The organism is Georgfuchsia toluolica, assembly GCF_907163265.1.
GTDB lineage: Bacteria > Pseudomonadota > Gammaproteobacteria > Burkholderiales > Rhodocyclaceae > Georgfuchsia > Georgfuchsia toluolica.
In genome coordinates this window covers 57,672-519,044 of the sequence record NZ_CAJQUM010000001.1, presented here as the reverse complement: position 1 = coordinate 519,044, position 461,373 = coordinate 57,672, and the positions used below count along the sequence as shown (strand labels likewise).

Genomic DNA, 461,373 nt, shown 5'->3' with positions numbered 1-461,373 from the left:
GGGTTGGGCGGTATTCATCGGCGGCGCCCTGCAACTGGCGATCCAGATTCCGGCGCTCAAGAAAATCGGCATGCTGCCGCGCTTCGACCTGGCCTGGAAGGACGAAGGTGTGCGCCGCATTCTCAAACTGATGGCGCCGGCCGTACTCGGGGTTTCGGTGTCACAGATCTCGCTGCTGATCAATACCGTATTCGCCTCGTTCCTCGAAACCGGCAGCGTGTCCTGGCTCTACTATGCAGACCGCATGATGGAGTTCCCGGCCGGCCTGCTCGGCGCCGCACTCGGCACCGTCCTGCTGCCCAGCCTGTCGAAAAGCCACGCCAACGACCAGCATGGCGAGTTTTCCGCCCTGCTCGACTGGGGTTTGCGGCTGACCCTGATGCTGACCCTGCCGGCCGCGCTGGCGCTGGCGATTCTCGCCGTGCCCTTGCTCGCGACCTTGTTCCAGCACGGTGCGTTCACGGCTGAGGCCGTGCTGCGCACGCGCGAGGCGCTGGTTGCCTACAGCATCGGCTTGACCGGCCTGATCCTGGTGAAAATCCTTGCCCCCGGTTTTTATGCGCGGCAGGACATTCGCACACCGGTGAAGATTGCGCTGATAACTCTGACGTTGACGCAGTTGATGAACTTTGCCTTTATCGGCTGGCTGGCACATGCCGGCCTGGCGCTCGCCACCGGCCTCGCTTCCTGCGTGAACGCCGCCTTGCTCTACCGTGGCCTGTGCAGTCGCGGCGTCTATCGACCAATGCCGGGTTGGGCTGGATTCATGCTGCGGCTGCTGCTGGCATTGGCGGCAATGGGCGCCGCACTCTGGTTCGGCATGGGCTCGGAAAGCGACTGGTTGCACCCGCACGGCAGCCGCGTCCTCAAGCTATCGCTGCTGGTGGTGCTCGGTGGCAGCAGTTATTTCGCCACCCTGTACATTTGCGGTTTCCGCCTCGCCGATTTCAGGCGCAAGGGCGCATAGCCAAGGTTTTATCCTTGGGCAGGATGGCCTACCAGCAGCTTTTCCTGTTTTACTTGGCGTAAATCCGGTCGAAAATACCGCCGTCGGCGAAGTGGGTCTTCTGCGCCTTCTGCCAGCCACCGAACGCCTCATCAATGGTAAACAGCTTCACTGCTGCGAACTGTTTGGCATATTTGGCGGCCACGGCCTTGTCGGTTGGGCGGTAGAAGTTCTTGCCGGCGATGTCCTGACCTTCAGGCGAGTATAGGTACTCAAGATAGGCAGTCGCCACCTTGCGCGTGCCCTTCCTGTCGACCACTTTGTCCACCATGGCCACCGGCGGTTCGGCGAGGATCGAGATTGAAGGCGTCACGATCTCGAACTTGTCCGGGCCGAGTTCTTTTACCGACAGATAGGCCTCGTTTTCCCAGGCAATCAGCACGTCGCCGATGCCGCGTTCGACGAAGGTCGTGGTCGCGCCGCGCGCACCCGAATCGAGCACCTTGACGTTGGCGTAGAGCTTTCTGACGAATTCCTGCGCGCTGGCGTCGGAGCCGCCCTTCAGTTGTTTGGCATAGCCCCAGGCGGCGAGGTAGTTCCAGCGTGCGCCGCCCGAGGTCTTCGGATTCGGCGTGATGACCTCGACACCGGGCTTGACCAGATCGCTCCAGTCGCGGATAGCCTTGGGATTGCCCTTGCGCACCAGGAAGACGATGGTCGAGGTGTAGGGCGCAGCGTTGTGCGGCAGCTTCATCTGCCAGTTCGGTGCAATCAGGCCCTTCGCGGCGATGGCGTCGATATCGTAGGCCAGGGCCAGCGTCACCACGTCGGCATCGAGGCCGTCGATCACGGCGCGCGCCTGCTTGCCCGATCCGCCGTGCGACTGCTTGAACGTCACGTCCGCGCCGGTCTCGCCCTTCCAGTGCCTGGCGAAGGCGGCGTTGTAGTCCTGGTACAGCTCGCGCGTGGGGTCGTAGGACACATTGAGCAGCGCGGTCTCGGCCAGGGCGCTGCCAACAAGCCCCAGGATCAATGATGCGCCGACGAGTTTGCGTAACAGCGCGCGGGATAGCGTGGATTTCATTTTGCAGCTCCGTTGTGAATGACGAAGTGCAATTTAATTACGCCACCTCAAATAACGGAACCAAGAAATTTTGCTTTGCATATCAGATCGATATGAAAAAGCAAAGACAAAGGCAAATCTTTTAGCCACAGAGGACATGACCGAAGGAAATCCCCGTGGGACAGAGAACACAGAGGAAGGCAAAACCCAAGGGGGTTTTCTCTGTGACCTCTGTGTCCTCTGTGGCTATATTCTTTTGACTTTGGGTTACTCATCCTCGGCGCGCGCCGGCGCCAACGCATTGCGCACTGTTTGCTCAGTCAACACCGGCGAGCAGAATTCGAGAAAGCGGTAGGCATAGCCGCGCAGGTAATGTCCGTTGCGTACCGCGATGCGGGTCGTATTGGAGGCAAACAGATGCTCCGAGTCGAGCAGGCGCAGACCTCCGTCGCGGGCGGGGTTAAAGGCCATTGACGCAACAATCCCGATGCCAAGACCGAGCTCGACATAGGTCTTGATCACATCGGCGTCAAGCGCCGACATCACGATGTCCGGCACCAGGCCGGCATTGGCGAAGGTCTTGTCGATCGCCGCGCGGCCGGTGAAGCCCTCGTGATAAGTGATGATCGGATAAGCCGCGATCGCTTCCAGCGTCAGCGGACGGATACCGGTCAGCGGATGCCCCTCCGGCACGATCACCGCGTGGTGCCATGTGTAATAGGGAAATGAAGCGAGCTGCGGCACGCCCTCGATCGCCTCCGTCGCGATGCCGATATCGGCATCGCCCGAGAGCAGCATGGACACGATCTCGCCCGGACTCGCCTGATGCAGGGCCAGATGCACGCCGGGAAATTCGGCCTTGAAGCGTGTCACCACTTTCGGCAGCGCATAGCGCGCCTGGGTATGCGTGGTGGCGATAACAAGACGGCCCTGATCGCTGTTGGAAAACTGATCGGCCAGACGCTTGATGTTCTTCGCATCGAGCAGCATGCGCTCGACGATCAGCACCAGTTCCTTGCCCGGCTCGGTGAGGCCGAGCAGACGCTTGCCGCGGCGCACGAACAACTCGATGCCGAGTTCGTCTTCGAGATCCTTGATATGTTTCGAGACACCCGACTGCGAGGTAAATAGCGCGTTCGCCGCCTCGGTCAGATTGAAGTTCTGCCGCACCGTCTCGCGGATGATGCGCAATTGCTGGAAGTTCATGCCGTTCTCCGTTCCCTTTCCGCCACTCGAAGCTCATAACCGCGATGGCGCAATTTTGCCGCGAGCAGCCATTCGGGGCCATGATCCCTCAAGTCGAGGAAGTCGGCAACGAATGATGTTGCCGGTTCCTCGACCACCTGCTGCGCGGTACCGATCTGCTCGACCTTGCCCTGATTCATCAGCACCACACGATCCGACACTTCCAACGCTTCCTCCTGATCATGGGTAACAAAGATGCTGGTGATGTGCAGATCATCATGCAGACGGCGCAGCCAGCTGCGCAATTCCTTGCGCACTTTCGCATCGAGCGCGCCGAAAGGCTCATCCAGCAACAGCACCCGCGGTTCAACTGCCAGGGCGCGCGCCAAGGCGATGCGCTGGCGTTGCCCGCCCGAAAGCTGCGAGGGGAAGCGATCGGCCAGCCAGGACAGCTGAACCAGATCGAGCAGATCGCCGACCTTGTGCCTGATTTCCGCTTCGCTCGGTCGCTGTTTGCGTGGCTTTACGCGCAAGCCGTAGGCGACGTTATCGAACACGTTCATGTGGCGAAACAGCGCGTAATGCTGAAATACGAAACCGACATTGCGCTCGCGCACATGGGTGTCCGAGGCGTCTTCGCCTTCGAGCAGCACGCGGCCGGAATCGGCCCATTCGAGGCCGGCAATGACGCGCAACAAGGTTGTTTTGCCGCAACCCGAGGGGCCGAGCAAGGCAGTCAGTTCACCGCTCGGGAAGTCGAGCGAGACATCGTCGATGGCAATGAAATTACCAAAGCGCTTGTTGATGTTCTGTACCTGGATGCTCACGTTATGCTCCTAAAATATTTATCACAACGAAAGTCAAAAGCGATATAGCCACAGAGGACACAGAGAACACAGAGAAAGTCAAAAGCCAAACAGTTTTTTTCCTCTGTGGCCTCTGTGACCTCTGTGGCTCATGAATTTGACTTTAACGCTTGCCATTCGACAAAGGTCTTCACCGCCAGTGTTACCAGCGCCAGCAACGCCAGCAGCGAAGCCATGACAAATGCCGCCGCAAACTGGTACTCGTTATAAAGAATCTCGACATGCAGCGGCATCGTATTGGTTTCGCCGCGAATGTGGCCGGACACCACCGACACGGCGCCGAACTCGCCCATCGCCCGCGCATTGCACAGAATCACGCCGTAGATCAGGCCCCACTTGATGTTGGGCAGGGTCACGTACCAGAAGGTCTGCAAGCCCGATGCGCCGAGCACGACAGATGCTTCTTCCTCGTCCTTCCCCTGCGCTTCCATGAGAGGGATCAACTCGCGCGCGATGAAAGGAAAGGTCACGAACGTCGTTGCCAGCACGATGCCCGGTACCGCAAACAGAATCTTGATGTCATGATCAATCAGCCAGGGCCCGACCCAGCCCTGAGCGCCGAAGATCAGTACATAGATCAGACCGGCCACCACCGGCGACACTGAAAAAGGCAGGTCGATCAGGGTGATCAAAAATTGCTTGCCGCGAAACTGGAACTTCGCGATCGACCAGGCCGCCGTGAGGCCAAACACCAGATTGATCGGCACGGCAATAGCCGCGGCGATCAGCGTGAGCTTGATCGCCGACAGGGCATCCGGTTCTAGCAGCGCGGCGAAATAAACATCCCAGCCCTTGCGCAATGCCTCGGCGAATATCGCGAACAGCGGCAGCAGCAGGAAAAATCCGAAGAAAGCGAGCGAAATGGCGATCAGCGTCCATTTGACCCAGGTCAGCTCGCGCGTCGCAGTACTGTCTTCGTAGCTGGCCGATACTGAACCGCCATGCCCGGCGAGTGTGGCTGCGACGGCCATCAGCGATCCCTCCCGGTGCGTTTTGCGGTCCACGCTTGCAGGCCATTGATGGCCAGCAACAGGGCAAAGGAGACCAGTAACATCACCACGGCGATGGAGGTTGCGCCAGCATAGTCATATTGTTCAAGTTTGGTGATGATCATCAGCGGCGTGATTTCTGACACCATGGGGATGTTGCCGGCGATGAAAATCACCGAGCCATATTCGCCCACCGCGCGTGCAAAGGCCAGCGCGAAGCCGGTCAGCAAGGCCGGCAACAAGGCTGGGAACAGCACGAAACGGAAGGTTTGCCAGCGGTTGGCGCCAAGACTGGTCGAAGCTTCTTCCAGTTCCCGCTCGATGTCCTGCAGGACGGGCTGTACGGTACGCACGACGAATGGCAAGCCGATGAAGGTCAAAGCCACTAGCACCCCCAGCGGGGTGAATGCCACCTTGATACCATGTGGCTCTAACAGGCTGCCGATCCAGCCGTTCTTGGAATAGATAGCCGTCAATGCGATACCGGCGACGGCTGTCGGCAACGCGAATGGAAGGTCCACCAAGGCATCGACCAGCGTCTTACACGGGAATTTGTAACGTACCAGCGACCAGGCCAGCAGCAGACCCAAGACGGCATTGATGCCTGCCGCGATCAGCGCGGCGCCGAAGCTGAGCTTGTATGACGCCATCACGCGCGGCGAAGTGACCACTGCCAAGAACTGGTCCAACGTCAGCGACGCCGACTTGATGAAGGTGGCGGAGAGCGGAATCAGCACCAGCAGCGACAGATAGACCAGGGTGTAACCGAGCGTGATGTTAAAACCCGGCAAAACCCTTTTCCCGGCGACAGCCATTTCGAACTCCAGTGAGTGAACTGGAATCGAGTGTAAGGACTCAGTCCCGCAAGGAGAAATAAGTTATTCAGATTTGCTTATGCAAAGAAAGTGGAACGTTATAGCCGTCGTACACTGGCAAAACCGCCGTACATCAAGCTACACTGTAATTTTTCCCCATCGGAGACTCTCATGAAAATCGCCAACTCCGTTACCGACCTGATCGGCAACACCCCACTGGTACGCATCAATCGCCTGACCGCCGGGATGGGCGCCACCCTGGTCGCCAAGCTCGAATACGCCAACCCCGGCCACAGCGTGAAGGACCGGATCGGGCTGTCGATGATCGAAGCCGCCGAAAAGGCCGGCAAGATCAAGCCCGGCGTCACTACGCTGGTTGAACCCACCAGCGGCAACACCGGCATCGGGCTGGCCATGGTGGCCGCCGCGCGCGGCTACAGGATTATCCTCACCATGCCCGAAACCATGAGCCGGGAACGCCGCCTGCTGCTCAAAGCCTACGGCGCCGATCTGGTACTGACCCCTGGCCCGGACGGCATGAACGGCGCGATTGCCAAGGCCGCCGAGATCGTTGCCAGCACGCCCAACACCTACATGCCGCAGCAATTCGAGAACCCTGCCAATCCGGAAGTCCATCGCAAGACCACGGCCGAGGAAATCTGGAACGACACCGACGGCAAGGTCGACATCGTTGTTTCCGGCATCGGCACCGGCGGCACCATCACCGGCGTTGGCGAAGTGCTCAAGGCGAGAAAGCCTGGCGTGAAGATGATCGCCGTTGAACCCGATGCCAGCCCGGTGCTCTCCGGTGGCGCCAAGGGTCCGCACATCATCCAGGGCCTCGGCGCGGGCTTCGTCCCGGCCATTCTGAACACCAGGATTTATGACGAGGTAATCCGCGTCACCAACGATGACGCGCTCGACATCGCGCGCAAGATGGCCACCGACGAAGGCCTGCTGGTAGGCATCTCATCCGGCGCCGCGACTTGGGCCGGGTTGCAGGTCGCCAAACGCCCCGAAAATGCCGGCAAGTTGATCGTGGTGATCATTCCCTCCTACGGCGAGCGTTATCTGTCGACGAAGCTGTATGAACACCTGGCGGTGTGAAACACGAACAGCGATTGGCCTGAAACCGGAAAACAAAAAAGCGCGGTGACGAATCACGCTTTTTTATGCTCCGGACCCGGCGTCAGCTATGCCCGGTGCTACCAAACCCTCCCGCGCCCCGGTCGCTCACCGGAAATTCGTCGACGACATCGAAGGCGACCTGGATCACAGGAACGACGACCAATTGCGCGATGCGATCCATCGGGTTGAGGGTGTAATTTTCCTTGCCGCGGTTCCATAGTGAGATGAAGATTTCACCCTGGTAATCCGAGTCGATCAGGCCGACCAGGTTGCCGAGCACGATGCCGTGTTTGTGGCCGAGGCCGGAGCGCGGCAGGATCATCGCCGCCAGGCCGGGATCGGCCAGATGGATCGCGATGCCAGTGGGCACCATATGCGTCTCGCCCGGATGCAGCTTCATCGCCACGTCGATACAGGCGCGCAGATCGAGTCCGGCGGCGCCCGGCGTGGCGTAGTGCGGATGGTTATCCTTCAGGCGCGGATCGAGAATCTTGACGTCAATGTGATGCATTGCGCTACTCCGTTCGGGCTGAGCCCTTTGTTTTAACTCAGGACAGGTCAGTCATCGCCCTGATATTGCTGGTTGGAATCGCCCTTCGACATGCTTCCTTCGACAGGCTCAGGACGAACGCTTGGTTTTTTTCAGCATCCCCGCAATATGTTCAACAATGCCGCGCGCCACGTCGAGCTTGTCGCCCGGCGGCAACGGATGCGCGCCCCTGGCATCGAACAGCGTGACGCTGTTGTCATCACCACCAAGCCCGTCCTGCACCAGGTTGCCGACCACCAGCGGCAGCTTCTTTGCCTTGCGCTTGGTTTCGGCATACCTGGCGAGATCGCGACTCTCGGCGGCGAAGCCGACGCAGAACGGCGCATGCTTCTTCGCGGCCACTTCGGCGAGGATATCCGGATTGGGAACCAGTTCGATGGTGAGTTTTGCGTTCGTCTTTTTTATTTTGTGATCTACCGACTTGGCCGGCCGATAGTCGGCAACGGCGGCGACGGCAATGAAAACATCTTGCTTGGCAAGATTGGCGAATACCGCGTCGCGCATCTGCAGGGCGCTGATGACATCGACACGTTTGACGCCTTGCGGCGTGGCTTGCGCCGTCGGACCAGCCACCAGCGTCACCTCCGCACCCGCTTCGGCGCAAGCTCTTGCCAGCGCAAAGCCCATCTTGCCCGAACTCGAATTGGTGATGCCGCGCACCGGATCGATCGCCTCGAAGGTCGGGCCGGCCGTGAGCAGCACACGCTTGCCTACCAGACGTTTGGGCTGTGTGGATGCCGCCAGTAACGCCACCAGGGCATCAAAAATTTCCTGCGCTTCGAGCATGCGGCCCTCGCCTACTTCGCCGCAGGCCTGCTCGCCGCTGGCGGGACCATGCAAGGTAACGCCATCCTGCTTGAGCTGCATGATGTTGCGTCGCGTCGCGGGGTGCTCCCACATCTGGCGGTTCATCGCCGGCGCCACGAGCAGGGGACAATCGCGCGCCAGGCACAGCGTCGACAGCAGATCATCGGCGAGGCCATGCGCGAGCTTGGCGATGAAGTTGGCCGTGGCCGGCGCCACCAGGAGTGCATCGGCGCCGCGCGTGAGGTCGATGTGCGCCATCGCATTGCCCATGCGCTCGTCCCACAGCGTGGTCCACACCGGCCGGTTCGAGAGCGCCTGCCAGGTCGCCGCGCCGACGAAATGCGCGGCCGACCGGGTCAGCACCACATCCACCGCCGCGCCGGCCTTGACCAGGAGGCGCGTCAATTCCGCCGCCTTGTAGGCCGCCACACCGCCGGTAACGCCGAGCACGATGCGCCGGTTTTGCAAGGATGCCGCAAGTTGGCTCATGACAGGTAGAATTCCATAAATACCAGGAAGGAATTCTAGCGCGTTATGGCAATCACCGACTGGCCCAAGGCAGAACGCCCACGCGAACGTCTGCTGGCCAAGGGCGCGGCGGCGCTCTCCGATGCCGAACTGCTGGCGATCTTTTTACGCGTCGGCGTCAAGGGCAAGAGTGCGGTCGATCTGGCGCGCGAGCTACTGGCATATTTCGACGATCAGCTATCGCGCCTGGCGCAAGCCTCGGTCAAGGAACTCTCGCAATTGCCCGGCATGGGGCCGGCCAAGGCCACGCAACTGATGGCCGTGCTCGAACTCGCCCGGCGTGCCCTGAAGGACGACATGCGCACACGCGATCTGCTCACATCGCCCGGCGCGGTGCGCGACTGGCTGCGGCTCAGGCTCTCCGTCCTGCCCTATGAAATGTTCGGCGTGCTCTGGCTCGACAACCAGAACCATCTGATCGAATATGACGAACTGTTTCGCGGCACTTTATCGCAGACCAGCGTCTATCCGCGCGAGATCGTCAAGCAGGCCTTGGCCCGCAATGCCGCCGCCGCGATCCTGGTGCACAATCATCCATCCGGTGTCGCCGAGCCCTCGCGCGCCGATGAATTGCTGACACATGCGTTGAAGGATGCGCTGGCGCTGGTGGACGTCAAGGTCGCCGATCATTTCATCATCGCCGGCAACGCACGTCCGGTATCCTTCGCCGAACGCGGCTTGCTGTAAAGTCCGCCCCTGCAGCCTTCTTTCCGTCCACCGCCATGAAAATGCCACCCAAGCGCATCGCCGTCATTCTCATCGCCATCGCCGCCATCGCCTTGCTGGTCACCGGCTTCAAGTTCCTCACCCGGCCCAAGCCCATTGCAGTACTGGTTGCCAACGTCGAAACCGGCCGTGTCGAAACCACTGTCGCCAATACCCGTGCCGGCTCCGTAGCCGCCTGTCGCCGCGCCAAGATCGCGCCTTCGTCGCCGGGCCATATCGCGAGCCTCCCGGTCAAGAAGGGACAGCGCGTCAAGCAGAACGAATTGCTGCTCGAACTCTGGAACAACGACCTCACCGCGCGCGAGCTTTTGGCGCGGGAGCAGTTCGAGACCGCCAAGTCGCGTGTCATTGAAGCCTGCCAAATGGCAAACGCAGCGGTCAGTGAGGCGAAGCAGCAACGCGCCCTGCGCGACAAGGGCTTCGTCTCCGACGAACGCGTGGTGCGCGCCGAGGCGCAGGCCAAGTCGAGCCAGGCCACTTGCGAATCGACGCGCACCCAGGTGAAGGAAGCCGAAGCGCGCATCGCCGCTTCGCGTGCCGACGTCCAGCGCACTATACTGCGCGCACCGTTCGACGGCGTGGTGGCGGAGATCAACGGTGAGCTTGGCGAATATGTGACGCCCTCTCCGCCCGGCATTGCCACACTACCTGTCGTCGACCTGATCGACGACTCCTGCCTCTATGTCACCGCGCCGATCGACGAAGTCGACGCGGCAAAGGTGCAACTCAAGATGCCGGCCCGCATCACGCTCGACGCCTTCCGCGGCAAGCACTTCCCCGGCCATGTGCGGCGCATCGCGCCCTATGTGCTGGCGCTGGAAAAGCAGGCACGCACGGTCGAGGTCGAAGTCGAGTTTGATGACCCGCAGGCGGCGCAGAAGCAAGGCAACCTGCTGGTCGGTTATTCCGCCGACATCGAAGTCGTGGTCGAAACCCGCGACAATGTCTTGCGCATCCCCACCTCGGCCCTGATGCCGGGCAATCATGTGCTCGTCATCGACGATGGCAGGTTCGCCGAACGCAGTATCGAGATCGGCCTTACCAACTGGGAATTCACCGAAGTCAAATCCGGCCTCAAGGCAGGCGACAAGGTCGTCACCTCGCTCGACCGCGAAGGCGTCAAGGCGGGAGCTCGAGCGGAAATTGAAGCAAATTCAAGATCAAAATAAGCTACAGAGATCACAGAGGGCATGACCAAAGGAAATCCCCATGGGACAGAGGAAAAACCTCTTTGAATTTCTCTGTGAGCTCTGTGTCCTCTGTGGCTAAAGGTTTCTCATGATTAAGCTCTCGGGCATCAAACGAGTTTTCCATGTCGGCGGCGAGGAAGTCCATGCGCTGCGCGGCATCGACCTCGCCATCGAAGCCGGCGAGTATGTTTCCATCATGGGGCCGTCCGGCTCCGGCAAGTCCTCTCTGCTGAATTTGATCGGTCTGCTCGACCGTCCCAATGCCGGCCGCTACGAACTCGACCGCCGCGACGTCACCGGCCTCAACGACGATGAACTGGCCCGCGTGCGGCGCGAAAAAATCGGCTTTGTGTTCCAGTTTTTTCATCTCGTGCCGCGGCTTACGGCCACGCAGAATATCGAACTGCCGATGGTGCTGGCGGGCATCGACCCCGTCGAGCGGCAACGACGCCTGGCCACGCTGCTCGCCCAATACGGTCTGGAAAACCGTGCCGGACACCGCCCCGACCAGCTCTCCGGCGGCCAGTGCCAGCGCGTCGCGATTGCCCGCGCCATGTCGATGCAACCGGGCGTGATTCTCGCCGACGAACCCACTGGCAACCTCGACAGCAATACCGGCAAGGAGGTCATGGCCCTGCTGGAAGGACTGCACCATGCGGGCGGCACGCTGATTCTGGTAACGCATGATCGCGATCTCGGCGCGCGCGCGCATCGGCGTTTGCGGCTGGTTGACGGCGAACTGGCAGGCGACGAGCGCGACGTCTGAACATCTTATGAGGCCCGCCGACCTTCTCGATTTCACCTGGCAGGTGGTACGCGGCAATCGCGGCCGCACCCTGTTGATCCTGCTCGCCATGGGCATCGGCGTCGCTGCCGTGCTGATAGTCACCACGCTGGGCGAAGGCGCGCGGCGTTATGTGCTCAATCAGTTTTCGGGTCTCGGCGCCAATCTGCTCATCGTATTGCCTGGCCGTTCCGAAACCGCCGGCGGCACACCCGGATTCTTGGTTGGCAAGATGCCGCGCGACCTGACCATCGACGATGCGCAATCCCTCCTGCGCAGCCGTGCGGTACGCCGTATTGCTCCGCTCATCGTCGGTGCCGGCGACGTGCATTGGAATGCACGCACCCGTGCCACGCCGGTACTCGGCACCACGGCAGAATTCATCGTCGTGCGCCAGATGGACATGGGCCAGGGCATGTTCCTGCCCGAAGGCGACCCGCACCATGCACAGCCGGTATGCGTCATCGGCGCCAAGGTCAAGCGCGAACTGTTCCAGGGCAAGGAAGCGGTCGGCGAATGGCTGCGCATCGGCGACCGGCGCTTCCGCGTCATCGGCGTGATCGCGGCGCAGGGTCAGTCGCTCGGTTTCGATACCGACGAGATCGTCGTCGTTCCGCTCGCTGCGGCACAAGCGCTGTTCAATACCGAATCGCTGTTCCGCATCATGATCGAGGCCAAATCGCGCAGCCAGGTGCCCTTCGCCAAGCAGGATGCGCTCGACATTCTGCGCACACGCCATGAAGGGGAGCGCGACGTTACCGTGATAACCCAGGACGCGATCCTGTCGACCTTCGACCGCATCCTTGGCGCGCTGACGCTGGCCGTGGCGGGCATTGCTGCAATCAGCCTGTCGGTAGCCGGCATCCTGATCATGAACGTGATGCTGATCTCGGTGTCGCAGCGCAAGCGCGAAATCGGCCTGTTGAAGGCGCTCGGCGCCAGCGGCGGCCAGGTGCGGCTGATTTTCTTTACCGAAGCCGTGCTGCTCGCCCTGGCCGGAGCAGTTGCGGGATTGCTGGGCGGCTGGATCGGACAGATGATGATCGCCGATCTCTACCCGGACATTCCCTTCACCACGCCGTGGTGGGCGCTGATCGCGGCACCGCTCACCGCGCTTTTAACCTCCGTGATTTTCTCCGTCGCTCCGGCGCGCCAGGCGGCGCGGCTCGACCCGGTGGTCGCACTGTCGTCGAGAAAATGAAAACAAAATCTTTCACCACAGAAGACACAGAGAAAAACCAGAACAGGTTTTTGAATTCCTCTGAGTCCTACGTGTCCTCTGTGGTAAATGCTTTTACTGCAGTGACAACTTATGCGTACCGCTGACTTCATCCGCTTTGCCTTCCAGTCGCTTGCCTCGCATCGCATGCGAACTGTGCTGTCTGCGCTCGGCATCGCCATCGGCATCACCTCGGTGATCCTGCTTACCAGCATCGGCCAAGGCCTGCACCAGTTCATCATCGACGAATTCTCGCAGTTCGGTACCAATCTGATCGGCATTTCGCCGGGCAGGACCGACACGCGCGGGGGGCCGGTCGGCGCCATCAATACCGTGCGCCCACTCTCGATCGAGGATGCGCTGGCGCTGCGCCGCGCGCCGCATGTGCTGGTTTCCGACCCCACCGTGCAGGGCAACGGCGATGTCGAACACGAGGGCAGGACCCGCCGCGTCATGATCAACGGCGTCAGCCACGCCATGACCGAGGCAGTGCGCATGAAGGTGGCTGTGGGCGACTTCCTGCCCGACGAAGACCCGCGCAACGCGCGCGCCTTCGTCGTGCTGGGAGCGAAAGTAGCGCGCGAACTGTTCGGCGAGGCCAACCCGCTCGGCGCCCGCATGCGCGTCGGTGGCGAACGCTACCGCGTCATCGGCATCATGGAAGCCAAGGGCGATATCCTCGGCTTTGACATGGACGATGCGGTGTATATCCCGGTCGGACGCGCGCTGGAAATGTTCAATCGCGACAGCCTTGCCGAAATTCATCTCACCTACGAACCGACCGCTCCGCTGGAGGATGTCGAGGAAGGCATCCGCCGCATCCTGATCGCCCGTCACGGCCGCGAGGACTTCACACTCACGCCGCAGAAGAAGATGCTGGAAACTTTCGGCACCATTCTCGACACCATCACCTTCGCGGTCGCCGCGATCGGCAGCATATCGCTCCTCGTCGGCGGCATCGGCATCCTTACCATCCTCACTATCGCAGTATCGGAGCGCACTTCGGAAATCGGCCTGCTGCGTGCGCTCGGCGCCACGCGCAATCGCATCCTCGCCCTGTTTCTCGGCGAAGCCGCCGTGCTGGCCGGACTGGGCGGTACCGTGGGCTTGGCGCTGGGTTGGGGACTGTCCCTGCTGATCAAGGCATTTTTGCCTTCGCTACCGGTCGAGACCCCCTGGTCCTACGCCGTCGCGGCGGAAGTCTCTTCCGTGCTGATCGGGGTGGTGGCAGGTGTCATGCCCGCCCGCCGTGCCGCCATGCTCGACCCGCTGGAGGCGTTGCGCTCGGAGTAATGAACGTATCTCGCTGTCGCCCGCTGGCGACAGGGTATGCGACAGAAAAACAGATGCTTGCCATCGCCCGTTTAGCTTTGTGTCGGAGCATGGCGACAATCCGTGCCATAACGACCTTGATCACATACGCTGCCTTGGCCCTAACTGAATGAAGGTGAAGCGTAAATAGCTTCCGCGTCCGTCCCGGCATGAGGATTGCAATGGCCGCCATAGGAGATGGCCATATCGTGCCGCACCAATTGAACAAGGAGTTCTCCAGTGAGACGTTTAATCGGGTTGGTCGTCGCTACGCTGCTCATCGGCAGTGCTGCCGCGGAACCAATAGCTCCGGATACGTTGGTGAAAAATGTCACCAGCGATGTCCTCAACATTGTCAGCAAGGATCCGGAAATCCAGAGTGGAAATACCGCGAAGGCCATTGCCCTGGTGGAAGCCAAGTTGTTGCCTGATTTCGATTTCAAGCGGATGACCGCTCTTGCCATGGGCAAGGATTGGCGTCAGGCGAGCCTGGATCAGCAATCGGCGCTGACAAGTGAATTCAGGACGCTGCTGGTTCGTACCTACTCCAGAGCCCTGACGGCCTACAAGAATCAGACGATTGACTATAAACCGGCAAAGATTGCGGATGACGAGACTGACGTGATGGTTCGCACCGAAATCAAACAGCCGGGTGCCAAATCGGTTTCCATCGACTACGCCATGGAGAAGTTGGACTCGACCTGGAAAGTTTATGACATCACCGTAAGCGGGATAAGCCTGGTACTGAGCTTTCGCGATCAATTCAGTGCGGAAGTGCGTAGCGGAGGTATTGATGGACTGATCAAAACCCTGCATGCAAAGAATGTTATTAAAGCCAGTGCATAAAGCGGAAATAAATTGATAAGTGGCAAGCCGCACTCGCCTTCTTTCATGTAAAAATGAATTGGTGATGATTGAAAGATTGCGGGAATGCCGCTATGCCGGATTTCAGGTCTATGCAAATAGGGCTTACTGGTGGATTCAACCCATCGGCGCCCGATGAGCGCCATCCTCAGTTGCAGTATGCCGAATGGTCGGATCAACTCGAACTTGGCATTCCGCTGATTGATGAGCAGCACCGGCGCTTCTTCGACCTGGCGGCAAGTTTTACCGGCAATGGCGACGGGGTGCGCGTGATGAAGACGCTGGTAATTCTCAGCGACTATATCCGTTCACATCTGCGCGATGAGGAAGCCCTGATGAAGGCCGCGAAATATCCCGGTCTGGAAGAACATTGCCGCCTGCATGCCGATTTCCGCCGCATGCTCGCCAATTTGCTCGGCCGCGCCCGCCAGATGTCGCTGGACGAAATCGCCGAGGAAGTGAAATACCTCATTAATGGCTGGTTCTACCAGCATATCGTCACGGTGGATTTCGAATACGCGCCGTATTTGGTGCTTAACCCTCCTTCCCATCCGCACGCGCCACCTGAATGACACCCCTTCATGGCTGCGGCCTGAATAAAAAGGCTTGAAAAACAGACGGCTTCTCGGATAGAATGCCCGGCTTTGCTGAATCAGCTTCCTGGAGTAACCCACATGTCCCGCGTTTGCCAAGTCACGGGCAAGGCCCCGATGGTCGGAAACAACGTTTCCCATGCCAACAACAAGACCAAGCGTCGTTTCCTGCCCAATCTGCAGAATCGCCGTTTTTTCATCGAATCCGAAAAACGCTGGGTGAGCCTGCGCGTATCCAACGCCGGCCTGCGCACCATCGACAAGAAGGGTATCGAAGTCGTCCTTGCCGAGCTGCGTGCCCGCGGCGAAGCGGTCTAAGGAGAACGATCATGGCAAAAGGCGGCCGCGAAAAGATCAAGCTGGAGTCCACTGCGGGCACCGGTCATTTCTATACCACTACCAAGAACAAGCGCACCAAGCCCGAGAAGATCGAGATCATGAAGTTCGATCCCAAGGCGCGCAAGCATGTGGCCTACAAGGAAACCAAACTCAAGTAACTCATGTTTGACTTCCAATAAAAAGCCCGCCACTGGCGGGTTTTTTATTGGGCAGCATTTCAGCTTAGCCGTCTACTCCCAATCTCTGTTGGCCATTTCCGTAATCACCCCCGAATGCCCCATTGATAAGCCTGATATCGCGCTGCGGATAAGGTATTTCTATGCCTGCTGCACCAAACGCCTTCCAGATCGCCAGATTGATGTCGGAACGCAGCGCAATGGTACCGACCTGGGAGTCGGCGATCCAGAAACCCAGTTCCAGCGTAATGCCGTTATCGGCGAACTCGACGATGCTGGCCTTCGGCAATGGCTCGGCAAGCACGCGCGGCTGCGCACTTGCCGCTTCTTCCATCAGCCGCATGGCCTGCTCGACATCGCCGGCATAGCTCACCTGGACACGTAAGGGAAAACGCACGCGCTGATCGGCGGAGGACTCGTTCAACACCACCGAACCGACCAGCACCTCGTTGGGGATAATGGCCTCAACCCCGGTTGCCGCCTTTAACACCGTGTAGCGCGTCGTAATGCGCGTCACCTGGCCGCGCTCGCCGGCTACGGCAATGACATTACCGATGCGAATCGAACGATCGAGCAGGATGATGAAGCCCGATACGTAGTTGCTGGCGATCTTCTGCAAGCCGAAGCCGAGACCGACGCCAAGCGCACCGCCGAACACCGACAGCGTGGTGAGATCGATGCCGACCAGCGGCAAGCCAATCATCACCGCCAGCACGATCAGCACGGCCTTGGTCAGGCGCGAGAACACCACGCGCAGGTTGGCGTCCATATCCTGCGCGCCGGCCAGCCTTGATTCCACCAGGCCGGAGAGCCAGAGCGCGATCAGCAGCGTGGCCACGACAGTGACGATGCCCTGCGCCACCAGCCACAGATTGAGCTTCTGTTTGCCGACCGGAAAGCTGACCGCTTCGAGCAGGTCGATCACCTGTGGCAGAAGGCCGACAATATGCAGCGCCACCAACCCCCACACCAGCAGCGCGAAGCCGCGCTCGAAGTTGGCAAGCCAGCCGGAAGGATTGAAGCTGTAGCGCAACACATAGAACACCGCGCGAATCACGGCGAGCGAAAACAGCAGCGGAATCGCGATCGAGAGCAGATTCACCGGGTGCCATCCACGCAGCAGCGCCCGCGCACCGATCACCAGCAGCAGCGCCAGCAGCGGGAAAGTGATGCGTTTCAGTCCGCCCTGCCCCAGTCGCCAGGCGGCATCGGCGCTTTGACCGACGCTCAACTGATGTCCGCGCACAAAGCGCTCGACGAACTTGACGATGCCTAAACACAGCAGCAGCAACCCGATCTGCCACCAGAAGTCGGGGTGGTCGAAGTCATGCCAAAGCGCTGTCAACAAATTATCAATTCCCATGTCCGGATTCATCGCTTGTTCATCACCTCCGCATAAGGCACCGCTTCCTCCCGGTGGCGCTGCCAGTTGTCCAGATAGCTGCGCAATAGCGCCGGATTGCCGCGCAGGATCAGCAGGTTTTCGGCATTATGCGCCTGTGCTGAATGCGTGAAGTTGAAGCTGCCGGTGATCACCGCCGCGCTGGCGCTGTCGGCGTCTTCGCCGTCGATGATGATGATTTTATTGTGCGCAATCGCGTAGCGCACTTCCAGCCAGACCGGTATGCGGTTGGCAACAATCTGGGGGATCAGCGAGCGTTCGCCTTTCACCACCATCTCGCGATCGGCCAGCACCTGCACATCAACGCCGCGCCGCCTAGCCTCGATCAGGCCATAGGCTACCGAGCGGCTGGTGAGGAGATAGGCCTGCACGCGAACGCTATGCCTGGCCTCAGCCAGCGCACGCAGGATGGCGCCCTCGGCATCCCCGCCCGGTATGAAGATCGGCTCGATAGTGCCGGTTGCCGGCAAGGGCACCGCCTGCGCGCCAACGCAGATCAGGCACAACAGCACTGCAACAAGCCGCATGCTATTTTTTCCGTTCCAGCACTGCCGCGTAAAAGCCGTCGGTGCCATGCAGGTGAGGAAACAGGCGCAGGTCATCACCTGTATCCAGGGCTATGCTCTGCTGCCGGAGCAGATCGCCGCAGGACAGGCGATGAAACTCCTCATGCGCAACAAGGAAGGCACCGACGATGTCTTCATTCTCTTCGTGCAGCAGGCTGCACGTGGCGTAGACCACGCGCCCGCCGGGTTTCACCAGCCTTGCTGCCGCCGCCAGAATCGCGGCCTGCTTGCGCGTCAATTCTTCCACGCTTTGCGGCGTCTGCCGCCATTTCAAATCGGGATTGCGGCGCAGCGTGCCAAGCCCCGAGCATGGCGCATCGACCAGCACGCGATCCATCTTGCCAGCCAGGCGCTTGATGCGGATATCATTCTCGCTGGCGATCGCGGCCGGATGCACGTTCGACAGGCCCGAGCGCGCCAGGCGCGGCTTGAGTTTCGCCAGGCGCTTGTCCGATACGTCAAACGCATACAGGCGTCCGGTCGAGCGCATCAACGCGCCGAGCAGCAGCGTCTTGCCGCCGGCGCCGGCGCAGAAATCCGCCACCATTTCGCCGCGCTTGGGCTGCAGCAGATGGCCGAGCAACTGGCTGCCCTCGTCCTGCACTTCGATCTTCCCTTCGATGAACAAGGTTTCGCGCGACAACGCGGGCTTTTCCTTGAGGCGAATGCCGAACGGTGCATAGCGGCAAGGCTCCGCTGTGATGCGATACTTGCCTAATAGCTCCAATACTTCGTCGCGCGTCGCCTTCAGCGAATTTACGCGCAGATCGAGCGGCGCTGGTTGATTAAGCGAACGCGAAAGTTTGAGCAGCCATTCATGGCTGCTCAAACTTTCAAAATCCTCAACACTCTCCCTCCCGCCCTCCCTCTCCAAGAGAGGGAGGTGACCATCAGCTTCTGCCCTTTGGGCAGAGGAATATTGGGCAGCAAGTTTCTCGTAAAGCCAGTCCGGCAGATCGCATTGCTCGGCGGGCGTCAATTCCGGTTCTGGCCGTGCCTTGAATTCGGTCAGCCATTTGCCCTCGGCGGCGGATAGCGTTTCGCTCAACTGGCGCTGGCTCATGCCCTGCACGCGCATCAGCGCGGCAAGCACGAGCTGGCGCGGCGTGTATTTTTCGCCGCATAGGCGTTCGAGAAAACGCTTGCGGCGCAACACCGCATAGGCAGTATCGGCGACGAAACCGCGTTCGTGCGGGCCAAGTTCACGATTGTTGCGAAAGTAGTTCGACAGAACGGCATCGGCCGGCTGCGTGAAATCGAGCATCGTCGCGACCACATCCGCCGCTGCATCGATCACTGTCGCGGTCTTCGGTAAGCGGCTCATTGCTCGAACCGTATTTTCTCTGCCACCATTACCAGCACCGTTCCTTTGCGATCGACGGTACGAATCTTCACCGGCAGCTTCGCCGCGGTACCCAGCCAGACTTCCTTCAGATCGGGATCCCCGCTGGTCGCCCGGATGCGCACGCGCCATGCCCGGTATTCCCCGGCCGGCACCGAGACCGTTTCTTCGCCGCGCCAGTCGAAGGCATAGCGCTCCACCTTGCGTCCCGATGTCATGTCCATTTCAAGTCCTTCAGCCGGTAGCGCTCCGCGCCCAACCTGGTAGAAAATCGACAGCCCGTCCTGAACGCCGCGCTTGATCGCCCACTCGCGCTTGTTCGTCATGGTGGCAACCATGCGTTTCCAGTCGAACGCCGCGCTCTCGATATCGCCATCGCCACGATCAAGGTGAAAGCGCAACGGCTTGAGTGCAAACCCGTCGATGGTTCCTTCGCTGCGCTGTATCACCTTTTGGCGCTTGAACAACGCCACCAGCCCGACCGCCTGCATCTCGCCGCTGATGACATAGCGCTCGCCGTCGTGGTGCCATTCATGCACGATGCGCGCCACGATCATGCCATTGTCACCGGCCTGGAGCGCATATTGAATCTGTCCTGTGCGCGGTAGCGGCGCCGGGGTTGCGGGCACGGGTATCGCTTCGACAGGTACTTCAACCCGGCCGGTTTCGGCGCTGGTAGCGTGGAGGGTTGCGCTGGCGATGACCAGCAGGACCGGCAACAAAATCCTGCCGAATCTCATGGCAGCGCAGTCAAGGCTGGGGACAGCAGGACAGCACCGGCAGGCTGTGGCACGTCGCTGACCACCCGGCCATTAAGCAGGCGCAGACGCCCTTGCAGAAACCAGGCTGCGGCCTGCGGGTAGATGACGTGTTCCTGCATCAGCACCCGGGTTGCCAGCGTGGTTTCGTCGTCGCCATCAAGCACCGGCACGGCAGCCTGGATCACGATTGGCCCGCTGTCCAGCGCCGGCGTCACGAAGTGGACCGTGCAACCGTGGATGCGTACACCCGCCGCGAGTGCTGCGCGATGCGTATGCAGGCCGGGAAAAGCTGGCAGCAGGGAGGGATGGATATTCAGCATGCGGCCCGTTAAGCGTCTCACGAAATGGTCGCCGAGCACGCGCATGAAGCCTGCCAGCAACACCAGATCCGGCGCGTGGCGCTCGATCTCCGCCGCCAGTGCCGCATCGAAAGCGGCACGCTCCGGATAGTCGCGATGATCGACCACGGCGGTCGCCACACCCTGCTGCCGCGCGAAAGCCAGGCCCGCCGCATCGGGCCGGTTGCTGATCACCGCGGCGCATTCGCCGGGCAGATCGGCGGCAAGCAGCGCTTCCATGTTGCTGCCGCGCCCGGAAATTAAAATGACATATTTTTTCATGTTAACGTGAAAAAGCAGGAATGGAGCAGCATGTGATAACCGAGCGCAGCGAGCAAATCGGTAGCCGCCCCTTGAGGGGCGGATGGGTGGGGTGGGCCTTCAATTTGCCTTTCGCGCATTTTCATTCTCGGGTGTGGCGCTGGCGACCATGTGCGTTCAGTGAATGCCCGGCACGGGCAGGAACACGGCCGTCGCCATGCTCTGCACCACTCGTGCCACAGTGCGGTTGCTCTTGTCGGCAATGATATTCGACAACAGGTCGAGGTTGCCGATGATCTTGCCAAACTCGCGTTCGAAACTGAGGTTGGGCAGCGGTTCGCTATCGTTCGAAAGCAACAGCAGACCTCCGTCCGCACCGCGATCATGCGACAGCTTCCACACCGCGATTTCGACGTTACGCGCGGCGTTGTAAAGCTTCTGCGGGTCAAGATCATCGGTCATGTAAAACTCATAACGCTCATTGAAGGCCGCCAGCAGCATGCCGCCCAGCCCGGCGCTGAAGGCAAACACGCGGTCGCCGCCGTAATCGGGCTTGAGCGACAATTGCACCGCATTGGAACCGAATTTCCCGTCGAGTTCCGCGAAATGCCAGTTGTGCCGCTTGCCGAACAAACGTTCGACCGGGTCTTCCAGACGCGCCCAGCCGCCCTTTTTCCATTCCCTCGGATTGCGCCGGTAGAGCTTTTCCGTAAGCAGCTTCAGGGTTGTCTGCAATTCGCGCTGGTGGGCCTCGGCGATGCGGTCGATGTCGGTCTTGACGAACTGGGCGGGCGTAAACCCAGGTGGCGGCGATTTGCCCCCGGATGGACGATTAGCGGCACAGCCCGCCAGCAACAACGCCACCGCAAAAATCAGCCCTCGCCTCATGGGGCCGCATCATACATTGACAAAAGAAAATCAGCCCTCCGATTTCCTGTGTTGCCACCAGCCAATGGCGGCGGGAATCAGGGTAATAACGACAATGGCCACAATCACCAGCGTCAAGTTGCTCTTGACCCATGGCACGTTGCCAAACCAGTAGCCGGCCAGCGTCAACGACGCCACCCAGCCCACGCCGCCGGCCAGATTGAACATCGTGAAGCGCCACCAGGGCATCGCCCCGATGCCGGCCACAAAAGGCGCAAAAGTGCGAAACAAGGGCAGGAAGCGTGAAATGATGATCGTCTTGCCGCCATGTTTCTCATAGAACGCATGTGTCTTTTCCAATGCGCGGCGGTTGAAGAAGCGCGAGTCCGGCCACTGGAACACGCGCGGTCCGAGAGCGCGGCCGATTGCGTAATTGGCGCTGTTGCCGAGCACTGCCGCAACCGACAGGGTCAGCAACAAAGCACCGATATCCATATCCCCCACGGCCGCCAGGGCGCCGGCCACAAAGAGCAGCGAATCGCCAGGCAGGAAAGGCGTTACCACCAGCCCCGTCTCGGCGAAGATGATCGCGAACAGGATGGCGTATATCCACATCCCGTACTGCCCGACCAATGCAGCGAGGTAAACGTCGAGGTGCAGGACGATGTCGATGAAGTGAGTAAGAAGTTCCATAAATGCTGGCGCCAAATAAAGGTGGCGTAGTCTAGCCGATCCCAAGACCAGACCAATACGGGTAAAATGACGGCTCGATGGTTTTTGTAAGCGCACTGAAAGCAATATGAATTGCTACCGACATCCGAGCCGACCCGCAATTGGCAGTTGCAAAGCCTGCAGCAAGGGCTTGTGTCTCGAATGCGCGCACGATACCAAGAATGGCCTGGCCTGCGTCGATACCTGTATCGAGGAAGTCAAGCGCCTGTATCGGATCACCGATCTGAGCCTGGTGCTGATGGAAAAATATCTTCAGCCGCGTTCCGGCCTGCCGCGACTCGTACTGCATATTGTTGCCGGCGTCATTCTTGGCGCCATCATGACCGGGCTTTTCCTTCGCTGAGACGGAATACCCGAGGCAAAGTTCCAGCGGAAAACCGGCCTTTCATCCCACGAGGGATTACCTTTGGCCGTTGCGAGGAGCCCCGTGATGACTGAAAGAAATCCCTGTTGGACGAAGCAATCCAGAATCCATTGTCATTCCTGTGAAGGCAGGAATGACAAATACGAGATTCAGAGTTGCAAATCTGCACTCGCCTGCTGTCGTCGCAATGCCACAGCGTAGCGATGCCTTGCAATCAGCCGCGCATCGGTAAACACCCGTCCTGCGGTTTCCCCTATCACCATCACCACGCCGAGCAAGGGCAACACCAGCATCAGCCCCGGGACGCCGGCAATCGCGCCGCCGATGAAAATCATCAACACCGACAGCAGCGGATGCAAGTCGAGGCTCATGCCGATGGTGAGCGGCATATAAACGAAATCATCGAGCAACCGCGCCAGCAGGAACAGACCAACAGCCCAATAGGCAGTGTCCGGCGCAGCGGGCAGATCGGTCGCTGCAACGAGCACCACCAGCAAGCCACCGACGATCGAGCCGACGAAGGGTACCCAGGCCAGCACGGCGCAGAGCAGGCCGAGCGCAAACGGGCCGGGAATGCCGATCAGCCACAGGCCCAACGCCAGCGTGATGGTGTCGAGCACGGTGAGCTTGACCAGCCCCTGAAAATAGGCACGCGCGGTGCGGTCGACTTCATGCAGCAGATACAGCGTCCGTTCGAAAAAAGCGTTCGGTACGGCACGGCCGAGCATGCGCTGGAAGCGCCCGCCATCGCGCAGGAAAAAATAAGCCAGGAAGGGCGTCAGCAGCAGGGCCGGCGCCCAGGCGCCGATGCCAAGCAGTACTGGTTCCAGATAACGCTCGGCATGCCCTGTCGCATCGTTAAGCGCAAGGCCCACCTTTTCCGCAAGCTGCGCGCGCGCCAGAAGGGAAATGTTTTCTTCCAGCCGATGCAGCGTGTGTTCGATCAGATGCATGCCGCCCTGGAGATAACGCACCAGCGAATTCTGCCAATCGATCACGTTGGCGCTGATCAGCGGCAGCAGCAGAACGACGCTGAGGACGGCGCAGAGCAGGAACAGCGTCGTCGCCAAGGCGGCAGCCAACGGCCGGCTCATGCCCCGGAACATGAGGCGTTGCACCAGCGGCATCAACAGGTAATACAGCACCAGGGCAAGCAGAAAAGGCACCACCAGCCAGAGAATTTTCTGCAGCAGGAAGAGCAGGACGCAGGTTGTGCCGATGATGGCCGCCCACATCACGGGGCCGATGGACTGGCCGGAGCTATTATTCCGCGCGCCGTTCATAAGTGTTCATCCGCCGCGTCGCCGAAAGTCGCCTTGCACAAACGACGGGCGAGGTGACGCGCCAGTTGCATCGCCACCTTGGACGCGGTACGCGCATCGGTTTCGAGCAGGTTCAGGAAATCGGTGCGAAACAGCACGCCGAGATGGCAGGGTTCCAGCGCGCGCACCTGGCCCGAACGTTTGGCATTGTCGAGCAAGGCCATTTCACCGAAGAAGGTACCGGGGCCGAGTTCGGCGATCATCTCATGCGCCGCGCCGGGTTTTGAAATGATCACCTTGCCACTAAAAACGATATAGATCGCCTGGCCTTCTTCTTCTGTGTCGATGATCACTTCACCGACGAGATAGTCGCGCTCGTGCAACAAGCCATCGACCAGGCGCAGTTCGCGCGCATTCAATGTCGCGAACAGGGATAACGCTTGCAGGCGCGACAACTGTTTGGGCAGGGACCTAAACTGGGGCAAGACCATGAGTGGGACTCCGCGTTTTAGTGTGAAAAAGCGGCGCCGGAGCGCCTTGTGATATCGAGCGCAGCGAGCCGATTGGTAGCCCCGCCCCGGGGCGGGGGATGGGGTGGGGGGCGTTCAATTTGCCTTTGCGCATTTTCATCCTCAGGGGTGGCGCTGGCGACCATGCGCGTTAAGCACGTTGTAACAGGATAACGGCCTGTGCCGCAATTCCCTCGGCGCGACCGGTAAAACCAAGCTGCTCCGTGGTCTTGCCTTTGACATTGACACGGCTGGAATCAAGGCCCAGATCGGCGGCGATATTGGCGCACATCGCAACGGCATAGGGGGCGATCTTTGGCGCTTCGGCGATGAGGGTGCAATCGACATTGCCGACCCGCCAGCCGGCGGCGGCAACCAGTTTCATTGCGCCGCGCAGCAGCATGCGGCTGTCGGCGCCGGCCCATTGCGGATCGCCGTCGGGAAAATGGCGGCCGATGTCGCCCAGTCCTGCCGCACCGAGCAGCGCATCGATGATCGCATGCAGCAGCACATCGGCATCGGAATGCCCAAGCAACCCGCGCGAAAAGGGGATGGCCACGCCGCCGATGATGAGCGGCCGCCCTTCCACCAGCGCATGCACGTCGAAGCCCTGCCCTACCCTGAATTCGCTCATTGGTGATTTCTCGCTTTCAATATCCATTCCGCCAGTTGCAGATCCTGCGGCCAGGTCACCTTGAGATTGCTCGCATCGCCCGCCACCAGCCTGGGCCGCTGACCGAGCGCCTCGATGGCGCCGGCTTCATCGGTGACCTCGGCATTTTGCGTCAGCGCCCGCAGCAGCATGCCATGGCGAAACATCTGCGGGGTTTGCGCCTGCCATAATCCGGTGCGGGCAACGGTGGCCTCGATGCGGCCCGCGCTATCGGCACGCTTCAAGGTATCCGCCACCGGCTGGGCCAGGATGCCGCCGACCGGATCGTCCCCCACTGCATGCAGCAACGCCTCGATGTGCGCCGGCGTAATGCAGGGCCGCGCGGCATCATGCACCAGCACCCAATCGTCGGCCTTGACGCGATCGCTCATCGCGCGCAGGCCATTGGCGACGCTCTCGGCCCGCGTCGCGCCGCCGCAGAACAACGGCACCAGCTTGTCGCCGCAGACCGACCAGTCGTGGCGCAGCCATTCGTCATCGACCGGCGCCAACACGACGAATACTGCCTTTATCCGCGCCACCGCGCACAGCGTTTCCAGCGCATGCGCGATCAGCGGCCGGCCAGCCAGCGGCAAATACTGTTTACTCAGTGCCTTGCCCATGCGCGAGCCGCTGCCAGCGGCGGGAACGAGCGCGAAGTATTGATATCCGTCATTCATGCCCGAATTGTAAAGACTAGAATGAAAAGCGGGGATTACTTGAATGGGGAAGTCGATGGAAATATTCAGCGCGAGTCTGTCGGAACACCTGCGGGCTTTCGTTACCAGCCTCGCCATCGGCCTGCTGATCGGCCTTGAGCGCGAGCGCAAGCCGGATGCCAAGGCCGGGCTGCGCACCTATGCCCTGGTCGCCCTGCTCGGCACGCTGGCCGCGATGCTCGGCCAGGAAACCGGCAGCGGCTGGATGCTCGCCGCCGGCATGTTGGTGATCGGCGCCATGATGATGCTGGCACTGACCGTCGATCCGCAGCAAGAGCACGATCCCGGCACGACATCGGTCATCGCCCTGATGACCTGTTATGCTCTCGGCGCCACGGTCTGGTTCGGTTACGAGACCCTTGCCGTGATGCTTGCCATCGTCACTACCGCGCTGTTGTATTTCAAGGCGGAACTGCATGGCTTCAGCCGCAGCCTGACGGCGAAGGATCTGATTTCGATACTCCAGTTCGCCGTGCTCTCTTTTGTCATTTTGCCGATACTTCCGGACCAGAACTTCGGTCCCTACGGCGCCTTGAACCCGCACCAGATCTGGTGGATGGTGGTACTGATCTCGGGCGTTTCACTGGCCGGTTATACCGCGCTGCGCATTGTTGGCCCGCGCCACGGCCCGGCCCTGATCGGTTTTTTCGGCGGCCTCGTGTCGAGCACGGCGACGACCATGGTCTTTGCCCGCAATGCCAAATCCATCCCCGACATGACCCGCACCGCGGCCGTCGTGATCCTGATCGCGAGCCTGATGGTCATGCTGCGCCTGGCGCTTTTTTCCGGCGTCGTGGCGACGGCGCTGGTGCTTCCACTGGGCATGGTACTCGGTACCGGCCTGGTGGCAGGCGTGGGCATTACGCTCCTGAGTTGGCGCGGATTGAGCCGGCAGGGAGAAATGCCTATGCCGGAAGTCGCCAACCCGACCGAAATCCGTGCCGCCCTGACCTTCGGACTGATTTACGGGTTGGTGCTGCTGCTCTCGGCCTGGTTGCAGGATATCGCCGGCGCGCGCGGCCTTTATGCAGTCGCCCTGGCTTCAGGGCTCACCGACGTCGATGCCATCACGCTGTCCACACTGCGCATGTTTAATCTCGGCAAGCTCGGCGAAACACAGGCGGTGATAGCCATCGCACTCGCCGTCGTCTCGAATATTTGCTTCAAGGCGGGGCTTGCCTTGAGCATCGGGGGCGCCACCTTGGGAAGACATGCCCTGCCGGGTCTGGCGGCAATCGCCATCGGCATCGGCATCGGTATGGCACTGACGTTTTTTTCGTAATCCTGACAATTACCCGATGACAATTGCACCATTGGCAGGCAATACCACACTGCCCATCAGGCGCCAGGTTTCGGCCTCATCCTCAATCAGAATCAGCCAGTACCCGGCGGCGGGAAGCCGCAACCTGCCGGAGTAGCCCGATCCCTCCCGCCGAATCAACTGCGCCTGGTCCATTCCGGCCCGCGTCGGATGTGACAGCGTCACCCGCAGCGCCGGGGGGACTTGATAGCCTGGGGCGCTGGCCGATAGTTGCACGTTCAAGGCATCCGCGGTTAAGCGGACACGCGCGACCAAACCCAGTGCCAGGGCCTTGTCGCTGCGCGAAATGGTTTCCTGGGCCGCCAATCCCTGACGATAATAATCTTCACTGACCAGACCATCACTGCCCCTGATCGCGATCCAGAAGCTGATTGCGCTGGCAATGACGACCAGCAACGGGCCACTGGCCAGCAGCCATGGCCAAGGCTCGCGATACCAGGGCTTCGCCGTGGCGGAAATCAATTTATTCATGGTTCGATGAATATCGCTTTTTCATGTACCGCCACATTGGCATCGTTCAGCGAGCGCACATCAAAGTAGATTCTGTTGGAGCCTTCGTGTCCGGAATGTTCGGGTGCGCGTACCGCGACGGTAATGCTTCGGGTCGTCGTAGCAGCTACTTCTATTTCATTTTGGCCTTCGATGCGGATGCCCTCGATACCACTTACTGCCAGGGAATAACGCTGGTTCTTTTCCGAGACATTCATTACCTGCAAGCGGAACACATTCTCGATCTGTTCGTCTTCGACCTCGCGCGCCATGGTAGCGCGATCGCGGATTACATCGACGCGCAAACCAGGCTTATGTCCCAGTCCCCACAGGAACGCCGCGATAATCATGCCGAGTATTGCCGAATAGATCAGTATCCGCGGCCGAATGATGTGCCGCAGGATCTGCCGCCAGTTCCAATGTTCCTTCAGTGCATGCTGCGTGGTATAGCGGATCAGGCCGCGCGGATAGCCCATCTTGTCCATGACCTGATTGCAGCCGTCGATGCAGGCGGAACAGCCGATGCATTCGTACTGTAGCCCGTCACGGATGTCGATCCCGGTCGGGCACACCTGCACACAGATGCCGCAATCGATGCAGTCCCCCAAGCCTTTGGCATGCCGGTCGACATTGCGCGAACGAAAACCACGAGGTTCTCCGCGTTCGCCGTCATAGGTTACCGTGAGCGTATCGGGATCGAACATCACCCCCTGAAACCGCGCATAGGGGCACATGTACTTGCACACTTGTTCCCGCAGCCAGCCGGCATTGCCGTATGTCGCCATGCCATAGAAAGCGATCCAGAACATTTCCCACGGACCAAGCGACAGGGAAACCACTTCGGCGACAAGCGACTTGATCGGCGTGAAGTAGCCGACGAAGGTGAAGCCGGTCCACAGCGAGAAGAGCAGCCAGACGCCGTGTTTCGCGCCCCTGCGTCCCACCTTCTCCGCACTGAGCGGTGCGCTGTCGAGTCTGATGCGCGCCGGACGATCGCCTTCGATCAGACGCTCGATCCAGAGAAATATCTCCGTATAGACGGTTTGCGGGCAGGCAAACCCGCACCACAAGCGGCCGCCAATCGCGGTAAACAGAAACAGCGACAGGGCGCAGATGATGAGCAGCACGGCCAGGAAAAACACGTCCTGCGGCCAGAACACCATGCCAAAGATGTAGAACTTGCGCTGTACCAGATCGAACAGCACGGCCTGGCGTCCATTCCAGGGCAGCCAGCACAAGCCGTAGTACACCGCCTGACTAATGAATATGAATAGCCAGCGCCATGTGGCAAACCAGCCGTGCACGGCACGTGGATGAATTTTCTTGCGGACTTCGTAGAGAGAAACCTCTACATCTGTATCTGCGATCTCAGCGGCGGGAGGTGGCGTGGCCATTTGCATGCAACTCTGCTGTCCAGGAGTGCCGCATGGCTCGGCAATTCCGAACCATGCGGATGAAGCTGTTTATTTGGCGGCGGTAGCGCTTGCTCCAGTCACGGCAGGTTCAACTGCTTGCGGCTTTTCTCCGCCGCCAAGTCCATACACATAGGCCGTCAGCAAGTGCACCTTGGCATCACCAAGAAATTCACCAAAAGCCGGCATCCGGTTCTGCCGTCCCTTGGTGATGGTTTCGATAATGGTGGCCTTGGAACTGCCGTAGAGCCAGATCTTGTCCGACAGATTGGGGGCGAGCCCGACATTGCCCTTGCCGCCGACCCCATGGCAGGGCTGGCAGCCCACCGCAAAGATTTCCCCACCGCGCTGGGCGCGAATCGAATCGGCAGCAAGGCCGGACAGGGAACGCACATAATTCGCTACATCCTCGATTTGCTCGCCATTCATGTCAGGCTTGAGGCCCTTGGGCGGCATCGCCGCGGTACGCCCCAGCGTGATGGTTTCCTTGATCTTGCCGGGCGTACCGCCCCACAGCCAGTCATTGTCGGTCAGGTTGGGAAAACCTTTTCCTCCCTTTGCATCGGAACCATGACACTGGATGCAATAAGTGAAGAACAGGTGCTGCCCCGCTTCGCGCGCGGCCTCATTTTGCGAGACGGTCACGATGTCCTGCTTGAGCAGGTCGCCATAGACCTTGTTGAATTGCGCATCGGCGACGGCCTTTTCCTGGTCGTACTGGCCGCGCATGGTCCATCCCCATGTACCCTGCCGCGTACCCAGTCCGGGGTAGAGCCACAAGTACACCAGCGCAAAGGCGACGGTCAGGTAAAACATCCAGCGCCACCAGTTCGGCAGGGGATTGTTGTATTCGGTCAGATCCTCATCCCATTGATGGCCGGTCGTCTTGCCTGCCGAGACCCTGGCCGAACCCTGCACCCAGAGGAATACCGCACAGGCCACGATGCCAACCAGAGAAATGACGGTGATGTAGATGCTCCATGCGCTACCGAAAAAATCACTCGTATTGTTAAAGTCCATGTCTGCTTCCTCGATTAGTCCTGGTTACAGCAGTTGCCGTTGAAGGGAGCTTCATCCTCCAGGACCATGCGGGCGGCTGCATCGAACTCCTTGCGGCGACGGCCCGACCATGCCCAGATCACGATGGCAATAAATGAAATGAAGGTCAGCACGGTAAATAGCGAACGAAAATCGTTGATGTCCATGAATCACCTCGCCTGTTTGAGGGCAGTTCCCATGCCCTGTAAGTAAGCAATCAGCACGTCAAGTTCGCTCTTCCCTTCGAGTGCCTTCTTGGCGCCGGCGATATCTTCATCGCTGTAGGGCACCCCCACCTTGCGCAACGCGGCCATCTTCAAGTCGATGGCACTTGCATCGACCGGACGTTCCAGCCAATAATAAGCCGGCATATTCGATTCCGGCACGACATCGCGCGGGTTAAGCAGGTGAATGCGATGCCACTGATCAGAGTAACGCCCGCCGACACGCGCCAGGTCGGGGCCGGTACGCTTCGAGCCCCACTGGAAGGGATGGTCATAGATAAACTCGCCGGCAACCGAATAATGGCCATAGCGTTCCGTCTCGGCACGGAAGGGGCGGATCATCTGCGAGTGACAGTTGTAGCAACCTTCGCGCAGGTAAATGTCACGTCCGGCAAGGCGCACCGCATCATAGGGTTTGACCAGTTCATTGACCGGCATCGTCATCGACTTCTGGAAGAACAGCGGGACAATCTCGACCAGGCCGCCAATGCTGACCACCAGAACTGCCAACACTATCAGCCAGCCGACATTGGTTTCAATCTTTTCGTGGGTAAAGGACATGACGTCAACTCCTGGGGTTCAAGCAGCATGGGCTGCTGGCAGTAGGACCGGTGCATTGACGGGCTTGCCGCCGGCGATAGTGCGCGCAACGTTGTAGCCCATCAGCAGCATCCCGGACAGGTATAGCACACCGCCCAGCAAACGCACCGCGTAGAACGGATAAGTGGCTTTCACCGACTGAATGAACGAATTCGCCAAGGTGCCGTCGACATTGGTTTCCCGCCACATCATGCCCTGCATCACGCCGGCAATCCACATCGAGGCGATGTAGAGCACGATACCGATGGTGGCGATCCAGAAATGCGCTTCGATCAGCTTGACCGAATGCATCTGCGTCTTGCCGAACAGGCGCGGGATCAGGTAGTAGATGGCACCGATGGAGATGAAGCCGACCCACCCCAGCGCCCCGGAATGGACGTGGCCGATGGTCCAGTCGGTGTAGTGCGACAGCGCATTCACCGTCTTGATCGACATCATCGGGCCTTCGAAGGTCGACATGCCGTAGAACGACAGCGAGGTGATCATGAACTTGAGGATCGGATCGGTACGCAGCTTGTGCCAGGCGCCCGACAGCGTCATGATGCCGTTGATCATGCCGCCCCACGAGGGTGCCAGCAGGATCAGCGAGAACACCATGCCGAGCGATTGCGTCCAGTCCGGCAGCGCCGTGTAGTGCAGGTGGTGCGGGCCGGCCCACATGTAGGTAAAAATCAGCGCCCAGAAATGCACCACCGAGAGGCGGTAGGAATAAATCGGGCGTTCGGCCTGCTTCGGCACGAAGTAGTACATGATGCCGAGGAAGCCGGCGGTGAGGAAGAAGCCCACGGCATTGTGGCCGTACCACCATTGCACCATCGCGTCCTGCACGCCGGCATAGGCCGAATATGACTTCATCGGCCACAAGGTGACGGGAATCTCGGCGCTATTGACGATATGCAGCAGCGCTACGGTCAGGATGTAGCCGCCGAAGAACCAGTTGGCGACATAGATGTGGGACACCTTGCGCTTCATGATGGTGCCGAAAAACACTACCGCGTATGACACCCAGACCGCGGCAATCAGCAGGTCGATCGGCCATTCCAGTTCGGCGTATTCCTTGCCGGAAGTGAAGCCGAGCGGCAGGGTCAGCGCCGCCAGGACAATGACCAGTTGCCAGCCCCAGAACGTGAATGCGGCAAGCTTCGGCGCAAACAACGGCGCATGGGAAGTTCGCTGCACGCAATAGTAGGAGGTGGCAAACAACGCGCAGCCACCGAAGGCAAAGATCACCGCATTGGTATGCAGGGGCCGCAGGCGGCCGTAACTCAGCCATTCGACGACGTTCAGTTCAGGCCACGCCAGTTGGGCGGCAATAATCACACCGACCAACATGCCCACGATGCCCCACACCACGGTCATCACAGAAAACTGGCGCACGACCTGATAGTTATAAGCCGCTTCCGATTGCATGTTGAATTACCCCATAAGAAAAAACCCGTTTGGTTTGAACGGGCATTAAAAAAAACATTACTCAGAAAACGAGCCGCATGGCCTCATGCGGCATTTTGACACAAGGCAGATGCAGGGCTCAAAAAGACATAGCCATGATTAGTAATGGCTAATTCACGCTTGGGATTCAATTGATGTGAAGAGCATTGTCGCGTAAATAAAAATGGGGTACGCCGCAAGGCGTACCCCAAAACCCCAACGGAGATACAGGTCAAACCTGCGAGACTCCGCAATCAATTCTAGGGGCAAGTTTTTTTCTTCAATTGATCCAGATCAAAGGCCCTATCTGTCAACCGTTCTTTCTCATCACAGGCTGTGGGCAATGTCACATTGATCGTATCGTCATCCATCAGGATGCGATAGGCAGGACCTTCGAGATCCTCAAATTGGCCGCTCTTTACCGACCACCAAAAAATAAGCGCGATCGCAAACACCAGCACAACGGACATCGGAATCAACAGATAAAGGATTTCCACGATTAACTCTTTTGCAGGCGCAGCGCATTCAAAACCACCAGCAGCGAACTGGCCGACATGCCAATCCCGGCCATCCACGGCGTCACCCAGCCCGCCATCGCCAGCGGTATCGCGGTGAGGTTATATACGAAGGCCCAGGCCAGATTCTGCCGCACGATGGCGAGTGTACGCCTGGCGATCCCGATGCCGTCTGCAATGGGCATGAGCGATTCGCCCATCAGTACCAGGTCGGATTGGGTGCGCGCCAGATCGGTGCCGCTGCCCATTGCGATCGAAACCTGTGCCTGGGCCAGCACTGGTGCATCGTTGACACCGTCGCCCACCATGGCAACGATGGCGCCCCGAGTCTGCGCGGCCCTGATATGTTCGCGCTTGGCTTCAGGCGCGAGACGACATGTGACATGTTCGATGGCAAGTTCGTTCGCCACATGCTGCGCCGCCTCGCCCGAATCGCCGCTGAGGATACCGAGTTGCAACTGCAGCGCATGCAGTTCGCGCACCATGGCGGCTGCATCCGCGCGCACACTATCGGCGAGACGGAAGAAACCCAGCCAGCCCTGCGCATCCGCCATCGCGACGACCGTTGCGCCTTCCGCCTGCCATTCAACAACACCCTGCGGCACTGGATATGCATGCAAGGCTGCCGCGAATTCCGGCTTACCCAGCCGGACAAGGATGCCATCAACCCAGGCTTCAATGCCACCGCCTGTATGGGTACGTAATTGTTCCACCTTGTGCGGAAAGGTTGTGCTTCCCTGCCCCAGCGCATGCGCAATCGGATGCGTGGAACCACGCTCCAGCGCGGCAGCCATGATGCGCAATGAACCCTTGCTTAAGTCGCGGCATGGCAGCACCTCCACGAGTTGCAACTGACCGCGCGTCAAGGTGCCAGTTTTATCGAACATGATGTGCGTCGCCTTCGCCAGCGTTTCGATGGCATGACCATGGGCCACCAGCAAACCGCGCCGCGACAGCACCCCGCTGGCAACCGTCAGCGCCGCCGGCATCGCCAGCGACAGCGCGCAGGGGCAACTCACCACCAGCACGGAAACGAACACCCACAGCGCACGAGACGGATCGATGAAATACCAAACTGCGGCAGTCACTGCCGCCAGCACCAGCAAGGCAGACACAAAACGCGCCGCGACACGATCTGCCACGCGCACCAGCCGCGGCTTTTCCATGGCCGCCTGATCCATCAGGCGCCGGATCGCGGCCAGGCGTGTCTGTTCGCCGACACGCGTGACCCGCAACGTCAGCGGGCTGTCGATATTCACGCTGCCGCCAATGACTTTATCATCCACTCGCTTGGCTACCGGACGGCTCTCGCCGGTCAGCAGCGACTCGTCGGCGTGGCTCTCGCCCTCGATCACCGCGCCATCCGCCGGAATGGCATTCCCCGGCCGCACCAGCACGACATCGCCACAGCGCAAATCGGCAGCCACGATGGTTTCGCTATCGTGTGCGGGATAGCGGAGCAGACGTTCCGCGACTGCCGGCACAGCCCGCGCCAGCGACTCGACATTACGTACCGCCTGTTGCCGCGCCATCATTTCCAGATAGCGCCCGCCCAGCAACAGAAAAATGAACATGGTGACCGAATCGAAATACACTTCGCCAGCACCCGCAACCGTTGCCCACGAACTGGCCATAAATGCGGAACCAACCCCCAGCGCCACTGGCACGTCCATGCCGACGCGCAGCAGACGGATGTCGTGCCAGGCATTCACAAAAAACGGCGCGGAAGAATAGAACATCACCGGCAGCGTCAGCGCGAAGCTGGCCCAGCGCATGAGCTGGGCAATGTCCGCCGTCATGCTGCCCTCGGTCGCAATATAGGCGGGAAGCGCGTACATCATCACCTGCATCATGCCGAAGCCAGCCACGAACAGGCGCCACAAGGCGCTGCGGCGCTCCTTTCGCGCCAGTTGCTCCAGCTTGTTCGCATCGTAGGGATGGGCGCGATAGCCGATGGCGGCGACAGCCGCAAGAATCTGCGAAAGGTGAATCCTGCGTTCGTCCCAACGCACCCGTGCACGTCGCGTCGCGTAGTTGATATCCACCGCCGTCACTCCCGGCTGGCGGGCGAGGTGCGACTCGTTCAACCAGACGCAGGCGGCGCAGGTAATGCCTTCGAGAATCAGCGCCGCCTCGCGTTCATGCTCGCCGGCGGGACGCACGAAGCTCTTCTGCACCTCGGGATGGTCATACAGGGCCAGGTCGCGCGCCAGCGCGGGCATGGCCTCGCGCGGGCTCTCCGGCAGCGCGTCGCGATGGCAGTAGTAGTCGGCGAGGCCGTTGCCGATAATCGCCCGCGCCACAGCGACGCAGCCGTTGCAGCACATGGGCTGTGCCGCGCCAGCGATATCTACGTGCAAATCGAGGCCTGCCGGAATCGGCAGACCGCAGTGGTAACAGTTAGGGGAATATTGGTCGAACAAGCGGCGAAAATATCAGCGAATCCCGTCCTTGCCAAGATGATCGCAACTTCCTGATCGCAACTTCCGCCTGTCCGTTATTTGCCTTCTACATACCAATAAGTGCGCGTCCTGCTGGTCGAGACATCAATCGGGGGCTTTGCCCCTCCTTCGGCAGATTTGCAATCCGCTCCAGCACAAGGCGGAGCCTCCGGATTCCCCATTTTTTCTCCACCCGGCGTCACTTGGCCCTGTCCAGTACCGATCGCAAATGGCACATTTTCCATTACGGTCGTTGTAGTGCCATCGGCGCCGACAATCGTCCTCTCTATCTGCACAACACCGGCAACCGGCGAAGGCGGAAGCCCCCCACCATCAAATACCGTGTAGCCATACTGCGCCGTAAAGGGATTGAGGCGATAGCCACGGGCCTCGCCCAGATTGGAAGTGCACTTTGAAGGATCGACCGGAGTGGGCTGGTTGGTGCCGAAATACACGGACCCGGCCACCACCAGCGGTGCATTCACCCCCTTCTCACCCGGCGCGAGCGTAATCGAATAGCCCGGACTCTGCCCGGCATAAGCAACCCATGTCGTCGTCGTGGTACACGGCGCCTTCACCGTCGTCGAGGAACAATCGGTCTGGTCGGTCAGTTGATTGGGTCGAATCAGCGCCTGTGCCGGGCTCGCGAGAACATCGCTGCCAGTATGCTGGTCCTGAAGCATGAACACGCGGTTGTTGCGCTGTGTAGAAGTGGAACCAACCAGGGGATGCTCGCGGTCGCCGGTCACCACAAAGACGGCATCATAACCGGAGGCGCTGATCACCTCTGGCGGGAAGAAGATCTTTCGCGGCGTGGTGCTGGTCGGCAGAGGGCAATCCGAGCTGTAGCATCCCAGGGAAGCGATACGATTTATCTGCCACGTATCGGCCAGCGATGAAATCAATGAGGGTTCAAGATCGACGCGCCAGAGATTGCCGCCAAGGTCGCCCACATAAAGGCGATCGATATAGCCATCGCTGTTCTTGTCTATGAGGGTGACATCGGACGGCATCGCATAGAGCAGTTTTGGATTCGTGCACGCTACGCTGCCGGTGGTCGTTGTGACCGGGTCGACGCCAGAGGTACAGCCCGCCGAGGCACCATAGGTGGCGCTCCACACCAGGCTGCCCGTCAAGGCATCGAGTATAAAGATACCGCGTCCCATCGTGTCAGCCACAGACGGCGGCTCGCTGTCTTCGTTCGTATCGTAGCCGGCGCCGAAGATCAGTACCGGGCTGGCCCTCCCCTTGACCCGGGCCACTTTTGGCAAAGACCAGGTCTGCCCCAGTTCCGCCATCCCCAACGACGAACTATCCACCCTCCAGAGGACCTGCGGCTGAGCCGGATCGGTGACATCGAGCGCGTAAATCAGGCTGCCGCCCCGCCGCATCGTCAGGTACAGCACCGCCTTCTGGACCACTCCGGCGCTGTCGGTGAGTTGATATACCCCGGTTGCACCGTCGATGAAATAATCCTTCTTCTGCGGAGCCGGCGTGATGCCCACAGGTGTCGTTGGCAGCAAAAGGTCAGGGTCATTAATGCGCTGGCGACTCAATTTCGAGAATACTTCAGGTGGGACGAAGCCCCATATTTCACCGCCCGGAGTTCCCCACGAGGCTGGCGTACCGGCGAAGTTGTGCTTGTTCCCGTTGACGGCGTGAAAGACGCCTCCATTGTCCCCATAGAACACCACCACTCCCTTGGTATCGCCATAATTCAACACCATCGGGCGCGAATGCAGGACATCGCCATGCACGGAAGGCCGCATGGTGACGTCGCCTCCCGGTCCGGTTTCATCGCCGAAATTATCCTGCCCGCGCACCCAGTTGATGAGCGGGGTGGGATTGGGTGCGGCGCCGCTATAGGCCAAAATACTGGCGCCCAAGGCCGGGCTCGTGGGCGTCAAGGTCACCGGCCCGAAGGTCGCCGTGGTACAGGTGCCGGAGCAGGCAATGGTCCATGTCCCGGCGTAAGCTGCTTCATTCGGGTAGCTGCCCACCGTTGAAATATCGACCAGATTTCCGCTGGCGAACTTGTTGGCGGTGAGTCCGGTCATCGTGGCCGTGGCGCCGCTGCGAGTGATCGCTCCCGCCGCAATGGTGTCGGGACTGCCGCCGAATGCCGCGGTAATCGGCTGGGTACTGTCTATCCTCGTGGCCGACAGCGCAGGGCTTACCGGCACCGAAAAGGTAAAACTGGCGCATGTGCCGCTGCAAGCGATCGTGAAGGTGCCTTCATAAGCGGACTCATTGGTATTAGTGCCGGCAGACTTGGCAATCTGAACCTGGGCGCCGTTGTAAAAGATGCTCGCCGTGATGCCGGTCGCGGTCGCCATCGTTGTGGCCGCGTTGCTGGCGCGAGAAATGTTGCCCGGCGCGATCGTCAGCGTTTGGCTTTGCCCCGTCACGATGGCCCCCGCCGAACTGAAACCTGATCCGTTTGCGCTGCCGATATTAATCTGGAATGTCGTCGCTCCTGGTGCCGGAGTAGCGACGACCGTAAATGTCTTGTCATACAATGCATTTCCGGTACCGCTTATGGTCACCGTCTGCCCGCCCGCAAGCCCATGGTTGTTCGCTGTGGTAACGGTACTCTTGCCACTTCCTTTCGCAATCGAGGTAATGGCCAACCCGGTCGAAGGCCTGAAAACGGTATAGGTATTTGCCGACGTGACGGACGGCGTCAGAGTTACCGGATAGGTGAAGCTCGTTGCCGTGGGCGCGGGGGATGCGTTGATAACGACCAGGCCGCCATAGGGTGGCGACGCGTTCGAGATGGTGACGCCATTGCCTGCGACGAAGGGATGTACGCTGCTGGTGGTTGCCGTCGCTGTTTCCGAGTTCGTTGCCGTGCTGCCCCCCGGTCGCGTGATGGAGCTAACGTTGTAGGCCGTACTTGTGTTGTGCAAGCCAACGATATAGGCGGCCGCCGACGGTGTGGTCGGATAGTCAGGCAGTCCCGTGATGGTGAATGTATTGGCCGTGACGGCGCTCGGAGTCTGAGTTACGTTGTATGCACTGTCATCAGCGCCGCTGATGGAGATCAAATTGCCCGTAGTGAAGCCATGATTGCCGGCCGTTGTCACGACGGCTGTGGTTCCGGTGCGGACAATTGAAGACACTTTGTAGCGGGTGAAGGATCCGAACATGGAATCCGTCATGTCCGGATTGGACGGCGAAAATACATTCGCATTATTGGCCAAGTCCGCGATGCAACTCGATCCAGCGGCACAGTAGGTGTACAGCTTGCGGGGATTGGTCGAGGTCCCCGCGGTGGCCGTGTAGTCGGCGGTGAGATTGTGCAATCGAATCTGCTGCGCTGCGCCCCCCTTCTCGACATATTCGCCGTCCGGCAGGTCGTAAAAGACGCCGGCACTTTGTGCAAAGGCGGGGAAGTTTTGCCAGAACCCGCCACTCGGGTCATTGTCGCTCGGACACGCCAGCAAGGCCCTTTCGGCTGCGGTCAAACTGCTCAGATACGCGTTCGAGGCATTCGAGCAGGTCCAGAAGCTGGTGGCGTTGGGAGACAGGAATCCGGTTCCGCTTGAAGACAGCGCACCCAAACCGAGCGCATCGCCAAGCGCAAGCGAACCGTCCGCATTCACGATAAAAGAATACTGTTTGAGATTGCCCAGCCAGCGCGGGTTCGCCTCTGGGTCTGGGCGGAACATGCCCATATAGATCTGGTTCAGATACGTGCCCTGGGCATTCACGCTTACCGGCAGGCTCGATGAGGCGAAGACGCTATTGACGGCCTGCACTTCGTTGAGAATCTTCAGGATGGCATTCTTGATGTCGTTAGCGTTTCCACTGGATTGAAAGTACTTGCCGCCTCCGTATTCGGCCATGTTCTTCAGCAGCGCCGAATAAAGTGGTTTGCAGGAAGCCTGATCGATGACGCCAATCGCATAGGTAATGATGTGCTGAACGCCATCGCGATCCGAGGATGCGTCCTTCTGATACATCAGGCGCGTCCACTCGTCCGCCCAGTTCGATGACCAGTCGCTGGAGCTCGTGCTTGCCGCAATGCTCGACACGCCGCAGGTGGCGGTATCGAAATATACGGTATTACTCAGCTTGATTTTCTGTGCGGTCGTCGCGCCGGCTTGGGCCGAATTCAGGCCCGTGGTCGAATTCGAGGGGTCAGCGGCGCCTGATCCATCACCGGGCGTCCCCGAGCTATTGAACGCATTGCCAATGAAGATCATGAAGTTCTTCTGGCATCCTCCTCCAATAATGTCTGTGGCGTAATTCGTGCCGGAGATGCCGACCTTGCCGTCGTAGTATGCCCAGGCCTCCTGCACAGCCGCCCCGGTGGCTTCAGCATTGGTCTTGATGACGAAATTCGTCGCATTCGTTGTGCCACTGCTTTGCCACGACTTTATAAAGCTGACGAATCTGGCTTTCCCCGCCGCATCCATCAGGGTAAACGGCATGAGCAGGCAACCTCCGTTACCATTGTTGCCCGACGCGCTGGCGCCACCCGAGCAGGTGGCGGCGACCCCCGCTGCGGCGCCGCTGCCGATATTGTTGGCGTTGTAGGACATCAGGCCGATATTGACCGTGCCCGCATCGGGAAGCGCATTGATGGTATCGACCAGCGCGCACTGCTCGATGCCGCCCGCCGTTCCATTCAGCGTCGGCGCGCTTCCATCCGCGTAGGTACAGTTTGCAGCATTTGCCGAAAAATTCGCCGCGCTGTCGATCACGATCAGCAAATTCGGGGCCGCGCCCGCCGTGGAATTGCCGCCGTAAATATCCGTGTCATCGGCCGCTGCCTGCCAGGACAAGCTCACCAGGACGAGTAAAGCCCAGAACCTGAGAAAAAGTCGCATCGCGTTCATGTCAATCTCCAAGTGCTTCTGATCGGGCAACGCAGTGCGCGCCGCCAATCCGCCAATCAGGGGCAAGCCGTTCCAATCACGGTACGCATCGAAACCCCCTGGCGCGTCGTCACCGCCGCACCAGTCACGACGTCATTCACCTGGGCTCGAACTTCCCATTTCTGCTGGTTGCACCAGGCCTGGCCAGTCGCGGCGGGCGCACCCGTCGTCATCAGGCCCGTATTGGCTGACGTGCTGCTGCTGATACAGGGTTGGTCAGCCGTGTTCACCGGGTCGAGGTCTGAATTTTGCAAAGGCTTGGTGCTGATACACGTCGGAGCCGGGACGGTGACCGCATAGTCGGTTGTGCCGTCCTTGTTGATATCCACGTTGACGGTCTGTGCGGCGGGGGCTACGGTGAAATTGGTGCTAATTGCCTGTTCGGTAGCTTGCTGTGCGGCGGAGACCGCCTCCTGTCCGGACTGCATATTTCCGGCTACGCGGAGGTTCGAGTTGCTCACCCGTATCGCGGAAATCACCAACAAGGTAAGGATGACCAGCATGATCAGCGCCATCACGAGAACAAAACCTTTCTGGCGAATGCCCTGATTCATGGCTGCTCCCTCCGTGCGCTGACATTCTCGACACGGGTCAGTTCGGAATAGACATGGCGGGGATAACTCTGGCAGCTGGCAATCTGCGCAGCCGTGTTGGCAGCGCCGGTAAAGGGATCGTTAGCGCACGGATTGATGACACCCGCCCCGCCCAGTGTGTAGGCTTTGGTGTCCGCATATCCCGTAGTGGATTCGGTGTTGCGCGCAAGAATATTGAGGCGCACCGCAACCACATCCTCCCACTGCGTCACCGATGGCGTGTTGGTATAGCTCACGGGGGCCGTAGTATGGGTGTATGTGGGCCCGGCATTCACGATTTGCCCGATCCCGTAATCCACCTGCATATCCTCGATCCCTTCCACCAGAGGAACGACCGACTGCGTACCGTTAATGAACTCGACCATCTTGAGTGTCGGAATAGGCTTGCCATTGTCAGCCGTCGCCGTACAGGTGGTTTGACCGCTGGCGTAGTTGTTGCAGTTGCTGACGAAGTAGATTCGCACGACATAGGGACGCAAGTCGGCTTTGGTGGCACAGTCTTTCTTGGTCAGCGTGAATGGGTCGCTTCCTGCCGGCTTCACTGCCATCACAAAGGGAGTTTCCGCTGAATCAGTCGCGCACTGCGACACCTGCAGATAGGCGGTACCAGTTACCGCAGTTGCGGCTGCCACGGTCGATGTTGCCACCCGGCGCACGACCAGAACCGCGGTGTCGGGCTTGCGGTCCGCAGTCGGAATACATGGCGCCGAGGCAGCAAGGCTGGCATTGGTTGTGGCTCCCGCGTAACCCAAAATCGCCACGGGCAAGGTCGGCATCGAAGCCGCAGCCCAACCCAGATTTGTCGGCGCCGTTGCGCTTGGAGAGGCGCAGGTTCCAAGTGGTGGGCTCGCTGAACCATCGACGACATACGTCGTTGCATTGGGAGGTGTGGTTATTCGAAATGGCGGCGAATATTCCCCCCAAAACCCGGCAAGCTGAATATCGTCGTGCAATAGTTGCATGGCGTAGCGGCCGTTCTCGATCTGCCGGCTTGATTTGGCGAGTTCGACACGCGCAGCATTCTGCCTCACTATCAGGATGGAAATTCCCGTCATGAGGATCAAACCGATTGTCATGGCGATCAAGACTTCGACTAACGACATCCCTGCCTGAGAAAGTCGGGAGCTAGGCGCCAGGCCGGCGACGGATGGCTGCATGGCCGTCATAGAAGGGTCGCCATTTCAATGGTGAGGCTTACTACTCGCCGTTGCGCTTCATTGCTGTAAAGATTGGCAGCGCATGGCAAGCTTGCCGGCGGCGTGGTTGTCAACCCGACGCCCTGCCAGGCAACGCTGACCATGTATGTATTGGTTGCGGCATCGAAACTGACACAGCCTCGCCCACCGATCATGGCTCCGGTATTGGTTCCGCCAGCCGATTCCCCTGCACCAGCCAGCAGGTTGCTCCACGCGTTCATGTCCTGCACGGCCATCGCCCGTTCTTGAGCGGTTCCCACAGTGGTGCACGCGGATGCTGCGACCGTACCCGCTCCAGTGCCGAGGTAAGCGGGTGTCATGCCTGTAGTCACATAGCAGGAGGCGACCTTGCGATTCGCATTCATACGCGAAACCATATCCCTGACAATGACATTCGCCTGAACACGCTGATAGGATTCCATTTCTGCGCGTTGGCTTTGGGCCATCAGCCCAGCCACTCCCAGCAGTCCGATCATGAGAATCACCATGGTGACCAGCATCTCAATCATGCTGACCCCCTGTTGATGGCAAATTTCTATCTTCATGGGCACACCGTCGCCGCACTTCTCGGCTGGCCACTCAAGTCGATGCTGATGCAGCGCTTGATACCCGTCTCAGTACCACCGAGATCAATTGTCGGCGACGGCGTTATGGCCAGTCGTCCGTTTCCGGTGTAAATAACCCCACCCGTCGGCCACTGCACTCCCGCTGCCGGACAACCCGGCCCAGTTTTGCATGCCAGCGTTACGCCGTTGAAAGCTTCGCGCCGAAGAATGACCGTCCCGCTGGCAATATTAGGCGCTGCGACCGACCATCCCCCTGCACCGAGTTCGAGAGCAACAGCGTTGTTCCGCTTGATGGCTTCGCTCCGCGTCAAAGTCAACATCGCCATCAGGTCGAACGTGGCTGTCCTCACCCTGCTCGCGGCAACAAAGTCTCGATATGAAGGAAGTGCAATGCCCAACGCGATGCCCAAGACAGCAATGGCTATCATGAGCTCAATCAGGGTAAACCCCCGTATGCTTGCCGCAGTCGCGCATACCCTTGACCTTGATCTAGTGCCGCGAGTTCTCATGATGACTCACCAGCAACCAGAAACTGTCCCGGTACCCGTTATCGCTTTTGTGCCTGTCTGATCGATGCTGATGCTCCCGCATTGCGTGTCCGCCGCCGCCTGTCCACCCACAGGGGCGGCTGTCACCACGAAGGTTGGTGCCGCAGCGGCGGGATTCGTCGCAACGATGCTCACGTTGTAGTAGGAAGAAACGTCACCAGGCACCGCGACGTTCAATCCAGGATTTGTTGCGTCGGTCGGCGTATTAGGAAAGGCCGCGTTGTTCGCTACCGATACATAACTCCGCAAGTCCAACAGTACTTGAGCCTCCAGATTGGACAGCGTCATGACAAAGCTTGCCGCGGCGGCGCGGCGCGACTTGGTTATGTAATTGTTGTAACTAGGTATCGCGATCGCAGCCAGGATGCCAATGATGGCAACGACTACCATCAATTCGAGCAGCGAGAAGCCTTTTTCTTTTTGCATGTCAGTTTCCCCGATAACGCGTCCGCAAGCCGGATGCGGTTTGAACAGTTTCCTTTGCGATCGTTTGATTGATAACAAAATTCCTGCAAAGAACATAGCACACCATGACAAACGGCAGATTTCTCCAGACAAGCGGCAGCCGGGCCTCACTTGGAGCATTTCCCGGTCGTTCCAGATTGCCTCGAAAACCGTCGGCGGCTATAATTCGCCGCCTTGCTGTTGTAGCTCAGTTGGTAGAGCAACTGATTCGTAATCAGTAGGTCGCCAGTTCGATTCCGGCCAACAGCACCAAACAAAAAAGGGTTGCGTGAAGCAACCCTTTTTACATCAGCGATTGACGTCGACCACGGTACGGCCGCGTACCTTGCCGTCCAGCACAGAGGGCGCGTACGCGATCACTTGCGAGAGGCCGATTTCGATCGTCATTCGTTCCAGCTTGTCACGGTCGACATGCTGTGCGATCAGCGCCCACGCCTTGGCGCGCACATCGTTGGGAACGAAGATGCTGTTGATGCCATAGAGCGTCACGCCGCGCAGGATGAAGGGCATCACGGTCGCTGGGAAATCCGCGCCCTGGGCCAGGCCGCAGGCGGCCACCGCACCGTTCCATCGAGTTTGCGCGCAGGCATTGGCCAGGGTATGGCTGCCTACCGTATCGATCACCCCAGCCCAGCGTTCGTTTTGCAGCGGCTTGCCTGGCGAGGATAGCTCGGCCCGATCGACGATTTTCGTCGCGCCGAGGAAATTGAGGTAGCCGGCCTCCTGCGGGCGGCCCGTCGAAGCGGTCACTTCATAACCCAGGCCGGCCAGCAGCGCGACCGCGATGGAGCCCACACCACCTGCAGCACCGGTGACCAGCACTTCTCCATCGCCCGGTTTGATGCCATGCTTTTGCAGGGTCATGACGCTGAGCGCCGCCGTGAATCCGGCGGTGGCGATGACCATCGCATCACGCGTCGAAATACCTTCCGGCAAGGCCAGCAGCCAGCCTGAAGCGAGCCGGGCCTTTTGCGCCAGCCCGCCCCAATGCTGCTCGCCCATTCCCCAGCCGGTAACCACAACGCGGTCACCCGCTTTCCACGCCGGATCGCGGCTCGTCTCGACAACGCCGGCGAGATCGATACCCGGCACCATCGGCCAATTGCGCACGATCGCAGCGCGGCCGGTTATGGCAAGAGCATCCTTGAAATTGATCGTCGAATAATCGACGCGCACATCGACGTCGCCATCAGGCAGTTCCGACTCGTCGAGTTGTCTCAACTCGGCGCGAGCAGCCCTGCCTTCCTGTGTCAGATAAATGGCGTTGAGCATGTTGCTGCTATCCCATCGCGGCAAGGCTGTCTCGCCGCGAAGGGGCATGGATCAGATTGCGGCGGTCAGTTCCGGCACCGCTACGTTCATGTCGCCGACGAGGCCGTAATCCGCGACCTGGAAAATCGGCGCTTCGGGGTCCTTGTTGATCGCGACGATGACCTTGGAGTCCTTCATGCCAGCCAGATGCTGAATCGCGCCGGAAATGCCCACTGCAATATAGAGCGTCGGTGCAACGATCTTGCCGGTCTGTCCCACCTGATAGTCGTTCGGGACAAAGCCCGCATCCACGGCGGCGCGGCTGGCGCCCAATGCGGCGCCCAGTTTGTCGGCCAGGGGCTCCAGCAGCTTGTGGTAGTTCTCACCACTGCCGACGCCACGTCCGCCGGAAACAATGACCTTGGCGGCGCCGAGTTCAGGGCGATCCAACTTGGTCAGGTCGCGCGAGAGGAAACGGCTCTTGCCGGAATCGCCAACGGCGGCAATCGACTCGACCGCAGCACTACCGCCCGTGGCAGCAGCGGCATCGAAGCCAGTGGTGCGCACGGTGATGACCTTGATCGGATCTGCGCTCTGCACAGTGGCGATGGCATTGCCGGCATAGGTCGGGCGCTCGAAAGTATCGGTGCTATCGATCTTGGAGATTTCAGAGATCTGGGCCACGTCCAGCTTGGCAGCGACGCGCGGCATTACATTCTTGCCGCAAGCGGTGGCTGGGGCAAGGATGTGGGTGTAGTTCTTGGCGATGGCAAGAATCTGCTCGGCCAGGTTTTCCGCCAGACCATCGGCGAGATGCGGCGCTTCGGCCAGCAGTACCTTGGCGACACCCGCAACCTGCGCCGCCGATTGGGCAACGGTGGCGGCATTGTTGCCGGTGACCAGCACATGCACGTCGCCGCCCAGTTGGACGGCGGCCGTCACGGCATTGAGGGTAGCACCCTTGAGGGAGGCGTTGTCGTGTTCAGCGATAACGAGTACGGACATATCAGATCACCTTTGCTTCATTCTTGAGTTTATCGACCAGCGCCGCGACATCCGGCACCATGATGCCTGCCTTGCGCTTGGGCGGTTCGACGACCTTCAATGTCTTCAGTCGTGGCGTCACATCAACGCCTAGCGCCTCGGGTTTCATGATGTCGAGGGGCTTCTTCTTCGCCTTCATGATGTTGGGCAGCGTCGCATAGCGCGGCTCGTTCAAGCGCAGGTCGGCGGTAATCACGGCCGGCAGCGTAAATTCATCGGTTTCCAGACCACCGTCGACTTCGCGCGTCACGCTGGCCTTGCCGTCGGCGATAACCACCTTCGAGGCAAAGGTCGCCTGCGGCCAGCCCAATAATGCGGCCAGCATCTGACCGGTTTGGTTGGCATCGTCGTCGATCGCCTGCTTGCCGCAAATCACGAGTTGCACCTGTTCCTTTTCGGCAACCGCCTTGAGCAACTTGGCGACCGCCAAGGGCTGTAATTCGGTGGTGGTTTCGACCAGAATGCCGCGCTCGGCCCCCAAGGCCAGACCGGCACGAATCGTCTCCTGACAGGCGGTGACACCACAGGAGACAACAATAACCTCGGTGGCTACGCCGGCCTCTTTCAAACGCAACGCCTCTTCGATGGCGATTTCATCGAAGGGATTCATGCTCATCTTGACATTGTCAAGTTCAACGCCGCTGCCATCGCTCTTGACTCGCACCTTGACGTTGTAATCAATCACTCGCTTTACTGGAACCAGAATCTTCACTCTTCTCTCCTACTTACATATGAATCATGCACATGGCCCGGTGAAACTGCGCCGGCGATTTGGACAACTTGTGATTTTACACTGACAGTTGGACTTTACGCCAGCCTGCAACCGTGGCGGAATCTGCTCAAACCGTGTCCGGCACCCCAACAGGTTTACGCTGCCGGCGGCTGCGCGCGGCAGACTTCTGAACCGCCTTGACAACTGGGTCTTCCGGGACTGCTTTCATTGCCGGACTTGCGACGGTATCAGCGCCGCCGCGACAAACATAAGCGCCCGATTTCTCGTCACGACCCAGTTCGAGCAGGCCGCGTGCCTGAGCCTCTTCAAGCAAATTGCCAAAGGCGCGGAAGCCGTAGTAAGACTCGCTGAAATCGGGCTTGCGGCGCTTGATGGCATTTTTCAGCATGGATGCCCAAATCTTGCCACCGTCTCCGCGTTCGGATACCAACGCATCGAAGGTTTCCACCGCCATGTCAATGGCCTTGCTCTTGCGCGCCTCCAGTTCCTCTTGGCGCTTTTCCTCATCAGGCGGGTGCCTGGCCGCGGGGCTGGCTTCCTGCGTCCCGCGTTTGACCGCCGCGCGCTGGCTCTCGCGCACCAGATCATCGTAAAAAATAAATTCGTCGCAATTGGCGATCAGCAGGTCTGAGGTCGATTGTTTGACGCCGACGCCAATCACCTGTTTGGCATTCTCGCGCAACTTGGAAACCAGGGGCGAGAAATCCGAGTCGCCGCTGATGATGACAAAAGTATTAACGTGCAGTTTTGTATAACAAAGATCTAGCGCGTCAACGACGAGGCGGATGTCGGCCGAGTTCTTGCCCGACTGGCGCACGTGCGGAATTTCGATCAGTTCGAAGTTGGCTTCATGCATCGTGGCCTTGAAGCTTTTGTAACGATCCCAGTCGCAGTAAGCCTTCTTGACGACGATGCTGCCCTTGAGCAGCAGGCGCTCGAGTATCGGCTTGATGTCGAACTTCTCGTAATTGGCATCGCGCACGCCGAGTGCGACGTTCTCAAAGTCGCAGAACAGCGCCATGCTGACGGTATCCTGGGATGAAGCCATATCGTTTTCCGATTGCGGCCTGTTCTAACGGGCGGTAATCAAGAAACCTTATCCGGGCTTTGACAGGGCAACACTTTCCGCACAACCCATGCATTAATCATGGCGCCCTGCCCTGCTCTGGCTTTGTCTAGCTTTTCGCTCCAGGCTTGCGGCCGGGGGTCTTGGGTGGAATTGATCCGGCAATCCGGCAAAGCACACCTTCAATGGGCTTGTCGTCGTTGAACCGGGTGACTCTGCACCTGGATATCTCCCCACGAGCAGAGAGATCCGACAGGGAAGTACGCACGTTTTGAAGTGAAATCCCAGTTGCTGCAGCAATCTCCGAGTCGAGGCGCTGACCGTGCTTGCGCAGGTATTGCAGGATTGGGGTTGCGTGCATGTTGAATACCTCTTGGATGCGCGTCTGACACGATGCGGCCAAACGCGTTAAGATTTTGATTATACATTACTTAGCAGCCCTGCAGACTCTCCTGAGCCGGTTTTGTTCCCCTTGGCGCACGCAGACGGGATCGCCTGAGCTTCAGAAATTGGCCTCAACGGCTGAATTGCGGCGCGCTGACTGTACCCGACAGGCTAAAGTTGGCCTGAGTCTGCTGATTGTCGAAGCGGTAGGTAGCGGCAAAACGGCCTCGAACCACATCGTTCGTATTCAGTTCAGCGCTGCCGCTGGCTGAAATAATTCCCGCATCCAGACGCAACTGCCTAAGTTGCGTAACGCCGCCATTAAGCACGAAACTGCCGCTCAATTTGCGGAAACCGGTCTTGCCGGTATTGGCAGCATTCTGTAGCAGATGCATCAGGTCAACGCCAAGCAATTCACCTTGACTTACCGCGAAGCTGCCTTCGAAGTGGGGCGCGGCAAACAGGCTTTTCGCATCTTTAGCCTTCATGGCATAGGTAGCCTTGCCATCAACCCTGCCGCCGGCCAGCAAAGCCGGCGCCAGTATTTTGGAATCGATCTGCTTCGCGCTAACACTGCCGCCGATACTCCAGCCCCTGGTCCATTTGAGATTTGCGCTACCTCTGAAAGAGCCGCCGGAATTTCTGCCTTCGAATTCCGTGATCGTCATATCCCCTCGGCTGAACATTCCCTTGGCGCTGAAGTCGTCCAGCTGAAGTGAGCCACCAAAGGGCGGCAAAAATCTGATGGCATTGATCTCGAACTGCACGCTATCGGCACCTGGATGCAACTCGACATAGATGTCCCTGTTGGAAAACTCCAGTACGGTCTTTTGCCAATTGCCATCAGCGCCGATATCGGCCTTGGCATTGAAACGCGGCAGATCGATATTTTCCGATTCGAACGTGGCATTGTTGAATCGGAAATGGGCAATTTTGACTGTCTGCCCCGGCGGCCTGTTGAACAACAGCCAGCCTGCCGCCTGTTCTTTCAACCGTGGCGACTCGAACTCGATGGACTTGTAAGTTATGTCCTTGCCGAAAATCCCGCTCAGGTCGATCACTGCTTTCACCTGCGGTACCTTGATCTGGCCTTCGCTGCCGACGCTAACGCCATCCAGGCGCCAATGCGGCTGGGGAAACAGAAAAAGATGCAGACTATCTATTTTCACGGACTGTTGAAACTGCTCGCCAGCGATCTTTTCCAACCCGGGAATGCGTCCGTTGAACGGAACGAAATGAATCGTACCAAGGATGATCGCGGCCAATGACAAAGACCCCAGCGTGATTAGTTTGCCCCAGTTGACCTGCACACGACTGGCCGCGCGCCTGGCTGCCCTCTCAGCTTTTTCTTCCGCCTCACGTTCAGTTTGTTTGCGCGCTTCCCGTTTGGCATTTTGCTTGGCTTCCAGAAGCAGTTCGGCTTCGGCTTCGGCTTCGGCTTCGGCTTCGGCTTCGGCTTCGGCTTCGGCTTCGGCTTCGGCTTCTTTCCTGATCCTGGCCTCTTCTTCCAGCCGCGCCTTCTCCCCTGCTTCGTGGCGTGCGCGTTCTTCTGCTTCCCGGCGGGCTTTCTCCTCGGCTTCCCGGCGCGCCCTTTCCTCGGCCTCTTTTCGCGCACGCTCCTCGGCTTCACGTCGGGCCTTCTCTTCCGCCTCGCGTCTCAGCTTTTCCTCAGCCTCTCGCCGCGCCTTGGCTTCTGCCTCCTGGCGCGTACGTTCTTCCGCTTCCCGGCGGGCTTTCTCCTCGGCTTCGCGGCGTGCCCTTTCCTCGGACTCTTTTTGCGCACGCTCCTCGGCTTCACGTCGGGCCTTCTCTTCCTCCTCGCGTCTCAGCTTTTCCTCAGCCTCTCGCCGTGCCTTGGCTTCTGCCTCCTGGCGCGCACGTTCTTCCGCTTCCCGGCGGGCTTTCTCCTCGGCTTCCCGGCGCGCCCTTTCCTCGGCCTCTTTTCGCGCACGCTCCTCGGCTTCACGTCGGGCCTTCTCTTCCGCCTCGCGTCTCAGCTTTTCCTCAGCCTCTCGCCGCGCCTTGGCTTCTGCCTCCTGGCGCGCACGTTCTTCCGCTTCCCGGCGGGCTTTCTCCTCGGCTTCCCGGCGCGCCCTTTCCTCGGCCTCTTTTTGCGCACGCTCCTCGGCTTCACGTCGGGCCTTCTCTTCCGCCTCGCGTCTCAGCTTTTCCTCAGCCTCTCGCCGTGCCTTGGCTTCTGCCTCCTGGCGCGCACGTTCTTCCGCTTCCCGGCGGGCTTTCTCCTCGGCTTCGCGGCGCGCCCTTTCCTCGGCCTCTTTTTGCGCACGCTCCTCGGCTTCACGTCGGGCCTTCTCTTCCGCCTCGCGTCTCAGCTTTTCCTCAGCCTCTCGCCGTGCCTTGGCTTCTGCCTCCTGGCGCGCACGTTCTTCCGCTTCCCGGCGGGCTTTCTCCTCGGCTTCGCGGCGCGCCCTTTCCTCGGCCTCTTTTTGCGCACGCTCCTCGGCTTCACGTCGGGCCTTCTCTTCCGCCTCGCGTCTCAGCTTTTCCTCAGCCTCTCGCCGTGCCTTGGCTTCTGCCTCCTGGCGCGCACGTTCTTCCGCTTCCCGGCGGGCTTTCTCCTCGGCTTCCCGACGTATCTTGGTTTCTGTTGTCTGCTTGGCTACATTGGGCGTGAAATCAAGTTCGGCTTCGGGTATGGTCTTCGCTTCCGCTTTGCGATACGCTTCATGCCGTACCTCGGCTTCAACTGCCTGCTTGGCTGCCATGGCCGTAAAATCAAGATCGCCGGAACTGTCCCGCACTTCCTGCTTCGCGGGGAAACGGTACGAAGACTGAAGCTCGGCATGGATCACTTGCGTGGTGTCGCGAATGTATCCCTCCGCCTCCAACTTTTCCAGCATCTGTTTGAACTCTGCCTCCGAATATTTCCGCAGTTTCTGCTGCAAACTTGAGAATATTCGCTTACCGTCAACCTCCTTGAGAATGGCACGCAATGGGCGTGTCAGATCGCTCGACCCGCCAGATATCTCGCGCAAGCCTTTTGCAGTTTTGGAAAAAATGCTATTGCTGTCCATGTCGGCTCAATTTGAGAATTCAGCAATCAAATCCCTAAAATCCAAACGGGGGTAAGTCTATCCGCCCTCTTCGGACTATACAAACAAAAGGCCACGCATTGCGTGGCCTTTTTGGCATCGGCCTCACGGCCTCCGGCTCAAATCCTAATCGTGTTCACCGAGAATGGACACGGTCACCGTCGCGACCACATCGGAATGCAGTACGATTTCGACTGGGTTGTCGCCGACCGCCTTGAACGGACCCTGGGGCATGCGGATCGCCGACTTCTCGACTTCGAAGCCCAGCGTCTTGAGCACTTCGGCGATATCGGCATTGCCGACCGAACCGAACAGGCGGCCATCAACGCCGGCCTTGCGCGTGATCTGGAGCATCAGGCCCTCGATTTTCTGCGCCAGACTCTGCGCCTCTGCCAGCCGCTCTCCCTGCACCTTTTCCAGCTCCACACGTTTAGCTTCGAAGAACTTTTTGTTCTCTTCGGTGGCACGCTTGGCCTTGCCTTGCGGGATGAGGTAGTTGCGGGCGTAACCGTCCCTGACCCTGACCACGTCGCCGAGGCCGCCGAGATTCACGACTTTATCCATCAGAATGATTTGCATGTTGTGTCTCCGGCTTACTGGTGCAGGTCGGTGTAGGGCATCAGCGCCAGATAGCGGGCACGCTTGATGGCCGTGGACAATTGGCGCTGATAGCCGGTCTTGGTGCCGGTGATGCGCGCCGGCATGATCTTGCCGTTTTCGCTGATGAAGTCCTTGAGAATATCGATGTCCTTGTAATCGATGTATTCGATCTTCTCCGCGCTGAATCGGCAAAACTTGCGACGTTTGAACAGACCCCGCGGCCCTTGTCATCCTTGCGCTTGTTGGCGGCGCCTGCCTTGCCCTTAGGTTTGAAAGCCATTTTCATTTCCTTCCAAAAATTCGATTTGAGTTACGTGCAATACGAGCGTTCGGCTGTTGCGGCTGCGGGCGGCAAGAAATCCCTTTGTGGTCAGCCCGTCCCCGGGTTTGCTGTCTGCCATCAATTGGGCCATCTGACCCAGCGCCATGCAGGGCATTTCACATTCCACCTGTCTCGACTGCCCGGCTTCGATCTGTTCCGAAGCATGGGCCAGGCGAAACTCGATGACAGGAATACCAGCTGGCGTGTACCGCATCGCTCCGCGTTCCAGCAAGCGTCCTGCGAGCAGGACTTCATTGCCGGCGTGCGCGAGCTTGTCTTCAGCCAGTAGCAACCTCCGTGGTTTCCGTTGCCTCCACCGGCGCCGGAGCATCTCCCTGCGGCGTCAACGAGCGCGACTTCTCTTCCTTCATCATTGGCGAAGGCGTGACAACGGCCTTGTCCATCTTGATGACAAGGTGACGCAGCACCGCATCGTTGAACTTGAAGGCGTGCTCGAGTTCGCCCATGGTTTCCTGGTTTGCCTCGATATTCATCAGCACATAGTGGGCCTTGTGCGACTTCTGGATCGGATAGGCCATCTGGCGTCGGCCCCAGTCTTCAAGGCGGTGAATGACGCCATTGCGGGCGGTCACCAGCGTCTTGTAGCGCTCGATCATCGCCGGAACCTGCTCCGACTGGTCGGGGTGCACGATAAAAACGATTTCGTAATGTCGCATGCAATCTCCTTACGGCAAAAGCCCCCCTACATGCGGATAGGTGGAGCAAGGTGGAAAGGGGGGCGATTCTACACAGGAAAAGCCGTCAATTCAATGACTTTATTGGGGAAGACAGGGAACCTGAGTGGTTTCCTGACAGGGGCAGCCATCAGCAATGGTCGCGTCACAGGTCGATCTCCAACCCTTCATACGACAGCATGATCTTCGAATCACCCGGCTGTGGCGGATACTGTTGCAGCACTTCATCGAATACGCGCTCCAGTTCGTCGTCGCTGCGTGTGGGTTCATGGTGTGTGCATACCAATTGCTTTGCCCCGACGCGGCGCGCGAGCTCAATGGCGCCGGCGAAGGTGCCATGCCCCCAGCCGCGTTTGGCAGGGTATTCGGCTGTGGTGTAGGAACAGTCCACGATGAGAACATCGACCCCGCGCAGGAAATCGTCCATGCACTTCTGCTTCTCGTCAATCATGGCCTGAAACTCATCGTAACCCTCGTCCCCGAGATCGTAAATGTTGTACCAGGGCTCGTGATCGCCGGTAAAGAACATCGACTTGCCGTTGCAACTGACGCGATAGCCGAAATCGACCACCGGATGGTTAAGCAGCGTCGAACTGACCGTCGCATCGCCAACGGTCACGGTCTCGCCGATCTCCAGCGTCTGGTATTCGATGGCGGCGCGCAGTTCAGCCTCGCGGATCGGGAAGTAGCTGTACTGCATCTGCACTTCCATTACCTGCTGGACGCCATGCCCGGTAATGATGTCGAAGGCGCCATGCAGTTTGACCTTGTTGCCCGGAATGAAGAAAGGCAGGAAGAAAGGCAGGCCATGAATATGGTCCCAGTGGGTGTGGGTGATGAAAATGTTGGCTTTTACCGGCAACTTGCCGAGCAGTGCTTGCGAGAGCGCGGCAATGCCGGTGCCGGCATCGATGATGATCAGTTCGCCCGCATCCGACCGCACTTCGATGCAGGTGGTATTACCGCCGTAGCGTGCGGTTTTCGGGCCAGGAGATGGTATGGAACCACGCACGCCCCAGAATCGAATCTTCATTTGCTCTTCTCCGCGAGGGCGAAAGCACGCACCTCGTCGATGTTTTTTCGCAGATCGCCCAACCTCGCCACTACTTGTCCCATTTTGTTTCCAAAGCGTTCGGGCGCTGCGGGTACCTGATCATCCCACAGTGCAAGCTCATCATCCAGCCCTACGCCATGGCAGATCTGGTCGGCCACACGCAGGCAATCAAGCATCACTGTGGGTCCTGCGCTCTCGACATGATGGTTGCGAATACATTCGACCAGTGGTCTGGAAAATTTCCAGCGTGAAGCCAGCATCGCCCCGGCGTAACCATGATCGATGCCAATCATCTGGCGCTCGGCAATGTGGAGAGGCAAGTTTTCGGTCGCACTCAGCGTCAACGCATTGCGGAATTCGGTCACCATGAACTGGGCAAACACTACTTTGCCGAAATCATGCAGCAGGCCGGCCACGTAGCAATCGCCAGGATCAGCTTCTTCGCCACCGTAGGCGGTGCAAAGCTGGCGCGCAACCGCGGCGGTAGCCAGCGAATGGATCAAGTAACGCTGGGTATCAAACTCCGCCGTATTGGAGGACGGCAGCATACCCGCCGCCGCCACCGAAAGCGACAAGTTCTTGATGGTGTTGATGCCGAGGTAGACGACCGACTGGTTGACCGAAGTGATCCGCTGCGGCAGAGCATAGCAAGCGGAGTTGATGACCCTGAGGATATTCATGGTCATCACCGGATCTTTCTCGATCACGGCCACCATGTCTTTCGGTTTGCAGTTGATGTCGCGCGTCAACTCGAGCACCCGCTGCACACAGCGCGGAAATGCCGGCATGCGCTCAACGGCATTAGCCAGCTTACGTTCAAGTTCAGGAGCCAAATTTTCCACGCTATGACCATCAACAGGAAGATGACGGATTATATGTTGGCGCTTCACTTCGCTCTCGCTTCCAGACATACTTGCAGCAATGGACTCGAAACATACTCTCGGCGCCATTCCCGGCACCGTCTATCTGGTTGGCGCCGGCCCCGGCGATCCGGAACTATTGACCCTGCGCGCCGCGCGGCTGATCGGCGAAGCCGACGTCGTGGTGTACGACTATCTGGTCTCGCCGGCCATACTCGATCTTGTCCTTCCCAATGCTGAGCGGATCTCCGCCGGCAAGCGGCGCGGCAGACACACGCTGCCGCAACATGAACTCAACCTGCTGCTGGTGCGACTGGCCCGGGAAAACAAGCGAGTGGTGCGGCTCAAGGGCGGCGATCCCTACATCTTCGGTCGCGGCGGCGAAGAGGTCGAAACGCTTTTCGCTCACGGCATACCCTTCGAAGTAACGCCGGGCATCACGGCGGCCAGCGGCGTCGCCGCCTATGCCGGCATACCACTCACGCATCGTGATTACGCGCAGGCTTGCGTTTTCGTCACCGGCCACCTTAAGGACGACAGCATCAATCTCGACTGGCCTGGCCTGGCGCGACGCAGGCAGACTGTGGTGATCTACATGGGTCTGGTCGGCCTGCCGAACCTGTGCGCGAAACTGATCGAACACGGCCTGCCCACCGATTGGCCGGCGGCAATCGTGCAGCAGGCCACCACGCCGAAACAGCGCACCATTACCGGCACGCTCGCCACTCTGCCCCGGCTCGCCGCCGAAGCCGTCTTGCAGGCGCCAACCTTGATCATCGTCGGCGAAGTGGTGAAACTGCACGACCAGCTGGCCTGGTACCCGGAGCAGGCTTGACGCCATGCCGTTCTGGTTTCCATCACCACCGCAGGGATGGGTGAAAACCATGTTCACCGTAGCAATAAGGGGGCCGCAGAAAGCCGGCGTAACGTGCGCGCTACGCTAAATCCGGCTCAGACGCCGTAAACTCGGCCACGAGATTGCGTCCTGCGGCCTTGGCGCGATAGAGGGCGCTATCGGCATTGACGAGCAGGGTTTCGAGAATGCGGCCATCGTCAGGATAAGTGGCGATACCGATGCTGATGGTATTTTGCACCAATTCACTGCCCACCTCGGTGCGCGCATTTTCGACGGCATGACGCACCCGCTCGGCAACTTCACGGGCGCTGGCGGCGCTGGTCTCCGGCAGCAGGGCGACAAACTCGTCGCCGCCCTGCCGCGCCAATACGTCGGTGGAGCGCAGCTCGTGCTGGATGCATTGCGCCAGCATGCGCAACATGTCATCGCCGGCGCCGTGGCCGTACCTGTCATTGACCTGCTTCAAGCCGTCGGAATCGATCATCAGAATACTCAGCGGGCGGGTGTAGCGCGTCGCCTGGCCAAACATGCGCGTGGCAACAATGGAAAACGCGCGGCGATTGAGCAGTCCGGTGAGCTCATCGGTTTCCGACAAGGCTTTGACTTTACTCAGGCCGTAGCGGATATCGGCCGAGAACATGGTTGTCACATAGCCGACGAGTATGAAGGGCACAAACAGGACGGCCATGCCGCCAATATTGCTGAGGGACAACAGCCAGTCCTGGGCCGACTCATGGCCCAGCATAAGCAGCGCCAGGCTGATCACGAGCAGTTCTGCCGCGGTCGATAGCTTGCCCAGCGTCAGCGCACTGGTAATAATGACAAGCAGGTAGCAATTAAGCAGCGGACTTCCGAGTTTGCCGGTGAACCACAGCGACCAGGTGATGAAAACAATCATGACCCAGGTCTCGATCGCGATCTTCCAGCGCGACTCGGTACGATAAAAGTTTGTATAGCGGAAGGTAAGAACGAAGGCGGCAAAGAACATCATGGCCATGGAGATGGCGGCACGATCCTCTTCCTTGGGGCCACCGAAAGCCTGATACAGCAATACCAGCACCAGCAGCAACCATTCGATCTCGGCCACCGTGCGCGCTAGACCGCGCAGTTCTTCTCGTTCCAGCGAAACCGGTAAATCAATGGGCTTCATACAAGACTCCCCCGGCGTTTGTCTGCCTGATGCAATAACGGCCCACTACTGCCATTCGCCGCTGATCAGTTTTTCCGCCCATAGTAACGCAGTGATGGTTTTCGCGTCGGTGATTTCGCCGTCGCGAATTGCCAGCATCGCATCGGTCAGGCTCATTTCCAGCACTTCCAGGAATTCTTCGTCATCACAGCCGCTGCCCACGAAGCTGAGTCCGTGTGCAAAAAAAATTTCGATGTGTTCGTCCGAATAACCGATACAGGGATGCATGGTGCCAATGTGGCGCCAGTTGCGCGCCTTGTAGCCCGTTTCCTCACGCAACTCGCGGCGCGCCGTATCGAGCGCATGTTCGTTGCTGTCGATCTTGCCGGCAGGCAACTCAATGAAAATGCGGCGCAAGGGATAGCGGAATTGGCGTTCGAACAACAACTTGCCATTGTCAAGTTGGGCAAGAACCACCACCGCGCCGGGATGCGATATCCACTCACGCACCGCGGTGCCGCCTGACGGCGTGCGCACCTGATCTCGTCTGACCTTGAGCAGCGCTCCGTCAAAGATCAGTTCACTCGACAATTCCGCTTCTATCAGGTCTGTGTCAGCCATGGGCCAACCTTTATCTCGCTGCCACTCAAACCTTCACTATCCGCGTTTGCGTGGCACCCGAGCGAAATTTTCTAAAATAAGGACCGCTGCAGTACCAGTTGGCACCATGCCATCACCAGTTGCGGGAACAAGCCCAGCAGTGCGACGGCCAAGCCGTTCATGGACAGCAGCACGCGCATGTCGACAGGCGCATTGATGGGAGCGCTGTCGACTGGCGCGTCAAAGTACATCAACTTGACCACGCGCAAGTAGTAATAGGCGCCGACCAGCGAGAACATCACGGCGAAGACGACAACGGCGACGTAACCGGCCCTGACCGCCGCCAGCAGCACCGAGAATTTGGCGAAGAAGCCGATGAAGAACGGGATACCGGCCATCGAGAACATGAACACCAGCATAACGCCGGCAAACCATGGATTGCGCTTGTTGAGTCCCTTGAAGTCGTCGAGCTTGTCGGCTTCATGGCCGGCACGTGACAGCAGCAGCACCATGCCGAAGGAACCGAGCGCCATCAGGACGTAGGCGACGACGTAGTAGAGCGCGGAACTGTAGGCGTTGAGCGTACCGAAAGGATCGGGCTGGCCGCTGACAACACCGCTCATCAACGCCAGCAGCATGAAACCCATGTGGGAAATACCCGAATAGGCCAGCATGCGCTTGATACTGGTCTGGGCAATGGCGGCAAGGTTACCGACGGCTATCGAGAGCACCGCCAGTAGCAGCAGCATGATCTGCCACTGGCTGGCCAGTTCGAACAAACCGAACACCAGCAGGCGCATGGCCATGGCAAAAGCCGCCAGCTTCGGCGCCGAGGCAATGAACAGCGTGATGGCGGTCGGGGCGCCGTCATAGACGTCGGGCACCCACATGTGGAAGGGCACAGCGCCGAGCTTGAAGGCAATACCGGCAACGATAAAAACCAGGCCGAAGACGAGGATGGTACCGTTGGCGTCGCCATGGAAGATGGCCTGCGCCACCGCACCAATTTGCAGCGTACCGGTAGCGCCATAGACCATGGACATGCCATACAGCAGCAGACCCGAGGCCAAGGCACCAAGGACGAAATATTTCATCGCCGCTTCGGTAGCGCGCACCGAATCGCGGTTAATGGCGACCAGGGCATAGAGCGAAAGCGAGAGCAGTTCCAGGCCCAGATAAACGGTGAGGAAATGCGCGGCGGAAATCATCACCATCATGCCCAGCGTGGCAAAGAGCAGCAGCAGGTAGTACTCCCCCTTGTCGAGATTACGTGCAACAAGGTAAGCGCGGCTGTAGATGACGACAGCAATAACTGCAATGTCGACCGCCAGTTTGAGGAAATCCGCCAGAAAATCATCGACGAACATGTTGCTAAAGGTCAGTGCTGGCCGACCATCCATCGTCGTGTAGGAAATGAGCGCGCTACCGGCCAGGGCAATCACCGTCAGGGCCGGCATTATCCAGCGCTGCGCTCGGCCGACGACAAGATCGGCAAGCAGGATCAAGCCGGCCATGGCGAGCAGGAAAATTTCCGGCGCTGCCGGCAGGAGATCGGGCGTGACAAACTGGTTCAGCATCGTATCTCTCGGCCTAAAGCTTGCTCACCGCGACATGTTTCAGCAGGTTATCCACTGATGCATGCATGATGTCGGTGAAGGGGAAGGGATAAAGGCCCATGCCTAGCACACAAAGCGCCAGCACGGCAAGGACCAGGAACTCGCGGGAGTTGATGTCGGTGAGTTTGCCGACATGGGCGTTGGCAACGGCGCCAAAGGCAACGCGCTTGTACATCCACAGGGTATAGGCGGCGCCGAAGATCAGCGTCGTTACTGCGGTGAAGCCGACCCAGAAGTTGAACTTGATCGCGCCCAGCGCCACCATGAATTCGCCGACGAAGCCGGAGGTCGCCGGCAGCCCGCAGTTGGCCATGGCAAAGAACAGGAACAGCGCGGCAAACTTCGGCATGGTGTTCACCAGGCCGCCGTAGTCGGCGATCATGCGGCTGTGCATGCGATCGTACATGACGCCGATGCAAAGGAACATGGCGGCGGAGACAAAGCCGTGGGAAATCATCTGCACCAGCGCGCCTTCAAGGCCGATCTGGTTGAAGATGAAGAAACCGAGCGTGACGAAGCCCATGTGCGCAATTGACGAATAGGCAATCAGCTTCTTCATGTCGGCCTGCACCAGGGCGACGAAGTTGATATAGACCACGGCGACCAAAGAGAGACCGATCATCAGCGGCGCCAGGACATGGCTGGCATCCGGCGCAATCGGCAGCGAGAAGCGCAGGAAACCGTAGGCGCCCAGCTTCAGCATGATCGCCGCCAGCACCACCGAGCCGCCGGTAGGCGCCTCGACGTGGGCATCCGGCAGCCAGGTATGCACTGGCCACATCGGCACCTTGACGGCGAAGGCGGCGAGGAAGGCAAGGAACAACAGTATCTGCGGCTGCATGCCGATCTTCAGGTTATACCAGTCGACCAGGCTGAAGCTGCCACCGGCTTCGAGGAACAGCCAGATTAGCGAAACCAGCATCAGCAACGAACCAAGCAGGGTGTAGAGGAAGAACTTGAAGGCTGCATAAACACGGTTAGGCCCGCCCCAGACGCCGATGATGATGTACATGGGAATCAGGGAGGCTTCGAAGAAGACGTAAAACAGCATTGCGTCAAGCGATGCGAAGATGCCATTCATCAGGCCAGACATAACCAGAAAGGCGCCCATGTACTGGGATGTCTTCTCCTGAATCACTTCCCAGCCAGCCAGCACAACAAGAATGGTGATCAGGCTATTGAGGATAATGAAGAGTACGGAAATGCCGTCTACCCCCAGCAGGTATTGGGCATTGAAGCGCGGAATCCAGGGCGCTTGTTCGATGAACTGGAAGCCGACGAAACTCGTATCGAAATCCGCCAGTAGCGGCAGGGTAACGGCGAAACCCGCCAGCGCCACGACAAGGGTAAGCCAGCGTGCGGCACAGCGGCGTTCAGGGCCGACAGCGAAGACGAACAGAGCGCCGATGATTGGCACCCAGATCGCAAGGCTCAAGAGATGTGAATTCATTATTTGCTACCAAGCCCCGTGAAACAGAAAAGGCAACAGGAAGATTGCAACGCCAAATATCATCAGGAAAGCATAGGTGTAGATGTGGCCGGTCTGGAACAGACGCACCACACCGGCGATCCAGTCGACCATCCGCGCCGAGCCATTCACCGCGATGCCATCGATCAGGGCCTGATCGCCGCCTTTCCACAAGCCGCGGCCGAGCAGACGCGAGCCACCGGCGAAGAACCAGTCGTTGAATTCGTCAAAGCCATATTTCCGTTCCAGGATGTTGGCGAAGAAACTGAACTTCTGCTTGATGACGGCCGGCAGATCCGGGCGAACGATGTAGAGGAACCACGCCGTGACGGCGCCTGAAAGCGCGAGCCAGAACGGTAGCGTGGTCAAGGCATGCAACATCATCGGGATCACGCCATGGAATTCCTCCGCCATTTCGGCAAGGCCATGGTGCTCGTGGGAAATGAAGATAGCATTGCCGAAATAGCCGTCGAAAAGCATCGGCTCGATCAGCCAGCCGGCGCATATGGCCGGAATCGCGAGCAGAATCAGCGGCACTGTCACGACCCAGGGCGACTCGTGCGGCTCGGCATGATGGCCGTGACCGTGATCGCCATGGTCACCTTGGTGGCCACCGGCATGACGGAAGCGTTCCTCGCCATAGAAAGTGAAAAAGATTAGGCGGAAGGAATAGAAGCCGCCGACGAAGACCCCGGCCAGGATCGCCAGATAAGCGAAGCCAGCGCCCGGCATCTGAGCCAAATGCACCGCCTCGATGATCGAGTCCTTGGAGAAGAAGCCGGCAAAGGGCGGCAGGCCAGCGTTGGCGAGGGCGCCGATCAGCATCGTGATGAAGGTGATCGGCATGTACTTGCGCAGGCCGCCCATGCGCCGCATATCCTGTTCGTGATGCATGGCAATGATGACCGAACCGGCACCGAGGAACAGCACGGCCTTGAAGAAGGCATGGGTCATCAGGTGGAAGATGGCCACCGAGTAAGCCGAGGCGCCCAGCGCTGTGGTCATGTAACCGAGCTGCGACAAGGTCGAGTAGGCGACGACGCGCTTGATGTCGGTCTGCACAATGGCAATCAGGGCCATGAACAGCGCAGTGATGGCGCCAATCACGATGACGAAGGAGCGCGCCGTATCGGACAATTCAAACAGCGGCGACATGCGCGACACCATGAAGATGCCGGCCGTGACCATGGTGGCGGCGTGGATCAGGGCTGAGATCGGGGTCGGGCCTTCCATCGAATCAGGCAGCCAGACATGCAGTGGAAACTGCGCCGACTTGCCCATGGCGCCGATGAACAGGCCAATGCAGATGGCGGTAATCACCGGCCAGCCGGTGACGACTTCGGTCAGCGTCGCCAGTTCCTTGCTCTTGCCGAACACTGTCGCATAGTCGAGGCTGCCGGCATAGGCGGCGATAAGGCCGATGCCAAGCAGGAAGCCAAAGTCGCCGACGCGATTCACCAGGAAGGCCTTGAGGTTGGCATAAATCGCGGTCGGCCGCGTATACCAGAAGCCGATCAGCAGGTAGGAAACCAGGCCCACCGCTTCCCAGCCGAAGAAAAGCTGGACGAAGTTGTTGCTCATCACCAGCATCAACATCGAGAAGGTAAACAATGATATGTAGCTGAAGAAGCGCTGGTAGCCGGGATCTTCAGCCATGTAGCCAATGGTGTAGATATGCACCATCAGCGAGACGAAGGTAACGACAATCATCATCACCGCGGTCAACTGATCGACGAGGAAGCCGACTTGCATATTAAGGCCGCCAGACTGCAGCCACGTATAGACCGTACCGTTGAAGGTGTGCCCGGCCATGACGTCCTTGAACACCATTACCGAGCAGACAAAGGATGTCAGCACGCCAAGAATGGTCACGGTATGTGCGCCAGTGCGGCCGATGATCTTGCCGAAGAAACCGGCAAGAACGGCACCCAGCAATGGCGCGAGAGGGATGATCAGGTAGAGAGGGTTCATTCCCTTATCCCTTTAGGCTATCGAGGTCGTCGACATCGATCGACGAAAGGTTGCGGAACAGCACGACGAGAATGGCGAGGCCGATACTCGATTCCGCCGCCGCCACTGTCAGAATGAAAAAGACGAACAATTGCCCGGAAAGATCATTCAGGTAATGCGAGAAGGCAATAAAGTTGAGGTTCACCGCCACCAGCATCAGTTCTATTGCCATCAGCAGCACGATCAGGTTCTTGCGGTTGAGAAAAATGCCAACCACGCCGATGGCAAACAGGATCGCAGCCAGGATAAGGTAGTGGGAGAGCGACAAAGATCCGAACATGTTATTCCCCCTGCTCTCTCTCGCTCGCCATCTTGATGATGCGGAGGCGATCTTTGGCCTTGACGGCAATCTGACGTGATGGATCGAGGTGCTTGACGTCCGTGCGGTGCCGTAGGGTCAGCATCACGGCGGCGATGATGCCCACCAGCAGCACCACCGAGGCCAGTTCAAAGGGATAAACATAGTCGGTAAATAAGAGCCGCCCGAGTTCCTTGGTATTAATGTAGCCGGGCGCCATGACCGGAGCCGGCAGTACATTAAGACCGAAATACTTGCCCGCCAGCACTATTGCCATTTCGGTAACCATGAGCAGGCCGATGGTCAAACCCAGTGGCAGGTGGTTCCAGAAACCTTGTCGTACACGCTCAATATCAATATCGAGCATCATCACGACAAACAGAAACAGCACCATGACCGCGCCAACATAAACCATCACCAGTACCATGGCGAGGAACTCGGCCTGCAATAGAAGCCAGAGTCCGGCGACGTTGAAGAAGGTCAGAACAAGAAACAGTACGGCATGCACGGGGTTGCGGGCGGTAACGACGCGCACCGCTGCAAAGATCGCCAACGCCGCAAATATGTAGAAAACGATTGTCGTGAAGTCCATCATCGCTTACCGGTATTTGGCATCCTGCTCACGCGCCTTGGCGATATCCGCTTCATAGCGGTCTCCATTGGCGAGCAGCATCTGCTTGGTGTAGTAAAGGTCGCCGCGCATCTCGCCGTGATACTCGAATACATTCGTCTCGACAATGGCATCCACAGGACAGGCCTCTTCGCAGAAGCCGCAGAATATGCACTTGGTCAGGTCGATGTCGTAACGCGTGGTACGGCGGCTGCCGTCTGCGCGCTCTTCCGACTCGATGGTGATCGCCATTGCCGGGCACACCGCCTCGCACAGCTTGCAGGCAATGCAGCGCTCTTCCCCGTTCGGGTAGCGGCGCAGCGCATGCAGACCGCGGAAGCGCGGCGACAGCGGGGTTTTTTCTTCAGGATACTGAATGGTGATCTTGGGCACGAACATGTGGCGCCAAGTAACGGCCAACCCTTGCCCCAGTTCGCCGAGAAATAAGCTCTTGATCAGGTCGCGGGCACCCATGGTCATATCCTCGCCGGATCGCCCCAGGAGGGCATGCGCATGCCGCCCTCTTCCGAGTGGAGCGACTGCATACTAAAGTGAGCGTGGGAGACCATTTTTACTTCCAGATGTTAATAGGCGACATCATCCAGATACCGACTACCGGAATCCAAATAAAGCACAGGGGCACGAACACCTTCCAGCCCAGACGCATGATCTGGTCGTAGCGATAGCGCGGGAAAGTGGCACGGAGCCAGAGCAGCATAAACAGGAGGGAACATGCCTTGGCAAGCAACCAGACAAAGCTGTCGGGCAGGAATCCCACGGGTGAAAGCCAGCCACCCAGGAAGAAAATCGAGATCATGATCGAGACCAGAATCATGTTCGCGTATTCAGAGAGAAAGAACAGCGCGAAGGCCATGCCCGAGTATTCAACCATATGGCCGGCGATAATTTCGGACTCACCCTCGACCACGTCGAATGGCGCACGATTGGTTTCAGCCACGCACGAAATCATGTAGACGAAGAACATCGGCAGCAACGGCAGCCAATTCCATGACAGGAATCCCATGCCCATGTCGGCGAACATGCCTTTGCTCTGGCCATGCACGATATCCGTGAGATTGAGGCTGGATGAGATCATCAACACACTGATCAGGGAGAAGCCCATGCAAACTTCATAGGACACCATCTGTGCCGACGATCGTATCGCGGCAAAGAAGGGATACTTCGAATTGGAGGCCCACCCCGCAATGATGATGCCATAGACACCGACTGAACTGATAGACAGCAGGTAAAGGACGCCGGCGTTGATGTCGGCCAGCACATAGCCTTCGGAGAACGGCACCACGGCCCAGACTACCAAAGAGGTGGCGAAGGCCATGGCGGGACCGAGAAAATAGAGGCCTTTGCTGGCTTTTGACGGGACAATGATCTCCTTGAAGACCAGCTTCAGAGCGTCGGCAAACGGCTGAAACAACCCCAACGGGCCAACCCGGTTGGGACCGATACGAACCTGCATCGCGCCAAGCACCTTGCGCTCGGCATAGGTCATGTAGGCCACGCCCAGCAACACCGGCAGGAGTATCCCGACGATTTTTATCAAAATCCACACCACAGGCCAAATGGCGTTCAACAGCGACTGGATGCCCATCACAGCGCCTCCATGGTAATCGTGCCATGCATGGCGCCGAGCTTGGCCGTGGCAGGATGAGCCGCGGCAATGCGTACACAGCCATCAGGCACGCCGCTATCAAGTTGCGCCGCAAGAACAGCCTCGCCCTCGCCCAGACGAATACGCATGTGGTTGCCGGCAACAACGCCGGCTCTGTCCAGCATGGCCGCATTCATGCGCGCGGTAGGCACAGCCGCGTCCCTGGTTTTCTGCAAGCTGGAAGCACGTCGCACCAGTGGGTCGGCAAAATAGGCGGGGACATCGGCAATCCGTTCAATTCCCGCCTCGATCATCACAGACAACGTCACGCTACCGCCAATATTGTTGTCGAGGCCAGGGGCAAACTCGGGAGCAGCGCCGCCAAAAATCTCATTGCGTACATCTTCACTGCTTTCATATTCGAAACCATCGAGATTCAGCAGGTTGCCGAGTACGCGCAGCACCTTCCATGCCGGGCGGGCTTCGCCCAGCGGCTTGTTCACGGCGTAGAAGCTCTGCACCCGGCCTTCGGTATTGACGAAGCTGCCCGAGGTTTCGCTAAAGGGTGCCACCGGCAACAACACGTCAGCATATTCAAGCGCCGCCGCCGATTTGAAGGGCGAGAGCACGACCACCGTCTTCGCCTGGTTTAGTGCCCTAAGAGCCTTGCTGCCGTAGGCGCTATCGAGTTCGGGTTCGGCATGCAACAGCAGATAGGCTTGCAGCGGCTCGGCCAGCATGCGCGAGGCATTCAAACCGCCAGTGGCCGGCAGCGCGTTGGCTATATAACCGCCAACACTGTTGGACGCTTCGCCAAGGAAACCGGACTTACCGCCTAGCAATGCGGCCAGTTGCGCGGCCAATGCATGCAGCGAGGCAGCCTGGGGGTGCTGCTGGGCAAAGTTGCCCAGCAATACAGCACTGTTGTTCCCCGCAATCAGACTCGCGGCGATCTGCTTCGCTTCCGTACCAGGCACTAGAGCTGACAGCCCTGGCAGCAGGGCATTTTCCTCCGTGCCCTTCGCCTCGGCCACGGCCTTCACCACCTCGGCCAGTGCCTGCGGCAGACGCGAGGGCGCGACAATCAACTTGCCAGCGCACTTGAGCAGCAGATCCTCGTCGGTCGAGTGTATTACTGATACCTGGGTACCCCGCTTGACAGCCTGACGCAGGCGTTGCGCAATCAGCGGTTGGTCCTTGCGCAGAAAGGAACCGACGACCAGTACGCGGTCGAGCTTGCTGATCTCGGATATTTTCATGCCCAGCCAGGGTGTGCCATGGCGCTTGCCGTCTAGCGAAAAATCACTCTGGCGCAGACGGAAATCGATGTTGTCGGAACCGAGCCCGCGCAGCAACTTGCCGGCCAGGAACAGTTCTTCCAGCGTCGCCTGCGGACTAGCCAAGGCACCGATGGCGGATGCGCCGCGTTCCTTGGCAACATCGCGCAAGGCGTGGGCAGCATAGTCGAGGGCGGCGTTCCACTCGACCTCTTGCCATTTGCCGCCTTGCTTGACCATGGGTTTTGTCAGGCGTTCGGCGGAATTGAGTCCCTCGTAGGAGAAACGATCCTTGTCCGAAATCCAGCATTCGTTGATGTCTTCATTTTCCAGCGGCAGAACGCGCAACACCTTGTTGTGTATCGTCTGCACAATAAGGTTGGAACCCAGTGCGTCATGCGGACTCACGGTTTTCCGACGCGAAAGCTCCCAAGTCCGCGCGGCGAAGCGGAACGGCTTCGAGGTCAACGCGCCAACCGGACACAGATCGATGATGTTGCCTGAAAGTTCGGTATCGACGGTCCTCTCGACGAAGGGCATGATTTCGGCATGCTCGCCGCGGAAGGCCTGACCCAATTCCATGAAGCCCGCAATTTCCTGCGTGAAGCGCACACAGCGCGTGCAGTTGATGCAGCGGGTCATGTCGGTCGACACCAGCGGACCGAGATTCTTGTTGCTGACGACGCGCTTTTCTTCCTGGTAGCGCGAGGCGGAACTGCCGTAACCGACCGCGAGATCCTGCAACTGGCATTCGCCGCCCTGATCGCAGATCGGGCAATCGAGCGGATGGTTGATGAGCAGGAACTCCATCACGCCCTTTTGCGCCTTGACCGCCATGTCGGAATGCGTAAATATCTTCATGCCTGCCGTCACTGGCGTGGCGCAGGCCGGCAGCGGCTTCGGCGCCTTCTCGACCTGCACCAGGCACATGCGGCAATTGGCCGCGATCGACAGCTTTTTGTGATAACAGAAGTGCGGAATATAGATGCCGAGCTGGTGCGCGGCCTGGATGACGGTACTGCCTTCGGCAACCTGCGCGGTGCGGCCGTCGATTTCGATCTCTAGCATGACGGCCCCGTGTAGAAGGTGCTGCCCGCCCGTTGCACGTCGGGCGGGACCAGACAACGCTTGTTCTCGATATGGAATTCAAATTCCGAGCGATAGTGCTTGATGAAACCGTTGACCGGCATCGCCGCCGCATCGCCCAGTGCGCAGATGGTGCGCCCCATGATGTTCGGTGTGATGGACGACAGCAAATCAAGATCACCGGGACGCCCCTCGCCATTCTCGATGCGATGCACGATGCGATACATCCAGCCGGTACCTTCGCGGCAGGGCGTGCATTGGCCGCAGGATTCCTCGAAATAGAAGTAGGACAGACGCTCCAGCGCCTTCACGGCGCAGACGGTTTCGTCCATCACGATCACCGCGCCCGAGCCGAGCATGGAGCCGGCCTTGGCGATCGAGTCGTAATCCATGGTGAGATCCATCATCATCTCGCCGGGAATCACCGGCGCCGATGAGCCGCCTGGAATCACCATCTTGAGCTTGCGGCCGCCGCGCATGCCGCCAGCCATTTCCAGCAGCTTGGCGAACGGCGTACCGAGCGGCACCTCGTAATTGCCGGGCTTGTTGACGTGGCCCGACACGGAAAACAATTTGGTGCCGCCATTGTTGGGTTTGCCGAGATTCAGGTAGGCCTCGCCGCCCATCCTGAAGATGAAGGGCACCGCCGCGAAAGTCTCGGTATTGTTGATCGTGGTTGGCTTGCCGTAAAGACCGTAGCTGGCGGGAAACGGCGGCTTGAAGCGCGGCTGCCCCTTCTTGCCTTCAATGGATTCGAGTAACGCCGATTCCTCGCCGCAAATATAAGCACCCCAACCGTGATGCGCAAACAGGTCGAAATCAAGTCCCGAACCAAGGATGTTCTGCCCCAGGAAACCGGCGGCGCGCGCTTCATCCAGCGCCTGTTCGAAGCGCTCGTAAATTTCGAATATCTCGCCGTGGATGTAGTTATAGCCGCGCGCGGCACCAACCGCGTAACCGGCGATGATCATGCCTTCGATCACCGAATGCGGATCGTAGCGCAGGATGTCGCGATCCTTGAAGGTTCCCGGCTCGCCTTCATCCGTATTGCAGACGATATACTTTTCGGGCGCGTTCTTCGGCATGAAACTCCACTTCAGGCCAGCCGGAAAACCCGCGCCGCCGCGGCCGCGCAACACGGAGGTCTTGACCTCGGCGATGACCTGATCAGGAGAAATCTTTTCGGTGAGTATCTTGCGCAAGGCTTCGTAGCCACCGCGTTCGACATAATCCTTCAGATGCCAGCCGGCATCGCCCTTCGTCCATCCTGCCGTCAATAACGGATTGATCGCACCAAGAAACGCCATTATTTGCACTCCGCGAGCAATTTGTCGATCTCTTCGGGCGTCATGAAGCTCTTCATGTGGATATTGTTAACCAGCATCACCGGCGCATCGCCGCAAGCGCCCATGCACTCGCCTTCCTTGAGGGTGAACTTGCCGTCGGCCGTGGTTTCATTGAAGTCGATGCCGAGCTTCTGCTTCACGTATTCGGCGGCGTGGACGCCGCCGGAAAGCGCGCATGGCAGATTGGTACACACTGTCAGCTTGTATTTGCCAACCGGGTGCAAATCGTACATGTTGTAAAAGCTGGCGACCTCATAAACAGCCATCGGCGCCATGCCGAGAACCTGGGCGACTTCCGCGATGGTCTCCTTGGCCAGCCAGCCCTTCTCTGCCTGCGCGATACGCAGTGCTGCCATCGCGGCAGACTGCTTCTGGTCTGCCGGGTACTTGCTGACCTCGCGGTCGATTTTCTTGAATGCGTCTTCGCTCAGCATGGTTTTATCTGTCAACGTCGCCAAACACGATGTCCATGGTTCCAATGATGGTCACCACATCGGCGATCATGTGGCCTTTTGCCATTTCATCCATGGCAGAAAGATGGGTAAACGCCGCGGAACGCAGCTTCATGCGGTAGGGCTTGTTGGCACCATCGGAAATCAGATAGACACCGAACTCGCCCTTGCCATGCTCCACGGCGGCATAGACCTCACCGGCGGGAACATGTATGCCTTCGCTGTAAAGCTTGAAGTGATGAATCAGCTCTTCCATGCTGCCCTTCATCTTCTCGCGCGAAGGCGGCGCCACCTTGTGGTTGTCAGTAATCACCGGGCCGGGATTCTCGCGCAACCAGGCAACACACTGCTTGATGATGCGGTTGGCCTGGCGCATCTCTTCCATGCGTACCAGATAGCGGTCATAACTGTCACCATTGGTGCCAACCGGAATATCAAAGTCGAGACGGTCGTAAACCTCGTAGGGCTGCTTCTTGCGCAGGTCCCATTCGATGCCGGAACCACGCAGCATCGGGCCGGTGAAGCCCAACTGCAACGCCCGCTCGGGCGTTACGATACCGACATCAACCAGACGCTGCTTCCAAATGCGGTTGTCGGTAAGCAGGGTTTCGTAGTCGTCGCAGCAGCCTGAAAAACGATTGGCAAAGTCTTCGATGAAGTCAAGCAGCGAACCGGAGCGCGCCGTGTTGAGCGCCTTCACCCTCTCGGCATCCTTGAACTTGTTGACCGTGTAGCACGGCATGCTATCGGGCAGATCGCGATAGACACCACCCGGCCGGTAGTAGGCCCCATGCATGCGCGCACCGGAAACGGCTTCCATCATGTCGACGATGTCCTCGCGCTCGCGGAACGTATAGAGCACCATGGTCATGGCACCGACGTCCATGGCATGGGCACCGATGCTGAGCAGATGGTTATGAATGCGCGTCAGTTCGTCGAACATCACCCGGATGTACTGTGCTCGCAGGGGTACTTCAACCCCAAGGAGTCTCTCAACCGCCATCACGTAGGGATGCTCGTTGATGAACACCGAGGTGTAGTCAAGCCGATCCAGATAGGGAAGCGTCTGCGTCCACGTCTTATGCTCGGCGAGTTTTTCGGTACCACGGTGCAGCAAGCCAATGTGCGGATCGGCGCGCACCACTACCTCGCCATCGAGTTCAAGCACCAAGCGCAACACACCGTGCGCAGCAGGGTGTTGCGGGCCGAAGTTCAATGTGTAATTCTTGATTTCAGCCACGACGCGAGTCCCCGTAGTTTTCTTCGCGGATAATGCGCGGCGTGACTTCGCGCGGTTCGATGGTCACCGGCTGGTAAATCACCCGTTTCTGATCCGGGTCGTAGCGCATTTCAACATAACCCGAGACCGGAAAATCCTTGCGGAAGGGGTGGCCGATGAAGCCGTAGTCGGTCAGGATGCGACGCAGATCGGCATGCCCCTCGAACATGATGCCGAAAAGATCGAAAGCCTCGCGTTCGAACCAGTTGGCGCTGTTCCAGATCGGCGTCACGGAATCAAGCACGGGAAAGCTGTTGTCGGTAGCAAACACACGCAAGCGCAGGCGCCAGTTGTGGCTGACAGAGAGCAGATGGCTGACGGCAGCGAACCTGGGCGCTGCATCAAGCTTTTCCTGGGATATGGGTGCCGTCTCTCCATAGGCGGCGTAATCGACGCCACATAAATCACTCAACTGCTCGAAGCGCAGGTCCACATCATCGCGCAATGTTTTCGCCACGGACAAATAATCGGCCGCGGCCACTACTAGAGTCACCTCGCCACCGACGGTGACAAGGCTAACGATGCGTTCGCCCAGTACGCTATTTAAATTTTGACAAAGCTTTTCCAGCTTGGCGCTCATGGCAATATCAGCAGGTCAATGTATGGGCAACGTTAATAGATTAGCGGCGGGCGATTGTTGAAGTACGCCTGATCTTGTTCTTCAACTGAATGATGCCGTAGAGCAACGCTTCCGGCGTCGGCGGGCAGCCAGGCACGTAGATATCGACTGGCACGATGCGATCAACGCCACGCACCACCGAATAAGCATAATGGTAATAACCGCCGCCGTTGGCGCAGGAACCCATCGAAATCACCCAACGCGGTTCGGGAATCTGGTCATAAACCTTGCGTAGCGCGGGAGCCATCTTGTTGGTCAACGTGCCGGCAACAATCATTAGATCCGACTGGCGCGGAGTAGCCCGGAACAACATGCCAAAGCGGTCGATGTCATAGCGCGCGGCGCCAGTGTGAATCATTTCGATCGCGCAACAGGCAAGGCCAAAAGTCACTGGCCACACTGAACCGGTACGCGCCCAGTTAATGAGTTTATCGAGCGAGGTAGTAACAAAACCTTCCTGCATCAGTCCTTCGATACTCATGGCGCCTCCATGAGGTGACATGAGCCACCATATTCAAGCACTCCCACTCCCTGCCTCTCCCTCCAAGTGGGAGAGGTGACTAATTGCCCCTGCCCTCGGGGCAGGGGACAGGGGATAGGTGCTTCATTTTCCCATGGGCCAAGGGCGCCCACGAACATGCTGGCCACGGTAGAAAGAAATGAAAAATGCATGACGCTCTTATTCCCAGTCCAGGGCGCCTTTGGCCCAGGCATAGATATAGCCGACAAGCAGGATGGCGAGAAACACCAGCATCTCGATGAATCCGAAGAACTTGACCTCAGGGGTATTGACGATCTCTTTAAAAATCGTCGCCCAGGGGAAGAGGAAGGCAATTTCCAGATCGAACAAAATAAAGAGGATGGCGATCAGGTAATAACGCACATCGAATTTCTGACGTGCGTCTTCAAAGGGTTCAAAACCGCATTCATATGCGGAATTTTTTTCTGCATCGGGCCGGTGCGGAGCAACAAACCAGCCCAGTATAATTGGCAGACACCCAACAACAGTGCCAACAACCATAAATACCAATATTGAAAAATAACTTTCCAACATATCCACTTTGCGGTATTCGCCGCATCACTCGGTGCCTGCAAATGCAGGCACACCTTGTTACCTGGTGCCGACGGTGAGACTCGAACTCACACGACTTTCGTCACTACCCCCTCAAGATAGCGTGTCTACCAATTTCACCACGTCGGCCCAACCACATCTATCGCTTTTGCATACTAACTATGCCGCCGAGTGGCAGGAACTCTGCTACCCAAATTATATATCAACTTTCTTCGCAGCAATTAACTTTGCCACGAAGAAAGTTTCGCTCAAATACCTGCCAGATAAACCACTGTCGCAATACTGCCCACTCCCGCGAGCGCATAGAACACGATGGCAACCAAGGTGTCGGCACGCAGGCCAAAGTCAAAGCAGGTAATGCGCAACCGGTGTGCCTGGCTCCAAAGCAGCAGGAAGATCACGACGAAGGTCACCACCTTGCCGAACCAGTGCGCGACTACGCTATGCAGCTTCACATAGTCGAGGCCGGGAGGGACATGACCAGTCGCGGCAAGCAGGAAAAGCAAAATCAGGATCGGCGCAACGAACGCGGCGACCGTGCCGCCCGCTGCGAAGGTACCCCAGATGATGGGTTTATTCGACTTGGCCATGATCAGTAGACTCCCCACAGAACGATCAACGACAGCACAACCCAAATTGCATAATGCGCGTTGCGCACCAGACTGTCCGGCGCCATGTCCTCGCCGAACTGCAGCGGCAAAGCCTTGGGTGCGACGTTAAACCAGGTGAAAGTATTGTAAAGCGCGAAGGCCAAAGCCAGTGCCAGGAAAAGTATATAGCCTGGTGTCTGTATTTGCATCAGAAAACTTTCCCATTGCGTCTGCCCCTGGGATAAACGGCCAAGACCGCAAAGCAAAATCGCAGTGAAGATGCCGATGAAAATCGACGTCACCTCGCGCGCCATATAGCGCATATAGCGTGGCATCCGGAAGTACCAAGTGGTCGGCGGACATTCGCGTACGTAGGGTCTGCGGCTCATTTTTTCACCCATGTCATAAAGTGCTCGAGATACCAGTCGACGGTGCTGGCCACCTTCACCTGCTGCAGTGCCGCCGCCGGGTCAACATGCTTCGGACAAACCTCTGAACATGCGCCGACAAACGTACACTCCCAGACGCCTTCATTGGTCGCGACTTCTTCCTGACGTTCATCACGCCCGCCGTCCCGCGAATCCAGGTTATACCGGTGAGCCAGAGTAATTGCTGCAGGTCCGATGAACTTCGGATGCAGGCCATACTCAGGGCAGGCTGCATAGCAAAGCATGCAATTGATACACATGGCGAACTGCCGGTAACGTTTCAGTTGCGCCGGCGTCTGCTTGTATTCACCTTCGGTCGGTGCGCGTTTTTCGCCTTCTATCAGATAGGGTTTAACGCGTTTCAGCTTGGCCATGAAGTCGTCCGCAACGGTAACCAGATCGCGCTCGATCGGGAAGTGGGCCAGCGGCTCGATCCGAATCACACCGGTGTAATCACGCAACATAGCCTTGCAGGCGAGCTTCGGCTCGCCATTGATCATCATGCCGCAGCTGCCGCACACCTGCATGTGGCAGGACCAGCGATAGGCCAGCGTCGGGTCGAGATTGTCCTTGAGATAATTAAGGGCATCGAGCACGCACCATTCGTTGATGCAGGGGACCGAATAACGCTGAAGTCTCGGCTCCTGATCCGTCTCGGGGTTGTAGCGCAGCACTTCGAGCTCAACCTGTCGAGCTCCCATTCTGTTTTCAGTCATTTCTTGGCTCCCGAGTAATCGCGTACACCCGGTTGGGACTTTGTGATCACCACATCTCGATAGTCAATACTCGGCGCTTCCAAGCCTTTGAAGTAGGCCATTGAGTGTTTCAGATACTTGACATCGTCGCGCGCCGTGTAGTCGAGGCGCTGGTGGGCGCCGCGCGACTCCTTGCGCTCGCGTCCGCTCGTCATCAGAGCTTCGGCGCAGTCAAGCATATTGCCCAACTCCAGCGCCGAAAGCAGATCGGTGTTGTAGACGTTGGTCTTGTCGTGCAGCGTGATGTCCTGGTAGCGGTGGCGCAGTTCAGAGAGCTTCTTGCAGCTCTTGTCCATGCCTTCCTGAGTACGGTAGATGCCGGCACCTTCTTCCATGGTATCGGTCATTTCCTTGCGCAGGCCGGCGATCGACTCCTTGTCGGAATTGCGCATGAACAACTCACGTATCTTGGATTGATTGGCTTCGGCCTGCGCCGTCAGCGCCGCTTCATTGCCCGGCCTGACGCCAGCCGCGTAAGAGGCGGCCGACAGTGCAGCACGGTGACCGAAGACGAGGATCTCGACCAGGGAATTGGAGCCGAGGCGATTGGCGCCGTTGATGCTGACGCAGGCACACTCGCCGGCTGCGAACAGACCGGGCAGCGAAGTTGCGGATTTAGTATCGGTGTGAATGCCGCCCATCATGTAGTGCATCACCGGACGGATCGGTATCATCTCATGCACCGGGTCCAAGCCCAAGTAACTAATGCAGATGTCACGCACGAAAGGCAGTCTTTCGTCCATCTTCTTCTCGCCCAAGTGGCGCATGTCCAGCCAGACGCAGTCGCCCCAATCAGTCTTGACGGCGCGCCCCTTCTGCATCTCACCCCAGATGGCTTGACTGACGCGGTCGCGCGGGCCCAACTCCATGGTCTTCAGCACCGGCTTGCCCTTGGGTGTCTCCGGCCCCATGCCGTAGTCTTGCAGAAAGCGGTAGTTGTCCTTGTTCAGCAGCACGCCGCCTTCGGCGCGACAAGCTTCTGTCAACAACGTACCGGTATTGGGCAACCCAGTCGGATGGTATTGCACGAATTCCATGTCCTTCAGCGGTGCGCCGGCACGGTAGGCCATGGCCATGCCATCCCCGGTATTGACGTTGCCATTGGTGTTGAAGGGGAACATGCGCCCGGCACCGCCGCCAGCGATAATCACGGCTTTGGCGTTGAAGCGACGCATCTGGCCGGTACGCATCTCGATCGCGGTAAGCCCCTGGCAGCGCCCATCATCGACCAGCAGGTCGGTGGCGAAATATTCGTCGAAGCGTTGGATCTGCGGGAACTGTAGCGAGGTCTGGAACAGGGCGTGCAGAATATGAAAGCCTGACTTGTCGGCGGCAAACCAAGTACGCTGGATCTTCATGCCGCCGAAGGGGCGCACCGCCACAGAACCGTCTTCTTCTCGGTTCCATGGGCAGCCCCAGTGTTCCAGTTGCATCAGTTCCTTTGGTGCCTCGTGAATGAAGTACTCGACCGCATCCTGGTCGCACAACCAATCGCCGCCACCCACCGTATCATGGAAGTGATGGTCGTAGCTGTCGTCAGGCTTGATCACCCCCGCCGCGCCACCTTCCGCCGCGCAGGTATGGCTGCGCATCGGATAGACCTTTGAGATCAGGGCAATGCGCAAATTCGGTGCTTCCTGCGCCAGCGCAATGGCAGCGCGCAACCCGGCTCCTCCGGCCCCTATGATGGCCACATCTGTCTGGATCGTCTCCATTACCTCTCCTCAAACATCAATACAAACACAAACGAGCGCATACACGATTCCTTCGCAGGTTGTGACATGAACCAGCCCCTCATCAAGGCTGGGGTTTTACCGCACGGTGAAATCCAATCATGCCGGCCAGCAGGGTTTTTGCCGATACATCGCAGAAACCCTGTCGGCGCAACACTTCGGACAGCTCATCCGCCGAATAGAACATCTCCAGCGCGTCGATAAAATATTTCTTGGCGTTCATCGCGGCAGTGCCGCTCCTGAACAACAGGCCGGTAATCGCAAGGCAGCTGCGCAGATATCCATAATAGAGTTTCTCGACGGTAGGACTGCCCGGCCGCAGCATGTCGCAATGGTGGAAGCTCCCACCCGGCTTGAGTACGCGGCGAATTTCCTTGAATATCTCTTCAACGCGAAGGTGCCGCGTCGCATATTGCAGCGTGACCCGGTCGAAATAATTGTCAGGAAAGGGAATCGTATGCACATCGCAAATCGTGCTGTCGATGTGCAGACCCAAGGCCTCCGCTCGCTGCCGACCCACCGTCTGCATTGCCTCGCTACGATCAATGGCATGCACCTTGAGGTTGGGTTCGCGCTTCAGCAATGCAATACCGACAGCATTAGTGCCGGCACAGACATCCAGCACCCTCAGATCCGGAGCGACAGGAATGGTCGCCATGAAGCTGGAGCGGAACCAGTTCCATAATCCAAGGCTGGCGACAAAATTGGCGCGGTCATAATAAGGCGCCACATCGACAAAGATATCGTGTAAATCCCGCTTCCAGATGGTTGAAAAGCGCTTTTCGCGCAACTCCTCGCGCAGTGCGAGTGGGGGTGGAGGGCTCATGGGCAGGATTATCGCTTATTGTCTTTTTGTTAGGCTCAGGGTCGAGCAATAATTAGCTATATATGTTACATCCGACTTGGCCGGCAGATTTGATTTATATCAAATCTGCCGGCGGGATGCAAAGGAGATGCCATCATCTTCCGTGCATGAGAAGCACGTTTTGTCATAACAACTAATGAACGGCATCACGATGGCCAGCTTGTTATTTTGGAATTTCTTTGGCCTTCGAATCCGCGGCAGGTGCCGTCGGAGCAGCCGGTAGCGGCACCGGTACTTGCACCTTGGCCTTGTCCATCACGCTGCCGGCAGCGCGCGGGCGATTGGTGGCAATATAGGATAACGACAGGCTGGTGATGAAAAAAACCGCCGCCAGCACCGCCGTCGCGCGCGACAGAAAATTGGCCGAGCCACTGGAGCCGAACAGGCTGCCGGAAGCACCGCTGCCGAAAGCCGCCCCCATGTCGGCACCCTTGCCATGCTGAATCAGTACCAGCCCGATGACGGAAATGCCAACCAGAATGTGAATGGCGAGTACGAAGTTGTATGTAAAATCCATATTAATCCCTCAATCAATCATGCTGCTGCACAAATGGCAAGAAAATCCGCCGCCACCAGCGATGCGCCGCCGATCAAACCACCGTCGATATCGGGCTGACCGAACAATTCCTGCGCGTTGGACGGCTTGACGCTGCCGCCATAAAGAATCCGCACCCCTTGTGCCACGCCCGCGTCCTCCTGCGCGATGCGAGCCCGGATCAGGGCATGTACTTGCTGCGCCTGCTGCGGACTTGCCGTCCTGCCGGTACCAATCGCCCATACCGGCTCGTACGCAACCACGGCATGTGCCAATGCACCGATACCAGCAACAGCGAGCACCGCGTTTAACTGTCTTGTCACCACGGCGGCGGTAATATCGGCCTCGCGCTCGGCCAGTGTCTCGCCGACGCACAAAATGGGGGTCACCCCCGCCTTTAGCGCTGCACTAAACTTGGCGGCCACCACGGTATCGGTATCGCCGTAAAACGAGCGCCGTTCCGAATGACCGACGATAGCGTAGATACAGCCGAAGTCTGTCAGCATGGTTGCGCTAACCTCGCCGGTATAAGCACCGGTCGCATGTTCTGAGACATCCTGCACACCCCATGCCACGGCACTGCCGCCCAGTACCGAGCGCGCCTGCGCCAGATAGGGATAGGGCACGCACAATGCCACATCGATCCCACCCGCGTCCGTGCCGCTGCGCACTGCATTTAGCAGGCCCAGATTGCTGGCAAGGCTGCCATGCATTTTCCAGTTGCCGGCGACGAAGGATTTGCGCATGGGAGAAATCAAGGGGTTAAAGCGAGGGATGAAGCTGTGCAATTTTAGCCGCCACAGCCCATGCGGTCAAATCGCAGCGGTCAAGTCAGGCTGCCAGACTTGCTGAAACAATCAGCCTTGCGGCAGGAAACACGGCTTTGAACGTACTGCCCGCACCGAGAGCCGAATCGATTTCCAACCGCGCCTGATGGTTGAGCAGGGCATGCTTGACGATCGCCAGTCCCAGGCCGGTACCGCCGGTCTGCGCCGAGCGCCCTTTGTCGACACGATAGAAACGTTCCGTGAGCCGGGGCAGGTGCTCGGCCGCGATACCGATGCCGTTATCGGCGACACTGAACACCGGTGCTCCATTCTCGGTGTGCCAGCGCAGCTTGATGATGCCTCCCGCCGGTGTATAGCGCACGGCGTTGCTGACAAGGTTGCCGAAGGCACTGCGCAGTTCATTGACGCTACCCAGCAGGTTGCCAGCCTCATCCTGTACTTCGAATACATGTTTCCCATTGCTCAGGGCGCGGCCATCCTCGACCAGCGCCGCAATCAGGGCCGGCATGTCGACCACTTCCCCGGGCAGGGGTTGCTGACGATTTTCCAGTTTCGACAACGTGAGCAGGTCGCCGACCAGGCGATTCATACGCTGCGCCTGATCGTGCAACATATTGGTGAAATTCGCCCGCGTCGCCGGATCCATGCCGGGGTCGTGTACGAGGTGTTCAAGAAAGCCGAGCACCACGGTCAGCGGCGTGCGCAATTCATGCGATACGTTGGCGACAAAGTCGCGGCGCATGGTTTCGACGCGCTCGATTTGCGACACATCGCGCGACAGCAGCAGCCGGTTGCTCACCGCAAACGGGATCACGACGACGGAGAACACGCGCGCATCGGATGGCACCGAACGCAGCAACAGCGGTTCACTGAAATTACTACCGCCGATATATTCGGCAAAACCCGGCTGGCGCAGCAGATTCGTCACCAGCGTGCCGCCGTCGCGCCCGGGATCGAGGCCGAACTGCGCCTGTGCCGCCGGGTTGAACCAGTCGATGCGGTTCTCGCTGTCGAGCATGATCACGCCATCGGGCAAGGCACCCGCCGCTTCGCGGAACCGCTCCAGCGAGGCAGCAAGATTGGCACGGCTGCGTTCCTGATCGCGCTGGGCGCGATAGAGGTCGGCGAACACCTGACCCCAGGCGCCACTGGCATCGGGTACGGTCTCGGTAGCCGGCGATTGCAGCCACTTGCGCAACTGGTTGAGCAGACGCCAATGCAATATCACGGCAATCAGCAACAGCAGGCAGGCCATTATCAATGCCGCCGTGATGCCGAAGAAGACGCCGATCACCATACAGGGCAAGGCGCCCAGCAGCAGCCGCAGGAACAGCGAGTTCCAGAAGTTCATTGCTGTTGCTGTGCCGGGCTGACCCGCGTCGACATCTTGTATCCAACACCGCGCACGGTCTCGACCAGTTCCTCGCCATCGTCGCCCAGGCAGGCGCGCAGCCGTCGTACGTAGACATCCACCGTGCGTTCCTCGATGAAGCGGTGGTCACCCCACACCGCATTGAGCAGTTGCTGGCGGCCGAAAACGCGATTGGGATGCGACATCAGGTAATGCAGCAGCTTGTATTCGGTGGGGCCAATTTCGACCTCGCTGCTGTCAAGCATTACCGTATGTGCCGAAGGATCGAGCTTGAGCCGGCCCAATTCGATGAGGTCGCCGCTATGCTGCGGCGCGCGCCGGCGCAGCACGGCACGGATGCGCGCCACCAGTTCGCGCGGACTGAATGGCTTGGGCAGGTAATCATCGGCGCCAATCTCCAGTCCCGCAACACGGTCGCTTTCGTCAGCGCGCGCCGTCACCATGATCATTGGCAACTCGCGCGTGCGCGGGTTCTGCCGCAACTGGCGCGCGAAGACACTGCCCGACATGCCGGGCAGCATCAGGTCCACCAGCACCACATCGGGCAGCACGCTGGCAACCGCCGTTTGGGCCTCTTCCGCCGAACCCACAATCTGCACATTAAACCCCGCCTGCACCAGTGAGTAGCGCAGCACTTCCTGGATCGAGGCATCGTCTTCGATGACCAGCACACGCGTACTCATGATTGAGTTCCATCTGACAGCGCTTCGCGCTCAAGCTGATCGATGCCGATATGCCGCACATTCTTGCCCTTGACGATGTAGATCACACTCTCGGCGATGTTCTTGACGTGATCGCCGATGCGCTCCAGGGCTTTCGAGACAAAGACGATGTCGAGCACAGTCGATATGGTGCGCGGGTCTTCCATCATGTAGGTGATCAGCACACGCAAAAAGCTGCGGAAGTTTTCATCCACCGTCTTGTCCTCACGCACGATGCGCGCTGCTGCGACCGGATCGAGGCGCACGAAAGCGTCAAGCACGTCGCGCAGCATGCGCACGCCGGCATCGCCCATGATGCGAACATCATTGAGACGCGGCACCAGCAGATGGTCGCGCTGGTAGATCTGGCGCCCCATGCGCGCAATCTTGTCGGCCTCGTCGCCAATGCGCTCCAGATCAGTCACAATCTTGCTCACCGCCATCACCATGCGCAGGTCGCCGGCGGTCGGCTGGCGGCGCGCGATGAGGTGGGCGCAGTCGTCGTCGATGCTGACTTCGAAGGCGTTGACCTGGTGGTCATCGGCAATGACCCGCTCAAAGCCATCCTTGTCGCCGTTCATGAAGGCTTCCACGGCGTGGCTGATCTGGGTTTCGACCAGGCCGCCCATCTGCATCACGCGCGAGCGCAGCTCTTCCAGTTCGGAATCGAATTTTTTCGATACGTGTTCGGACATAAGTGCCATGTTTGCTCTCCTAGCCGAAACGGCCGGTTATGTAGTCTTCAGTCCGCTTGTCGCGCGGTTTGATGAAAATGTCATCGGTGCGGCCGAACTCGACCAGTTCGCCCAGATACATGTAGGCGGTAAAGTCGGAAACGCGCGCCGCCTGCTGCATATTGTGGGTAACGATGGCAATCGTGAACTCATCCTTGAGCTCGCTCACCAGTTCTTCGATGCGCATGGTCGAGATAGGATCCAGCGCCGAGGTCGGCTCGTCGAGCAACAGCACCTGCGGCTTGACCGCGATGCCGCGCGCGATGCACAGGCGCTGCTGCTGGCCGCCCGACAGGCTCATGCCGCTCTGGCCCAGCTTGTCTTGCACCTCGCCCCACAGCGCCGCCTTCTTCAGCGACCATTCGACGCGCTCGTCCATTTCGACACGCGACAGCCGTTCATGCAGACGCACGCCGAAGGCGATGTTTTCATAAATCGACATTGGAAACGGCGTCGGCTTCTGGAACACCATGCCGACCCGCGCACGCAGCGCGTTGAGATCGGTGCCGCGTTCCAGGATGTTGGTGCCGTCCAGCAGCAGTTGTCCCTCGGCGCGCTGCTCGGGATACAGGTCGTACATGCGGTTCATGGTCCTTAGCAGCGTGGATTTGCCGCAGCCGGACGGACCGATGAAGGCCGTCACCTTGCGCTGATAAATGTCGAGGTTGATGTTGCGCAACGCCCGATATTTGCCGTAAAAGAAATTGAAGTCCCTGAATACAATCTGCGCCTTCAAATCGGCTGCCGACTCCTGCATGACGGGTTCGCGTTCAATTTTCACTGTGTACATCTCCTGCGTCATGAATGCTTTTTCCTGAACACGACCCTGGCCAGAATATTCAATAGCAGAACGCCAAGGGTGATCAAAAATACCCCCGCCCAGGCAAGTCCCTGCCATTCCTTGAAGGGACTCATGGCGAATTTGAAAATAGTCACCGGCAGCGTCGCCATCGGTTTTTGCATGTCCAATGTCCAGAACTGATTGGACAGCGAGGTAAACAGCAGCGGCGCCGTTTCGCCCGAGATGCGGGCCACTGCCAGCATGATCCCGGTCATGATGCCGGTCAGCGAGGCACGCACGGTGATTTTGCCGATCACCGTCCATTTTGGCGCACCGAGCGCGAAGGCCGCTTCGCGCACGGTATTGGGCACCAATTGCAGCATGTTTTCCGTCGTTCTCAGGACCACCGGAATTACGATCAGGGCCAGGGCCATGACGCCAGCCATGGCCGAGAAATGGCCCACTCTGGCCACATAAATTTCGTAAACAAACAAACCAATGATGATCGACGGCGCCGACAGCAACAGGTCATTGACGAAGCGGGTCGTATGGCCCAGCCAAGTGTGCTTGCCATACTCGGCCAGATAAATGCCGGCCATCATGCCGACCGGTGTGCCTACCAGCGTGGCCAGCAAAATCAGGATCAGGCTGCCGGCAATGGCATTCGCCAGCCCGCCATCGGCAGAACCGGGTGGCGGCGTCATTTGCGTAAACAAGTTGAGGGAAAAGCTTGCCAGGCCCAGGTCGATGGTGGTGGTCAGAATCCATGCCAGCCAGAACAGGCCAAATGCCATGGCCAACAACGAAACAGTCAACGCCAAGCGATTTTTGAACTTGCGCACCCGCCCCAGGTTCATCAACATTGGAGTGCCCTCCCCCCAACCCCCTCCCCAGGGAAGGGGGTGACGATTGTTCGCGAGCGGTGCCCGCTCCATGTGCTTGACTGCACCGCCCTTGGGGCGGCCCGGCGGGCGGCGCTCATGTCTTGCTTCCCTCTGCGGCCGACAAGCGCATCAACATCAGCTTGGAGCAGGCCAGAACCACCAGCGTGATGAAAAACAGGATCAGGCCCAGTTCGATCAGCGACGCCGTATATATCTCGGATTCGGCTTCGGCAAACTCGTTCGCCAGCGCCGAAGCGATGCTGTTGCCGGGCAGGAACAAGGAAAATCCGTTGAAGAAATTCATGTTGCCGATCAGGAAAGTGACGGCCATGGTCTCGCCCAGCGCACGACCGAGGCCGAGCATGATGCCGCCGACAACCCCCACCTTGGTATAGGGCAGCACAATGTTCCACACCACTTCCCAGGTCGTCGCACCAAGCGCGTAGGCCGACTCCTTGAGCATCGCCGGCGTCACCTCGAACACATCGCGCATCACCGAGGCGATGAATGGAATCGTCATTACGGCAAGAATTACCCCGGCGCAAAGGATCCCGATCCCCAGCGGCGCCCCTTCGAATAATTTACCCAGCAGGGGAACATTGCCCAGCGTATTGGCCAACGCCGGCTGCACGTACTTGCCGAAGATGGGAGCGAACACCAGCAAACCCCACATGCCGTAAACAATGCTCGGTATGCCGGCGAGTAACTCAATCGCAATACCGAGCGGCCGACGCAGCCAGGGGGGGGAAAGTTCTGTCAGAAACAAGGCAATGCCGAAACTGATCGGCACCGCGATCACCAGGGCCACCAGCGATGTCGCCAGCGTGCCGTAGATCGGAATCAACGCACCGAATTTCTCCATCGGCGGATTCCAGTCGCCGGTCCAGAGAAAAGTCCAGCCAAATTGCCTGATCGCCGGCATCGCGCCGATGAACAAGGAAATAATGATGCCAATCAGCATCAGCAAAGTCGCCAGCGCGAAAAATCGCGTCAGGTTGAAAAACAGGATATCGCCGAAAGGACGCCGGGGAGTTGGGCTCACGCTACTTGTTCTGGTTGCCACAGCGTTGTTCAAGGTGGTCCCTAGACAGAAAGCCCGCACCGCCAACTGGCGGTGCGGGATACGCACAGTTTATTACTTGCCGCTCCAGACCGGTTTGCCCGAGGCGTCCTTGATGTCCGTCCATGACTTGTGGATCAGCTTGACCAAGCTCTCGGGCAAAGGAACATAATCGAGTTCCAGCGCCATTTGTCCACCGTTCTTGTAGGCCCATTCAAAGAACTTGAGCACTTCCGCGCCCTGCTCCGGCTTGTCCTGTACCTTGTTCATAATGATGAAAGTGGCGCCGGAAATCGGCCATGCATCCTTTTCCGGCTGGTTGGTCAGGATCGCGTAGAACGCAGACTTGGTCCAGTCCGCGGCAGCCGCGGCCGACTTGAAAGTTTTATCGTCGGGCAGCGGGTAATTGCCGGCCGCATTTTGCAGCAGCGTATAAGTCATCTTGTTCTGCTTGGCATAGGCGTACTCGACATAACCGAGCGAGCCCGGGATGCGCTGCACGAAGGCCGACACGCCCTCGTTGCCCTTGCCGCCGAGACCCACCGGCCATTGCACGGCCGTGCCTTCACCAACCTTGGTTTTCCATTCTTTGCTGACCTTGGACAGGTAGTTGGTAAAAATGAAAGTCGTGCCGGAACCATCGGCACGGCGCACGACAGCGATGGCCTGGTCGGGAAGAGCCACGCCTGGATTGAGGTCGGCCAGCGCCTTGTCGTTCCACTTGACGATCTTGCCCAGATAAATGTCGGCCAGCACTGGGCCGGTCAGCTTGATTTTGCCGGACGGAACGCCAGGCAGGTTGTACACCAGCACTTCGCCGCCGATCACGGCCGGGAACTGCATCAGGCCACCCTTGTCGAGATCTTCCGGCTTGAGCGGCATGTCGGAGGCGCCGAAATCGACGGTCTTGGCGGTGATCTGCTTGATGCCGCCGCCGGAGCCGATCGACTGGTAGTTGATCTTGTTGCCGGTGGCCTTTTGATAGGCATCGGCCCATTTTGCATAAATCGGGGCGGGAAAAGTTGCCCCGGCGCCCGTCACTTCCACGGCCTGGGCCGAGCCAAACACCAGACCAGCGGTCGCCGCCAGGGAAATCAATCTGAAATTGCGCATTGCCAAATCCTTCCCAAAAGGAGTTGAAACTCGATGAAGACATTGCGCAGTCTAGGGAGGCTGTGTGACATGAATGTGACACACGGCAGAAATATTACAGCGGACCGACTTGCCATTAGAAGATGAAGGCGCGGGAAAATCGCCGCAATCGCAGGGCGCCACCATGCCGCCTGCCTGTTCAAACCGGAGATCGCACACATGCTGCTGGACGGCCCTACACTGCTCGCACGAATGTTGCAACAGGCCAGGGAATTCGCGACATCCTGGTCGGCGCCCGAACGCGCGCGGCACTGGCGGTGCTGTATCGATCATTGACGAATTAGAATCAGAAACATTTCACCACGGCGACACGGCGGGCACTTCGAGAAACAAAGACAAGGCATTTACAAGGATATGGGGAAAGACAAAGTCGAAATGTTTTCTGGTTTTGCTTTTCTCCGTGTGCTCCATGCTTTCCATGGTTATTGCTTTTGCCTTTCGCCGTGCCCGCCGTGTCGCCGTGTCGCCGTGTCGGCGTGGTTAATTGCTTTTAGATGGAAACAACTTATGGACAACGCTACTGAAAGTCCCTTCAAGGGCAAGACCGGCCTGCGCCGTGTCTGGAACGCCTTCGGCTATTCGCTGGCCGGCTTCTCTGCGGCCTATCGCCATGAAGATGCATTTCGCCAGGAGGCATGGCTGGCGCTGGTGTTGATTCCGCTCGCGCTGTTTCTACACGTTGGTAGCGCAGCGAGCAGCATCGGCAAGGCACTGATGATCGGCAGTGTGCTTCTCGTGCTGATTGTCGAACTGCTCAACTCAGCCATTGAGGCCGCTGTCGATCGCGTCTCACTGGAGAACCATCACCTCGCTGCGCGGGCCAAGGACATCGGCAGCGCCGCCGTCATGGTGTCGCTGCTGAATGTCGTCGTGATCTGGGGACTGGTGCTGTTCTTCTAAAGACATACGTCCGCCGCAAAAGCAACATGCCTTGGCAACCAAGATAGTTGCTGCTACTTGATCAAAGGAGTTGGACAACCACAAGTTCATTAACTAAACAGTTGAGAAAGTCCTGCCAAGCCAACAGGTGCCTCAGCGAACCACAGAATTAATGCGCTACGTGTGGCAAGTCCATCGACCACGCGCCTGATAAAAGGCACCTCATAAGCGCCTCGCTGAGCAAGTAGCGGATCCTTGGTGCCGCTCGCCAATAACGATTGATTGATCACCCAGGCAAAAGGCTTGATACCAGCCCGCGTCAAGTCGCCCTGCAAACGCTCCGCTTCATGGACGGGAGTAGCTTCCGGCAACGTCACAATCAGGACATGGGTGTAGTCCTTGTCGCGCAACCGGGGCAACAGCTCTCGCACTGACTCCGGCATGTCGCCTTGAGTACGCATCACCTCGCGGTGATATGCCTCGGCGGCGTCGAGTAGCAGGATGGTGTGCCCTGTCGGTGCAGTATCCAGAACGACGAATCCTTCCTTGCCGCTGTGTACTGTTCGAGCAAAGGCGCGGAAGACTGCAATTTCCTCCGTGCAGGGCGAACGCAGATCCTCTTCGAGCATGGCCAACCCGGAGGCATCGAGACTCTTCCCGGCTTTCTCCACCACCTCCCGGGTGTACTTGGCCACTTCGACTTCCGGATCAATGCGGGTGACGGTCAGGCCGGGAACTGCGCCATTTATCGCCGATGCCACATGCGCCGCCGGGTCAGTCGTCGACAGGATGACCCTGCTGCCCCGCTTCGCCAGTGCCAGCGCAATCGAAGCGGCGACGGTGGTTTTGCCAACGCCACCCTTGCCCATGGTCATGATGACTCCATGGCCAACTTTGGCGATTTCTTCGATTAATGGCTTTAGTTCCGACGGCAATTCCGTGTGGGGAATTCCATTTGCATTTTCTGGAACTGCTGGAATTTCCGCATGAGTCATCAAGCGTAATGATTCGAGACCGACTGTTCCGCGAGGAAGAAATGGAATTGTCGTACCTGGCAACTCAGCGAGCGCTTCCGGCATTTGAGCCAAGGCCTGTGCGGCGCGGGATGACATGGCGTCGGCAATTGCATCTTCATGGTTCGGAGTAAAGAACAATCCGTTGATGACCAGATGCATATTCCGGACACCCAGGTCCGCCAATTCGTTTCGGGTACGGTTCGCCTCTTTGAGGGATGCTGCCTCGGGACGAGTCACCAGGATGACCGTGGTTTCCATCGGACTGGACAATCGCGCCACGGTTGCTGCGTACAGGGCTTTCTGTTTTTCGAGACCGGCAAGGGGACCAAGACATGAAGCGCCACCGGTGGAAGTGGAGATGAATTCATCCCAAGCCGATGGCAGCGTAAGCAATCTCAGCGTATGCCCAGTGGGTGCCGTATCAAAAATCACATGGTCGAATTGTGCCGTCGCAGCGGGGTCGCCCAGCAGTTTGGAGAACTCGTCAAACGCCGCGATTTCGACAGTGCAAGCGCCCGAGAACTGTTCTTCCATGCTCTGTATGGCTGCCGGCGGCAGCACCCCGCGGTACGGAGCCACCATGCGTTCCCGATAGGCTTGAGCAGCGGCCTCAGGGTCGATATTCAGCGCGTAGAGACCAGTCGCACCCGGAATCGCTGTTGGTGTTTGTCCAAGCGTGACACCCAGCACCTCATCAAGGTTGGACGCTGGGTCGGTACTGACAATCAGCACCTGCTTGCCCGCATCAGCGAGTACAAGTCCGGTGGCGCAGGAGAGTGACGTCTTGCCGACGCCGCCTTTTCCGGTAAAGAACAAGTAGCGTGTCTCAACGTTGGGGAGTGCCATAGTATCTTTCTGCTCTTAGCAACAGTCGGACTTGGGCATACAGCACGCGCCGCCGACTTTGATATGGGGTTTTTCGGCCCCGGTCAAAGCAATGCCCAGCTTCTGGGCCAATTGCTGGCGGGAGGGATACATCCCGGTGGTAACGATATGGCCGTTTATCGCCAGGATAGGCAGGCGGTCCATACCGGCTTCCATTTCCTTCACTATCTCAGGGTTGGCAGCGAACGCTTGCGGCTCCTGGCCGAGGTTATGGCGAACGACGGTGATACCGTGCTCTTCGACCCATTTCAGGTCGGCGGCGAACTGGGCCAGCACGGGGTCAACTTCCACGCCGCAAACGCCAGTGGAACAACACATGGCAGGGTCATACACTTCGAGCTTTTTCATGCTTATCTCCTTAGATGGCACACTTGAATGGCCGCAGCCTGAGTAGGCGTGCCTTGATGCAAAAACCGACTAGTCGAATGAATGCGAACCACCAGGCGACTATGCAGTCGCTTCTCCGACAAAAAACCGTTTCTTAAACCATAGGGACACAGTCACCAGTCCAATCATCACTGGAACTTCGACGAGAGGGCCGATGACTGCTGCAAAGGCGGCGCCTGAATTAATGCCATATACCGCAACAGCTACTGCGATGGCCAACTCAAAATTATTGCTCGCAGCAGTAAATGACAGTGTTGCGCACTTCTTGTAGCCGGCTCCGATTTTGCGGCTTATGAAGAACGAAATCAGGAACATCACCACAAAGTAAATCAACAGCGGGATGGCGATGCGTACCACATCCATCGGGATGGTAATAATCAGCTTGCCCTTGAGGCTAAACATAACAACGATGGTGAAAAGCAACGCCACCAAGGTGATGGGGCCTATTCTCGGGACAAAGCGTTCGTGATACCAATCCTTCGATACGAAACGCAGCATGATGACACGGGTCAGCACGCCAGCCACGCAGGGAATGCCGAGGTAGATGAAGACGCTCTTCGCAATCTGATTTATCGAGATGTCCACCACCGAACCGGATAGTCCAAATATTGGAGGCAATACCGTGACGAACAGCCAAGCGTAAACGCTGAAAAACAGCACTTGGAAGATTGAATTGAAAGCGACCAAACCGGCAGCGTACTCGGTCGAACCTTTGGCAATCTCGTTCCAGACAATCACCATGGCAATGCATCGGGCCAAGCCGATCATGATGAGACCAACCATGTATTCCGGCTTGTCGGGAAGGAAGATGATGGCCAGGGCAAACATCAAGATGGGACCGACAATCCAGTTCTGAATCAGCGAAAGGCCGAGCACCTTCTTGTCGCTGAATACATCAGGCAACTCTTCATAGCGTACTTTTGCGAAAGGCGGATACATCATCAGTATCAGACCGAACGCAATGGGAATATTGGTCGTTCCGACCTGGAATGAATTGATGAAGTCCTCAATCCTGGGCACAAAGTAGCCTAAGCCAACGCCCAGTCCCATTGCCGCAAAAATCCAGACAGTGAGGTACCTGTCCAAAAAAGATAGTTTCCTGGTTACTTCGCTCATCACATTTTCCTAACTTGTTGTCGAGCAGAATATTTGCTTACAGGCTGAGGGCCTGGCGGACTGCTGGAATAAGACGGGCGCGGATGTCATCGCGAACAGCGATAAAACTTTCCAGTGGCTCGCCATGCGGGTCGTGGAACGGCAGGTGAATGCGCGGCACCGGACGCGGAAATACTGGACAGGTTTCTTTGGCGTTGTCGCAGACAGTAACCACCAGGTCAATCGATTCGTTAATGACTGCGTCGATATCTTTCGGGTACAGGCCTTCCGTGGGCAGTCCCAGCAGTTTCAAAGCTTCAATCGCACCTTCCGCCACCATGCGTTGCGGCTTGGTACCCGCAGAGAGGCCACGCACTTGGCCCTTGAGGTCGTGATTCAAAATCACCTCGGCCATTTGGGAGCGGCAGGAGTTTCCGGTGCAAAGTACCAGGACTTTATAGATACGTTTAGCCATGTCGCATCCTAAGAAGATTTGGTTTTCCTGACCGCTACCCTGCGTTTGGCGGTGGTATTGCAGGCACTGGTCTTGGGCAGGCAAGCCTCGCCCTGGCAGCAATTACGGGTCAGGAAAGCAAGAAGAGCATCCATTGCGGCATAATCGGCGGAGTAGCGAATAAAACGGCTTTCCCGCTTGCCCTTGATGAGACCCACCCGAGTCAAGTGCGCCAGATGGAAAGACAGCGTGGCTGGCGGCAAATCCAATTTATCGCCGATGGCACTGGCGACCATGCCCTCAGGGCCGGCTTCGACCAGCAGCCGGAATATGCCCAAGCGGGATTCGTGGCCCAAGGCGGCCAGACTTTCAGCGGCGGTTAACATTTTCATTATTAGAGTATTGTCGAAATGTTCGACAAAAGCAAGTCAAGACATCAGGCAGCACGCGGATCAGGTCAGCTGAGTACGGCCGTCGCCAACATCCTGTGGATGAACGCCACACCTTTGCAAACGCATTCCGGCCCTTGCTTTATCCAGGTAGCTGTGAATACGATGCTGCGCCTGATGCGCGAGATGTCGCCGATTCTGCCCATCGGAATCGATAGTCGGCAGGAAGCAGACATGCACTGCAAGATCGCTCGCGGTGACAATGGCGCGTAGGGATTGCCACAGGCTGATATCGCCGACATAGGCCGCCACCCGTGAAGGTTCTCCGTTGGGTCCGCTGTATTGCAATACAGCGGGCGCCACATGCGCCCCGGCATCGATGGCCGATTGAAACAGCGCGCCATGAAAAGGCATTACGGAATCGCCATAGCCGGTGGTTCCCTCCGGGAATATGCTGACACAGTTATGCATCTGCAATTCATCCGTCAGCCGCTCCTTGGTCCGCATTGCGGCATTGCGGCTGCCGCGTTCCATGAAAACGGTCCCGGTTTGTGCGCTGAGCCAGCCGATCACCGGCCAGCCGCGTACATCGTCTTTGGACACAAAAGTCGTTGGCAGCAGGGCATTGATGGCATATACATCAAGCCACGAAATGTGATTCGCGACGAGAAGTGCGCCGCCAGGAGGCGTTCCGCTCGACAACAGTCGCACCCCCAGAGTATTCAGCAGTTGCCGCGACCAGCGAACCTTCAACCACAGTCGGGCACCGCGTGGCAGCAGCGGAAACGCGAGCGCCACTGTTGCCACACCCCACAGCAGATGCAGCCCGATGCGGGCCAGGCGAAAAGCAGCGCGGATATTGGTGACAAAGTTCAGTTTTTGGCGCTCCACATAATGACGGGAACAGCGATCCGCGCCACAAAATTGACTGCCCGATATTGTAAGGGAGCTTTATTACAACTATGCCTCCCTGGTTGTTTGTTGCGTCAGTGTCAGCAAGGATTGCGCGATGTCACCCGAGCGTTACGCGTCGTTCATCAAGCTGTCTTGTCGCCCACACACTATTGCGCGCATAAAGATGAACGACGCTACCCGCAGCACCTGTTCGTCGGCATGCAGCGCGGCGAAGCGCTCGCCAGCAGTCTTGGCGTCGTCGCCTATGACCATGCCGCAGCAGGAGAATTGATCGAGGATGGCCACAATGGGCGGCTGGTCTCAAGCCCGGTTCGCGCCTGATAGGCTGTCACCCGAGCATCATTCACGATTCTCAAATGTTTGCCCGGGCCCAAGCAGCCATGGCGGCGACTGGTCGCTCAGGGCAGGGTTAACTCGCCGCGCTTGAACTCGCGGAATGCGGTCTGGTACCAGGCAACCGCTTCGTCCTCCAGCACCGGATCATCAACAACGGGTACGGCGCTGCCGCCGGCGCGAATACTGAACATCTCGACGCGCTGTCTGGGGCCGAGTACGACCAGGCGATCACCCTTGAGGTAACCCAGTTCCTGGTAATTGGAAATGAAGGCGCGCGGGAGGTGTTTGCCTTGCTCGAACACCGAGGTACCGAAGAAGTGCTCGTCGCCGCGCAGGCCCATCACATCAATCAACGTCGGCGGAATATCGATCTGACTCACCATGCGATCGTAGCGGCCAGGCTTAAGCATTTTCGGGGCGTACATGATGAGCGGAATATGATATCCAGGTACCGGCAGCCTGGTTTTACCTGCGGCAGAGGCGCAATGGTCGGCCACAATCACGAACAGGGTGTCGGCGAACCAGGGTTTGGCGCGCGCCTGCTCAATGAAATGGCCGATGGCGTAATCAGTGTATTTCACCCCACCCTCGCGTCGGCCCGGCGATGGAATGTCGATGCGGCCGTCGGGATAGGTATAGGGCCGGTGGTTCGATGTGGTCATGATCTGCGCCAGAAACGGCTTGCCCGATGCATGGACCCGGTCGAGCTGGGTCAGGGTGTTGTCGAACAGGTATTCGTCAGCTACTCCCCAGATGTTGGCGAAGCCGACTGAACTCTTGGGAAAATCGGTGCGATCAATGACCTGATAGTCGTTGCCGGAGAAGTAGGCGTTCATGTTGTCGAAATAGCCGTAGCCGCCATAGATGAAAAGTGTCTCAATACCTTGGCGTCGCAGCACTTCGCCGACGGTGGCGAGGTGATCGTTACCGGGGCGGCGCGCAATGGCCTGACCGGGGATCGGCGGCAGACCGATGGTGAGCGCATCAAGCCCGCGTACAGTGCGCGTCCCGGTCGCATAGAGCTGAGTAAACAGCAGTCCTTCGTTTGCCAACCGGTCGAGTCGCGGTGTCAGCCCCTGCTTGTTGCCAAAGCTGCCGAGAAACTCGGCAGACAGACTTTCCACCGTAATCAGTACCACATTGCGCGGCGGACGGCTAAAGGGAATGCGGCGCGGGTCGAAGGTCTCGTCCTCCTCGTCATCCACCTTGAGCGCCTCGCTAAGCTCTTCGCGCTCGACGCCGAGCGTGGCCAGAATGTGATGCGCTTTGGCATCCGGTACAGTACGGTAGAAGCGATCGTAATCGAGATCATTGCGACGTAGCGCGGCGAAGAAAGTCATCAGTCCATTGCCGGCCAGCTCGTTGGCATACACATTCGCCGAGAACAGCATCTGGTCGCTGTCTGCCAAATACCAACTGGCCAGCGGCAGCGCGATGGCAATGCCTACCAGCACCAGCCGACGCGGTTGTGTCACGGATACAGCCAAAATTCGCGCGCTCAATGTCCACACCAAGGCCGCGCCTGCCAATCCTATCCCAGCCAACAAGGCGCCCACCGGATAAGACTCGAGGATATTGCCGATCACCTCATGCGTGTAGATCAGGTAATCGACGGCAATGAAGTTGAAGCGCGTGGAAAACTCGTCCCAGAAGGTCCACTCCGCCAGCGCGCCAAACAACAATAGGCTGATCGCCAGCCAGCACAGTGCGATGCGCAACATCTTGCGCAACGGCGTAAGCACCATTCCCTTGCGCCGCAAAGCCTGCCACAACAAAAGGGGAGAGGCCAGCCATGCCAGCACGGCCAAGTCGAACCACAGACCGATGGCGAAAATACCAGGCCACAGCGCAGGCGGCACTTGTGTGGCGCCGGTCTTCCACAACAGCGCGGCGCGCGTCAACGCACAAATCGCCAGAAAGGCCAGCATTAACGTATGGCCAGGGCCTTGCAGCGTCATTCTGCATGGGAATATCTCTCGAAAATCAGTTTTATTCAACTTGAGATGCCTGCGTTTTGAATGGGTGGCAGGATACCAAACATCAGATCGCAAAAGCAGCTAAGCTATCTATGTCATTCGCCATTCCTGCTGCCTGCTCTTGGTACTCCCTGTGATGAACTCCCTTCCCTTCAACCCCGCCATAGAGCGCTACATCAGTCTCGCCACCTGTCGACGCAATGGCACCGAGGTGCTCACCCCGGTCTGGCTGGCAGGAGCGGGGGAACATTTCTATCTGTTCAGTGCGGGTACGTCCGGCAAGGTGAAGCGCATTCGCGCCAACCCGCAGGCGAAGATGGCCCCCTGCGATGCGCGTGGAAAAGTGAAAGGCCCCTGGATTGATGTGCATGCCCGCATCGTCGCGGAGCCCGAGATAATCGAACGTGCCTATGCCGTACTGCGCACGAAGTACGGCTGGCAAATGGCACTGCTCGATTTCTTTTCCGGCCTGTCCGGCAAGAAGCAGAAACGCGCCGTGATCGAGTTGAAAGCCGTATGATACTTAACGCCTTGATACCAAGGAGTTGGTCATGAGCCATTGGTTTTCGATGCAACTTCCTGCCATTGGTCAACCGCTGCAACGAGTCGAACATGACGCGCTGCCAGTTGCGGGCGCAGGCCAGGTCGTTATTCGCGTCAAAGCCTGTGGCGTGTGCCGCACCGACCTGCACATCGTCGATGGCGATCTGCCTTTTCCGGCACATCCTGTCGTGCCAGGGCACGAGGTCATCGGCACCGTGGTTGAGGTTGGTGCGGGCGTCGCATTCGTCAAGATTGGCGACCGTGTCGGCGTACCATGGCTGGGATGGACCTGCGGCAGCTGTGAGGCCTGCCTTTCCGGCCACGAAAATCTCTGCCAGCAGGCACGCTTCACCGGCTATCAAATCGCGGGCGGCTACGCCGAATATGCGATAGCCGATGCACGCTATGTATTCGCCATTCCACCCGCCTACACCGACGTCGAAGCTGCGCCGCTGCTCTGCGCCGGCCTGATCGGCTATCGCGCCTACGCCATGGCGCAGCGCGAATTGCAGGCTTCGGTCAGGCGCATCGGCCTCTGCGGCTTTGGCGCGGCGGCGCATCTGGTGGCACAGGTCGCGCGCCATCAGGGTAGCGAGGTCTACGCCTTCACGCGACCCGGCGACCTGGCCGCCCAGGAACTGGCGCGAGGTCTTGGCGCGGCATGGGCCGGCGGCTCGGATGAAGCGGCGCCGCAACCCCTCGATGCCGCGCTGATCTTCGCTCCGGTTGGCGCCTTGGTGCCGTTGGCGCTCCAGGCCGTGAGAGCGGCGGGGGTCGTGGTCTGCGCCGGCATCCACATGAGCGACATCCCCTCTTTCCCTTACTCGCTGCTGTGGCGCGAACGCAAGCTGGTCTCGGTGGCGAACCTGACACGCGCCGATGGCGATGCCTTCATGAAAATCGCGGGCAAAACGAAACTCGATGTCACCACGAAGAACTACCCGCTTGGCGAAGCGAATCGGGCGCTCGACGATCTGCGTCACGGGCGTTTCAGTGGTGCGGCTGTTTTGCTGCCGTAAATCTGGGAAAAGCAGTTAGCCACAGAGGACAAAGAGATCACAGAGAAAAGCCTTCAAAGCCAACCTCCCCACGCTCACACGTTCGATGAGTGATGCAATGGCAACAACCCTCTGTTTTTCCTCTGTGCGCTCTGTGTCCTTTCTGTGATTTGCCTTTGCCGTCTTTAGCTTTGTACTAACGTAAAGATTGCAATCAGCCAAGTCGCAGAGCGATGTCTTTCTCAATCTGGGCCGGCGTAGTCATCGACGCATAGCGCTCCACCACATTGCCCTGCGGATCGACCAGGAACTTGGTAAAGTTCCACTTGATGCCTTCGCTGCCCAGCAGCCCCTTGGCATCCTGCTTCAAGCGCTGATAAAGCGGATGGGAGTTGGGGCCATTCACCTCGATCTTGGCGAACAGCGGAAAACTCACCTCATAGTTGAGCGTACAAAAGGTCTTGATCTCGTTTTCGTCGCCCGGTTCCTGATGACCGAACTGGTCGCAGGGAAAACCGAGCACCACAAGTCCCTTGTCCTTGAAATCGCGATAGAGCTTTTCCAGCCCCTGGTACTGCGGCGTGAAGCCGCACTTGCTGGCGACGTTCACGATCAGCAGGTGTTTGCCGGCATAGACGGAAAGCTTTTGTGTTTGCCCGTCGATGGTCTTGACTTCGATGTCATGGATGCCGCTCATGGATGATCTCCTTCGCTTGCGTCAAATCAGGTTGCGTAAAACATCACCGCTACCGCGGCAAGGTTGACGAAGAAGCCGACCAGGCGAAATGTTCCATCGCGCCATCTGCCTTTCTTCGCTTGCCATTTCCTTTGCCCAGAATGGTATTTCACTATAGCGCAGTGGTACAAAGATCACCGATGCCGTTATAGTGCGAAGCTTCATCAGGCATCGGCATAGCGCAACCCGCCCCATGAACAAAGCTTCGCGACAGCGACTCGACAAAGCCACCGCGCATCTTGCATGCTGCGATCCGGACTGGGCCATCCTGATCGATCTGGTCGGACCCTGCCAACTTGCGCTGGACAGGGGTCGCGAGCCATTTCAGGCGCTGGTGCATGCCGTCACCCATCAGCAACTTAACGGACGCGCCGCACAGGCCATATTCAAACGTTTTCTCGCGCTCTATCCTGATGAACCGTTTCCATCACCGGAAATGATTCTCGCCACCGATGACAATATGCTGCGTGGCTGCGGCTTTTCGCTGGCCAAGATCGCCACCATCCGCGGCATCGCCGAAAAAACGCTACAAGGCGTCGTGCCGTCGCGGCGCATGGCGGATGTGATGCGCGACCAGGAACTGATCGCGCGGCTCACGTCGTTGCACGGCATCGGCCGCTGGACCGTGGAGATGCTGCTGATCTTTACCCTGGGGCGGCCGGACGTATTGCCGGTCGATGACTTTGGCATACGCGAAGGCTGGCGCCTGATCAAGGGACTGCCCAGGCAACCGGCGCCGAAGGAACTCGCCGCCATCGGCCAGCCGTGGGCGCCCTACCGTTCCACCGCGGCGTGGTACCTGTGGCAGGCAGTGGCGCAGTACAAGCTGGCGCTGGCCGCGAATCCGACAGGCACGGCAACAACCGGAACCGTCAAGCAAATCGCATAACCTGGTTTATGAACGACGCCGCCAACGCAAAGATCACCATGAAAATTCCAGGCAGCATCTGGGCGCTGGGTTTTGTCAGCCTGCTGATGGACGTTTCCTCCGAACTGATCCATAGCCTGCTGCCGGTGTTCCTGTTTACCGCGCTCGGTGTCAGCGCTTTCAACATCGGACTGATCGAAGGCGCGGCGGAGGCCACGGCACTGATCGTGAAAGTGTTCTCCGGGGCATTGAGCGATTACTGGGGCAAACGCAAGCCCCTGGCCATCTTCGGTTATGGGCTGGGTGCCATCTCCAAGCCGCTGTTCGCGCTGGCGTCCAGTGCCGCACCGGTGCTGGCGGCGCGCCTGATCGATCGTGTCGGCAAGGGCATCCGCGGCGCACCGCGCGATGCCCTGGTGGCGGATATCGCGCCACCCGCAATCCGTGGCGCGGCCTTTGGCCTGCGCCAGTCGCTCGATACCGTCGGCGCCTTCCTCGGCCCGCTGCTCGCGCTGGTCCTCATGCTGCTGTGGGCGAACGATTTTCGCGCCGTATTCTGGGTGGCGGTCATCCCGGCTTTTCTCGCCGTCGCGCTGCTGTTCTTCGGCGTACAGGAACCCGAACGGCATCAGGACGGCAAGCGCACCAATCCGATCCAGCGCGGGAATTTGCGCCGCCTCCCGGCCGCTTACTGGCGAGTAGTGGGGATCGGTGCGGTCTTCACGCTGGCGCGTTTTTCCGAAGCCTTCCTGGTGCTGCGCGCCCAACAAGGCGGCCTGCCTATCGCTTACACGCCGCTGGTGTTCATCGGCATGAATGCGATCTACGCCGTGAGCGCCTATCCCTTCGGCAAACTCTCGGATGCGATGAGCCATTCGCGGCTGCTGGCTGGCGGAATGGTGTTGCTGATCGCCGCCGACGGCATGCTGGCCTTCAGCAACCAGTGGCTATGGGTATGGGCCGGCATCTCCCTCTGGGGCCTGCACATGGGCATCACCCAGGGTCTTCTGGCCACGATGGTGGCCGCTACCGCGCCGGCGGATTTGCGCGGCACGGCCTATGGTTTCTTCAATCTCGTGAGCGGGCTGGCCATGCTGCTTGCCAGCGCCATCGCCGGCCTGTTGTGGGACCAGTTCGGGGCGACATACACCTTCCTCGCCGGCGTCGTCTTCAGCGCCCTGACGCTGGCGGCCGTCATTCCTTCAGCATTTCGCGCAAAATAACGCCGTGCGGCATTTCGCCGCTGCCCTCGTATATTTGCATGATTGCCTGGCGGCGCATTTGTTTGATGGTGTAAAAAAGGTATCCGGATTTTGTGATTGATAATCGGCTGTGCAGCGCCCAATGGCATTGGATTGTGGCTTATGCGGATAGAATCAGTCTCAGATCGGTCAGGAGAGGACATTCTTGACTCGATAATCTCGGGTTTTCAGGCGACTGTTATAGGCTAGTTTGATGCCATACGTTCATGGGACCTTGTGCCACAACAGCTTTCAAATTCCGCCGCTCCGAAACGGTCGTTAGCCACAGCTAGCAACCCACTGCAAGTGGTCCTCTACTCGCACTACGTGCCCAAAATGAAGTTAATGGCTGCCAGAATGCAGCCCAACGTCCAGCGTCACTCCATCGATGCTGGCACTTCGACCTCAGTTGGTGTCTTGGCGGGCGCCCGCAGCAGAATGATCATCGGGATTGCTGTCAAGGCCAGAAACATCATCAACCGAAAGTCCTGCAGATAGGCGAGCATAGCCGCTTGGCGCGTGACTTCGGCGTTGATTATCGCTAATCCCTGCGGCGACGTGAGATGGTAGGCGCCAGCCGCGGTTTCGATAACTGGCCTGAAAGGAGTGATGTAAGTGGCGAACGCCGCGTGGTTGGCCTGCGTCCGTTGCGCAAGATAGGTCATCACCACAGAAATTCCGATACTGCTGCCGAGGTTGCGCATGAGGTTGAATAACGCCGTTCCCTCGTTTCGGTAGTGCGTGGCCAGTGTGGAAAAGCTGATGGTGGTCACCGGCACGTAGATAAGGCCGAGGCCAAGTCCCTGCGTCATGCCAGTACGAACAATGTCCCAGCCACTGATGTCCAGTGTGAACTGCGTCATGTCCCACAGGGAAAGCGTCGTGAGGACAAATCCCAGAAAGATCATGTAACGCGCATCGACCCGGCGCGACAGCTTGCCTACAGTGATCAATGCGATCAAAGTGCCGACCCCACGCGGGACAAGAAGAAAGCCGATATCGATCACTGGATAGCCCATCAGGTTTTGCATGAAGGGCGGCAGCAGGGCCATCGTTGCCAAGAGGACGACACCAACGTTGAATATGAACACCAGGCCGATGCTGAAGTTCCGGTCCTTGAACAGGCCAGGTTCGATAAACGGGTGCCGGTGCGTGAAGATATGGACGATGAAGAGGTAGAGGCACAGACCGGCGAGCATTGCCTCCATCGTGATTTCACGACTGGCGAACCAATCAAGAGACTCGCCGCGATCCAGCATCATTTGCAGTGCGCCAATGCTAATGGCGAGGAAGGCAAAACCAAGGAGATCGAAGCGGCGTGAGTGATCAATCGGCGTTTCATGCACGTAGGCCGCAAGACCAAACCATGCCAGAAGTCCAAACGGCAAGTTAATGTAAAAGACCCAGCGCCAGTTGTAATACTCGGTAAGCCATCCGCCCAGCGACGGTCCCAGGATCGGGCCGACCATCACGCCGACCCCCCACAGGGCCATGGCGGAGCCATGCTGTTCGCGTGGATAGGCATCGAGCAATACCGACTGAGACAGTGGTACCAGGCTGGCACCGAACACGCCCTGCAGGAGCCGAAACACTACGATCTGGGAGAGGTTCTGCGCCGCCCCGCAGAGCATCGATGCAACAGTGAAGCCAGCCACCGCCCACATGAAGAGGCGCTTGCGTCCGAGACGGGCCGCGAGGAAGCCCGTGAGAGGCATCACGATGGCCGCAGCTACGATGTAGGAGGTCAGCACCCAGGCGATCTGGTCCTGGGTTGCCCCCATCGTTCCCTGCATGTGCGGCAACGCCACGTTGGCGATGGTCGTGTCCAGCGCCTGCATGATGGTGGCCAGCATGACCGAGAGGGTGACGAATCCCCGGTGCGTACGCTCCGGGGCCGCCACTGTCATCACGGCTGCCATGAACCGGTTTTCACAGAGACAGCCCCATGAAACGGCGGCGATGACCCGTATCGATATTGACGATCGTACTGAGGCCCGCGCGCAATGCCGGTTGTCCCGGTGCGGCATCGAGTTTGATGCGTACCGGCACCCGCTGGGTGATCTTGACCCAGTTGCCGGTGGCATTCTGCGCCGGAATGACCGAGAACTCTGCTCCCGTGGCTGGACTCAGGCTGTCGACGACACCTTTCCACACGGTGTCGGGATAGGTGTCCACATGGATGACCACCGACTCGCCCGGGCGGACGTAGGTAAGGTCCGTCTCGGTGAAATTGGCTTCGACCCAAACGCTGCCACTGACCACCAGTGCCATCGCGGCACTACCTGCCGCGAGGTACTGCCCCGGCTTGGGGCGGTTGCTGACAGTTCCGGGCAGTGAAGCGCGTACTTCGGTTCGCGCCAGATCGAGCCTGGCTTGATCCAACTCGGCGCTGGCGGCGCGGTAGCCGGGGTGATGTTCGATCGGCGTATCGATGTTGCCGCCCAGGGTTTCGGCGATGCGCTTCAGATCCTGATTCAAGGCAGCGATCTGCTGTCGGGCGATGTCGGCGCTTTGCGTTGCGTCGTCGAAGCGGGAGGCGGAAATGAAATGTCTGTCGACCAGATCAGCCTGCCGTCGCTGCTCTCTTTGGGCAAACGCGTGCCTGGTCTTTGCCAAGGCGATCTCGGCTTGCTTTTCGCGGTAGCTTGCCTGGAGCGCCGCGAGATCGGTACGCACCTGCGCGAGCTTGGCCTCCGCCTTGGCAACCGCAACCTGAAACGACGCCGGATCGATCCGGAATAACGGCTGGCCGGCCACGACGGATTGGTTCTCCTGAACCAGCACCTCCTTGATGGTGCCCGACACGTCTGCACTCACAGGCACCATGTCCGCCTTGACGTAGGCATTATCGGTTTCAACATAGCGCCCGCCATGCAAATACAAGACTGCAATGACAAGCGCCGCGATCAAAGGTATCACGACCAGAAGTACCAGCCGTTTCGTCTGCCGTTGGGAAAGGCTCGCCGTGTAGAAGGGAGGCTCGTCGTCGCCGCTTGGAATGTCGCTCATAGCACGTTGGTTTCCAGAATCCGCCTTTAAAGGGTTCTTATTGCCGCGGGGCCAGATTGTTCTGCATCTTGGTCAAAGCAGATAACAATGAAGCAGCCTCCTGTTTGCCCAGCCCGCGAAGGGCATCCGCGCGGATTGCTGCCGCAACTTTCTTTATTGCGGCCAATTGGGGAGAAGCGTCAGGCGTCAAATAGATTTGATATGCCCTTCGATCCGAAGGATCGGGGCGACGTTCGACAAAGCCGGCATCCGCCAACTGATCAATCAGGCGGGCGAGCGTGATCGGCTGGACTTCCAAGAACTCGGCAATCTCTACTTGCCGGACACCCTCATGTCGAGACACGTAGACAAGTGCTCGAGCCTGGGCCAGCGTTAACGAACTGCCATTTAGCCGTTGTTGAAACGCCCGTCGCATCAAGCGTGAAACGTCCGCCAGCAGAAAACCAAGACCCTCTTCTTGCCGTCCCACAGCTCTTCCTGATTTAATAAGTGTTGCTCATTGTATAGAATCAATACTATATTTGTCAAAACCCAAAAGTATCGACAAGTTTCCTATTGGGAAGCGCTCCCGACGCGCCTTGCATGAATTGAAATCCAACGATCAGTGTCCGCAATTGGCCAATACTGCTGAGCAACTCGATGTTGCTGGTTAGCGAGCCAGTCCCGGATAGAGCTTCGTCGCCGTAAACAACAGCATCGCAAAACTCGTGCTGGCTGAATAGACGTTCTTGCTTTGCCCTGGCCGCAAACGCCAAGCTCGATGCAGTAGCGCCAAGCCGGAAGCTTGGCGGATTCAACTTTGAAGTGCAACAAGCAATAACAGACTTACTTCGCATTAATCAACTAATTGACGAACTTGTTTCTAGCTACGGCTGACTACTTTGGCTGACTCAGAGACAGTCAGCCTGAATTACTGACCGGCCGCTTTATGATCCTTAAGCGGCCAAAACTCTTGCTAATGTCATCACGCTGTTCTGGACACGTTGGAGTCATTGATGATTTCGTCCCCGCAACGAAATCCGGATAGCCGCAAAGAGGAAGACCCGCTCGAACCAAAGTCCTGACGGGCCTTCCTTTTCGCTTTAGCTGAACTTGTCGCGCCCGCAAGCTGATTTTCAAATCGGCGCTGCCTTGACGGCAGGGAACCCGAATGGTTCCTTCATTTATCAGACAGAGTTTTTATTACTTCTCGTTCCTCTTTCTCAGTGCCTGGCTCCTTCCCCGACTGCACTCACGTCGAACGCAATTCAAGCCTAGGCAATGCCTGTACCGCTGTCAAGGCCTGGATTCGTCATTCTCCGCTGAAAGACAGTTGCTATTTGCCGGATCGGTCAAAGGCTCGCTCCGGATTCAGCAGCGCCCTTACCTTGCTCTGGGATTCCGCTTTGTTGATGGCCGAAGTCTGCCGTCCAAACTCCTCGCGGGCTGCCCTGCCGCGCTTGGTCGCTTCAATACTCTTGATGCAGCGCCAGCGCGGGCCCCCCTTGGTTTCAATTTGACGCATTTGTTCCTTGGGGTGATTCGTCCCGCAGTGGTAACAGTAACGAGTGTCAGTCATCGATGTTTTATCTCTGGGTCGGATAAGTCCAGCAAGACTACACCGAATGCAGTGCAGCAAGCGGTTCTTTGGCAATCGGTGTTGCGGCTGTGGAAGCCTTGACGGCCGTTTCTGGATAGGCGCCGGCAACGGTGCCCGGCAGTTATGAAACATTACAATAGTACTTCAATGCATTATCGGCTGCCTGTATGCGCCCCCGCTTCGCCATCCCGCCAGAAGAAGTCGACATCACCGCAATCCGTGCGCAAGGCGCCGGCGGGCAGAACGTCAACAAGGTCGCCAACGCAGTTCATCTGCGTTTCGACATCGCCGCCTCGTCGCTGCCGGAAACGATTCGCGCGCGGCTGTTGAAACTCGGCGACCAGCGCATCAGCAAGGAAGGCGTGGTCATCATCAAGGCGCAGGAATACCGCAGCCTCGAGAAAAACCGCGGCGAAGCGCTGCGTCGCTTGCAGGAACTGATTGCCAGCGTCGCCGTGCTGCCGAAAAAACGCCGCCCGACCAAACCAACCCGGAGCGCCGTCGCGAAGCGCCTGGAAAACAAGGCGCGGCGCGCGACGGTGAAGGCAGGACGGGGATCGATCGGCGATTAGTCTCGGTTGCAGAGTGCGAGGTCATGACCGATCCAGGCTCTCGTCCAGCAGCGAGGCCGGATCTTCCCTGGGTTCCAGGTGTGTCGTCACATGCATGTAAGGTACTGCACTACGTAAATCGGTTTCAATCTTTTCGAGACAGTCGTGCCCCTGCTGCACCGTCCAGGCCCCCGGAACCAACACATGAACAGTAGCAAAGGCTCGCGCGCCAGCCTGGCGCGTGCGCAGCGCATGGAAATCGATGCCTTTGGCCCGGTAAGTATCCAGTACCGCATTGATTGCATCAAGCGTTTCAACCGGCACGGAAACATCCATCAAACCGGAAGCGGAACGGCTCATCAACTGCCATCCCGTCCACACGATATTGACGGCCACCAACAAGGCAATCGCCGGGTCGAGCCACAACCAGCCGGTAAACCAAACCAATCCAACGCCGAGAATGACGCCAACCGATGTCCACACGTCGGTCAGCAAGTGATGCGCATCCGCCTCAAGGGTAATCGAGTTATGACTGCGTCCAACGCCCAAAAGAACCCGGGCCGTCCAAAGATTGAGGATTGAGGCGACGACGGAAACGATCAAACCAACGTCTACATCTTCCAGCGGTTGCGGATCCATGAAACGGCCAATAGCCGTGTAAGCAATACTGATGGCCGCCAACAGGATCAGGAAACCCTCGAACGCGCTTGAAAAGTATTCCGCCTTGCTGTGTCCATGGGCATGATCGTCGTCGGCCGGAGTCGCCGCCAGCGAGAGCATGGCCAGCGCCATCAGCGCTCCTGCCAGATTGACAAACGATTCGATGGCGTCCGAGAGCAAACCCACCGAGCCAGTGAGCCTCCATGCCGCACCCTTCAGGAGAATCGTGGCGAGTGCCGTAAAAATAGACAACCAGGCGTAACGTTTGAGGGAGTTCGGTACCATTGGATAAAGATAAGCAAATCAGGTGGAAGGGATATATCGGCAGACTGTTTGCTGCCTAATGACGAATGATAGCTCACGAACGGGGCGTGCTCCACAGCGGCCATATGGATTTCCGGACAGCAGACATTCAACGCTTGACTTCAGCCTGAGCGGTCAGTCACTGGAGTACCTTACAGGACTCAGTGTGTTAAATCTGCTTGTGGCTTGAAACATCGGACGCATGGCGGCCAACCTGCAACGAATTGCTGGACACTGATCCGGCTATGCCTGCAGCGTAGTTACTTTGAGAGAACATGACTTGTAGTTATATCCGCGATGACCTTGTCGGTCGCCCCATAAACTATGGTGCGAACGACACTGACCGTGCGGCCTCGTTTTACGAACGATGAAACAGCCTTGAACAATCCTTCCGTCTGGTTTCCAAGGAAATGGGCATTCAGATTAATCGCCAGAGGAAAACCCTTCATGCCTTCCGTTGGAGCTACCGGTCCCAGCACAAGGACCGATGCGGCAACGTCAGCAAACCACAATATTGCTCCGGCATGCACAACACCAAAGGGATTCCTGATGCCAGCCGTAATTGGCATTTCCGCAACAACGCGTTCAGGCGAGCGCTCGCTAATGGCAAAGTCGATTGAGCCTTGAATGTGCATGAATACCTCTCATTAAAAGTGCCAAAGCATGTCAAATTGATATGAACATTATTCGCTATGGCCTGATGTCGCCATCGACATAGAACCACTGGTCGTCTACGCAAATGAAACGACTGAGTTCATGCAGGCGATGTGCCCGGCCATTGATCTTATAACGCGCTATGAATTCAACGGTAGCATGGCTCTGGTCCTGCAACTCGTGGCGCTTGACGTCGAGGCCGATCCATTTGGTCGCGCCCCCATCGTCCAAGTCCAGAGCGCCCGGTCGCGTTGCCGGATGCCAGGTTTCGCGCACATAGGCCTCGCGCCCGAGTGCATACGCAGTGTAGCGGGATCGCATCAGCGCTTCCGCCGTCGGCGCACGCAGGCCGCCATCGATATAGCGACCACAACACAGCTCGTAAAGTGCCGGGTTGCCGCAGGGGCAGGAATCAGGCGCACGGTTCGCCATGCTCAACTCGCGTCGAGGACCAGCGGCGTCCACTCCAGCAGTTCCGCCAGCCGGTACATGACCCACAGCGCTTCCTTTTCGGTCAGCGCCAACGCGTCGGCCAACAACCCTTGATGGCAACGCAGCAGCACTTCCCGTTCGCTGAGGTTGTCCTTGTCCATCAGCGTCTGCGCCTGCCCGGCCAGCAGGCAGGCCATGTCTTCACACAATTCGTAGCGCGCCACCACGACCTCCTGCGGCGCGTTGGGGCGGTCGTGTCCAGGCGTGACGTACATGTCCATGAAGGACTGCGGAATTTCGATCTGGTTATCGATCGTCATCAGACAACATCGTTTTTATTTGCGCCGGAGCGGCTGCAGAATGTTCTTCAGCCCATTGTGATCGATCTCCTGCATCAGCGCCAGCAGCCGGCCGATCTCGCCCGGCGGAAAGCCTTTGCGGGCAAACCAGTTGAGATAGTTGCCCGGCAGATCGGCAATCAACCGCCCCTTGTGCTTGCCAAAGGGCATCTCACGCATCACCAGCAATTCCAGATCCTCGGGTTTCATCCAGCGCGGCCTTTTCACCATACCAACAACATATTATCCGACTCTGCCCCGAATGGCACTTTGTTAAGCACCGTCATCCCCGTCTGCCTTAAGGCAACACCCGCCGCAGCGCGCGAACCCGTTGCCATAGCGGCGCCTTGGGCAGGTCTATCGCCATCACCTGCATGCAGCGCTCCAACCGGCCATGGCGGGTTTGCGGATCCCCATCGTTTTCCTGTGACATTGCCTGTGACGACAGGCGTTGTACCCGCACTCTGCCAGACCTTGTGCCTTTGCATCACAACCGCGAACATGGCAGCCAGCTTGTTGCTCATTTCGCCCGGAATACACCTCTGACAAGCCGGATCCGGCCTTCCTCAAGACTGCGCCGCGCGTTCGCGGACTTTTGCGCGAGATTGTCGACGAACACCGCCAAGCCCAACTGTTCAGGCGCAACGGGCGTGGCGTTATTGGCAGTCCTGCGCAAATGCTCGTCGCTGGTGTCTTCCAACAGTTCCACAACAAATCCGCTCTCGCCCAGAATCGAGCGCATCTCATCGACAGAAGCAAGAAAGCTGTCGGCGGGGTCGGTGGCCCACGGCAACGGAAACCAGGACACAGCGCCTTCCCCGGCGGCCATTTCCTGGAAGGCGAAGCGGCCGCCGGGCTTGAGCACGCGGTAGATCTCGCCGTAGAGCTTGCGCTTGTCCGCGATGTTCATGCCGACGTTTTGCATCCACACGACATCAAATGAATCGTCGGCAAAAGTCATGTCGAGCGCGCTGCCCCGGTGCACCTTGATGCGGTCGTCAAGGCCGGTCAACCGATTGAGCAATACCGCCCCGGCGCAGAAATCGAGCGACATTTCGAGGCAGTCGACGCGGCAGCCGTGCGTGGAAGCGAGCAACCGGGCCGGGCCGGCCAGACCGGCGCCAATATCGAGCACGCGATCTTCGGCCCGAATCTGCGCCCGCTCCAGCAACTCGCGCGACGCAAGGAATCCACCCGTGTGGAAATGGTCCAGCGCCCCTAGCGCCTTGAGCGGCACGCGCTGCTCGGGATTCAATCCCGCCGCGCGCAGCGCCGCCAAAATTCGCGCCTCGATGTCGGGCGCCGAATAGTGAGCTTCCAGACCAGCCATGAACAATCCTCCTCAAGATTCGTCAGAATCGGCACGCGCCGATGGACTATCGAATCGCACAAAGCCGCTAAATCAAACGCAGCTTATCGAAACTGCTTTCCTTACTATACTGATTTATGAACCAGATGAGATTCGCCGCCGACTGATAAAGGCGGCTCAAACACTCGACACAAGAATGAAGTGGCAGCACGAATCCGATAGATCGACCAAAGGCAACAGGACCCAAGGCGATCAACCATCCGGATTGAAGTGTTTTTGTTTCTTGTACCCCTCATTGGCAAGGAGAACCTGAAATGACACAACCCGCCCTGAATCTCCAAAACGTCAAAGCCGTCGCCCTGTCGGTAACCAACTTCGATCGCGCAATTAAGTTTTATACCGAAACCTTGTCGCTGCGGCCTGCATTTGAAGATGGCAAGCAAGTTGGCAGTCACCTCGGCCACACCGTACTGCTATTCAAGACGGATACCGGTACTCAGCCATCGGCAAACCTAAACCCGCGCATCACCATCGAGACCGCAGACGCCGTTGCTGCGCAGGCCAACCTGCGCGAACGCGGGGTGGTCATTGCCGATCCAGTCCAGAGTTACGGTGAGGCAAAGGTCGGCAGCTTCCTCGACAGCGAGGGCAACAAACTGTGGTTCTGTTCAGGTCCCGGGCCGAGTTGACGCTTGCGTCACAAGAGGGGGAGTGACATTTCGCTTCTCGAAGCCACCCTGAGCCGAAGGGTGGAATGTCTCTGCCCCGAATGGCACTTATTTAAGCCACGTCATCCCCGCGCAGGCGGGAATCCATGGGTTTTGCGCGTTAAGACCTCTGGATTCCCGCCTGCGCGGGAATGACGAGTGTAAAGGTTCGTGCCAAAAATGAACGACTTTTGTCATTAACGCAAGGAATAAGCGCTTAAGTAAGTGCCATTCGTCTCTGCCCCCATCATTCCCGATGCTACGTTGATATCATGGCCCTGACCAGATCTTCGGTATTGACGATGGAATCCTTGCCCAGCCAGATGCTCCACAATACCCGGGCAAAAATTTCATCGGTGATAGCAACTTTATCCTGGCCCAGAACATTGGTTAACACCACGCCGCCAGGCAGCCAACGCAAGATGAACTGTTGACCTTCCTTCACATCGGCTTTGGCAAAATACCCGCAGAAGGTGTCGATGTGCGGCTGAATTGCCTGTATCTCGGCCTGCGTCGCATTCTTCTTGAAGCCTTCCCGATAGGCATCAATAATCTTCCCGGCATCCACATCCCGCAAAAAGGTCATGGTGATCTGCTTGGCCTTGCCATCCGTCATTGCCTCTTTCAACAAGGCGTCCTTGCTCCCTTGTTGCGCATCCTGCATGTAGTGGGCCACTGCGTACACTTTGATAAACATCTTTTTACGGGTGGCCGTGCCAGTCAAAGTCATGGCGTAATCCTTGCCGGCATGCGAAAACAATAGCTGTGCGGGAAATTGCTTGCCGGATTCTTCAACCATGGTTCCCGAGGCGCCTGCAAGTGCAGCCCCCGATACCAGGAAAAACAAACTTGATGCCAGAGCGAAGCGTTTCATTTTGTGCTCCTTCATTAGCGGGTCAATCACGCGCCGCATCGTCGGTTTCGGGCCGGTTTGTTTCGTTTCTTGACGAAGAAAAAAGTATTACTCGAACTCCAAACCCGTGTTGATCCATTTGGCCCAAATGGGCAGCCGCAGAACCAAAGTGATCAGAGACATCTGTCTTTCTGAAAGCACAAAAACCAGACCCGCTGACCCTTATGGCACTAGATTCCCTCAACCTGCTTGCGAATCTGTTCCGGCAGCGGGATTGATTTCCCCGTGTCCAGCTCGATCCAGACAATCTTTGCGGCACCTTCGGCATAGAGCCTGTCGTCACCAACGTGGCGCAATTCGTAATAGGTTGGCAGGCTGCTGCGCCCGGCACGGCCGGCATAAACGCGTACCTCGACATCGCCCGGATAGACCAAAGCAATCAGGAAGGAACAACTGGTATTGACGATGACCGGCCGCCCGGCAACCTTGAATTGCGGTGAGGCGCAGCCGATTGTTTCCAGCCATTCAACACGCGCCTGCTCCATGTAGCGAAAATAGAAGGCATTATTAACGTGTCCCAGCGCGTCCATATCCGCCCAGCGAATGGGCAATTGCATTGTGTATATCAGTTTGCGCTTGTTCATGATTACCAATCCGATTATTCACAATTTCGGATTGTAATCTTTGTTCAAATTTCAACTCCGGCTCAGGAGAACGCCAGGCAGTGTAAATCAATGGATAGCGGGGTCTGCAGTTACAAATTGCAAGTGCGGGCCTCGACTCCACTATCATTCGGAAATCAATTGCCACTGAGGTACCCGCCAAGGCGGAGGGATGAGTAATTTGTGCACACCATGAATGACCTGCCGCTGACATGCCATCACAGCCAGGCAACGGACACGATCGAGCGCTTCACCGCCAGCGCCAAACGCGGCGCGGACGGCTGGTTTCGCTTGCGCTACGTCATTCGAGGCGCTGTCGAGCGCATCGCCCTGCCAGCACACATCGCGGTACGGCACAGGGACGAGCTGTGGCGCCATACCTGCTTTGAAGCGTTCATCACGACGGAAGACCGCCCGGCTTATGTCGAATGCAATTTCGCGCCATCCCGCGCATGGGCCACCTACCGCTTCGCCCGTTATCGTACCGGAATGGCGGCGCTGGTTCCCGTCGCGCCGCCGTGCATTACGCTGCAAACGCAGCCCGATGGCCTGGTACTCGAAGCGCAGCTTCACCTCGGCGAATTCGCCGGCCGCGCCTTGCGCATCGGCCTCACGGCCGTCGTCGAAGACAAGGCAGGCGGCCTCTCGTACTGGGCCTTGCGCCATCCGCGCAGCAAACCGGATTTCCATCATCGCGGCGGCTTTATACTGCGCCTCGCCGCACCGTCGGTACACATCTAGTGGAGCGACGCATTGAAATCGAAACATTCGTATTTTTATGCCATTCCCGCGCAGGCGGGGATCCAGGGTCTTTTTACCAGCAAGTCGCTGGATTCCCGTCTTCGCGGAATGACGAATGTTTGTAGATGATTCGTCATCAACGCGTCTCGCTACTACGCACGCACCAAGGAGAATGAACCTTGAAGTTCGGCATCGACCGTTTGATCGAAGAACCCGCGCTGCACCGTCCGCTGGCCGGCCGTCGTGTCGCCCTGCTCGCGCATTCCGCCTCGGTCACGCGCGAGCTGCGCCATTCGCTCGACGTGCTCGGCGCGCTCGACGGCATCACGCTCAGCGCGGCCTTCGGCCCGCAGCATGGCCTGCGCGGCGACAAGCAGGACAACATGATCGAGTCGCCCGACTTTGTCGATCCCGTGCTCGGCATCCCGGTGTTCAGCCTCTACGGCGAAGTGCGGCGTCCCACGGCGGCGATGATGGACAGCTTCGACGTGCTGCTGGTCGATCTGCTCGACCTCGGTTGCCGCATCTACACTTTCGAGACCACGCTGCGCTACGTGCTCGAAGAGGCGGCGCGCCTTGGCAAAGCCGTGTGGGTGCTCGACCGCCCCAACCCCATCGGCCGTCCCGTCGAAGGGCTGCGCCTGCAGGCAGGATGGGAGAGCTTCGTCGGCGCCGGCACGCTGCCGATGCGACACGGCCTCACACTGGGAGAACTCGGCCACTGGTTCGTCAATACGCTGCGCCTCGATCTCGACTATCAAGTGGTGACCATGCACGGCTGGGAACCCGAACGCGCGCCGGGCTACGGCTGGCCGCTCGAATCGCGCACCTGGGTCAACCCGAGTCCGAATGCGCCCACCCTGTGGATGGCGCGCTGCTATCCCGGCTCGGTGCTGCTCGAAGGCACCACGCTCTCCGAAGGCCGCGGCACCACACGCCCGCTTGAAGTGCTCGGCGCGCCCGACATCGATGCCGTGCAAGTGCTGCGCGAAATGCAGGCGCTGGCGCCGCACTGGCTGCAAGGCTGCATCGTGCGCCCGTGCTGGTTCGAACCCACTTTTCACAAGCATGCCGGCAAGCTGTGTTCAGCATTCCAGGTGCATGTCGAAAACGCCGGCTACGACCACGCCGCCTTCCGCCCCTGGCGCCTATATGCGCTGGCCTTCAAGGCCATCCGCCGCCTCTATCCGGACTACGCGCTGTGGCGCGACTTTGCCTACGAATACGAGCTGGACAAGCTCGCCATCGACGTCATCAACGGCAGCCCGCTGCTGCGCGAATGGGTGGACAACCCCGCCGCTGCGCCGGCCGATCTCGACCAGTTGCTGCAAGCCGACGAATCCAGTTGGAGTGAAGAGCGCGAAAGCGTGCTGCTGTACCGCCAGTAAATCATTCTTCGAAAACCAGCGGCCCCAATCCAGCAGCTCCGCCAGCCGGTGCATGACCCACACCGACTCCTGCGCGCTCAGATTCGAAGGCTCGGCCAGCAGCCCTTGATGGAACTGGTGCAGCACCTTCCGCTCCATGCCTTCGTCGAACGCCAGCTTCTGCGCATACTCGATGAGCATGCAGGCCATGCCTTCGCACCCCTCATAGCGAGCGAGCACGACATCCTGCGGCGCGTTGGGTCGGTCACGGCCGGGCGTGACATACATGGCCATGAATGACTCTGGAGATTCGATCTGGTTATCGATCATCATGAGTTGTATGGTTTCGAAGTCCGAATCAGCGTTCCACTACCCCGGCGAATTAAATCGAAATCCAAATCTTCACGACTATTCGATCATGCAAAGCCTGATTAGGGAAACGCTGAATAAGCAAATGGTTCCGCGCCAATACCAACCATGCATTTCGCCGTCCTTTTAACCCCCGTCCGCACGCCGACTCTTCTCGATCAGGTCGTAGGCGAGCTGGATTTCCTTCGCCTTCTCCGTCGCCATTGCCACCATGTCATCCGGCATGCCTTGGCCGATCAGCTTGTCTGGATGGTACTGGCTCATCAGCTTGCGATAGGCGCGCTTGATTTCCTGGTCGCTATTGTCCGGGGTAACGCCCAGGGCCTTGTAGGCATCCTCCAGCGCCTTTTCGCTACTCGGCTGGCCGGAGGCGAAATGGGCCTGGTTCGTGACCATCTCCATCAGCTGCCGGAACTCGGCCGGGCTGTAGCCAAGGCGGCCGGCGATGTCGGCAAGCAGGGTTTCTTCGGCGGCATGGACATGACCATCAGTCAGCGCCATCGCGATCAGGTACACCAGCAACACCTGTTTCAGGTGACGGGTATGGCCGCAAGCTGCCATGAAGCGGGCGTATAACGATTCGAGATCGCAGGACGGTTCGGTGCCGCGCTTGAAGAGCCCGATCGCCTGCTGCCGGTGCTCGGTCGTCATGCCGAGCTTTTGCATCAGCGCTTCGGTGTGAGCGATCTCTTCTTCGGATACCCGTCCATCGGCCTTGGCCAGCTTGCCCAGCGAGACAAACATGGTTTCGAGAAACACGGCCTGGCGCTGGGCGTTGCCAACCGGGTTGAACCCGCCCGTACCATAGGCGCGGACACGGTCGATGGTAGATCCGATCAAGAAGCCGAGGATGGCCCCGAATATACCGAGCAGGTAATAGCCAACAATAACGCCGATGAACTTGAACAAGACTTGCTCCTAGAAAAAGATCAACTGGATCGAGGCCAATTGCTCCGGCTTTGAATTGCTTTCCTTGTCACGCCAGCATCTCCATCAAAACGGGATGCCATGAGAAGTGGGCAACGGGGTCGAATATTTTTCAACTCCATTCCATTCGGTCTCACTTGCGCCGTATTCCATGCGCGGAATCGGATTCGGCCCGAATCTGGTCACGCGTTCTTAAAATCTCCTCTGTCGAGATATACGGCCCTTTATTCTTTGCGTGCCGATTCAAAATACGGCGGACAGCTTTGTCGCTACGACGCTTGTGATCGATCTGATCCAGCGCGTCCAGCATCAGTTTGGTCACGACAGCGCTCTTGTTCGCATCCGCAAACGCTTTGTTAAAGCGATCTTTCACGTCATCAGGGATGCTGAAACTCATGGTTGCCATACAGGCTCTCTCGTTGATTGCTTATTCAACTACATAGTCCTCTTTTTCGGTGATTTACGAGCTTCATTTCGGCGACAGAAACGCTTCCTGAATATCTTTCGCTTTGGCGCCGCTCGCAATAAGCGCACAAACGATCAAATCCAGCGACACCGAGGAATCGCCCGCCTCGATTTTGGCGATGCGCGACTGGCTCGATTTTATGCGTTGCGCCAGTTCGATTTGCGAAAGGTTGCGCTTGATGCGCGATTTCTTTACTGCATTGATCAGCGAGAGCCTGAGCGCAACGAACTGTGCTTCTTCGTCACTCAATTGCAGAAAGTCTTCCGCATTGCCGACTTTCCAGCCGGCGGCTTTGAGGCGTTCCAATTTGGTGGTCTTCATGGCTTCTATCCTCACGCGAGTGATTTGTAACACTTCAATCTCGATTTGCAGACATCAATAACCGTTTGTGGCGTTTGACTGGTTGTCTTGGCAAATACCTCAAGTATGACGACGGCCAGCGCATCCACGTAATACTCAACCCTCCATGTACGGTTTTCGTCGGGGATTCCCAATGGACAACCTCGACCAATACTCGGCATGGGCCGTGAGTGTGGCAACGAAATATTGCCACCCTCTTGCAGGCGCCGCAGTAGCATGCCCGCTTCAATTCGTGCAACTGCCGAGAAAGGTGGCGTTTTGACTTGACCGTGCAGCCACAGCAACGGTTTTCGCGCTTACTCATGCGTTTTGGCATATGTCAGAATTGACATACCTACAAGTCTTGTCCAGACCTTTTCAATGCCAGTTCTGACAACCTTCCCTGACTCAGAAAAAATATTCCCAAACGGATTGACAAGCCTTCTTCAGCAAATAGCGTAGCGTAGCGCTCCAGTTGCGGGCGGTAGATTTCGGCGCGGGCTTTCAGGTCTGACTCTGGAGCATCTGGTTCAAAGCGGGCTGTCTTGTAGTCGATGATCCAGCGCGCGCCATTTTCGACAAAGGTGCGGTCGATTACATTCGATAGGGTTCTTCCATCTTGGCTGCTGGTGAGCGCGAGTTCGTTGCCCGCTTCGTCTCGCTTCGAGAGTATCCAGCGTCCCGCTTCGCTGCTGATGGCATTGCTGACTGCCTCCTGCACCTGAGTTGCTGCATCGTCGAGCACCGACGCTGCATGCCCCCTGCCCTGCAGCCAGCGCCTGAACGCCGGTTGCGATGCCTTGACGCGCTCGACGTTCCATTGATCGAGGCCGTCCTGCGCAATGAGTTCGAGGGTGCGGTGGGCGAGCGTGCCGATGTCGGCGAGGAGGGAACGGCTGATCTCGATCGTGTCGTCTTGTGCTTCGACAGGCTCTGCACGAACGGTGGCAGCCTCGGTGGCATCGCCTTGCAGATAAGCGGGGATTGCGGGCGAAGCGATGCGCGTGAGTTTAGGGATGAAGCCAGCGAGCGAGTTGGCCTCCAAATCTAAAGTCGCTGGATTCCCGCTTTTGCGGGAATGACGGGCTGCTTCGAACTCGGCTTCGACTGCGGGCCACAGTGCAGCGAGGGACGAGCCTTTCACTGGCGGCTTGAGTACGTCGCCCTCCTCTTTCGTTTGCACTGTCGCGGCAGCGACGAGGTGCAGGGCGCGGATGGCGCGGGTGGCGGCGACGTAGAGAACGCGGTTGCTCTCGTTGCTCTCGCGTTCGGCATCGAGGGTGCGCAGATAATCGTAGGCGCTCGGACGTTTGTCGTTGCCGCCGCGGCGCGGCTTGACCGGGGCGATGACCAGATGCTCGTGGCCGTGACCATCGACGAACTCTTCCCACAGCAGCAGGCTGTTGTCGCCGTTGCGCGGCGCGCGGTGCAGGCCGGGCAGGATGACAGCGTCGAATTCCAGCCCCTTGGATTTGTGCACGGTCATGATCTGGATGGCCGGACTGTCAATGCCATCAGCATTCTTATCGGGTTCGGCATAGAGCGAGGCGATCTCGCGATCCAGCCGGTCGAGCGTGAAGCCACCGCCGGCATCGAGTTGGTCGATGAGGTGGAAGTAGGCCTCGGCATTGACACGTTCGGCGGCATCGTGCAGGCAGGCTTCGCCGCCGAGCATGCGCCACACGGCTTCGACCCAGCGCCGTGTGCGCAGGCGGCCCTGCTGTGCCAGAGCTTCGGTAAATACGGCACGCAGGTGTAGCAGGCGCTGCTGGCCGTCGGCGGACATGCGTTCAATGCGCGCGGCATCATTCACCAATTGCCAGACCGTGCTGCCGTGATCGTCGGCAGCGAGCGCATGCAGGTCGGGCAAGGTGAGGCCGCACCAGGGCGCACGCAATACCGCCAGCCAGTTAACGCGGTCGCCACGATGATGCAGGGCGCGCGTGAGGGCCAGCAGATCCTGCACCACCTGGCGCTCAACCAGGGCCTCAATTTCCACCGCCTGATAGCGCAGCTCCGGCGCGCTGCGCTGCAATTCGGTGACCAGCGCATCGAGATGACTGCGGGCGCGGACGAGGATGGCAATGCTGCCGGCCGGGTGCGCGGCGCGCTCGGCGCGGAGGATGGCAATGACCTGTCGCGCTTCGTCGCCCCCAGCATTTTCGGAATCCTTGGCGACCAATACCGGATGCATGAATACGCCCGCGGTAGCGGCGGATGATTTGGTGGCGACCGACACGGCGAACTTCACCGCGCCGGTTTGTGGATTGTCGGCGGGCGGGAAGACTGCGGGGAAGGTGGCGTTGATCCAGTTCACCACTTCGGGATGCGAGCGGTTGTTGCGGTTGAGGCGCAGCGATTCCAGGCCGATGCCGCCGATACCACTTTGGCGCGCTTGCAGGAAGAGGCCGACGTCGGCCTTGCGGAAGCGGTAGATGGATTGCATGGGGTCGCCGACGACAAACAGCGTGCGCCCGTCGCCCGGTTGCCAGCCGGCGGTGAGCCGCTCCAGCAGCGTAACCTGCGCTGGACTGGTGTCCTGGAACTCGTCGACCAGCAAATGGCTGATGCGGTAATCGAGCTTGAGCTGGAGATTGGTCGGCGTCGCCTCGTCGCCGAGTGCGGACAGGGCACGTTGCGCGATCTCGATGAAATCGACTTCGCGCTGCTGCTGGAACACGGTCCACAGTTGCGCGGCGGCGAGCTTGAGCAGGCGCGCGAAGATGCCGACGATGCGCGCCTCTTCCGTATCCAGTTTCGGCTCTGGCAGCAACTGGATGCGCGCCAGGGCGGCTTCAGCGCCCGGCGTTTGCGCGAGGGTATCGATGACATCGGCAAGCGTCTCCTTGAAGGGCTTGGCATCCTTCTCGGCGGGCAGGCCCATGTTTTTGTCGAAGCGTTTGCGCAAGGTGCCGCTGTTGGTGAGCAGCAAGGCGACGAGGCCGCGCCAGAGGTCGATGTCGGCAAGGCATTTGTCGTCATCTCCGCATCCCTCTTCGTCATTCCCGCATCCCTCCTCGTCATCCCCGCGCAGGCGGAAATCCATGGGTTTTGAAGACCTCTGGATCCCCGCCTGCGCGGGGATGACGGTATTTTTACTATTTTCACCTACTCCCAACGATTTGGTCCAATCCGCCAACAGCGTGATTGGCGAATCGCTGTTGGCAGCAAGGAGGTTGCCGGCGGCATAGCGCGCGATGGGCATGAGTTGCGATTGCATCGTTGCATCGATGACCAGGCCGGCGCGGACAAGATCGCTGGCGACCAGCGCGGCGATGGCGCCGCCTTCGTGTTGTTCGGCGCTATCGAGATGGACCAGCCACTGGTCGCGCCGTTCGAGCATGGACACCAGCAGCTTTTGCAGGCGCGCGCTATCGTTGTGGAAGTAGCGCAAGGCCTCTTCCATCGTGCACCCGGCGTCGGCGTCGTTTTCGAGCAATGCCAGCGTGCGCAACGCGGCGGCATCGTAGTGCGCGGCGCTGTCGTCGCTGATGGCGGGCTGCGCGCCGAAACGGGAGAGGAAGGGCATTTGCCGCGCGAGGCTGGCGCTCAATGCATCAATGGTCGTAATGCGCAAGCGAGCCGGGGTTTGCAACAGCTGCCAGCCGCATTCGGCGTCGCGGGTCAGCGCGTCGAGCGCGAGCCTGCGCGTGATCTGCTTGTGCGGCTCCGCTGCCATGGTTGCGGGTTGCATGGCGGACGACAAACTAAGCAGGATGCGCGTGCGCATTTCCGCCGCCGCCTTGTTGGTAAAGGTGATGGCGATGATTTCTTCCGGCTCCTGCACCAGCGCCAGCAGGCGCAGATAGCGCTGCGTCAGCAGCTCGGTCTTGCCCGCACCGGCGGGAGCTTCGACGATAAAGGACTCGACATCGAGTGCGCGGACACGCGAGGATTCGTCGATGGCGAGCAGATCGACAGTCATAACGTCAAAGGCTTTTTAGCCACAGAGGTCACAGAGAACACAGAGAAAGGCAAAGTCAAAAACACCCTCGGGCCTGGGTTTGGTTTTTCTCTGTGGTCTCTGTGCCCTCTGTGGCTCATGCTTTTGACTTTCACTCTTTCAGTTCCGCTTCCCACTGCGTTCTGCGCTCGGCCAGGCGCAGCAGCGGCAGCACGTCGCAGTAGCGCAGGTCGGTTTCGTTCTCGACCCGCACGGGGGCCACGCCCGCTTTCACTTCGTGCGCAATCGCTTCAATGCTGCTGCGCCAATGCAGCAGCACGGCCTGCCAGTCGGCAAATTCTTCCGTGCTGAAAACGCGTCGCGCGTCGCCGCTGTCAATACCGGAGACGCGCGGCAGCAGGCCATCTGCTTCGCCGATGCCGAGAAAGCGCGCATCTTCGAGCAGCACGCGGCCGAAGGCCACTGCCGCCGGTGGCTGATCGTGCCTGGCGATGGCGGCATAGGTTGGCAGCTGCGGATCGGTGATGCGCGCTGCAGCCCAGGCCGCGGCGCCCGCGACAGCGCCAGTCTTGTAATCGATAACGATCCTGCGGCCATCGTCCAGCCGGTCGATGCGGTCTATTTGCATATTGCATACGATGCCGTCGATGTCGACTTCGACGCGCTCCTCGCACGAGATGACACTGAACGGCTGTTCGCGCTGCAACTCCACCGCCAGCCAGTTCCCCAGCAGGCGCTGCAAACGCTCGCGCTCCAGCTTGCGAAACACCGGCGGCAAGGGGTTGGCGCGATGCACATGGTCGTAGCCGTCGAGTGCGGCACAGGCCGCCTTGTCGATGGCGGCATTGCGTTCGGCATCGGACATGGCCCGCAGCCGCGACGAAGCGCCTGTCGCCTGCCAGAAAACACGCAGGGCGTCATGCACGATGCTGCCGCGCGCCGCCGCATCGATCCCGTCCACCGGCTGTCGCAACGCCTTCGCGCCGAGGCGGTATTGATAAAAAGCCCAGGCCGGACAAATGGCCTGCGCACGCAGCAGACCGGTGCCGCCGCGCACATGCTCGCCCTCGGCCACGGGCGGCGCGATGCTGTCGTCAACATCTTTGGCCCACAGGGCCGAATAGTCGCCTCCTCCGCTTGGCGGGGGAGGTTGGGAGGAGGTGTCATTAGGGGCTTGGCCCGATGCGAGCCCCACGAGCAGAGGGCTTGGGCGTAACTCCGTTACACCATCAACATGCGCGAACGAAAAGTTGATCCCGGGTGCGCTTTGCAACAGGCGGCCATGAATGGAGCGGGCAAACGCCAGTTGTACCTGCGCCGATGCGTTGGGTGCATTAACCTTGCGCTGCTGTTCCGCCGGCAAGAGGGGATTGGGACGCGGCGGGGGCGGCCAGACGTCGTCGGTCATGCCCATCACCCACAGCGCATCGAAATGCATGCCGCCCGCTTCGAGCATGCCGACCACTTGAATCTGTGGATCGCCCACGATCTCGGCCTGAAAGATATGCGTATTGCAAAGCTGGACCAGCCGCCGCTGTGCCTCGCGCGCGGGAATGGCGCCGAGGATGCCGTCGAGCGCGGCGAGTTTGTCGAGTTCCCCGGCAAACGCTTCACGCGCCTGGAACTCGTAACTCGACAAACTGCGTTCGCCGGGCCAGCCGGCATGGCGCAGCAAGTGGCGAAAGCGTTCGGCCCATTGCGAAGGCAGCGTTTTCTTTTTCCATTCGTGCCGGGTCGATTCGATGACAACGAGATGCGCGAGCAGTATTCGCAAGCATGACTTTCTTCCACCCTCCCCTTCTGCCCCCACTTCGTGCCACACGGCTGGCTTCGCACAGTCAGCCGGCTGCGCGGGCCGGGAGCCATGCTCCTGAAATTCTCCGCTCGCCCCCTCAAGGGAGAGGGGGGCTTCATCCATGCCGCGAGCAAACCACTGCGCGAACGACAGCACTCGCGCCAATGTCGTGGTCGCATTGAGGCGTTCGCGCATCACGGCCTCGAGCCGGGCACGCGCATCGGCTTCACTCACGCTGGCCGACCAACAGGGATGGCGCAGCAGTTCACCGATGCGGCTTTGCTCCACTTCCCCGGAACCGGTCGCGAATTCGATGACATCGAACGCCACGGCAACCAGCGGTTGATGCGTAAGCGGCTTGCCCAGGCTGAAGTTGTAGCAGCGCGGCACTTCGGCGCGTGCCGGGCGCAGCAATGCCGGATGCAACATGGCGTCAAGCACGGTCTCCAGTCCGTCGCGCGCGCTGCCGAGATTGGGAACCACAATGCCAAGACGGGTAGCGGGATTACGCGCCAGTTGCTCGGCGGCCCACTGGGCCACGGCGCGACGTTCGCTGTCCGTATCGGCCAACTTCCTGATGCTAAGCGTCACCGGCGCATTAGCGGCGAACTGCCATTCGTCGACATGAACGCCCTGCCCCGCCAATATTTGTTTGAGTCGCCGCTCCTGCGGCGTGATGTTGTCGAAACCGGCGAAATACACCTCGCGCGGCAGCCGCGCCGCACCACGTTCGATCAAGGCCAGCAGCGCCTCGTGCCAGCGCACGGCCTCGATCAGGCCCTGTTCGTTGCAGCGCTCGTAAAATCTGCGCCGCCAGCGCAGGAAGGCCTGCGTTTCATCCTCATTCTCGCCGCCGAATGGGACCACACCCCATACCACCATCAGGGCATTCGCTTCCAGCGCCGTCGCGGCCATGCCGGGCACATCGAAAAAACTGCTGGCGTAATCGGGAATCGACTCCGCAATCACCGCTTCCCATAACATGGCTTCCTGAAACCCGTCGAGCACGCGGCGCGACAGCAGCGCATCGTCCTCGCCGCGCAGCAATGCGGCTTCGCCCAACTGCGCAAGCCACTGCGCGACGGTGCTCGTGTTCAGGGTTGGCCAGCGCGTTTCGCCTGCCGCCAGGCGCGCGCGGTCATCCTGCCAGCGCAGCGACTGGGCGAGACGGCTGGTAGCGCAGAGAATCAGGCGCTCGAGTATTTGCGGCATAGGCGCCGATGTTACATGGCCAGCATCAGCACGGCACAAAAAACGGTAACGGCATAAAAGACCGCGGTGTCGACATCGGGATGGATAATTTTCATGACCACGCTCCTGGATAAAGTGTCGTCATGATGCGGGGGGTAGTGGCTCAAGGCGTGAGCCTTGCATAATATGCATATGGCGTTGCCAGAACGGCTCCGGCCATGAACCGTCAGGGCCGCTGACAAAGCCTTTGTTTTTAACCTGGTATTCCCGCCTAAACCCCATATTTAGCAGGGCCATACGAGTGTTGACCCATACCAGCAAGCCGCCTTAGACTGAATCGTTTTCGTCAAATGGGAAGTCATAAAAATGGAACAACAACACGAGGCAACGTTGGCGCTAACCCAGGAAATATTCGGACAAAAAGAGAGCAAACGCCGCTCTCTTTTTTCAAATGTGTGGGCACGGATGGTGCCTGAAGTTTTCAAGGATGTTCCGCGCTATTACCGTTCGGGCAACATCATCGCAAGTTTGGGTTTATGGGAATTGTGGGTTTGGCAATTCCTCAGAACGATAAAACTGCGTCCGCATTACCAGACGCTCGACGTCTGCGCGGGAACCAACGATGTGGGCATCAGACTCCTCAAAAAAGAGCCGGCCATTTCCGTCACGGCGATTGATCGCAGCAAGGAAATGCAGGAAGAGGGGCAACGCAGGGCGAAACGAGCCGGGCTGGGTATATCCAGCGTCATTCACGACGTTCACGATCTGCCCTTTCCGGACAACTCGTTCGACGTGATCACGCTCCAGGCCGCTTCCCGCCATCTGCAACTGGACAAGGTGCTGCCCGAGATCCTGCGCGTATTGAAGCCGGGCGGGGTTTTCTATCACTGCGACATGCTCAAGCCGACCAGTCCTCTGGTCGAATGGCTCTACCTGCGCTTCTTGCGCATTTCCGTTTTCATGACTTCGCTGATCTTCGGGTCAACCCCGGCATCACGGGAGTGTTGCGGATACTTCAGCGATGCAATTCACCATTTCTATACTCCGGAAGAATTGACAAGCGTCCTGCAACTCATCGGGTTTTCGAATGTGAGCTGCAAAAAAAGCATATGGGGCGGAATGGTCGGCTTTCACGCAGCACAAAAACCGCTCCTGTCACAACATTAGTCGTAGCGTAAAAAGCTGCGCACCTTTTGATTTAGAAAAAGCACACGTCATCCCTACCCCAGCGGGGATGACGAAATGTTGGCTCATATGCCTTTCTTTGCGAGCAACTGCACATTATCGGTTCGCCCATCGGCGGCGCCCATCATCATTGACGTTCCGTCACGCTTCGCGGTGAGTGCAATACCACAAGGTGGCGTTAAAAACCAATGCGCCAATGATATTCCCGATGGTCACCGGAATTTGATTCCATATCCACCAGTCATGAATGGAAACATTCGCCCCGGATAGTATGCCTACGGGAAAAACAAACATATTGACAACGGTATGCTCGAATCCGAGGGCAAAAAAAGTCGCAAGCGGCAGCCATATCAGCATTACCTTCCCCGATACGCTGCGAGAGGCTTTGGCCATGATTGGGGCCAGGCTGACCAGCCAGTTGCACAGAATCCCCATCCCGACGGCGGCCAGCCAGCCGAGATAACCGAAGTCAACATAGGCGGCCTTCTTTTCGGCGAGGTGGGCCAGCGTAATCAGTACGCCCGAGGGGGCAGTCGTCCCGCCCTTGGTGAGGGAGAACCATAATAGCCAGGCAAAGAAAATCCCTCCCGCCAGATTGCCCAGCAGGGTCCACGTCCAGTTGCGGAATACGCGCCAGGGCTTGATTCGTCCTGCATACATCCCGATAGGCATGACAGAAAAACTGCCGGTGGCCATTTCAAGGCCCAGTGTCGCCAGCATGATATAGCCGACGGGGAATATCAAACCAGCGGCTGCAGTGGGCCAGCCCTGCGTGACCAGCAGGGCTGAAAGTGCCGTCGCATACGCCAGGAAGGGGGTGCACAGGAAGCCACGGATCAACAAGTGATAAACGGAAATCTTGTCTTTCTTGACGGCGTCCTCGGCAATTTCCCTGCCTATCTGCGCGGGAGATACTGAATCAATGGTCGTAAAGTCAGCGAAAGCGGCCGATAGCGCAGCCGGGTTTCCGGCGGGCAGATTATCCCCCACCGAAACGGCGATCGGTTCAAAACGGTGGTTCATCGGCCTACTGTCCTTTCAATCGGTTTAGTCATTGCCGAACGCGGGTACGCCGCAGTCGTGCGCCAGTCGTTACCAATTAATGGTTTCGGTAGCGGTGGAATTGGCAGCCTCATGCATGAACCTGACGCAACCGACAAACCACACTCCCACGCCGATGGAGATGACCACAAGCGTGGCGAGTATGCTGTACAGATCAGGTTGCTGATTGCTGTTTGACATTACCAGGCAGAAGAAAACGATGCCAATCATTGAAATAATCCAGCCACCAAGTATCGTCTTGCGGCTCCGTTCCACACCTGCTCGTGATACTTCCTGCTCGGCATCGCTTGAGTCAAGAGAGATTGGAGCGCTGGAGTTCCGGCTCAATCCGGATATTTGTGCGGAATTCATGACGTATCTCCTTAAGTGATTTGCGACTTGACGGCTACGCAAGGAATCGCGGGATCCGCACGTTTGCGGTCCGCGGGTTTCAGGCCTGTCGCAACTGCCAAAAGCAGGCCGAGAAAGGTGAGCAACCAGGTCGTCAGCGCCACGCCGACGAACAGACGCGGGATGATGAGCAGGAACGGCAAGCCGAAAGCTTCCGCAAGCCGATGGGTAGCGACTGCGTACATCCCCAGCGGGAAGACCGCGCCCCAATAGAGCGGATCGTAGGTCAACGGGACCTTGTGAAAGATGTAACGCCACAGGCCGAGGATGACCAGCATTGGAATCCACCAGGTGGCGGTCGCCCAGAAAAGCAGGGTCATGCCCTTGAGAAAAGGCAGCAGAGAAACCAGCAATGGTGATCGATCGGCAACACTGATCAGTAGCGCCCCGGCAAGGGTGGAGATCGCCATCGCGCCCATGTTGATCCAATACGGCGGCGTCAGATCCTGCGGATGAAAGCGGAAGAAGGTATAGCGGTAGAAAATGAGTGAGATCATCCAGATGTAAAGCATTCCCCCGGCCAGCCAGAGCAGTGTCAGGCCGAGCATGGCGGCTTCGGAGTTCCCCTGTTCCGGCATGATCATGCAGGCGAACACGACGAGAGATTGGGTGGCGACCACCGCCGTCAGCCAGCCGCCATTGATGCCTTCTTCGAAGGTCGGCTTGTTTCTGCGCACCGTTAGCGCGGTGAATATGGCGTAGGTCAGCACCAGCCATAGGGTGAAGGCGAGCCACCACATCAGTTGGGCGACGGCCGCCATGTGCAACTGCACCGCGATCTGCGTCCCCAGCACGGAAGTCGCCGCGACGGTGCTAAAAAAACCGGGGCCGCGTGGATGGCTGCCAAAATCGTCGAGGAAACGCTGCGGGTGATGGCGAATGCGCAAGAGCGTCAACCCCCACAGGATCACATAAGCGGCCAGGTTGATCGCAAGCAGGATCTCCGGCAGTGCTGGAATGTTTTCCAGTCTGCAGGCGAGCGAAAGAATGCCGGTCGCCATCACCATGGCGAAATAGGCGGGCGACAGTCTGGCAAGGACCTTATGAAATGGCGTTAGAGTCAGGGTGGAGACCTCTACCCCGCCCGTTTCACTTTCTGGCCGTATTTTTCCGACAATTGACATTACCGCTAGCCCCTGGATCTTGAGTTTGATCAACTGCAACTGAAGACCACTATGCGGTAACTGGTAAAAAGTGTATATCGGGCGGCGGCTGACGCGCCTGACAACAGATCCCTACCGCTTGTAGGGAAATGGCTGACAAGGGAATCAGTTCACCAAAGCGTGGCGAATGGCGTACTGCATCAACTCGGCGCTGGAAGTCATGTTCATCTTTTCCAGAATGCGCGCGCGATAGGTGCTCACGGTCTTGGTGCTGATGTTAAGCAGCGCGGAAATTTCCGTGGGTGTCTTGGCCGCGGCGATCAGGCGAAAAACTTCGAACTCTCGGCTGGACAGTGTTTCATGCGGGACCTTTGGACTATCGCAGGCGATGAGCGATGCCAGCCTGTCGGCGAGGTCTGCCGTGATAAAACGCCGTCCACTCATCACCGTCTTGATAGCGTCCAGCAACTCTCGGGGCGCCCGCTCCTTGGTCAGAAACGCGGCGGCGCCATCACGCAACGCCCGAACCGCAAATTGCTGGTCATCGAAGCTGCTGAGCACGATAACCCTGACGAGGGGGTAACTGGAGCGGATCTCGGGGAGAATATCGAGCCCGCTACGCCCGGGCAGCGAAATGTCTAGCAGAACCACATCCCAGGTCTCACGCTGTAATTGCCGCATGGCCTCTTCGGCATCGGCAGCCTCGCCGACTTGTGCCCCGATATCTTCTATGAGTATTCGTTTCAGACCCGCTCTCAAAATCGCATGATCATCGATCAACAGGATCTTCATTTGCTCACCTTTTTCCTCATGCTCGTAGCGCATTTCGGGGAATGTTAACTTGCAGTTCCGTCCCCTTTCCGCAAGCACTGGTGATCTTGACGGTACCACCGAGGCGGCTTGCCCGTTCTCTCATGCCAAGCAGCCCAAGGGACGGCGTAAGGGGTTCGATATCGGGATCGAAGCCGCGACCATTGTCCTTGACCCAGAGCATGAAGTCATGTTCGGTGCCCACCAGCCGGGTCGCAATGGATGTCGCGCCTGAATGGCGCACGACGTTGGTCAGCGCCTCCTGGGTAATGCGAAACAGGGCTGTGGAGATGTCTGCATCGACCTTTTCCTCTACGCCTTCGGCTACGAGCGAGGTATGAATTCCAGAGCGACGCTCGAACTCGCTCAGCAGCCATTCGAGTCCCGCCGCCAGCCCCAATCGATCCAGCACGCCGGGGCGCAATTCGGAAGAGATGCGGCGCACCGAGCGCACCGCCGCATCGATGCGTTCACCGAATTCTTCAATCATGGCCAGAGTATCCTCCGGCACGGTCAGATCAACACCGCTGGCGACCTTGCGATGCAGGCGCTCCAGTTCCAGTCGAAGCACACTCAGTTCCTGTCCAAGTTCATCATGGAGCTCTTGCGCGATGCGTGCTGCCTCTTTCTCGCGCGCTGTCTGCAACCGGTGCGACAAGGCGCGCAAGCGCTGCTGCGCCCGAGCCGCTTGTCTGTCGCGCAATTCCAGCGTGTCGGCCATGGAATTGAAGGCCATCGTCAGGTCGCGGATTTCTCCATGGGGGAGTGGAACAGGCGCGCGGGCGTTAAGCTCGCCCTTGCCAAAACGGCGAGTGGCCGCGGCGAGCATGCGAATGTCGCGCAGAACCGACAGATCGGTGGCCACCAGCGAGGAAACTATGGCGAATATCGCGAGCAACGATAGCACCGCAAGATCACGATAAAAAACGTGGTTGGCCAGGGCATGGACACTGGCCTCCGGCGGTCCGGCAACGACCCAGACGTCCTTTATTCCTCCCAGGGAAGTGGCGACCGCAAGCCGCGGAATACCATCGGGCGCGACACATCGAGTCAATGTATGCGGGTGCCGGATCAGTTGCTGGAATCCCTTGAGTTGCCTGTTCGCACCAGGTTCCAGTTCCCGACCAAGGGAGCTTGCCAAAATAGTGCCATCGCGGTCGACGATCAGCAGTGCGCTGCCGGGCGGCAGGTCCACCTGACCTGTCAGCCGGTCAAACCAGGCAAGATCGAGGGCAACGAATAACACGAGAGACGGCTGGCCGCGCGCGCTGCGTAATGCTTTTGCCATGATCAGAATCGGCCGTTCGACGATCAGGCCGACGAGATAGGTACCGACAGCCACTTCCTGCGATTCGAGCGCCCGCTGAAAGGCGGAAATCCTGGCCATGTTGACCTCTCGTGGAGGAGTGACCACGCTGTACAAAATCTTCCCGTCGAGCCCGAGCACGCCAAGATTGGCGAACTGCGGAAATCCGGAGAGAATCGCCGGCAGCAGCTTAGGCAGGTCCTCCAATCTGCTTTTGTCGGAAGAGGACGCAAGCCGGTCAAGCAGGCGCTGGGCGCCAATGACTTGCAATGCATGCTCGTGCGAAGCAAGATTGGCAACGTAGATCGATTCCGTTTCGGCCCTATGCAAAGCCGCACTTCTTTCTTCAGATGCTACGTAAACCACGAAAAGAAAAGCTGGCAGCGTCGCAAGGCAGGCCAGCAGTGTGAGCCGTCCGCGAAGCGTGCGAAACGGGAGCAGATTATTCATGGATTAGCTTATTATCTCGAAACAGCATCTTATTTTTCTTCCAGCTCCTGCAATGCACGCGGCACCGACTCGATCTGCTTCTGCTCGCGTATCTCCTGATCCTCGGACACCACCTTGAAATCACGGAATCTGCGCGCCGCGACCAGCACGCGCGTCTCCAGCGATGCAACCGCCTTGTTATAGGCGCCGACCGCATTACCGATATGCTTGCCGACATCGCCCCAATGATCGGCGAGCACGGCAAGGCGGGTATACAAATCCTTGCCCAGCGCGGATATTTCCTTGGCATTCTCGGCCAGGGCTTCCTGCTTCCAGCCGTAGGCCACGGCGCGCAGCAGGGCAATCAGCGTGGTTGGCGTGGCGAGAATGACTTTTTGTTCGACGCCGGACTCGATTAGCGATGGATCGGCTTCGAGCGCCGCAGAATAAAATGTTTCGCCAGGCAGGAAAAGCACGACGAATTCTGGCGCTGGCGCGAACTGTTCCCAATACGATTTACGTCCGAGCTTGGTCAGGTGCTCGCGCACCTGCCGCGCATGGTCCTGCAGCTTGCGTTTTTGCTGGGCCGGGTCGTCCGTCTCCAGCGATTCAAGATACGCCGCGAGCGGCGCCTTGGCATCGACCACAATATTGCGCCCGCCCGGCAGGCGCACCACCATGTCCGGGCGCAAACGCCCCTCCTCGGTGTCGGTGTTCGCCTGCTCATGAAAATCACAGTGGTCAAGCATGCCCGCCATCTCGACCACGCGCTTCAATTGCAGTTCGCCCCAGCGCCCGCGCGTCTGCGGCGCACGCAGTGCCTTCACCAGATTGGCCGTTTCGTGACGCAGTTCGCCCTGTGTCTCCAGCATGGATTTGACTTGCATTGTCAGCGATTCATAGGCGCCGACACGGGCCTTTTCCACCTCGCCGACGCGCTGCTCGAACTTGTCGAGGCTTTGTTTGACCGGCGTCACCAGATCGACGATGGCCTGCTGACGCTTTTCCAGATCATTCCTGGCGCTTTCCTGAAACGATTTGAGGTGGGTTTCGGCCAAGGCGAGGAAGGACTGGTTGTTGTGGCGCAAGGCCTCGGCCGAGAGCGCCTGGAACGCTGTCGACAGCGAAGCCTCGGCCTGCTGCAGCGTCTCCACTCGCGCCCGCAGCGCCAGCCAGATGACAGCGGCGCCACAGGCAACGCCGGCAAGAAACACCATCAGAATTTCCATAAGTTCATCGGCAGCATGACAAGGCCGTCATTGTGCCGTACATTGACGCATGTCAGTAAAACGCCAAACAGCTCATGGGCAATTGTCAATAGCATGCAAATAAAGTAGCCTTTCCGGGTGCGAATTTCCAATGTGTTTATGTCTTTCTGCAACTGAACTGATATATTCATGAGATTCTCCATATCCTATTTTGTATTTTGCCGGGAGTAGCACAGTAATGCCGGATACGGAGTTGCAAGCAGGAAACCGCATTTCAAACGCAATCGCCAGAACGTCGGGCGCGTTTGCCGCGATACTGGGATTTATTGCCCTTGCCGGGTGGATTTTTGATCTTCCTGTGCTAGCCAGCCTCGGACCAGAATGGATTCCGATGGCGCCAAGTTCTGCGCTGTTGCTCATCCTGCTTGGCGCCGCAGTATTCTCTACTGCACGCACATCACCGAATCACACGGCACATTTGATTTGCACCCTGATCGGGTCATCCGCTACCCTGATCGCCTTGCTGTTGTTCGTCCTGTCGTACCAGGGCATGTATCTGGATGCCGAACACCTTGGCTTTGCCATCACCGGAACGGTAGACAGAGCGCCGCTCGGACATATGTCGCCGATCACGGCGCTGTGCTTCCTGCTCGCGGGGTCATCGCTGGTGGCTGTGCTCAGGTCGTTTCCTGATCGCGCCCGATGGGCCATGACAGGTTTTTGGCTTGCCGCCCTTTTGGCGCTGGTCTGCATTATCTTCCTGCTTGCCTATCTGATTGGGACGCCGCTGCTCTATGGCGGTAAGTTCATACCACCTGCGTTGACGTCGATCATCGCTTTGGCGGCGCTCAGCGCAGCCCTGCTGGCTATAGTCCAACCCCAGGCATGGACAGCCGACAGGCAAATCAACGCAGAAACCCGGCGTGCATCGCGTTCCTTCATGCTCGTTTTTTTACTCATGGCGCTTGGCCTGGTCAAGGTCGGCAGTATCTATTATGAACAGGATGCGAAGCTGCAACGCGCCGCTATCGAGCGCGAGTTGTCCGCCGTCGCCGATCTGAAGGTAAGCGAAATCGTGAAGTGGCACGGGGAGCGGCTGGGCGATGCGGCGCTGTTGTATGGGAACCCCGTTTTCGCCGATCTGGTGCGGCGCGCCATCGGCGGCCCGCGCAACGCGCAGGCGCGAGACCAACTGCTCATCTGGCTGCGCCAAATCCAGCAAGCCTTCGGGTACACGGATATCCACCTGATCGACGCGCAGGGTGTTGCGCAGTTCTCGATTCCCGATATTCCGCCCACTGCCTACGAACTCGAAACTGCTCGTAATGCCCTGCTGTCGGTCAAGGTCAGCCTGGATGATTTTCGCTGGGATGAAGATGCACCGGGAAAGGCTCCCCGCCTGACGCTGCTGGTGCCCCTTCTCGACGCTGCGGCCGGCGGCCGGCCCCTGGGCATCGTGATGCTGGAGATCGACCCCGGCAGAGACCTCTATCCCTTGATCGAGCGCTGGCCCACGCAGAGTCCCTCCGCCGAAACGCTGCTGGTACGTCGCGACGGCGACGATGTGCTGTATCTGAATGAACTTCGCTACCGCAAGAACACCACCCTCTCGCTGCGCTACCCACTGACCAGAACCGAAAAACCCGCGGTGAAAGCCGTGCTGGGACAGGAAGGAATAGTCGAAGGAACGGATTTTCGCGGCACGCCGATCATTGCGGTGACACGCAAAGTACCCGGCACGCCATGGTTCCTGATCGTTCGCATGGATAAGAATGAATTTCTGGCATCGATCCAGAGAACCCTGTGGCAGACTGCGAGCCTGATTGCGTTAACGTTACTTTCCGCCGGCATGGCGTTGGGATTTATTGGGCGGCAGCAACGCATGCGCCATTACGCGGAACGAACCCGTGTTGCCGAGGCGCTGGCCTCCAGCGCAGCACGCTATCAGGCAGTCATCCAGACCGCCGCAGATGCCATCGTGACCGCGGACAGTTCGGGAATAATCGTCAATTGGAACACCGGGGCCGAGCGCATGTTCGGCTACGCGGAAACCGAAGTCACGGGGCAGCCGCTGACCCTGTTGATGCCGGAACGGTTCCAGGAGCGGCATCTCGCTGGCATGAGGCGGGTGCAATCCGGCGGCGAGTGGCACGTCATTGGGAAGACCGTTGAGTTAACGGGACGGCGCAAGGACGCCAGCGAATTTCCGCTGGAACTGGCGCTGGCGGAGTGGACTGTGGGAGAGGGCCGGTTTTTCACCGGCAACATCCGCGACATTACCGAGCGCAAGGCAGCCGAGGCGAAAATCTTGCGGCAAACACATCTCTATGCCGCGCTGAGCCAGTGCAACGAAGCCATTGTGCGCTGTACCAGCGAGGAAGAATTGTTCTCGCGAATCTGCCGCATTGCGGTGCAGTTCGGCGGCATGAATATGGCATGGATCGGCATTGTCGATAGCGATATCCTCAAGGTGCGGCCGGCTGCCAGTTTTGGTGATGACGCTGGCTTCCTGAGCAATGTCGTTAGCTCGATGGATGACGATAGCCCCTTTGGGCTTGCTCCGATCGGCACCACCTTTCGCGAAGGCCGGCCGTACTGGTGCCAGGATTTACTCAATAATCCGGTAGCTATGCCATGGCGTGAGTACATCGCGCGACATAAGCTGGCTGCCTCCGCCTCGCTGCCGTTGCACAGGAGCGGTGTCGTCATCGGTGCTTTCGTCCTGTGTTCGAGTGAGGCGAGCGCCTTCGACGAAGAGGCGCGGCAACTGCTGATTGAAATGGCCACGGATATCAGTTTTGCGCTCGACAATTTCGACCGCGAAGTGCAGCGCAATCGGGCGGAACTGGCACTGGTGCGGCAGAAAGACCTCTATGACATGTTGTCCCAGACCAACCAGACGATTGTGCGCATCACGAACCGCGAGGAGCTGTTCCCGGCCGTGTGCCGCATCGCAGTAGAACACGGCCGCTTCCGTTTCGCCTGGATCGGGTTGATCGAGCAGGACGATCCGCGGCTGAAGCCGGTTGCGAGATACGGCGCGGACAATGGCTATATCGATCGACTCAACTTTATCCAGGACAGCGCGAGCCTGCAGAGAAAGGGACTCACCGGGCAGACAATTCTTTCCGGCGCCCACGTGATCAGCAATGACTTCCTCAATGATTCGTCAATGGCACCGTGGCACGAGGCTGCACAGGACGCGGGAGTATGCGCCACGGCCAAGTTCCCGATCCGCCAGGGCAATGCCGTGATCGGCGCCATCAATCTTTACGCCGACGATGTAGGGTTTTTCACTGGAGAACTGGTTGCGACGCTCGACGAGATGGCGGTCGATGTTTCCTTCGCGCTCGACAACTACGCACGCGAGGCTGCACGCAGAAAGGCGGAGGAGGCGCTGCGCGAAGGCGAGGAACATTACCGCCGGCTGTTCGAGGCGAATCCGCACCCGATGTGGGTTTATGACACGACAACCCTGGCCTTCCTCGCAGTAAATGATGCGGCGGTGACGCACTACGGATGGTCGCGCGAGGAGTTTCAGGCCATGACCATCGCGGACATTCGCCCCCCCGAGGATATCCCCTCGCTGCTTGAGCACCTCGCCGCCGACAGGGAGAATCATTTCAGTACTGTCGATAGTTTGAGGCACCGCAAGAAGGACGGCACGCTCATCGATGTCGAGATAGCAACCCATCTCCTCGATTTCGGCGGACAGAGCGCCCGAATTGTTTCCGCATACGACATCACCGAGCGCAAGCGGGCGGAAGATGAATTGCGTGCATCGGAAGAGCGGTTCCGCGGTTTGGTCGAGCAATCGATCGCCGGCATTTACATCATCCAGGATGACAGGTTCGCCTATGTCAATCCGCGCTTCGCCGCGATACGTGGCTTCAATGCGGCGGAAGAATTGATCGGCCAGGACCCGATGACATTGATCGCGGAGAAGGATCGCAGTTCCGTCGAGGAGAATAATCGCCGTCTGTTCGCGGGCGAAAAGCGTGACATCGACTACAGCTTCACGGCGCTGCGCAAGGATGGTTCAAACGTCGAAGTCGGCATACACAGCACTTTGGCAAACTACCGCGGCCGACCCGCGATCATCGGCATGCTGCAGGATATCTCCGAGAAAAAGCACGCCGAGGAAGCAATCCAGCATTACATCGAGCAACTCAAGACCGCGTTCATGAGCACGGTGCAGATAGCAATGACCATGAGCGAGATGCGCGATCCTTATACCGCCGGGCATGAGCGGCGCGTGGCTGAGATCGCGGTTGCGATCGGCGCCGAACTCGGTTTTGACGCGCAGCGGCTGGAAGGATTGCGCGTCGCGGGTTCCCTGCACGACATCGGCAAGATCACCATTCCATCGGAAATCCTTTCCAAGCCCGGGAAACTTAGTGCGCTTGAGTATCAGATGATTCAGGGACATCCCCAGGCTGGTTACGATGTACTGAAGGATGTGGAGTTTCCGTGGCCGGTGGCGCAGGTCGCGCTACAGCACCATGAGCGCGTCGACGGCAGCGGCTATCCGCAGGGACTCAAAGGTGAGGCTATCCTTTTTGAAGCGCGCATCATGGCGGTAGCGGACGTGGTCGAGGCGATGTCCTCGCACCGGCCCTACCGGCCCGGCCTGGGCATCGACAAGGCACTGGCCGAGATCGAGCGCGGGCGCGGAACATCGTACGATCCGGCGGTCGCCGATGCGTGTCTCAAGCTGTGCCGCGAGAAAGACTATAAATTGCCTGCATAGGGTCATGCTTTACTGAAACCCTGCCGAATAATCCTAAAAAAGCAGTTCACCACGGTGACACGGCGGGCACCGCGGGAAAATCAAAAGTTTGCCAATTGGCTTCGTTTCATCTTCATCCGCTGGGTGAGGCGCCGCATGCCTGCCATGCCTTGTGTTTTCGCCGTACCCGCTGTGTCGCCGTGGTTCAAATGAGGTTTTCAGGATAATCTATGCCGTTTGCTTGAGTTGTTCCAGAATTGCCGGATTGTGGCTACGGCCGTCGCTATGCGACTTAACCCGACGATGTCGGGTTAGCCTTCGCCGAAACCCTGCCGAGCAGCTTAAGCCGTTTGCTTAAGCTGCTCAAGAATGGCAGGGTTTTCCAGCGTCGATACATCCTGCGCAATTTCGTCGCCCTTGGCCAGCGAACGCAACAAACGGCGCATGATCTTGCCGGAACGCGTTTTCGGCAGGTTGTCGCCAAAGCGTATGTCCTTGGGCTTGGCCAGTGCGCCAATTTCCTTGGCGACCCAGTTGCGCAGTTCATTGGCCATGCTCAAGGCATCCTCTCCCTCCGGACGCGAGCGCTTGAGCACGACGAAGGCGCAAATCGCCTCGCCTGTCACGTCGTCGGGGCGGCCAACCACTGCCGCTTCCGCCACCAGAGGATTGGAGACCAGCGCCGATTCGATTTCCATGGTGCCGAGGCGGTGACCGGATACGTTCAAGACATCGTCGATGCGGCCCATGATGGTGAAGTAACCCGTCTTCGAGTCGCGTACCGCGCCATCGCCAGCGAGATACAGATTGCGGCCGAGTTCATCGGGGAAATAGGATTTTCGGAAGCGTTCAGGATCGCCCCAGATGGTGCGGATCATTGCTGGCCAGGGCCGGGTGATGACGAGGGACCCACCCTTGCCCCACTCAAGTTCATGTCCGGCCTCATCGACGACCGCTACCTGAACGCCGGGGAAAGGCAGGGTGCATGATCCAGGTACCAGTGGCGTTACTCCGGGCAACGGCGTGATCACATGGCCGCCGGTCTCGGTCTGCCAGAAGGTATCGACAACCGGGCAGCGGCTGCGGCCAACCTCGGTGTAGTACCAGATCCAGGCTTCGGGATTGATCGGTTCGCCGACAGTACCGAGCAGGCGCAGGCTGTCGAGATTGTAGTTGCGCGGGTGGGTCTCGGGATCGGTCTCGGATGCCTTGATCAACGCGCGGATCGCCGTCGGCGCGGTGTAGAAGGTGTTGACCTTGTGCCGATCAATCATTTCCCAGAAACGGCCCGCATTCGGCCAGGTCGGGACGCCTTCGAAGATCAGCGTCGTCGCGCCGCAAACCAGCGGCCCGTAGGCGACATAGGTATGGCCCGTGATCCAGCCGATGTCGGCCGTGCACCAGAACACATCGTCAGGCTTGACGTCGAAAGTCCATAGCATCGTCAGCCGGGCAAAGAGCAGATAGCCGCCTGAACTGTGTTGCACGCCTTTGGGTTTGCCGGTCGAACCCGAGGTATAGAGGATGAACAGGGGATGTTCTGCATCGACCCACTCCGGCTCACAGGTCTCGGATTGTCCGACTTCGAGGTGATGCCACCATTGATCGCGGCCGTGCTCCATGTGGATTTCGGCACCGGTGCGCTGGATCACGATGACCGTGCGAATGGTCGACTTCTTTCCCGCCAGGGCAATACCTTCGTCTACCGTGGCCTTCAAGGGCAGTATTTTGCCGCCGCGGAACTGGCCATCCGCCGTCACCACGGCGACCGCACCGGCGTCGATGATGCGCTCTTCCAGCGATTTCGCCGAGAACCCGCCAAACACGACCGAATGAATCGCGCCGATGCGTGCGCAGGCCTGCATCGCGACGACGCCCTCGATCGACAATGGCAGATAAATGATGACGCGATCGCCCTTCTTGATGCCCTGATCGCGGAGCGCATTGGCGAACTTGCAGACCCGCGCCAGCAGGTCGCGATAATTGATCTGGGTAACGGCACCGTCGTCGCCCTCGAAGATAAAGGCGGTCTTGTCGCCACGCCCGGCATCGACATTGCGGTCCAGACAGTTCCACGAAACATTCAGCTTTCCATCGGCGAACCATTTATAAAAGGGGGCATTGGATTCGTCGAGCACCTGGGTAAAGGGTTCGCGCCACAGCACATGCTGGCGTGCCAGCCGGCCCCAGAAGCCCTCATAGTTGAGCGCGGCTTCTTCGCACAAAGCCTCGTATGCCGCCATGCCGGAAATCGTGGCGTGATGGATAAATTGCTCGGATGGTGGAAACAGACGATGTTCACGCGACACCGACTCGATCGAATTGGACATGCTCATTGCCTCCTTCTTGTTGTCAACGCGATGCGCCGGAGATCCCCGGCCATTCACCACGAACAGATATTACCTCGTTGATTCGTATTATCGTGCCAGACCGCTGACGAACTTTTCACCCGCATCCAGCGATTACACACCCAGTGTAAAATTCAACATTCCTGGCCGCAAAGGAAGTCCCCGGTGAACAGTATCGTCAATCGCATCGAAAGCTTCATTTTCTGGAGCCGCTGGCTACAGGCTCCGCTCTATCTCGGCCTGATTGTCGCCCAGGGGGTCTATGTCTACCAGTTCATGCACGAACTGGTGCTGCTTGTCGGCGGCACAGGCAACCTAAAAGAACACGAGATCATGCTCATCGTGCTCGGTCTGATCGACGTGGTGATGGTCGCCAACCTGCTGGTGATGGTAATCATCGGCGGTTATGAAACCTTCGTCTCGCGCCTCGATCTCGAAAATCACCCGGACCAGCCGGAATGGCTGTCGCATGTCAACGCCGGGGTGCTCAAGGTCAAGCTGGCCACCGCCCTGATCGGCATCTCGTCGATCCACCTGCTCAAGACCTTCATCAACGCCGAACAACTCCCCGATCGGGTCATCATCGCCCAATCGGGTATACATGCAATGTTTCTGATCTCTGCCATTGCCATCGCAATCACCGACCGGATCATGACCAATACGTTGTTGATAACCAAAATCGAACATTAATCCTCCTATTATCATGACTACCATCAAGCAGGAAGACCTGATCCAGTCCATCGCCGACGCTTTCCAATACATCAGCTATTACCATCCCGTCGACTACATCAAGGCGCTGGGCGAGGCCTACGAACGCGAGGAGTCTCCCGCCGCAAAGGACGCCATCGCGCAGATCATCACCAACTCGCGCATGTGCGCCGAAGGGCATCGCCCCCTCTGCCAGGACACCGGCATCGCCCTGGTGTTTCTCAAAATCGGCATGAACGTGCGCTGGGATGCCAAAATGGGCATCCAGCAAATGATTGACGAGGGCGTGCGCCGCGCTTACACCAACCCGGACAATCCCCTGCGGGCATCCGTATTGTCCGACCCTGCCGGCGCGCGCAAGAACACCAGGGACAACACGCCGGCCGTGGTGCATTACGAAATCGTTCCCGGCGATCATGTCGAAGTCATCTGTGCGGCCAAGGGCGGTGGCTCGGAAGCAAAATCGAAGTTCGCCGTACTCAACCCCTCCGACAATCTGGTCGACTGGGTATTGAAGATGCTGCCGGCCATGGGTGCCGGCTGGTGCCCGCCGGGCATCCTCGGCATCGGCATCGGCGGTACGCCGGAAAAGGCCCTGCTGCTGGCGAAGGAAGCGATCATGGCGCCGGTCAATATCCATGAACTCAAGGAAAAAGCGGCGCGCGGAGAAATACTCGTGCGCACAGAAGAACTGCGCCTCGAACTCTACAGCAAAATCAATTCACTTGGCATCGGCGCGCAGGGGTTGGGCGGCCTCACCACGGTGCTCGACGTGAAAGTGCTCGACTATCCCTGCCATGCCGCCAACCTGCCGGTGGCGCTGATCCCGAACTGTGCCGCGACACGCCATATCCATTTTCATCTCAACGGTTCCGGCCCGGCGAAGCTGGCGCCACCGAAGCTCGCCGACTGGCCGCAGGTCACCTGGACCGCGGACACGAAATCCGCCACCTCGGTCAACCTCGATACGCTCACCCGCGAACAAGTGGCGGCATGGAAGCCAGGCCAGAAACTGCTCCTGAACGGCAAGATGCTGACTGGCCGCGATGCCGCGCACAAGCGCATCGCCGACATGCTGGCGAAAGGAGAAAAGCTGCCGGTCGACTTCACCAACCGCGTAATCTATTACGTCGGCCCGGTCGACCCGGTACGCGACGAAGTGGTCGGCCCCGCCGGCCCCACCACTGCGACGCGCATGGACAAGTTCACGCGCATAATGCTGGAACAGACCGGCCTCATTTCAATGGTCGGCAAGTCGGAACGCGGCCCGGTCGCCATCGAAGCGATCAAGGACAACAAGTCGGCCTATCTGATGGCTGTCGGCGGCGCCGCCTATCTGGTGGCCAAGGCCATCAAGTCGGCAAAAGTGGTCTGCTTCGCCGATCTTGGCATGGAAGCTGTTTACGAGTTCGATGTGAAGGATATGCCGGTAACTGTCGCCGTCGATTCTTCCGGTACTTCGGTGCACCAGACCGGACCGCATGAGTGGATGATGAAGATCGGCAAAATTCCGCTCTCGGCCATCGGCGGCCATCACCACCAGGACCAGACGAAAACCGAAGATATTCCAATAGCTTTTTCTTGAATTCAAAACCTTTAGCCACAGAGTTCACAGAGGACACGGAGAAAGGCAAGAACTTTGATGGTTTTCTTCTGTGAACTCTGTGTCCTCTGTGGCAAATAGCTTTTCTCCATGATCGGCATCTTCGACTCCGGTCTCGGTGGACTTTCGGTGTTGGCCGCCATCGCGCGCGCATTGCCGCAGGCGGATCTCGTCTACTTTGCCGACACCGCCCATGTTCCCTACGGCTCCAGGAGCGACGAGTTCATCCGCAGTCGCGTGCTCGCCATCGGCGGACATCTGGCGGCAATGCGCTGCGATGTCATTGTCGTGGCCTGCAATACCGCCACGGCGGCGGCAGTCTCAGCGCTGCGCAGTCAGCATGCTGACATCCCGATCGTCGGCGTCGAGCCTGGCGTCAAGCCTGCCGTGGCGGCCTCGAAAAGCCGGCACATCGCCGTTCTCGCCACCGAATCGACGGCTAGGAGCGAACGCCTGGCGCGCCTCATCCGCGATCATGCGGATTCGGTCAATGTCCATATCGAGCCCTGTCCCGGCTGGGCGACGCGGGTGGAGCGGCTGCATCTCGACGATCCCGTTTTCATGGCGGAAGCCGCCGCGAAAATCCTGCCGCTGCTGGAACGCGGCATCGACCAACTGGTACTGGGCTGCACGCACTATTCATTTCTGGCGCCCGTGCTGAAACCGCTGTTGTCGTCACGCGCGGAACTGGTCGATGTTGCTGACGCCGTGGCACAACAAGTCTCACGACTTGCCATGCGACCGAACGCAGGCGATGCGCGACTCCTGCTTTTCGCCAGCGCCAACGCGGAAGACCTGCAAGCTGCCCTGCCTCGGCTCGGCCTCGATTGGTTAACGCCGCGCATCGCCCACCCAGCACAAAATCTTGTGTTGTGACTGTCATGTCAAACTTGGTAATAAATTGCGAGCGAAGCGAGCCTGAAAGTCACCTCTGTGGGCCTACGGCCCATCCCTTGCTGCGCTCGGCACCGCCGCTGCGCGGCGTCTTGCGCCCTTCGGGCTTGTCCCGTGAGGAGGGCGAAAACGGGGTTTCGCAAAGCACTGCTTTGCGCCGCCGCAGCGGGCCGGCTGTGCAAAGCCCGCCCCGGGTGGATGGGAGGGGGCGGGTGTTACTGCTGCTTTTCCGGCCAGGCAATGACGCCCTTATGGAAGTCACATCTGTTTGGTTCCAGGCTTGGCCGGTTTAGCATGATCCCCTGGCTTGGCGCTGAAATCGCCTTCCCGCCCGTAATCAAGGCATTGGCCGATCCACCGGGACTGCTGGCCGCGGGCGGCGACCTCTCGCCACAGAGGCTGCTCGCGGCTTACCACCACGGCATCTTTCCCTGGTATTCGCCGGGCGATCCGATCCTGTGGTGGAGCCCCGATCCGCGCATGGTGCTGCATCCCAACGAACTGAAAATTTCGCGCTCGCTGGCGCGCACACTGCGCAATGCCGATTACGAGGTACGGCTCGACAGCGCCTGCGGCGAGGTCATCCATGCCTGTGCCACGGCGCCGCGCCGGGGCCAGCATGGCACCTGGATCACCGCGGAAATGCAGCAAGCGTATCTACGCCTGCATCAACTCGGCTACGCGCACAGCGTCGAGACCTGGATTGATGGCCGCCTGGCGGGCGGCCTCTATGGCGTCGCCCTGGGCCGCGCCTTCTTCGGCGAATCGATGTTCAGTTGTGTCAACGACGCATCAAAAATCGCGCTCGCCCACCTCTGCATATATCTGCAGCGGCGCGATTTCGGCATAATAGATTGCCAAATGGAAACCACCCATCTCACCTCGCTCGGCGCCCACCCGATTCCCCGCCGCGACTTCATTGTCGTGCTGGCAACGCTTGTCGACAGCGGCGCTGCGCCGGGACCGTGGCCTACCGATGGAATACGCGACTGCTTTCGCAAGGAACAGCATGGCATTGCTTAACGACCTGCCGCTATTCCCGCTGCTGCAGTTTTATGCAACGGCCCCCTACGGCTGCTCCTATCTGCCCGGCCGCATCGCAAGGTCGCAAGTCGCGACGCCGACCCACCTGATCGACGAGGACACCTACGGCCAACTGGTGCGCGCCGGCTTCCGCCGCAGCGGCGTGTTCACCTACCGGCCGCATTGCGGCGCCTGTCACGAATGCCAGCCGGCGCGCGTGCCGGTGGAGAGCTTTCGTCCCAACCGCACCCAGCGCCGCACGCTGCAGCGCCACGCCAATCTGAAAGCGGACGAGCGCTCGATGATCTTTCGCGAAGAACACTATCAGCTCTACCAGCGCTACCAGGCGGTGCGCCATCAGGGCGGCGGCATGGATCAGGACAACCGCGATCAGTACGCCCATTTCCTGCTGCAAAGCCACGTCAATAGCCGCCTGATCGAGTTCCGCGAAAACGGCGAACTGCGCATGGTCAGCATCATCGACCTCCTGAGCGATGGCCTCTCCTCCGTCTATACCTTCTACGATCCGGATCTGCCGAACGCGAGCCTGGGCACCTATTCGATCCTGTGGCAGATCGGGCAATGCCAACACCTGCATCTGCCCTATCTGTATCTGGGCTACTGGATCAAGGGCAGCCGCAAGATGGCCTACAAGGTCAATTTCCAGCCGCTCGAAGTATTGAAGCAGGGCCAATGGCGTCTGCTAGGCGAAACCTGAACCGAAATCGACTCAGACAATGACCGGTGCGGGCTAACTGGTTAATTTTGCGCGGGCATCTATAATTGATAGGCATAGGCGGATCGCGTTCTTGAAATAGTTGCACCGAAGCGATCCGACGAAAGGAGACCCGAAATGTTCTCTGAATTCGATTTGTTTGCGCTCTTTGCGGTGTTTGTGGTAATCGCCTTCCTGGCTTCCGCAATCCGGATTTTTCGCGAGTATGAGCGTGGCGTCGTGTTCACCCTGGGGCGCTTCTGGATGGTGAAAGGGCCGGGACTGGTCATCATCATCCCGGCCGTGCAGCAAGTAGTGAGAGTGGACCTTCGCACCGTGGTACTTGAAGTGCCGACCCAGGATGTGATCTCGCGCGACAACGTGTCGGTGAAAGTCAGCGCCGTGGTGTATTTCCGCATCGTCGATCCCCAAAAGGCGATCATCCAGGTGGAGGATTACCTCAATGCCACCAGTCAATTGGCGCAGACCATGCTGCGCTCGGTGCTGGGCAAGCACAGTCTGGACGATATGCTGGCGGAGCGGGAGAAACTGAATCAGGACATTCGGGAATCCCTCGATGCGCAAACCGATTCGTGGGGAATCAAGGTTGCCAACGTCGAAATCAAGCAGGTCGACCTCACCGAATCCATGATCCGGGCCATTGCCAGACAGGCAGAAGCGGAACGCGAGCGGCGCGCCAAGGTGATCCATGCCGAGGGCGAATTGCAGGCTGCGGAAAAACTGTTCGAAGCCGCCAAAATCCTGGCGCAGGAGCCGCAGGCGATCCAGTTGCGTTATCTGGAAACCCTGACGGTGATCGGCGCCGACAAGAACACGACCATCGTCTTTCCCCTGCCGATGGATCTGGTAAAACCTTTCCTTGACAGACCCAAGCCCTGACGTTGCGTCATTCAATCAGATTCCGGAACCACCTCAAGCACCAGGTCGAGCATCCGCACCACGCGTACCCGCTGGTCTGCCTTGAGTGGAACATGACTGCGTATCCGCCAGACTTCGCCGTGAATACGTGCCCAACCGTTGCCGGCGCAATCTTCCACTACCTCGCCGATACTGCCGATCAGTTCTTCGCGTCCACTCACCACCGGCAGTCGCCGCGCCTTGAGCGCCATGCCGACCATGGTCGCCAGTAAGCCGAGGCTTGCCGCGGCGAATCCGCCAATCAGCCCCCAAGGGATGCCATGAGCCACCGCATCGGTATCGATCAATATCACCGATCCGATCACGAAAGCGATCACCCCACCGATGGCGAGCGACCCATAAACAGGGAAAAACACTTCCGCCACCATGAAGCCAATACCCAGTACGATCAATGCCAGCCCGGCGTAGTTCACTGGTAGCAGGTGGAACGCATATAGCGCAATCAGTATGCAGATCGTGCCGGCGACGCCGGGCAACATCAGGCCCGGGTTGGTCAGTTCAAACACGATTGCATAGAGCCCGACCAGCAGCAGTATGTAGGCGATGCTGGGTTCGGTGATGATGGACAGGAATCTGGTGCGCCAGTCCTGCGCCAACGTCTCGACTGTCGCCGAGCCGGTGTCGAGCTTGTGTTCCCTGCCTGCTGCGACGATCTTGCGCCCGTTCAACTGCTTCAGCAGATCCGGTACGTCAGCGGCGATCAGATTGATCACGTTCAACTTGAGCGCTTCCGCGGCAGAGAGGCTGGCCGCGTCGAGCACGGCGCGCTCCGCCCATTCGGCATTGCGGCCGCGCATCTGCGCCAAACTGCGAATATAGGCTGCGGCATCGTGTACCTGTTTGCGCGCCAGGGTGCTGGACAGGTCGAGTGGTTCATTGTCATCGGACTTCGCGCCATCTGCATCTGATTTTCCGTCAGGTTTCTTTTTGTCCGCTTTTTCATCCTTGCTCTTGCCCACCACATCGGGCATGCCGCCGATCTGGATCGGCGTCGCCGCGCCCAGGTTGGTGGCTGGCGCCATGGCGGCGATATGGCTGGCATAGAGGATATAGGTGCCGGCGCTGGCGGCACGCGCCCCACTTGGGCAACATAGGTCGCCACCGGAATCGGCGCGGCAATAATGTCCTGGATGATGTCGCGCATCGAGGTATCGAGTCCGCCCGGCGTATCCATCTCCAGCACCACCAGTTGCGCTTGCGCCCCAGCGGCGCGCGCCAGGCCGCGATGGACGTAATCCGCCGTCGCCGGACCGATCGCTCCGTTGATGACGAGGACAAGCACCGTTGCGGCCTTGGCCCAGGCGCAGTTGGGCCACAGTAACCCTGTCAGCAACAGCATTATTCCGCAGCGCATGGGAAGCCTTCCATGGCGTATTGACATTTCCCACTATAGGTCGCTTCAGCATCAAGCGGAACTATATTGGACCAAAATAGGTCTATATTGAGACCAAGGAGTTATTACTTATGTTGCGACTGAGCAAACTGACCGACTACAGCACCGTGATCCTGTCCTACATGGCGAAGAAACCTGAAGATATTTACAGCGTGGCCCGGATGGCCGCGGCACTCGGGATAGCGGCACCTTCCGCCAGCAAGATTCTGAAGATACTGGCGCGGCGTGGGCTGGTGCAGTCGCGGCGGGGAACAAATGGCGGTTACCTGCTGGCGCGCCCCCCGGAACAGATCTCCATCGCCGAAGTGATCGACGCCATGGAAGGTCCGCTCGGCGTCACCGAATGCGTGGTGGGGAAAGATTTGTGCGCTCGGGAAGCCGGATGCTCGATACGTAACAACTGGCGCCAACTCAACAACGTGATTCGCCAAACTCTGGATGGGGTAACGCTGGCCGACATGAACCGGTCGCCTGGCGGACGCCGATAAGCGAGGAAAGGCAAATGGGCAATTTCAATCTCGACGAATTCATCAGCCAGGATTACCAGCAGGGCTTCTTCACCACGCTGGAAACCGATACCATGCCGCGCGGACTCAGCGAAGACGCGGTGCGCCTGATTTCGGCCAAGAAGAATGAGCCGGAGTTCATGCTGGAATGGCGGCTCAAGGCCTATCGCCACTGGCTCACCACGAGCGAGCCGAACTGGTCGACAGTGCGGCATCCGCCGATCGCTTATCAGGACATTTCCTACTACTCCGCTCCCAGGTCGAACAAGGACGGGCCGAAGAGCCTCGCTGAAGTCGATCCCGAACTGTTGCGCACTTACGAAAAACTCGGCGTGCCGCTGAAGGAGCGCGAATTGCTCGCCGGCGTCGCGGTGGATGCGGTGTTCGACAGCGTTTCGGTGGCCACCACTTTCAAGGATAAGCTCGGCGCGCTCGGCATCATTTTCTGCTCCTTCTCCGAAGCCGTGCAGGAGCATGCGGAACTGGTGCGGCAATACCTCGGTTCGGTAGTGCCCTACACCGACAACTATTTCGCCACGCTCAACTCGGCAGTATTTTCCGACGGATCATTCTGCTACATCCCGCCCGGCGTGCGCTGCCCGATGGAGCTGTCGACCTATTTCCGCATCAATGCGCAGAACACCGGACAGTTCGAGCGCACGCTGATCATCGCCGACAAGGGCAGCTACGTGAGCTATCTCGAAGGCTGCACCGCGCCGATGCGCGATGAAAACCAGTTGCATGCTGCGGTGGTGGAACTGATCGCGCTGGAGGGTGCGCAGATCAAGTACGCGACGGTGCAGAACTGGTATCCCGGCGACAAGGAGGGCAAAGGCGGCATCTACAACTTCGTCACCAAGCGCGGCGATTGCCGCGGCGCCAATTCGAAAATCTCGTGGACACAAGTGGAAACCGGCTCGGCGATCACCTGGAAATATCCCAGCGTAATTCTGCAGGGCGACAACGCGGTGGGCGAGTTCCGCTCGGTGGCGCTGACCAACAACTACCAGCAGGCCGACACCGGCACCAAGATGATCCATCTCGGCCGCAACACGAAGAGCACCATCATCTCCAAGGGCATCTCGGCCGGCCACGGCCACAACGCCTATCGCGGACTGGTGAAAGTGGCAAAGAGCGCCGCTGGCGCACGCAACTACTCGCAGTGCGACTCGCTGCTGCTGGGTAATAAATGCGCGGCGCATACCTTCCCCTATATCGAGGTGAAGAACCCCACTGCCCGCGTCGAGCACGAGGCCACCACCTCGCGCATCGGAGAGGACCAGTTGTTCTACTGCCAGAGCCGCGGCATCTCCGCCGAGGACGCGGTGACCATGATCGTGAACGGCTTCTGCAAGGAAGTCTTCAAGGAACTGCCGATGGAATTCGCCGTCGAAGCGCAGAAGCTGCTCGGCGTCAGCCTGGAAGGCAGTATCGGATAACGAGGTAAATCATGCTTGAGATCAGGAACCTTCACGTCAGCATCGACAACAAACCCATCCTGCGCGGCATCGATCTCACGGTAAAGGCCGGCGAGGTGCATGCCGTGATGGGACCCAACGGCTCCGGCAAAAGCACCCTGGCCCAGGTTCTGGCGGGCCGCGACAACTATGTCGTGACCGCGGGCGAAGTGCGCTATCTGGGCCACGACCTGCTCACTCTGGCGCCCGAAGAGCGCGCCCGCGAAGGCGTCTTTCTCGCTTTCCAGTATCCGGTGGAAATTCCCGGCGTGGCCAACATCTATCTGCTCAAGGCCGCCTTGAATGCGCTGCGCAAGCATCGTGGCGAAGCGGAACTGGATGCCGTGGATTTCCTGGCCCTGGTCCGGGACAAGCTCGAATTCATGGGCATGGATGAAGCATTGCTCTATCGCCCGGTGAATCAGGGCTTCTCCGGCGGCGAGAAGAAACGCAACGAGATCCTGCAAATGGCGGTGATGCAACCGCGGCTCGCGATCCTCGACGAAACCGACTCCGGCCTCGACATCGACGCCCTCAAGGTGGTTGCCGATGGCATACAGAGCATGCGCAGCCCGGATCGCGCCATCATCCTGGTGACGCATTACCAGCGCCTGCTCAACTACATCGTGCCGGATCGGGTGCATGTCTTGTCGCAGGGCCGCATCGCCCTGTCGGGCGGACCTGGCCTCGCACTGGAACTGGAACAGCATGGCTATGGCTGGGTTGATGCCGACAAGGACAGCCGGATAGGAGCCGCGCCATGAATGTCACTGCAACCGGCCATTACCTGGACGAGTTCAGCCGCGCCAAGGCCGCCCTGCCCGGCTCACGCTTGCCTTGGCTTGCCGGCATCCGCACGGAAGCCATGGAGGAGTTCCACACCCGCGGCTTTCCGACGCTGCGCGACGAGGACTGGAAATACACCAGCGTCGCGCGCATCGAACAGGGCCGTTTTTCGCTGCTGTCTGATGTCACGCCGCCGGTCATGACCAAAGGAAATCCCCGTGGGACGACACAGCAGATCGAAGCCCTGGCCTTGCCCGAGGCACAGTTGCTGGTCTTCGTCGATGGCCGCCACATGCCAACGCTTTCGCGCATCAATGCCTTGCCCATGGGCATCACTATTGCCAGCATTGCCGACCTGCTGGCGCGCGAACCGGAAACCCTGCACACCCTGCTCGCGCGGCAAAGCCGCGACTACTCGTCCGGCTTTGCCGCGCTCAATGCCGCCTGCATGATTGACGGCAGCTATCTGTATCTGGCGCAAGACACGGTGCTCGATGCGCCGCTGCATTTGCTGTTTGTCGCCACACAGGACAATTTGGCCACTCATGTGCGCAACTTCGTCGTAGCCGAGGCGAACAGCCGCGCCTGCATCGTCGAGCATCACGTCGCGCTGGGTGCGCCCAGGTATTTCACCAATATCGCGACCGATATCGTAGCCGGACGCGGCGCCAGCATCGAGCACCACAAACTGCAGGAAGAAAGCGCCAAGGCCTTTCATATTGCCGCGACCAACGCCTGTCTGTCGCAGGACAGCCATTTCGTCTCTGCTTCGTATGCCTTCGGCGGCGCGCTGGCGCGCATCGACATCAGCGTCGCGCTCGACGGTGAAGGCGCCGAATGCTCGCTCGCCGGACTGTACATGGGCGACGGCCGCCAGCATGTCGATCACCACACCAGCATCAACCACAACCGGCCACGCGGCACCAGCCGCGAGTTCTACAAGGGCGTGCTCTCCGGCGCAGCGCGCGCCGTGTTCAATGGCAAGGTGATCGTCCATCCCGGCGCGCAGCACAGCGACGCATTGCAGACCAACCACAACCTGCTGCTGTCAGAGCAGGCCGAGGTCGACACCAAGCCCCAGCTCGAAATCTGGGCCGACGACGTCAAGTGCAGCCACGGTGCCACAGTGGGCCAGCTCGATGACAATCAGATTTTTTATCTGCGCTCGCGCGGTATGGACGATGCGGCGGCGCGCGCTCTGCTGACTTATGCCTTCGCCGCCGAGTTGACTAACCGCGTCGCCCTGGCACCACTGCGTGCCAAACTCGAGCGCTTGCTGCGCGAGCGGCTGCCGCAATCAAGCGGGATGCTGTCATGAATGATCCATCTACAATGCTGCAGGCTGCGCCGCCCTTTGACGTGGAACGGGTGCGGCGCGATTTCCCCATTCTCGGCCGCCGCGTGTATGACAAGCCGCTGGTCTATCTCGACAACGCCGCCACCAGCCAGAAACCGCGCAGCGTCATCGACTGCGAGTCGCACTACTACGAGGAGTACAACGCCAACATCCATCGCGGCCTGCATCGCCTGAGCCAGGAGGCTACCGACGCCTACGAAGCCGCGCGCGACTACATCCAGCGCTTTCTCAATGCCGCACGGCGCGAAGAAATCGTGTTCGTGCGCGGCACTACCGAAGCCATCAACCTGGTAGCGGCGAGCTACGGCCAGCGCCTGCAACCGGGTGACGAAATCCTGATCACGGCGATGGAACACCATTCCAATATCGTGCCCTGGCAACTGCTGTGTGAACGCAGCGGTGCGGCATTGCGCGTGGTGCCGATCGACGACCGCGGCGAGCTGATGCCGGATGCATTCGAGCACCGGCTCGGCCGGCGCACCAGGCTGGTCGCCATAACCCATCTATCGAATGCACTGGGAACGATCAACCCGGTCAAGCGCCTGATCGCCCAGGCGCATGCCAGCGGCGCCGTGGTGCTGGTCGATGGCGCCCAGGCCGTGCCGCATCTCAAGGTGGACGTGCAGGATCTCGATTGCGATTTCTACGCCTTTTCGGGGCACAAGATCTACGGCCCCACCGGCATCGGCGTGCTCTATGGCAAGGCGGCACTGCTCAACGCCATGCCGCCCTGGCAAGGCGGCGGCGACATGATCAAGCAGGTCACTTTCGCCAGGACCACCTACAACGACCTGCCCTACAAATTCGAGGCCGGCACGCCCAATATCGCCGGCGGCATCGCGCTCGGCGCCGCCATGGCCTATCTCGATGCGCTGGGGCTGGAACACGTCGCGGCCCACGAGCACGACCTGCTCGCCTATGCCACCGGGTTGGCGACTGCAATACCCGGTCTGCGCCTGATCGGCACCGCGGCCGACAAGACGGGCATTCTCTCCTTCGTCCTCGACGGCGTGCATGCGCACGATGTCGGCACCATCCTCGACCTCGAAGGCGTGGCGGTACGCAGCGGCCACCATTGCGCCATGCCGGTAATGGTGCATTTCGGCGTGCCGGCCACGGTGCGCGCTTCGTTCGCGCTGTACAACACGCGGCATGAAGTCGATGCGCTGTTCGCCGCGCTGGCCAAGGTACGCGAGGTGTTTACATGACCCAAGCCAGAAACAAACAGAAGTGGCTTCGATGGTGGACTTCGTTTCTTGGCCGGAAAGGCAGCAGAAACGCCCGCCCCCTCCCATCCTCCCCCTCGCGGGGGAGGCGATTATCAGGCTCGCTTCGCTCGCAATTTTTCGCCAATTCCCCCGTCCCAAAGGCGCGGGAGGATGGGAGAGTATGCTCATATTTCCCTTGCGTTAATGCGGGCGGCCCGGCAGAGGAACAATTATGAGCGACCTGCGCGACCTGTATCAGGAGGTCATCATCGACCACAGCCGCCACCCGCGCAATTTCGGCAGGCTGGATCAGGCCAACCATCGCGCCGAGGGTTACAATCCCCTATGCGGCGACAAGCTGACGGTCTACCTCAAGATGGACGACGGCGTCATTCGCGACCTCGGGTTCGAAGGCGAAGGCTGCGCCATTTCTACCGCCGCCGCCTCGCTCATGACAGAAGCGCTGAAAGGCAAAACGGAAGCCGAAGCGGAGGCCATGTTCGCCGCCTTTCACGCCCTGGTGACCGGAGAAACAGCGCCGGCTGCCGCAACATTGGGCAAACTCGAAGTGCTTGGCGGCGTGCGGGAATTCCCGTCCCGGGTGAAGTGCGCCACGCTGGCCTGGCACACCTTGAGCGCCGCGTTGCGCGACCAAAGCGGCATTGTGACCACGGAGGACAATTTATGAAAGTACTGGACTGGCTGAATCGCAGCGGTAAGCGGACATCTGATGACTTACTGGAAACCAGGGTCATCGCCGCGCTACGCACCGTGTTCGATCCGGAGATTCCGGTCAACATCTACGACCTCGGTCTCGTTTATGCGCTGGACATCGATCAGAACAGCGGCGACGTCAACATCCACATGACCCTGACCGCGCCCGGTTGTCCTGTGGCGGCGACCTTTCCCGACACTGTGGCCACTACCGTGGGACAGGTGGAAGGCGTTCACAGTGTTGAGGTCGAACTGGTGTGGGAACCGCCCTGGTCGCAAGACATGATGGACGAGGCGGCGCGCCTTGAATTGGGGATGCTCTGATATGACCAAATGGATAATTGTTGCCGAGCAGGCCGAGTTCCTGCCCGGTACTTGCCGCGCCGTGGATGTCGGAGGAACGCCGGTGGCGGTATTCAACATCGACGGCAACTACTACGCCATCGCGGACGAGTGCACGCATCAGGCCGGGACCCTGTCCGATGGCGAGACTGATGGGCTGGAGATCATCTGCCCCCTTCACGGCGCGCGCTTCTCCCTCGTCACCGGGGCGGCGCTGACGCCCCCCGCCTATGAGCCGGTGGCCACCTTCCCGGTCCGCATCGAAATGGGTCTGGTGCAGGTCGGGGACGATTCAAGTTGAGAGGTTCCGCTGCGATGACGTCGATATTGCACAGCCAGTATTGAGGCACGTTAATTCAGAAACGTCATCCCACGACGACTCCCGTCGATCATCCCGCAGGGATTCCTTTCAGTCATTCCCGCGAAGGCGGGAATCCAGGATCTTTAAAAGTCACTGGATTCGCCTCCTCGTCCGATACCGCCGGCACGATGATCACGTCATCGCCCGGTTTCCAGTTCACCGGTGTGGCAACCTTGTGCTTGACCGTGAGTTGCATGGAATCCGTGCATACGCAGTATCTCGCCGAGATTACGCCCCGTGGTCATGGGGCAGGTCCTGCGTTGCCTGCGTGGTAAAGTTTGGTGCTATGTCATTTATGCGTAAGGACATGATGAATCCTCCTTTCATCGCTATAACCTTGATGCATATGTTGGATTTGGGTATGCTTGTTGTCCATCCCATATCCACCATGCGCCAGGGTTTTTTATTGTGGAACCGCCAAGGCGAATTTGAAGAGGAGACAGTACTGCCATGAGCCAGATAATTATCCATATTCCAGCGCCATTACGTTTCTATACGGACGGCAGCGATGAAGTCCGGGTGCAGGGCAGCACTGTGGGCGAAGTACTTGCAGCGCTGAATGCGATCCATCCTGGTATCAGGGATCGCATCCTTACGCCCGGGGGCGAACCACGCCAGTTCGTCAATTTCTACCTCGGCAGCCAGAATGTGCGCATGCTGCAGGGACTGCTGACTACAGTCAAGGACGGCGACGTGCTGTCGATCATTCCCGCTGTCGCAGGAGGGTAGCCGCATGAAAGCCGTCCGCATATCGAAGACCGGCGGCCCCGAAGTCCTGGAGTACGCAGAAGTCAGTCTGCCACCGCCGACAGCGGGCCAGGTACGTGTCCGTCATGGAGCCATTGGCGTCAATTTCATCGATACTTATCATCGCTCCGGCCAGTACAAGATTCCGCTGCCTGCAATTCTGGGAACGGAAGCGGCAGGCGTCGTGGAAGCGCTTGGCGCTGGTGTCGCTGCGCTGAAGCCCGGCGATCGTGTCGGCTATTGCGGGATACTGGGCGCTTACGCCGAAGCCAGCAATGTCGCCGCCGACCGCCTGGTGAAGCTGCCGGCGCATATGAGTGACGAGATCGCCGCGGCGGCCATGCTCAAGGGCATGACGGCTCAATACCTGTTGAAGCGCACCTATGCCGTGCAGCGCGGCCAGACCATTCTGTGGCATGCAGCCGCGGGCGGCGTCGGACTGATCGCCAGCCAGTGGGCGCGGCACCTGGGTGCCGTCGTCATCGGCACGGTAGGTTCCGACGACAAGGTCGCGCTGGCGAAAGAGTACGGCTGCACTCACGTTGTGAATACGCGCCAGGACGATTGGGTGAAACGCGTGCGCGAGCTTACCGGTGGTCATGGCGTAGCGGTCGTATACGACGGCATCGGCAAAGACACCTTTTTCGGCTCGCTGGATTGTCTCGCCATGCGCGGCCTGATGGTCAGCTTCGGCAATGCATCGGGCGCCGTGCCACCCTTTGAACCCGCACTTCTGAGTGCGAAGGGTTCGCTTTATCTGACTCGACCCAACCTTGCCGATTACACGCACGACAGCCGGGAACTGCAGGAGGCCGCGGACCAATTATTTGCCGTTATTGCTTCCGGAGCGGTAAAAGTGGCCATCAACCAGCGCTTCAGGCTTGCGGATGCGCGGGCGGCCCATGAGGCGCTGCAAGCGCGCATCACGACCGGCGCGACCCTGTTGCTGCCCTGAAAGCCTAATAATCCGGCGGACTTTGCAAAATAACGATTTACAAGCCGCCAATTCCATTGGCCACGCTGCCAAAGTCTGAGCTTGAGCGAGGGCGGTGCACTTGTCGCGGGCGGTACACCTTGCAATGTCAATGACGACAACGACGTAGTAGCCTTCTATATGAAGCGGATTTATTCTTTGCGTCCGGAGTTCCTCGTATTCCCGCAACGGGGAATCGAAGCACCGAACTTCCGCAACCAGCCAAAGGAAGGGACATTCGTCCGATGAAAATCCTGCTGAGATCAGCGGCCGGTTAAATATTACTTATCGGCCATTTCATTTCCTGCACCATCTCGAGCACTTGCATGAACACGCCGGCCAACTCATCGAGAAACCGCCGGCGAAAGGTTGTCAGCGGCGAAAAACGAGATTGGGCTGAAAGAACTGACCTAAAGTTGCCTAAAGAATCGTCGATAAAGTGCTGACAACGGAAACAGGTAAAAGGCAAAATCATGAAAATCGATAATTCCATCAAGTCGCTTGCCAGCAACGGCATGGCAGGAAGTCGTACTGCCGGCAAGGCTGGTGCGGGCGGCAACAAGACGCCGCAGGTTGACAGCGTCAATGTTCAACTGAGTTCCCTGTCTGAGCAGGTGCAGACTGTGTCCACAAGCGATGGTGCCATCGACACGGCCCAAATCGCGGAAATCAAGTCTCCAAAACTACAGCATTCGATGATCTTGCGATCCGTTTTGGGGGATAACATGGTTTCAAATATTTCGGCAGGTGGCTGGACGCTGCGGAAACGGTTTTCGATTGCACTTGGAACCATCGCGGTCGTCATTGTGACATCGCTGTATGGCGTCCGTCTCATGGGAAAAGCAGCGAACTTCCATTTCCATGAGCGCAATCACATGGAATTTGCGCTACGTATCGATGCGGCCCTCGCTAATGTTGAGAACGAAGTTAATAACGCGGGCAATACTCGTATCGAAAACATCTCCGATCAATTGAAACAGACACGACAAACAGCGGTTGATGCCGACAACGAGACTTTTGGATTCGAGCAGCTGCTATTTCGCGCACTAGGTTTTGGCCCATTGGTTGATCTCCCGCAAAAAGACATCAGGGATGTCGACGGAATGGAGAAGATAATCGCAGCCTTTCCAGCCAAGACGGGAGCAATGCCAAAGGAACTCGCCGTACAGTTACGTCCAGGAATGAATGCCGTTCTGGAGAATTCGGAACTTTTCGCGCCCCTTACATCGGCCGCAGCACGTTTCATCAAGATCACTGTCTCAATACTTTCGGTGATCAGTGCAGCGATTCTGATGGCCACCATAATCAGCTTGCGGCAACGCACCTTACAACCGCTAACAACGGCGATCGTTGCCGCCCAACGGGTAGCCAGCGGCGATTTGACTGAAGAAATCGAGGCTAGAAGCAACGATGAAGCAGGGATGCTGATGTCCGCCCTGGGCACCATGGTTACTGCCTTGCGGGAGTTGGTCAAAGAAATCAATAGCGGCGCCAACGACGTGGTGACGAATGCCGAACAGATCAGTGTAGCCTCCCGTGAAGTCAGCCTTGCTGCGGAACAGCAGGCCGATGCGACATCCGCCATGGCAGCCGCTATCGAAGAGCTGACGGTCAGTTCCAACCACATTTCCGAAAGCGCCAGCGAAACCGAACAGGACTCACTCGCCGCCATGACGGAAGCCGGCGAAGGCAGTCAGCGGGTCGAACAGGCGACCGTTGCCATCCAGAAAATCGCAACGACCGTCGCCGAAGCTTCCCGGCAGATTCACGAACTGGAAGATCGGACCATGCAGGTTACTTCAATCGCCAACGTTATCAAGAACATTGCCGGACAGACCAATTTGCTGGCACTCAATGCGGCTATCGAGGCTGCCCGTGCCGGCGAGCAGGGGCGCGGTTTTGCCGTGGTGGCAGATGAAGTCCGCAAACTCGCCGAACGGACGTCGTCGGCCACTATTGAGATTGAACAGATGATTGTCGGTATTCAAAAAGACACCATAGGGGCCGTTTCGGCCATGAACTCTGCGCTACCAGAGGTTGAGCAAGGTGTCGAGCTGGCTGGTTCTGTCTCCGACTCCCTACGCACCATTGAAGCCGGTGCCGGCCGAACGCTGGGACGCGTCCGCGAAGTGGCCGATGCCACCCGGGAACAGAGCGTAGCGAGTACGTCCATCGCTCAGCGTGTCGAAACCATCGCCCAGATGGTTGAAGAAACTTCCTTGACCATCCGTGGCACAGCGGAAACAGCCAATCAACTGGAATTCATAGCCCAAGGGTTGAAAAGCAAGGTCGGACGTTTCCGTGTTTGATGTCTGATCGAAACCATCCGGTCTGCACCCACGCCATGAGTCAATTCGGCAGATTCAAGGGCATTCTTCTTTCGTCCATCGTTGTCATTCTGACGACAGCGGCAGTTATCGGGATTGGGCGGTAATAGCAAGCGTGGCGATGCCTACCCTTGCTGGATGGGTAAGCAGATTGGCTGCAACAGGATTTGGCGAGCCAGCCAAGGCACTAACTGTTCGAACCCCACCCTCAATATTCAACCGCTATTCCACAGCCCCGCCGCACCACCATTGATGGTCAGGTGCAGCGCGCTGCGTACACGATCGTCGATTTCGCCGCTGTGGTGCCGCTGCACCTCTTCGATCCAACTGTGCGATCCAACTGCGCCGCACAGGCTGGTCAAAGGGTCTTCCATGTCAGGTCCGCTCATGGTACGAAAGGCTCACCATGAACGGACCATTCAGGCAAACTGACGCGGCGCGGCGATTACGCCGTTCGGACTTCGATCTTGCGGGTTTTGAACTCCGACAGCACACCCTCCTTCAGACTTGCTTCGCATACCCTCGACGAGTTCAAGCTCGTTGTCCAGGCTCTTGCCATCCTCGATGGTAATAACCCCTTCCTTGCCGACCTTGTCCACGGCATCGGCGATGATCTTGCCGATCGCCGTGTCGGCGTTGGCGGAAATGGCGCCAACCTGGGCGATTTCCTTGCTCGTGGTACAAGGCTTCGACATCTTCCCGAGCTCGTCGACGACTGTGGCGACGGCCTTGTCGATGCCACGCTTGATATCCATCGGGTTCATGCCGGCGGTAACGTGCTTCATGCCTTCCATGACGATGGCCTGAGCCAGCACCTTCGCCGTGGTGGTGCCGTCGCCGGCGACGTCGGAGGTCTTCGAAGCGGCCTCCTTCAGCATCTGCGCACCGATGTTCTCGAACTTGTCCTTCAGCTCGATCTCCTTGGCGACTGAAACGCCGTCCCTGGGATGCGAAAACAGGATGGCCCAGCTGTCGCCAATCCACTCATGGAAGTTGATGCGACCCTGTGTCGTCTGCGCGGTATAGTCGGGGGCAATGCCATTAATGCGTAAGGACATGATGAATTCTCCTTTCATCGCTATAACCTTGATGAATATGTAGGATTTGGGCATGCTTGTTGTCCATCCCATATCCACCATGTCGGGACTTTTTATTGTGGCCTGGATTCACGCCGCGTCAACACGGATTTCTGCCGATCGGAGAAGTCGACACAGCATCGCTGGGCAAGCATTTGTTTTTCATCTGTGACTGCTGAATTCACCGGATTAGTCGCTTTTGCAGCTTGATTTCGGGACCAATGCATGGCGAACCATCCCATCAAATGGGAGTCCAATCTTTATAAGAAAACCGCTAAGCAGAAGGGATGTTTTGTGACCTTAAGCTTGAACAAGGATGTGCGGGCCTCGTTGGAGGGGTGGGCGCGTTCGGGCTACCCGAAAGAAAGCTGTGGCCTTTTGATCGGTGAGGAAAAAAATGGGATTGCTGTAGCGACGCGCGCCGTATTGGCGAAAAATCTCAACAAGGAACGCGCTACAGACCGTTATGAATTGGATCCGGAGGATTTTTTTAAGGCGAACAACGAAGCCTGCGCATCGGGATTGGAGATCATCGGCGTCTGGCATTCCCATCCGGATTACCCGGCACGGCCTTCCGAAACGGATCGGATGATGGCATGGCCGAAATGGTCTTACCTCATCATTTCTGTCAGCAATCAGAACATCGAGGATGTACGCGCCTGGCAACTGAACCGTCAGAGCGAATTTGAAGAGGAGACAATACTGCCATGAACCAAGTAACTATCCATATTCCAGCGCCATTACGTTTCTATACGGACGGCAGAGACTGCTGACGACAAGCACGACAGCCGGGAGCTGCAGGAGGCCGCGGACGAATTATTTGCCGTTATTGCTTCCGGAGCGGTAAAGGTCGCCATCAACCAGCGCTTCAGGCTTGCGGATGCGCGGACGGCCCACGAGGCGCCGCAAGCGCGCATCACAACAGGCGCGACGCTGCTGCTGCGCTGAAAGCCTAACAATCCGGCGGGCTTTGCAAGGTAGCGATTTACGAGAGGCCCATTCCGGCACGAGTGCTGGATATTGTTGATTGGTCTACCGTATTGAAAACGAGGGGCAAGGAAGTCAAAGCGAGCTTATCCAGGCTTCCGCGCACGGCGCTCATGATTTTGCATGGCCGCGAAACGGGAGCATTCGCATCGAAACCAATCGCACCAGGGACTCCACCGTCAGGATTCATAATCTGTTTGGTGATACGGCACAAATGAATACGTGCGCACACGTATTGCCGCAACCAAAATCAATAATTAACATCTCTCGCACAAAAAACGTGGGGCCACGTCCATGGCGTGGCTCATATGGGGGGATTTTTCATCTATCAAAGGAGGAAATATGCAATGTATTGCCTTGGTGACTGGTGGCATGGGGGGGGGCTTGGGCGAAGCGTTATGTATCAAGCTGGCGGCGCTTGGCAACAGGGTGGTGACGACCTTTAGCCCAAGCAACATGAAAGCCAAAGACTGGCTGAAGTCGATGCGCGACCAAGGTTATAGTTTCAATGCTTACCCCTGCGATGTCGCCAATTTAAATTCCTGCCGCGAATGCGTGGGCATGATAGAAAACGACTTGGGGCCCGTGAATGTGCTGGTCAATAACGCCGGCATCACGCGTGACATGACGTTCAAGAAGATGACAGCAGAGGATTGGGATCTCGTCATTCGCACCAATCTTTACTCCGTGTTCAACATGACCAAGCAGGTGATGGACGGCATGGTGGAGCGTGGTTGGGGCCGCGTCATCAATATCTCTTCGGCTGTCGGACAGAAGGGGGCTTACGGCCAGACCAACTATTCGGCGTCGAAGGCGGGCATGCACGGCTTTACCAAGGCGCTGGCACTGGAAGTCGCAACGAAAGGCGTCACCGTTAATACCGTTTCGCCGGGCTACATCGGCACCAGGATGGTTAAGGCGATTCCGCAGAACATCCTTGAAAGCAAGATCCTGCCGCAGATTCCGCTATCGCGCCTTGGCAATCCGGAAGAGGTTGCCGGACTGGTCGCTTATCTTGCCTCTGACGAAGCGGCTTTTGTCCATGGCGCGAATATTTCAATCAACGGCGGCCAGCATATGTTCTGAGCGCCCGCTCATTGCCCGGGTGGAGAAGTCGATGACCAGTGATTCGAAAAACTTAATGCCCATGAAATGACTGGTATACAGGATATTGGGCAAGGAACTCCGAAATAATTAATTCCGGTCCCTCAGAAATGTTTCCAGCTTCGGTTGTATTCTTTATCCGTTGGCTGCCGCGAGCGAACAGTGCCTCACCATATATCGGACCATATGGCAACAGTTTCAGGCGCTGTATTGTCGTGTCCCGATTTACCCGGCGATGCGAGATAAATAAATGCGTGCGAGCACGTATCACCGAGGCATAACCTTGACCTGAAAGTCGCAGTTGAAGGGGTGGAACTCCAGGTGCAATATTTAACCGCTATTCCGCAGCCCCGCCGCAACGCCATTGATGGTCAGGTGTAGCGCACTATGGACGCGGCCGTCAATCTCGCCGCTGCGGTGCCGCTGCAGCAATTCGATCTGCAAGTGGTTGAGCGGGTCGAGGTAGGGAAAACGGTTGCGCAGGGAACGCTTGAGCAAGGGGTTGCCATCGAGTAGTTCAGTCTGGCCCATGATCTCAAGCAGGGCATCGACCGACGCCTGCCGCTCGGCCTTGAGGCGCGGGAAGATCGCGTTGCGCAGCGTTTCATCCTTGACCAGTTGCGAGTAGCGCTCGGCAATGCAGATGTCGCTTTTGGCCAGCACCATGTCCATGTTGGAAAGCAGGGTGCGAAAAAATCCCCAGTCGCGGTACATGACGGCAAGCAGTTCCATTCCGGCTGCGCCATGAGCGGCGCGATAGACCGTTACCGCAGTGCCGAAGCCGAACCAGCCGGGCAGCATCAGGCGGCACTGCGCCCAGGAGAATACCCACGGAATAGCGCGCAGGGCTTCAATCTCCCGCGATTTCTTGCGCGACGCGGGGCGGCTGCCGATGTTGAGTTCGGCGATTTCGGAGATGACAGTGGATTCCCAGAAGTATTGTTCGAAGCCCGCTGTCTCATAGACCATTGACCGATAGCTACTGTAGGCAGTGGCCGAAAGTTCCTCCATCGCATGGACAAACTCCGGTCTGGGGTCGTCGTGCACACGCGGCAGCAGCGTGGCAGTCATGGTCGCAGCGACCAGCACTTCGAGATTGTGACGGCCGAGTTCCGGGTTGCCGTATTTGGAAGCGATCACCTCACCCTGCTCCGTGATGCGAATTCGCCCCTGCACCGCGCCCGCCGGTTGGGCCAGGATGGCCTCGTAACTGGGGCCGCCGCCGCGCCCGACCGAGCCGCCGCGGCCATGGAACAGGCGCAGCTTGACGCCATGTCGATTGAATATATCGATCAACGCCCGCTCCGCGCTATAGAGGCTCCAGCCCGAGGTAACAAAACCGCCATCCTTGTTGCTGTCCGAGTAGCCCAGCATCACCTCCTGGACATGGTCGCGCGAGGCCAGCCACTGCCGGTACAGCGGAATGGAAAACAGACGTTCCATGATTTCGCCGCAGCGGGAGAGATCACCAATGGTTTCGAACAGGGGCACGATATTGACGGCAAGCTGCTGTTCGCGCGGCAGCAGCAGCCCCGACTCTTTCAGCAGCAGGGCCAGTTCAAGCATGTCGGAAACACCATCGGTCTTGGCGATGATGACGTTCTCGATGGCACCCGCGCCATAGATATCGAGGATGTTGCGTGCTGCCTTGAATATCGCCAGTTCGCTGGCAGTCTGCTCGCCATACTCGACAAACGGCGACACCAGGGGGCGCGGCGTGGCGAGTTCTTCCAGCAGCAGCGCGATGCGGGCATCTTCGCCCAACGCGAGGTAATCGATGTCAGGCCGCACCGCGGCGAACAGTTCCGCCACGGTCCGGGCGTGAACGTCCGAGTTCTGGCGCAGATCGAGCGGCGCCAGATAGAAACCAAACACCGCCACGGCGCGACGCAGGCGGCGCAGGCGGCCGCGTGTCAGCAACACGGAGTGATGCTCGACCAGTGAACCGTGAATCGTGTCGAGATCGGCGCTGAACTCCGCCACCGACTCGTAAGGCGGCGCAGCACCGATCGCCGGCTGTGACGCTTCCAAAATGTCAAGAGCCTTGGCTGTCGCCGCCAGTCTTGCATGGATGCCGGAAATCGCGCGCCGATAGGGTTCGTCGTCACGATGCGCAGCGCGGTCGGGCGACCGGGCCGCCAGTTGCTCCAGTTCCTGCGAAACACTCACCAGGCGGGAAGTCGATGACAGGCCCGCCCTCAGTTGATTGAGCTGCTCCAGGTAATAGGCCAGGGCGCGCCGGCTGTGCATACGCATGGTGTTGATTAGCACGTCCGCGGTAACGAAGGGATTGCCGTCACGATCGCCGCCAATCCATGAGCCAGGGCGCAGGAAGGCGGGCAGTTCATCCGCGCCGCCGGGCAATGCCCGCGCAATCCTGTCGTCAATGGCATTGTGCAGACGCGGCAACTGGCTGAGGAACGTGACATCGTAATAGCTCAAGGCATTGGCGACCTCGTCCATCACCGCGAGGCGCGTGTAGCGCAGCATGCGGGTCTGCCACAAGGTTAGTACGGCGCGGCGAATGGCCGCCTCGTTTTCGCTGTGCTCCTCCGGCGTAAGCAGCATCTGGTTCTGCTCGTTAAGCAGGAAAGCAATCTTGCGCTCGCAATCGAGAATGCTCTTGCGCTGGACCTCGGTTGGATGGGCGGTCAACACCGGAACGATCTGGCAGTTGCGAAAAAATGCCAGCAGTCTTTCTCCATCAACGCCCGCGCTCAAAGCCTGCACCAGCGCATGATCGAAACTGCCCTCGTGCGGCGGCGAACCGGCGATGGCGTGGGTGCGGGAACGGCGCAGATGATGCTGATCTTCGGCGATATTGGCAAGATGAGAGAAATAGCTGAAGGCACGCACGACCTGGATCGTCTGTACATGATCGAGGCCACCAAGCAAGGCCGTGAGTTCCTGCCGCGCCGTTATATCGTCGTCGCGATGAAAGCGGATGGCCAATTGACGGATGCGCTCCACCATTTCATAGGCGCCCTGCCCTTCCTGGTCGCGTAGCGTATCGCCCAGAATACGCCCCAGCAGCCGGATGTCCTGCCGCAGCGGTTCGTCCTTGTCGTGCTCATCCTGGTGCATGTTTACATGCCTTTCGATGGATTCCGCGAATTACGAAATCCGATATAGCCGTCATTTAGATTCCCCAATAACAGACAACGATTGATTGGACCGTGTCAGCAATTGCCCTTGCGACAATAGCAATATACGAACTGCTGCACCGTACCGAAAGGAGTGTGATGCGCTTCCTTTTCATGCGCGACCAGCAGGAATGCACCTCCAAATTCCGCATGCAGCGCATCAGGCTGGTATCTCATCACGGGCAGGCCACTGCATTTTCCCGGGCCATCCTCTGCAAAGGTGGCCGCAATGACATGCCCACCCCGGCGAACTGAACGCATGACCTGTGCGACATAAGTCTGACGGTCAGCCGGATCGGTCAAAAAATGGAACACGGCGCGGTCATGCCAGATGTCGAATCGGTGGATAGGAAATTCCACACGAGTAATGTCGCCTTCCATCCAGTGTACGACATCTGCATGTTTTCCTAAGCGCTGCCTTGCGACACCAAGCGCCGTCGCTGACAGATCAAGCACGGTTATGTCGGCATAGCCCTCTGCCACCAGATCATCCACCAGTCTGGATGCCCCCCCGCCCACGTCAATTATGGCCGCATCTTTACCGAGCCCGGTATTGTGGATTAGCCGCAGCGACAGATCGGCGTGTTCCTGAAACCAACTCATCGAGTCAGATGGCTTGGCCGTATAGACCTGCTCCCAATGTTGCTTGCGATTCATGGCTTGATCTCCCAAAAGCGCAGCACTTTTCCGGGTCGCGGAATTCGCCCATTATGCGAGATTAAGGGCGGATTTGCAGCGCATTCGAATTGGTCGCGCATTTCTGTCATCATTACAAACAACCCTTATTGATGCAATCCCGCATGTCAGACTGTTGCGAAAACAAAACCTGTGCACTCGATGCAATGAGAGATCGACAGAGCGGAACGCTTAAGATCGTTCTTGGCATCAATGCCGTGATGTTTGTAATCGAGCTGGTTGCAGGATTGATGGCGGGATCGATAGCGCTGTTGTCCGATTCTCTCGATAATTTGGGTGATGCGATGACCTATGGACTGAGTCTCTACGCGGTCTCCCGCAACTCACGCACGAAAGCCAAGGTTGCCTTGTTCAAGGGCCTGCTGATTCTGACAGCAGGACTTTTTGTGCTCGGTCAGGTTGCTTACCGGATCGCTGTTCCGGTCATCCCGCTATATGAAACCATGGGCCTGGTCAGCCTGCTGGCGCTACTCGCAAACGGCACTTGCCTGACTCTGCTCTGGAAGCACCGTGAGGAAGACATCAACATGAGTTCGGTTTGGGAGTGTTCACGCAATGACATTGCTTCCAACCTTTCGGTTTTTGTGGCAGCCGGCGGCGTATGGCTTACACATTCCGGTTGGCCCGATATTTTGATTGGATTGGCACTGGCACTCATGTTTTTGGAGTCTGCGGTGAAAGTTCTGAGGGGTGCCATCGCTGAATTGAGGCAGCCCACTGCCTAACCTGCCGAAAACGAGATCGGCAACTGAAAGCGTTCGAAACGAAGCATTTTTTCCAGCGGCAATGAACCCGTAGGAGCAGGCAACAGCAGGGTGCAGGATTTTTTTACTTGCAATTCAGATTGGACCGGCCCGCTGGAAATTGGCATTGAGCACATCGTTCATGGGCAGCAGATCGTAGAGGGACTTTGCTGATTGCGCCGCTCCCGGAAATCTGGCGGTAGGCGACCGTGTTGTTGCACCGGGGCCGCGCGCAGCGCTCATAGTGCGACGGCATGCTGTGGGCGAAAGACTGACGCGCTACCGGCAGGATCAAGGTTGGAACGCCTCAAATGGCTGACGTCTCAATCATGTCGCTGCTTTTCGCAGATCTTGATCAACAAGTGAAGATGATATGGGTCGGTCGGGCTTGGATCAAAATCGAAATGCTCACAGAACCGCCGCGCCTCGTCATCCTTGGCATGAGCAATGACCGCGCGGATACCGGAATCCGCAACGCGGCTCAAGCGCCCGGAGGCCGCGGCGAGGATCCTCATGTGCGAGCGACCGTCGCCAGGACGGTGCGCCGCCCCGCAGACAGCCACGTGACAGCCGTGTGCAGCACTTGCAGGTCGGCGCTGTCGATCATGCCAGGCGCAGCGGGAGATTGCGCAGGCGCTGGCCGGTTGCGGCGAACAGCGCATTGGCGACGGCCGGTGCAATGGGCGGCACGCCCGGCTCGCCCACGCCGCTCGGCTTGCTTGCGGACGGCACGATATGCACTTCCACCTGCGGCATCTCATTGATCCGCAGCAGCGGATAATCGTTGAAATTGGATTGCTCTATCCTGCCATCCTTGAGCGTGATCTCGCCATATAGCGCAGCGCCAAGTCCGAAGCCGATGCCGCCTTCCATCTGGGCGCAGATGACGTCGGGATTCACGGCGATGCCGCAGTCGACCGCGCAGACGACGCGGTCGACGTGGTAGCTGCCGTCCGGTTTTACCGTCACCTCGGCCACCTCGGCCACGACCGTATTGAAGGACTCATGCACGGCAATGCCGCGGCCGCGTTTCTCGCCTGCCTTGCCGGGCGCCAGGGCGGCGCCCCAGCCGGCCTTGTCCGCCGCCAGGTTGAGGGCCGCCAGGTGCCGGGGCTGCCCCGCCAGCAAGGTACGGCGGAATTGCACGGGGTCCTTGTTCGCCGCATGGGCGAGCTCGTCGATGAAGGCCTCCGTGGAAAAGCCCGTGTGCGTCGACCCCACCGCCCGCCACCACTGCACGGGCACCGCGAGCGTAGGCGAGTGCAAGTCTACATGAAGGTTGGGAATCGCGTACGGCAGGTTCGTCGCGCCTTCGACCGAGGTCTGGTCGACCCCGTTCTTGACCATGCCGCCTTCCAGCGGCGTGCCGACCAGGATCGATTGCCCGACGATGCGGTGCGTCCAGGCTACCGGATTGCCGCTCGCGTCGAGAGCGGCAGCGAGGCGATGCACGTAGGCCGGACGGTAGTAGCCGGCACGCATGTCGTCCTCGCGCGTCCACACCAGCTTGATCGGTGCCCGTCCGTGGATGGCCTTCGCGATCTGCGCCGCTTCGACGACATAATCGGAATGAGGATTGGCGCGGCGGCCGAAGCTGCCGCCCGCGTAAAGCATGGTGATTTTGACCTGTTCCGGCGCCAGGCCGACTACCTTGGCAACGTTGCTCTGGTCGACGGTCTGGGACTGCTCGCCGTTCCAGATTTCGCAGCTCTTCGCGCCGAGGCGGACGACGCAGTCGAGCGGCTCCATCGCCGCGTGGGCGAGATAGGGGAAGCTGTAATCGGCGCTGAGCTGCTTCGCCGCACCGCCCAACGCGGCTGCCCCCTGGCCTTCGCTACGGGCGACGGCGCCCGGCTTGTCGAGCAGTTCGCGGTACATCTGCAGTATTTCGGACGAGCTCATGCGGAACGCCGCCGACTCGTCCCATACGACATCAAGCGCGTCGCGCCCTTTATTCGCCGCCCAGAAATTGCGCGCCAGGACGGCGACACCCGTCGGTATGGCGACGACATCGACGACGCCTTTCACCTTGCGGGCGTGTGCGGCGTCGAAGGACTTGAGCGTTGCGCCAAAGCGCGGCGCGTGGGCAACTACGGCGACCAGCATGTTCGCCAGCTGGATGTCCTGCGTATAAATGGCCGTGCCGTCGACCTTGGCCCGGCTGTCCTTGCGCGGCACCTGCTTGCCGATATAGACGAAATCCCGCGGCGACTTGAGCGTGACGCTGTCCGGCACGGACAGCTTGGCCGCGTCGGCGGCAAGTTCGCCGAAGGTGGCGCGGTGGCCTTGCGCATCGGTCAACACGCCCTGGCGCACGCCGATGGTCTCCGCCGCTACGCGCCAGCGCTTGGCCGCGGCGGCGACGAGCATGGCGCGCGCAGTGGCGCCGGCGTGGCGCATCTGCTCGAAGGAATTCGCAATCGCCGAGCTGCCGCCGGTGCCCTGCATCGGTCCCCAGTTCAGGTTGTTGTAGCGCCTGGCATCGGCCGGCGCGCCTTCGACGCGAATCTGCGCCCAGGCGGCATCGAGCTCGTCCGCGATCAGGGTGGACAGCCCCGTATAGGTGCCCTGTCCCATTTCAAGGTGCTTGGCGATGACGGTAACGGTGTTGTCGCTGCCGATGCGCACAAAGGCGTTCGGCTCGAATTTCGCGACGGCGCCGGCCTTGTCTGCCGCCTCCGCAGTTCCGCTCACGACCGGAAAATATAGGGCTAGCGTCAGGCCCGCGCCGGCCTTGAGGAAATCCCGCCGGCTCTCGTTTTCTATCTTGAGGTTGTTCATGGCACGCTCCTCAGACCAAGGCCCGCGCCGCTTCATGGATCGCGGCACGGATGCGCAGGTAGGTTGCGCAGCGGCACAGGTTTCCCGACATGGCGAAATCGATCTCCGCGTCGGTCGGGCGCGGGTTGCTGGCCAACAGCGCAACTGCGGCCATGATCTGCCCCGACTGACAGTAGCCGCATTGAACGACGTCGAGCTTTTCCCATGCGGACTGTACTGCCTTTGCCGCCTTCGTGCGCAATCCTTCCACGGTCGTGATGCGCTTGCCTGCCACCGCTGAGACCGGCGTGACGCAAGCGCGCATGGGTACGCCATCCACATGCACGGTGCAAGCGCCGCAGGAGGCGATGCCGCAGCCGTATTTCGTTCCTGTCAGCCGCAGCTCATCCCGCAAGACCCACAACAGAGGCGTATCGGGATCAATGTCCATGCGGTGGCGAGTGCCATTCACGTCAAGTGTGACCATCTTGACCTCCATGACTTTCGTGTAGCCGGCGTTCCCTGCACTTCACGAAGACGTGCCCACGAACTAAAAAGTTCGCCTATACACCATAGTTGGTGAACCGTGGTTTGACAACACGGCGTTTCCGAAATGCCCACTTTTTATCTCCGGCACATACCGCTTCCCCTGCCGAAACAGGCTTGACCTCAGCGCGTCTGGACCAGCGTGCCGGGTTGCAGCAACGCATCGAGCTGCTCCTTGCTGAGCAGGCCTTTTTCCAGCACCACTGCATAGACGCTTTTGCCGCTCGCCAGCGCCTCCTGCGCCACCTCGGTCGCACTGGCGTAGCCGATGAAGGGATTCAAGGCGGTAACGATGCCGATGGAATGTTCGACGTTATGGCGCAGATGCTCACGGTTGGCGCTGATGCCCTTGACGCAGCGCTCGGCCAGCGTGAGACAGCCGTGGGTCAGATGGTTGATGCTTTTGAAAATGCTGTGCGCGATGATGGGTTCGAAGGCGTTCAACTGCAACTGGCCCGCTTCGGCGGCGAAGCTGACCGTGACATCGTTGCCGATCACCTCGAAGGCGATCTGGTTCATAACCTCCGGGATGACGGGATTGACCTTGCCCGGCATGATCGATGAGCCGGTCTGCATCGGCGACAGGTTGATCTCGCCGAAGCCGGCGCGGGGGCCGGAGGAAAGCAGGCGCAAGTCGTTGCAGGTCTTGGACAGCTTGACCGCAACGCGCTTCAGCACGCCGGAAAGCTGCACGAAGGCGCCGGCATCCTGGGTGGCCTCGACCAGATTCGGCGCAGTGATCAGGCGCAGGCCGGTGATGTCGGAGAGATACTGACACACTAGCGCCGCATAGCCGGGAGGAGCGTTGATGCCGGTGCCGATGGCGGTGGCGCCGAGGTTGATCTCGGCGATCAACATGGCTGCTTCGCGCAGGCGCTCCTCGTCCTCGCCGAGCATGACCGCATAGGTCGAGAACTCCTGGCCCAGGGTCATCGGCACCGCATCCTGCAGTTGGGTGCGACCGATCTTGAGCACATCGACGAATTCCTCGGCCTTGGCCGCGAAGGCTTCGCGCAGTTCCGCCATCGCCGCGATCAGCTTCTTGATGCCGAACTGTGCCGCGATGTTCACGGCGCTCGGATACACGTCGTTAGTGCTCTGGCTCAGGTTGACATGTTCGAGCGGGTGCAGGTACTGGTATTCGCCCCTGGCGTGACCGAGCAGTTCGAGCGCGCGGTTGGCGATCACCTCGTTGGCGTTCATGTTGGTGGAAGTGCCAGCCCCGCCCTGGATGACATCCACGACGAACTCGTCAAGCAATTTGCCCTCGCGGATTTCCTCGCAGGCGAGCAGGATGGCTTGCGTGCGTGCGCCATCAAGCAAGCCCAGTTCATTGTTGCTCAGCGCCGCTGCCTGCTTGACGCAGGCCAGCGCCACCACCAGGTCGGGGTAAATGGAAATGGAGGTGCCGCTGATGGCGAAATTCTCCAACGCTCGTAGCGTATGAATGCCGTAGTAGGCATCGTTGGGAACATTGCGTTCCCCAATCAGGTCATGTTCGCGGCGCACGTTCTTGCTCCAGATGTTTGCGGCACAGAGGGAGACGGAGCTTCCCGCTGCAACTACTTTAATGTTGATTGAGTTGCTGATCGGCTTTGGCCGCAAAAATGAAATCGCTTTCGGTCAGACCGTCGATCTTGTGAGTCCAGATCGTCAGCACGACCTTTCCCCACGCCAAATAAATGTCGGGGTGATGGCCCTGCCGTTCCGCCAGTTCGCCGACCCGGTTGGTGAAGTCGAGCGCCTGCCGGAAGTTCGGGAAGTCGTACTTTTTCTCAAGATGATGTTCGTCGATGCAGCGCCAATCGTGCCCTAATTGCTCCAGCAGGACAGTCAGCTCGCGGCCTTTCAATGCGGGCACACCGCCCTTGCAGGGAATGCATTCCTTGTTTGCCAATTCGCTCATGGGATCCTCCTGACTGTTTAGCGGGTTGCGCCGGTTATTTCGGCCATCCGTAATCCGTGATTTATACATTATCAGCATAGTACGGCATGAAAGATATGGGCGCATCAGATTTGGCGTTTGCCTGGTGGCATGTCACAGTTGTGCCCCGGATTCAACGAGGCTGTGGAAAAAGCAGTTTCATAGCCGTATTCTGCTGTGAACCAAATGGAATATCAGCTGCCAGCATGGAAACTTTGCCCCGGGTATTCCCATGGCGCGCTACAAGCACATTGACACCAGCCCGCGATTTCTCGCGGTGGATATTGAACGGCAGTTGCTGCGCGGTATGTGCGCTGACTTCTTCGTGCGAGATGAGGGAAGTGAACTTCCGCGCTCCGCTTTGCCACCGATGGTAGAACGACTGTGGTGCAAGTAGTACATGCTCCCAAGCAGGGGAAGTCACCCACTCAGTGCCCAAAGCTATCAGCGTCTAACATCTCCGGGTCTGGCCGATCCATCGCATCAAGAACTGCCATATCCTCAACTGACAGGTCGAAATCGAAGATGGAGAGGTTCTGAACCAAGCGCTGAGGATCGGATGACTTTGGGCAGGTTACAAAGCCCTGTTGAACCTGCCAGCGCAACAGTACCTGAGCCGCCGTACGGTTATGGCGTTCCGCAATCGCAAGGATCTCACGATCTTGCAGCATGGCATTGCCACACCCCAGTGGTCGCCAGGATTCAGTGACGATGCCCCTGGCTCGATGGAGAGCTACCAGATCATCACGCCGATGATAAGGATCCAACTGAATCTGGTTGAGCTGAGGTATCAGCCCCTCGTCGAAGAGGCGCTGCAAGTGCATGGGCTTGAAATTGGAGGTTCCAATCGCCCGGACTAGTCCCGCCTCTTGCAGCCGGATCAGTCCCTGGAAGGCTTCGACGTAGCGATCCTGATCCGGATTCGGCCAATGGATAAGCAGCAGATCGATGTAATCCAACCCAAAGCGCTTCAGGCTGGCCCCGCACGCTGTATGAGCTCCCTCAATGCTATGCCACTGGCGATTGAATTTTGTAGTAACAAAAATCTCGGATCGATCAACGCCGGAGGCGCGAATACCGTCACCGACGCCAATCTCATTTTGATAATTCTCTGCAGTATCAATGAGTCGATATCCGAGTTCAATCGCCTGCGGTACGACACGAGCGGCCTCGGCGTCGTCCATGGGCCAAGTGCCGAGACCCAATTGCGGCATCTGTATCCCGTTAGCGAGTCGAATCATCGGGGCCGGTTTGGTGTTAGAGCTCAATATTTATTCTCCAAATTTCATTGGTCATTTAAGTGTGCCTGTTATTGACCAATTATCCGTCGCCTTTTGGTGGCAGTCTCCTAATGGCCGATTCGCGACGGTGCATGCGTTGTTTTAGTTCGTCGAAAATAGCTGCCACAAATGCAAAGCCCCGCGCTCAATTCGCAGGGCTTCACGGGTTAGCCACTTGCCGTGGCTTCATTTCGTCACGTCACCGTGATGTGTGCCGGTCTGTAGTTACCGGCTTCAGAGTTGAAATGTTAGAAGTATCAGCAATAAGTCTGCCTCCCCTCACATACATCCCGCATTCGCGGTCTTCACGCTAAGCGATTAACTTCGCGCAGCTTGCTTCGGCTACCCGAATCGGGTTAATCCTCAAACATTGAGCAGAGCGTGGTCGCTGCCCGTTCGCTTCAGGTACACCCGCAAAACGGGGCGTGCACAACAGCGAAGCGTTAATGCAGTAACCAGATTTCGATTGTTAGTTTGAGAATCCAACCCGAACCGAATCGTCGAAACAGTTTCAGTTAACTCCTTTCGCAGATTCCCGTCAACGAATATCGACAAATAATTTGCACGCAAGATTAGAACCGGCTTAACGCATGACAACCTGGAAAAGGCACGCGCCTACCGCCATCAGGCGCACCCCGCTCTCATCAATCATAAGCGCTCAGAACCGACGGCCTGATTGGTTGAAGGGAGCGACATCCTAACCCCGGCTGTCCGTAATGCTGATAGCAGCCGTTCCCGACACTTTTCCTTCTAGCGCATGAGAGTCGGGTATTGGCCGACTTGAGCCAGATTTAAACCGCATAAGCCATAACCCAATGCCACTGGGCGCTGCACAGTAAATTATCAATCACATAAAAATCCGGATATGCCATATAACAACCAGGAATTGGCCTTCGCTGATCTGCGATAGCAGGCAAAGAAATGTGGCACTGGTGGCTCTTGTTCGTCATCCCAGGCTATAAATCCCTCGTCCTTTAAACCGGCACGGACAAATCCGTCTATTTCGTCCCGGTCGAGTGGCAGTGGAAATTTGTCTTGCCCTTCTCCCGGAATCCGGCTTCGGCAGGAAACCAGGGCCACACCGCCAGAGGCCATCGTTTCTGCGATTGATTTCAAGGCGCGAAGCCGGTACTCACCGGGCAAGACCTGAATCGTGTTGCGCTCGAAAACCACATCGAATTTATACGTCCAATCTCGGGGATGGTCGAGCAGATCCGCTACCAGGTGGCGGACCTTACTGTTCGGATACCGCTGACGTACTTATCCTCGTTGATTGTTAATGGCGTGAGTCCTGATATGAAGGCGAGAAACCTTAATCAATTGCTGCTTTGTGATCCACCATAGGCCAGGCGCACGGCATAATCAACGCTAATCCTTGCGGGGTCATTACGGATGCCCGTTATCCCACGGGGATCCCCCTCGGTCATTTCCTCGGCTTGCGCCTGTCTACCAGGGTTTCGGCCAGCAGCCTGACCCCTCCCTGCTCGTCCTGCTCTTCAAGCCGCACCAGAAAACCCCACAGCGATGCCACATGGCGCAGCACTTGGTCCTTTGTCTCTCCCAGGGGACGCCCTTCATAGCGGATGTGGCGCAGGGTGAGGGAGCGGTCGCCGCGCAGGTCTACGTTCCAGACCTGGATGTTCGGTTCCTGGCTGCCGAGGTTGTATTGATCGGCGACGATCCGGCGCAGGTCATGGTAGCCCTGCTCGTTATGAATGGCCTCGATCTTCAGCTTGTCCCGGGCGTCATCGTCGAGAATCGCGAACAGCCGGAAATCTCGCATCAGCTTGGGCGAAAGGTACTGGGCAATGAAGCTCTCGTCCTTGAAGTTGCGCATGGCGAAATCCAGGGTTTCGTGCCAGTCGCTGCCGGCGATGCCGGGAAACCACTCGCGATCCTCGCCGGTCGGTTGTTCGCAGATGCGCCGCAGGTCGCGCCACATGGCGAAACCGAGGGCATAGGGGTTGATGCCGCTGAAATGCTTGCTGTTGTAAGGCGGCTGATAAACGACATTGGTATGCGACTGGAGGAATTCCAGCATGAAGCCGTCGGAGAGCAAACCCTCGTCATGGAGATGATTGAGCAGGGTGTAATGCCAGAAGCAGGCCCAGCCCTCGTTCATCAACTTGGTCTGGCGCTGCGGGTAGAAATACTGGCCGATCTTGCGCACGATGCGTACCACCTCGCGCTGCCAGGGTTCCAGCAGCGGCGCGCTTTTTTCGATGAAATAGAGCAGGTTTTCCTCGGGCTCCTCGGGATAGCGTTTGTCCACCTTTTTCGCTTCCCGTTCCAGTTGTGGCGGCAAGGTGCGCCACAGATCGTTCACCTGCGATTGCAGGTAGGACTCCCTTTCCCGCTGGCGTTCCTTTTCCTTTTGCAGGGATAGTGTGGGCGGCCGCTTGTAACGGTCGACACCGACATTCATCAAGGCGTGGCAGGCATCGAGCAGATGCTCCACTTCATCCTCACCGTAACGCTCCTCGCACTCGGCGATGAAATTACGGGCAAACACCATGTAATCGACGATGGCTTCCGCGGCGGTCCAGGTGCGGAACAGATAGTTGCCCTTGAAGAACGAGTTGTGGCCATAGCCGGCATGGGCGATGACCAGCGCCTGCATGGTCATCGTGTTCTCCTCCATCAGGTAGACGATGCAGGGATCGGAGTTGATCACCATTTCGTAGGCCAGCCCCATCTGGCCGCGCCGATAGCGCTTCTCGGTGGCGAGGAAGTGCTTGCCGAACGACCAGTGGTTGTAATACACCGGCATGCCGATGGAGGCATAGGCATCCATCATCTGCTCGGCGGTGATGAGTTCGAACTGGTTGCGGTAGCAATCGAGTCCGTAATGCCTGGCGACGCGGCCGATCTCCTCTTCGTAGCGGTCGATCAGTTCGAAGCTCCATTCGGAGGTCAGCGGCAGAGTGTCGGTTATCTCCATGGCGTCAGGCGAGCTTTTTCTGGAACAGCTCATGAAACACGGGATAGATGTCGGGCAGTCCGCCGATGCGCTGCATTGCAAAACGCCCGGCATGAGCGGCGCGGACTTTCTCGTACTCCAGCCACAGGTTCTGCGGTTTGTCGGTGGTGATTTCGATATAGGCGTAGTACTGCAGCAGGGAGATGATCTTTTTATCGAGTAGCTCCCGGCAATAGGGCGAATCGTTATTCCAGTTTTCCCCATCGGAGGCCTGGGCGCCGTAGATATTCCATGCGCTCGATCCATAGCGTTCGCGGATGATTCCGAGCATCAGTTCCAGGGCGCTCGATACTACGGTACCGCCCGATTCGCGCGAAGTGAAGAAATCCTCTTCATCCACTTCGATGGCATGGATGTGATGGCGGATGAAGACAACTTCGATGTGCTGGTAGGTGCGAGTCAGAAACAGGTAGAGCAGCATGAAGAAGCGCTTGGCGATTTGCTTCTTTGCCTCGTCCATGGAGCCGGACACATCCATCAGGCAGAACATCACCGCCTGAGTCGACGGAAGCGGAATGCGGATGCGGTTGTTGTAGCGCAAGTCGAAGGTGTCGATGAAAGGTACGCGTTCGATTTTGCGCAGCAGACGGGTGATCGTGCGGCGCAATTCGTCGGCCCTGTCGTTGTCGCCCTGGCCATGCGCCTCCAGGTCGGCCAGTTCTTCTTCGGCTGCGCGCAGTTCCTTGCGATAGGGGGAACCGACAGCAATGCGGCGGCCGGTAGCGCCGCGCAACGACCGCACCACGTTGATGTTGGACTGAGTGCCGGTCTGCGTGTAACCGGCGCGTACCCGCTTGTACTCGTCGATACGCGAGAGCTGGGTCTTGACCAGATTGGGTAGGGCCATGTCATCGAAGAAGATGTCGAGGAATTCTTCGCGCGACAGGGTAAATACGAAATCGTCGAGGCTTTCCCCGTCCGCGCCGGCTTCGCCGCCACCACCGCTGCCCGCGCCGCCCAATGGCCGGTCCACTTCGTCGCCGCTATTGAAACGGTCGTTGCCCGGTTGCACGATATGCCAGCGCCCGCCGCGGCCATGGCTAAAATGAGGCTCGGAAATATCCTTGGCCGGAATGCCGATCTTCTCGCCGTTGTCAATATCGGTAACGCTGCGGCGGGCGATCGCTTCCCCCACGGCCTTCTTGATCTGGCCTTTGAAACGGCGGACGAAACGGCCGCGGTTCACCGTACTCTTGTTCTTGCTGTCGTAACGTCGGTCAACGATACGGATCATTCACCCTCCCTCCTTTAATCGCATGACATCGGAAGATGTCTCGTTCGTCGGCACGCTCTCCCATTAACGTGAAAAAACAGCGACGAAGCGCCTTATGACACCGAGCGCAGCGAGCTGATCAGTAGCCCCGCCTTGGGGCGGGGCATGGGGGTGGGGGGCGTTCAATTTGCTTTTGCGCATTTTCATCCTTTGGGGTGGCGCGGCGACCATGCGCGGTTAAGACGACTTGCGCACCCGCAGGTACCACTCGGCCAGCAACCGCACCTGCTTCTCGGTGTAGCCCTTGGCCATCATGCGATTGACGAAGTCCTGGTGCTTGCGCTGGTCGTCGGCGCTGGCCTTGGCGTTGAAGGAAATGACGGGAAGCAGTTCTTCGGTATTGGAGAACATCTTCTTCTCGATCACCACGCGCAGTTTTTCGTAGGAGGTCCATAACGGATTGTGACCATCGCGTCCGGCGCGGGCGCGCAGGACGAAGTTCACCACCTCGTTGCGGAAGTCCTTCGGATTGCTGATGCCGGCAGGTTTTTCGATCTTTTCCAACTCGTCGTTAAGGGTGCCGCGGTCGAGAATCTCGCCGGTGTTCGGATCGCGATATTCCTGATCCTGGATCCAGAAATCGGCATAGACGACATAGCGGTCGAAGATGTTCTGGCCGTACTCGGAATAGGATTCCAGGTAGGCGGTCTGGATCTCCTTGCCGATGAACTCGGCGTAACGCGGCGCGAGGAATTCCTTGATATATCCCATATAGCGCTGCTCCAGTTCCGGCGTGAATTGCTCCTGTTCGATCTGCTGTTCCAGCACGTACATCAGATGCACTGGATTGGCGGCAACCTCGCGGTGGTCGAAATTGAAAACCCTGGACAGAATCTTGAAGGCAAAGCGGGTCGACAAGCCGGTCATGCCTTCATCGACGCCGGCGAAATCGCGGTATTCCTGATAGGACTTGGCATTCGGGTCGACATCCTTGAGGTTCTCGCCGTCGTAGATTCGCATCTTCGAATAGATCGAGGAATTCTCCGGTTCCTTGAGGCGCGACAACACGGAAAATTGCGCCATCATGCGCAGGGTATCGGGCGCACACGGCGCCTTGGCCAGCGAGGAGTTGTCGACCAGCTTCTCGTAGATCCTGATTTCTTCCGAAACGCGCAAGCAATACGGCACCTTGACGATATAGATGCGGTCGAGGAAAGCCTCGTTGTTGCGATTGCTCTTGAAGGCCACCCACTCCGCCTCGTTTGAGTGCGCCAGCACCATGCCGTCGAAGGGAATGGCGCCGAAACCCTCGGTGCCCTTGTAGTTATTCTCCTGGGTTGCAGTCAGCAGCGGATGCAATACCTTGATCGGCGCCTTGAACATTTCGACGAATTCGAGCAGGCCGCGGTTGGCGAGGCACAGTCCGCCAGCGTAGCTGTAGGCGTCCGGATCATGCTGCGAATATTCCTCCAGCTTGCGAATATCGATCTTTCCGACCAGCGTGGAGATATCCTGGTTGTTTTCGTCGCCCGGTTCGGTCTTGGACACGGCAATCTGCCGCAACACCGAGGGCCTGAGCTTGACCACACGAAACTTGGTGATATCGCCGTTGTACTCGTGCAGGCGTTTCACCGCCCACGGTGACATGATGGTGTTGAGGTAGCGGCGCGGAATGCCGAAATCCTCCTCCAGCAACGTCCCATCTTCCTCAACCTTGAACAGACCCAGCGGCGACTCGTGCACCGGCGAGCCTTTGATCGCATAGAAAGGCACTTTTTCGATCAGCGACTTGAGCTTCTCTGCCAGGGAGGACTTGCCGCCGCCGACCGGACCCAACAGATAGAGAATCTGTTTCTTCTCTTCCAGGCCCTGGGCGGCGTGACGGATGTAGGCGACGATGCTCTCGATTGCCTCTTCCATGCCGTAGAAATCGCGGAACGCCGGATAGGTCTTGATGATCTTGTTGGCAAAAATGCGCGACATGCGTTGATTGAGACGTGTGTCAACCAGTTCCGGTTCGCCGATCGCCATCAGCATGCGTTCGGAAACGCTGGCATACGCCGTAGCGTCGCGACGACAAACCTCCAGATATTCCTGCAGGGACATCTCTTCTTCCAAAGTGGACTCGTAGCGGTTTTGGTAGCGAGCAAAGATCGTCATGATGTATCTCCTTCTTTCCTTTAGTAGCTATGAAAGGTGCAAATGTCCATCACATTGGATGCAATCTTTTGTAATAAATTCCATGCACCGATCGTGCCAACCATCTTTATCCTGCCACGAGAACATCATCACTCCTGGTACAGCGCACGGGATGACAGCAATCAAATCAGGCATATGGCAATTGAACCATTGTGATCATCGACATATCTAATTTTATGTTCGCAGGCATGAGACAGAAGGAGGTGAGATAGCAATGAAAAGCCAACACTGGCAGGAAACCGGAAACCTGATAGTCGGAATATGGTTATTCCTCTCGCCGTGGGTATTCCGCTTCTTTCACTGGGTCGATATGGATACGATGAACTTCCTCGTGATGGGGGTGGCAATCGCCGCTATTGCCGTTTTGGCGATGTACATGCATGCCATATGGGAAGATTGGGTGACGCTGGTTCTTGGCGCATGGATGATCGTTTCACCGTGGGTCATGGGCTTTACCCATAACACCGTGGCGTTCGTGGATGCGGTTATCGCCGGGTTGTTTGTAGTGGGAATAGCGCTTTCCGCGACGTATCGGGATACGCATCACATGGACGACGAAAGCGCCGGGGCGCATTGAGATCGGAACTTGCCGCCTCGAGTAAAGGATAAGAAAGGCGGTTGAGCCGGCCTTGTCCTTCGCTGCTGCGAAAGCAAAAAGGGGGAGACGCGCTGTTTTAAAAACGCCGATTAACCCCGTTCGCATTGAGCCCTTCGGCTCCGCTCGGGACAGGCCTCGACAGGCCTGTCCCGAGCGCCGTTCGTGTCTTCGGCAAGCCCAGCCCGAACAGCATTGATTTGTTCGGCATTTAACAGGTGGCGGCATCAAGTAGAACACATCAAAGCGCTGGCGCCCTTCCCCATCTGCATCAGAACAACTATGGTGCAGAGTGGAAGTTGTCTTTGACAGACATGACGATCTCGGAGGTGTCATGGGTTCACGCTATCCGTTCGACGCTGCGCTTGATGCTGAGATTGACGTCCGTGGCGCCGGGCAGGAGTTGTTCTCTCTTGCCTCCGCACGCCGCCCTGCTCTCTATCGCGGATTCAACGGCAGCCTGCTGGCCTATGCCATGGCCGATGAACGATTGCTGGCCGCCCTGTTCCGTCTTATCGATGTCCTGCCCCAGCTTGCCGATTCGCCTCGGATAGCAGCGCATCTGCGCGCCTATATCGACGAAGCCGGTGTTTCCGGCTCGGCAGGCTGGCTGTTGCAATGGGCCGCGCGACCGTCGCTGGCATGGCTGGTACGCCTGCAGTCGAAGCGACTGGCACATCATTTTCTCGCCGAGGAATCCGATGCCGGCGTGGCCAGGGCCATCGCACAACTTGCGCGCGTGCCGGCACAAGTGACAATGGACGCAGTGGGTGAAGCGGTATTGACCGAAACCGAGGCCGATACCTATCGGGAGCGCAATCTGCGCCTGCTGCAGCGGATGCCGCGCCTTGGCCAAAATCCGCCGCATCTGTCGCTCAAGCTCACTGCGCTGACACCGCGTTTCGACCCGCTCGATCCGGAGGGCACGCGCCGCCGCGTCTTTGCCCGGCTGGCGCCCATCGTCGCCGCCGCCGCGGCGAGCGGCGCCACACTCTCGGTGAACATGGAGCAGCACGAACTGAAGCCGCTGATCCTGCGTCTTTTTCTCGATATGCTGAACGAATGGCCCGGACATTGGCAGCCGGCCATCGCGTTGCAAGCCTATCTTCCAGAAACCGCCACCGACATCGATCTGCTGCTTGATTGCGCGCAGCGTCACGGCCGCAGGCTCGGCGTGCGCCTGGTGAAAGGCGCCTACTGGGATCAGGAATGCGCCTGGGCGGCGCAGCGCCATTGGCCGCTGCCGGTATTCCACGGCAAGGCGGAAACGGATGCGCAGTACGAACGTCTGACGCGCTATCTGCTCCAGCATGCCGACAGCCTGCATCCGGCCATTGCCTCGCACAACCTGCGCAGCCAGGCCGTGGCATTGGCCTGTGCGCGACGGCTCAAGCTCGCCCCAACGCAATGGGAAGCGCAAATGCTCTACGGCATGGCCGAACCGTTGCGCGATGCGATCGCGGCGAGCGGCGCCACGCTGCGGATCTATGTGCCGGTAGGCAATCCGATCACCGGCATCGCCTATCTGATCCGGCGGCTGCTGGAAAACACGGCCTCTACATCGATCCTGCGCCAAACCTATGTAGAAGGCCGCGGCTTCGAAACACTGATGGCGCCGCCGCCCGCAACGAATTCCGGCGTTGTCAAAGAGGCCACCGCTGTCTTTACGAATCTGCCTCTGCTCGATTTCTCGCTTGACAACGAGCGTTCCGCCTTTCAGTCTGCTCTGACGGAAGTGCGCGCCACGTTGCCGCGCCGCTATGCGCTGGCACAACCCGTTGGTTGCAACAGCGCACGCAATCCCGCCCATCCCGACGATGTGTTGGGCACTGTCGATCTGGCCGGACCCGAACATGCAAGTGTCGCGGTAGCAGCCGCAAACGCGGCCTTCCCCTCATGGCGCGACACGCCGGTGGCCAAACGCGTGCGCCTGCTGCGCCACGCTGCCGAGCTGATGGTGGCGGAACGCCGTGCGCTTGCCGCACTCGAAGTGCTCGAAGCGGCAAAGCCCTGGCGCGAGGCCGATGCCGATGTCGCCGAAGCGGTGGATTTCCTGCGCTATTACGCGACGCAGATGGAACAACTCTCCGGCTGGCACGAGACCGTGCGCTTCCCGGGCGAAGATAACCGCATCGTCTATGTGCCGCGCGGCGTAGCGGTGGTGATCGCACCGTGGAATTTCCCGCTCGCCATTCTCGCCGGCATGACCGCGGCAGCACTCGTCGCCGGCAACTGTGTGGTGATGAAGCCGGCCCTGCCGGGCCTGCTGATCGCACATGCTTTCCTCGACTTGTTGCACCGCGCCGGCCTGCCGGCGGATGTGTGCCGGTTGCTGCCGGGCGACGAAGCTGTCGGCGCGGCGCTGGTGGCCGATGCGCGAGTGCATGTCATCGCCTTCACCGGTTCGCGGCGGGTCGGCTTGCAGATTCTCCAGAGCGCCCACACGCCGGCGCCGGGGCAACGCCACGTCAAGCAGGTGGTATGTGAAATGGGCGGCAAGAACGCCATCGTGGTGGATGAGGATGCGGATCTCGACGATGCGGTGACCGGCATTCTGGAGTCCGCTTTCGGCTACTCGGGGCAGAAATGTTCGGCCTGTTCGCGCCTGATCACAGTTGGCCAGGTGCATGACCGGTTACTGGCGCGGCTCGTTGAAGCCGCCGCCACACTGCCCTGGGGACCGCCGGAGCAGGCGGAATTCACGCATGGCCCCCTGATCAATGAAGCCGCACAGAAGAAGGCGCTGGACTATATTGAAATTGGCAAGGACGAAGGCCGCCTTGTTTGGCAGGGAACAGTGCCGGTGCAGGGCTGGTATGCGCCGCCGACGATTTTTGCCGGCATCCGGCCGCAGCATCGGCTGGCGTGCGAAGAAATTTTCGGCCCGCTGCTGGCGGTGATGCGCGCGCCCGATTTCGAGACCGCCATTACCATGGCGATGGACAGTGACTATGCGTTGACCGGCGGTGTCTATTCACGCCTGCCTGCCCACTTGCAGATGGCGCAGGAGAGTTTCCATGTCGGCAATCTGTATCTCAATCGCAAGATCACCGGCGCCCGCGTCGGCGTGCACCCGTTCGGCGGCATCAAGCTGTCGGGCACCGGGGTGCAGGCCGGCGGAGCGGACTATCTCAAACAGTTTCTCTGGAGCCGTAGCATGAGCCGCAACACCATGCGTCACGGCTTCATTCCGAACGAATAACGGAACCGGCTGTCAAACCAGAAAATCAAACCGGCAAAGGAACGCAATCATGATGACCTCCCTGGATCGCCTGCCTGAGTTGCGCCTGATCGGCGTCGCCAGCGCACTTGGTGCGCCCGGGGCCGGCACGGAACAAGGCCCGTCGGCGCTAAAAACGCTGGGCGTTCTTGATGCGCCGCGGCGTGCGGGCCTGTCGGCGCAATGGGAGACGATGCTCGTTCCCGCCGTCGGCCGACGCTGGTCTGCATTGGCGGAATTGTGCAGCAGGCTGGCCGATAGCACGGCAGCAGTCACCACCAACGGCTTCTTGCCAATCGTTCTCGGCGGCGATCACGCCATGGCAGCGGGTACTTGGCGTGGCGTTGCCCGGGCGCTGAAAAAACCTCTCGGCCTGGTGTGGATCGATGCCCACCTCGACGCGCATACGCCGTATAGCAGCCCCACCGGCAATCCGCACGGTATGCCGCTGGCGGCGCTGCTCGGCGCCGGCGTGGCAGGACTGGAGGCGATTACCGGCCCGGTGCTCGAAGCACGGCGCGTTGCACTGGTCGGCGCACACAGTTGGGAAGATGGCGAGCTGCAACTGCTGCACGCGTTAGGCGTGCGCATTTTCCCGATGGACGAGATTCGCGTACGCGGCCTGGCCGCCGTGATGGCCGATGCGCTGGAGATCGCACAACGCGGCGATGCGGCGTTCGGCATCAGCCTCGATATCGATGCCATCGATCCAGGAGAGGCGCCCGCTGTGGCGGTACCCGCGCCGGGCGGCCTCGATGCCGAACAGTTGCGCCAGGTTCTGCGCGGGCTGGTTCGCCACCCTGATTTCGCCGCGCTGGAAATCGCCGAATACGATCCCGGCCGCGATATTGCTCATCGCACCGGCCGCCTGGTCGTCGATCTGCTCGAAGCACTGTGTCTGCCGCAGGCCGACGAGTTGATGGCGTGGGAGAGCAAGCACGGTGCCCATAACTACCTGCCGTTGCCGGTGGTACTGGCGCGCGGCGAGGGCTGCTGGGTATGGGATGCGGACGGCCGGCGCTACCTCGACATGATGGCCGCCTATTCCGCGCTGTCTTTCGGCCATGCCCATCCGCGTCTGGTCGCGGCGCTCGACAGCCAGTCCAGGCGCCTCGCCGTCACTTCGCGCGCCTACCACAACGACCGTCTCCCCCTGTTCCTCAAGCGGCTCGCCGAACTCCTGGGTTACGAGCGCGCATTGCCGGTGAACACCGGCCTTGAAGCTGTGGAAACGGCGCTCAAGGCGGCGCGCAAATGGGGCTACCAGATTAAGGGCATTGCCGATGGCAAGGCCGAGATCATCGCCTGCGCCGGCAATTTTCATGGCCGCTCCATCGCCATTGTCGGTCTCTCCACCGAGGCGCAATACCGCAGCGGCTTCGGCCCTTTCCCTCCCGGACTGAAGACGGTTCCGTACGGCGATGCCGCGGCGCTGGAGGCGGCCATCACGCCGCACACCGCCGCATTTCTGGTCGAGCCGATCCAGTGCGAAGGCGGCATCGTCGTGCCGCCCAGGGGCTACCTCGCCGCATGCGCGGAAATCTGCCGCCGCCACGATGTACTGCTGATCGCCGACGAAGTGCAGACCGGGCTCGGCCGCACCGGCCGTCTGCTTGCCTGCCAACACGAACAGGTGCGGCCCGATGGCGTGATACTCGGCAAGGCGCTCGGCGGCGGCTTGTTGCCGGTCTCCGCGTTCCTTGCCGACGACCGCGTAATGCGGGTGTTCACGCCAGGCGACCACGGCAGCACTTTCGGCGGCAATCCGCTGGCCGCGGCAGTAGCGCTGGAAGCCCTGACCCTGCTGGAAGAAGAAGGACTGGTGGCGCACGCGGCTGAACTCGGCATCCACATGCAAACCCGGCTCAAGGCCCTCAAAAGTCCATCCATACGAGACGTGCGTGGCTGCGGCCTGCTGGCCGGCATCGACTTGAATCCGGACCTTGTGGATGCCAGAACATTCTGCGAAATTCTGCTGCGTCATGGCGTGCTTTCGAAAGACACTCACGACACGGTCGTCCGCCTGGCACCGCCGCTGATCATCACCCGTGCCGAACTGGACAGCGGGCTCGATGCGGTGCAAAGCGCGGTGGAAGAATTGGACCAGCAATTGGCAGCAGTCTGAGGACCGATAAGGCATGATAGGCGCGAACCTGAACGACAACACTTGAGGCCAATAAAGGCATGGGATTACGATGAACAAAAATTCTTCCAACACCTTAGCGCCTGCCGGTTTTATTGCCGCCTGTACCGAGTGCGGCTCGGCTTCCAGCAACCGGCAATATGTCCGCTTACCCGGCCGCCACACCTGCGAGCATTGTTTCCTCGATTCGCGCAAGCGCCGCGGCAGCCTGGAAAACGATCCTTATGAGATGTTCGTTGAATCTCTTGCCGAGGCCCTGGACCTGAGGGAACGGGAAACCGGCCTCCATTCCAAACGGGTGGCCACGCACACATTGCTCCTGGCATTGCACCACTACAAGAAAGTGGAAGATCTGCGCCAGATCTATTGGGGCAGCCTGCTTCATGACATTGGCAAGATAGGGGTGCCGGATGCCATACTCCTGAAGCCAGGAGCGCTATTGGATGAAGAATGGCACATCATGCGGGAACATCCCCGCAATGGCCATCACATCCTGCAGAAGCTGCCCTTTCTTTCCATGGCGGCGAATATCGTCCTCTATCATGAGGAACGTTTTGATGGCTCAGGCTATCCGGCGGGTCTCAAGGGCGAGGGAATTCCATTGCCGGCAAGGCTCTTTGCCGTCATCGACACGCTCGATGCCATGACTTTCAATCGGCCCTACCGCAAGGCACTGCCCTTCGACGTTGCCAAGGCGGAAATCGTTCGCATGGCCGGTATCCGGTTCGATCCCCTGGCGGTAGACACCTTCCTGCGCGAAGAAACCGCGCTGCGGGAAATGACTTCGATGGAATTTCCTTCAGCCAAATAGCAACAGCGGAAATATCCGAGCCTGGCTCAAATGGCACTTGTATCATCACCCTCCGCGCGGCGGTTCATCGCTGATAACATAGGCCACGCACCAATGGTAAGGCCATTGGGAATCGCAAATTCAAACTCGGAGAGCCCATCATGTCGATTACCAACCAAGAAATTTCCGGTCGAACCCAGAGGCAAGATCAATCCATCAATCCCTTAATTCAGTGGGAAGATCACCTCTCGGTTGGTGATCCCGAAATCGATGCCCAGCATAAGGAAATATATGATTTTGGGGCGGAGATTTACGAAAGTTGGCGCAATGGTGTCCCAGTTGGAACACTGCGACTCTCCGCAAACAAGCTATTGAAGCTTCTGCGTGCTCATTTTACCTACGAGGAACGACTCCTCGCCGGGATCGGCTACGGCGATCTTAAGCAACATGTGGCAGAACATCGCAGCATGCTCAAAGAATTGCAGGACATGTGCGAACACTTCGAAACCCTCAGCGACGATGACGATTCCCTCGGGGGTTCAGTGTTGTCCCCTAACTGGTCAGTAATGCGGTTTATTCTAAGCTTTGCCCTTGGGCATGTGATAACCAGTGACATGAACTACTCTCAAGTCCTCAAAGCCAGCCGTATAGCCGCAAAACCAACGGCGGGAGGTAATTGATCCATCTTGCGTTGCTCACATCCGATATCAAGACCCGGGCTTTCCTGGCATTCGAGCTTGCGCAGTAACGCATCAACCGTGGCGCGGGAAATGCTGATTCGGAACTAACCGGCCTTTTGCCGACTATAGGGGCCAGGCTAGATATATATTTATCATAACCAAGCTCGCCCCAATTTTGCTCCCCGCCTTGCGGCACTTCGGGCACAGACTTCGGCCGCCGCCGGTCATGCGCTCTATCTTCGCCTGAAAGCGGCAGTCGCCCAAGGCAAGATTGGCAGAAATATCCCAAATAGATATTAGCCGGCGGAGGGGAGTTCCCCATCAGTCGCAGGGCCACGCCCTGGCCAGCAGATCTTCCTTTTGCGCCACGGAAAGCTGCTGAGCCGCTGCGCCAAAAACTGCCGTTCCGCTGCCCATTCGACTCGAAATGAACGCCTCCGCCACATACTGCGGAGCCGCCTCTGCCAGCAGCGTCGCCTGCAACAGCAGGATCATTTGCCGGGCGATCCAGCGTGCCTCGGCTTGCTCCGCATCGCGCTTTTGCAGGCAGGCGACCAGCTCGCCGACCGCCGATGCCAGCAGCGTATCGCTACCGGCTCGCGCAGTCAGGAAATTGAGCAGCGCTTGCGCTGCCGCGGTTTCCCGCGCCAGTCCGCGCAATACGTCAAGACAAACGACATTGCCCGAGCCTTCCCAGATCGAATTGACCGGCGCTTCGCGATACAGCCGCGCCAGCGGCCCGTCCTCAACGTAGCCATTGCCACCGAGCACTTCCATGCACTCGGCAACAACTACAATCGTGCGTTTGCAGATCCAGAACTTGGCCGCCGGGGTAACGATGCGCCACAGGGCGCGTTCGAGCGGGTCGTGCGCTGCCCGTTCGCAGGCGCTGGCGAGACGCAGTGCAAGCCTGGTGGCCGCTTCACTCTCCAGAGCAAGATCGATCAGCACCGCTTGCATCAGCGGCTGCTCGATCAGCGATCGGCCAAAGGCGGCACGCTGCCGCGCATGATGGATGGCCTGCACCAACGCCTGCCGCATCAGTGCGGCGCTGCCGAGCACGCAGTCGAGCCGGGTATGCGCAGCCATCTCGATCGCGGTCGCAATGCCGCGCCCCGGCACGCCGATCATGATGCCTTCCGCATCGCAGAACTCGACTTCCGCCGATGCGTTGGAACGGTTGCCGAGTTTTTGCTTGAGGCGCTGGATGCGCACCGCATTGCGCGTGCCGTCGGTCCGCCAGCGCGGCACATAAAAACAGGCCAGGCCTTCGTCCGCGCGCGCCAGCACCAGGTGGGCGTCGCTGGTCGGCGCCGAGAAGAACCACTTGTGGCCCACCAGCGCATAGGCTTCGCCACGTCCGCCGCTGCCGCTGCGGCGCGCCAGCGTGGTATTGCCACGCAGGTCCGAACCGCCCTGCTTTTCGGTCATACCCATACCGATGGTCATGGCGTGCTTCTGCGCCAGCGGCAGATCGCGGCCATCGTAGCGGCGCGAGAACAGATTGCCCTGCAACTGCGCAAACAGGGCAGACTCATTCATCAACAGCGGAATCGCGGCGAAGGTCATGGTGGTGGGACACAGCGATCCGGCTTCGATCTGTCCATGCAGGAAAAATGTCGCCGCCCGCGCGGCATGGGCCCCAGGGCGGGGCATCGCCCAAGGCAGGCAATGTACGCCTGCCGCATAGAGCATCTCCATCAGTTTCGACCATGCCGGATGGAATTCGATCTGGTCGATACGGTGTCCGGCGCGATCATGAGTCGTCAATTCCGGCGCGCAGCGATTGGCCAGTTCGCCAAGGTGAATGGTCGCTTCCTCGCCAAGCAACGCCCCGTGGCAACTCAAGGCAGCGGTATGCCATGCAGCGCCTTCGCGCTCCACCGCTTCCTGCAAAACGGTGTCGGTTGCGTACAGGTTATAGTCCTTGAGAACGGCAACCTGATTGAATACTTCATGCGTCGACCAGGCCATACTCATCTCCCGCGATGACTTGCTTCCAGCGTAGATCAGAGTGAGGGCAATTGCAGCGTCAAAATATCAATTATTTTAGAGTGGTATTTCACTGAACCTGGCCGGTGCTATTGTGTCGAAAAGGAGTTTCCCTTTATGTCGGTAACGTCGCTGCAAGATCGTGCTGCGGGAGCGCTGATGGGAGCTTTCATCGGCGATGCCCTGGCCCTGGGGCCGCACTGGTACTACAACCTCGATGAACTGCATGCCGACTACGGCGAGTGGATCAGCGATTACACCGCGCCCCGACCGGGACGCTACCACGCCGGACTGAAAGCCGGCCAGTCCTCGCAGGCCGGGCTGCTGCTTTTGCTTACCTTGCGTTCTCTCGTCGAATGCGGCGGCTACGACGAAGACGATTTCTGCCGGCGCCTGGATACGGAGTTGTTTCCCCTGCTCGACGGAACGCCCATGAACGGCCCCGGCGGCTATACCAGTCAGTCCATTCGCGAAGCCTGGCGCAAGCGCGTCGTACTTGGCCTGCCCTGGGGGCAGGTTCACGGCAACGCCGACACCACCGAAGCGGCGGAACGCAGCCTCGCTCTCGCCGTGAGATACGCCCTGAGGCCCGCGCAACTCGCCAGCACCGTCTGCGCCAACTCGGCGCTGATGCAAAGCGACGGTACCGTGCTGGCGATGACAGTCGCGTATGGCGCCATTCTCGGCATGTTGGTCGAAGGGCATCCCCTGGACGGCGCACTGGCCGGCAAACTCATGGCGCGCGTGAAACGCGGCGAATTGCCGTTCCATGCCGTCACCAGCGGCCATCTTCAAGCGCCGCAGCCGGGCCGGGCCGGAGCATCAACTGCCGGCAATTTCCCGTCACCTGACGCGCTGCTCGGTCCTGGCTTCATCGCGCAGGCGGCGCGCGATCCTGCCATTCATATTGAACCGGCATGGAAGGTGTCACTGGTGTATGGCATGCCCTGCGCCGTCTATCACCAGTTTCCTGCCGCCTACTACCTGGCGGCGCGCTTTGCGGACGACTTTGAATCCGCGGTGCTGCATGCGGTCAACGGCGGCGGGCAGAATCAGGCGCGCGCGATCCTGACCGGCGCCCTGGTGGGTGCGCAAGCCGGGCTGGCGGCAATACCCCGGCGTTTCATCGATGGCCTCGACCAGCATGAAGAAATGCTTGGACTCGCTCTCCGGCTGGCCGAGCAAATCGCGGACGAAGATCGGGGCGATCGTCCGGCTCAAAATACCAAATCCTGATTTCCAAGCGTCGATGGCTTTCTGTAGCGCGCTGTCTATACTTTATAGAGCAATGTCACGCGGCATTTCAACGGGTTCAACCCACTCATCAGGAGGATCGACATGAATGACAAGAAAAAACTGAAGCAGGCGATCAATGCGCTCAATCGCATCATGGAGGCCGAACTGGCGGGCGTGGTGCGCTATACCCATTATTCATTGATGGTATTTGGCTACAACCGCATTCCGATCGTCTCCTGGCTCAAGGGCAACGCGGAAGAAGGGCTGCAACATGCGCAGAAGGCCGGCGAACTGGTCACCTTGCTCGGTGGCCATCCGTCGCTAAAGATTGGCGCGCTGCTGGAAACCGAGAGACACGATATCGGCGACATACTCCGCGAGAGCCTGGAGCACGAGCAATCCGCACTTGAGCTTTATTACGAACTGCTCAAGATCGCCGAAGGCAATTCCGTGCTGCTGGAGGAATACGCCCGGGAAATGATCGTCCAGGAAGAATTGCATGTAGACGAAGTCAACAAAATGCTCCGGCAACCCGGCGAACTTGCGCCGTTCCAGGAATAGCTCAGGGAGCTTCGCGCAGGGCCTGCAGCTTGGCCTTGAGTTCCGGCAATATCGCGGCGACTGCCTGCTCGCCGGCAAGGATGGCGATGTTGCGATCCTGAAAGTCGGTGCGCTTGATATCGGGCAGACTCGGACGCACCACCACGTTGGCTTCGCCGAGTTCGTTGCGGCTGACCGACTGCTGCATGATGGCGAAACTTTGTAGCCACACGTCGATGCTGCTCTCGGTTTTGCCATACTGCGGCTTCGCCGAAATATCGACGGCGATCACAAAATCCGCGCCCATCGCTCTGGCCACCCGCACCGGCACCGGGCTGACGAGTCCGCCGTCGACATATTCGCGGCCGTTGATCGATACCGGCTGGAACACGCCGGGAACGCTGCTCGATGCCCGCACCGCCATGCCGGTATTGCCAGTGCGGAAGACGATCATCTCGCCGCTGTGCAAATCCGTCGCGACAACCCCGATCTGGCGCTTGAGTTTTTCCAGCGAACGATTGTTGACGGCACGATTGATGAAATTCTGCAGGGCGTCGCCCTTGAAGATGCCGCGATCCGGCAGCGACCAGTCGCTGACCTCGCTTTCCTGCATCTGCAAGGCGATCATTTGCAACTCAAAACCATTATTGCCAGCGGCATACAAGGCGCCGACCGCGGCACCCGCGCTGGTGCAGGCGATGATGTCGAGCTGGATGCCCTGCGCCTCCAGCGCCTTGATCACGCCGATGTGGGCAAAGCCCCGCGCCGCGCCGCCGCCCAAGGCCAGTGCGATCCTTGGCGCGGGTCGCGGCGGCTGGACGATGGGGACAACCGTTGCCGGAGGGATCGGCACAGTGGTGCATGCTGCCAGGCAGAGCGCCAGCAGGAGCAGCAAACAGCGCGGGAAAATGGCCGACATCAACAGGTAGCGTCGCGGTGGATTACAAAACGATCTGCGTACCCAATTCGATCACGCGGTTGGGCGGCAACTTGAAGAAGCTGGCTGCGCTGCCGGCATTACGGAACAGGGCGATGAACAATTTTTCCTGCCAGAACGGCATCTCGCTGCCGAGGCGCGGGATCAGGGTTTCGCGGCCGAGGAAGAAGGAAGTGTCCATCATATCCAGCACCAATCCCTGCTCGGCACACCATTCCAGCGCCTGCGGCAGATCAATTTCGTCCTTGAAGCCGTAAAAGACCTTGACGCGCCAGAAACCGCTTGTCATTTTTCCAACGACAACGCGCCCGGCATCACCGACATAAGGCACATCGAGTACATTGACCGAGACCAGCACCACTTGTTCATGCAGGGTTTTATAGTGCTTGAGGCTGTGCAGCATGGCGTGCGGTACGCCATTCGGGTTGGCGTTGAGGAAAACCGCCGTGCCGGCGACCCGTGTCATGCCCCCATAGCCGAGGCTGGTGATGAAGGGTTCGAGCTCGATGGCTTCCTGAGCCAGGCGTTGGTGCAACAAGCTACGCCCGCGCTTCCAGGTCATCAGCAATGTAAACATCATGATGCCGAATACCAGCGGAAACCAGCCGCCAGCTTTTATTTTGCCAAGGTTTGACGTAAAAAAAGCGATATCGATGAGAAAGAACGGCAGCGCTCCAAGCACAGCCCGCCACGGTCCCCACGCCCACAGCCAACGCGTCACGACGAAGGCCAGTACATTATCGATCAGCATGGTGCCGGTAACCGCAATGCCATATGCCGAAGCCAGCCGGGTCGAGGAACCGAAGCCGATGACCAGCGCAATTACGGCCCCCCAAAGCAGCCAATTGACTGTTGGCAAGTAGATCTGCCCGATTTGCTTGTCCGATGTATGCTGCACTTCGAGGCGCGGCGCATAACCCAGTTGTATTGCCTGCACTGTGACCGAATAGGCGCCGGAGATCACGGCCTGCGAGGCGATGACGGTAGCCATCGTCGCCAAAATCAGCAGCGGATAAAGTGCCCAACCAGGCGCAAGCCGATAGAAAGGATTGTCGATAGCCTCGGGATTGGCCAGCAGCAGCGCGCCCTGGCCAAAGTAGTTGAGCAGCAGCGCGGGTAGCACAAAACCAATCCAGGCGATTTGTATCGGCTTTTGCCCAAAGTGGCCCATGTCGGCATACAGTGCCTCGGCGCCGGTCAGTACCAGCACCACGGCGCCGAGCGAAAGATAGCCCATGAGCGGGTGCTCAACCAGAAAATTCAGGCCGTAATAAGGGCTGATCGCCTTCAAGACAGCCGGGTGATCGACAATATTCAAAACACCCATGATCGCCAGACAGCTAAACCAGAGCAGCATTACCGGGCCGAACAGAAAACCGATACTGGACGTGCCGTGGCGCTGGATCAGAAACAGCGCAATCAGCACGGTCAGCGTGATGGGAATAATGAATTGGTCGAAGGATGGCGCAATGACCTTCAGTCCCTCGACCGCCGACAGTACCGAAATGGCAGGAGTAATGACCCCATCGCCAAAAAACAGGGCTGCGCCGAACAGGCCGAGCACGATCACGATCTGACGCCGGCGCGGACTGTTTTCCGAATTGCGCAACGCCAGCGCCATGATTGCCATGGTGCCGCCCTCGCCCTTGTTGTTGGCGCGCATCATGAAAGTGACATACTTCAGGGTCACCACAATCATCAGCGCCCAGAACAAAACGGAAAGTATGCCTATCACGTTGTCGGGCGTGATCGGTACCGGATGGTGGCCGGCAAAGACTTCTTTTACGGCATAAAGCGGACTGGTACCAATATCGCCATAGACCACGCCCAGGGCCGCAAGAGTGAGCGGCGCGAGATGCTGGTCTTGTGATTCTGTGTTTTGTGACATCTACCAATTTAGGGTTAGCAAATTGGGGCGTAACGCTACACCAGTTCGCCCATGAGTGCCGCATTATTTGCGCATTGCAGCAAAATCTGTGGGTCAAAACAACAATCTTAGCAGGCCAAGTAGAATCCGCCCTATGCCACCAATACCGCCCTACTGCCTGATCCGTCCGCTGCTATTCAGGCTGGATGCCGAAACCGCCCACGAAATAACGCTTGCCGGACTCAAGCGCTTGAACTCGCTGGGCCTGCTGCCAGTCACCAGAACCGCGGGCCGCCAGGTGCAGGCAATGGGCTTGACCTTCCCCAACCCCGTCGGCCTTGCCGCCGGCCTCGACAAGAACGGCGAATGCATCGAGGCGTGGGGCAAGCTCGGCTTCGGCTTCGTTGAGGTCGGCACCGTTACGCCGCGTCCGCAGCCGGGCAACCCGAAACCGCGCATGTTCCGCCTGCCTGAAAAGCAGGCCGTCATCAACCGACTCGGCTTCAACAACCACGGCGTCGATGCCCTGCTGGAGAATGTCGGCGCCGCCAGATACAAGGGCATTCTCGGCATCAATATCGGCAAGAATTTCGATACGCCGATCGAACGCGCGGCTGATGATTACCTGATCTGTCTCGACAAGGTGTATTCGCGCGCCAGTTATGTCGCCGTCAACATTTCCAGTCCCAACACGGCGAACCTGCGCCAGTTGCAGGGCGAAGCCGAACTCGATGCCCTGCTCGGCGTCTTGAAGGTACGCCAGACCGCACTGGCCGACCGGCATGGCCGTTATGTGCCGCTGGTGCTTAAAATCGCGCCCGATCTCGACACCGAGCAGGTCACCCGTATCGCCGCCGCGCTGCGCCGCCATCGCATTGACGGTGTCATTGCCACCAACACCACCCTCGGCCGTGATGGCGTGGAGAATATGCCGCAAGCTAAAGAAAACGGCGGTCTTTCCGGCGCGCCGCTGTTCGACAAGTCGACGGCCGTGATAAAAAAACTGGCGGCTGCGCTCGGCAACGAACTGCCCATCATCGGCGTCGGCGGCATTACCGATGGCGCCAGCGCCCGCGCCAAGATCGATGCCGGCGCGACGCTGGTGCAGTTCTACACCGGCATGATCTATCGCGGGCTGAATTTGATCGACGAATGCGTCAAGGCAACACGATAACGATTCACGAGGTGCAAAGTGGAAAGCTTGTCTCTCGCCGAAAAAATTGACGCGCTTCTGCCGCAGACGCAGTGCCGGCGCTGCGGCTATCCGGCCTGCAGGCTTTACGCCCAAGCCATCGCGAATGGCAGCGCCAACATCAACCAGTGTCCGCCCGGCGGCGCGGCGGGCATACATCGGCTTGCCGCATTGCTCGGCCGCGAGTACCTGCCGCTTTCCCCCGAACATGGCGTCGAGATGTCCAGGCAGGTGGTGGTGATTGATGAAAACCTGTGCATCGGCTGCACCCTCTGCATCCAGGCCTGCCCGGTCGACGCCATCGTCGGCGCAAGCAAACTGATGCACACCGTCATTGCGGAACAATGCACGGGATGCGAGCTTTGCATCCAGCCCTGCCCGGTCGATTGCATTCATGTGGTCCAGGTCGCGCTGCCGGATACTCCCGGCCGGGAACGTGACGGTTACGACATGAGCATTGAAGAAAAAGCCGCTGCCGACGCGGCGCGCGTGCGCTATCAATTCCACCTGTTTCGTCTGGAACGCGAACAGCTTGAGCACGCACAGCGGCTCGCCGCAAAAGCTGCCGCCAGACGCACGACAGTGGACAGCAGCGCTGAGCAAAAACGCGCGCTGATTGCGGCGGCCATTGCGCGCACCAGGCAACCCGCACAATAGCCCAATGAACAACAGCAAGCGCGCCGAAATCTTCGCCCGCCTCGCGGCGAGCAATCCGGCGCCCACTACCGAACTCGACTACAAGACGCCCTACCAATTGCTGGTGGCCGTCGTGCTTTCGGCGCAGGCAACCGACAAGGGCGTCAATCGCGCCACGCGGCCGCTGTTTCGCGCCCATCCCACACCCGAGTCCATCGTCGCATTGGGCATCGAGGGGTTGGAGGAATATATCCAGAGCATCGGCCTCTATCGCACCAAGGCCAGAAATGTGGTGGAACTGTCGCGCCTGCTGCTGGAGCGGCATGGCGGTGAAGTGCCGCATGACCGTGAAGCCCTCGAAGCCCTGCCCGGCGTCGGCCGCAAGACCGCCAATGTCATCCTCAACACGGTCTTCGGCGAGCCAACCATCGCGGTCGACACGCATATTTTCCGCCTCGCCAACCGCACCGGCCTGGCCCCGGGCAAGGATGTGCGCGAAGTGGAGGACCGGCTGAACAAGGTCGTGCCGGCCGAATACAAGGTGAACGCCCATCACTGGCTGATCCTGCACGGCCGTTACATCTGCAAGGCGCGCACTCCGGACTGCCCGCGCTGTGTCATTGTCGACCTGTGCGAATTCAAGGATAAAACCAGGGAATGACAACGGCAACCGGCTTCGCCGCCAACAATCATGCCGTCCCCGAACTTGCCGCCATCGCGGTCAAGGATGCACTTGCCGCCGCCGGCAGCGACTATGCGCACAGCGTAATCCTGCTGCTCTCCGGTCATTTCACGCGCCACGCGCAAGCCGCCGTCAGCGCTGCCTCGCGCGCCGCGAACTGCCTTCAGGTCAGCGGCTGCACCGTGTCAGGCCTGTTTACCGAGAAAGCCTGGGCGCTGGATCAACCCGCCGCCGCAGCTCTGGTGCTGTGCGGTTCAGTCAGCCTCGGGCTGCCGCAGCACAACGACGAGGCACGGCTCAGCCTGGCTCTGCCCTCGCAAGCCAACGCGGCATGGATCGCCGACGGCGAACGGCGCTTCGGCGCCCTCGCCAGCGGCGGAGAAGGAGAAACCGAAGGACAGGTGTGGGCCCATGGCAAGGTAGCCGACAGCGGACGCATCGAAGTTGCGCTGCGCGGCGGACAATTGCGCATCGGCATCTCGCGTGGCATTCGGGCCTTGACCCCGCCGCTGGAAGTCACCGACAGCGACAGCTTCGAGATCCTCCAGCTCGGCGAAGATACCGCCCTCGACAGCCTGTTGCGGCAACTCGATCCGGATATCCGGCGGCTCGACACGCTGCCGCCGCAATGTATTTTTGCCGCCCTGCCCGAGCCCGGCATCGATCCCGTTGCCGCCATGAGCAATGGCTGCTACACCCTGCTGCCGATACTGCGCGTGAACCGCGACGAACGCTCGGTCACCCTGGCGGCGCCATTGCCTCGGCATAGCATCCTATGGTGGGTAGTGCGCGACCCGATGCGCACGGAACGCGACATGTGCGCCACCGTGGACGGGCTCGCCGCTTCGGTTGCCGCCGCTGACGGAGCCGCGACTGAGTTCGGCCTGATGTTCTCCTGCATCGGACGCGGTCCGTATTTCTATCAGGGCCATGATCGTGATGCCGAGCTGGTGCGTGAGCGATTTCCCGGCATGCCGCTGCTCGGCGCTTATTGCGCGGGAGAGATCGCTCCGCTCGGCCCGCACAGTTCCCTGATCAGCTATTCCTCCATCCTGGCCCTGGCCTACGACCATGTTTAACCCTTCGCGCGAACAGGCGCGCCAGTTCCTCGCCGAAGCGTGGCGCAAACGCCGCGACCGGCTGCCGGCGACAGCGCTGGAAACCATCGCCGGCGATATCGTCTCCATGCATCCGGAATACCATGCCCTGCTCGACGCACCCGACAAGGCGCTGCAACGTGAATGGCTGCCGGAACACGGCGAGACCAACCCCTTCCTGCATCTGTCGCTGCACCTGGCGATCGAGGAACAACTCTCGATCAATCAACCGCCCGGCATCGTCGTCATTTACAACAAGCTGCTGGCGCAACGCGGCGACCGGCACGAAGCCTTGCACATCATGCTGGAAGGATTGGCCGAAACGCTGTGGCGCAGCCAGCGCGACCAAAAACCGCTCGACGGCGCCGCCTACCTGGAATTATTGCAGCGCGCGGCGGAATAGGAACCGCGCCAAAATGCTATAAAAATATTCCGCTGACCTTATAGGCAATCGCGGAAACGATGGCCGTCGCCGGTATCGTCAATATCCAGGCCCAGACGATGCCGCCGGCCACGCCCCAGCGCACGCTCTTCGGTCCGCGCGTGGTGCCGACACCGGCGATGGCGCCGGTGATGGTATGCGTGGTCGAGACCGGGATGCCCAGGCTGCTGGCCAGGAACAGCGTCAATGCGCCGCCAAAATTGGCACAGAAGCCGCGTGGCTGATCGAGCTTGGTGATGCGCTGACCCATGGTTTTGACAATGCGCCAGCCGCCGAACATGGTACCCAGGCCCATCGAGAGATAACAGGCGGCAATCACCCAGACCGGCACCGAGTCATTGGGGTTGGAAGCGCCGGCGGCAATCAATAGCATCCAGATAATGCCGATGGTTTTCTGCGCGTCGTTGCCGCCGTGGCCAAGGCTGTAAAGCGCGGCGGAAAATAGTTGCAGGCGCCGGAATAGCTTGTCCACCTTGCGTCCATGCATGCGACGGAACAGCCACGACACGATCACCATCATCATGCCACCGAGCAAAAAACCCAAAAGCGGCGAGACAAAAATAAACAATACGGTCTTGCCGACACCGGCCCAGATCAGCGAGCCGGAACCTGATTTGGCCAGCGCCGAACCGACCAGCCCGCCGATCAGGGCGTGCGAGGAACTCGAGGGGATACCGTAATACCAGGTCACGATATTCCAGACGATGGCGCCAATGAGGGCGCCGAAAATCACATGCTGGTCGACGATGGACGGATCGATGGTGCCCTTGCCGATGGTGCTCGCCACCTTGAGCTGGAATATGAAAATCGCGGCGACGTTGAACACGGACGCCCAGATCACCGCATGTTGCGGTTTAAGGACGCGGGTGGAGACGATGGTGGCAATCGAGTTGGCCGCGTCGTGGAAGCCGTTCATGAAATCGAAAGCCAGTGCCAGCGCGACCAGCAACAGCAGCGACCCAACGCCGATATCGAGGGTCAGCATGACTCAGGCATTTTCGAGGACGATGCCCTCGATGATGTTGGCCACGTCCTCACAGCGGTCGGTAATGGCTTCAAGCAACTCGTAAATGCCCTTCATCTTGATCAGTTCGCGCGTATCAGCTTCCTCGCGGAACAACTTGGCCATGCCGGTGCGCATCACCCGGTCGGCGTCGGATTCAAGCCGGTCGATCTCCTGGCAGGTCTTGAGAATGGCCTGCGCGCTGTCCATGTTGTGGATCAGGCCGACGGCATCTTCGACACGCTCGCAACAAAAGCTGCAGATGTCGGCCAGTTGCACCGCTTCCTGCGTCAGTTTGCGCACATCATACAAATACATGGTCTCGGCAAAATCCTGGGTCATGTCGAGGACATCATCCATGGTCGTGATCAGGCTATGGATATCATGCTGATCGAGCGGGGTGTTGAAGGAGGTGTGCAACAGCGCCATCACCTCGCGGGTAATCTTGTCAGCACGCTGTTCCATTTCATCGATATTTTTCCAGTGACGCTGCAGCGTTTCCGGACCATTCGACAAATCGGCCACCAACACTGTCAATTCCCGTCCGCCCTTGCTAATCAACTCGGCGTGAGCGTCGAAAAGCTCGAAGAATTTTCCGTCCTTGGGCATCAATTTCGAGAACATGGTCAGTGGCCTGAGTAAAAGACGGGCGGAGTTTAACAGAGATGAAATAAGCACCGGCCCCGTTAGCTTGGACAAAATCTCCACGCAGATAAGTGGAGCCCTGCTCCATCTACGAAGCCTGCTTGGGTTTGATGTGGGCCTGGATTTCGGCGACAGCGCGCTCGATATCTTCATTGCTGAGCAACTTGGGCGCAGTCCCCTGGCTGGCATTGAATACGGTATCGGGGAAATTGGCGACGGTGACGGGGCCGCTGTCGTTCCCCTCCCAGCGCATCGCAATCAGCGTCAGGTTGTCGCCATTATCGCCGGCATTGTGCTCGGCCAGGTCGAGAATCTGCGGCGCCGCCTGGCCGACATCGCCGCCGCTGAAGGCGCTGACCAGCACTTGCTCGCGCAGCGGACCCCAGATGCCGTCGCTGCACAACAGCATCACGTCGCCGACCTTCAGGTCCAGGATGGCCAGATCGACGCGCGGGATGCGCGGCGTGCCCAGACAGCTCAGCACCAGATTGCGCTGCGGATGATTTACGGCTTCGGCGGCGCTGATGAGGCCTTCCTGCAACAGGCTTTCGACATGGGAGTGGTCGCGCGTGCGCGCCACCAGTTCGCCGTTGCGAATCAGGTACAGGCGCGAGTCGCCGGCATGCGCCCACCAGGCGCAGCCGTCCTGGACGACGCAGGCCACGCAGGTGGTATGCGGCGGGCGCGGTTGCCCGCCGGCCAGCATCTTGACGGCATGGTGGGCATCGAGCAGGGCTTCGACCAGGAACTGGGCCGGGTCGGCCAGACGCGGCCGGGCCTGTTGCTCGAAGCTTTTGGCAATCCGCACCATGGCGACCTGGGCCGCCACTTCGCCATTCCGGTGGCCACCCATGCCGTCGGCGACGGCCAGGAGCAGCGCTTCGGACGAATGGCGGCAGAGCAGGCGGTCCTGGTTGTTGGCGCGCCGGCCGATGCGGCTTTCCTGATAAACGGTGAATTTCATTTTTTGACGGCCTGCCGCAACCGGCTGCCGATGTGGTGCAGCCAGTGCGGCGGCGGGGTGGCGAGTTCGCGTTGCAGGGCGAAGATGCTCTGCGGCCGTGCCAGGGGGTCCAGCGCCAGGCAGCCGTCGATGAGGCCGAGCAGGTGGGCCGAGTACTTGCCGCGCCAGGCCGCCGTGGCCGGGCGCAGCTGGTCTTTTTTCCGGCGCTCGTCGGCCGCCGGCAGTTTGGCCCCGGACAGGCAGGCATACATGGTGGCGCCGACGGCATAGATGTCGGTCCACGGCCCGAGCGGTTCGTCGTCGCCATATTGTTCCGGGGCGGCGAAGCCGGGCGTGTGCATGGCCCGTTCCGGCGGGGTGTCGCGGCCGAGGGTCTGGCGCGAGGCGCCGAAGTCGAGCAGGACCGGCGTGCCGTCGCTGCGCAGGTAGATGTTGGCAGGCTTGATGTCCAGATGCAGCAGTTTCTGGGTATGCACTTCGCGCAGGCCGCTCAACAGGTGGGCGAAGGTGTAGCGCAGGAAGTTCTCGCCCAGCGTGCCGTGCAGCTTGTGGATGTGTTCCTGCAGGGTGCGGCCGCGCTCGTATTCCATGACCAGATAGACGGTGCCGTTGGCGCGCAGGAAATCCAGCACCCGCACCACGTTCTTGTGCTTCAGTTGCACCAGGTGCTGGGCTTCCTCGAAAAAACAGCGCCGCCCCTGGTCAAAGGCGGCACGGTGCTCCGTGGCCACCACCGGCTCCGGCGCCGCCCCCGTGCGCCGCGCGAACGCCGCCGGCAGGTATTCCTTGATCGCCACCGGCGCTTCCTGTTCGTCATAGGCCAGATAGACGATCGAAAACCCGCCGTCCGAGATCCGGCGTTCTATGCGGTACTGCCCTATCCGAAATCCCGCGGGTAATGGTTGGTTTACTGAGGACACGCAACTATTCAGATAGCCTGAAATCGCATCGCTGCTCCGGCTTTGATGAAAAGCAGCGGAAGCCAATAAGGAGTTCATGAATAAACTGCCCGATCATGACAGAATCAGCGTTGCCGAGAAAGGCAATTTGATCCGCGCGATGTTCGCGCGAGTATTGACGATCAACGCGGAAGCTTGGCGGCCACGGCTGGCGCCGGCCATGGCAGTGATGGCGAAGCGTTCAAAACGCTCCCCATCGCCCTCGCCGGCATGGAAACGGGGCCTCGCGGCGACAGTCGGCGTCGTTCAGGGCAGAACGTGGTCGATGGTCAGCGCCAGCCCGGTCGTGCCGACCTTTACCGATTCGACGCTTCCCGCCAGATCGCCGGGGTTGGCAGCCACGTCTCCCGATTTGGCGACGCGCGCCTCGACCCGCACGGTCTTGAAGAGCGACAATTTCGTCTGGGGACTCATGGCCAAGCTGTCGTCAAGGGTGAATTCCAGCGGCAGGTCGGCGACGGTGACCCTGATCGCGGCGAGAGGCATGGGCGGCCCTTGTATGGCACGCGCGAAAATGAACACCGGATCGCTGGGCGCCGCCCTGGCCTTCAGGGCGGGCGCCAGGCTAACCTTGCCGCGAATGACTGCGGCATTGGCCGCGGCGGATGTTGCCGAAGGCGATGCGGCGGAGGCCTCAGCCGGGAGTATCTCCGGCGCATCACCGCCAAGACGGGCTCGCGCTTCGGCGATACTCGCGCTGAGATTATCCGCATCCTGCGAACCGGGCGCCACCAGTTTCAGCAGGGGCTCCCAATAGGAAATTGCCGCTTTGTAATCGGCGCGGCTGAATGCACTGTAACCAGCGAGGAATTTTGCACGGGGGTTTGCGGGTTCCTTCTTGAGTACCCCGTTAAGCAGCTCCAGCGTCGCCCCTTCAATGCGGCCGCCATTCTGGTCCAATGCCATTTCGACGCGTTCGAGAATCAGCGCGGATTCCGCATTGGCGGCGGGCCCGGCACGCTGATATGCCTGCTCGGCATCGCCGTAGCGCCCCAGCGCCCTGTAGACGCGTCCGAGCATGACCCAATCCTGGGGGCTATCCGGGTTCCTGGCCAGCTTTTCGGTCAATTTTGCGACCAGTTGGTTCAAATGCTCCAGCGATTTGGCAGAATCGTCGGCAGCAAGCGGCTGGGCTGCGCTGACGTCGAGCGCGGCAGGTTTGCCGAGTTGGAAGTAAAGCGGTATGGCGGCAAGCGGAATCAGCAACAGCAGTGTTACCGCCGTCCGTATTGAACGCTGTCCACCGCCAGTCGCGGATTGGGCTGCAGCGTCGCCCCGCGGGGATTCCCTTTGGTCACTGCGTGTGTCCTCGATCAGGCGGCGCTCAAGTTCGGCATGCGCCGCTCGATAATCGGACTCCGGCAAAATCCCTCTCTCTCGATCGCGCACCAGTTCTGCAAGCTGCTCACGGTAGATAGAGGCATTGGTTGCCCGATTCGAAGCCCCCGCGGTAACGATCCGGCGGCGCAGCAGCGGCCGGGACAAAAGCAGAACCACCAGCGCCATCAGGATGCCGGCAATAACCCAAAACATTGCAGTCATGCCCTGTCCTCCGGCTCGCCGAGCAGTCTCAAGGCTTCAGCATGTTCTGATTCAGACAAGGCCACTTCGCCCCTGCCGTTAAGGCTTGCCGCACGCTTGCGCAGGTAGGCCGGCAATGCGATGATGCCAACGGCAACAATAAGCAGGGGACCGAACCAGAGCAGCCAGGTGGTCGGTTTGACCGGCGGTCGATAAAGCACAAAGTCGCCATAACGCGCCACGAGATAATCCTTGATCTCCGCATCCGACTTGCCCTCGATGATGAGGCGGCGGACTTCCTTGCGCAAATCATCGGCCAGTTCTGCGCGGGAGGCTGCCAGGGTTTCATTCTGGCAGACCAGGCAGCGCAACTCTTCGGAAATAGCCAGCAGGCGTGCCTCGACCTTGGGATTCTGCGCCATGGGCACGGCCTCGCCCGCATTCACTATCGATGCAGTCAGACAAATGCCAAGTGCAAAAAATAAAACCAGCAATTTACGCATATGATATTCAGGAATTAAGTTCTTTTATCTTGGGAAGTATCTTGGTCTGCATCGCTTCCGGCGTAAGCGGCCCGATTTGTTTGAAGCGGATGATGCCTTCGCGGTCGATCAGGTAGGTTTCCGGAACGCCATACACCCCATAATCGATACCGACCCGACCATCCATGTCGAGCACATTCAACAGGTAGGGATTGCCGTGTTCGGCAATCCAGGCGTTTGCCCGCTGACGTGTCAGCAACAGTTCGTCGGCCGGGAGCAACTTGCGCGCATCTAACTCGCTATCGCCCCTCACTTCCTTGTAGTTGAGGCCAATGATGGGAATTCCGATTTGCTGGGCAGCCTCGACCAGAAAGGCGTGTTCGGCTCGGCACGACACGCACCAGGTGGACCAGACGTTAAGCAGCCAGACCTTGCCGCGCATCTGCTGCGGCGAGAACTCCGAATTCCCGGCCAGTTGTGGCAAAGAAAAGGCAGGCGCCGGCTTGCCGATAAGCGGCGAAGGCACCTCACTGGGATCGTGTTTAAGCCCGGCGGCGAGAAACCCCAAGAGTACGATGAATATCGCCAAGGGCCATAGAAAACGTTTCATGCCGCAGCCTCCAGTGACACCCCGGCCTGTGTGGCAGCCGAGCGCATGCGGTAACGGCGATCGGCCATTGCCAGTCCGCCACCCAGAGCCATCAGCAACGTGCCAAACCAGATCCAGTCCACAAATGGCTTGTAGTACACGCGCACGCTCCAGGCGCCGTCGCCGCCTTCCATGGCATCACCAAGCGAGACGTAGATGTCGCGGGTTATTCCCGGATCGATGGCGGCATCGGTCATGGGCATGGCGGAAGAGAAATACTGGCGCTTTTCCGGCTCCAGCACCTTGAGCACGCGGCCATCGCGCATGAGTTCAAAGTTGCCGCGCATCGCCTTGTAGTTGGGGCCCGGCACCTGACTGGCGCCGTTGAAACGCAGCACATAAGCACCCGCCCTGACTGTGTCACCAGGTGCCATGCGTACGTCCTGTTCATTCTCGTAAGCCTTGACCGTCACCACGCCAACCACGGTGACGGCGATCCCCAAGTGCGCCAGATGCATGCCCCAGAAAGCGAGTGGTCGCGAACCCAGTTTGAGCCGATCCCGGATATGCAAAACGGTTGCAATCGCCACCCATACCGAAAGCGTCAGGCCAAGCGCCGCCGGCCAGGACCATGTGCCGGCGAGGAAAGGCAAGGCTGCGCCGATGACAATGGCAGCAACCAGGGCAACGCCCAGACGCTTGACTATCTCCTTCGCCGACGTCTGCTTCCAGTTTGCGATGGGCCCCACTGCCATGAGAAACACCAGGGGAGCGAATATGGGGGAGAACACCGCGTTGAAATAGGGAGGACCGACCGAAAGCTTGCCGAGGCCGAGCGCGTCGACGATAAGCGGATAGAGGGTGCCAAGCAGCACGGTAGCGGTAGCGGCCAGAAGCAGGATATTGTTGATCAGCAACAGGGTTTCCCGCGACACCGCGCCAAAAGCGCCGCCCAGTCCGACCCGGGGCGCCCGCCAGGCGTACAGGGTGAGCGAACTGCCGACCACGGTGGCGAGAAACATCAGGATGAAAATGCCTCGCTTCGGATCGGAGGCGAAGGCATGCACCGAGGTCAGCACGCCGGAACGAACAAGGAAGGTACCAAGCAGGGACAGCGAAAACGCGCCGATGGCGAGCAGCACCGTCCAGTTCTTGAAGGCGCCGCGCTTGTCGGTCACCGCGAGCGAATGGATCAGCGCCGTGCCCACCAGCCATGGCATGAAGGAAGCATTTTCGACCGGATCCCAGAACCACCAGCCGCCCCAGCCCAGTTCGTAGTAGGCCCAGATCGAACCCAGCGAGATGCCGATTGTCATGAATATCCACGCGGCCAGGGTCCACGGCCGCGACCAGCGCGCCCAGGCCGCATCGAGCCGCCCCGACAGCAACGCCGCAATGGCAAAGGCAAAGGCCACCGAGAAACCGACATAACCCATATAGAGCATGGGCGGATGCACCACCAGCCCTGGATCCTGCAACAGCGGGTTCAAGTCGCGTCCCTCCGCCGCACCGGGCAACAAGCGCTCGAACGGGCTCGACGTGGTGAGGATGAAGAGCAGGAAACCTGACGCCACCAGGCCCAGCACCGCTTCGACGCGAGCCACCATGTCGTCGGGCAGGCTGCGCGAAAACGCGGCGACGGCCGCTGACCAGAGCGACAACATCAGCATCCAGAGCAGCAGCGAGCCTTCGTGACCGCCCCAGACCGCCGCGATGCGGTATGCCAAAGGCAACTGCGAATTGGAATGCTGTGCCACATAGAGCACGGTGAAGTCATTGGCGATGAAGGCCTCGGTCAGGCAGCCATAGGCAACAATGATCAGCAGCAGCAACGTCAATGACGCCGGACGCGCCAGGGCAATCCATGCGGGAATGCCTTTCTGGCTGCCGATCAGCGGCAGAATTCCCTGGATCAGCGCCACCAACAGGGCGAGTATCAGGGCGAAATGTCCGATTTCTGGAATCATGGGGTACCCCTTTAAGGGTGGATTGGCCTGGTGTCCTGGTTTATGACGGAGACGTTATTGCTTGATTGTTTTCGCCGCCTGCTGGGCTTGATCGACCGCTGACTTGGCTTCCGGCGGCATATAGTTCTCATCGTGCTTGGCCAGCACTTCGCTGGCAACGAAGGTACCGTCCGCGCCGAGTTTGCCCTGGGCGACGACACCTTTGCCCTCCTTGAACAGATCGGGCAGGATGCCGGTGTAGCTGACCGGCACTTCGCGCGCCGTATCGGTAACGACGAAACGGGCGGTGATGTCGTTACGCGACAAACTGCCCGGCTTCACCAGGCCACCGACGCGGAAAGCGCGATCCTTTGGCACCTCGCCGGCGACGATCTGCGTCGGCGTGAAAAAGAACACCAGGTTACTGCGGAAGGCATTGAGCGCCAGCACGGCGGCAATGCTTATAACGGCAAGCGCACCAATGACGATGGCAAATCTTTTATGACGCGGCTTCATTGACTTTCCTTGTTTGCTGCAACCTCGCGGCGCAGGCTTTCAAGTGCGGCGGCACGGCGCTTGCGAACCAAAACAGGCTCGATCACCACAAATAGAGCGGTAAGGCCGAAACTGCCCCAGACGTAGAGAGCGTAGCCGCCCATGGCGAAGAATTCTGCCGGACTGCCCCAGTTCATGCCTTGACCTCCGTCAACTCGGTTACCCAGACGGTGTGCCGCTCGCGTTCCAGGATGATTGCCCGCACTCTGTAGAGGACTATTGCGAACGCGTACATCCACAACGCCAGTGCCATCAGCAACATACCCCAGAGCATGGTATGCGCCATGGATGGCGAACGATTCACGGATACCGATGCGCCCTGATGCAGGGTATTCCACCATTTGACTGAAAAATAAATGATCGGCACATTAACCACGCCAACCAACGCAAGGATCGCGCCGGCGCGGTCAGCGCGACGGGCATCGTCAATGGCGGCAGTCAGGGCGATGAAGCCGAGATAGAGGAAGAACAGGATCAGCGATGACGTCAGCCGTGCGTCCCATACCCACCAGGCACCCCACATCGGCCTGCCCCACAGCGCGCCGGTCCACAGCGAAAGGAAGGCAAACATGGCGCCGGTCGGCGCTATTGCCGCTGTCATCATGCCCGAGAGGCGGGTGTTGAATACGATGCCAGCCGCAGCCCAGAAGGCCATGGCACAATAAAGAAACATCGACATCCAGGCTGCCGCGACGTGGACAAAAATGATCCGGTAGGCCTCGCCCTGCTGCGCGTCGGTGGGCGCGACGAAGAAACTGACCCATAAGCCAACGACGCCGAAGCCAACGGCGGCCGCGGCAAACCACGGCCACATCTTGCCCGCAAGTGGATAGAAGCTCTGTGGAGAGGCAAACTTGAACCAGTTGATCAGTCGATTGCTCACGTTACGAATTCCTGTTGTGGAATATCAGGCTGACGATGTCAGAGTTGTTTCCGGCGGAAAAGTAAAAGTTAACTGCCATTCTCTCATTCAAGCGCTATGCGAAGCGCGGCCGTTGCTGCCCAGGGGGCAAAAAAAGCCGCCAGTACTGTCAGCGCAGCCAGCAGCGATAAATGTCCGCCGGCGCCGAGTCCGGTGATGTCTGCTTCCACCGCCCCGGCACCGAAAATCAGCGCCGGTATATAAAGCGGCAGCACCAGCAGCGACAGCAGCACACCGCCACCGCGCACGCCCAGCGTCAGCGCCGCACCGATGGCGCCAATCAGCGACAACAGCGGGGTACCCAATAGCAGCGACAGCACCAGCACCACCAACGCCCTGTTGCTCAAATCGAACTGAATTCCCAGTACCGGCGCCAGCAGCACCAGCGGCAGCCCCGATACCAGCCAGTGGGCCAGTATCTTGCCGCTCACCAGCAACGCCAGCGGTGTCGGCGACAGCGCCATCTGCTCCAGTGTGCCGTCCTGGTGATCGGCGGCAAACAGCCGGTTTAGCGACAGCATCGCCGCCAACAAGGCTCCCACCCACAATATCCCGGGAGCTATCCGGCGCAGCATGTCCGTTTCCGGTCCGATGCCGAGCGGAAACAGGCTGCTGACAATGATGAAGAAAAACAAGGCGGTCAACACCTCGCTCTTGCGCCGCAGGGCCAGCAGCAGGTCGCGGCGAATCACTGCCAGCAATGCGGTCATGCGCCCAATCTCAGCGAACGGCCGCCTGCGCCCAGATTCACTTCCTGATGGCTGGTGAGCAGGGCCATGCCGCCAGTGCGCAAATGTTCACCGATGATGGCGCACAACAGATCCACTGCCCGCACATCGAGGGCGACGAAGGGCTCGTCGAGCACCCATAATTTCGCCTTGCTGGTCAGCAGCCGGGCCAGGGCCACGCGCCGCTTCTGCCCCTGGGAAAGAAAACGTGCCGCCAAGCCTTCGCGGCCCTTCAGTCCGAGCCGCCATAGTGCCGCCACGGCCACGGCTTCGTCCAGCGTGCAGCCACCGAGGGCTGCGCCGATGCACAGGTTTTCCAGTGCCGTCAAATCCTCCTTGATCGCCCCGGCGTGGCCAAGATAAAGCAATTCGCCGCGATATTCGTCATCGACTTCCGTCACCGGCTGGCCGTTCCAGCGAATCTCGCCCGCTTCCTTGTGCAGCAGGCCGCAGACCATGCGCAACAGGCTGGTTTTGCCGGCGCCATTTTCCCCCTCCACTTGCAGCCAGTTGCCTGGAGCCAGGGCAAAGTTCACCTCGGAAAACAGGCGACGGTCACCACGTGTACACGCCAAACCGCTGGCATCAAGCATCAGGAAGGTTCGTAACGGACGAAAGGTGCGCATTCTGCCTGAGAGGCTGCATGCGGTAAATAGGCAAGAAAGTAAGGATATATGTCCTGCCGGATACAAATTTGTCGAGCCCATCCTGGAAAGTGCAATACAAGCGGCCAGGAACGGCGCGACAAGTTGAATCCGCACCCTAAGGAATGATGATAAAGATTGTTGACAAGTATTTGTAATTCTTCCTCAACCAGCTTCGGCCCCCTGCGCGTTCCGCCTGTTGCCGCGGATAGTCCTTGTGTTTCATGTGGGGTATCCACTTCTCTCCAATTCATGCAACTGGCGTGGATGCGATTTAAGTGACTTAACGTACATACTGTCACAGCCAACCCGTACATACTGAAAACATGATGCTCTCGCGCACATTCAAATGGACAGCCGTGCTGTTGCTTGTGCCGGTTCTGCTGGCCGTTCTGTGCATCGTTTTTTTCCCCTGGAACATGCTGCGCGAACCCATCGAGCGCCTGGCATCGGAAAAGACTGGGCGCGCACTGGTCATCAATGGCGACCTCAAAGCGAAGCTCGGTTGGTCGTTACCTCGCATTCACGCCGACGCAGTATCGTTTGCAAATCCCGGTTGGGCCAGGGAAAAACAAATGGTTACCGCCGATGCAGTGGAAATCGTGATCGACCTGCCGCAACTGCTGCGAAAGAAAATCGTGCTTTCCGAAGTATGGCTTGAGCATCCTGTGATCTTTCTTGAGCAAGGCAGCGCAGGCCGCAAGAACTGGCTGCTGGACATCAACCAGCAGGACGAAGGAGCGCGTATTCGAATCGATCGTCTGACGCTCGACAAAGGTCATCTTGGCTACGACGCATCTTGGCTACGACGATGCCGAACTGAAGACCAGTATCCGCGCACAGCTATCGACATCGCTCGTGCCGTCAATCGGCACTGAACTTGGCTTTACCGCGGAGGGGCAATACAAGGGCCAGTCGTTCAAGGCCAGCGGCAACGGCGAACCGGTGCTCGGATTGCGCGACGAAAACATGCCCTATCCGCTAAAAATCGACCTTACCGTCGGGCACACCGCGGTGCAGGCCGAGGGCAGCATTACCAGCCTGCTGCAACTTTCCGCACTGGACATGCACATCACTATGCATGGCAAAAGTCTGGCGCAGCTCTTTCCGCTGCTCGGTATCGCCTTGCCGAAAACAGGTGCTTATGTGACTGAGGGCCACCTCGTGCATAGCAAGAAAATGTGGCGCTATAAGGATTTCGCGGGCCGGTTCGGAAAAAGCGATATTGCCGGCACCATCCAGGTCGACACCGGCGGCAAGCGCCCGGCAATGACCGCAAATCTTGTCTCCAAATTACTGGATATCGAAGATCTTGGCCCCTTGATCGGCGCCCAGCCCGGCAGCCTGAAAACTGCCCAACGGGCGGCGCCGGCAACTTCCCAACCCGCCGCCACGACGTCAGTACAAGCGCGGGTTTTGCCTGACCTGCCATTCAACACCGAGCGCTGGGACAGCGTCGATGCGGACGTGACGTTAAAGGCCGGAACCATCCGCCGTGCCAAGGAGCTCCCGCTCGAAGATCTCGTTGTCCATCTGCGTTTGCGCGATTCAGTGCTGACGCTCGATCCTCTCGATTTGGGTTTGGCCGGCGGCCAGCTCAACAGCACAATTTCGCTGGACGGGCGCAAGGATCCTGTCCAGGCGCGGGCCCGGATACGGACGAAAAAAATTCATCTTGCCAAACTGTTCCCCACCGTCAATCTGAACAAGAACAGCATCGGCGAGATCAACGGCGAATTCAATCTGTCGGGAACGGGCAATTCGGTCGGACAAATGCTGGCGAATTCCAACGGCAGGGTGGGGCTGATTGTCGCCGACGGCGAGATCAGCAAAATGATGATGGAAAAGGCCGGCCTGCATCTGTGGGAAATACTGCAACTGAAAATGAGCGGCGACAAACTGATCAAGTTGCGTTGCGGGGTGGCCGACTTCAATGTCAAGCAAGGCATCATGCATGCCAATGCCCTGATCTTCGACACTGAGATCACCACCATTGTCGTGACCGGCACCATCGATCTGCGACAGGAGCGGCTGGATCTGACGCTCAACCAGAAAACCAAGGACACCAGTCCCCTGGCATTGCGCAGCCCCATCTATATTCGCGGCAGCTTTGCCAGTCCTGTTATCGAAGTCAACAAATGGCGCGTCGCCGCGCGCGGGCTGGGGGCGGTGGCGCTCGCCGTAGCCAATCCGCTGCTTACCTTGCTCCCATTGATCGACGCCGGTCCGGGAAAAGACAGCGATTGCGGGCAACTGGTCCGGGATGTCAGGGTTTTGCCGCATTAAAAGGATGTAATCTCAGTGTCGTTAGATTGCATCGGATTCAAATGTCCTCTTCATTTCCGAGCGGTTTCATGGCGCAACCGAGATATTTGTTGATGACCAAGACGGGTGTTTCGAAATTCATTGACGTGTTATTTACGGGAAGTAACGAGAATGAGTGACTGGCATCATCTTTCATCACAAGAGGCACTGGCCGCTGTAGCTTCAAATGCCCAGGGATTGGACCTTGCTGAAGCGGCAAAGCGCCTTGCACAAGACGGCCCAAATCAGCTGAATCCGCCCAATCGCCGTAGCGCTCTGGTCAAATTTCTACTGCAATTCCACAACGTCCTGATCTATGTGCTGCTGGCCTCGGCTGGTGTCACCGCAATTCTTGCGCACTGGGTGGATACCAGTGTGATCGTTGGTGTGGTGGTCATCAATGCCATCATCGGTTTCATTCAGGAAGGCAAGGCGGAAAAGGCGATGGACGCCATCCGGCGAATGTCGTCACCCGAGGCCACCGTGCTGCGCGAGGGTAAGCGCGGGGTGATCGCCACGGAAGCACTGGTGCTGGGCGATATCGTATTGCTGCAATCCGGCGACAAAGTGCCTGCCGACCTGCGTCTGATAAATGTAAAAAACCTGCGGATCGAAGAAGCCGCGTTGACCGGAGAATCCACTGCTGTCGAAAAAAATATCATTGCTGTCGATGCGCAGGCCGCGCTGGGCGACCGTTTTTCCATGGCGTATTCGGGCACGCTGGTGGTATATGGGCAGGGTGCAGGCGTCGTTGTCGCTACTGCTGACAAAACCGAGATCGGGCGTATTAGCGTCATGCTGGACAATGTACAGACGCTTACTACTCCGCTATTGCGGCAGATGGAAGTGTTCGGATACTGGCTGACTATCGCCATCCTGGCACTTTCAGCCATTACCTTCTTATATGGCTGGCTGGTGCATCAATTCAACATCGGCGATATGTTCATAGCCGCTGTGAGCATGGCAGTGGCGGCGATTCCGGAAGGGCTCCCCGCAGTGCTGACCATTACATTGGCATTTGGTGTGCAGCGCATGGCAAAACGCAGCGCCATTATTCGGCGATTGCCTGCGGTCGAAGCGCTGGGATCGGTGACGGTTATTTGTACCGACAAGACCGGCACACTGACGCGCAACGAAATGACGGTGCAGCGAGTGCTGACATCCGATCAGGTGTTTGAGGTGAGTGGTGATGGATATGCGCCGCATGGCGGCTTTTCCATCGACGGCAAAGAGACGGACATCATCGAGCATGTGGCATCACTCGATATATTTCGCGCTGGTTTGCTTTGTAACGATGCCGCGCTACATGAGACGGCAGGCCTATGGGATATAGCCGGTGATCCGACCGAAGGTGCCCTCATCACGCTGGCGATGAAGGCTGGACTCGATCCTGTGTTTGAGCATGAGTCCTTGCCACGTACCGATCTCATTCCATTCGAATCGGAACATCGATTCATGGCTACTTTGCATCACAACCATGCTGGTCATGCCTTTATTTTCGTTAAAGGTGCTGCGGAGCAGATTCTGGGTATGTGTAACCGGCAGCGCAGTTTGGGCGAGGACGTTCCGCTCAAGCTGTCACAGTGGCATATGAAGTTAAAAGAGACAGGAGCGCTTGGGCAACGTGTGTTGGCACTGGCGATGAAATCCATGGAGGGTGGGCAACGCGAATTGCATTACGCCGACACGCAAGGTGAATTCACCCTGCTCGGCATGGTTGGCATTACCGATCCGCCTCGCGAAGAGGCCATTGTTGCTGTGCGTAATTGTCGTGCGGCGGGCATCAGCGTCAAGATGATTACTGGTGACCACGCTGAGACTGCACGCTCCATCGCAACGCTATTGGGAATAGGAAATGGCCGCACGCTGACTGGCAGCGAATTAGATGCCCTGGACGAAACGGCATTGCGTCAGGCGGTGCGGGATGTTGGCGTGTTTGCGCGCGCCAGCCCGGAACACAAACTCCGTCTGGTCACTGCACTGCAGGCCAATGGCGAGATTATCGCCATGACCGGTGATGGCGTGAACGATGCCCCCGCCTTGAAGCGTGCCGACATCGGTATTGCAATGGGCATGAAAGGGACGGAAGTCGCCAAGGAAGCAGCCGAAATCGTGCTGGCCGATGACAACTTCGCCACCATCGTGCACGCGGTGAAGGAAGGGCGCACCGTCTATGACAACATCCGGAAAGCCATTGTATTCATCATGCCCACCAATGGGGGTGAAGCTGGCATGGTGCTTTTCGCCATCATGTTTGGCATGACGCTGCCGATTACGCCAGTGCAAATACTGTGGGTAAACATGGTTACGGCTGTCACGTTGTCACTGGCATTGTCGTACGAGAAATCAGAACCGGGGGTGATGCAGCGCCCACCACGCGCCGCCAATGAAGCGATCCTGTCCGGATTCATGATCTGGCGTATTGCATTCGTTTCCCTGCTGCTCAGCACCGGGTCAATCGCATTGTTTTTGTGGGAAAGCGCGCGCGGCGTGGGCATTGACGAAAGCCGAACCGCCGCCATAAATGCGTTAGTGGTGGGCGAGATGGCATACCTGTTTAACTGCCGTTATATGCTCGCACCGATACGCACCTGGCAGGACTTCACAGGGAATTCTTCTGTGCTGCTCACCATCGCCATTTTGGCAGTCATTCAGGGGCTTTTTACCTACCTGCCCTTCATGCAGGGCATGTTTGGGGTAGCAGCCATTGACGCATCGGTGTGGGGACGCATTATCGGCTTTGGGATATTGCTATTTATAGTGGTAGAGGTAGAGAAAAAATTCGTTCTGCGCATTTTGAAAAAATGAGGGTAACTAACAATTAGTTCCCCTTCGTGGTGAGCTTGTCGAACCATGAACGGGCGCGCGATTTACGCCGCCTGCCCTTCGGCAAGCTTGTATGGTGTAGACCGGCTCTTTTACTTCGAGAAAGGAAGGCAAGGAGCCGGGGTGGAGGGACATCGACAAGACTCAGCAAGACGACGCGGGGTTATTTGTCCATCCGCACGCTGCGCGCCGCATCGGCGCAGAAAGCTGAGAGGTCATCGAGCACTGTCTTTACCGCACGGCTGGCGGCCACCACTCCTCCAGAGGGATCCTCGCTCGTGGCGGAAACGACAGCATCGAACTCGCGTGCTGCAATGACCCGGCGCGTTGCACTCTCGACGAGATAGGCGCGCAGTGTGAAGCGCACCTTGCTCGGGGTACCCAGAAACTCGTGTTGCAGGCGCAGGATTTCGGTATCCAGCCGCATTTCGCCTGCTGCGGCGCCAGGTGTTTGCACCACGGCGCGAAACGTTCCGCTGCTCTCGACGGCACTGACGATAAGTGGCGTCAGCATGCGCGCCGGCGTATCGATCCATTCGCTGTGCGCAAAGTATTCGAGTTGGTTCGCCTGGCGCAGGTACATGATGCGCCGGCTGTCGAAGCCGGCTGCCGCGTGTGACGGGCTGACGATCAGCGTCAGGGCTGTAACCGCCGCGCGCGGCGCGGCAGGCGCCGCTGCGTCGGGTACTGTGCCGGGCATATACGCGAGCGAATAAAAGGTCGGTTGTGGAGCGGGAGAGCCCATCGTGCTCAAAACTCCGCAGCCGCTGAGCAGCGCCAGCGATAATGCTGCTGCCGCAAACTGCCACAGGTACGGCAGGGAACCATGAGGCGCAATCCTTTTCATTTCGTTGTTCCCTCTCCCGGCCCGGGCGGCACCTGCCGGCGACCCATCAGCAAGCCGCCGGGGCTGCCTTCCAGTTTTTCGCTCAAGCGTCGCAGCGAGGCCGCCAGTACGTTCATTTCGCCGAGCAGGCGTTCCAGTTCGGGCAGTGTTTCCGCCGTAAAGCGTTTCACATCGGCGCCAACCGCATCGACTGTCTTGCCGGCACTGACACTGGCGAGCGCTGCCTCGTTACCCATTTTCTCGACGGCGTCGGCACTACGCCCGATGCGATCGATCAGCGGCCCGATCTGTGCCGTTGCACGCGAGGTGTTTTCAAGCGTGCGGCCGGCATTGGCGATACCGGCGTCGATGGTGTCCTTGCGCGCGGCGATCGTATGCGTCACGGTGGCGATGTCGGCCAGCATGCTTTTAAACGCCGCCCGGTTTTCATCGCTGAGCAAGGCGTCGATATTTCTCGACGTGCTGTCCAGCTTCGCCGCCACACTGGTAAGCACATTTTCCAGCCGCGCGGCAAGCGAGGGAATGGTGCGGATCACCGGATACTCGTTGCCGGCGATGGTGCGCAGCGGCAGGGCATCATGCGCGCCGCCGCTCAGCTCGACATAGGCGATGCCGGTCAGGCCCTGGGTTTTCAGCACCGCTACCGTATCCTCCTTGATGGGTGTACCACGCTCGATGGCAAAGAGCAGGATCACCCGATCCGGGTTACCCGGATCGAGCCGAATTTGCCGCACCTTGCCGACGTCGACGCCGTTGAATTTGACCGGCGCATTCACACTCAGGCCCGCTACCGATTCGTCTTCAATTGCCAGATACAGGTCGTATTTCTTCTGCAAGGCGCCGCCTGAGGCGAGCCAGAGCGCGATGGCGATCAGTACCGCGCCAAGGACGAGCACGAACCCGCCGACGACCGCATAATTCACTTTGGTTTCGATGATGGCCTCCCGGTTTCCACACTGGTTTTTTTGGCTTCGGCCTGCGCCTGTTCGTGCGCCGCTCTGCCGCGCGGGCCGTCAAAAAATTGCCGGATGGCAGGGTTGTCCATGTGTTCAAGTTCAACCATCGAGCCGATCCCTTGCACCTTGCCTTCGGCAAGCACGGCGACGCGATCTGCCACTTGCCACAACAGGTCGAGGTCGTGCGTGATCATGACGATGGTCAGACCGAACATATCGCGCAGCTTGCGCACCAGTACGTCGACGCCAGCGGCGCTCTCCGGATCCAGACCGGCAGTCGGTTCATCAAGAAACAGCAATTCGGGGTCGAGTGCCAGCGCGCGGGCCAGCGATGCGCGCTTCATCATGCCGCCGCTGAGTTCAGACGGATACTGCAAGCCGGCTTCCGGCGCAAGGCCGGTCATGGCGATCTTCAGGGCGGCGATTTCATCAATCAGCGTATCCGGAAGATCGGTGTGCTCGCGCAGGGGCAAGCCGACGTTTTCGGCCACCGTGAGAGAGCCGAACAAACCGCCTTGCTGAAACATCACACCATAGCGCCGACGCAATGCAAGGGTTTCGTCATCTCCAATTCCATGCAGATCGGTGCCGAGCACGCGGATCGAACCCGAGTCCGGGCGGTGCAGCAGAATCATCTCGCGCAGCAGTGTCGATTTTCCGGAACCGCTGCCACCAATCAAGGCGAAGATCTCCGCGCGGCGCACGTCAAGGTCGAGTCCGGCATGCACGATATGGTCGCCAAAGCTGGTCGTCACTTGGCTGATCTCGATGACCGGCTGCCCGCTGTCTGTATTTGTTTGCATTGTGCTGTTCACGTTAACGTGAAATCCAGCCACGACCGGAAACGGTGCGCCGTGTGACCATCGAGCGTAGCGAGCTAACCAGTAGCCCCGCCCTGGGACGGGGATGGCGGTGGGGGGCGTTCAATTCGCCTTTGCGTATTTTCATCATCATGGGTGCCGCATCCTCCTGCATGAGCGTTAAAGGTCCAGCGCACTGAAGGCGATTGAAAACAAGGCGTCGGCGACGATCACAAGAAAAATCGCCTGCACTACGCTGCGCGTGGTCTGGCGGCCGACGCTGTCGGCGCCGCCCCTGGTTTGAAAACCCTGAAAGCAGCCGGTCACGGCGATGATGACGGCGAATACCGGCGCCTTGAGAATGCCGATCAGATAGGCAGTAATGCTGACCGCCTTGACGAAACGGTCGAGAAATTCGCCGAAGCCGACGCCGAGCTGCGCACGCGCCATGATCATGCCGCCGAATACCCCGAGCACGTCGGCAAACACGGTCAGCAAGGGCAGCGCGATCAGCAGCGCGAGGATCTTCGGCAGCACCAGCACATCCAGCGGTGCGATGCCAAGCGTGCGCATGGCATCGATTTCCTCGGTCACGGTCATGGTGCCAATCTGTGCGGCATAGGCCGAGCCGGAGCGTCCGGCGATGATGATGGCCGTGATCAGGGGCGCAAACTCGCGCAGCATCGCCAGGCCCACCAGATCGACGACAAAGATGTTGGCGCCGAATTGCCTGAGCTGGTCGGCAGTCTGATAGGCGACCACGATGCCGAGCAGGAAGGACAGCAAGCCGACGATGGGCAGCGCATCGAATCCTGCGCTGCGAATGTTGAAAAGTATCGGCCGCCAGCGCATCCGCGCCGGGTGTGTGATGCATCCGCCAAGCGCAATGGCACTTTCGCCGACGAAGCTGAGCAGCGCAAGGGTTTGTTCGAAGGCGACGGCGGCACGTTGGCCCAAGGCTTCCAGCCTCGACAGGGGTGCGCTTGCCAGCGGGGCGGAGGTATCGGTTTGATCGGCTATTTGCTGCCCAACGGCATCCAGCAGTTTGCTGCATTCGGGGCGCAGGCCGCGCATCTCGACGGCGATCCTTTCGTCGCGCAAGCGACGCAGAAGTTTTTGCAGAATCCAGGCACCCGCGGTATCGAGCGCATCGATGCGCGTACCGTCGATGACCATGCCGGATTTGGCAGGCACGGATAACGCGGCGAGTTGCGGCTCGATGGCGCCGATCCCGCGCGCAGTCCAGTACCCCGACAGCGCCAGTTCCTGTGGCGTCGGCTGAGCGATTGCGGCGGGGGCCATCGACCACGGATTCATGGATGAGCAGCAGGATAGATGAAATACTTTATCCAATATGTACGCGAGCGCACAGAGCAGGTGACGAACTGGTCGAAGGTCGAATGCGGCGCTCATGACATCCCGTATGAAAATCCTTCGCATGAGAGCCTGCGTTGGATTGCTACAAGAGGCGATAGACAGGCGCCGTTCATGCGTTACGATTCTCTCAACCCGCTCCCGCCCCAGGACGTTCGCCCTGTTGCCGCCGGTACTCCTTGCGCTTCATGTCGAGGTATTCGCTCCGTTCCAATTCATGCAACTGGCGTGGATAGCGCTCGATGGCTGCAAACCAGTCACGAAAACGTTTTTCGGGTTGCGCCTGAGGCGGCTCGGACAAGGCGCCAAGAAAGGCTTCGATGGTCAGGTAATAACGCATGGTATTGCGCTCTACCACACCACGCACTCCGCCGATGAAAAGCGGCTGTTTGTCGGGTTGCGAGCCGACAACAGTGAATCCCACCTTGTCTCTCCCGATGGTGCCGAGGTAGACCTGCATCGCCAGCCGTCCCACCAGTCCATAGGCATACGAATACGAGAGGTGGATGAACGTCTGTCCGTTTTCCAGCGGGATTGCCTCGAGCGAGATGCGGTAGTTGCGCGTGCTTAATGGCCCCTTGTCCGCATTCAGCCTTACTTGCAGGTAGTCCGGCGTATTGGCGGCGACGCGGTAGGCAAAGGCTATCTGGTAGGCCTCATCCAGCGGCTGATCGTATTTCCTGCCGATACTGACGTTGAGGCTGCTCCCCCCACTGGTAGTTGACGCGCGGCAGTACTTGGTATTGAGGTGCAGTATCAAAATATCGCACCAATTGCCCGGCCTGTTCAGCGCTGTGCCCACCGTTGCAAATGGATAATTGACGAGCGCATAGATGTCTCCCGCCACGCCGCCCGGGGTTTCGCTGGAGTCCAGGTAGAGCGGCCTCTGGAACTGGTTATGGCTGAGTCGATCCTGCGCAGCGGCGTATTTGGCGCGTAGAGCTCTGGATGAGTTCGTGTCCGCAACGTCGGCGTGGGCAATGCCCGTGCCCGCGCACAGCAGGGCAATCACAAAAAGTCGCAGCAGTGCCCACACATTGATTCCCGATGTTTGTCTCTTGGCTGCGTTTGAGGATGACATGAATATCCGGTATTCATAGCCAGTATCCCCATGCCCAGGCGATCTTCTCCATCAGGCGTTCGCTGATCGAACGCCGCTCCCATTGCTCGCGCGTGATGAGGTTGGAAGCAGCCAGGTCCGCCTCGAACATGGCCTGCATTTGCGCGCCGAACTCCTGCCCGAGGATGACGGCGTTGACCTCTTCATTGTGCAGAAAGCTGCGCCAGTCGAGGTTGGTCGAACCGATTGTCGACCACACCCCATCGATCAGTGCAGTCTTTGCATGCAACAGCGCATCGCGCCGCTCGTAGATTTTCACTCCCGCGTCGAGCAGCTCGGCATAGTACGAGCGTCCCGCGTGGAACACCAGCCATGAATCGGTTTTGCCCGGCAGGATGATTTTCACATCCACGCCGCGCCGCACCGCGTCCTTGAGCGCAGCGAGCAATTGCGGATCGGGGACGAAATAGGCATTCGTCAGATTCACGCTGGTTTCGGCGCTGCCGATGGCTGAAATCAGCGTCGCATAGATCAGGCTGTAGGGTTCATCCGGCGAACTGCCGATGGCGCGCACCACCTCCCTGCCCTTGTTGGCGAGTGGCGGCAAATATTCTTCCGCCGCGAGCTTTTCCCCCTTCTGCTTCTCCCATGTGGCGAGAAACAGTTTCTGGAACTCGGCGACGACAGGGCCTTCGACTTGCAGGTGCGTGTCGCGCCAGGGCGTACCTCCTTCGTGACGTTGCCGGGACTTCCGGCTGAAAGACCCTTTCGAATAAACACTGCTGATGTTGATTCCGCCGAGGAAGGCAGTCTTTCCATCGACGATCAGCAGCTTGCGGTGATCGCGCTGATTAACCTCCCAACCCTTCTTCGCCGTCAGCGGGTTGACCGGATTAAACTCCAGAACCTTGATGCCGCTGTCGGTGAGACGCTTGAAAAATGTCCGGGGCGTATTGATCGCCCCCACGCTGTCGTAGATCAAATTCACCTGCACACCCTTCATCTGCTTCTCGATGAGCGCGTCAGCAAAACGATTCCCGATTTCATCGTCCTCGATGATGTAAGTTTCCATGTTGATATGATCTTTTGCATTGCGGATTGCCGTAAACATGTGCTGAAAAGTAGTCGGGCCGTCCTGCAGCAGAACCGCCTTGTTGCCCACCATCAAGGGACTGCCGACGATAGCCTCTTCCAGCGCCAGATGCCGATCGAAGATGCTGGTCTCCTCGCCCCGGCTCTGCAGACGGTTGAGGATCGCCTTGCTTTGCTGTGAAGTCAGCGGGCCGTGCGCGCCGTCAAGTTGAACGGGCTGTGCCGGCTGCCTTGCCATATCGGGAACGATAGTCGGCAGCGAACCGCATCCGGCAACAAGAGCGATAAGCAGCCCCGCGGCCAGATATCCCGCGATCCTGTACCGACCAACCGACTGTAGCAATCTGTTAAACAACGCCGCCACCTTGTCTCACGCCGTGTATCGCTATTTGTGAGTGTATGCGCCATGCCAAGAGAACTATGTGCGGCAGCGAACGTAAGCGCGCAGTACGGTAACGATTTCTGCCGACAGGGATTCGTCACCAGCACGCTTCTCGCCATCGCCCTCATTCGCCAAACCTGCGAATGAACCAGGTCTTCGCCACCTGCGTCAGGACCGCATAACCCAGCATCATGACAGCCAGATACAGCCAGTATGAAGACGGCAAGGGGACAAAGCCGAGCGCGCTCGCCAGCGGCGAAACCGTCAGCCAGGCGCCGACCGCGACGATGATCAGGGAAGTGATGATGAGCGGCCAACTGGCATGGCTTTGGATGAAGGGGATCTTGTTGGTGCGAATGACATGGATGATCAAGGTCTGGGTGAACAGCGACTCGACAAACCAGCCGGTGTGGAACAAGTCCGGGTTGTTCCAGCAGTTGAAGACGTAGAGCATCAGGAAGAAGGTCAGGTAATCGAAGATCGAGCTGATTGGCCCGATGAACAGAATGAAGCGCAGGATATTGTCAATTTCCCACTGGCGCGGTGTAGCCAGCCACTCCGCATCAACCTGGTCGGTCGGGATGGTGGTCTGCGAGAAGTCGTAGAGGAGATTGTTGGCCAGCACCTGGATCGGCAGCATGGGCAGGAAAGGCAGAAACGCACTGGCGCCGACGACGCTGAACATGTTGCCGAAGTTGGAACTGGCCGCCATCTTGATGTACTTGACGATGTTGCCGAACACCCGGCGCCCTTCTAGCACGCCCTGTTCCAGTACCAGCAGGCTGTTTTCCAGCAGGATGATGTCGGACGACTCCTTGGCGATGTCCACCGCGCTGTCCACCGAGATGCCCACATCGGCCGCCTTCAGGGCCGGGGCGTCGTTAATGCCGTCGCCGAGGAAGCCCAGCACGTGACCCTTGCTCTGCAGCGCATGGATAATGCGTTCCTTGTGCGCCGGGGCCAGCCGGGCAAAGACGCTGGTGGCATTGGCAGCTTCAGCCAGTTCCATCTCGCTCATCGCCTCGATCTGGGAACCGAGCAGGAGATGCCCCACCAGCATACCCACTTCATTGCAGATATAGGTGGTGATGATCTCGTTGTCGCCGGTCAGAACCTTGACGTCCACATTCAAGGCGTGAAGCCGCTTCAATGCCTCGCTGGCAGTGTCTTTGGGCGGGTCGAGGAAAGCCAGAAAACCGAGCAGGATCAGGTCCGCTTCATCCTTGACCGCATACACCGGCTCATCCGGGGCGCCCGGCATTTGCTTGTAAGCCAAAGCAATCACGCGGAAACCCTGGCCGTTCAGTTCGTCCGCCAACTGCCGGCGCTTGGCGTCGTGTTCGGGCAGAACTTCGATGAGTTCTCCCTTGACTTCCACCCGGGTGCACTGGCTCAGCACTTCGTCCACCGCGCCCTTGCAGATCAGCGTGTTCAACCCGGTCTTGTCTTCCACTATAACCGACATGCGACGCCGGATGAAGTCGAACGGGATCTCGTCGATCTTGCGGAATTCCTCGTCCGCCTTGAGGTGCTCTTTCAACTCTTCATGGTCGAGGATCGCCGCGTCGAGCAGGTTCTTCAGGCCAGTATGGTGGAAACTGTTCAGGTAGCCGTAGTGCAGCACCTTCTCGCTCGGATCGCCGTTCGCGTCGAGATGCTTTTCGAGCACGATCTTGCCCTGGGTAAGGGTGCCGGTCTTGTCGGTGCACAGCACGTCCATCGCGCCGAAATTCTGGATCGCGTTGAGGCGTTTGACGATCACTTTCCGGCGCGACATTGCCAGCGCGCCCTTGGACAGGTTGACGGTAACGATCATCGGCAGCATCTCGGGCGTCAGTCCGACCGCCACGGCCATGGCAAACAGAAACGCTTCCAGCCAGTTGTGCCTGGAGAAGCCATTGATGAGGAACACCGCCGGAACCATCACCGCGATGAAGCCGATCATCAGCCAGGTGAACTTGTTGATGCCCTTGTCGAAGCTGGTCAACTGGCGCTGCGCAACGATGCTGGCGGCCAGTGATCCGAAGTAGGTTCGGCCCCCCGTGTATATCACCACGGCGGTGGCGGCGCCGCTCTCGACGTTGGAACCGAGGAAGCAGAGATTGGGCAGATCGAGCGGATTTTGTATCTCTGCCGCCGCCGCAGCGGCAGCTTTCTTCTCCACCGGCAGGGCTTCGCCGGTGAGCGCCGCCTGATTCAGGAACAGGTCCTTGGCGGAAAGCACCCGCACATCGGCCGGCACCATATCGCCGGCTGCCAACCGGACGATGTCGCCAGGCACCAGCAGCTTGATCGATACCTCTGCCTCCTTGCCGTCACGCACCAGCGTCGCGGTGTTGCTGACCATGGCCTGGAGTTTCGCGGCCGCGTTGTCGGCCCGCAGTTCCTGGTAGAAACGCAACACCAGGCCCAGAACCACCATCACGGAAATGACCGCCGTTGCCCGGTGGTCGCCGGTCAGGTAGGACAGCACGCCCAGCGCCGAGAGCAGCAGCACCAGGGGATTCCTGATGTTGCTGAGGAGACGCATCAGGACCGGTTGACGCTTCTCGCGGACAATCTCGTTGGTCCCGACCTGCTTCAGGCGCGAATCGGCTTCCGCCTGGCTGAGGCCGTTCTGTTGCGATCCGAGTTCCTTCAGGACGGCATCACTATCGGCACGCGCTTTTTTCAATAGCTCAACGGAATTCTGCGCCGCAATGGCGTTTGCCGGCTTCGCGGGCGCCGGTGAGGCTGCGGATTTAGCCACGGTTGTTTGCATTGTGTTTGGTATCCGTTAATCCACAGCAAGGCAACGCGAAAGGTTATCCATTCAAACTTCACGATATCCGCATTTTAGTGTGAAGGAACAATTCCCGATGCTCTGTTCGCTGGCGTACAGAATGATCAACCATCAGGGTCCACAATGACCAAAGCATTAATGGAGGATCACATGCTCGACTACTCGATAATGAAACCGGAAGGCATTCTGGTGCTCAAGCTACATGCGCCGCTGAGCAAGGAGGACTTCGCCGGCCTTGGCGCTGCCGTCGATGCCTATCTCGCCGATCACCCCAAACTTCACGGCGTGCTGATTCAATCGAGGAAATTTCCCGGATGGGAGAACTTCGGTGGATTCGCCGCGCACATGCACTTTGTCCGCGAGCACCACAAAAAGGTCGATCGCGTGGCAATCGTGACTGACAGCCCGATTGCCGGCATGGCGGAATCACTGGCGAAGCACTTTATTTCGGCCACGATAAAGCACTTCCCCTTCGCCGACGATGCGCAGGCATTTGCCTGGTTGGAAGCCGCGTGAAGTATCCGTCCGCGACGGTTTTCATCCGCCACCAGACCACGTCAACAATACAAACCAGCACTGAAAGGATAGACCACCATGCTGATCACCTTCAAGTCTCGCGCCAGCGGCGATGTCATCATGCTCGAAAACAACGGTGAAGAAATGCTCAGCTTGTTCGGCAAGAATCCCACCGACACCAAGGGTATTGTCACTGTAGAACAATTGCCCGGCGCAATAAGCGCGCTCAAGTCTGCCACCCAGGCAGACTTGGCAACACAGCGTGAGCCGGCAAATGGCGATGAGCAAACCGAAACCGGCAACCCGGTTTCCCTGCACCAGCGTACGTTGCCGCTCCTGGAACTGCTGGAGCGTTCATTGAAGGACAATGTACCGGTTACCTGGGGCGTTTGATTCCGTTCCTCCAGTAGATTGCCGTTACCCGACGCGATTTAGCTCGGTCACAAGCCTGGCGAGGATCATTTGCCACCTGAATCTTCCTTGATCAGCCGGTCGCGAATCGACAACAGCTCCTTCTTTCGGGCGGCGTCGGTTTCGGGATAACCCATTTTGAGCGCCTTGAAGTTATCCAGAACAATTCGGGAAACGATAAGCCGGGCGTTCTCCTTGTCATCGGCGGGCACCACATACCAGGGCGCCTGTTCCGTGCTTGTCGCGCCCAGACAGGCCTCGTAGGCTTGCATGTACTGATCCCAGTATTTCCTTTCTTCAACGTCGGCAACGCTGAATTTCCAGTTCTTGTCCGGATCATCGATGCGTTCGAGAAAGCGCTTGCGCTGCTCTTTCTTCGACAAGTGAAGAAAGAACTTGATGACCCGCGTGCCGTTTCGATAAAGATGGTCCTCCAGGTCCACGATGGAGCGATATCGATCCTGCCAAATCGTCTTCTCATTCATGCCCCTCTCCGGCAGACGCTGTCCGAGCAGAATCTCGGGATGCACGCGAACGATCAGCACCTCCTCATAATAGGATCGGTTAAAGATGCCGATGCGGCCGCGTTCCGGCAGGGATTGGGTAGTGCGCCACAGAAAGTCGTGTTCCAGTTCGGTCGCGCTGGGGTGTTTGAAGCTGAACACCTGACAGCCTTGCGGATTGACGCCGGACATCACGTGACTGATGGCGCCGTCCTTGCCGGCGGCGTCCATGGCCTGAAAAATCAGCAGCACGGCATAGCGGTCGGACGCATAGAGAACACGTTGCAGCCGGCTCAACTCATCCACGTGTTCCTGGAGGAGTCTGGCGTACGTCTTCCTCGACTTGTACATGGGCTTCACCAGCGTCGGCCATTTTTTGAGATTGACCGATTTCCCTTGCTGCACACGGAAATCACTGGAATTCATTTTCATCGCACTCCTTTCGATGGCTACGGATGCGGGCTGAATAACGTTTCGGCTACAGAATCGCCATACAGACTGTACGCCGCTTATGCACTGGACCACCGCAATTGTTATTCCGTTTTTCGATCCAAGGAGCCGGGCAGTGGGGTGAGAAAACCAGCGGCACCGAATAGCCGCTCACAGATTCAACGAATGCGTACTCTGTGCCCAATGCGGACGTAGCAGAACTGGGAAAGCGGACAATCGGGAACGTAGAAGTCACCGGCGCTGCGGGGCTTTATCACGCAGCGTTCGTGTGGACTGCCGGGTTGGAGCTTGGCCATCAACATAAGCGTCAAGAAGCCGGCGAATCATGCGCTGGTACTGAGTGTGATGCTTTGTAGCCTCCGACTTGAAGAACTCAATACTTTTCTTGCTCAGAGCCAAAGTTACCTTCACACCTTCTTCACGAAATGCCAATTCGGCCGGCGAAGGGAGGAAGTCGGCAACTCCGTGCTTTCCCTGATTCTCGGCGTCCTTGTCGGGATCCCCAATCAAAGCGAGTTTTTGCCATGAGCATAAAGTAGCACTAGCCCATACAAAAAGCCATACGGAGGTATGGAGAGCCCCAACGTTCGAATTGTGCGGCACCGATAGGCGTCCGGACCAATTAGCAGTTGGGCGTTTGCATCTGCGCCGCCAGGAAAGCGCTGGTCACGCAGCAACGCCTTCCACGCCCACGAGACGAGCGGAACTGCATTCGTCTCGAATTGACTTCAGCCCTTGATACACGGGACCGTTGTAAAAGGACTCCCATGCGGCTATCGAGGGAAATTCGAGAAGCACGATTCGGCGGGGACTCCAATCGCCTTCGTAGACTTTGTGTGCCTCGCCACGAGCGAGATAGCGTGCACCAGCTTGCGCGAGCGCAGGTTTCACCTTCGCCATGAAGTCCTGATACCGATTGGGATCACGGATGTCGACATCAAAGATTACGTATGCGGCCATAGCTTCTCTCCTCAAAAAAGGGCACTGCAATCGGTAGATGCAGCCGAATTTGTGAAGACGCCCAATGTTCGAATTCAGCGGCTGCCGAAAGCAGCCCGCTGCAATGACGGTTGGGCGTCATCGGGCTAGCCTTGGGCCTTCATCCATCGTCTATCGGCAAGTACGACCGAGGTTTCAACTTGCCTCACCGGGACCGACCAGTATGCCCGGAGCAGGCGATTCTTGTCTCCGTCTGAGACGACTGTGAAACCGTTTCGTCGATAGAACTCAATGGCCCATGACGCATCAGCCCATGTCCCAATCAGGATCGGCTTGCCAGCCAGGGCCTCCACGCGACGAAGCAGCTTTGTTCCGATGCCTTTCCTCTGTAACGCCGTCGCGGTATAGGCATGTCGAACCAAAGCAACGTCTTCTTTATCCTGAATTCCCATCACGCCCAGCAGCTGCCCATTGTCCTCTGCCATCCAGAAGATGACGCCACTGGCAATCTCTTTCGCCAACTCGTCGGCCGACATGTACGGTTCATGCCAGCGGTCGCTTGGTATCACCCCGCGATAAGCCTGTGCTGCGTCGTTGATGATCGCCAAGATCGCTTCAAAATCATTTGCCACGCTATTTCGAATTCGCATTGCTTTCCTCTATAACGCTCAATCGGGATAGGAAGAAGCCTCACGGCTCCTCCCTCCCCCACCACCGGACGTACGGGCACGTATCCGGCGGTTCGATGAATTGAATTCCTGCCGTGGCGCAAGGCTGGGTAGTCCCATGGTTTCAAAGAAGCGCAATGGTAGCGCAATTGCTAATGCCGGTGTCTTTGACAGCCGCCATGGGCCGACTTGCTGGTGTTCCACGCTTCGCGTACTGATTGAAACTACCCTCGGACGAGCTACGCAACAAGAAGAGCATCAACCTGGTCTACGTGAGGCCGGGGTACAAGGGCCAAACGGCATAGTGGGCGCGATGATGCGATGGATCCTGTTATCGCTGGGACTCATGTGCGGGCAAGTTTTCGCACAGCACCAACACCATGACATGGGTGGGAGCGACGTGCCCGCGCGTTACGGCGCAACATTCGCGCGGTTTGCGTCAGGGATGGATCTCGGCATGGACAAGATGATGCGCGACATGCACGCGCCGGGTTACACCGGCAATGCGGACGTCGATTTTCTCGCGATGATGATTCCGCACCATGAAGGCGCGGTGGAGATGGCGCGGCTGGTGCTGATTCACGGCCGCGATCCACTCACGCGAAAACTCGCGGAGGAAATCATCGCGAGCCAAGTCGTCGAAATCGAAGGAATGAAGCGGCGCCTGGCAATTCTGAGCGCCAAATCGGGTCCAGAGCGGGACGAGTTCCCCGCGCTAGCCGGGACGCGCGGATCACCGTGAAGGTTGGGCGTCTGCTTTCGGATATCCGAACGGCTGAATCGGGCACGGAGCACTCGGTAGCGACTGGCCGCTTCCAGGAAGCGGAATTTCGCTGACCGCTTTCCGGCGACGAATCCGAATAGAGGCCGGTCGCTTGCGTGCCCATAAGGGACACATGACGTACGCATCTCTTGTGACCGTTTTCAGAGTATTGCCGAACCATCCGGAAGTTCTGCACTTCGACCGCTCTTCGGCCAAACTGGCCGCTCGCCCTGCGCAAACTGAAAGAATCAGTATTGCTGATGTGAACGTCCGTTTCTCAAATCAGCGAATGCGTATTCCCGACCAATGGCGGTCTCATGACGCTTAAAAAATCGTGTTCGCGTTTTTCCCCGTATACAGGGTCAAGATTACTGCGCTCGCACAGTTCATTGCGGAGCAAGAGCCTTAACGACTCAGTTCACCCCCCATCACCTGGAATCGGCAGTTGAAGAAAACGGGAACGCCGCGACGTGCGCGCTCGTCCAATGTGCGAGGACGAACACAACCTCGAACTTTTAACCTTATCAACCTGCAAAAGGTGAATCCGATGAAATCGAACAAACAATTCCTTATCGCAGCCTTCGGGCACACGCGACATAGCCATCCGTCGCCTTTGCCCTTGCGCAAAGTCGTGACTTCAGGCACGCTAAGTGTGGCTGCTATCTTGGCAACCGCCTGCGGTAGTGGCGGTAGTGGGTCGATGCAGTCGGATGCTGCGGCCGCCAATGCCGCGCTGGTCGCGCAGGGCCAGCAGATCTTTCGTTTCGATACCTTCGGCGACGAGACCAAATGGACCGACACGCTGCGCATGCATGAAGTGATCGCGGCGGCCGTCGACCCGACGACCGCATTGTCGGTCGGCCTCAAGGTGGATGCTGAAGCATTGCCACCCGCGGTGGTGCAGGGAATCCAGAACGGCACTGTCGATCTGAAGAGTCCCGCCACAACGATCGCATTGCTGAAGCTTAATGCCGTGATCGGCCTTCAGGGCACGGTTGAGACCATCGCCGGTACGGACACGCTGACGCACGTGGGTATCACCTGTGCCCTGTGCCATTCGACCGTCGACAATTCATTCGCGCCCGGCATCGGCAAGCGTCTCGACGGCTGGCCCAATCGCGACCTCAATCCCGGGGCGATTATTGCGCTGTCGCCTGCGTTGGACGCAGCTACAAAAGCGGTCTTTAACTCCTGGGGCAAAGGCAAATACGATCCCCGTTTCAACCTGGACGGTATCAACGGCCCACAGGTCATCCCGCCTGCATACGGCCTCGCCGGCATCCATAGCATCACGTCCACGGGCGATGGCTCAGATATCGCGTATTGGAACCGCTACGTAGGCGTCACGCAGATGGGCGGACATGGGTCGTTCTCGGAGCCGCGTACGGGGGTCAATGTCACCAATGGCACGGATGACCTGATCACCTCGAAGCTGCCGGCATTGCAAGCGTATCAACTCAGCCTGAATGCACCACCGCCACCCGCCGGAAGTTTCGACCCCGCCGCTGCCGCCCGGGGTCAAGCCGTCTTTAATGGCGCCGGCACCTGCAGTACCTGCCATAGTGGAAGCGAGTTGACGGACGCCAATTCGCGGCTGCATCCTGCTAGCGATGTAGTAAGCGAACCTGAGCCAAACGGAACTCCCAGCTACGCCTCGCGCAGTGCGACCAGGCAGTACCGAACCGCGCCGTTGCATGGGTTGTGGCAGCATGCCCCGTATTTTCACAACGGCACTGCGCCAACGCTTGATGCAGTGGTGCAGATGTACAACACGAAGAAGTCTCTGGGACTGAGCAATGCCGACATGGCTGATCTGGTCGAATATCTCAAGTCCTTGTAGTGATTTGTCCACAGATTGCATTCCCGTGTCCAAGAACAAGGCCCTGCGTAAAGCAGGATTCATTCGCAAGACACGCAATTTGCAGTACCTCGTTGCTCGGGATCGATCCGTTCTCAATTGTTGGAACATACGAGAACCAGTTGTTGCTGCAGCTTCAGGATTGCGACCGCGTTAGAACCATTATTGAAAGGAGAGCGTCATGGCACGCCTTGTAAAACGCACATTCTTCGAAACGTATAAGCTGGTAGTCGGCAGCGAAGAAAAATGAAAGGGGGCCAACATGACAAACGCCGAAACTCAACCAGCCAAAACACCACCCGATCGGGGAGCGGACGCGGTACTCGCATCGCGCGCGGCGGCGGGCGACCAGGAAGCGTTCGAGAAAATCATGCGGCGCAACAACCAGTTGTTGTTCCGCACGGCGCGCAGCATCCTCAAGAATGACGAGGATGCCGAGGACGCAGTGCAGGAAGCCTATCTGCACGCCTATCGCGGGCTTGGCAGCTTTCGCGCCGACGCGAGATTGTCGACCTGGCTGGTGCGCATTGTCGCCAACGAGGCGTTCGGCAGGTTGCGCCGGCGTAGCGCGGACGTAATCCCGCTCGACACAGTGATCGACACCGTTGCGGCGCATATGGAGACATTTATGGACCATGATCCCAACAGCCAGCCCGAACATGCTGCCGAGCGCGTGGAAGCGCGCAAGTTGATCGAGGCCAGGATCGACATGCTGCCGGACGTGTTCCGCACGGTCTTCATGTTGCGGGGAGTACAAGAGCTCACGGTCGAAGAGACTGCCGCCGCTTTGGGCATTCCTGAGGCAACGGTGCGGTCACGGTACTTCCGCGCCCGCAGCATGATGCGTGAAGGTCTGTCGCGAGATTTGGACCTTGGGTACGAGGAAGCCTTTGCCTTTGACGGCAAGCGTTGCGATCGCATCGTGGCACGGGTGATGGCAAGGCTCAGCGAGGTTGGAAGCCACAATCCGGGTGGCTGATTCCCATACAGGCATCTTATCCTGCCCATGAACCAGCTATCTGTCGCAGAGAACAAGCGCTTCGCGGATTATCTTTCGACGCCGAAGCGCAAGGCCCGCATGTCGCGACAGTTGTACCGGAGCCTGTAGACGCCACGCGATTTTCGACACCTCGTCCCACTATGAATTGGTGAAGACAACGTTGGCCTATAACGTTGACTACCGTGGTGTTGCATGGGCCAAAGGTTCAGCGGGCTTATTTCACGAGGCGGCCTGAAAAGTCTCAGGATCAGACTCGAATTCACCGCGTATCGAGCCTTGGGGGCAGACTCCGACCTCAACTGACTTCCACACTTTCGAACCATCCAATCTTTAGCCCCAGGAAATCGGGAACGCCGCGACAACTGCCCTCATCCAATGTACGAGAGCGACAACAACATCGATCTCTTTCGTCAACCAACTTATAAAGGTGATCCCAAATGAATCCAGGCAAACTTTCTCTAATAGCGGCCTTTATGGCAGTCGCCTTCCTGGCGCCAGTTGGGCCTGCGATGGCGCAGCATGCCGAGCATGTTGTCGTTGTTCAGGCCGCATCGGCCGCCAAAGTCGCCGAAACAGGTGCTGCGTTGCGCGACCTATGGGTGGGCCACATTTTCTGGGTGCGCAATGTGATTGCCGATACCTTGGCCGGCAACAAAACAGCAGCGGCTGCGGCTGAAAAAGAGGTTGTCGCCAACGCCAGGCAGATTGCAGGTGCGATTGAGCCATTTTATGGCCAGGAGGCTTCCGAGAAACTGTTCGGTCTGCTTGCCGGGCACTATGGGGCCGTCAAGGAGTACCTTCAGGCGGCCGCTGCCGGTAACAAGACCAGGCAGGAGGCCGCCGTCAAGCACCTGACCGGCAATGCGGGCGAGATTGCCCAATTCCTCAGCGGCGCGAATCCTAATCTGCCGTTTGACACGCTGAACGGATTATTGCTTGCGCATGTCGGGCATCACATCCAGGAGATCCAGCAGCTCAAGGGCAAACAGTACGCCGAAGAGGCACAGACCTGGGACGCGATGAAGAAGCATATGTATGTCATCGCCGATGCGCTTGCCGGCGCCATCGCCAAGCAGTTTCCAGCCAAATTTGGTTAGCACCTCACCCATGGAAGATAGTGAGCCATCCGCTTCGTTGAAAGGTTCGACATGAACGCGCCCGAGAGAATCTTCCTCCTTCCTGATTTCCAGTCGCAAGAAGATAGGATGGCGTTTCATTTTCAAAAGCCGTTTGACTTTAGTTTCACACCAAGCCGCCGCGAAGGGTTATACGGCTACTGACGGTTGAGGCAGAGAACCCTATGAGTCAGCAATCAGAACTGCTCAAAAGCCTGTTTGGCCTATCCATGATCGTTGAAGCGCGCGATCCATACACAGGAGGGCACTTGTGGCGGGTTTCACAATTCTCTCGCCTGCTCTCTGAGGTGTCAGGGCTAACCCCGCGTGCGACAGCATTAGCAGAGCTTGGCGGATTCCTGCATGACCTTGGCAAAGTCGGTGTTCCCGACTCGATTCTCAAAAGGCCAGGAAAACTGGAAGATGCGGAATTCGACGTCATACGCACTCATCCTGCTATTGGGCAGCGCCTGCTCACTCCACATCCGTTGTCACACCTTGCCATTGAAGCCGTCGCTGGACATCACGAAATGCCCAATGGTAATGGCTATCCCCGAGGACTTCGAGGCGATGCCATCCCCGCGGTGGCCCGCATCGTAGCCATTGCCGATGCCTTTGATGCCATGACCAGCACCCGCCCCTACCGTCCAGGCATGCCGATCGCGAATGCGATGGCGATTATCACCGAGCGAATTGGAACACAATTCGATGCGGATCTAGGACGACGTTTCGCAGGTTTGGCTAGCGGCACGCAACTTGAGCATATTGTTGCCCACAGCGAGCCAGGCATTCCACTTCTCGCCTGTAGTGGATGCAGCGCTCCGATGGTGGTTACGCGCAGCCATCGAGTCGGTGATTGCGTCGTTTGTCGACACTGCGGGGCACAGGCAAAACTCGTCAAGACGGATGGCAACTACATAGTTGAAAGGCTGGACGAGAGGGCAGACGCATTCGCCCTCTCTCCGGCTGCCGATACCGAACTGATCGGCGCAATGGTTGAGGCAACTGCACCCCTCGTTCTCTAGCTGGAATGACCGCTGTACTTCATGCAACGCATAGGCACGACCACGTTGCACGGCAACAGCAAGCCGATGTCGGGATCGGCCTCGATCGCGCGGTGAGCCAGTGGCGGATTGCACGCCGAGGATGCGATAGGGCCGATGCTCGATGTTGAGTTTGGCTTTCAATGTTGCCTTGACATCGATATCGGTGAGAACGCCGAAGCCTTCCTTTTTCAGGGCTTCGGTGACTTTCGCGACGGCGGCATCGAACGGCAGCTTTAGCCGAGTGCTGAATCCGTATAGATGTGAACTGGTTTGCCGTCACGCCGACATTTCCGGCGTCGGCCAAATGGCCGTGGCAAGAGGAGTGGGGCTGCTCCCATATCTGTATGCATGCTGATCCATGAGCACGATTAAAACGGTACGGAGAATAATGCGCAGGTCGAGAAAGAGCGACCAGTTGTGCAGGTAATCGAGGTCGTATTCGATGCGATCCTTCATTTTGTCCAGTATCTCTGTTTCGCCGCGCAGGCCGTTGACCTGGGCCCATCCGGTAATGCCGGGCCTTACTTTGTGCCGCACCATGTAGCCCTTGATCAGCTTGCGGTACATCTCATTGTGTGCGACAGCGTGAGGGCGCGGGCCAACGATGCTCATGCGTCCTTGCAATACGTTGATGAACTGCGGCAACTCGTCAAGCGATGTCTTGCGGATGAAGGCGCCGATCGGCGTGATGCGGCTGTCGTTGCGGCTGGCCTGGATAATCTGGCCGCCGTCCTCGCATAACGTCATTGAGCGGAACTTGTAGACAATGATCTCCTCTCCGGCGAGCCCATAGCGGCGCTGGCGGAAGATCACCGGGCCGGGAGACCCCAGCTTGATGCCGACTGCGACAGCCAGCATCAACGGCGATACGAGCAGGAGGATGAGCAGCGACAGCACAATGTCACTGCCACGCTTGACCAGACCGTTCAATCCGGTGAAGGGGGTTTCGCACACGGCGACGACAGGTATGTTGCCCACTGTATCCATGCGACCCTGTATCAGGTCGGTGACGAAGATGTCCGGTACGAAATAGATGGATGCGGTCGTATCGCGCAGTTCATCGAGCAGCGACAGCATGCGCGACTGGGGCATCATCGGCAGGGAGAGATACAGCTGGCTGATATGCAGCGCTTTGACGCCCGCGGGAAGGTCGGCAATGCGGCCCAGCATCGGGAAACGTCCAAGTCCACCGAGCCGCAATTGGTCGCGGTCATCAAAATAACCGACGACCTGTTTGCCGGAATATCGGTCGTCGGCAATTTGCTGTGCCAGCGCCAGTCCCTGTTCGTTCATGCCGACGATGGCAACCCGCTGCAGGTTGCCCTGCAGCGCCAATATTCGGGGCGCTGCGGCCCGCGTCAGCAAATTCAAGCCGAGTTGCGTCGCCGGCGCCAGCCACAACCAGGCGATGATGACGTCACTGTCGTAATGGCGGATGTATTGCGTCGCATAGCCGAAGAACAGGAGCAACGAGGCAATGCCAAGCCAGCCCAGAACGATCCTGCGTACGAGCGGGCGCAGCCCTTCATGCAAATGCTGGGCGCCCGGAAAGGTGATCGAAAAAACCAGCAATGAGAGCAGCAGGTAATTGGGATCGAGGCGGCGATTGATGGCATATGCCGCCGTCCATAACGAGAATACCAGGGCACACGGGTCGAGCATTTTCCCCAATAACTGGAGAAGATTGTCGCGCCCGACCCGAAAGATGTCGCCGCGACGCCGCTCATTCCTGCAGCGCGTCTCGCACTGTTCATGCTGCTGGCAACCGGCGGCGGATGCAGCTACTGCTGTTGCCGGTTTATTTCTTCGAAACGCGATACTGCCTGGGCACGGTTGCTGACGTCTATCTTGCGGAAAATGCGCTGCAAATGGTTCTTGACCGTGAACGGGCTGATACCCAGGATGATGCCGATCTCGTAATTGGTCTTGCCGTTGCTGACCCAGCGCAGGATTTCGCTTTCCCTCTCTGTAAGCTGTGCCGATTCATCCGCAGGTGGATTTTTCAGATCTTCCCGCGCGCCGTGTTCGGCCAAAGCGGAAATCCGGCGGCTGGCACAATCGATGTGTGGCAGCAGGATTTCAAACATTCGCCGCGTACCTTCATCGAAATGGCCATTGCTGCGGAACGCCACGTACAGCACATCAATGGCGGCACGCTCGTCCCGCATGCCTTGTACCAGCACGGAACGCATGCCGCGCAACGCGCGGTGCAAATTGCATTGGCATGAACTGTTCAGGATCACGCCTGCGGTTGTGTCGAGAGTGTAAGTGGTGTGACCATGCCTGACCCAGCGGTCGAAAAGCCCGGAGATCAGGTCTTTGATGTCAACATGGGAAAAACCCGTGGTGCTGACACCGGGAACCGACGAGATGACGTCGTAACGTAGTCTTCCGGTGGAAAAATTGCCATAGGCAACCAAAAGCACATCATGTGGCAACAGGGTCTGCAATTCTCCCTGTAGCCACATGAAGAGCTGTGTATGCCGTCGAATATGCATCGACTTGTGCAGGACATCGAAAAAATGATCGCCAGTGTTTTTTGGGATTTCTACAAGAGATGTCATGTTGATTTGCCCATTGAAGGAGATGGTGATGAAAGAAGGAAGATGTGTTTCGCCCTATCGGCTGTGCCGGGTGCGTCTTCCAGCCAGGTTAAAGACAATTCAAAGCTGTGGTTGATCCTGTTCAGGATCCCTTCTTCTCGATCGACAGGCCCGCATAATCCACGCCTCTGACCCCATCGACGCTAGATGCAATCCTGGTAGCCTGCTGTCGCAATTCCTCCGTTGCCACAGATCCGGAAAGATCAACCACACCCAGATCGGCTGTCACGGAGATGCCGGACAGCTTGTTTGAAATGAAAGCGGCCTTGACTTTCGCGGTGATCGCAGAGTCGCTCGGGTAGGCACCTGTACCTGTACCGCCGCTCCGCATGGGTTCGTTGCTGGGCTCATCCGCCGCATACGCTGCTGTCACGCTGCCAAGGGCGAGCAGGATTGATGCTGTAATACCAATATGGGAAAGAGATTTGGGGAGCGGCATGATGGACTCCTTTCTAATTGATTATCAAGAAATCAGCTCAATACCGGATGGAATAATCCGCTACGCGCAGACGCGCAAGACCTATGCCAGTTTTGGGGGTCAATAAAAATCAGCGAGTTGGGCAATAAAAGCGGCAACTGGGTAAGTCTGCTTGTCGCTGCGCTCCGACGCGAGCGACTTGCCTCTTGCTATGCGACTGATTTTGCTGCCTCCATGCCGTCGCTGAGCGGCGACATTGCCCTGGTAGCCGCACTTATGCGCTCCGCCTGATTAGCCGCTGGCATTTGACAGTCGATAGGAAGAACGGACTATTTTTCTTTTATGCGTCTCCATCAACAATTCGAAGCCAAAAAGTGGAAATGCCAAATGCAAAGCTTATATACATGCATGCCAGGAATCAATTCAAATATATGCAACCTGGAAATGATGCCCGCCACGAGCACCGGGAAAGGCACCAGGAGTGTGCTGATGGGCCTGCTTGCCATACTTTACGTCGGCAACGCTGCGGATGCGGCCCCGCCAAACAACCCGGATACGCTGCAATGGATTCTCTCCGAGACTCTGGCGTACGACGACAACCTGTTTCGTTTGCCGACCGGCGTTGATCCCACCACAAGCAACGGCAATACCGACCGCGGATCTCATGGTCATGCTCCTTCCTGACGATGATTCGCATCTCAACGCGAATTGTCATGACGGACAATAGGGCATACGGGCTAATGTCAAAAGCCGCATGGGGACTGAAAATGCAGCTGTCGACCGGTTTTATGGACAGCCGCGCGCAGAGTAAAATTAGACATGCCCGCATACGACTTTTTCGATTGGAATCTTCACCCATGGATGGAGGCCGGCGTCAGCGCGCTGGCCGCGCTGCTGGTGGCGGCGATCGTCTATCGCATCGGCCGCCTGGTGCTGAGGCGCGTGGCGGCGCCGTATGTGACGGCGAGCGTCGTGCTGCGCCGTGCGGAGCGTCCGTTCGAGTTCATCCTGCCACTGCTCGGCCTCCAGGTCGTCTGGAATAACGCGGCATCGGACCTGCACCTGATCGAACTGGTACGCCATCTCAATTCGCTGCTGCTGATCGTGGCGATCACCTGGCTTGGCATACAGGGCATTCGCGGCGCCTTCGACGCGGTGATCGCGCGGCATCCGCTCGATGTCGCCGACAACCTCGAGGCACGCCGCATCCAGACGCAGTCGCGCGTGATTTCCAGAGTGCTTATGTCATTGGTTGCGCTGATCGGTCTTTCCTCGATCCTGATGAGTTTCCCGTACGTCCGCCAAGTGGGGATGAGCTTGCTCGCCTCGGCCGGCGTCGCCGGCCTGGTGGCCGGCATGGCTGCAAGGCCGGTGCTGGGCAACCTGATCGCCGGGCTGCAAATCGCCCTCTCCCAGCCGATCCGGATCGATGACGTGGTGATCGTGGAAAACGAGTGGGGCCGGATCGAGGAGATCACCGGGACCTATGTCGTGGTGCAGTTGTGGGACGAGCGGCGGCTGGTGGTGCCGCTGCAATGGTTCGTCGAGCATCCGTTCCAGAACTGGACGCGCAGCGATGCGCGCATCATCGGCACGGTATTCCTCTGGGTCGACTACCGCATGCCGCTGCAGCCGCTGCGCGACGAGCTCGCACGCATTTGCAAGGGGGCACCCGAATGGGACGGACGCGTGGCGCTGCTCCAGGTGACCGAAACCTCCGAGCGCGCGCTGCAGTTGCGCGTGCTGGTCAGTTCCGCCGATGCGCCGCGCAACTGGGATTTGCGCTGCCTGGTGCGCGAAGCCCTGGTGGATTATGTTCAAAAGCATTATCCGCAGCATTTGCCGACGCTCCGTGCCGGCGTCATAACGGGCGCACCAGAGAGGGAGCACGACCGGCGGCCGCCGGATGCCGCCGGTTCCGGCTGAACGTTCGACGATGTTCGCCGCTGGCAGCGTGTGCTTTACCATTCATAGCCCAAGCCGAACAGCAGCATTGAGTCGATCGGCTTGCGCCCCGGGTCGGGGCGTCGCTCCCAGTCGATATTGAGCTGCGCGGTCGAGGTGACGCCGGCCATCAGCGGCACGCGCAGTCCGCTGCGGGTGCGCAGTGTGATCTGGCTGGTGTCGCTGACGTTCCAGAAGCCCTCCTGCTCGTGGAACAACTCGGCGCGATAGCTTTCCAGCCTGTGTGAAAACTTCACGCCCCATCCGAGCGAGGGATATTGCTCGTCGCCGGTGACGATATGCCGGGCAGTTACGTAATCGACCCCGCCGCGAAACGAAAACTGTGTTTGCGGCGTGTCGACGAGTTGCAGTCCATAACCGGCGCCGATCATGTCGCGCCGGTCGATGCCCTTGAACGCGTCGTGTTCGGCCGAAGCGCGGCCGTACAGGAAGTGCTTCGGGTCGAGGAAGCGGTCGTAGTTTCCGTTCGCCAGCCAGTTCGAATTGGTCAGCCGGTCGGATTCGTTGCCGCGCGTGCCCTTGACGCTGAGTTCGTAGCGATATGCCATCGCGCGCGCGGAAAAGTCGGTTCCGGCATAAATGGTCTCGTTGCGGGTATTGCCTTCCGTCTTGGTGACCGACAGGCTGGCGCGTCCCTTGTAGGTAACGCCATTGCGCGTTTCCTCCGGCAACGGGTTGATGTAGGCCACGCGAGCGAGCGGAATCGTTTCCGGAGTTTCGGCCCACGCCGCGCCCTCGACGCGCAGCACCGATACCTGTTCGGCATTGCCGGCTTCCAGCCGTGCGCTGAACGGGTTATCGGCGCCGTCGAGCTGCAGGACCACGGGCGAAGCGGTTTCGATCGAAACGATCTTGCTCCACTGGATCCTGATTTCGCCGGCGTAGTCGGTCTGCAGGACCAGCGTATCGCCGCTCTTGTGCAGAATCCTGCCGCCCAGCTGTTCGCCGCTGCGGACCACGACAGTGTCGGCGAAGGCCCGCGTGCAAAAAAGGGCGCCGGCAATCAGTGCGCCGGGCACGAAGAAATATTTTGGAAACGCCATGCCGTCGCGGCTCGACGTAAAACGACGAGCATCCCTCAGGGGCTGTTGGAAGCTGCCAGTCCCAAGCGCAGGTTCAGCAAGAGCAGCAGATCGCTAACTTCGCGCTGGCAACGCAGATAATATTTCGCCGCGCTATGGCTCCAGTAGCCGACGCGGACGGTTATCCAATCCGGCTGTGCGCTGGCAAACACCAGTTCGTCGCATTCGTCGTCGCCGACATAAAGCACGACATCCGCTTGCGTCTGCGTTGCGAGCAGGCTCATGGTGTCGTCCTTGCAGACGGCGCCTGGCGGTATCAGGTCGAAAACGCATTTGCCATGCACCACGCGCGGCGCCGGCTTCAATCTGCCGAACAGGCGCGACAGCTTCTGCTGCGTCGCCAGATGATCGTTGGCGAGGCGATAGTGTACTGAAACCATATATCTCTTCGGCTCGATGAAAACGTCGTCTGCGCGCGATTCAGGCATGCGCCGCAACTGTTTCGTCCACTCCGCGCAGATTTTGCGGCAGGCGCCGCCGTCGACCGTGACTGCCGCCAGTCCTTCGTTACCGTGGTTGCCGATCAGATAGGCGGCCCTGACCGTGATGCGCTGTTCCAGGTCGCCGAGTTCGCGCCCCGAAATGATCGCGACGGGGGTAACAGCGCAGAGACGTTCGAGTTCGTGCGCAATCGGTACCGACATCTGCGCGCGCGGCGGATCCTGCACGATGGGCGCCAGCGTGCCGTCAAAGTCGAGCCCGACCAATACCTTGTCGTCAGCGGCAAGGCGCTTCATTGCAGGATAGCCTTCGTGGGAAAAGAAATATTTCATTGCAGACTCCCGGAGTAGCGTGATTGGTAGCTGAAAATGCGTTCGCGCACTCTGGCGCGCCGTCTCACCTCCGCGCCGTCAAGCAGCATGCGTCCGGCCCAGCGGTAAATGATGAAGTCGCGCACCAGGTGGCGCAGACTGCGCATGCGTTCGCGCTGTTCCGCGAGCGGCATGGTCAGGGCGATCTGCAATGCGGCGGCCGTTTCTTCCAGGTCGTAAGGGTTCACCACCAGCGCCTCGCGCAGTTCCCCGGCGGCGCCGGCGAACTGGCTCAGGATCAGCACGCCGGCTTCGTCGTCGCGCGCGGCGACGAATTCCTTCGCCACCAGGTTCATGCCGTCGTGCAGGCTGGTGACCAGGCAGATATCGCAAGCACGATAGTGTTCGACCACCGATGCGGTGGAATGCTGTTCGATCAGCAGGCGGATCGGTCGATAGTCGCCGGTTGCGAAGCGCTGGTTGATGCGCTCGGCGGAGTCGCGCACCTTCTGCGCGAAGTTCTGGTAATCCTGCAGCGCCGAGCGCGACGGTGCGGCGATCTGTATCAGTACGTAGCACCCGGCCCAGGCCGGGAATTTTTCGAGCAGGCGCTCCACCGCCTCGAAGCGCTCGATGATGCCCTTTGTGTAATCGAGACGATCTACGCCAAGCGCGAGCCGTTGTTCGTCGCCGATGCCGAAACGCTGGCGCATGGCCTGGCGGGTCTCGGCGAACGGCGGTGCGCCGGGCGACAAGGCGTCCGGCCACTGGATCGAGATCGGATAGTCCTGCACCATGGTCAGCTTGCCGCGGTAGGAGATGGTGGATGTTTCGCGCTCGACGCGGGTTTCAAGGAAGCGGTCGACCGTCTCGATGAAGTTCTTGCAGTGATATGCCGTATGGAAGCCGAGAATGGTGCTGCCGAGCAGGCCTTCGAGGATTTCATTGCGCCAGGGGCAGATGCCGAAGGATTCCGGGTTCGGCCAGGGAATGTGCCAGAAGGAGGGCGCTGCACTTCGACACCCTGTACGCCGTTGACATGGATGTAGGGTTCGCGGTTGGAGACGACGATGATCTCGTCGCCGTAGGGCTGATCGCGCAGCAGCTGGCGCAGGGTCTCCGGCTTCCACTGCATTGTCAAGTGGTCGCGGATATTGCGCTTGCGCGCGACGTCGCCGAGCAGCTTGCGCACATCGCCAAGCAGCGGCAGCACTTCGGGACTCGGCTTCGTGTCCTCGCGCTGGTCCGTGCCGTCGACGTTCAGCATCAGGCGCACGCCGCGCATCCAGTTGCGCCAGCTCAGGTTGGCGACCAGAACCGTGATCGTCGTCACCATGATGCCGAGGACCAGCAAGATGGCAATGACATAGTGGCGGCTTTCCTCCACGCGGTGCTGGATAAAGCTCATGTCGTGGGCCATGAACAGCGAGCCGATTTCGCGCCAATCCACCGCGAGCGGTTTCACGGTCACATGCAGCAGGCCGTTGGTGCGCGCGCTGCGCACCGTGGACATGCCTTTGTCGCTGAGCTGCGGCGAGCAGCCCAGTTGCGGCGGATAGGTCAGCGTGCGTTCGACGAGCACGCCGTTGGTGTCGCAAAACGCCAGCGCGTAGAGCCGCTCGTCCTGGACGGCCTGGTCGAACAGCGCATGCAGGCGCTTGCGATCCTTGCGTTCGAGCAGATCCACCAGCGGTTCCTGCAGGGTGTCGGCCACCAGCTGCGAGCGCAGGTTGAGGTCGCGGATCGCCCAGCGCATGTTCAGCGTATCGACCACCGGCACCACGACCAGCGCCAGCAGGCCCAGCACCAGCGCAATCGGCAGGATGAAGCGCAGCGACAAGCGTACACGCAGGAGAGGGAGCTGCAATTCCTTGTCTAGGAGCATAAGGCCGCCTGTGGCTCCACCGTTGCCGGCAAATAATCGGCGGGGCTCACGGTCCGCACGCCTCCATGCCAGTCCGGATGAGAGTCGGGTGCGGGCCACCGCCGCAGTCTGGAGTGGAGCTGCGACAGGGCGAGCGGATCATCCAGCAGTGCGTTCTTTTCCCTGGCGTCGAGTCCGGCGGGCCCGACCTCGATGGCGCGTTCGACCAGCGCCCGCTGTCGCGCCATGGCCTCCGCGCCGGTCGTCTGCCGTGCCCTGCCGCAAGCGCGGGCAAGGGCATTCAGTCGAGGATCCATGGCGGCATCGACCAGGCCCGGCTGCCGCGGAGACGCTGCAAGCGCGGACCGCATCCAGCGCAATTCCGGTGGCATATCCATCTCTTCGGGGATCAGCAGCAACTTGATTCGGCGCAGCAGGCGGCCGGCATCGCGGCGGCTGGAGAAGACCGAGATCGGCACCGCCAGAAGCCAGGCGCCGAGGATGGGCAGCAGCCAGTAGAGCGAGGCAGGATTGAGCCAGCAGATCAGACCCGCCCAGCCGATGCCGAGCAGCATGTGCAAGCCATGCCAGTTGAGTGCTTCGCACCATCCGGTTTCGGCGTCGTCGCGCAGCGGTGATTTCCAGCGGATGGAGCGTCCGGCCAGCGCGGCGCAAACGAACTGGGTGTGGAAGATCATGCGGATCGGCGCCAGCAGCGCGGAGAACAGGGATTCCGCGAGCATGCCAGACGCCAGCGCGAGACGTCCGCCGAAGCGGGCCGGCTCGCGCAGCGCGATGAGAAGAAAGCTCAGCAGCTTCGGCGCGAAGAGCAAAGCGGCGGTCGCCGAAAACAGCGCCAGCGCGCGCTGCGGATTCCATTCCGGCCAGAGCGGAAACATCTGGTTGGGAACGATGAAGTACTGCGGCTCGATCAGCGTGTGGCTCGCCAGGAGCGCAGTCGAGCAGATCAGGAACAGGAACCAGAGCGGCGCCGACACGTATGAAAACGCACCGGTGACGAAAACCGCGCGATGCACCGGATGCAATCCTGGCTCGGGAAAAAGGCGGAAATTCATCAGATTGCCGTAGCACCAGCGGCGATCGCGCTTGAGATCGTCGATCAGCGTCGGCGGCGATTCCTCGTAGCTGCCGGGCAAGTCGTAGGCGATCCAGACGGCCCAGCCGGCGCGTCGCATCAATGCGGCTTCGACGAAGTCGTGGGACAGGATCTCGCCCGACAGCGCTCCGCGTCCCGGCAGGCGGCCAAGGGCGCAATGGCGCATGAAGGGTGCGATGCGGATGATCGCGTTGTGCCCCCAGTAATGCGATTCGCCGAGCTGCCAGAAATACAGGCCGGCCACGAACAGCGGGCCATAGACGCGGCTCGCGAACTGCTGCATGCGCGCATACAGCGTATCGCGGCCGGCGGTGTGCGGCGCGGTCTGGATGATGCCCGTGTCCGAATGGGCTTCCATCAGGCGCACCAGCGTGGCGAGACAATCGCCGCTCATCACGCTGTCGGCGTCGAGCACCACCATGTACTCGTAGTTCCTGCCCCAGCGTCGACAGAAGTCGGCGACGTTGCCGCTCTTCTTCTTGATGCGATGGCGGCGCCAGCGGTAGAAGAGGCGCCCGGCCGCATCGCAGTCGCGGCGCATGTCGGCCCAGGCCGCGAGCTCGGCGACGCGGCAGTCGACTTCGCTGCTGTCGCTGAGCACATAGAAATCGAAATGCGGCAGGTATTCCATTTCCGCGAGCGAGCGGTAGGTGGCACGCAGCCCGGCGAACACCCGCGCCACATCCTCGTTGCAGATCGGCATCACGATCGCGGTGCGCGCCGTCGCCGGCATCGGCGTGTCGCCGAGGCCATGCCTCGATATCAGGTTCCGGTCGCCGCGGAGCAGTTGCAGGAAGCCCATGAGCGCGGTCCAGAAGCCCGCCGACACCCACAGGAAGAGCAATGCAAACAGCGTCAGCACGGCGATCTCGAGCGGCTGCGCGCCATGGTAAGGCAGCACCTGGCGCATGAAGTGCGTCGCCAGGAAAGACTGTCCGAAAATCAGCGCCAGCAATACGCAGCGCCGCATGCGCGGCTGCAGCATATGTATTATGGGTGAAGGCGACGCATCGCAAGGACGCGCTTTGCCGGCGTTGTCCGGCGGCCATGCCGCGGGCGCCATGCTGCTGCGCCGGATCGGCGGTGCGCACGGCATCATTCGGGCGGGAGGATGTAGCTCCATGTCTCCGATTCCTTGTTGCCATTGCCGCGCAGTTGCGCGCGCATCTCGACCGGCTTTGCCGCATCGACGCGGCGCACGCGCAGGCTGAGCCGCCAGCCGCCGTTTACGTCGTTGCGGTAAACCTCGCTTTCGATGATCTGGCCGTTCGCGTCGGCGGAGACGATCAGCTTCGGCTTGACGTTAGCCGCCAGCTTGCGCAATGCCGGCCCATCGAAATCCACGAGCAGGCCGATGCTGCTGTCGAGGTTCTTGGTATAGGCACGCCCGCGGCGCGTCTGCACGACCCATGCGCCGGGCGGTGTCGTTTCCTTGTTCTTCTGCCACAGCATGCGGTATTCGAAATCGCGCGCTTCGCCGGGCTGCATGGGCGCATCCGGGACCCAGAAGGCGACGATGTTGTCGTTGGTTTCGTCGGGCACCGGTATCTGCACCAGCTCGACGCGGCCGCTGCCCCATTTGCCCCTGGGTTCGATCCAGACGCTGGGCCGCTGCTGATAGTGCGCTTCGAGATCTTCGTAGTGGCAGAAGTTGCGGTCGCGCTGCATGAGGCCGAAGCCGAGCGGGTCGTTCTGCGCGAACGAGGTCACCAGGAGCCGTTTCGGGTCCAGTAGCGGGCGCCATAGCCATTCGCCGCTGCCGGAATGGATCGACAGGCCGTCGGAATCATGCACCTCGGGGCGGTAGTCGTCGCCGCCGAAATGCTGGTTCTCACCGAAAAGGAACATGCTGGTCAGGGGCGCCACGCCGATCAGGGCGACCTTGTCGCGCAGATACAGGCGCACCTTGACGTCCATCACCGTGTCCTCGCCCGGCGTCAGCACGAAGCGGTAGGCGCCGGTAACGCGCGGTGAATCGAGCAGGGCGTAAAACCTGATTTGTTTCGCCGCCTGCTCCGGCCGCTCCAGCCAGAACTCGGTGAAGCGCGGAAATTCCTCGCCGGAACTCTGCGCCGTGTCGACCGCCAGTCCGCGCGCCGATACGCCGTACAATTGGTTCTTGCCGAGCGCGCGGAAATAGCTGGCGCCGAGGAACGCCGCTACCTCGTCCTTGTAGCCGGCCCGATTGATCGGATAGTGAAGGCGGAAACCGGAAAAGCCGAGGCTGCGCATGCGAGTGACATCGATCTTGTTCCGGCCGTAATCGAAGCGATTGGGGTCGAACTTGATTTCACGGACCGCGTTGCCAGCGATTTCATTGATTTTCACTTTCTCCTGGAAAAATCCGCCGCGATGAAAAAACGCCACTTCGAATGGCAACCCGTCGCTCCGCCACAGCGATGCTTCCGGCCTGAAGCGGATGTCGCGGTACTGGTCGTAGCTGAGGTTTTTTAATTCGGTCGTGAGGTCGTTATCCGGCTTCTGATACGAAGCCGTCGCCAACTGGCGAGCTTGCCGGTTTACGTCATCGAAGTCGAAAGCGTGGACGTTATTGAAGGACGGCAGGCAAAACCATAAGACGACAAGGCAGGCGGCACGTATTATCCTCATAGGGGCTATGGCTGAAAGTCAGTGGGTTTCAATTGCTGCGGCAGATCGGGACAAGATTCACCATTCTCATCCCGGCCAGGTTTCGATCGGGAGGTCGCCTTCTCGCAGCAATCGCCATGCCACTCCAGGACGGAGGCGGGGAAATCAATGGGTTAAGTGGCTGCACCATGCAAACACGGCCTAACGCAGTCTCTCCTTGGAGACAGTGTTCGCTGGATAGCGCTCAAAGCGCCAAGATCAATTGAGTTTTTATGTCGCTCGGCCGCGACAGCAAGACATTATCCGAGATCCGACCCCGCCCGGATATGAATCAAGTTTCCGCGATATCTTTACACAACTTCACTTCGAGCGCGTACTTGGCCTGTCCGAGGCTATAGGGGTGGCATGTGGCTTGACTGCCGATGAACTGGTTATTCTAAAAATCTCTGCTTCATTCCACGACATTGGCAAATTAGGAGTCCCGGGTTCCTGAATCCGCTCCGGGTCGCTGCCGATGCGGGTTCAACAATGCTCGAGAAGACTTCGGCTTGAGGAACGGTATCGCCTTCGCTTGGCCGCAAGCCCGCACAAAGGACTTGATACTCACCCCAATGCTGCGGTCGTCATGGACATAGCAAGCAGGATGATCGGGAGGGCTTTCATGATTTCATTCCTTTGGTCAGATGGATAACAGGTGTCACCGCATTTCAAATGCTTCTTGATGAAAACTGAACCGGCCTTGCCCAATACACCCAAGTTCATGCTTGAGCTTTTCGGCCAATCCTTGTGGCCCACAGAACCAGATTTCCGACCGGCGTGAACCATTCTGTGCAGCGGCCACATCGGCAGCACTCAATGTTTCGCCCTGTTGGGCGCCATAAATGTGCAGACGGATGCCAGGCAACGTGGCGCAGCCTGCCTCGATGCGGGCGACAAAGGGATCATTGGTTCGATCACGGGTGCAGTAGTGGAGATCCGCTGAAACCTGGTTCGGCGCCTGTTGCAACGAGTCCAGCCAGGCCAGGAAGGGCGTCACTCCGATCCCGCCGGCAATCCAGATTTGTCGGGCACTCGAATCCTGCCGGGCCATATCGAAGCGACCATAAGGCCCCTCAACCTTGACGGCGTGACCGACTTCCAGCCGCTTACTCAGGGTGCGGGTGTAATCACCGAGCACCTTGATCTGGAAACTGATGCTCCGATCACCCCGATCCGCGCTGGCGATCGTGAATGGATGAGCCCCTTCTTTATCGTCGAAGGTAATGAATGCAAACTGTCCGGGGCGATGACCACGCCAGTTGTTGTCGAGTTGGCAACTGACGGTGAGCACATCCGGGGCAGGTTGCTCGATGGCCGCCACTGTCCCGCTGGCGCGGCGTGAGCGTCCGATGCAACCGGCCAGTGAGTATAGGGCGCCATAGATTCCGGCAGCGCCGAACAACGCGATGAGAATGCCAACTGGCTGTGTCCAATAATCGGTGGGAGCGAGCATAGCTGCATGTAGCGCCAGCATCAAATAAAGCACCGGCATTGCCTGATGCAATACTCGCCAGGGTTTATAGGGGAATCGCTTCCATAGGGTGATGACCAGCATCGCCAGCACAAAATAAAACGTCCACTCGCCCATGTCCTTGGCCAGGTCGCGCATCACTTCGAGGAAGCCGGTGAACTTCTCCTTGGGTATGCGTCCTTCGCGGCCGACCATCGCCTTGAGAATGTCTCCAACAACTTCCTCGACCAGCCAGTGCACTACCGCAAAGCTCACCCCGAGAATGCCAGCCCATTTGTGGGTGCGATAAACTCGGTCCATGCCGCCGAGCGGGGTTTCAAGCCAGACGGGGCGTGTAGATAAGTACATTGCCAGCGACATCAAGGCGAGGGACAGAAGACCGCTTATATAATGGGCTTCCTGTCGGATTACCCATGGCAGGCTGCCGCCACTGCTGCCGCCCGTGGCAGATACACCCATTCCCCAAGCGACTGAGACCATGGCGAGAAGCGAACCGAGCAAGATTTTCATGTCAGAACTCTGATTAATCATTTTCCAGCGGCGGGTTGTGGGGTTCTCTGTTGGGGCAAGTCATCACGGCAGCGCCGCTCGTTGCAGTCAGCTGAATTACGCTGATTGTTTTTTGCATAGCCACCTTCGTATTTGTCGCGTTTGGTGTCATGCTGTCGCTGATTGATGACTTCGCCGGTCTGGGGATGCACATACAACTTGATCCGACGACCAGCCGGATCAGTTGCCTTGACCTCATAGCAGCCACTTTCACGTTCGACCTTCTCGATATTGCGATAGCCGGCAGACTCCAATCTGGCATGTACTTCTGGAATCGATAGCCATTTCACCTTGCCGGTATTGGCTGAGCGGCCATCCTGGGCATGGCTCGACATGGAGAAGAAAACAGTGGCAAGCAGTGAAGCGATGGTTAATGTGCGCATGGTTAAATCCTCCTGCTCAAATGGGTGTCGGAAATGATCATTCTTCGTAATAGCCCTGGTCTGCTGCCGGATGGCAGGCGACGCAGTTCGCCTTGGTGCGTACCTCCTTGTGACGCCACTCCCAGTCGGGCACTTTGCGATGTTCGCTGACCCACTTGGGCAATTCCGTAATGCGTTGCGGAGCCGCCCCTGCAGACACGCTTCTGAGCAATTTGCTGCTGTAGCGCTGACCACCCGCATCGCCTGCATTAGCGACGAAATAGCGGGTAATCTTCTCGGCGGTGGCCGCATCAAGGCTGGCGTTATCCCCGAAATGATTGTCCAGTTCGCCCATCATGCGTTGCCAGGATCGCGCCGGCAGCATCGAGGGGGCAAAGGCCAGATGGCAACTGCCACACTCCTCCTTGACGACCGGATCGGCAACCGGTGCAAAGAAATGACGGTCACCTGCCTGAGCACGCGCCAATACAAGGGCAGAAAAGGCAAAGGTCACGAGGCCGATGGCAATTGGACGAGAAGAAATGCGCACGGGAGTCTCCTTTAGATCGAATTACTGACCAATCACAAAGGTGAGCCAGTCACCTTTTTCCTGCGGGGTACATTCGCGCCCCAAAACTTCGGTGCAATTGCGCTTGAACCACTTTTCGACCTTGGCCGGATCGGTATAACGAGTTGGCGTCACGGATACGGCAACCGGTTCGATGGTCTTGCCAGTCAGTGCCCGGCCGGCACCCCGGGTGTCCTTGCCATGACAGGTAGTGCAGGAGGGTGTGTCAGGCTTTCCACCCGAAAAATTCTGCGTATGCAGGGTCTGGCCGCGTGTCGCTGAAAAGCCTGTTGCCTTGGCGGCTGCGGCATACTGGGCCAGCAGGTCTTCGCGTGGACCGGCGAGTGAGGCGGTGCTGAGTATCATGGCGACAACTCCTGAGGTGACGACCAACATGTTCTTCATGCGTTTCTCCTGGCAGTTATGTGACTGTGGAGTGCACTTTGCGCTACCCCGTCTGAATGAATGCTGAATCGCTTGTTCATCCTGTGTTCAGATTCAAAGCGCTAAAAGATCAGGCTGGAAAACTGTGGAGTTGAAGATGTCGTCGATAATCACCACCCAATGGCGCCGCACACTGACAGGCTTTGTCATGATGATGCTGGTGATGCTGGGCACGAGAGTCAGTTACGCAGCGGATAACGCTGACCATGACCGTGCCCGCCAAGCCGTTGAAGCCGGAGACGTGCTGCCGTTGCGGACGATCCTTGAACGGGTCGAACGCGAGTATCCCGGCCAGGTCATGGAGGTTGAACTCGACCGCGAAATGGGTGAGTGGGTTTATGAAATCAAGTTACTACGTAAGGGAGGCACCTTGATGAAGTTGAAGATCCACGCTCGAGACGGCACCATCCTCGGTTTCAAAGAAAAGCATGACAAAACGCATCGCCCAGGAGAGTCTCGCTGATGCGCATTCTGATCGTCGAAGACGAGCCGGCTCTGGCCGCGCAACTTGCCGAAGGCATCCAGTCGGTCGGCTATGTGGTGGATATGGCCCACAATGGACTCGACGGCCACTTCATGGGAGAAACCGAACCTTACGACGCCATCGTGCTCGACATTGGCCTGGCGCAGATGGATGGCATCACGGTTCTCAAGAAATGGCGTGCGGCAGGTCGTACATTGCCGGTGCTGATCCTGACGGCACGCGATACATGGCGGGAGAAAGTAGCCGGCATCGATGCCGGTGCGGACGACTACCTAACCAAGCCATTTCACATGGAAGAGTTGCTGGCCAGGCTCCGGGCCCTGATTCGCCGTGCCGGCGGGCATGCCAGTACCGAACTGGTTTGCGGCCCGCTGATACTGGATACCCGCAGCAGCCGTGCCAGTGTAGATGGGGTCGCCCTGACACTGACGAGCCATGAATACCGGGTACTTGCCTACCTGATGCACCATCCAGGTGAAATCGTTTCTCGAGCGGAACTGACTGAACATATTTACGCGCAGGATTTCGACCGTGATTCGAATACGGTCGAAGTATTCATTGCCCGCTTACGCAAGAAACTGCCGCCGGGCCTAATTGAAACCGTGCGCGGACTGGGCTACCGATTCAACAAAGCGTAATGAACTTTGCCCTCTTGCGTAACTCACTGCGCATTCGTCTGTTGGCGGGGACGCTGTTTTGGATCATTACTTCGGTTCTGGTCGCAGGCTGGGGGCTTGGTCAACTCTTCCATCAGCACATCGAAGCCCAATTTGAGGCAGAACTTAAGAATCATCTCGATCAGCTAACAGCCCAACTGATTCTGGATGACCAGAACCAGGCCCAAATACGCTTGCCCCCGAGTGATCCACGCCTGAATAAACCCCTTTCCGGCCTGTATTGGCAGATTGACCGGATCGCCGCTGCGGGTGAGCACCCCGTCAAGGCTGTATTGCGTTCCCGCTCGCTATGGGACGAATCCTTGGCAGTGCCAGCCGATGCTCCAGCGGACGGAGAGATTCATCAGCATCGGATTGATGGACCCGAGGGGGTAGCCCTAAGGGTGGCGGAGCGCGCCGTCACTATTGACATGCATTCTTTTAAGTTGATGGTTGCGGCCAACGAAAGCCTGATGACAGAGCCTATCGCGGACTTCAAAGACCATCTCTGGCTGGCACTGGGCATACTAGGAATGGGATTGACGTTCGCCGCTTCGATGCAAGTTTTTGTCGGGCTTGCTCCGCTGCGCAGCATGCAGGATGCTCTCGGGCGGGTGCGGCGCGGCGATGCGCGGCAGATGGAAGGTACATTTCCAAACGAGATCCTGCCGCTGGTGAATGAATTCAACAGTGTACTGGTGCAAAACGCCGAAGTGGTCGAGCGTGCGAGGACGCAAGCCGGCAACCTTGCCCATGCGCTCAAAACGCCGCTGAGCGTTCTCGCCAATGCCGCCAACGCATCCGAGCGACGGGATGACGAATTGGCACGTCTGGTCACTTCGCAAGTCGATGCCGTGCGCAAACAGGTCGATTACCACCTGAGTCGGGCACAAGCTGCCGCATCGGTACAAGTTCCGGGCATGCGCACTACCGTTGAGCCTGTCATCCAGGGACTGGTACGGGTCATGCAATGTGTGCATGCAGATCGCTGGCTTGATTTTGTCGTGCTTTCTGATCAAGCCAACCTGGCATTCCGAGGTGAAGAACAGGATTTGCAGGAGATGTTGGGAAATTTGATCGACAACGCCTCCAAGTGGGCTCGATCCCGGATCGAGATTCGAGTCAAAGAGGAATCCGGCAAGCTCAGGATAAGTGTCGATGACGATGGCAATGGCATTGCCGAGGCCGAGCGTGATAGCGTAATCAAGCGCGGGGTTCGTGCTGACGAGCAGGTTCCCGGTACGGGACTGGGGCTTGCCATAACCGCCGACCTGGCGCGAATGTACGGTGGAGATTTGCTGTTGGCCAAATCCTCATTGGGCGGACTTCAAGCATCGTTGATCCTGCCGGCAGCTTGATGCGCAGAATGGCATGTAGCCAGCACATAGCCGCCCAATGAGGATTTGGCCTGGGAGAACACAGTGGCCGGACTGCATCAGGGTCTGTTGTTCGACCGTTGAAGCGACCAATGATGGCATTAGGCACGTTGCTGCCATCCAGAGCGTTCATGCAACGCATAGGCTCACCACCGACTCGCTGCATCGCACAACGTTATTCACATGTCAATCACGAATTCCGGATAGCCGTAAACAGCTTCTTGAGTCCGGCCTCATCCTGGCTGATGTCCGGATGGATTTCGCTGTAGCAGCCTTCGAGACAAGTATTCGCCACCAGCGCCGGGCCGCCATGGCCGGGGCCGGAGATGTAGATCACGTCGAGGTTCCGGCGCAAGTGCGGGTGCGGCTCAGCCTTCTTTTTCCGTGGTCTTCACCACGGGCTGCGGCTGGGAGCATTTGGCCGGTGCCTCCTCCGACACGTTCCCTGAAGCCCCGCTCGGATAGGTAATCGCACTGCCTCGCACCCTGGCAAATGGCGTAAGCGCATGTACCTGACGGCGAGTTGCACTCATGATGTGCTCGGTACGAATTCCACGAACCAGCAAAGCATCTGCGATAAGCGAACGATGACAGCGCCACGGCACCGCTTCGGCGCACATCAAAACAATCTGCTGCTTTTTCGCCAAATGCAGCAATTCGTCGATGCCCTGCTCGAATTCTGCCGTCTGCATGTAATCAGCATAACCACGAAAGGAGGCATTGCGCCAGCCCAGGTTGTCGGAATCGTGCCTGGCATGCCGCAGCCCGCCGAGTAGCGGCAGATGAACGTAGTCCAATCCGGCATCCTTCAACGAGCCTGGCAGCGAGTCGAGGTTGAACTGAGGATTGTGTCGGGACCGTGGCACCGTCCGTACATCGACGACGCAAGTCGCCCCGTGTGCCTGAAGCAGGCGGATGAATTCCTCGAGCGGGTGCGTGGAGTGACCAATCGTCATAACCAGCGGTGGAGGTTTTTGCGTCGCTCGGGTCATCGCTGCCACAAGATACGGGGCGCTTCGAGGGGAACCGCAACGCCGTCGCGGTGCGGTATCACTCGCGCCGTATAGTCTGTCGCCGGGCGCGCTGCGGGCACGCCTGCGCGATAAGCGTAGCCGTTTGTTGCGCCCACCAGTTGCCGCACACGCTTCATTTCCGCCCGCTCCGGTGCAGTACCGTTAACTCCGTCAGCATACAGTTCGATCCGCACTGTCTCCGGGTCGAGGTCATCGAGATACACTTGAACCTCAAATACGTGCTGCTCGCCGGCAGTCTCTATCTTCACTTCACCGAAGCGTAACGCGGCCCATTTTTGTTCCAGCGCGCGCCGCCAATTGACTATAGTCACGCCGGCTGCGCCTTTATTGACAGCCCGCGCCAGATAGGCCGAGGCCGCCGGGAGGTAGTGTTGCTCGGTATATTCGCGCACCGCGCGGTTGGCGGAGAAGAGCGGCGTCAACCGCGCCATGCTTTCCCGCATCCGCGCGACCCATGCGGTGGGAATGCCATTCTCGTCGCGGCTATAAAACTCAGGGATCACCTTTTGTTCAAGCAGGTCGTAGAGCGCGTCGGCTTCGACCGCATCCCAGGCCGGATCGTCGCCATGTTCCTGGCCGTCCCCCAACGCCCAGCCTACGTCTGGTGTGTAGGCTTCCGCCCACCAGCCGTCCAGTTCAGACAGATTGATGCCGCCATTGACCAGCACCTTCATGCCGCTGGTTCCACAGGCTTCCCAGGGCCGCCGCGGCGTGTTGATCCAGACATCGACCCCCTGCACCAGGTTCTCGCTCAAAAGCATGTTGTAGTCGCTGAGGAAGATCACATGGCGGCGAGCCTCGGGCCGCCGGATGAACTGGATCCACTGCCGAATCAAGGCCTGTCCGGCTTGGTCCGCCGGATGGGCCTTGCCGGCGAGGATGAGTTGCACCGGGCGTTGGGGATTGGTCAGCAGGCGCAGCAGCCGCTCTGGGTCGTACAGCAGCAAGTTGGGGCGTTTGTAGGCGGCGAAGCGGCGTGCAAAGCCGAGGGTCAATACCGTGGGATCGAAAAGTTGCCCCGCCTCCGCCACCGCTTCGGACGACGCGCCGGAGGCGGCCAGTAACCTGGACAAGCGCTCGCGAGCGTATTCGACAAGCGCCGTACTGGCGGCGGCGCGAAATTGCCAGAGCCTGGCATCGGAGACACAGCGCATGTCTTGCCCCAGAGTTTCCGTCGTTCCCAGCCAGCGGTCCTTGCCACAGCCCTGCGTCCAAAGATCATCCGCCGCCGCGGAGTCCCAGGTCGGCATGTGAACTCCGTTGGTGATGTGACCGACGGGTACCTCATCCGCCGGCCAATGAGGAAAAAGCGGCTCGAACAGGTGCCGGCTCACCTTGCCATGCAGGCGGCTTACGCCATTGACCGCGCCGCTGCCGCGGATCGCCAAATAAGCCATGTTGAAACTCTCCGACGGATCGTCCGGGTTCTGGCGGCCCAGTGCCAGCATGTCGTGGAGACTGATGCCAAGCTTCCTGGCATAGCCACCGAGATATTGTTCAATGAGGGCCGGCGCAAAACGATCAAAGCCAACGGCCACCGCCGTGTGCGTAGTAAACAGATTGCCCGCTCTTGTCACGGCCAGAGCCACATCAAAAGGCTGACCTGTTTCCTCCATGAAAGTCCGGACGCGTTCCAATACAGCGAAGGCCGCATGGCCTTCGTTGAGATGACAGACTTCCGGCTGGAGGCCAAGCGCGCGCAGCAAGCGCCACCCGCCGATCCCGAGCACCATCTCTTGTTTCAAGCGCAACTCCGGCCCGCCCCCATACAACTCGCTGGTGATCCCACGATGCGCCGGATAATTCGCAGGGTCATTGCTGTCAAGCAGGTAAAGCTTCACGCAACCGACCTGAACCTGCCAGGTACGCAGCCAGACCGAGTAACCGGGAAACACCACCTCTAATCGCAACCATTCCCCATCCGGTTTGCGCAAAGGCGTAATCGGCAATTGTCCCGGATCGTTATACGGGTAGAGTGCCTGCTGTACGCCATCCCGATCAATTACCTGACGAAAATAGCCTTGCTGGTAAAGCAGCCCCACACCGACCACCGGAACACCCAGATCGCTGGCAGACTTGAGCTGGTCACCGGCGACATTGCCCAGTCCTCCCGAATAGATCGGCAGGGCCTCGCTCAACATGAACTCCATACTGAAATACGCGACACAGTTCAGCGGTGATTTCGGATGAGCTTGCTGAAACCACGCGGGCGCATCCTCCGAACGTTTCTGGGACTGTACAAGGGCGTCTACCTTGTTGCGGAAAGCCGGATCGGCGAGCGCACGCGTTACCTTCTCCCGCGAGACTGTCTGCAGGACATCACACGGGTGATGCGTCAGGTCCCACAATACCGGGTCCAGCTGCCGCCAGACCTCGTCGGTGGCATGGCTCCATGTCCATCGCATATCGAGGGCCAGCCCGACCAGGGCATCGAATCCCTCTACATCCGCAGGATGCAGGTTGTATAACGGGTGGCTGCCCTGTGCTGGTTCACTCATGGCCTCTCCTTCATGTCATGGACGCAATCCCCGGCTACTGCGTGGGCGCGGCCAATGCAGCGTCTACGATTATCTGCGCCTCCTCTGCGATGCAGCGCAGATGATCAGCTCCTCGAAAGCTTTCGGCATAGATCTTGTAGATATTCTCCGTACCGGAGGGGCGCGCAGCAAACCATCCATTTTCGGCGATCACTTTCAACCCGCCGATGGGAGCATCATTGCCTGGTGCGTGGGTAAGTATGCTCAATATCCTTTCTCCGGCCAGTTCGCTGCTTAGCACCTGCCGTGCCGAGAGTTGCGCCAGCATTCGCTTTTGCTCCGGGGTCACCGGTGCATCAATCCGGTCGGAGAAACACTCGCCGAACTCGCGCGTAAGCTCGCGGTAGATTTCGCCGGGATCGCGACCCAAACGCGCCGTGATCTCCGCCGAGAGCAAGGCCGAGACGATTCCATCCTTGTCTGTCGTCCAGACCGTACCATCAAGACGCAGGAAAGTTGCACCCGCACTTTCTTCCCCGCCAAAGCCAAGCGAGCCGTCGAGCAAGCCATCGACAAACCACTTGAATCCGACCGGCACCTCGCAGAGTTTCCGGCCGAGCCTGGCCGCGACACGGTCGATCATCCGGCTGCTGACTACTGTCTTGCCAATCGCCGCAGCCTTGCCCCACTGAGGCCGATGCTGAAACAGATAATCGATGGCGACTGCGAGATAATGATTGGGCGGCATCAAGCCCCCGCTGCGGGTGACGATCCCATGCCGGTCGTGGTCGGTGTCGCAGGCGAAGGCGATATCGAAGCGATCCTTTAGCTCGATCAAACCCTGCATGGCGTAGGATGAGGAGGGATCCATGCGAATCCGGCCGTCCCAATCGAGCGTCATGAAGCGGAAGGTCGGATCGACGACTTGGTTCACAACCGTGAGATTCAAACCATAGCGCTCCGCAATCGCGGCCCAGTAATGAACACCCGCGCCGCCAAGCGGATCCACGCCCATGTTGATGTTCGCGCCGCGAATCACCTCCAAGTCGAGCACCTTGTCGAGATCGCTCACGTAGGCATTGAGAAAGTCGTGCCTGTGCGTCGTCGTCGCATGCAACGCTTTCTCGAAGGACATTCTTTTGACACCCTGAAGGCCGCTTGCCAGAAACGCATTGGCCCTGGCTTCGATCCATCCCGTGACGTCCTTGTCCGCCGGTCCGCCGTTGGGCGGGTTGTACTTGAAGCCGCCGTCCTCGGGCGGGTTGTGCGAAGGCGTGATGACGATGCCGTCCGCCAGTCCGGCGTCGCGGCCGCAGTTGTAAGTAAGTATCGCGTGAGAAATTACGGGGGTCGGCGTGTATTCGTCATGCTCCGCGAGCATGACGTCCACCTCGTTGGCTGCAAGCACTTCAAGTGCGCTGACACAAGCCGGTTCAGACAACGCGTGCGTGTCAATGCCGAGGAACAGTGGGCCGCCAATGCCCTGCCGCTTGCGGTAATCGCAAATAGCCTGACTGATGGCCAGCACCTGCCATTCGTTGAAGCTGCGTTCGAACGCGCTGCCGCGGTGTCCGGAGGTACCGAACGCGACACGCTGGGCCGGCACCGAAGGGTCGGGCATGCCGCTGTAGTAGGCAGTGATGAGTCTGGGGACATTGACCAGCATTGCCGCTGTGGCTGGTTTGCCGGCCAGGGGGCTGACTTTTACGGACGCATCTGTCGGGTTACCCATTCGGCATTTAGCTTTTGGCGGAGATGCGGGACATCAGATCATGCCATGACTTGGCGAAGGCTGCGGTGCCTTCGCGCTGGAGTTCGGCCGCAAGCGCTTCGTCGTTAATGCCCTCGCGCGTGAATTCCGCGAGCACTGCCTCGGCATAACCCTCATCAACCGGCAAAACATCGTTCACTTTGCCGTGCTCGGCGAAGGCCAGCAGCGTCTTTTCGGGCATGGTGTTGATGGTATCGGGCGCCGCCAGTGCCTGAATGTAAAGGATGTCCGAGGCGGCGGGATCCTTGGTGCCGGTGCTGGCCCATAGCAGGCGTTGCGGCCGTGCGCCGGAGGCGGCCAGCTTCTGCCAGCGCGGAGACGCCAGCAGATCGCGGTAGGCCTTGTAGGTACGCATGGCGATGGCGATGCCGAGGCGATTGCGAAACTGGTCTGAGGCCTTGTCCGTGACGGCCACATCCCAGCGGCTGACGAAAATCGATGCCACGGAAGCCACCTTTGGATCGAGACCAGCGGCGATACGCCGCTCGATGCCGCGCATATACGCTTCAGCCGCCGCGATGTAGTGCTCGCGCGAGAACAGCAGCGTGACATTGATCGGCACACCGGCGAAGATCGATGCTTCGATCGCCGGAATGCCTGCGCCAGTACCCGGAATCTTGATGAACAAGTTGGGGCGTTGCGCGCGCGCAAATAGTTGCGCCGCTGCCTTGATGGTGCCCGCGGTATCGTCTGCGAGCAAGGGAGATACCTCCAGCGACACCCAGCCGTCCACGCCAGCGGTGGCATCGTGGATCGGACGGAACAAATCCGCGGCCTGGGTGAGGTCTTCCAGGGCCAGTTCAAAGAACAACGCCTCTCCAGACTTGCCTTCAATTTTTTCTTGCGAATGGCCTCGTCGTACATGCCGGCACTCTTGATGGCCTGATCGAAGATGGCGGGATTGGAGGTCAGCCCAGTCACCGCAAACTCCCTGATATAGCGGCCGAGTGTGCCGTTCGTCAGCAGCGCGCGCGTAATGTTGTCGAGCCAGAGGCTTTGACCCAGATCATGCAGTTGCTGTGGTGCATTCATGTCATCTCCAGTTTCCATCGGCAACGCTGGCAGGCTGCGACGGGTAGGTCGAGATACCCGCAGCCTATCATTAATGTTTGATTTTCCCCATTCACGCATAACCCGCTGTGCGCTAGCGCACAGAGCATTCTGTGGCAAACAGGATATCGTGGCCAAGATTTCATTTCTGCTCACCTCGGAGCAAGTCGCCATCGGCAATCGGTCCTTTGTGCCTTCGTGAGAAGAGAACAAATCCGGGAAGAAACAGGAAAGGAAAATAATCATGCCAGGGTTCGCATCGTCTTTTTCAGGGTTGGCAAACGACAGGAAGCTCACCAATGAGGAACTCATCAGAGTAATTCGTTTCATGGTGGCCGGTGAATATGGGGCAGTTCAGATGTACATGCAGCTTGCCGAGTCAACCGACAATAAGCTCGCTGTTAAAGTGCTCAAGGATATAGCGGACGAGGAACGTGTACATGCTGGAGAATTTCTGCGATTGCTCTACGAGCTTGCCCCCGATGAAGAAAAGTTTTATGCCGACGGGGCAAAAGAAGTAGCAGAAGAAATCGAGAAAATGAAGTAAATGATTTCCGGAAAACCATCCAACAACCGCTTTCAGCGGACAGCTTCGCCTTGTTTGACAAGCGTAGACCGTCAGGTTTTTACCTCACCACAGCGAAGGAAAAATGATGAGCAATGACCCGTTTGAAGATGCATCTCCGCATGTCCTGCCGCCCCTGCCCTACGCGGATAACGCGCTGGATCCCATAATCTCCGCTAATACGATTGGTTTCCACTATGGCAAGCATCACAAGGGATCCGCTTTCGCAGGAACGGTGTTTCTGAATTAACTTGTCTCGATGCCAGTGACTCGTTGGCATGTTGTTGACTTGCGCGCGGTAATGGCTGTTTGTTGCGTCCAGGACGAATCCGAGCCAGGGGCGCTGGCGTGTGAACTGCCGGTGATGCACAGAGTGCTTCAAGTTCATCTGTAACTTATAGGAGATATTCATGAACCATTACGAAATTGCCGTTGTTGTCGGCAGCCTGCGCCGCGACTCATTCAATCGCAAGCTGGCTAGCGCCATTGTGAAATTGGCGCCGCCGGAATTCTCGTTCAGGCAGCTGCAGATCGGCGACTTGCCACTCTACAATCAGGATGACGACGCGAACCAGGCCCCGTCCGTCAAACGGCTGAAGACCGAAATCGCGGCTGCCCAGGGCCTGCTGTTTGTCACGGCCGAATATAACCGTTCGATCCCTGGCGTGCTCAAGAACGCGATCGACCATGCCTCGCGTCCCTATGGCCAGAGCGCCTGGGCGGGCAAGCCTGCCGGTGTGCTGGGCGTGTCGGTTGGCGCCATCGGCACGGCAGTGGCGCAGCAGCATTTGCGCAATGTCCTCGCCTACCTGGACGTGCCGACGCTGGGTCAACCCGAAGCATTTATCCAGGTCAAGGAAGGGTTGTTCGACCAGGCCGGCGACATCGGTGCTGAGAGCAGAAAATTCCTCCAGGACTGGATGGACCGCTATGTCACATGGGTGAAAAAGCACTCGGTCTGACACGGTAAAAAAATGGGGACCCTTAATGTATGATTGATTTTTATTGTGCGATTCAGAAAGCCTTTTGGCAAATATGTCAGGGTCGCAGTTCGGCCAAAAGCCGACTTATCAATTCTCCCTTCGAAGCGGCATATTCGCGACCACAAGGAGCACCCAGATCAGCCTGCCCAGATCACCAGTGCTGGAACAGCTGCAAATTAACGCTCAGCACGAGTACAGGCTGATCGATCCCGACTCTGTCACTGCAGGCAGGATCGCATGATTCAACTCATGCCGCATCACCTCGTAGCGATGTACGACTGCCTGCGCGCCTTGCCGCCCTTCGAGCAATGGGGCTTGCCCGAATCTGACGAGGTTGAATTCCACGTGACCCGCAACAGGAGGGATCGCGGCGACTACACTTGGAAAAAGACCCGCCGCCACCCTGAAGAAACCCATGTCATCTATGTGAGTGGTGCGCTGATTGCTACCTTCGGCAGCCTGGCGCGCGTGATGGCGCACGAAATGATCCACCTTTACCAGCGCCACCGCAAGTCCGAGACGAGCAACACTGTTCATAACGCCGAGTGGCATGCGCTGGCTGAGGAAATCTGCGACATTCACGGTTGGGACTACAGACTCTTTTAACCGGAACCCCTTTTGTCACTGGCGCGCCCGAGATGATGAATCTAATGGGCGCTGGGTTGAGATCATTATATTGCTCTGAGCTGCAGAAATCGACCAACTGCAGTCACAGGAATTGCTATTCGATTAGCAGCAAATTGTGAGCCGGAGATCACACTCAGTTGCATAAACCGCTCACGCAATTGGTCTGCTACCCCTGCCAAACGGATTATCTTTTTCAGTATCGAAAACATACGCCCGGAAAGCGCTCGCGCTTATAGTCAATGTCGCTCGGACGCATTCATTGAGCAGCAATCAAGGATTGAAGCTTATTGGGATGACATCGCCAATTGGGACTCCCCATGAGAAACCGCCGGCACCGTATTGCACAATTAAGACATATCGAACCCAGCCTGTGTGCGATATGCCGGTGATGGTGATTCGCCTTGGAGGAGTCTACTTTTGTGCTTCAGCAGAGAAGTCAATATTAGGGGCTGACAAATGAAAATCACGACAATAACGAACGGTCTATGGGTGACGATTTCGATTTCTATCGCTCTGTTTTCAGTCAATGCAGCAGCACAAAACGCGAAAGCCATCGAAGCCAGCAAAGCACGCGTCGTCGACTATTGGACCAGTGAACGCAGGGCAAATGCAATCCCGAGAGACCTGGTCATCGACCCGCGGGGTTTGGGTTATTTGAGACGACCAGACGGAACTCTCTATCCCTACGGCCACGATACACCCGCCCAAGCGTCTGCAGACAATAAGACTATTTCGCCTTTTGGCCAACCTGCCGCTGGAGACACCACGCCACCGACTATCAGCAACATGATGCCCGCTGCAGGGGCCACAATCGGCGCGTCTTACACGTTTTCTGCAAAGGTTACAGATGTTAGCGGTGTCAAATCGGTCACATTCAAAATCCGCAAAGGCAGCTCAACCGCGCAGTCATTTTCGGCGACCAAATCCGCCGGAACTGATATCTGGACCGTTGCCCTCCAGGGTTTCACGGACGGCAACTGGAGTTGGTGGGTAGAGGCTAAAGATGGAGCCCGCAAAGGTGGCAATACCGGCTCTTCTGGAATCGTCAATTTCACGGTTAGCACCAATGGTGGTAGCTCTGGCAGTGGAGACACTGTTACCAGCAATCCCTGGACCGCTGGTGGTCTGGTTCAAATGGCGGCCGGGCGCCTCTATTTTGAAATGCCGAACAACTCCAAGCGCCAAGGGCCGTGGACGGGGTATGTGTGCTCAGGCACGGTCGCAGCTGACGCCACATCCGGGCGTTCTGTAGTCATCACGGCAGCGCATTGTGTCTACGACGATGTCAACAAGGCATTCGCGCGCAACGTCATGTTCATTCCCGACCAGGCCGGCACGACCGGTTCCGGAACCGACCTCAACTGCACCAATGATCCAATTGGGTGCTGGGTTCCCTCCTTTGGAGTCGTCGATAACAACTGGACGAGCAGGACATTCCCCGACAACATTGCCTGGGATTACGCTTTCTACGTCGTCCTTGATTCAGGCGCGCACGAAGGCAGTTTGTCCTCCACCGAGGCGCTCGATAATGCGGCAGGCGCCATGACAATCAGTTTTTCCGGCGTAAATGTCAATGACGGAATAACCGGAAGCACCAGCCCCGATTTCACATACGCACTAGGCTATTCATATAGCGAGGATCCGAAATTCATGTACTGTGCCGAGGACATGACAACGCAAGGCACAGTCAATTGGTGGCTGCCAAGCTGCGGGCTGACTGGCGGATCATCGGGCGGCCCCTGGGTGCAGCCTATGAACACATCGACAGGCAATGGCCCTATCGTTTCGGTCAATTCGTGGGGATACACGAACCAGCCGGGGATGGCGGGACCAAAACTGTTCAACACGTCTGCTGCCTGTGTTTTCGATTTGGCAATAAATGAACCGTTTCCGAGTACGACGCCGCTCGATGGAGATGCGGGCACAGCGGTCACCTGTCCGTAACGGATAACACGACCAGATAGCCGATCTCTTTGACAGTATCGGGGCGAGCAACATCTGCAACCTGAACATGCCCGAGGTATCAGATACTGCGTTGCCGCTGCCAGATGAAGGGCCTGGTGCCCAGTTTCATCTCGCGTAACTGGAATGGATAAGGGCTGATTTCCCTGTGGAATCAGCCCTTTCTTGTATGTGGCGCGCCCGAGAAGATGAATCTGGACATCTGTGGGCACTGGATAGAGGTAGTTTTGATGCGGTAGCTTGTATGCCTCTTAGCGAGATGTGTCTCAGCAATTTCCCTTCTTTGCCTGACCTGGTGGGCAATGATAGCCCTGACCCTGACCCTGACCCTGACCTTGCCCTTTACCTTTGCCATGGTGCTTCTCCCAATAAACAGGATCGCGCCATTCATTTCCGTCCCAGTAGTAGCCACGCTTATCCTGATCGCCAATGCTAATTGTGGTATTGCCACTCTGAATCCGCAGTGAATCGAGATTAATCCGTAGATCGCTTCCCTGAGAAAACAGGGGCAGTCCGGCCATAAGCACCAAAATCATCATTCGTTTCATTTCGATTTCCTATTGAGTTCGAGTAGTGATAGCCAATAATACAAATATATCTTGGAAAAGACCGTGAATTCTTTTGCAGAACTGCCTGTAATAGGCAGGCGTGCTTCTCATCAGATTTTGGTCAGTGCCCAGTTTCATCTCGCGTAACTGAATGAAGAAGAGCTGGATTCCCAATGGAATCAGCCCTTGCCTGTATGTGGCGCGCCCGGAGAGATTCAAACTCCCTACCCCTTGGTTCGTAATCGCGTAGCGCAGTGTATGTCACTTTATTGACAGGGTCAGCCGCTGAACTGCCAGGCAATGGCGTCAAGATTGTCTTTCACCGGGTCGTTGTCGGGCAACGTATTATCGAAATACCCCGTCGTCTGCGGCCGTGATGTTTACGCCCGTTCCGGCATGGGGTTGTGCCAGCAGCAGCCCCCTGCAAGCAGCGCGTCCGCTTGTTTGGGCCCCCAGCTGCCGGCTTTGTATGGCACAGCCGGGTGATGCCGGGTCAGAATCGGGTCGACCACGGCCCAGGCGGCCTCGATTGAATCCTCGCGTGCGAACAGCGCTCCATCGCCAACCATGGCGTCGCCCAGAAGTCGCTCATAGGGTGCTTCCTCGCCCGGCCGTTCATCGAGCAGGTAGAGCTCGCGCTGATCGCCTACGAACTCCTTGCCTGCGCGTTTGACGCGGGCGGCCAATGCGACGGCGGAGCCGGGGGAGATCCGGAAGCGCAGGTAATTGGCCGGGCCGGTCGCGGGTGCCGAGTCGGCGAACAAGCGCTGCGGCGGCGGCTTCAATTCCACCAGAACCTCGGCTACGGTCTCGGCCAGGCATTTGCCCGAACGCAGGTACCACGGCACACCCTGCCAGCGCCACGAATCGATGAACAGCCGCAGTGCGCAGTAGGTCTCGACGGCGGAGTTTTTTGCCACACCCGGTTCCTTCCGGTAGCCGGCATACTGACCGCATACCAGGTCGGCGGGCGTTAGCGGCCGCATGGCCTGGAACACCTTGCATTTTTCGTCGTGCACGGCCCCGTACCCTCTAAAGGCAGGCGGCTCCATCGCCAGCAGTGCGACTATCTGAAACAAATGGTTCTCGATGACGTCGCGCAGGCAACCGGCAGTTTCATAAAACGCGCCGCGGCTACCGACGCCGAAATCCTCGGCCATCGTGATCTGGACGCTGGCCACGCAATTGCGGTTCCAGATCGGCTCCAGGAACGAATTGGCAAAGCGGAAATAGAGGATGTTCATGATCGCTTCCTTGCCGAGGAAGTGATCGATGCGGAAAATAGAATCTTCTGAAAACACAGAGCGCGCGATGCGATTAAGTTCGTGCGCCGAGGCCAGATCGCGTCCGAAGGGTTTTTCGATGATGACGCGTGCGTGCTCGGCCAGACCCGCGGCGCCGATTCCCTCGATGACCGGTGCAAACAGCGAAGGCGGAATCGCCAGGTAATAGGCTGGGCGCCGGGCGTCGCCCAGCGCGTGCTTCAGCGCGTTGAAAGTGTCCGCATCGTTATAGTTGCCAACGACATAACGCAGCAGGGAGAGTAGATGGCGCAAGGCGGACTGGTCATCGATCCTGCCGTGGCATGCCCTTATGCTGTCTGTCGCCCGTTTGCGCAACTGCGCCAGACTCCACTTCGAGGAAGCGACGCCTACCACCGGAACGTCGAGTACGCCCCGCTTTGTCATCGCATAGAGCGCCGGGAAGACTTTCTTGTGTGCGAGATCGCCGGTAACGCCGAAAAGTACCAGCGCATCCGATGTCGCCGTGTCGCGCCTGATGACGTTCATCTCAGCGTTCCCCTTTCTTCTTTTCGTCGTGCCCGCCAAACTGCTTGCGCATCGCGGACAACACGCGGTTGGCGAAATCGGCTCCATCGCGCGAACTGAAGCGCTCATACAGCGCTGCGCTAAGAACCGGGACCGGCACGGCTTCGTCGAGCGCAGCCGCGATGGTCCATCGCCCTTCGCCGGAATCCGAGACGCGGCCGGCATAGTCCTCCAGCCTCGGGTCGTTGAGGAGCGAACTGGCAGTCAGATCCAGCAGCCACGATCCGATCACGCTGCCGCGGCGCCACACTTCCGTGATTTGCGGCAGATCGAGGTCATATTGGTAATACTCCGCATCGCGCAGCGGCGCTGTTTCGGCATCCGTCTCGCGCCCGCGCTTGCCTGCATTGGCGTTGCGCAGGATGTTCAGGCCTTCGGCATAAGCCGCCATCAGGCCGTACTCGATGCCGTTGTGGACCATCTTGACGAAATGGCCAGCGCCGGTCGGGCCGCAATGCAGATAGCCGTGCTCGGCAGGGGAGGGAGTGCCCTGCTTGCCCGGAGTGCGCGGCGCGACTGTCACGCCGGGCGCAATGCTCCTGAAAATCGGGTCCAGGTGTTTGACGATCCGTTTCTCGCCACCGATCATCAGACAGTAGCCGCGTTCCAGTCCGAACACCCCGCCGCTGGTGCCACAATCGACGTAGTGTATGCCGCTCTTCTTGAGCGTCTTCGCGCGCAGAACATCGTCGCGGTAATAGCTGTTGCCGCCGTCGATGATGATGTCGCCGGCATCCATGCACGCGGCCAGTTTCTCGATGGTCTTGCCAGCCACGCCGGCGGGAACCATGACCCAGACCGCGCGCGGCTTGGCCAGCTTGGCAATCAGTTCGTCGATCGAGGCCGAGCCCCGAACGCCTCGACCCGCGACCTTCTTCACAGCAGCCGGGATCACGTCGTAGACGACGCAGTGGTGGCCATCCTTCGTCAAGCGCCGCACCAAACTGGCTCCCATGCGCCCCAATCCGATCATGCCGAGTTGCATCTCGAACCTCCTTGCTTATCTAGTAGTCAGTCAAAGCGATACTGATGGATAACATAAAAATCTCTTACCACCAAGGCACCAAGGACACCAAGTATCACCAGGGAAAAACAATATTGAATTTGAAGTTCTTGGTGCACCTTAGTGACCCTGGTGTCTTGGTGGCGAAAAATCTTGTTTTAACCCGATCCATCAAATTCGTGATGACTAAGTACTAGTGTGCTATCGGCACGAGCAGCGTGGCATCCACCAGCACATCGACACCCGCTTGCGGCATGATCGCCCGCGCCGGAATGTTTTTGCCGGCACGCCATTCGGCGACCGCCGTATGTTTGGACTCGCCGCTGACCACAAACATCACTTGCCGAGCGCGGCTCAAGCGCGTCGCACTCAAGGACACCCGCTGCGGCGGCAGTTTGGGTGCAGCGTACACCGCCAGCGTATCTTGCGATCCGGGGACAATTCCCCATTCATGTCCAGGAAACAGGCTCGCCGTATGACCGTCCTCGCCAAGCCCGAGCAGCACCAAATCGAATGCGCCGACAGTGCGCAGTGTTTCAGCATACATGCGGCTTGCTTGAAGCGCACCCAGCTCACCTCGTATAGCGTGCAACTGCGCCTGGGGAATGGGCACCCGATCGAGCCAAACCTCGGCGGCCATACGCGAGTTGCGCTCTGGATCAAGGGGCGGCAAACAGCGCTCGTCGCTGAAATAGATATGCCACGCGGACCAATCAGTTGGGGCGGCGGATAAGCCGTGATAGATTCCGCGCGGCGTGCTTCCACCGGCGAGCACGAAATGAAACTGCCCCCGTTCATGAATCGCCTCTGCCGCGCTGGACGTAATCATTTCGATCGCTGCTTGTTGCAACTCCCGCCCATCGGAAAACGCATGCCAGCGGCACTGTTGTAGGCCGATCGAATTTCTCAAGATGTCTGGGGTAGTTTCCATTTTCAGTTGCAAATTTCCGGCAGATCCCGGCCCTGTTTGGCCATGTATAGCTTGTGACCGATCGACTTTCAAGATTCGCTGATAGCGCCGCTGAAATCAAGCCGGAACGTCCAGGAGGGCAATCGCCCGCCCGCATCAGTAGTCCGTTCCGGCAATGTGATTCCAATAAAACCGTTCGGCCTGAGCCTGTCGAAGGCCAGTCGTGGCAAGGAAAGTGCGGTTCGACAAGCTCACCGCGAACGGTAAGCGGTTTGCCGGAACGGACTATTAGCGATGCTGAAACCATCCAAATCAGACAATTCCAGCTTACTCTCTGTTGCTCATTTCATTGCTGATGCTGCGCATGCCATCGATGCCGCGCGCAATTTCGATGCTGTCGTCAATCTGACTCTGATCATCGACAAAGCCATGGGGAGGGCCTTCATCTTTACGCAGGGCAACAGCAGTATCCAGGTTCATAGCACTTGCAACGGCAAGACGCACGGCTTTGACCCTGCTTGCCACAGTTTTGGCCTTGGTTTTGTTGCCCGCCATCCTGACTGTGGCTTTCGGGTTAACTGTAATTTTGATGCCTTTGACACCCGGCACTCCGCGGGTGACGGCAATCAAGCGATCGATTTGCATCTGATTGTCGATATAACCGCTCAACTTGACTTTCCCTTTGCGGGTTTCGACCTTGAAATCCAGGCCGTTGACGCCGGGCTCGGCAAGCAGGGCTAATTTAACCGTGGTGGTAATCACGCTGTCGTTAATCTTTGCCCTTGCCGTGGGGTTCGGCAATGTCTCCTCAGCCGCTTCCCGAGGCTGGTTACAGCCGGCGATAAAAAACGCTATCACGCCTGCAAGCGCAATACTCATAACAATCAAACTGGGGCGAGTCCTCATGTGAAGCTCTTTCACTACGGCAAATAATTGCAATCCGCTTGTCACCCTGCTCCAGTTCCCCATTTTTCTCTGTACGTTGGCGCACGTAATAAATTGGCCATTCATGTCAGCATGCGATAAGGCCCGCTTGGTATATCAACTTGGCTTAAGACATCCGGCGGGATCAGCCTGCGGCTGGAGGATGTTCTGCGGCCAACGTCGAGTAACCACTTTAGCTGGAGCCAAGACATTGCGATTGCGCGCCAGGGAAGGAAAACCGAAAGTTGAAATTGAACAGTAACCCCATTCGCAGCGTCCTGAGCCATCTGGCGGGCTGCCTGCGCCGCAAGCACACGACGCATCAGTACACCGCGGACGAAGCGCCGCTGCGGGCGGAGTTGTTCAGCGCCGATCAGATGGAACAGCATGGCAAGGAACTGGCAGGTGCGCATCGCCTGAGCCTTGAGCCCGCGCCGGATCAGCTGCTCGCGCGCCTGGCCGAGAATGAAGGCATTCTGCACAACGCCTGCAGTCTGCTTAGCGCCACGGTGACGGGAAATCGCCCGATCACACCGGCCGGGGAATGGCTGCTCGACAATTTTTATCTGATTGAAGAGCAGATACGCACAGCCAAGCGCCACTTGCCCAAGGGTTATAGCAGGGAGTTGCCGCGCCTCGCTCATGGTCCATCGGCCGGATTGCCCCGCGTGTATGACATTGCATTGGAGGCAATCTCGCACGGCGACGGACGCGTAGACCCGAAAAGTCTCGATTACTTCGTGGCGGCGTATCAGAAAGTCGCCCCGCTCAAACTCGGTGAACTGTGGGCCATTCCCATCATGTTGCGCCTGGCGCTGATCGAGAACCTGCGCCGCGTTGCGGCCCGCATCACCGCTAGCGTATATAACCGCGATCTCGCCGATGACTGGGCCGACCGGATGATGGAAATCGTGGAGACGGACCCGAAGAGCCTGATCCTCGTGATTGCGGATATGGCGCGCTCGAAGCCGCCGATGATGAGTCCGTTTGTCGCCGAATTCGCGCGCAGGTTGCAGGGCCAAAGCCCGGCATTGGCGTTGCCGCTGACCTGGATCGAGCAACGGCTTGCCGAGGAAGGCACGACGATAGAGCATCTGGTCCAGATCGACACCCAAAGCCAGGCCGCCAGCCAGGTCTCCATCAGCAACAGCATCGGCAGTCTGCGCTTTCTGGGAGCGATGGACTGGCGCAAGTTCGTCGAGAGAATGAGCATCGTCGAGCAAAAGCTGCAGGAAGATCCGTTCGGGGTCTATGGCATGATGGATTTCGAGACGCGCGACAACTATCGGCACGCCGTTGAGAAAATCGCCAAACACAGCCAGCTCTCGGAAGGCGACGTCGCACGCAAGGCAATTCAGCTCGCGCACGACGGCGTGGCGAGCGCTGGAGATGCGCACGACGGCACCGGCATCGCCGCACGTGCTGCGCATGTTGGCTACTACCTGATTGACAAGGGCCGGCCGCAGCTTGAACGATTTGCTGAAGTGCGCTGGTCGGCAATCGAGTCTGCGCACAAAATCATGTGCCAGATTCCACTGCCTCTGTATCTGGGATCCATAACGCTGCTGACGGCGATTTTCACCTGGGGCTTGCTGGTCAAGGCAAATGCGGCACAGGCTGGCGGACTCGGCGGCTGGGTACTCGCTGCGATTGGAATTATTGCCGCATTGGGCACCAGCCAGTTAGCGGTTGCGCTCGTCAACTGGTTCTCGACATTACTCACGACACCGCAACCGCTGCCACGGCTGGATTTTTCCACGGGGATCCCGCCGCAATTCCGCACGCTTACAGTGGTTCCCACCATGCTCACAAATGAGCAAGGCGTAGAGGATCTGATTGAGGCGCTCGAAGTCCGCTTCCTTGCCAACCGCGATCCCAGGCTGCACTTCGGACTGTTGACCGATTTTCGGGATGCAGCACAGGAAACACAGCCCGATGATGGGCCCTTGCTGGAACTGGCCCGGGCACGCATTGAAGCGCTGAACCAGAAATACCGCCATGCGGAGGATCATTCCGACTGCGACCCCTTCTTCCTGTTTCATCGGCCGCGCCGCTGGAACGCGCAGGACCGCCTATGGATGGGTTATGAGCGCAAGCGCGGCAAGCTCGCCGATTTGAATGCGCTGCTGCGCGGCGGCGGCGAGGACAAGTTTGCGCTGGTAGCCGGCACCACCGAGGTGTTGCCGGCGGTGAAGTACGTCATCACGCTGGACACGGACACGCAACTGCCGCGCGATTCGGCGCGGCAATTCGTCGGCACGATGGCGCACCCGCTGAATCAGCCGTGCCTCAACCAGACGACTGGCACCGGCACCAATGACAACAGGCGGGTAATCAAAGGTTACGGCATCCTGCAGCCGCGCGTCGCTGTAAGCCTGCCGGATACCAACCGCTCGCGTTACGCGCGCCTGTTCGGCAGCGAGCCCGGCATCGACCCTTATACGCGCGCCATATCCGATGTTTACCAGGACGTATTCTGCGAAGGTTCCTTTATCGGCAAAGGCATCTATGACGTTGATGCATTCGAGCTGACGCTCAAGGATCGCTTCCCCGAGAACCGCATCCTCAGCCACGATCTGCTCGAAGGCTGCTACGTACGGTCTGCGCTGTTGAGCGACGTGCCGCTCTATGAGGAATACCCGGCCCGCTACAGCGCGGACGTGGCCCGCCGCCGGCGCTGGATACGCGGCGATTGGCAGATCGCTTCATGGCTGCTGTCACGCGTCCCTGGCAGTGCTGCCAACCGCGAAAGAAATCCGCTGTCGGGACTCTCGCAATGGAAGATTTTCGACAATTTGCGGCGCAGCCTTGTCCCTGCAGCGTTGACACTCCTGTTGATGTTGGGCTGGACTCTAACCCCGCATGCATGGTTCTGGACCCTGGCGGTAATCGGTATCCTCCTGATTCCTCCCTTCTCCGCATCGATTCTGGAGTTGTTGCGCAAACCGGACGAGGTACTGCCAAGGCAGCATCTCGCCGCAGTCATGCAATCGGCCGGGCGGCATGTGGCGCAGTCGGCACTGACGCTGGCCTGTCTTCTCTATGAAACCTGGTTCAGCCTCGATGCAATCATCCGTACTTGCTGGCGAATTCTGGCCAGCAAAAAACGGTTGCTCGAATGGAATCCCTCGAACGAGACAAATCTCGAATGCGAACGTTGTCAGCGCACGAGCCTGTTCGCCTCGTATCGTTCGATGTGGATGGTCCCCGTCATCGCTGTTGCGACATGGCTGCTGCTGGCGCTAACCAAACCTGATGCACTGGCAGTCGCCGGGCTGATACTCATCCTGTGGTTTGTTTCGCCCGCCCTCACATGGTGGATCAGCCGGCAGCTTCCCCGCCGCATGGCGAAACTAGGCAGCGAGCAGACCATCTTCCTGCAGAAACTTGCACGACAAACCTGGGCCTTCTTCGAGACCTTCGTCGGCCCCGAAGATCACTGGCTGCCGCCGGACAACTTTCAGGAACAGGAGCATCCGGTGGCCGGTTATCGCTCCCATATGCGCGCATCAGACCTTACCCAGCCTGCGGACAACTTTCAGGAGCATCCGGCGGCCGTGGTCGCACACCGCACGTCGCCGACCAATATGGGACTTTCACTGCTGGCGAATCTATCCGCCTACGACTTCGGCTACATCCCGGCCGGGCAACTCATCGAACGCACGGCGAGCGCACTCCACACAATGGCAGCCCTGGAGCGGCACCAGGGCCATTTCTATAACTGGTATGACACGCAATCGCTGCAACCGCTCCCGCCCTTGTATGTATCGTCGGTGGATAGCGGTAACCTTGCCGCTCATTTACTGACACTGCGCCCGGGCCTGCTGGCGTTGCCCGATCACCCCATCGTTGGAATCAAGTTGTTCGAAGGCCTGTGCGACACATTGAAGATATTCGCCGACGCGACGGCAAAATTGCCGGCGGCGGCGACGGCCGGACTCACGCAGTTACAAAAGGATATCGATTCTGCTTACGATTCCCGGCCCGCCTCGATCGCCGTCATGCACCACTGGTTGACGCGGCTCGCGACCAGCGCGGCGGTTGTTGCCGCCAGCTTTGAGAACAATGACGCCACCAAGTCCGCCGATGCGAAATGGTGGGCGCAGGCGCTGCTGCGGCAATGCAGCAGCAGCCTCGATGAGTTGACCTTGCTGACTCCCTGGCTGGCAATGCCGGCGGCGCCCGGCAGACTGAATGCATCGCTCGACAGCACGGCCATCCCGACGCTGCGCGAATTGGCCAACTTCGAAGCGACATGGTTGGCAGCCATCGAGCAGCGTGCGAGTCCCGATCCAACACACGAAGAACGCGCGTGGCTCTCCATGCTGCGGCAACACGCAAGCGCGGCAAGCAGCCACGCCAAAGACCGAATTGTCGCGATCGAATACCTGGCGCAGCAAGCGGGAGCGCTGGCCAAGATGGAATATGGCTTCCTCTACAACGAAGCGCGCCATCTGCTCGCCATCGGCTACAACGTCAGCGAACGCCGGCAGGACGCAAGCTATTACGATTTGCTGGCGTCGGAAGCGCGCTTGACCACTTTTGTCGCGATCGCGCAGGGCCAATTGCCGCAGGAAAGCTGGTTCGCACTGGGGCGCCTGCTGGCCAATAGCAGCGGCGAGCCGATACTGATGTCATGGAGCGGCTCCATGTTCGAGTACCTGATGCCGCTATTGGTAATGCCGACCTATGAAAACACGCTGCTCGACCAGACCTATGCCGCGGCAGTGGCCAGGCAAATTGCCTACGGCAAGCAACGCGGCGTCGCCTGGGGTATGTCGGAATGCGGCTACAACGCGATCGACGCCGCTTTCAATTATCAATACCGGGCCTTCGGCGTACCGGGCCTGGGACTCAAGCGCGGCCTCGCCGAAGACCTCGTCATTGCACCCTACGCTTCGGCGCTGGCGCTGATGGTGGCGCCCGAAGCGGCCTGTGCCAATCTGCAGCGACTCGCGGGCGAAGGTTTGGCCGGGCAATTCGGCCTGTATGAAGCAGTTGACTACACGCCATCGCGTCTCCCGCGCGGACAGACCAGCGTTGTAGTACGTTCGTTCATGGCCCATCACCAGGGCATGGCCCTGCTCTCCCTCGCCTATCAGCTTCTTGACCGCCCGATGCAGAAACGCTTCGAATCCGACCCGCAGTTCCAGGCGACCATGCTGTTGTTGCAGGAAAGGGTGCCCAAGACAACCGCATTTTATTTGCGCGTCAGCGAATTCTCCATGCCACGCGCCAGCGAAGGCGCCAATGAAATGCCGGTGCGCGTGCTGACCAGCGCCAATACACCGATACCGGAAGTACAGTTGTTGTCGAACAGCCGTTACCACGTGATGGTCACCAATGCGGGCGGTGGCTACAGCCGCTGGAAAGACCTCGCCGTTACCCGCTGGCGCGAAGACTCGACCTGTGACAACTGGGGCAGCTTCTGTTACATCCGCGACGTGGCGAGCGGGGTTTTCTGGTCGAATACCCATCAACCGACGCTCAGGCCGGCGCAGGCGTTCGAGGTAATTTTCTCCGAGGGGCGGGCAGAATTTCGCCGCCACGACCACGATTACGACACCCATACCGAAATCGTCGTTTCGCCGGAAGATGACATCGAGTTGCGCCGGGTACGCATTACCAATCGCGCGCGGACGCGCCGCACGATTGAACTCACGAGTTATGCGGAAGTCGTGCTGGCCACTCCTGCCGCCGATGCGGATCATCCGGCGTTCAGCAATCTCTTTGTCCAGACCGAGATCGTTGCCGGGCACAAGGCAATCCTGTGCACGCGCCGGCCGCGCTCGCTGGGCGAACACTCGCCATGGATGTTTCACCTGATGGCGGCGCACGGCGTGAGCGTGAAAGAAATTTCATACGAAACGGATCGCATGCGCTTCATCGGCCGCGGCCGCACGGTTGCCGCACCTCTGGCGATGAGCGATTCCGCCGCGCTTTCGGGCAGCGCAGGTTCGGTGCTTGATCCGATTGTTGCGATTCGCTATCGCATTACGCTTGAGCCGGAACAAACCGCAACCATAGACATGGTTGCCGGCATCGGCGCCAGCCGCGACGCCGCCCTGAGTCTGGCCAGAAAGTATCAGGATCGAAATCTTGCGGATCGCGTCATTGAACTGGCCTGGACCCATACCCAGGTCGTATTGCGCCAAATCAATGCCAGCGAGGCCGACGCGCAACTGTATGGGCGCCTCGCCAGTTCCATCATCTACGCCAATTCCAGTTTGCGTGCCGACGCTGGCGTTATCAGCCGGAATCGGCGCGGGCAATCCGGCTTATGGGGCTACGCCATATCCGGCGACCTGCCTATCGTGCTGCTGCAGATCGGCGACCTGGCGAATATCGACCTGGTACGCCAGTTGGTACAGGCCCACGCTTACTGGCGCCTGAAAGGACTCGCCGTAGACCTGGTGATCTGGAATGAAGACCGCGCCGGCTACCGGCAGCTGCTACAGGAACAAATCATGGGCCTGATCGCCGCCGGTATTGAAGCCCACGTAATAGACAGGCCCGGCGGCATCTTCGTGCGGCGTACGGAACAAATGTCGAATGAAGACCGCATTCTGGTGCAATCGGTCGCGCGCGCCATCATCAGCGACCGGCGCGGAACACTGGGCGAGCAAATCAATCGCCGCGGCCTGATGGAAGCACGCGCGCCGCATTTGAATCTGCCGCGCTTCGCGCCGACGCGTATCCATCGCGTCGAATTGCCGACAGCGATGGCGGTGCCGGGTTTCGATCTGCTCTTCCATAACGGGCTCGGCGGGTTTACTCCGGACGGCCGCGAGTACGTCATTACCACTGCACCCGGGCAGGTAACCCCGGCGCCGTGGGTCAACGTGCTGGCCAATCCCCACTTTGGAACCGTGATTTCGGAGTCCGGCTTCGCCTACACCTGGCGCGAGAACGCCCACGAATTTCGCCTCACGCCGTGGGGCAATGATGCCGTCAGCGAAGCCAGTGGCGAGGCATTTTATGTGCGCGACGAGGAAAGCGGCCACTTCTGGTCGCCCGCGCCGCTGCCCAGCCGTGGCGCGACTCCTTATGTCACGCGGCATGGCTTCGGCTACAGCACGTTTGAACACATGGAGGACGATATCGATACGACGCTGCGCGTCTACGTGGACCTTGAGGCAGCGATCAAGTTTTCGGTATTGAAAGTACGCAACCAATCGGGGCGGCCACGCCGGATCTCCGCCACCGGCTATGTCGAATGGGTTCTTGGCGACCTGCGGCCAAAATCGGCGATGCACGTGGTCAGCGAAATCGACCCCACCAGCGGCGCACTTTTCGCGCGCAACGCCTACAACACGGAATTTGCCAGGCACACGGCGTTTTTCGACAGTGACGATGCCAACCGGACTTACACCTGCGACCGTGCCGAGTTCATCGGGCGCAACGGCACGCTGCGGAACCCGGCCGCGATGTCGCGCGCACGTTTATCCAACAAGACCGGCGCGGCGCTGGATCCCTGCGCCGCAATACAGATGTCATTCGAACTCGCCGAGGGGCAAGAGCGCGAAATTGTGTTTCGTCTTGGCGCCGGGCACAACACCGAAGATGCGCGCCAGCTCGTGCAGCAATCGCGCGGTTCGGCGGCGACGCGCGGCGCTTTTGAGAAAGTGCGGCAATACTGGAATCGGACCCTGGGCGCGGTGCAGGTGGAAACACCGGATCCGTCGCTCAATGTGCTGACCAATGGCTGGCTGATCTATCAAACGCTGGCGTGCCGCCTGTGGGCGCGCAGCGGGTACTATCAATCGGGCGGCGCCTTCGGTTTCCGCGATCAGTTGCAGGACGTGATGGCGCTCATCCATGCTGAACCCGCGCTGGTGCGGAAACACCTGCTGCGCTGCGCGGCCCATCAGTTCCGCGAAGGCGATGTCCAGCATTGGTGGCATCAGACCTCGGGGCGTGGCGTGCGTACGCATTGTTCGGACGATTACCTGTGGCTGCCGTTGGCGATTTGCCGCTATGTAATAAGCACTGGCGACAGCGGGGTACTCGACGAATCCATCCGCTTCCTCGACGGACGCCCGGTGAAACCCGATGAGGACTCCTATTTCGACTTGCCCGGTCGTGCCGAGGAATCTGCCGCTCTGTATGACCACGGCGTGCGGGCGATCCTGCGCGGACTGAATTTCGGCGAGCACGGTTTGCCACTGATGGGCTCCGGCGACTGGAACGACGGCATGAACCTGGTCGGCGCCGAGGGCAAGGGCGAAAGCATCTGGCTCGGGTTTTTCCTGTACACAGTGTTGATGCAGTTCACCACGCTGGCACGAATGCATGGCGACACGCCATTTGCCGAACGCTGCCAAAGCGAGGCGGTGCAACTGCGGCTGAATATTGAAGCCAATGGCTGGGATGGCGAGTGGTACCGTCGTGCCTATTTCGACGACGGCACGCCACTGGGATCGGCGATCAACAGCGAATGCCAGATCGATGCCATCGCGCAAAGCTGGGCCGTGCTGTCAGGTGCGGGCGATCCGCAGCGCTCGCGCACGGCGATGGCTGCGGCAGACAGACGCCTGGTGCGCAGCGGCGACGGATTGATCCGGTTGCTTGATCCGCCGTTCGACAAATCGGCCTTGAATCCCGGTTACATAAAAGGGTACGTTCCCGGCGTGCGCGAAAATGGCGGCCAATACACCCACAGCGCAATCTGGACGGTGATGGCGTTCGCCGCCCTGGGCAACAGCCGGCGCGCATGGGAATTGTTCGACATGATCAACCCGGTCAACCATGCCAGCACCCAGGCAAAGATTGCCACCTACAAGGTCGAACCCTACGTAGCCGCGGCCGATGTCTATGCGGTTGCACCGCACACCGGCCGCGGCGGCTGGACCTGGTACACCGGATCCGCCGGATGGTTGTATCGGCTAATTCTGGAGTCGCTGCTGGGGTTGCGCCTGGAAGTCGACAAACTGCGCTTTGCGCCATGTCTCCCGGCGGATTGGGAAACCTGCAAGCTGCAATACCGTTACCGTGAGACGCTGTACCGCATCACGGTGATACAAGACCATGAACACGATACAGGCAACTCTATTGACATAACGGTGGATGGCATTGTCCAGCGCGACGACTTCATCCCGTTAGTCGACGACCGCAAGGAGCATGCCGTCGAGGTAAGGCTTGCCGCAAAAAATATTACGGCGGCGCTATCGGAAATGGTTGCCAAGTGAAGCAGAATAATCTTATTTCGACTTAATCCCGCTCTGCATGCGGCTCTGCGGACGAATCGAGGCGGAGTTCAAGGAGCATCGGGGAGCCGGTTTTCGGCCACCAGACGCTGTGCCTGGAGCAAGCCTTCCGCCGTTACGGTGCCGACACCGAGGAAACATTGATCGCTCGAAAACATCCGCAAACGCTGCCCTGCCCTGCCGCTCCAGGGAATGGCCTGGCCATGACGCATGCGTGCCGAATCGCCACTGCCAAGTTGTACCTGCGGCAGATCAGCCACCAGTGCATCCAGCGGTGCCAGCAGCGCAGCGCGGCCTGATGCGGGCAGCGCCTCGATGGCATCGAGCGTCACCGCCTGCTCGACGGTAAGACCCGCGACGCGAGTCCGGCGTAGCGCCTGTAAATGCGCGCCGCAACCCAGAGCCACGCCGATGTCGGCGGCCAGTGTGCGGACGTAGGTGCCCTTGCTGCAATCGACATCAATCACGGCAGCGCGCCCATCGAAGGACAGCAGTTCCAGTTTGAATATCGTTACCTGACGCAACGGACGTTCAAGTTCGATGCCCTGTCGCGCATATTCGTACAGCGGTTTGCCATCGCGCTTGAGAGCGGAATACATGGGCGGCAATTGTTCAATGTCGCCGCGAAAGCGCTGCAGTACATCCTGTAATTGCATTTCACTAATATCGACTTCGCATTGACTGATTACCGCTCCTTCGGCATCCGCCGTGTCGGTCGCAATGCCGAGGCGCACCGTGGCGCGATAAGCTTTCTCGGCATGCAGCAGTTCGCCGGCAAACTTGGTGGCTTCGCCGAAACACAGCGGCAGAAGACCCGTAGCGAGCGGATCGAGCGTGCCGGTATGGCCGGCCTTGGCCGCATTGAACAGACGGCGCGCGGCCTGTAGCGCGGTGTTGGAACTCATGCCGAGCGGCTTGTCGAGCAGCAGGACGCCATCCACCTGGCGGCGTGGAGCACGGCACGGAGCGTTCAACGCAAACCCCGAGAATCTTTCACCACCAAGACACCAAGTTCACAAAGGAACACCAAGAAAAACAACGGCAAGTTTGCGTTAATGGAACTCCTTGGTGCATCTCGGTGACCTTGGTGTCTTGGTGGTGAAGCTTTTGACTTCAGCGTTTATCTGACTTGACCGCTTCATCGATTAGTTGCGACAGATGACTGCCGCGCTCGACCGAAGAGTCATAGATGAAATGCAGTTCCGGATTGTGATGGATGCGCACGCGACGCCCGATTTCGCGGCGCAGGAAACCAGCGCTGTGCTTGAGCCCGCGCTCAAGTACGGCGCGCTGCTCGGCCGAGGCTAACGTGGTGTAATACACCTTGGCATGCGCGTAGTCCGGCGTAATTTCGACGTCGGTGATCGTCACCAGACTAACGCGCGGGTCTTTCAGCTCAAGCCGGATCAGCTCCGCCAGTTCGCGGCGGATTTGTTCGGCAACGCGCTCGGAACGTGAATAACTGTTAGGCATAGGACAGAAAAAAACAGAAAGTCACAGAGCACACAGAGTTCATGACCGGAGGAAATCCCCGTGGGACAGAGGAAAACCAAAAGCCAGACCAGGCGGGTTTGTCTTTCTCTGTGTTCTCCGTGGCTTCAATTGCTTTCGAATTTCTCAGGCCAGTGTACGTGCGATTTCCTGGATCTCGAACACTTCGAGCTGGTCGCCGACCTGGATATCGTTGAAGTTCTTCAGGTTGAGGCCGCACTCATAGCCTTCCTTGACTTCTTTCACGTCATCCTTGAAGCGCTTGAGCGATTCGAGTTCACCGCTATGCAGAACAACGTTGTTGCGCAGCACGCGCACCGAGGAGCCGCGCTTGACGACGCCGGAGAGCACCATGCAGCCGGCGATGGTGCCGACCTTGGAAATGACGAAGACCTGGCGCACCTCGACCATGCCGATGACGCTTTCCTTCTTTTCCGGCGAGAGCATGCCCGACAGTGCGGCCTTTACTTCATCCACAGCGTCATAAATGATATTGTAGTAGCGGATATCGACGCCGAAGGTTTCGGCCGCCTTGCGCGCGCCGGCATCGGCGCGCGTGTTGAAGCCGATGATGACTGCCTTCGAGGCTTGCGCCAAATTGACGTCGGATTCGCTGATGGCGCCGACTGCACCGTGGATGATCTGCACCTTGACCTCGGCGGTCGACAATTTGCCCAGCGCATGCACCAGCGCCTCCTGCGAGCCTTGCACGTCGGCTTTGACAATAAGCGCCAGGGTCTTGACCTCGCTCTCGCCCATCTGGTCGAGCATGGTTTCAAGCTTGGCAGCCTGTTGCTTGGCGAGCCGCACGTCGCGGAACTTGCCCTGGCGGAACAGCGCGATTTCGCGCGCCTTGCGTTCGTCGGCAATTACGATGGTCTCATCGCCGGCCGCGGGTACATCGGAAAGCCCCTGAATCTCGACCGGAATTGACGGACCGGCGACGTCGATGGTGGCGCCGTTCTCATCGAGCATGGCACGCACGCGGCCATACACATGGCCGGCGAGCAGCACGTCGCCACGACGCAAGGTACCCGATTGCACCAGTATGGTGGCAACAGGGCCCTTGCCCTTGTCGAGGCGGGCTTCGATCACCAGACCCTTGGCCGGCACATTGACGGGCGCCGTGAGCTCCAGCACTTCGGCCTGCAGCAATACTTGTTCAAGCAGATCGTCGATGCCGGCGCCGGTTTTTGCCGACACCGGGATAAAGGGTGAATCGCCGCCGTATTCTTCCGGAATCACGCCTTCGGCAACGAGTTCCTGCTTGACACGCTCGGGATTGGCATCGGGTTTGTCGATCTTGTTTACCGCCACGACCAGAGGCACGTTCCCGGCCTTGGCATGGTGGATCGCTTCCTTCGTTTGCGGCATCACGCCGTCGTCGGCCGCCACCACCAGGATGACCAGGTCGGTGGCTTTTGCACCGCGCGCGCGCATCGCCGTAAAAGCCTCGTGACCCGGCGTATCAAGGAAGGTAATCATCCCTCGTCCGGTTTCCACATGATAGGCGCCGATGTGCTGGGTAATGCCACCCGCTTCGCCATGGGCGACGCGAGTTTTGCGGATATAGTCGAGCAGCGAGGTTTTGCCGTGGTCGACGTGACCCATCACCGTCACCACCGGCGCACGCGGCAGCACTTCGGCATCCTTGTGCTCTGCATGATCTTCATCGAGGAAGGCATCGGGATCGTCGAGCTTGGCGGCGAAAGCCTTATGCCCCATTTCCTCGACCAGAATCATCGCGGTTTCCTGATCGAGCTGTTGGTTAATCGTAACCATCATGCCCATTTTCATCAGGGCCTTGATCACCTCGGTCGCCTTGACCGTCATCTTGTGCGCCAAATCAGCCACGCTAATGGTTTCCGGCACATGCACTTCGCGCACGATGGCTTCGATGGGTTGCTGCGCCACGGGCGCTTCCTCGTGATGACCCCTGCCATGACGCGCGCCACCGCGCGCGCCACTACGCCAACCCGATGCGCCACCGGTATCCCCGCGCGTCTTGATGGTACGGCGCTTGGCGGCATCATCCTTCCATGTGGTAGTGGCGGATTTCTTGGTGGCGGTCTTCTTCTCCGCGCCGGGCTTGCCAGCGGGTTTGTGCAGGGTACCCGTCGGGGCCACGGCGGCAGCCGGTGTGGCGGCTGCAATTTTCTTGGCTTCTGCGGCGGCCAATTCAGCCTGGCGACGTTCGGCACTTTGCGCCTCGCGTTCCTGCTTCGCCTTCAGTTCCGCCGCCTGAAAGGCGGCCAGATCGGCATGCCGTTTGGCGTCCGCCTCGCGCCGTGCGATCGTTTGTGCATCAAGAATTGACGGCGCCTTCTTGACTGTGGTCCTGGTCCCGGGAACCCTGGCCGGGGCTTCCTTGACCGGTTCCGGCACGGGTTCCGCTACGGGTTCCGGCACAGGCTCTGGCGCTACGATTATGGGTTCCGGCGCCGGCTCGGGCACCAGCACCTGAGGTTCTGGTTCGGGGATCGGCTCCGGAGTTGGCGGCGGCGCGGCGACTACCGCTTCGGCGGCAAGATCGCGCTTGATGAAGGTGCGCTTCTTGCGCACCTCGACCTGGATCGTGCGCGCCTTGCCCATGGCATCAGCCGACTTGATTTCCGTCGTCTGCTTGCGCGTCAGCGTGATCTTCGGCTTGGGCGCCGTTTCTCCATGCGCCTTGCGCAAATAGTCGAGCAGACGCGTCTTGTCCTGCTCGCTCAGCATGTCGTCGGTCGCGGCCTTGTCGACGCCGGCCTTGGCCAACTGCTCAAGCAGCGCCGTAGCCGGCATCTTCAATTCCGTCGCGAATTGGGAAACGCTCATTTGTGCCATTGTCGTACCCCGCTGTTACTGCTCTTCCGTAAACCAGTGCGCGCGCGCAACAGTAATAACCTGTTTGGCACGTTCTTCGTCGATACCCGTCATTTCCACCAATTCGTCCACGGCAAGATCGGCAAGGTCGTCACGGGTCTTGATGCTGTGGCGCGACAGCGCCGCCGCCAGGTGCTTGTCCATGCCTTCAAGATTAAGCAGTGCCTCATCGACGCTCTGCAGCTCCTCTTCATCGACAATGGCTTCGGTCAGCAGCACATTGCGCGCGCGCTCCCGCAGTTCATTCACCGTCGCCTCATCGAAAGCATCAATCTCCAGCATTTCGGAGAGCGGCACATAGGCAACTTCTTCCAGCGTCGAGAAGCCCTCCTGAATCAGGATGTCGGCCACTTCCTCATCGACGTCGAGCTTGTCCATGAAGAGGCCGCGGGTCGCCGCAGTTTCCACTTCCTGCTTCTGCTGGGACTGTTCGACGGTCATCAGGTTGATGGTCCAGCCGGTCAATTCGGATGCCAGGCGCACATTCTGGCCGCTGCGGCCGATGGCGATGGCAAGATTGGCTTCGTCGATCACCACGTCCATGGCGTGACGTTCTTCATCGACCACGATCGACGACACTTCCGCCGGCGCCAGCGCGCCGATCACGAACTGCGCCGGATCGGGCGACCAGAGCACAATGTCGACGCGCTCGCCGGACAATTCGTTGGTCACCGCCGTTACGCGCGAACCGCGCATGCCGACACAGGTGCCGATCGGATCGACGCGCGGATCGTTGGATTTGACGGCGATCTTGGCGCGCACGCCGGGGTCGCGCGCCGCCGACTTGATTTCGAGCAGACCTTCCTCGATTTCCGGCACCTCAAGCTCGAACAACTTGGCGATGAATTCCGGGGCCGTACGCGAGAGAATCAGTTGCGGTCCCTTGGCACCGCGGTCAACCTTCTTGAGCCAGGCTCGCACGCGGTCGCCGGGACGCAGGTTTTCCTTGGGGATCATCTGGTCGCGCGGCAGCTTGGCTTCGACTCGCCCCGCCTCGACAATGGCATCCCCACGCTCCATGCGCTTGATGGTGCCAGTGACGAGATGCTCGTCACGCTCGAGAAAGTCGTTCAGGATCTGTTCGCGCTCGGCATCGCGGATCTTCTGCAGAATCACCTGTTTTGCCGCCTGCGCGCCGATGCGGCCGAAGTCGACCGGCTCCAGCGACTCTTCGATGAAGTCGTCGATGGCGATATCAGGAATCTGCTCCTGCGCTTTGGTCAGGCCAATCTGCTGCTCCGGATTTTCCACGGCATCGTCAGCCACCACGAGCCAGCGCCTGAAAGCTTCGAAGTCGCCGGTTTCGCGGTCGATTTCGACACGAACATCCGCCTCTTCATTAACGCGCTTCTTGGTTGCCGACGCGAGCGCCATTTCCAGCGCAGCGAACACGATGTCGCGCTGGACATTCTTTTCGCGGGCCAGTGCATCGACCATCAACAGCATTTCGCGGCTCATTTCATGACCTCCAACAATCCATCAAATTCAAAACTTGGGCACCAGGCGCGCCTTATCCACCGTCGCCAGCGGAAACTCATGTTCAACCGCACCTGTTCCATCGCCTGTCCGCCCGCCGCTTCGTATCACCACCCGGTCGTCACGCATGCCGATGATCACGCCCGAGAAATTCCTCTGGTTGCCCACCGGCAGACGCAGCTTGATCTGCACTTCCTGTCCGGCATAACGCTCAAAATCCACCGCCTTCTTCAACACCCGGTCCATACCGGGCGAAGACACTTCGAGCCGCTCGTAATCTACATCCTCGACCGCGAACAGCCGTGTCAGCTGGTTGCTCACCGCCGTGCAATCGTCAATCGTCACACCTTTTTCATCCTCGGGCTTATCGATAAAGACGCGCAGCAGCCGGCCGCGCGGACTGGTCTCGACATCCACCAGTTCGTAGCCCATGCCACCCACGGTCTGTTCAATCAACTCGATTACCCGCATGATTCCTGCGCCACAAAAGAAAAATGGGCAAGCTGCCCATTTTCAGTCCACCCGGGTCACATCCCGGACGGCACTCACAAAACCGGCCCGGATTATAGCGGCAATGGCCTGTCCAACGCAATCAGGCTGGTGATTTTTCTGGAGAATTTGCCGGTTTGAAGATGTTCATCAGCGCCTTGACCTCTCGGCGTCTTCGAATTCGCTACTAGCCGCGCTTGAGCTGCGGCGGGAGTATCAGGCGGCTGACCATAACGCCCGCCGGTGGCATTAAGGCCCGGCGTCTCGTCGTCGCCACTTCCGATCTCTATCGGGCGCAGGTCCTCGAACGGCACTTGATAGAATAGTCGTCCGAACACTTATTCTCATATTCCATGTCACGCAACCGCCTGCCGCGCCGAAAACATCAATCGCCCGAGATTGAGGAGCTGATGCAACTGGCGCGCGCACTGGCGCAATCGTCCTCCAGGATCGAAGACGGTTTCTGGGAAACGCGTCTCGCGGCCCGGATCGACAAGCTGATCAAGAACAGCGATGACGATAGCCTGAGCGCAGCCCTCGACACGCTCAACAAAACCGACCAGCGTGGCTGTGACGCGCTGGCCGACATGATCGAATTCCGCTGCGAAAGCCGCGGCGAAGGGATTCAGGGTGAGCGGGATGTATTGCTGTTCGCGGCTCCTGTGCTGGCCTGGTCGAGATATGCGATTCCATCCGGTCCGATTGCCGCCGAAGCGCTCGCCAACCTGCGCGTCCAGCTCGCCGCACACATTTTTGCCGCGGATGTCCGCCTCGGCCTGGCCGATATCCTGTTCAGCCCCGACCAGTTGCCGCCTAGCTATAGCGAAACCGCGCGCCTCACCGGCAAGCTGGTCAAGGCCGCGGTGCACAGTCGTGATCTGCATCTCGATGCGGGACAACTGGGCGAGACGATGAGCTTTCTTTCCGATACGCGCTATCTGGTGGGAGTCGTCGTCGCCGAGAAAGGCGCAGCGCTGTTTCGCTGGCAGGAAACAGATGGCAGCCGGGAAACGGCCCTCGCGCGCTGGCGCACTCAGGGTGGAGAAGCGCTGCGGCCACTGTTGCCGGCCTGCGCCAGCGAACTGCTGCTGCCACTGGCATTTCATTCCGCCTGCCGCGAGGCGGAGCGTCAGTCGCGGCCCTACTCGATCCGCGCTTCAGTCGCCTTCCTCAACACAGGGGTGAATATTGCTGCCGATCGGCTGGCCGCGGTTATCGCGCCGTTCAAGGAAAACCGCATCGAGGAGTACCGCGTCGGTTTCGTCCACAAGAACAGCAACAATGTTGTGCATGGTGTGGTTTGGCCGCTGCTTGACGTGGAAGACGGCAATGACACGCCGGCGCAGATCGAGGCAGTTTTGCGCGAATGCGGGGTTGATGATATTCGCGTGATCGAACACACCTTTCCGCTCGAATACTGCGACGATTGCGGCGCGCCGCTTTACCCCGACAGCGAAGATGAAGCAGTGCACGCCGAATTGCCCGAGGACGACGGAGCACGGGCGCCACAACATCTGCATTAAACCTAAAAAGCAGTTAGTCACAGAGAACACAGAGATCACAGAGAAAAACCGATGCCTTGCAAGCATGTGGCCCCACCCGAATGGTGATCGTGACAATCTCCGGAAACCTGTTTTATTCTCTTTGTCCTCTGTGACCTCTGTGGCTTGAAGTAAGATTTTTTTGGTTAAACCCGGTACGGCGCCGGATCGACACCTGTCTCGCGGCCACTGAGCAGATCTGCCAGCAATTGCCCTGACCCGCACGCCAGGGTCCAGCCCAGCGTGCCATGTCCGGTATTCAGATAAAAATTGGAGTAGCGGCTGCGCCCGATCAAGGGCACATTGGCCGGTGTTGCAGGCCGCAGACCGGTCCAGGGTTCTGCCCGATCCAGTTGCGACAGGCGGGGGAAAAGCTGGCGCACGCGGCGCGCAACCGCGGCGCAACGCCCCTCGTTCAATGCAGTGTCATAACCGGTAAACTCGGCGGTCCCTGCTGCCCGCAAGACATTGCCCAAGCGCGAGAACACGATCTTGTACTCGTCATCGGTGAGGCTCACTTCAGGAGCGTGATCACCAGGTTCAAGTGGTATGCTCAACGAATAACCTTTGGCCGGGTAGACGGGTATGCGCAGTCCCAGCGGCTTGAGCAGCAGTGGCGTATAGCTGCCCAGGGCCGCCACATAGACATCGGCGCGTAAAACCTCGCCCGAACCGAGCCGAACCCCGGCGATCCCGTTTGCTTCTGCCTGCAGTGCCGCCACCGTCTCGCCGAAACGGAATGTCACACCTTTCACTGCGCAGCGTTGCGCCAGTTGCAGGGTAAATTTACAGGCATCGCCCGATTCGTCGCCTGGCGTGAACAAGCCTCCTGTCAGGGGAATTGAAGACTCGCGCAAGGCAGGTTCGATGGCCACGCATTCCGCCGCTGTCGTCACCCGGCGTTCACAGCCGAGACTCGCATAGACCTCGGCTTGCGCCGCAATACGCGCCAACTCGCGCTCATTGGTATAGATACGCAGAATGCCGCGTTCAAGTTGGTCGTAATCAAGACTCTGTTCGCGACGCAGCGTCTGCAGCAAGCTGCGGCTATAGAGTCCGAGACGCACCAGCGCTTCGGTATTTTCCCGTGCACGGCGGGCAGTACATTGCGCGAGAAAGCCCAGTCCCCAGCGCCATTGATCCAAATCCATGCGCCAGCGCCATAACAACGGCGAGGCTTCGCGGCCGAACCACGACAGCAGTTGTCCCGGTACCTGCGGCCCCGCCCACGGTTCGGCATGGCTCACTGAAATCTGCCCGCCATTGGCAAAACTGGTTTCCTGCGCGACGGCTGGCTGGCGGTCTATTACGGTGACTTCATGACCGGCCTGGGCCAGATACCAGGCACTGCTGATACCGACCACGCCGGCACCGAGAATCGCTACTTTCATGACGAAACCAGTTTGAAATGAATTGTTGCCAGAATTGGATGTCTCATCGCGCTATGGTAACTTGAAGTTTATGAGTAACGACGACCCATGGCGCAGCAAGCTGACACCGATGCAGTACTACGTGACGCGCGAAAAGGGCACCGAGCACGCCTTTTCCGGCGAATACTGGGACTGCCACGACGTTGGCACCTACCGCTGCATCTGTTGCGGCGCGCCGCTGTTTTCATCGGAGCAGAAATTCGATTCCGGCTGCGGCTGGCCCAGCTTCACTGCCCTGCTTAAGGATGAAAACGTGGCGGAGCATGAGGATAGCAGCCACAATATGGTTCGTACCGAAGTAAGCTGCAAACATTGCGGCGCTCATTTAGGCCATGTATTCCCTGATGGCCCGGCGCCAACCGGCTTGCGCTATTGCATCAACTCGGCTTCGTTGAAGCTGGAGAAGAAAAAGCCTTAAAATTGCGCCGATGAAAATATTCTTTGATTTACTTCCCGTCGCGCTGTTCTTTGCGGCTTACAAATTTGCCGGCATCTTCATCGCCACGGCCGTGGCGATCGCCACCACCCTTGCCCAGATAGCCTGGGTCTGGTGGCGGCACCGCAAGGTAGACACCCTGCAATGGGTCGCCCTTGGCGTCATCGTGGTATTCGGCGGCGCAACGCTACTGCTGCATGATGAAAGTTATATCAAATGGAAGCCCACCGTACTCTACTGGCTGATCGCGCTGGTTCTGCTGGTGTCATTGCATGGTTTTCGCAAGAACCCGATGCGCGCCGTGCTCGGTGCGCAACTTTCACTGCCGGAACCGGTCTGGGCCTATTTAAATGCCGCCTGGGCCGGCTTCTTCGCCCTGATGGGAGTCCTCAACCTGTATGTTGCGCGCAGCTTTTCCACCGACACATGGGTCAATTTCAAGTTGTTCGGGTTCATGGGATTAATGCTTGTTTTCGTCGTCGCACAGTCGTTGCTGCTGGCGCGTTACGTCAACGACGACGCCGAGGAGAAGTCCTGATGCTCTACGCATTGATTGGAAAGGATGTTCCGAACAGCCTCGATTTGCGACAGCAGGTACGGCCGGCCCATCTGGCACGCATCGAAGCCCTGCAAGCCCAAGGCCGGCTGGTTCTTGTCGGTCCCTTCCCCGCTGTCGACTCACCCGACCCAGGTCCGGCGGGATTTAGCGGCAGCCTGATCGTTGCCGATTTCGGCTCGCTGGCGGAGGCGGAAACCTGGTTCAAGGCCGACCCCTATGTCGAACACGGTGTTTTCTGCGATACCAGCGTCCGGCCGTTCAAGCAGGTGTATCCGAAATGACCAGCACCATCGATCAAATGCGCGAACGGCTTTCCGTGCTGGAACCCCACGTGATCGACATCACCGACGAGAGTGCCCTGCACGCCGGACACGTCGGTGCACGCAGCGGCGGTGGACACTACCGTATGGCAATAGTATCGCCCAGGTTCGCCGGCATGGCCACAATGGCGCGGCATCGCTTGGTGTATGATGCGCTCGGTTTGCTCATGCGGCATGAAATCCATGCCTTGAGCATCACTGCAAAAACCCCCGAAGAAATCTGACTACTCATATTTATGACAGGACTTATGATGACCCGCATTCCGCTCAAGATAACCACAATCGCTCTGGTTGCCGTATTGGTGGCAGCACCTGCTTTTGCCGCAAAGAAAGCCGCAGAATCCGGCGCCGCAGCTGGCACCGTCAACGGCAAGCCGATCCCGAAAAACCAGATTGAGTTCTTCATGGCCGCACAAAAGGCGCAGGGCCGTCCTGATTCTCCGGAATTGCGTGATGCCGTACGCGAGGAAATCATCCGTCGCGAAGTGCTGGTCCAGGAAGCACAAAAGCAGGGCCTGGACAAGAAGCCTGATGTCCAGACCAAGATGGACATGGCGCGCCAGGGCGTGCTGATCAACGCATACATTGAAGGCTATGTCAAGGCACATCCGATTTCCGACGATGCCGTCCGGAAGGAATATGAAACAGTGAAGTCCCAGTTGGGTGACAAGGAATACAGTGTGCGCCACATTCTTGTCGATAGCGAGGATGATGCCAAAGCCATCATCACCAAGTTGAAGGCGGGTGAAAAGTTTGACGCCCTGGCCACGCAATCCAAGGATCCCGGCTCAAAGGACAAGGGTGGCGATCTGGGCTGGTCGGTGCCGACTACCTATGTCAAACCCTTCGCCGATGCGCTGCTGAAGCTCAACAAGGGCCAGTACACCGAAGTGCCGGTCAAGTCCGAGTTCGGCTGGCATGTGATCAAGCTCGACGACACGCGCGCCCTGAAGCTGCCGGGCTTCGACGAAGCCAAGCCGCAAATCCAGCAACGTTTGCAGCAGCAACTGGTTGAAAAGCAGGTCATGGAATTACGCACGAAAGCCAAGGTGGAATAAGCTTTGCGGGAACGCTAACGACGGGGGCTACTGCCCCCGTTTTTATTTGCCCGGAGTTTGGAGCGACAGCAATTCCTATGTCTTTATCTTCCAGACAGCCAAGGTGGCCATGTCGTGCAAATCGCAGATGCACTATTACAAGGATATTCTTGGGAACAGAATATGGAACGGAACTAATCTAGTGCATTTTTCGAATCCTCCCACCTGTAGCAGTGCTATACTTTCCCGCTGACTGGCCTCCAAACCGGTCACCCTGATGTCAGGGAGTATGCCAACAAACCTTATCGATAAAGGGAATCACATGAACAAGTCGCTCTTCGTTGCTGCGCTAGTTGCTCTGGCTGTTACCGCTTGTGGCAAGAAAGAAGAAGCTCCGGCTCCAGCTCCAGCTGCCCCGGCCGCTGAAGCTGCTCCTGCTGCTCCTGCTGCCCCGGCCGCTGAAGCTGCTCCTGCTGCTCCGGCTGCCCCGGCCGCTGAAGCTGCTCCGGCTGCCCCGGCTGCTCCCGCCAAGTAATTTTGGCGCTAGCTAGCAATAAAAAGCCCGGCTCCGGCCGGGCTTTTTATTTGGTGCGATGGAAAAATCAGAGCTTCACCGCCGATAGATCAAGTTCCCTTCCCTGCATTGGTGGGCACCAGAAAAACGAACCAGTCAGCGGCCGCGAAAACCCGAACAATGCATCGACAATGGCGTCGTCCATGCCCGCCATGCGCCTCATCTGCACTTCAAATGCATCGAAACTGCTGCCGAACGCGACGAATACCAGCCCCATACTGCCATCGCTTTCCGACCAGGGCATAGAACGCCGCAGCACAAAGGCTTGCGGATCGAAACCCTCCTGCGCCGTACGCTTGACATGGGCTGAAGCCGGTGCCTTGACGAGTTCCTTGTTGTCCTCCCTGCGCCGGCCTATCGTATTGTCCTGACGCTTCTTCGGCCAGGATTCGAAATGGTCGAGATCGTGCAGCCATTGCTGAACGGCGACGAAGCTCGATCCCTTGATGCCTGTTTTGCCTTTCGTCACCAGCGCGGCAGCAACAGCGGCGTCGCCCTTGGGATTCTCCGTACCGTCTTCGTAGCCGGTTAGGTCGCGCCCGCTGTCATACTTGAAGGCGTCGATCGCCAGCTCCAGCTGGAAGGCATCGTCGAGCAAGTACTCCAACTCGCGCGTGCGCAACAGCAACTCGCCGCGATCACTGCCGCGCAGCCAGCACCATAGGGCAAAAGGGGTCGAGGGAACATCGACGGCTCCACCCAATACGGAAAAATTGCGCAAGCCCTGGATATCGACATTCAGCGCCTTGGCCAGACTGGCGCCGATGCCGACCACAATTGCCTCGCCATCGGCATAGCGCGCCAATTTCTTCAGCGCCTTGCGCAGCTTGCCTTCGCCGCACACCGAGAAAAACAGGTAACTCCCCTGCGCCGGCACCGCGTCCAGAATGCCGTGCTGAACCAGCGTCCGATCCATACTCACCCTGCCATCGACATGATGAAACAATGATAGAGCAAAATGTCCTCAGGCTTTGTCAAACGCCAGATGCTCGCCAGGATTCACCGTGACGCGCACGGTATCTTTCGGGCCGAAGCGGCCTTCGAGGATCGCCTTCGACAGGGGGTTCTCGATGCGCTCCTGGATCGCGCGCTTCAACGGCCTGGCACCGAACACCGGATCAAAGCCGGCCTTGGCCAGCTCCGCCAGTGCCGTGTCATCGACCTTGAGCGACATTTCGAGGCGCGCCATGCGTTTATCCAGAAACCCAAGTTGAATTTTGGCAATTGCCGCGATGTTCTTCTCGTCGAGCGCATGAAATACCACGACCTCGTCGATGCGGTTGATGAACTCGGGACGAAAGTAATTCTTCACCTCGCCCATCACCGCCAGCTTGATCACCTGGTAATCGTCACCCGTCATCTGTTGGATCATTTGCGAGCCGAGATTTGACGTCATCACGATCACCGTATTCTTGAAGTCGACGGTGCGACCCTGGCCGTCGGTCATGCGTCCGTCATCGAGCACCTGTAGCAGCACGTTGAACACGTCTGGGTGCGCTTTCTCCACTTCGTCGAAAAGGATCACCGAATAGGGCTTGCGCCGCACCAGTTCGGTCAGATAGCCGCCCTCCTCATAACCGACATAGCCGGGCGGTGCGCCAATCAGGCGCGCGACGGAATGCTTCTCCATAAACTCGCTCATGTCGATGCGAATCAAGTGGTCTTCGCTGTCGAACAGAAACTCGGCCAGCGCCTTGCATAGTTCCGTCTTGCCCACGCCCGTGGGGCCGAGAAACAGGAAGGAACCATAGGGCCGGCTCTCTTCCGACAGGCCGGCGCGCGAACGGCGAATGGCATCGGCGACCAGGCGTACGGCCTCGTCCTGGCCAACCACGCGCTGGTGCAGCTTGTCTTCCATCCTGAGCAGCTTGTCGCGCTCGCCCTGCATCATCTTGCTGACGGGTATGCCAGTGGCACGCGACACCACCTCGGCGATTTCCTCGGCGCCGACCTGCGTCCGCAGCAGCTTGTTCGGCTGCTTGCTCTCACCCGATTTTTCCGCCGCCTTCGCCTGCGCTTCCAACTGCGGCAGCTTGCCGTATTGCAACTCGGCGACCTTGTCGAGCTGGCCCTTGCGCTGGAAATCGGCCATCTGTGCACGCAGTTTGTCGATCTCTTCCTTGATGTGCGCGGAACCCTGCACCTGGGCCTTCTCGGCCTTCCAGACTTCTTCGAGGTCGGAGTATTCCTTTTGCAGCTTGGCGATTTCGTCCTCGATCAGGCCGAAGCGCTTCTTCGAAGCCTCATCCTTTTCCTTCTTCACCGCCTCGCGCTCGATCTTCAACTGGATCAAGCGGCGGTCGAGCTTGTCCATGACTTCCGGCTTGGAATCGATTTCCATCTTGATGCGCGCCGCCGCCTCGTCGATGAGGTCGATCGCCTTGTCGGGCAGGAAGCGGTCGGTGATGTAGCGGTGGCTTAACTCCGCTGCGGCGACGATGGCCGGGTCTGTGATGTCCACGCCATGATGGATTTCGTATTTTTCTTGCAAGCCGCGCAGAATGGCGATGGTGGATTCGACGGAAGGCTCGTCCACCAGAACCTTCTGGAAGCGGCGCTCCAGCGCTGCGTCCTTCTCGATGTACTTGCGGTATTCGTCGAGCGTGGTGGCACCGATGCAATGCAGTTCGCCGCGTGCCAGCGCGGGCTTCAGCATGTTGCCGGCATCGATGGCGCCCTCGGCCTTGCCGGCACCGACCATGGTATGCAGCTCGTCGATGAAAACGATGATGCGGCCCTCGTCCTGCGCGATCTCCTTCAGGACGGCTTTCAGCCGCTCTTCGAATTCGCCACGGTACTTGGCGCCGGCCAGCAGCGCCGCCATGTCGAGGGAGAGAACGCGCTTGCCCTTCAGCGTCTCTGGCACCTCACCGTTGATGATGCGTTGCGCCAGTCCTTCGACGATGGCGGTCTTGCCCACACCCGGCTCACCGATCAGCACAGGATTGTTCTTGGTGCGGCGCTGCAGGATCTGGATGGTGCGGCGAATCTCGTCGTCGCGGCCAATGACCGGGTCAAGTTTTCCCTGGCGGGCGCGCTCGGTGAGGTCCATGCAGTATTTCTTCAATGATTCGCGCTGCCCTTCGGCTTCCTGCGAACCGACGCTGGCGCCGCCGCGCACGGCCTCAATGGCCTGTTCCAAGGCAGGCCGCGTCAGGCCCTGCTCCCTGAGCAGACGACCGGTATCACCCTTGTCGCTACTGAGTGCCAGCAAGAACATCTCCGAGGCGATGAACTGGTCGCCGCGCTTTTGCGCTTCCCTGTCGGTAAGGTTGAGCAGGTTGGAAAGGTCGCGACCGATGGAAACTTCGCCGCCAGTGCCTTCCACCTGCGGCAGGCGGTCGATAGTGGCGTCAAGCGCCTTCGTCAGCGGTACGATATTGACGCCGGCCCGTTGCAGGAGCGAGGAGGTCGCGCCATCGTCCTGGTTGAGCAGCGCCAGCAGCAAATGCTGCGGCTCGATGAATTGATGGTCGTTGCCGACCGCGATGCTCTGGGCATCGGCGAAGGCCTGCTGGAACTTGGTGGTGAATTTATCGAAGCGCATGACAAGTCCTGTCCTCAATGAAATGGCTTACTCACCATAATGGGGCAAATCGAGGATATTTCAACCTTACCCTGCAAGCTCTTTGACTTGGCTTGAATTTTTGTCATGTCACGGATGCCAACCCTTGCTACCATCCTGCTCTTGTCACTTGCCGAATCTGTCGTGTCTTTAATCTTCATTTACGGCATGACAGATGCACCTGATCGCGCAATCTATGTTTCTAGCAGCGCATCAATCCACATGTTGGCGGCAATGAAAACGGCATCGGGACCGGCAGCGCCGCGATATGGACGACGATGCGGAGATTAACTTACAGGTTCAGACGGCTAGTTGCGCCGGTAAAGACGCAATCGTTCGCTCTTGTCGCCGCCGCGATTGCCTTCCCAGGTCTTCTTCATCCCCTTGAGTTCGGGTTCCTTGCCGCTAGCGCCCTGGATCAGCAGCCACGGGCAAGAATCGTTTTTATCGATCGGATCGGTGGCGAGTCCGATGAAATAGCGCAGCGAGGCCTTCTGTGCGAGGCCGACATCCCTGCTGGCAACGCACTTCCCATTGCTACCCAGCACCTTGCTCAGCGAGAGTGCCACCGGACGATAAGTCTTGGCGAAGTCTACCCAGGGCAGCCACAGTGTCGTGATCAAGCCCCACATCAGCGTGAGGCCAGCCGCCCAGCGCGTAGCGCTACGCCACGGCGAGCGCGGCAGACCAAAAAGTATCCAAGCCCAAGCAACGGTCAGCAGCCCGGCAGCAATGAAGGCGGGAATCGACAAATGGCCGATGAAACCGGGTTCGGCCTTGTAGAAGTTTTTCGCCACGCGGGCGGGAGCGCCGGTGGCGATGGCAACGCCACCGAGCCAGATCAGGCCTGCCAGCAGCGTGAAAGTCATGATGCCGAACCAGTCCAGCGCATTGGCAGCGCCGCGCCGCAACCGTTGTGCACCGGGCAAGGCAAGCAATGCGAGCGGCACAATCAGGGGTAGCGAAGGCAGCGGCTTCGGATCGGCGAGCAGAAAGAATTCGACGAAGGAAAATACGCTGCCCACCAGCGGCAACAACACCGATGCATCATTCAATGCATCGCGTTTTATCCACACTGACCAGAGCGCAATCGGCAGGATCGGCCAGACGAACCAGGAGATGAGTTCTAAATGATCCCGCAGCCGATATTCGCCATCATGGAAAATGTCGAAGCGCGCCAGTTCGCCGTTCCACCACCCGGTCAGTTGGCCGGGAGATTGCCAGTACAGCAGCAGTGGCCAAAGTCCGCCAATGGCGATACCGAGAATCAACCCGGTCACTGCGGCAAGCAATGCACGACGCGTATGCCAGTCGGGATGCAACAGCGCGAATAGAAAGGGTGGCAGCAGGACCCACAGTGAAAGCAGGCCACCGCTCCACAGCCCTGCCCCCACGGCCAGGGCGCTGGTCAGAGCACCTGCCAGCGGCTTGCTGCGCATCAATGCAACACCCGCATAAGTGAAGGCCTGTGCCGCCAGCAGTGCGATTGCAGGTTGTGCATCATGGATTGGCAACAGCAGACCCAGGGTGCCAATGGCAAGAATCGGTGCCGGCCAGGCGGCTTCGTTACCCTGCACAAGCGTACAGGCGGTCCATACCAGGCCAAGCAGCAGCAAGGCGCCAAACAAGGCCGAAGCCAGTCGTGCGGCATCGTGAAATGGCAGCATGAATGACAGCGCCTTGCCGAGCAACGCTGCACACCAGTGATACAGCGGTGCAATGCCGGGTACGGCTTCCACGCCGATACGCGGGTTCAACCAGTCGCCGTGGCCGGCGAATTCCCAGGCAATGCCGAGATGAACGGCATCGTCGGTCTTCCAGGGATCGTGGCCGATCGTGCCTGCCAGCAGGTAAACGGCGCAAATCAGCGCCAGCATCCAGCTTTGCAAAGGCGGTCGAGCTAGGTTCGAAGACATGGACTAGAAAGCAAAAAAGGCAGCCGCGGCTGCCTTTTCCATTGGCGACATGACTTTATGCCGCCTTCTTGCTGTACTTCTGGCGGAAGCGTTCAACGCGACCGGCGGTATCGACGATCTTCTGTTTTCCCGTGTAGAACGGATGGCAGTTGGAGCAAACTTCAATATGCAGCGACTTGCCGCTGGTGGAGCGGGTCTTGAACTGATTGCCGCAACTGCATGCAACGTCGATCTCGACGTAATTCGGGTGGATGCCTTCTTTCATGATCTGTCCTTTAATGCGCAACCCGTGCCTGTGACGGTTAAGAGGGCAGAATTATCCTTGAAATGGCCGTTATTTGCAATTTACTTTCTTTACCGCAGCCGTAACGGGGAGCATAGTTATTTTCAGCATCAGTCGCTGCGCGGCCCGCAATTTTTTCAGAGCATCTTGCCGGGGTTCATGAGACCGTGCGAATCCAGCACGTGCTTGATCGATTGCATCAGTTCCATTTCGGTCTCGCTCTTGTAGCGCTTGATCTCGTCGCGCTTGAGTTGCCCGAGGCCGTGCTCAGCGGAAATCGAGCCGCCAAGGCTATGCACGATGTCGTGCACGACAAGGTTTGCCTCGTGGCTGCGTGCGATCAATCCGGCGTTCTCGACGCCCAGGAGCATCGACAGGTTGTAGTGCAGATTGCCGTCACCGACATGTCCAAAGCACACCACGCGCACACCGGGAAAATGTTTTTCGATTGCTGCATCGGCTGCCGCCACGAACTCGGCGATACGCGATACGGGTACGGCGATATCGTGCTTGATCGAAAATCCCTCAATCTTCTGCGCCTCTGAGATGTTCTCGCGCAAGCGCCACAAGGCCAGGCGCTGCGATTCGTTCTGCGCCAGTATCGCATCCTGCACCCCGGTGGCTTTTGCCAGGCTATTCTCCAGTTCGACATCCGGATTGTTGGCGGCAAATTCCGATAACTCCAGCAGCACCTGCCAAGCGGCGGGCGCTGCCAAAGGTTGGCGTGATCCGGGGATGTGACGCATAACCAGTTCCAGCGCTGTGGCGCTGATCAATTCGAAGGCGGTGACCGCGTCGCCGCAGTCAGAACGCAGCTGCGTCAACAACGAAACTGCCGCGGCAGGGCTTGCGACCGCCACCCAGGCCGTCGCCCGACGGCGCGGCAGCGGAAACAACTTGAGCACAGCGGCGGTGATCAGGCCGAGCGTGCCTTCGGCACCGATGAAAAGATGCTTCAGGTCGTAACCGGTATTGTCCTTGCGCAGTCCGCGCAAGCCATTCCAGACCCGGCCATCGGGCAGCACGGCTTCAATCCCCAGCGACAACTCGCGCGCATTGCCATAACGCAGCACCTGAACCCCCCCCGCATTGGTCGAGAGGCAGCCGCCAATGGTGGCGCTGCCCTCCGAAGCAATTGATAGCGGAAATAGCCTTCCCGCGGCATGCGCCGCCTCCTGCACCGCATGCAAGGTACAACCGGCTTCGACCGTGATGGTGTTGTTGTCGGTGTCCACCGCTCGAACCCGGTTTAAGCGCGCGAGGCTGATCAACACTTCTCCACCACAGGGCGTTGCGCCGCCGCAAAGACCGGTATTGCCGCCCTGCGGCACCATCGCCACTTTCGCTTCGTTGCACAGATGCACTACCTGCGCGACCTCTTCGGTCGTTCCCGGCCGCACTACACACAAGGCATCGCCTTGATAACGGCCACGCCAATCCGTGAGATAGGCAGCCATATCATCGGCACTAGTCAATACCTGTGTAGCCCCTATGGCGCCACGCAGCGCAGCGATCAAATCGCTCATCGCGGCAGCACTGATTGAATGGCCGGCAACATGCGTTTCACCGTTTCGCGTCCTTCACTGATGGCTTCATTGGCACGATGGTAGTCCATCAGGGCGAGATGGGCGAGGCGCGGCGATAGCAGCACGTCGGCCGGTTCTCCGGCCAGGCGGCTGCGGGCGATACGGGTCTGCATGATATGGATGCTGGTGGTAAGCACACTGACCAGAGAAGGAAGCTCGTCCAGTTCGCCAAGCCCAAACCGCTGAACAAGGTTTTGCTTCAAGCTGCTCAAGAAGGATTCATTCTGTCCGTTCTTGCGCAAGGCCTTGCCGACGATATCCGAGCCGAGGTCGACGGCAATCACGACATCGGCTCCCAGCGTACGTGCCAGCGATACTGGCACCGGATTCACCAAACCGCCATCCACCAGCAATTGTCCGTCGCGCGCAACCGGTCTGAAAAGTCCCGGCAGGGCAATCGAGGCGCGTACGGCCGCAGCGACCGAACCTTCGCGCAGCCAGACTTCATGGCCCGTGGCAAGGTCCGTTGCGACGCAGGCGAAAGGCAGTGGCAGATCCGGAAAATTGCGATCGACGAAATGGCGCTCGAAGAATGCGATCAGCTTGTCGCCCTTGATCAAACCTCCGATGAGGCTGACGTCAAGCAGCGTCAGAACTTCCTGCCAGGTGAGCGATCGAACCCAGTGTTCCAGCTTGTCGAGATCGCCATTGGCATAGGCAGCGCCGACGAAGGCGCCAATCGAACATCCGCAAACAATGTCAGGAGAATAGCCAGCCGCGGCCAGTTCCCGAAGCACGCCGATGTGCGCCCAGCCACGCGCCGAACCCGAGCCGAGCACCAGACCAAGTTTTGGCGTCATACCAACCTTGCATAGAGGTCGTGCACATCGCAATCGGTCACTTCGACTTCAACGAACTCGCCGATGTCGATATTTTCCCCGTCCGTGATGTATACGAGTCCGTCGATTTCCGGTGCGTCGCCCATCGAGCGCGCCACCGCACCGTCCTCCTCGATGTCATCGACAAGGACGGTCATCGTCTTGCCGATTCGCGTTTCGAGCCGCTGCGTGCTGATGTCTTCCTGATGTTGCATCAGGCGCATGCGCCGCTCTTCCCGTATTTCCTCCACCACCGCTCCCGGCAATTCGTTGGCGGACGCCCCTTTGACGGGTGAATAAGCAAAGGCGCCGACGCGGTCGAGCTGTGCCTCATCAAGGAAATCCAGAAGCTCATTGAATTCGGCTTCTGTTTCTCCCGGGAAGCCGGTGATAAAAGTGCTGCGAATGGTGAGCTCGGGTACCTCGCTCCGCCAGGCGGCGATACGGTCCAGCACCTTTTCGGCGGAGGCCGGGCGCTTCATCAGCTTGAGGATGCGCGCGCTGGCGTGCTGGAACGGCACGTCGAGATAGGGCAGGATTTTGCCCTCGGCCATCAGCGGGATCAGGTCGTCGACATTCGGATAAGGATATACGTAGTGCAACCTTATCCAGATACCGAGTTCGCTCAGCGCCTGGCATAGTTCCAGCAATCTGGTCTTGACCGGCCGGCCGCCCCAGAAGCCGGTGCGGTATTTCACATCGACACCATAGGCGCTGGTGTCCTGGGAGATCACCAGCAACTCCTTGACACCTGCATTGGCAAGATTTTCCGCTTCGCGCAGCACATCGCCGATGGGACGGCTGACCAGGTCGCCGCGCAACGAGGGAATGATGCAGAAACTGCAACGGTGATTGCAGCCCTCGGAAATCTTCAAGTAGGCATAGTGCGATGGCGTCAGGCGAATGCCCTGCGGCGGTACCAGATCGACAAAGGGATCATGCAACGGTGGCAGGTGGGCATGCACCGCATTCATTACTTCCTGGGCCGCATGCGGGCCGGTGACAGCCAGCACCTGTGGATGCGTCTGCCGCACGATATCGCCCTTGGCGCCAAGACAGCCGGTGACAATGACCTTGCCATTTTCGGCCAACGCCTCACCTATGGTATCGAGCGATTCCTCGACCGCAGCATCAATGAAGCCGCAGGTGTTGACGACGACAAGATCGGCGCCTGCATACGTGGCCGAAATTTCATAGCCTTCCGCGCGCAGACGAGTCAGGATCTGCTCCGAGTCGGAAGTAGCCTTGGGACAGCCGAGCGATATGAAACCTACCGAAGGAGATGCGGCTTTTCTGATTTTCGGCATCAAATGGTCAGCATTTAACGAGAAAGGACGTAAAACGAAGTGACTCGTTTTGTCGAGCGTAGCGAGCTAATGAAAAGCCCTGCGCCGGGGCGGGTAGGGGGTAGGGGGGCGTTCAATTTGCCTTTGCGCCTTTTAATCATCGGTGTGCCGACCATCCTCCCGCATGAAAGTTAACTACTTCTTTTCGTCGTTCTTGTCCTGTGTCGGCAGGACGAAATTGGGAAAGGGAAATCCGCCAAACAGCTTGCGTGTCTGGTCCTGCACACTGTCCTGCATCTGCTGGAACATTTTCTGGCTTTGCTCAACATAGGACCCCATCATGTTTTGCATGATCGGTCCCTGAAAGTTGAGGAACTGTGTCCAAAGATCGTTGTTAATCGGGGCATTGTCGCCGTACAGTGCGCGCGCCTGATCCTTGAGCTTGGTCTGCATGTCGGTGAATGCCTTGATGTTGGTCTCCAGATACTTGCCGAGCATGCCCTGCATCGCGTTGCCATAGAAACGAATCATCTGCGACAGCACGTCAGCGGTGAACATGGGCGCCCCACCCGCCTCCTCTTCAAGAATGATCTGCAACAGGATGCTGCGTGTCAGATCCTCCCCGCTCTTGGCATCGACAACCTCGAACGGCTCGTTTTGCAGTACCAGCGTCTTGATGTCGACCAGTGTGATGTAGGTGCTGGTCCTGGTGTCGTAAAGGCGCCGGTTCGGATACTTCTTGATCAGGCGATTTGCCTCGGCCATCTGACTTCTCCCGCAACATTGTGCAAAGCAGTACTGATTATATCGGGCTTCCAGTAAAACCCCTCTGGCAATCAGGACATATGCAGGCCGCCATTGATATTCAACGTGGCGCCGGTAATGTAAGCGGCCAGATCGGAAGCCAGGTAGGCGCATAGCCCGCCGATCTCCTCTGGCCTGCCGAGTCGGCCGACCGGGATCGTCGCGGTAATCGCGTCGCGCACTTCGGGCTTGATCGCCATCACCATGTCGGTACCGATATAGCCCGGCGCAATGGCATTCACGGTAACGCCTTTTTTGGCCACTTCCTGGGCGACTGCCTTGGTAAATCCAAGTATGCCGGCCTTGGCCGCCGCATAATTGGCCTGACCGATCTGGCCTTTCACCCCGTTCACCGAAGAAATATTGATGACCCGGCCCCAGCCCCGTTGCACCATGCCATCCAGCACCTGGTGCGTGACATTGAACACGGAATCAAGATTGGTGGACAACACTGCATCCCATTGGCTCTTGTCCATCTTGCGGAACATGCCGTCGCGTGTAATGCCGGCATTGTTGACCAGTACATCGATGGGGCCTAGCTCGCTCTCGATTTTCTTCACCATCGCGGCGCAGGCCTCATAGTCGCAAACATCCGCTTCGCCAATATGGAAATCGAAACCTTCGGCTTGCGTTTTTTGCAGCCACTCGTCTTTTGGCGGAAAACCAGGAAGGCAGTTTGCCACCACAGTAAAGCCGCTCTGAGCCAGCGCCTTGCAGATCGCCGTTCCCAAACCACCCATTCCACCCGTTACCAGTGCGACTTTTTTACCGGACATGAAGCTACTTCCTTTTAAGTGAAAAAACCGTGAAAAAAATTGTGCGTCGAGATCAGTACATGTGCTGGCCGCCATTGATCGAAATGTTCGCGCCATGGACAAAGGCAGCTTCTTCGGAGGCAAGATAGGCGACCAGGCCGGCGACCTCTTCCGGCTTGCCCAGGCGCGACATCGGGATTTGCGGCAGTATTTTGTTGTCGAGCACCTCGCGCGGGATTGCCGTGACCATACGGGTGCCGATATAGCCCGGCGAAATCGTGTTGACGGTGACGCCACGCTTGGCGACTTCGAGCGCCAGTGCCTTGGTGAAACCGTGCATGCCTGCTTTTGCCGATGAATAATTGGTCTGGCCGAAAGCCCCCTTCTGGGCGTTCACCGAGGAAATATTAATCACCCGACCCCAGCCGCGCTCGATCATGCCGTCCAGGACCTGCTTGGTCATGTTGAAGACGGAATAAAGATTGGTGCGAATGACGATATCCCAGTCCTTTGGTGTCATTTTCTTGAATGTCATGTCGCGCGTGATGCCGGCATTATTGACCAGCACATCCACCGGGCCAAGATCATTTCCCACCTTGGTCACGCACTCGCGGCAGGAATCGAAATCGACGACATCGCAGGGGTAGGCATTGAAGTTGTAGCCCCGGCTGTTCATCGACTTCAGCCAGTCCTTGGCTTTGGTGTTGCTCGGACTGTAGGTCGTCACTCCCTTGTAGCCAAGCGCCGCCAGCTTGATACAGACCGCTTCTCCCAGCCCACCCATACCACCTGTTACCAATGCTACGCGCTGCATGATCTTCTCCTCATATTGTTATCGAACCTTCCCATTAAATGCATCATCATTCGCACTTCCCCAGCACATAATTCCCGGGGGCATTGGCAAGTGGCTTGTGCCGGACATTGCCGAGCCGCTTGCGCGCGGGAATGCTCTTGCCGCTACGCGCCTGTAACCATTCGCTCCATGAATTCCACCAGCTACCCTTGATTTCACTTGCTCCGGCAAGCCATTGTTCGCTGTCGGTGGCGTCGCTGTTCCCTTGCCAATAGCTGCGCTTGTTGACGCGCGCGGAATTGATGACACCGGCGATGTGGCCGGACGCGCCGAGCGTAAAAGTGACTTCACCCTTGAGCAGTTGCGTGGAACGGAACGCCGACTGCCACGGCACGATATGGTCTTCGCGGGTGGCAAGCACGAAGGTCGGGATATCGATCTGCTCCAGATCAACATCAACGCCGCAGACATGCAGCTTGTTGGGTATGCGCAAATTGTTTTCAAGATACATATTGCGCAGATACCAGACCAGAAATGGACCCGGCAGATTCGTCGGGTCGGCATTCCAGTAGAGCAGATCGAAAGCTGCGGGTTCTTCGCCCTTGAGATAGCTGCCAACCACGTATTGCCAAATCATGTCGTTGGCACGCAGGCTGGAAAACACCCCTGCCATTGCCCGGCCCGGGAATATGCCGCCCGTGCCAATCTGCTGTTCCCAGGCGGCAATCATGTTTTCATCAATGAAACAACCGAGGTCGCCGGGAACGGAAAAATCGAGCAAAGATGCCAGTAATGTCAGCGAATGGGCCGGAGTTTCGCCGCGCGCCGCCGCAACGGCCAACGCCGTGCAAAGCATGGTGCCGCCCACGCAGAACCCCAGCACGTTGATCTTGTCGCTCTTGCCGATGTCGTGTGCAAGCTCGATCGCTTTGAGCACTCCCTTCTCAATGTAGTCGTCCCAAGTCAATTTCCCTTGGGCTGCGCCTGGATTGCACCATGAAATCATGAATACCGTATTGCCCTGCTCGACGGCATGGCGCACAAAGGAATTGTGTTCCTGCAGATCAAGGATGTAGTACTTGTTGATGCAGGGCGGAACCATCAGCAGCGGCCGCTCGGCGACTTTGTCCGTCAATGGCGCATATTGCAGCAACTGAAACAATTCATTTTCAAACACCACCTTGCCCGCTGTTGTTGCCAGGTTTTTGCCAACAACGAAGGCGGTTTTATCGGTGGTAGTAATCGAACCCTGTTCGATATCGCGGATCAGGTTACCGACTGCACGCTGGATGCTCTCGCCTTTGGTGGCAATTGCCTTCTTGACAAACTCCGGATTGGTGGCGGCGAAATTCGCCGGCGACAAGGCGTCGACATATTGCCGCAACAAAAAATCGAAACGCTCACGCGCCCGCCCATCCATGACCGGCGTATCGGCGGAGAGCTCCTTCAAATAATGGGAATTCAGCAGATAGGCGCGGCGCCAGTAATCATAAATGGTACTCTCCGACCAGGCGCTACCCGTAAAGCGGCGATCACCGGCTACATAACCAGGCACTTCGGACAAGGGCTTCAGCGTTGTGGGTTCCTTGATCATGGCATTCCATAGTTCGGCATGACGCGCCAGCCATTCGCGGCCGATAAGGGAAGTCTGTTCCGACAATGCGGCACCAGTTTCCGGAGATGACGAAGAATCCTTCCCCAAGCTTGCGGACGACGCGAACATCTGCCCTGCCTGCAGCAACTGCTGCATCACGCCGAACGGATCTGGAACTGCGGACATTCAGGATTCTCCATGGTTTCAGCTTTATTTTGCGTTGCACAATGAAGGCTGTCAAGACAACTTTCGACGGATAAATTGGGCGCCAGCGCCACGGCGGGACAGATGGCAGAGCCTCCGCAAGTCATGATTCGAGCATGCGCAGTTCTGCATTCGTGTAGCGCAGCCGGCTCGCCAGCACACTGGCCAATCCCTCCATCAACCCGAGCGCCAGCTTCTTGTGCTCTTCGGCAAACTTGTCGAAAACCTTGCGCGAGAGCACGTAGAGTTCAGCGTCCGAAAAAGCGATGGCATCCGCCGAACGCCGATCGCCATCGAGGAAGGCCATCTCGCCGAAGAAAGCGCCGCGGCCGAAGGTGCCGAGATGATGACTTTGCTTGTCGCTAATCGGCAGCACGATCCGCACGGCGCCGCGCCGGATCAGGAACAGTTCGTCGCCGGTTTCGCCGCGCGCGAAGATTTTGTCGCCGGCCTTGTAAGAGCGTTTCTCCGTGCATTGTTCAAGGGCCAGCAGCGTCTCGGCCTTGCGCCCGCTGAACAGTTCAATTTCTCCCAGCCCAAGCGCCTCCCGCTCGCCGAGTTTGCATAAGGCTTCGTCGAGGACGCGATTCTCAACCCATTCCAGCGCATCGTCGAGTTCGTTGAACACGCGGACCGGGCTTTCCGGCCGCACCAGTCCGACCTGATCGAAGTATTGCTGCATGTCGCGGCCGGAGGGCAGGCTATGCGGCAATTGGCTGAAGATCAGGAAGCCCTGACGTTCAGCGAGCATGTCCTTGACCTGGTCGAGCATATGCACGGCAGTGACGTCGACAGTCTGCACGCGGCGCATGTCGAGAATGACGAAATCCCGCGTCTTCAATTCCGGCTCCAGCGCAGTGTAGAGCTGGTCGGCAGTGCCAAAGAAAAGGCCGCCCTGGAGTTCGACAATGACAGTCAGATTCCCCCTTTCGGTGAGAATCTCCATCTCTTCGCTCGACCTTATGCATTTGGAGAAGTTCTCGTTGCCATAACTCTTGCGATGCACAATGGAGCCGCCAATCTGTTCGCGCACGAACAGCATGACGGCCAGCACGATGCCCACGCCCGATGCCGCGATCAGGCTCACCGTCAGCGCCGTGGCAACCACCGCCGCGATGACGCCGAAATCGAGGATGGTCGAGCGCTGCCTGAGGAACTGGAAGCTGTGGCGGTCGATCATGCGCACGCCGACGACGATCAGGATCGCTGCCAAGGCCGCCACCGGCACCCAGGAGATCAGCGAGCCGAACAGCAGGAAGGCCAGCAGAGACAGCGCCCCTTCCATGAATCCGGAATAGCGGCTCCTGGCCCCGGCGGACAGGTTGACCAGCGTGGCGCCCATCTGGCCGGCGCCGGGCATGCCGCCGATGACCGCAGAGGCCACATTGCCCAGCCCCTGGCCAATGAGTTCGCGGTTCGAGTCGTGGCGGCTATGGGTCAGCGCATCGAGCACGACGCAGGTCTTCAGGGTATCGATGGAAAGCAGCACCGCCAGCGTCAATGCCGGTACCGCAACATAGCCAAGCTCCCTGATGCCGATGTCACCCAAGCCCTGCCAGCGGGCATGCAGGGCATCGACGAAACTGCCGGTGCCAGCGCCGGTAAGAGGTCCGATCACCAGTGGATTGTGGACATTGAGCAAAGCAGCATCGCCCAGCGACAGGCCAAAATAGGCCACTATGCCTGCCAGTAGTGCCAGGATAGCTGCCGGCACACGCTGGGTGACGTGCGGGGCAAACAGCATCGCCAGCATGGTCACCGCGCCCACCGCCACACCCTGCCATGCCCATAGCGCAGGAACGCTGAGCGCCTGCGAAAAAATAGTTCCAGACGGCGCGCCGAGAAACTTCGGCACCTGGCTGCCTATGATGACCAGTCCGACACCGGACAGGTAGCCGCTGACGACGGGATAGGGCATGTACTTGATGAACTGGCCGAACCCGATGCTGCCGAAGATGATTTGCAGCAAACCCGCAGCCATGCCGAGTACGGTCAACAGCAGAATCACTGCTGTAGCGGAAGCGCCACCCTGCATCTGCTCGATGGCAAAAGCGGCCAGCAGCGCCGCCGCCGGCGCGCAGGGCGCGCTGATCAGCCGCTTGGTGCCACCCATGATCGAAGCCACCAGTCCCAGTGCCGTCGCGCCGAGAATGCCCGCCAGCGCGCCGTAGGCGGCATAGGAGCCGCCCAGCGAGGCGTAGATGGTGACGCCGAAAGCAATCGCCGATGGCAACGCCACCAGCATGGCGGTCAAACCGCCCCAGAAATCGCCAGCATTGAGTTCAAGCGCTTTCACGGTGTTTACTCTCCCCTCGGATCCCTATCCGGCTACTCGATACTTTTAAATCGGTATTTCCTTGAACTCGTCCTCGGCAATCTGTAGCGCACCATCGGCGCCATTGACTACGGCATAAGACAGGCCGCCAGCCACCATGCTCAGGGGACAGGGCAGCGCATTCCAGCCACCATCAACAAACTGCCGGTAGACGGCTATCCAGCCGGGAGCGGTTTTTACGACGTCGTTGGCGAAGAATGCGCCGTTGCGGTCATCGACTACATTCAGCGGATCAAGGACGCCACGTGAACCACACATAAACCAAATCAATAATGATAAAAGCCGCGTCCGCTCTTGCGGCCGAGGTAACCCGCCGCGACCATTTCCTTGAGCATGGGCGCCGGGCGATAACGCGGGTCGTTGAAGCCTTCGTATAACACTTCCATGATCGACAGCAGCGTATCAAGGCCGATCAGGTCGGCCAGGGCGAGCGGGCCGAGCGGATGATTGCAACCCAGCTTCATGCCGACGTCGATGTCCTCGGCCGTGGCGATTCCCTCTTCGAGCACGGATACCGCTTCGTTGATCATCGGGCAAAGAATGCGGTTGACCACGAAGCCGGGGCGGTTCTTCACCGTGATCGGCGACTTCCCGAGCGATAAGGCAAATTCCCTCACCCTGGCATGCGTCTGATCCGACGTTTGCAGGCCGCTGATCAACTCCACCAGCGCCATCATCGGCACCGGATTGAAGAAGTGCATGCCGATGAAACGCGTCGGATGATTCAGCGTCGCCGCCATTTGCGTAATCGAAATCGACGAGGTGTTGGTCGCTATGACGGTGTGTTCGCCAACATTTTCCTCGACCTGCTTGATGATGCGCAGCTTGAGCGGCAGGTTTTCCGTTGCCGCTTCTATCACCAGATCGGCGCCGGCGATGTCGGCATAATTCGTCGATCCCTTGACCAACGCCAGAATCCCCTCTTTCTGCGTTTCGGTCATCTTTTCCTTCTTGACCAGGCGGTCCAGGCTGCCGGCGATGGTTGTCAGTCCGCGCGCTACGGCAGCGCCGGCTACATCGATCATCACTACCTGCTTGCCGGCACCCGCACAGGCCTGCGCGATACCGTTGCCCATCGTTCCTGCGCCGATTACGGCGATTTGTGCAATTGTCATTTGCCTTCCTATCGGTTGTGTATTGAAGATCACATATTGCGGCGATACTTGCTGCCGACCCCATATAGGGTACTGGTGATCTGGCCCAATGAGCAGTAGCGCGCTGCATCCAGCACCGCAAATACCTTGCCAGACATATGTATATTGATTACGCGGCAGACGGCACCCGGGGTGACGCAAATGGAACCGGCTACCCCTGGGGCTCCATCACGGATCCGACATCCCCTTTTATGTTCGAAACAAGTGCCTTGCGGTATTCCGAGACATAGAACTCCACTGCCTGCGCCTGGTTTCGTTCAGTCCCTCCGTTGGAGATGAAATTAAAGGCGTTATAGCGGCCGGCCGCGAACAAAATAGCGGCACTCGCTTCACCGCAACTTCTCTCCCTGGCCAAGCGATTGGCAAGATCGATGAACTCGTCAACAAGTTTCAGGAATTCAGGAGGGTAGGCCATGGCAGGCTCTCATTGGTGCGATGGAATTCATCATCAACCGTTACGGCTGGGTTTCCTTAAGGATTCTCACCTTGGCTTGCGCCTCGGCCTTGTTGGTTTCGGTCACAACCCGGCCAAACGCGTCTCTTTGAGCTATTCCCGCCTTGGTGGCCTGAATGCTCTTGAGGCAACGCCAGCGTTTGCCCGTCTTGGTGACAATCAGGCGCATCTCTTCGATGGGATGATGCTTGACGCAGTGGTAGCAGTAGGCAGTTTGGGCCATGATCAGCAAATGCCCAACAACTCAACTTCAAATACCAATGTTGCATTGGGTGGAATCACGCCGCCTGCACCGCGTGCGCCATAGCCCAACTCGGGCGGAATGGTGAGTTTTCGCGTGCCACCGACTTTCATGCCCTGCACACCCTCGTCCCAGCCGGCGATCACCTGACGCTGACCCAAGCCAAATTCGAACGGATCATTGCGATCCTTGCTTGAATCGAATTTCTTCCCACCGATCAGCCAGCCGGTGTAATGCACTGAAACGTACTGACCGGTTTCAGCCACGGCACCCTCGCCCACTACGATGTCCTCGATTACGAGGCCACTGCTGGTTGTCACACTGCCCATATTCATTCCTTTTCTATCCAAATTAAATATTATTGGCTTTGCTCGATAAAGTCATGCGCAATTTTAATACATCAGTTCTGACCGCCAGTTGGGGCCGATTCAACGTTACGAATGCGCAGACACAGAACCCAGGGCAAATCGAACAGGAGTCACTTAGCGATAAAACGCTTCGACTTTTCCCTTCAACTTGATCATCAGCGGATTGCCCCTGCGATCCAGTTTCTTGCCTGCCGGAACCATGACCCAGCCCTCGCTGATGCAGTACTCCTCAACATCCATGCGCTCCCTGTCATTCAATCGGATACCTACGTCATGTTCAAATACGGTGGCGACGTGATAGGGACTGCGCGGGTCAATTGATAGACGGTCGGGCAGCGGGGGATATTGAGTGGCTTCGTTCATAAGTGATTTTCCCCAGTCATGTGCGTAGCGGGTGCATCCAGACGAACATCACTTGGCCTTGAGATTCGGCGAGCCGGGCCAGTTCGCCAAGTTCAACCACGAGGGCTTGCACTTCTTCAACTGCCCAACCATGGATTTCGAATGCTTCGGTGGCAGCAAGTTCCTCACCCACCAGTTCGAGTGCTTCTTCCTCAAGCAGTGCCAGCTTTCCGGCTATCTTGTCGGGAATCCGTAACACCAGCACTCCTTCGTCTTCCGCCACGAAGACGGGTTCATAAGCACTCTGTGCCTGCTCCAAGTCGTCGTCTGTCAGCAGGCAATGCAGCGTTGCGAGCTTCTCGCTATCGATCTCCCGCGCTTCAATACCGCTCCATTCTTCTGCCGGATGTTCCGATGCGCCGATAGCATCAATCTCGTCTTCGTTTGCTGTAATGATGTTGACCAGAAGTCCCATATTGCACGCCCATGCTCAATTTACTCAATAATCCCCAGCCAGAAGCAACTGTCACAGTTGGGTTACCTTAAGGATTCTCAGCTTGGCTTGTGCTTCGGCCTTGTTCAGTTCTGTCACGCCCCGGCCAAAGGCTTCACGTGCCTTGCGGTCTTGCTTTGTCGCCTCAATGCTCTTGAGGCAACGCCAACGCTTGCCCGTCTTGGTTACTAATTGGCGCATTTCCTCAATAGGCTGATGCTTTCCGCAATGGTAGCAGTAGGCTGTTTGTGGCATAGGTTGAGACATATCGATTACGCTTTCTTCACAAATTCAGATTTCAGAGCCATGGCTCCAATGCCATCGATTTTGCAGTCGATATCGTGATCGCCTTCGACCAGACGGATATTCTTCACCTTCGTTCCGACCTTGACTACCGACGATGAGCCCTTGATCTTCAAATCCTTGATCACGGTCACGGTATCGCCGTCCTGAAGCACATTCCCATGGGCGTCGTGCACGATGCGTTTTTCGTCAGTGCTCTCTGTGGCCACCTTCGACCATTCGTGGGCGCATTCCGGACAGACATACACATCGCCATCTTCGTAGGCGAATTCAGAACTGCATTTCGGACACTTGGGTAACGCGCTCATGGGTTGTTTCCTGTAATTGCAAGCCTTTAACGATTTTCAGAGAGGTCTCCCGGCGGGCTATTTGTATCCCCCCCCGTAAACACAAAAACCCAACCGCAATGGCTGGGCTAAGTGCAAAAACCACAAAAAACTCTTTGGCTCCCCGACCTTGCCACACTAAGAACCGCGAGGATTAGGTTTCCCCTGAAACTGGCGGCGTGATTTTACGTTATGTAGCGACATAATATGGACTTTTAATGTCGCTGCCCCTGCCGACAGTCGGCAGGATGGCAAAGTCTGACCATTCCAAGAGGCTTGACCAGGTCACGTTCCACTGCGGTTCGTGTAAATGGGTGTTTTCCGAACGGCCGCTGCGCATCGACGCTGCGCCGGAGCGGGCGTGGCATCCGTACCTGTATTTTGCAAGTGTCCCGTATGCGGCGAGGAGGCGGAGCAGGCATCGTGGGAAAAGGCGCTGCGTACCCGCTTCAACGGCATAAAGCACAGGCTGTCGGCGAAGACGGCGATGTATTTCCCGGCCAAGCCAGACCGTACCGCGATTGTAACGAAAGGCCAAGCTTAACCGGCTTCAGACCATCAGGCTTGCCGATGGTCAATAAATTATAATTATGACTTTAAAATTAGATGCCTCGTACACCGTTTTAAGAGTGGATTGCATGGCCATATGATGGACATGCGTTAGCCCGAGATGCCAATCGAAATTCACATGGAAATGAGCTGGAAGAGATGAGTGTGCGCGGACAATTGCTGGAATACCTCAGCACCCATAACGTAATGACGCTTGCCACAATCGGCGAGGATGGGCCGTGGGCATCAGCAGTATTTTACGTCCATGAAGGCACAACACTTTTCTTTCTCTCGTCTCCAACGACACGACACTGTAGAAATATTCAGTACCACCCGCGAGTCGCAGCGACTGTTCAGGAGGACTATTCACAGTGGGATATGATCAAAGGCATCCAGATTGAAGGAGTGGCATCACGGTTGAACGCCGAGGAAAGCCGCCGCATCGCAGATATCTATATCCGAAAATTTACCTTCTTGAAATCTCTCAAAATCCCAATGGAATTAGGGGCAGCCATGCAGAAGGTCGCATGGTATAGCTTGACCCCTGATTTCCTTTACTGGATCGACAACTCACGTGGATTGGGGAACAGGGAACGGATCGACGCAGACGATACACACAACAGCCAGACGGACACACGACACGACGCTGGCTCGAAATAGCGATGCTATTCCTGGCTACCTGAGCAGTTACCAGAATTCAGAAACAGGAGCGCATGAGCGCGACAGAAAATCGGGAAGAATACAACGACCGCCATTCTTGAGTTGTCGCTGATTTTTGCCGGTCAAAACCATCTCGTCATTGATGGCGGCATTCCATGTTCCAATCCACTGCGGCGTCAATAATTATCAGAAAGATGACTAGGCGAGCAGGCTGGTGATGACGCGCACGTCGGCGACGTCCTCAAGGGCTTCAAGGTGGCTCAGCGCCTGTTCCGCCTTTTCCGTCGGCACGATCCGGGAATAGGCTACGTTGTCGCGGAACTTGGCGCGGATATCCTCGTCCGACAGCGGCGTCCGGGCGATGTCGCCTCTGGGAAAGCCGGTATCGCCGGACAGCACCCGGCCGTCGGCCATGGTGACCTTGACCTCCGCCGCCAAGGCCCTGCCGGGTTCGAGCGGTATCAGTTTCATCCGGTCGATCAGGGCGTGGATGGCCGGGTCGTGCAAGCAGGCGTCGGTGAAATAGGCCGGCTTGACCGCGCGGCGCAGCAGCGCCGTAGCGACGGTGTAGCGTACGCTGAAGGCACCCTCGATCTGCGGCGCCTCCGCCTGCGCGGGCGCGAAGGGTTGGCCGGTAAAGCCGTCGATGATCCACGGGGGCACGATGACCGCGATTTCCCGCACCTCGTCGCTGTTGATCTCCTGCGCATGGGCAATCTTCAACGCAGCGTCGATGGCCGAATGCGTGGCACGGCAGGCTGAGTGGGGTTTGATCACTCGGTCGGCGTAGAAACGCCGGCCGAGATCCTTGGTCAGGCCGGAGGTATCGTGATCGCGGCAGTAGAGCTTGAAGTAACCGTTCCGGCCGAGGAAGGGATCCTTCGTCCCGGTGAAACCCCGAGCGGCGAGCTCAGCCGAGAAGATGCCTGTCCTCGACGCCAAGGCCATGCACAACTTGAAACTCATGGCCTTGTCCCAGACGCCGTCCATGCTGCCCGCGGCCTGGTTCAAGGCAATGCCAAAGGCATGCAGGGTCTCCTTCTGCCCAAGCCCCATCAGCCGGCAGGCGATCGCCGCGGCGCCAAAGCAATTGACCGTACCGGTGTTGTCCCAGCCGAGGCTGAAGTCGAAGCCGGTGGCCATGGCTACGCGCGCCGCCAAGTCGTCGCCGACGATCAGCGCGGCGAGGAGGTCCTTGCCGCTCGCCCCCTGCCATTCGGCGACAGTCACCGCCGTCGGCACGGTTGTGCCGCTGATGTGAGCGGGACTCGATTTCGTTTCGCCCTCGGCTTCCACCGGCTCGAAGTCGAAGGAGCGTGCCATCAAGCTGTTCAGCATGGCGGCGTTGTGAGCCGGTGCCCTCAAGTCGTGGCTGAAGATCGTGCTCTGGCCGGTACCACCCCAGCTACGGACCATGTCGACGGCGCCGTGGCAACCGGGGGCGTTCGCCCCGGCGATCATGCAGCCGAGGGTATCGATGATGCGCCACTTGGCCCGGGCCACGGCTTCCTTGGGTATCGATTCGTACGCCGTGTCTATGACGTTGGCGACCAGTTCTTCGGCAATGCTCATTATTAGACCTCTCTGCCGTCTTCAGTAAACTGGGGAAACGGAGCCCCGATCAGGACTTTGGGTGGAAACGGTGGATGGCTCTGCCAATTCGAGGCGATCAGCAGTAGGCCGCTGCCCGCGATGATGGCCATACCCAGGTAGGACCAAGCATCGGGGAGTTGGCCGAATATCAGCCACCCGAGCAGTGTCGCCCAGAACAGGTGGCCATAATTGAGCGGCGCCAGAACCGACGCCGGTGCATGACGAAAGGCGTGGATCATCAACAAATGACCAACGGTGCCGAATAGGCCAAGCAGGGCAATGAGCATGGCATCGCCCGCATTGGGCAGGTGCTCTGGCCAGAACCAAGGCAGGCTTAAACTTAACGCCACCGTTCCGCCGAGCGCCGTATAGATCAGCGTGGTCAAGGGACCATCAGTCATCGACAGTTGCCGCGTCTGCATCTGATAGAGGGCGCTACAAAGCGCCGCACCCAGAGCGAGCAGAACGCCGGCAGTTGATAGCGCTCCACCAGGCCGGGCGATCAGCAGGGCGCCGCAAAACCCGATAATGATCACCAGCCAGCGCTTTAGGCCAACCTGCTCGCCCAAGGTACGTCCCGCAATGAGCGCAAGTAAGAACGGCGAGATAAGGAATATGGCAGTGGTCTCCGCTAACGGCATAGTGCGTAGGGCCGAGAGCAGAAACAGCGACACCCCTAAAATTAATAGCGACCGCGTAATTTGGATCCGCAGCGAGCGAGTGTTGAACAGTTGCATGCGTCGTGAAGGCGCAAGGAAAATGACTACCAGCAAGCATTGCAGTGTAAATCGCGCCCAAATCAGCAGTGGCAATGGAAAGCGCTGTGCCAGATATTTCGCGGTGGCGTCATGGGCGGCGAGGAAAAGCAAGGCCAGCAAGATGAATAGGACGCCTCGATAAGTGTGGCCCTTGGCGACTTGCATGTCAGGCGTCCATTCGGCGGGCACGGCGCCACTCATCAAAAAACCGGGACCGCCAGTTGCTCCTGCAAGCAGCGGCTGACCTCGGCAGCGCTGTGGCGTGCCACCTTGCCGCTGGGAGGAAGTGCCTCGGTATAGAAGAAATCCGGCAGCCCATTGTCATCCTCGGTAAATCCTGCCGCCTTATTGAATTCCCATTCCAGCAACAGCGTCTCGCGCCCCAGGGTTTGCAGGAAGGATGGCTGAAGGTCGGTTCCACAGGCAGCATTTAGTGCCTTGATGATCAGCTCGTCGCTGACGGCGGTGACGGCACGCCCGAATATGCACAGCCCCAGCGAATCTGCTGTGGCCGCCGCGATTTGCGCCGCAAGACCGACGGCGACCAGTTCCGCGGTGGTCTTGCCGGTGCAGTCGAAGGTCGCCGCGGCGCCTGCAGTATGGTCAGCGCCTTGGGCGGTCAGCATCATGGAAATGCCGGTGACCTCGATCACCCGGGGGTCGTAGGCGCTAATGGCCTGGCCCTTTATGGTAGGAACCCGCCGCACCTTGTAATAGGTGCCGACACGTGCCGCTCCCTGGGCCAGGAGGAGACCGCGTTCGTTGCCCCGCCGAATGTCTTCCAGGGCTTCCAGCAGGAAGTCCATATCGCCGAACGCAGCTTGTCCGTCTTCCAGTAATACGCCAAGCACGGCCCCCGCTTCTATGGAGTCCACGCCCAGATCGTTGGCCACGGCGTTCAGCCGGGCCACGTCGTCCGGATGCGTAAGGCCCAAGTTGCTTCCCATCAGGCCGAGCGACTCGTATTCGAGCGGCGAAACCAATTCTTTGCCGTCCCGATCGACATAGACATTGCTGCATTCGATCTGGCAACCGGGCATGCAGGCATGCGTCGGTTCCCCGCCGCGGCTCAGATTGACGGCACGGACGTGATCGCCGCCCAGATTGAAGGTTCCCTTGGCTGGGTTGACCTGCTGGCCACGGCTGAAGTTGTTCACCGGCAGCGCACCGGTCAAGTTCATCACGTCGCCCATGGTCGCCGTGCCGAGGCGCCTGAAGCTCTCCATCATTGGTTCTTTTGCGATCCTGGCGCCATATTCACGGATCTCGCCCATGAGCTTCTTGCGATCATGGAAAGATGGCATCTTGTGCAGGTCGACGACGATGGCCTTCACCTTCTTGCTGCCCATGACCGCACCGACGCCGCCGCGGGCGGCTAGACGCGAGGGTCGTCCATCGGTGTCGGTGAAGGAGATGCCAGCCATGAGTCCCAGATATTCACCAACGGGGCCGCAGAGGGCAATGCTGATCCTTTCGCCATATTTTTCGAACAGGCGCTTTGCCGCCTCATCGGTGCCCAGTCCCAGATAGGGCTCGGCAGATTCGAAAGAGACGGCTCCCTCCCGGGTGATGCGGATGACGACCCAGTCGGTCGATGCCCCATGCAGCGTAAGTCCGGCGATTTCGCTCTGGCCTAGGGCAACTGCGAATGTCCCACCGGAATTGGCTTCCTTTATACCCCCGGTCAGGGGGCTCTTGCAGCCGACACTGATCCGATTGGCATTGGAGAAATTAGAGCCGGCGAACGGGCCGGCCGAAAAGATCAGGGGATTTTCCGGCGACAGCGGATCCACCGTGGCGATTCCGCCTGCGAGCAAAGTCCGGGCGATGAAGTGGCGGCCACTGCGAACCAGCGCTTCGCCCTCAAACTCCTCGCTCCCGGTTGTCCGTTGGGGGAGATGGATATGCAGATATTTGCGCATGCTGGCCTCCTGCTGAATTCAAACTGCCATCAATGATTTCGATATCATTCTTTTGGTTTCTTCAAGCCCATCAATCCGGCGATAAGATTGCGCAAGGTTTCCGAGGTACCGGCGGCGATAGTGGCACTGCGGGAATCGCGGAAGTAGCGCTCCATCGGGTATTCAGCGTTCAGTCCGAATGCACCCATGATATGCACACCTTGATTGGCCACCTTTGCATAGGTTTCCGACGCCAGCAATTTCGCTTCGGTAATCTCGCGAAGAGCATCACGTCCTTTGGACACCATCCATGCCGCTTTCATGGTCATGAGTCGGGCGGCATCAACCTCGGTCTGCATACTTGCGATGGTATGGCCGATGGCTTGGAACGTTCCGATCGGCTGGCCGAACTGAACGCGTTCCTGAGCATAACTTCGGACCAGATCGACGACCGCTTGGGCCCCGCCGCAACTGCTTGCCGCTGACACCGCCCGTTCCAGCTGGAGTCCTGACATCAGGCAGTCCCAGCCGCCGCCCTGGCCGCCCACGAGGCGATCGGATGGTACCAGGACGTCAGAGAAAAAGACTTCATACGTGCCTGCGCAACGCCGCCCCAGCATATCCAGCTTGCGAAGGTTGACGCCAGGGGCATCATTGTCGATCAGCAGCATCGACATTCCTTGCCGATAGGAGACGCTCCGATCGGTTTTCAGATACACGCTAAGCACGCAATCCTTGAGTCCGGCGCCCGTGTTCCAGAGCTTTTGGCCATTGATCACGTAGCCCTGCTGGTGTTGCGTTGCGAAGGTCTTCATGGCACCGACGTCAGAACCGGCGCCGGGTTCGGAGATGCTGATGGCGAACTTGTTGCGTCCATCCATGACCCGGGGCAACCAATAGGCCTTCTGCTCCTCGCTTCCCTTGCGCAGGATGTTCAATCCGCAGAAGACCGCGCTGGAGTACACCATGCACAAGTCCGTGCTGACGCGGGACAGTTCGTCAACGACCAAGGCTATATCAATGGCGCTGCCGCCGAGCCCGCCATACTCCACAGGAAATGGCAACTGAAGCAGCCCTGCATCAACCCACGCAGAGTAGACCTCGTAAGGGAAAGTCCGCTGAACGTCCCATTCGTGGATTTTTTCCAGTGGAGCGTGGCTACTCATGAGCTTTGCCACGCTATCACGCATCAATTCCTGTTCGTCTGTCAGGTCGAAGTCCATGTCTTGCTCCTTTCAGCGCACGTGAATCAGGGCATCGAGCGCCAGGACACCCTGTCCTTCCGGGTAAACGACGAGAGGGTTGATGTCGATCTCGGCGATCTCCGGATGCGATCGGACAAAGTCGCCAAGCTGTCGCACGGCGCTAGCAACTGCAGGCAAATCCTTCGCCAACGAACCGCGAAACGCACCCAACAGGGCGGCGCCTTTCAGCTTGCGCAACTGGTCGACGATTTGCGCTTCAGAACTGCAGACGGGCAGCACGCGCATGTCGCCAAACGCCTCCGCGGCGGTTCCGCCCATCCCGATCATGAGTACGGGCCCCCAGTCGCGGTCGTTCTTGGCACCAACGATGAGTTCCACGCCCTTGCGCCCCATCCGCTCGACGAGAACGCCTTCCAGAGACACACCCGGCGCCGCCTTGTCGAGATTCCGGTGCAACTGCTGCCATCCGGCGGCCAGGGCGTCGGCACTGTCGATACCCAGGATGACGCCGCCGGCATCACTCTTGTGCGAAAGGGACTCGGACTGGGCTTTTAGCGCCACCGGGTAGCCGATGCGGGCGGCGGCGGCCTGGGCCTCGGCCAGGGTCGCGGCCAATTCTCCCGCCGCAATCGGCAGGCCGGCGGCGGCCAGTACCCGCTTGGCCCGGTACTCAGGTATGACCCCGGTCGGCAGCCGCTCGGCGGCTGACGTGCAGGGTTCGCCGACGGCCAGGCCGCGATCCTTCCAGCGCGACAGCGTCGCTATTGCGCGCAAGGCACGCTCGGGCGAGCGAAAGAAGGGAACGCCGGCTTGCCGGATTTCGTCTATGTACTCCTGCGGAATCGGCGTGTCTTCGCCCAGCATGGCAAAGATCATGGCGCGCTGCGGCGCAAAGTGGCGCACCACGTCCACCACCGGCGGCATCTTGAGCCGCGCCATCTGGTCGCTGGAGAGAATGATGGAGACCAGGACGCTGCCACAGCGCGCGTCGGTAAGGAGCGGCTCGATGGTCTTTGCGTAGATGCCGGGATCGACCAGCGGCTGGGCGGTGAGATCGAGTGGATTGGACGGCATGATGAGGTTCGGCGCCACCACCGCGATCGCCTCTGCGGCGGCACCCGTCGGCTGCGGCAAGGGCAAGCCGAGTTCCGCGCAATAGTCGAATGTCATAGCCTTGAAGGCGCCCGATTCTCCCAGCACGGCTACTCCTCCGTGCGGCAGTACCTTGCAGCGCACTACCATCTCGGCGGCATCCACCAATTCCTCCATGGTGTCGACGACGAGGACACCATGGCTTTCGACGACGGTGCGCATCACCACATAGTCGCCAGTCATCGCTCCGGTGTGGGTCTCTGCCGCCTGGCGGGCTTCGGCCGACTTGCCCGGATGCAACAGCAGGATAGGTTTCCCCAGTTCCCGGGCACGCGCAGCCAGGGCAACGAAGCGTCGCGGATCCCTGAATTGCTCCGCGACCAGGACAATGACGCGCGTCTGGCTGTCTTCAAGCAGATAGTTGACAAAATCTTCAGCGCCGGTGCAGGCCTCGTTACCGGTGGAGATGGAGAACGAAATATCCAGATTGCGACCGTGCAGCGCAGCGCGGATGGCTGCGGCCATGGCGCCACTTTGGGAGATGAGGCCGATCCCCGGGGTCGACGGTGGGCGCGGTTCCGTCGCGCTGAAGGTCAGCGGAACGCCATCGGCATAATTGAGCATACCCAGGCAGTTCGGCCCTTCGATCACCATCCCGGCGCTTCTGGAGATGGCGGCGATCTCCTCCTGGGCAGCGCGGCCTTCATCGCCCAATTCCGCGAAACCACCCGAAAAAATGATCACTCCACCCACCTTGCGCAGGGCACATCCCTTTACGGCCGCGAGTATTGCCTTGGCAGGAATGGCGAGCACGACGCAGTCTATGCCCTCGGGCAGCGAGCTGGTGTCCGGCACGCAGCGACGCCCGGCTATTTCGCTGCGCGTCGGATGGATAAGACAGATATCACCCTTGAAGGCGAATCGCTCCAGGTTTGCCAGAACCGCTCCACCCAGAGATCCGGGTTTGGTGGACATGCCTGCTACCGCCACCGAGCGGGGGCGCAACAGGCGGTCCATCGGCGAGCGAGTTGCTGTCATTTGCGCTCGTAGTTGCCGAGACCGGGCTTATAGGTCTTGTCGTCAAGAAACTGCTTCATGCCCTGTGCGCGACCGCTTTCCGGATCGGCAGCGGTGGTCTGATCGCCCTTTGCCGACAGATACTCGGCCGCACCCTCCCATGACATTTCCAGAATGTGCTTGTAGGAAATCTTGGTCGCGCGAAGCACGAGGGGATTCTTGCCGAGCAGGTTCCTGGCCAACGCGCGCGTCTTCGCGACGAGTTCCTCCTTGGGGAAAGCCTTGTTGATGATGCCAATGCGTTCGGCTTCGCGCCCGTCGAATTTCTCGCCGGTCATCATGTAATAGAGCGCCTCGCGGTGATTGACGAGGGTCGACAGCGCCTTCGGCACGACGCCGCCCGGGATGATGCCCCAATTCACCTCGGACAGGCCAAAAACCGCGTCCTGATCGGCGTAGGCCAGATCGCAGCAGATCAGGGGCGTAAAGGCGCCGCCGAAGCACCAGCCATTGACCATGGCAATGGTGGGCTTGCCGTACCACATGAGCTTGCGCCATTGCCAGTTGCGATTTTCGCGCTGCGCGCGCAGGCGTTCAACATCCGACATGACGTCCGTCGCCCGGAAGAAGCCCTGCAGGTCCATGCCCGCGGAGAACGCTTCACCCTCGCCGGTAAGGACGACGACGCCACAGCGATCATCGAGCTCGAGGCTGTCGAGAACATTGTTCATTTCAGTCGACATGTTGAGGTCCATGGCATTGCGCTTGGTGGGGCGGTTGAGCTTCACCCAGGCAATGCCGTCTTCAAACTCTACTTTCACGTTATCCCCGCCCGGAACCGAAGGGGTCGAAGCGTTCATCATCTTCATGTTCATTTCATCCTCGTGTCATTGGTTGAAGTCATCAGCCTACTTGATATCAGGTAACCTGATATTGCGATCAAATCCTACCACGCGAAGAATGTTGACGCAATGATTTTGTGAGCATAGGGTACAAAAAAGTTTTTGGCGGGGTGGAAGCCAAATGTCATGGCGTGAAAACCGCGAAACACGTCGATGCCGCTGACCGCTGCCTAAGCACAGAGCAGTGCCTCATGCAGCAGCCAACTCCTTGGCGAGTTCGCGCAGCACGAACTTCTGGATCTTCCCCGTCGGGGTCCGCGGCATCTCCTCGATGATCTCCAGTCGCTCTGGCCAGAAGTGCTTGGAAAGTCCCTCACTGGCGAGGTGTGACTTGATGTCATCCAGGCTCAGCCGTTGCCCTGGACGCAAAGTAATGAAGGCACAGGCGCGTTCCTGTATCCGCGGATCGGGTATGGCGACGATGGCCACATCGGTGATCTGGGGCATTTTGTAAATGGCGCTCTCCACCTCCACCACCGGAATGTTCTCGCCGCCGCGGATGATGATGTCTTTATTGCGACCGCAGATGCGAATGTACCCTTCCTCGTCCATGCTCGCGATATCGCCGCTGTCGAACCAGCCCTCTTCGTCCAGCGCATACAAGTGCGGCCGCTTGAGGTAGCCGACAAACAGCGAGGCGCCGCGAAACTGCAGCGATCCGGGTTCGCCGCGCGGCGCTTCCTTGCCGTCGGCTGCGGCGATGCGCACCTCGACGCCGGGCAAGGCGCAACCGTCCGAATCATGCGCCTTGTGGTCTGACAACAGGGTTTGGGTTGCCGAGCAACACTCGGTCATCCCCCACGAGGAAATCACTTTGGCGTTCAGCTTTTGTTCTGCCCGTTTGACCACCACCGGTGGGATAGGCGCGCCCGATGAGACAAACAGGCGAAGGGCATCCAGCCGGCGTTTTTCGATGTCGGGGAAATTCGCCAGGTCGGCCAGGAAGGGCGTTGCGGCGAAGATATAGGTGGGCCCATGCGCTTCTATCAAGTCAACAGCGCGGGCCACGTTCCAGACATCAAGCAAAACTAGCGGGGCGCCCAAAATCATGGCCACTGTAAGGCCGTAGGAGAAGCCGACCTGATGCGCAAGGGGGGATGGCATGAAGAGGATGTCGTCACCGTTCAGCTGCATGCGCTGGATGAATTGCATAATGACGCCATTCAGGGTGTTGGAGGTATGCAACACGCCTTTGGGCTCGCCGGTCGTGCCGGAGGTAAATAACAGCTGCATGACGTCGTTCGGTTTGAGCGCCGTGCCTGCCGTCATGTCATTCGCCGGAGGATCATTAATCTGGCCGAAGGCTACCTCGAAGGCGTCATCGCGCTCGCCATCGATCACGATGACGTGGCGCAGGGTCGGCAATAGTTCCTGCAATTCTCTGGCCAAGTTCGCATGATCGAAACCGCGGAAGCGCTGCGGTACGATCAGCACCTTGGTTTCGGCGTGCTTGACCATGAAGCTCATCTCGCGCATGCGGAAAATCGGCATCAAGGGGTTGCTGATGGCACCAATACGCACACAGGCCAGATGCACAGCGACGAACTGCCACCAGTTGGGCAGCTGGAAGGAAACCACGTCGCCCTTTGCCACGCCGCGCATTGCCAGCCCAGCAGCAATTCTGGAGACCATCGCACCAAGCTGGCGCCAACTCAGACGCGTCGTTGTGCCATCTTCCTCGCGAAAGGCAACGATTGCCGTGGCTTCCGGCTTCTCCACTACCCAGCGGTCAAAGTACTCACTGATCACCAGGTCTGGCCAGACGCCGCGATGACGCTCAAGTTCAAGGCGCTCCGGCCCCAGAAAAACATCTTTCATATCCATCTCCGTTAGAAACATTTTAGAAAATCGTGTCCACCCACCTGTCGGTCATTGCCTAGCCGATGCCCCATGCGGCTCCAATCACAATAACCACCTATACGCCTTATCTCATCACCCCAAAGCTGATACCGTCAGATTAGCAAAATGACGGTTCATTCATTTCCAGATGACACGTTGACCAAGTAATTGCAATGGCTAATGGCACTGCAAGCGGTTCTTCAGAACTGTGCGACCAATAATCAGCTTTTGTACCTCGCTGGCATCGCTGCAATCCCTCACTCAAGTGATGCCGCCTTACCGCGATCAGAAAATTCATTCGCTTGAGTCCTCCTCACACTGCGGCACTTGTGGCGTCGTAATTGAACAGCCAATCATAGCGTTCGCCGATTGCCGCTTGCTGCCACTGATCGGCGACGAACCGATCTGCCTCTTGCGGATTCGCTAGCGCCTTATTATGGAAGCGAGAAGTGTTGTCGGCAGCACCCCGTACCATCCGGTAGGCGCGATCAAGGCGTGCCGTTTCATACCTGGCCAGAGCGACCGGAATATCGTCACTATATTTTTCGAAGCAACGTCCGAGCACTACTGCGTCTTCAATCGTGAAGACCGCCCCTTGCGCAAGAAAAGGCAGGGTTGGGTGACAGGCGTCACCCAACAGGGTGGCGCGCCCGCGCGTCCAGTGGTCGAGAAAATCGCGGCCGCATAAGGCCCACTTGAGGATGGATGGCGCCTTGCCGATCATTGCGAGTATGTCCTCGTGCCATCCCTGGAAGGCTTCAGTACAAGCTTCGACGGTTGCGGGTGCGTTCCATGGCGGCGACGTCCAAGAGTTACCTTCCAGCGTTCCGACGAAGTTCATTACCGTTCCACCATTGAGTGGGTAATGGACCACATGCCCACCCGGACCAATCCAGTTGGTTGCCACGCTGCGGGCCATGTGAGCCGGAAGCAGGTTCATCGGGATCAGAGTGCGCCAGGCCACCATACCGGAGAATTTAGGCTTGTCGACTCCAAACAATGCGCCGCGTATCCTTGAGTGGACACCATCGGCGCCGATCAGCGCATCGCCAACCAAGGTTTCTCCACCATCCAGTTCGAGCGTTACCTGGCTTTCGTTCTGTTCGACCCCCATGCAGCGGGCTCCCAGACGTATTGCATCCGGTTTGATCTGGCGAACGGCATCGGCCAATACCTGAAGCAGATTGGGGCGATAAACGGTCATGTACGGAAATCCGTAACGCTTGATCGCTTCCTTGCCTAGGTCAAACAATTTCCAGGTCTTTCCCGTATTCCAAAGACGAATTTCCTTGGACTCGGCCTCCGTGGACAATTGTTTCAATTGCTCAAACACACCGAGAAAATTGAGGGCCCGGTTCCCATTCGGACTAATCTGTAATCCCGCACCCACTTCCCTCAACTCGATCGCTTGTTCGTATATCTCAACGTCGACACCTTGTTTCAAAAGGGCGAGGCCGGCGGCCAAGCCACCGATGCCCCCGCCCCCAATCAGTACCTTCAGCTTGCTCATCACAGTGTTCCTTGTCGAACTAGGGTTGCCACGCGCTTGATTACTCAAGCACAAGACTCCTTGTAGAAGCCCAGTTTGCGCAGGGTTGGTTCGTCATTTACTTCGAAGATCAGGGCATCCTCGTCGGCGAGAATTTCATAAGATGTCCAGGATGGGACGGCAAGCACATCGCCTTTATGCCATTGCGCCTCGATGGTGCCGAGATGAGCAACACCAGAGCCCTGGGCAATGGCAAATATCCTGCTCGCTGTGCTGCGACGAACACCGCTTGTCGCACCCTTATCCAGTTTGAGAAAGGCCAGGTCTGTGGTGGCAAAGCATTTCCCTGCCCCCAGCATCAGACGACGTACCCCATTCACCGCCGGAAGATTCTCCAGGTTGGCTTGCACGCGGGCGTGAGGGAACCAGAATGCGTGATCTTCCGGTTGCTCAACCACAGCCTGATACTTGTCCGGATGCTCTGCGAAAAACATTGGTTCAAGCAGGTGCACCAAAGGCACATCAAGCACGTCGATCCAATAGGCGTTACTGTCGCTTTCGTTGAAGTGGCTGTGCCAGCACTCTCCTGGCGTCAGCAAGACATCCCCGGGTATCATCGGCAACTTGATGCCGTTGACCACACTAAACACACCCGGCTCCGCATCCAGTACGAAACGCAGCGCGTTGGCAGTATGCCGATGGGCTCGTGCATGTTCGCCTGGCTTGATCATTTGGTAAGCCGCCACCAGAGTACGCACCGTATCGTAGTCGTTGTCACCCACCGGATTGAACAACAGCAGATTGCGGCGTTCGGCCAGCTCAGTGTCTATCCACCTACCGGCCTGATCCAGCGCCAGTCGTCCAACTTCGTAGCGCCAGTGGAGTGGCTGAAACTCTGTTCTCGGTTCCTTCCAGAGTGAAGGCCTTTTCTTGTGCCAGCCCGCCGTGAGATGATTGGCAGAGAGCACCGGATACAGATCATCCAGACCTTGGGCGTTCTGTAGACTGGCTATCGAACTGTCATTCATTGTTCGGGCTCCACGACAAGACATCTATTACCCAGCGCGCTTGAACTCATAGGGCTTGGCGAATACCACGTTGGTACCCCGCTTACCGGCAACAACCGGGATACGCATGCGGCCGACACCTTCGACCTCTATGGTGACGACATCGCCATCCCATATCGGTCCGACACCGGCAGGCGTACCTGCGGCGATCAGGTCACCGGGATAGAGTGTGGTGGCAGACGAGGCGATCGAGATCATCTGGGGAATATTGACGATCAAGTCCCTGGTGTTGGCCTGCTGCCGCAATTCGCCGTTGACCCAAAGGCGCATATTGATGTTGAAGGGGTCGGCAATTTCGTCGGCGGTAACAATCCATGGCCCCACTGGCGTGAAGCTATCGTAGGACTTGCGCATCACGCGCTCCTCCTTGCCGCGTATGGTGACGTCGATCAGACAGGCGTAGCCGAAAAGATGGTCCAAGGCATCTTCAACGGATATTTGTCGCCCCTCCTTGCCTATGACCAGGGCGATTTCACACTCATGATGAACTTCCCGACCGGGTAGCGCCGGCAACTCGATGGCATCGGCCGGGCCCGACAAGGATGAGTTCGCCTTCAGAAAAAACCCTTGGAGGTTGGCCAGGCCCCTCGATGCCATTTCAGTGGCGTGATCGTAATAGTTCACCGGATAGGCAATGAGCTTATTGGGCCAGGGAACTGGTGTCTGCAGGCGTACGGCCTCAAGAGGCACTCCGGCATCAGATTGCAACGCGTTCTGGAGCTCGGTCCTGAGTGAGGGATAGTCACGTATCAGCCTGTTAATACCAACAGGAGGCCATTCGTCAAAAGATGACGCGCATAGTCTGGTGACATCGACGACCTTGTTGCCGTCACTGATGCCAATGTGACCGTCATTAAAGCGGAGCAATTTCATAATTTTCACCCACGTCTATCATGATGTTTCCACCTCTCTCAAGGCCACCACGGCGAGCGTAGCGACCAATTCGCCGTGGACGGCAAGGAGGGATTCGGTTGTGGCGGCAACGTGGCTGCACTGCGTCGGATCTGCCAGAACGGGCCAGCCAAGCACCAAGACGCGCAGGAGTTGCGAGTTGATCTGGTCGAGGCGCGGGCGGATCACCCTCGCCAGGTCGAGCGCGTTGCCGAACTGATCCACGCCGGCCTGCCCCCAGTTGACGAAGCACTCGCGTTGTATCACTTTGCCAGCCTCGATTTGAGCACGGAAAAACCGCTCCGCCCACACTTCCGACAAACCCAGCTCTGCCGCCTCGACCTTGAGTCCATCGACGATTTCCTTTTCGCGCAGAAGATCCTCTATGGCGCCCTTGGTATTCCATTTTTGGCGGGCCACCTCAGTCATCAGGGACAGACGCTCATCCATCAAACGTTTCATCGCCCCTATCGCGTCGGCGGCGTCCTGCCCGCATGGTCGAAGGTCCTGCGTCTGGCCTCCTGCAGCGAAAGATCGTACTTGGCCGGCCATTTGATGGCTTCTGTTCATGCAGCAGGCGTGACGCGTACTTTGACGCACAGGTCGAGGCTCAAGTTGATCGGGCTGACGTGATCGAAGTCCACTTCCAGCAGTTCATTGAAGAACACCCCCTTGCCCTTGGCGATGGGCATGCCCTCGCTCCAGTGGCCGGCGCAGGCGGCTATCCCGAGTCCCTCCGGATGCACGGCTTGGGTAAACCGCAAGCGCCCTTTCACCCGACGTCCCGAGTCGGAGTCTACCCATACGTTCTGACCGTCCCTCAGCCCCCGCGCGAGGGCACTGTCTGCGTTGATGGCGATCGTGTAGGAGAATGGATCGAGCTGTGCTGCCTCGTCTAGCCAGGGATTCTCCATGGTGAAGCTGTTAGTGTGGAGTACGTCGCGATAGTAGAAGGCGTAAAAATCGAATCCCTCCTTCTTGCACTGGTGCGAATGGCAGGGCAGGAAGTTGGGGAGCGGCTCGTAGTATTCCTTCGGAATATGCAGGCCGCGCGGCTCGCAGATGGCGTTGATGCCCTCCCATACCGAACCCAGGAATTCCCAATAGATCGGTACCCGGACATCAACGAAGGGGCGCCAATACACCTCTTGCGGCTGCTTCTTCCATTTGATCAGCCCGTGCTCCTTGAACCAGTCCAGCCCGCGCTCGGCGCCGAAATTGTTCTTCAGGTCCGCGTCGCAGATCTCCTCGTAGCTGTATGGCCTGTCGCCCTCCAGGCGATAAGGGTGCTGCAGATTCATGGCGGCGTTGTAAGCGGCATTGATGTCAGCGCGCATCCCCATCCGGTCCGCCACATCAAGCAGCACGTCGGTGAACCGCCGCTGCCCGCCGTCCAGCGGCAATACCGGCTGGCGGATTGGCCAACACCATTCGCCCATGCCGGCGGGCAGGCTGAACATGAAGGGAAAGTTGGCGCGTGAATCGGTCATCTGCAGATAGCTGGCATCCGGCAGTACGAGGTCGGCGAACTGTGAGGTCTCGGTAAGAAACAGGTCGAAGGAAACCATAAACTTGTAGCGCTCTAGCGACTTGGCCACGACCTCGCCATTGCCAATGGCCATGACCAGATTGGCACCGAAGTTGATCAACACCTCCGGCCGGTACGGCAACTCGAATTTCTGCCAGAATTCCTCCTGGTCTGTGGAGTTGAGGAAGATGGAGTTGAGTCCCATCACAAACAGATCCTGCAGACCGAGGTTCTGCGGCAGGCGTGGGTCGGTGGGTGGATAGGGATAGTGGAAGCCCAACCACATGCCGGCCACCATGAGTCCGTCGGCATCCGGCTTGGGTACGTAGCGCAGCCGGCCGTTCTCAGGGAAGCCCTTGCAGGCGGGGTTGAAGCCCAAGCAGGATCCAACGACATCGGCGGCGCCCACCAATTGATTGAGCAGGTCGACGGCGATGAAGTTGTAGTTGGAATTGAGGTGTCCCTGATTGCCGCGGAAGGCAATGGCGGCGACCGGACGATAGGGCAGAGTGACGCCATCGATGACGATGGTGCTACCAATACAGGCTTCCGCGGCGAACTCGGCGGCAAGTCTGCGGATATCCCTCGCCGGCACCGTGCACACGCCCTCGGCCCATTCTGGGGTGAACTTCGCCAGGTGCGCCTTGAGCTTGGCGAAGCCAGGTTCGCATTTGACGCCGCGGACGCTGAACTCGCCCCCTAGCGCCATGTCCGCAGCGACGACAGCGGAGAACGGACGCGCCGCCTGGGCCGCCTTGTCCCAAACCAGTGGCTGGTTCGACTCCGTATCGCGCACATAGCGTTGGTCCGGACCGATCAGGTAAGCCCCGTTGGTCTTGGCCTGCAGATAAGCGACGTCGTAGATGCCGAGTTCGCGCACCATCACGTGGGCCATAGCCAGTGCCAAGGCCGCATCGGTACCCACCCGAATCGGCACCCACTCTGTCGCCTTGGCACCAGCGAAATTCGCCATCGGATCCACCACCACCATCTTCATGCCGCGCGCTCGGGCATCGGCGGCCAAGCCCATGTTCGAACCCGAGGCATGGCCGGCGGCGTGGCCTTTGGAAGCGCCGAAGTACATGGCATAGTTGCAGTAGGCAAAATCCGGCACCGCCGACCAGGAGGCGTGCATGGTGCCGCTGATCAGGTGAGCACCGTTGCCGCAGTGGATGCCACCACCAGAAGCGGAAACGTTGGGCGTGCCAAAGGCTGCGGAAAAGGCCCGGAACGGCATGCCGCTGGCAGTCACCGTGGTGGTGCGCTGCACTACCAGCTTGCGCGGATCTTCCTTGCGCACCCGCTTGAGAACCGATGCCAACTCATCGAGCGCTTCGTCCCATGAGACTTCCTTCCAGCCGGGGTCTTCGTTGATGCCTTTCTTGGGGTTGGTACGGCGCAGGGGCTTGGTCAGCCGATTCGGATCATAGTGGGTCATGATTCCGGTCACGCCCTTGCCGCAGAGCCTGCCCTTGCCCACCACCGAGTCGGGATTGCCCTCTATCTTGACCACCGCCCCGTTCACGCGGTGGGCCCGAATGGAGCAGGAGGCGTAACACAGGGCGCACGCCGAGGGCACCCAGGCGTCATCTGCTCCGGTCGAAAACGGGAAAACTGCATTCGTTGTCTGCATGGGTCTAACCTCCTTCGATACCAGCCAGCACGATCATTTCCATGTCGGCACTGCCACCGCGCACGGAAAGAGGAGCTGACAATTCCTCCACCTCCCTGCCATCGACGAACAGCCGACAGATGCTGCGCTTTTCGCCGCGGCCGCTCGCCACTTCGGTAAAGCGCTCGAATCCGAGAACCCGGCCCAGTTCGATGAGGACGCTTGCCGCGGTGGCGCCCTGCGCCACGCGCAGCACGATGGGTCGCGGCACATCATCGGCGGCAAGGGAGCCAAACAACCACACGCGGACGTCAATGGGCGCATCGGTCGGCAGCGCAGGAGGAACCGACGCTTCCGACCAGAAATCCGCGCCATTCGTCACTGCATCCCAACGAGCTTTGCCCATCTCTTTGTCGCCCATGCGCAAGCAGTCACGATCAAGACGAGTCGCCGCCATCGGCACATCGGCTAGGGGAATTGCGCCCTGGATGGTCCGCTCTGCCATGGCGTGTCGACGGTAGTCATCCCATTTCCAGCAAGGTCTTGGCGATCAGGCAACTTTCCACCCTGACATGGCCCGCGCCATGCGCATCGCTCTCCGCCAGTGCGTGACGCGCCAAGTGCCTATGGAGATATTTCCACACGTGAATTCTGCAGTCTCTCAACGGCGTTGGTGCGACAAGTGGGTCCACACCGGTAGAAACACCCCGGCGCGCAGCGTCGAGAACTTCATGAAGAAATCGCCGACGGCCGAGGTCACGCCGAGCAGCGCCATCAGGCCGGTCGTCACCGCACCGGACATCCCCGAGTACATCAGATAGGCCGGAACGATCAGACCCATCGCCAGCGTGCCGACATAGAAATATGCCGACACCCGCCCCGCCAGAAGGTCGTGCACCGAGCGACGGGCCGCCTCGTTACCGCTGGTGAGCGCACCGTGGATCTCCAGGGTGAAGAGCAGGATGACCAGGGCGGTGATCCCTCCCCAGAGCGGCAGGAGGATCGGCGTCAAGTCTTTGGCAGGCGGCACCAACCAGCTCGACACGAAGAGAACGGCCACACCGCCGCGCAGTGAGTAGCTGACATAGAGGGCAGGATGAAGGGGGGAATTCCAGAAGGGCACCGCTTTCGAGGCGGTGTACACGAAACCCATGTAGCCCATGATGCCTATCATTCCCAGCATGGCTGCGACATAACCGATGGACGACAAGAGAGAAGTCTCGCTCCACAGGATGCCGGGCAGGAAGATCGGCACCAGGTATGCGGTGGCGCCAGCGAGAAACAGGCTCAGTCCAAGAAACCCCCGCGATACCCAGGCGGTCTTTTGTTTCCTGACCATGCGCCAAAAGCGTGCGGGGCGACCGAGGAACATCAGATGGGTGATGCCGCCAATAATGCCGAGCAAGTAGGCTGCGGCCAAGCCGGCTGGCTGATTGAAAATCAGCGAGAACAGCCAGGAACCACAAGCGAGGCCGTTAAAAAAATGGCCGATAACCAGGTACAGGCCCTTCCCCTCGCCCCATTCACGCTGCGGCCTGAGCTCCTTGCGCAGATCCTGGATGAGTTGAGTGTACTTTGCATTTGCGTCCATACGTATTCTCCCGATCAGGCCGGCAAGTAGTACACCGACGGTTTGGTACCCAGTTCCGGATGCAGCGGAAATCCGCCACGCTCCTTGATCAGGCGCGAAACTTCGCTATTGGGATCGTCGAGATCGCCAAAGGTACGCGCCACTGTCACGCAATTGGCGACGCAGGCAGGCTCTTTTCCGGCGGCCACGCGATCCTTGCAGAAGTTGCATTTCATCACGATATCGGTCTGGTGGCCGGCCGTGCGGCGCTGCTCGAAAGGCGTCGGGCCTTCCGGGAAGTAATGCTGCGGCTTGTCGTTGAAGTAGCGGTTGCTGTAGGGACAGGCCATCATGCAGCTGCGACAGCCGACGCACTGGTCAGGATCGATGGAGACCACGCCGTCTTCCTCGCTCTTGGAACTGGCGCCGGTTGGGCATACCTCGACGCAGGGCGGCTCCTCGCAGTGATTGCAGAGCACCGGAAGAAACAGCTGGCGAACCGTCGGAAACTGCCCCTCCTCGTGCTTGAGCACGCGGGCGAAGAAGACGCCCGGCGGTGTTCCATTTTCCGCCTTGCACGCAAGCTGGCAGCCGTAGCAGGCGATGCAGCGCTTGAGGTCTATGACCATTCCCCATCTCATCGTTTTCCCTCCTTTTCCAGCGTCACTTTGACGCGGGCACACAAGTCAAGATTGAGATTGATCGGGCTCGAATGCTCCCAATCCAGTTCAAGCAGATCATTGAAAAATACCCCCTTACCCTTAGCGACCGGCATGCCGTCGCCCCAATGCCCGGCGCAGGCGGCAACGCCCAGCCCTTCCGGGTGTATTGCCTGGGTGAGGTGCACGCGGCCCTTCACCTTCCGCCCCTTCTCATTTTCGACACAGATCCAGTCGCCGTCAGCGATGCCCTTCTGGCGCCCGGTATCGGCGTTGATGGCGATAGTGTAGGAGAGCGGATCGAGCTGCGCTGCCTCGTCCAACCAGGGGTTCTCCATGGTGAAGCTGTTGGTGTGGAGAATGTCGCGATAGTAGAAAGCGTATAGGTCGAAGCCTGGCGCTTTACATTGGTGCGACAGGCAGGGCAGGAAGTCGGGCAGGGGTTCATAGTACTCAGGCGGAACATGGACACCGCGCGGCTCCGTGATAGCCTTGATCTTTTCGTAGACCGGCACGATGAACTCCCAGTAGATCGGTACCCGGACGTCGGCGAATGGTCGCCAGTAGACCTCCTCGGGCTTTTTCGGCCACTTCAGGACGCCGTGTGCCTTGAACCAGTCGAGGCCGCGCTCGGGGCCGAAGTTGCTCTTCAACTCGGCGTCGCAAATTTCCTCATAGGTGTATTGGCGGTCACCCTGGAGCCGGTAGGGGGCGGCCAGATTCATCGAGGCGTTGTAAGCGGCATTGACGTCGGCGCGGATCCCGATGCGATCAGCGAGATCGAGCAGCACGTCCTGAAAGCGCCGCTGCTCACCTTCCGGCGGCAGCACTGGTTGGCGAATAGGCCAGCACCACTCACCCATTCCGGCTGGCAAGCTGAAGATGAAGGGGTAATTGGAGCGCGAATCCAGTGTTTGCAGGTGACCGCAGTCGGGCAATACGATATCGGCGAAAGCACTCGTCTCGGTGAGAAAAATGTCAAACGAGAACATGAACTTGTATCTCGCCAGCGAGTTGGCTACCGACTCCTTGTTGGCGATGCTCATCAACAGGTTGGCGCCGAAGTTCATCATCACCTCGGGACGATAGGGAAGCTCAAGCTTCTGCCAAAGATCTTCGGAATCGTCTGAGTCGAGAAACGGTGAAGTCAGGCCGAATACGAAGAGGTCCTGCAGGCCGGACTTTTCCGGCAGACGCGGCTCGGCGATCGGATAGGGCAGGTGATATCCCATCCAGGTACCCGTCTTCATCAGTCCGTCGGCATCGGGGTGCGGCTTGTAGGCCAGCCGTCCGGTTTCCTCGAAGCCGTTGCTGGCAGGATTGAAGCCCAGGCAACCACCGACCACGTCGGCGGCACCGACCAATTGATTAAGGAGCGAAATGGCGAAGAAGTTGTACACCGAATTCATGTGTCCTTGCGAGCCACGGAAGGCGATGGCCGCCACTGGCCGGTAAGGCAGGGTCACACCATCGACAACGATGGTGCTGCCGATATGCGCTTCGTTGGCAAAGTCGGCGGCGAGGCGGCGGATATTGGCGGCCGGGATGGTGGTGATCTCCTCGGCCCACTCCGGCGTGAACTTGCGCAGATGTCGCCGCAACAGTTCAAAGGCCGGCTGACAAGGCACCCCGCCCACCTCGAAATCACCGTCCAGCGCCATATCAGCGGCTTTGACATCAGAGAAGGGGCGGGCCGCACCAAATTGCACATCCCACACCATCGGCTTGCCGGTCGCCTCGTCGCGCACGTAGCGCTGGTTGGGACCGATCAGATAGGGAGCGTTGGTCTTGGCTTGCAGATAGGGTTCATCGTAGATGGTGAGTTCGTTCACCATCACCTGGCACATGGAGAGCGCCAGGGCGCCATCAGTGCCGACGCGGATCGGCACCCACTCCGTGGCCTTGGCGGCGGCGAAGTTGCACATCGGATCGACCACCACCATCTTCATGCCGCGCGCCCGGGCTTCGGCGGCCATACCCATGTTGGAAGCAGAAGCGTGGCCGGCGGCGTGACCCTTGGAGGCACCGAAGAATAACGCGTAGTTGCAATACTGAAAGTCGGGCACAATGGACCAGGAACCGTGCATCAACCCCGACAGCAGGTGGGCGCCATTGCCGCAATGCATGCCGCCACCGGCAGCGGAGAGGTTGGGCGTTCCAAAGGCGGCGTTAAAGGCGAGAAAGGGGGTGCGGCTGGCCGACACGGTGGTCGTCCGCTGTACCGTCAGTTTGCGCGGATCATCGGCACGCAGGCGGCGCAGCACGTCAGCGATCTCGGTGAGGGCCTCGTCCCAGCTGATCTGTTTCCAGCCGGGATCCTCGTTGAGTCCCTTCTTGGGATTGGTTCGCCGCAGGGGCACCGTCAAACGGTTGGGATCATAATGGGTCATGATCCCGCTCACGCCCTTGCCGCACAGCCTGCCCTTGCCGACGACGCTCTCCGGATTGCCCTCGATCTTAACGACTACGTCATCAACGCGATGTGCAAGTATCGAGCAGGATCCATAACAAAGCGCACACGAGGTCGGTACCCAGTCGTCCTTTGCAGACTGCCCCGTGATGTCACTCATATCGTTCATCTGCTTAACCTCCTTCAGTGATAGTTAGCAGGATCATTTCCACCTCCAACGATGCTGCGCCTTGATGTACCGGGATGTCGAGACTGTCCACCTTCACGCCGTCGACAAATACCAGGCAATGATTGAACTTTCTGCCGTTGGTATCCAATACCTGATGGAGAAAATCATCACCCAAGCGACACCCTAATTCAGGAATAACCGATGCCACAGTGACATCCCCGTCAAATTCCAGTTCGATCGGGCGTTTAACCTTGTCATTGGCCAAGGGGCCGTACAGCCACACCTTGACGACTACCCGCTCACCGGGCTTGGCGATAGCACCTGCCTGCGCCCGCGGAATGGGCAGCTCCTCCACCAGCATCTCGTGGCGGCAATCAACCACGGAATCCCAACGCACGTTCACGTTTTCTTCCGAGACCCACACCCGATTCGTCGTACTCATCGCTCTAACCTTTTTCGACCCGCCACCCCGAGAAACCCCGGATTTCGCTCAACAAATATGCCATGGTTAGCTTCTGGTATATTATAATGATATCACATCATATCTACAATATCAACAATTACATTTTGCAGTTATGCAGATATACAATGAATTATTGATACTGCACTTCGGGTACAGGTGATTATTAACTGGTGAAACGTGTACGACGTCGCTTCCGTTGTGGCCAACATGAGCCGCGCCCAGTTAAGTTTAGCAGTCCCATAATTTGATACCATATTAACGACATTCGCAAATGAAAATTTCATAAAGATTGGCATAAAAATCTCGCAAATATTTCTATATATATGTATTAATTAACATTTACATTAAATAGCAGATGATATGGCAGTGGCGCTGGCACCCATAAATGGGGGCTTGACATTACTTATATAGTCTTGCATTATGAGACTTTAGTTAGGAGTAACTACCATGAGGCGTCTAATCATCGGCATCTCCGGCGCTTCGGGCGCCATTTACGGCATCCGCGTGCTGGACGCCTTGAGAGCGGTCCCGGAGATCGAGACCCATCTGGTTCTCTCACCATCGGCAAAACGTACCATCGAGGATGAGACCAACTGGACATTGGAGCAGGTACAGGCACTGGCGGATGTGGTGCATCCACACCAGGATATAGGCGCCGCGATTTCCAGCGGCTCATTCAGGACTGCGGGCATGCTGGTGGCACCATGCTCGATCAAGACCCTGTCGGGCATCGCGTCGTCCTACAACGACAACTTGCTAACCCGTGCCGCCGACGTGTGCCTGAAGGAACGTCGCCGCCTGGTATTGCTGGTACGCGAAACTCCGCTGCATCTCGGTCATCTGGAGATGCTCGCCCAGGTCACGCGCTATGGAGCAGTCATACTGCCGCCAGTGCCGGCCTTCTACAACAGACCGCAGACCCTAGACGACATCGTCAACCAGACAGTGGGCAAGGCGCTCGATCAGTTCGAAATCGAGCACAATCTGTTCAAGCGTTGGAAGGAGACAGTCTCGGCTGAAGACACCCCCTCCCGCAAGGTGCAGCGTCTACACGTTTGATTGCGCCAACGCCATGCAGGTCCGATCAAGGATTTTGGAGAAGCAAGGTCATGAATAGAAGTACCGCCAATTATCTGCTCGAAGGCCTGCAGGAAATAGGTATCGAATACCTGTTCAGCAATCTGGGTACCGATCATGTGCCCATCATCGAGGAAGTCGCCCGCTGGCAACGCGAGGGACGAAAAGCGCCGACTATCATCCTCTGTCCCCACGAGAACGTGGCAGTACATATGGCTTGCGGCTATGCGATGGCGACCGGGCGGGGCCAAGCCGTTCTCGTCCATGTGGACGCCGGCACTGCGAACACGGTCATGGGCCTGCACAACCTTTCCCGCTCCCGCGTGCCGCTGCTGCTGTTTGCCGGGAAAGCACCCTTCACCCTGCGTGGCGAATTGCTCGGCAGCCGGGACACATTCGTAAACTTCATCCAGGAACCTTACGACATGGCGAGCCTGGTCCGTCCTTATGTAAAGTGGATATATGATCTGCCTTCCCCCATCGTGGTGAAGGAGGCCATACGCCGGGCCCATTCATTCATGCACAGCGATCCGCCCGGACCGGTATTCCTGACCGCCGCACGCGAGGTGCTGGCAGCAGAGTGCTCTAGCGAGCAGGTGCGCAGTTTCCCAGTTGAGCGTTACGGCCCAGTCACAGCCCCGGGAATAGACGACGCCACGGTAGAGGACATCGCCGACCGCCTGCTGGCGGCACGCAATCCGATATTGATCAGCGCCTACGCCGGACGCAATCCGGCCTGTGCCAAAATTATCGATGAGCTTGCGCAGCTAACGGGGATGCGAGTCTACGAGTCCAATCCGATCTACCTCAACATTTCCCACGACTCGCCGTGTTTTGCCGGATATTCCGCAGCGGATGATGTCGGGGACGCGGACTTCGGCTTGCTAGTCGATGTGGATGTTCCGTGGATCCCCAAGTTCGCGCGCGAAAACGCCGGGACCCAGTGGGTCCATATCGACATCGACGTCATCAAGAAAGACATCCCCATGTGGGGATTTCCCAGTCATCTGCGCATCCAGGCTGACAGTTACAAGGTATTGCAGCGCTTGTTGGCAGTTCTTAGAACCAGAGCAACATCGGAGTACCTCCACTCTGCCCGCGAACGTGTATCCATTTGGATGGAACAGCGCACGGCCGCAATAGCGGCAGCGCGCGTCGCCATGCAGCCCTCTTCCCAAGCAAAAATCACAGCTGCCTTCGTAGCTGCGCAGTTGAGCGAAGTGATGGGGGACAATGACATTTTGGTTCATGAGTCAATCACCAACGTATTCCCTGTACTGAGCCAGATCAAGCGCAACCGGCCAGGCACCGTATTCGGCAACGGTGGAGGTGGTTTGGGCTTCGGCGGTGGCGTGGCACTTGGAGCGAAACTCGCATTTCCAGACCGCACCGTATTCCATGTGACGGGTGATGCCAGCTTTTGTTTTTCTGCGCCAACGGCGGTATACATGGTCTCCAAGCAATACGACTTGCCGATATTCAGCGTTGTGCTCGATAACAGCGGTTGGGGGGCGGTGAAGGGCGCAACGCTCCGGGTCTATCCGCACGGCGAAGCAAAGTCTGCTGGCGCTTACCAAGCCGTTGTCGGCACCGACACCCACTACGAAAAAGTGGGGGAGGCTGCTGGTGCCTACGGCGAGTGCGTGGACACCGCTGCGGTGGTACCAGCGGCAATCAGGCGCTGTATGGATGCAGTGAAAGCCGGACGCTCGGCGGTATTAGTGGTGCGCCTTGACCCCATCTAAAATAATTATCTAAATGACATCTTCTTTCGCCGCTACCGAAACGCTTGCGGAGTAATCTCCTTCCTTCTAGGTAATTGCATCCTGCATTGACCTAATAGGGTTGTGGGCGCCGCGGCGCCCACTTTTTTATCCATGGTGGAATGGGGACAATCTCCTTCCTCCGTCTTAATTGCGTTAACCTCGCCATTCATTATTATGACTTTAATGTTTCCAACTGCGTCCATTACCCTGAAAATTATGCCGGCCTATTTCTCATTTGGAATATCCGCCCCGATGAAGTACCTGACCGTGGGTCGATTCTCACCCACATGGAGTGCAAGCTTGCGATTGCGTATCTCCAGTTCGCTCGCAGTGAGGCGTTCGCGGTGACGCAGGTGCGCCAGCCAGGACTCGTCCATGAATTGTTCGACGAACAAGCCGGCATTGGTGACGTCCCGAAAGATGGACCAGGAGATTGCTCCATTGCGCAGTCGCATGCGGCGACTCGCCCGCATAAGGTCGAGAAACTCATCGGCGCGCGCAGGGTCGATCTGATACTCCACGGCAACCAATACTGGGCCTTGCCCAGGCTCGATAGGTGCGGCAAGGTTGGCCTCGCTCCAGTAGGGCGACGGCGTCAAGTCCTCTTCAGCACCGCCGCCGAGCTTCAACCTCAGCGTTGCCAGCAGGCCGAACAGCGAGGCGACGGCTGCCGCCAATAGCGAGGTGGACACGCTGGACTTGGTTGCCAACTGGCCCCAGGACACCCCCCCGCATGCCATCCCTATCCACAAGGCCATAAGTACCAAGGCCAGTCCGCGCCCGCCGACCCAGCGCGGCAGCGCCAGCTGGGCGGCAACCTGGAAGGCACCGAAAGCCGCCATCCAGGCGAAGCCGGCGCATAACATGGCGATGCCAACCAGATAAGCGTCGTGCGACAAACCGACCATGGCGCTGGTCGCAGCACTCAGCAGCCAGGCCGCGACTACCAGCTGATCCCGCGAAAATCGCTTCCTGATTCTGGCCACCGTCATCGCCAAAACCAGCGCGCCGATACCGAAACAGGCAACCAGCAGACTGTAGGTCGTTGGCCCGCCATTGAGCTGGGTGCGTGCGACAACCGGCAGCAAGGCCAGGGACGCCATGCCAAAGAAGGAGAAGACAGCTCCGCGTGCCAGCACCGCAAGCAATGCGGGCGTGTTGCGCACGAACTGAATACCGACAAGGATTGCCCCCATGAAGCGCTCGCTGGGCAAATTACTCGGCGGTGACGGCTCACGCCGCCACTGTATGAGGAAAACCACAGCGGCGATGGACAGCGCCCCGTTCATCAAGAATACATATGCGGTACCGCCCAGCGCGACTATCGCTCCGGCGATCACGGGACCCACCGCCCGGGAGGCATTCAGTGCAAAGCCATAGAGCAAGACGGCAGCCGGGATTTCATTACGCGGCACGACTTCCTGGATCAGCGAGGCGAAAGTAGGCAGGCGCATAATCAGCCCCGTTCCCATCAGGAATGCCGCAACAAACAACAGGCCTGGTGCCAGCACCCCTGCGAGCGACAGGGCACCAACGGCAACGGAGACTACTGCCACCCAGACTTGCGAAAAAATGAGGTAGTGGCGACGATCAATAATGTCGGCCAAGGCCCCGCTGGGCAGCGCAAACAGAAAAACCGGGGCCGTCGCCGCAGTCTGGATCAGTGCAACCAACAGGGGGGTCGCACCCGGAGCGGTGGTCATGGTCCAGGCAGCGGCCACCTCGAACATCCAACTGCAGACATTGGCCGTCAAGCCGGTAATCCAGAGCAGGCGGAAAACCGGACGACTTAAAGGTGCCCAGGGTCCAACCATAGTGCCTGCCGATCCCGGGGCCGGGGCACCGGTTTCGGCAGTGTGGTCCTCGTTCATGATCCTCGCCAGACTATCGCTTTCACTCCGCCCTTAGCCTCAGGCAGGCGTGAACATAGGCACCGGTGGCCCGCCATCACTAGGCTTGAAGACCACCTTAACGCCCAGACCAACGTGCAAGCTGCTGGCGTCGCAATCCACAATATTGGTGAGCATGGTGACGCCTTCATCGAGCGTGACATAGGCTAGGGTGTAGGCGGCATCCTCTTTACCCATGGCGCTGTAGGAGTACACCTGACCTCTGCCTGAGGACTGAATCCACTCTGTCTTGTCACTCAGGCAATAAGGGCAGATCGCCCGCGGATAGTAGTGAAACTCTCCGCACGCTGCACATTTTTTTACCAGCAATCGCCCTTCGGTGGCGGCCTTCCAGTACTGTTCAGTCTCCGGGTGCAGACGGGGCGCCATGATTTTCCTGGTGGCTGTAGTCACGATACTTACTCCCTTTCCAAGATCACTGTTCCAGCCACATGCCGGGAGGCGAGGACACCGCCGATACCGCTGGCAATCGCCAGGTTGCAGTTAGGCACCTGGACCTTGGAATGTGCCTCGCCGCGAAGCTGACGCACCGCCTCGATCAGCTTTGTCATGCCACCGCGATTGGCCGGATGGTTGTTGCAGAGGCCGCCGCCGTCCGTGTTGAACGGCAACTTGCCGACACCCGAGATCAAATTGCCGTCGGCGACGAACTGGCCGCCCTGCCCTTTGGGGCAAAAGCCGAGGTCTTCCAATTGTACCAGCACGGTGATGGTGAAGCTATCGTAGATCGATGCGTACTTGATGTCGGCCGGGGTAATCCCTGCTTCGGAAAACGCGGCCGGGCCGGAGAATGCCGCAGCCGAGTAGGTCAGATCGATCTTGCCTGCGCTGTTGTTCTTGGGCGCTTCGCCGCTGCCGAGTATCCTGACTTTCGGACGATTCAGGCTTCTGGCAATTTCGGGACGCGCCACGATCACCGCGCCGCCACCGTCGCTGATGACGCAGCAGTCCAAGCGATGTAGCGGATCGGAAACCAGCGGCGAGTTAAGCACATCCTCCACCGTCACCACCTGGCGCAGCAGGGCGTTGACATTGTGCTGCGCATGGTGCGAAGCGGCAACCTTGATCCATGCCAGCTGTTCGCTGGTAGTGCCGAACTCGTACATGTGGCGGCGGGCCACCAGTGCATACAGATTCTGGGTTGCCGGAGCATAGGGCATTTCGAACTGCAAATCCGGCGTGTCAAAATCCGGCGGTTTGAGGGCGAGCGAGGCACCAGCCGCGCGCGGACGACCGCCGAGGGTGACCAACGCCACATTGCATCTGCCCATGGCGATGGCCTGAGCGGCATGCGCGACATGCAGGATAGGCGCCGAGCCGCCGCATTCGGTGGAGTCCATGTGACGAACCTTCAGTCCAAGGTATTCAACCATCGACGCAGTACCCAGCCCAGGTGCATCGCCGGCACAGAAATAGCCGTCGATGTCTCCCTTGCTCAATCCCGCATCCTCCAGCGCTCCCTTGGCAACGTCAGCATGGATACGCGCGACCGAAAGCGTGTCAGCCTTTCGGATCGGGTGCTCGTAGGCACCGACTATGTATGTCCTACCCTTGATGATGTTTCCTCTATGCCAGCTTGCCTGGTGCAACGATTTTGAAGCGCGATATCCACAGCGACAAGTTACATCAGCCCCTATTTCGGCAACAACTACTATCGTGGTTTTACTAACTTGTCTTCTGGTATTTTATACACTAGAATAGGTATATTCAAGCATTTATATTAAATGCACCAAACGCCCGGCACAGGCTTTGCCCGGACAGCAGTAGTCCAGTGCAGGGCTGATATCGCTGCCGATGAATGTGGTATAAATAATTAAACGATAATTCATATCTTAGTGGCAGTCCTTATGCAGAAAACAAAAACGCGCAAGCCCAACCTCGCTTTTACGATCAGGGATGCCATCCAGGCGGAAATCGAAAGAGGCGAGTTACCACCCGGAGCGCCTCTCGAAGAACGAGCACTGGCGGCGAAGTTCTCCGTATCGCGCACGCCCGTCCGGGAAGCGATACAGCAACTGGCCGCCCAGAATCTTGTCCGGATGACCCCGCGCCAAGGTGTAACGGTGTCGCGCATGTCGGTACCTCAACTGCGCGACATGTTGGAGCTGCTGGGCGAACTCGAGGCTTTGTGCGCCAAGTTGGCGGCCCGCCGCCACTCGGAAGACCTGCACATTGCGCTGGAAACCGCCCTGCAGAGAGGTCGCGATGCCGCCCGCGCTGCCGCTACCTTGCCGAGTGGCAGCATCGATGACTACAGCGAAGCCAACATGCAGTTCCACGAAGCCATACATGCCGGCAGCCGCAACGAGCTCCTGATCCAGCATGTGCGTCCGCTCCGCCGCCTGATCCGACGCTACAACGTCAACATTCGCATCATGAGAACGCCGGCGCAGATGGAGAAATCGATTCACGACCACGAGCAAATCCTGCAGGCCATCATGGCTGGTGACGAGTCACTCGCCTTTCGACTAATGTTCGAGCACGTGCCTGTCGGTGGCAATGGCTTCTCGGAATTTCTCTCCGCTCTCCCCGCCAGCTTTTTCGAAGACTCTGCCACCTCCTAGCAACGCGTGGCAGCGCGAGCCGATACCGAAGGCTGATTGATTCACGCCGCCTCCGTGTGTTTCGGCGCGGGCTGCCGGCCGAGGATTAGGTCCGCTGCCTTCTCGCCGATCATAATGGCGGCCGCCATGGTATTGGCGCCAGGAATGGTGGGCATGACAGAAGCGTCGGCAACGCGCAGGCCGGCGACGCCACGCACGCGCAGTTGCGGATCGACAACGGCTTGCTCGTCCACGCCCATCTTGCAGGTACCAACCGGATGATGCGTGATGCCGACGTGCGCGGAGATCGCCGCGTTCAAGTCCTTTTCCGACACCACGTCGTCACCGGGTAACGTCTCCCTGCCTACGAGCGCCGCCTGCGGCTGAGTCCGATAGATGGTGCGGGTTGCCTCGATGCCGCGCCGCATGGTGGCGAAGTCCTCAGGGTCGGAGAAAAGGTTGAGATAAATCCTCGGCGCGTCGGCGGGATCCGCTGATCGCAAGGTCACCCTGCCGCGACTGCGCTGCTGGATCAGGCACAGAGTCACATAAAAACAATGCGGCGTGGGTGCGACAAGGCCGGGGAACCACAGGCGTGCATCAAGCGAAATCGGGTTACATAACAACTGAATGTCTGGCTGATCGAGCTCAGGCCGGCTGCGCAAAAGCAGGGTACCACTGCAGATCTGCGTCGCGAACGGGCCGTTGCCTAAAAGGGCCCAACGCAGGACAGAGAGAACGGCACGATCGAAGCGCAGTTCGCGCGCGAAGGTCACGGGTTGCGTGGCGAGAAAGTTCATCGGCAGGCGTGGATGCTCGATCAAGTTGCGCCCGACGCCGGGAAGGTGGACCCGGGACACGATACCGTGTTTGCGTATGTCGTCGGCCGGACCAATGCCGGATAGCATCAGTAGCTGTGGCGAATTGTAGGCTCCGCCACAGACTACGACTTCGCGCCTGGCCCTAACCTTGTACTGGCGTCCGCCACGACTGTATTCGACACCGACGGCACGGCCGTTTTCGATAAGGATGCGCCTGGTCAGGGCTCCGGTTTTCACGACAAGGTTGGCGCGATGGCGCACAGGATTCAGGTATGCACGCGAAGTACTAGCCCGTCTCCCGCGCCCGTCTATGGTGACTTCGCCGCGGCCGAAGCCCTCCTGCAGTTCACCATCGTAGTCCTCGGTCAACTGGTAGCCAGCAGCAAGCATCGCTTGTCGCAAGGGCTCGGTGACGAGCTTGGTGGTATCGATCGGCCTGACCTGCACGGGTCCCTCGTCGCCATGGTACTTGCCCGCCCCGCGCCAACTGGTCTCGTAGCGTTTAAAGTAGGGTAACACGTCGTCATAGCCCCAGCCGTCGCAACCCAGTTCGCGCCAAGTGTCGAAGTCGCGCCGGTGTCCGCGTATGTGGAACATGCCGTTGACCGACGAGGAGCCACCCAGCACGCGCCCGCGCGGCACTTCGATTATCCTTCCGTCCAGGTGCGGCTCGGGTTCACTACGAAAGCCCCAGTTGACGCCTGGTGACTGTATGGCGCGAACGAAGGCAACCGGCATGCGCAGCAACGGATGCCAGTCGCGGCCACCGGCTTCAAGCAGTATCACAGAGCAGTCAGCTTGCTCGCTCAGGCGATTGGCCACGACACAGCCAGCCGTTCCAGCCCCTATGACCACATAATCGACGCTGTTCGAATAGGCATCCACAGGTCCCTTTCTCCCGCTCTGGTTCTAGGGAATGTAGCGGGTTTTGCACACGCTCATGTTTTGACCTCAGCCATGGTCACGACTGGGCGGGTGGTGACAACGGGCGTTCCCCTCGGTTGCTGCAAGTCCTCCCGATAGGTCTTGGCCGCACGCAGATAGAGGAGTCCCGCCCAAACCAAGACAACGACAAAGCACAGCATGCTGTTGCGAATGCCTACTGCCGAGGCTTTGAGGCAGGCAACGGCGAGTTCCGAACCTGCCGCCGGTGCCGCGGCGCCACTCACGCAGACCGCCTTATAGAGGCCGCCAGTGAACGCCTGGGAAGCAAACATATCGCTGAGAAAGCCAATGACCGGCGGCCCCATTCCGTGGCCGATCAGGGTCATGGTGACCATCATGATCGCCGACGAAGTAGCCCGCATCCGCGGCTCAACCATCCGATGGATGGTGCTGAAAGTCGGACCGTTCCAACACAAGGTGAGGGTGGCGAAAAGGAAGATCGCGCTGGTCGCCAGGAGCGAGTCGTCCTGGAGAAACGCAAACGTAGCGACGGGGACAGCGATCAGGGTGGCACATCCGGGCACCCAGGCGTACCACCGTTGATCCCGGGGGCTTAGCCAGTCGGCGATAATGCCGCCCAACGAAATGCCGATGAAGCCGCCGACGCCGATGACTAAGCCAAAGGTAAAGCCGGCCTTGGCCAGACTCATGCCGAAGACGCGCGACAGATACATGGGAATGAACATGTTGATGCCTTGCAGCGCAAAAGCCCCGATGACAGTCCCGAGCACCATGTTACGGGTGGTTCTGTTGGACCACATGCGGCGGACGACCGACGACAGCGCCGGTACGTCCGCGCTGACCGGGGTTTTATCCGACAGTCCACGCGGCGGTTCGCGCAGCGTGAACCAAGTCAGCGCCCCGAGTGCCACCCCGGGCACGCCGAGGTAGATGAAGGTCGAGCGCCAGCCAAAGGACTGGGCCAGCCAGCCGCCGGCGAAGGACGCTATAAGCACGCCCAAGGGCACGCCGAGCGCGAAAATGCCCAAGGCCGTGGCGCGTCGATCGGGCGGGAAGTGATCGGCGATCAGCGCGTGGGCACCGGGGACAGTGCCAGCCTCGCCGATACCGACGCCGCAACGGAACAATATCATTTGCCAGAAGCTCTGGGCATAGCCACAGAGGGTGGCGAAGATGGACCAAACAACGACGCAAACCGAGATCAGGCGTACCCGGTTACAGCGTTCTGCCATCCGCCCCAGAGGAATGCAACTGATCGTAAAGAACAGGGCAAACGACAAGCCACCGATGAGTCCCATCTGAAAATCAGTGAGACCGAGATCCGTCTTGATTGCCTGCCCCAGAACGGCGACGACAATCCGATCGAGAAAGCTACAGGCATAGACAGCAACAAGCAGGAACAACAGCCATATCTTGTACCTCGTGGAAAAGTGGACTGATGGTGCTTTTGTGGCTGCGTTGCTGTCTGTCATGCCATTTCTCCTCATTATCTCGCGTCCAGCGCGGGGGTCTCCGTGTGCTCTTGCCGCGCAGGACTTACGGACAGTTGCCACCTGTCCGTGTCCATTTTTTTATCGCAATCCGCAGCAGGAATTGCGATCATACTTTAACGCTCGATCATGCCTCGACTGTCCGGATCTTTTTGCCGGAGGTAATCCGGCGCATGAGGAGATCCTCGTTGATCTCGATGCCCAGTCCGGGTCCGTCGTTCGGATACAGGAACCCATCCTCGTAGCGCGGCACGTTGAGCGCCAGGTCGTCTTTGATGTCCTTGCTATTCAGACAGTCGTGAATGTGCAGCGGCCCGGCATTCTCCTGCGGGAACCGTGCAATCCAGTCATTCGCCGCCAACAGATGTGCCGCCGGGCTCGCTTCCAGCCCCCCACCCACCATACAGCCGCAAATCACCGGCAGGTTCGCTAGCCGCGCCATAGTTAGCCAGCGCTGCGCCTTCAGTAGTCCGCCGGCCTTTTGCATCTTGATCATCAGCCCATCGGCTGCCCCTTTGTTGATGATCGCCAGCAGATCGTGCAGTTCCTGCGCCGACTCGTCGGCGTAAATCGGTGTTCCCACCTTGCCGCGCAGTCGCGCCATGCCCTCGATGTCCCATGCCGGCAGCGGCTGCTCGATTTTCGACAGGTTGTATTTCTCCAATGCCCGGATCGTCGCCAACGCCTGGTCATACGTCCAAGCCCCGTTGATGTCGATGAATAGATCCACCTCGTCGCCCACCGCCGCGCGCACTTCCGACACCATCGCGATGTCCTCCTTCGGCGTGTAGCCAGACTTCAGCTTCACAAAGGCAAAACCCTCCTTCAGCACCGCCAGTGCCTCTTTCGCCACCTCTTCCGGCTTGCCCGCTCCGAGCACCAAACCCAGTGGAATCCGGTCGATCGTCTTGCCTCCAAGCAGCGTATACACCGGCACACCCAGAATTTTGCCCACCAGATCGTGCAGCGCAAAATCCACCGTCGCCTTGGCCTGGTTGTTGTCCCGGGTAAGAATGTCCATCCGCCCGACAATCTTCTCGATCTTTGTCGGATCCTCTCCCAGCAGAATCTTCGGCGCAAAGAAGTCGCAGATCATCGCCATGATCGAGTCCGGCGTCTCCCCCCGGTACCACGACGACGTATCTCCCGAATCCGAAAATCCCACCACCCCTTCGTCCGTATGCAGCTTCAATACCACGCTGTCTATCCGTGACAGGGTCGCACCTCGCATCAACTGCTCACGCTTCATCGGCGTCGACATCGGTATGACTTCTACTTTGGTTATCTTCATAATCGCTCTCCTATTTTCGCTCAGTCGCTTTCGCCGGGCTGCTTGCCAGGCTCGAAACCGCCGACTTCGTGGTAAAGCACTTTGTTCTCCTCCTCGAACGCACGCACCGTCGGGATCTGCCCGGGCAAGCCGAGCTTCGTCCAACGTGAGGCGACCTTGTCGTAGACGCCTTTGGAGAGCGCGGTACGCTTGGAGAACACCGGCAGGTGACGGTGCTCCTTGCAGGCGTTGATCAGCGCCTTGGAGCCATAGGGCCTGTTCTCCGGCGGGTTTTGCGTCGGATCGAGCCAAGTGCTCCAGGTGTTGCGTAGAATGTCGATGTCATCAATCGGGTTGCAGCGGCTAGCCATGGCCCAGATCACCTGATCGGTGTCGGTCGGATCGATATCCTCGTCCACGGCGATGATCAGCTTGGTGTAATAGGCGCCACCGGGGCACTGGGCGGCCAAGGCCAGCACCTGCGCTGCATGACCGGCATAGCGCTGCTCCAGGCTGATCACCGTCATGCCGAAGCCGCCGGCCGCCGCCGGGTGGGCATAGACGCCGTGGATGCCCGGGATGCCCAGCTTGTCCAGGTCATCCCAGATCTTGGCCGAGCGCATGACGGAGAAAAATCCGCTCTGCTCGCACGACGGATAGTCGGCCATCAGGGCGTTGGTCAAGATGGGATTTGAGCGGTGATGGACAGCGGTGACCTCAACCAGCGGGCAGCCGGCCTCGGGCCTGCCGTAGTAGCCCGGAAACTCGCCGAACGGGCCTTCGGGTTTGACCGAATTCAGCCGGATGACGCCTTCGATCACCAACTCGGCATTCGCCGGCAACAGCAGATCGGTGGTCGTACCGCGCACCACGGGAATCGCCTGGCCCTTGATGCCGCCCGCAAATTCGTATTCGGAAACATTCTTCGGGAAAGTTTGGGAACCCACCATCATGAACAGCGGATCGATACCCCAGGCCGCCGCCACATGGATGTCATTGCCATTCTGCCAGGCGCGGGTGATATGCAGACGGGCATCCTTGCCCGGCGACAGGTACAAACCGACCTCCTTCTTCCCCTGCTGCATCATCCGATAGGTGCCGATGTTCAGATAGCCACTGTCCGGATCGCGGGTGATCACCGCGTCCGCTGTACCGGCGTAACGCCCACCATCCAGGGGCCAGTGCCTGGGGATGGGTAGCTGATCGAGATCGATCTGGTTGCCGGTCAGCGTATGCTCGAACACTGGTGCATCCTTGGCCGCGACCTCTTTCGGGGGAATGCGCCGCTTGAGCTTGTCCTTTGCTCGACGAATCAACTCCACCGTCGGTGTATCAACCGGCTCTTCCAGCGTCATTGCAACACGCTTGATGCTGGGTCCCAGGATGTTCCACAGAAGTCTTGCACCGATCGGACTTTTCTCAAACCCGGCGGCCTTCTCGAACAGCACTGCGGGCGAGGGCGTCTGTTTCGCCAACAGATAGCCCACCGCGCTCATCTCCTCGTCCCGATCCACCGGCTCTTTCACCCGGACCAGTTCGCCCATTTCATCGACGCGCGTAAGCCATTCACGCAGATCTTGAATCGGTTCGTTCGCCGCGGTTTCTGATGTCCCTGATTTCTCGCTGCCCTTCTTCATATCCATGCCCAATACCCCCAAATAATCAATTCAAAACTCGTCTGGCAGCACCATATCAATTCCAAGATTGCCGCCTTCAAGTCTTATATTGTGGGATTATTTATTGAATGTCAAGCGTTCACTACAGTCGCTCAAAAATAAATATATTTCCGCTTGTAATGGCCATTTACAAAGATATCCAGGTGGTACTGGCAATCGCCTATCAATCTCTCTATTTAATATGCAATCCTATAATATGAGACTATGTATTAACATTATGAAAATCGAAACTATTTTTGCCACGCTCTCGGAACATGCAGTAAAGTCCGCTTCAATTCTCCAGGCCATCGGGGACGAATCAACTAGAGGCGAGACCGATACTCATGGAAAAAAAAGGCAAAAATCCAAAGATCCCAACCGACAATGCGCGGCGGACCAGCCCTGAGAAGGTGATAGGAATCCTCGACCTGTTCGAGGAGGAACATTTGCGCTGGACGCCTGAACAAATGATGGAACGGCTGCAATGCCCGCGGTCTACCCTTTACCGATATCTGCGCGTCCTGACCACTGCGGGTCTCGTCACCTCACTTCCGGATACCGGCTACACGCTTGGGCCGAGGATCGTCGAGCTCGACTACATGATGCGCTCCAGCGATCCGCTAATCACCAACGGCAGACCGCTGCTGCAAGCACTGGTCAAAGAAATTGCCGGCATCGGACTCCTGTGTCGGTATTACAAGGACCGCGTCCTTTGCGTACACCAGGAAACGAGCGCCAGCGAGATCCACAGCAGCTACGAGCGCGGTCGGGCCATGCCGATTGCCGTGGGCGCAACATCACGCGTCATTCTCGCTCATCTCAATCTGCCGCAGCTACGTCAGCTCTATGCGCAGCAGTCCAGTGAGTTCTCGAGGAAGAAGATCGACAAAAGTCTCGACGAACTACAGGAAAATCTGCGGGAAATTCGCAAACTCGGTTATTGTCTGTCGCGCGGAGAAGTCACGCCGGGCGTGGTCGGGATCGCCGCACCGGTGTTCGACAGTGAAGATACGATCATTGGCAGTTTGAGCATGGTTGTCTCCGAGACCGGCTTCAACGAACGGCGGCGACGCATCAACATCGATCGAATCACCTTCAGCGCACGAGTGCTCACCAACTCCATGCGGCCGCTGGACTTTGCTTAGTCTCGTTACCGTTACGCGAACAATATAATTATTTATCATATATCGGCGATGCTCTAACGGAAATGGCGTTAGCGTCAGCAGTACCCTGGATTACGGACGTCACGCACACCGATGCACGGCTTGCAGATTACATCGATGCCAGCGACGCCGTGGGGCATGAGTTACCTGGTCTCTTCGTCCACGACGCAGTGACCGGCCCCACTCCTGCCATATCGGTAAGGACCCATTAGCAGAATCACTAAGCCACATATTCCGCAAACAAGGGCCGAGACTTCGTGTATCAGCGTATACGTCTTGGCCTCGTCAAACGCCAGTCCGTACACGTAGGGGCCCACAGCGCCGCCCATGGTTGCAATCCCGAACAAGGTCCCATAAATACTACCGAAGGACTTCTGCCCGAAGTATTTCCTGGCCAAGAACGGGATCAGGTCGCCTTCCGTACCTGTGGAAATACCCAGCAGCAATGCTGACAGCATCAACAGGCCCGGAATATCGGCTGGGGCGTAGGCTAGCATGGCAAAGCCTGCCGCCCCCAGGATGAACGCGATAAGGCCGACCAAGGGCGCAAACACAAGATCCAGGACCGCGCCGATGGCGACTCGCGAAACAGCCAAGCCCAGGCCAGCCAATGCCATCGCCTTGGCGGCATACTCGGAACTCATGCCCTTGTCGCTGGCAAAAGGCGCCAAATGAATATACCCGCCGAGTATGACGCATGAGACGAGGAAGATAACAACAGCGATCAGCCAAAACTGATAGGTTGCCAGCGCCTGCGACAGGGTGAGCCCGTCACCAATGGCAATACTCTCGGGGAGACTGCGGCGAGTCTTAACCGAGTCGGGAGCCGATTCAATATGGTGCAAAGTCCGGAAGATCATTTGGTGAGCGAAGGCGCCAAGAAGCAGCGCAATTAGGGCAAGTACGGCATATGCCTGCCGCCAGCCCATGATCCCTATCAGAGCGTTGGCCAGAATCGGGGCAGCCACCCCGCCAAGGCCAGAACCGAGCATGCCGAACCCCAGCGCCATGCCGAATCTCCTGTCGAACACACGGGGCAGGATAGCCAGATAGCCTGCCGCCGTCGTTGCTGCTCCCAGCACGCCACCGGCGAACCCGACTGCGGCCAGATATGCGCGACTGGGTGGAGCCATTGCCAAAGTCAGCAGTGCCAGGCTGAACAGGAAAATTGAGTAGCCGATCACCTTGCGCCAGCCTACCCGGTCTGCAATTTGTCCCATGATGGGAGCGCCGACAGCCACACCGACCATGCCCAGCATCGGGAGCAATGCCACATCGGCACGCCCCCAGCTAAATGAGGACGCCATGGGTTTCAGGAATATCCCGGTCACCGAGAAGAACATGGGACCGAAACCACATGAAAGGCCAAGCGCAGCACCGCATACCACTACCAACTTCTGCGCTACCGATGGGTGGAGAACCGGCTGCTCGGTCTCCTGATTCAACAATTCCTTATCCAACGCTTTAGGCATTCTGCATCCCCCGTCGGCATGGTTTCCACCCTATCGGTAAACGAGTACCGGCAACTCACAATGGGTCAGCACTTTATGGGTCTCGGAGCCAAGCAGAACACCACTCACTCCGCCGCGCCCATGGGAAGCCATCAATATCAGGTCGCATGCTTCTCGCTTGGCGGCTGCGATAATCGCTTCATAGGGCTTGTCAGCCGTCTCCGCGAAGGCAACGCTCGGTACACCGGCAGCCATTGCAACCGCCGTCGCTCTGGACAGGATTTTTTGCGCCCGCGACTCCGTCAATTCGTACAATAGATTGGGGGCGGCCGCTTCCATTAACTCAAATTCGCCATAGATGGAAGCTGCGTAGTCCGGCTTTGCGTAAAAAAATGTGATCCTCGCCCCGCCCTCCTTGGCAAACGACACGGCTGCCTCTATGGCCCGCTGAGACAAATCTGAGCCGTCAGTGGGAACAAGCAGATTGTGGAACATGATTCACCTCTGAGGGTTGATCAATCGAGATCTCAACCTGCCGCGGAGTCTTGAGGAGAAAGCAGGAGAGCGCCGGGACAAGAATCAGCGCGCCAACCATGTTCCAAAGGAACATAAAGGTGAGCAGGATGCCCATGTCGACCTGAAACTTGATGGGTGACCAGGCCCAGGTAACGACGCCGGCTGCGAGCGTCAATCCGACCAGGGCCACGACCTTGCCAGTGAATGCCGCCGCAGCCTTATACGCCTCCGCAAGGGGCATGCCGGCACGCTGAAAGCTGAGCTGCACGCTGAGAAGATACAGCGCGTAGTCGACACCAATGCCGACGCCAAGCGCGATTACCGGCAAGGTGGCGACTTTTACGCCGATACCCAACATGACCATGAGCGCCTCACACAGCACCGAGGTGATCATCAGTGGCACGACAGCGACGACGACTGCGCGCCAGTTTCGAAAAGTGATGAAACACAGAATGATCACTGCGCCGTAGACGTAAGCGAGCATCGTCCGGCTGGATTTCTCGACGACGATATTGGTTACCGCTTCGATTCCCGCGGGACCCGCCGCCAACAGGAAGTGGATGTCTTTGTCATCGTGCTGCTGAGCGAACTCCTCGACGGTGGTGACGATGCGGTGAAGGGTTTCCGCCTTGTGGTCGGTGAGGTACGCGATCACCGGGATTGTCGAGCAGCCCTTGTCAACTGCATCCGGATTATCGTTCAAGGTCCGTTCGACGGCGGCACCGATCATTGACGGGTTGTTCGGGATCGACAACCATTTCGGATTACCCTCGGCCGACCCCGCCACGGCTTTGGCGATATTGTCGGACAGCGCCATCGTATATTGGACGCCCGGCACTTGCCGCAGCGTCCAGGCGAACCTTTCCGTTTCCTTGACGCTCTTGTACTCGCCACAGCCGTCCTTTGGCGTCTTGACGATGCTGACGAACTGATCGCTGGACAATCCGTAATGCCCGTTGATATACGCGACGTCAATGTTATAGGGAGAATCGGCGCGTAATTCCGGTGCGCCCGGATCAAGATCCCCCGTCTTGAGGTGAAGACTGATCGCGTATCCGCCAGCGGCCAGCACTGCCGACACTAGAATCGCTCCTGACGCCCAGCGCCTTTCCGTAAAGTGATTGAAAAATCTCCAGACAGGGCCTTGTTTCGCCCCCTCGCCCGACAGACTGCGTGCCGCCGCCACCGGGTTGACCCCCAGATACGAGAGCATCACCGGCAAAAGCAGCAGGTTAGTGACAATCAGCAATGCCACCCCAATACTAGCAACCAGCGCCAGTTCCTTGATGACCGGGATGTCGATGACAGTAAGGACGACAAATGCCACCGCATCGGCAAGCAGCGCCGTGACCCCAGCCAGAAATAGTCGACGGAATGTATATCGGGCGGCGACGTATCTGTGGGTTCCCCTCCCGACATCCTGCATGATTCCGTTCATCTTCTGCGCGCCGTGGCTCACGCCGATGGCGAAGACAAGAAACGGCACCAGGATCGAATAGGGATCGAGATCGAGATGCAGCGTTTTAACAATGCCCAGCTCCCAGACCACCGCAACCAGCGAACAGCTCAGCACCAGCAACGTACTTCGCAGGCACCGCGTATACAAAAAAATGATCAGGGCCGAGACCCCAAACGCAATGCCGAAAAAGTTCGTGACATGCATCAGGCCATCTATCAGATCACCCACTAGCTTGGCAAAGCCGACGATATGTATCTTGACTTGCGGTCCTTTGCCCTCTGCCCCCTGTAACTCGTACTTTTGTCGAATTTGCGTTTCCAACTGCCGTGAAAAAGCGCCGTAGTCCAGCCGCTCGCCGGTTTCCATGTTTTTCTCAAGCAATGGCACGACGATCATGATCGACTTGTAATCGTTCGAAACCAGGTTGCCTACGATACCGGCGCGCCGAATCCCCGTTTTCAAATCTTCAATTGTCCGAGGCGAGCCATCGTAATCGTCCGGCATGACCTGGCCGCCACGAAAGCCATTTTCGGTCACTTCGGTCCAGCGTACAGACGCCATCCAGATCGATTTCATGAAGGAGCGCGCGACCCCCGGCATCAAAAAGACCTCGTCGTTGACCCGCCGGGTTATATCGAGGAATGCAGGATCGAACACGTCACCCTGTTTATTCTCGATGACGATCCGTACGATGTTGCCCAGGCCTCCCAATTTGCCGCGGTTTTCGAAGTAATTCTGGATATAAGGATGATTCTGCGGAATCATCTTGTCGAAGCCGGTGTTGACAGAAAGCTTGGCTGCCTGAAGGCTGAGCATCACGGTAATCAGCGTGCACGCCGCGATAAACCAGAAGCGGTGATTGAATACCAGTCGCTCCAGCACATTGCCGGAGCGATTATTGAAATCCTCCGGATCGCGCACAACCGGCATTTCCCTTATCTTTTCCGAGGATGTTTCCATATGTTTGCTCTATCGCTACTCAATGGTTTCGATGCGAACGCCGTTGGTACCAACGACCGCCACGGCGTCTTTACCCGCTGGCGCCACACCGAAGAACGCCATTCGCTTTTCTACCTTGACGCTCACAAAGGAATCGCCACCGTCCTTGCTGACCAGCATTTGACCACCCTGGGTCACCAACACGACGCGTCCGTCTTCCAACAAGGTTCCCGCCGTGATGCCGTCAGTAGCGTCGCTATGCGCCGCCCGCCAACTTTGCCCGCCATCCGTGCTCCGTAATATGTTGCCGCGCATGCCAAAGACGATCAGTGTCTCCCCCTTGGCCAGGATGCCGAAGAAACTGCCTTGATAGGGGGATGCCAAGGCCATGAAACGCTCATGCTGCAGATCCCAGCGGCGGATCAGGCCCTGCTCGCCCGCGATGAATACACCGCTGTCCGAGGCGGCGAGACTGTAAAGATGAAAACCTTGTTCATTGGCGATCCGATCGATCAGTGGCTCCCAGCTCTTGCCACCATCCTTAGTTCGCAAGGCGAGATTGAAGGCGCCGACAACATAGCCCTCAAGTTCATTGACGAACAGGACATCAAGAAACGGCTTGTCCGCCCCTTCTTCGAGCAGACGTTTGGCTTCGTCCTGCCACTTCGCGGCATCGGGACCAGCTGAGAACTTTTTGTAATAGGCGTCGATAATCTCGGCCGCGCGTTTTCCGTCTAGCTGCTTGACCCAGCTGAGTCCTCCATCATCACTGTGCAGCACCACCCCGTCGTGACCGACTGCCCAACCCTGTTTTGCTGTAGGAAACTGTACTGCCACAAGGTCTGAACTAAGCGGAACCGCCACCTGCTTCCAGTTCTTTCCGGCATCGTCGGATACAAGGATGTGGCCCATCGGTCCCACCGCCACAAGGCGCCTGCCGGCGCGTGCTACCGCCGACAGACGGGTTTTCTGCGCAAGAGGACTCATGTGGGCCGGCGTATCTAGCGGGGTCAAAAACACCGCCTCTGCAGGCAGAGAAACCGAAGCCCAAATCAGCAAGATCGCGAACCGTATCCGCCATCGAAAAAACATCACTTGTCCCCCATTCAGTTCATGAACAGTCATGCACCTGCGGCGATTCAGCCGCAGGTGCAGGTCTAACTCATGAGATCAATACTTGAGAACCGATTTGGTCAGTGATTCGGAAGACATGTCTTCCGGCGACAAGGGTTTGACCGGCACGGAGCCATGGGGCCCCATCTGGATGTAGGTATAGACCCCGCTGCTCAAATCGTGGATCAGCCCCTGCTCGCTGACCGGCGCAAGAATGTCGTATTGCGGTGCGATACCGTGAAAGAGCACGCGGTAGATCTTCCCGGCATGATCGTAGGTCTCTGCTATGCCACCGTACCAGGCATCCTCATCAATGAAGAAATCGCGCTTCTCATAGATGTGGCGCTTGCCCGGTTTGAGGGTGGCGTGGACGTGCCAGACGCGATGCAATTCGAAGCGCACGCATTCCGGCTTCACATGACCTGGAAGATACTTGCTGTTGCCGTCGCAAGCCGAACCCTTATCCGGGTAGTGGAGCTTGTAGCTATTGTAAGGAATGTACATCTCCTTCTTGCCGACCAGCTTGAAATCGAAGCGATCCATCTTGCCGGAGAACATGTTGGAATCATCATAGACGGCGGCTCCCCCGATCGGCGCAATCGGCGTGTCGGCTGCGGTATCCGGCGCCAGACGCACCCGGCGGGCAGCCGGCACATAAGTCCAGGACCGCCGCTGGCTGTTTTTCTTGAGGTCGTAGTAAAGGCTGTTCATCCCATTGAGACGGGTAGGCGCCCAATACTCGGTACGGGTCGCATAGAACCATCCGGGATTGCGCTCGTTGTATAGGCTCCACTCGATATAGTGATTATTCTTGGCAGTGTTCACTACCTCGCCATCGGGCTTCACATAGGTCGGCCATTCTTCGTTTATCTGCGCCGGGCCGCGGTACTGGGCGATCTTGTTCCACATCACCTCGTAGCCGTTTTTCGGAATGGGGAAGGGGAAACCGCCTTGGCAATCGTGGTTGATGCCCAGCCCATCCGCTTCCAGCTTGCAGCGGGTGGCGTTTTTCAGCGTGTTGTCTATCACATGCTGCGGATAGGCCGCCGATCGCCGGGTCGGATAGACGTCGATGCGGAAGGTTGGATACTTGCGCATCATGGCCTTGACGCCCTCGGACAGCTTGTCGCCGTACTTGTCCATGTTCTTCGCGTCGATGGAGAAGAGGGGCTTGTCCTCGGGGAAAGGATCGGGACGCCAGCCAGGATTGCTCTTGTTATAGTTGGCTGGCGGCTTGGTCAGGCCGCCGGTGTAGGCTGGAATGGTGCCGTCCTTATTGCCAGCCTTTTCCGCCCCCCACGGGGTCAGCGTTGTTCCAAGCTGCTTGATTTCTTCGGCAGTTGGTTCCGCCCGGGCTACACCCGTGCCAACGGCGATCACCGCTGCCATGATTAGGGTTGTTGTACGTTTCATGTCTGTATTCCTCCTATTGCCGCATTAAAAAGATGTTTGGTATGTGAATGACACCCAGTTACGATCCTGCAACTGGTCACCGTTGCTGGTGGCAATCGCCGTGTGGGCCGCATTCGCTTTGTAGGTCGCAAGATAGCCGTTATACGCCAGGGCGAAATTGTGTTGTGCGTTGTAATCGAGGGCGAGCGATAAAGAGTACGAACCGGCACGCTCCCGTCCGGAAGAATTGCTGAGGACAGGCGTATTCCCACTGAGACCGTAGACCAGCCTGGCCGCCGCGGTGAGGTCCCAACCCGGTGAGACGGCAGTCCAAGTCGGGCTGAACGACAAGGCCGTCACCCAGTTGGAGTTTGTCGAACAGCCGGAGCTGGTATTTTGGCCGTTGACGCATTTCTTGAACCGGGCTTCATTGGACGTGATGCTTCTTAGTTTGGCGTAGGCCAGTTCCGCCGAAAGAACTGCGGAACTCCATACCGGCGTCGTTCCAAACTGGATTTGTCCATTGATCAGCGCGTGTGTGGTATTACCGCGCGGTCCCTGGAGATTCGCATCGGTGGACGCCGCCTGCAGGGCCGTGTTATGACGGGTGAGCAGTTCCGCACCGACACTGACCCCGCCAATATTTTTTGACAGGCTGACTCCATAGAGTTTGGTACCCTCCGCGAAGGAGAATATGTACCGTCCGGTCGGTGGACTGACGTTAGTCCAAGCGTTGCGTTCGGCAAACTCACGGGCGTAAAAACCTAGCGTTCCGTCACCTAGCCAGTCCGGCTTCCAGCGCAAACTGAGGCCCCAGTCGCCCGACTGATCCGGCTTCTTCAAGCCAGCATTGGCGAGGCAAGGACCGGCTGGAGAAAGACAAAACCGGTTTGGCCCGCGCATGATGAAATCGGCAACGCCGAGATAGGAGCCGCCTTCCGGCGCGGTGTTCTGTTCCCATTCGTAATAGTACTGTCCCGCCAGCACCAGTTCCGGGTTTAGCTGCAAGGTTGCGTAAACCTGACCGATGGGCCGTGCCGCCTCCTTCGCGGTAATGCCTGGATTGGCAATAGCCTTCCTGCCGTCGCTGGGTGTCTGGTTATACGAGACGCTGTGATTGGACAGCGATATCGCTTCGCCCCAGAGTACCGCATTACGTCCAACCTTCAGGTTGCCAGGCATCGACCCCAAGTCGAAGTTGCCATACACGTAGGCATCAAGCCACTCGCCGCTGATACCCCTGTAGTAGCGCTTCATGTAGGATGAAAACTGGTTGTTGGTGTAGCTGCCCACATTCGTCAACCCGGGGGCGGTGTGTACGTTATTGTGGAAAGCCACATCATCCCAAGCCGCCGCGCTGACGCGGAAGCCTATCTGTTTTTTGTAATCGAAGTCAAACTCTGTCAACAGGTCGAGCCGGTTGGTGACCACGTCGCCCTTGTCGTGCAAATACTCGCTCTCATCGTTGGTCATGGTATTGGCGATGACAGGATCACGTTTATGGGTCCGTACGCCAATGTTGTAGCGCAGCGTATTGCCCCAACTTGCGGTGATGTCTGGATTATCGGTGTTGATTGTGAAACCGTAAGTGCTACCGATAAGGCCACAGGCCAACATCGCCGCTGTTAGCGGGCGCAACGCGATGCCTATTAATTTCGACTGCCGTGTTTCTGTATTCATGCTTCTCCTCCTGGTTAATTATTTCCGGCAACGCCGGAGACTGTCTGGGGTCAGGCATGAGCATGTGCCGGCCCCGGGTTTAGTGAAGACATCAATGCTTTGCAACCCAACTCCTCCTTTTCTTGACAAAATCTTTTCTATACAGTCCCTCCAACTTCCTACAGCAAAAACTTCACCCGCCGATTCGATGAACCAACCGTCATAGACGTATGGCCACAGATTTGAGTTCGGTGTAAGCTTCGACGCCTTCGCGACTGAACTCTCGTCCCCATCCAGACTGCTTGTAGCCACCGAAGGGCAGCGCCAAATCGAGCGCTATGGATGGCGCGTTAATCCTGATGTTGCCCGCCTTGATCCTGCGCGCGAAGCGATGCGCCATGCTCAGATCTCGTGTCCAGATGCTCGCGGAAAGCCCATACACTGTGTCGTTGGCCTGGCGCGCTAGGCCTTCCAGATCGTCGCCGTCGAAGCTCATGGCGCACAGAACGGGGCCGAAGATTTCTTCACGCACGGCGGTAAACGCCGAAGTTGCGCAGGTCAATACCGTGGGCTCGATAAAAAAGCCATCGCACTTGATGGCGTGGCCGCCGACAACCACTTTGGCGCCTTCTCTCCGGCCACTAGCGATGTAGTCGCTCACGCGTATTTGTTGTTCTTTGGAAATGACCGGTCCGATCTCGGTCTCGGGATGTATCCCCGGCCCAACCTTTAACCTGGCGGCCCTCTCGGCGATACCATCGACTACCCGGTCGAATACACTCTCGTGAGCGTACATGCGGGACCCGGCGGCGCATATCTGGCCGGAGTTTGAAAAAATACCCAGAGCCGTAGCCTCAATGGCACTCTCAATATCGGCATCGGAGAATATGAACACGGGCGATTTGCCACCGAGTTCCAAGGCGACGCGTTTCATATTGCCGCTTGCCGCAGCGAGAATCTCCTTGCCAACCCGCGTCGAACCGGTGAAGGAAATCTTGTCTACGTCCGGATGGGAGGCCAGCGCGGCGCCAGCAACCGAACCTGAGCCGGTCACAATATTGACTACTCCGGGCGGGAAGCCGACGCTCTCAACCAATTGCGCCAGACGCAATGCTGTCAACGGTGTCTGTTCGGCTGGCTTGAGGACGATGGTGCAGCCGGCAGCCAGGGCCGGGGCGATCTTGCCAACAGAGATGGCCAGCGGCGCGTTCCACGGCACGATCTGCGCCACAACGCCGATCGGCTCACGCTGGGTATAGCCGTGCCATTCTCCAGGCAGGGACAACGACGGTACTTCGCCAGCCAGCTTGGTCGCCCAGCCAGCGTTGTAGCGCAGGGATTCGACAGACGAGTGAATCGTCTTGAGGCGCGCCGTCTTGAAGGGCATGCCGTTGTTGAGCGTCTCGAGCAAGGCGAATTCGTCCCCGTGCGCCTCTAGCGCGTCGGCCAGCCGCCACAACAGCCGGGCGCGCTCGCTCGGCTGCAGGGTAGGCCAAGGGCCGGCCTCGAAGGCTGCTCTCGCCGCACGCACCGCCAGATCGACATCAGCCGCCGCGCCCGAGGCAACACTGGCGAAGACCCGCCCTGTAGCCGGATTGACGACATCCATGGTCGCTTCTGAAGCTGCGGACAGCCACTTGCCACCGATGAAAAGCCGGTGCCGGTCGGCAAGAAAACCGGCCAAGGTGCTGGCAACAGCGTCGATGTCGGGATCTGCTTGCAAGACGTTATCTTTCACCAAAAGGCGCGGTTCAGAACGGGTACGGGGGCGGAGCATTCTTGTAGGTCACCCACTGCCACTGGGTGAATTCATCCCAGTTGGCCGGCCCGCCATGACGCGAACCATTACCTGAGGAGCCACGTCCGCCCATCGGCATCAGTCCATCGTCCTGAACAGTTTGGTCATTGATGTGCACCAGGCCGACATTCAGGCGCTCGGCAATTGCCCGGGCCCGCATCAGCGAATTGGAGATGATGCCCGCGGACAGACCGTGCTCGGTATCGTTGGCGAGTTGGATTGCCTCCTCGTCAGTGGAGAAAGTGGTCACGGCAACAACCGGTCCGAAGATCTCTTCGCGGAACACCGCCATACCGGGCGTAACGCCGTCGAGCACCGTCGGGCTATAGAACAAACCCTTGGCGGTGCCACCGGCCTGCAGCCTTGCACCGGCGGCAACGGACTCGGTGACGATGCGAGTGACTTTCTCCACCTGCTTGGCGGTGATCAGCGGACCGAGAGCAACATTCTCCCGGTATGGGTCACCTACCGGCAGATGCTTGGCCTTTTCCGTCATGCGTTTGACATACTCTGCGGCGATCTTCTCATGGACCAGATGGCGGCCGGCGCTCATGCATACCTGCCCTTGGTGCATCCATGAGGCGAAGGCGCCGCAGGAAGTCGCTGCATCGAGGTCGGCATCGTCGAGAATGATCATCGAATTCTTGCCACCGAGTTCCAGCGCGACCTTCTTCAAATGCTTGCCGGCCAGTTCTCCAACGCGTCGTCCGGCAGCTGTCGATCCGGTAAAGGAGATCATGGTGACGTCCGGGTCGGTAACCAGTGACTCCCCGGCATCGGCTTCGCCAGGCAAGACCTGCAGCACATTAGCCGGCAGACCCGCAGCTTCGAACAACAGCGCGTGGAGCAGTCCACCACTGACCGGAGTGCGCGGATCGGGCTTGAGCACCACTGCGTTGCCGGTCGCCAGCGCCGGTAACAAGGCGCGGGCAGAAAGCAGGAAGGGAAAGTTGAACGGTGATATCACGCCAACCACGCCGTGCGGAACGCGGCGCGCGTAGCTCAGGGTGCCCTCATTGCTCGGCAGGATCAAGCCACGAGGCTGTGTCAGCATGGCCGCTGCCTCGTGCAGCAGATTGATCACCGAGCCAATTTCAAATTGCGCCTTCGGCAGGATGCCGCCAGTCTCGCGTACTATCCAACTGGCGAGCTCTTCCTGCTCTCGTTCCAGCACCACGACAGCGCGGCGAAAGATCGCCGCCCGGTCGAGGAAGGGCAGCGATGCCCAAGCGCACTGCGCCTCGCGGGCCGCCTTGGCCGCGCGCCTGACATCAGCAGGATTGGCCAGGGCGACCTCGGCCATAAGCTCGCCGGTGGCAGGCTCATTGACCGGGAGGACAGCGCCGCCCAAGTCCGCCCAGCCACCGATCCATCCTTGTTTCTGTGCAAGATTGCCCAGTATGGTTGCTGCCATCATCAATCCTCCTTATCTATTATTAATGCTGCGATCGGGACCATTCCCCGACCGCTTGTTCGTACCCCTTGCCTCGTTCCAGCCGCGTCTCTCAGAGAGATTTGGCAATGATTCCTTTGAGCGCTTCGTTGGCGCCGCCATAAATCTTTTGCACCCGCGCGTCCACGAACAGCTTGGCGATCGGGTATTCCATCATGTAGCCATAGCCACCAAAGAACTGCAGGCACTCATCGATAATCCGATTCTGCTTGTCGGAGCACCACCACTTGGCCATAGCTGAGGTCGCCTCATCCAGGGGATCATCGGCGAGTACACGGCTGATCAGGCTGTCCAGGAAGACACGTCCGATTCGTGCTTCGGTTGCACACTCGGCCAGCTTGATGCGGGTGTTCTGAAAATTCCACAGGGTCTGCTGGAACATCTGGCGCTGCTTGGCATATTCGACCGTCAGTTCAACTGCCCGCTCGGCGGTGGCAATGGCGCTTGCGGCGATGACCAGGCGTTCTCGATGAAAACCGCTCATGGCCCCGGCGAAGGCCTTGCCTTCTACTCCGCCCAGAAGGTTTTCAGCCGGTACGTGCAGATCCTCGAGAAATACCTCATGAGTATCGATCGAATGCTGGCCGACTTTTTCCAACCGGCGCCCAAGTTGGAAACCAGGCGATTTTGCGACTTCGACCATGAACATGGACATGCCATCCTTGCCGGGACCGCCAGTGCGCGCAGCGACGATGGCCAGATCGGCTTGGCTGCCCATGGTGACAAAGGTCTTGCTGCCATTGATCACGTATTCGTCACCGACACGGCGGGCGGTGCTGCGTATGCCCGCGACATCGCTACCGCCACCCGGCTCGGTAACGCACACGGCGATGAAGTGCTCGCCGCTGACCAGCTTCGGCATCCACTTCAGCGTCTGCTCTCGAGTGGCGTTCTTCAACAGCATATAGGGCCCGCCGCAGCTGCCGGGAACATAGGGGAGAGCTGTGTCGGCCACCCGTGACTGTTCTTCGATCACTACCACTTCATGAGCAAAGCTGGCGCCATGGCCGCCGAACTCTTCGGGAATGCCCATGCAAAGCAGACCCAGTTCGCCGGCCTTGCGCCAGACTTCACGGTCTATCTTCCCGTTCTTGCGCCAGCGTAGGTCGTGGGCCGCCACCTCTTTCTCGAAAAAGCGGCGTGCGGTTGCGCGCAGGACCTCCAGCTCTTCATTCATCCACGGGGAGCGGTACGGTGTCATCTTCAGATTTCTCCTAGCATTTGCGATTTGTTCCGGCTCAGGTCAGGCAATGGCACCGCTCTGATGCAACAAAGCGATCTCCTCGGCACTCAAGCCGATCTCGCCCAGTATGTCGTCGGTATGTTCGCCCAGGGTCGGGGCGCGCTGGTATACCCCCCCCGGCGTGCGGCTTAGCTTCTGTGGCACGCCGGCCACGGTCACCTTCCGTTTTGACCCTGGCTGCTCGACCTGAGGCAGCATCTCACGCACCTTGAAATAGGGATCATTGAAGATGTCCACGGAATCGTAGACCGGCGCAAACGGAATCTTGCCGCCGAACAAGGCGAGCAGCTCGGCGCAGGTATGCTGGCGTGTAAATTCCTCAATGGCCGCATAGACCTCGTCCGGGTTGGCGCCGCGCGCGGCATGGGTCGAAAAACGTGGATCGGCAATCAAATCTGTCCGACCAATAATCTCGCAGCACAATTCCCAGCCGCGCCCAGCCGACACTGCAATGACGGCGAAGCCGTCCTTGGTGGCGACGCGGCCAAAGGGGGCTATGCCGGGCATGCGACTGCCGCCAGGGCGCGCCGGTACGCCGGTGTACGTGTAGGTGACAGTCAATGGTTCAAAAAGCGCAACCATGCTGTCGATCATGGATACGTCTACATACTGGCCCTTGCCCGAAATGCGGGACTCCAGTACCGCCACCAGGGTCGCGTAGGCTGCGAACAGCCCCGGTATGGTATCGCCGGGGCCGCCGCCGACACGCATTGGCGAACCTGCATCAGGACCGGTGATGCTCATCAGGCCACCCATCGCCTGGGCGACGATGTCCACAGCTGGCCAGTCTGTATAGGCAGTCTTGCCGCCACGCGGATCGCCAAAACCGCGGATCGAGGTATAGACCAGGCGCGGATTGCGTTTAGACAGCACCTCATAGCTTAGGCCCAGCCGTTCCATCACGCCGGAGCGAAAGTTCTCGATGAGGACGTCGGCATTGTCCACCATCTTTAAAAAAACTTCCCGTCCCTCGGCGTTCTTGAAGTCGATGACCATGCCACGCTTATTGCGGTTGCATGACTGAAACATGCCGCCGTACTCGCGCGTATTGTCGTCATCTGTAAAGGGACCAATGCGACGCGACATGTCGCCGTCGGGCGGTTCAATTTTGATCACGTCGGCGCCATGGTCAGCCAGCATCTGGCTGCAGAACGGTGCCGCCAGCGCGTGTCCGAGATCGAGCACGCGCAGGCCTTTCAATCCTCCCGTCGTCATAAAGTGGGTCATAGGTTGTTTTTCTTGTCCGAGTTTGCGATTTTCATGTCCACTCCATATTCAGTTGTTAGTATCAGGTATACTTATAAGCCTAAGTAAGAATACCATTATTGTCAATATCTGTTACATAAATATATTTAAAATATACAATAAGTAAAATAAGGCATCACTAAACAATGTAGCGGCATGCGTAAATACTGCATGTTTATCTGAAACAGCGAACCGCCACGGAACAGCGCCGGGCGTTTACCATGGCCGCTATCCCGCCCGCAACCGTTCTCAGAGGGCCTTGGCGATGACGCCCTTGAGCGCCTCGTTCGCACCACCATAAATCTTTTGCACGCGCGCATCGACAAACAGCTGGGCGATCGGGTATTCCATCATGTAGCCGTAACCACCGAAAAATTGCAGGCATTCATCAATGATGCGGTTCTGCTTCTCCGTGCACCAGGTCTTGGCCATGGCCGATTCCGCCCCATCGATCACCTCACCGGCCATGACGCGGCTGATCAGGTAATCGATGAAGACCCGACCAATGCGCGCCTCGGTCGCACACTCCGCCAGTTTGATGCGCGTGTTCTGGAAGTCCCATTCGGTCTGACCGAACATCTTGCGCTGCTTGGTATATTCCACCGCCAGTTCCACCGCCCGCTCGGCAGTAGCGATCGCGCTGCAAGCAATCACCACTCGCTCCCGGTTGAAACCGGTGATCTCTCCCGAGGCGAAGCCCCGGTCGCGCCCGCGCAAGGCATTTTCCGCGGGCACACGCAGATCCTCGAGGAAGACTTCATGGGTGTCGATGCCGTGCTGGCCTACCTTCTCCAGCCGCCGCCCGAGCTTGAATCCAGGCGACTTGGCTACCTCCACCATGAACGAGGTCAATTCGTTGGTTTCCGAGTCGCGCGCCATGACCATCGCCAGATCGGCCTGGCTGGCCATCGTGATGAAAGTCTTGCTACCGTTGATCACATACTCGTCACCCTCGCGTTTCGCCGTCGCGCGCAGGCTGCGCACGTCGCTACCGCCGGAGGGCTCGGTGATACAGGCGGCGATAAAGTGCTCGCCGCTTGCCAGCTTGGGCATCCACCTCTTGACCTGCTCGTCCGAGCCACTCCGCAGCAAGCCGTAGGGACCACCGCAGCTACCAGGCACGAAGGGGAAGGCGGTGTCGGCCACGCGCGCCTGCTCCTCGATCATCACCACTTCATGGGCGAAGGTACCGCCGCCACCGCCGTACTTCTCCGCGATGCCCATGCACAGCAGGCCCAACTCTCCGGCCTTACGCCACACCTCGCGGTCGATCTTGCCCTGCCGCCGCCACTTCTCGGCGTAAGGTGCCACTTCCTTTTCGAAGAAGCGCCGCGCCGTGACCCGCAGTGCATCCAGTTCCTCGTTCATCCACGGGGATCGATACGGTTTCATTTGCCTTCCTCCATACGCTGAGCGGCCATCATCGGGCCTCGATAACTTGAATCTTCTTACCGGGCGTGATCCATCGCTGCAAAAGCTCTTCGTTGAGATCGACGCCAAGGCCGGGACCTTCTGGCGGATACAGGAACCCATCCTCGTAGCGCGGCGGATTGAGCGCCAGGTCGTCCTTGATGTCCCTGCTGTTCAGGCACTGATGCAGGTGCAACGGCCCAGCGTTCTCCTGCGGGAAACGGGATATCCATTCGTTCGCCGCCAGCAGATGTGCCGCCGGACTCGCCTCGACCCCCGTGCTGGCCATGCAGCCGCAGATCACCGGCATGTTCGCCAAGCGTGCCATCGTCAGCCAGCGCTGCGCCTTGAGCAAGCCGCCGGCCTTCTGGAGCTTGAGCATCAGTCCGTCTGCCGCCCGTTTAGTGATGATGTCGTGCAAGTGGTGCAGCTCGCGCGCCGACTCGTCGGCATAAATCGGCATCGACACCTTGCCGCGCAGCCGTGCCATCCCCTCGATGTCCCACTCCGGCAAAGGCTGCTCGATCTTCGACAGGTTGCATTTCTCCATGCCGCGTATGGCCACCAGCGCCTGGTCGTAGGTCCACGCCCCGTTGACGTCGACGAACAGTTCCACATCATCGCCCACTGCCGCCCGCAGTTCGGCGACAATGGCGATGTCATCTTTGACCACCGTGGTGGACTTGAACTTGACGAAGTGGAAGCCCGCCTTCAGCACCTTGAGCGCCTTGTCCACCGCTGCCTGCGGCGTCGCCCCCATGATCACCAGGCCTAGCGGAATGCGGTCTATCGTCTTGCCGCCGAGCAGGGTCGAGACCGGCACGCCGAGGATCTTGCCGACCAGGTCATGCAGCGCGAAGTCCACCGTCGCCTTGGCCTGGTTGTTGTCACGCGCTATCGTGTCCATCAGCCCGACAATCTTCTCGATCTTGGTGGGATCCTCCCCCAGGAGAATCTTCGGCGCGAAGAAGTCGCGGATCATGGTCATGATCGAGCTCTGCGTCTCGCCTTGGTACCACGACGAGGTATCGCCGCACTCGGAGAATCCCATCACCCCCTCGTCGGTATGCAACTTCAACACCAAGCTCTCGGTAAACGCCGGCATGGCGATGCCCCTCATCATCTTGGTGCCACCGTGCTTAGTCGGGATGGAGATGGGAATAAGCTCGACCCTGTTGATTTTCATGTATTATTCCTCTAGATATGATTGGAATGCATTGTATATTATTTGGTATACCCGAATCTTATGAAAAGAATACCAATGACCACCAATCTTGTCAACTCTGTGAGACACGCCTTCAGGAAAATCTGCCGAGGTACTCGGAAGGAACCGGCGGCAATATCCGGAAACGCTAATATCAGGGCTTCTGATATACTTAAAAAATCTAGCAAGGCGTGTCCCAACGGAGTTGTGGAATGGCATCTCCCCGTACCATCTATCTTTTGTCGCGGCTGCACTACGCGCTTCGGAAAAAAATCGACAGCAAACTTGCCGCAAGCAAACTGACGGCGGTGAAATACACGGTGATGAGCATGCTGCGAGGCAGAAAATCGCTGTCGTCCGCGGAAATATCGCGGCGCTATAGCGTGACGCCCCAATCGATGAATGAAACTATCTGCGCCCTTGAGCGGAGCAACTTGATCACAAAGGAAGAAAACCCCGATAACAAGAGAATTCTTCTCGTCAGCCTGACACCAATGGGCCACGACCTTCTTGGTCGCTGCGACAAGATCATCGATCAAATCGAAACGGAGATTTTTTCAGGGGTAAACAGAACCGATATTGATCAGTTCCGCAACACCCTCCAGGCTGTCAATAAGGCTGCAATGAGTTCGCCGGAAAATTAATCCTGGCGGATTCAGTAGGCGCCTAGATCGCCAAAGGTAGACTCAAGCTGGAGCCGTTTCTGTTTCCCAGCCTGCTTCAGAGCCAGCCCCGGGAATTCGGACAGGGAGATAAGTGATAGCTTTGCTCAACCCACGGCCCGCCAGGGCCATGAAATGGAGCAAGAGCATGCATGGACGGCAAGGGCTGCTGGCGCGACAACGCCTTCATCGAGCGGCTGTGGAAGAGCGTCATCAAGGCCTACGATTCGGTATCGATCGCCAAGGCCAGCCTGGGGGCCTACCTGAACTTCTACAACATCCGCCGGCCGCATCAGTCATTTGACGGCAAGACACCGGATGCGATTTACTTCGCCAGTCTGCCGCAGGAAAGCATCGCTGCATGATGCGCGATATCCACCGTGCAACCCACCTACGGTCTAGAGGAACCTTCGGCGGGCCGCGCCGTGGATATCGCTACACCGCAAGGCTCCACTTATCTCCGTGGAAATCCTGTCCAATCAAACGGGGCCGGCTCTGTTAACGGAGCGCGTCGTCGGGTAGTATTGTCGAAATCGCATGCTTATAGACCACCTGAGTGCCGTTATTCTTAAGAAGAACCACATACTGATCGGAGGATTCCACTTGGCCTTGAAGGCTTAATGCTATTGACGAGGAACATCGATACTGGAATGTGCTCGCGGCGCAAAGCGTTCAGAAACAAATCTTGCAGATTGAGTCCCTTGGTTGCCATATGTTGCCTTTACTTGAAATGCAATCTAGTCGGAAAATGTAATGTATCTATTCTCGGATCAGCAGAACGCCAAAGCAAACATTGCCAGATCGTCCATCATGGTTGCCATAAGTAACCGGCAAACCTGTAAATCATTGGCTCAAGATGGAGAATTGGCCCAACGAATCCCTCAGCTGGATACAGCCAAGCCATCAAAGTCGAACCACTATGAGGATTGGAGGCCGAGCGTGATGATCCGGGCTCATGCTATTTCGGCGCAACAACAGGAACAGCAGCATGTGGTTCATGTACAACGATCCGAGTGACGAACCAGATTGCCAGCAAGTTCGCTGCAACCGCTACGATGCCAACCCAACCGTAACCAACAATCTTGCCTTCACTGTTTTGGGTAATCATAAAACCTGCCAGCGTAGTTGCAAGACCCATCGCAAGGGATTGCACTGTACCGTTGAGCGACATAAACGTGCCACGTAGTTTGGGTTGTGCCGCAGAGGAGATGATGGCCATTGCAGGAATCATCCTTCCAGAAACCATGACAAAGAATGCGGTTGTGCAGGTCACCCATGCCCAAAGAGGTATGGCCCCGATATGAGTAACAACGATTAGCGGCAACATCGCACTAGCTGCAACTAAGCGGTAAACCTTGGCCTTTCCACCCAAGTCCGCCCAATGTCCAATCCGCCGTGCTGTGAAAAGCGTCGCTGTGCCTCCGACTAGATAAACGAGAGGGATATCGTATAGTGAGATGCCGACATTGCCTACGGCATAAACGGTAATGTAGGGAATAACCGTAAAGCCGGAGAAGATGATGAGAGCCGAAAACAGTAACGCCCTTAAATGATTAGGATCGCGAAGTACGGTGAATATTGCTGAGAAGGGATGGGCACGCTTCTCTGCACTCAAATGATGGCGCATCTCCGGCAAAAAGCGTAGGCCGACGAGAATGAGCAATATCGTAAGGATAGCAATAAAAATGAAGGGGATACGCCATTGGAATTGGTTTGCCATCCATAGCGATAGCGGAACCCCCGCAACAGTCGAAATCGAGAATGCAACTGACACTGTACCGCTGGCTTTGGCTCGCCGACCATAGGGAATAACGTCAGCCACCATGGTTTGAACTAACGCACCCATTATTCCGCCGAAAGCCCCTGCCAAACCTCGGGCAATGATAAGGGTGGCATAGCCTGGAGCAAGGCCACAGGTTAGTGTAGCCAGGCCAAACAGGGCGAACACGATCAGTAGCAAACGCTTGCGCTCGAAACGGTCGACAAAGGTTGCGGCGAGTATTCCGGATATTGCGGCACTGAAACTATATGACGCAACCAGTAAGCCAAACTCGTGCGTACCTATACCGAACGCGGCCATGAGAATTGGTCCGAGTGGCATCATGATCATAAAGTCCAGAATGTGACTGAACTGAATACCCGCGAGAGTGAGCAGAAAGTATCGCTCGTGTTGCTCTGAAAGATTCGGGTGCATTAGGTTGATGGTCAGCGAGTACTTTATTTCTTGCTTAGCAATTTTCTGATTTTGGAAGCTGTAGATAATTTAAGCTCAGGGGTCCTACAGGGCATCGTACAAAGCCTGATTTGGCTCAAGCGTTCAGGAAAGCACCCAAGAGCAGGTCGTCACCCTTGAATCTCTTTGATGATTCTCAGCTTTGCTTGAGCTTCCGCCTTATTGATTTCAGAAACCCGCCGTCCAAATGCATCCCTTTGAGCTATTCCTGCTTTGGTGGCTTCAATGCTCTTGAGGCACCGCCATTTTCTTCCTGCCTTGGTTGCAATCTGGCGCATCTCTTCCACAGGATGGTGTCTGCCGCAGTGGTAGCAATAGGCGGTTTGGGACGTGGAGGCGGTTTGGGGCATAAATTGAGTCTGGCGGGATCCGTCTGGGCGAAATCAGTGGCGCGATACCGAATGATCGAGGATGGCCTCATAGGAATCAATGAAATCTTCAAATTCCTCCTGATCGTGCTCTTGCGTCAGGAACTGGCTAAATTCGCCGCGCATGCGGTCGGCAGTCGAGCCACGCAACAAACCCATCCGACCATTGCGCTTATCCAAAATCTCCAAGGCAGCATGTCCCGGATAATCGATCACGTATAGCAGCGGGTTGTTGAACAGGACATTCATCGCGATACCTCGTTGTCGGCTGACTTGGTATGTGCGGCCGATATGCCCGGATCCAAGCCCTAGTGTCGATAGCCACCGCCGGACTACCCCCTATACCGACCACCGGACTTTCACTATTGCGATCGCCTACGGTTCCCAAAATCTCGCTTCCGGGCTCAAAAATGCAAAAACCCAACCGCGATGGCTGGGCTAAGTGCAAGAACCACAAAAATTCCTTGGCTCCCCGACCTGGGCTCGAACCAGGGACCTACGGATTAACAGTCCGGCGCTCTACCGACTGAGCTATCGGGGATCGGAAGCGGCGCGGATTATAGCCCGGAGGCCCTTGTCACTGCAAGAAACGCCACAAAAAAATCATGCCTTGAGCACGGCGGCAATGGCGTCGGCGACATAATCGATGTTGCGCGAGTTCAATGCCGCCATGCAGACACGGCCGGTACTGACGGCATAGATGCCGAACTCGCTCATGAGCCGCTCCACTTGATCCACGGTAAGGCCGGTGTAGGAAAACATGCCGCGTTGCCGGGCGATGAAGGAAAAGTCCTGCGCCACCTTGCGCGCCTTGAGCTTATCGACCAAGCCGGTACGCATGGCGCGGATGCGGTCGCGCATGCCGGCCAGTTCGCCTTCCCACTGCTGGCGCAGTTCGGGGCTGGACAGCACGGCCGCGACGATGGCGCCGCCGTGGGTGGGCGGATTGGAATAATTGGTGCGAATCACGCGCTTGACCTGCGACAGAACGCGCGCCGCTTCGTCCTTGCTGGCGGCGACGATAGACAGCGCACCGACACGTTCGCCGTAAAGCGAAAAGGATTTTGAGAAAGAGCTGGAAACGAACATATCAAGCCCGGCATCGGCAAACAGGCGCGGCGCAATGCCATCCGGTTCGATGCCTTCGGCGAAGCCCTGATAGGCCATGTCGACGAAAGGCACAAGATCGCGCGCCTTGACGATCTCGACCACTTCCTTCCACTGCGCGGCAGTGAGGTCGGCACCGGTCGGGTTGTGGCAGCAGGCATGGAGCAGCACGATGCTGCCAGCCGGCAGCGCATTGAGCGAGGCCTTCATGCCCGCGAAATTCACGCCGCGTGTGGCGGGATCGAAATAGGTGTAGGTGTCGACCGTGAATCCGGCACCCTCGAACAGGGCGCGATGGTTTTCCCAGCTTGGATCGCTAATGATGAGCTTGGCATAGGGCAACAGGCGCTTGAGATAGTCGGCGCCAACCTTGAGCGCGCCGGTGCCGCCCAGTGCTTCGAAGGTGATCACGCGGTTTTCACGCACTACAGCCGAGTTCGCACCAAAGACCAGGTTCTGCACTGCCTGATTGTAGGCAGCGAGACCCTCGATGGGCTGATAGCCGCGTGCCGGGGCAGCTTCGAGACGCACCTTCTCCGCGGCCTTGACGGCGCCCAGCAAAGGCAGTTTGCCGTTCTCGTCGTAATACACGCCAACGCCGAGATTGACCTTGGTGGCGCGGGTGTCGGCGTTGAAGGCTTCAGTCAGTCCGAGGATGGGATCGCGCGGGGCCATCTCCACCGCGGCGAAAATCGATGAGCTCATAAAGACTCCTGGAGTTGAATTTACGACCGCCCGGCAAAGCGCCACGCAGCGTGGGGACAATGATTTTACTCGATTCATCGCGCGATTTTTTGCGTGTTTCCGGGCACACGGATTGAGGCATACAACCCTTTCCGCTATCATGCGACTTTCCAGCGGCAGTAGTTCTCATGACTAAATTCGTATTCGTTACCGGTGGTGTCGTGTCCTCGCTGGGCAAAGGCATTGCCGCTGCATCGCTCGGTGCCATTCTCGAATCGCGCAGCATCAAGGTCACCCACCTCAAGCTCGATCCCTATATCAATGTCGATCCGGGCACCATGAGTCCGTTCCAGCATGGCGAGGTATTCGTTACCGAAGACGGCGCCGAAACCGATCTCGATCTCGGCCACTACGAGCGCTTCACCAGCGCCAAAATGAGCAAGCGCAACAACTTCACCACCGGCCAGATTTATGAGTCGGTGATCAAGAAAGAGCGGCGCGGCGAATATCTCGGCAAGACGGTGCAGGTGATCCCGCACATCACCGATGAAATCAAGCTCTTTATCAAGCGTGGCGCGGAAGGCGCCGATGTGGCGATCATCGAAGTCGGCGGCACCGTGGGCGACATCGAATCGCTACCCTTTCTCGAAGCCATCCGCCAGATCGGATTTGAGGAAGGCCACAGCAACGCCTGCTACATTCACCTCACACTGCTGCCCTACATCCCCACCGCGGGCGAACTGAAGACCAAGCCGACCCAGCACTCGGTCAAGGAACTGCGCGAAATCGGCATCCAGCCCGACGTGCTGCTCTGTCGTGCCGACCGGCCGGTGCCGGAAGAAGAGAAACGCAAGATTGCGCTGTTTACCAACGTGCAGCCGAACGCCGTCATATCCGTGGTTGATGCCGATAGCATTTACAAGATTCCGGCCATGCTGCACGACCAGATGCTGGATGAGATCGTCTGCCACAAGCTCGGCATCCTGGCCCGCGCTGCCGACCTCAAGGTGTGGGAGAAACTGGTCAGCGCGCTGGAAAAACCCGCGCACGAAGTGAATATCGCCTTTGTCGGCAAGTATGTCGATCTCACCGAGTCGTACAAGTCGCTTACCGAAGCGCTGTTCCATGCCGGCATGCACACCAGTTGCAAGATCAGGATTCATTACGTCGACTCTGAGGAAATCGAGCGCACGGGTTGCGCTGCGTTAAAGGGCATGGATGCTGTACTGGTGCCAGGCGGCTTCGGCAAGCGCGGCACCGAAGGCAAGATCGCTGCGATCCGCTATGCGCGTGAAAACAAGGTGCCCTACCTCGGCATCTGTCTCGGCATGCAACTCGCGGTAATCGAATATGCACGTGACGTAGCAGGCCTTGCCGGCGCACACAGCACCGAACTCGATCCCGAAACGCCGCATCCGGTGGTGGCGCTGATCACTGAATGGCTGGACCGTGAAGGCATGGTCGAGCACCGCGACGAGAACTCCAATCTCGGCGGCACCATGCGTCTCGGCGCGCAGCGCTGTCCGATCAAGGCCGGCACCATGGCCGCCTCGATCTATGGCGATGAAGTCAACGAACGCCACCGCCACCGCTACGAGGTCAACAATACCTACGTACCCAAGCTCGAAGCCAAAGGCATGATCATCTCGGCACGCACACCCACCGAAAACCTGCCGGAGATGATGGAACTGCCGCAGGACCAGCACCCCTGGTTCGTCGGCGTGCAGTTCCACCCCGAGTTCACTTCCAACCCGCGCGTCGGGCATCCGCTGTTTATTGCCTATGTGAAAGCGGCATTAGCGCACCATTCGAGCTGAATCAGGCAGAACCCGGCATCAACACTTTTCAGCACAAAAGCAAACGCCGCCCGCAGGCGGCGTTTGCTTTTGTGCCACAGCCTGTTTTAGTGAAAACCAGGGCCCTTGGATTCCACTGGGGCCACTGCTGCCGGCGCAACCGCGGCCACCGCTTCGACGACAGGTTCGTCGGGCAGCGGGGTCGGCGCGCGTTCGAGCGCGATTTCCAGCACCTTGTCGATCCATTTCACCGGCTGGATTTCGATCTTGTTCTTGATCGTATCCGGAATCTCGGCGAGATCCTTGATGTTCTCTTCCGGAATCAGAGCAAGACGAATCCCGCCGCGCACGGCGGCCAGCAGCTTTTCCTTCAAGCCACCGATCGGCAGCACTTCGCCGCGCAGCGTGATCTCGCCCGTCATCGCCACATCGGCGCGCACCGGAATGCCGGTCAGCGCCGAAGTGAGCGCCGTGCAAATGGCGATGCCGGCAGACGGCCCGTCCTTCGGCGTCGCGCCTTCCGGCAGGTGAATGTGGATGTCATTGCTTTGGTAGAAATCATCCTTGATGCCGAGCGACTTGGAGCGTTTCCTCACTACCGACAGCGCCGCCTTGATCGACTCCTGCATCACTTCGCCAAGCTTGCCGGTGGTCATGGTATTGCCCTTGCCGGGCAACACCACGGCTTCGATGGTGAGCAATTCGCCGCCGACTTCGGTCCAGGCCAGACCGGTTACCTGGCCCACCTGATTGTCTTTTTCGGCAATGCCAAAACTGTAGCGGCGCACGCCGAGATATTTATCGAGATTTTTCGGATTCACCACGATGCGGTTCTTGCGCGGCCTGACTACCAGCGCCTTGACCACCTTGCGGCAGATTTTCGACAAATCGCGCTCAAGGGCACGCACGCCGGCTTCGCGTGTGTAGTAGCGCACGATGTCGCGGATGGCATCCTCGGTGACGGTCAACTCGTCGCGTTTGACGCCATTGGTCTTCATCTGCTTGGCCAGCAGATAGCGCTGCGCGATGTTGACCTTTTCATCCTCGGTGTAACCCGAGAGGCGAATCACTTCCATGCGGTCAAGCAGCGCCGCGGGAATATTGAGCGTGTTGGCCGTGGCGACGAACATGACGTCGGAAAGGTCGAAGTCAACCTCGACATAGTGATCCTGGAAGGTGTGGTTCTGCTCTGGATCCAACACCTCCAGCAACGCCGACGACGGGTCGCCGCGAAAATCCTGGCCCATCTTGTCGACTTCGTCGAGCAGGAACAACGGATTCTTGACCCCGCCCTTGCTCATGCTCTGCAGGATCTTGCCCGGCATGGAACCGATATAGGTACGGCGATGGCCGCGAATCTCGGCTTCGTCGCGCACACCGCCCAGTGCCATGCGGATGAACTTGCGGTTGGTGGCCCTGGCGATCGACTGGCCGAGCGAGGTCTTGCCCACGCCGGGCGGGCCGACGAGGCAGAGGATTGGCGCCTTGAGCTTGTCCACGCGCTGCTGCACAGCGAGATATTCGACGATGCGCTCCTTGACCTTCTCCAGACCATAGTGATCCTTGTCGAGAATTTTCTCGGCGGCCGCGATGTCCTTCGAAATACGCGACTTCTTCTTCCACGGCAGGCCGAGCAGCGTCTCGATGTAGTTGCGCACCACGGAGGCCTCGGCCGACATGGGCGACATCATCTTGAGTTTCTTCAGTTCGGACTCGACCTTGGTCATGGCTTCCTTGCTCATGCCCGCGGTCTTGATCTTCTTTTCCATCTCGTCGAGCTCGGCGCCGCCTTCGCCTTCGCCGAGTTCTTTCTGGATGGCCTTGACCTGCTCGTTGAGGTAGTACTCGCGCTGGCTCTTCTCCATCTGGCGCTTGACGCGGCCGCGGATGCGTTTTTCCACCTGCAGGATGTCGAGTTCGGTTTCGAGCTGACCAAGCAGTTTTTCGAGACGATCGGCAACCTCGAACATCTCCAGCACCTCCTGCTTGAGTTCGAGTTTGAGCGGCAGGTGGGCGGCAATGGTGTCGGCAAGACGGCCGGCTTCTTCAATCCCGGCCAGCGAGGTCAGGATTTCCGGCGGTATTTTCTTGTTCAGTTTCACGTACTGGTCGAACTGCGCCAGGATGGCGCGGCGCATGGCCTCGACTTCATGTCCGCCCTGCTCGTCGGTCTGCACCGGCGTCACCTCGGCGATGAACACGGTCCCCTGATCCGTCACAGACTCCAGTCTGGCGCGCTGCGCACCTTCGACCAGCACCTTGACTGTGCCGTCCGGCAGCTTGAGCATTTGCAGGATGTTGGAAATGCAGCCGATCTGGTACAGATCGCTGGTATCCGGCTCATCCTTGGCGGCGGATTTTTGCGCCACCAGGAGGATGCTCTTGCCGGACTCCATTGCCATCTCGAGCGCCTTGATCGATTTGGGACGGCCGACAAAAAGCGGAATGACCATATGCGGAAACACCACCACATCCCGCAGGGGGAGCAATGGCAATTGAAGTTTTTCCTGGGGCAGATCGAGTTCGCCTGACATGGCTAATCCTTGTATGTATAAGTTGCTTGCTCTAGTTGGGGGCGCCCGGGGCTTATTCAAGCCCGCCCCGATTTACCCTACCCTGAGTTGGGTTTATTCGAATTAACGTGAAAAAGCAGAAACAGAGCCCATTGTGATATCGAGCGCAACGAGCCAATTGGCAGCCCCGCCCTGGGGCGGGGTATGGGGTGGGGGACGTTCAATTTGTCTTTACGCATTTTCATACTCGAGGGTGGTGCTAGCGACAATGCGCGTTAATTTGAACTGGAAAACTTGGGTTGGTCGGCGTAGATCATAAGGGGCTTGGCGTTGCCCTCGATCGTGTTTTCGTCGATCACGACCTTGGTCACATTCTCCTGTGCCGGCAGTTCGTACATCGTGTCCAGCAGTGCATTTTCGAGAATGGAGCGCAAGCCGCGTGCGCCTGTTTTGCGTTTCAAGGCCTTTTTCGCAACAGCCTGAAGCGCGCCCGGGCGGATTTCGAGCTCCACGCCTTCCATCGAGAACAGCTTTTCATACTGCTTGACCAGCGCATTCTTTGGCTCAACCAGAATTTGGACCAGAGCCGCCTCATCGAGTTCCTGCAACGTGGCAACCACCGGCAGTCGGCCAACGAATTCCGGAATCAGGCCGAACTTGATGAGATCCTCCGGCTCGACACCCTTCAGGGTTTCCGTTACATCCCGATTATCCTTGCTGCGCACCGTGGCGGAAAAGCCAATGCCGGCTTTTTCGGAGCGATTGCGGATCACCTTGTCGAGACCATCGAACGCCCCGCCGCAAACGAAAAGGATATTGGTCGTGTCGACCTGGACGAAGTCCTGATTCGGATGCTTGCGCCCGCCTTGTGGCGGCACCGCCGCCATGGTGCCCTCGATCAGCTTCAGCAGCGCCTGCTGCACGCCCTCCCCCGACACGTCGCGGGTAATCGACGGGTTGTCGGATTTGCGCGAGATCTTGTCGATCTCGTCAATATACACAATACCCTGTTGCGCTTTCTCGACGTCATAATCACACTTCTGCAGCAATTTCTGGATGATGTTCTCGACATCCTCGCCGACGTAGCCGGCTTCGGTGAGCGTCGTCGCATCGGCCATCACGAAGGGAACATTGAGCAGACGCGCCAGGGTTTGCGCGAGCAGCGTCTTGCCCGAGCCGGTCGGGCCGATGAGCAGGATGTTGCTCTTGGACAATTCGACGTCGGCATCGCCCTTTTGCTGGTAACGCAAACGCTTGTAGTGGTTGTACACCGCCACGGAAAGTATGCGTTTGGCCTTATGCTGACCGATTACATACTGGTCGAGCAGGCTGAAAATTTCGCTCGGCGTCGGCAGATCGCGCGCGGTCTTGCCACCCGTATCGGCATTGATCTCGTCGCGAATGATATCGTTGCAAAGCTCGATGCACTCATCGCAGATGAACACCGACGGCCCGGCGATCAATTTCTTCACTTCATGCTGGCTCTTGCCGCAGAAGGAGCAGTACAGCAATTTCTCGTTACCTGCCTTCTTGTCCGTCATGGTGTTCTCCGCGCAGTTCTCTTGGTTCTCGGCAAAAGAATAATCATCCAGCTTCGGTACGGTTGGCCAGCACCTTGTCGATCAGGCCATATTCGACGGCGGCTTCTGCCGAAAGAAAATTGTCTCGATCCGTATCCTTGGCAATGCGTTCGATCGGCTGGCCAGTATGCTTGGCCAGAAGACCGTTCAGGCGCTCGCGCAGATACAGGATCTCGCGCGCCTGAATTTCGATATCCGAAGCCTGTCCCTGGGACCCGCCCGATGGCTGATGAATCATCATGCGTGCGTTGGGCAGCGCGAAACGTTTACCCTTGGCGCCCGCAGCGAGCAGGAAAGCTCCCATCGATGCCGCCTGGCCGACACACAGCGTGGACACATCCGGCTTGATGAACTGCATGGTGTCGTAGATCGCCAGCCCCGCCGTCACCGATCCGCCCGGCGAGTTGATATAGAAGGAAATATCCTTGTCCGGGTTTTCCGATTCGAGGAACAGCAGCTGCGCCACGACGAGGTTCGCCGTCGCATCATTCACCGGGCCGACCAGGAACACCACGCGCTCCTTCAGCAGCCGGGAATAGATATCGTAGGCACGTTCGCCGCGGCCGCTGGTTTCGATCACCATCGGCACCATGCCGAGGTTTTGGGGATCCCAATCCCGTTGCTGTTTCATGTCGATTTCCTGTCAGTAATTACTGCGCTTGCACTTTGGCAGCATCATGCCGCATTGCCCATCAACTCGTCAAAGATTGCCGGCACTTCCCTGGTTTTGGCCGTTGCCAGCACCCATTCCACCACATTGTTTTCCACCGCCAGCGCCTCGGCCTCGGCCAGTCGCTGCGGTTGAGAGTAATACCAGCGCACGACTTCCTTGGGATCCTCGAAGGTCGCGGCAAAATCTTCCACTACGGTCTTGACTTGCTCCGGCCTGGCATGCAGTTCCCTGGCCTTGACTAACTCGGCAAAAATCAGGCCGAGCTTGACGCGCCGGATGGCCGGTTCGATAAACAGGGCAGGATCGAGCGGCGGCATGCCCTTGGCCGACATGCCGCGGGCTTCCATGTCGCGCACCATTTGTTCCGCCATCTGGCGCGATTCCGATTCGACCAGTGATTTTGGCACGTCGACCGGCGTCACGTCGAGCAGGATTTCCATCACGCTGGTCTTGATCTTCTGCTGCAGACGCTTATTGACTTCGCGCTCCAGATTGGCCCGCACTTCGCTACGCATTTTCGCCACATCGCCATCAGCGATGCCGAGCTGCCTGGCGAATTCCGCATCGATCGGAGGCAGTTGCGTCGCCTCGACGCTCTTGCAAGTGATCTCGAACTGCGCGGTCTTGCCGGCCAGTTCCTTGTTGTTATAGTCCTCGGGAAAGTTCACATCGATGGTGCGCTTTTCGCCAGCACTGATGCCTTCCACGCCCTTTTCAAAATCCGGCAGCATGCGCCCCGCGCCCAGCACCAGGGCGAAATCGTCGGCCTTGCCGCCCGGGAATTCGGTTCCATCAAGACGGCCGAGAAAATCGATGACCACGCGGTCTTCCTTCTGCGCCGGTCGCGCGGCGGCAGCATAGGTCACGCGCTGCTTGCGCAAGGCCTCGATGGTCTTGTCGACTTCCACATCGCCGACGACCAGAGTCTGTTTCTCGATTTCGCGCGCCGAAACATCACCCAGCACCACCTCCGGATAGACTTCGAACACAGCGGAGAACTCGAGCTGACTGTCATTCGCAGTCGGCTTCGGTTCGATGCGCGGATAGCCGGCAACACGCAATTTCTGTTCGCGCACTTTCTCACCAAAGGCGTGATCCAGCGCCGCCCCGATGGCTTCGGAACGAGTCTGCTCGCCATAGGTCTGGGCGACCATCTTGAAGGGCACCTTGCCGGGACGGAAGCCGGCCATCTTGACCGTCTTCGACATCCGTTTGAGGCGCTGCTCAACCTCGCGCTCTACATCGGCGAGGGCAACAATGACATCGATACGGCGCTCCAGCGCACTGGGCGCGGCAATCTGTTCCTGAGTCTGCATAGAATTTCCCGAAAGGCTGTTATATGTGCAGTGGCGGTTGATATGGTGCGAAGGAAGGGACTCGAACCCTTACAGGTTTCCCCGCTGGAACCTAAATCCAGTGCGTCTACCAATTCCGCCACCTTCGCGAACTTGTAATTTTACCTGATAAGCCCAGTGCCGCCCCTGAACCGGGCTGACTTATCTCACCGTAACACCACTCATGGGGTGTGGGCATGTGCGGTAGTTGATCAATATCAGGAAAACAGCATTTCGAAATCTGTCCTGGCAACAACTTCAATGATTGGGTTAATTCGGGCGATAATTGCCTATCGCTAATCATTTCCCCCCGCCCGCCATGGAATTTACCGGCAGTTCCACTTATATCGCTACACCTGACCTCATGATGGCAGTGAATGCCGCCATCACCCTGCAACGTCCGCTGCTCATCAAGGGCGAACCCGGCACCGGCAAAACCATGCTCGCCGAGGAGGTCGCCAGCGCGCTGAATCTGCCATTGCTGCAATGGCACGTCAAATCCACCACCAAGGCGCAGCAGGGCCTCTATGAGTACGACGCAGTGTCGCGCCTGCGCGATTCGCAACTCGGCGACGACAGGGTCAAGGACATCGCCAACTACATCGTGCCCGGCGTGTTGTGGCAGGCCTTCGAGGCCGACACGCAAAACGTGATCCTGATCGACGAAGTCGACAAAGCCGACATCGAGTTTCCGAACGACCTGCTGCGCGAACTCGACCGCATGGAGTTTCATGTCTATGAGACGCAGCGGACGGTGCGCGCCAAACAACGACCGCTGGTTTTCATCACCTCGAACAACGAGAAGGAACTGCCCGACGCCTTTCTGCGCCGCTGCTTCTTCCACTACATTCGTTTCCCCGACAAGGAGACGATGACCAGGATCGTCAACGTACATTTCCCCGACATCAAGAAAACGCTGCTGCGTGAAGCTCTGGAAGTATTCTTCAACTTGCGCGACGTACCCGGACTGAAGAAGAAGCCCTCGACTTCGGAACTGATCGACTGGCTCAAGCTGCTGATGGCCGAAGACATTCCGCCGGAAGCTCTGCGCTCCACCGACCGCAAGATTGCGATACCGCCGCTGCATGGCGCCCTGCTCAAGAATGAGCAGGACGTGCATCTGTTCGAGCGCCTGATGTTCATGGCCGCACAGGGCCGCTAAAGTTTCAGTGATGGAATCCTAGTGTCGAGACACGTTAATTTTGAAACGTCATCCCACGAGGATTCCCTTTGGTCATTCCCGCGGAGCCTGTCCCCGAATGCTTTAGTCGGGGAGCGGGAATCCAGGGTCTTAAAAAGTCGCTGGATTCCGGCTTGCCGCAGACGCGGCGTCCGGAATGACGGTCACTTATTGCATGTTTCGACATCACTGTGTTGCTCTACCAGTAGCTGAAAACCATCATGCTGATCGATTTTTTTCTGCATCTCAAGCAGCGCAAGCTGCCGGTATCGACGCGCGAATACCTGACGTTGATCGAGGCCCTGCAGGCGCGCGTCGGCGGCCACAGCATCGACGACTTCTACTACCTGTCGCGCACCTGCCTGATCAAGAACGAAGCGAATTACGACAAATACGACCAGGCCTTCGGCGAATACTTCAAAGGCATCACCGCCCTGCCCGGCTTCGATGTCGACCTGCCCGAAGAATGGCTGAAGGCGATGGCGCAAAAACATCTCACGCCGGAAGAAAAAAACGCTCTCGAAAAACTCGGCTGGGACAAACTGATGGAAGAGTTCGCCAAGCGGCTGGCGGAACAGAAGGAAGCCCATCACGGCGGCAGCAAGTGGATCGGCACCGGTGGCACCAGCCCCTTCGGCAACGGCGGTTACCACCCGGAAGGCATCCGCGTCGGCGGCCAATCGCAGAACCGCAGCGCGGTGAAAGTATGGCAGCAGCGCGAATTCCGCAATCTCGACGATTCCGTCGAACTCGGCACGCGCAACATCAAGGTGGCGTTGCGGCGCCTGCGTCGTTTCGCCCGCGAGGGCGCGGCCGAGGAACTCGATCTCGACGGCACCATCCGCGACACGGCGAGGAACGCCGGCTGGCTCGACCTGCGCATGCGGCCCGAGCGCCACAACAAGATCAAGGTGCTGCTGTTTCTCGACGTCGGCGGTTCGATGGACGACCACATCAAAGTCTGCGAAGAATTGTTTTCCGCAGCCAAGTCGGAATTCAAGCATCTCGAATACTTTTACTTCCACAACTGCGTGTACGACTTCGTCTGGCGCAATAATCATCTGCGCTGGTCCGAGAAATTTCCCTTGTGGGATGTCATGCACAAGTTCGGCCATGACTACAAGCTCATCTTTGTCGGCGACGCCACCATGAGCCCCTATGAGATTACCCACTCCAATGGCTCCATCGAATACAGCAACGAAGAGCCCGGCGCAGTCTGGCTGCAGCGGCTACTGGATCATTACCCCTCGGCAACCTGGCTCAACCCCGAACCGGAACGCCTGTGGGAATACCGCCAGTCGATCAACTTGATCGACGACATCATGGACAAACGCATGTTCCCGCTCACGCTGGCCGGGCTGGAGCGGGCAATGCGGCAATTGAGCAAATAATAAGGGCCACCGGCAATTCGTGATTGATATTGTGATGGCATGTTATGGTGCGGCGGATTCGCCTTGATTCCCTCAGAACTCCAGAAACCGCTATGTCTCCGAAGTGCCCAAACCGGACTTCATGGCTGCTAATTTGCAGACGTTCAACGTTTGCATGAGAGCTGTTACGGCCATCTACTCTTCATCAATTGCAGAACGTCAGCTCCATCAGAGCCAGACTTGCTCAGTTGAACGAGCTCTAACCCAGCCATTACTCCGAATAACTCAGCACAATTCAGACATTCTTCTAGTTCGTCTGGTTCAAATGTCGGTTCAACCGCATCTTGTGATTGCCACCGTTGAAGATGGAGCCCACCGGTATGCGTAAAATCGCACATAGCATTCCAATTAGCTTTTTTGATACGCGATAGAACCCCGCTCTTGAACGCCTCAGTGGACTCGATTTCTACGATCATCGTTTTAGGTGGTTCGTCTCCTCGAAAGAATCCCGACACCTGCGCGTCGGTAGCACAATGCTTCAGCCAAAGCCCACGCAAGTAGGTTTCGAAGAGTATCCGCAACAACGCAAAGCTCGACGAATAAAACGTGTTCTTCATAAGGAACACTATCGCCGCGTGGTGGTCCAGTGCAATACCGAAGGAAGCTGCGGCGGCTCGATTCTTATTGGTCTGCCACATCTCTACTTCGTTAGTAAGATCGTGTAAGGCAGCGCCAAACTTTTCTGCGGCTTTTATTCTCTCGGGTGTCATCCTGGCTCTTTCTGCTTTTAAACACTTTTGAACGCACTATCAAGCTTTCGTTTCTGGCCATTATTGGGCATATAGCCCGGACACCGATTATCTTGCGTTCGCTGTTATAGCGGCAGCCAAAAGACTCGTGCAGAACGTGAGTTTATTGGCAATTGGTATTTGAATGTGCTCGATACCAAGGATAGGCCCATGATACGTTGCCGCATCCTATGAAACTCACACCGATCCTGCTTCTGTTTGCGCTGTCCGCTTGTGCCCCAATTGCTTTCACGGCAGCCAGCATCGGGGGTGGCGCTGCCGCGCAACATCGACTCAGTGGATATGTGCATCGCACCTTTAGCGAACCGTTGCCAAAAGTAAGCGTTGCGGCACGACTGGCCCTGAAACAAATGTCCATGACTTTGGGTTCGACCGAAAAGGTGGCCCAGGGCGAACGGATCAATGCGAAGGCGGGTGACCGTAACATCGAAATTGAAATTGAAGCGCTTACTGCTACCACCACACAGCTAACCGCGGTGGCCAAGATGAAGGGCAGCTTTCTAGTCGACTCATCGACTGCAACAGAAATCGTTGCCCAGATTGAAAAGGCCATTCAGGCTACACAGCGCAATAGTAAACCCCAGAAGCTAACGAAGCTATAGATTGGGGACGGCGCGCCTTGGCGATACCGGATTGGCTGCATTTCAACACAAAAACCTCAGTTGCCCACGGGCAAGCCCTTCGACACGCCCGCTGCGCGGGCTGCTCAGGGCGAACGGTAGAATCACCCAGCAGGTGACGCAAAGAAAATCCGTTCGTCCTGAGCCTGTCGAAGGATGAGCGGATTTTCGATATTCAAACTACTGCGGTTTCAAGGTTTAAAACTCAGTTCCCGGTCGAACTCGGCCCCATCATTTGAGTCCTCTTACGAGGGCGTGACCTTGAGCACTTCCTCGATGGTGGTGAGACCGGCGGCGACTTTCCGCGCGCCGGAAATGCGCAGCGGTTTCATGCCCTCGCGCAACGCCTGTTCGCGCACGGCGGCAAGGTCCGTATGTTCATCGATACGCTTGCGGATTTCCGGCGTCATGGTAAATATTTCATAGAGCCCCATACGGCCCTGATAGCCGGTACGGCGGCAGTCGAGACAGCCGACCGGACGATACAGCGTCGTCGGCTTGGCCGATTTCCACGGCGCCACCATGCCGTTCCAGGCGATCTCGTCTTCCTCGCGCAGACCGGCAGCCTGCTTGCACTTCGGGCACAGCGTGCGTATCAGTCGCTGCGCCATGACGCCGAGCACGGTAGTCTGTATCAGGTAATAGGGAACGCCAAGATCGAGCAGGCGCGTGATCGCCGTCGGGGCATCGTTTGTATGCAGTGTGGATAACACCAGGTGGCCGGTGAGTGCCGCCTGGATCGCCATGTTGGCGGTTTCAAGATCGCGGATTTCGCCGACCATGATGATGTCCGGGTCCTGCCGCATCAATGCGCGTATCCCTTCGGCGAAACCCATGCCGATATCGGCCTGCACCTGCACCTGGTTGAAGGAAGGTTCGACCATTTCGATCGGGTCTTCCAGGGTGCACACATTCACATCCTCGGTGGCCAGTTGCTTGAGCGTGGTGTACAGCGTGGTCGTCTTGCCCGAACCGGTCGGGCCGGTGACGAGAATGATGCCATTGGGCTGCACGGTCATTTGCCGCCAGCGCACAAGGTCGTCTTCGCCGAAACCAAGATCGGTGAAGTCCTTCACCAGCACATCGGGGTCGAAAATCCGCATCACCAGCTTTTCGCCGAAGGCCGTCGGCAGGGTCGATAACCGCAACTCGACTTCCTGCCCGTCCGGGGTCCGCGTCTTGATGCGCCCGTCCTGGGGGCGGCGCCGCTCGACCACATCCATGCGGCCGAGAATCTTGATGCGGCTGGTCATCGCATTCAGCACCGAAATCGGGATCTGATAGACCTGATGCAGAATACCGTCGATACGGAAGCGCACGACACCGAATTCGCGCCGCGGTTCGACATGAATATCCGAAGCGCGTTGGTCGAATGCATACTGCCACAGCCAGTCGACAATGCGGACGATGTGCTGATCGTTGGCATCGAACTGCTTGTTGGTTTTGCCCAGTTCGACCAATTGCTCGAAGTTGCTGCCGCTGCCTGATTCCGCCTTGCTCGCCGCGCCCTTGATCGACTTGGCCAGGTTGTAGAACTCGACCTGATAGCGCGCGATGTCATTGGGATTGGCGATGACGCGGCGAATCTCCTTGTTGCGCAGGATCGACTTGAGTTCAGCCTCCCAGGCGCGCTGGAACGGTTCGGCCGTGGCGATCACCACTTCATCCTGCCGCACTTCCACCGGCAGGACGCGGAAGCGTACGGCATAAGCATTGCTCATCACCTCGGTCACTGCCGAGAAATTGATCTTGAGCGGGTCAACGTGGAAGTAAGCCATGTTCACCCATTCGGCGAGCCACTGCGTCAGCGTTTCGAGATCAAGCACCTTGTGCGGCAATTTGAGTGATTTCCAGCGCTGTTCGGCGATGATGGTCAGCGGGTGGGAATCGCCTTTGAAGTAGCGCCGCTCCTGCTTGAATTTCTCGCCGGCATCAGCCGCCACCAAGCCGCCGGCGACAAGCGCGTCCAGCACCTCGATCAGGGTGAGACGATGCTCCTTGGGTACTGCCGATTCGAGAACTTTATTCATCACGGCACTATAGCCGAGATGCGGCCATCAGCCAATATCGACACGGGTTATGATATTGTCACAGCAACGCTTTCCCCTGGAGACCGCAACCATGAAACGTCTGTTTTTCTGTTGTTTGTTCGGCATCGTCATCGCGACGCCATACGGCATCGCTTTCGGCAACGAGGCAGATTGCAGCATTGCCCGCGACCCGCGCCGCTGCGCGGCGCTGCAAGCCGCCCGCGAAGCCTGTAGCAGCCTGCAGGGGCAGGCCCGCGGTGCCTGCCTCCGTGAAGCAATGCCGCCACCGGATTGCAGCCACGCGCCGAATGCGATTCAGTGTGAGACGCGGCAGGCGGCAGAGCAGGCCTGCAAGGACAAGCGCGGCAAAGCCCATCGCCAGTGCCTTCGCGGCTTCAAGTCATAGTCCGAGTTTCAAGGGGAATGGTCCAGATTGCCGTGAGAGGGCTGCGACGCGATCAGGCCGGGACATGGAAGACCGGAAAGCCTCAGGCAAGAAAAAGCCCCGGCTGCTGCCGAGGCTTTGTTGAGCAACTCCGGATTCTTATTGTCTCGCGCGGGTTAGTTTACGGCACCAGAGTAAAGTTCACTGTTACATCGCCTGAAAGGCCCTGGCTGACCGATTGGGTCTGGTAGCCTGTCGCCGACGCTTCGATGGTGTATTGACCTGCCACGCTGACTTGGGGTGCAAGCGCAATTGGGAGCGTCGCGCTGTACTGGCCGAGCAGTGGCGCGTCAACGGGCAAGGTCAGTGAATAGGCACCGGACGCGGAATCATCCGCGGCGACGGACTTCACCGTCACGATCGGAGCACTGCCGAATGTTTGTTTTGCTGCCACGTAGGCGGTCGTGGTTGAGCTCGCAGGATTCAAGGTTTCCGCACCGCTGACGACGTGGGTGGCAGACGCCGGCAGCGTGATCGGCGTCACGTTATCGCTGACGTTGACAGTACTGGTGGTGCTCGCCACCGGCACTGCGGCGATAACTGCCGTGGCATGGTCGTCTGCGGTAAGAACCACATCGTAGTTTCCGGGCGCGAGGCGAGCGAGGAAAAATTCGCCGGTATGTGCATTCGGGGCCGAAGTCTGCACTACAGTGCCATCCTGTTGTGCCGTGACCATGACGTTGCTGCCGAGCAATGCTGTATCGACAAAACCGTCAATGCCATTCACCGCGAAGGGGACTACCTTGATCACCGGCTTCAGCGCATAGGTTCCATTTCCGCGTTTCACGACTGACTTGCAAGCGTCGAAATCCAGCACCAGGTCGACACGCTGCCCGGATGTGACATCGAACTCATTGATCAGCTTGATCCCGCTTTGCACCGCGCTCGGGGTGATGAGCGGAGTCTCGACCCCGCCCGCGGGAACAACGGAGTTGGTCATGCCTGCCGCGGTGTTCGGGTCCAGCACCAGGCGCAGTTGCGTGTAATGTCCCGCCGGCAATGGTGTTTCGCCAAGGTTGTCGAGTACTCCGTTGGTAAGATTTAGCAGATTGATTTTCCGCGCCGGATTCAACGTTATATCGGTCCAGCCGGCATCGGTATCAGAAGCAGAACTGCTCTGGTGAACCCGCACTTTGACGACAGTCACATTCACCGCATCAAAGCCGCAGGATGGCGCATCGGTCAGGGATACGCCCAGGGTGCCTGACGCCGCACCACCCCCGCCACCACCCCCACCTCCACATCCGACCATAAGGGCGGCAAACAGCGAAGCCGCAAACCATGTCAATGCTCTCGAGTAGCCATTGAAGAGTTTCATTTTTTGTTCCTTTTTTCGTTGCTCCCGACGAACTTTAGCGGGAACGATGGATTGAGAATCGATTTGAATATTCAAATCACGACCAAAAAATGGTCACCTTAATTCCGCAATGTCCATGCCAGAACAACAAACGCTTTTAAATCAATATCCAATCAAGAAGATTCAAACGAGATTGAGTCTTGGCTGTCGGTTGGCGCCGACAAATTTTGACGCATTTTTAAATCACGCTTTAATAACAACGATATATTGAGTCGGCAAATCGAGACAATCGTGCAGTGATGAAAATCACGTTCAGGAATGGCTGCAGTTAGTATTCCGGCAGGACCTTATCGTCAGCGTGTGATGATTAACTTGGTTCACGGTGAACCTGTCCAACCACACGCTGACATTACGCTCAACATTATAGTAGTTAGCCACGCCCTTCGAAATGCCCGTACTGGGTGGAGTCGAAGGGCTCCGAGCAAACGAAGAACCCGATCAGTCTTTGCAAAGAAATTGAAAGGATATGAATTTCAGCTTGCAAGCGACATCGCGAGCATCAGATCATTGATGCGCTTGACGAAGGTGGCCGGATCATCGAGTTGCCCTCCCTCGGCGAGGAGTGCCTGATCGAACAGCACCGCCGCCCAGTCGTCGAATTTCCTTTCCTCATAGCGCAGGCGCAATACCACCGGGTGTTTGGGATTGATCTCCATGTTGGGCGCGCTTATCGGCGCACTCTGCCCGGCCGCCTTGAGAATGCGCGCCAGATTGCCGGAAACATCATGCTCATCGGCCACCAGGCAAGCCGGTGAATCGGTGAGGCGATTGGTGATGCGTACTTCCTTCACGCGCTCGCCCAGGGATTTCTTGATTTTCTCCAACAGTTCCTTGAATTCGCCGGCTTCGCGTTCCTGCTCCTGCTTCTCGGCCTCGTCTTCGAGTTTGCCCAGATCCAGCCCGCCCTTCGCCACCGACACCAGCGGCTTGCCGTCAAACTCGTGCAGATGCGTCACGACCCACTCGTCGATACGGTCGGACAGCAGCAGCACTTCAATACCTTTCTTGCGGAAGATTTCCAGATGCGGGCTGTTCTTCGCGGCATTGAAACTTTCCGCCGTAACGTAGTAGATCTTTTCCTGGCCTTCCTTCATGCGTGCGATGTAGTCAGCCAATGAAACGTTTTCTTCCGTCGTATCGGCATGGCTTGAAGCAAAGCGCAGCAGACCGGCCACCTTGTCGCGGTTGACCATATCCTCGGCGACGCCTTCCTTCAGCACACGGCCAAAGGCCTGCCAGAACTTCTTGTACTTCTCGGCATCGTTGGCCACGAGGTCATCGAGCAACCCAAGAATCTTCTTGGTGCAGCCGCTGCGGATCGCTTCGATATCCTTGCTTTCCTGCAATATCTCGCGCGAGATGTTGAGCGGCAGGTCGCTCGAATCGACCACGCCGCGCACGAAGCGCAGGTAGGCCGGCAACAGTTGCTCGGCATCGTCCATGATGAAGACGCGCTTGACGTAGAGCTTGACACCATGGCGCTGGTTGCGGTCGTAGAGATCGAATGGCGCATGTGCGGGAATGTAGAGCAACTGCGTGTATTCGCTGCGCCCCTCGACGCGGGCATGGGTCCACGCCAGCGGATCCTCGAAGTCATGGCCGACATGCTTGTAGAACTCTCGATACTGCTCGTCGCTGATCTCGCTCTTGGGCCGCGCCCACAGCGCACTGGCCTGGTTGACCGTCTCGTCCTCTTCGGTGACGACCTGTTCCTTTTTCTCTTCGTCCCATTTCTCCTGCTTCATCACAATGGACTGGACGATATGATCCGAATATTTGCGGATCAGCGCGCGCAGTTTCCAGCCCGATAGCAGATCGTCCTGCCCCTCGCGCAGATGGAGTGTGATCTCGGTGCCGCGCGCGGCGCGTTCCACTTGTTCGACGCTGAAATCGCCCTCGCCGCCCGATTCCCATTTCACGCCCTGATCGGCGGGCAGGCCGGCGCGGCGGCTGAGCACCGTCACCTTGTCGGCGACAATGAACGAGGAATAGAAGCCGACGCCGAACTGGCCAATCAGATTGGCGTCCTGCTTCTGGTCGCCGGTGAGATGGGAGAAGAATTCGCGCGTTCCCGATTTGGCGATGGTGCCCAGATTGGCGATCGCCTCGTCGCGGCTCATGCCGATGCCGTTATCAATAATGGTCAACGTGCGCGCCGCCTTGTCGAAACCGATGCGTATCTTGAGCTCGGGGTCGGACTCGAACAAAGCACCATTGTCGAGCGCCTCGAAGCGCAGCTTGTCACAGGCATCGGAGGCATTCGAGATCAGCTCGCGCAGGAAAATCTCACGGTTGGAATAAAGGGAGTGAATCATCAGGTGAAGCAGTTGCTTCACTTCGGTCTGGAATCCCAGCGTTTCGCGGGTTGCGGACGCAGCTTGTGACATGGCAAATCCTCACAGAATTGAACAACCGGTTTGAGTTGGGGCTGTCCGATGTTTTTTCAAGTCCTGGTATTAGCGAAATAGTGTATTGCCGGCCGCGGACAACTACCCGGCATGCAGACATACAACATCCGGCCATTGACAATTGTTAACAAAGAGTCTGTACTTTGACCGACAAGGCTTTGAAAACATAAAGTCTTTATGTCGTAGTTGCATGTTTAACCGGCTCGATTTCACATTAGTCGGCCAACTTTCATCCAAGTAGCCAAATTTAATCAGGAGGAATCACCATGAAGCTGGAGTCCATCAAGCACGTTTCCGCCGCATCCACGATTACCGAAGAACGCCTTCCCTTCACGATACGGATTGCACGTAGCGAAGCCGACATCCGCAAGGCTGTTGCCATTCGCCATGTTGCGTATGGTCGCCATGTCCCCGAACTGGCTGGGAAGCTCAAGGAACCGGAGGCATGCGATTTCGACCCGACGACCACGGTCTTCCTGGCCGAGTCGAAATTCGATGGTCAGCCAATCGGATCGATGCGCATACAGTCCAACCAATCCAGGCAACTGAGCGTAGAGCATTCGGTGGCGCTTCCGAGCTGGATCGACGGGAGTTTGCTGGTCGAAGCGACCCGCCTGGGTGTGACCCAGCGGGATCGCGGTAGCCTGGTCAAATCGCTGCTTTTCAAAGCGGTACTGGCCTATTGCCGCAATGTTGGCGTGGACTGGATCGTGATTACCGCCCGCCCGCCGCTGGATCAGATGTATGAAACATTCACGTTCCAGGACATTCTGCCTGAAGCCGGCTACGTCCCTATGGCACATGTGGGAAATATACCGCACAAGGTCATGGCTATCGAGGTAGCCACAGTCGAGAACCATTGGCGCGCCCTTTCACACCCTCTGTACAAGTTGTTTTTCCTCACCGAACATCCGGATATCGACATTGAAGGCTATCCTGTGCTGCAAACACCCAGTCCAATTATGGAAACCTTCTACCCGCTGCAAACCCCCGCCAAATCAGGCTTCACGCCGCATCTCGCCGGCACCTGATGCGTTTCGCATTTCCGCATATCCATATTGAGTTATGCCAATGGATATGCGGCATTTTATTTGATCGCCGGGTGCCGATTCTTGTCGCGCAATGGACTAATAAACTGTTAAATTTACATGGAGAAAACAATACAAGAGAACCTTTCGAGTGTCGTTAAAACGCATAATCAGGGGGATTTTCGGCAAGCTGACAAGTTGTTCCATGTGGGCGGAAACGTCTGTCGCAGACAGCTTGCTTTTTGGTTTTTCCGCCCTGCTGGTTCCCGCTGCGATCACCATCATGACCTTCGTTGCCGCGCTTGCATGGCCTGCGCATTACAAGGAATTCAGCAGCGCGGCATCAATTCCGTTTCTGGCCCTGGAAGAACCGAAAACGGGCATTGGCTTTGATCCTGCGGCAGCAAGGTATCAACTCCGTAACATGGACGTTGGTAATGTGTACGAGATGCAGACCCACCTTTCCGAACAACCGTTCTGGCTGCTGTTCTCACCCGCTGCCGGGATGGCGGCTTCCTCCTCGATTCTGGCCTTTCCTTCACGTCATGCGTTGCGCATTGCATGCTGGGATGCCGATACCCTGATCCCCCTCGGCGAAGCCGGACAAATCGGCACGACAGGCATGCTGGTGCGTGCCAAAGCCGACTTCGCACTTGCACTCTCGACGGACAAAACATCCCGCTTGATATGCAATGCACAGTTTTCAGGTCCGGCGCGGATCACAGTTCAACAATGGCCGTTAAACGGCTTCATTAAATCCCAGGGAGCGTTTGATAGGGATAGCGGCTTGCTCGATGGCGGCCTGGCCATCCTCACCATTTTCATTACCCTCACCGCGTTGATCAACCGCGAGTGGATTCATGTCTTGTTTGCGGCATGGATGGTTGCCAACCTGAGGATAGCAGCCTTGTCCGCAGGCTTCGATACCCTCTGGTTCGGACAGGAAATCCCGCTCGACTGGATATTCCCGCTGCGGCGCATGGCGATGGCAAGCTACTGCGCGCTGACGATCATCCTGTTCAGCCGCCTGTTTGCAACCGAGTTGAAACAGGTCGGCTGTTCCCGGCTGTTGACCTGGGTACGGTGGTCCATTTTTCCGCTGCTGATCTGTGCCCTGATTATGCCTTACCGATACTTTCTGCCGGTGTTCTGGGCACTTTCGGTCTTTTCGGTTGGCAGCATCATTTTTGCGATTGCCCGCATCCTGATGGTCACACAGTCCACAGTGGCAATATGGTATGCACTGTCGATCGCCACAACCGTAGCGGCGAACTTCAATGAAGTCATAGCCGCCTCGATCGGCATCGGGGCGCTGATCGGAATTTTCAACAGCGTTACTGCCGCACTGATTTCAAGCCTTATGGCGGCATTGGCGATAGCAGAACAGATACGCCAGGATCGGATTGCGAAACGCAAGGCAGAGGCGGAACTGCGCAAAACCTATGATGCCATGCCGATTGGTCTGTTCACGCTTGACAGGGATGGGAGTTTTTTGCGCATCAATCCCTCGTTGCAGGCGATGGTAGGGGGACCTGCCACTCCCAACGTGATCTGGGCGGATATATTCGGCATGGAGTCATGGCAGAAGCTTGCCCGGGCGCTGGAACTGGAAACCACCTGCGAAATGGAAATATCGCTGACTGATGGCGAACATAAACGCAGCTTTCTGGTTCGGGCGACGTCCGCCAACGACCAGATTGAAGGCTCCCTGCAGGACATCACACAGCGGACACTGGCAACCGAGCAACTGCAGTTTCTCGCCGAACACGACCCCCTCACCCGCATGCTGAACCGCCGCGGTCTTGAGGCAATGTTCAATCGACTGAGCGGCCGAACGCTGGCGCTGGCTTATATCGATCTTGACCGCTTCAAGCTGATAAACGATCTGCACGGGCATGGCACGGGAGACGCCGTTCTCAAGCAGATATGCAAACAGATCAACGCCATGCTGCAGCCGGGGATGCAGCATCTGGGACGTGTCGGCGGCGACGAATTCGTGATCATTTTCGACAGCAATGATATTGCCGCATGCGAAACGCAATGCCACGACATCATCGGCCACATTTTCAATCAATTGTTCCATGCCGATGAAAAGGCGTTTTTGGTGAACGCATCCATCGGTCTTATCGAAGTTGCGCCAGCCACCAGACTCAGCGATGCGATTTCAACTGCCGACCGTGCCTGCCGGAGCGGAAAGGCAACTGGGGCTAATAGCGTTGTGGTGTATCGCAAGAATGCGGCGGAATTTGCGGAACGTGCCGAAGAACTGCGCATAATGCAGCAGATTGAGCAAAACGAATTCCCCAAGGACTTGCTGCTGTACGCACAACCGTTCATGTCCTTGAGCGAACCATACCAATCGCTGAATTTCGAGTTCCTGCTGCGCATGAAGGATTCCGAAACCTCCGACATCATCTCGGCCTTCAAGATGATCAAGATAGCGGAAATAAGCGGGCGCATTGCGCTCATTGACAGATGGGTTTTTCTGACAGCTCTTGAGTGGCTGGAGAATCATCATAATCAACTGGGGAACACGCGCGTCGCCAACGTGAACCTGAGCGGTGGCTCCATGAATGATGCCCGATTCGTCGAGGATGTCTTTGCCATGCTGGCGGATCATCCCAATGCAGCCCGCAAGCTCTGCATAGAAATCACCGAAAGCGTCGCCCTGAACGATATCGAGCATTCGAGGCGCTTTGTCGAACGCGCCAACAAGTTCGGAACGAGGCTCGCACTGGACGATTTCGGCGCCGGCTACACATCGTTTTCTTACCTGCGCCAGCTGTCCGCTGATGCCATCAAGATCGACGGCCAGTTTGTTATTGGCGCCATTTCGCACCCGGCCAACATGGCAATCGTGAGCGCGATCAGCGATCTTTCGCGTAACCTCGGCATGCAAAGCATCGCGGAATGGGTTGAAGACCTCGATACCCTGAAAGCACTGGTGAGTATCGGTATCGATCACGTGCAGGGATTTGTTATCTGCCGCCCTCTGCCGCTCGATCAGTTGCTGACGATGAGTTCGGCGGCGGACTTCATTCAGGACCCGGATGTCGCGGCTTACGTACGGTCGCTGCAAACTGCCGACTCATGGGACATGCAGGACTTCAATTTGAAAGGTTTACATTGAACACGGCGATTATTTGCAAATCCAACCCTTGCCATTCAAGCAGCCGTCCGGACTTTCCCCGATGGCTTATCGCCACCTTTATCGCAGCATGCTCCGCCCATTCCGTGCCAGGCAACGCAATTGATCTGAATGCCGGCGGACTGGATCTCACGTTTCATGGCGGATTGACTTATGGCACCACGATCCGCACCGACAACCGTGACTCCGCCTTGATTCAACGCGGTAACGGCAGCCGCGTCGGCGTAACCGGCACTGCCGTGGGCGGCAGCAATACCGACGATGGCGAACTCAACTTCAACAAGGGAGACACGGTATCGACCGTCGCCAAGGCCGTCGGCAGCGTCGATCTCAGGCGAGGCAAGTATGGGGTCGCGGCAAGGGCGAAACTGTGGCATGAACTCACCCTCGGCGATTCCAACCCCGCATTCGGCAACCTTCCAAACGGCTATTCTGCCAACCACCCATTACGCGATACCGGCTTCTCGGAACGCGCCAAGTTTTCAGGCGCCGTCCTTCAGGATGTTTACGTTTATGGTTCGTTCGAGCCTTGGGACAAACCGCTTGCACTGCGCCTCGGCCAGCAGTTCCTGCCCTGGGGTTCGGGCTGGACCATCACCGGCGGAATCTCGGCGCTCAATCCAGTTGACCTGCCCGCCGTCCGACGTGCCGGCGCGCTGCCAGAAGAAATGCTGGTTCCCATCCCTGCGCTATACGGCAAACTCGCGCTTGATGAAAGCACCGCGCTTGAAGGCTTTTATCAGTTTCGTTTCCGTCCCACGGCGCTTGATGGGTGCGGCACCTTTTTCTCGACCTACGATTATCTGGCGCCAGGCTGCAATGGCGTCGTAGTCGTACCTTCCTCCGCAATATCAGATCGCACCGCAGTCTCTGCGGGACTGTTGGCCAAGCGAGCCCCAACACCCGACGTTTCCGATAGTGGCGAATTCGGCCTTTCATTGACCCGCAAGATTCCGGAACTCGACACTGATTTCGGCATTCTCCTTGCGGAATATCACAGCCGGCTGCCGGTCGCGAGCGCCATCAAGACGGCTCGCGTCATTCCGCCTTTCCCATTTCTGCCGAACGATCCCGACGGGAAAAACCCGCTTTACTTCACCGAGTATCCGGAGCGGATTCGCATGCTCGGCCTCACCTTCTCGACAAAGCGAGATGATCTGACAATAGCAGGCGAATTGACTTATCGTCCCAACCAACCTGTCGTCTTCAATGCGACTGAGTTGCTGCGCGCTTTCGTCTCGAACACGGCCCCGACCACCCTGCGCGCGGATGGCACCGCCACCCCATTGGGCGGAGTATTCCACGGCTATGACAGACGGAAAGTGACGCAAGCCCAGCTTTCCGTCAGCAACAAGTTTCATTCCCTGCTCGGGGCCGAGGAAGCAATGCTGGCCGCCGAAGCCGGTTTGAAATACATGAACGACCTGCCGGATCAGGCAACGCGCCGCTACGGCCGCCAGGACGCCTTCGGCGTCGGCCCGGTGAATGGCGTTTGCGAACCGGGTTCAGCGGCCATTCAGTGCAGCCAGGAGGGTTACGTTTCGAGACGGGCGTGGGGTTACCGCCTGAGAGCCGGTTTGCGTTATCCGAACATCATCGACCAGGTCGACTTCACGCCCGCCATGACTTTTACTCACGACGTGCGCGGCTGGTCTTACGACAACGGTTTCAACGAGGGCCGGCGAACGCTGGGGATGTCGTTGCGCGCGACCTATCGCAAAATGTACTTTGGCGACGTGACGTGGACCCCGACCTGGGGCGGTTATTTCAATAATGCCCGCGATCGAAGCTGGCTGGCAGCGGCAGCCGGTTTAAGGTTCTGAGTCAGTCTGACACGCGTTCAGACCAGAACTGCCTGGGCCGTCATGCCGGTAAAGCCTTCCTGATCGGAAGTCCACAAACCCACCCGATCGCCCTCACGCTTGCCCGACACGGTGAATGAGGCAGTGTCGAAGGCAGGACGCACGGCGCGAAAGCTGAACTTCGCCACGCGCTTGTCGGCCACCTGCGCGCCGACCAGATCAAGCAGCAAAGTCGCCAACAGCGGGCCCTGTACGACCAGCGCGGGATAAAACTCTTCCCGCGTCACGTACTCGCGGTCGTAATGGATGCGGTGTCCGTTGTAAGTCAGCGCCGAAAAACGGAACAGCAGCACCGGATCCGGCACTATGGTCTTTACCCAATCCGCATCCTTGGGCGCGGCATCGCCAGGTGGCAATGGCGCTGGCGCGGTGGGCATGTCACGGTAAACCAGATTCTGTTCTTCGAGAATGCAGAGCTTGTCATTCTGGTATAACGCATGTTCAATAGTGACGAAAACCAGTGTGCCGGACTTGCCTTCCTTGAGGTCGACCGAACGAATCGTCGATTTTTTCATGGCCGGCGTCCCCAGCATCAGCGACTGTGTGATTTCCAGTTTACCTGCCGCCCACATGCGGCGCGGTAAGGGCACCGGAGGCAGAAAGCCGCCCTTCTTGGGATGCCCGTCGTGCCCAGTGCCGGAAGCCGATGGCGTATCGAGAAAATACATCCAATGCCACGAAGGCGGCAGCGGATCGCCCTTGCCCGGCGAAGTCGGATGATCCAGCGCGGCCGCCAGCGCGCGCGCCGCAAACGGATTCAGATCGTCAGCGACGAAATTTTTCCGTCCGACCCATGTTTGCAGAAACTCGATATCAATTTTATCCATGCGTTTAGGGAAATGCCAATTAAGTACCTTACCGTTCGGGCTGAGCTTGTCGAAGCCCAGTGCTGGAGCGGCTTGCGCTTCGACAAGCCTGTCCTGAGCAAAGTCGAAGGACTCAGCGCGAACGGGCTTGTTCGGTAATTCCTTAGTGTAAAGCTTACAAGCGCGGCAGTACGGCCTTGGCGTTGGCCATCGTGGCGGCGACCAACGCCGACACATCGATTTTACGCAGTGCGGCAATCTCCCGCGCAATCGCAGCGATTTCCACTGGCTCATTGCGCTCCCGGCCCACCCATACTGGCGGAATGTCCGGCGCATCGGTTTCCAGTACGATGGATTCCAGCGGCAGGACCACGACAAGTTCGCGCAGACGGCTGGCGCGCGGCCAGGTCATCGCGCCGCCGAAACCGAGCTTGAAGCCCAGCTTGATGAATTCGTCGGCCTGCTGGCGGCTGCCGTTGAAGGCATGGGCGATGCCGCCAGGCACGTGAATCCGGCGCAGGTGTTTCAGGATGGGATCGATGGCACGCCGCACATGCAGCAGTACCGGCAACTCAAATTCGCGTGCGATCTTGAGTTGCTCGACAAAGTAGAACTCCTGCCGGACGTCATCGCGATCGGCGACAAAACGATCCAGCCCTATTTCACCCACGGCGACCGGCTGTTCGCGGCGCAGGGTTTCGCGCAACACGTCCAGGTCTGCGGCCAGTGCGCGGTCAACATACATCGGATGGATGCCGTAAGCGGGGCTGCAACCGGGGTATTGCCGGCACAGCGCGGCAACCCTGTCGAAATTGGCCCGTTCCACGGCTGGAACCACGATGTGCATAACACCGACGGCATGCGCACGCGCCATCACGGCATCGCGGTCGGCATCAAATTCTGTTGCGTCGAGGTGGCAGTGGGTATCGATTAACAAGATTCAGGGCCAAGACTCAGGGTTCAAGGCACAAGGGTGTTGCTTGAACCTTTCCTCTTGCATCTTGAATCTTTATTCGACTTCCTCGATCCATGCCATTTGTATGGCTTCGAGGATTTTTTCGCCGCAGTGCTTGTCGTTGTCCTCGAAACCGGGCAACGCAACCACCCAGCGCATCAGGTCGACGAAATTGATTTTCGTCGGGTCAATGTCGGGATGCGCATCGATCAATGCAATCGCAATATCGAGCGTATCGGTCCATTTCATTTTGCCGCCTCCGCAGGGCCGTCCGCACAAGCGTGGAAATATATGCTCCCCCACCCTGCCTTCCCCTCCGCGAGGGGGAGGTGACTAGTTGCCCCCGCCCTTGGGGCGGGGGAAGGGGGTGGGTCCATCAATTTTCCTGAGGGAAGCGCTTGTGCTTCCCTCAAGGAAGGGGGAAAGATCATTTCTTTCCTCCTTCCTTGACCTGATTGATGGTGTATTTCGGAATCTCGATCACCAGCGGCGTGTCCTTGACATAAGTCTGGCAGGACAAGCGGGAATTCGGTTCCAGACCCCAGGCTTTGTCAAGCAGGTCGTCCTCGTCTTCCTCCGAGGGGTCGAGCGATGCAAAGCCCTCGCGCACAATGACATGGCAGGTGGTGCAGGCGCAGGACATTTCACAGGCATGCTCGATCGGGATGTCGTTTTGCAGCAGTGCATAGCAAAGGGACTGATCCGGCGGCACATCAATGACAGCGCCATCGGGGCAGATTTCGGGATGTGGCAGAACGATTACCTGAGTCATTAGCGTGAAAGAACGTAAAGTGAAGCGATTTGTATTAGCCGAGCGTAACGAGCTGATTGGTAGCCCCGCCCCGGGGCGGGGGATGGGGGTGGGGGGCGTTCAATTGGCCTTTGCGCTCTTTTATCATCAGTGGTGCAGCAACATTGCATGCGCGTTAACCCAATTCCTTGATTGTTTTGCCGGCGAGTGCTTTCTTTACGCTGTAGTTCATGCGGCGAGCAGCGTACGACTCGGTGCTGGCGATCAGGGCATCCATCGCCACCGACAGCGCACGGCTGTCATCTTCCTTGATGCTGGCTTCCAGCGTCTGGATATTGCTATCGATTCTTGCGCGTTCACCGGCGCTAAGCAATTCGGCGTCTTCCTTGAGCGCTGAAGTCGTCGCTTCAATCAAGCGGCGTGCCTCGACCTGCTTTTCACGCAGCGCGCGTAACGAAGCATCGTCCGCCGCGTGGCTGATGCTGTCCTTGAGCATGTTGGCAATCTCGCCATCGGAAAGGCCGTAGGAAGGCTTCACTTCGACGTGCGCTTCGACGCCCGTGGTCTGCTCGCGTGCAGAGACCGACAGCAGCCCGTCGGCGTCTACCTGGAAGGTCACGCGGATGCGTGCCGCGCCGGCGACCATGGACGGAATGCCGCGCAATTCGAAGCGCGCCAGCGAACGGCAGTCCGAGACCAGTTCGCGTTCGCCCTGCACGACATGGATCGCCATTGCGGTCTGGCCGTCCTTGAAAGTGGTGAATTCCTGCGCCCGCGCCACCGGAATCGTTGAGTTGCGCGGAATCAATTTCTCGACCAGGCCGCCCATGGTTTCGATGCCGAGGCTGAGCGGAATCACGTCGAGCAGTAGCCAGTCATCATCGGCACTGCGGTTGCCGGCCAGCAGGTTGGCCTGGATCGCGGCGCCGAGGGCCACCACCTTGTCCGGGTCGAGATTGTTGAGCGGCTCCTGCTTGAAGAACTCGCCCACGGCGTGCTGGATTTGCGGCATGCGCGTCGCGCCGCCGACCATCACCACGCCATTCACCTGATCTACCGAGAGGCCGGCATCGCGCAGCGCTTTCTTCGTCGGCTTCAATGTCTTTTCAATAAGTGTTTGCGTGATGGAGCTAAAGACTTCCGTGGTAATTTTCTGGTCCACATATTCGCCGCTACCGAGTCTCAAGGTAATCGGCACTTCGCCATGATAAGTGAGATATTCCTTGGCCTCGCAGGCACGCGTCAGCAGCAAGCGCGCATCCTGTGCCGAGAGCGGCGCCAGCTTTGCCTCTTCGATAATCCAGCAGAACACGCGCTGGTCGAAATCATCGCCGCCCAGGGCCGAATCGCCGCCAGTGGCGAGCACTTCGAACACGCCCTTGGAAAGTTTGAGAATGGAAATGTCGAAGGTGCCGCCGCCGAGATCGAACACGGCGTAGATGCCTTCGGAGCTATTATCGAGACCGTAGGCAATCGCCGCCGCGGTCGGCTCGTTAAGCAGGCGCAGGACATTGATCCCGGCCAGTCGCGCCGCATCCTTGGTCGCCTGCCGTTGCGCATCATCGAAATAGGCCGGTACCGTAATCACTGCCCCAGTCAATTCGCCGCCCAGCGACTCTTCGCCACGCTGGCGCAACACGCGCAGGATGTCGGCCGACACCTCGACCGGACTCTTGATGCCCTGCGCCGTGCGCAGCTTGACCATGCCCTCGCTGTCGATGAAATCATAGGGCATGGATTCGACATGGGCGATATCGCGGCGCCCGCGTCCCATGAAGCGCTTGACCGAAACGATGGTGTTCTTCGGGTCGAGCGATTGCCTCGCCTGCGCCTCGTAGCCCACATCAATTTTGCCTTCGGCACCGTAGCGCACTACGGAAGGCAGCAAGGAGCGGCCCTGTTTGTCGTTAAGCACGGCGGCCACGCCACTGCGCACGGTGGCCACCAGGGAGTTGGTCGTACCGAGATCAATACCGACCGCGAGGCGATGCTGATGTGGATCTGCCGATTCACCCGGCTCTGAAATTTGCAATAGTGCCATTGTTGTTTTTTGAATAAAGCCACTCAGTGGCCGAATTGCTTATGCCTCGATAGCTTCCTGAGCATCGTCGATTTCCTGCAAAAGTTTTTCCTGAAACATCAAGCGCCGTGCCATGTCGGCAGCGGCAGCGTAATCCTTGTGCTCATCCAGCATCGTGCCAAGGGACGCATACTGCGCTGTCATGCGCGACTTGAGATCGGCGCGCAATCTTTCCAGGGCTGATTCTTCTCCTGCAGCACGCGCATCGGCAACTGCTTCGCGCAGTTCCATCTGTTCGATCAAAAAGCCCGACGGCATCGACGTATTGTTTTCAAACGCTACATCCTGACCGGCGAGATGCAGCAGATAAACAGCGCGCTGCAAAGGATCTTTGAGCGTCTTGAATGCCGCGTTCGCCTCTGTTGCCCACTCCATGGCAAGACGCCGCTCGCTATCACCAAGATGTGCATGCTTGTCAGGATGCACTTTCGACTGCAACTCACGATAGCGGCGTTCCAGTTCGCTGCCATCAATCGCAAACCGGCGCGGCAGTTCAAACAGCACGAAATAATCCTGAGCCGCGCCTGTCATCTCAGACCTTGAAGCTCTCGCCGCAGCCGCACGCATCCTGGACGTTCGGATTATTGAACTTGAAGCCTTCCTTCAAACCTTCCTTGGTGTAATCGAGCTCGGTGCCATCCAGATAAGGCAGGCTCTTCGGATCAATCAACACCTTGAGGCCATGACTTTCGTACACGATATCCTCGGGATTTGCATCGTCGGCGAATTCAAGCTTGTAAGCCATGCCGGAGCAGCCTGAGGTTTTGACGCCGAGGCGCAGGCCGATCCCCTTGCCGCGCTTGGCAATGAATTTCGAGACATGACTGGCCGCCTGTTCGGTCAATGTAATCATTATTTGGTCTGCCTCTTTTTGTAATCGGCAACAGCCGCCTTGATCGCATCCTCGGCAAGAATGGAACAATGAATCTTCACCGGCGGCAAGGCGAGTTCTTCCGCGATCTGGGTATTCTTGATGTCGAGCGCCTGATCGACGGTCTTGCCCTTGACCCACTCGGTGACCAGCGACGACGAAGCGATCGCCGAACCGCAGCCGTAAGTCTTGAATTTGGCATCCTCAATAATGCCGTCCTTGCCAACCTTGATCTGCAGCTTCATTACATCGCCGCAAGCCGGCGCGCCGACCATGCCGGTGGCAACGCCATCTTCATCCTTGGCAAAGGAACCGACATTGCGCGGATTCTCGTAGTGATCAATGACTTTTGTACTGTAAGACATGTTTGTCTCCTTAAAGGGAGGAGCAAGGAGTGATGAGAGAGGAGTCGACATCAGTGCGCTGCGCGCGGCAGGGTTTACTTCTCACTCCCATCTCCTCACTCCTCACTGAATAATCAATGTGCTGCCCACTGCACTGAATTCAAGTCGACGCCGTCCTTGAACATTTCCCACAACGGCGACAATTCGCGCAGTTTGTTCAGCTTGGCGTGTAACAGCTTGACCGCGTAGTCGATCTCTTCCTCCGTCGTGAAGCGGCCGATGGTAAAGCGGATAGAACTGTGCGCCAGTTCGTCGGAACGACCCAGCGCGCGCAACACATACGAGGGTTCGAGCGAAGCCGAGGTGCAGGCCGACCCCGACGACACGGCAATATCCTTGATCGCCATGATCAGCGATTCGCCCTCGACGAAGTTGAAGCTGATATTGAGGTTGTGCGGCACGCGCTGTTCAAGGTCGCCATTGACATAGGTTTCCTCAATATCCAGCAGGCCGCTCAACAGCTTGTCACGCAGCATGCGGATGCGCTCGTTTTCGATCGCCATTTCCTCACGCGCAAGGCGGAAGGCTTCGCCCATGCCGACAATCTGGTGCGTGGCCAGCGTACCCGAACGCAGGCCGCGCTCATGACCGCCGCCGTGCATCTGCGCTTCGAGTCTGATTCTGGGCTTTCTCCGCACATACAGAGCGCCGATACCCTTGGGACCATAGGTTTTGTGCGCAGAGAAGGACATCAGGTCCACCTTCAAGGTCTTGAGGTCGATCGGCATCTTGCCGGTAGCCTGCGCCGCATCGACGTGGAAAATGACGCCTTTCTCGCGGCAGATTTCACCCAGTTCGGCAAACGGCTGGATCACGCCGATCTCATTGTTCACCGCCATCACCGAGGCGAGCACAGTGTCGGGACGCAGTGCCTGCTGGAACTGTTCAACCGTAATCAGGCCGTTTTCCTGCGGTTCGAGATAAGTCGCCTCGAAGCCCTTGCGTTCGAGTTCCTTCACCGTATCCAGCACTGCCTTGTGCTCGGTGGACACGGTGATGATGTGCTTGCCCTTGCTCGGACCGTAGAAATTCGCCGCACCCTTGATGGCAAGATTGTTCGACTCGGTAGCGCCCGATGTCCAGATAATGTCCTTTGCATCCGCACCAACCAGCGCCGCGACCTGTTCGCGCGCCTCTTCCACTGCCTTCTCCGCCTCCCAGCCGTAGGAATGGGAACGCGAAGCAGGATTGCCGAAATGTTCGGTCAAATAAGGAATCATCTTTGCGGCCACCCGCGGGTCGACCGGAGTCGTCGCGGAATAGTCGAGATAGATCGGGAACTTGAGCATCTATGTCTCCTGTTGCATCAGACAGCCACGGCTGTCAGTCGTTTCAATTGAAAAAGGGTATGTTGCAGCGCCGCCAGGAAGCCACGCACCTGTGCTGCTGTCGTGTCCGCTCCCAGACTCACGCGTACCGCGCCACGCGCCAGTTCCGGCGCGACCTGCATCGCCAGCAGGACATGCGATGGCTCCGGATTGGCGCTGGAGCAGGCTGCCCCGCTTGCGATGGCAAAGCCGGCACGATCGAGCTTGCCCACCAGCGTGTCGCCATCGATGTCGCTGAACGCAAAATAAGTCGTATTCGGCAGGCGTTCCGCAGCTTGCGAAAAAATGGTGGCGCCCTGCGCAAAAAGACCAGCTTCGAGTTCATCGCGCAGGGCACGCAAGCGTGCCGCTTTCAATTCAATGTCCTGCACCGCGATTTCGCATGCCATGCCGAAACCAACGATGGCGGGCACATTCTCGGTGCCCGAGCGCAGGCCGCGTTCGTGGCCCCCGCCCGAGATCAGCGGCCGCAACTCGACGTGCTTGTCGAGAATCAGCGCTGCGGCGCCCTTTGGACCGCGAATCTTGTGCGAAGAAATCGTCAGTGCATGCACGCCATGCTCATTCAGATCGCGGAAGTTCACCGGCATCTTGCCGAAGGCCTGTACCGCATCGCTGTGAAACCATGCATGCGTCATCATTGCCTGCGCCGCGAGATCGGCGACATCCTGCACTACGCCGGTCTCGTTGTTGGCCAGCATGACCGAAATCAACAGCGGCTGGTCCCGCAGCATCTGGGCATAATCGTCGCGGCGGACGCGTCCCTCTGCGTCGACAGCGATCTGATGCACCTTCCACCCTTGCCGGCCAAGCGCCAGAGCGGGTTCGCGCACACTGGGATGCTCCACCGAAGACACCGCGATCAAACCGGGTTTGAAGCAGGCCGCGGCGCCCTTGATGAAGAGATTGCTGGCTTCGGAACCACCGCTGGTGAATACCACTTCCGTTGGATGCGCACCCGCCGCGGTCGCGACGCGCTGCCGTGCCTCGTCGAGCGCCTTGCGCGCGGCACGGCCATACTCGTGGCGGCTCGATGCATTGCCGGGGCGCTCGGAAAACCACGGCAACATGGCGTCGAGCACCCTGGGGTGTACGGGCGTTGTCGCGTTGTGATCGAGATAGACCGGAGCGAACATGATTTCAGGCGGCTGCCATTACCTCGCTGCGTTTGGCTGGTCTGCGCGCCGGCCGCTGGTCATGCAGCACCGTCACGGCATCCGGATACTGCTCCTTGACCAGATCCGCCAGCGATACACTGTCAAGGTATTCGTACATGTGATTGGTCAATTTTGACCAGAGCTTGTGGGTAATACAGACATATTCTTCGCGGCAATTGGCCTCATCACAGCCGAGCACCTCATCCACGGCGCGAATGATATCGCTGACCGAAATTTCTGCGGATTCGCGCCCCAGACAATAACCGCCACCCGGACCACGCACGCTGGTCACCAGATTGTGGCGGCGCAGCTTGCCGAACAATTGTTCGAGATAGGATAGGGATATATGCTGCCGCTCGCTTATCCCGGCGAGCGTCACCGGGCCTTCTTGTTGATGCATGGCCAGATCCAGTATGGCACTTACGGCAAAACGGCCTTTGGTTGTCAATCTCATAGCACACCTCGCTTGGTAACTCAGTTACAACTGAGTCATAGTTGATAGGACGATTATAAGTGTATAAGTTCCCGACTAACTTAGTCAACTATTTTTGAGAGGTAATTCGGATCGAACTTGTTTGCGGTCGCCATATCATCCTCGACCGAAACGCCGGCACGCTCGATGTAGTGCAGCAGACGTTCAATACGGCGGTCGGTTTCGACCGCATGATCCAGCAGGCCATGAATAGCCTGTGCCAGCGGGTCGTCCTCGTTACGGGTGACCGCATAAGCCGAGAAACCGAGTTTTTCCGCCTTGTCCTCGCGAACCTGATCCTTTACCGACTCGATCACCCGGGCCGGAATGCCGACAGCCGTCGCGCCGGGTTTTACGTCTCGGACGACTACCGCATTTGACCCTATTTTCGCACCGGCGCCGATGACAATCGGACCAAGAACCTTCGCCCCGGCACCGATGACAACGCCTTGTTGCAGCGTGGGATGGCGCTTGCCCTTGTTCCAGGAAGTCCCGCCCAGCGTGACGCCATGGTAGAGCGTGCAGTCGTCGCCGATCACGGCGGTCTCACCGATCACCACACCCATGCCGTGGTCAATGAACACGCGGTGACCGATGCTCGCGCCGGGATGTATCTCGATGCCGGTAAGCCAGCGCGTGAAATGCGAAACAAAACGCCCCAGCCAGCGCAAACGCAACCCCCACAACCAGTGCGAGAACCGGTGCAGCGTCAGCGCATGAAAACCCGGATAGCAGGTGATAACCTCCCAAGTGGTACGGGCAGCAGGGTCACGCTGGAATACGCAGGCGAGATCTTCGCGCAAATGTGAGAACACAAATATTTCCCTCAATTAATAAGGTCTTTGACTGTAAAAAAACCACGCATATCAGTCAACCTTTTTCGTCAGTTTTGCAATGGCCGTCAGCATGCCGCGCAGCATGCTGATTTCCTCCTGCTCAATGCGTGCACGGGCCAGCAGGCGCCGCATACGCAGCGGAAAGCGCTTGGGATGGGCCGGATTCAGATAGCCGGTCTCGATGGCAGTGCGTTCGATATGCGCCAGCAAGCCCTCCACATCGTCATGACTGGCTGGCTGGCCGGCATCGGCTATCGGTGGCGGCGAACCTGGGTCGAGCGCCGCCATGCGCAGTTCGTAGCACATTACCTGCACCGCCTGCGCCAGGTTGAGCGAGCTGTAGCCGGACTGGGCCGGAATCGAGGCCCAGCGCCGACATAGCGCCACCTCGTCGTTGGAAAGCCCTGCAGTCTCGTTGCCAAACACGAGTGCGACATCGCCGCTGGCGGCCTCATTCACCAGCTCCACCGCTGCCTCGCGCGCCCACAGCGGCTCCACCGCCAGTTCGCGGCGGCGAGCGGTAATGGCAGTCGCGAACAGAGTGCCGCTCAAGGCTGCGGAGAGGGTATCGACGACTCGCGCATTGATCAGAAGGTCATCAGCACCAACGGCCATCGTTTCGGCCTGTGGATCGGGAAAGCGGCGTGGATTTACCAGCACCAGTTGCGACAGGCCCATGGTTTTCATGGCGCGCGCCGCTGCGCCGATATTGCCCGGATGACTGGGATGGGAGAGCACAACGCGAATGCGCTCGAGCGGCAAAGGTGGGATCACAGTAGTGGCTTCATATAGAATTCGGGCCTCGGCCGACCCCGGCGCAGTTTGCTTCCCCCTTCCCCATGCATCCCACCCTGAATATCGCCAAAAAAGCCGCGCTCAACGCGGGCAAGATCATCAGCCGCGCCAGCCGCGACATCAGCCAGCTTACGGTCAGCACCAAACAACAAAGCGATTACGTCACCGAGGTGGATCGCGCGGCGGAGGATGAAATCATCGCCACCATTCGAGACACCTATCCCGACCATTCGATCTTAGCAGAGGAAAGCGGGGCGCAAGCAGGCGCGGCGGGCAAATCGGACTACCAGTGGATAATCGATCCGCTCGATGGCACCACCAACTTCATTCACGGTTTTCCGCAGTATGCAATTTCGATCGGCGTCGCCCACAAGGGCGTCATGACCCATGCCGTTGTCTTCGATCCCAACCGCAATGAATTGTTCACCGCCAGCAAGGGCGGCGGCGCCTTTCTCAACGACAAACGCATTCGCGTTTCCAAACGCGCCAAGCTCGAAGACTCGCTGATCGGTACCGGCTTCCCCTATCGCGTGTTCGACCATGTCGATGCCTACCTCGCCATCTTCAAGGAGCTCGCGAAAAAAACCGGGGGCATGCGCCGCCCCGGCGCCGCCTCGCTCGACCTCGCCTACGTCGCCTGCGGCCGTCTCGACGGCTTTTGGGAACTCGGCCTTGCGCCGTGGGACATGGCGGCCGGCACCCTGCTCATCAGCGAGGCTGGCGGCCTGGTCGGCGATTTTTCCGGCGAGAATGATTACATGAACACCGGCAATATCATCGGTGGTACCCCCAAGGTCTTTGCCCAACTGGTGCAAACCATTGCTCCGCATCTGACAGCGAAACTTGAAGCCTGACGACCGGTCTTATTTGTTTTTGACGAAGGAGCAAAATTGAAACGACTATTTGCCTTCCTTACACTGATCGCCCTCCTCCCGGCATACGCATTTGCCGAGCTCAAGCCCGGCGACATGGCGCCCGACTTCACGACGCAAGCCTCCCTCGGCGGCAAGGTATTTGGCTTCTCGCTGGCGGAGACTCTCAAGCAAGGCCCGGTGGTACTGTATTTCTATCCTGCGGCATTCACCTCCGGCTGCACCATCGAAGCCCACAACTTCGCCGAGGCAGTCGATAAATTCAAGGAACAGCACGCCACGGTGATCGGCATCTCCACCGACAACATCGACACGCTCAACAGGTTCTCGGTCAGTGAATGCCGCAGTAAATTTGCGGTTGCCGCTGACCCCGATGGACGCATCACCAAGAGCTATGATTCCGTGCTGGCCTGGAAAAGCGGCTGGGCCAACCGTGTTTCTTATGTCATCACACCAGACGGGAAGATCATCTACGCCTACAGCGCCATGTCACCCGACAAACATGTTGAGAACACGCTCAATGCGGTTCGCGCCTGGGCAGCAGCACACAAGTAAGAAACAGTCATTGTCAGGATCACATCAATTGGCCAGCGTTCGTGGCATGATCTCGACCGTCAGTCACACCATCGATCATTCTCATTTCACTCTCTATGAGCTTAATGCCCTTCGAAGCCGCCAAGGCTGCTCTGCTCACCTCATCGACGCCCGTTTCTGAAACCGAGGAGATTGATCTCGCCGCAGCCTTCAGCCGCGCCTTGGCGCGTGATCTGGTGTCGCCAATGACCGTCCCGCCCTTCTCCAATACCGCCATGGACGGATACGCACTGCGTGCCAGCGATGTGGCGTTCAGTGGCACGCGATTGCCGGTAAGCCAGCGCGTGACTGCCGGCGACGCGGCAAAACCGCTGCCGCAGGGAAGTGCCGCCCGCATCTTCACCGGAGCACAGATACCTGACGGAGCAGACACTGTGGTGATGCAGGAGTTTTGCACGACCGATGGCGACAGCGTGACGATCAATACCGTGCCTTCTCCCGGCGATCATGTTCGACTGATTGGCTCAGCTATAAAAACAGGCCAGATTATTCTGCCCGCGGGCAGCAGACTTTCAGCCGCCGCGCTCGGCCTTGCCGCATCCGTGGGTATTGCCGACGTCACCGTGTACCGCCGTTTGCGTGTCGCGATTTTCTTTACCGGCTCTGAACTCACAACGCCCGGCGAGCCGCTTCCTCCCGGCCACATCTACAACTCCAATCGATATGTCATGCGCGGATTTCTCGAAGACATCGGCGTGGATATCTTCGATCTCGGAATCATCCCTGACAACAGGGAAGCCACTCAGGCAGCACTGCGGAATGCGGCCGCGCGCGCCGATGTCATTGTTACCAGTGGCGGCATGTCGGAAGGAGACGAGGATCACGTCATTGCCGCCGTTCGCGCCGAAGGACGCATCGATGTCTGGAAGATTGCATCCAAGCCCGGCAAGCCGCTCGCCTTCGGATCGGTTCGCGACAACGGTCGCGAAGCTGCCTTCATCGGCTTGCCGGGGAACCCGGTTTCCGTGTGGTGCGGCCTGCTGACGCTGGTTGCGCCGTTCTTGCGTCGTTGTCAGGGCTATTCAATGATCGAGTCTCCGCCCCAGTCGTTGCGTGCCGACTTCAGCTACAGCGTAAAGGGCAATCGCATGGAGTTCGTGCGTGTGCGGCGCAATGCCGAAGGCGGACTGGACCTTTATCCGACGCAGGATTCGGCCATCATATCGTCCGCCGTGTGGGCGGATGGCGTTGCGGCGATACCCGCCGGCGTTACGGTTTGCGTCGGCGACATGGTCAAGTTCGTGCCCGGACCTCATTGCCAGCCATGACATCGTTTCGAGGTTCCAGGATTCGGCGCTGGGCTCACGTCGTTCTGCGCGGACTCCATATAGCTGCGGTGATCGCACTGGGAGCCAGCATGCTCGGTGCCCCGGCCGGTGCCTTCAATGCTCCTGTCGCCGTCGCCTGTTCAGGAGTTGCGATACTGATCCTTGATCTGTGGAGAAATCCCGATCACCTGCGTGAAGTTGCGGGTCTGGCTGTCATTGTGAAGCTTGCACTATACGGCCTGATGATCACCCATGAGGCCTCCAGATCGCTGATTTTCTGGGTAATTGTCGCCTGGTCCGTTATATTTTCCCATGCTCCGGCACGCTTTCGCCATACGATCATCCTCGGCGCCAAATAGTCAGTCCAACAAAATTCCGTTAAGTCTCATTCGCGCGACCTGCCTAAAATACCCCTGATGCTCTCCTGCAAATCCGCAGGCAGCACAATGGTCTTGGCATTCGCCGAATCGGCCAGCTTGCCCATGGCGGCAAGATATTTCTCGCCGAGCATGTAACGCATTGGAGCATCCTGCTGGCCGATGGCACTGGCGACGCGACGAATGGATTCAGCGCTCGCCTCGGCCAGCGTCACCTGCGCTTCGGCATCGCGCCGGGCCGCTTCGAGCCTGGCTTCTGACTGCAGGATGGCTGATTGCTTGATACCTTCAGCCTTGGTCACCATGGCCTTGCGTTCGCGCTCGGCGGAGGCCTGAGCTTCCATGGCTTTCTGCATGGATTCCGATGGCTTGATATCCTGGATTTCCACCGACTTGACGGTAAGGCCCCAGTCGATGGCTTCGTCGGCGATGCTTTCGCGCAAGCGGGCCTTGATCTTGTCGCGGTTGGTCAGGGCTTCGTCCAGGCTCATTTCGCCGATGATCGAACGCAACGTAGTCATGATCATGTTGCGGATCGCTTCGGAAAAATCGGTGACGCCATAGACGGCCTTGATCGGGTCGGTCACCTTGATGAAGGCGATGGCATTGGTGAGGATCACCGCGTTGTCGCGCGTGATGACTTCCTGCTCCTGCACATCGAGAATGATGTCCTTGGTGACCAGCTTGTAGGCAATGCGATCCAGGTAGGGAAGGATGATGTTGAGGCCCGGCAGCAGCGTGCCGTGGTACTTGCCGAGGCGTTCGACAATCCATTCCTCGCCCTGCGGCACGATGCGCACCCCCTTGGCAAGAGTGACAACGGCAAATATCAGCAGCGCAACGATGACAGTAAATCCGGCTTCCATGATTTCCCCTTTTATGTTCAGACCTTGGCGACTTTGAGCATGCTGCCCTCAACCGCAATAACCTTGACGCGCTCGCCGGCGGCAATGGCGCTATCCGCTATGCAGGGCCAGGATTCCGCCCCGAGCAGCGGCTTCTGGAACCGCACTTCCCCTTTTTCGAACGGCGCTACCGCGTGAGCCAGAAGCCCGATTTCGCCAAGCACGTTGGCAGCGGCGGTACCAACCCTTGTTTTATGGAAGCCTCGCTTGAACACCTTGAACCACGAATAAACCATGGCCAATGAGGCAGCCAGCCAGATGGCAAGTTGCGCTGTCAGCGTCAGCGAAGGCAGAACGAGCATCGCCAGCGCCACCAGCAATGCGCCCAGCGCAAACCAGATCAGCACAAAGGCAGGCACGGCGAGTTCAAGCAACGCCAGCGCCACAGCGCCGACCAGCCACTGCCACCATTCAAATTGCATGTTCCCCCCTATTAATAATGTGACAAACGTTGGCGGCGGTTCATGAAGACGGCTATTTTTACGGAAGCGTTGGAATCCTATTGTATCGGCTTTGATTAACCGCCGAATGGCCGAATGGCTATAAATTACAACGCATTCATCATCGCCTCAGGCGGCACTGGCATCTTTTTGATTGAAAGAACTCATTCCTTCATCACGCGCAGTTTCTGCTCCAGAGTGACGGCGTCCGGCAATTCGATCCCGAGCGAACGCGCCACAGTGGTGTTGATGCCTATAGTGAAATATTTCGGCTCCTGGGTTGGTGGCAGACCTTTGCCCTGGCGCCAGGCAATGATCGTTTCCGCGGCTTGCCGGGAGAGTTGCTCCGGGGTTGTATATATCGACACCATGGCACCGGCACGCTGATATGCAGCTGAATAACCGATCACCGGGATATCAGCCTGGTAGCTCATCAAAAGAATGGATTGCACGGTATTGGCGGTATGCACTACCGGATCGGGGATGGCAACCAATATGTTCGCATCCTGAATCACACGGGCCAATGCCCGTCCCACCGCGGCTTCCTCGCTGACCGTCTCCAGCCGCAATCGCTGTTTGCGCTCGCCCGATGCCTCCTGCAACCTGGATGCCATTCCCTGCGTGGCCGGGCCAAGCACAACGCCCACTCTTGTGTCGCGCGGCTTGAGCAGACTAACCAGATTCAGCATGCGGTTAATCGGCTGTTCGAGAAAAAGCGCCGAAGCACTGCGTGGCGAGCGTTTCATCAATGCTTCATAGGCATGGTGGCGTGGCATCAGGGCCAGCACCGGACTATCCCGGGCGGACACGGCGGCGGCCGCTTGCCATGCCACATCACCCAGCGTCACCACCAGACTTGCCGAGCTCGTCGATGAAGCGGCTGGCAGGGATGCAATATCCACTCGTTCCAGTGCAATACCGGGTGCGGACTGTTCAAGCAGTTTTTGCAGGCGGCTCGCCGTCTCGCTGGCGAACGCACTATCGCTGCCAACGACCAGCCGAACCGTCAGTTCTTCGGCCAAAGCGCCGGTGCTGACGGTTCCAATCAAAGCTACCAATACCGCATGCAGCAACCAATGTCCGTATTGACGCAACACCGCCCTCCAGTTGCTCCTGATGGCGCCGCTGTAAGCACAATCCGGAAAACTGAAGTCTTGGCGCACAACAGGACTCAGTGGATGATCTTTACCTGTAAAAAGGCAACTCGCCGTGCAACATTGTCCGGTGTTCCAGCCGTACTACCCAAATAGTAGTCACGATAATGACTCAGGACATTCTGCATGACGCCGGCAATTTCCCCCCTATATTCGCCGAAATTTATGCGTTTAGCAAGCCTTATATTCAAATGATCGATGGCGGGCATGCTCTTTTTCTTTTGTCCGGAATCGATCCAGAACATCGCACTGACACGCTGGTAATTGGCGGACGCTTCCCATCCGTCCAAGAACGAATGTGATAGCAGCAGGGACAGCGTGTCGCGCGGCACGCTGGTACTGTACTCGCTACCATCATCGCCCGAGGTGGTTTCGGTATGCGCCGCCGCGAGCCGAACATGGGTATCGGTCAGCGGCTGCCATTGCAGGGTCAGGTCGACGCCAGTGGTTTTGGCCTTGTCCAGATTAACCGCATCGCCGCCCTTGACAAACTTGACCTGCCCCTGGAACGAGATCAGGCCGGTGTAACGATCGCAAAACCAGCGCACATCGCCGCCAAGCGCCGCTTCAGGAATGCTGAACACATAGCCAAGCTCTCCTGAGCGAACCCGTTCAGAGTCCACCTTGCCACTATCCGCCACAATGGGATATGAAATGCTGGCAGGGAGGCCCGGCAGCGGAGGCAGCGGGAAACTGAAACCGTAGTTGCTTATTTTTTCATACATGCTGGGGGTTCGCCGCGCGCTGCTGACGCTGGCACGTAGCGAATGTCCAGGCGCGATCTCATGGATCAAGGCAACGCGCGGCGACCAACCGCTGCTGGCAAACGTGTTGTGTTCAAACATCGCGCCCGAGTGCAACATCCATTGATCGGCGAAAGTCCATTCGACATTGCCGAAAGCGCGTGTCAGGAATTGGGTTTTCTCCTCATGGGTGGCAAACAAACGTCCCGAACGTGCTGCGTCACGGCGCACCTCCGCTCCCCATACCGTACGCAAATGTTCGGACCAGCGCGAATTCGACTGCAATTCTAGGCCGTCACGCCAGGTCGAATAATCCTGTTCCAGCACAAAGGGTACTGGCGGCAAAAAGGGCACCAGCGGGGCCAAAGGCGGCACCAGGGCATAAAGCGCCCTTAGATCCATCAACAGATGATCGCTTTGCTTGAATTGCTGGTGGTAATACTGAACCCACCACTCGTTGTCGGTGGATTCGGCATGGCTCCAGCGGGTCTGGAATTCGAGACTGCCACCGGTCTGGGGGTGGGCCTGGTTCTGCGGGTCTATCGGATTAAATTCGCCGATTTGCTTGTTCTTGTCGGCGCCGCGCAATGACATGCCGATGCTGTCGCGCGCGCTGACCCTGTAGTCCATTTTCAGGTTCGCATAGCTCAGGCGCATCGAATCGGGACGACTGGCGAAGCCATCGTCGGAGCGCTGCCCCAATGTCGCGCGATAACGCCAGCCACCCTGCCCCGCAGTAAAGCGGAGAGTTTCGTCGCGAATTCCCAGCCCGCCGATATTGGCCAGCAATTCGGTAGCATTCTCGGCAACCGGATCGCGGGTGATGATGTTTATCACGCCCTGGAAGGAATTGGCGCCGTAACTGGCAGCATTGGGCCCGCGCACGACTTCGATGCGCTCGATGTCGCCAAGCGAAAGCGGTATCTCGGCCCACAACATGCCGCCGAAAACCGGGGAATAAATGGAAACGCCATCGACCAGCACCTGTACCCCGGAAGCAAAGGTGCCCGTCATCCCCCGCAACGTGACAACCGGCCAGTTGCCGTCGTTGTAGCCGACCACGGTACCCGGCACAAAGCGCAGCAAATCGGCAATCTGACGCACGCCGGAATGCTCGATCATGTCGCGATCAATAACGGTGACAGCCGCCGGCGCTTCAGCCAGGGGCTGCCGCATGCGCGACGCTGTAAGTACGATGGGCAAATCCGCCGACTCCAGTCCCTCATCGGCGCAAGCCGGCAACGCCGCAATGAGGCACGAGGCGATGACCGGCCACTTTACCAAACGCATATCCATGACTCCCCCCCCCCACAGGTTGTTAATTTCTTGCTATTGCAAACAAACATACGGCCGCTGCCGCCGCGACGTTTAACGACTCTATGTCTGTCGCCAGCGGAATGGTGATGAGTTGCGAGGCAAGCGCCGCCAGGACCGGACTGACGCCGCAACCCTCGTTGCCGAAAATCCAGGCGATATCTCCTGTCAATTTAATGTCATAAATGGAAACGCCGCCGCCGACTACGGTCGCGAGTGACTTGCCCCGATAATCGCGCAGGAACTGCCCAAGGTCGGCCGACTCGCGGATGCGCAGGCGAAAATGCGCGCCTTGCGCCGCGCGCAGCACGCGCGGGCTCCATGCGCCGGCACAGCCGGGACCGAGAAAAATATCGCGGATGCCGGCTGCGGCACTGCTGCGCAGGATGGAACCGGCATTGCCGGCATCCTGTATGGCATCGAGCAGCACGCAACTGCCGCCCGTGAATGCGGGCGTTTCCTGCGGGATGCGAATCACGGCAGCGATACCCAGCGGCGCATCGACGCCGCTCAGAGCCTTGAACAGCGGATCTTTCAGCAGCACGACATCACTGCCGGCATGCGCATCGATCAAGTCCTGTATTTCGCGATGATTGGCGCCGGATTCGCTGACCAGAAGCTGTTCCGGCAGTCCAAGCTGCGCGCGGTACGCGGCAACCAGGTGCGGGCCATCGATCAAGGTGCGGCCCTGCTTGCGGCATTCCCGCGCATCCCCGGCCAGCCTGAGCAGTTTTTTGTAGGCGGGATTGTCGCGCGAGCTGATCGATTTCATGTTAGCGCGAAAAACAGGCAAGCGGCATAGTCGCGAAAACTAACCACGACCAAGAAACGGTGCTCCTCGTGCAAATCGAGCGCAGCGAGCCAATCAATAGCCCCGCCTTGGAGCGGGAACGGGGGGCGTTCAATTCGCCTTTACGCTCTTTCATGCTCAGGGGTGGCGCTGACAACCATGCGCGTTAGATCAATCAGTTCCGCCACCGGCGCATAGCTGCGTCGATGTACGCTGCTGACGCCATGGCGGCGCAAGGCCTCGATATGCGCTTTGGTTGGATAGCCCTTATGCCGGGCGAAGCCGTATTGCGGAAAGCGCTGATCGAGTTGGCGCATTTCGACATCGCGCGCGGTCTTGGCCAGAATGGACGCCGCCGAGATCTCGGCCACCAGCGCATCGCCCTTGACGATGGGGCGCGCTGCATACGCTACAGGGGGACAATACAAGCCGTCGACCAACACCTCGCCGGGAGCAATGGCCAGCCCTTCAACAGCGCGCTGCATGGCCAATAGCGTGGCGTGATGAATATTCAGCGTATCGATTTCCTCAATGGATGCGACGGCGATACTCCAGGCCAACGCCTGTTTGCGGATCAAGGCCGCCAAATGATCGCGCCTGCGTTCGCTAAGCTGCTTGGAATCCTTCAGGCCGGCAATGGGCGCCGCAGGATCCAGAATGACTGCGGCGGCGAACACGGCACCGGCCAACGGTCCCCGCCCCGCTTCATCGACACCGCAGATAAGAGCAGAATTCATGCACGGGCCATCCTGTCGGCCCGCGCATTTTCCAGCGTGTCGGCAATGGCCACGGCGGCCTTTGCCGCGGTGTCCTGGCGCAAGCGCACATGAATGTCGCCGAATACCCGCTCGATTTCCGCCACCAGTTTCTTTTCGCTCACCAGATTGCCCATGGCCTGCGCCAGATTTTCCGGCGTCGCTTCATCCTGCAGGAATTCAGGCACCACAAACCGTCCGGCCAGAATGTTGGGCAGGCCGACCCAGGGCTGATAACCCATGCGCTTCATCAGTTGCCATGACCAGCGCGACATGCGGTAGGCAATCACCATCGGCCGCTTGATCAGCGCCGCTTCAAGCGTCGCCGTGCCGCTCGCGACCAGGGCCACGTCGCAAGCCGCCAACGCATCCTGCGCATGGCCGAACAACAGCTTGAATGGCAGTTCCTGCGCGCCGCGCTGCCACATGGCTTCCTCGAATTGGTTGCGTGTCTCGCGTGACACCAGCGGCACCAGAAAGGCAGCTTGGGGAAATCGCCGCTGCAGCAGCTTTGCCGTATCAATAAATGTATCGGCCATATAGGCCAGCTCTGACTGGCGGCTGCCGGGCAACAGCGCAAACACAGGCCCGGCCTTTACCCCGAGACGCTCGCGCACGGATTCCTTCGTGATTTGCAAGGAGATTACATCAGCCAGCGGGTGCCCGACATAGCTGACGGGAATGCCGTGCTGCTCGTAAAGCGGTGGCTCGAAAGGAAACAGGGCGAGGATGCGCGACACCGAGCGGCCGATTTTCTTGAGGCGGCCGCGCCGCCAGGCCCAGACCGAAGGACCGACGAAATGCACGGCGGGAATGCCCGCCGCCTTGACGCGTTTCTCCAGCCACAAGTTGAAGTCCGGCGCATCGACGCCGATCAGGATATCGGGCGGGTCGTCGAGCAGGTGCTTGAGTAGCTTGCGACGGATAGCGGCGATCTCGCGATAATGCCGCAGTACTTCAGCATACCCCCGCACGGCGAGCTTTTCGGCAGGCCACCAGGCCTCGAAGCCGGTGGCCTCCATCTTGGGCCCGCCGATGCCACAAAATGTAGCTTGCGGAAATTTCTGCTTGAGTGCTGCGATCAGGTGAGCCGCCAGCAAATCGCCGGAAGCCTCGCCAGCGACCAGCGCAATTCGCGGCGCTTTCATTCAGCGAATGATGCCCCGCCCGGATTCGGCAAGGAACTGGACGAGAATGGACAACTCCGGATATGCGGATACTTCAGCTTCGATTGCAGCACGAGCCTCTTCAAGCCTGAGCCCGGACTTGTAAAGCGTCTTGTAGGCGCGCTTGATCGCCGCGATGGTTTCCGGCGAAAAGCCACGCCGCTTCAGCCCTTCGCTGTTGATGCCATGCGGACTGGCGGGGTTGCCGGATACCGTGACATAGGGCGGCACATCCTGAGTCAGCATGCTGCCAAAACCATTGAAGCTATGCGCACCGATGCGACCGAACTGGTGCACTCCCACAAAACCGCCAAGAATTGCCCAGTCGCCAATGTGCACATGGCCGCCCAGCGTGGCATTGTTGGCAAAAATGGTGTTGTCGCCGACCTGGCAGTCATGCGCCAGATGAACGTAGGCCATGATCCAATTGTCATTACCGAGGCGCGTCACTCCGACATCCTGCGCGGTGCCGCAATTGAAGGTGCAGAATTCGCGGATCGTATTGCGATCGCCGATTTCGAGGCGTGTCGGTTCGCCAGCATATTTCTTGTCCTGCGGCGCGGCGCCGATGGAACAGAACTGAAAAATCCGGTTGTCGCGTCCGATGCGGGTATGACCTTCGACCACAACATGAGGACCGATCGATGTGTTGTCGCCAATTTCGACGTGTTCACCCACGATCGAATAGGCGCCAACCGCTACGTCACTACCGAGTCTGGCGGCGGGATGAACAATTGCAGTGGAATGAATGGAATTCAAACCGCTCATTCTATGGTTCGCAGTGTGCACATCAGCTCGGCTTCCGCGGCGGTCTGTCCATCGACCGACGCCTTGGCGGCAAACTTCCAGATACCGCGCTTCCTGAGCAGGATCGAGACTTCCAGAATCAATTGGTCGCCAGGACTCACCGGACTCTTGAATCGAGCATTATCGATCCCGACAAAGTAGACCACCGAATTTTCATCCGGCTTGCTGCCCATGGTATTGAACGAGAGAAGGGCCGCCGCCTGCGCCAGCGCTTCGATGATCAATACCCCGGGCATTACGGGATGATGTGGGTAGTGACCGGGAAAAAAGGGCTCGTTCATGGTGACGTTCTTGAGCACGCGGATTTTCTCGCCAGGCACGATGTCGAGCACGCGATCAACCAGCAGGAAGGGATAGCGGTGCGGCAGATGTTCCAGAATCTGATGGATGTCCATGGTAGTCATTTCGATTTCTCTAATTCAGTAAGACGTTTTTCGAGACGGCGTATTTTATCCGCCATGCCGTCCAAATGACGCAGGTGGGAGTAGTTTTGCAGCCAGTCGGCGTATGGTTGTGAGGGCACCGCCCCGGCGTAGGTGCCGGGACGGGATATGGACTTGGTGATTATCGAAGCCACCAAGATATTTACATCGTCGGCGATCTCGATATGGCCGATGATATTGCAGGCGCCGGCAATGGTGCAGCGCTTGCCGATGATGGCGCTACCGGCAATGCCGGTGCAACCCGCAATTGCGGTATGCGCGCCGATATGAACATTGTGGGCAATCTGGATCTGGTTGTCGAGCTTGACGCCGTCCTCGATCACCGTATCCTCGATCGCTCCGCGATCGATGCAGGTGCTGGCGCCGATCTCGACATCGTCGCCGATCCAGACCCCGCCGGTTTGCGGAATCTTGACCCAGCTGCCATCCTGTTCGCGGGCAAAACCGAAACCGTCGGCGCCAATAACTGCGCCCGAATGGACAATGGCGCGTCGTCCGATGCGGGTACCCGCATAGAACGTACAGGCTGCATGTAATATGCAATCGTCACCGATCTCGGCGCCATCGCCAATAACGCATCCGGGGCCAATCATCACGCTGGTTCCCAGTTTGACGCCGCGACCGACACGCGCGCCAGGCCCGACCGACACCGAGGATGGCACGACGGATTCAGAGCTTGCTGTCGGGTGCAGTCCTGGCGCCGGACGCGGCGGCGGATTCAGCCACTGCGCCAAGCGTGCAAAGTAAAGATAGGGCTGCGGCGTAATGATGCAGGGAACCGGGCTCTGCCCGGCGAAATCCGGCGCGACAATGACGGCCGAGGCGCGGGTCTGACTGAGTTGTTTCTGGTATTTCGGATTGGAAAGAAATGCGATCGTCTCCTGCCCTGCATTTTCCAGCGTTGCGATACGGCTGATCCGGGTCGAGTCCTTGCCCCTGACCTCGCCGCCCAGACGAGCGATGATCTCTGCGAGAGTGACGGTGATCACAGTCGCGCTTGCCGGGGCTTATTTGGCTGGAGCAGGTTCGCTCAGCGCCTTGATCACCTTGTCGGTGATGTCAATACGCGGGCTGGCATAGATAATTTCCTGCATAATCATCAAGTCAAAATTCTCCTTTTCAGCCATCGCGCGGATCACGCTGTTGGTTCTCTCAACAAAGGATTGGAGTTCCTCGTTGCGACGCGTATTCAGGTCTTCGTTGTACTCCCGCTGCTTGCGTTGCAAGTCGCGCGACATATCGGACAACTCCTTGCTCTTGGCGGCACGAACCGAGTCGGGCATGGTGGCGCCATTTTTTTGCAGGTCTTCCTGCAATGCCTGAGCCTGTTCCCGGCCTTTGTCGAGTTCCTGGCTGCGTTTCTTGAATTCCTTTTCCAGCTTGATTGCTGCTTTCTTCGCTGGCTCGGAGTCGCGCATGACGCGCTCCATGTTGATCACGCCGATCCGCACATCGGCCACCGCTGGCAAGGAGAGGATAGCCAGCGCTGCGAGAAGTAGGTATTTATGCTTCAACTTGTGTCTCCTTACGTCAGAACACGGAACCGAGCTGGAACTGGAACAGTTGGACCTTGTCGTTGGTTTCTTTCTTGAGAGCGCGAGCCAGGCTGAACTTCAGCGGTCCCATCGGCGAAGACCAGGTAAACGCCAGGCCGGTGCTGAAACGCAAATCGCCCAGGGCAATGCTCTGGCTCTTGCCCCAAATCTGGCCAGCATCGAGGAAGGCACTCAAGCGGAGCGACTTGTCGGTGCCCATTCCCGGCATGGGGAACAATACCTCGGCATTGCCGACAAGACGGCGCGTGCCGCCGAGATATTCGCCCGTTGCTGCATCAAAGGGACCCAGGGTGCCATTCTCGAAGCCGCGCACCGACCCGATGCCGCCAGCATAGTAATTGAGCCAGAACGGCATCTCCTTGCCGCCATAGCCCGACGCCACGCTCGCTTCGCCGTTCAGCATCAGGGTAAAGATGCGCGACAGCGGATAGAAAACCTGATACTGGTAGTTAGCACGCGCGTATTTTAACGCCCCCGTCCCGCCTGGCACTGTAGTCTCCAGACCGACGCGCTGGATGCGGCCCTTGGTTGGATATATGCGGCTGTCGACCGAGTCCTGGCCAAAACCGGCGGAAGCGCGGATCGTTGAAAATTCGGAACCATTCTGTGCGACGTAGTTTTGATAGATCAGGGGGCTAAACGCGGTCAAATCGATTTTGCTCGAATCCGCCGCCAACCCGAAAGACACGCCATCTTCTTCGGAAAGCGGCACCCCATAACGAACCCCGCCGCCGAAGGACGACACCCCATACGCCGCCAATGAGCTTAATTTACCAGTATCCGTTTTGCGCTGATAAACATCGAAGCCGCGGCTGACGCCGTCGATGGTGTAGTAGGGGTTGGTATAGGACAGGGAAAGGACTGAGTTCGACTTCGAGGTGTTTACCTGAACCGCGATACTTTTGCCGCTACCGAAAATATTGTCCTGCTGAATCGAGCCGGAAAGAATCAGGCCTTCGGAACTGGCGAACCCCGCGCCCAGCGTGACGCTGCCGGTCGGTTTTTCCTTTACCTTTACGTTGAAATCCACTTGGTCAGTAGAACCTGGCACCGGCGGCGTTTCAACCGCCACTTCCTCGAAATAACCGAGTTTGTCCACACGCGACTTGGAACGGTTGATCTTGGTACCGTCATACCAGCTGGCTTCCATCTGCCGCACTTCGCGGCGGATGACTTCATCGCGGGTGTGCGTGTTGCCAACCACGTTGACCTGTCGCACATAAACGCGGCGGCCCGGGTCGATGAATATGATAAACGCGGCGCTATGTTTTTCGTGATCCAGTTCCGGCGCCACATTGACGTTGGCAAAGGCATAGCCTTCATTTCCCAGGCGTTCGCTGATGGCCTTGGTGCTGTCGTTGAGCTTTTGCCGCGAATAGGTTTCGCCCGCCGTAATGGTGACCAGCTTCTTCAACTCGGCTTCTGGCAACAGCAGATTGCCCGCCAATTTGATTCCTGAAACGGTGTACTTCGCATCTTCCTTGATGCTGATGGTGATGTAGATATCGCGCTTGTCGGGAGAAATCGATACCTGCGACGACTCGAGCTCGAACTCGAGATAGCCGTTGTCGAGATAGAAGGAACGCAGCGTTTCTATATCCCCCGAAAGCTTCTGCTTCGAGTACTGATCGTTCTTGGTGTACCAGGTCATCCAGCCCGGCGTCCTCAGCGTGAAACGATCCAGCAGATCCGACTCCTTGAACGCCTTGGCGCCGATGATGTTGATCTGCTTGATTTTGGCGATCTCGCCTTCATCGACGGTGAAACTGATGCCGACGCGATTGCGTTCCAGCGGCGTTACCGTCGTCGTCACGTTGGCGGCGTAGTAGCCGCGCGAGAGATAGACGCGCTTGATTTCCTTCTCGGCACTATCGAGCAGGGCGCGGTCGAAAATCCGCGACTCCGCCATGCCGATATCGCGCATCGACTTCTTGAGCTGGTCGCCGTCCAGCGCCTTCATGCCGGAAAACGTAATGGAGGCAATCGCCGGCCGCTCGTCGATGACGACAACAAGCACGTTATTGTCGATTTCGAGCCGCACATCCTTGAAGAATCCGGTGGCGAACAAGGCCTTGACCGCCTGTGCCGCTTTTTCATCGGTCATCGTTTCGCCGACCTTGACCGGCAGATAACCAAATACGGTGCCGGCTTCAGTGCGCTGGATACCTTCGACTCGAATGTCCTTGACGACGAAAGGCTCGAATGCACTGGCTGAGGAAGCAAACAAGGCTGATAACAGCCCCGCCATAACGGTTTTTTTCATGTCATCAGCCGGCAATCAAACGGTGTATGTCGTTGTACAAAGCAAACAGCATCAGCAGCCCGAGAATGCCAAAACCGATTTTCTGACCGGCTTCCAAAACACTGTCGGAGACTGGACTGCCCTTGAAAAGTTCGACCAGATAATACATCAAATGCCCGCCATCCAGCACTGGAATGGGCAGCAGGTTGAGTACGCCGAGACTGATGCTGATGAACGCAATGAAGCGCAGATAAGGTGATATACCCATCTTTGCCGACTGCCCCGCATAGTCGGCAATCGTCACCGGGCCGGATATATTTTTGATCGAAACCCGCCCCACAATCATGCGCCCGATCACGCGCAGGCTGAGCGCCGAAGTATCCCAGACTTCGACCGCAGCATGCCCCAGGGATTGGAACAAGCCATAGCGCACCTCGATCATCAACGGCGCGTAGCGCTCCGGATCGGGCTTAACTGCAATCCCCAACCTTCCAATGGGCAGCCCATTCTCGATGATCCTGACCGGGGCCAGTTGGAATCGTTTTTGCGTACCTGAACGCATAACGTCGATCGTCAGCACTTTGTCATAGGCCGGGCGTATGCGCTCCACCGCCTGCCCCCAATTCGCGATGACGCTGCCATCAATGGAGAGCACGACGTCGCCCGGCTGTAGTCCGGCCAACGCCGCCGGGGAATCCGGCGTCACCGCGCCAATCACCGGATCCAGCCGGGGACGCAGAAGCGTCATGCCGAGTTTTTCCGCCGGATCCCCCTCAAGATCGCCGTCCTGGGTCAGCACGGGCTTGAGTGCTCGTATCTCTGCATGATTGCCGCTGGTAACGACAGTTATTTCCAACTGCTGCCGGTCCATCATCGCTTCGAGCAGGGCCTTGCGCATCTCGGACCAGGTCGCAATCGCCTCCCCGTTGATCGAGGTGACACGATCACCCGACTGAAAACCGGCCAGCACCGCCGGGCTCCCGGCTGCCGGTTCGCCCAGTATCGGCTTGAGATCGGTCACGCCGGCCATGAAAATGCCGCAGTAAATGACAGCGGCAAACAGAAGGTTGGTGAGCGGGCCCGCCACCACGATGAGCATGCGTTTGAAAACCGGCTGGCGATTGAAGGCGAACGGCAACAACTCGGGTGCTACCGGCTCCTCGCGTTCGTCGAGCATCTTGACGTAGCCACCAAAAGGAATGGCGGCAAGCGCCCATTCGGTACCATCCCTGCTCCAGCGCTTCGACAATAGCGGTTTGCCGAATCCGACGCAAAACCGCAACACCTTGACCCCGCACCAACGCGCCACCAGATAATGGCCGAACTCATGCACCATGATCAGCGGCGCCAGCGCCACAATAAACGCTCCCACGGTCCAGAGCATGCTCATGCGCCGTAACGCCGGACCATCCCGGTCGCTATCTGCCGGGCCTGGCGATCGACCTCCAGCACCTGCTCAATGCCGAGTGCCTCATGAGCCGCTGCCTGATCGAGGGTCGAGGAAATCACCGCGGCGATTCGCATGAATGGCAGACGCCGGTCGAGAAAGGCTTCGACCGCGATCTCATTGGCCGCGTTCAATACTGCAGGAGCGGCAGCACCGGCACGCAACGCCTGGTAAGCCAGGTCGAGACAGGGGAAACGCTGCCGGTCGGGACGCTCAAAGGTGAGTTGCGCCACCTCGAACAAATCCAGGGGTTTGACGCCGGCATCGATGCGTCCGGGATAAGCCAGCGCATACGCAATCGGCGTGCGCATGTCCGGGTTGCCGAGCTGGGCCAGGGTGGAACCATCCACGTATTCGACCAGCGAATGAATGACGCTTTGCGGATGCACCACGACGTCGATGCGCTCGGGCGGCATGTCGAACAGCCAGTGCGCTTCGATGACTTCCAGCCCCTTGTTCATCAGGGTCGCCGAGTCAACGGAAATCTTGCGGCCCATCGACCAGTTGGGATGCGCACAGGCCTGCTCGGGGGTGACTGACTCCAGGCTTTTCCGCGAAGCGGTCCGGAACGGACCACCGGAAGCGGTGAGGATGATCTTGCGCACGCCACATGCTGATAGGTTATTCGATATATATCTTGTAATTGATTGGTATATCGCATTGTGTTCGCTGTCAATCGGCAGCAGCACCGTACCCGAGCGGGCCACTTCGGTCATGAAAAGCTGCCCGGCCATGACCAGTGCTTCCTTGTTGGCCAACAGCAACTGCTTGCCCGCTTTCACCGCGGCCAGCGTCGGCACCAACCCTGCTGCTCCGACGATGGCGGCGAGAACGCTATCCACCTCGGGCGCCTGTGCCACCGCAGTCAGGCCCTCGCTGCCGTGCAGTACCTCCGTCGCAACGGCTGCTTCCATCAGCTTCGCGCGCAAGGCCATGGCGGCCTCTGCCGTGGCCGTAACGGCATAGGCCGGACGATAACGATGGCACAGGTCGAACAGGGCATCGTTCTGCCGATGGGCCGTCAGCGCAAAGACCTCATAGCGCTCGGGATGGCGCGCGATCACATCCAGCGCGCTGGCGCCGATGGAGCCGGTAGCTCCGAGCAGGGTAATTTTTTTGCGGGTCATGTCTGCTGCCAGAAACTGCTTATAACCACCAGCATCGGCAACGTCGAAGTCAGGCTATCGATACGATCCAGAATGCCACCGTGCCCGGGCAGCAACTGGCTGCTATCCTTGACCCCCGCCTGGCGCTTGATCATCGATTCAAACAAATCGCCAACAATGCTGACGGCAATCAGCAACATCGTTCCGAGCGCAAGCATGAACAGGTTTACCGGAATGGACAGTCCGGCATATTGCCGCAATAAAAACACATAAACCAGACCGCCAATCACCGCGCCTGCGGCCCCTTCCCAGGTCTTGCCGGGACTGATGGCGGGAGCCAGCTTGTGACGTCCCAGCGCACGGCCAACAAAATAGGCGGCAATGTCGGCCGCCCACACCAGCGCCAGTGCCGCCAGCAACACCCAGGGGCCTGCATCATGCAGATGCGTCATGGCGATCCAGGCCGGCAGCAGCACAACGGTGCCGATCAAATACCCCATCACTCCATGCGGCAACGGCCAGCGCCGCGCAAGCCAGACGGGAACCAGCAACCAGAACACAGCGGCCAGTGCACACAACAACAACTGCAATTGGGGATACAACAGACATAAACCACAGCAGGCCAAAATCCAAAGCGGGAACAGCACGCGGCCCTGCCTGGAAGCCAACAGCAGACGACTCCATTCCCAGGCTGCCAGCGTGGCGATAAGCGCAAACGCGGCAACCGCACCGGCGGCGGGTAGAAAGAACAGGATCGAGACTAAAACGGCAAGCAAAACCAGCGCCGTGACGACGCGCTGCTCAAGCATTTTGGACGAGCGGTTTATCAGCAGCCTTGGCAGCTATCACGTCGGCAGTCGCCATGAGTTGCTCGCTGGTACGACCGAAGCGGCGCTCACGGCTGCGGTAGGAAACGATGGCCGCATCCAGAGCCTGGGCATTGAATTCGGGCCACAGCTTGTCGGTGAAATAAAATTCGGTATACGCCAGTTGCCACAACAGAAAATTGCTTACCCGCTGCTCGCCGCCGGTGCGGATGAACAAATCCGGTTCAGGCGCATAGGCCATCGCGAGATAAGGCGCCAGATCCTGCTCGGTGAATTGGCCGGCTTGCTGCGGATGCTCGCGGCAAAGGGCATTGACGGCCTGCATGATGTCCCAGCGGCCGCCGTAATTGGCCGCCACTGTCAGTGTGAGCTTGCGATTGTCCGCGGTCAGCGCTTCGCCATGCCGGATCAGTTCCACCAGTCGCGGCTCGAAGCGGGAAAGATCGCCGATCAGCTTGAGGCGCACGCCATTCTTGTGCAGCCTGCCGATCTCTCTTTCGAGCACCGAGTTGAAGAGTCCCATCAGGAAAGACACTTCTTCCTCGGGACGGCGCCAGTTCTCGGAACTGAAGGCAAATATCGTCAGGTATTCGATGCCACGCCCAATGCACGCGCCCACCATGGCACGGACCGAATCGACGCCCTTCTTGTGCCCGGCCGCGCGCGGCAAATGGCGCTTTTTCGCCCAGCGGCCGTTGCCGTCCATGATGATCGCGACATGCCGGGGCATGCTGCTGGCCTCCGGTATCTCCTGCGTCGAACTGACGTGAGTCATGAGTTATGACCGCTTCAGACGGCCATCAAATCCTTCTCTTTGTCGGCCAGCAGCTTGTCGACTTCGATGACAAAGCGATCCGTCAGCTTCTGGATGTCGTCTTGGGCGCGACGTTCGTCGTCCTCCGAGACTTCCTTTTTCTTGAGCGCGTCCTTGAGGTGGTTGTTGGCATCGCGGCGCAGGTTGCGGATCGCCACCTTGGCGTTTTCGCCTTCCTGCTTGACCACCTTGATTAGCTCGCGGCGACGCTCTTCAGTCAATGACGGCATCGGCACGCGGATCACGTCGCCCTGTGCGGCCGGATTGAGGCCCAGATCGGCCTCGCGAATCGCCTTATCGACCTTGGCCAGCATGGGCTTTTCCCAAGGTTGGACGCCGATGGTACGGGCATCGATCAGGGTCACCCCCGCCACCTGGCTGAGTGGCACCATGGAGCCATAATACTCGACCTGCACATGGTCGAGGATGCCGGTATGGGCGCGCCCGGTGCGGATCTTGCCCAAGTCGCTCTTGAGTGCATCGATGCTCTTTTGCATGCGCTGCTCGGTTGATTTTCTGAGTTCGGCAATCATCACCAATCTCCGTTAGTGTCAAACGTGAACAAAAGTACCTTCGTCTTCGCCGGCCACGACGCGCTTCAACGCGCCGGGCTTGAAAATTGAAAACACATTGATCGGCAGGCGCTGGTCGCGGCACAAGGCAAACGCCGTCGCATCCATGATCCTGAGGTTGCGACTGATTGCCTCGTCAAAGCTGATGCGCGTGTAGCGCGTGGCCTGCGGATCCAGTTTCGGATCGGCCGTGTAAATCCCATCGACCTTGGTCGCCTTGAGCACGATCTCGGCACCGATCTCCGAACCGCGCAAGGCGGCCGCAGTATCGGTGGTGAAAAAAGGATTGCCGGTACCGCCGGCAAACACGACGATCCGGCCCTCTTCGAGATAGCGGATCGCCTTGCCACGAATGTAAGGCTCGACCACCTGCTCGATGGAAAGGGCCGACTGCACGCGCGAATTGATTCCAGCCTGACGCAGGGCATCGGACAAGGCCATGCCATTCATCACCGTCGCCAGCATGCCCATGTAATCGGCCGTCGCCCGATCCATACCGGTCGAGGCGCCCGCCATGCCGCGAAAAATATTGCCGCCGCCGATGACGACGCCGATCTCGACGCCAAGTTCGGCCACCGACCTGATTTCGGCAACAATCCCGGCCAGCATGGCGCCATTGATGCCATAGGCATCATCGCCCATCAGGGCTTCACCTGAGAGCTTGAGCAGGATGCGCTTGTAGACGGGCTTGCCGGCTTCTGGCATCGGCTTAGTCTTTCCTGACCGCCGCCTGGGCCGCGACCTGAGACGCAACCTCGGCCGCGAAATCGTTGACCTTCTTCTCGATGCCCTCGCCGACCGCGTACAGCGCGAAAGCGGCGACCGAGGCACCCTTTGCCTTCAGCAATTGCTCGATGGTCTGCTTGCCGTCCGCGGCCTTGACGAAGACCTGGCCGAGCAGGGTCACATCCTTGAGATATTTCTGCACCGTACCTTCGGCGATCTTATCCAGCATAGCTTCGGGCTTGCCGGCTTCGCGCGCCTTTTCGATGGCGATACGGCGTTCGGTTTCAAGCAGTTCAGCAGGAACACCGGAGGCATCCAGCGACTTCGGCTTGGAAGCGGCGATGTGCATAGCCAGATCCTTGGCCAGTTGTTCGTCGCCACCGACCACGTCGACCAGCACGCCGATCTTCGCGCCGCCGTGGATATAGGAAGCCAGCTTGCCCTTGGCCTCAATGCGGGTGAAGCGGCGCGGCGACATGTTTTCGCCGATCTTGCCGACCAGCGCGGCACGGGTCGATTCCACAGTCCCCTCGCCCAGCGGCAGCGCCGCCAGGGCAGCGATGTCAGAAGGATTCTTTTCGGCGATCAGCCTGGCGCAATCGGCCGCCAGTTTGAGGAATTCGTCGTTCTTGGCGACGAAGTCGGTCTCGCTGTTGATTTCGAAAATGCTGCCGACTTTACCATCGGCAGCGATATGAATAGACACCACGCCTTCGGCGGCGATGCGCGCCGCCGCCTTGCTGGCCTTGTTGCCCAGTTTGACGCGAAGAATCTCTTCGGCCCGGTCCATGTCCCCTGCGGCCTCGGTCAGGGCCCTCTTGCATTCCATCATCGGCGCGTCGGTCTTCTCGCGCAGTTCCTTCACCATGCTTGCGGTAATTTCCGCCATTGTTTGCTCCAGAATCAAAACAGACACACCACAGAGATCACAGAGGACCCAGAGAAAACCCTTGAATCGATCTTCTCCATGATCCCTGCTCCATGGCTGATTATTTACTCGCCAGCTTCCTCGTTGACCTCGACGAACTCGTCGTCGCCGGCCATCGCCTGCACCACTTCGGTGATCGACTGATTGCGGCCTTCGAGAATCGCATCCGCCGCGCCCTGAGCATAGAGACGGATCGCGCGGCTCGAATCGTCATTGCCAGGAATGATGAAATCGACACCTGCGGGCGAATGGTTGGTATCGACCACGCCGATCACGGGAATGCCGAGCTTGTTGGCTTCGACGATGGCGATCTTGTGATAACCAACATCGATCACGAACAGCGCATCGGGCAAACCAGTCATGTCCTTGATGCCGCCGATGCTCTTTTGCAGTTTTTCCAGTTCGCGCTTGGCCGTCAGCGCTTCCTTCTTCGACAGGCGCTCGAAAGTGCCATCCATCGACATCTGCTCCAGATCCTTGAGGCGCTTGATCGACAACTTGACGGTCTTGAAGTTGGTGAGCATGCCACCCAGCCAGCGTTCGTCGACATAAGGCATGCCGGCGCGCTGCGCTTCCTCGGCGAGAATCTCGCGGGCCTGACGCTTGGTGCTGACAAAGAGCACGGAGCCCTTCTTGGCCGACAGCTTCTTGAGGAAGGCCATCGCTTCCTGATACTTGGCCAGTGTCTTTTCGAGATTGACGATGTGAATCTTGTTGCGATGGCCGAAAATATAAGGAGCCATCTTGGGGTTCCAGAAGCGAGTCTGGTGTCCGAAATGGACGCCCGCCTCCAGCATTTCACGCATGGTAGTGCTCATGGGATATCTCCGATATGGGTTAAGACCTCCGCCCGGCCGCTTGCAAACCCTTGCGGGATCACCCATTCGGCGCCGGGCGTGTGAATTTGCCTATTCCGTTCGCCTTTACAGACTCACGGCCAAGACAGGCGGCGGATTATAGCGTTTTCAGCCATTTGTAGGGCGATCATTTATGGTCATACTTCACTGCTGTCCGTTTAAAACGCAAATAGATTCAACTGGTTGTTGAAAGTGATGTTGTCGGAACCGGCGTCCCTGCCCGGAAAAGCTTGCTGCAAGGACATTTTCTCGAAAAGCGTAACTGACAAAATCTGTAGCAAAGTGTAAAGAGAAGCATCCAGTTTCAGTCGTTTATTGATAATGGCAACGAGGACATAGACCGATACCGCGATCCAGATTTGTGTCTTGACCGCATTCTCTGACTACAAAGAAGCGCTTGTTCGAGAGCATGGACGGCGTGCAGCCTGCCGTCGGAGACGTGGATAAAGCTCGGAATACTGCCGCACCGACCGAGCGGAAATCCATGGGTTGGGTGGACAGCGTCTTGCCGGTGTTCATGGCGGCCTCCGGACAAAAGCCCGGAAGACTGCCCGAATTGGCAAGCACCGTTCAAATCGACCCCCTCATCGCTCAGAAAATCCGCGTCAATCATGACTTTCAGAAATTTGCCCCTTCATTACCCGGACAGCAGTGGCCACACTCACAGACTAAAATCGGTAGTTTATTATTGGCAATATTGAAATTAGCGTAATAAAGCTTGTTATTCTGATTTTGTGTTTATATATTAGGCAGCACCCTTTGCAGAGCGCCCCTGATAGTGACAGATGCCCACGCTGTTGATATTGGTAAAGACGAAACCGAGTATATGGAAGGCGTTCCCATGCTAGAGCATGAGATAAATAATGCCATATTCCAAAACACTCCAGTGGGGATTTGCTATGTACGAAAAAGAATCATAATAAAATGCAATCCGCATTTCGAGAAGCTGTTCAGATATGACAGAAAAGAACTCGATGGCAAGTCAGTTAGCATACTCTATCCGGATTATTATACGTACAGGATAATCGGGGAGAAGGATCGCAGCTTTTTCAAAAATAACGATAACGCCTTTTATATCGCTGAACGTCCCATGGTCCGCAAGGATGGGACATATATCTGGTGCGTCATATCAGGGAGAATCATCGATCGAAACCGTCCGAACCTGGGTGTCATATGGGTTCTACAGGACATCTCAGATCACAAAAACCTTGAAGAAAAATTGAAGGCTAACGTTGAGAAACTGGAAATAATTGTTGCCGAACGAACAGCCGAACTTACAAAACATGTCAACAACCTGAACCAGGAAATTATCACACGCAAAAAAGCTGAGCAGATCGCGAACGAGAGTGAGAGGAAATATCGTATGTTGTTCAATATGCTACCGATTGGCATATCGATCACCGCACAGGATGGGCAAATTCTCGAAGCGAACCAGGGCTTCAAAAAACTCGTTGGCAAAAATACTCGTTTAACTAACTGGCAGAAACTCGCCCGGGATTTCTTTTCGGCTGATGGCACAAAAATCCCCAAATCAAATCTCCCGTGGCTGAACAAGGATTACCAGAACGACCATATCGACTGTGTCGAAGTGGGAATGCGCATCAAGAACGATGGTAAGCGGCATTGGCTGAGCGTCAGCTCGTCCATTCTCCCCTTGCAAGATCAGCAAGTTTTGGTTGCGGCATTTTTCGATATCACTTATCGCAAGAAGATCGAAGAACTGGAAAGGTTGAGGCTTGCAGAACTAACGCGATTGGCCAGGATCGACTCCACCTCTGAAATGGGCGCCGCACTTGCTCATCAAATGGGCCAACCTTTGGTATCAGCATTGAACTATCTTCTGGGATGTCAGCTACGTCTACAGAATGTAAAAGGCGTTGATGAAATAAGTGATAGTGTTGGATTGGCCATCAAACACCTTGAGCAGGCGGGACAAATTCTAGGACGCGTCCGGGATTTTGTGAGCAAACACAAACCAGATAAAACATACACTAATATTAATCATTTAATTGACGATATCATTAACTTTTTGGATTTTGATATCCGGCGCAATAATATTAATGTAAAAAAATCATTGGCAACAAACCTGCCCTTGGTGCCGTTATGCAAAATCGAGATTGAGCAGGTGCTTTTTAATCTTCTAAAGAACAGCATCGAGGCTGTGCGTGGCATGCCGAATGAGAGCCGCATTATTATTGTCAGCAGCGAACTCAACAACAAAAATGCAATACAAGTGAAAGTGCAGGATCATGGAGAGGGAATGGAGAAAGGGATCGCCAAGCAAGTTTTTGAGCCTTATTTTTCAACCAAGCCTAATGGTATGGGAATAGGACTTACTATCTGCCGTTCGATTATTGAATCACATGAAGGTGATCTGACTTATTCGAGAGCAGGTAAGAAGGGATCAATATTCCGTTTTACTTTGCCCATACCACAAGAATAATTCTAGATTATCAGGGCATGAGGACCAGCAGGACGATATAGAGGAGACCATAACGATGGATTCAAATAATGCGAGAATTTTCGTAATTGATGATGAGGAATCGGTCAGGCATTCTATAGCTTGGCTAGTGGGTTCCATGTCGCTCAAGGTTGAAGAGTTTGCATCGGCTCAGAGCTTTCTAGACGAGAATATTAGCTGTTCACTAGGATGTCTTATAGTCGATGTCAGAATGCCTAATATGAGCGGTTTGCAGCTACAGAAGGTATTGTTGGAAAGAAACTTTCAACTGCCCATTATTTTTCTTTCGGCATATGGGGATGCGCATATGGGAGCTCATGCCATAAAGAATGGGGCTATCGATTTCCTGCAAAAACCTTATCAAAACCAGGACCTGTTGGACGCAATCAACTCGGCGCTAAAGGTGTGTAAGGATCAGTTAGAAAGCAAGGCTAAGACGACGGGGTACTTTGAAAAGTTTGATAGCCTCTCCCAGAGAGAAAAGGAAGTGCTTAACTTGGTCGCTGAGGGAAAAACAAGCAAGCAAATTGCGCAAATGCTCGAAATTAGCCACAAGACAGTTGAAGCCCACAGAGCCAGTTTCCTCAGAAAACTAGGGTCCAAATCGACCAGCAGTGTCATACAAATGGCAGTGCTGGCGAATCAACACTGCCGTGAATGCGGATGGCTCCCTCCCTTTGTAAATTGCAAATCTTGATTAGCCCTAAACCTCTGCTCTTGCCCCTGTAGTTCACGTATCTCGGACCTGAAAATCATCTAGCTGGCTGACCTTGTTCCTATTACCTGGAACATGAGATGCGAGATAACGAGAGAGCAGGTGGAACGGGCAGCCAACATGCTGGAGTACAAACTTGAAGCGATGCGGCTGGTAACAGGAGGTCAGGCCAAGTCCATCACGGTCATCCGTTAATAGCGAATAAACCAATTGCGCGAACAGCCCCTTAGGAAAACCGGTGGATTTCTCGGGTTTGTTGAAACTGACCTGATCGGATATTTTCGGACCAGGCTGATCTAGCGATAATGGCTCCTCAGATGAGAAGTAGGCATGAAGAAGAGCAGATACGACGAGAGCGGATCGTCAGGATATTGTGCGAGGCAGATGGGGATTCGGTAGTTGATGTCGCCAAACGGCATGGAGTCAGAGAGGCATCGATCTACGCCTGGCGCAAGCGGTTTGGTGAGATGGTAGCAGCGATGTGAAGCGGCTCAAGACTTTGGAATCCGAGAACACGCGGCTGAAGAAGTTGGTGGTTGAGCGGGATCTTGAGATCGGAGTGATGATGGAGATTGCTGCAAAAAAATGGTGAGCGCACAGGTTCGCCGGGAACAAACTCGTTTTTCAGTAGAAAGAGGATTGAGCCAGCGACGAGCGTGTGGGCTGATGCAGACGGGTCGGTCACGCATAGGGTACAAAGCAAAGTGCCCATCTCCTGAGCCGGCTGATCAGCGTGCATGGCGCACCCCGCTATATTCGATCCAAAAACGGCCCGGAATACGTCAGTACCGCGCTAATGAAGTGGGCGCTGGAACAGCAGATCGAGACGGCCTTCATCGATCCTGGCAAGCCTTGGCAGAACGGCACCAACGAAAGCTTCAACGGCAAGTTTCGGGAAGAGCGCCTGGCGATGGAATAGTTTCGCAACCGAATCGAGGCCAGGATTGTCATTGAAGACTGGCGGATTCACTACAATGAAGTCCGGCCGCATTCAAGTTTGCAGTACGCTACTTTGGCAGAATTCCGCCGGAGTAGCGAAATCAGTTCGACAACCGAAGCTACGAATCTCCAGATCGAATTGGTCCGATAAAACCAGTCAGGTCACGGGCAGCTTGAGTTATATTGGTCAGACCTAAACAAAACGCCGCCCGCTAATGTTTCCTGTAAGCATGACGTTGCGTCTGCTCCAAATTGAAGACTCACAAGACGATGCCGATCTGGTGTGTAACGCGCTGGAAGCCGGAGGCTTCGCGATAGAAGCGCATAGGATCGAATCCGAGGCGGAAATGATTGTCGCATTGCGGCAAGGCGGCTGGAACCTGATCATCTGCGACTATAGCCTCCAGCAATTCAGTGCGCAGAGGGCCCTGGATATCCTCTCGGACTGGGGTCAGGAAGTGCCCTTTATCATTACTTCAAACATGGTTTGCGAGGAAGTCGCGGCGGTCCTGACCAGGTCCGGGGCCACCAACTTCACCATGAAATCCAATCTGGAGCAGCTGCCTGGAGTGGTTAAACTGGAGTTAAGGAAATGCGCTGCACACAAAGGCCACCACATGGCCACAACTGCGCTTCAGGAAAGTGAGGCGCGCTACCGGATGATCGCCGCCAATCTTCCCGGCATGGTGTACCAGTCACTGGTGCTTCGCGACGGAGACATCTGGTTTCTCTATGTCAGTGATCAGTGTAAGCCGCTGCTGGGTATCGAGGCGGAGATGCTGAAAGAATCGTCCGCACATCTATTTGACCTGGTTGTGCCGGAAGATCGTGCCTCGTTGCACCAAATGTATTCCAATATCCTGAATGGCCAGGCCACAGTCAATTGGGAGGGCAGATTCCGCATACCGTCGTATCAAGATATTAAATGGATCAATATACGGGCGAACAATCGCGAAATGCCCTCGGGAGGAATACTTTCCGATGGAATAATGAGCAACATCACGAAGAACCGGACCTTGCAGCTGGATCTCATGAGATCGCAGGAGCAATTGCGCGAGCTCTCCAGCCATCTTCAGTTCGCCAAAGAGCAGGAACGGGCGCGTATCGCGCGGGAGTTACATGACGACCTGGGCAGCACGCTGACGGCGATCAAGATCGACCTGATGCGTCTGCGCGGCGGGCTGCCCGCGGAGCGGGCCGATCTGGCGCAGAAGATCGATTCAGCATCAAGTTTGCTTGATCATGCGATGGATACCGTGCGCAATGTCTCCCAGAGCTTGCGTCCGGGCATACTGGACTACGGCCTGCAGGCCGCCATCGAGTGGCAGACTCAGGAATTTGAAGAGCGGCTCGGCATTACTTGCGAGCTCCACTGCCATGCCGATATCGTGAGCCTCGACGCTGATGCATCGACCGCCTTATTCCGTATTTTTCAGGAAACGCTGACAAATATCTCAAAGCACGCCAATGCGACCAAGGTCATTGTTACGCTGATTGGAGACGATGAAATGGTGCTTCTGGAGGTCGAGGATAACGGCCATGGCATTGCCACGCGGGACATGGACAAAGTCGGTTCATTCGGCATACGTAACATGCGGGAAAGAGTCGGGGCTTTGGGAGGAGAGATCGAGATCGAGGGCAATGTCGATCGGGGAACTCGCGTCTGCGTTACCATTCCGTTGCCAAGCGCTATTATAGAGAGCGATCAAGCAGATACGCAGCAAATGCTCTTTTAATTGTCCTTGAGCCCTCAAAACTAAGGTCTAGCGACCGATAAAGACCGGAAACCTGACCTGTTTGGATTATAGATACACGTGTCAAAAATAAAAATATTGCTGGTAGACGATCATGCGATCCTGCGCCAAGGGCTGCGGCAGATACTCTTGGACAGCGAAGACATGGAAGTCGCTGGTGAAGCTGAAAATTCGGCCCAGGCCATACGTCTGGCGCGTGAGCATCAATTCGACGTAGTCGTATTGGATATTACGCTGCCAGATCGCAACGGTATAGAGACCCTGAAACTGCTGAGGCGCGACCAACCCAAACTCGCGGTGCTGATACTTACCATGCACAGTGAGAAAGAATTCGGTGTGCGTGCGCTCAAGGCCGGCGCATCGGGTTACCTGACCAAACACAGCGCCGCTGAACAACTGGTCAATGCTGTGCGCACAGTTGCCAAGGGGAAAAAATACATCGGCGCGGCGCTGGCAGAGGAACTGGCGAATTCATTCGGCACCGAAAGCGACCAACCGTTGCATGAAACACTCTCGGATCGCGAATATCAGGTCCTCTGCATGATTGCTTCGGGCACCGCGCTTTCGGAAATGGCCGCCAAGCTCTCCCTCAGCCCTAAGACGGTCAGTGTGTACCGGGCACGAGTCATGGCCAAGATGAAGTTCCGTAATAACACCGAGATCACCCATTACGCCATCAAGCACCAACTGGTGCACTGTGCCTCCACGCCCTGACGCCCTAATCCGCACCAAGGCGCGGCTCCAAAGTGCTGGCGCCAGACGGCACCAGCCGCCCACTTGACCTGCGCACGGCGTTGCTCGGAGGAACATGCCATGCATGAATCATGCAACGTTAGCATGGTTATTCTTGCAGCCATCCTCAAGATTTGATCCGAATCTACCGATAAGGTCACTGTACCCGAGCTAATTCAGTGTATGCAGGCCGCAAATGGCGAATAAAAGGTCAGCGCGCAGCATTAACTGCCATTTTGCTCGCCATAAACAACATTCGGACACGAATGATGACTACTCCGGTAGCAAATCAGAATATCTCGTTCGAAGATGCAACCGAAGTGGCGCGAAAGACCCTGCACCAACTGGTGTCGAAAAGGGTGGCGCCAACGCCAGAGAACTATTGTCAAGTTTACCGTGAAATAGCCGGCATCGATAGCGCCACGCCCTCCACGCCTCCCCAGATGGAAAATATCGCGTGGGGTTCAGTAATTACAGAGTTGATTAAACAACTGGAAGCAAGGCAAGTTGGCTGGACCGCAGCAAGAAAGCGCAAAAGCCTGGATCGGGTACTTGCCACCCCCAGCCCGGTCGTCCTTCATAACCGCATCATAGCCTTGATTCAGAGCTGGTCCAGGTCGGAGTCCTCGATTGGCGTCCCGGATTTGGAAGTCTGCAGCTTTGCTTCATCCGCACCGCTCGCGTCTATGGAAGCAAGCGCGCCGGAAATAAACCGCACAGCGATACCGCCTGCCGACGTTGCCTATGAGTTCGAAATTATCGCGTCCCTGCGCGAACGGTTCGCGGACATACTCGAATCCGTCATCGCGGCACAGCTTGAACCTGATAAAGCCCTTGTAGCGGAGGCGAACGCACTTGCCGCGCGCATTCGCCAACTAGACGACAGGAACAAACTACCCAAACTCACGCGCGACCTTGAGAAATTCCGGATACACCTTGACAAGCGTTTGAAAAACGACTCTGGCCTGCGTGACGGGGTCCTGAGGCTGTTGAGTCTGTTATTGGACAACATCCACGAGTTGGTGGTCGATGATAACTGGTTGCAAGGTCAATTGGCGCTGGTGCGTCAAGTACTCGCCGATCCGGACGATATCCATCTAATCGAGGAAGCGGAGCGTGCCCTCAAGGAAATCGTCTTCAAACAGGCTGTGCTAAAGCACAGTCTGAATGATGCCAAATCCACGCTCAAGGACATGGTGTCGCACTTCATTAACCAGCTCGATGAGATGTCTCAGAGCACCGGCTTTTACCACGACAAGCTGAAGTATTATTCCAAGGTCATTCACGAAACAGATGACATTGCCACCCTGAGCAAGGTGTTTGACGAACTGCGGCATGAGACGCAACAGATACAACTGGATACCCAACGCTCACGAGATGCAATTGTCACGGTCCGTACGCGCGTCGAAGACGCGGACAATAAAATTCGACATCTGGAAGCGGAGCTCGTGAAGGCCAGCGAACTGGTGCGCGAGGATCAACTTACCGGAGTGCTCAATCGGCGCGGCCTCGACGATGCCTTCCAGCGCGAACTTTCGCGCAGCAAACGCAACCATAGCCCCCTGTCTATCGCACTTCTGGATCTGGACAACTTCAAGCGACTCAACGATGCCCATGGACACCAGGCGGGCGACCAAGCGTTGGTGCATATGGCCAAACTCGTCAAGGCCACGGTGCGGCCGCACGACATCATTGCCCGCTATGGCGGCGAGGAGTTTCTGATTCTGCTGCCCGACACCAGGATAGAAGAAGCCGAGAATGTCATCAAGCGACTGCAGCGCAGTCTCACCAAACACTTTTTCCTCAACAATAATGAACGCCTGCTGATCACTTTCAGTGCCGGCGTCGCCCTGCAACGCCCGGGCGAAACGAAAGAATCCCTCGTCAGCCGGGCGGATGATGCGCTCTACGAAGCCAAAAGAGCCGGCAAGAACCGCGTATTTACCGCTCCTCTCATCGATCCAACGCCCCAGGACATGCCCCGTATCAAGAACTGAGCTGGGGATTCACGCTCTTGTTCAGGGACGGCAAGACGCAACAATTGGTACTTTATGCAGATGCTGGCACTGAACTGATTCCGGATTGCGCCAGCCCTCGCCAATCGAGCCTACGTTCCTGGGGAAGTCATGGAAACCGCCAAGTACAGGTCATCTGCATGCACCATCAAGATGCCGGTTTACACCACGGTCGTGCCCGACATCCACGCTGGCTTTAACACGAAGCCACATGCCTTGTCGGCCGGATTTACTCTGTAGGCGGTAACCGGCCCTGCCCCTACGAAGCCTCTGTGGTGTGGTCAAGTGATGTGGGCCTAAACTTCTTCAACTAATCTCCGATAACAAAAACAACGGCGGTTTCCACTCCCTGTTCGAGCGGCGGCCGAAGTTAACGGTACTTATGCCGAAAACCTGACCATCATTATTAAGGAGATTCACATGTCTTCAATGATCAATACCAACATCAATTCACTCGTTTCGCAAAATGCCCTGAGTCAGTCGCAGAATTCCCTGGCAACCGCCATGCAGCGCCTGTCTACAGGTCTGCGCATCAACGGCGCCAAGGATGATGCCGCCGGACTCGCGGTGTCCACTAAAATGTCGGCGCAAGTCAAGAGCATCAACCAGGCCGTGCGCAATGCCAATGACGGCATTTCCATGCTGCAAACTGCCGAAGGCGGCATTCAGGAACAACAAAGCATGCTGCAGCGGATGCGCGAACTGGCCGTTCAAGGCGCGAGCGCTACCATTTCTGATACCGATCGCGGCTACATCAACACCGAACTGCAACAGCTCAAGACGGAAATCAACGCCGTCGCCGACCGCACCAAGTTTAACGGTCAATCGGTGCTAACCGGCAGCCTGCAAACCACGCTGAACGACACCAACGCCACCGGCGCCGACCTGGTGGTGGGCGACACGCTGACCACCGCGACCGCCACCTCGGTCACAGCCGTCGACGTCTCCGGAGCAAAGGCAGGCACAACCTATACTTTCACCAGCAGCGGTGCCGGAACGATTACCCTCACCAACACCGCCGGCGATGCGCAAACCATCAGCATTGTAGATATGACTGCCAATGGCAGCCAGGTGCTCAATTTCAGCAATCTTGGCGTCAAGGTAACCTTGCAAGCCACCTCCGCCGGCGCCGACGACACTGCAGCCGATCTGATCGCCGGTTTGACCGCCGCGGCTGACGACACGATCCTCACTGAGGACGGTTCAGGCTCGGCACAACTGCAGATCGGCGCTGATTCCGGTGCGGGCAATACGATGTCGGTATCGTTCAGCAATACCAAGATCGACACGGCTGCCTCAGGTGCCGCCGGCGCGATGGATACCTTGAACACTGGCCTTGCTACCTTCAACGGCTCATCCACCACCGCCAATGCAAGCGCCCTGCTGACAGCCATCGATGGTGCCCTAAGCTACACCAGTGGCCTGCGCTCCACGCTCGGCGCCAACATGAATCGCCTGAGCCATACCGTTTCCAATTTGGAGGCCACGAGTACCAATCTTTCTGCCGCCCAATCGCGCATTACTGACGCCGATTTCGCTGCGGAAACGGCGGCGATGACCCGTGCCAACATCCTGCAACAGGCGGGTACGGCGATGCTGGCGCAAGCCAATTCGCAGCCCAATGGCGTGATGGCACTGCTGCAACGTCTGTAATCGCAAGACCTCAATCGGGCGGGAGTGATCCAGCCCGATTGATCGAACGCTTGAGGTAATACAAATGGCTATGCAGTTAGGCCCGTTGACGTCACCCATGACGGAGCCCGTCACGACACCAGCCGTCGCCGCCGGCACTTCCACTCCTGTGCTGCCGGTGTCAACCTCGTCACCCGCCGCGCTGCTGCTGATCGCCCGGCAGGTGGGAGAGGGACTCAAGGCGAAATCCACCGGAATCGACTATCATATCGACATGGTCGGTGGCATGCCCCGGATTCGCATCATCGACAAGCAGACCATGCAGATCATCCGCCAGATTCCCTCGGATGAAGTATTGACGATTCATCGGGCCCTTGACGGAGCGGGTGGGGTACTGGTCAACTACAATACCTGACGTAGGGTCGTCAGCGCTATCCCAAACGATGAAAACGCGTCAAGGCACAAAAACGTGCCCCCTCACGTCCTTCACCTCCCGGGGAAGGCGGTTCCTCGCTCGCTACGCTCGCTATTACGGGGCGCTTCGGATTTGCCATCCCGCGGGCCACGGCTTCGCCACAAGCTGTTTTCATACCCTAATCCCAGAACACCTGCCCTATTAGCCTTTTGCCTAAAGTACGGGGGATTTGCTGCCGAAATTACAGTAGTTACTTAACGCACATCGGGAGTCACCGCAATGACGACACTTTCATCATCGGGCATTGGCTCAGGCCTGGACGTCAATGGCATCGTGACCCAGCTGATGACACTGGAAAATCAGCCGCTGGTGCTGCTTCAGCAAAAGCAGACTTCTTACAATTCACAAATTTCGGCCATCGGTCAGATACAAAGCGTGTTGGCGGGGTTTCAAACCGCGGCCAAGGGCCTGACCAGCGCGACGGCTACCCCGGCCTTTCAGACGACATCCAGCGACACGTCGATACTTTCCGCATCCGCATCGAGTTTTGCGGTGGCGGGCAATTACACCATCGGCGTCACTCAGCTGGCCCAGTCACAGAAAATCGTCGCCGGCGGCGTTGCCAGCACAACGGCTGCCATCGGGACCGGCGCAACGACAACACTCACCATCGATTTCGGCACCATCAGCGGCGGCACCTACGGCAGCGGTACCTATAGCGGGGCGAGCTTTACCGCCAATGCCGCCAAGACGCCGATCAGCGTCACCATCGACAGCAGCAACAATACGCTGGCAGGCATCCGCGATGCCATCAACGCCGAAAATGCCGGGGTCATCGCAACCATCGTCAATGACGGCAGTGGCACCCCCTATCGCCTGGTGCTGACTTCGACCGACAGTGGCGCCGTCAACAGCCTGCGCATCGAGGTCGCCGGTGACGCGGCACTGCAATCCCTGCTCGCCTACAACTCCGCGGGCACTCAAAACCTGTCCCAGCTTCAGGTCGCACAGGATGCCCACTTTTCGGTAGACGGCATCGATATAACGAAACCAGGCAATACGGTGACGGACGTAGTGCAGGGCGTTACGCTGAACCTGTTCAAACTGAACACGCCGGCAAGCATCCAACTCAGCGTATCGCAGGACAAATCATCGTTGACCACCGCGATTAACGCGCTCGTCGCCGCCTATAACAACTTCAATACGCTCATCACCGCGGCCACGGCGAAAAAGGCCATTCTGCAAGGTGATTCGACCACGCTCACGATTCAGCGCCAGTTGCGCACTGCGCTCGGCGACAGCATCACGACGACCAGTGACTATAAATCGCTTCCCTCTCTCCATATCACCCTGCAGAAGGATGGCACGCTGGCCGTAGATTCCGCCAAGCTACAGGCCGTGCTGGCCAGTAACTATACCGATGCGGTGGCGCTAGTCGCCGCCTTCGGCGCATCGTTAACGACGCTGTCGGACAACATCCTCGCTACCGGCACCGGCCAGCTTGCCAACAAGACCGCGGGCATCAATGCCGCGATCAAGGACAACAGCAATCAACAGGACGCATTCAGCCAGCGCCTGGCCACGATTGAAGCCACCTACCGAGCCCAGTTCAGCGCGCTCGACGCCATGATGATCGGCATGAATCAAACCAGCAGTTTCCTGCAACAGCAGTTCTACAAGACGACCACCAGCTCGTCGGGAGGATAGGATGTTTGCTACACCACATACCTCAGCAGTCAAGGCCTACGCGCGCGTCGGCATCGAGACCGATATCGTGACTGCCGATCCCCACAAACTGATCGTCATGCTGTATGAAGGCGCACGCCTGTCGATTGCCACCGCAAAACTGCATATGCAGCGCAACGAAATTGGCGCCAAAGGCGAAGCCATTTCCAAGGCAATCTCCATCATCGACCAGGGGCTGAAAGCCAGTCTCGACGTCAATGCCGGCGGCAAGATCGCGGAAAAACTTTATGCACTTTACGAGTACATGTGCCGCCGGCTACTGCTGGCTAACCTGAAGAACCAACCGGAGATGCTCGATGAAGTCGCCGGTCTGCTGGGCGAACTGAACGAGGCATGGAATTCGATTGGTAAAGGCCTGGGTAGCAACACCACCACTACCGAAAACAAATTGCGCAGGGTCTGAAGTGGAAGGACGAGAAATGATGCAGATCTATGAAACTCTCAAGGACACCTCGTGCCGGATGCTGGCTGCCGCCCGCAATTCCGAGTGGGATCTGCTGGTGCGCCTGGAACTGGATTGCCGCAAGCTGATCGACGAACTTCCTGACGCCGGAGACGGGCGGCAATTGGACGAGGCACAACTCGGACGCAGGCGCGAGATTATCCGCCGTATCCTCGCCGACGACGCCGCGATCCGCGACCTGGTCGAACCATGGATGGCGCGAACAAGGCAGTTTCTCACCTCTCTGGCGCTGGAGCGCAAGCTCGGGCAGAGCTATCCGCAGGACTGCGCACCATGAAGCTGTCGTGGCGTGTCATCTTTCCAGAACCGTCATGTTGCAGCCGGACCTGAACCTGCAGGTCAGGCTGTTGTCCGAGGCGCAGAAGCTGCCCGAGAAATGGGGTGATCGTGTCAGCAGCGTTACCCGGCTGGCGCCAGGGCAAGCCGTGGTGGCACGGATACAGGAACAACTTCCGGATGGTCGCTTTAAAGTACAGGTGGCCGGAAACAGCCTGGCCATGCAACTCCCCGCAGAATCCCGGGCTGGTCAAAGTGTGCGCCTGGTTTACGTCGGTACCGAACCGCGACTGAGTTTCGCCCTGCTGGAAACGCCGGGCAGTGAAAGTTATACGACCAGCATGAGCAGTGCTGGTCGTCTCGTATCATCTTTGGCACTCGGTGCCCAGCCCGATCCCCTCCACGCTGCAGGCGCGACGCCTGTGCTTGCATCCATGCCCATGGCGGAAATCGAGATCGAATCCCGTTTGCGCCAGGCACTGTCGCAAAGCGGACTGTTTTACGAATCCCACCAGGCACAGTGGGCTGCCGGCGATCATCCGCTCGAACAATTGCTGAAAGAACCGCAGGGTCGTTTGTCGCCCCGGGTGACGGGTTGCGCCGCCACCCCTGCGGGTACAGGGCTTGGCGCCGTGCCGATGACGATGTCCGGTATTGCGTTGCAGGACAATGCCACGACAATAGCCAGTCACGAACCGAATGCGCAGGAAATTCCGGTCCATCCGGAAACATTGCACATCATCCAGCATCAACTGTCGGTGCTTGAAACCTGCCAGATCCTATGGCAAGGACATATCTGGCCCGGGCAGGCCATGGACTGGGAAATCATCGAACAACCCCAAGGCGATCCCGAGCAACAACAATCGGGCTGGGATACCCGGCTGAGCCTCGACATGGCCGTGTTGGGGCCAGTCGATGCCAGGCTGCGCATCCGGCAAGGCAATGTTGCCATCACCCTGCAAGCCGACAGCGAGGAAGCCATTGGCCTGATGCAACAACACTGCCCGAATTTGATTCGCGCCTTGGAGACAGCGGGGCTCTCGGTTTCCGATCTCCGCATGACGCGCCATGCCGGTTAACTCTCGCTCCAGCGCAGTCGCGCTTGCCTATGAGCCTGGCAAGTCCGCGCCGCGCGTGCTTGCCAAGGGTCGCGGTCTGCTGGCCGAGGCGATCATCGCAAAAGCCAGGGAACACGGCGTCTACGTTCACGAATCCCCTGAACTGGTTTCCCTGCTGATGCAGGTCGATCTCGATCAGTACATTCCACCGGAACTCTACGTGGCAGTCGCCGAGCTTCTTGCCTGGCTCTACCGTCTCGAGAAAGGAAAGAGCAAGCCATGAGCAGCGCGACCGCCGAAGGCCTCAGTATCAGCGACGAGGAAAGCAAGTACCTCATCCATTCGCGCACCGAGATTGCGTTTCTTCTGCACGGCATCATGAAACACAACGCCCTGATCACGGTCTATTTCAACGGCGGCAGCGAATTCATCCTGACCTCGATCGTCGGTTTCGATCCTGCGAACAACGGGCTGCTGCTCGATCTCGGACCGGATGACGACTTGAACAAGAGACTTGCCGAAAGCAAACATCTGTTGATTACCACCACGCACGAGCGCGTCAAGGTGAAGTTTTCAGGAACCCAGGCTACCCGCGTCAACTACAAGGGCCATGCCGCTTTCCGTGTTGGGGTGCCACAGAATCTCATCCGCATGCAGCGCCGAGAGTACTATCGCATCGCCACCAGCATCGTCCATCCTCTCAAATGCAGGATCATGCTGCCCATCGATGGAGTGGACCTCATGGCGGAGGTGACAGTGCTGGATATCAGTTGCGGCGGCGTGGCGCTCATCGACCAGCACCACAGCGTCGATCTCGAACCCGGCAATTCTTACGCTATTTGTCATCTCGCCCTGCCCGACCTGGGCGTCATTGTCACAGGGCTCAAGGTCTGCAATACCTACGAAGTCACCTTGCGCAACGGTCTCGCCTGCAAACGCTCGGGCTGCCAGTTCATCGGCATGCAGGAAAGCGATCGTAACCGAGTGCAGCGCTACATCACACGGCTGGAGAGAGACCTCCATGCCATTGGAGGCCGTTAAATTAAACCACGGCGATACAACGGGCATGCCCAAAGGAAATGACCACCGGGAATTCATCTGGGATCCCCGTGGGACGGCGGAAAACCAAAAGTTTGCCAATGGATTTCGTTTCACCTGATTGGTAAGGCACCGCATGCCGGCCATGCCTTGTATTTCCGCCGTGTCGCCATGTTCGCCGTAGCGAACTGCGTCTTTTAGCTTAAGAAATCACCGAACAAGTCCGTTCGCGCTGAGCTTGTCGAAGTGCAAGCCGCTCCAGCACTGGGCTTCGACAAGCTCGATCCGAACGGCAAGGTACTTAATCGGCATTTCCTTAAAGCTGCATACTCATGATGTCGTGATAAGCGGATACCAGCCGGTTGCGCACCTGGACGGTGGCCTGGAAGGCAATGTTGGCCTTCGATGCTGCAATCATTACCTCATGCAGATTGACGCCGGATGTTCCCAGTTCGAAATCCCTGGCCAAATGTTCCGCGTTCTGTTGGGTTGCATTGACCTGATCGAGCGAGTTTTTGAGCAGATCGCCGAAGGCGGAACTTTGAGCGTTTTGCACCGCGCCGGTCGCTGCGGATTTACCTGACGCGAGTGCGGATGCAGTATGAAGCTGGCTGATCAGGTTGTCGAGGGCTTTGATATCCATTGCGGTTCCTCTTCATTTACGTGAAAAACAGGCAAGCGGCTGAGCCGCGAAAACCAGCGAGGTCTGAAAACAGCACACCTCGTTCGAATCGAGCGCAGCGAGCAAATCAGCAGCCCCGCCCTGGGGCGGGAGCGTAGGCGGGATTTCGCAAAGTACTGCTTCGCGCCGCCGAAGCCGGTCGGCTGTGCAAAGCCGGTCGTGGAACGGGGGTGGGGAGCACTCAATTTGCCTTTACGTTTGTTAATCATCAAGGGTGCAGTAATCATTCCGTGCGCGTCAGTTGAATGCTTCAGTACGGTATTGGCTCAACTTGTTGCGCAGGGTGCGCTCGCTGATCCCCAGTCTTTGTACGGCGAGTTTGCGGCTCCAATTCACCGTAGCCAGGGTTTCGAGAATATGATTGCGTTCCAGCGATTTCATGTCGAGCGATAGCTTTGCCATATTGGAAGAATCGACGCGGTCAACTCTTGCGTGGGCGGGCAGGCACAGATGCTCCGCTCCGATGCGGCCTCCGCCGCTCAGTATCAAGGCGCGCTGCATGGTGTTCTGCAATTCCCGCACATTGCCAGGCCAGTGATATTTCAGCAGCGACTGCATGGCGGTGGGCGACAATTCAGGCACGGGCTGACCGCGAGTCGCGCACAGTTGCGCCAGCGAGGCGCGCGCCAGAATGGCAATGTCACCGGGCCGCTGCTTCAGGGCAGCGATCTGAAGTGGAAATACGTTGAGGCGGTAATACAGGTCGGCCCGGAATCTGTTCTCCTCGACCAGTTTGCCTATGTCGCTGTTCGACGTGGCGATGATGCGCACGTCGAGGGGAATGGTTTTATTGCTGCCCACTCTTTCAAGTTCGCGCTCCTGCAGAACCCGCAGCAGTTTGGCCTGTAGCGCCAGCGGCATTTCGGATATTTCATCGAGCAACAGCGTGCCCCGTTGCGCCTGTTCGAATTTGCCCATTTGGCCACGAACCGCACCGGTAAATGCGCCCTTCTCAAAACCGAACAAGGATGCCTCCAGTAGAGTCTCGGGAATTGCCGCGCAGTTGATGGCAATGAATGGGCGCGCTGCCCGCGTCGATTGCGCATGTATGTAGCGCGCGATGACTTCCTTGCCGCAGCCGGTGGGGCCGCACAATAGAACAGTGGCATCGCTTGCAGCCACCCGCCTGGCCAGATCAAGCAAAGCCAGGGACCGACTGTCTTCGGCGACGATGCGGCCGGCGAAATCCCGTGGCGCGGGCGGCACAGGCAACGGATTCCCGTCTGCTTCGCAGTATTGCCTTGCAGTTGGGATGTCTGTCATTTCGTCTTCCCTCATTGGAATCAGTCGCGGGGTCAGCAGAGATTAGTTCCACGCCAAGCCGGCCCGGCCAAAGAACAGGCAGGGCAACAACCCTTCTGTTTTTACGACGGCAAAAAAACAAACCGAAGAATAATTCTGGCCACGACACACCAGGCCTGTCGCTTTTTCTGGAGAGCATCAGCCATGAACACCGCAGCAACGGAGCAAGCCAATGACGACTGAAAAGAAATCGCTGGTCGCACGGTTACCAAACCTGATGGGGCCGGCCAACATGCCGAGCTTCGGCCTGCTTATCGGGCTGGCTGCATTCGTCGCTCTGATGTTTGGCGCCTGGACCTGGAGTCAGGCGCCCGAATACCGCGTGCTGTTTTCGAATATTTCCGACCGTGACGGCGGCGCGATCGTCGCCGCATTGCAGCAGGCCAACGTTCCCTACAAATTCGCCGAAGGCGGTGGCGCGATTCTGGTGCCGACGCCTTTCGTATATGAGGCGCGGCTGCGGCTGGCCAGCCAGGGACTGCCCAAGGGCAGCCTGGTCGGTTTCGAACTGATGGAAAACCCCAAGTTCGGCACCAGCCAGTTCCTCGAACAAGTCAATTACCAGCGCGCACTGGAAGGCGAACTGGCACGTTCCATCCAGTCGCTGTCCGCGGTCGCCGGCGCACGGGTGCATCTGGCCCTGGTTAAACCCTCGGTTTTCTATCGTGAACAGCAGAAGCCGACCGCATCGGTCATTGTCAATCTCCATCCGGGACGTAATCTGGAGCCGGACCAGGTCAGCGCCATCGCGCATCTGGTTTCCAGCAGTATCCCCGACCTGTCGGTAAAAAATGTTTCCATCATCGACCAGAACGGCAACTTGCTCAGCACCGAGCACAACGCCGGCAATCACGGCCTCGACCCCGGGCAGATCAAATATGTGCAGGACCTGGAACAGTCCTATGCGAAACGGATAGAGTCTATTCTCGCTCCACTGGTCGGCGGTGCCAATGTGCGCGCACAGATCACGGCGGATATCGACTTCTCGCAAATCGAAAAAGCCGAGGAAACCTACAAGCCCAATCAGAATCCGGCAGAGGCAGTGATCCGCAGCCAGCAGACCAGTGAATCGAATTCCGGCACTGGCGCCCAACCCGGCGGCGTGCCCGGCGCGCTCAGCAATCAGCCCCCTGCTTCGGCCAGCGCACCGCTTACGGCAGCAGGCGGTGCTGCGGCAGCGGTCGGCAATACCTCGGGTAATTCGCGCAAGGACTTGACCATCAACTACGAAATTGACAAGACCATTCGCCACGTCCAACAGCCCTTTGGCGGCATCAAACGCCTTTCCGCCGCCGTGGTAGTTAACTATCGCAAGGTGACCAGCACGGCGGGCAAGGCGAGCTATCGTGCGCTGAGCGCGCAGGATCTGGGCCAGATTACCGACCTGGTCAAGGAGGCCATGGGCTACAACAAGGAGCGCGGCGATACGCTGAATGTGGTCAACAGCCTTTTTACTATTCCTGAGCAGGAAGTCGTATCAGAAACTCCGTTCTGGAAACAGCCGTCCACTATTCAGCAAGCCAAGGATATCGGCAAACAGTTGCTGATCGCCGGCGTGGCGATATTTCTGGTGCTCAGCGTGCTGCGTCCGCTGCTCAAGGAACTCGCCCAGGCCCGCGTAAAGGCCCTTCCACCGGTCATTACGCCAGACGGGCAAACGATCACGCAGATGATTTCCAGTCCAGATCAGAATCTGGAGATGGTCAAGCAGTTGGCCCGACAGGAACCCAAGCTGGTAGCGAACGTGGTGAAGAACTGGGTGGCAGCAGGTGAGTAGCGAAGGCCTTCAGAACAGCGCCATCCTGTTGATGTCGCTCGGCGAAGATGGCGCCGCCGAAGTGTTCAAGCATCTCGCGCCGCGCGAGGTGCAAAAACTTGGCCAGGCCATGGCGGAGTTGAGGAATGTCACCCGCGACAAAATCCATTTAGTGGTCGACGCCTTTCGCAGCGAAGCCGGCGAGCAGGCCCTGGGCGGCCTGGCATCGGACGATTACATCCGCAACGTGCTGAAGAAGGCATTGGGCGACGACCGCGCGGTCGGGATCATCGAGCGCATCCTGCACGGCGGAGACACCAGCGGCATCGAAGGCCTGAAATGGATGGATTCCGCAGCGGTAGCGGATCTCATCAAGAATGAACATCCCCAAATCGTCGCCACCATTCTGGTTCATCTGGATCGCGATCAGGCATCGGAAATTCTTGGCCACTTCACCGAACGCATGCGTAACGACGTGGTGCTGCGCATCGCCACGCTCGACGGCATACAGCCCGCCGCCCTGCGCGAACTGAATGATGTGCTGACCAAGTTGCTCTCGGGTAATGACAATCTCAAGAAAGCACGCATGGGTGGCGTCCAGACCGTAGCGGAAATCCTCAATTTCATCAACACCAATCTGGAAGCATCGGTCATCGAGGGCGTACGCGAACATGACCCCGAGCTTGCTCAGCAGATTCAGGACGAGATGTTCGTGTTCGAGAACTTGATCGATCTGGATGACCATGGCATGCAGCTGGTGCTGCGCGAAGTGCAATCCGAGTCGCTGCTCATTGCCCTCAAGGGGTCGAGCGAGCCGCTGCGCGAAAAGATCTTCAAGAATATGTCGCAGCGCGCCGCCGAAATGTTGCGCGACGATCTGGAGTCCAAGGGCCCGGTTCGTCTCTCCGAGGTGGAAGCGGAACAAAAGGAAATCCTCAAGATCGTGCGCAAACTGGCCGATGAAGATCAGCTTGTCATCGGCGGCAAGGGGGAAGAAACCTATGTCTAGCGACGCTCCCCTGATTCCGAAAGAGCAGCTCACCGCCTACGAGTTCTGGAAGATGGATGACTTTAACCAGAACAGACGCGGCGAGGCCAGGACCGAGTTGCTGACCGTAACGCAGCATGAAGCTCTTCACGAGCAGGCCCGCGCTGAAGGCTACGCCGCGGGCTATAAGCAAGGCGAGGAACAAGTCGCCCTTGAATTGAGCCACCTGCGCTCGCTGATGACCGATCTCAATCGCGAACTGCGGCGCTTCGATCAAGGCGTGGCGAACAGCCTGGTTACCCTGGCGCTGGAAATATCGCGCCAATTGTTGCGCAACAGACTGACCGAGCACCCGGAGCTGGTGGTAGAAGTGGTGAAGGAAGCCATGCAATCGCTGCCGCCGTTCGGCGAGCACGCCCAACTCCTGCTCAATCCCAAGGACGCCGAGCTGGTGCGTACCCATATCGGCGAGCAACTGACGCACTCCAAGTGGAAGCTGATTGAAGACTCGTCGATCGAACGTGGCGGTTGCCGCGTGCAGACCGCCAGCATAGAAATTGACGGTACGTTGCCGATCCGCTGGCAGCGCATGGCCGCGGTTCTGGCACGCAACGAAGTCTGGTATTGCGATCCTGTCAATGATGCCGTGGTGGAAGGAGAACCAGCGTCATGAACGGCAACATCGTCACCAGTTCCTTTCGCGGACACAGCCGGCGCTGGACGGCTCTGCTGTCCGGATGCAGCCGCACGGTAGCGGAATCAAGCCCCTTGCAGTTGAGCGGTCACCTGACGCGCGTCGCCGGACTGGTGCTGGAGGCGGTGGGACTCAAACTTGCGATCGGCAGCGGCTGCCATATTTTGCTGCCGAATGGCAATACCATGGAAGCTGAGGTGGTGGGCTTCAACGGCGAGCGGCTGTTCCTGATGCCGACCAATGAAGTGTACGGACTGGCGCCGGGAGCGAAGGTGATTCCCATTGAACCGCCAGTGCGCGTGCCGCAAATCGGTACACCCTATATCCCGCGCCGGCGCGCGATGGACCAGGCCAAACAGATGCCCGTCGGCGCGGGCCTGTTGGGCCGCGTGCTTGATGGCGCCGGACGTCCGCTGGACAAATTGGGACCGCTCAATCTTGAAGGGGGCGTGCCGCTGCACAGCCGTCCCTACAACCCGCTGGAACGGGAGCCCATCAGCGAGCCGCTCGACGTTGGCGTGCGCGCCATCAATGCCCTGTGCCCCATCGGACGCGGTCAACGCATGGGGCTGTTCGCGGGTAGCGGCGTCGGCAAGAGCGTGTTGCTCGGCATGATGGCGCGTTTCACCAACGCGGATGTAACCGTGGTCGGCCTGATCGGCGAACGTGGCCGCGAAGTCAAGGAGTTCATCGAAAACATCCTCGGCGCGAAAGGCATGGCCCGCTCGGTGGTCGTCGCCGCGCCGGCCGACACTTCACCCCTGCTGCGTCTACAGGGCGCAGCGTATGCAACTGCCATTGCCGAGTACTTTCGCGATCGGGGCAAGAGCGTGCTCTTGATCATGGATTCGCTGACGCGCTATGCCATGGCACAACGAGAAGTCGCGCTCGCCATCGGCGAACCGCCGGCGACCAAGGGTTATCCGCCGTCGGTATTCGCGCGCCTGCCGCAACTGGTCGAGCGGGCCGGCAACGGCGGCCCCAATGGCGGTTCGATTACGGCCTTCTATACGGTACTGACCGAGGGCGACGATCAGCAGGATCCCATCGCCGACTCGGCCCGCGCCATTCTCGACGGGCACATCGTCCTGTCGCGGACCCTGGCGGATCAGGGACATTATCCCGCCATCGACATCGAATCCTCCATCAGCCGGGCGATGAACGCCCTGGTTGATCCGCGGCATTCCGAGCAGATACGGCGCTTTCGTTCGCTCTATGCAAGGTATCAGCGCAGCCGCGACCTGATCAGCGTCGGCGCCTACCAGACCGGATCGGATCCGCAACTCGACCAGGCGATCGCCCTGCTGCCCAGACTGGAGGAATTTCTGCACCAGGACATGAATCAACGCGAGAACTATGCCAACAGCCTGAAAAAACTGATGCCGCTATTTAACGACACGCCAGATGGGGTAACGGAAACATGTCCATGAATAATACTTTCAGCTTGCAAAGTTTGTTGGACCTGGCCAAGTCCCACACCAATACCGCAGTCCGTAACCTGGGACGCTCATTCACGCGCGAGCAGGCGGAAGCGCAAAAACTGCAAATGCTGGCTGATTATCGGCTCGACTACTTGGCAAATTTTCAGAAATCCTTGCAGCAAGGCATCAGCCCGGTCAGTTGGGGAAACTATCAGGAATTCATGAACAAGCTGGATCTGGCCGTTAAGCAGCAATCAGAGGTTGTGGCGCATTGGCAGCGGCTGGCGGCTGTGTCACGTCAGGAACTTGAGGCGCAACAGCGCCGCCTCATGTCCTACGACATCCTGTCGCAGCGCCATCACAAAGTCGTTTCACGGCGAGAAGGACTCAGGGAGCAAAAGGAACATGACGAATATGCAGCCACGGCTCACGCCAGGCTGGCAAATGGCGAGTAACAGCGGGCCTCGATAACGAAAGCCGGTAAATCCCATGGACCTGCAACTCAGCAATTTGATTTCTTCACCGATCGTTTCCGCGAGGTCCGTCGTTGCGCCCGGGGCCGAGACCCAGAATGGGAAATTCCAGGCTGACGTGCCCGCCGATATTGCCAGCGAAAATTTCGCCAAATTGCTCGCCCGGGCGCTGCCACGTGGAAGCAGCCGGACGATACCGGCGGCGCTCAAAGTTACAGGTACGGACGCGAAAGACCAAAAATTCGCGGACAAAACTGACCTGCCACCTTTAACTGCATCGGCATTGCCCGCCACTGTCAGTGCCGACGATCAAAAAACGCCTTCCCCAAATCCCCACGCTTCACGCGATATGACGGAACCCGGCATTGAAGTTGCCGGACCGATCATTGTCAACTTCATGCCGGTACAGCAGGAAGCTGGCGCAAAGACTGCGGATGGCACCGAGTCGATTGATTTGCCTGCCGCCAGTACCATCGCCCCCAAGTCCGCGTCGTCAACTGCATCAATTACTGATGCAGTTGTCCAACAGAGCGCCAACGAGGCAGAAGCACCGCAAGTCCATCCCGGTTTCGTTTTGCAAACTGAGTACAGCTCGACCGCGGTAGCAATTGCCATTCCGGACAAAAAGGCTATTCAGGCAACGACTTTCAACACAACGCCGATGGATCGCGTTGCCCCAATGCTGGTCCCCGTATCGACTCCAAGCGAACCATCACCGATACGACTTATGCATATATCGGCACCGCTCGGCAGCCATGACTGGAATAACCAGCTGGGCCAGCAGGTCATATGGATGAAGAGCCAGCAGAACCAGATTGCGGAAATACGCATCAATCCACCGAACCTGGGCCCCATTGAGCTGCGCCTGACGCTGGACCAGCAGCAGGCTGGGCAAAATGCCACGTTGCACTTCACCTCCCCGCATGCGGAGGTGCGTGAAGCCATCGAGAACTCCATGCCGCGGCTGAGGGAGCTGATGGCCGAAGCCGGCATTACGCTTGGCAATGCAACCGTGGGCAGCGAGTCGTTCCCGCGGCAACAGGCGCCCGAACAGGGCTCCCCCGCCGCAAAAAAACTCACTACGCTGTCATCCGGAAAACCCGGCGCTATCGAGGCGATACCACCGTCGATTGGCCAGGGCAGCGCGCTGCTGGATACCTTTGCCTGAATCAGCAGACTAGCAAGGAAATATCTTGAACACCGCTACTACCGCAAATCCTAAAATCAGTGTCGATGAAGAGCAGAAGCCCGTACGGCGGCGCAAGCGTCTTCCACTCATCATTGCCGTACTTGCATTGCTTGCTGCCGTAGGCGGCGGCGCCTCTTGGCTCATGAGCCAAGAGCATGCAACGAAGGTTGACGAACCAGGGCAGAAAAAGGAATCGGCGCCAATTTACGTCCCGCTCGAAAACATCACCGTGAATCTCCAGGATGAAGGCAGCGATCAGTTTCTACAGATTGGCATGAGCCTGAAGGTCTCTGGAGAATCCACAGCCGACAAGTTAAAAACTTTCATGCCGGAAGTTCGCAATCGCCTGCTGTACCTGTTATCCAGCAAATGCGCCTCCGAGCTGACAACAACCAGCGGTAAGGACAAGCTCAGCCGCGAAATTCGGGCCGAGGTAAGCCGGGTACTGGAACCGGACGCGACAAGTGTCCCGTCCCAAGACGCCGGTGCCACGGACGTTCCCAAGATTCCGATTACCGAGATCGCTGCAGTGGATGCTCCCTCTGTAGCCGCTGCTGTTTCAGCAGCAGGGACGGAAACCCCTGCTGTCGCAGAGGCAACAACCGCCGCAGCGCCGGCGGACTCGAACATCATCGGGGTCATATTCACTTCCTTCCTCATTCAGTAGCGCGCCGCCATCATGACAAAAGAATTCCTTAGCCAGGATGAAGTCGATGCCCTGTTGAAGGGCGTTAACGGAGACCCCGACGATGAGCCGCAGGAACATGACACGAGCAGCATCAGAACCTACAACCTGGCCACTCAGGAGCGTATCGTCCGCGGGCGCATGGCCACGCTGGAACTCATCAATGAGCGTTTCGCCCGGCATTTCCGGATCGCCCTGTTTAACCTGTTGCGGCGTACCGCCGAGGTCAGCGTTGGTCCGGTACGGATTCTGAAATACAGCGAATTCGTCCGCAATCTGGTGGTACCGACGAATCTGAACATGGTGCAGATCAAACCGCTGCGGGGAACGGCGCTGTTTATCTTCGATCCCACCCTGGTATTTCTGGTGGTAGACAACATGTTCGGCGGCGATGGCCGCTTTCATAACCGGATCGAAGGCCGTGAATTCACCCAGACCGAACTGCGCATCATCCAGCGCTTGCTGCAGGTGGTGTTTGAAAACCTCTCCAAGTCTTGGCAATCCGTCTATCCGGTCGAGTTCGAGTATCTGCGCTCGGAAATGAACACCACCTTTGCCAATATCGCCACGCCCAACGAAGTTGTCCTCGCCTACACTTTTATGATTGAACTGGGCAGCGTGAGCGGCGAGTTCCATATTTGCCTGCCCTACGCGATGGTTGAGCCCATTCGCGATCTGCTCTCGAGCAGCTTGCAAGGCGACCACATGGAAGCCGACAAGCGCTGGGTCAAGCTGCTCTCGCGTGAAGTGCAGACGGCTGAGGTTGAACTGGTAGCCAACCTGGGCCATGGCGCCCTGACCCTCAAACAGATTCTTGGCCTGAAAGTCGGAGACTTCGTGGCACTCGACGTTGCCGAAAGCATACACGCCGCCGTAGATGGCGTGCCGGTGATGGAATGCCGCTACGGTGTATGTAACGGCCAATATGCGCTCAAGGTCCAAAGCATGATCGATCACCGCAGTAATGATCTACAGGAAAAGGCAGCATGAAGCTGTCTCTACCACAACCCTCATTTCAATTACACATGCCCTGGTTTCAAGTTCTGGAAGGAATAAATCATGTCTGAAGCAGTGATGAAAGGAATCCCCGCCGCTGATGATTGGGCCAGCGCCATGGCGGAACAAAGTGACGCGGGAGCCTCCGGGAAAGCCAGCATGCTCGAGCAATTCAGTCCCTCCGACACCAAGCCGGAAAGCCTCAATGATCTCGACATGATTCTGGATATTCCGGTACAGCTCACAGTTGAGCTGGGACGTACCAAGATCGCCATCAAGAACCTGCTTCAGCTGGCACAGGGATCGGTGGTGGAACTGGACGGTCTGGCCGGCGAGCCGATGGACGTGCTGGTCAATGGCTGCCTGATCGCGCAGGGCGAGGTGGTCGTGGTGAACGACAAGTTCGGCATCCGGCTGACCGACATCATCACGCCGTCGGAGCGCATCCGGAAACTCAAGAAATGGTAAATCTCAGGCAACTGGCACTGACAGGTCTGTCAACGCTGTCGTGGAACGCGAGCGCCGAGTTGACGCATCCGGTGGCAACACCGCCAGCGCCCATTGTTTCCGCTGGCAGCCTGCTTCAGGTTGGGGCATCCCTGGTGCTGGTGCTGGCAGCGGTCGCCACAGTGGCCTGGCTGATGAAGCGTCTGAATCCACATCAGACCGCATCCAGCAGCGCCGTGCGCGTGGTGAGTGCCACCGCGGTTGGTCAGCGCGAACGCGTGGTGCTGGTTGAGGTTGACGCCACATGGCTGGTGATCGGCGTTGCGCCGGGCCATGTCACCGCCCTGCACTCCATGGCAAAACCAGCAGTACCGATAAGCAACGTTCCACACCCGTCTTCGAGCGACAACAAGTTTGCCGGCTGGCTCAAACAAACCCTTGAGCGTGGGCGCAATGGCTAGACGATTGTCACTATTGATACTGGCACTGACCGCCGCCGTATTCGCAGGATCAGCTTTCGCAGCGTCGAGCCAGCTACCCGCCCTGACCGTGACGAAATCCGCCGCCAGCGGACAAACCTACAGCCTCAGCATCCAGACACTGGTCCTGCTCTCGGCACTGAGTTTCTTGCCGGCAGTGCTGCTGATGATGACGGGATTTACCCGCATCATCATCGTGTTGTCATTACTGCGGCATGCGCTGGGGACGCAAACCTCGCCGCCCAATCAGGTGCTGATCGGCCTCTCCCTGTTTTTGACATTTTTCGTGATGTCGCCAACCATCGACAAGATCTACGCCGAGGCCTATCAGCCCTTCTTCGAAAACCGGATCGGCATGGGCGAGGCCCTGGATCTCGGCTGCAAGCCGTTGCGGACATTCATGCTGCGCCAGACACGCGAGCCGGATCTCGCCCTGTTCCTGCGCATTGCCAACACGTCCGACATCACCGAGCCGCAACAGATTCCGATGCGGGTGTTGATCCCGGCCTATGCCACCAGCGAGCTGAAGACCGCATTCCAGATCGGCTTCGTCGTCTTCATTCCCTTCCTGATCATCGACATGGTCGTGGCTAGCGTGCTCATGTCCATGGGCATGATGATGCTCTCGCCGGTAATCATTTCCCTGCCCTTCAAGATCATGCTGTTCGTACTGGTCGACGGCTGGAACCTGCTCATCGGTTCGCTGGTGCAGAGTTTTTACGTATGACCCCCGAAAGCGTACAGACGCTGATCCAGAACGGCCTGGAGATGACCATGCTGCTGGCCGCGCCGCTGCTGCTCGCGGCACTGGTGACCGGACTTCTGGTCAGCATATTCCAGGCCGCCACCCAGATCAATGAAACCACGCTTTCGTTTATTCCAAAACTGTTGGTCATGGCCGTGGTACTGGTGGCTGCCGGTCCCTGGATGATCAATCTGATAGTGGACTATACGCGCCGGCTGTTTCAGGAAATACCGTGGATGATCGGGTAGCGAATTCAAGATGCAAGAGCGGCACTACGCGCCTTCAAGCCACAAGTACGCTCGAACCTTGCAACTTGCCCCTTGCAACTTGAACCTTAATAAGTGATCACCCTCACCGAAGTTCAGCTCAACGCCTGGCTAACCGGCCTGCTCTGGCCACTGGCACGGATACTGGCGCTCATCGCAACCGTGCCGGTGCTCGGCAATGAGGTGATCCCGGCCCGTTTCAAAATTGCGCTCGGCCTGCTCATCACCATCATCATCGCCCCCCTCGCCGGGCCGCCGCAGGCTGTGGAACTCTGGTCGGGAAGCGGCATGGCGATATTGGTACAGCAAATCGCGATCGGGACCGCCATGGGCTTCACCATGCGTATCGTATTCGCCATGGTCGATCTCGCCGGGGAACTGACCGGCTTGCAAATGGGCTTGGGCTTCGCCTCCTTCTTCGATCCGCAGAACGCTGCGGACACGGCGTTGATTTCGCAATACCTGGGAATCATGATGACGCTGATTTTCCTCGGCACCAACTCGCATCTACTGGTGATTGCCACACTGACGGAGAGCTTTCAGGTACTGCCGATTTCAGCCGACCCGCTCGGCTCCGCGCTGTGGCTGACCCTGGTGCAGTGGGGTGGCAAGACGTTTTCGATCGGACTCATGCTGGCGCTACCGATACTGGCGGCGCTGCTCATTGCCAATCTTGCCTTGGGCATACTGACACGGGCCGCTCCCCAGCTCAATATTTTCTCGATCGGCTTCCCCATAACGCTGTTGTTGGGTTTTGCCGTGCTGTTGCTGGTATTGCCGCAGATGAGTGCAGCGTTGGAAAAACCCCTGCAGCAGGGTTTGGAGATGATGTTGGCGCTGGCACGAAACGCGCATTGATTGGGTACGATGCAGCAGAAACAATCGTAATGTCCAGAATTATTCTGTAGTTACGAAAAGCATGACATGGGTAACTTTTTGTAACGACAATGGCCCATGATCCCTGGGACGAACCCAAGCGAAAAAGGAATCTCAAGGATCACGGCATTGATTTGGCTGAGGTCGCTTGTGTTTTCGATGCCCCGATGGTCATGGTGGAAAATGAGCGCAAGCATTACGGCGAACAGCGCCTGCAAAGTTTGGGCTGGTTTCGCAATCGCGTAGTCTTCCTGGTATGGATGGAGCGCAATGACAGCGCCCGAGTAATTTCCTGTCGTTATGGTGACAAACATGACGAAGGGTAAAGTTCGACTGCCCGGCCAGCGTGACCCGCAAAAACAGCCAACCAAGGTAGCAGTAACAGTGCGATACAGCCCCGAAGTTGTGGAGTACTTTCGAGCAACCGGCGAAGGCCGGCAAACACGCATGAACGATGCAGGCACATATGAAGCGGCACCGCGCGGCGTAATCCATCGGCATTGCAGTGCGGAATTTCTGCCGTAGCTTCACGTGCCCTGATGACCCGGGCGTCACGAAAAATCCTCCAAGTAGATCGGCGTCCCACCCAATTCGATAAAAGGTCTTTCATCGCTGATCTGTATGTCGCTGCCGTCGGCAAAGTTCAAATAGAGTTTCGCGCCAACCTTACGCTTGAACGGCAAGGGGATAATTTCGTGGCGAATGCCCCCAACCTCCAGTAACCCTTCCGATATTGTGTTGGGCGAGGTCGACCATGAAGTTGTGAAACTCGACTTTAGCGGCTTCATTAGGTTCGCGAAGAAGGTCTACGAACCGTGCGAACATTACGTCGGTTGTCTTGACGCGTTGGCTGAATTCGAGTTCATTTGCCAGGATTCGCATAGCTTCGTCGTCCGCGTGCGCCATAAGTACCAGGAGTTCGGCGGCGATGGGTTGCGCATCGACGACGAGTTCCACGGTTGTATAGCGCTTGCCACGTGCGTCATAGATGTGGTACCGCACGCAGACATACCCTTGCCATGAAGCGATTTCCATTGATGGCATGACATCGTCACCTTATGTGAATGACTTTGAAATAACAGCCCGGCGCTAAAGCGGCAAGGATTTCCTGTTTACCCAGGTCGTAGCAACGGGCCATCCATTGTGCTGGCAGGATCACGCAAGGCAATGAGTTCAGCACTGAAAAACCATCAGCACCCTCGGCTTTCCTGTAATCAGGAATTCACCGGTTGGCGAAGTTTAGATAGGGGCAGCTTTGCCGCCGGGGTAAAGTTTTTGCAGGCAACGACCGTTAAAGTCACCATGCTAAAAAGAATCAGCGTCAAACATCTGCGCACGGGGATGTTCCTGCATGGGTTTTGCGGCGCCTGGATGGAACACCCTTTCTGGCGCAGTGCTTTTTTGCTCAAGAATCCGAAAGATATTGGGCTTATCGTCGATTTCGGCATCCAGGAAGTCTGGATTGATACCGCCAGGGGCCTGGATGTTCCCGCCGATCAAGCCAGGGAGGAGGCGAAGAACAAAATCGAGAAAGCGCTTGTATCTGCCGCCGCTCCAGCCAGGCAGATTGGGCCTGTTCCCATTGCCGAAGAAATGAAACGCGCCGCAAAAATCATTTCCAAATCCAAGGAAGCGGTTGTGTCGATGTTTCTCGAAGCCCGCATGGGTAAAGCGCTGGATGCCGGGAAGGCGCTGCCGTTGATTGAAGAGATAAGTGATTCGGTGTTGCGCAACCCGGGAGCGCTTATCAGCCTGGCGCGAATCAAGAACAAGGACGAGTACACCTACATGCATTCGGTGGCGGTGTGTGCGCTGATGGTGGCGCTGGCAAGGCAGTTGGGCCTCAGTAAAATCGAAACGATGGACGCGGGTCTTGCCGGTCTGTTGCACGATGTCGGCAAGATGATGATTCCCGACAAGGTGCTCAACAAGCCGGATAAACTTACCGAGGAAGAGTTCACGCTGATCAAGAGCCATCCCGAAGAAGGGCACAGGCTTTTGCTCGAAGGCAGAAACATCAGCGCGGTGGCGCTGGATGTTTGCCTGCATCATCATGAGAAGGTCGAAGGCAATGGTTACCCGCGCCGCTTGAAGAATGAGCAGATTTCACTGTTCGCCAAGATGAGCGCAGTGTGCGACGTGTATGACGCCATTACGTCAGACCGGCCTTACCGGAAAGGCTGGGATCCCGGCGAAGCGTTGCGCATAATGGCGGAATGGTCGGCGGGCCATTTCGATGAAGTTGTCTTTCGCGCCTTTGCCAAAAGCACGGGTATTTATCCCATCGGCTCTTTGGTGCGCCTGCACTCGGGCCGGCTCGGTATTGTCGTCGACCAGACGGAAAAGTCGCTGCTGACGCCCAAGGTGCGGGTATTTTTCTCGACCAAATCGAACCTGCACCTGCCGCCGGAAATCGTCGATCTTTCGATCTTTGGCGCACACGACAAAATTGTGTCCGCTGAAAATCCGGCAAAGTGGAAATTTACTGGCTATGACAGAATGCTGGGGTCGGTAAATCTTTGGGATTAGGGGATCATTCATCCTGGAAAAAGCAGTCAGCTTGCTTCTGCCATTATCAGGTTCTGAACAGAATGACACTCACTTAAGCATGCATTTCATGCGTTTGCCATTCATGCGAAGGGGGAATCCAGTGGCATTCGGCAATAAAAGGCGCTGGATCCCCGCCTTGGCGGGTATGGCGTGCTTAACAATTTGCCGCTACAGGTAGGTGAACAAACTCAGTCCCGATATCTGGACAAACGACTTCTGCGCCGCCTGAAGGCTTAACTGCTCCTGTGTGAGATCGCTGATCGCCACATTCAGGTCGACATTCTGCAGCCGGGACAGGGTCTTCTGGTATTGAACGGAGCGATTGCTGCCCGCACTCTGCAAGACGTCGATTTCATTGAGCTTGGCGCCGATCACGCCGCGCTGGGTCAGTACGCTGCCCAATGCCTGATCGAGATTGATCAGTCCCTGTTTCAAGCCATTCGCCAGGCGGGCCGAATCGCCGGGCGCATGCACCGGCGTTTGCAGCAGGTCGATCAGATCCTGCACCGTCTTGAATATGCTCTGGTCCCCGCTCGGGGCAATGGTGAATTTGTCGCCATTGACTGGCGCACCCTCGATCACGATATCCATGCCATCGAAACGGATTGAGTCGCCGCTGGAATACGGTTGCGCGGACAGGAGTGTTGCATTGGTGGTGCTGTCGACGACAGCATAGGTCGTCGTGCCGCCGCTGACAGAAAAGTTGATGCTGTAATTGTGCCTGGTGAGGCTGGACGGGTCGATCACTGAACCCGGGTTGATGAGTCCGCTGCCGTTATTGCCCGGACTATCGCCGCTAACGAAAGATCCGTTGCCGCCCGGAATGCGGGTAAACACGTCGGCGCCGGAAACGCTGACGCCCATCTGACGTGAACTGTCCACCTGGATCAGTCGCTGCCCGTCGTCGCCGTTGTATTGCACGCCAACGGGGCCGGAACTGAAGGGCTGCGATTGGGACTGGTAGCCGGCAAATAAATAACGGCCCTGGCCGTCAGTGGCATTGGCCGCGCCCTGTAGTTCGCTGAGGGCGCTGGAAAGCTGGGCGGCCAGGCTGACACGGTCGGAATCGGAAAGAATTCCACTGCCGACATTGACCGCGATGGTGCGGACGTTGGTGATGATGCTGGAAACCTGGGCCAGGCTGCCCTCCACCAGCGACAAACTATCCGCAGCCGCGCTGCGGTTGGTCGCGTACTGCGTATTCATGGCATCGGCCTGGGATACATCCAGGGCTTGCGCGGCGGCTACCGGATCATCGGCAGGGGTCAGAATGCGCTTGCCGGTGCTCACCTGCTGTTGGGTATGTAGCATTTGCGCTTGATTGCGCAATATGGCGCTCAGACCCTGATCATGAAGTGTGTTGGAGCTGATCCGCATGGCGTTATTTCCTTCTTAGCCAAGTTGCAAAATGGAGTCGAACAGTTTGTTTGCCATTGCCATAACCTTGGCCGAGGCCTGATAGGCCTGTTGATAGCGCATCAACTGCGCGGCTTCTTCGTCGAGATTGACGCCGGAGAACGATTCTCGTGCGGCCGTAGTCTGAGCCACCAGCGCCGCCTGAGCGGTGCTGGTGATATCCAGTTCATGAGTCTTGTTCCCTATGTTGCCGACCAGATTGCCATAGGCCGACTGATAGCTCATCGTGCCACCGACTGAATTCGCAGTCTGCAGTCCGGCGAGCAGCAAGACATTACGGTTATCGGCAACACCAACGGTATTCTGAACTATGCTGAAGACATCCCCTGTTACCGGGGTGCCGCTGATCTGCACCGTCCAGCCGTTGTAGGAAATATCTTTTCCTGGTACATATGCCATGCTGGCAGCTGGAATACCGGTTCCGGTACCGCTGACATCGAACGTGCCCGCAGAGGTAAACGTCAGTGTGACAGACTGCCGGAGATTGGTATTCGCCGGCGGCGGTCCGTTCACGACACCGGCGCTGATCTGGCCGCTGCCGATATTGGCTGCGCCTGATGTGGTGCGTATTGGCGCCGCCAGCGCAAGCTTGGCCGCGTCGGTGATCGCAACGGAAATGGATCCCGCCCCCGCCACGGTCGGGCGTATCAGAAATTCGTCTCCCGCCGCCGCGGCACCCGAGGTGAGCGCAAGCGCGACCCCGTCTACCGTCTGCGGCAGAGTGGCGAAGGTCTGCTGGTTACCGTCCGACAATCGGGTGAGCGTATAGACCGTACCATCGAAACCCAGCTTGTAGTCGCTGGTCGTCAATGCAGCGGAATTGCTCAAGGCCCCGGCAATCACGGCGCTGCCGGTATTTTTTAAACTCGCGGCGATCTGCGGTCCGCCTATATTGAAAAACTTTCCGCCGAGCGCTCCATTGATATCCTGGCCAAGTTGATGCTGTTGATTGAAGGTATCGGCAAGCGTCAGCGCGACACGCCCCAGCATGTTGCGTGTCGAATCCAGCGTCTCGCTACGGAAAGCCAGCAGGCCGCCGAGATTGCCACCCTGGAAACCCGATTCCGGCAGTGGAATCGCTCCGCCCGGACTGGAATAGCCAATCTGGATTCGCCCTGAATCGGTAGGCGAATTGACGGTGTTGAGCGCAAAGGAGGTCGATCCCAGCACCAGCCCCTGACCGTTGCCGACAAAAATGCTGCTGGCGCCGTCGTCCTGTGCCAGAACCGTGACTTTGACTTCCTTGTTCAAATCGGCAATCAAGGCGTCGCGCTGATCGAGCAAATCGTTGGCCGGCTGGCGATTGGCGCCGGACTGCGCCACAACGATTTTTTGATTGAGCTGCGCGATCTGCTGGACATAGGAATTAATGCTGGCAATGCTGGCCTTGAGCTGGCTGTTGATCGCATCGCCCATCCGCGCAAGACTTTGATCCAGAGAATTGAAGCCGGCTGCAAGCGAATCGCCAGCGTTCAGTACCACCTGACGCGAGGTCGAATCTGCCGGATTATTTGCGGCAGTCTGCAAGGCACTGAAGAAACCTTGCAGTACCGGAGCTAAACCGGAACTCGAATCTCCCAGCATGTTGTCGATCTGCTGAATCTGGCTGTAGTAGGTCGAGAGTCGGCTGCTGTCTGCCTGTGAAGCGAGAACCTGATGGTCGAGAAAATCGCTGTAGAGACGCCGCACCGTGCTGACCTGGGTGCCCTGGCCGACGAAACCAGCGCCGGTCGCGACCGCGATTTGCGTAGTCTGCACCACCTGCTGCCGGTTGAAGCCCGGCGTCGACACATTGGAGATGTTGTGTCCGGTCGTCGCCAGCCCCATTTGGGCGGCATTAAGTCCCGACAATCCGGCATTGAGAATTCCGATGGCCACTATGTCCTCCTGGTGAAATTCGCAAAGTGCCTCAGTAAACCTGAAAACCTCATTTGAACCACGGCGACACGGCGAAAACACAAGGCATGGCAGGCATGCGGTGCCTCACCCATCGGGTGAAACGAAGTCCATTGGCAAGCTTTTGATTTTCCGCCGTCCCACGGGAATTTTCTTTGGCCATGCTCGCCGTGCCGCCATGGTGAGCTGCTTTTCCCACGATAAATATGACTGTGGCTCATCCCAGCAAGCCCTGACGCAGGGTGCTGCCCTGCAGGATGCGATTCAGTTTTTCCGCGTACATCGGATCGGTGGCATAACCCGCCTGCTGCAGTCCTGCGGCAAATCCGACCGGATCGTTGCCGCTTGCAATCACCGATGCATAGCGCGGATTGCTGCGCAACATGTTGGCGTAGTCCTTGAACCCTTCGGCATAGGATGAGTAGGCCCTGAATTTTTCCACCGACTTCTGCGCCACGCCGTTCACGTATTCGGTGGTGGTCGCCTCGACGACCGGCCCGCTCCAGCCGCGGCCGGCCTTGATGCCAAACAGGTTGTGGCTGGGGCTGCCGTCCGCGCCACGAATTTCCGCTTTGCCCCAGCCGCTTTCCAGCGCCGCGTGGCCGATCATGAAGGTTGGCGAAATACCGGTATTACGGCTGGCCGCGGCGGCATGCGGCCACAAGCGATTGACGAAATCGCTGGCGCGCGATGACACTGGCGTTTTGTCCGAAGCGGGAGTTGGGGTATCGACGGCGCTCGGCGCGGGAGCCGCGCCAGTGGATGTTGGCGCAACCTGCCCCGGCGTCGCCTGCGGTTTCAACTGGCGCAACATTACGTCAGCCAGTCCGATGCCCTTGGTCGACAGCGATTGCGACAACTGCTGGTCCAGCATCGAGGTGAATTGTTTGGTCTGTTCGCTGTCAAGCAGGCCGTCCTGATCAACCGAGTCGCGCATGCTCTTCAGCATCATGTTCATGAACACAGCCTCGAACTGCTGCACCGCCGACTTGAGCGCGGCATCGGGATCGGTCTTGGCCTGGAGCCGCAGAGCGCCGATGCCCTGGACATCGAGCGCAAAACCATGGGTGGAATTGACGGCATCGATCATATGATTTCCAGTTCGGCGCGCAATGCGCCGGACGCTTTCATGGCCTGCAGAATCGAGAGCAGGTCCTGCGGCGTGGCGCCGATCGAGTTTAACGCCTTCACTACCTCGGCCAGCGACACGCCCTTCAGCATGATGAGGCTGCCGGCGTCCTGGTGGATTTCAATTTGCGAGCGCCGGGCCTGCACCGTCTGTCCTCCCGACGACAGGGGGCCAGGCTGGCTGATCACCGGCTCGGTCGTGACGATGACGGAAAGGTTGCCATGAGCCACGGCGCAGCTATCGACGCTGACGGACTGGTTCATCACCACCGATCCGGTGCGCGCGTTGATGATGACCTTGGCCATGCCTGGCGCCGGAATGACCTCCAGGCCTTCCAGCCGCGCCAGGAATGACACCCGCTGATCGGCATCCGCGGGCGCGCGGACTGCTATGACGCGGCCATCCACCGCAACCGCCGCGCGGCCCCCCAGTTCCCGATTGATGGCTTCGACCACGCGTCGTGCCGTGGTGAAATCTGTGGTGTTGAGTTCCAGATGAATGAACTCCCCCTGGCCCAGAGGTGTTGCCACCGCCCGTTCGACCGTCGCCCCGGCGGCAATGCGCCCGACACTGAGTTGGTTGACTTGCACCTTGCTGCCGTTTGCCGATTCTCCGGCGCCGCCGACCAGCAGATTGCCCTGCGCCATTGCATAGACCTGGCCATCGGCGCCTTTCAACGGTGCCAGCAACAGCGTACCGCCGCGCAGGCTCTTGGCATTGCCCATCGACGACACCGTGACATCGATGGTCTGGCCCGGCTTGGCGAATGCCGGCAAGCTGGCCGTAATCATGACCGCCGCCACGTTCTTGAGCTGGAGACTGGTCCCCTGCGGCAGGTTAACGCCCAGCTGCGACAGCATGCTGATTACGCTCTGGATGGTGAACGGCGTTTGCGTGGTCTGGTCGCCGCTGCCATCGAGGCCGACTACCAGCCCATAACCCGCCAGTTGATTGACGCGCACGCCCTGTATGCTGGCCAGGTCCTTGATGCGCTCGGCATTGGCGGCAGGGGCAACCAGGGCGAGCAGGCTCAGGATTGTCAATAGCAAGCCGCGCAGCGCTGGCCTCTCCCGCACCTCACCCCCCGCTCCTTTCCTCATCAGTGGAGAGGGGCGCAGGCTGTTCCCTTCTCCCTCTGGAAGAAGGGATAGGGATGAGGGAGGGACGCGATATATCCGCCTCCATCCGCACCAAAAACCGATGAGTCTCTTTTTCATGCCTGGCCTCAGAAGGGAAGGAAGGTCAGGAAGAACCGCGCCAGCCAGCCCATAGCCTGAGCCTCCTGAATGTAGCCATCGCCCTTGTATTCGATGCGGGCATCCGCAATCTGGCTCGATTGCACCGTATTGCCAGCACCTATGGTGACTGGGTTGACGATGCCGGATATGCGAATGGTCTCGGTGCCCTGCGCCAGCGCAATCTGTTTCTCGCCGCCGACCATCAGGTTTCCGTTGGGCAGGACTTCCAGAACGGTCACGCTGATGGTGCCGGTAAATACATTGCTGGCCGAGCTGCCGCCCTTGCCGTCGAACTTGTTGGCGGAATCGGCCGAAATGCTGGCGCCTAGGAAGGACTTCCCGGGCAGGCCTTGCAGGGTGGGTACGCTCGCGCTGAGACTGCCGGTCTTCTCGGCCTGGCTCTCCGCCGTCTTGCTGGCATTGATGTTCTCTGCAATGACTACCACCAGCGTATCACCGACGTAGCGGGCGCGACGGTCCTCGAATAGCGGCCGATAGTTCGCGGTCTGGTAGATGGCGCCGCTTGCCTGCGGTACCGGAGCAGCCGCTGCCGGCCGCGCGCTAACCGGCTGGGTGACGATGCTCTTGGAAAACACGGAACAGCCGGACAGGAACGCGGCGCAGAGGCACTGAGAAAGACAAAGCTTTCGTATCCAAGCATCCAGGTTCATCTCTGTGTCCTCTGTCCCACGGGGATTTCCTTTGGTCATGTCCTCTGTGGCAAATGCCTTTTACATTTGCGACAGGCGTTGCAGCATCTGATCCGAAATCGTCACCGCCTTGGAATTGATTTCGTAGGCACGCTGGGTCTGGATCATGTTCACCAGTTCCTCAACGACATTGACATTGGAGGTTTCGGCATAGCCCTGATTCAGCAGACCCAGGCCGTTGCTGCCCGGCGAGCCATTGCTGGCGGTGCCGGACGCCGCGGTTTCGAGATAGAGATTCTCCCCATGGCTCTGCAAACCGGCCGGATTGATGAAGTTGGCAAGCTGCAATGTCCCCAGTTGCACCGGTGTTGCCGTGCCAGACTGGGTCGCGCTGACCGTGCCATCCTTGGCGATGGTGACGCTGAGGGTATTGGCCGGAATTGTGATGGCAGGTTGCACCTGATAACCGCTGGACGTCACCAACTGGCCCTGGCTATTGACCTGGAATGCGCCGTCGCGGCTGTAGGCGGTGGTTCCATCGGGCAGCAATACCTGGAAGAATCCGGACCCTTGAATCGCAATATCGAGCGAGTTCCCGGTCTGCTGCAGATTGCCCTGCGTGAAAATGCGTTCCGTGGCAACAGGTCTGACGCCGGTGCCGATCTGCAATCCCGACGGTAACTGATTCTGTTGCGACGATTGTGCGCCAGGCTGACGCAAGGTCTGATACAGCAGATCCTCGAACACGGCGCGCGACCGCTTGAAGCCGTTGGTGCTGACGTTCGCCAGATTGTTGGCGATCACGTCCATCTGGGTCTGCTGGGCATCGAGGCCGGTTTTCGAAATCCATAGCGAACGGATCATATTTTTTCTCCTTAAACTTTCAATAACTGGCTGGCCTGCTGCGCATTCTTGTCGGCGGTTTGCATCAACTTCATCTGCATATCGAACTGGCGTGCCAGCGCGATCATGCTGACCATGGTTTCAACGGCATTGACATTGCTGCCTTCGAGCGCGCCAGGCGCCAACACCACGCTGCTGTCGGCTTCGGCAGTACCGCTGCCAAGTCGAAACAACCCGTCACCGCCTTTGCTCAATCGGCTCTGTTCCGGATTGACCAGCTTGATGCGTCCCAGGGTGACGACCGCACTCGGCTTCGATCCGACCGGCACGCCGGAAACTGTGCCATCGCTGGCGACGGTGACCGCGGTATCGGCTGGAATCGCGATTGGTCCGCCATCGCCCATGACGTTCAAGCCGCTCGCGGTTTGCAGCACGCCGTTGGGACTGATCTGGAAGGCGCCATTGCGCGTGTAGGCCTCGCCGCCGTCCGTGGCCTGTACCGCAATCCAGCCCTGCCCCTGCACCGCCACGTCGAGATTGTTGCCGGTGGTATTGATGGCGCCCGGTGTGAAATCCGAACCTGCCGTCGAATCGACCACGAAACTGCGCGTCGCCAAACCGTCGCCGCGCGCCGCCACTTCGCGAAACACGCTGGTGTCGGCGCGGTAGCCGGTAGTGGCGACGTTGGCCAGATTGTGCGCCACCGCCGCCTGCTGGCTGAGAATGTGTTCGGCGCCGGTCATGGCGACGTAGATCATGCGATCCATTGTTTCCTCCGTCGGTGGTGTCATTCCCGCGCAAGCGGGAATCCGGCGACTTGAAAGCCCCTGGATTCCGGCTCGCGCTTCGCGCGTCCGGAATGACAGATAAATGCCAGTTTTCGGGCCACGATGCTCAGCGCAGATTCACCAGCGTCTGCATGACGGAATCCTGTGTCTTGATCGACTGCGCGTTGGCCTGATAGACACGTTGCATGGTGATCATGGCCACCAGTTCTGCCGTCAAATCGACATTGGAATCTTCCGTCGCCGACGCCTGTAGTACACCGAGATTGCCACTGCCGGGAACCCCGATCAACGGCACGCCGGAATCCGGCGTTTCACCCCAGAGATTGCCGCCCATCGCCTTGAGTCCCTGATTGTTGTTGAAATTGATCAGGACCATTTGTCCCAGGTTCTTGGCCTGCCCATTGGTGTAATTGCCCAAAATAACCCCGTCAGCGCCGATGGCTACACCGCTCAGGCGCCCCGAGGCATAACCATCCTGATCCATCGAGTTGACGCCGAAAGCGTTACCAAACTGGGTGCTGCCGGCCAGGTTTATTGACATGGTCAATGTAGGGGTGGCGCCGTTGCTCGTGCCCAGCGCGGTAGCCACGCCGTCCAGGTCGATGCTCATGTTGGCGGGCATGGCCGTGGTCATGGCACCGCCGTTGTCGAAGACCAATGGCAGCGGATTGCCGGCACCGGCGCCCAGATCAATATTGGCGACCGGTGTTCCGTCGACATTGGCATGGACGTTCCAGGTATTGGCCACCGCACTCTTGACGAAGTAGAGCGACATCACGTGGGAGTTTCCCAGTGAGTCGAAAACCGACACCGAGGTTGAGTTGGTGTAGCTGGTGGGGTCATTCGGATTGAATGGCGCACTGGCAGGAACAGCGGCGCTCGAATTCAGACTCAGGGCTGCGTTCACATTACTCGTGACCTGCGGGGGAATGTCGCTGGAACTCAATTTCAAATCCACCGGCGACGAAGGCGCGATGTTCCCGTTCGTATCGGCCGCGTAACCGGTCAAATGAAGATTTGTGCTATTGACGATATAGCCCTGCTTGTCGAGATGAAACTGACCATCACGGGAATAGCTGATCGCACCGCTATCGCTCAGGCGGAAGAAACCGCTGCCGTTGATGGCCACGTCCATCGGATTATTGGTGGTACTGATGTTGCCTTGAGAAAACTGCGGCGCAATTGCGACCAACTGCGCACCAATGCCAATGGCCGTAGCACTGGAACCTGTTTGCGAATTGGCAAATACATCCGAAAACAGCGCAGTGGCCGCCTTGAAACCGGCCGCGTTGGCGTTGGCGATATTGTTCCCGATGACGTCCAGGCTTTTCGTCGCCGCATTCAATCCACTCAAACCCTGTTCAAAACTCATCGCATTTCTCCTTCGTTACATGATCTGTTTGACATCGCTGAGGACGGCGGTCTGCGCGCCACCCAGATTCAATACGACACCGCCGGCCGTGCTGGAGACGCCCTCTACCTGACTAAAACTCAATGGAGTGGCGGGAATAGCGCTGCCGGCCGCCGATGCATCCAGCACCAGCTTGTAATTGCCATTGGCAGCCGTCATCCCGGCATCGGTAACTCCGTCCCAGCTCAACACCACACTGCCGGCCGGATGCGGACCGACATCCATGCTGTGCAATACATTGCCGGCGCCGTCCTGGATGGAGACCTTGAGATGATCCACCGACTGCGGCAGATCGGCGCCGAAAAGCGCCGTGCCGTTTTGCAAGTTCAGGCTACTGCCCGGCACCAGCACGCCATGGCCGATCAGGCTGGTAGCCTGGATCGACTGCGCGGCCGAGAAACTCGCCGCCATGTTGGTCAATGTGGTATTGAGCTTGTCGATGCCGGACACCGTGTTGAGCTGCGCGATCTGCGTCGTCACCTGCGCGTTGTCCATCGGATTCAATGGGTCCTGGTTTTTCATCTGCACCACCAGCAGTTTCAGGAAACGATCCTGCGCATCCCGGGTCGATGACGCCGCTGTCGACGAACTGCCATTCAGGGTAGTCATGTCGACTGGAGCGTTGTAGACCGCGTTGATCGCACTCATGCTTGTCTCTCTTTCTATTGACCCAGACTGAGGGTTTTGGCCATCAGGGTTTTCGCCGTATTCATGACTTCCACGTTGTTCTGGTAAGCCCTCGATGCGGAAAGCATGTTCACCATTTCCTCGACCACATTGACGTTGGACATGGTGACGAAGCCCTTGTCATTGGCCAGCGGATGCTTGGGATCGAAGACTTCGCGCATCGGTGATGGATCGCTGATCACGCCCGTCACCCGGACGCCGCTGGCGCCTTCGCCGCCCACCGGCGCGGTGGCGAAAACCACCTGCTTGGCGCGATAAGGCTTGCCGTCGGCACTGGTTGCGCTGTCGGCATTGGCGAGATTGCTTGCCACCACATTCAGGCGCTGCGCCTGGGCCGCCATGGCCGATCCGGCGATGTCGAATATATTGCCGATGGAGACAGGCGTCGTCATGACATTCATCCTTGAATTGCGGCCAGCAGGGTTTTGATCTGGCTGTTGAGGAAGGTCAGGCTGGCTTCCATCCTGACGGCGTTGTCGGCAAACTGGGCGCGCTCGGCGTCCATCTCGACCGTATTGCCATCGACGCTAAGTTGAGTCGGCGTGCGATATAAAACCTGCTGCTCCGGCACCGGCTGCGCGGCATTGGCGCCAAGATGCCGCATGGAAGTTTTGTCGGGGCCTCCACCTTGCGAGCCGTTATTCAACGCCGATTGCAACGCGCTGTTGAAGTCGATATCGCGCGCCTTGTAGCCGGGCGTGTCGGCATTCGCGATGTTCGATGCCAGCAGCTGCTGCCGGTAGTTTCGCAGTCCCAGCGCCTGCTGGTGAAACTGTAATACATCGTCAAGTTTACTGATCATGGGTCCTCCCATCCGGCATCAGGTGCCATACTTCCACGCCACACATACTAGTGACCGACACACAAGCACCGTCGAAAAATCAGCAATGGAAACAAATCGCAGTCCTTGGCACGGGAAATTCAGGAGCAATTTTTTGCGTTTATCGAAGCGCGGCAGAATCTGCCGTCGACGGAAAAAATTGCCGTATTCTTTTTTAAAAAAAGTTCGAACCATGAGCCGCGTTGGAGTTTTACCCTCATTCAGGGTTCGGCATATTCCGTGCTTACAGCCAACTACTATTCAAGTTGTTAAGGAGTCAGCATGTCGCTACGTTCAATTGCCTTCACCTTGCTGTTGATGTCGTCATCCGTGTTCGCGGCTGCCCGCCAGGACGCCGCCGCGATTCAAAAGGCAGTAGAGGACTTTCTGCGCAGCGAAAGCGCGGGTCTGCCTGGCAGGGTGGAATTGCAGGTCAGCGCCATTGACCCGCGTCTGTTGCTTCCCGACTGCGCGCAGCTTCAGCCCTTCACTCCGGCCGGCTCACGCCTGTGGGGCAGAACATCCGTCGGTGTGCGCTGCCTTGGCGCCACGCCGTGGACGATTTATCTTCCGGTACAGATACAGGTGACCGGCAGCTACCTCGTCGCCGCACGCACGCTCATTCAAGGCCAGACCCTGGGACAGGATGACTTTGTCTTCAGAGTCGGGGATCTGACCCAGTTGCCACAGGGCGTCTTGGTCGTGCCGGCACAAGCCATTGGCAAGGTGATGGCGAACAGCATTGCCAGCGGCGAGCCGCTGCGTCAGGACATGGTGCGCGCGCCGATGATCCTGCAATCCAACCAGCCAGTGAAAATCATCTCGCGCGGACAGGGATTTGTCGTCAGCGGGGAGGGGCGAGCCCTGTCGAATGCCAGCGACGGACAGACAGTGCAGGTGCGAACCCTTGCGGGGCAAGTCATTGCCGGTATCGTTCGGCCTGGGCCTTTGGTCGAAGTCACGTTCTGAAATATATAGAATAATCCACTACATGCATCATTGCCGCGGCGTGCCACTGTAGCCGATTAAATAATTTAGAAAAATTCTTAAAGTTGAGTAAAGAAGCGCCGATAAAGAACTGACATCGGTAACAGGTAAAAGGCGAAATCATGAAAATCGATAATTCCATCAAGTCGCTTGCCAGCAACGGCATGGCAGGTCGTACTGCCGGCAAGGCCGGCGCAGACGGCAACAAGGCGCCGCAGATCGACAGCGTCAATGTTCAACTAAGCTCCCTGTCCGAGCAGGTGCAAACTGTGTCCGCCAGCGATGGCGTCATCGACACGGCCCAAATCGCGGAAATCAAACAAGCCATCCGTGACGGCCGCTTCAAGATCAATTCCGGCGCCATCGCGGATCGGCTGCTAGACAGCGTCAAGGAACTCATCAACGCTTCGCACCATTGACGCTATTGATCATGCCAACTATGGCTACCCCATCCGCCGATTTGGCGCATTGCCTTGACGCCGAGCGGGATGCGCTCAAGCAATGCGTCGATATGCTTGGCCGGGAGCGACAATTACTCATGGATGGAAATATCGACGCACTGGCCGATCTTGGTGTCCGCAAATCCTTGTTGCTGGAGTCGGCGGCAGAATTTTCATCGCTTCGCGAGCGTTATCTATCGGATAACGGCTTCCCCGGTGATCGTGATGGCATGGATGCGCTGCTGCGTGAGAACCCCGACCTGCACGCGATATGGGATGAAACTATGGAATGGGCAAGGCAGGCCCGTATTCTGAACAACGTGAATGGCGCCCTGATCGACGTACGCATCACTCACAACCGCTCTGCGCTGTCCGTCATGCATCAGGCGGCCACTTCCCACGCGACCTACGGACAGGATGGTCACATACTGCATGGCGCCCGGGGGCGAACGCTCGGGCGTGGATAAACACCCTCAGCCACCTTCACGCGGCAAGCATAGTCATCCCTAAATTGGCCCATAAACGGGCCTTCTGCCAAGTCTTTTGCTGCATCTGCTCCTACGTCGTCAATAATCCCTCATGCACGCACGCAGTCTGGCAATCGCCTGCGAGTGGAGCTGACATACGCGGGACTCGCTGACCCCCATCACCTCGCCGATCTCGCGCAGATTGATATCCTTTTCGTAGTACAGGCTCATCATCAGTTTCTCGCGCTCGGGCAACGCATCGATGGCTTCCACCAACAGCTCGCGCAGGTTTTCCGCTTCCAAATTCTCGAGCGGTCCCGACTGCGTCGTGACTAC

General features: G+C 58.4%; 433 protein-coding genes, 4 tRNA genes and 9 pseudogenes (2 of these 446 running past the window's edge). 143 read left to right on the top strand and 303 right to left on the bottom strand.

Going from position 1 to position 461,373, the window contains the following annotated elements:
* Positions 1–967, top strand: the 3' portion of a protein-coding gene (murJ, locus tag K5E80_RS02470; protein WP_220634664.1) for a murein biosynthesis integral membrane protein MurJ. Its footprint begins 566 nt before the window's first position; the window shows 967 of its 1,533 coding nt (coding positions 567–1,533); its start codon lies off the left edge, out of view; its stop codon occupies positions 965–967.
* A gap of 49 nt (positions 968–1,016) precedes the next feature.
* On the opposite strand, the gene K5E80_RS02465 is transcribed toward murJ, so the two are convergent.
* The 5 genes and pseudogenes from K5E80_RS02465 to cysT all read right to left on the bottom strand — a co-directional run bounded on the left by K5E80_RS02465 (position 1,017) and on the right by cysT (position 5,864).
* Positions 1,017–2,030, bottom strand: a complete 1,014-nt coding sequence (locus K5E80_RS02465) for a sulfate ABC transporter substrate-binding protein (protein ID WP_220634663.1) — start codon at positions 2,028–2,030, stop codon at positions 1,017–1,019.
* A gap of 246 nt (positions 2,031–2,276) precedes the next feature.
* On the bottom strand, positions 2,277–3,215 hold the full coding sequence (locus tag K5E80_RS02460; protein WP_220634662.1) for a CysB family HTH-type transcriptional regulator: 939 nt from the start codon (positions 3,213–3,215) through the stop codon (positions 2,277–2,279).
* 80 nt (positions 3,216–3,295) lie between these two features.
* A pseudogene (locus tag K5E80_RS02455) lies at positions 3,296–4,021 on the bottom strand (sulfate/molybdate ABC transporter ATP-binding protein); the annotation flags it as partial.
* A 128-nt stretch (positions 4,022–4,149) separates the two neighbouring features.
* Positions 4,150–5,031, bottom strand: a complete 882-nt coding sequence (cysW, locus tag K5E80_RS02450; protein ID WP_220634661.1) for a sulfate ABC transporter permease subunit CysW — start codon at positions 5,029–5,031, stop codon at positions 4,150–4,152.
* On the bottom strand, positions 5,031–5,864 hold the full coding sequence (cysT, locus tag K5E80_RS02445) for a sulfate ABC transporter permease subunit CysT (RefSeq protein WP_220634660.1): 834 nt from the start codon (positions 5,862–5,864) through the stop codon (positions 5,031–5,033). The genes cysW and cysT overlap by 1 nt, the downstream gene beginning before the upstream one ends.
* A gap of 171 nt (positions 5,865–6,035) precedes the next feature.
* On the opposite strand from cysT, the gene cysK reads away from it, so the two are divergent.
* On the top strand, positions 6,036–6,971 hold the full coding sequence (gene cysK / locus K5E80_RS02440; protein ID WP_220634659.1) for a cysteine synthase A: 936 nt from the start codon (positions 6,036–6,038) through the stop codon (positions 6,969–6,971).
* A gap of 82 nt (positions 6,972–7,053) precedes the next feature.
* On the opposite strand, the gene dut is transcribed toward cysK, so the two are convergent.
* The gene (gene dut, locus K5E80_RS02435; protein WP_220634658.1) at positions 7,054–7,503 is read right to left on the bottom strand and encodes a dUTP diphosphatase; all 450 of its coding nucleotides are present in this window, start codon (positions 7,501–7,503) and stop codon (positions 7,054–7,056) included.
* Positions 7,504–7,611: 108 nt separating this feature from the next.
* A complete protein-coding gene (gene coaBC / locus K5E80_RS02430) occupies positions 7,612–8,838 on the bottom strand; it encodes a bifunctional phosphopantothenoylcysteine decarboxylase/phosphopantothenate--cysteine ligase CoaBC (protein ID WP_220634657.1) in 1,227 nt (408 codons plus the stop codon).
* A gap of 45 nt (positions 8,839–8,883) precedes the next feature.
* On the opposite strand from coaBC, the gene radC reads away from it, so the two are divergent.
* The 9 genes from radC (at position 8,884) to rpmG (ending at position 16,061) form a co-directional block, all read left to right on the top strand.
* Positions 8,884–9,564, top strand: coding sequence for a RadC family protein (gene radC / locus K5E80_RS02425; RefSeq protein WP_220634656.1), 681 nt, complete (start codon positions 8,884–8,886; stop codon positions 9,562–9,564).
* A 35-nt stretch (positions 9,565–9,599) separates the two neighbouring features.
* Entirely contained in the window at positions 9,600–10,772 is a 1,173-nt protein-coding gene (locus K5E80_RS02420; RefSeq protein WP_343213222.1) for an efflux RND transporter periplasmic adaptor subunit, read from the top strand.
* A 109-nt stretch (positions 10,773–10,881) separates the two neighbouring features.
* On the top strand, positions 10,882–11,559 hold the full coding sequence (locus tag K5E80_RS02415; protein ID WP_220634655.1) for an ABC transporter ATP-binding protein: 678 nt from the start codon (positions 10,882–10,884) through the stop codon (positions 11,557–11,559).
* On the top strand, positions 11,477–12,778 hold the full coding sequence (locus K5E80_RS02410) for an ABC transporter permease (RefSeq protein WP_343213221.1): 1,302 nt from the start codon (positions 11,477–11,479) through the stop codon (positions 12,776–12,778). The genes K5E80_RS02415 and K5E80_RS02410 overlap by 83 nt, the downstream gene beginning before the upstream one ends.
* Positions 12,779–12,889: 111 nt before the next feature.
* The gene (locus K5E80_RS02405; RefSeq protein ID WP_220634654.1) at positions 12,890–14,089 is read left to right on the top strand and encodes an ABC transporter permease; all 1,200 of its coding nucleotides are present in this window, start codon (positions 12,890–12,892) and stop codon (positions 14,087–14,089) included.
* Positions 14,090–14,347: 258 nt separating this feature from the next.
* A complete protein-coding gene (locus tag K5E80_RS02400; protein WP_220634653.1) occupies positions 14,348–14,953 on the top strand; it encodes an MlaC/ttg2D family ABC transporter substrate-binding protein in 606 nt (201 codons plus the stop codon).
* Between the two features lie 110 nt (positions 14,954–15,063).
* Positions 15,064–15,543: a bacteriohemerythrin gene (locus tag K5E80_RS02395; protein ID WP_220634652.1), complete on the top strand. Its 480-nt coding sequence runs from the start codon at positions 15,064–15,066 to the stop codon at positions 15,541–15,543.
* Between the two features lie 102 nt (positions 15,544–15,645).
* Positions 15,646–15,882 carry a 50S ribosomal protein L28 gene (rpmB, locus tag K5E80_RS02390; RefSeq protein WP_220634651.1) on the top strand — a complete coding sequence of 79 codons (237 nt, stop codon included), beginning with the start codon at positions 15,646–15,648 and terminating at the stop codon, positions 15,880–15,882.
* An 11-nt stretch (positions 15,883–15,893) separates the two neighbouring features.
* On the top strand, positions 15,894–16,061 hold the full coding sequence (gene rpmG, locus K5E80_RS02385; RefSeq protein WP_220634650.1) for a 50S ribosomal protein L33: 168 nt from the start codon (positions 15,894–15,896) through the stop codon (positions 16,059–16,061).
* A 64-nt stretch (positions 16,062–16,125) separates the two neighbouring features.
* Here the strand turns inward: rpmG and K5E80_RS02380 are convergent, their stop codons facing one another.
* From K5E80_RS02380 to K5E80_RS02350, 7 genes are all read right to left on the bottom strand, one after another.
* Positions 16,126–17,442, bottom strand: coding sequence for a mechanosensitive ion channel family protein (locus K5E80_RS02380; RefSeq protein WP_220634649.1), 1,317 nt, complete (start codon positions 17,440–17,442; stop codon positions 16,126–16,128).
* Between the two features lie 8 nt (positions 17,443–17,450).
* Positions 17,451–18,008 carry a phospholipase D family nuclease gene (locus K5E80_RS02375; protein WP_220634648.1) on the bottom strand — a complete coding sequence of 186 codons (558 nt, stop codon included), beginning with the start codon at positions 18,006–18,008 and terminating at the stop codon, positions 17,451–17,453.
* Position 18,009: 1 nt separating this feature from the next.
* A complete protein-coding gene (locus K5E80_RS02370) occupies positions 18,010–19,371 on the bottom strand; it encodes an RsmB/NOP family class I SAM-dependent RNA methyltransferase (protein WP_220634647.1) in 1,362 nt (453 codons plus the stop codon).
* On the bottom strand, positions 19,368–20,129 hold the full coding sequence (locus K5E80_RS02365) for a DUF3108 domain-containing protein (protein ID WP_220634646.1): 762 nt from the start codon (positions 20,127–20,129) through the stop codon (positions 19,368–19,370). Before K5E80_RS02365 ends, K5E80_RS02370 begins: the two co-directional genes overlap by 4 nt.
* Complete coding sequence (gene purN, locus K5E80_RS02360) at positions 20,126–20,770, bottom strand: phosphoribosylglycinamide formyltransferase (RefSeq protein WP_220634645.1); 645 nt, start codon at positions 20,768–20,770, stop codon at positions 20,126–20,128. The genes K5E80_RS02365 and purN overlap by 4 nt, the downstream gene beginning before the upstream one ends.
* Before the next feature lie 156 nt (positions 20,771–20,926).
* Entirely contained in the window at positions 20,927–21,637 is a 711-nt protein-coding gene (locus tag K5E80_RS02355; protein ID WP_246590837.1) for a murein transglycosylase A family protein, read from the bottom strand.
* A 30-nt stretch (positions 21,638–21,667) separates the two neighbouring features.
* On the bottom strand, positions 21,668–22,309 hold the full coding sequence (locus K5E80_RS02350; protein ID WP_220634644.1) for a DedA family protein: 642 nt from the start codon (positions 22,307–22,309) through the stop codon (positions 21,668–21,670).
* A 169-nt stretch (positions 22,310–22,478) separates the two neighbouring features.
* On the opposite strand from K5E80_RS02350, the gene K5E80_RS02345 reads away from it, so the two are divergent.
* Positions 22,479–22,691, top strand: coding sequence for a hypothetical protein (locus K5E80_RS02345; RefSeq protein WP_220634643.1), 213 nt, complete (start codon positions 22,479–22,481; stop codon positions 22,689–22,691).
* Between the two features lie 170 nt (positions 22,692–22,861).
* Here K5E80_RS02345 and K5E80_RS02340 read toward each other — a convergent pair whose 3' ends face one another.
* The 4 genes from K5E80_RS02340 to ispD form a co-directional block, all read right to left on the bottom strand.
* On the bottom strand, positions 22,862–23,995 hold the full coding sequence (locus tag K5E80_RS02340) for an AI-2E family transporter (RefSeq protein WP_220634642.1): 1,134 nt from the start codon (positions 23,993–23,995) through the stop codon (positions 22,862–22,864).
* Positions 23,992–24,459, bottom strand: coding sequence for a cyclic nucleotide-binding domain-containing protein (locus tag K5E80_RS02335; protein WP_246590836.1), 468 nt, complete (start codon positions 24,457–24,459; stop codon positions 23,992–23,994). The genes K5E80_RS02340 and K5E80_RS02335 overlap by 4 nt, the downstream gene beginning before the upstream one ends.
* Positions 24,460–24,634: 175 nt before the next feature.
* Positions 24,635–25,117 carry a 2-C-methyl-D-erythritol 2,4-cyclodiphosphate synthase gene (gene ispF, locus K5E80_RS02330; RefSeq protein ID WP_220634640.1) on the bottom strand — a complete coding sequence of 161 codons (483 nt, stop codon included), beginning with the start codon at positions 25,115–25,117 and terminating at the stop codon, positions 24,635–24,637.
* Positions 25,114–25,815, bottom strand: coding sequence for a 2-C-methyl-D-erythritol 4-phosphate cytidylyltransferase (gene ispD / locus K5E80_RS02325; RefSeq protein WP_220634639.1), 702 nt, complete (start codon positions 25,813–25,815; stop codon positions 25,114–25,116). Before ispD ends, ispF begins: the two co-directional genes overlap by 4 nt.
* Positions 25,816–25,870: 55 nt before the next feature.
* On the opposite strand from ispD, the gene K5E80_RS02320 reads away from it, so the two are divergent.
* Complete coding sequence (locus K5E80_RS02320; protein WP_220634638.1) at positions 25,871–27,136, top strand: MgtC/SapB family protein; 1,266 nt, start codon at positions 25,871–25,873, stop codon at positions 27,134–27,136.
* A gap of 9 nt (positions 27,137–27,145) precedes the next feature.
* Here K5E80_RS02320 and K5E80_RS02315 read toward each other — a convergent pair whose 3' ends face one another.
* From K5E80_RS02315 to K5E80_RS02250, 14 genes are all read right to left on the bottom strand, one after another.
* A complete protein-coding gene (locus tag K5E80_RS02315; protein WP_220634637.1) occupies positions 27,146–27,646 on the bottom strand; it encodes a FixH family protein in 501 nt (166 codons plus the stop codon).
* Complete coding sequence (gene ccoG / locus K5E80_RS02310; protein ID WP_220634636.1) at positions 27,643–29,064, bottom strand: cytochrome c oxidase accessory protein CcoG; 1,422 nt, start codon at positions 29,062–29,064, stop codon at positions 27,643–27,645. Before ccoG ends, K5E80_RS02315 begins: the two co-directional genes overlap by 4 nt.
* A 63-nt stretch (positions 29,065–29,127) precedes the next feature.
* Positions 29,128–30,096, bottom strand: a complete 969-nt coding sequence (ccoP, locus tag K5E80_RS02305) for a cytochrome-c oxidase, cbb3-type subunit III (RefSeq protein ID WP_220634635.1) — start codon at positions 30,094–30,096, stop codon at positions 29,128–29,130.
* A gap of 14 nt (positions 30,097–30,110) precedes the next feature.
* The gene (locus K5E80_RS02300; protein ID WP_220634634.1) at positions 30,111–30,281 is read right to left on the bottom strand and encodes a cbb3-type cytochrome oxidase subunit 3; all 171 of its coding nucleotides are present in this window, start codon (positions 30,279–30,281) and stop codon (positions 30,111–30,113) included.
* Positions 30,282–30,284: 3 nt separating this feature from the next.
* Complete coding sequence (ccoO, locus tag K5E80_RS02295; protein WP_220634633.1) at positions 30,285–30,899, bottom strand: cytochrome-c oxidase, cbb3-type subunit II; 615 nt, start codon at positions 30,897–30,899, stop codon at positions 30,285–30,287.
* An 18-nt stretch (positions 30,900–30,917) separates the two neighbouring features.
* Positions 30,918–32,348, bottom strand: a complete 1,431-nt coding sequence (gene ccoN / locus K5E80_RS02290; RefSeq protein WP_220634632.1) for a cytochrome-c oxidase, cbb3-type subunit I — start codon at positions 32,346–32,348, stop codon at positions 30,918–30,920.
* A 278-nt stretch (positions 32,349–32,626) separates the two neighbouring features.
* Positions 32,627–32,863 (bottom strand): cbb3-type cytochrome oxidase assembly protein CcoS, encoded by a 237-nt coding sequence (gene ccoS, locus K5E80_RS02285; RefSeq protein WP_220634631.1) that lies wholly within the window; start codon positions 32,861–32,863, stop codon positions 32,627–32,629.
* A 2-nt stretch (positions 32,864–32,865) separates the two neighbouring features.
* Positions 32,866–35,304, bottom strand: a complete 2,439-nt coding sequence (locus K5E80_RS02280; RefSeq protein WP_246590835.1) for a heavy metal translocating P-type ATPase — start codon at positions 35,302–35,304, stop codon at positions 32,866–32,868.
* A 74-nt stretch (positions 35,305–35,378) separates the two neighbouring features.
* Positions 35,379–40,166, bottom strand: coding sequence for a pilus assembly protein (locus K5E80_RS02275; protein WP_220634630.1), 4,788 nt, complete (start codon positions 40,164–40,166; stop codon positions 35,379–35,381).
* Positions 40,167–40,222: 56 nt separating this feature from the next.
* Positions 40,223–40,759 (bottom strand): pilus assembly PilX family protein, encoded by a 537-nt coding sequence (locus K5E80_RS02270; RefSeq protein WP_220634629.1) that lies wholly within the window; start codon positions 40,757–40,759, stop codon positions 40,223–40,225.
* Complete coding sequence (locus tag K5E80_RS02265) at positions 40,756–41,955, bottom strand: PilW family protein (protein WP_281420333.1); 1,200 nt, start codon at positions 41,953–41,955, stop codon at positions 40,756–40,758. The genes K5E80_RS02270 and K5E80_RS02265 overlap by 4 nt, the downstream gene beginning before the upstream one ends.
* A gap of 5 nt (positions 41,956–41,960) precedes the next feature.
* Positions 41,961–42,539: a type IV pilus modification protein PilV gene (pilV, locus tag K5E80_RS02260; RefSeq protein WP_220634627.1), complete on the bottom strand. Its 579-nt coding sequence runs from the start codon at positions 42,537–42,539 to the stop codon at positions 41,961–41,963.
* Entirely contained in the window at positions 42,536–43,069 is a 534-nt protein-coding gene (locus K5E80_RS02255; protein ID WP_281420165.1) for a GspH/FimT family pseudopilin, read from the bottom strand. The genes pilV and K5E80_RS02255 overlap by 4 nt, the downstream gene beginning before the upstream one ends.
* Positions 43,070–43,075: 6 nt before the next feature.
* The gene (locus tag K5E80_RS02250) at positions 43,076–43,534 is read right to left on the bottom strand and encodes a type IV pilin protein (RefSeq protein ID WP_220634626.1); all 459 of its coding nucleotides are present in this window, start codon (positions 43,532–43,534) and stop codon (positions 43,076–43,078) included.
* 215 nt (positions 43,535–43,749) lie between these two features.
* Here K5E80_RS02250 and K5E80_RS02245 point away from each other — a divergent pair.
* Positions 43,750–43,825: transfer RNA gene (locus K5E80_RS02245), tRNA-Thr, on the top strand.
* 36 nt (positions 43,826–43,861) lie between these two features.
* Here K5E80_RS02245 and acuI read toward each other — a convergent pair.
* From acuI to K5E80_RS02185, 12 genes are all read right to left on the bottom strand, one after another.
* Positions 43,862–44,845 (bottom strand): acrylyl-CoA reductase (NADPH), encoded by a 984-nt coding sequence (acuI, locus tag K5E80_RS02240; protein ID WP_220634625.1) that lies wholly within the window; start codon positions 44,843–44,845, stop codon positions 43,862–43,864.
* 51 nt (positions 44,846–44,896) lie between these two features.
* The gene (locus K5E80_RS02235) at positions 44,897–45,829 is read right to left on the bottom strand and encodes an electron transfer flavoprotein subunit alpha/FixB family protein (protein ID WP_220634624.1); all 933 of its coding nucleotides are present in this window, start codon (positions 45,827–45,829) and stop codon (positions 44,897–44,899) included.
* 1 nt (position 45,830) lies between these two features.
* On the bottom strand, positions 45,831–46,580 hold the full coding sequence (locus tag K5E80_RS02230) for an electron transfer flavoprotein subunit beta/FixA family protein (protein ID WP_220634623.1): 750 nt from the start codon (positions 46,578–46,580) through the stop codon (positions 45,831–45,833).
* A gap of 127 nt (positions 46,581–46,707) precedes the next feature.
* The gene (locus K5E80_RS02225; protein WP_220634622.1) at positions 46,708–47,649 is read right to left on the bottom strand and encodes an NYN domain-containing protein; all 942 of its coding nucleotides are present in this window, start codon (positions 47,647–47,649) and stop codon (positions 46,708–46,710) included.
* 127 nt (positions 47,650–47,776) lie between these two features.
* Positions 47,777–48,028 (bottom strand): FaeA/PapI family transcriptional regulator, encoded by a 252-nt coding sequence (locus tag K5E80_RS02220; protein ID WP_220634621.1) that lies wholly within the window; start codon positions 48,026–48,028, stop codon positions 47,777–47,779.
* A gap of 154 nt (positions 48,029–48,182) precedes the next feature.
* Entirely contained in the window at positions 48,183–51,086 is a 2,904-nt protein-coding gene (locus K5E80_RS02215) for an AsmA family protein (RefSeq protein WP_220634620.1), read from the bottom strand.
* A gap of 144 nt (positions 51,087–51,230) precedes the next feature.
* Positions 51,231–51,683 (bottom strand): 50S ribosomal protein L9, encoded by a 453-nt coding sequence (gene rplI / locus K5E80_RS02210; RefSeq protein ID WP_220634619.1) that lies wholly within the window; start codon positions 51,681–51,683, stop codon positions 51,231–51,233.
* Positions 51,684–51,697: 14 nt separating this feature from the next.
* Positions 51,698–51,916 carry a 30S ribosomal protein S18 gene (rpsR, locus tag K5E80_RS02205; protein ID WP_220637200.1) on the bottom strand — a complete coding sequence of 73 codons (219 nt, stop codon included), beginning with the start codon at positions 51,914–51,916 and terminating at the stop codon, positions 51,698–51,700.
* Positions 51,917–51,967: 51 nt separating this feature from the next.
* Positions 51,968–52,240 (bottom strand): primosomal replication protein N, encoded by a 273-nt coding sequence (gene priB / locus K5E80_RS02200; RefSeq protein ID WP_246591036.1) that lies wholly within the window; start codon positions 52,238–52,240, stop codon positions 51,968–51,970.
* A gap of 64 nt (positions 52,241–52,304) precedes the next feature.
* Positions 52,305–52,703, bottom strand: coding sequence for a 30S ribosomal protein S6 (gene rpsF / locus K5E80_RS02195; RefSeq protein WP_220634617.1), 399 nt, complete (start codon positions 52,701–52,703; stop codon positions 52,305–52,307).
* Positions 52,704–52,866: 163 nt separating this feature from the next.
* Complete coding sequence (locus tag K5E80_RS02190) at positions 52,867–53,754, bottom strand: MBL fold metallo-hydrolase (protein ID WP_220634616.1); 888 nt, start codon at positions 53,752–53,754, stop codon at positions 52,867–52,869.
* The gene (locus tag K5E80_RS02185; protein WP_246591034.1) at positions 53,751–54,725 is read right to left on the bottom strand and encodes an HDOD domain-containing protein; all 975 of its coding nucleotides are present in this window, start codon (positions 54,723–54,725) and stop codon (positions 53,751–53,753) included. Before K5E80_RS02185 ends, K5E80_RS02190 begins: the two co-directional genes overlap by 4 nt.
* A gap of 4 nt (positions 54,726–54,729) precedes the next feature.
* Here K5E80_RS02185 and cobA point away from each other — a divergent pair.
* Positions 54,730–55,470 (top strand): annotated as a pseudogene (gene cobA / locus K5E80_RS02180) (uroporphyrinogen-III C-methyltransferase); the annotation flags it as partial.
* A 100-nt stretch (positions 55,471–55,570) separates the two neighbouring features.
* On the opposite strand, the gene K5E80_RS02175 reads toward cobA, so the two are convergent.
* From K5E80_RS02175 to pstS, 31 genes are all read right to left on the bottom strand, one after another.
* Positions 55,571–56,641, bottom strand: a complete 1,071-nt coding sequence (locus K5E80_RS02175; RefSeq protein ID WP_220634613.1) for a GGDEF domain-containing protein — start codon at positions 56,639–56,641, stop codon at positions 55,571–55,573.
* A 45-nt stretch (positions 56,642–56,686) separates the two neighbouring features.
* On the bottom strand, positions 56,687–57,241 hold the full coding sequence (locus K5E80_RS02170) for an NUDIX domain-containing protein (RefSeq protein WP_220634612.1): 555 nt from the start codon (positions 57,239–57,241) through the stop codon (positions 56,687–56,689).
* Positions 57,242–57,312: 71 nt separating this feature from the next.
* Positions 57,313–58,797, bottom strand: coding sequence for an NADH-quinone oxidoreductase subunit NuoN (gene nuoN / locus K5E80_RS02165; protein WP_220634611.1), 1,485 nt, complete (start codon positions 58,795–58,797; stop codon positions 57,313–57,315).
* 13 nt (positions 58,798–58,810) lie between these two features.
* Positions 58,811–60,286, bottom strand: coding sequence for an NADH-quinone oxidoreductase subunit M (locus tag K5E80_RS02160; protein ID WP_220634610.1), 1,476 nt, complete (start codon positions 60,284–60,286; stop codon positions 58,811–58,813).
* 6 nt (positions 60,287–60,292) lie between these two features.
* Positions 60,293–62,275 carry an NADH-quinone oxidoreductase subunit L gene (gene nuoL / locus K5E80_RS02155; protein WP_220634609.1) on the bottom strand — a complete coding sequence of 661 codons (1,983 nt, stop codon included), beginning with the start codon at positions 62,273–62,275 and terminating at the stop codon, positions 60,293–60,295.
* Positions 62,276–62,279: 4 nt separating this feature from the next.
* Entirely contained in the window at positions 62,280–62,594 is a 315-nt protein-coding gene (nuoK, locus tag K5E80_RS02150; protein WP_220634608.1) for an NADH-quinone oxidoreductase subunit NuoK, read from the bottom strand.
* Between the two features lies 1 nt (position 62,595).
* Positions 62,596–63,204, bottom strand: a complete 609-nt coding sequence (locus tag K5E80_RS02145) for an NADH-quinone oxidoreductase subunit J (RefSeq protein WP_220634607.1) — start codon at positions 63,202–63,204, stop codon at positions 62,596–62,598.
* A 6-nt stretch (positions 63,205–63,210) separates the two neighbouring features.
* Complete coding sequence (gene nuoI, locus K5E80_RS02140; protein WP_220634606.1) at positions 63,211–63,696, bottom strand: NADH-quinone oxidoreductase subunit NuoI; 486 nt, start codon at positions 63,694–63,696, stop codon at positions 63,211–63,213.
* A gap of 97 nt (positions 63,697–63,793) precedes the next feature.
* On the bottom strand, positions 63,794–64,828 hold the full coding sequence (gene nuoH / locus K5E80_RS02135) for an NADH-quinone oxidoreductase subunit NuoH (RefSeq protein ID WP_220634605.1): 1,035 nt from the start codon (positions 64,826–64,828) through the stop codon (positions 63,794–63,796).
* Positions 64,828–67,173, bottom strand: coding sequence for an NADH-quinone oxidoreductase subunit NuoG (nuoG, locus tag K5E80_RS02130; RefSeq protein WP_220634604.1), 2,346 nt, complete (start codon positions 67,171–67,173; stop codon positions 64,828–64,830). The genes nuoH and nuoG overlap by 1 nt, the downstream gene beginning before the upstream one ends.
* Positions 67,167–68,498: an NADH-quinone oxidoreductase subunit NuoF gene (nuoF, locus tag K5E80_RS02125; protein ID WP_220634603.1), complete on the bottom strand. Its 1,332-nt coding sequence runs from the start codon at positions 68,496–68,498 to the stop codon at positions 67,167–67,169. Before nuoF ends, nuoG begins: the two co-directional genes overlap by 7 nt.
* Entirely contained in the window at positions 68,498–68,971 is a 474-nt protein-coding gene (gene nuoE / locus K5E80_RS02120) for an NADH-quinone oxidoreductase subunit NuoE (RefSeq protein ID WP_220634602.1), read from the bottom strand. Before nuoE ends, nuoF begins: the two co-directional genes overlap by 1 nt.
* Positions 68,972–68,975: 4 nt before the next feature.
* Positions 68,976–70,229 (bottom strand): NADH-quinone oxidoreductase subunit D, encoded by a 1,254-nt coding sequence (locus K5E80_RS02115; protein ID WP_220634601.1) that lies wholly within the window; start codon positions 70,227–70,229, stop codon positions 68,976–68,978.
* A complete protein-coding gene (locus K5E80_RS02110) occupies positions 70,222–70,848 on the bottom strand; it encodes an NADH-quinone oxidoreductase subunit C (protein ID WP_220634600.1) in 627 nt (208 codons plus the stop codon). Before K5E80_RS02110 ends, K5E80_RS02115 begins: the two co-directional genes overlap by 8 nt.
* Before the next feature lie 40 nt (positions 70,849–70,888).
* A complete protein-coding gene (locus K5E80_RS02105) occupies positions 70,889–71,368 on the bottom strand; it encodes a NuoB/complex I 20 kDa subunit family protein (RefSeq protein WP_220634599.1) in 480 nt (159 codons plus the stop codon).
* A 198-nt stretch (positions 71,369–71,566) separates the two neighbouring features.
* The gene (locus K5E80_RS02100; RefSeq protein ID WP_220637199.1) at positions 71,567–71,941 is read right to left on the bottom strand and encodes an NADH-quinone oxidoreductase subunit A; all 375 of its coding nucleotides are present in this window, start codon (positions 71,939–71,941) and stop codon (positions 71,567–71,569) included.
* Between the two features lie 62 nt (positions 71,942–72,003).
* Positions 72,004–72,088 (bottom strand) — tRNA-Leu (locus K5E80_RS02095).
* 119 nt (positions 72,089–72,207) lie between these two features.
* Positions 72,208–72,549: a fumarate reductase subunit FrdD gene (gene frdD / locus K5E80_RS02090; protein ID WP_220634598.1), complete on the bottom strand. Its 342-nt coding sequence runs from the start codon at positions 72,547–72,549 to the stop codon at positions 72,208–72,210.
* Between the two features lie 2 nt (positions 72,550–72,551).
* On the bottom strand, positions 72,552–72,950 hold the full coding sequence (locus K5E80_RS02085) for a fumarate reductase subunit C (RefSeq protein WP_220634597.1): 399 nt from the start codon (positions 72,948–72,950) through the stop codon (positions 72,552–72,554).
* A complete protein-coding gene (locus tag K5E80_RS02080) occupies positions 72,935–73,693 on the bottom strand; it encodes a succinate dehydrogenase/fumarate reductase iron-sulfur subunit (RefSeq protein WP_343213220.1) in 759 nt (252 codons plus the stop codon). The genes K5E80_RS02085 and K5E80_RS02080 overlap by 16 nt, the downstream gene beginning before the upstream one ends.
* Entirely contained in the window at positions 73,690–75,447 is a 1,758-nt protein-coding gene (gene frdA, locus K5E80_RS02075; protein WP_220634596.1) for a fumarate reductase (quinol) flavoprotein subunit, read from the bottom strand. Before frdA ends, K5E80_RS02080 begins: the two co-directional genes overlap by 4 nt.
* 82 nt (positions 75,448–75,529) lie before the next feature.
* On the bottom strand, positions 75,530–76,291 hold the full coding sequence (locus K5E80_RS02070; RefSeq protein ID WP_220634595.1) for a class I SAM-dependent methyltransferase: 762 nt from the start codon (positions 76,289–76,291) through the stop codon (positions 75,530–75,532).
* A 202-nt stretch (positions 76,292–76,493) separates the two neighbouring features.
* Positions 76,494–76,847 (bottom strand): preprotein translocase subunit SecG, encoded by a 354-nt coding sequence (gene secG / locus K5E80_RS02065; protein WP_220634594.1) that lies wholly within the window; start codon positions 76,845–76,847, stop codon positions 76,494–76,496.
* Positions 76,848–76,864: 17 nt separating this feature from the next.
* A complete protein-coding gene (gene tpiA, locus K5E80_RS02060; protein WP_220634593.1) occupies positions 76,865–77,611 on the bottom strand; it encodes a triose-phosphate isomerase in 747 nt (248 codons plus the stop codon).
* An 85-nt stretch (positions 77,612–77,696) separates the two neighbouring features.
* On the bottom strand, positions 77,697–79,004 hold the full coding sequence (gene phoR / locus K5E80_RS02055; RefSeq protein ID WP_220634592.1) for a phosphate regulon sensor histidine kinase PhoR: 1,308 nt from the start codon (positions 79,002–79,004) through the stop codon (positions 77,697–77,699).
* Entirely contained in the window at positions 79,001–79,708 is a 708-nt protein-coding gene (phoB, locus tag K5E80_RS02050; protein ID WP_220634591.1) for a phosphate regulon transcriptional regulator PhoB, read from the bottom strand. The genes phoR and phoB overlap by 4 nt, the downstream gene beginning before the upstream one ends.
* Positions 79,705–80,430, bottom strand: coding sequence for a phosphate signaling complex protein PhoU (gene phoU, locus K5E80_RS02045; protein ID WP_220634590.1), 726 nt, complete (start codon positions 80,428–80,430; stop codon positions 79,705–79,707). Before phoU ends, phoB begins: the two co-directional genes overlap by 4 nt.
* Positions 80,431–80,440: 10 nt before the next feature.
* Positions 80,441–81,217, bottom strand: a complete 777-nt coding sequence (gene pstB, locus K5E80_RS02040) for a phosphate ABC transporter ATP-binding protein PstB (protein WP_220637197.1) — start codon at positions 81,215–81,217, stop codon at positions 80,441–80,443.
* A 41-nt stretch (positions 81,218–81,258) separates the two neighbouring features.
* Positions 81,259–82,104, bottom strand: a complete 846-nt coding sequence (gene pstA / locus K5E80_RS02035; protein WP_220634589.1) for a phosphate ABC transporter permease PstA — start codon at positions 82,102–82,104, stop codon at positions 81,259–81,261.
* A gap of 115 nt (positions 82,105–82,219) precedes the next feature.
* Entirely contained in the window at positions 82,220–83,167 is a 948-nt protein-coding gene (pstC, locus tag K5E80_RS02030) for a phosphate ABC transporter permease PstC (RefSeq protein WP_220634588.1), read from the bottom strand.
* Positions 83,168–83,260: 93 nt separating this feature from the next.
* Positions 83,261–84,298 carry a phosphate ABC transporter substrate-binding protein PstS gene (gene pstS / locus K5E80_RS02025; protein ID WP_220634587.1) on the bottom strand — a complete coding sequence of 346 codons (1,038 nt, stop codon included), beginning with the start codon at positions 84,296–84,298 and terminating at the stop codon, positions 83,261–83,263.
* A 546-nt stretch (positions 84,299–84,844) separates the two neighbouring features.
* Here pstS and K5E80_RS02020 point away from each other — a divergent pair.
* The gene (locus tag K5E80_RS02020) at positions 84,845–85,237 is read left to right on the top strand and encodes a diacylglycerol kinase (protein WP_220634586.1); all 393 of its coding nucleotides are present in this window, start codon (positions 84,845–84,847) and stop codon (positions 85,235–85,237) included.
* Between the two features lie 89 nt (positions 85,238–85,326).
* On the opposite strand, the gene arsA is transcribed toward K5E80_RS02020, so the two are convergent.
* The 6 genes from arsA to K5E80_RS01990 form a co-directional block, all read right to left on the bottom strand.
* Positions 85,327–87,078 carry an arsenical pump-driving ATPase gene (gene arsA / locus K5E80_RS02015; RefSeq protein ID WP_220634585.1) on the bottom strand — a complete coding sequence of 584 codons (1,752 nt, stop codon included), beginning with the start codon at positions 87,076–87,078 and terminating at the stop codon, positions 85,327–85,329.
* A 15-nt stretch (positions 87,079–87,093) separates the two neighbouring features.
* On the bottom strand, positions 87,094–87,465 hold the full coding sequence (arsD, locus tag K5E80_RS02010; protein WP_220634584.1) for an arsenite efflux transporter metallochaperone ArsD: 372 nt from the start codon (positions 87,463–87,465) through the stop codon (positions 87,094–87,096).
* 99 nt (positions 87,466–87,564) lie between these two features.
* Complete coding sequence (gene arsB / locus K5E80_RS02005; protein WP_220634583.1) at positions 87,565–88,620, bottom strand: ACR3 family arsenite efflux transporter; 1,056 nt, start codon at positions 88,618–88,620, stop codon at positions 87,565–87,567.
* A 37-nt stretch (positions 88,621–88,657) separates the two neighbouring features.
* Positions 88,658–89,074 carry an arsenate reductase ArsC gene (locus K5E80_RS02000; RefSeq protein ID WP_220634582.1) on the bottom strand — a complete coding sequence of 139 codons (417 nt, stop codon included), beginning with the start codon at positions 89,072–89,074 and terminating at the stop codon, positions 88,658–88,660.
* A gap of 8 nt (positions 89,075–89,082) precedes the next feature.
* Positions 89,083–89,445, bottom strand: coding sequence for an ArsR/SmtB family transcription factor (locus K5E80_RS01995; RefSeq protein ID WP_220634581.1), 363 nt, complete (start codon positions 89,443–89,445; stop codon positions 89,083–89,085).
* Positions 89,446–89,505: 60 nt separating this feature from the next.
* Positions 89,506–90,333 (bottom strand): lysophospholipid acyltransferase family protein, encoded by an 828-nt coding sequence (locus tag K5E80_RS01990; protein WP_220634580.1) that lies wholly within the window; start codon positions 90,331–90,333, stop codon positions 89,506–89,508.
* Positions 90,334–90,489: 156 nt separating this feature from the next.
* Between K5E80_RS01990 and K5E80_RS01985 the strand changes: the two genes are divergently transcribed.
* The gene (locus tag K5E80_RS01985; protein ID WP_220634579.1) at positions 90,490–90,678 is read left to right on the top strand and encodes a hypothetical protein; all 189 of its coding nucleotides are present in this window, start codon (positions 90,490–90,492) and stop codon (positions 90,676–90,678) included.
* 77 nt (positions 90,679–90,755) lie between these two features.
* Here the strand turns inward: K5E80_RS01985 and K5E80_RS01980 are convergent, their stop codons facing one another.
* Positions 90,756–92,651 (bottom strand): LTA synthase family protein, encoded by a 1,896-nt coding sequence (locus K5E80_RS01980; protein WP_220634578.1) that lies wholly within the window; start codon positions 92,649–92,651, stop codon positions 90,756–90,758.
* A gap of 154 nt (positions 92,652–92,805) precedes the next feature.
* On the opposite strand from K5E80_RS01980, the gene K5E80_RS01975 reads away from it, so the two are divergent.
* Positions 92,806–93,189 (top strand): PPOX class F420-dependent oxidoreductase, encoded by a 384-nt coding sequence (locus K5E80_RS01975; protein WP_220634577.1) that lies wholly within the window; start codon positions 92,806–92,808, stop codon positions 93,187–93,189.
* A 31-nt stretch (positions 93,190–93,220) separates the two neighbouring features.
* Positions 93,221–94,231 carry a zinc-dependent alcohol dehydrogenase family protein gene (locus tag K5E80_RS01970; RefSeq protein WP_220634576.1) on the top strand — a complete coding sequence of 337 codons (1,011 nt, stop codon included), beginning with the start codon at positions 93,221–93,223 and terminating at the stop codon, positions 94,229–94,231.
* Positions 94,232–94,424: 193 nt separating this feature from the next.
* Here K5E80_RS01970 and K5E80_RS01965 read toward each other — a convergent pair whose 3' ends face one another.
* Positions 94,425–94,907, bottom strand: coding sequence for a glutathione peroxidase (locus K5E80_RS01965; protein ID WP_220634575.1), 483 nt, complete (start codon positions 94,905–94,907; stop codon positions 94,425–94,427).
* Between the two features lie 232 nt (positions 94,908–95,139).
* Here K5E80_RS01965 and K5E80_RS01960 point away from each other — a divergent pair, with 232 nt between their 5' ends.
* A complete protein-coding gene (locus tag K5E80_RS01960; protein WP_220634574.1) occupies positions 95,140–95,835 on the top strand; it encodes a DNA-3-methyladenine glycosylase family protein in 696 nt (231 codons plus the stop codon).
* An 8-nt stretch (positions 95,836–95,843) separates the two neighbouring features.
* Positions 95,844–97,037 carry an MFS transporter gene (locus tag K5E80_RS01955; RefSeq protein ID WP_246590832.1) on the top strand — a complete coding sequence of 398 codons (1,194 nt, stop codon included), beginning with the start codon at positions 95,844–95,846 and terminating at the stop codon, positions 97,035–97,037.
* 395 nt (positions 97,038–97,432) lie between these two features.
* On the opposite strand, the gene K5E80_RS01950 is transcribed toward K5E80_RS01955, so the two are convergent.
* From K5E80_RS01950 to K5E80_RS01935, 4 genes are all read right to left on the bottom strand, one after another.
* Positions 97,433–98,974: a DHA2 family efflux MFS transporter permease subunit gene (locus K5E80_RS01950; protein WP_220634573.1), complete on the bottom strand. Its 1,542-nt coding sequence runs from the start codon at positions 98,972–98,974 to the stop codon at positions 97,433–97,435.
* Positions 98,975–98,984: 10 nt separating this feature from the next.
* Positions 98,985–100,064: an HlyD family secretion protein gene (locus tag K5E80_RS01945; protein WP_220634572.1), complete on the bottom strand. Its 1,080-nt coding sequence runs from the start codon at positions 100,062–100,064 to the stop codon at positions 98,985–98,987.
* 37 nt (positions 100,065–100,101) lie between these two features.
* Positions 100,102–100,533 (bottom strand): MarR family winged helix-turn-helix transcriptional regulator, encoded by a 432-nt coding sequence (locus K5E80_RS01940; RefSeq protein ID WP_220634571.1) that lies wholly within the window; start codon positions 100,531–100,533, stop codon positions 100,102–100,104.
* 846 nt (positions 100,534–101,379) lie between these two features.
* The gene (locus K5E80_RS01935) at positions 101,380–101,568 is read right to left on the bottom strand and encodes a hypothetical protein (RefSeq protein ID WP_220634570.1); all 189 of its coding nucleotides are present in this window, start codon (positions 101,566–101,568) and stop codon (positions 101,380–101,382) included.
* A 242-nt stretch (positions 101,569–101,810) separates the two neighbouring features.
* Between K5E80_RS01935 and arfB the strand changes: the two genes are divergently transcribed.
* On the top strand, positions 101,811–102,215 hold the full coding sequence (arfB, locus tag K5E80_RS01930; protein WP_220634569.1) for an alternative ribosome rescue aminoacyl-tRNA hydrolase ArfB: 405 nt from the start codon (positions 101,811–101,813) through the stop codon (positions 102,213–102,215).
* 21 nt (positions 102,216–102,236) lie between these two features.
* Here the strand turns inward: arfB and K5E80_RS01925 are convergent, their stop codons facing one another.
* The 6 genes from K5E80_RS01925 to K5E80_RS01900 all read right to left on the bottom strand — a co-directional run bounded on the left by K5E80_RS01925 (position 102,237) and on the right by K5E80_RS01900 (position 105,911).
* Positions 102,237–103,139: a cation diffusion facilitator family transporter gene (locus tag K5E80_RS01925; protein ID WP_220634568.1), complete on the bottom strand. Its 903-nt coding sequence runs from the start codon at positions 103,137–103,139 to the stop codon at positions 102,237–102,239.
* A 278-nt stretch (positions 103,140–103,417) separates the two neighbouring features.
* On the bottom strand, positions 103,418–103,792 hold the full coding sequence (locus tag K5E80_RS01920; RefSeq protein ID WP_220634567.1) for a PaaI family thioesterase: 375 nt from the start codon (positions 103,790–103,792) through the stop codon (positions 103,418–103,420).
* Positions 103,793–103,847: 55 nt separating this feature from the next.
* Positions 103,848–104,243, bottom strand: coding sequence for a YchJ family protein (locus tag K5E80_RS01915; RefSeq protein WP_220634566.1), 396 nt, complete (start codon positions 104,241–104,243; stop codon positions 103,848–103,850).
* A 2-nt stretch (positions 104,244–104,245) separates the two neighbouring features.
* Complete coding sequence (locus K5E80_RS01910) at positions 104,246–104,563, bottom strand: hypothetical protein (protein WP_220634565.1); 318 nt, start codon at positions 104,561–104,563, stop codon at positions 104,246–104,248.
* 15 nt (positions 104,564–104,578) lie between these two features.
* The gene (locus tag K5E80_RS01905) at positions 104,579–104,791 is read right to left on the bottom strand and encodes a DUF3820 family protein (RefSeq protein ID WP_220634564.1); all 213 of its coding nucleotides are present in this window, start codon (positions 104,789–104,791) and stop codon (positions 104,579–104,581) included.
* 310 nt (positions 104,792–105,101) lie between these two features.
* On the bottom strand, positions 105,102–105,911 hold the full coding sequence (locus K5E80_RS01900) for a class I SAM-dependent methyltransferase (RefSeq protein WP_220634563.1): 810 nt from the start codon (positions 105,909–105,911) through the stop codon (positions 105,102–105,104).
* A gap of 293 nt (positions 105,912–106,204) precedes the next feature.
* Between K5E80_RS01900 and K5E80_RS01895 the strand changes: the two genes are divergently transcribed.
* Complete coding sequence (locus tag K5E80_RS01895; protein WP_220634562.1) at positions 106,205–106,579, top strand: VOC family protein; 375 nt, start codon at positions 106,205–106,207, stop codon at positions 106,577–106,579.
* 277 nt (positions 106,580–106,856) lie between these two features.
* Here K5E80_RS01895 and K5E80_RS01890 read toward each other — a convergent pair whose 3' ends face one another.
* Together K5E80_RS01890 and K5E80_RS01885 are read right to left on the bottom strand one after the other, a co-directional pair.
* On the bottom strand, positions 106,857–107,471 hold the full coding sequence (locus tag K5E80_RS01890) for a chalcone isomerase family protein (RefSeq protein ID WP_220634561.1): 615 nt from the start codon (positions 107,469–107,471) through the stop codon (positions 106,857–106,859).
* A 209-nt stretch (positions 107,472–107,680) separates the two neighbouring features.
* Positions 107,681–108,094 (bottom strand): acyl-CoA thioesterase, encoded by a 414-nt coding sequence (locus K5E80_RS01885; protein WP_220634560.1) that lies wholly within the window; start codon positions 108,092–108,094, stop codon positions 107,681–107,683.
* 201 nt (positions 108,095–108,295) lie between these two features.
* Here K5E80_RS01885 and K5E80_RS01880 point away from each other — a divergent pair, with 201 nt between their 5' ends.
* The 3 genes from K5E80_RS01880 (at position 108,296) to K5E80_RS01870 (ending at position 110,520) form a co-directional block, all read left to right on the top strand.
* Positions 108,296–108,853: a DOMON-like domain-containing protein gene (locus K5E80_RS01880; RefSeq protein ID WP_220634559.1), complete on the top strand. Its 558-nt coding sequence runs from the start codon at positions 108,296–108,298 to the stop codon at positions 108,851–108,853.
* Between the two features lie 179 nt (positions 108,854–109,032).
* Positions 109,033–110,241, top strand: coding sequence for an exo-beta-N-acetylmuramidase NamZ family protein (locus tag K5E80_RS01875; protein ID WP_220634558.1), 1,209 nt, complete (start codon positions 109,033–109,035; stop codon positions 110,239–110,241).
* 108 nt (positions 110,242–110,349) lie between these two features.
* Complete coding sequence (locus K5E80_RS01870; protein ID WP_220634557.1) at positions 110,350–110,520, top strand: hypothetical protein; 171 nt, start codon at positions 110,350–110,352, stop codon at positions 110,518–110,520.
* A 195-nt stretch (positions 110,521–110,715) separates the two neighbouring features.
* Here the strand turns inward: K5E80_RS01870 and djlA are convergent, their stop codons facing one another.
* The 7 genes from djlA to K5E80_RS16890 all read right to left on the bottom strand — a co-directional run bounded on the left by djlA (position 110,716) and on the right by K5E80_RS16890 (position 119,378).
* Positions 110,716–111,498 carry a co-chaperone DjlA gene (gene djlA, locus K5E80_RS01865; RefSeq protein WP_220634556.1) on the bottom strand — a complete coding sequence of 261 codons (783 nt, stop codon included), beginning with the start codon at positions 111,496–111,498 and terminating at the stop codon, positions 110,716–110,718.
* A gap of 151 nt (positions 111,499–111,649) precedes the next feature.
* Positions 111,650–111,922 (bottom strand): hypothetical protein, encoded by a 273-nt coding sequence (locus K5E80_RS01860; protein WP_220634555.1) that lies wholly within the window; start codon positions 111,920–111,922, stop codon positions 111,650–111,652.
* Positions 111,923–111,985: 63 nt separating this feature from the next.
* The gene (locus tag K5E80_RS01855; RefSeq protein WP_220634554.1) at positions 111,986–112,303 is read right to left on the bottom strand and encodes a helix-turn-helix domain-containing protein; all 318 of its coding nucleotides are present in this window, start codon (positions 112,301–112,303) and stop codon (positions 111,986–111,988) included.
* Positions 112,304–112,314: 11 nt separating this feature from the next.
* Positions 112,315–112,626 (bottom strand): type II toxin-antitoxin system RelE/ParE family toxin, encoded by a 312-nt coding sequence (locus tag K5E80_RS17080; protein WP_425514529.1) that lies wholly within the window; start codon positions 112,624–112,626, stop codon positions 112,315–112,317.
* A 50-nt stretch (positions 112,627–112,676) separates the two neighbouring features.
* Entirely contained in the window at positions 112,677–116,246 is a 3,570-nt protein-coding gene (locus K5E80_RS01850) for a UvrD-helicase domain-containing protein (protein ID WP_220634553.1), read from the bottom strand.
* 130 nt (positions 116,247–116,376) lie between these two features.
* A complete protein-coding gene (locus tag K5E80_RS01845; protein ID WP_220634552.1) occupies positions 116,377–119,232 on the bottom strand; it encodes a PD-(D/E)XK nuclease family protein in 2,856 nt (951 codons plus the stop codon).
* Positions 119,233–119,243: 11 nt separating this feature from the next.
* Complete coding sequence (locus K5E80_RS16890; protein ID WP_281420163.1) at positions 119,244–119,378, bottom strand: hypothetical protein; 135 nt, start codon at positions 119,376–119,378, stop codon at positions 119,244–119,246.
* Between the two features lie 199 nt (positions 119,379–119,577).
* Between K5E80_RS16890 and K5E80_RS01840 the strand changes: the two genes are divergently transcribed.
* A complete protein-coding gene (locus K5E80_RS01840; RefSeq protein WP_220634551.1) occupies positions 119,578–120,378 on the top strand; it encodes a class I SAM-dependent methyltransferase in 801 nt (266 codons plus the stop codon).
* Between the two features lie 159 nt (positions 120,379–120,537).
* On the opposite strand, the gene K5E80_RS01835 is transcribed toward K5E80_RS01840, so the two are convergent.
* From K5E80_RS01835 to K5E80_RS01810, 6 genes are all read right to left on the bottom strand, one after another.
* The gene (locus K5E80_RS01835; protein ID WP_220634550.1) at positions 120,538–121,419 is read right to left on the bottom strand and encodes a formate/nitrite transporter family protein; all 882 of its coding nucleotides are present in this window, start codon (positions 121,417–121,419) and stop codon (positions 120,538–120,540) included.
* A 69-nt stretch (positions 121,420–121,488) separates the two neighbouring features.
* A complete protein-coding gene (locus tag K5E80_RS01830) occupies positions 121,489–121,809 on the bottom strand; it encodes a hypothetical protein (protein ID WP_220634549.1) in 321 nt (106 codons plus the stop codon).
* 11 nt (positions 121,810–121,820) lie between these two features.
* Positions 121,821–122,972 (bottom strand): tellurite resistance/C4-dicarboxylate transporter family protein, encoded by a 1,152-nt coding sequence (locus K5E80_RS01825; protein WP_220634548.1) that lies wholly within the window; start codon positions 122,970–122,972, stop codon positions 121,821–121,823.
* Positions 122,973–123,116: 144 nt separating this feature from the next.
* Positions 123,117–123,743 (bottom strand): response regulator, encoded by a 627-nt coding sequence (locus K5E80_RS01820; RefSeq protein ID WP_220634547.1) that lies wholly within the window; start codon positions 123,741–123,743, stop codon positions 123,117–123,119.
* 16 nt (positions 123,744–123,759) lie between these two features.
* Positions 123,760–125,517, bottom strand: a complete 1,758-nt coding sequence (locus tag K5E80_RS01815) for a sensor histidine kinase (protein ID WP_220634546.1) — start codon at positions 125,515–125,517, stop codon at positions 123,760–123,762.
* 29 nt (positions 125,518–125,546) lie between these two features.
* Complete coding sequence (locus K5E80_RS01810; protein ID WP_220634545.1) at positions 125,547–126,725, bottom strand: DNA recombination protein RmuC; 1,179 nt, start codon at positions 126,723–126,725, stop codon at positions 125,547–125,549.
* Between the two features lie 370 nt (positions 126,726–127,095).
* On the opposite strand from K5E80_RS01810, the gene K5E80_RS01805 reads away from it, so the two are divergent.
* A complete protein-coding gene (locus K5E80_RS01805) occupies positions 127,096–131,454 on the top strand; it encodes a PAS domain S-box protein (RefSeq protein WP_220634544.1) in 4,359 nt (1,452 codons plus the stop codon).
* A 320-nt stretch (positions 131,455–131,774) separates the two neighbouring features.
* On the opposite strand, the gene acs is transcribed toward K5E80_RS01805, so the two are convergent.
* Positions 131,775–133,763 carry an acetate--CoA ligase gene (acs, locus tag K5E80_RS01800; protein ID WP_220634543.1) on the bottom strand — a complete coding sequence of 663 codons (1,989 nt, stop codon included), beginning with the start codon at positions 133,761–133,763 and terminating at the stop codon, positions 131,775–131,777.
* A gap of 183 nt (positions 133,764–133,946) precedes the next feature.
* On the opposite strand from acs, the gene K5E80_RS01795 reads away from it, so the two are divergent.
* The 6 genes from K5E80_RS01795 (at position 133,947) to K5E80_RS01770 (ending at position 139,624) form a co-directional block, all read left to right on the top strand.
* The gene (locus tag K5E80_RS01795) at positions 133,947–134,471 is read left to right on the top strand and encodes a TIGR00645 family protein (RefSeq protein WP_220634542.1); all 525 of its coding nucleotides are present in this window, start codon (positions 133,947–133,949) and stop codon (positions 134,469–134,471) included.
* 13 nt (positions 134,472–134,484) lie between these two features.
* Positions 134,485–136,074, top strand: a complete 1,590-nt coding sequence (locus tag K5E80_RS01790; RefSeq protein WP_220634541.1) for a fumarate hydratase — start codon at positions 134,485–134,487, stop codon at positions 136,072–136,074.
* Between the two features lie 108 nt (positions 136,075–136,182).
* Positions 136,183–136,968 carry a glutamate racemase gene (murI, locus tag K5E80_RS01785; RefSeq protein WP_220634540.1) on the top strand — a complete coding sequence of 262 codons (786 nt, stop codon included), beginning with the start codon at positions 136,183–136,185 and terminating at the stop codon, positions 136,966–136,968.
* Positions 136,969–137,280: 312 nt separating this feature from the next.
* Positions 137,281–138,009, top strand: coding sequence for a leucyl/phenylalanyl-tRNA--protein transferase (gene aat / locus K5E80_RS01780; RefSeq protein ID WP_220634539.1), 729 nt, complete (start codon positions 137,281–137,283; stop codon positions 138,007–138,009).
* Positions 137,996–138,727 (top strand): arginyltransferase, encoded by a 732-nt coding sequence (locus K5E80_RS01775; protein WP_220634538.1) that lies wholly within the window; start codon positions 137,996–137,998, stop codon positions 138,725–138,727. The genes aat and K5E80_RS01775 overlap by 14 nt, the downstream gene beginning before the upstream one ends.
* 135 nt (positions 138,728–138,862) lie before the next feature.
* Positions 138,863–139,624 carry a slipin family protein gene (locus tag K5E80_RS01770; RefSeq protein ID WP_220634537.1) on the top strand — a complete coding sequence of 254 codons (762 nt, stop codon included), beginning with the start codon at positions 138,863–138,865 and terminating at the stop codon, positions 139,622–139,624.
* Positions 139,625–139,635: 11 nt separating this feature from the next.
* On the opposite strand, the gene K5E80_RS01765 is transcribed toward K5E80_RS01770, so the two are convergent.
* Positions 139,636–140,685 (bottom strand): NfeD family protein, encoded by a 1,050-nt coding sequence (locus K5E80_RS01765; protein WP_246590831.1) that lies wholly within the window; start codon positions 140,683–140,685, stop codon positions 139,636–139,638.
* A gap of 442 nt (positions 140,686–141,127) precedes the next feature.
* Between K5E80_RS01765 and K5E80_RS01760 the strand changes: the two genes are divergently transcribed.
* The 8 genes from K5E80_RS01760 (at position 141,128) to K5E80_RS01725 (ending at position 147,727) form a co-directional block, all read left to right on the top strand.
* A complete protein-coding gene (locus K5E80_RS01760; RefSeq protein WP_220634536.1) occupies positions 141,128–141,544 on the top strand; it encodes an SUF system Fe-S cluster assembly regulator in 417 nt (138 codons plus the stop codon).
* 14 nt (positions 141,545–141,558) lie between these two features.
* Positions 141,559–143,001, top strand: a complete 1,443-nt coding sequence (gene sufB / locus K5E80_RS01755) for a Fe-S cluster assembly protein SufB (protein WP_220634535.1) — start codon at positions 141,559–141,561, stop codon at positions 142,999–143,001.
* Between the two features lie 11 nt (positions 143,002–143,012).
* The gene (gene sufC / locus K5E80_RS01750) at positions 143,013–143,783 is read left to right on the top strand and encodes a Fe-S cluster assembly ATPase SufC (protein ID WP_220634534.1); all 771 of its coding nucleotides are present in this window, start codon (positions 143,013–143,015) and stop codon (positions 143,781–143,783) included.
* Entirely contained in the window at positions 143,780–145,123 is a 1,344-nt protein-coding gene (gene sufD / locus K5E80_RS01745) for a Fe-S cluster assembly protein SufD (protein WP_220634533.1), read from the top strand. The genes sufC and sufD overlap by 4 nt, the downstream gene beginning before the upstream one ends.
* Positions 145,120–146,370, top strand: coding sequence for a cysteine desulfurase (locus tag K5E80_RS01740; protein WP_246590830.1), 1,251 nt, complete (start codon positions 145,120–145,122; stop codon positions 146,368–146,370). The genes sufD and K5E80_RS01740 overlap by 4 nt, the downstream gene beginning before the upstream one ends.
* A 232-nt stretch (positions 146,371–146,602) precedes the next feature.
* Positions 146,603–147,058: a Fe-S cluster assembly sulfur transfer protein SufU gene (gene sufU, locus K5E80_RS01735; protein ID WP_220634532.1), complete on the top strand. Its 456-nt coding sequence runs from the start codon at positions 146,603–146,605 to the stop codon at positions 147,056–147,058.
* On the top strand, positions 147,055–147,408 hold the full coding sequence (locus K5E80_RS01730) for an SUF system Fe-S cluster assembly protein (RefSeq protein ID WP_220634531.1): 354 nt from the start codon (positions 147,055–147,057) through the stop codon (positions 147,406–147,408). The genes sufU and K5E80_RS01730 overlap by 4 nt, the downstream gene beginning before the upstream one ends.
* 1 nt (position 147,409) lies before the next feature.
* A complete protein-coding gene (locus K5E80_RS01725) occupies positions 147,410–147,727 on the top strand; it encodes a non-heme iron oxygenase ferredoxin subunit (protein ID WP_220634530.1) in 318 nt (105 codons plus the stop codon).
* A gap of 112 nt (positions 147,728–147,839) precedes the next feature.
* Here the strand turns inward: K5E80_RS01725 and K5E80_RS17075 are convergent, their stop codons facing one another.
* On the bottom strand, positions 147,840–147,983 hold the full coding sequence (locus K5E80_RS17075) for a hypothetical protein (protein ID WP_246590829.1): 144 nt from the start codon (positions 147,981–147,983) through the stop codon (positions 147,840–147,842).
* A 254-nt stretch (positions 147,984–148,237) separates the two neighbouring features.
* Between K5E80_RS17075 and K5E80_RS01715 the strand changes: the two genes are divergently transcribed.
* From K5E80_RS01715 to K5E80_RS01705, 3 genes are all read left to right on the top strand, one after another.
* On the top strand, positions 148,238–148,516 hold the full coding sequence (locus K5E80_RS01715; RefSeq protein ID WP_220634529.1) for a MoaD/ThiS family protein: 279 nt from the start codon (positions 148,238–148,240) through the stop codon (positions 148,514–148,516).
* 4 nt (positions 148,517–148,520) lie between these two features.
* Positions 148,521–149,489: a quinone oxidoreductase family protein gene (locus tag K5E80_RS01710; RefSeq protein WP_220634528.1), complete on the top strand. Its 969-nt coding sequence runs from the start codon at positions 148,521–148,523 to the stop codon at positions 149,487–149,489.
* A gap of 491 nt (positions 149,490–149,980) precedes the next feature.
* Entirely contained in the window at positions 149,981–151,816 is a 1,836-nt protein-coding gene (locus K5E80_RS01705; RefSeq protein ID WP_220634527.1) for a methyl-accepting chemotaxis protein, read from the top strand.
* A gap of 233 nt (positions 151,817–152,049) precedes the next feature.
* Here the strand turns inward: K5E80_RS01705 and K5E80_RS01700 are convergent, their stop codons facing one another.
* Together K5E80_RS01700 and K5E80_RS01695 are read right to left on the bottom strand one after the other, a co-directional pair.
* Entirely contained in the window at positions 152,050–152,208 is a 159-nt protein-coding gene (locus K5E80_RS01700) for a hypothetical protein (RefSeq protein ID WP_220634526.1), read from the bottom strand.
* 138 nt (positions 152,209–152,346) lie between these two features.
* Positions 152,347–152,778: pseudogene (locus K5E80_RS01695) on the bottom strand (TCP-1/cpn60 chaperonin family protein); the annotation flags it as partial.
* A 357-nt stretch (positions 152,779–153,135) separates the two neighbouring features.
* On the opposite strand from K5E80_RS01695, the gene K5E80_RS01690 reads away from it, so the two are divergent.
* The 3 genes from K5E80_RS01690 (at position 153,136) to phbB (K5E80_RS01680) (ending at position 154,983) form a co-directional block, all read left to right on the top strand.
* Positions 153,136–153,621 carry a M67 family metallopeptidase gene (locus K5E80_RS01690; RefSeq protein ID WP_220634525.1) on the top strand — a complete coding sequence of 162 codons (486 nt, stop codon included), beginning with the start codon at positions 153,136–153,138 and terminating at the stop codon, positions 153,619–153,621.
* Positions 153,622–153,636: 15 nt separating this feature from the next.
* Entirely contained in the window at positions 153,637–153,858 is a 222-nt protein-coding gene (locus tag K5E80_RS17070) for a zinc-binding dehydrogenase (RefSeq protein ID WP_220637194.1), read from the top strand.
* A gap of 381 nt (positions 153,859–154,239) precedes the next feature.
* A complete protein-coding gene (gene phbB, locus K5E80_RS01680; RefSeq protein WP_220634524.1) occupies positions 154,240–154,983 on the top strand; it encodes an acetoacetyl-CoA reductase in 744 nt (247 codons plus the stop codon).
* Between the two features lie 348 nt (positions 154,984–155,331).
* Here phbB (K5E80_RS01680) and ppc read toward each other — a convergent pair whose 3' ends face one another.
* Together ppc and K5E80_RS01670 are read right to left on the bottom strand one after the other, a co-directional pair.
* Complete coding sequence (gene ppc, locus K5E80_RS01675; protein ID WP_220634523.1) at positions 155,332–158,085, bottom strand: phosphoenolpyruvate carboxylase; 2,754 nt, start codon at positions 158,083–158,085, stop codon at positions 155,332–155,334.
* A 95-nt stretch (positions 158,086–158,180) separates the two neighbouring features.
* Entirely contained in the window at positions 158,181–158,801 is a 621-nt protein-coding gene (locus K5E80_RS01670) for a class I SAM-dependent methyltransferase (protein WP_220634522.1), read from the bottom strand.
* Between the two features lie 143 nt (positions 158,802–158,944).
* Between K5E80_RS01670 and K5E80_RS01665 the strand changes: the two genes are divergently transcribed.
* Complete coding sequence (locus tag K5E80_RS01665; RefSeq protein ID WP_220634521.1) at positions 158,945–159,565, top strand: cation efflux transmembrane domain-containing protein; 621 nt, start codon at positions 158,945–158,947, stop codon at positions 159,563–159,565.
* Positions 159,566–159,906: 341 nt separating this feature from the next.
* On the opposite strand, the gene K5E80_RS01660 is transcribed toward K5E80_RS01665, so the two are convergent.
* From K5E80_RS01660 to K5E80_RS01620, 9 genes are all read right to left on the bottom strand, one after another.
* Positions 159,907–160,098, bottom strand: coding sequence for a hypothetical protein (locus K5E80_RS01660; RefSeq protein ID WP_220634520.1), 192 nt, complete (start codon positions 160,096–160,098; stop codon positions 159,907–159,909).
* 88 nt (positions 160,099–160,186) lie between these two features.
* Positions 160,187–162,364: a xanthine dehydrogenase family protein molybdopterin-binding subunit gene (locus K5E80_RS01655; RefSeq protein WP_220634519.1), complete on the bottom strand. Its 2,178-nt coding sequence runs from the start codon at positions 162,362–162,364 to the stop codon at positions 160,187–160,189.
* 10 nt (positions 162,365–162,374) lie between these two features.
* Positions 162,375–162,830, bottom strand: coding sequence for a (2Fe-2S)-binding protein (locus K5E80_RS01650; RefSeq protein ID WP_220634518.1), 456 nt, complete (start codon positions 162,828–162,830; stop codon positions 162,375–162,377).
* A gap of 182 nt (positions 162,831–163,012) precedes the next feature.
* The gene (gene aspA / locus K5E80_RS01645; RefSeq protein ID WP_220634517.1) at positions 163,013–164,398 is read right to left on the bottom strand and encodes an aspartate ammonia-lyase; all 1,386 of its coding nucleotides are present in this window, start codon (positions 164,396–164,398) and stop codon (positions 163,013–163,015) included.
* Between the two features lie 58 nt (positions 164,399–164,456).
* Positions 164,457–164,795, bottom strand: a complete 339-nt coding sequence (locus tag K5E80_RS01640; RefSeq protein WP_220634516.1) for a 4a-hydroxytetrahydrobiopterin dehydratase — start codon at positions 164,793–164,795, stop codon at positions 164,457–164,459.
* 446 nt (positions 164,796–165,241) lie between these two features.
* Positions 165,242–166,027: an aldo/keto reductase gene (locus K5E80_RS01635; RefSeq protein ID WP_281420332.1), complete on the bottom strand. Its 786-nt coding sequence runs from the start codon at positions 166,025–166,027 to the stop codon at positions 165,242–165,244.
* Positions 166,028–167,516: 1,489 nt separating this feature from the next.
* A complete protein-coding gene (locus tag K5E80_RS01630; RefSeq protein ID WP_246590828.1) occupies positions 167,517–169,034 on the bottom strand; it encodes a SpoVR family protein in 1,518 nt (505 codons plus the stop codon).
* Between the two features lie 4 nt (positions 169,035–169,038).
* Positions 169,039–170,307, bottom strand: a complete 1,269-nt coding sequence (locus K5E80_RS01625) for a YeaH/YhbH family protein (protein ID WP_220634513.1) — start codon at positions 170,305–170,307, stop codon at positions 169,039–169,041.
* Between the two features lie 216 nt (positions 170,308–170,523).
* A complete protein-coding gene (locus K5E80_RS01620; RefSeq protein WP_220634512.1) occupies positions 170,524–172,446 on the bottom strand; it encodes a PrkA family serine protein kinase in 1,923 nt (640 codons plus the stop codon).
* A gap of 253 nt (positions 172,447–172,699) precedes the next feature.
* On the opposite strand from K5E80_RS01620, the gene K5E80_RS01615 reads away from it, so the two are divergent.
* From K5E80_RS01615 to K5E80_RS01595, 5 genes are all read left to right on the top strand, one after another.
* Positions 172,700–173,062, top strand: coding sequence for an SPW repeat protein (locus K5E80_RS01615; protein ID WP_220634511.1), 363 nt, complete (start codon positions 172,700–172,702; stop codon positions 173,060–173,062).
* Between the two features lie 352 nt (positions 173,063–173,414).
* On the top strand, positions 173,415–176,282 hold the full coding sequence (locus K5E80_RS01610; protein WP_220634510.1) for a proline dehydrogenase family protein: 2,868 nt from the start codon (positions 173,415–173,417) through the stop codon (positions 176,280–176,282).
* Positions 176,283–176,331: 49 nt separating this feature from the next.
* Positions 176,332–178,425 (top strand): ornithine--oxo-acid transaminase, encoded by a 2,094-nt coding sequence (rocD, locus tag K5E80_RS16885; protein ID WP_220634509.1) that lies wholly within the window; start codon positions 176,332–176,334, stop codon positions 178,423–178,425.
* Positions 178,426–178,495: 70 nt separating this feature from the next.
* Positions 178,496–179,254 (top strand): HD-GYP domain-containing protein, encoded by a 759-nt coding sequence (locus K5E80_RS01600; protein WP_220634508.1) that lies wholly within the window; start codon positions 178,496–178,498, stop codon positions 179,252–179,254.
* Between the two features lie 140 nt (positions 179,255–179,394).
* Positions 179,395–179,913 (top strand): bacteriohemerythrin, encoded by a 519-nt coding sequence (locus K5E80_RS01595; RefSeq protein ID WP_220634507.1) that lies wholly within the window; start codon positions 179,395–179,397, stop codon positions 179,911–179,913.
* 321 nt (positions 179,914–180,234) lie between these two features.
* Here the strand turns inward: K5E80_RS01595 and K5E80_RS01590 are convergent, their stop codons facing one another.
* Positions 180,235–181,887, bottom strand: a complete 1,653-nt coding sequence (locus K5E80_RS01590; protein WP_220634506.1) for an isovaleryl-CoA dehydrogenase — start codon at positions 181,885–181,887, stop codon at positions 180,235–180,237.
* Positions 181,888–182,022: 135 nt separating this feature from the next.
* Here K5E80_RS01590 and K5E80_RS01585 point away from each other — a divergent pair, with 135 nt between their 5' ends.
* Entirely contained in the window at positions 182,023–183,141 is a 1,119-nt protein-coding gene (locus K5E80_RS01585; RefSeq protein ID WP_220634505.1) for an ADP-ribosylglycohydrolase family protein, read from the top strand.
* Positions 183,142–183,243: 102 nt separating this feature from the next.
* Entirely contained in the window at positions 183,244–183,702 is a 459-nt protein-coding gene (locus K5E80_RS01580) for a ferritin-like domain-containing protein (RefSeq protein WP_220634504.1), read from the top strand.
* 1 nt (position 183,703) lies between these two features.
* Here K5E80_RS01580 and K5E80_RS01575 read toward each other — a convergent pair whose 3' ends face one another.
* Together K5E80_RS01575 and K5E80_RS01570 are read right to left on the bottom strand one after the other, a co-directional pair.
* Complete coding sequence (locus K5E80_RS01575) at positions 183,704–184,600, bottom strand: patatin-like phospholipase family protein (protein ID WP_220634503.1); 897 nt, start codon at positions 184,598–184,600, stop codon at positions 183,704–183,706.
* Between the two features lie 22 nt (positions 184,601–184,622).
* Positions 184,623–186,506, bottom strand: coding sequence for a potassium transporter Kup (locus K5E80_RS01570; RefSeq protein ID WP_220634502.1), 1,884 nt, complete (start codon positions 186,504–186,506; stop codon positions 184,623–184,625).
* Between the two features lie 133 nt (positions 186,507–186,639).
* On the opposite strand from K5E80_RS01570, the gene K5E80_RS01565 reads away from it, so the two are divergent.
* Genes K5E80_RS01565 through K5E80_RS01545 form a run of 5 tightly spaced genes read left to right on the top strand, consistent with a single transcriptional unit; the run spans position 186,640 to position 190,495 of the window.
* Entirely contained in the window at positions 186,640–187,659 is a 1,020-nt protein-coding gene (locus tag K5E80_RS01565; protein WP_220634501.1) for a quinone-dependent dihydroorotate dehydrogenase, read from the top strand.
* Positions 187,660–187,677: 18 nt separating this feature from the next.
* Positions 187,678–188,334 (top strand): electron transport complex subunit RsxB, encoded by a 657-nt coding sequence (gene rsxB / locus K5E80_RS01560; RefSeq protein ID WP_220634500.1) that lies wholly within the window; start codon positions 187,678–187,680, stop codon positions 188,332–188,334.
* 4 nt (positions 188,335–188,338) lie between these two features.
* The gene (nth, locus tag K5E80_RS01555; RefSeq protein ID WP_220634499.1) at positions 188,339–188,974 is read left to right on the top strand and encodes an endonuclease III; all 636 of its coding nucleotides are present in this window, start codon (positions 188,339–188,341) and stop codon (positions 188,972–188,974) included.
* On the top strand, positions 188,971–190,074 hold the full coding sequence (locus K5E80_RS01550) for an FIST C-terminal domain-containing protein (protein ID WP_220634498.1): 1,104 nt from the start codon (positions 188,971–188,973) through the stop codon (positions 190,072–190,074). The genes nth and K5E80_RS01550 overlap by 4 nt, the downstream gene beginning before the upstream one ends.
* A complete protein-coding gene (locus K5E80_RS01545; RefSeq protein WP_220634497.1) occupies positions 190,067–190,495 on the top strand; it encodes a DUF1841 family protein in 429 nt (142 codons plus the stop codon). Before K5E80_RS01550 ends, K5E80_RS01545 begins: the two co-directional genes overlap by 8 nt.
* A 16-nt stretch (positions 190,496–190,511) precedes the next feature.
* On the opposite strand, the gene K5E80_RS01540 is transcribed toward K5E80_RS01545, so the two are convergent.
* The 13 genes from K5E80_RS01540 to ccmA form a co-directional block, all read right to left on the bottom strand.
* On the bottom strand, positions 190,512–191,519 hold the full coding sequence (locus K5E80_RS01540) for an inorganic phosphate transporter (protein ID WP_220634496.1): 1,008 nt from the start codon (positions 191,517–191,519) through the stop codon (positions 190,512–190,514).
* A 3-nt stretch (positions 191,520–191,522) separates the two neighbouring features.
* Entirely contained in the window at positions 191,523–192,161 is a 639-nt protein-coding gene (locus K5E80_RS01535; protein ID WP_220634495.1) for a DUF47 domain-containing protein, read from the bottom strand.
* A 109-nt stretch (positions 192,162–192,270) separates the two neighbouring features.
* Positions 192,271–193,146: a PP2C family protein-serine/threonine phosphatase gene (locus tag K5E80_RS01530; RefSeq protein WP_220634494.1), complete on the bottom strand. Its 876-nt coding sequence runs from the start codon at positions 193,144–193,146 to the stop codon at positions 192,271–192,273.
* Positions 193,143–194,066, bottom strand: coding sequence for a serine/threonine protein kinase (locus K5E80_RS01525; RefSeq protein ID WP_220634493.1), 924 nt, complete (start codon positions 194,064–194,066; stop codon positions 193,143–193,145). The genes K5E80_RS01530 and K5E80_RS01525 overlap by 4 nt, the downstream gene beginning before the upstream one ends.
* Before the next feature lie 285 nt (positions 194,067–194,351).
* Complete coding sequence (ccmI, locus tag K5E80_RS01520; protein WP_220634492.1) at positions 194,352–195,647, bottom strand: c-type cytochrome biogenesis protein CcmI; 1,296 nt, start codon at positions 195,645–195,647, stop codon at positions 194,352–194,354.
* On the bottom strand, positions 195,644–196,129 hold the full coding sequence (locus tag K5E80_RS01515) for a cytochrome c-type biogenesis protein (protein ID WP_220634491.1): 486 nt from the start codon (positions 196,127–196,129) through the stop codon (positions 195,644–195,646). Before K5E80_RS01515 ends, ccmI begins: the two co-directional genes overlap by 4 nt.
* Before the next feature lie 7 nt (positions 196,130–196,136).
* Positions 196,137–196,718: a DsbE family thiol:disulfide interchange protein gene (locus K5E80_RS01510; protein WP_220634490.1), complete on the bottom strand. Its 582-nt coding sequence runs from the start codon at positions 196,716–196,718 to the stop codon at positions 196,137–196,139.
* A complete protein-coding gene (locus K5E80_RS01505) occupies positions 196,715–198,664 on the bottom strand; it encodes a heme lyase CcmF/NrfE family subunit (RefSeq protein WP_220634489.1) in 1,950 nt (649 codons plus the stop codon). Before K5E80_RS01505 ends, K5E80_RS01510 begins: the two co-directional genes overlap by 4 nt.
* 54 nt (positions 198,665–198,718) lie before the next feature.
* A complete protein-coding gene (gene ccmE, locus K5E80_RS01500) occupies positions 198,719–199,159 on the bottom strand; it encodes a cytochrome c maturation protein CcmE (protein ID WP_220634488.1) in 441 nt (146 codons plus the stop codon).
* Positions 199,156–199,335 (bottom strand): heme exporter protein CcmD, encoded by a 180-nt coding sequence (gene ccmD, locus K5E80_RS01495; protein WP_220634487.1) that lies wholly within the window; start codon positions 199,333–199,335, stop codon positions 199,156–199,158. The genes ccmE and ccmD overlap by 4 nt, the downstream gene beginning before the upstream one ends.
* Positions 199,332–200,081, bottom strand: coding sequence for a heme ABC transporter permease CcmC (gene ccmC / locus K5E80_RS01490; RefSeq protein WP_425514528.1), 750 nt, complete (start codon positions 200,079–200,081; stop codon positions 199,332–199,334). The genes ccmD and ccmC overlap by 4 nt, the downstream gene beginning before the upstream one ends.
* An 83-nt stretch (positions 200,082–200,164) precedes the next feature.
* Positions 200,165–200,830 carry a heme exporter protein CcmB gene (gene ccmB, locus K5E80_RS01485; RefSeq protein ID WP_220634486.1) on the bottom strand — a complete coding sequence of 222 codons (666 nt, stop codon included), beginning with the start codon at positions 200,828–200,830 and terminating at the stop codon, positions 200,165–200,167.
* A complete protein-coding gene (ccmA, locus tag K5E80_RS01480; protein ID WP_246590826.1) occupies positions 200,827–201,474 on the bottom strand; it encodes a cytochrome c biogenesis heme-transporting ATPase CcmA in 648 nt (215 codons plus the stop codon). Before ccmA ends, ccmB begins: the two co-directional genes overlap by 4 nt.
* Positions 201,475–201,818: 344 nt before the next feature.
* On the opposite strand from ccmA, the gene K5E80_RS01475 reads away from it, so the two are divergent.
* The 3 genes from K5E80_RS01475 to K5E80_RS01465 all read left to right on the top strand — a co-directional run bounded on the left by K5E80_RS01475 (position 201,819) and on the right by K5E80_RS01465 (position 206,604).
* Entirely contained in the window at positions 201,819–202,370 is a 552-nt protein-coding gene (locus K5E80_RS01475) for an AsmA family protein (protein ID WP_343213219.1), read from the top strand.
* Positions 202,276–203,778, top strand: coding sequence for an AsmA family protein (locus K5E80_RS01470; protein ID WP_220634484.1), 1,503 nt, complete (start codon positions 202,276–202,278; stop codon positions 203,776–203,778). The genes K5E80_RS01475 and K5E80_RS01470 overlap by 95 nt, the downstream gene beginning before the upstream one ends.
* Positions 203,779–203,928: 150 nt before the next feature.
* Positions 203,929–206,604, top strand: a complete 2,676-nt coding sequence (locus tag K5E80_RS01465; RefSeq protein WP_220634483.1) for a cation-transporting P-type ATPase — start codon at positions 203,929–203,931, stop codon at positions 206,602–206,604.
* Between the two features lie 181 nt (positions 206,605–206,785).
* On the opposite strand, the gene K5E80_RS01460 is transcribed toward K5E80_RS01465, so the two are convergent.
* The 7 genes from K5E80_RS01460 to mgtA form a co-directional block, all read right to left on the bottom strand.
* A complete protein-coding gene (locus tag K5E80_RS01460; RefSeq protein WP_220634482.1) occupies positions 206,786–207,469 on the bottom strand; it encodes an ABC-type transport auxiliary lipoprotein family protein in 684 nt (227 codons plus the stop codon).
* Entirely contained in the window at positions 207,466–208,392 is a 927-nt protein-coding gene (locus K5E80_RS01455) for an MlaD family protein (RefSeq protein WP_246590824.1), read from the bottom strand. Before K5E80_RS01455 ends, K5E80_RS01460 begins: the two co-directional genes overlap by 4 nt.
* Positions 208,389–209,228 (bottom strand): ABC transporter ATP-binding protein, encoded by an 840-nt coding sequence (locus K5E80_RS01450; RefSeq protein ID WP_220634481.1) that lies wholly within the window; start codon positions 209,226–209,228, stop codon positions 208,389–208,391. The genes K5E80_RS01455 and K5E80_RS01450 overlap by 4 nt, the downstream gene beginning before the upstream one ends.
* A 177-nt stretch (positions 209,229–209,405) precedes the next feature.
* Complete coding sequence (locus K5E80_RS01445; RefSeq protein ID WP_246590823.1) at positions 209,406–210,527, bottom strand: ABC transporter permease; 1,122 nt, start codon at positions 210,525–210,527, stop codon at positions 209,406–209,408.
* A 202-nt stretch (positions 210,528–210,729) separates the two neighbouring features.
* Positions 210,730–211,680 carry a hypothetical protein gene (locus K5E80_RS01440; RefSeq protein WP_220634479.1) on the bottom strand — a complete coding sequence of 317 codons (951 nt, stop codon included), beginning with the start codon at positions 211,678–211,680 and terminating at the stop codon, positions 210,730–210,732.
* Positions 211,681–211,693: 13 nt separating this feature from the next.
* On the bottom strand, positions 211,694–213,115 hold the full coding sequence (cls, locus tag K5E80_RS01435; protein WP_425514527.1) for a cardiolipin synthase: 1,422 nt from the start codon (positions 213,113–213,115) through the stop codon (positions 211,694–211,696).
* Positions 213,116–213,257: 142 nt separating this feature from the next.
* On the bottom strand, positions 213,258–215,882 hold the full coding sequence (gene mgtA, locus K5E80_RS01430; RefSeq protein WP_246590821.1) for a magnesium-translocating P-type ATPase: 2,625 nt from the start codon (positions 215,880–215,882) through the stop codon (positions 213,258–213,260).
* 156 nt (positions 215,883–216,038) lie between these two features.
* Here mgtA and K5E80_RS01425 point away from each other — a divergent pair, with 156 nt between their 5' ends.
* A complete protein-coding gene (locus K5E80_RS01425; protein ID WP_220634477.1) occupies positions 216,039–216,431 on the top strand; it encodes a SpoIIAA family protein in 393 nt (130 codons plus the stop codon).
* Positions 216,432–216,509: 78 nt separating this feature from the next.
* Entirely contained in the window at positions 216,510–216,824 is a 315-nt protein-coding gene (locus K5E80_RS01420) for a DUF1840 domain-containing protein (RefSeq protein ID WP_220634476.1), read from the top strand.
* A 65-nt stretch (positions 216,825–216,889) separates the two neighbouring features.
* Here K5E80_RS01420 and K5E80_RS01415 read toward each other — a convergent pair whose 3' ends face one another.
* From K5E80_RS01415 to K5E80_RS01400, 4 genes are all read right to left on the bottom strand, one after another.
* On the bottom strand, positions 216,890–217,771 hold the full coding sequence (locus K5E80_RS01415; RefSeq protein WP_246590820.1) for an ADP-polyphosphate phosphotransferase: 882 nt from the start codon (positions 217,769–217,771) through the stop codon (positions 216,890–216,892).
* Positions 217,772–218,026: 255 nt separating this feature from the next.
* Positions 218,027–218,305, bottom strand: a complete 279-nt coding sequence (locus K5E80_RS01410; RefSeq protein WP_220634474.1) for a hypothetical protein — start codon at positions 218,303–218,305, stop codon at positions 218,027–218,029.
* 156 nt (positions 218,306–218,461) lie between these two features.
* On the bottom strand, positions 218,462–218,755 hold the full coding sequence (locus tag K5E80_RS01405; RefSeq protein WP_220634473.1) for a DUF1330 domain-containing protein: 294 nt from the start codon (positions 218,753–218,755) through the stop codon (positions 218,462–218,464).
* 125 nt (positions 218,756–218,880) lie between these two features.
* A complete protein-coding gene (locus K5E80_RS01400; protein WP_220634472.1) occupies positions 218,881–219,366 on the bottom strand; it encodes a GNAT family N-acetyltransferase in 486 nt (161 codons plus the stop codon).
* 154 nt (positions 219,367–219,520) lie between these two features.
* On the opposite strand from K5E80_RS01400, the gene K5E80_RS17015 reads away from it, so the two are divergent.
* The 5 genes from K5E80_RS17015 (at position 219,521) to K5E80_RS01375 (ending at position 225,163) form a co-directional block, all read left to right on the top strand.
* Positions 219,521–220,144: a DUF305 domain-containing protein gene (locus K5E80_RS17015; RefSeq protein WP_343213218.1), complete on the top strand. Its 624-nt coding sequence runs from the start codon at positions 219,521–219,523 to the stop codon at positions 220,142–220,144.
* A 685-nt stretch (positions 220,145–220,829) separates the two neighbouring features.
* A complete protein-coding gene (locus K5E80_RS01390; protein ID WP_220634470.1) occupies positions 220,830–222,005 on the top strand; it encodes a c-type cytochrome in 1,176 nt (391 codons plus the stop codon).
* 280 nt (positions 222,006–222,285) lie between these two features.
* Entirely contained in the window at positions 222,286–223,002 is a 717-nt protein-coding gene (locus tag K5E80_RS01385; RefSeq protein ID WP_220634469.1) for an RNA polymerase sigma factor, read from the top strand.
* Positions 223,003–223,460: 458 nt separating this feature from the next.
* On the top strand, positions 223,461–224,120 hold the full coding sequence (locus K5E80_RS01380) for a hypothetical protein (RefSeq protein ID WP_220634468.1): 660 nt from the start codon (positions 223,461–223,463) through the stop codon (positions 224,118–224,120).
* Positions 224,121–224,323: 203 nt separating this feature from the next.
* Positions 224,324–225,163: an HD-GYP domain-containing protein gene (locus tag K5E80_RS01375; protein ID WP_220634467.1), complete on the top strand. Its 840-nt coding sequence runs from the start codon at positions 224,324–224,326 to the stop codon at positions 225,161–225,163.
* Here K5E80_RS01375 and K5E80_RS16620 read toward each other — a convergent pair.
* Entirely contained in the window at positions 225,160–225,249 is a 90-nt protein-coding gene (locus tag K5E80_RS16620; protein WP_246591031.1) for a DUF302 domain-containing protein, read from the bottom strand. The genes K5E80_RS01375 and K5E80_RS16620 overlap by 4 nt on opposite strands.
* 49 nt (positions 225,250–225,298) lie before the next feature.
* On the opposite strand from K5E80_RS16620, the gene K5E80_RS16880 reads away from it, so the two are divergent.
* Positions 225,299–225,421, top strand: a complete 123-nt coding sequence (locus K5E80_RS16880; RefSeq protein WP_281420161.1) for a hypothetical protein — start codon at positions 225,299–225,301, stop codon at positions 225,419–225,421.
* Positions 225,422–225,460: 39 nt separating this feature from the next.
* Here the strand turns inward: K5E80_RS16880 and K5E80_RS01365 are convergent, their stop codons facing one another.
* The 3 genes from K5E80_RS01365 to K5E80_RS01355 form a co-directional block, all read right to left on the bottom strand.
* Positions 225,461–226,846 (bottom strand): undecaprenyl-phosphate glucose phosphotransferase, encoded by a 1,386-nt coding sequence (locus K5E80_RS01365; RefSeq protein WP_220634466.1) that lies wholly within the window; start codon positions 226,844–226,846, stop codon positions 225,461–225,463.
* A gap of 119 nt (positions 226,847–226,965) precedes the next feature.
* Positions 226,966–227,748 carry an XrtB/PEP-CTERM-associated transcriptional regulator EpsA gene (gene epsA, locus K5E80_RS01360; RefSeq protein WP_220634465.1) on the bottom strand — a complete coding sequence of 261 codons (783 nt, stop codon included), beginning with the start codon at positions 227,746–227,748 and terminating at the stop codon, positions 226,966–226,968.
* A 121-nt stretch (positions 227,749–227,869) separates the two neighbouring features.
* Complete coding sequence (locus tag K5E80_RS01355; protein WP_220634464.1) at positions 227,870–228,226, bottom strand: BON domain-containing protein; 357 nt, start codon at positions 228,224–228,226, stop codon at positions 227,870–227,872.
* A gap of 468 nt (positions 228,227–228,694) precedes the next feature.
* On the opposite strand from K5E80_RS01355, the gene K5E80_RS01350 reads away from it, so the two are divergent.
* Complete coding sequence (locus tag K5E80_RS01350) at positions 228,695–228,889, top strand: hypothetical protein (protein ID WP_220634463.1); 195 nt, start codon at positions 228,695–228,697, stop codon at positions 228,887–228,889.
* A 135-nt stretch (positions 228,890–229,024) separates the two neighbouring features.
* Positions 229,025–230,131 (top strand): mechanosensitive ion channel family protein, encoded by a 1,107-nt coding sequence (locus K5E80_RS01345; protein ID WP_220634462.1) that lies wholly within the window; start codon positions 229,025–229,027, stop codon positions 230,129–230,131.
* Positions 230,132–230,166: 35 nt separating this feature from the next.
* Here the strand turns inward: K5E80_RS01345 and K5E80_RS01340 are convergent, their stop codons facing one another.
* The 9 genes from K5E80_RS01340 to K5E80_RS01300 form a co-directional block, all read right to left on the bottom strand.
* Positions 230,167–231,213 carry a DUF481 domain-containing protein gene (locus K5E80_RS01340; protein ID WP_220634461.1) on the bottom strand — a complete coding sequence of 349 codons (1,047 nt, stop codon included), beginning with the start codon at positions 231,211–231,213 and terminating at the stop codon, positions 230,167–230,169.
* Between the two features lie 35 nt (positions 231,214–231,248).
* Positions 231,249–232,025: a trehalose-phosphatase gene (otsB, locus tag K5E80_RS01335; RefSeq protein WP_220634460.1), complete on the bottom strand. Its 777-nt coding sequence runs from the start codon at positions 232,023–232,025 to the stop codon at positions 231,249–231,251.
* Positions 232,022–233,134: an alpha,alpha-trehalose-phosphate synthase (UDP-forming) gene (locus K5E80_RS01330; RefSeq protein ID WP_220634459.1), complete on the bottom strand. Its 1,113-nt coding sequence runs from the start codon at positions 233,132–233,134 to the stop codon at positions 232,022–232,024. Before K5E80_RS01330 ends, otsB begins: the two co-directional genes overlap by 4 nt.
* Positions 233,135–233,879: 745 nt before the next feature.
* The gene (gene mdoH / locus K5E80_RS01325) at positions 233,880–236,108 is read right to left on the bottom strand and encodes a glucans biosynthesis glucosyltransferase MdoH (RefSeq protein WP_220634458.1); all 2,229 of its coding nucleotides are present in this window, start codon (positions 236,106–236,108) and stop codon (positions 233,880–233,882) included.
* Entirely contained in the window at positions 236,081–237,595 is a 1,515-nt protein-coding gene (locus K5E80_RS01320) for a glucan biosynthesis protein G (protein ID WP_220634457.1), read from the bottom strand. Before K5E80_RS01320 ends, mdoH begins: the two co-directional genes overlap by 28 nt.
* Before the next feature lie 676 nt (positions 237,596–238,271).
* Positions 238,272–239,594 carry a ferredoxin reductase family protein gene (locus tag K5E80_RS01315; RefSeq protein WP_220634456.1) on the bottom strand — a complete coding sequence of 441 codons (1,323 nt, stop codon included), beginning with the start codon at positions 239,592–239,594 and terminating at the stop codon, positions 238,272–238,274.
* A gap of 17 nt (positions 239,595–239,611) precedes the next feature.
* On the bottom strand, positions 239,612–240,016 hold the full coding sequence (locus tag K5E80_RS01310) for a PepSY domain-containing protein (RefSeq protein WP_220634455.1): 405 nt from the start codon (positions 240,014–240,016) through the stop codon (positions 239,612–239,614).
* A 37-nt stretch (positions 240,017–240,053) separates the two neighbouring features.
* A complete protein-coding gene (locus K5E80_RS01305) occupies positions 240,054–240,545 on the bottom strand; it encodes a diheme cytochrome c (RefSeq protein ID WP_220634454.1) in 492 nt (163 codons plus the stop codon).
* 21 nt (positions 240,546–240,566) lie between these two features.
* The gene (locus tag K5E80_RS01300; RefSeq protein WP_220634453.1) at positions 240,567–240,968 is read right to left on the bottom strand and encodes a DUF1924 domain-containing protein; all 402 of its coding nucleotides are present in this window, start codon (positions 240,966–240,968) and stop codon (positions 240,567–240,569) included.
* Between the two features lie 136 nt (positions 240,969–241,104).
* Between K5E80_RS01300 and K5E80_RS01295 the strand changes: the two genes are divergently transcribed.
* Genes K5E80_RS01295 through K5E80_RS01285 form a run of 3 tightly spaced genes read left to right on the top strand, consistent with a single transcriptional unit; the run spans position 241,105 to position 243,505 of the window.
* Positions 241,105–241,470 (top strand): PepSY domain-containing protein, encoded by a 366-nt coding sequence (locus K5E80_RS01295; protein WP_220634452.1) that lies wholly within the window; start codon positions 241,105–241,107, stop codon positions 241,468–241,470.
* The gene (locus K5E80_RS01290) at positions 241,470–242,129 is read left to right on the top strand and encodes a response regulator transcription factor (protein WP_220634451.1); all 660 of its coding nucleotides are present in this window, start codon (positions 241,470–241,472) and stop codon (positions 242,127–242,129) included. Before K5E80_RS01295 ends, K5E80_RS01290 begins: the two co-directional genes overlap by 1 nt.
* Positions 242,129–243,505: a sensor histidine kinase gene (locus K5E80_RS01285; RefSeq protein WP_220634450.1), complete on the top strand. Its 1,377-nt coding sequence runs from the start codon at positions 242,129–242,131 to the stop codon at positions 243,503–243,505. Before K5E80_RS01290 ends, K5E80_RS01285 begins: the two co-directional genes overlap by 1 nt.
* A 229-nt stretch (positions 243,506–243,734) precedes the next feature.
* Here K5E80_RS01285 and K5E80_RS01280 read toward each other — a convergent pair.
* From K5E80_RS01280 to tal, 5 genes and pseudogenes are all read right to left on the bottom strand, one after another.
* Positions 243,735–243,875: pseudogene (locus K5E80_RS01280) on the bottom strand (phosphoketolase family protein); the annotation flags it as partial.
* A 16-nt stretch (positions 243,876–243,891) separates the two neighbouring features.
* On the bottom strand, positions 243,892–244,515 hold the full coding sequence (locus K5E80_RS01275) for a DUF488 domain-containing protein (protein ID WP_220634449.1): 624 nt from the start codon (positions 244,513–244,515) through the stop codon (positions 243,892–243,894).
* Positions 244,512–247,055 (bottom strand): alpha-glucan family phosphorylase, encoded by a 2,544-nt coding sequence (glgP, locus tag K5E80_RS01270; RefSeq protein WP_220634448.1) that lies wholly within the window; start codon positions 247,053–247,055, stop codon positions 244,512–244,514. Before glgP ends, K5E80_RS01275 begins: the two co-directional genes overlap by 4 nt.
* Positions 247,056–247,089: 34 nt before the next feature.
* Entirely contained in the window at positions 247,090–248,766 is a 1,677-nt protein-coding gene (gene pgm, locus K5E80_RS01265; RefSeq protein WP_220634447.1) for a phosphoglucomutase (alpha-D-glucose-1,6-bisphosphate-dependent), read from the bottom strand.
* Between the two features lie 7 nt (positions 248,767–248,773).
* Positions 248,774–249,837 (bottom strand): annotated as a pseudogene (tal, locus tag K5E80_RS01260) (transaldolase).
* Positions 249,838–250,099: 262 nt separating this feature from the next.
* Here tal and K5E80_RS01255 point away from each other — a divergent pair.
* From K5E80_RS01255 to K5E80_RS01235, 5 genes are all read left to right on the top strand, one after another.
* On the top strand, positions 250,100–250,402 hold the full coding sequence (locus tag K5E80_RS01255) for a ferritin family protein (protein WP_220634446.1): 303 nt from the start codon (positions 250,100–250,102) through the stop codon (positions 250,400–250,402).
* Positions 250,403–250,505: 103 nt separating this feature from the next.
* Positions 250,506–250,670 carry a hypothetical protein gene (locus K5E80_RS01250; protein ID WP_425514526.1) on the top strand — a complete coding sequence of 55 codons (165 nt, stop codon included), beginning with the start codon at positions 250,506–250,508 and terminating at the stop codon, positions 250,668–250,670.
* A 160-nt stretch (positions 250,671–250,830) separates the two neighbouring features.
* Entirely contained in the window at positions 250,831–251,382 is a 552-nt protein-coding gene (locus K5E80_RS01245; protein ID WP_220634445.1) for an NADPH-dependent FMN reductase, read from the top strand.
* 258 nt (positions 251,383–251,640) lie between these two features.
* Positions 251,641–252,009: a SprT-like domain-containing protein gene (locus K5E80_RS01240; protein WP_220634444.1), complete on the top strand. Its 369-nt coding sequence runs from the start codon at positions 251,641–251,643 to the stop codon at positions 252,007–252,009.
* A gap of 477 nt (positions 252,010–252,486) precedes the next feature.
* Positions 252,487–253,974 (top strand): trypsin-like serine peptidase, encoded by a 1,488-nt coding sequence (locus K5E80_RS01235; RefSeq protein WP_220634443.1) that lies wholly within the window; start codon positions 252,487–252,489, stop codon positions 253,972–253,974.
* A gap of 284 nt (positions 253,975–254,258) precedes the next feature.
* On the opposite strand, the gene K5E80_RS01230 is transcribed toward K5E80_RS01235, so the two are convergent.
* From K5E80_RS01230 to K5E80_RS01210, 5 genes are all read right to left on the bottom strand, one after another.
* Positions 254,259–254,540 (bottom strand): DUF2502 domain-containing protein, encoded by a 282-nt coding sequence (locus K5E80_RS01230; RefSeq protein WP_220634442.1) that lies wholly within the window; start codon positions 254,538–254,540, stop codon positions 254,259–254,261.
* A 380-nt stretch (positions 254,541–254,920) separates the two neighbouring features.
* On the bottom strand, positions 254,921–256,330 hold the full coding sequence (gene zwf, locus K5E80_RS01225) for a glucose-6-phosphate dehydrogenase (RefSeq protein ID WP_220634441.1): 1,410 nt from the start codon (positions 256,328–256,330) through the stop codon (positions 254,921–254,923).
* Position 256,331: 1 nt separating this feature from the next.
* Positions 256,332–257,354 (bottom strand): phosphogluconate dehydrogenase (NAD(+)-dependent, decarboxylating), encoded by a 1,023-nt coding sequence (gene gnd / locus K5E80_RS01220; RefSeq protein WP_220634440.1) that lies wholly within the window; start codon positions 257,352–257,354, stop codon positions 256,332–256,334.
* Positions 257,355–257,565: 211 nt separating this feature from the next.
* On the bottom strand, positions 257,566–258,303 hold the full coding sequence (gene pgl, locus K5E80_RS01215) for a 6-phosphogluconolactonase (protein WP_220634439.1): 738 nt from the start codon (positions 258,301–258,303) through the stop codon (positions 257,566–257,568).
* Positions 258,304–258,609: 306 nt separating this feature from the next.
* Positions 258,610–259,293, bottom strand: coding sequence for a BON domain-containing protein (locus K5E80_RS01210; protein ID WP_220634438.1), 684 nt, complete (start codon positions 259,291–259,293; stop codon positions 258,610–258,612).
* Positions 259,294–259,451: 158 nt separating this feature from the next.
* Here K5E80_RS01210 and K5E80_RS01205 point away from each other — a divergent pair, with 158 nt between their 5' ends.
* On the top strand, positions 259,452–268,394 hold the full coding sequence (locus K5E80_RS01205; RefSeq protein WP_425514525.1) for a glycoside hydrolase family 94 protein: 8,943 nt from the start codon (positions 259,452–259,454) through the stop codon (positions 268,392–268,394).
* A gap of 68 nt (positions 268,395–268,462) precedes the next feature.
* On the opposite strand, the gene truB is transcribed toward K5E80_RS01205, so the two are convergent.
* The 6 genes from truB to K5E80_RS01175 form a co-directional block, all read right to left on the bottom strand.
* Positions 268,463–269,386: a tRNA pseudouridine(55) synthase TruB gene (gene truB / locus K5E80_RS01200; RefSeq protein WP_246590818.1), complete on the bottom strand. Its 924-nt coding sequence runs from the start codon at positions 269,384–269,386 to the stop codon at positions 268,463–268,465.
* Positions 269,387–269,525: 139 nt separating this feature from the next.
* Positions 269,526–269,885: a 30S ribosome-binding factor RbfA gene (gene rbfA / locus K5E80_RS01195; protein WP_220634437.1), complete on the bottom strand. Its 360-nt coding sequence runs from the start codon at positions 269,883–269,885 to the stop codon at positions 269,526–269,528.
* A 144-nt stretch (positions 269,886–270,029) separates the two neighbouring features.
* Entirely contained in the window at positions 270,030–272,720 is a 2,691-nt protein-coding gene (infB, locus tag K5E80_RS01190; RefSeq protein ID WP_220634436.1) for a translation initiation factor IF-2, read from the bottom strand.
* 24 nt (positions 272,721–272,744) lie between these two features.
* The gene (gene nusA / locus K5E80_RS01185) at positions 272,745–274,226 is read right to left on the bottom strand and encodes a transcription termination factor NusA (RefSeq protein ID WP_220634435.1); all 1,482 of its coding nucleotides are present in this window, start codon (positions 274,224–274,226) and stop codon (positions 272,745–272,747) included.
* Positions 274,227–274,253: 27 nt separating this feature from the next.
* Positions 274,254–274,715: a ribosome maturation factor RimP gene (rimP, locus tag K5E80_RS01180; protein ID WP_220634434.1), complete on the bottom strand. Its 462-nt coding sequence runs from the start codon at positions 274,713–274,715 to the stop codon at positions 274,254–274,256.
* Positions 274,716–274,807: 92 nt separating this feature from the next.
* Positions 274,808–275,071 carry a hypothetical protein gene (locus tag K5E80_RS01175; protein ID WP_220634433.1) on the bottom strand — a complete coding sequence of 88 codons (264 nt, stop codon included), beginning with the start codon at positions 275,069–275,071 and terminating at the stop codon, positions 274,808–274,810.
* Between the two features lie 15 nt (positions 275,072–275,086).
* Between K5E80_RS01175 and K5E80_RS01170 the strand changes: the two genes are divergently transcribed.
* Positions 275,087–276,256 (top strand): DUF2863 family protein, encoded by a 1,170-nt coding sequence (locus K5E80_RS01170; protein ID WP_220634432.1) that lies wholly within the window; start codon positions 275,087–275,089, stop codon positions 276,254–276,256.
* Positions 276,257–276,420: 164 nt separating this feature from the next.
* On the opposite strand, the gene K5E80_RS01165 is transcribed toward K5E80_RS01170, so the two are convergent.
* Entirely contained in the window at positions 276,421–277,665 is a 1,245-nt protein-coding gene (locus tag K5E80_RS01165) for a D-amino acid dehydrogenase (RefSeq protein ID WP_220634431.1), read from the bottom strand.
* A gap of 70 nt (positions 277,666–277,735) precedes the next feature.
* Here K5E80_RS01165 and msrB point away from each other — a divergent pair, with 70 nt between their 5' ends.
* From msrB to K5E80_RS01135, 6 genes are all read left to right on the top strand, one after another.
* The gene (gene msrB, locus K5E80_RS01160; RefSeq protein WP_220634430.1) at positions 277,736–278,122 is read left to right on the top strand and encodes a peptide-methionine (R)-S-oxide reductase MsrB; all 387 of its coding nucleotides are present in this window, start codon (positions 277,736–277,738) and stop codon (positions 278,120–278,122) included.
* Between the two features lie 10 nt (positions 278,123–278,132).
* Entirely contained in the window at positions 278,133–278,678 is a 546-nt protein-coding gene (locus K5E80_RS01155; protein ID WP_220634429.1) for a septation protein A, read from the top strand.
* On the top strand, positions 278,678–278,980 hold the full coding sequence (locus K5E80_RS01150; protein WP_220634428.1) for a YciI family protein: 303 nt from the start codon (positions 278,678–278,680) through the stop codon (positions 278,978–278,980). Before K5E80_RS01155 ends, K5E80_RS01150 begins: the two co-directional genes overlap by 1 nt.
* Positions 278,977–279,243, top strand: coding sequence for a BolA family protein (locus K5E80_RS01145; RefSeq protein WP_220634427.1), 267 nt, complete (start codon positions 278,977–278,979; stop codon positions 279,241–279,243). The genes K5E80_RS01150 and K5E80_RS01145 overlap by 4 nt, the downstream gene beginning before the upstream one ends.
* Before the next feature lie 24 nt (positions 279,244–279,267).
* Entirely contained in the window at positions 279,268–280,077 is an 810-nt protein-coding gene (locus K5E80_RS01140) for a peptidylprolyl isomerase (protein WP_246590817.1), read from the top strand.
* A gap of 301 nt (positions 280,078–280,378) precedes the next feature.
* A complete protein-coding gene (locus K5E80_RS01135) occupies positions 280,379–280,591 on the top strand; it encodes a hypothetical protein (protein ID WP_220634426.1) in 213 nt (70 codons plus the stop codon).
* A gap of 67 nt (positions 280,592–280,658) precedes the next feature.
* Here the strand turns inward: K5E80_RS01135 and K5E80_RS01130 are convergent, their stop codons facing one another.
* From K5E80_RS01130 to K5E80_RS01030, 21 genes are all read right to left on the bottom strand, one after another.
* On the bottom strand, positions 280,659–281,546 hold the full coding sequence (locus K5E80_RS01130; protein ID WP_220634425.1) for a Dyp-type peroxidase: 888 nt from the start codon (positions 281,544–281,546) through the stop codon (positions 280,659–280,661).
* 48 nt (positions 281,547–281,594) lie between these two features.
* Complete coding sequence (clpB, locus tag K5E80_RS01125) at positions 281,595–284,177, bottom strand: ATP-dependent chaperone ClpB (RefSeq protein ID WP_220634424.1); 2,583 nt, start codon at positions 284,175–284,177, stop codon at positions 281,595–281,597.
* 326 nt (positions 284,178–284,503) lie between these two features.
* Positions 284,504–286,072 carry an ArnT family glycosyltransferase gene (locus K5E80_RS01120; RefSeq protein ID WP_220634423.1) on the bottom strand — a complete coding sequence of 523 codons (1,569 nt, stop codon included), beginning with the start codon at positions 286,070–286,072 and terminating at the stop codon, positions 284,504–284,506.
* A gap of 94 nt (positions 286,073–286,166) precedes the next feature.
* Complete coding sequence (rpmE, locus tag K5E80_RS01115) at positions 286,167–286,376, bottom strand: 50S ribosomal protein L31 (RefSeq protein WP_220634422.1); 210 nt, start codon at positions 286,374–286,376, stop codon at positions 286,167–286,169.
* Positions 286,377–286,531: 155 nt separating this feature from the next.
* Positions 286,532–287,920 (bottom strand): FAD-binding oxidoreductase, encoded by a 1,389-nt coding sequence (locus K5E80_RS01110; RefSeq protein WP_220634421.1) that lies wholly within the window; start codon positions 287,918–287,920, stop codon positions 286,532–286,534.
* Positions 287,917–288,780: a patatin-like phospholipase family protein gene (locus K5E80_RS01105; RefSeq protein WP_220634420.1), complete on the bottom strand. Its 864-nt coding sequence runs from the start codon at positions 288,778–288,780 to the stop codon at positions 287,917–287,919. Before K5E80_RS01105 ends, K5E80_RS01110 begins: the two co-directional genes overlap by 4 nt.
* Positions 288,777–290,105: a 30S ribosomal protein S12 methylthiotransferase RimO gene (gene rimO, locus K5E80_RS01100; RefSeq protein ID WP_220634419.1), complete on the bottom strand. Its 1,329-nt coding sequence runs from the start codon at positions 290,103–290,105 to the stop codon at positions 288,777–288,779. The genes K5E80_RS01105 and rimO overlap by 4 nt, the downstream gene beginning before the upstream one ends.
* A 174-nt stretch (positions 290,106–290,279) precedes the next feature.
* On the bottom strand, positions 290,280–290,849 hold the full coding sequence (gene phaR, locus K5E80_RS01095; RefSeq protein WP_220634418.1) for a polyhydroxyalkanoate synthesis repressor PhaR: 570 nt from the start codon (positions 290,847–290,849) through the stop codon (positions 290,280–290,282).
* A 71-nt stretch (positions 290,850–290,920) separates the two neighbouring features.
* Positions 290,921–291,664: a beta-ketoacyl-ACP reductase gene (gene phbB / locus K5E80_RS01090; RefSeq protein WP_220634417.1), complete on the bottom strand. Its 744-nt coding sequence runs from the start codon at positions 291,662–291,664 to the stop codon at positions 290,921–290,923.
* Between the two features lie 52 nt (positions 291,665–291,716).
* Positions 291,717–292,457, bottom strand: coding sequence for an acetoacetyl-CoA reductase (gene phbB / locus K5E80_RS01085; RefSeq protein WP_220634416.1), 741 nt, complete (start codon positions 292,455–292,457; stop codon positions 291,717–291,719).
* Positions 292,458–292,503: 46 nt separating this feature from the next.
* Positions 292,504–294,216: a PHA/PHB synthase family protein gene (locus K5E80_RS01080; protein WP_220634415.1), complete on the bottom strand. Its 1,713-nt coding sequence runs from the start codon at positions 294,214–294,216 to the stop codon at positions 292,504–292,506.
* A 121-nt stretch (positions 294,217–294,337) separates the two neighbouring features.
* Positions 294,338–296,530, bottom strand: coding sequence for an SLC26A/SulP transporter family protein (locus tag K5E80_RS01075; RefSeq protein ID WP_246590816.1), 2,193 nt, complete (start codon positions 296,528–296,530; stop codon positions 294,338–294,340).
* A 45-nt stretch (positions 296,531–296,575) separates the two neighbouring features.
* Positions 296,576–296,827, bottom strand: a complete 252-nt coding sequence (locus K5E80_RS01070; RefSeq protein ID WP_220634414.1) for a hypothetical protein — start codon at positions 296,825–296,827, stop codon at positions 296,576–296,578.
* Between the two features lie 8 nt (positions 296,828–296,835).
* Complete coding sequence (locus tag K5E80_RS01065; protein ID WP_220634413.1) at positions 296,836–297,684, bottom strand: 3-hydroxybutyryl-CoA dehydrogenase; 849 nt, start codon at positions 297,682–297,684, stop codon at positions 296,836–296,838.
* Positions 297,685–297,874: 190 nt separating this feature from the next.
* Positions 297,875–298,138: a DUF3144 domain-containing protein gene (locus tag K5E80_RS01060; RefSeq protein WP_220634412.1), complete on the bottom strand. Its 264-nt coding sequence runs from the start codon at positions 298,136–298,138 to the stop codon at positions 297,875–297,877.
* A gap of 40 nt (positions 298,139–298,178) precedes the next feature.
* Entirely contained in the window at positions 298,179–298,400 is a 222-nt protein-coding gene (locus K5E80_RS01055; protein ID WP_220634411.1) for a hypothetical protein, read from the bottom strand.
* 2 nt (positions 298,401–298,402) lie between these two features.
* Complete coding sequence (locus K5E80_RS01050) at positions 298,403–298,753, bottom strand: FKBP-type peptidyl-prolyl cis-trans isomerase (protein ID WP_281420159.1); 351 nt, start codon at positions 298,751–298,753, stop codon at positions 298,403–298,405.
* Between the two features lie 147 nt (positions 298,754–298,900).
* On the bottom strand, positions 298,901–299,149 hold the full coding sequence (locus K5E80_RS01045) for a DUF3297 family protein (RefSeq protein WP_220634410.1): 249 nt from the start codon (positions 299,147–299,149) through the stop codon (positions 298,901–298,903).
* A 16-nt stretch (positions 299,150–299,165) separates the two neighbouring features.
* Positions 299,166–299,603, bottom strand: a complete 438-nt coding sequence (locus tag K5E80_RS01040; RefSeq protein ID WP_220634409.1) for a hypothetical protein — start codon at positions 299,601–299,603, stop codon at positions 299,166–299,168.
* 51 nt (positions 299,604–299,654) lie between these two features.
* Positions 299,655–299,888 carry a hypothetical protein gene (locus K5E80_RS01035; RefSeq protein ID WP_220634408.1) on the bottom strand — a complete coding sequence of 78 codons (234 nt, stop codon included), beginning with the start codon at positions 299,886–299,888 and terminating at the stop codon, positions 299,655–299,657.
* 5 nt (positions 299,889–299,893) lie between these two features.
* Positions 299,894–300,232, bottom strand: a complete 339-nt coding sequence (locus K5E80_RS01030) for a zinc ribbon domain-containing protein YjdM (protein WP_220634407.1) — start codon at positions 300,230–300,232, stop codon at positions 299,894–299,896.
* Between the two features lie 726 nt (positions 300,233–300,958).
* Here K5E80_RS01030 and K5E80_RS01025 point away from each other — a divergent pair.
* Entirely contained in the window at positions 300,959–301,459 is a 501-nt protein-coding gene (locus K5E80_RS01025; protein ID WP_220634406.1) for a pyridoxamine 5'-phosphate oxidase family protein, read from the top strand.
* Between the two features lie 198 nt (positions 301,460–301,657).
* Here K5E80_RS01025 and K5E80_RS01020 read toward each other — a convergent pair whose 3' ends face one another.
* From K5E80_RS01020 to K5E80_RS00940, 18 genes are all read right to left on the bottom strand, one after another.
* Positions 301,658–303,031, bottom strand: a complete 1,374-nt coding sequence (locus K5E80_RS01020) for an MmgE/PrpD family protein (protein ID WP_220634405.1) — start codon at positions 303,029–303,031, stop codon at positions 301,658–301,660.
* 2 nt (positions 303,032–303,033) lie between these two features.
* The gene (locus K5E80_RS01015) at positions 303,034–304,011 is read right to left on the bottom strand and encodes a DMT family transporter (RefSeq protein ID WP_220634404.1); all 978 of its coding nucleotides are present in this window, start codon (positions 304,009–304,011) and stop codon (positions 303,034–303,036) included.
* On the bottom strand, positions 304,011–305,732 hold the full coding sequence (locus tag K5E80_RS01010; protein ID WP_220634403.1) for an aldehyde ferredoxin oxidoreductase C-terminal domain-containing protein: 1,722 nt from the start codon (positions 305,730–305,732) through the stop codon (positions 304,011–304,013). The genes K5E80_RS01015 and K5E80_RS01010 overlap by 1 nt, the downstream gene beginning before the upstream one ends.
* A gap of 44 nt (positions 305,733–305,776) precedes the next feature.
* The gene (locus K5E80_RS01005) at positions 305,777–306,934 is read right to left on the bottom strand and encodes an acyl-CoA dehydrogenase family protein (RefSeq protein WP_220634402.1); all 1,158 of its coding nucleotides are present in this window, start codon (positions 306,932–306,934) and stop codon (positions 305,777–305,779) included.
* A gap of 12 nt (positions 306,935–306,946) precedes the next feature.
* A complete protein-coding gene (locus K5E80_RS01000) occupies positions 306,947–309,046 on the bottom strand; it encodes an acetate--CoA ligase family protein (RefSeq protein ID WP_220634401.1) in 2,100 nt (699 codons plus the stop codon).
* On the bottom strand, positions 309,043–309,894 hold the full coding sequence (locus tag K5E80_RS00995; RefSeq protein WP_220634400.1) for a p-hydroxycinnamoyl CoA hydratase/lyase: 852 nt from the start codon (positions 309,892–309,894) through the stop codon (positions 309,043–309,045). The genes K5E80_RS01000 and K5E80_RS00995 overlap by 4 nt, the downstream gene beginning before the upstream one ends.
* Positions 309,895–310,116: 222 nt before the next feature.
* Positions 310,117–311,745: an AMP-binding protein gene (locus tag K5E80_RS00990; RefSeq protein ID WP_220634399.1), complete on the bottom strand. Its 1,629-nt coding sequence runs from the start codon at positions 311,743–311,745 to the stop codon at positions 310,117–310,119.
* Between the two features lie 334 nt (positions 311,746–312,079).
* Positions 312,080–313,276: an FAD-dependent monooxygenase gene (locus K5E80_RS00985; RefSeq protein ID WP_220634398.1), complete on the bottom strand. Its 1,197-nt coding sequence runs from the start codon at positions 313,274–313,276 to the stop codon at positions 312,080–312,082.
* Between the two features lie 44 nt (positions 313,277–313,320).
* The gene (locus tag K5E80_RS00980; protein ID WP_220634397.1) at positions 313,321–314,283 is read right to left on the bottom strand and encodes a cupin domain-containing protein; all 963 of its coding nucleotides are present in this window, start codon (positions 314,281–314,283) and stop codon (positions 313,321–313,323) included.
* Positions 314,284–314,310: 27 nt separating this feature from the next.
* Complete coding sequence (locus K5E80_RS00975; RefSeq protein ID WP_220634396.1) at positions 314,311–315,195, bottom strand: fumarylacetoacetate hydrolase family protein; 885 nt, start codon at positions 315,193–315,195, stop codon at positions 314,311–314,313.
* Between the two features lie 18 nt (positions 315,196–315,213).
* Positions 315,214–315,765 carry a gamma subclass chorismate mutase AroQ gene (gene aroQ, locus K5E80_RS00970; protein WP_281420158.1) on the bottom strand — a complete coding sequence of 184 codons (552 nt, stop codon included), beginning with the start codon at positions 315,763–315,765 and terminating at the stop codon, positions 315,214–315,216.
* 14 nt (positions 315,766–315,779) lie between these two features.
* Positions 315,780–318,374, bottom strand: a complete 2,595-nt coding sequence (locus K5E80_RS00965) for a molybdopterin-dependent oxidoreductase (RefSeq protein ID WP_220634394.1) — start codon at positions 318,372–318,374, stop codon at positions 315,780–315,782.
* A 4-nt stretch (positions 318,375–318,378) separates the two neighbouring features.
* Entirely contained in the window at positions 318,379–318,858 is a 480-nt protein-coding gene (locus tag K5E80_RS00960) for a hypothetical protein (protein WP_220634393.1), read from the bottom strand.
* A gap of 16 nt (positions 318,859–318,874) precedes the next feature.
* Positions 318,875–318,997: a hypothetical protein gene (locus K5E80_RS16875; RefSeq protein WP_281420157.1), complete on the bottom strand. Its 123-nt coding sequence runs from the start codon at positions 318,995–318,997 to the stop codon at positions 318,875–318,877.
* A gap of 17 nt (positions 318,998–319,014) precedes the next feature.
* Complete coding sequence (gene nrfD / locus K5E80_RS00955) at positions 319,015–319,944, bottom strand: NrfD/PsrC family molybdoenzyme membrane anchor subunit (protein ID WP_220634392.1); 930 nt, start codon at positions 319,942–319,944, stop codon at positions 319,015–319,017.
* Positions 319,945–319,958: 14 nt separating this feature from the next.
* Positions 319,959–320,564, bottom strand: coding sequence for a 4Fe-4S dicluster domain-containing protein (locus tag K5E80_RS00950; RefSeq protein ID WP_220634391.1), 606 nt, complete (start codon positions 320,562–320,564; stop codon positions 319,959–319,961).
* Complete coding sequence (locus K5E80_RS00945) at positions 320,561–323,161, bottom strand: molybdopterin-dependent oxidoreductase (RefSeq protein WP_220634390.1); 2,601 nt, start codon at positions 323,159–323,161, stop codon at positions 320,561–320,563. Before K5E80_RS00945 ends, K5E80_RS00950 begins: the two co-directional genes overlap by 4 nt.
* 4 nt (positions 323,162–323,165) lie before the next feature.
* Positions 323,166–323,603, bottom strand: coding sequence for a MoaD/ThiS family protein (locus tag K5E80_RS00940; RefSeq protein WP_220634389.1), 438 nt, complete (start codon positions 323,601–323,603; stop codon positions 323,166–323,168).
* A 468-nt stretch (positions 323,604–324,071) separates the two neighbouring features.
* Here K5E80_RS00940 and K5E80_RS00935 point away from each other — a divergent pair, with 468 nt between their 5' ends.
* Together K5E80_RS00935 and K5E80_RS00930 are read left to right on the top strand one after the other, a co-directional pair.
* Complete coding sequence (locus K5E80_RS00935) at positions 324,072–324,683, top strand: UbiX family flavin prenyltransferase (protein ID WP_220634388.1); 612 nt, start codon at positions 324,072–324,074, stop codon at positions 324,681–324,683.
* A 50-nt stretch (positions 324,684–324,733) separates the two neighbouring features.
* The gene (locus K5E80_RS00930) at positions 324,734–326,446 is read left to right on the top strand and encodes a thiamine pyrophosphate-requiring protein (RefSeq protein WP_220634387.1); all 1,713 of its coding nucleotides are present in this window, start codon (positions 324,734–324,736) and stop codon (positions 326,444–326,446) included.
* A 245-nt stretch (positions 326,447–326,691) separates the two neighbouring features.
* Here K5E80_RS00930 and K5E80_RS00925 read toward each other — a convergent pair whose 3' ends face one another.
* Genes K5E80_RS00925 through K5E80_RS00915 form a run of 3 tightly spaced genes read right to left on the bottom strand, consistent with a single transcriptional unit; the run spans position 326,692 to position 329,966 of the window.
* Positions 326,692–328,338, bottom strand: coding sequence for an MFS transporter (locus K5E80_RS00925; protein ID WP_220634386.1), 1,647 nt, complete (start codon positions 328,336–328,338; stop codon positions 326,692–326,694).
* Between the two features lie 39 nt (positions 328,339–328,377).
* Positions 328,378–328,746 (bottom strand): Zn-ribbon domain-containing OB-fold protein, encoded by a 369-nt coding sequence (locus K5E80_RS00920; RefSeq protein ID WP_220634385.1) that lies wholly within the window; start codon positions 328,744–328,746, stop codon positions 328,378–328,380.
* 29 nt (positions 328,747–328,775) lie between these two features.
* Positions 328,776–329,966 (bottom strand): thiolase domain-containing protein, encoded by a 1,191-nt coding sequence (locus K5E80_RS00915; protein ID WP_220634384.1) that lies wholly within the window; start codon positions 329,964–329,966, stop codon positions 328,776–328,778.
* Positions 329,967–330,224: 258 nt separating this feature from the next.
* Here K5E80_RS00915 and K5E80_RS00910 point away from each other — a divergent pair, with 258 nt between their 5' ends.
* Positions 330,225–330,941, top strand: a complete 717-nt coding sequence (locus K5E80_RS00910; RefSeq protein ID WP_220634383.1) for a GntR family transcriptional regulator — start codon at positions 330,225–330,227, stop codon at positions 330,939–330,941.
* Between the two features lie 41 nt (positions 330,942–330,982).
* Here K5E80_RS00910 and K5E80_RS00905 read toward each other — a convergent pair whose 3' ends face one another.
* The 4 genes from K5E80_RS00905 to K5E80_RS00890 form a co-directional block, all read right to left on the bottom strand.
* A complete protein-coding gene (locus K5E80_RS00905; protein WP_220634382.1) occupies positions 330,983–332,626 on the bottom strand; it encodes a GMC family oxidoreductase in 1,644 nt (547 codons plus the stop codon).
* A gap of 53 nt (positions 332,627–332,679) precedes the next feature.
* A complete protein-coding gene (locus tag K5E80_RS00900) occupies positions 332,680–334,119 on the bottom strand; it encodes a spinster family MFS transporter (RefSeq protein WP_220634381.1) in 1,440 nt (479 codons plus the stop codon).
* 145 nt (positions 334,120–334,264) lie between these two features.
* Complete coding sequence (locus K5E80_RS00895; protein ID WP_220634380.1) at positions 334,265–335,428, bottom strand: mandelate racemase/muconate lactonizing enzyme family protein; 1,164 nt, start codon at positions 335,426–335,428, stop codon at positions 334,265–334,267.
* 20 nt (positions 335,429–335,448) lie between these two features.
* Positions 335,449–337,050: a UbiD family decarboxylase gene (locus K5E80_RS00890; protein ID WP_220634379.1), complete on the bottom strand. Its 1,602-nt coding sequence runs from the start codon at positions 337,048–337,050 to the stop codon at positions 335,449–335,451.
* Between the two features lie 356 nt (positions 337,051–337,406).
* On the opposite strand from K5E80_RS00890, the gene K5E80_RS00885 reads away from it, so the two are divergent.
* Positions 337,407–338,207, top strand: a complete 801-nt coding sequence (locus K5E80_RS00885; protein ID WP_220634378.1) for an IclR family transcriptional regulator — start codon at positions 337,407–337,409, stop codon at positions 338,205–338,207.
* Between the two features lie 161 nt (positions 338,208–338,368).
* Here the strand turns inward: K5E80_RS00885 and K5E80_RS00880 are convergent, their stop codons facing one another.
* From K5E80_RS00880 to K5E80_RS00825, 12 genes are all read right to left on the bottom strand, one after another.
* Positions 338,369–339,697: an MFS transporter gene (locus K5E80_RS00880; protein ID WP_220634377.1), complete on the bottom strand. Its 1,329-nt coding sequence runs from the start codon at positions 339,695–339,697 to the stop codon at positions 338,369–338,371.
* Positions 339,698–339,727: 30 nt separating this feature from the next.
* Positions 339,728–340,171 carry a universal stress protein gene (locus K5E80_RS00875; protein WP_220634376.1) on the bottom strand — a complete coding sequence of 148 codons (444 nt, stop codon included), beginning with the start codon at positions 340,169–340,171 and terminating at the stop codon, positions 339,728–339,730.
* A complete protein-coding gene (locus tag K5E80_RS00870) occupies positions 340,143–342,611 on the bottom strand; it encodes an efflux RND transporter permease subunit (protein ID WP_246590815.1) in 2,469 nt (822 codons plus the stop codon). The genes K5E80_RS00875 and K5E80_RS00870 overlap by 29 nt, the downstream gene beginning before the upstream one ends.
* 15 nt (positions 342,612–342,626) lie before the next feature.
* A complete protein-coding gene (locus tag K5E80_RS00865; protein WP_220634375.1) occupies positions 342,627–343,715 on the bottom strand; it encodes a WD40/YVTN/BNR-like repeat-containing protein in 1,089 nt (362 codons plus the stop codon).
* Positions 343,716–343,760: 45 nt separating this feature from the next.
* Complete coding sequence (locus K5E80_RS00860) at positions 343,761–345,116, bottom strand: DUF1329 domain-containing protein (protein WP_220634374.1); 1,356 nt, start codon at positions 345,114–345,116, stop codon at positions 343,761–343,763.
* A 24-nt stretch (positions 345,117–345,140) separates the two neighbouring features.
* Entirely contained in the window at positions 345,141–346,775 is a 1,635-nt protein-coding gene (locus K5E80_RS00855) for a DUF1302 domain-containing protein (RefSeq protein WP_220634373.1), read from the bottom strand.
* A 199-nt stretch (positions 346,776–346,974) separates the two neighbouring features.
* Entirely contained in the window at positions 346,975–348,477 is a 1,503-nt protein-coding gene (locus K5E80_RS00850) for an aldehyde dehydrogenase family protein (RefSeq protein ID WP_220634372.1), read from the bottom strand.
* A gap of 28 nt (positions 348,478–348,505) precedes the next feature.
* Positions 348,506–349,969, bottom strand: coding sequence for a benzaldehyde dehydrogenase (locus K5E80_RS00845; RefSeq protein WP_246590814.1), 1,464 nt, complete (start codon positions 349,967–349,969; stop codon positions 348,506–348,508).
* 88 nt (positions 349,970–350,057) lie between these two features.
* Positions 350,058–351,206 (bottom strand): acyl-CoA dehydrogenase family protein, encoded by a 1,149-nt coding sequence (locus K5E80_RS00840; protein WP_220634371.1) that lies wholly within the window; start codon positions 351,204–351,206, stop codon positions 350,058–350,060.
* Positions 351,207–351,248: 42 nt separating this feature from the next.
* Positions 351,249–352,475 (bottom strand): CaiB/BaiF CoA transferase family protein, encoded by a 1,227-nt coding sequence (locus K5E80_RS00835; protein WP_220634370.1) that lies wholly within the window; start codon positions 352,473–352,475, stop codon positions 351,249–351,251.
* A 267-nt stretch (positions 352,476–352,742) separates the two neighbouring features.
* On the bottom strand, positions 352,743–353,885 hold the full coding sequence (locus tag K5E80_RS00830) for an acyl-CoA dehydrogenase family protein (protein ID WP_220634369.1): 1,143 nt from the start codon (positions 353,883–353,885) through the stop codon (positions 352,743–352,745).
* Between the two features lie 28 nt (positions 353,886–353,913).
* Positions 353,914–355,089, bottom strand: coding sequence for a mandelate racemase/muconate lactonizing enzyme family protein (locus K5E80_RS00825; protein ID WP_220634368.1), 1,176 nt, complete (start codon positions 355,087–355,089; stop codon positions 353,914–353,916).
* Between the two features lie 230 nt (positions 355,090–355,319).
* Here K5E80_RS00825 and K5E80_RS00820 point away from each other — a divergent pair, with 230 nt between their 5' ends.
* The gene (locus K5E80_RS00820; protein ID WP_220634367.1) at positions 355,320–355,751 is read left to right on the top strand and encodes a MarR family winged helix-turn-helix transcriptional regulator; all 432 of its coding nucleotides are present in this window, start codon (positions 355,320–355,322) and stop codon (positions 355,749–355,751) included.
* Between the two features lie 155 nt (positions 355,752–355,906).
* A pseudogene (locus K5E80_RS00815) lies at positions 355,907–356,134 on the top strand (integrase core domain-containing protein); the annotation flags it as partial.
* A gap of 133 nt (positions 356,135–356,267) precedes the next feature.
* On the opposite strand, the pseudogene hfq reads toward K5E80_RS00815, so the two are convergent.
* The 6 genes and pseudogenes from hfq to K5E80_RS00785 form a co-directional block, all read right to left on the bottom strand.
* Positions 356,268–356,481, bottom strand: a pseudogene (hfq, locus tag K5E80_RS00810) (RNA chaperone Hfq).
* Between the two features lie 246 nt (positions 356,482–356,727).
* The gene (locus tag K5E80_RS00805) at positions 356,728–357,963 is read right to left on the bottom strand and encodes an MFS transporter (protein ID WP_220634365.1); all 1,236 of its coding nucleotides are present in this window, start codon (positions 357,961–357,963) and stop codon (positions 356,728–356,730) included.
* Between the two features lie 149 nt (positions 357,964–358,112).
* Positions 358,113–358,289 (bottom strand): hypothetical protein, encoded by a 177-nt coding sequence (locus K5E80_RS00800; RefSeq protein ID WP_220634364.1) that lies wholly within the window; start codon positions 358,287–358,289, stop codon positions 358,113–358,115.
* 96 nt (positions 358,290–358,385) lie between these two features.
* Positions 358,386–358,619 (bottom strand): DUF3567 family protein, encoded by a 234-nt coding sequence (locus tag K5E80_RS00795; protein ID WP_220634363.1) that lies wholly within the window; start codon positions 358,617–358,619, stop codon positions 358,386–358,388.
* A gap of 216 nt (positions 358,620–358,835) precedes the next feature.
* A tRNA-Asn gene (locus K5E80_RS00790) sits at positions 358,836–358,911 on the bottom strand.
* Positions 358,912–358,973: 62 nt separating this feature from the next.
* On the bottom strand, positions 358,974–360,182 hold the full coding sequence (locus tag K5E80_RS00785) for an amino acid aminotransferase (RefSeq protein ID WP_220634362.1): 1,209 nt from the start codon (positions 360,180–360,182) through the stop codon (positions 358,974–358,976).
* A 167-nt stretch (positions 360,183–360,349) separates the two neighbouring features.
* Here K5E80_RS00785 and pyrG point away from each other — a divergent pair, with 167 nt between their 5' ends.
* Positions 360,350–361,978, top strand: coding sequence for a CTP synthase (gene pyrG / locus K5E80_RS00780; RefSeq protein WP_220634361.1), 1,629 nt, complete (start codon positions 360,350–360,352; stop codon positions 361,976–361,978).
* Between the two features lie 86 nt (positions 361,979–362,064).
* Here pyrG and lon read toward each other — a convergent pair whose 3' ends face one another.
* The 5 genes from lon to K5E80_RS00755 form a co-directional block, all read right to left on the bottom strand.
* Positions 362,065–364,491 (bottom strand): endopeptidase La, encoded by a 2,427-nt coding sequence (gene lon / locus K5E80_RS00775; protein WP_220634360.1) that lies wholly within the window; start codon positions 364,489–364,491, stop codon positions 362,065–362,067.
* Between the two features lie 254 nt (positions 364,492–364,745).
* Complete coding sequence (gene clpX / locus K5E80_RS00770; protein ID WP_220634359.1) at positions 364,746–366,011, bottom strand: ATP-dependent Clp protease ATP-binding subunit ClpX; 1,266 nt, start codon at positions 366,009–366,011, stop codon at positions 364,746–364,748.
* Between the two features lie 43 nt (positions 366,012–366,054).
* Positions 366,055–366,681: an ATP-dependent Clp endopeptidase proteolytic subunit ClpP gene (gene clpP / locus K5E80_RS00765; protein WP_220634358.1), complete on the bottom strand. Its 627-nt coding sequence runs from the start codon at positions 366,679–366,681 to the stop codon at positions 366,055–366,057.
* A 44-nt stretch (positions 366,682–366,725) separates the two neighbouring features.
* On the bottom strand, positions 366,726–368,039 hold the full coding sequence (gene tig / locus K5E80_RS00760; protein ID WP_220634357.1) for a trigger factor: 1,314 nt from the start codon (positions 368,037–368,039) through the stop codon (positions 366,726–366,728).
* Positions 368,040–368,082: 43 nt separating this feature from the next.
* Positions 368,083–368,167, bottom strand: a tRNA-Leu gene (locus tag K5E80_RS00755).
* A 176-nt stretch (positions 368,168–368,343) separates the two neighbouring features.
* On the opposite strand from K5E80_RS00755, the gene K5E80_RS00750 reads away from it, so the two are divergent.
* Positions 368,344–369,219: an AAA family ATPase gene (locus K5E80_RS00750; protein ID WP_246590813.1), complete on the top strand. Its 876-nt coding sequence runs from the start codon at positions 368,344–368,346 to the stop codon at positions 369,217–369,219.
* Between the two features lie 239 nt (positions 369,220–369,458).
* A complete protein-coding gene (locus tag K5E80_RS00745) occupies positions 369,459–370,628 on the top strand; it encodes a vWA domain-containing protein (RefSeq protein ID WP_220634356.1) in 1,170 nt (389 codons plus the stop codon).
* Between the two features lie 164 nt (positions 370,629–370,792).
* On the opposite strand, the gene K5E80_RS00740 is transcribed toward K5E80_RS00745, so the two are convergent.
* A complete protein-coding gene (locus K5E80_RS00740; RefSeq protein ID WP_220634355.1) occupies positions 370,793–371,377 on the bottom strand; it encodes a DUF6988 family protein in 585 nt (194 codons plus the stop codon).
* Positions 371,378–371,586: 209 nt separating this feature from the next.
* Between K5E80_RS00740 and K5E80_RS00735 the strand changes: the two genes are divergently transcribed.
* Positions 371,587–372,018, top strand: a complete 432-nt coding sequence (locus K5E80_RS00735) for a DUF3568 family protein (RefSeq protein WP_220634354.1) — start codon at positions 371,587–371,589, stop codon at positions 372,016–372,018.
* Positions 372,019–372,281: 263 nt separating this feature from the next.
* Here the strand turns inward: K5E80_RS00735 and tfpB are convergent, their stop codons facing one another.
* On the bottom strand, positions 372,282–374,066 hold the full coding sequence (gene tfpB, locus K5E80_RS00730) for a type IV pilus assembly ATPase TfpB (protein ID WP_220634353.1): 1,785 nt from the start codon (positions 374,064–374,066) through the stop codon (positions 372,282–372,284).
* A 91-nt stretch (positions 374,067–374,157) separates the two neighbouring features.
* Between tfpB and K5E80_RS00725 the strand changes: the two genes are divergently transcribed.
* Positions 374,158–374,472 carry a hypothetical protein gene (locus tag K5E80_RS00725; protein ID WP_220634352.1) on the top strand — a complete coding sequence of 105 codons (315 nt, stop codon included), beginning with the start codon at positions 374,158–374,160 and terminating at the stop codon, positions 374,470–374,472.
* Positions 374,473–374,632: 160 nt separating this feature from the next.
* On the opposite strand, the gene K5E80_RS00720 is transcribed toward K5E80_RS00725, so the two are convergent.
* Both K5E80_RS00720 and htpG read right to left on the bottom strand, forming a co-directional pair.
* Positions 374,633–375,829 carry a DUF4382 domain-containing protein gene (locus tag K5E80_RS00720; RefSeq protein WP_220634351.1) on the bottom strand — a complete coding sequence of 399 codons (1,197 nt, stop codon included), beginning with the start codon at positions 375,827–375,829 and terminating at the stop codon, positions 374,633–374,635.
* A 512-nt stretch (positions 375,830–376,341) separates the two neighbouring features.
* A complete protein-coding gene (gene htpG, locus K5E80_RS00715) occupies positions 376,342–378,255 on the bottom strand; it encodes a molecular chaperone HtpG (protein WP_220634350.1) in 1,914 nt (637 codons plus the stop codon).
* A gap of 287 nt (positions 378,256–378,542) precedes the next feature.
* Between htpG and K5E80_RS00710 the strand changes: the two genes are divergently transcribed.
* From K5E80_RS00710 to K5E80_RS00700, 3 genes are all read left to right on the top strand, one after another.
* Positions 378,543–379,307, top strand: a complete 765-nt coding sequence (locus tag K5E80_RS00710; RefSeq protein WP_220634349.1) for an N-acyl amino acid synthase FeeM domain-containing protein — start codon at positions 378,543–378,545, stop codon at positions 379,305–379,307.
* A 232-nt stretch (positions 379,308–379,539) separates the two neighbouring features.
* A complete protein-coding gene (locus K5E80_RS00705) occupies positions 379,540–382,434 on the top strand; it encodes a putative bifunctional diguanylate cyclase/phosphodiesterase (protein WP_220634348.1) in 2,895 nt (964 codons plus the stop codon).
* Positions 382,395–384,275, top strand: a complete 1,881-nt coding sequence (locus tag K5E80_RS00700; protein ID WP_343213217.1) for a DUF1302 domain-containing protein — start codon at positions 382,395–382,397, stop codon at positions 384,273–384,275. Before K5E80_RS00705 ends, K5E80_RS00700 begins: the two co-directional genes overlap by 40 nt.
* Positions 384,276–384,292: 17 nt before the next feature.
* On the opposite strand, the gene K5E80_RS00695 is transcribed toward K5E80_RS00700, so the two are convergent.
* The 13 genes from K5E80_RS00695 to K5E80_RS00635 all read right to left on the bottom strand — a co-directional run bounded on the left by K5E80_RS00695 (position 384,293) and on the right by K5E80_RS00635 (position 394,748).
* Positions 384,293–385,141, bottom strand: coding sequence for an HTD2 family dehydratase (locus K5E80_RS00695; RefSeq protein WP_220634346.1), 849 nt, complete (start codon positions 385,139–385,141; stop codon positions 384,293–384,295).
* Between the two features lie 154 nt (positions 385,142–385,295).
* Positions 385,296–386,057, bottom strand: a complete 762-nt coding sequence (locus K5E80_RS00690) for a TatD family hydrolase (RefSeq protein ID WP_220634345.1) — start codon at positions 386,055–386,057, stop codon at positions 385,296–385,298.
* Between the two features lie 72 nt (positions 386,058–386,129).
* Positions 386,130–386,324 carry a Fe-S cluster assembly protein IscX gene (gene iscX / locus K5E80_RS00685; RefSeq protein ID WP_220634344.1) on the bottom strand — a complete coding sequence of 65 codons (195 nt, stop codon included), beginning with the start codon at positions 386,322–386,324 and terminating at the stop codon, positions 386,130–386,132.
* Between the two features lie 178 nt (positions 386,325–386,502).
* Complete coding sequence (fdx, locus tag K5E80_RS00680) at positions 386,503–386,847, bottom strand: ISC system 2Fe-2S type ferredoxin (RefSeq protein WP_220634343.1); 345 nt, start codon at positions 386,845–386,847, stop codon at positions 386,503–386,505.
* 154 nt (positions 386,848–387,001) lie between these two features.
* Positions 387,002–388,867 carry a Fe-S protein assembly chaperone HscA gene (hscA, locus tag K5E80_RS00675; protein ID WP_220634342.1) on the bottom strand — a complete coding sequence of 622 codons (1,866 nt, stop codon included), beginning with the start codon at positions 388,865–388,867 and terminating at the stop codon, positions 387,002–387,004.
* Between the two features lie 39 nt (positions 388,868–388,906).
* Positions 388,907–389,437: a Fe-S protein assembly co-chaperone HscB gene (hscB, locus tag K5E80_RS00670; protein ID WP_220634341.1), complete on the bottom strand. Its 531-nt coding sequence runs from the start codon at positions 389,435–389,437 to the stop codon at positions 388,907–388,909.
* Position 389,438: 1 nt separating this feature from the next.
* Entirely contained in the window at positions 389,439–389,762 is a 324-nt protein-coding gene (iscA, locus tag K5E80_RS00665; protein WP_220637181.1) for an iron-sulfur cluster assembly protein IscA, read from the bottom strand.
* Positions 389,759–390,142: a Fe-S cluster assembly scaffold IscU gene (iscU, locus tag K5E80_RS00660; protein ID WP_220634340.1), complete on the bottom strand. Its 384-nt coding sequence runs from the start codon at positions 390,140–390,142 to the stop codon at positions 389,759–389,761. Before iscU ends, iscA begins: the two co-directional genes overlap by 4 nt.
* A 113-nt stretch (positions 390,143–390,255) precedes the next feature.
* Positions 390,256–391,470 (bottom strand): IscS subfamily cysteine desulfurase, encoded by a 1,215-nt coding sequence (locus K5E80_RS00655; protein WP_220634339.1) that lies wholly within the window; start codon positions 391,468–391,470, stop codon positions 390,256–390,258.
* 17 nt (positions 391,471–391,487) lie between these two features.
* On the bottom strand, positions 391,488–392,645 hold the full coding sequence (locus K5E80_RS00650) for a cysteine desulfurase family protein (protein WP_220634338.1): 1,158 nt from the start codon (positions 392,643–392,645) through the stop codon (positions 391,488–391,490).
* A 4-nt stretch (positions 392,646–392,649) separates the two neighbouring features.
* Complete coding sequence (locus K5E80_RS00645) at positions 392,650–393,120, bottom strand: Rrf2 family transcriptional regulator (RefSeq protein ID WP_220634337.1); 471 nt, start codon at positions 393,118–393,120, stop codon at positions 392,650–392,652.
* Positions 393,121–393,200: 80 nt separating this feature from the next.
* Positions 393,201–393,953, bottom strand: coding sequence for a serine O-acetyltransferase (gene cysE, locus K5E80_RS00640; RefSeq protein ID WP_220634336.1), 753 nt, complete (start codon positions 393,951–393,953; stop codon positions 393,201–393,203).
* Positions 393,954–394,004: 51 nt separating this feature from the next.
* Positions 394,005–394,748, bottom strand: a complete 744-nt coding sequence (locus K5E80_RS00635) for an RNA methyltransferase (protein WP_220634335.1) — start codon at positions 394,746–394,748, stop codon at positions 394,005–394,007.
* A gap of 65 nt (positions 394,749–394,813) precedes the next feature.
* Between K5E80_RS00635 and K5E80_RS00630 the strand changes: the two genes are divergently transcribed.
* The 4 genes from K5E80_RS00630 (at position 394,814) to K5E80_RS00615 (ending at position 397,862) form a co-directional block, all read left to right on the top strand.
* The gene (locus K5E80_RS00630; protein ID WP_220634334.1) at positions 394,814–395,623 is read left to right on the top strand and encodes an inositol monophosphatase family protein; all 810 of its coding nucleotides are present in this window, start codon (positions 394,814–394,816) and stop codon (positions 395,621–395,623) included.
* A 36-nt stretch (positions 395,624–395,659) separates the two neighbouring features.
* Positions 395,660–396,196 carry a peroxiredoxin gene (locus K5E80_RS00625; protein WP_246590811.1) on the top strand — a complete coding sequence of 179 codons (537 nt, stop codon included), beginning with the start codon at positions 395,660–395,662 and terminating at the stop codon, positions 396,194–396,196.
* 104 nt (positions 396,197–396,300) lie between these two features.
* Complete coding sequence (locus K5E80_RS00620; RefSeq protein ID WP_246590810.1) at positions 396,301–397,503, top strand: molybdopterin molybdotransferase MoeA; 1,203 nt, start codon at positions 396,301–396,303, stop codon at positions 397,501–397,503.
* A complete protein-coding gene (locus K5E80_RS00615) occupies positions 397,500–397,862 on the top strand; it encodes a hypothetical protein (RefSeq protein WP_220634332.1) in 363 nt (120 codons plus the stop codon). Before K5E80_RS00620 ends, K5E80_RS00615 begins: the two co-directional genes overlap by 4 nt.
* Before the next feature lie 26 nt (positions 397,863–397,888).
* On the opposite strand, the gene K5E80_RS00610 is transcribed toward K5E80_RS00615, so the two are convergent.
* The 21 genes and pseudogenes from K5E80_RS00610 to K5E80_RS16615 all read right to left on the bottom strand — a co-directional run.
* Positions 397,889–398,746: an SPFH domain-containing protein gene (locus K5E80_RS00610; protein WP_220634331.1), complete on the bottom strand. Its 858-nt coding sequence runs from the start codon at positions 398,744–398,746 to the stop codon at positions 397,889–397,891.
* A 17-nt stretch (positions 398,747–398,763) separates the two neighbouring features.
* On the bottom strand, positions 398,764–399,207 hold the full coding sequence (locus K5E80_RS00605; RefSeq protein ID WP_220634330.1) for an NfeD family protein: 444 nt from the start codon (positions 399,205–399,207) through the stop codon (positions 398,764–398,766).
* Positions 399,208–399,389: 182 nt separating this feature from the next.
* Positions 399,390–400,388 (bottom strand): ABC transporter substrate-binding protein, encoded by a 999-nt coding sequence (locus K5E80_RS00600; RefSeq protein WP_220634329.1) that lies wholly within the window; start codon positions 400,386–400,388, stop codon positions 399,390–399,392.
* 8 nt (positions 400,389–400,396) lie between these two features.
* Positions 400,397–402,418: a TonB-dependent receptor plug domain-containing protein gene (locus tag K5E80_RS00595; RefSeq protein WP_220634328.1), complete on the bottom strand. Its 2,022-nt coding sequence runs from the start codon at positions 402,416–402,418 to the stop codon at positions 400,397–400,399.
* A gap of 22 nt (positions 402,419–402,440) precedes the next feature.
* The gene (locus tag K5E80_RS00590) at positions 402,441–403,208 is read right to left on the bottom strand and encodes a TrmH family RNA methyltransferase (protein WP_220634327.1); all 768 of its coding nucleotides are present in this window, start codon (positions 403,206–403,208) and stop codon (positions 402,441–402,443) included.
* 140 nt (positions 403,209–403,348) lie between these two features.
* On the bottom strand, positions 403,349–403,963 hold the full coding sequence (rnhB, locus tag K5E80_RS00585) for a ribonuclease HII (protein ID WP_220634326.1): 615 nt from the start codon (positions 403,961–403,963) through the stop codon (positions 403,349–403,351).
* Positions 403,960–405,129 carry a lipid-A-disaccharide synthase gene (gene lpxB, locus K5E80_RS00580; protein ID WP_220634325.1) on the bottom strand — a complete coding sequence of 390 codons (1,170 nt, stop codon included), beginning with the start codon at positions 405,127–405,129 and terminating at the stop codon, positions 403,960–403,962. Before lpxB ends, rnhB begins: the two co-directional genes overlap by 4 nt.
* Positions 405,130–405,906, bottom strand: a complete 777-nt coding sequence (gene lpxA, locus K5E80_RS00575) for an acyl-ACP--UDP-N-acetylglucosamine O-acyltransferase (protein WP_220637179.1) — start codon at positions 405,904–405,906, stop codon at positions 405,130–405,132.
* Positions 405,907–405,911: 5 nt separating this feature from the next.
* Positions 405,912–406,349, bottom strand: coding sequence for a 3-hydroxyacyl-ACP dehydratase FabZ (gene fabZ / locus K5E80_RS00570; RefSeq protein WP_220637177.1), 438 nt, complete (start codon positions 406,347–406,349; stop codon positions 405,912–405,914).
* 5 nt (positions 406,350–406,354) lie between these two features.
* On the bottom strand, positions 406,355–407,386 hold the full coding sequence (lpxD, locus tag K5E80_RS00565) for a UDP-3-O-(3-hydroxymyristoyl)glucosamine N-acyltransferase (protein WP_343213216.1): 1,032 nt from the start codon (positions 407,384–407,386) through the stop codon (positions 406,355–406,357).
* 18 nt (positions 407,387–407,404) lie between these two features.
* Positions 407,405–407,911 (bottom strand): OmpH/Skp family outer membrane protein, encoded by a 507-nt coding sequence (locus K5E80_RS00560; protein ID WP_246590809.1) that lies wholly within the window; start codon positions 407,909–407,911, stop codon positions 407,405–407,407.
* Positions 407,912–407,927: 16 nt separating this feature from the next.
* Positions 407,928–410,216, bottom strand: a complete 2,289-nt coding sequence (gene bamA / locus K5E80_RS00555) for an outer membrane protein assembly factor BamA (RefSeq protein WP_220634324.1) — start codon at positions 410,214–410,216, stop codon at positions 407,928–407,930.
* Positions 410,217–410,220: 4 nt separating this feature from the next.
* Positions 410,221–411,585 (bottom strand): RIP metalloprotease RseP, encoded by a 1,365-nt coding sequence (gene rseP / locus K5E80_RS00550; RefSeq protein ID WP_220634323.1) that lies wholly within the window; start codon positions 411,583–411,585, stop codon positions 410,221–410,223.
* On the bottom strand, positions 411,582–412,769 hold the full coding sequence (ispC, locus tag K5E80_RS00545) for a 1-deoxy-D-xylulose-5-phosphate reductoisomerase (protein ID WP_220634322.1): 1,188 nt from the start codon (positions 412,767–412,769) through the stop codon (positions 411,582–411,584). Before ispC ends, rseP begins: the two co-directional genes overlap by 4 nt.
* Positions 412,766–413,557 carry a phosphatidate cytidylyltransferase gene (locus K5E80_RS00540; RefSeq protein WP_220634321.1) on the bottom strand — a complete coding sequence of 264 codons (792 nt, stop codon included), beginning with the start codon at positions 413,555–413,557 and terminating at the stop codon, positions 412,766–412,768. The genes ispC and K5E80_RS00540 overlap by 4 nt, the downstream gene beginning before the upstream one ends.
* Positions 413,550–414,350 (bottom strand): polyprenyl diphosphate synthase, encoded by an 801-nt coding sequence (uppS, locus tag K5E80_RS00535; RefSeq protein WP_220634320.1) that lies wholly within the window; start codon positions 414,348–414,350, stop codon positions 413,550–413,552. Before uppS ends, K5E80_RS00540 begins: the two co-directional genes overlap by 8 nt.
* Before the next feature lie 14 nt (positions 414,351–414,364).
* Positions 414,365–414,922 carry a ribosome recycling factor gene (frr, locus tag K5E80_RS00530; RefSeq protein ID WP_220634319.1) on the bottom strand — a complete coding sequence of 186 codons (558 nt, stop codon included), beginning with the start codon at positions 414,920–414,922 and terminating at the stop codon, positions 414,365–414,367.
* An 18-nt stretch (positions 414,923–414,940) separates the two neighbouring features.
* On the bottom strand, positions 414,941–415,666 hold the full coding sequence (pyrH, locus tag K5E80_RS00525; protein WP_220634318.1) for a UMP kinase: 726 nt from the start codon (positions 415,664–415,666) through the stop codon (positions 414,941–414,943).
* Between the two features lie 4 nt (positions 415,667–415,670).
* Positions 415,671–416,576, bottom strand: a complete 906-nt coding sequence (gene tsf, locus K5E80_RS00520) for a translation elongation factor Ts (RefSeq protein ID WP_220634317.1) — start codon at positions 416,574–416,576, stop codon at positions 415,671–415,673.
* Between the two features lie 104 nt (positions 416,577–416,680).
* The gene (rpsB, locus tag K5E80_RS00515; RefSeq protein WP_220634316.1) at positions 416,681–417,433 is read right to left on the bottom strand and encodes a 30S ribosomal protein S2; all 753 of its coding nucleotides are present in this window, start codon (positions 417,431–417,433) and stop codon (positions 416,681–416,683) included.
* 197 nt (positions 417,434–417,630) lie between these two features.
* Positions 417,631–417,855: pseudogene (locus K5E80_RS16615) on the bottom strand (IS4 family transposase); the annotation flags it as partial.
* A 26-nt stretch (positions 417,856–417,881) separates the two neighbouring features.
* On the opposite strand from K5E80_RS16615, the gene K5E80_RS00505 reads away from it, so the two are divergent.
* The 15 genes and pseudogenes from K5E80_RS00505 (at position 417,882) to K5E80_RS00435 (ending at position 432,719) form a co-directional block, all read left to right on the top strand.
* The gene (locus K5E80_RS00505; protein ID WP_220634315.1) at positions 417,882–418,184 is read left to right on the top strand and encodes a hypothetical protein; all 303 of its coding nucleotides are present in this window, start codon (positions 417,882–417,884) and stop codon (positions 418,182–418,184) included.
* A 66-nt stretch (positions 418,185–418,250) separates the two neighbouring features.
* Positions 418,251–419,915 (top strand): PAS domain-containing sensor histidine kinase, encoded by a 1,665-nt coding sequence (locus K5E80_RS00500; protein ID WP_220634314.1) that lies wholly within the window; start codon positions 418,251–418,253, stop codon positions 419,913–419,915.
* 55 nt (positions 419,916–419,970) lie between these two features.
* Positions 419,971–420,630 carry a response regulator transcription factor gene (locus K5E80_RS00495; RefSeq protein WP_220634313.1) on the top strand — a complete coding sequence of 220 codons (660 nt, stop codon included), beginning with the start codon at positions 419,971–419,973 and terminating at the stop codon, positions 420,628–420,630.
* Positions 420,631–420,978: 348 nt separating this feature from the next.
* Positions 420,979–421,738: pseudogene (locus K5E80_RS00490) on the top strand (integrase core domain-containing protein).
* A gap of 79 nt (positions 421,739–421,817) precedes the next feature.
* A complete protein-coding gene (locus K5E80_RS00485; protein ID WP_220634312.1) occupies positions 421,818–423,323 on the top strand; it encodes a sensor histidine kinase in 1,506 nt (501 codons plus the stop codon).
* A gap of 78 nt (positions 423,324–423,401) precedes the next feature.
* Positions 423,402–424,055 carry a response regulator gene (locus K5E80_RS00480; RefSeq protein WP_220634311.1) on the top strand — a complete coding sequence of 218 codons (654 nt, stop codon included), beginning with the start codon at positions 423,402–423,404 and terminating at the stop codon, positions 424,053–424,055.
* A 284-nt stretch (positions 424,056–424,339) separates the two neighbouring features.
* Positions 424,340–426,070, top strand: a complete 1,731-nt coding sequence (locus tag K5E80_RS00475; protein ID WP_220634310.1) for a GGDEF domain-containing protein — start codon at positions 424,340–424,342, stop codon at positions 426,068–426,070.
* A 438-nt stretch (positions 426,071–426,508) separates the two neighbouring features.
* On the top strand, positions 426,509–427,741 hold the full coding sequence (locus K5E80_RS00470) for a flagellin N-terminal helical domain-containing protein (RefSeq protein ID WP_220634309.1): 1,233 nt from the start codon (positions 426,509–426,511) through the stop codon (positions 427,739–427,741).
* A gap of 64 nt (positions 427,742–427,805) precedes the next feature.
* Positions 427,806–428,135 carry a flagellar protein FlaG gene (locus K5E80_RS00465; RefSeq protein WP_220634308.1) on the top strand — a complete coding sequence of 110 codons (330 nt, stop codon included), beginning with the start codon at positions 427,806–427,808 and terminating at the stop codon, positions 428,133–428,135.
* Between the two features lie 279 nt (positions 428,136–428,414).
* A complete protein-coding gene (gene fliD, locus K5E80_RS00460; protein ID WP_220634307.1) occupies positions 428,415–429,842 on the top strand; it encodes a flagellar filament capping protein FliD in 1,428 nt (475 codons plus the stop codon).
* Position 429,843: 1 nt separating this feature from the next.
* Positions 429,844–430,284: a flagellar export chaperone FliS gene (gene fliS / locus K5E80_RS00455; protein WP_220634306.1), complete on the top strand. Its 441-nt coding sequence runs from the start codon at positions 429,844–429,846 to the stop codon at positions 430,282–430,284.
* Between the two features lie 16 nt (positions 430,285–430,300).
* Complete coding sequence (locus K5E80_RS00450; protein WP_220634305.1) at positions 430,301–430,621, top strand: flagellar protein FliT; 321 nt, start codon at positions 430,301–430,303, stop codon at positions 430,619–430,621.
* Positions 430,622–430,655: 34 nt separating this feature from the next.
* Positions 430,656–431,699 (top strand): flagellar hook-length control protein FliK, encoded by a 1,044-nt coding sequence (gene fliK / locus K5E80_RS00445; protein WP_220634304.1) that lies wholly within the window; start codon positions 430,656–430,658, stop codon positions 431,697–431,699.
* Positions 431,689–431,961: an EscU/YscU/HrcU family type III secretion system export apparatus switch protein gene (locus tag K5E80_RS00440; protein ID WP_220634303.1), complete on the top strand. Its 273-nt coding sequence runs from the start codon at positions 431,689–431,691 to the stop codon at positions 431,959–431,961. Before fliK ends, K5E80_RS00440 begins: the two co-directional genes overlap by 11 nt.
* Entirely contained in the window at positions 431,958–432,719 is a 762-nt protein-coding gene (locus tag K5E80_RS00435) for a flagellar brake protein (protein ID WP_220634302.1), read from the top strand. The genes K5E80_RS00440 and K5E80_RS00435 overlap by 4 nt, the downstream gene beginning before the upstream one ends.
* Positions 432,720–433,032: 313 nt before the next feature.
* On the opposite strand, the gene fliE is transcribed toward K5E80_RS00435, so the two are convergent.
* Positions 433,033–433,359: a flagellar hook-basal body complex protein FliE gene (gene fliE, locus K5E80_RS00430; protein WP_220634301.1), complete on the bottom strand. Its 327-nt coding sequence runs from the start codon at positions 433,357–433,359 to the stop codon at positions 433,033–433,035.
* Positions 433,360–433,635: 276 nt separating this feature from the next.
* The gene (locus K5E80_RS00425) at positions 433,636–434,661 is read right to left on the bottom strand and encodes a sigma-54 interaction domain-containing protein (protein ID WP_281420155.1); all 1,026 of its coding nucleotides are present in this window, start codon (positions 434,659–434,661) and stop codon (positions 433,636–433,638) included.
* Positions 434,662–434,872: 211 nt separating this feature from the next.
* Between K5E80_RS00425 and fliF the strand changes: the two genes are divergently transcribed.
* The 15 genes from fliF to K5E80_RS00350 all read left to right on the top strand — a co-directional run bounded on the left by fliF (position 434,873) and on the right by K5E80_RS00350 (position 446,240).
* Positions 434,873–436,477 (top strand): flagellar basal-body MS-ring/collar protein FliF, encoded by a 1,605-nt coding sequence (fliF, locus tag K5E80_RS00420; protein WP_220634299.1) that lies wholly within the window; start codon positions 434,873–434,875, stop codon positions 436,475–436,477.
* Positions 436,470–437,465 carry a flagellar motor switch protein FliG gene (gene fliG / locus K5E80_RS00415; RefSeq protein WP_220634298.1) on the top strand — a complete coding sequence of 332 codons (996 nt, stop codon included), beginning with the start codon at positions 436,470–436,472 and terminating at the stop codon, positions 437,463–437,465. The genes fliF and fliG overlap by 8 nt, the downstream gene beginning before the upstream one ends.
* Positions 437,458–438,117 carry a flagellar assembly protein FliH gene (locus K5E80_RS00410; RefSeq protein ID WP_220634297.1) on the top strand — a complete coding sequence of 220 codons (660 nt, stop codon included), beginning with the start codon at positions 437,458–437,460 and terminating at the stop codon, positions 438,115–438,117. The genes fliG and K5E80_RS00410 overlap by 8 nt, the downstream gene beginning before the upstream one ends.
* Entirely contained in the window at positions 438,114–439,568 is a 1,455-nt protein-coding gene (gene fliI, locus K5E80_RS00405) for a flagellar protein export ATPase FliI (RefSeq protein WP_220634296.1), read from the top strand. Before K5E80_RS00410 ends, fliI begins: the two co-directional genes overlap by 4 nt.
* Positions 439,565–440,014 (top strand): flagellar export protein FliJ, encoded by a 450-nt coding sequence (gene fliJ, locus K5E80_RS00400; protein ID WP_220634295.1) that lies wholly within the window; start codon positions 439,565–439,567, stop codon positions 440,012–440,014. Before fliI ends, fliJ begins: the two co-directional genes overlap by 4 nt.
* 34 nt (positions 440,015–440,048) lie before the next feature.
* Positions 440,049–441,200 carry a flagellar hook-length control protein FliK gene (locus K5E80_RS00395; RefSeq protein WP_220634294.1) on the top strand — a complete coding sequence of 384 codons (1,152 nt, stop codon included), beginning with the start codon at positions 440,049–440,051 and terminating at the stop codon, positions 441,198–441,200.
* A 25-nt stretch (positions 441,201–441,225) separates the two neighbouring features.
* A complete protein-coding gene (locus K5E80_RS00390) occupies positions 441,226–441,888 on the top strand; it encodes a flagellar basal body-associated FliL family protein (protein ID WP_220634293.1) in 663 nt (220 codons plus the stop codon).
* A gap of 12 nt (positions 441,889–441,900) precedes the next feature.
* Positions 441,901–442,896 carry a flagellar motor switch protein FliM gene (gene fliM, locus K5E80_RS00385; protein ID WP_220634292.1) on the top strand — a complete coding sequence of 332 codons (996 nt, stop codon included), beginning with the start codon at positions 441,901–441,903 and terminating at the stop codon, positions 442,894–442,896.
* A gap of 69 nt (positions 442,897–442,965) precedes the next feature.
* Entirely contained in the window at positions 442,966–443,370 is a 405-nt protein-coding gene (gene fliN / locus K5E80_RS00380) for a flagellar motor switch protein FliN (protein WP_220634291.1), read from the top strand.
* Complete coding sequence (gene fliO, locus K5E80_RS00375; RefSeq protein WP_220634290.1) at positions 443,364–443,810, top strand: flagellar biosynthetic protein FliO; 447 nt, start codon at positions 443,364–443,366, stop codon at positions 443,808–443,810. The genes fliN and fliO overlap by 7 nt, the downstream gene beginning before the upstream one ends.
* A complete protein-coding gene (gene fliP, locus K5E80_RS00370) occupies positions 443,803–444,555 on the top strand; it encodes a flagellar type III secretion system pore protein FliP (protein WP_220634289.1) in 753 nt (250 codons plus the stop codon). Before fliO ends, fliP begins: the two co-directional genes overlap by 8 nt.
* On the top strand, positions 444,552–444,821 hold the full coding sequence (gene fliQ / locus K5E80_RS00365) for a flagellar biosynthesis protein FliQ (RefSeq protein ID WP_220634288.1): 270 nt from the start codon (positions 444,552–444,554) through the stop codon (positions 444,819–444,821). The genes fliP and fliQ overlap by 4 nt, the downstream gene beginning before the upstream one ends.
* Positions 444,822–444,914: 93 nt before the next feature.
* Positions 444,915–445,697, top strand: coding sequence for a flagellar biosynthetic protein FliR (gene fliR / locus K5E80_RS00360; RefSeq protein ID WP_220634287.1), 783 nt, complete (start codon positions 444,915–444,917; stop codon positions 445,695–445,697).
* Between the two features lie 89 nt (positions 445,698–445,786).
* A complete protein-coding gene (locus K5E80_RS00355) occupies positions 445,787–446,041 on the top strand; it encodes a BrnT family toxin (RefSeq protein ID WP_220634286.1) in 255 nt (84 codons plus the stop codon).
* Entirely contained in the window at positions 446,016–446,240 is a 225-nt protein-coding gene (locus K5E80_RS00350) for a BrnA antitoxin family protein (RefSeq protein WP_220634285.1), read from the top strand. Before K5E80_RS00355 ends, K5E80_RS00350 begins: the two co-directional genes overlap by 26 nt.
* Positions 446,241–446,381: 141 nt before the next feature.
* Here K5E80_RS00350 and K5E80_RS00345 read toward each other — a convergent pair whose 3' ends face one another.
* Positions 446,382–446,759: a hypothetical protein gene (locus K5E80_RS00345; RefSeq protein ID WP_220634284.1), complete on the bottom strand. Its 378-nt coding sequence runs from the start codon at positions 446,757–446,759 to the stop codon at positions 446,382–446,384.
* A 258-nt stretch (positions 446,760–447,017) separates the two neighbouring features.
* Between K5E80_RS00345 and K5E80_RS00340 the strand changes: the two genes are divergently transcribed.
* Positions 447,018–448,244 carry an HD-GYP domain-containing protein gene (locus K5E80_RS00340; protein WP_220634283.1) on the top strand — a complete coding sequence of 409 codons (1,227 nt, stop codon included), beginning with the start codon at positions 447,018–447,020 and terminating at the stop codon, positions 448,242–448,244.
* 189 nt (positions 448,245–448,433) lie between these two features.
* Here K5E80_RS00340 and flgL read toward each other — a convergent pair whose 3' ends face one another.
* From flgL to flgB, 11 genes are all read right to left on the bottom strand, one after another.
* Positions 448,434–449,642: a flagellar hook-associated protein FlgL gene (flgL, locus tag K5E80_RS00335; RefSeq protein ID WP_220634282.1), complete on the bottom strand. Its 1,209-nt coding sequence runs from the start codon at positions 449,640–449,642 to the stop codon at positions 448,434–448,436.
* 15 nt (positions 449,643–449,657) lie between these two features.
* The gene (gene flgK / locus K5E80_RS00330) at positions 449,658–451,559 is read right to left on the bottom strand and encodes a flagellar hook-associated protein FlgK (protein ID WP_220634281.1); all 1,902 of its coding nucleotides are present in this window, start codon (positions 451,557–451,559) and stop codon (positions 449,658–449,660) included.
* 235 nt (positions 451,560–451,794) lie between these two features.
* On the bottom strand, positions 451,795–452,667 hold the full coding sequence (gene flgJ / locus K5E80_RS00325) for a flagellar assembly peptidoglycan hydrolase FlgJ (protein WP_220634280.1): 873 nt from the start codon (positions 452,665–452,667) through the stop codon (positions 451,795–451,797).
* Positions 452,664–453,806, bottom strand: a complete 1,143-nt coding sequence (locus tag K5E80_RS00320) for a flagellar basal body P-ring protein FlgI (protein ID WP_220634279.1) — start codon at positions 453,804–453,806, stop codon at positions 452,664–452,666. Before K5E80_RS00320 ends, flgJ begins: the two co-directional genes overlap by 4 nt.
* 125 nt (positions 453,807–453,931) lie before the next feature.
* Positions 453,932–454,615: a flagellar basal body L-ring protein FlgH gene (locus tag K5E80_RS00315; protein ID WP_220634278.1), complete on the bottom strand. Its 684-nt coding sequence runs from the start codon at positions 454,613–454,615 to the stop codon at positions 453,932–453,934.
* A gap of 60 nt (positions 454,616–454,675) precedes the next feature.
* Complete coding sequence (gene flgG / locus K5E80_RS00310) at positions 454,676–455,458, bottom strand: flagellar basal-body rod protein FlgG (protein ID WP_220634277.1); 783 nt, start codon at positions 455,456–455,458, stop codon at positions 454,676–454,678.
* A gap of 11 nt (positions 455,459–455,469) precedes the next feature.
* A complete protein-coding gene (gene flgF / locus K5E80_RS00305) occupies positions 455,470–456,204 on the bottom strand; it encodes a flagellar basal-body rod protein FlgF (RefSeq protein ID WP_220634276.1) in 735 nt (244 codons plus the stop codon).
* A gap of 127 nt (positions 456,205–456,331) precedes the next feature.
* Positions 456,332–457,597 (bottom strand): flagellar hook protein FlgE, encoded by a 1,266-nt coding sequence (flgE, locus tag K5E80_RS00300; protein ID WP_220634275.1) that lies wholly within the window; start codon positions 457,595–457,597, stop codon positions 456,332–456,334.
* A gap of 15 nt (positions 457,598–457,612) precedes the next feature.
* Complete coding sequence (locus K5E80_RS00295; protein ID WP_220634274.1) at positions 457,613–458,284, bottom strand: flagellar hook assembly protein FlgD; 672 nt, start codon at positions 458,282–458,284, stop codon at positions 457,613–457,615.
* A 14-nt stretch (positions 458,285–458,298) separates the two neighbouring features.
* Complete coding sequence (gene flgC / locus K5E80_RS00290; protein WP_220634273.1) at positions 458,299–458,715, bottom strand: flagellar basal body rod protein FlgC; 417 nt, start codon at positions 458,713–458,715, stop codon at positions 458,299–458,301.
* Positions 458,716–458,720: 5 nt separating this feature from the next.
* The gene (flgB, locus tag K5E80_RS00285; protein ID WP_220634272.1) at positions 458,721–459,125 is read right to left on the bottom strand and encodes a flagellar basal body rod protein FlgB; all 405 of its coding nucleotides are present in this window, start codon (positions 459,123–459,125) and stop codon (positions 458,721–458,723) included.
* 300 nt (positions 459,126–459,425) lie between these two features.
* On the opposite strand from flgB, the gene flgA reads away from it, so the two are divergent.
* From flgA to K5E80_RS00270, 3 genes are all read left to right on the top strand, one after another.
* Entirely contained in the window at positions 459,426–460,112 is a 687-nt protein-coding gene (gene flgA / locus K5E80_RS00280; protein WP_220634271.1) for a flagellar basal body P-ring formation chaperone FlgA, read from the top strand.
* A gap of 140 nt (positions 460,113–460,252) precedes the next feature.
* Positions 460,253–460,549 (top strand): flagellar biosynthesis anti-sigma factor FlgM, encoded by a 297-nt coding sequence (gene flgM, locus K5E80_RS00275; protein ID WP_220634270.1) that lies wholly within the window; start codon positions 460,253–460,255, stop codon positions 460,547–460,549.
* Between the two features lie 20 nt (positions 460,550–460,569).
* A complete protein-coding gene (locus K5E80_RS00270; protein WP_220634269.1) occupies positions 460,570–461,037 on the top strand; it encodes a flagella synthesis protein FlgN in 468 nt (155 codons plus the stop codon).
* A gap of 99 nt (positions 461,038–461,136) precedes the next feature.
* Here the strand turns inward: K5E80_RS00270 and K5E80_RS00265 are convergent, their stop codons facing one another.
* A protein-coding gene (locus tag K5E80_RS00265; RefSeq protein WP_220634268.1) for an RNA polymerase sigma factor FliA crosses the window boundary here: on the bottom strand, positions 461,137–461,373 show its 3' end. Its footprint extends 474 nt past the window's final position; only the last 237 of its 711 coding nucleotides appear in the window; its start codon lies beyond the right edge, outside the window; its stop codon occupies positions 461,137–461,139.

Excerpts from the sequence above, each read along its gene's own strand:
- K5E80_RS02465 (WP_220634663.1), bottom strand. The coding sequence starts at position 2,030 with ATGAAATCCACGCTATCCCGCGCGCTGTTACGCAAACTCGTCGGCGCA.
- K5E80_RS02460 (WP_220634662.1), bottom strand. The coding sequence starts at position 3,215 with ATGAACTTCCAGCAATTGCGCATCATCCGCGAGACGGTGCGGCAGAAC.
- cysW (WP_220634661.1), bottom strand. The coding sequence starts at position 5,031 with ATGGCCGTCGCAGCCACACTCGCCGGGCATGGCGGTTCAGTATCGGCC.
- cysT (WP_220634660.1), bottom strand. The coding sequence starts at position 5,864 with ATGGCTGTCGCCGGGAAAAGGGTTTTGCCGGGTTTTAACATCACGCTC.
- cysK (WP_220634659.1), top strand. The coding sequence starts at position 6,036 with ATGAAAATCGCCAACTCCGTTACCGACCTGATCGGCAACACCCCACTG.
- dut (WP_220634658.1), bottom strand. The coding sequence starts at position 7,503 with ATGCATCACATTGACGTCAAGATTCTCGATCCGCGCCTGAAGGATAAC.
- coaBC (WP_220634657.1), bottom strand. The coding sequence starts at position 8,838 with ATGAGCCAACTTGCGGCATCCTTGCAAAACCGGCGCATCGTGCTCGGC.
- radC (WP_220634656.1), top strand. The coding sequence starts at position 8,884 with ATGGCAATCACCGACTGGCCCAAGGCAGAACGCCCACGCGAACGTCTG.
- K5E80_RS02420 (WP_343213222.1), top strand. The coding sequence starts at position 9,600 with ATGAAAATGCCACCCAAGCGCATCGCCGTCATTCTCATCGCCATCGCC.
- K5E80_RS02415 (WP_220634655.1), top strand. The coding sequence starts at position 10,882 with ATGATTAAGCTCTCGGGCATCAAACGAGTTTTCCATGTCGGCGGCGAG.
- K5E80_RS02410 (WP_343213221.1), top strand. The coding sequence starts at position 11,477 with ATGATCGCGATCTCGGCGCGCGCGCGCATCGGCGTTTGCGGCTGGTTG.
- K5E80_RS02405 (WP_220634654.1), top strand. The coding sequence starts at position 12,890 with ATGCGTACCGCTGACTTCATCCGCTTTGCCTTCCAGTCGCTTGCCTCG.
- K5E80_RS02395 (WP_220634652.1), top strand. The coding sequence starts at position 15,064 with ATGCAAATAGGGCTTACTGGTGGATTCAACCCATCGGCGCCCGATGAG.
- rpmB (WP_220634651.1), top strand. The coding sequence starts at position 15,646 with ATGTCCCGCGTTTGCCAAGTCACGGGCAAGGCCCCGATGGTCGGAAAC.
- rpmG (WP_220634650.1), top strand. The coding sequence starts at position 15,894 with ATGGCAAAAGGCGGCCGCGAAAAGATCAAGCTGGAGTCCACTGCGGGC.
- K5E80_RS02380 (WP_220634649.1), bottom strand. The coding sequence starts at position 17,442 with ATGGGAATTGATAATTTGTTGACAGCGCTTTGGCATGACTTCGACCAC.
- K5E80_RS02375 (WP_220634648.1), bottom strand. The coding sequence starts at position 18,008 with ATGCGGCTTGTTGCAGTGCTGTTGTGCCTGATCTGCGTTGGCGCGCAG.
- K5E80_RS02370 (WP_220634647.1), bottom strand. The coding sequence starts at position 19,371 with ATGAGCCGCTTACCGAAGACCGCGACAGTGATCGATGCAGCGGCGGAT.
- K5E80_RS02365 (WP_220634646.1), bottom strand. The coding sequence starts at position 20,129 with ATGAGATTCGGCAGGATTTTGTTGCCGGTCCTGCTGGTCATCGCCAGC.
- purN (WP_220634645.1), bottom strand. The coding sequence starts at position 20,770 with ATGAAAAAATATGTCATTTTAATTTCCGGGCGCGGCAGCAACATGGAA.
- K5E80_RS02355 (WP_246590837.1), bottom strand. The coding sequence starts at position 21,637 with ATGAGGCGAGGGCTGATTTTTGCGGTGGCGTTGTTGCTGGCGGGCTGT.
- K5E80_RS02350 (WP_220634644.1), bottom strand. The coding sequence starts at position 22,309 with ATGGAACTTCTTACTCACTTCATCGACATCGTCCTGCACCTCGACGTT.
- K5E80_RS02340 (WP_220634642.1), bottom strand. The coding sequence starts at position 23,995 with ATGAACGGCGCGCGGAATAATAGCTCCGGCCAGTCCATCGGCCCCGTG.
- ispF (WP_220634640.1), bottom strand. The coding sequence starts at position 25,117 with ATGAGCGAATTCAGGGTAGGGCAGGGCTTCGACGTGCATGCGCTGGTG.
- ispD (WP_220634639.1), bottom strand. The coding sequence starts at position 25,815 with ATGAATGACGGATATCAATACTTCGCGCTCGTTCCCGCCGCTGGCAGC.
- K5E80_RS02320 (WP_220634638.1), top strand. The coding sequence starts at position 25,871 with ATGGAAATATTCAGCGCGAGTCTGTCGGAACACCTGCGGGCTTTCGTT.
- K5E80_RS02315 (WP_220634637.1), bottom strand. The coding sequence starts at position 27,646 with ATGAATAAATTGATTTCCGCCACGGCGAAGCCCTGGTATCGCGAGCCT.
- ccoG (WP_220634636.1), bottom strand. The coding sequence starts at position 29,064 with ATGCAAATGGCCACGCCACCTCCCGCCGCTGAGATCGCAGATACAGAT.
- ccoP (WP_220634635.1), bottom strand. The coding sequence starts at position 30,096 with ATGGACTTTAACAATACGAGTGATTTTTTCGGTAGCGCATGGAGCATC.
- K5E80_RS02300 (WP_220634634.1), bottom strand. The coding sequence starts at position 30,281 with ATGGACATCAACGATTTTCGTTCGCTATTTACCGTGCTGACCTTCATT.
- ccoO (WP_220634633.1), bottom strand. The coding sequence starts at position 30,899 with ATGTCCTTTACCCACGAAAAGATTGAAACCAATGTCGGCTGGCTGATA.
- ccoN (WP_220634632.1), bottom strand. The coding sequence starts at position 32,348 with ATGCAATCGGAAGCGGCTTATAACTATCAGGTCGTGCGCCAGTTTTCT.
- K5E80_RS02275 (WP_220634630.1), bottom strand. The coding sequence starts at position 40,166 with ATGAACGCGATGCGACTTTTTCTCAGGTTCTGGGCTTTACTCGTCCTG.
- K5E80_RS02270 (WP_220634629.1), bottom strand. The coding sequence starts at position 40,759 with ATGAATCAGGGCATTCGCCAGAAAGGTTTTGTTCTCGTGATGGCGCTG.
- K5E80_RS02265 (WP_281420333.1), bottom strand. The coding sequence starts at position 41,955 with ATGCAGCCATCCGTCGCCGGCCTGGCGCCTAGCTCCCGACTTTCTCAG.
- pilV (WP_220634627.1), bottom strand. The coding sequence starts at position 42,539 with ATGAAGATAGAAATTTGCCATCAACAGGGGGTCAGCATGATTGAGATG.
- K5E80_RS02255 (WP_281420165.1), bottom strand. The coding sequence starts at position 43,069 with ATGAGAACTCGCGGCACTAGATCAAGGTCAAGGGTATGCGCGACTGCG.
- K5E80_RS02250 (WP_220634626.1), bottom strand. The coding sequence starts at position 43,534 with ATGCAAAAAGAAAAAGGCTTCTCGCTGCTCGAATTGATGGTAGTCGTT.
- acuI (WP_220634625.1), bottom strand. The coding sequence starts at position 44,845 with ATGCTCAACGCCATTTATCTGACACAGGAAGGCAGGGCTGCTCGCGCC.
- K5E80_RS02235 (WP_220634624.1), bottom strand. The coding sequence starts at position 45,829 with ATGTCCGTACTCGTTATCGCTGAACACGACAACGCCTCCCTCAAGGGT.
- K5E80_RS02225 (WP_220634622.1), bottom strand. The coding sequence starts at position 47,649 with ATGGCTTCATCCCAGGATACCGTCAGCATGGCGCTGTTCTGCGACTTT.
- K5E80_RS02220 (WP_220634621.1), bottom strand. The coding sequence starts at position 48,028 with ATGCACGCAACCCCAATCCTGCAATACCTGCGCAAGCACGGTCAGCGC.
- K5E80_RS02215 (WP_220634620.1), bottom strand. The coding sequence starts at position 51,086 with ATGGACAGCAATAGCATTTTTTCCAAAACTGCAAAAGGCTTGCGCGAG.
- rplI (WP_220634619.1), bottom strand. The coding sequence starts at position 51,683 with ATGCAAATCATTCTGATGGATAAAGTCGTGAATCTCGGCGGCCTCGGC.
- priB (WP_246591036.1), bottom strand. The coding sequence starts at position 52,240 with ATGCGGTACACGCCAGCTGGTATTCCTGTCATCGAGTTTCGCCTGGCC.
- rpsF (WP_220634617.1), bottom strand. The coding sequence starts at position 52,703 with ATGCGACATTACGAAATCGTTTTTATCGTGCACCCCGACCAGTCGGAG.
- K5E80_RS02190 (WP_220634616.1), bottom strand. The coding sequence starts at position 53,754 with ATGAAGATTCGATTCTGGGGCGTGCGTGGTTCCATACCATCTCCTGGC.
- K5E80_RS02185 (WP_246591034.1), bottom strand. The coding sequence starts at position 54,725 with ATGGCGCCGAGAGTATGTTTCGAGTCCATTGCTGCAAGTATGTCTGGA.
- K5E80_RS02175 (WP_220634613.1), bottom strand. The coding sequence starts at position 56,641 with ATGAAGCCCATTGATTTACCGGTTTCGCTGGAACGAGAAGAACTGCGC.
- K5E80_RS02170 (WP_220634612.1), bottom strand. The coding sequence starts at position 57,241 with ATGGCTGACACAGACCTGATAGAAGCGGAATTGTCGAGTGAACTGATC.
- nuoN (WP_220634611.1), bottom strand. The coding sequence starts at position 58,797 with ATGCTGAACCAGTTTGTCACGCCCGATCTCCTGCCGGCAGCGCCGGAA.
- K5E80_RS02160 (WP_220634610.1), bottom strand. The coding sequence starts at position 60,286 with ATGAATTCACATCTCTTGAGCCTTGCGATCTGGGTGCCAATCATCGGC.
- nuoL (WP_220634609.1), bottom strand. The coding sequence starts at position 62,275 with ATGAACCCTCTCTACCTGATCATCCCTCTCGCGCCATTGCTGGGTGCC.
- nuoK (WP_220634608.1), bottom strand. The coding sequence starts at position 62,594 with ATGTTCGGATCTTTGTCGCTCTCCCACTACCTTATCCTGGCTGCGATC.
- K5E80_RS02145 (WP_220634607.1), bottom strand. The coding sequence starts at position 63,204 with ATGGACTTCACGACAATCGTTTTCTACATATTTGCGGCGTTGGCGATC.
- nuoI (WP_220634606.1), bottom strand. The coding sequence starts at position 63,696 with ATGGGTGCCCGCGACCTGATCAAGAGCTTATTTCTCGGCGAACTGGGG.
- nuoH (WP_220634605.1), bottom strand. The coding sequence starts at position 64,828 with ATGGGCATCCAGTCGCTGTTGAACGCCATTTGGCCTGTGGTGTGGATT.
- nuoG (WP_220634604.1), bottom strand. The coding sequence starts at position 67,173 with ATGCTAGAGATCGAAATCGACGGCCGCACCGCGCAGGTTGCCGAAGGC.
- nuoF (WP_220634603.1), bottom strand. The coding sequence starts at position 68,498 with ATGGCGTTTCTTGGTGCGATCAATCCGTTATTGACGGCAGGATGGACG.
- nuoE (WP_220634602.1), bottom strand. The coding sequence starts at position 68,971 with ATGCTGAGCGAAGACGCATTCAAGAAAATCGACCGCGAGGTCAGCAAG.
- K5E80_RS02110 (WP_220634600.1), bottom strand. The coding sequence starts at position 70,848 with ATGAGCGCCAAGCTGGAAAAGCTTTGTCAAAATTTAAATAGCGTACTG.
- K5E80_RS02105 (WP_220634599.1), bottom strand. The coding sequence starts at position 71,368 with ATGAGTATCGAAGGACTGATGCAGGAAGGTTTTGTTACTACCTCGCTC.
- K5E80_RS02100 (WP_220637199.1), bottom strand. The coding sequence starts at position 71,941 with ATGTTGGAAAGTTATTTTTCAATATTGGTATTTATGGTTGTTGGCACT.
- frdD (WP_220634598.1), bottom strand. The coding sequence starts at position 72,549 with ATGGCCAAGTCGAATAAACCCATCATCTGGGGTACCTTCGCAGCGGGC.
- K5E80_RS02085 (WP_220634597.1), bottom strand. The coding sequence starts at position 72,950 with ATGGGTGAAAAAATGAGCCGCAGACCCTACGTACGCGAATGTCCGCCG.
- K5E80_RS02080 (WP_343213220.1), bottom strand. The coding sequence starts at position 73,693 with ATGACTGAAAACAGAATGGGAGCTCGACAGGTTGAGCTCGAAGTGCTG.
- frdA (WP_220634596.1), bottom strand. The coding sequence starts at position 75,447 with ATGGAGACGATCCAGACAGATGTGGCCATCATAGGGGCCGGAGGAGCC.
- K5E80_RS02070 (WP_220634595.1), bottom strand. The coding sequence starts at position 76,291 with ATGAGCCCTCCACCCCCACTCGCACTGCGCGAGGAGTTGCGCGAAAAG.
- secG (WP_220634594.1), bottom strand. The coding sequence starts at position 76,847 with ATGGATTTTACATACAACTTCGTACTCGCCATTCACATTCTGGTTGGC.
- tpiA (WP_220634593.1), bottom strand. The coding sequence starts at position 77,611 with ATGCGCAAATCCTTCGTCGCCGGCAACTGGAAAATGCATGGCAGCCTT.
- phoR (WP_220634592.1), bottom strand. The coding sequence starts at position 79,004 with ATGAACTTCTGGAACTCGCTGTTCCTGCGGCTGCTGCTGGGCGCCTTG.
- phoB (WP_220634591.1), bottom strand. The coding sequence starts at position 79,708 with ATGAGTACGCGTGTGCTGGTCATCGAAGACGATGCCTCGATCCAGGAA.
- phoU (WP_220634590.1), bottom strand. The coding sequence starts at position 80,430 with ATGGCACTTATGTCCGAACACGTATCGAAAAAATTCGATTCCGAACTG.
- pstB (WP_220637197.1), bottom strand. The coding sequence starts at position 81,217 with ATGCAGGAGTCGGCAGCCGATTTGAAGGCGCAGATTGTATTCAGGGAC.
- pstA (WP_220634589.1), bottom strand. The coding sequence starts at position 82,104 with ATGTTGATGAACCTGGGGCGGGTGCGCAAGTTCAAAAATCGCTTGGCG.
- pstS (WP_220634587.1), bottom strand. The coding sequence starts at position 84,298 with ATGCGCAATTTCAGATTGATTTCCCTGGCGGCGACCGCTGGTCTGGTG.
- K5E80_RS02020 (WP_220634586.1), top strand. The coding sequence starts at position 84,845 with ATGGACAACGCTACTGAAAGTCCCTTCAAGGGCAAGACCGGCCTGCGC.
- arsA (WP_220634585.1), bottom strand. The coding sequence starts at position 87,078 with ATGGCACTCCCCAACGTTGAGACACGCTACTTGTTCTTTACCGGAAAA.
- arsD (WP_220634584.1), bottom strand. The coding sequence starts at position 87,465 with ATGAAAAAGCTCGAAGTGTATGACCCTGCCATGTGTTGTTCCACTGGC.
- arsB (WP_220634583.1), bottom strand. The coding sequence starts at position 88,620 with ATGAGCGAAGTAACCAGGAAACTATCTTTTTTGGACAGGTACCTCACT.
- K5E80_RS02000 (WP_220634582.1), bottom strand. The coding sequence starts at position 89,074 with ATGGCTAAACGTATCTATAAAGTCCTGGTACTTTGCACCGGAAACTCC.
- K5E80_RS01995 (WP_220634581.1), bottom strand. The coding sequence starts at position 89,445 with ATGAAAATGTTAACCGCCGCTGAAAGTCTGGCCGCCTTGGGCCACGAA.
- K5E80_RS01980 (WP_220634578.1), bottom strand. The coding sequence starts at position 92,651 with ATGACGCTGCAAGGCCCTGGCCATACGTTAATGCTGGCCTTTCTGGCG.
- K5E80_RS01975 (WP_220634577.1), top strand. The coding sequence starts at position 92,806 with ATGAACTCCCTTCCCTTCAACCCCGCCATAGAGCGCTACATCAGTCTC.
- K5E80_RS01970 (WP_220634576.1), top strand. The coding sequence starts at position 93,221 with ATGAGCCATTGGTTTTCGATGCAACTTCCTGCCATTGGTCAACCGCTG.
- K5E80_RS01965 (WP_220634575.1), bottom strand. The coding sequence starts at position 94,907 with ATGAGCGGCATCCATGACATCGAAGTCAAGACCATCGACGGGCAAACA.
- K5E80_RS01960 (WP_220634574.1), top strand. The coding sequence starts at position 95,140 with ATGAACAAAGCTTCGCGACAGCGACTCGACAAAGCCACCGCGCATCTT.
- K5E80_RS01955 (WP_246590832.1), top strand. The coding sequence starts at position 95,844 with ATGAACGACGCCGCCAACGCAAAGATCACCATGAAAATTCCAGGCAGC.
- K5E80_RS01950 (WP_220634573.1), bottom strand. The coding sequence starts at position 98,974 with ATGGCAGCCGTGATGACAGTGGCGGCCCCGGAGCGTACGCACCGGGGA.
- K5E80_RS01945 (WP_220634572.1), bottom strand. The coding sequence starts at position 100,064 with ATGAGCGACATTCCAAGCGGCGACGACGAGCCTCCCTTCTACACGGCG.
- K5E80_RS01935 (WP_220634570.1), bottom strand. The coding sequence starts at position 101,568 with ATGCGTCAAATTGAAACCAAGGGGGGCCCGCGCTGGCGCTGCATCAAG.
- arfB (WP_220634569.1), top strand. The coding sequence starts at position 101,811 with ATGCGCCCCCGCTTCGCCATCCCGCCAGAAGAAGTCGACATCACCGCA.
- K5E80_RS01925 (WP_220634568.1), bottom strand. The coding sequence starts at position 103,139 with ATGGTACCGAACTCCCTCAAACGTTACGCCTGGTTGTCTATTTTTACG.
- K5E80_RS01920 (WP_220634567.1), bottom strand. The coding sequence starts at position 103,792 with ATGCACATTCAAGGCTCAATCGACTTTGCCATTAGCGAGCGCTCGCCT.
- K5E80_RS01915 (WP_220634566.1), bottom strand. The coding sequence starts at position 104,243 with ATGGCGAACCGTGCGCCTGATTCCTGCCCCTGCGGCAACCCGGCACTT.
- K5E80_RS01910 (WP_220634565.1), bottom strand. The coding sequence starts at position 104,563 with ATGACGATCGATAACCAGATCGAAATTCCGCAGTCCTTCATGGACATG.
- K5E80_RS01905 (WP_220634564.1), bottom strand. The coding sequence starts at position 104,791 with ATGAAACCCGAGGATCTGGAATTGCTGGTGATGCGTGAGATGCCCTTT.
- K5E80_RS01900 (WP_220634563.1), bottom strand. The coding sequence starts at position 105,911 with ATGGCTGGTCTGGAAGCTCACTATTCGGCGCCCGACATCGAGGCGCGA.
- K5E80_RS01895 (WP_220634562.1), top strand. The coding sequence starts at position 106,205 with ATGACACAACCCGCCCTGAATCTCCAAAACGTCAAAGCCGTCGCCCTG.
- K5E80_RS01890 (WP_220634561.1), bottom strand. The coding sequence starts at position 107,471 with ATGAAACGCTTCGCTCTGGCATCAAGTTTGTTTTTCCTGGTATCGGGG.
- K5E80_RS01885 (WP_220634560.1), bottom strand. The coding sequence starts at position 108,094 with ATGAACAAGCGCAAACTGATATACACAATGCAATTGCCCATTCGCTGG.
- K5E80_RS01870 (WP_220634557.1), top strand. The coding sequence starts at position 110,350 with ATGGAACTGGTGCAGCACCTTCCGCTCCATGCCTTCGTCGAACGCCAG.
- K5E80_RS01860 (WP_220634555.1), bottom strand. The coding sequence starts at position 111,922 with ATGGCAACCATGAGTTTCAGCATCCCTGATGACGTGAAAGATCGCTTT.
- K5E80_RS01855 (WP_220634554.1), bottom strand. The coding sequence starts at position 112,303 with ATGAAGACCACCAAATTGGAACGCCTCAAAGCCGCCGGCTGGAAAGTC.
- K5E80_RS01850 (WP_220634553.1), bottom strand. The coding sequence starts at position 116,246 with ATGACTGTCGATCTGCTCGCCATCGACGAATCCTCGCGTGTCCGCGCA.
- K5E80_RS01845 (WP_220634552.1), bottom strand. The coding sequence starts at position 119,232 with ATGCCGCAAATACTCGAGCGCCTGATTCTCTGCGCTACCAGCCGTCTC.
- K5E80_RS01840 (WP_220634551.1), top strand. The coding sequence starts at position 119,578 with ATGGAACAACAACACGAGGCAACGTTGGCGCTAACCCAGGAAATATTC.
- K5E80_RS01835 (WP_220634550.1), bottom strand. The coding sequence starts at position 121,419 with ATGAACCACCGTTTTGAACCGATCGCCGTTTCGGTGGGGGATAATCTG.
- K5E80_RS01830 (WP_220634549.1), bottom strand. The coding sequence starts at position 121,809 with ATGAATTCCGCACAAATATCCGGATTGAGCCGGAACTCCAGCGCTCCA.
- K5E80_RS01825 (WP_220634548.1), bottom strand. The coding sequence starts at position 122,972 with ATGTCAATTGTCGGAAAAATACGGCCAGAAAGTGAAACGGGCGGGGTA.
- K5E80_RS01820 (WP_220634547.1), bottom strand. The coding sequence starts at position 123,743 with ATGAAGATCCTGTTGATCGATGATCATGCGATTTTGAGAGCGGGTCTG.
- K5E80_RS01815 (WP_220634546.1), bottom strand. The coding sequence starts at position 125,517 with ATGAATAATCTGCTCCCGTTTCGCACGCTTCGCGGACGGCTCACACTG.
- K5E80_RS01810 (WP_220634545.1), bottom strand. The coding sequence starts at position 126,725 with ATGGAAATTCTGATGGTGTTTCTTGCCGGCGTTGCCTGTGGCGCCGCT.
- K5E80_RS01805 (WP_220634544.1), top strand. The coding sequence starts at position 127,096 with ATGGCGCCAAGTTCTGCGCTGTTGCTCATCCTGCTTGGCGCCGCAGTA.
- acs (WP_220634543.1), bottom strand. The coding sequence starts at position 133,763 with ATGTCCAATTCGATCGAGTCGGTGTCGCGTGAACATCGTCTGTTTCCA.
- K5E80_RS01790 (WP_220634541.1), top strand. The coding sequence starts at position 134,485 with ATGACTACCATCAAGCAGGAAGACCTGATCCAGTCCATCGCCGACGCT.
- murI (WP_220634540.1), top strand. The coding sequence starts at position 136,183 with ATGATCGGCATCTTCGACTCCGGTCTCGGTGGACTTTCGGTGTTGGCC.
- aat (WP_220634539.1), top strand. The coding sequence starts at position 137,281 with ATGATCCCCTGGCTTGGCGCTGAAATCGCCTTCCCGCCCGTAATCAAG.
- K5E80_RS01775 (WP_220634538.1), top strand. The coding sequence starts at position 137,996 with ATGGCATTGCTTAACGACCTGCCGCTATTCCCGCTGCTGCAGTTTTAT.
- K5E80_RS01770 (WP_220634537.1), top strand. The coding sequence starts at position 138,863 with ATGTTCTCTGAATTCGATTTGTTTGCGCTCTTTGCGGTGTTTGTGGTA.
- K5E80_RS01765 (WP_246590831.1), bottom strand. The coding sequence starts at position 140,685 with ATGGCGCCAGCCACCAACCTGGGCGCGGCGACGCCGATCCAGATCGGC.
- K5E80_RS01760 (WP_220634536.1), top strand. The coding sequence starts at position 141,128 with ATGTTGCGACTGAGCAAACTGACCGACTACAGCACCGTGATCCTGTCC.
- sufB (WP_220634535.1), top strand. The coding sequence starts at position 141,559 with ATGGGCAATTTCAATCTCGACGAATTCATCAGCCAGGATTACCAGCAG.
- sufC (WP_220634534.1), top strand. The coding sequence starts at position 143,013 with ATGCTTGAGATCAGGAACCTTCACGTCAGCATCGACAACAAACCCATC.
- sufD (WP_220634533.1), top strand. The coding sequence starts at position 143,780 with ATGAATGTCACTGCAACCGGCCATTACCTGGACGAGTTCAGCCGCGCC.
- K5E80_RS01740 (WP_246590830.1), top strand. The coding sequence starts at position 145,120 with ATGAATGATCCATCTACAATGCTGCAGGCTGCGCCGCCCTTTGACGTG.
- sufU (WP_220634532.1), top strand. The coding sequence starts at position 146,603 with ATGAGCGACCTGCGCGACCTGTATCAGGAGGTCATCATCGACCACAGC.
- K5E80_RS01730 (WP_220634531.1), top strand. The coding sequence starts at position 147,055 with ATGAAAGTACTGGACTGGCTGAATCGCAGCGGTAAGCGGACATCTGAT.
- K5E80_RS01725 (WP_220634530.1), top strand. The coding sequence starts at position 147,410 with ATGACCAAATGGATAATTGTTGCCGAGCAGGCCGAGTTCCTGCCCGGT.
- K5E80_RS17075 (WP_246590829.1), bottom strand. The coding sequence starts at position 147,983 with ATGCAACTCACGGTCAAGCACAAGGTTGCCACACCGGTGAACTGGAAA.
- K5E80_RS01715 (WP_220634529.1), top strand. The coding sequence starts at position 148,238 with ATGAGCCAGATAATTATCCATATTCCAGCGCCATTACGTTTCTATACG.
- K5E80_RS01710 (WP_220634528.1), top strand. The coding sequence starts at position 148,521 with ATGAAAGCCGTCCGCATATCGAAGACCGGCGGCCCCGAAGTCCTGGAG.
- K5E80_RS01705 (WP_220634527.1), top strand. The coding sequence starts at position 149,981 with ATGAAAATCGATAATTCCATCAAGTCGCTTGCCAGCAACGGCATGGCA.
- K5E80_RS01700 (WP_220634526.1), bottom strand. The coding sequence starts at position 152,208 with ATGGAAGACCCTTTGACCAGCCTGTGCGGCGCAGTTGGATCGCACAGT.
- K5E80_RS01690 (WP_220634525.1), top strand. The coding sequence starts at position 153,136 with ATGGCGAACCATCCCATCAAATGGGAGTCCAATCTTTATAAGAAAACC.
- phbB (WP_220634524.1), top strand. The coding sequence starts at position 154,240 with ATGCAATGTATTGCCTTGGTGACTGGTGGCATGGGGGGGGGCTTGGGC.
- ppc (WP_220634523.1), bottom strand. The coding sequence starts at position 158,085 with ATGCACCAGGATGAGCACGACAAGGACGAACCGCTGCGGCAGGACATC.
- K5E80_RS01670 (WP_220634522.1), bottom strand. The coding sequence starts at position 158,801 with ATGAATCGCAAGCAACATTGGGAGCAGGTCTATACGGCCAAGCCATCT.
- K5E80_RS01665 (WP_220634521.1), top strand. The coding sequence starts at position 158,945 with ATGTCAGACTGTTGCGAAAACAAAACCTGTGCACTCGATGCAATGAGA.
- K5E80_RS01660 (WP_220634520.1), bottom strand. The coding sequence starts at position 160,098 with ATGAGGATCCTCGCCGCGGCCTCCGGGCGCTTGAGCCGCGTTGCGGAT.
- K5E80_RS01655 (WP_220634519.1), bottom strand. The coding sequence starts at position 162,364 with ATGAACAACCTCAAGATAGAAAACGAGAGCCGGCGGGATTTCCTCAAG.
- K5E80_RS01650 (WP_220634518.1), bottom strand. The coding sequence starts at position 162,830 with ATGGTCACACTTGACGTGAATGGCACTCGCCACCGCATGGACATTGAT.
- K5E80_RS01640 (WP_220634516.1), bottom strand. The coding sequence starts at position 164,795 with ATGAGCGAATTGGCAAACAAGGAATGCATTCCCTGCAAGGGCGGTGTG.
- K5E80_RS01635 (WP_281420332.1), bottom strand. The coding sequence starts at position 166,027 with ATGCCGCAATTGGGTCTCGGCACTTGGCCCATGGACGACGCCGAGGCC.
- K5E80_RS01630 (WP_246590828.1), bottom strand. The coding sequence starts at position 169,034 with ATGGAGATAACCGACACTCTGCCGCTGACCTCCGAATGGAGCTTCGAA.
- K5E80_RS01625 (WP_220634513.1), bottom strand. The coding sequence starts at position 170,307 with ATGATCCGTATCGTTGACCGACGTTACGACAGCAAGAACAAGAGTACG.
- K5E80_RS01620 (WP_220634512.1), bottom strand. The coding sequence starts at position 172,446 with ATGACGATCTTTGCTCGCTACCAAAACCGCTACGAGTCCACTTTGGAA.
- K5E80_RS01615 (WP_220634511.1), top strand. The coding sequence starts at position 172,700 with ATGAAAAGCCAACACTGGCAGGAAACCGGAAACCTGATAGTCGGAATA.
- K5E80_RS01610 (WP_220634510.1), top strand. The coding sequence starts at position 173,415 with ATGGGTTCACGCTATCCGTTCGACGCTGCGCTTGATGCTGAGATTGAC.
- rocD (WP_220634509.1), top strand. The coding sequence starts at position 176,332 with ATGATGACCTCCCTGGATCGCCTGCCTGAGTTGCGCCTGATCGGCGTC.
- K5E80_RS01600 (WP_220634508.1), top strand. The coding sequence starts at position 178,496 with ATGAACAAAAATTCTTCCAACACCTTAGCGCCTGCCGGTTTTATTGCC.
- K5E80_RS01595 (WP_220634507.1), top strand. The coding sequence starts at position 179,395 with ATGTCGATTACCAACCAAGAAATTTCCGGTCGAACCCAGAGGCAAGAT.
- K5E80_RS01590 (WP_220634506.1), bottom strand. The coding sequence starts at position 181,887 with ATGGCCTGGTCGACGCATGAAGTATTCAATCAGGTTGCCGTTCTCAAG.
- K5E80_RS01585 (WP_220634505.1), top strand. The coding sequence starts at position 182,023 with ATGTCGGTAACGTCGCTGCAAGATCGTGCTGCGGGAGCGCTGATGGGA.
- K5E80_RS01580 (WP_220634504.1), top strand. The coding sequence starts at position 183,244 with ATGAATGACAAGAAAAAACTGAAGCAGGCGATCAATGCGCTCAATCGC.
- K5E80_RS01575 (WP_220634503.1), bottom strand. The coding sequence starts at position 184,600 with ATGTCGGCCATTTTCCCGCGCTGTTTGCTGCTCCTGCTGGCGCTCTGC.
- K5E80_RS01570 (WP_220634502.1), bottom strand. The coding sequence starts at position 186,506 with ATGTCACAAAACACAGAATCACAAGACCAGCATCTCGCGCCGCTCACT.
- K5E80_RS01565 (WP_220634501.1), top strand. The coding sequence starts at position 186,640 with ATGCCACCAATACCGCCCTACTGCCTGATCCGTCCGCTGCTATTCAGG.
- nth (WP_220634499.1), top strand. The coding sequence starts at position 188,339 with ATGAACAACAGCAAGCGCGCCGAAATCTTCGCCCGCCTCGCGGCGAGC.
- K5E80_RS01550 (WP_220634498.1), top strand. The coding sequence starts at position 188,971 with ATGACAACGGCAACCGGCTTCGCCGCCAACAATCATGCCGTCCCCGAA.
- K5E80_RS01545 (WP_220634497.1), top strand. The coding sequence starts at position 190,067 with ATGTTTAACCCTTCGCGCGAACAGGCGCGCCAGTTCCTCGCCGAAGCG.
- K5E80_RS01540 (WP_220634496.1), bottom strand. The coding sequence starts at position 191,519 with ATGCTGACCCTCGATATCGGCGTTGGGTCGCTGCTGTTGCTGGTCGCG.
- K5E80_RS01535 (WP_220634495.1), bottom strand. The coding sequence starts at position 192,161 with ATGTTCTCGAAATTGATGCCCAAGGACGGAAAATTCTTCGAGCTTTTC.
- K5E80_RS01530 (WP_220634494.1), bottom strand. The coding sequence starts at position 193,146 with ATGAAATTCACCGTTTATCAGGAAAGCCGCATCGGCCGGCGCGCCAAC.
- ccmI (WP_220634492.1), bottom strand. The coding sequence starts at position 195,647 with ATGACTGCAATGTTTTGGGTTATTGCCGGCATCCTGATGGCGCTGGTG.
- K5E80_RS01515 (WP_220634491.1), bottom strand. The coding sequence starts at position 196,129 with ATGCGTAAATTGCTGGTTTTATTTTTTGCACTTGGCATTTGTCTGACT.
- K5E80_RS01510 (WP_220634490.1), bottom strand. The coding sequence starts at position 196,718 with ATGAAACGTTTTCTATGGCCCTTGGCGATATTCATCGTACTCTTGGGG.
- K5E80_RS01505 (WP_220634489.1), bottom strand. The coding sequence starts at position 198,664 with ATGATTCCAGAAATCGGACATTTCGCCCTGATACTCGCCCTGTTGGTG.
- ccmE (WP_220634488.1), bottom strand. The coding sequence starts at position 199,159 with ATGAAGCCGCGTCATAAAAGATTTGCCATCGTCATTGGTGCGCTTGCC.
- ccmD (WP_220634487.1), bottom strand. The coding sequence starts at position 199,335 with ATGAACTGGGGCAGTCCGGCAGAATTCTTCGCCATGGGCGGCTACGCT.
- ccmB (WP_220634486.1), bottom strand. The coding sequence starts at position 200,830 with ATGACCGCATTGCTGGCAGTGATTCGCCGCGACCTGCTGCTGGCCCTG.
- ccmA (WP_246590826.1), bottom strand. The coding sequence starts at position 201,474 with ATGCGCACCTTTCGTCCGTTACGAACCTTCCTGATGCTTGATGCCAGC.
- K5E80_RS01475 (WP_343213219.1), top strand. The coding sequence starts at position 201,819 with ATGATGCTCTCGCGCACATTCAAATGGACAGCCGTGCTGTTGCTTGTG.
- K5E80_RS01465 (WP_220634483.1), top strand. The coding sequence starts at position 203,929 with ATGAGTGACTGGCATCATCTTTCATCACAAGAGGCACTGGCCGCTGTA.
- K5E80_RS01460 (WP_220634482.1), bottom strand. The coding sequence starts at position 207,469 with ATGAAAAGGATTGCGCCTCATGGTTCCCTGCCGTACCTGTGGCAGTTT.
- K5E80_RS01450 (WP_220634481.1), bottom strand. The coding sequence starts at position 209,228 with ATGCAAACAAATACAGACAGCGGGCAGCCGGTCATCGAGATCAGCCAA.
- K5E80_RS01445 (WP_246590823.1), bottom strand. The coding sequence starts at position 210,527 with ATGGCCCCCGCCGCAATCGCTCAGCCGACGCCACAGGAACTGGCGCTG.
- K5E80_RS01440 (WP_220634479.1), bottom strand. The coding sequence starts at position 211,680 with ATGTCATCCTCAAACGCAGCCAAGAGACAAACATCGGGAATCAATGTG.
- K5E80_RS01425 (WP_220634477.1), top strand. The coding sequence starts at position 216,039 with ATGACCAAAGCATTAATGGAGGATCACATGCTCGACTACTCGATAATG.
- K5E80_RS01420 (WP_220634476.1), top strand. The coding sequence starts at position 216,510 with ATGCTGATCACCTTCAAGTCTCGCGCCAGCGGCGATGTCATCATGCTC.
- K5E80_RS01415 (WP_246590820.1), bottom strand. The coding sequence starts at position 217,771 with ATGAATTCCAGTGATTTCCGTGTGCAGCAAGGGAAATCGGTCAATCTC.
- K5E80_RS01405 (WP_220634473.1), bottom strand. The coding sequence starts at position 218,755 with ATGGCCGCATACGTAATCTTTGATGTCGACATCCGTGATCCCAATCGG.
- K5E80_RS17015 (WP_343213218.1), top strand. The coding sequence starts at position 219,521 with ATGGTTTCAAAGAAGCGCAATGGTAGCGCAATTGCTAATGCCGGTGTC.
- K5E80_RS01385 (WP_220634469.1), top strand. The coding sequence starts at position 222,286 with ATGACAAACGCCGAAACTCAACCAGCCAAAACACCACCCGATCGGGGA.
- K5E80_RS01380 (WP_220634468.1), top strand. The coding sequence starts at position 223,461 with ATGAATCCAGGCAAACTTTCTCTAATAGCGGCCTTTATGGCAGTCGCC.
- K5E80_RS01375 (WP_220634467.1), top strand. The coding sequence starts at position 224,324 with ATGAGTCAGCAATCAGAACTGCTCAAAAGCCTGTTTGGCCTATCCATG.
- K5E80_RS16880 (WP_281420161.1), top strand. The coding sequence starts at position 225,299 with ATGCTCGATGTTGAGTTTGGCTTTCAATGTTGCCTTGACATCGATATC.
- K5E80_RS01365 (WP_220634466.1), bottom strand. The coding sequence starts at position 226,846 with ATGCTCGACCCGTGTGCCCTGGTATTCTCGTTATGGACGGCGGCATAT.
- epsA (WP_220634465.1), bottom strand. The coding sequence starts at position 227,748 with ATGACATCTCTTGTAGAAATCCCAAAAAACACTGGCGATCATTTTTTC.
- K5E80_RS01355 (WP_220634464.1), bottom strand. The coding sequence starts at position 228,226 with ATGCCGCTCCCCAAATCTCTTTCCCATATTGGTATTACAGCATCAATC.
- K5E80_RS01350 (WP_220634463.1), top strand. The coding sequence starts at position 228,695 with ATGGGCCTGCTTGCCATACTTTACGTCGGCAACGCTGCGGATGCGGCC.
- K5E80_RS01345 (WP_220634462.1), top strand. The coding sequence starts at position 229,025 with ATGCCCGCATACGACTTTTTCGATTGGAATCTTCACCCATGGATGGAG.
- K5E80_RS01340 (WP_220634461.1), bottom strand. The coding sequence starts at position 231,213 with ATGGCGTTTCCAAAATATTTCTTCGTGCCCGGCGCACTGATTGCCGGC.
- otsB (WP_220634460.1), bottom strand. The coding sequence starts at position 232,025 with ATGAAATATTTCTTTTCCCACGAAGGCTATCCTGCAATGAAGCGCCTT.
- mdoH (WP_220634458.1), bottom strand. The coding sequence starts at position 236,108 with ATGGAGCTACATCCTCCCGCCCGAATGATGCCGTGCGCACCGCCGATC.
- K5E80_RS01320 (WP_220634457.1), bottom strand. The coding sequence starts at position 237,595 with ATGAGGATAATACGTGCCGCCTGCCTTGTCGTCTTATGGTTTTGCCTG.
- K5E80_RS01315 (WP_220634456.1), bottom strand. The coding sequence starts at position 239,594 with ATGAAAATCTTGCTCGGTTCGCTTCTCGCCATGGTCTCAGTCGCTTGG.
- K5E80_RS01310 (WP_220634455.1), bottom strand. The coding sequence starts at position 240,016 with ATGCGCACATTAACCATCGCTTCACTGCTTGCCACTGTTTTCTTCTCC.
- K5E80_RS01300 (WP_220634453.1), bottom strand. The coding sequence starts at position 240,968 with ATGAAGAACATGTTGGTCGTCACCTCAGGAGTTGTCGCCATGATACTC.
- K5E80_RS01295 (WP_220634452.1), top strand. The coding sequence starts at position 241,105 with ATGTCGTCGATAATCACCACCCAATGGCGCCGCACACTGACAGGCTTT.
- K5E80_RS01290 (WP_220634451.1), top strand. The coding sequence starts at position 241,470 with ATGCGCATTCTGATCGTCGAAGACGAGCCGGCTCTGGCCGCGCAACTT.
- K5E80_RS01285 (WP_220634450.1), top strand. The coding sequence starts at position 242,129 with ATGAACTTTGCCCTCTTGCGTAACTCACTGCGCATTCGTCTGTTGGCG.
- K5E80_RS01275 (WP_220634449.1), bottom strand. The coding sequence starts at position 244,515 with ATGACCCGAGCGACGCAAAAACCTCCACCGCTGGTTATGACGATTGGT.
- glgP (WP_220634448.1), bottom strand. The coding sequence starts at position 247,055 with ATGAGTGAACCAGCACAGGGCAGCCACCCGTTATACAACCTGCATCCT.
- pgm (WP_220634447.1), bottom strand. The coding sequence starts at position 248,766 with ATGGGTAACCCGACAGATGCGTCCGTAAAAGTCAGCCCCCTGGCCGGC.
- K5E80_RS01255 (WP_220634446.1), top strand. The coding sequence starts at position 250,100 with ATGCCAGGGTTCGCATCGTCTTTTTCAGGGTTGGCAAACGACAGGAAG.
- K5E80_RS01250 (WP_425514526.1), top strand. The coding sequence starts at position 250,506 with ATGATGAGCAATGACCCGTTTGAAGATGCATCTCCGCATGTCCTGCCG.
- K5E80_RS01245 (WP_220634445.1), top strand. The coding sequence starts at position 250,831 with ATGAACCATTACGAAATTGCCGTTGTTGTCGGCAGCCTGCGCCGCGAC.
- K5E80_RS01240 (WP_220634444.1), top strand. The coding sequence starts at position 251,641 with ATGATTCAACTCATGCCGCATCACCTCGTAGCGATGTACGACTGCCTG.
- K5E80_RS01235 (WP_220634443.1), top strand. The coding sequence starts at position 252,487 with ATGAAAATCACGACAATAACGAACGGTCTATGGGTGACGATTTCGATT.
- K5E80_RS01230 (WP_220634442.1), bottom strand. The coding sequence starts at position 254,540 with ATGAAACGAATGATGATTTTGGTGCTTATGGCCGGACTGCCCCTGTTT.
- zwf (WP_220634441.1), bottom strand. The coding sequence starts at position 256,330 with ATGAACGTCATCAGGCGCGACACGGCGACATCGGATGCGCTGGTACTT.
- gnd (WP_220634440.1), bottom strand. The coding sequence starts at position 257,354 with ATGCAACTCGGCATGATCGGATTGGGGCGCATGGGAGCCAGTTTGGTG.
- pgl (WP_220634439.1), bottom strand. The coding sequence starts at position 258,303 with ATGGAAACTACCCCAGACATCTTGAGAAATTCGATCGGCCTACAACAG.
- K5E80_RS01210 (WP_220634438.1), bottom strand. The coding sequence starts at position 259,293 with ATGAATGGCCAATTTATTACGTGCGCCAACGTACAGAGAAAAATGGGG.
- rbfA (WP_220634437.1), bottom strand. The coding sequence starts at position 269,885 with ATGCCTAACAGTTATTCACGTTCCGAGCGCGTTGCCGAACAAATCCGC.
- infB (WP_220634436.1), bottom strand. The coding sequence starts at position 272,720 with ATGAGCGTTTCCCAATTCGCGACGGAATTGAAGATGCCGGCTACGGCG.
- nusA (WP_220634435.1), bottom strand. The coding sequence starts at position 274,226 with ATGAGCCGCGAAATGCTGTTGATGGTCGATGCACTGGCCCGCGAAAAG.
- rimP (WP_220634434.1), bottom strand. The coding sequence starts at position 274,715 with ATGCGGGTAATCGAGTTGATTGAACAGACCGTGGGTGGCATGGGCTAC.
- K5E80_RS01170 (WP_220634432.1), top strand. The coding sequence starts at position 275,087 with ATGTCACGCAACCGCCTGCCGCGCCGAAAACATCAATCGCCCGAGATT.
- K5E80_RS01165 (WP_220634431.1), bottom strand. The coding sequence starts at position 277,665 with ATGAAAGTAGCGATTCTCGGTGCCGGCGTGGTCGGTATCAGCAGTGCC.
- msrB (WP_220634430.1), top strand. The coding sequence starts at position 277,736 with ATGAGTAACGACGACCCATGGCGCAGCAAGCTGACACCGATGCAGTAC.
- K5E80_RS01155 (WP_220634429.1), top strand. The coding sequence starts at position 278,133 with ATGAAAATATTCTTTGATTTACTTCCCGTCGCGCTGTTCTTTGCGGCT.
- K5E80_RS01150 (WP_220634428.1), top strand. The coding sequence starts at position 278,678 with ATGCTCTACGCATTGATTGGAAAGGATGTTCCGAACAGCCTCGATTTG.
- K5E80_RS01145 (WP_220634427.1), top strand. The coding sequence starts at position 278,977 with ATGACCAGCACCATCGATCAAATGCGCGAACGGCTTTCCGTGCTGGAA.
- K5E80_RS01140 (WP_246590817.1), top strand. The coding sequence starts at position 279,268 with ATGATGACCCGCATTCCGCTCAAGATAACCACAATCGCTCTGGTTGCC.
- K5E80_RS01135 (WP_220634426.1), top strand. The coding sequence starts at position 280,379 with ATGAACAAGTCGCTCTTCGTTGCTGCGCTAGTTGCTCTGGCTGTTACC.
- K5E80_RS01130 (WP_220634425.1), bottom strand. The coding sequence starts at position 281,546 with ATGGATCGGACGCTGGTTCAGCACGGCATTCTGGACGCGGTGCCGGCG.
- clpB (WP_220634424.1), bottom strand. The coding sequence starts at position 284,177 with ATGCGCTTCGATAAATTCACCACCAAGTTCCAGCAGGCCTTCGCCGAT.
- K5E80_RS01120 (WP_220634423.1), bottom strand. The coding sequence starts at position 286,072 with ATGCTGGCGCTGATTTGCGCCGTTTACCTGCTGGCAGGCACGATCGGC.
- rpmE (WP_220634422.1), bottom strand. The coding sequence starts at position 286,376 with ATGAAAGAAGGCATCCACCCGAATTACGTCGAGATCGACGTTGCATGC.
- K5E80_RS01110 (WP_220634421.1), bottom strand. The coding sequence starts at position 287,920 with ATGAGCGATTTGATCGCTGCGCTGCGTGGCGCCATAGGGGCTACACAG.
- K5E80_RS01105 (WP_220634420.1), bottom strand. The coding sequence starts at position 288,780 with ATGACGCCAAAACTTGGTCTGGTGCTCGGCTCGGGTTCGGCGCGTGGC.
- rimO (WP_220634419.1), bottom strand. The coding sequence starts at position 290,105 with ATGCCGAAAATCAGAAAAGCCGCATCTCCTTCGGTAGGTTTCATATCG.
- phaR (WP_220634418.1), bottom strand. The coding sequence starts at position 290,849 with ATGGCCGAGGCAAATCGCCTGATCAAGAAGTATCCGAACCGGCGCCTT.
- phbB (WP_220634417.1), bottom strand. The coding sequence starts at position 291,664 with ATGTCCGGTAAAAAAGTCGCACTGGTAACGGGTGGAATGGGTGGTTTG.
- phbB (WP_220634416.1), bottom strand. The coding sequence starts at position 292,457 with ATGCAGCGCGTAGCATTGGTAACAGGTGGTATGGGTGGGCTGGGAGAA.
- K5E80_RS01080 (WP_220634415.1), bottom strand. The coding sequence starts at position 294,216 with ATGTCCGCAGTTCCAGATCCGTTCGGCGTGATGCAGCAGTTGCTGCAG.
- K5E80_RS01070 (WP_220634414.1), bottom strand. The coding sequence starts at position 296,827 with ATGTGTGGTTCACGTGGCGTCCTTGATCCGCTGAATGTAGTCGATGAC.
- K5E80_RS01065 (WP_220634413.1), bottom strand. The coding sequence starts at position 297,684 with ATGACAATTGCACAAATCGCCGTAATCGGCGCAGGAACGATGGGCAAC.
- K5E80_RS01060 (WP_220634412.1), bottom strand. The coding sequence starts at position 298,138 with ATGGCCTACCCTCCTGAATTCCTGAAACTTGTTGACGAGTTCATCGAT.
- K5E80_RS01055 (WP_220634411.1), bottom strand. The coding sequence starts at position 298,400 with ATGGCCCAAACTGCCTACTGCTACCACTGCGTCAAGCATCATCCCATC.
- K5E80_RS01050 (WP_281420159.1), bottom strand. The coding sequence starts at position 298,753 with ATGAATATGGGCAGTGTGACAACCAGCAGTGGCCTCGTAATCGAGGAC.
- K5E80_RS01045 (WP_220634410.1), bottom strand. The coding sequence starts at position 299,149 with ATGAACGAAGCCACTCAATATCCCCCGCTGCCCGACCGTCTATCAATT.
- K5E80_RS01040 (WP_220634409.1), bottom strand. The coding sequence starts at position 299,603 with ATGGGACTTCTGGTCAACATCATTACAGCAAACGAAGACGAGATTGAT.
- K5E80_RS01035 (WP_220634408.1), bottom strand. The coding sequence starts at position 299,888 with ATGTCTCAACCTATGCCACAAACAGCCTACTGCTACCATTGCGGAAAG.
- K5E80_RS01030 (WP_220634407.1), bottom strand. The coding sequence starts at position 300,232 with ATGAGCGCGTTACCCAAGTGTCCGAAATGCAGTTCTGAATTCGCCTAC.
- K5E80_RS01025 (WP_220634406.1), top strand. The coding sequence starts at position 300,959 with ATGAGTGTGCGCGGACAATTGCTGGAATACCTCAGCACCCATAACGTA.
- K5E80_RS01020 (WP_220634405.1), bottom strand. The coding sequence starts at position 303,031 with ATGAGCATTGCCGAAGAACTGGTCGCCAACGTCATAGACACGGCGTAC.
- K5E80_RS01015 (WP_220634404.1), bottom strand. The coding sequence starts at position 304,011 with ATGAGTGGCGCCGTGCCCGCCGAATGGACGCCTGACATGCAAGTCGCC.
- K5E80_RS01010 (WP_220634403.1), bottom strand. The coding sequence starts at position 305,732 with ATGCGCAAATATCTGCATATCCATCTCCCCCAACGGACAACCGGGAGC.
- K5E80_RS01005 (WP_220634402.1), bottom strand. The coding sequence starts at position 306,934 with ATGGACTTCGACCTGACAGACGAACAGGAATTGATGCGTGATAGCGTG.
- K5E80_RS01000 (WP_220634401.1), bottom strand. The coding sequence starts at position 309,046 with ATGACAGCAACTCGCTCGCCGATGGACCGCCTGTTGCGCCCCCGCTCG.
- K5E80_RS00995 (WP_220634400.1), bottom strand. The coding sequence starts at position 309,894 with ATGAAGATGATGAACGCTTCGACCCCTTCGGTTCCGGGCGGGGATAAC.
- K5E80_RS00990 (WP_220634399.1), bottom strand. The coding sequence starts at position 311,745 with ATGAAAGATGTTTTTCTGGGGCCGGAGCGCCTTGAACTTGAGCGTCAT.
- K5E80_RS00985 (WP_220634398.1), bottom strand. The coding sequence starts at position 313,276 with ATGAGCAAGCTGAAGGTACTGATTGGGGGCGGGGGCATCGGTGGCTTG.
- K5E80_RS00980 (WP_220634397.1), bottom strand. The coding sequence starts at position 314,283 with ATGAATGACAGTTCGATAGCCAGTCTACAGAACGCCCAAGGTCTGGAT.
- K5E80_RS00975 (WP_220634396.1), bottom strand. The coding sequence starts at position 315,195 with ATGAAATTGCTCCGCTTTAATGACGGTCACATTGGCATCAGTGACGGC.
- aroQ (WP_281420158.1), bottom strand. The coding sequence starts at position 315,765 with ATGGCCGGCCAAGTACGATCTTTCGCTGCAGGAGGCCAGACGCAGGAC.
- K5E80_RS00965 (WP_220634394.1), bottom strand. The coding sequence starts at position 318,374 with ATGCAGACAACGAATGCAGTTTTCCCGTTTTCGACCGGAGCAGATGAC.
- K5E80_RS00960 (WP_220634393.1), bottom strand. The coding sequence starts at position 318,858 with ATGGCAGAGCGGACCATCCAGGGCGCAATTCCCCTAGCCGATGTGCCG.
- nrfD (WP_220634392.1), bottom strand. The coding sequence starts at position 319,944 with ATGGACGCAAATGCAAAGTACACTCAACTCATCCAGGATCTGCGCAAG.
- K5E80_RS00950 (WP_220634391.1), bottom strand. The coding sequence starts at position 320,564 with ATGAGATGGGGAATGGTCATAGACCTCAAGCGCTGCATCGCCTGCTAC.
- K5E80_RS00945 (WP_220634390.1), bottom strand. The coding sequence starts at position 323,161 with ATGAACGATATGAGTGACATCACGGGGCAGTCTGCAAAGGACGACTGG.
- K5E80_RS00940 (WP_220634389.1), bottom strand. The coding sequence starts at position 323,603 with ATGAGTACGACGAATCGGGTGTGGGTCTCGGAAGAAAACGTGAACGTG.
- K5E80_RS00935 (WP_220634388.1), top strand. The coding sequence starts at position 324,072 with ATGAGGCGTCTAATCATCGGCATCTCCGGCGCTTCGGGCGCCATTTAC.
- K5E80_RS00930 (WP_220634387.1), top strand. The coding sequence starts at position 324,734 with ATGAATAGAAGTACCGCCAATTATCTGCTCGAAGGCCTGCAGGAAATA.
- K5E80_RS00925 (WP_220634386.1), bottom strand. The coding sequence starts at position 328,338 with ATGAACGAGGACCACACTGCCGAAACCGGTGCCCCGGCCCCGGGATCG.
- K5E80_RS00920 (WP_220634385.1), bottom strand. The coding sequence starts at position 328,746 with ATGGCGCCCCGTCTGCACCCGGAGACTGAACAGTACTGGAAGGCCGCC.
- K5E80_RS00910 (WP_220634383.1), top strand. The coding sequence starts at position 330,225 with ATGCAGAAAACAAAAACGCGCAAGCCCAACCTCGCTTTTACGATCAGG.
- K5E80_RS00900 (WP_220634381.1), bottom strand. The coding sequence starts at position 334,119 with ATGACAGACAGCAACGCAGCCACAAAAGCACCATCAGTCCACTTTTCC.
- K5E80_RS00895 (WP_220634380.1), bottom strand. The coding sequence starts at position 335,428 with ATGAAGATAACCAAAGTAGAAGTCATACCGATGTCGACGCCGATGAAG.
- K5E80_RS00890 (WP_220634379.1), bottom strand. The coding sequence starts at position 337,050 with ATGGATATGAAGAAGGGCAGCGAGAAATCAGGGACATCAGAAACCGCG.
- K5E80_RS00885 (WP_220634378.1), top strand. The coding sequence starts at position 337,407 with ATGGAAAAAAAAGGCAAAAATCCAAAGATCCCAACCGACAATGCGCGG.
- K5E80_RS00880 (WP_220634377.1), bottom strand. The coding sequence starts at position 339,697 with ATGCCTAAAGCGTTGGATAAGGAATTGTTGAATCAGGAGACCGAGCAG.
- K5E80_RS00875 (WP_220634376.1), bottom strand. The coding sequence starts at position 340,171 with ATGTTCCACAATCTGCTTGTTCCCACTGACGGCTCAGATTTGTCTCAG.
- K5E80_RS00870 (WP_246590815.1), bottom strand. The coding sequence starts at position 342,611 with ATGGAAACATCCTCGGAAAAGATAAGGGAAATGCCGGTTGTGCGCGAT.
- K5E80_RS00865 (WP_220634375.1), bottom strand. The coding sequence starts at position 343,715 with ATGACTGTTCATGAACTGAATGGGGGACAAGTGATGTTTTTTCGATGG.
- K5E80_RS00860 (WP_220634374.1), bottom strand. The coding sequence starts at position 345,116 with ATGAAACGTACAACAACCCTAATCATGGCAGCGGTGATCGCCGTTGGC.
- K5E80_RS00855 (WP_220634373.1), bottom strand. The coding sequence starts at position 346,775 with ATGAATACAGAAACACGGCAGTCGAAATTAATAGGCATCGCGTTGCGC.
- K5E80_RS00845 (WP_246590814.1), bottom strand. The coding sequence starts at position 349,969 with ATGATGGCAGCAACCATACTGGGCAATCTTGCACAGAAACAAGGATGG.
- K5E80_RS00840 (WP_220634371.1), bottom strand. The coding sequence starts at position 351,206 with ATGACACCGTACCGCTCCCCGTGGATGAATGAAGAGCTGGAGGTCCTG.
- K5E80_RS00835 (WP_220634370.1), bottom strand. The coding sequence starts at position 352,475 with ATGACCCACTTTATGACGACGGGAGGATTGAAAGGCCTGCGCGTGCTC.
- K5E80_RS00830 (WP_220634369.1), bottom strand. The coding sequence starts at position 353,885 with ATGAAACCGTATCGATCCCCGTGGATGAACGAGGAACTGGATGCACTG.
- K5E80_RS00825 (WP_220634368.1), bottom strand. The coding sequence starts at position 355,089 with ATGAAAATCAACAGGGTCGAGCTTATTCCCATCTCCATCCCGACTAAG.
- K5E80_RS00820 (WP_220634367.1), top strand. The coding sequence starts at position 355,320 with ATGGCATCTCCCCGTACCATCTATCTTTTGTCGCGGCTGCACTACGCG.
- K5E80_RS00805 (WP_220634365.1), bottom strand. The coding sequence starts at position 357,963 with ATGCACCCGAATCTTTCAGAGCAACACGAGCGATACTTTCTGCTCACT.
- K5E80_RS00795 (WP_220634363.1), bottom strand. The coding sequence starts at position 358,619 with ATGAATGTCCTGTTCAACAACCCGCTGCTATACGTGATCGATTATCCG.
- K5E80_RS00785 (WP_220634362.1), bottom strand. The coding sequence starts at position 360,182 with ATGAGCTCATCGATTTTCGCCGCGGTGGAGATGGCCCCGCGCGATCCC.
- pyrG (WP_220634361.1), top strand. The coding sequence starts at position 360,350 with ATGACTAAATTCGTATTCGTTACCGGTGGTGTCGTGTCCTCGCTGGGC.
- lon (WP_220634360.1), bottom strand. The coding sequence starts at position 364,491 with ATGTCAGGCGAACTCGATCTGCCCCAGGAAAAACTTCAATTGCCATTG.
- clpX (WP_220634359.1), bottom strand. The coding sequence starts at position 366,011 with ATGACGGACAAGAAGGCAGGTAACGAGAAATTGCTGTACTGCTCCTTC.
- clpP (WP_220634358.1), bottom strand. The coding sequence starts at position 366,681 with ATGAAACAGCAACGGGATTGGGATCCCCAAAACCTCGGCATGGTGCCG.
- tig (WP_220634357.1), bottom strand. The coding sequence starts at position 368,039 with ATGCAGACTCAGGAACAGATTGCCGCGCCCAGTGCGCTGGAGCGCCGT.
- K5E80_RS00745 (WP_220634356.1), top strand. The coding sequence starts at position 369,459 with ATGCTGATCGATTTTTTTCTGCATCTCAAGCAGCGCAAGCTGCCGGTA.
- K5E80_RS00740 (WP_220634355.1), bottom strand. The coding sequence starts at position 371,377 with ATGACACCCGAGAGAATAAAAGCCGCAGAAAAGTTTGGCGCTGCCTTA.
- K5E80_RS00735 (WP_220634354.1), top strand. The coding sequence starts at position 371,587 with ATGAAACTCACACCGATCCTGCTTCTGTTTGCGCTGTCCGCTTGTGCC.
- tfpB (WP_220634353.1), bottom strand. The coding sequence starts at position 374,066 with ATGAATAAAGTTCTCGAATCGGCAGTACCCAAGGAGCATCGTCTCACC.
- K5E80_RS00725 (WP_220634352.1), top strand. The coding sequence starts at position 374,158 with ATGAAACGTCTGTTTTTCTGTTGTTTGTTCGGCATCGTCATCGCGACG.
- K5E80_RS00720 (WP_220634351.1), bottom strand. The coding sequence starts at position 375,829 with ATGAAACTCTTCAATGGCTACTCGAGAGCATTGACATGGTTTGCGGCT.
- htpG (WP_220634350.1), bottom strand. The coding sequence starts at position 378,255 with ATGTCACAAGCTGCGTCCGCAACCCGCGAAACGCTGGGATTCCAGACC.
- K5E80_RS00710 (WP_220634349.1), top strand. The coding sequence starts at position 378,543 with ATGAAGCTGGAGTCCATCAAGCACGTTTCCGCCGCATCCACGATTACC.
- K5E80_RS00700 (WP_343213217.1), top strand. The coding sequence starts at position 382,395 with ATGGGACATGCAGGACTTCAATTTGAAAGGTTTACATTGAACACGGCG.
- K5E80_RS00695 (WP_220634346.1), bottom strand. The coding sequence starts at position 385,141 with ATGGATAAAATTGATATCGAGTTTCTGCAAACATGGGTCGGACGGAAA.
- iscX (WP_220634344.1), bottom strand. The coding sequence starts at position 386,324 with ATGAAATGGACCGATACGCTCGATATTGCGATTGCATTGATCGATGCG.
- fdx (WP_220634343.1), bottom strand. The coding sequence starts at position 386,847 with ATGACTCAGGTAATCGTTCTGCCACATCCCGAAATCTGCCCCGATGGC.
- hscA (WP_220634342.1), bottom strand. The coding sequence starts at position 388,867 with ATGGCACTATTGCAAATTTCAGAGCCGGGTGAATCGGCAGATCCACAT.
- hscB (WP_220634341.1), bottom strand. The coding sequence starts at position 389,437 with ATGACAGGCGCGGCTCAGGATTATTTCGTGCTGTTTGAACTGCCGCGC.
- iscU (WP_220634340.1), bottom strand. The coding sequence starts at position 390,142 with ATGTCTTACAGTACAAAAGTCATTGATCACTACGAGAATCCGCGCAAT.
- K5E80_RS00655 (WP_220634339.1), bottom strand. The coding sequence starts at position 391,470 with ATGCTCAAGTTCCCGATCTATCTCGACTATTCCGCGACGACTCCGGTC.
- K5E80_RS00650 (WP_220634338.1), bottom strand. The coding sequence starts at position 392,645 with ATGTTCGCTCCGGTCTATCTCGATCACAACGCGACAACGCCCGTACAC.
- K5E80_RS00645 (WP_220634337.1), bottom strand. The coding sequence starts at position 393,120 with ATGAGATTGACAACCAAAGGCCGTTTTGCCGTAAGTGCCATACTGGAT.
- K5E80_RS00630 (WP_220634334.1), top strand. The coding sequence starts at position 394,814 with ATGCATCCCACCCTGAATATCGCCAAAAAAGCCGCGCTCAACGCGGGC.
- K5E80_RS00620 (WP_246590810.1), top strand. The coding sequence starts at position 396,301 with ATGCCCTTCGAAGCCGCCAAGGCTGCTCTGCTCACCTCATCGACGCCC.
- K5E80_RS00615 (WP_220634332.1), top strand. The coding sequence starts at position 397,500 with ATGACATCGTTTCGAGGTTCCAGGATTCGGCGCTGGGCTCACGTCGTT.
- K5E80_RS00610 (WP_220634331.1), bottom strand. The coding sequence starts at position 398,746 with ATGGAAGCCGGATTTACTGTCATCGTTGCGCTGCTGATATTTGCCGTT.
- K5E80_RS00605 (WP_220634330.1), bottom strand. The coding sequence starts at position 399,207 with ATGCAATTTGAATGGTGGCAGTGGCTGGTCGGCGCTGTGGCGCTGGCG.
- K5E80_RS00595 (WP_220634328.1), bottom strand. The coding sequence starts at position 402,418 with ATGGATATGCGTTTGGTAAAGTGGCCGGTCATCGCCTCGTGCCTCATT.
- K5E80_RS00590 (WP_220634327.1), bottom strand. The coding sequence starts at position 403,208 with ATGAAATCGATCAGCTCGCGCGACAATCCCGCCTACAAAAAACTGCTC.
- rnhB (WP_220634326.1), bottom strand. The coding sequence starts at position 403,963 with ATGAATTCTGCTCTTATCTGCGGTGTCGATGAAGCGGGGCGGGGACCG.
- lpxB (WP_220634325.1), bottom strand. The coding sequence starts at position 405,129 with ATGAAAGCGCCGCGAATTGCGCTGGTCGCTGGCGAGGCTTCCGGCGAT.
- fabZ (WP_220637177.1), bottom strand. The coding sequence starts at position 406,349 with ATGGACATCCATCAGATTCTGGAACATCTGCCGCACCGCTATCCCTTC.
- bamA (WP_220634324.1), bottom strand. The coding sequence starts at position 410,216 with ATGAAAAAAACCGTTATGGCGGGGCTGTTATCAGCCTTGTTTGCTTCC.
- rseP (WP_220634323.1), bottom strand. The coding sequence starts at position 411,585 with ATGAGCATGCTCTGGACCGTGGGAGCGTTTATTGTGGCGCTGGCGCCG.
- ispC (WP_220634322.1), bottom strand. The coding sequence starts at position 412,769 with ATGACCCGCAAAAAAATTACCCTGCTCGGAGCTACCGGCTCCATCGGC.
- K5E80_RS00540 (WP_220634321.1), bottom strand. The coding sequence starts at position 413,557 with ATGCTTGAGCAGCGCGTCGTCACGGCGCTGGTTTTGCTTGCCGTTTTA.
- uppS (WP_220634320.1), bottom strand. The coding sequence starts at position 414,350 with ATGACTCACGTCAGTTCGACGCAGGAGATACCGGAGGCCAGCAGCATG.
- frr (WP_220634319.1), bottom strand. The coding sequence starts at position 414,922 with ATGATTGCCGAACTCAGAAAATCAACCGAGCAGCGCATGCAAAAGAGC.
- pyrH (WP_220634318.1), bottom strand. The coding sequence starts at position 415,666 with ATGCCAGAAGCCGGCAAGCCCGTCTACAAGCGCATCCTGCTCAAGCTC.
- tsf (WP_220634317.1), bottom strand. The coding sequence starts at position 416,576 with ATGGCGGAAATTACCGCAAGCATGGTGAAGGAACTGCGCGAGAAGACC.
- rpsB (WP_220634316.1), bottom strand. The coding sequence starts at position 417,433 with ATGAGCACTACCATGCGTGAAATGCTGGAGGCGGGCGTCCATTTCGGA.
- K5E80_RS00505 (WP_220634315.1), top strand. The coding sequence starts at position 417,882 with ATGGACGGCGTGCAGCCTGCCGTCGGAGACGTGGATAAAGCTCGGAAT.
- K5E80_RS00495 (WP_220634313.1), top strand. The coding sequence starts at position 419,971 with ATGGATTCAAATAATGCGAGAATTTTCGTAATTGATGATGAGGAATCG.
- K5E80_RS00485 (WP_220634312.1), top strand. The coding sequence starts at position 421,818 with ATGACGTTGCGTCTGCTCCAAATTGAAGACTCACAAGACGATGCCGAT.
- K5E80_RS00475 (WP_220634310.1), top strand. The coding sequence starts at position 424,340 with ATGATGACTACTCCGGTAGCAAATCAGAATATCTCGTTCGAAGATGCA.
- K5E80_RS00470 (WP_220634309.1), top strand. The coding sequence starts at position 426,509 with ATGTCTTCAATGATCAATACCAACATCAATTCACTCGTTTCGCAAAAT.
- K5E80_RS00465 (WP_220634308.1), top strand. The coding sequence starts at position 427,806 with ATGGCTATGCAGTTAGGCCCGTTGACGTCACCCATGACGGAGCCCGTC.
- fliD (WP_220634307.1), top strand. The coding sequence starts at position 428,415 with ATGACGACACTTTCATCATCGGGCATTGGCTCAGGCCTGGACGTCAAT.
- fliS (WP_220634306.1), top strand. The coding sequence starts at position 429,844 with ATGTTTGCTACACCACATACCTCAGCAGTCAAGGCCTACGCGCGCGTC.
- K5E80_RS00450 (WP_220634305.1), top strand. The coding sequence starts at position 430,301 with ATGATGCAGATCTATGAAACTCTCAAGGACACCTCGTGCCGGATGCTG.
- fliK (WP_220634304.1), top strand. The coding sequence starts at position 430,656 with ATGTTGCAGCCGGACCTGAACCTGCAGGTCAGGCTGTTGTCCGAGGCG.
- K5E80_RS00440 (WP_220634303.1), top strand. The coding sequence starts at position 431,689 with ATGCCGGTTAACTCTCGCTCCAGCGCAGTCGCGCTTGCCTATGAGCCT.
- K5E80_RS00435 (WP_220634302.1), top strand. The coding sequence starts at position 431,958 with ATGAGCAGCGCGACCGCCGAAGGCCTCAGTATCAGCGACGAGGAAAGC.
- fliE (WP_220634301.1), bottom strand. The coding sequence starts at position 433,359 with ATGGATATCAAAGCCCTCGACAACCTGATCAGCCAGCTTCATACTGCA.
- K5E80_RS00425 (WP_281420155.1), bottom strand. The coding sequence starts at position 434,661 with ATGACAGACATCCCAACTGCAAGGCAATACTGCGAAGCAGACGGGAAT.
- fliF (WP_220634299.1), top strand. The coding sequence starts at position 434,873 with ATGACGACTGAAAAGAAATCGCTGGTCGCACGGTTACCAAACCTGATG.
- K5E80_RS00410 (WP_220634297.1), top strand. The coding sequence starts at position 437,458 with ATGTCTAGCGACGCTCCCCTGATTCCGAAAGAGCAGCTCACCGCCTAC.
- fliI (WP_220634296.1), top strand. The coding sequence starts at position 438,114 with ATGAACGGCAACATCGTCACCAGTTCCTTTCGCGGACACAGCCGGCGC.
- fliJ (WP_220634295.1), top strand. The coding sequence starts at position 439,565 with ATGAATAATACTTTCAGCTTGCAAAGTTTGTTGGACCTGGCCAAGTCC.
- K5E80_RS00395 (WP_220634294.1), top strand. The coding sequence starts at position 440,049 with ATGGACCTGCAACTCAGCAATTTGATTTCTTCACCGATCGTTTCCGCG.
- fliM (WP_220634292.1), top strand. The coding sequence starts at position 441,901 with ATGACAAAAGAATTCCTTAGCCAGGATGAAGTCGATGCCCTGTTGAAG.
- fliN (WP_220634291.1), top strand. The coding sequence starts at position 442,966 with ATGTCTGAAGCAGTGATGAAAGGAATCCCCGCCGCTGATGATTGGGCC.
- fliO (WP_220634290.1), top strand. The coding sequence starts at position 443,364 with ATGGTAAATCTCAGGCAACTGGCACTGACAGGTCTGTCAACGCTGTCG.
- fliP (WP_220634289.1), top strand. The coding sequence starts at position 443,803 with ATGGCTAGACGATTGTCACTATTGATACTGGCACTGACCGCCGCCGTA.
- fliQ (WP_220634288.1), top strand. The coding sequence starts at position 444,552 with ATGACCCCCGAAAGCGTACAGACGCTGATCCAGAACGGCCTGGAGATG.
- K5E80_RS00355 (WP_220634286.1), top strand. The coding sequence starts at position 445,787 with ATGGCCCATGATCCCTGGGACGAACCCAAGCGAAAAAGGAATCTCAAG.
- K5E80_RS00350 (WP_220634285.1), top strand. The coding sequence starts at position 446,016 with ATGGTGACAAACATGACGAAGGGTAAAGTTCGACTGCCCGGCCAGCGT.
- K5E80_RS00345 (WP_220634284.1), bottom strand. The coding sequence starts at position 446,759 with ATGCCATCAATGGAAATCGCTTCATGGCAAGGGTATGTCTGCGTGCGG.
- K5E80_RS00340 (WP_220634283.1), top strand. The coding sequence starts at position 447,018 with ATGCTAAAAAGAATCAGCGTCAAACATCTGCGCACGGGGATGTTCCTG.
- flgL (WP_220634282.1), bottom strand. The coding sequence starts at position 449,642 with ATGCGGATCAGCTCCAACACACTTCATGATCAGGGTCTGAGCGCCATA.
- flgJ (WP_220634280.1), bottom strand. The coding sequence starts at position 452,667 with ATGATCGATGCCGTCAATTCCACCCATGGTTTTGCGCTCGATGTCCAG.
- K5E80_RS00320 (WP_220634279.1), bottom strand. The coding sequence starts at position 453,806 with ATGAGGAAAGGAGCGGGGGGTGAGGTGCGGGAGAGGCCAGCGCTGCGC.
- K5E80_RS00315 (WP_220634278.1), bottom strand. The coding sequence starts at position 454,615 with ATGAACCTGGATGCTTGGATACGAAAGCTTTGTCTTTCTCAGTGCCTC.
- flgG (WP_220634277.1), bottom strand. The coding sequence starts at position 455,458 with ATGATCCGTTCGCTATGGATTTCGAAAACCGGCCTCGATGCCCAGCAG.
- flgF (WP_220634276.1), bottom strand. The coding sequence starts at position 456,204 with ATGGATCGCATGATCTACGTCGCCATGACCGGCGCCGAACACATTCTC.
- flgE (WP_220634275.1), bottom strand. The coding sequence starts at position 457,597 with ATGAGTTTTGAACAGGGTTTGAGTGGATTGAATGCGGCGACGAAAAGC.
- K5E80_RS00295 (WP_220634274.1), bottom strand. The coding sequence starts at position 458,284 with ATGAGTGCGATCAACGCGGTCTACAACGCTCCAGTCGACATGACTACC.
- flgC (WP_220634273.1), bottom strand. The coding sequence starts at position 458,715 with ATGACGACGCCTGTCTCCATCGGCAATATATTCGACATCGCCGGATCG.
- flgB (WP_220634272.1), bottom strand. The coding sequence starts at position 459,125 with ATGATCAGTAAACTTGACGATGTATTACAGTTTCACCAGCAGGCGCTG.
- flgA (WP_220634271.1), top strand. The coding sequence starts at position 459,426 with ATGTCGCTACGTTCAATTGCCTTCACCTTGCTGTTGATGTCGTCATCC.
- flgM (WP_220634270.1), top strand. The coding sequence starts at position 460,253 with ATGAAAATCGATAATTCCATCAAGTCGCTTGCCAGCAACGGCATGGCA.
- K5E80_RS00270 (WP_220634269.1), top strand. The coding sequence starts at position 460,570 with ATGGCTACCCCATCCGCCGATTTGGCGCATTGCCTTGACGCCGAGCGG.